Source organism: Martinezella sp. CNPSo 3890 (assembly GCF_057784455.1).
This window is the reverse complement of sequence record NZ_JBXSOR010000001.1, coordinates 729,883-1,186,555: the sequence shown is the minus strand read 5'-3', so window position 1 is coordinate 1,186,555 and position 456,673 is coordinate 729,883. Positions and strand designations below refer to the sequence as shown.

The 456,673-nt window shown below is 59.2% G+C and carries 434 protein-coding genes and 17 tRNA genes (1 of these 451 cut by a window edge); 170 read left to right on the top strand and 281 right to left on the bottom strand.

The genetic code is table 11. The features are described 5' to 3' along the window. Positions 1-6: the end of a GntR family transcriptional regulator gene (locus AC13RC_RS05850; RefSeq protein WP_113352566.1), read on the top strand. 609 nt of this gene lie to the left of the window's left edge; the window shows 6 of its 615 coding nt (coding positions 610-615); the start codon falls outside the window, past its left edge; its stop codon occupies positions 4-6. A 52-nt stretch (positions 7-58) separates the two neighbouring features. Here AC13RC_RS05850 and AC13RC_RS05845 read toward each other — a convergent pair whose 3' ends face one another. From AC13RC_RS05845 to cysG, 5 genes are all read right to left on the bottom strand, one after another. Next, positions 59-871 (bottom strand): ferredoxin--NADP reductase, encoded by an 813-nt coding sequence (locus tag AC13RC_RS05845; RefSeq protein WP_069612125.1) that lies wholly within the window; start codon positions 869-871, stop codon positions 59-61. A 245-nt stretch (positions 872-1,116) separates the two neighbouring features. After that, entirely contained in the window at positions 1,117-1,629 is a 513-nt protein-coding gene (locus AC13RC_RS05840; RefSeq protein ID WP_488556692.1) for a DUF934 domain-containing protein, read from the bottom strand. A gap of 11 nt (positions 1,630-1,640) precedes the next feature. Next, complete coding sequence (locus AC13RC_RS05835) at positions 1,641-3,320, bottom strand: nitrite/sulfite reductase (RefSeq protein ID WP_488556691.1); 1,680 nt, start codon at positions 3,318-3,320, stop codon at positions 1,641-1,643. A 17-nt stretch (positions 3,321-3,337) separates the two neighbouring features. After that, on the bottom strand, positions 3,338-3,652 hold the full coding sequence (locus AC13RC_RS05830; RefSeq protein ID WP_015339836.1) for a DUF2849 domain-containing protein: 315 nt from the start codon (positions 3,650-3,652) through the stop codon (positions 3,338-3,340). Positions 3,653-3,655: 3 nt separating this feature from the next. Then, positions 3,656-5,092, bottom strand: a complete 1,437-nt coding sequence (gene cysG / locus AC13RC_RS05825; RefSeq protein ID WP_488556690.1) for a siroheme synthase CysG — start codon at positions 5,090-5,092, stop codon at positions 3,656-3,658. A gap of 295 nt (positions 5,093-5,387) precedes the next feature. On the opposite strand from cysG, the gene AC13RC_RS05820 reads away from it, so the two are divergent. Both AC13RC_RS05820 and mazG read left to right on the top strand, forming a co-directional pair. Beyond that, positions 5,388-5,975 carry a deaminase gene (locus tag AC13RC_RS05820; RefSeq protein WP_488556689.1) on the top strand — a complete coding sequence of 196 codons (588 nt, stop codon included), beginning with the start codon at positions 5,388-5,390 and terminating at the stop codon, positions 5,973-5,975. Positions 5,976-5,997: 22 nt separating this feature from the next. Next, on the top strand, positions 5,998-6,846 hold the full coding sequence (gene mazG, locus AC13RC_RS05815) for a nucleoside triphosphate pyrophosphohydrolase (RefSeq protein WP_488556688.1): 849 nt from the start codon (positions 5,998-6,000) through the stop codon (positions 6,844-6,846). 6 nt (positions 6,847-6,852) lie between these two features. Here mazG and hflX read toward each other — a convergent pair whose 3' ends face one another. The 8 genes from hflX to dusB form a co-directional block, all read right to left on the bottom strand. Then, positions 6,853-8,187 carry a GTPase HflX gene (gene hflX, locus AC13RC_RS05810; protein ID WP_488556687.1) on the bottom strand — a complete coding sequence of 445 codons (1,335 nt, stop codon included), beginning with the start codon at positions 8,185-8,187 and terminating at the stop codon, positions 6,853-6,855. 78 nt (positions 8,188-8,265) lie between these two features. Beyond that, a complete protein-coding gene (hfq, locus tag AC13RC_RS05805; RefSeq protein ID WP_003539403.1) occupies positions 8,266-8,508 on the bottom strand; it encodes an RNA chaperone Hfq in 243 nt (80 codons plus the stop codon). A gap of 107 nt (positions 8,509-8,615) precedes the next feature. Continuing rightward, positions 8,616-9,479: a D-amino-acid transaminase gene (locus tag AC13RC_RS05800; RefSeq protein ID WP_132716529.1), complete on the bottom strand. Its 864-nt coding sequence runs from the start codon at positions 9,477-9,479 to the stop codon at positions 8,616-8,618. 49 nt (positions 9,480-9,528) lie between these two features. After that, positions 9,529-10,893, bottom strand: coding sequence for a nitrogen assimilation response regulator NtrX (ntrX, locus tag AC13RC_RS05795; RefSeq protein WP_015339830.1), 1,365 nt, complete (start codon positions 10,891-10,893; stop codon positions 9,529-9,531). Beyond that, a complete protein-coding gene (locus AC13RC_RS05790) occupies positions 10,883-13,156 on the bottom strand; it encodes a sensor histidine kinase NtrY-like (RefSeq protein ID WP_488556686.1) in 2,274 nt (757 codons plus the stop codon). Before AC13RC_RS05790 ends, ntrX begins: the two co-directional genes overlap by 11 nt. A gap of 281 nt (positions 13,157-13,437) precedes the next feature. Continuing rightward, positions 13,438-14,889, bottom strand: coding sequence for a nitrogen regulation protein NR(I) (gene ntrC, locus AC13RC_RS05785; RefSeq protein WP_488556685.1), 1,452 nt, complete (start codon positions 14,887-14,889; stop codon positions 13,438-13,440). Further along, on the bottom strand, positions 14,886-16,043 hold the full coding sequence (locus AC13RC_RS05780; RefSeq protein WP_113352576.1) for a two-component system sensor histidine kinase NtrB: 1,158 nt from the start codon (positions 16,041-16,043) through the stop codon (positions 14,886-14,888). The genes ntrC and AC13RC_RS05780 overlap by 4 nt, the downstream gene beginning before the upstream one ends. Next, positions 16,040-17,068: a tRNA dihydrouridine synthase DusB gene (gene dusB, locus AC13RC_RS05775; protein ID WP_488556684.1), complete on the bottom strand. Its 1,029-nt coding sequence runs from the start codon at positions 17,066-17,068 to the stop codon at positions 16,040-16,042. Before dusB ends, AC13RC_RS05780 begins: the two co-directional genes overlap by 4 nt. 219 nt (positions 17,069-17,287) lie before the next feature. On the opposite strand from dusB, the gene AC13RC_RS05770 reads away from it, so the two are divergent. Both AC13RC_RS05770 and AC13RC_RS05765 read left to right on the top strand, forming a co-directional pair. Continuing rightward, the gene (locus AC13RC_RS05770; RefSeq protein WP_488556683.1) at positions 17,288-18,508 is read left to right on the top strand and encodes a bifunctional 2-C-methyl-D-erythritol 4-phosphate cytidylyltransferase/2-C-methyl-D-erythritol 2,4-cyclodiphosphate synthase; all 1,221 of its coding nucleotides are present in this window, start codon (positions 17,288-17,290) and stop codon (positions 18,506-18,508) included. Then, complete coding sequence (locus AC13RC_RS05765; protein ID WP_488556682.1) at positions 18,508-19,002, top strand: CinA family protein; 495 nt, start codon at positions 18,508-18,510, stop codon at positions 19,000-19,002. Before AC13RC_RS05770 ends, AC13RC_RS05765 begins: the two co-directional genes overlap by 1 nt. 12 nt (positions 19,003-19,014) lie before the next feature. Here AC13RC_RS05765 and AC13RC_RS05760 read toward each other — a convergent pair whose 3' ends face one another. The 17 genes from AC13RC_RS05760 to AC13RC_RS05680 all read right to left on the bottom strand — a co-directional run bounded on the left by AC13RC_RS05760 (position 19,015) and on the right by AC13RC_RS05680 (position 33,519). Further along, positions 19,015-19,461 (bottom strand): type II toxin-antitoxin system RatA family toxin, encoded by a 447-nt coding sequence (locus AC13RC_RS05760; RefSeq protein ID WP_183812111.1) that lies wholly within the window; start codon positions 19,459-19,461, stop codon positions 19,015-19,017. Positions 19,462-19,470: 9 nt separating this feature from the next. Beyond that, positions 19,471-20,064 (bottom strand): P-loop NTPase family protein, encoded by a 594-nt coding sequence (locus AC13RC_RS05755; protein ID WP_488556681.1) that lies wholly within the window; start codon positions 20,062-20,064, stop codon positions 19,471-19,473. 9 nt (positions 20,065-20,073) lie between these two features. After that, complete coding sequence (locus tag AC13RC_RS05750; protein WP_488556680.1) at positions 20,074-20,667, bottom strand: P-loop NTPase family protein; 594 nt, start codon at positions 20,665-20,667, stop codon at positions 20,074-20,076. A 156-nt stretch (positions 20,668-20,823) separates the two neighbouring features. Further along, the gene (gene lipA / locus AC13RC_RS05745; protein ID WP_488556679.1) at positions 20,824-21,795 is read right to left on the bottom strand and encodes a lipoyl synthase; all 972 of its coding nucleotides are present in this window, start codon (positions 21,793-21,795) and stop codon (positions 20,824-20,826) included. A 36-nt stretch (positions 21,796-21,831) separates the two neighbouring features. Further along, positions 21,832-22,080, bottom strand: coding sequence for a GlsB/YeaQ/YmgE family stress response membrane protein (locus tag AC13RC_RS05740; protein ID WP_037201967.1), 249 nt, complete (start codon positions 22,078-22,080; stop codon positions 21,832-21,834). Between the two features lie 69 nt (positions 22,081-22,149). Further along, a complete protein-coding gene (locus AC13RC_RS05735; RefSeq protein WP_069612110.1) occupies positions 22,150-22,404 on the bottom strand; it encodes a GlsB/YeaQ/YmgE family stress response membrane protein in 255 nt (84 codons plus the stop codon). 55 nt (positions 22,405-22,459) lie between these two features. Continuing rightward, positions 22,460-23,905: a dihydrolipoyl dehydrogenase gene (gene lpdA, locus AC13RC_RS05730; RefSeq protein WP_488556678.1), complete on the bottom strand. Its 1,446-nt coding sequence runs from the start codon at positions 23,903-23,905 to the stop codon at positions 22,460-22,462. 52 nt (positions 23,906-23,957) lie between these two features. Beyond that, on the bottom strand, positions 23,958-24,596 hold the full coding sequence (locus AC13RC_RS05725; RefSeq protein ID WP_488556677.1) for an SGNH/GDSL hydrolase family protein: 639 nt from the start codon (positions 24,594-24,596) through the stop codon (positions 23,958-23,960). Between the two features lie 18 nt (positions 24,597-24,614). Continuing rightward, positions 24,615-25,292, bottom strand: a complete 678-nt coding sequence (locus AC13RC_RS05720) for a hypothetical protein (RefSeq protein WP_488556676.1) — start codon at positions 25,290-25,292, stop codon at positions 24,615-24,617. 65 nt (positions 25,293-25,357) lie between these two features. Further along, the gene (locus AC13RC_RS05715) at positions 25,358-25,873 is read right to left on the bottom strand and encodes a Panacea domain-containing protein (RefSeq protein WP_488556675.1); all 516 of its coding nucleotides are present in this window, start codon (positions 25,871-25,873) and stop codon (positions 25,358-25,360) included. Then, positions 25,870-27,231: a pyruvate dehydrogenase complex dihydrolipoamide acetyltransferase gene (locus AC13RC_RS05710; protein ID WP_488556674.1), complete on the bottom strand. Its 1,362-nt coding sequence runs from the start codon at positions 27,229-27,231 to the stop codon at positions 25,870-25,872. The genes AC13RC_RS05715 and AC13RC_RS05710 overlap by 4 nt, the downstream gene beginning before the upstream one ends. Positions 27,232-27,246: 15 nt before the next feature. Further along, complete coding sequence (locus tag AC13RC_RS05705; protein WP_488556673.1) at positions 27,247-28,626, bottom strand: pyruvate dehydrogenase complex E1 component subunit beta; 1,380 nt, start codon at positions 28,624-28,626, stop codon at positions 27,247-27,249. A gap of 16 nt (positions 28,627-28,642) precedes the next feature. Then, positions 28,643-29,686: a pyruvate dehydrogenase (acetyl-transferring) E1 component subunit alpha gene (gene pdhA / locus AC13RC_RS05700; RefSeq protein ID WP_113333724.1), complete on the bottom strand. Its 1,044-nt coding sequence runs from the start codon at positions 29,684-29,686 to the stop codon at positions 28,643-28,645. Between the two features lie 157 nt (positions 29,687-29,843). Further along, positions 29,844-30,155, bottom strand: a complete 312-nt coding sequence (locus AC13RC_RS05695) for an FtsB family cell division protein (RefSeq protein WP_113333723.1) — start codon at positions 30,153-30,155, stop codon at positions 29,844-29,846. Between the two features lie 217 nt (positions 30,156-30,372). Next, positions 30,373-31,647: a phosphopyruvate hydratase gene (eno, locus tag AC13RC_RS05690; protein ID WP_095434816.1), complete on the bottom strand. Its 1,275-nt coding sequence runs from the start codon at positions 31,645-31,647 to the stop codon at positions 30,373-30,375. A gap of 148 nt (positions 31,648-31,795) precedes the next feature. Continuing rightward, positions 31,796-32,635 (bottom strand): 3-deoxy-8-phosphooctulonate synthase, encoded by an 840-nt coding sequence (kdsA, locus tag AC13RC_RS05685; protein ID WP_113352583.1) that lies wholly within the window; start codon positions 32,633-32,635, stop codon positions 31,796-31,798. Then, positions 32,632-33,519, bottom strand: a complete 888-nt coding sequence (locus AC13RC_RS05680) for a VOC family protein (protein ID WP_145320161.1) — start codon at positions 33,517-33,519, stop codon at positions 32,632-32,634. Before AC13RC_RS05680 ends, kdsA begins: the two co-directional genes overlap by 4 nt. Before the next feature lie 419 nt (positions 33,520-33,938). Here AC13RC_RS05680 and lexA point away from each other — a divergent pair, with 419 nt between their 5' ends. Next, positions 33,939-34,661: a transcriptional repressor LexA gene (lexA, locus tag AC13RC_RS05675; RefSeq protein ID WP_112338327.1), complete on the top strand. Its 723-nt coding sequence runs from the start codon at positions 33,939-33,941 to the stop codon at positions 34,659-34,661. Here lexA and AC13RC_RS05670 read toward each other — a convergent pair. Further along, positions 34,642-37,110, bottom strand: a complete 2,469-nt coding sequence (locus AC13RC_RS05670; RefSeq protein ID WP_488556760.1) for a ComEC/Rec2 family competence protein — start codon at positions 37,108-37,110, stop codon at positions 34,642-34,644. The two genes, lexA and AC13RC_RS05670, sit on opposite strands and share 20 nt — an antisense overlap. A 290-nt stretch (positions 37,111-37,400) precedes the next feature. Here AC13RC_RS05670 and gltA point away from each other — a divergent pair, with 290 nt between their 5' ends. Continuing rightward, entirely contained in the window at positions 37,401-38,690 is a 1,290-nt protein-coding gene (gltA, locus tag AC13RC_RS05665; RefSeq protein WP_015339806.1) for a citrate synthase, read from the top strand. Positions 38,691-38,715: 25 nt separating this feature from the next. Here the strand turns inward: gltA and lpxB are convergent, their stop codons facing one another. The 18 genes from lpxB to AC13RC_RS05575 form a co-directional block, all read right to left on the bottom strand. Further along, complete coding sequence (gene lpxB, locus AC13RC_RS05660) at positions 38,716-39,897, bottom strand: lipid-A-disaccharide synthase (RefSeq protein WP_488556672.1); 1,182 nt, start codon at positions 39,895-39,897, stop codon at positions 38,716-38,718. Beyond that, complete coding sequence (locus AC13RC_RS05655) at positions 39,894-40,775, bottom strand: LpxI family protein (protein WP_488556671.1); 882 nt, start codon at positions 40,773-40,775, stop codon at positions 39,894-39,896. Before AC13RC_RS05655 ends, lpxB begins: the two co-directional genes overlap by 4 nt. Before the next feature lie 2 nt (positions 40,776-40,777). Continuing rightward, positions 40,778-41,593 (bottom strand): acyl-ACP--UDP-N-acetylglucosamine O-acyltransferase, encoded by an 816-nt coding sequence (gene lpxA, locus AC13RC_RS05650; RefSeq protein ID WP_113352589.1) that lies wholly within the window; start codon positions 41,591-41,593, stop codon positions 40,778-40,780. Continuing rightward, entirely contained in the window at positions 41,590-42,063 is a 474-nt protein-coding gene (gene fabZ / locus AC13RC_RS05645) for a 3-hydroxyacyl-ACP dehydratase FabZ (protein WP_069612095.1), read from the bottom strand. The genes lpxA and fabZ overlap by 4 nt, the downstream gene beginning before the upstream one ends. Continuing rightward, positions 42,056-43,123 carry a UDP-3-O-(3-hydroxymyristoyl)glucosamine N-acyltransferase gene (gene lpxD / locus AC13RC_RS05640; protein WP_488556670.1) on the bottom strand — a complete coding sequence of 356 codons (1,068 nt, stop codon included), beginning with the start codon at positions 43,121-43,123 and terminating at the stop codon, positions 42,056-42,058. Before lpxD ends, fabZ begins: the two co-directional genes overlap by 8 nt. A 51-nt stretch (positions 43,124-43,174) precedes the next feature. Continuing rightward, positions 43,175-45,508: an outer membrane protein assembly factor BamA gene (gene bamA, locus AC13RC_RS05635; RefSeq protein WP_069612093.1), complete on the bottom strand. Its 2,334-nt coding sequence runs from the start codon at positions 45,506-45,508 to the stop codon at positions 43,175-43,177. A 197-nt stretch (positions 45,509-45,705) separates the two neighbouring features. Further along, a complete protein-coding gene (rseP, locus tag AC13RC_RS05630; RefSeq protein ID WP_488556669.1) occupies positions 45,706-47,379 on the bottom strand; it encodes an RIP metalloprotease RseP in 1,674 nt (557 codons plus the stop codon). A 125-nt stretch (positions 47,380-47,504) separates the two neighbouring features. Beyond that, a complete protein-coding gene (locus tag AC13RC_RS05625) occupies positions 47,505-48,338 on the bottom strand; it encodes a phosphatidate cytidylyltransferase (protein ID WP_488556668.1) in 834 nt (277 codons plus the stop codon). Continuing rightward, positions 48,338-49,153, bottom strand: a complete 816-nt coding sequence (locus AC13RC_RS05620; protein ID WP_488556759.1) for an isoprenyl transferase — start codon at positions 49,151-49,153, stop codon at positions 48,338-48,340. The genes AC13RC_RS05625 and AC13RC_RS05620 overlap by 1 nt, the downstream gene beginning before the upstream one ends. Positions 49,154-49,192: 39 nt before the next feature. Further along, entirely contained in the window at positions 49,193-49,753 is a 561-nt protein-coding gene (gene frr / locus AC13RC_RS05615; RefSeq protein WP_095434804.1) for a ribosome recycling factor, read from the bottom strand. 56 nt (positions 49,754-49,809) lie between these two features. Continuing rightward, positions 49,810-50,529 (bottom strand): UMP kinase, encoded by a 720-nt coding sequence (gene pyrH / locus AC13RC_RS05610; protein WP_113333713.1) that lies wholly within the window; start codon positions 50,527-50,529, stop codon positions 49,810-49,812. 238 nt (positions 50,530-50,767) lie between these two features. After that, positions 50,768-51,694, bottom strand: coding sequence for a translation elongation factor Ts (gene tsf, locus AC13RC_RS05605; protein WP_069612087.1), 927 nt, complete (start codon positions 51,692-51,694; stop codon positions 50,768-50,770). Between the two features lie 272 nt (positions 51,695-51,966). Further along, positions 51,967-52,734 (bottom strand): 30S ribosomal protein S2, encoded by a 768-nt coding sequence (gene rpsB, locus AC13RC_RS05600; protein WP_047633284.1) that lies wholly within the window; start codon positions 52,732-52,734, stop codon positions 51,967-51,969. A 189-nt stretch (positions 52,735-52,923) separates the two neighbouring features. Further along, entirely contained in the window at positions 52,924-54,030 is a 1,107-nt protein-coding gene (locus AC13RC_RS05595) for a hypothetical protein (RefSeq protein WP_488556667.1), read from the bottom strand. Further along, positions 54,030-54,647, bottom strand: coding sequence for a 5-bromo-4-chloroindolyl phosphate hydrolysis family protein (locus AC13RC_RS05590; protein ID WP_488556666.1), 618 nt, complete (start codon positions 54,645-54,647; stop codon positions 54,030-54,032). The genes AC13RC_RS05595 and AC13RC_RS05590 overlap by 1 nt, the downstream gene beginning before the upstream one ends. Before the next feature lie 109 nt (positions 54,648-54,756). Beyond that, positions 54,757-56,331, bottom strand: coding sequence for a substrate-binding domain-containing protein (locus AC13RC_RS05585; protein WP_488556665.1), 1,575 nt, complete (start codon positions 56,329-56,331; stop codon positions 54,757-54,759). A gap of 4 nt (positions 56,332-56,335) precedes the next feature. After that, on the bottom strand, positions 56,336-57,415 hold the full coding sequence (locus AC13RC_RS05580) for a toxic anion resistance protein (protein WP_488556664.1): 1,080 nt from the start codon (positions 57,413-57,415) through the stop codon (positions 56,336-56,338). Positions 57,416-57,618: 203 nt separating this feature from the next. Beyond that, complete coding sequence (locus AC13RC_RS05575; protein WP_113333708.1) at positions 57,619-58,446, bottom strand: cell envelope integrity EipB family protein; 828 nt, start codon at positions 58,444-58,446, stop codon at positions 57,619-57,621. Between the two features lie 135 nt (positions 58,447-58,581). On the opposite strand from AC13RC_RS05575, the gene AC13RC_RS05570 reads away from it, so the two are divergent. From AC13RC_RS05570 to AC13RC_RS05555, 4 genes are all read left to right on the top strand, one after another. Beyond that, positions 58,582-59,049, top strand: coding sequence for a RidA family protein (locus tag AC13RC_RS05570; protein WP_092715564.1), 468 nt, complete (start codon positions 58,582-58,584; stop codon positions 59,047-59,049). Then, complete coding sequence (locus tag AC13RC_RS05565; RefSeq protein ID WP_112721370.1) at positions 59,049-59,768, top strand: glycerophosphodiester phosphodiesterase; 720 nt, start codon at positions 59,049-59,051, stop codon at positions 59,766-59,768. Before AC13RC_RS05570 ends, AC13RC_RS05565 begins: the two co-directional genes overlap by 1 nt. Positions 59,769-59,890: 122 nt before the next feature. Beyond that, complete coding sequence (locus AC13RC_RS05560) at positions 59,891-61,078, top strand: GNAT family N-acetyltransferase (RefSeq protein ID WP_113389595.1); 1,188 nt, start codon at positions 59,891-59,893, stop codon at positions 61,076-61,078. Between the two features lie 41 nt (positions 61,079-61,119). Further along, positions 61,120-61,548, top strand: a complete 429-nt coding sequence (locus tag AC13RC_RS05555; protein WP_113389594.1) for an HIT family protein — start codon at positions 61,120-61,122, stop codon at positions 61,546-61,548. Positions 61,549-61,656: 108 nt separating this feature from the next. On the opposite strand, the gene clpA is transcribed toward AC13RC_RS05555, so the two are convergent. The 5 genes from clpA to cysE form a co-directional block, all read right to left on the bottom strand. After that, positions 61,657-64,191 carry an ATP-dependent Clp protease ATP-binding subunit ClpA gene (gene clpA / locus AC13RC_RS05550; protein ID WP_488556663.1) on the bottom strand — a complete coding sequence of 845 codons (2,535 nt, stop codon included), beginning with the start codon at positions 64,189-64,191 and terminating at the stop codon, positions 61,657-61,659. A 10-nt stretch (positions 64,192-64,201) separates the two neighbouring features. After that, positions 64,202-64,555, bottom strand: coding sequence for an ATP-dependent Clp protease adapter ClpS (gene clpS, locus AC13RC_RS05545; RefSeq protein WP_069612294.1), 354 nt, complete (start codon positions 64,553-64,555; stop codon positions 64,202-64,204). A gap of 286 nt (positions 64,556-64,841) precedes the next feature. Beyond that, entirely contained in the window at positions 64,842-65,207 is a 366-nt protein-coding gene (locus tag AC13RC_RS05540; protein WP_069612075.1) for a phasin family protein, read from the bottom strand. 352 nt (positions 65,208-65,559) lie between these two features. Next, entirely contained in the window at positions 65,560-65,763 is a 204-nt protein-coding gene (locus tag AC13RC_RS05535) for a DUF3126 family protein (protein ID WP_015339784.1), read from the bottom strand. Positions 65,764-65,887: 124 nt separating this feature from the next. Beyond that, complete coding sequence (cysE, locus tag AC13RC_RS05530) at positions 65,888-66,751, bottom strand: serine O-acetyltransferase (RefSeq protein WP_113333704.1); 864 nt, start codon at positions 66,749-66,751, stop codon at positions 65,888-65,890. 76 nt (positions 66,752-66,827) lie between these two features. Here cysE and AC13RC_RS05525 point away from each other — a divergent pair, with 76 nt between their 5' ends. Then, positions 66,828-67,628, top strand: coding sequence for an enoyl-CoA hydratase-related protein (locus AC13RC_RS05525; protein WP_488556662.1), 801 nt, complete (start codon positions 66,828-66,830; stop codon positions 67,626-67,628). Position 67,629: 1 nt separating this feature from the next. Here the strand turns inward: AC13RC_RS05525 and AC13RC_RS05520 are convergent, their stop codons facing one another. Continuing rightward, the gene (locus AC13RC_RS05520; RefSeq protein WP_488556661.1) at positions 67,630-68,415 is read right to left on the bottom strand and encodes an alpha/beta fold hydrolase; all 786 of its coding nucleotides are present in this window, start codon (positions 68,413-68,415) and stop codon (positions 67,630-67,632) included. Positions 68,416-68,616: 201 nt separating this feature from the next. Between AC13RC_RS05520 and AC13RC_RS05515 the strand changes: the two genes are divergently transcribed. Together AC13RC_RS05515 and AC13RC_RS05510 are read left to right on the top strand one after the other, a co-directional pair. Beyond that, positions 68,617-68,862: a zinc-finger domain-containing protein gene (locus tag AC13RC_RS05515; protein WP_047454665.1), complete on the top strand. Its 246-nt coding sequence runs from the start codon at positions 68,617-68,619 to the stop codon at positions 68,860-68,862. A gap of 29 nt (positions 68,863-68,891) precedes the next feature. Next, entirely contained in the window at positions 68,892-70,055 is a 1,164-nt protein-coding gene (locus AC13RC_RS05510; RefSeq protein ID WP_183812157.1) for an FAD-dependent monooxygenase, read from the top strand. Here the strand turns inward: AC13RC_RS05510 and AC13RC_RS05505 are convergent, their stop codons facing one another. Then, positions 70,056-71,246 (bottom strand): cystathionine beta-lyase, encoded by a 1,191-nt coding sequence (locus tag AC13RC_RS05505; protein WP_488556660.1) that lies wholly within the window; start codon positions 71,244-71,246, stop codon positions 70,056-70,058. It lies immediately after the preceding gene. A gap of 372 nt (positions 71,247-71,618) precedes the next feature. Here AC13RC_RS05505 and AC13RC_RS05500 point away from each other — a divergent pair, with 372 nt between their 5' ends. The 5 genes from AC13RC_RS05500 (at position 71,619) to AC13RC_RS05480 (ending at position 76,342) form a co-directional block, all read left to right on the top strand. Beyond that, entirely contained in the window at positions 71,619-72,644 is a 1,026-nt protein-coding gene (locus AC13RC_RS05500) for an amino acid ABC transporter substrate-binding protein (RefSeq protein ID WP_113389589.1), read from the top strand. 94 nt (positions 72,645-72,738) lie between these two features. Beyond that, a complete protein-coding gene (locus AC13RC_RS05495; RefSeq protein WP_069612068.1) occupies positions 72,739-73,932 on the top strand; it encodes an amino acid ABC transporter permease in 1,194 nt (397 codons plus the stop codon). A gap of 1 nt (position 73,933) precedes the next feature. Next, positions 73,934-75,148: an amino acid ABC transporter permease gene (locus tag AC13RC_RS05490; RefSeq protein ID WP_183812163.1), complete on the top strand. Its 1,215-nt coding sequence runs from the start codon at positions 73,934-73,936 to the stop codon at positions 75,146-75,148. A gap of 19 nt (positions 75,149-75,167) precedes the next feature. Then, positions 75,168-75,941, top strand: coding sequence for an amino acid ABC transporter ATP-binding protein (locus AC13RC_RS05485; protein ID WP_183812165.1), 774 nt, complete (start codon positions 75,168-75,170; stop codon positions 75,939-75,941). A gap of 239 nt (positions 75,942-76,180) precedes the next feature. Beyond that, on the top strand, positions 76,181-76,342 hold the full coding sequence (locus tag AC13RC_RS05480; protein WP_488556659.1) for a hypothetical protein: 162 nt from the start codon (positions 76,181-76,183) through the stop codon (positions 76,340-76,342). A gap of 79 nt (positions 76,343-76,421) precedes the next feature. On the opposite strand, the gene AC13RC_RS05475 is transcribed toward AC13RC_RS05480, so the two are convergent. From AC13RC_RS05475 to AC13RC_RS05455, 5 genes are all read right to left on the bottom strand, one after another. Continuing rightward, a tRNA-Arg gene (locus AC13RC_RS05475) sits at positions 76,422-76,498 on the bottom strand. Positions 76,499-76,586: 88 nt separating this feature from the next. After that, a complete protein-coding gene (locus tag AC13RC_RS05470; protein ID WP_069612065.1) occupies positions 76,587-76,892 on the bottom strand; it encodes an ETC complex I subunit in 306 nt (101 codons plus the stop codon). A gap of 179 nt (positions 76,893-77,071) precedes the next feature. After that, positions 77,072-77,148 (bottom strand) — tRNA-Pro (locus AC13RC_RS05465). 147 nt (positions 77,149-77,295) lie between these two features. Further along, positions 77,296-77,808, bottom strand: a complete 513-nt coding sequence (locus AC13RC_RS05460; protein ID WP_113333697.1) for a DUF192 domain-containing protein — start codon at positions 77,806-77,808, stop codon at positions 77,296-77,298. A gap of 1 nt (position 77,809) precedes the next feature. Beyond that, positions 77,810-78,388 (bottom strand): cold-shock protein, encoded by a 579-nt coding sequence (locus AC13RC_RS05455; protein WP_112721378.1) that lies wholly within the window; start codon positions 78,386-78,388, stop codon positions 77,810-77,812. Positions 78,389-78,586: 198 nt separating this feature from the next. Here AC13RC_RS05455 and AC13RC_RS05450 point away from each other — a divergent pair, with 198 nt between their 5' ends. From AC13RC_RS05450 to AC13RC_RS05430, 5 genes are all read left to right on the top strand, one after another. Next, a complete protein-coding gene (locus AC13RC_RS05450; protein WP_069612062.1) occupies positions 78,587-79,027 on the top strand; it encodes a VOC family protein in 441 nt (146 codons plus the stop codon). A gap of 203 nt (positions 79,028-79,230) precedes the next feature. Then, positions 79,231-80,028, top strand: coding sequence for a hypothetical protein (locus tag AC13RC_RS05445; protein WP_488556658.1), 798 nt, complete (start codon positions 79,231-79,233; stop codon positions 80,026-80,028). A gap of 174 nt (positions 80,029-80,202) precedes the next feature. Next, a tRNA-Glu gene (locus AC13RC_RS05440) sits at positions 80,203-80,277 on the top strand. An 84-nt stretch (positions 80,278-80,361) separates the two neighbouring features. Then, a tRNA-Glu gene (locus AC13RC_RS05435) sits at positions 80,362-80,436 on the top strand. 128 nt (positions 80,437-80,564) lie between these two features. Further along, positions 80,565-80,639, top strand: a tRNA-Glu gene (locus tag AC13RC_RS05430). A 75-nt stretch (positions 80,640-80,714) separates the two neighbouring features. Here AC13RC_RS05430 and recJ read toward each other — a convergent pair. From recJ to AC13RC_RS05410, 4 genes are all read right to left on the bottom strand, one after another. Next, the gene (gene recJ / locus AC13RC_RS05425; RefSeq protein ID WP_488556657.1) at positions 80,715-82,520 is read right to left on the bottom strand and encodes a single-stranded-DNA-specific exonuclease RecJ; all 1,806 of its coding nucleotides are present in this window, start codon (positions 82,518-82,520) and stop codon (positions 80,715-80,717) included. A gap of 54 nt (positions 82,521-82,574) precedes the next feature. Continuing rightward, positions 82,575-83,894, bottom strand: coding sequence for a homoserine dehydrogenase (locus AC13RC_RS05420; RefSeq protein ID WP_113333694.1), 1,320 nt, complete (start codon positions 83,892-83,894; stop codon positions 82,575-82,577). A gap of 57 nt (positions 83,895-83,951) precedes the next feature. Further along, positions 83,952-85,172 (bottom strand): LL-diaminopimelate aminotransferase, encoded by a 1,221-nt coding sequence (locus AC13RC_RS05415; RefSeq protein WP_145320196.1) that lies wholly within the window; start codon positions 85,170-85,172, stop codon positions 83,952-83,954. Between the two features lie 221 nt (positions 85,173-85,393). After that, positions 85,394-85,846 (bottom strand): gas vesicle protein GvpG, encoded by a 453-nt coding sequence (locus AC13RC_RS05410; RefSeq protein ID WP_113352608.1) that lies wholly within the window; start codon positions 85,844-85,846, stop codon positions 85,394-85,396. Between the two features lie 160 nt (positions 85,847-86,006). On the opposite strand from AC13RC_RS05410, the gene AC13RC_RS05405 reads away from it, so the two are divergent. The 7 genes from AC13RC_RS05405 (at position 86,007) to AC13RC_RS05375 (ending at position 93,713) form a co-directional block, all read left to right on the top strand. Beyond that, entirely contained in the window at positions 86,007-87,854 is a 1,848-nt protein-coding gene (locus tag AC13RC_RS05405; protein ID WP_113352609.1) for a PHA/PHB synthase family protein, read from the top strand. Positions 87,855-87,865: 11 nt separating this feature from the next. Beyond that, a complete protein-coding gene (gene sfsA, locus AC13RC_RS05400; RefSeq protein ID WP_183812177.1) occupies positions 87,866-88,612 on the top strand; it encodes a DNA/RNA nuclease SfsA in 747 nt (248 codons plus the stop codon). Between the two features lie 2 nt (positions 88,613-88,614). After that, on the top strand, positions 88,615-89,451 hold the full coding sequence (gene map, locus AC13RC_RS05395) for a type I methionyl aminopeptidase (protein ID WP_488556656.1): 837 nt from the start codon (positions 88,615-88,617) through the stop codon (positions 89,449-89,451). A gap of 42 nt (positions 89,452-89,493) precedes the next feature. Then, the gene (gene radC / locus AC13RC_RS05390; RefSeq protein WP_488556655.1) at positions 89,494-90,309 is read left to right on the top strand and encodes a RadC family protein; all 816 of its coding nucleotides are present in this window, start codon (positions 89,494-89,496) and stop codon (positions 90,307-90,309) included. A gap of 261 nt (positions 90,310-90,570) precedes the next feature. Further along, on the top strand, positions 90,571-91,167 hold the full coding sequence (locus tag AC13RC_RS05385) for a dual specificity protein phosphatase family protein (RefSeq protein ID WP_113333688.1): 597 nt from the start codon (positions 90,571-90,573) through the stop codon (positions 91,165-91,167). 107 nt (positions 91,168-91,274) lie between these two features. Continuing rightward, positions 91,275-92,678, top strand: a complete 1,404-nt coding sequence (gene sthA, locus AC13RC_RS05380) for a Si-specific NAD(P)(+) transhydrogenase (protein ID WP_113333687.1) — start codon at positions 91,275-91,277, stop codon at positions 92,676-92,678. Positions 92,679-92,903: 225 nt separating this feature from the next. Then, on the top strand, positions 92,904-93,713 hold the full coding sequence (locus tag AC13RC_RS05375) for a phytanoyl-CoA dioxygenase family protein (RefSeq protein ID WP_488556654.1): 810 nt from the start codon (positions 92,904-92,906) through the stop codon (positions 93,711-93,713). Between the two features lie 141 nt (positions 93,714-93,854). On the opposite strand, the gene tig is transcribed toward AC13RC_RS05375, so the two are convergent. The 4 genes from tig to AC13RC_RS05355 all read right to left on the bottom strand — a co-directional run bounded on the left by tig (position 93,855) and on the right by AC13RC_RS05355 (position 97,605). Next, positions 93,855-95,345 (bottom strand): trigger factor, encoded by a 1,491-nt coding sequence (gene tig / locus AC13RC_RS05370; RefSeq protein ID WP_113333686.1) that lies wholly within the window; start codon positions 95,343-95,345, stop codon positions 93,855-93,857. A gap of 279 nt (positions 95,346-95,624) precedes the next feature. After that, positions 95,625-95,709, bottom strand: a tRNA-Leu gene (locus AC13RC_RS05365). 145 nt (positions 95,710-95,854) lie between these two features. Next, positions 95,855-96,469, bottom strand: coding sequence for a GDYXXLXY domain-containing protein (locus tag AC13RC_RS05360; protein ID WP_488556653.1), 615 nt, complete (start codon positions 96,467-96,469; stop codon positions 95,855-95,857). After that, entirely contained in the window at positions 96,466-97,605 is a 1,140-nt protein-coding gene (locus tag AC13RC_RS05355; protein WP_488556652.1) for a DUF2157 domain-containing protein, read from the bottom strand. The genes AC13RC_RS05360 and AC13RC_RS05355 overlap by 4 nt, the downstream gene beginning before the upstream one ends. Before the next feature lie 872 nt (positions 97,606-98,477). Here AC13RC_RS05355 and AC13RC_RS05350 point away from each other — a divergent pair. The 4 genes from AC13RC_RS05350 (at position 98,478) to trmFO (ending at position 101,260) form a co-directional block, all read left to right on the top strand. Beyond that, entirely contained in the window at positions 98,478-98,624 is a 147-nt protein-coding gene (locus AC13RC_RS05350) for a DUF1127 domain-containing protein (protein ID WP_081615319.1), read from the top strand. A gap of 302 nt (positions 98,625-98,926) precedes the next feature. Beyond that, positions 98,927-99,070, top strand: a complete 144-nt coding sequence (locus tag AC13RC_RS05345) for a DUF1127 domain-containing protein (RefSeq protein ID WP_069611985.1) — start codon at positions 98,927-98,929, stop codon at positions 99,068-99,070. A gap of 279 nt (positions 99,071-99,349) precedes the next feature. Beyond that, positions 99,350-99,706 (top strand): VOC family protein, encoded by a 357-nt coding sequence (locus AC13RC_RS05340; protein WP_113352616.1) that lies wholly within the window; start codon positions 99,350-99,352, stop codon positions 99,704-99,706. Positions 99,707-99,823: 117 nt separating this feature from the next. After that, positions 99,824-101,260: a methylenetetrahydrofolate--tRNA-(uracil(54)-C(5))-methyltransferase (FADH(2)-oxidizing) TrmFO gene (trmFO, locus tag AC13RC_RS05335; RefSeq protein WP_488556651.1), complete on the top strand. Its 1,437-nt coding sequence runs from the start codon at positions 99,824-99,826 to the stop codon at positions 101,258-101,260. Between the two features lie 20 nt (positions 101,261-101,280). Here the strand turns inward: trmFO and AC13RC_RS05330 are convergent, their stop codons facing one another. The 5 genes from AC13RC_RS05330 to yajC all read right to left on the bottom strand — a co-directional run bounded on the left by AC13RC_RS05330 (position 101,281) and on the right by yajC (position 106,137). Continuing rightward, positions 101,281-101,742 (bottom strand): hypothetical protein, encoded by a 462-nt coding sequence (locus AC13RC_RS05330; protein ID WP_113333679.1) that lies wholly within the window; start codon positions 101,740-101,742, stop codon positions 101,281-101,283. A gap of 75 nt (positions 101,743-101,817) precedes the next feature. Beyond that, positions 101,818-102,678 carry a phytoene/squalene synthase family protein gene (locus tag AC13RC_RS05325; protein ID WP_113352619.1) on the bottom strand — a complete coding sequence of 287 codons (861 nt, stop codon included), beginning with the start codon at positions 102,676-102,678 and terminating at the stop codon, positions 101,818-101,820. A gap of 17 nt (positions 102,679-102,695) precedes the next feature. Beyond that, a complete protein-coding gene (locus AC13RC_RS05320; RefSeq protein ID WP_113352620.1) occupies positions 102,696-103,082 on the bottom strand; it encodes an Mth938-like domain-containing protein in 387 nt (128 codons plus the stop codon). Between the two features lie 4 nt (positions 103,083-103,086). Next, entirely contained in the window at positions 103,087-105,630 is a 2,544-nt protein-coding gene (gene secDF / locus AC13RC_RS05315; RefSeq protein WP_488556650.1) for a protein translocase subunit SecDF, read from the bottom strand. Positions 105,631-105,789: 159 nt separating this feature from the next. Continuing rightward, the gene (gene yajC, locus AC13RC_RS05310; RefSeq protein ID WP_047634659.1) at positions 105,790-106,137 is read right to left on the bottom strand and encodes a preprotein translocase subunit YajC; all 348 of its coding nucleotides are present in this window, start codon (positions 106,135-106,137) and stop codon (positions 105,790-105,792) included. A 205-nt stretch (positions 106,138-106,342) separates the two neighbouring features. On the opposite strand from yajC, the gene AC13RC_RS05305 reads away from it, so the two are divergent. Beyond that, positions 106,343-107,215 (top strand): ATP-binding protein, encoded by an 873-nt coding sequence (locus AC13RC_RS05305; RefSeq protein WP_488556649.1) that lies wholly within the window; start codon positions 106,343-106,345, stop codon positions 107,213-107,215. An 82-nt stretch (positions 107,216-107,297) separates the two neighbouring features. Here AC13RC_RS05305 and AC13RC_RS05300 read toward each other — a convergent pair whose 3' ends face one another. The 14 genes from AC13RC_RS05300 to AC13RC_RS05235 form a co-directional block, all read right to left on the bottom strand. Beyond that, complete coding sequence (locus tag AC13RC_RS05300; RefSeq protein ID WP_488556648.1) at positions 107,298-108,986, bottom strand: peptidoglycan DD-metalloendopeptidase family protein; 1,689 nt, start codon at positions 108,984-108,986, stop codon at positions 107,298-107,300. Positions 108,987-109,156: 170 nt separating this feature from the next. Beyond that, positions 109,157-109,810: a protein-L-isoaspartate(D-aspartate) O-methyltransferase gene (locus AC13RC_RS05295; protein WP_488556647.1), complete on the bottom strand. Its 654-nt coding sequence runs from the start codon at positions 109,808-109,810 to the stop codon at positions 109,157-109,159. A gap of 4 nt (positions 109,811-109,814) precedes the next feature. Then, positions 109,815-110,579 (bottom strand): 5'/3'-nucleotidase SurE, encoded by a 765-nt coding sequence (gene surE / locus AC13RC_RS05290; protein WP_488556646.1) that lies wholly within the window; start codon positions 110,577-110,579, stop codon positions 109,815-109,817. Between the two features lie 15 nt (positions 110,580-110,594). Then, entirely contained in the window at positions 110,595-111,878 is a 1,284-nt protein-coding gene (gene serS / locus AC13RC_RS05285; protein ID WP_113333674.1) for a serine--tRNA ligase, read from the bottom strand. A 107-nt stretch (positions 111,879-111,985) separates the two neighbouring features. Next, entirely contained in the window at positions 111,986-112,807 is an 822-nt protein-coding gene (tatC, locus tag AC13RC_RS05280; RefSeq protein ID WP_113333673.1) for a twin-arginine translocase subunit TatC, read from the bottom strand. Continuing rightward, entirely contained in the window at positions 112,804-113,529 is a 726-nt protein-coding gene (tatB, locus tag AC13RC_RS05275; RefSeq protein ID WP_488556645.1) for a Sec-independent protein translocase protein TatB, read from the bottom strand. Before tatB ends, tatC begins: the two co-directional genes overlap by 4 nt. A gap of 54 nt (positions 113,530-113,583) precedes the next feature. After that, positions 113,584-113,790 carry a twin-arginine translocase TatA/TatE family subunit gene (locus AC13RC_RS05270; RefSeq protein WP_069611973.1) on the bottom strand — a complete coding sequence of 69 codons (207 nt, stop codon included), beginning with the start codon at positions 113,788-113,790 and terminating at the stop codon, positions 113,584-113,586. A 244-nt stretch (positions 113,791-114,034) separates the two neighbouring features. Continuing rightward, positions 114,035-114,727, bottom strand: a complete 693-nt coding sequence (gene scpB / locus AC13RC_RS05265; RefSeq protein WP_152096194.1) for an SMC-Scp complex subunit ScpB — start codon at positions 114,725-114,727, stop codon at positions 114,035-114,037. A 46-nt stretch (positions 114,728-114,773) separates the two neighbouring features. Further along, on the bottom strand, positions 114,774-115,571 hold the full coding sequence (locus AC13RC_RS05260; protein WP_069612288.1) for a segregation and condensation protein A: 798 nt from the start codon (positions 115,569-115,571) through the stop codon (positions 114,774-114,776). Between the two features lie 74 nt (positions 115,572-115,645). Further along, complete coding sequence (nagZ, locus tag AC13RC_RS05255; protein WP_488556644.1) at positions 115,646-116,659, bottom strand: beta-N-acetylhexosaminidase; 1,014 nt, start codon at positions 116,657-116,659, stop codon at positions 115,646-115,648. Positions 116,660-116,737: 78 nt separating this feature from the next. Further along, on the bottom strand, positions 116,738-117,241 hold the full coding sequence (locus AC13RC_RS05250; RefSeq protein ID WP_488556643.1) for a GNAT family N-acetyltransferase: 504 nt from the start codon (positions 117,239-117,241) through the stop codon (positions 116,738-116,740). Positions 117,242-117,352: 111 nt separating this feature from the next. Beyond that, positions 117,353-120,115, bottom strand: coding sequence for an SPOR domain-containing protein (locus AC13RC_RS05245; protein ID WP_488556642.1), 2,763 nt, complete (start codon positions 120,113-120,115; stop codon positions 117,353-117,355). Positions 120,116-120,176: 61 nt separating this feature from the next. Continuing rightward, positions 120,177-121,937: an arginine--tRNA ligase gene (gene argS, locus AC13RC_RS05240; RefSeq protein WP_152094229.1), complete on the bottom strand. Its 1,761-nt coding sequence runs from the start codon at positions 121,935-121,937 to the stop codon at positions 120,177-120,179. A gap of 55 nt (positions 121,938-121,992) precedes the next feature. Further along, entirely contained in the window at positions 121,993-123,210 is a 1,218-nt protein-coding gene (locus tag AC13RC_RS05235) for a deoxyguanosinetriphosphate triphosphohydrolase (protein WP_488556641.1), read from the bottom strand. Between the two features lie 310 nt (positions 123,211-123,520). On the opposite strand from AC13RC_RS05235, the gene erpA reads away from it, so the two are divergent. After that, positions 123,521-123,853 carry an iron-sulfur cluster insertion protein ErpA gene (gene erpA, locus AC13RC_RS05230; protein ID WP_113333492.1) on the top strand — a complete coding sequence of 111 codons (333 nt, stop codon included), beginning with the start codon at positions 123,521-123,523 and terminating at the stop codon, positions 123,851-123,853. Between the two features lie 128 nt (positions 123,854-123,981). Continuing rightward, positions 123,982-124,773: an exodeoxyribonuclease III gene (gene xth / locus AC13RC_RS05225; protein WP_488556640.1), complete on the top strand. Its 792-nt coding sequence runs from the start codon at positions 123,982-123,984 to the stop codon at positions 124,771-124,773. A 63-nt stretch (positions 124,774-124,836) separates the two neighbouring features. On the opposite strand, the gene exoR is transcribed toward xth, so the two are convergent. From exoR to AC13RC_RS05200, 5 genes are all read right to left on the bottom strand, one after another. After that, positions 124,837-125,640 (bottom strand): exopolysaccharide production regulator ExoR, encoded by an 804-nt coding sequence (gene exoR / locus AC13RC_RS05220; RefSeq protein ID WP_069611965.1) that lies wholly within the window; start codon positions 125,638-125,640, stop codon positions 124,837-124,839. Positions 125,641-126,323: 683 nt separating this feature from the next. Then, positions 126,324-127,583, bottom strand: coding sequence for an OmpP1/FadL family transporter (locus AC13RC_RS05215; protein ID WP_145320243.1), 1,260 nt, complete (start codon positions 127,581-127,583; stop codon positions 126,324-126,326). 471 nt (positions 127,584-128,054) lie between these two features. Continuing rightward, positions 128,055-130,898, bottom strand: coding sequence for a valine--tRNA ligase (locus AC13RC_RS05210; RefSeq protein WP_488556639.1), 2,844 nt, complete (start codon positions 130,896-130,898; stop codon positions 128,055-128,057). A 122-nt stretch (positions 130,899-131,020) separates the two neighbouring features. Continuing rightward, complete coding sequence (locus AC13RC_RS05205) at positions 131,021-131,893, bottom strand: DUF2497 domain-containing protein (RefSeq protein WP_113352687.1); 873 nt, start codon at positions 131,891-131,893, stop codon at positions 131,021-131,023. Between the two features lie 258 nt (positions 131,894-132,151). Beyond that, positions 132,152-132,802 (bottom strand): protein-L-isoaspartate O-methyltransferase family protein, encoded by a 651-nt coding sequence (locus AC13RC_RS05200; protein WP_488556638.1) that lies wholly within the window; start codon positions 132,800-132,802, stop codon positions 132,152-132,154. Positions 132,803-133,252: 450 nt separating this feature from the next. On the opposite strand from AC13RC_RS05200, the gene AC13RC_RS05195 reads away from it, so the two are divergent. Further along, positions 133,253-133,693 carry a Rap1a/Tai family immunity protein gene (locus AC13RC_RS05195; protein WP_113333497.1) on the top strand — a complete coding sequence of 147 codons (441 nt, stop codon included), beginning with the start codon at positions 133,253-133,255 and terminating at the stop codon, positions 133,691-133,693. Positions 133,694-134,576: 883 nt separating this feature from the next. Here AC13RC_RS05195 and AC13RC_RS05190 read toward each other — a convergent pair. Beyond that, a tRNA-Cys gene (locus AC13RC_RS05190) sits at positions 134,577-134,650 on the bottom strand. Positions 134,651-134,831: 181 nt separating this feature from the next. On the opposite strand from AC13RC_RS05190, the gene AC13RC_RS05185 reads away from it, so the two are divergent. The 3 genes from AC13RC_RS05185 (at position 134,832) to AC13RC_RS05175 (ending at position 137,473) form a co-directional block, all read left to right on the top strand. Further along, positions 134,832-135,026 carry a hypothetical protein gene (locus AC13RC_RS05185; RefSeq protein WP_488556637.1) on the top strand — a complete coding sequence of 65 codons (195 nt, stop codon included), beginning with the start codon at positions 134,832-134,834 and terminating at the stop codon, positions 135,024-135,026. Positions 135,027-135,863: 837 nt separating this feature from the next. Next, positions 135,864-136,970, top strand: coding sequence for a porin (locus AC13RC_RS05180; RefSeq protein ID WP_069611958.1), 1,107 nt, complete (start codon positions 135,864-135,866; stop codon positions 136,968-136,970). A 368-nt stretch (positions 136,971-137,338) separates the two neighbouring features. Further along, positions 137,339-137,473: a hypothetical protein gene (locus tag AC13RC_RS05175; protein ID WP_281406126.1), complete on the top strand. Its 135-nt coding sequence runs from the start codon at positions 137,339-137,341 to the stop codon at positions 137,471-137,473. A 198-nt stretch (positions 137,474-137,671) separates the two neighbouring features. Here the strand turns inward: AC13RC_RS05175 and AC13RC_RS05170 are convergent, their stop codons facing one another. From AC13RC_RS05170 to AC13RC_RS05160, 3 genes are all read right to left on the bottom strand, one after another. Continuing rightward, complete coding sequence (locus tag AC13RC_RS05170; protein ID WP_069611956.1) at positions 137,672-137,857, bottom strand: hypothetical protein; 186 nt, start codon at positions 137,855-137,857, stop codon at positions 137,672-137,674. Between the two features lie 311 nt (positions 137,858-138,168). Further along, entirely contained in the window at positions 138,169-138,573 is a 405-nt protein-coding gene (locus AC13RC_RS05165) for a DoxX family protein (RefSeq protein WP_113333499.1), read from the bottom strand. Between the two features lie 296 nt (positions 138,574-138,869). Then, a tRNA-Asn gene (locus AC13RC_RS05160) sits at positions 138,870-138,944 on the bottom strand. A gap of 116 nt (positions 138,945-139,060) precedes the next feature. Between AC13RC_RS05160 and AC13RC_RS05155 the strand changes: the two genes are divergently transcribed. Next, complete coding sequence (locus AC13RC_RS05155; protein WP_152094317.1) at positions 139,061-139,372, top strand: hypothetical protein; 312 nt, start codon at positions 139,061-139,063, stop codon at positions 139,370-139,372. 10 nt (positions 139,373-139,382) lie between these two features. Here AC13RC_RS05155 and AC13RC_RS05150 read toward each other — a convergent pair whose 3' ends face one another. Next, positions 139,383-139,940: a sugar O-acetyltransferase gene (locus tag AC13RC_RS05150; RefSeq protein ID WP_488556636.1), complete on the bottom strand. Its 558-nt coding sequence runs from the start codon at positions 139,938-139,940 to the stop codon at positions 139,383-139,385. 326 nt (positions 139,941-140,266) lie between these two features. Here AC13RC_RS05150 and AC13RC_RS05145 point away from each other — a divergent pair, with 326 nt between their 5' ends. From AC13RC_RS05145 to AC13RC_RS05135, 3 genes are all read left to right on the top strand, one after another. Next, a complete protein-coding gene (locus AC13RC_RS05145) occupies positions 140,267-141,619 on the top strand; it encodes an extracellular solute-binding protein (RefSeq protein ID WP_488556635.1) in 1,353 nt (450 codons plus the stop codon). A gap of 99 nt (positions 141,620-141,718) precedes the next feature. Continuing rightward, entirely contained in the window at positions 141,719-142,603 is an 885-nt protein-coding gene (locus tag AC13RC_RS05140; protein ID WP_069611952.1) for a carbohydrate ABC transporter permease, read from the top strand. 7 nt (positions 142,604-142,610) lie between these two features. Further along, entirely contained in the window at positions 142,611-143,525 is a 915-nt protein-coding gene (locus AC13RC_RS05135; RefSeq protein WP_145320257.1) for an ABC transporter permease subunit, read from the top strand. Between the two features lie 183 nt (positions 143,526-143,708). On the opposite strand, the gene AC13RC_RS05130 is transcribed toward AC13RC_RS05135, so the two are convergent. Further along, positions 143,709-144,821: a sn-glycerol-3-phosphate import ATP-binding protein UgpC gene (locus AC13RC_RS05130; RefSeq protein WP_488556634.1), complete on the bottom strand. Its 1,113-nt coding sequence runs from the start codon at positions 144,819-144,821 to the stop codon at positions 143,709-143,711. 264 nt (positions 144,822-145,085) lie between these two features. Here AC13RC_RS05130 and AC13RC_RS05125 point away from each other — a divergent pair, with 264 nt between their 5' ends. Beyond that, on the top strand, positions 145,086-146,543 hold the full coding sequence (locus tag AC13RC_RS05125) for a cryptochrome/photolyase family protein (RefSeq protein ID WP_488556633.1): 1,458 nt from the start codon (positions 145,086-145,088) through the stop codon (positions 146,541-146,543). A 3-nt stretch (positions 146,544-146,546) separates the two neighbouring features. Here the strand turns inward: AC13RC_RS05125 and AC13RC_RS05120 are convergent, their stop codons facing one another. Beyond that, complete coding sequence (locus AC13RC_RS05120; RefSeq protein WP_113333506.1) at positions 146,547-147,377, bottom strand: SDR family NAD(P)-dependent oxidoreductase; 831 nt, start codon at positions 147,375-147,377, stop codon at positions 146,547-146,549. A gap of 294 nt (positions 147,378-147,671) precedes the next feature. Between AC13RC_RS05120 and AC13RC_RS05115 the strand changes: the two genes are divergently transcribed. From AC13RC_RS05115 to AC13RC_RS05095, 5 genes are all read left to right on the top strand, one after another. Beyond that, a complete protein-coding gene (locus AC13RC_RS05115) occupies positions 147,672-148,712 on the top strand; it encodes a cysteine synthase A (RefSeq protein WP_488556632.1) in 1,041 nt (346 codons plus the stop codon). 4 nt (positions 148,713-148,716) lie between these two features. Next, positions 148,717-149,454 carry an alanyl-tRNA editing protein gene (locus tag AC13RC_RS05110; RefSeq protein WP_488556631.1) on the top strand — a complete coding sequence of 246 codons (738 nt, stop codon included), beginning with the start codon at positions 148,717-148,719 and terminating at the stop codon, positions 149,452-149,454. Between the two features lie 58 nt (positions 149,455-149,512). After that, positions 149,513-150,370, top strand: a complete 858-nt coding sequence (sseA, locus tag AC13RC_RS05105; protein WP_488556630.1) for a 3-mercaptopyruvate sulfurtransferase — start codon at positions 149,513-149,515, stop codon at positions 150,368-150,370. After that, complete coding sequence (locus tag AC13RC_RS05100) at positions 150,325-150,939, top strand: GNAT family N-acetyltransferase (RefSeq protein WP_488556629.1); 615 nt, start codon at positions 150,325-150,327, stop codon at positions 150,937-150,939. The genes sseA and AC13RC_RS05100 overlap by 46 nt, the downstream gene beginning before the upstream one ends. An 81-nt stretch (positions 150,940-151,020) precedes the next feature. Then, positions 151,021-151,530, top strand: coding sequence for a DUF1203 domain-containing protein (locus AC13RC_RS05095; RefSeq protein ID WP_488556628.1), 510 nt, complete (start codon positions 151,021-151,023; stop codon positions 151,528-151,530). 17 nt (positions 151,531-151,547) lie between these two features. Here the strand turns inward: AC13RC_RS05095 and ald are convergent, their stop codons facing one another. Then, the gene (ald, locus tag AC13RC_RS05090; protein ID WP_113352642.1) at positions 151,548-152,666 is read right to left on the bottom strand and encodes an alanine dehydrogenase; all 1,119 of its coding nucleotides are present in this window, start codon (positions 152,664-152,666) and stop codon (positions 151,548-151,550) included. 152 nt (positions 152,667-152,818) lie between these two features. Here ald and AC13RC_RS05085 point away from each other — a divergent pair, with 152 nt between their 5' ends. Beyond that, on the top strand, positions 152,819-153,280 hold the full coding sequence (locus AC13RC_RS05085; protein WP_075852386.1) for an Lrp/AsnC family transcriptional regulator: 462 nt from the start codon (positions 152,819-152,821) through the stop codon (positions 153,278-153,280). Between the two features lie 6 nt (positions 153,281-153,286). Here AC13RC_RS05085 and AC13RC_RS05080 read toward each other — a convergent pair whose 3' ends face one another. Further along, positions 153,287-154,090 carry an endonuclease/exonuclease/phosphatase family protein gene (locus AC13RC_RS05080; RefSeq protein WP_183812235.1) on the bottom strand — a complete coding sequence of 268 codons (804 nt, stop codon included), beginning with the start codon at positions 154,088-154,090 and terminating at the stop codon, positions 153,287-153,289. A gap of 161 nt (positions 154,091-154,251) precedes the next feature. On the opposite strand from AC13RC_RS05080, the gene AC13RC_RS05075 reads away from it, so the two are divergent. Then, a complete protein-coding gene (locus AC13RC_RS05075; RefSeq protein ID WP_095434727.1) occupies positions 154,252-154,611 on the top strand; it encodes a PilZ domain-containing protein in 360 nt (119 codons plus the stop codon). Between the two features lie 137 nt (positions 154,612-154,748). Continuing rightward, positions 154,749-156,737 carry a bifunctional 2',3'-cyclic-nucleotide 2'-phosphodiesterase/3'-nucleotidase gene (locus tag AC13RC_RS05070; protein ID WP_488556627.1) on the top strand — a complete coding sequence of 663 codons (1,989 nt, stop codon included), beginning with the start codon at positions 154,749-154,751 and terminating at the stop codon, positions 156,735-156,737. Between the two features lie 46 nt (positions 156,738-156,783). On the opposite strand, the gene AC13RC_RS05065 is transcribed toward AC13RC_RS05070, so the two are convergent. Further along, positions 156,784-157,752, bottom strand: coding sequence for a LysR family transcriptional regulator (locus AC13RC_RS05065; RefSeq protein WP_113333513.1), 969 nt, complete (start codon positions 157,750-157,752; stop codon positions 156,784-156,786). Positions 157,753-157,888: 136 nt separating this feature from the next. On the opposite strand from AC13RC_RS05065, the gene AC13RC_RS05060 reads away from it, so the two are divergent. Beyond that, complete coding sequence (locus tag AC13RC_RS05060) at positions 157,889-158,503, top strand: FMN-dependent NADH-azoreductase (protein WP_113333514.1); 615 nt, start codon at positions 157,889-157,891, stop codon at positions 158,501-158,503. Positions 158,504-158,556: 53 nt separating this feature from the next. Here AC13RC_RS05060 and AC13RC_RS05055 read toward each other — a convergent pair whose 3' ends face one another. Next, positions 158,557-159,138, bottom strand: a complete 582-nt coding sequence (locus AC13RC_RS05055; RefSeq protein WP_488556626.1) for a TetR/AcrR family transcriptional regulator — start codon at positions 159,136-159,138, stop codon at positions 158,557-158,559. A 105-nt stretch (positions 159,139-159,243) separates the two neighbouring features. On the opposite strand from AC13RC_RS05055, the gene AC13RC_RS05050 reads away from it, so the two are divergent. After that, the gene (locus AC13RC_RS05050; protein WP_488556625.1) at positions 159,244-160,020 is read left to right on the top strand and encodes an SDR family NAD(P)-dependent oxidoreductase; all 777 of its coding nucleotides are present in this window, start codon (positions 159,244-159,246) and stop codon (positions 160,018-160,020) included. Positions 160,021-160,125: 105 nt separating this feature from the next. Here AC13RC_RS05050 and AC13RC_RS05045 read toward each other — a convergent pair whose 3' ends face one another. Both AC13RC_RS05045 and ilvA read right to left on the bottom strand, forming a co-directional pair. Then, positions 160,126-160,464, bottom strand: a complete 339-nt coding sequence (locus AC13RC_RS05045; RefSeq protein ID WP_488556624.1) for an HlyU family transcriptional regulator — start codon at positions 160,462-160,464, stop codon at positions 160,126-160,128. Positions 160,465-160,501: 37 nt separating this feature from the next. After that, entirely contained in the window at positions 160,502-161,716 is a 1,215-nt protein-coding gene (ilvA, locus tag AC13RC_RS05040; protein WP_488556758.1) for a threonine ammonia-lyase, read from the bottom strand. 391 nt (positions 161,717-162,107) lie between these two features. On the opposite strand from ilvA, the gene AC13RC_RS05035 reads away from it, so the two are divergent. Further along, entirely contained in the window at positions 162,108-162,449 is a 342-nt protein-coding gene (locus AC13RC_RS05035) for a hypothetical protein (RefSeq protein ID WP_069611935.1), read from the top strand. Positions 162,450-162,538: 89 nt separating this feature from the next. Continuing rightward, positions 162,539-162,624: transfer RNA gene (locus AC13RC_RS05030), tRNA-Leu, on the top strand. A 79-nt stretch (positions 162,625-162,703) separates the two neighbouring features. Here the strand turns inward: AC13RC_RS05030 and wrbA are convergent. Continuing rightward, entirely contained in the window at positions 162,704-163,303 is a 600-nt protein-coding gene (gene wrbA / locus AC13RC_RS05025) for an NAD(P)H:quinone oxidoreductase type IV (protein WP_152094247.1), read from the bottom strand. Positions 163,304-163,543: 240 nt separating this feature from the next. Here wrbA and AC13RC_RS05020 point away from each other — a divergent pair, with 240 nt between their 5' ends. From AC13RC_RS05020 to AC13RC_RS04995, 6 genes are all read left to right on the top strand, one after another. After that, on the top strand, positions 163,544-164,317 hold the full coding sequence (locus AC13RC_RS05020) for a competence/damage-inducible protein A (protein WP_152094248.1): 774 nt from the start codon (positions 163,544-163,546) through the stop codon (positions 164,315-164,317). A 115-nt stretch (positions 164,318-164,432) separates the two neighbouring features. Next, entirely contained in the window at positions 164,433-165,278 is an 846-nt protein-coding gene (locus tag AC13RC_RS05015) for a universal stress protein (protein WP_152094249.1), read from the top strand. Positions 165,279-165,592: 314 nt separating this feature from the next. After that, complete coding sequence (gpt, locus tag AC13RC_RS05010; protein ID WP_183812243.1) at positions 165,593-166,090, top strand: xanthine phosphoribosyltransferase; 498 nt, start codon at positions 165,593-165,595, stop codon at positions 166,088-166,090. Positions 166,091-166,862: 772 nt separating this feature from the next. Further along, a complete protein-coding gene (locus AC13RC_RS05005) occupies positions 166,863-170,663 on the top strand; it encodes a vitamin B12-dependent ribonucleotide reductase (RefSeq protein ID WP_488556623.1) in 3,801 nt (1,266 codons plus the stop codon). Between the two features lie 378 nt (positions 170,664-171,041). Further along, positions 171,042-171,776: a phosphotransferase enzyme family protein gene (locus tag AC13RC_RS05000; protein WP_488556622.1), complete on the top strand. Its 735-nt coding sequence runs from the start codon at positions 171,042-171,044 to the stop codon at positions 171,774-171,776. 266 nt (positions 171,777-172,042) lie between these two features. After that, positions 172,043-173,041: an acyltransferase family protein gene (locus tag AC13RC_RS04995; RefSeq protein ID WP_488556621.1), complete on the top strand. Its 999-nt coding sequence runs from the start codon at positions 172,043-172,045 to the stop codon at positions 173,039-173,041. Between the two features lie 52 nt (positions 173,042-173,093). Here the strand turns inward: AC13RC_RS04995 and AC13RC_RS04990 are convergent, their stop codons facing one another. Beyond that, the gene (locus AC13RC_RS04990; RefSeq protein ID WP_488556620.1) at positions 173,094-174,221 is read right to left on the bottom strand and encodes an alpha/beta fold hydrolase; all 1,128 of its coding nucleotides are present in this window, start codon (positions 174,219-174,221) and stop codon (positions 173,094-173,096) included. Between the two features lie 302 nt (positions 174,222-174,523). Here AC13RC_RS04990 and AC13RC_RS04985 point away from each other — a divergent pair, with 302 nt between their 5' ends. After that, on the top strand, positions 174,524-176,146 hold the full coding sequence (locus tag AC13RC_RS04985) for an ABC-F family ATP-binding cassette domain-containing protein (RefSeq protein WP_488556619.1): 1,623 nt from the start codon (positions 174,524-174,526) through the stop codon (positions 176,144-176,146). Between the two features lie 18 nt (positions 176,147-176,164). Here AC13RC_RS04985 and AC13RC_RS04980 read toward each other — a convergent pair whose 3' ends face one another. From AC13RC_RS04980 to AC13RC_RS04960, 5 genes are all read right to left on the bottom strand, one after another. Next, positions 176,165-177,178, bottom strand: coding sequence for an OmpA family protein (locus AC13RC_RS04980; protein ID WP_145320942.1), 1,014 nt, complete (start codon positions 177,176-177,178; stop codon positions 176,165-176,167). Beyond that, positions 177,172-178,104, bottom strand: a complete 933-nt coding sequence (locus tag AC13RC_RS04975) for a hypothetical protein (protein ID WP_488556618.1) — start codon at positions 178,102-178,104, stop codon at positions 177,172-177,174. Before AC13RC_RS04975 ends, AC13RC_RS04980 begins: the two co-directional genes overlap by 7 nt. After that, a complete protein-coding gene (locus AC13RC_RS04970; protein ID WP_113352658.1) occupies positions 178,104-178,922 on the bottom strand; it encodes a hypothetical protein in 819 nt (272 codons plus the stop codon). The genes AC13RC_RS04975 and AC13RC_RS04970 overlap by 1 nt, the downstream gene beginning before the upstream one ends. Continuing rightward, a complete protein-coding gene (locus tag AC13RC_RS04965) occupies positions 178,900-180,348 on the bottom strand; it encodes a hypothetical protein (RefSeq protein ID WP_488556617.1) in 1,449 nt (482 codons plus the stop codon). The genes AC13RC_RS04970 and AC13RC_RS04965 overlap by 23 nt, the downstream gene beginning before the upstream one ends. A 191-nt stretch (positions 180,349-180,539) precedes the next feature. Further along, on the bottom strand, positions 180,540-182,453 hold the full coding sequence (locus AC13RC_RS04960; protein ID WP_488556616.1) for an AfsR/SARP family transcriptional regulator: 1,914 nt from the start codon (positions 182,451-182,453) through the stop codon (positions 180,540-180,542). 230 nt (positions 182,454-182,683) lie between these two features. On the opposite strand from AC13RC_RS04960, the gene AC13RC_RS04955 reads away from it, so the two are divergent. From AC13RC_RS04955 to AC13RC_RS04930, 6 genes are all read left to right on the top strand, one after another. Then, on the top strand, positions 182,684-183,700 hold the full coding sequence (locus AC13RC_RS04955; RefSeq protein ID WP_488556615.1) for a ketopantoate reductase family protein: 1,017 nt from the start codon (positions 182,684-182,686) through the stop codon (positions 183,698-183,700). A gap of 181 nt (positions 183,701-183,881) precedes the next feature. After that, positions 183,882-184,109 carry a hypothetical protein gene (locus AC13RC_RS04950; protein WP_488556614.1) on the top strand — a complete coding sequence of 76 codons (228 nt, stop codon included), beginning with the start codon at positions 183,882-183,884 and terminating at the stop codon, positions 184,107-184,109. 13 nt (positions 184,110-184,122) lie between these two features. Then, positions 184,123-185,064 carry a 4-hydroxy-tetrahydrodipicolinate synthase gene (gene dapA / locus AC13RC_RS04945; protein ID WP_488556613.1) on the top strand — a complete coding sequence of 314 codons (942 nt, stop codon included), beginning with the start codon at positions 184,123-184,125 and terminating at the stop codon, positions 185,062-185,064. 141 nt (positions 185,065-185,205) lie between these two features. Continuing rightward, positions 185,206-185,403 (top strand): hypothetical protein, encoded by a 198-nt coding sequence (locus AC13RC_RS04940; protein WP_488556612.1) that lies wholly within the window; start codon positions 185,206-185,208, stop codon positions 185,401-185,403. A gap of 32 nt (positions 185,404-185,435) precedes the next feature. After that, positions 185,436-185,705 carry a hypothetical protein gene (locus AC13RC_RS04935; protein WP_183812272.1) on the top strand — a complete coding sequence of 90 codons (270 nt, stop codon included), beginning with the start codon at positions 185,436-185,438 and terminating at the stop codon, positions 185,703-185,705. A gap of 96 nt (positions 185,706-185,801) precedes the next feature. Continuing rightward, positions 185,802-186,110, top strand: a complete 309-nt coding sequence (locus tag AC13RC_RS04930) for a DUF1883 domain-containing protein (RefSeq protein ID WP_113333532.1) — start codon at positions 185,802-185,804, stop codon at positions 186,108-186,110. 32 nt (positions 186,111-186,142) lie between these two features. Here the strand turns inward: AC13RC_RS04930 and AC13RC_RS04925 are convergent, their stop codons facing one another. Together AC13RC_RS04925 and AC13RC_RS04920 are read right to left on the bottom strand one after the other, a co-directional pair. Next, positions 186,143-187,459 carry a replication-associated recombination protein A gene (locus tag AC13RC_RS04925; RefSeq protein WP_488556611.1) on the bottom strand — a complete coding sequence of 439 codons (1,317 nt, stop codon included), beginning with the start codon at positions 187,457-187,459 and terminating at the stop codon, positions 186,143-186,145. Continuing rightward, positions 187,456-188,859, bottom strand: coding sequence for a DegQ family serine endoprotease (locus AC13RC_RS04920; RefSeq protein WP_488556610.1), 1,404 nt, complete (start codon positions 188,857-188,859; stop codon positions 187,456-187,458). Before AC13RC_RS04920 ends, AC13RC_RS04925 begins: the two co-directional genes overlap by 4 nt. Before the next feature lie 222 nt (positions 188,860-189,081). Here AC13RC_RS04920 and AC13RC_RS04915 point away from each other — a divergent pair, with 222 nt between their 5' ends. Further along, positions 189,082-189,381, top strand: a complete 300-nt coding sequence (locus AC13RC_RS04915; RefSeq protein ID WP_488556757.1) for a lysozyme inhibitor LprI family protein — start codon at positions 189,082-189,084, stop codon at positions 189,379-189,381. Positions 189,382-189,814: 433 nt separating this feature from the next. Here the strand turns inward: AC13RC_RS04915 and ilvD are convergent, their stop codons facing one another. Beyond that, complete coding sequence (ilvD, locus tag AC13RC_RS04910; protein WP_113352667.1) at positions 189,815-191,653, bottom strand: dihydroxy-acid dehydratase; 1,839 nt, start codon at positions 191,651-191,653, stop codon at positions 189,815-189,817. A 338-nt stretch (positions 191,654-191,991) separates the two neighbouring features. Between ilvD and msrP the strand changes: the two genes are divergently transcribed. Beyond that, positions 191,992-192,942 (top strand): protein-methionine-sulfoxide reductase catalytic subunit MsrP, encoded by a 951-nt coding sequence (msrP, locus tag AC13RC_RS04905; protein ID WP_488556609.1) that lies wholly within the window; start codon positions 191,992-191,994, stop codon positions 192,940-192,942. Beyond that, a complete protein-coding gene (gene msrQ, locus AC13RC_RS04900; protein ID WP_488556756.1) occupies positions 192,939-193,595 on the top strand; it encodes a protein-methionine-sulfoxide reductase heme-binding subunit MsrQ in 657 nt (218 codons plus the stop codon). The genes msrP and msrQ overlap by 4 nt, the downstream gene beginning before the upstream one ends. 27 nt (positions 193,596-193,622) lie before the next feature. Here msrQ and AC13RC_RS04895 read toward each other — a convergent pair whose 3' ends face one another. The 5 genes from AC13RC_RS04895 to AC13RC_RS04875 all read right to left on the bottom strand — a co-directional run bounded on the left by AC13RC_RS04895 (position 193,623) and on the right by AC13RC_RS04875 (position 197,580). Beyond that, the gene (locus AC13RC_RS04895; protein ID WP_113333537.1) at positions 193,623-194,513 is read right to left on the bottom strand and encodes an efflux RND transporter periplasmic adaptor subunit; all 891 of its coding nucleotides are present in this window, start codon (positions 194,511-194,513) and stop codon (positions 193,623-193,625) included. Next, a complete protein-coding gene (locus AC13RC_RS04890) occupies positions 194,510-194,719 on the bottom strand; it encodes a DUF1656 domain-containing protein (RefSeq protein ID WP_092715835.1) in 210 nt (69 codons plus the stop codon). The genes AC13RC_RS04895 and AC13RC_RS04890 overlap by 4 nt, the downstream gene beginning before the upstream one ends. Positions 194,720-194,723: 4 nt before the next feature. After that, positions 194,724-196,796 carry an FUSC family protein gene (locus AC13RC_RS04885; RefSeq protein ID WP_488556608.1) on the bottom strand — a complete coding sequence of 691 codons (2,073 nt, stop codon included), beginning with the start codon at positions 196,794-196,796 and terminating at the stop codon, positions 194,724-194,726. Further along, the gene (locus AC13RC_RS04880) at positions 196,793-197,263 is read right to left on the bottom strand and encodes a MarR family winged helix-turn-helix transcriptional regulator (RefSeq protein ID WP_113352670.1); all 471 of its coding nucleotides are present in this window, start codon (positions 197,261-197,263) and stop codon (positions 196,793-196,795) included. The genes AC13RC_RS04885 and AC13RC_RS04880 overlap by 4 nt, the downstream gene beginning before the upstream one ends. 146 nt (positions 197,264-197,409) lie before the next feature. Further along, positions 197,410-197,580, bottom strand: coding sequence for a hypothetical protein (locus tag AC13RC_RS04875; RefSeq protein WP_488556607.1), 171 nt, complete (start codon positions 197,578-197,580; stop codon positions 197,410-197,412). A gap of 205 nt (positions 197,581-197,785) precedes the next feature. Here AC13RC_RS04875 and AC13RC_RS04870 point away from each other — a divergent pair, with 205 nt between their 5' ends. After that, positions 197,786-198,610 carry a COG3904 family protein gene (locus AC13RC_RS04870; protein WP_488556606.1) on the top strand — a complete coding sequence of 275 codons (825 nt, stop codon included), beginning with the start codon at positions 197,786-197,788 and terminating at the stop codon, positions 198,608-198,610. Positions 198,611-198,840: 230 nt separating this feature from the next. On the opposite strand, the gene AC13RC_RS04865 is transcribed toward AC13RC_RS04870, so the two are convergent. The 32 genes from AC13RC_RS04865 to rpsL all read right to left on the bottom strand — a co-directional run bounded on the left by AC13RC_RS04865 (position 198,841) and on the right by rpsL (position 218,598). Beyond that, positions 198,841-199,248 (bottom strand): ribosomal maturation YjgA family protein, encoded by a 408-nt coding sequence (locus AC13RC_RS04865; protein WP_488556605.1) that lies wholly within the window; start codon positions 199,246-199,248, stop codon positions 198,841-198,843. A 171-nt stretch (positions 199,249-199,419) separates the two neighbouring features. After that, a complete protein-coding gene (rplQ, locus tag AC13RC_RS04860) occupies positions 199,420-199,842 on the bottom strand; it encodes a 50S ribosomal protein L17 (protein ID WP_069611907.1) in 423 nt (140 codons plus the stop codon). 48 nt (positions 199,843-199,890) lie between these two features. Then, positions 199,891-200,901, bottom strand: coding sequence for a DNA-directed RNA polymerase subunit alpha (locus tag AC13RC_RS04855; protein WP_047634789.1), 1,011 nt, complete (start codon positions 200,899-200,901; stop codon positions 199,891-199,893). A gap of 103 nt (positions 200,902-201,004) precedes the next feature. Continuing rightward, complete coding sequence (gene rpsK, locus AC13RC_RS04850; protein WP_004118426.1) at positions 201,005-201,394, bottom strand: 30S ribosomal protein S11; 390 nt, start codon at positions 201,392-201,394, stop codon at positions 201,005-201,007. A gap of 131 nt (positions 201,395-201,525) precedes the next feature. Further along, positions 201,526-201,894, bottom strand: coding sequence for a 30S ribosomal protein S13 (gene rpsM, locus AC13RC_RS04845; protein ID WP_004118424.1), 369 nt, complete (start codon positions 201,892-201,894; stop codon positions 201,526-201,528). A gap of 217 nt (positions 201,895-202,111) precedes the next feature. Next, positions 202,112-202,762, bottom strand: a complete 651-nt coding sequence (locus AC13RC_RS04840) for an adenylate kinase (protein WP_113333541.1) — start codon at positions 202,760-202,762, stop codon at positions 202,112-202,114. After that, a complete protein-coding gene (secY, locus tag AC13RC_RS04835; RefSeq protein ID WP_069611905.1) occupies positions 202,759-204,099 on the bottom strand; it encodes a preprotein translocase subunit SecY in 1,341 nt (446 codons plus the stop codon). The genes AC13RC_RS04840 and secY overlap by 4 nt, the downstream gene beginning before the upstream one ends. Positions 204,100-204,325: 226 nt before the next feature. Beyond that, a complete protein-coding gene (rplO, locus tag AC13RC_RS04830) occupies positions 204,326-204,796 on the bottom strand; it encodes a 50S ribosomal protein L15 (protein ID WP_069611904.1) in 471 nt (156 codons plus the stop codon). A 17-nt stretch (positions 204,797-204,813) separates the two neighbouring features. After that, entirely contained in the window at positions 204,814-205,026 is a 213-nt protein-coding gene (gene rpmD / locus AC13RC_RS04825; RefSeq protein WP_007690786.1) for a 50S ribosomal protein L30, read from the bottom strand. A 13-nt stretch (positions 205,027-205,039) separates the two neighbouring features. After that, positions 205,040-205,609 (bottom strand): 30S ribosomal protein S5, encoded by a 570-nt coding sequence (gene rpsE / locus AC13RC_RS04820; protein ID WP_004118414.1) that lies wholly within the window; start codon positions 205,607-205,609, stop codon positions 205,040-205,042. 130 nt (positions 205,610-205,739) lie between these two features. Continuing rightward, complete coding sequence (gene rplR, locus AC13RC_RS04815) at positions 205,740-206,102, bottom strand: 50S ribosomal protein L18 (protein WP_113333543.1); 363 nt, start codon at positions 206,100-206,102, stop codon at positions 205,740-205,742. Between the two features lie 12 nt (positions 206,103-206,114). Beyond that, entirely contained in the window at positions 206,115-206,648 is a 534-nt protein-coding gene (gene rplF, locus AC13RC_RS04810; protein WP_069611902.1) for a 50S ribosomal protein L6, read from the bottom strand. Between the two features lie 43 nt (positions 206,649-206,691). Continuing rightward, positions 206,692-207,090: a 30S ribosomal protein S8 gene (gene rpsH, locus AC13RC_RS04805; protein ID WP_015339607.1), complete on the bottom strand. Its 399-nt coding sequence runs from the start codon at positions 207,088-207,090 to the stop codon at positions 206,692-206,694. Between the two features lie 12 nt (positions 207,091-207,102). Next, positions 207,103-207,408, bottom strand: a complete 306-nt coding sequence (rpsN, locus tag AC13RC_RS04800; RefSeq protein WP_004118406.1) for a 30S ribosomal protein S14 — start codon at positions 207,406-207,408, stop codon at positions 207,103-207,105. Between the two features lie 33 nt (positions 207,409-207,441). Beyond that, positions 207,442-207,999, bottom strand: a complete 558-nt coding sequence (gene rplE, locus AC13RC_RS04795) for a 50S ribosomal protein L5 (protein ID WP_069611901.1) — start codon at positions 207,997-207,999, stop codon at positions 207,442-207,444. Beyond that, on the bottom strand, positions 207,992-208,300 hold the full coding sequence (gene rplX, locus AC13RC_RS04790; RefSeq protein WP_069611900.1) for a 50S ribosomal protein L24: 309 nt from the start codon (positions 208,298-208,300) through the stop codon (positions 207,992-207,994). The genes rplE and rplX overlap by 8 nt, the downstream gene beginning before the upstream one ends. 11 nt (positions 208,301-208,311) lie before the next feature. Then, positions 208,312-208,680 (bottom strand): 50S ribosomal protein L14, encoded by a 369-nt coding sequence (gene rplN / locus AC13RC_RS04785; protein ID WP_003573790.1) that lies wholly within the window; start codon positions 208,678-208,680, stop codon positions 208,312-208,314. Between the two features lie 227 nt (positions 208,681-208,907). Further along, positions 208,908-209,147, bottom strand: coding sequence for a 30S ribosomal protein S17 (gene rpsQ, locus AC13RC_RS04780; protein WP_069611899.1), 240 nt, complete (start codon positions 209,145-209,147; stop codon positions 208,908-208,910). Between the two features lie 12 nt (positions 209,148-209,159). Continuing rightward, positions 209,160-209,360 (bottom strand): 50S ribosomal protein L29, encoded by a 201-nt coding sequence (rpmC, locus tag AC13RC_RS04775; protein WP_007690763.1) that lies wholly within the window; start codon positions 209,358-209,360, stop codon positions 209,160-209,162. An 11-nt stretch (positions 209,361-209,371) separates the two neighbouring features. Beyond that, entirely contained in the window at positions 209,372-209,785 is a 414-nt protein-coding gene (rplP, locus tag AC13RC_RS04770) for a 50S ribosomal protein L16 (RefSeq protein ID WP_004118395.1), read from the bottom strand. 36 nt (positions 209,786-209,821) lie between these two features. Continuing rightward, a complete protein-coding gene (gene rpsC / locus AC13RC_RS04765) occupies positions 209,822-210,547 on the bottom strand; it encodes a 30S ribosomal protein S3 (protein WP_004118393.1) in 726 nt (241 codons plus the stop codon). Continuing rightward, positions 210,547-210,936, bottom strand: coding sequence for a 50S ribosomal protein L22 (gene rplV, locus AC13RC_RS04760; RefSeq protein ID WP_004118391.1), 390 nt, complete (start codon positions 210,934-210,936; stop codon positions 210,547-210,549). The genes rpsC and rplV overlap by 1 nt, the downstream gene beginning before the upstream one ends. 2 nt (positions 210,937-210,938) lie before the next feature. Next, positions 210,939-211,217, bottom strand: a complete 279-nt coding sequence (gene rpsS, locus AC13RC_RS04755) for a 30S ribosomal protein S19 (protein ID WP_037199970.1) — start codon at positions 211,215-211,217, stop codon at positions 210,939-210,941. Positions 211,218-211,232: 15 nt separating this feature from the next. Continuing rightward, positions 211,233-212,069: a 50S ribosomal protein L2 gene (gene rplB, locus AC13RC_RS04750; protein WP_069611898.1), complete on the bottom strand. Its 837-nt coding sequence runs from the start codon at positions 212,067-212,069 to the stop codon at positions 211,233-211,235. An 11-nt stretch (positions 212,070-212,080) separates the two neighbouring features. Continuing rightward, the gene (locus AC13RC_RS04745; RefSeq protein WP_015339600.1) at positions 212,081-212,374 is read right to left on the bottom strand and encodes a 50S ribosomal protein L23; all 294 of its coding nucleotides are present in this window, start codon (positions 212,372-212,374) and stop codon (positions 212,081-212,083) included. Next, on the bottom strand, positions 212,371-212,991 hold the full coding sequence (rplD, locus tag AC13RC_RS04740; protein ID WP_015339599.1) for a 50S ribosomal protein L4: 621 nt from the start codon (positions 212,989-212,991) through the stop codon (positions 212,371-212,373). The genes AC13RC_RS04745 and rplD overlap by 4 nt, the downstream gene beginning before the upstream one ends. 13 nt (positions 212,992-213,004) lie before the next feature. Beyond that, positions 213,005-213,646 carry a 50S ribosomal protein L3 gene (rplC, locus tag AC13RC_RS04735; protein ID WP_075852342.1) on the bottom strand — a complete coding sequence of 214 codons (642 nt, stop codon included), beginning with the start codon at positions 213,644-213,646 and terminating at the stop codon, positions 213,005-213,007. A gap of 39 nt (positions 213,647-213,685) precedes the next feature. Next, entirely contained in the window at positions 213,686-213,994 is a 309-nt protein-coding gene (rpsJ, locus tag AC13RC_RS04730; RefSeq protein WP_003547547.1) for a 30S ribosomal protein S10, read from the bottom strand. A gap of 308 nt (positions 213,995-214,302) precedes the next feature. Next, a complete protein-coding gene (gene tuf, locus AC13RC_RS04725; RefSeq protein WP_095434658.1) occupies positions 214,303-215,478 on the bottom strand; it encodes an elongation factor Tu in 1,176 nt (391 codons plus the stop codon). A 66-nt stretch (positions 215,479-215,544) separates the two neighbouring features. After that, complete coding sequence (fusA, locus tag AC13RC_RS04720) at positions 215,545-217,644, bottom strand: elongation factor G (RefSeq protein WP_106997622.1); 2,100 nt, start codon at positions 217,642-217,644, stop codon at positions 215,545-215,547. 30 nt (positions 217,645-217,674) lie between these two features. Next, a complete protein-coding gene (rpsG, locus tag AC13RC_RS04715) occupies positions 217,675-218,145 on the bottom strand; it encodes a 30S ribosomal protein S7 (RefSeq protein WP_069614847.1) in 471 nt (156 codons plus the stop codon). An 81-nt stretch (positions 218,146-218,226) separates the two neighbouring features. Continuing rightward, a complete protein-coding gene (gene rpsL, locus AC13RC_RS04710) occupies positions 218,227-218,598 on the bottom strand; it encodes a 30S ribosomal protein S12 (RefSeq protein ID WP_003507760.1) in 372 nt (123 codons plus the stop codon). A gap of 508 nt (positions 218,599-219,106) precedes the next feature. On the opposite strand from rpsL, the gene AC13RC_RS04705 reads away from it, so the two are divergent. After that, entirely contained in the window at positions 219,107-219,400 is a 294-nt protein-coding gene (locus AC13RC_RS04705; RefSeq protein ID WP_004123433.1) for a hypothetical protein, read from the top strand. Positions 219,401-219,515: 115 nt separating this feature from the next. Here AC13RC_RS04705 and rpoC read toward each other — a convergent pair whose 3' ends face one another. From rpoC to AC13RC_RS04645, 12 genes are all read right to left on the bottom strand, one after another. Then, positions 219,516-223,724: a DNA-directed RNA polymerase subunit beta' gene (gene rpoC, locus AC13RC_RS04700; RefSeq protein WP_113353738.1), complete on the bottom strand. Its 4,209-nt coding sequence runs from the start codon at positions 223,722-223,724 to the stop codon at positions 219,516-219,518. Positions 223,725-223,900: 176 nt separating this feature from the next. Then, entirely contained in the window at positions 223,901-228,043 is a 4,143-nt protein-coding gene (gene rpoB, locus AC13RC_RS04695; protein ID WP_112435150.1) for a DNA-directed RNA polymerase subunit beta, read from the bottom strand. A gap of 262 nt (positions 228,044-228,305) precedes the next feature. Beyond that, positions 228,306-228,689 (bottom strand): 50S ribosomal protein L7/L12, encoded by a 384-nt coding sequence (rplL, locus tag AC13RC_RS04690; RefSeq protein ID WP_069614844.1) that lies wholly within the window; start codon positions 228,687-228,689, stop codon positions 228,306-228,308. 58 nt (positions 228,690-228,747) lie between these two features. Then, positions 228,748-229,266 (bottom strand): 50S ribosomal protein L10, encoded by a 519-nt coding sequence (gene rplJ / locus AC13RC_RS04685; RefSeq protein WP_047637052.1) that lies wholly within the window; start codon positions 229,264-229,266, stop codon positions 228,748-228,750. A gap of 330 nt (positions 229,267-229,596) precedes the next feature. Further along, positions 229,597-230,295, bottom strand: coding sequence for a 50S ribosomal protein L1 (gene rplA, locus AC13RC_RS04680; protein WP_069614843.1), 699 nt, complete (start codon positions 230,293-230,295; stop codon positions 229,597-229,599). 4 nt (positions 230,296-230,299) lie between these two features. Continuing rightward, positions 230,300-230,731 (bottom strand): 50S ribosomal protein L11, encoded by a 432-nt coding sequence (gene rplK / locus AC13RC_RS04675; protein ID WP_069614842.1) that lies wholly within the window; start codon positions 230,729-230,731, stop codon positions 230,300-230,302. 213 nt (positions 230,732-230,944) lie between these two features. Beyond that, the gene (gene nusG / locus AC13RC_RS04670; RefSeq protein WP_004123460.1) at positions 230,945-231,475 is read right to left on the bottom strand and encodes a transcription termination/antitermination protein NusG; all 531 of its coding nucleotides are present in this window, start codon (positions 231,473-231,475) and stop codon (positions 230,945-230,947) included. A gap of 18 nt (positions 231,476-231,493) precedes the next feature. After that, entirely contained in the window at positions 231,494-231,694 is a 201-nt protein-coding gene (secE, locus tag AC13RC_RS04665; RefSeq protein WP_069614841.1) for a preprotein translocase subunit SecE, read from the bottom strand. 195 nt (positions 231,695-231,889) lie between these two features. Further along, positions 231,890-231,965, bottom strand: a tRNA-Trp gene (locus AC13RC_RS04660). A 214-nt stretch (positions 231,966-232,179) separates the two neighbouring features. Then, on the bottom strand, positions 232,180-233,055 hold the full coding sequence (locus AC13RC_RS04655) for a 3-deoxy-manno-octulosonate cytidylyltransferase (protein WP_488556604.1): 876 nt from the start codon (positions 233,053-233,055) through the stop codon (positions 232,180-232,182). A gap of 5 nt (positions 233,056-233,060) precedes the next feature. Continuing rightward, positions 233,061-233,747 (bottom strand): glycosyltransferase family protein, encoded by a 687-nt coding sequence (locus tag AC13RC_RS04650; protein ID WP_069614840.1) that lies wholly within the window; start codon positions 233,745-233,747, stop codon positions 233,061-233,063. Between the two features lie 329 nt (positions 233,748-234,076). After that, positions 234,077-234,970 carry an NAD-dependent epimerase/dehydratase family protein gene (locus tag AC13RC_RS04645; RefSeq protein ID WP_488556603.1) on the bottom strand — a complete coding sequence of 298 codons (894 nt, stop codon included), beginning with the start codon at positions 234,968-234,970 and terminating at the stop codon, positions 234,077-234,079. Between the two features lie 155 nt (positions 234,971-235,125). Between AC13RC_RS04645 and AC13RC_RS04640 the strand changes: the two genes are divergently transcribed. Then, entirely contained in the window at positions 235,126-235,674 is a 549-nt protein-coding gene (locus tag AC13RC_RS04640; RefSeq protein WP_488556755.1) for a GrpB family protein, read from the top strand. Here the strand turns inward: AC13RC_RS04640 and AC13RC_RS04635 are convergent. The 5 genes from AC13RC_RS04635 to AC13RC_RS04615 form a co-directional block, all read right to left on the bottom strand. Then, a complete protein-coding gene (locus AC13RC_RS04635; protein ID WP_488556602.1) occupies positions 235,671-236,180 on the bottom strand; it encodes an AAA family ATPase in 510 nt (169 codons plus the stop codon). The genes AC13RC_RS04640 and AC13RC_RS04635 overlap by 4 nt on opposite strands. A gap of 71 nt (positions 236,181-236,251) precedes the next feature. Next, positions 236,252-237,427, bottom strand: coding sequence for an elongation factor Tu (tuf, locus tag AC13RC_RS04630; RefSeq protein WP_095434658.1), 1,176 nt, complete (start codon positions 237,425-237,427; stop codon positions 236,252-236,254). Between the two features lie 400 nt (positions 237,428-237,827). After that, on the bottom strand, positions 237,828-238,256 hold the full coding sequence (locus AC13RC_RS04625) for a DUF3597 domain-containing protein (RefSeq protein WP_488556601.1): 429 nt from the start codon (positions 238,254-238,256) through the stop codon (positions 237,828-237,830). Positions 238,257-238,458: 202 nt separating this feature from the next. Next, positions 238,459-238,532: transfer RNA gene (locus tag AC13RC_RS04620), tRNA-Gly, on the bottom strand. Positions 238,533-238,557: 25 nt separating this feature from the next. Further along, a tRNA-Tyr gene (locus AC13RC_RS04615) sits at positions 238,558-238,642 on the bottom strand. A 198-nt stretch (positions 238,643-238,840) separates the two neighbouring features. Between AC13RC_RS04615 and rlmB the strand changes: the two genes are divergently transcribed. Next, positions 238,841-239,749, top strand: coding sequence for a 23S rRNA (guanosine(2251)-2'-O)-methyltransferase RlmB (rlmB, locus tag AC13RC_RS04610; RefSeq protein ID WP_152094268.1), 909 nt, complete (start codon positions 238,841-238,843; stop codon positions 239,747-239,749). Positions 239,750-239,789: 40 nt separating this feature from the next. Continuing rightward, a complete protein-coding gene (locus AC13RC_RS04605; RefSeq protein WP_145320323.1) occupies positions 239,790-240,479 on the top strand; it encodes an AprI/Inh family metalloprotease inhibitor in 690 nt (229 codons plus the stop codon). A gap of 58 nt (positions 240,480-240,537) precedes the next feature. Here AC13RC_RS04605 and AC13RC_RS04600 read toward each other — a convergent pair whose 3' ends face one another. From AC13RC_RS04600 to AC13RC_RS04590, 3 genes are all read right to left on the bottom strand, one after another. Then, complete coding sequence (locus tag AC13RC_RS04600) at positions 240,538-240,831, bottom strand: hypothetical protein (protein WP_145320325.1); 294 nt, start codon at positions 240,829-240,831, stop codon at positions 240,538-240,540. A 145-nt stretch (positions 240,832-240,976) separates the two neighbouring features. Next, the gene (locus tag AC13RC_RS04595) at positions 240,977-241,246 is read right to left on the bottom strand and encodes a hypothetical protein (protein WP_069614918.1); all 270 of its coding nucleotides are present in this window, start codon (positions 241,244-241,246) and stop codon (positions 240,977-240,979) included. Between the two features lie 133 nt (positions 241,247-241,379). Continuing rightward, a tRNA-Thr gene (locus AC13RC_RS04590) sits at positions 241,380-241,455 on the bottom strand. Positions 241,456-241,613: 158 nt separating this feature from the next. Here AC13RC_RS04590 and AC13RC_RS04585 point away from each other — a divergent pair. Continuing rightward, positions 241,614-242,387, top strand: a complete 774-nt coding sequence (locus tag AC13RC_RS04585; protein ID WP_113351540.1) for an NAD kinase — start codon at positions 241,614-241,616, stop codon at positions 242,385-242,387. Positions 242,388-242,493: 106 nt separating this feature from the next. Here the strand turns inward: AC13RC_RS04585 and prfB are convergent. From prfB to AC13RC_RS04570, 3 genes are all read right to left on the bottom strand, one after another. Then, positions 242,494-243,625 (bottom strand): peptide chain release factor 2 gene (gene prfB, locus AC13RC_RS04580; RefSeq protein ID WP_112723143.1). Its coding sequence is split into 2 segments (ribosomal slippage): positions 242,494-243,555 and positions 243,557-243,625, totalling 1,131 coding nucleotides; the frame shifts between segments, so codons are not numbered across the junction. A gap of 126 nt (positions 243,626-243,751) precedes the next feature. Then, positions 243,752-246,214, bottom strand: coding sequence for a penicillin-binding protein 1A (locus AC13RC_RS04575; protein ID WP_113328935.1), 2,463 nt, complete (start codon positions 246,212-246,214; stop codon positions 243,752-243,754). Between the two features lie 257 nt (positions 246,215-246,471). After that, positions 246,472-247,722 (bottom strand): N-acetylmuramoyl-L-alanine amidase, encoded by a 1,251-nt coding sequence (locus tag AC13RC_RS04570; protein WP_488556754.1) that lies wholly within the window; start codon positions 247,720-247,722, stop codon positions 246,472-246,474. 640 nt (positions 247,723-248,362) lie between these two features. Here AC13RC_RS04570 and AC13RC_RS04565 point away from each other — a divergent pair. Next, the gene (locus AC13RC_RS04565; protein ID WP_488556600.1) at positions 248,363-251,272 is read left to right on the top strand and encodes an Rne/Rng family ribonuclease; all 2,910 of its coding nucleotides are present in this window, start codon (positions 248,363-248,365) and stop codon (positions 251,270-251,272) included. Between the two features lie 170 nt (positions 251,273-251,442). On the opposite strand, the gene AC13RC_RS04560 is transcribed toward AC13RC_RS04565, so the two are convergent. Then, positions 251,443-252,600, bottom strand: coding sequence for a pyridoxal phosphate-dependent aminotransferase (locus tag AC13RC_RS04560; RefSeq protein WP_488556753.1), 1,158 nt, complete (start codon positions 252,598-252,600; stop codon positions 251,443-251,445). A gap of 212 nt (positions 252,601-252,812) precedes the next feature. On the opposite strand from AC13RC_RS04560, the gene AC13RC_RS04555 reads away from it, so the two are divergent. From AC13RC_RS04555 to AC13RC_RS04525, 7 genes are all read left to right on the top strand, one after another. Beyond that, on the top strand, positions 252,813-253,580 hold the full coding sequence (locus tag AC13RC_RS04555; RefSeq protein WP_069614923.1) for a DsbA family protein: 768 nt from the start codon (positions 252,813-252,815) through the stop codon (positions 253,578-253,580). Positions 253,581-253,788: 208 nt separating this feature from the next. Continuing rightward, a complete protein-coding gene (aroQ, locus tag AC13RC_RS04550) occupies positions 253,789-254,226 on the top strand; it encodes a type II 3-dehydroquinate dehydratase (protein WP_069614924.1) in 438 nt (145 codons plus the stop codon). Between the two features lie 24 nt (positions 254,227-254,250). Then, positions 254,251-254,724 (top strand): acetyl-CoA carboxylase biotin carboxyl carrier protein, encoded by a 474-nt coding sequence (accB, locus tag AC13RC_RS04545; RefSeq protein WP_069614925.1) that lies wholly within the window; start codon positions 254,251-254,253, stop codon positions 254,722-254,724. Positions 254,725-254,734: 10 nt separating this feature from the next. Further along, entirely contained in the window at positions 254,735-256,087 is a 1,353-nt protein-coding gene (gene accC / locus AC13RC_RS04540) for an acetyl-CoA carboxylase biotin carboxylase subunit (RefSeq protein WP_173002541.1), read from the top strand. A gap of 3 nt (positions 256,088-256,090) precedes the next feature. Beyond that, positions 256,091-256,735 (top strand): leucyl/phenylalanyl-tRNA--protein transferase, encoded by a 645-nt coding sequence (aat, locus tag AC13RC_RS04535; protein WP_113351544.1) that lies wholly within the window; start codon positions 256,091-256,093, stop codon positions 256,733-256,735. A gap of 49 nt (positions 256,736-256,784) precedes the next feature. After that, the gene (locus tag AC13RC_RS04530) at positions 256,785-257,744 is read left to right on the top strand and encodes a DUF2167 domain-containing protein (RefSeq protein ID WP_488556599.1); all 960 of its coding nucleotides are present in this window, start codon (positions 256,785-256,787) and stop codon (positions 257,742-257,744) included. 337 nt (positions 257,745-258,081) lie between these two features. Then, complete coding sequence (locus AC13RC_RS04525) at positions 258,082-258,717, top strand: DUF1062 domain-containing protein (RefSeq protein WP_488556598.1); 636 nt, start codon at positions 258,082-258,084, stop codon at positions 258,715-258,717. Positions 258,718-258,783: 66 nt separating this feature from the next. Here AC13RC_RS04525 and AC13RC_RS04520 read toward each other — a convergent pair whose 3' ends face one another. From AC13RC_RS04520 to AC13RC_RS04495, 6 genes are all read right to left on the bottom strand, one after another. After that, positions 258,784-259,224, bottom strand: a complete 441-nt coding sequence (locus tag AC13RC_RS04520; protein ID WP_069614929.1) for a DUF2155 domain-containing protein — start codon at positions 259,222-259,224, stop codon at positions 258,784-258,786. Positions 259,225-259,327: 103 nt separating this feature from the next. Beyond that, entirely contained in the window at positions 259,328-259,726 is a 399-nt protein-coding gene (locus tag AC13RC_RS04515; protein WP_488556597.1) for an NADH:ubiquinone oxidoreductase subunit NDUFA12, read from the bottom strand. Between the two features lie 106 nt (positions 259,727-259,832). Continuing rightward, on the bottom strand, positions 259,833-260,300 hold the full coding sequence (locus AC13RC_RS04510) for a GNAT family N-acetyltransferase (protein ID WP_488556596.1): 468 nt from the start codon (positions 260,298-260,300) through the stop codon (positions 259,833-259,835). A 20-nt stretch (positions 260,301-260,320) separates the two neighbouring features. Continuing rightward, positions 260,321-260,824 (bottom strand): GNAT family N-acetyltransferase, encoded by a 504-nt coding sequence (locus AC13RC_RS04505; protein ID WP_145320347.1) that lies wholly within the window; start codon positions 260,822-260,824, stop codon positions 260,321-260,323. Between the two features lie 3 nt (positions 260,825-260,827). Further along, entirely contained in the window at positions 260,828-262,333 is a 1,506-nt protein-coding gene (gene gatB, locus AC13RC_RS04500) for an Asp-tRNA(Asn)/Glu-tRNA(Gln) amidotransferase subunit GatB (protein ID WP_488556595.1), read from the bottom strand. A gap of 87 nt (positions 262,334-262,420) precedes the next feature. After that, positions 262,421-262,930: a GNAT family N-acetyltransferase gene (locus AC13RC_RS04495; RefSeq protein WP_113328946.1), complete on the bottom strand. Its 510-nt coding sequence runs from the start codon at positions 262,928-262,930 to the stop codon at positions 262,421-262,423. A gap of 300 nt (positions 262,931-263,230) precedes the next feature. Here AC13RC_RS04495 and AC13RC_RS04490 point away from each other — a divergent pair, with 300 nt between their 5' ends. After that, the gene (locus AC13RC_RS04490) at positions 263,231-263,488 is read left to right on the top strand and encodes a YjhX family toxin (RefSeq protein ID WP_069614935.1); all 258 of its coding nucleotides are present in this window, start codon (positions 263,231-263,233) and stop codon (positions 263,486-263,488) included. A gap of 73 nt (positions 263,489-263,561) precedes the next feature. Here the strand turns inward: AC13RC_RS04490 and AC13RC_RS04485 are convergent, their stop codons facing one another. The 4 genes from AC13RC_RS04485 to AC13RC_RS04470 all read right to left on the bottom strand — a co-directional run bounded on the left by AC13RC_RS04485 (position 263,562) and on the right by AC13RC_RS04470 (position 268,379). Continuing rightward, positions 263,562-265,559, bottom strand: a complete 1,998-nt coding sequence (locus AC13RC_RS04485) for a DUF4139 domain-containing protein (RefSeq protein WP_488556594.1) — start codon at positions 265,557-265,559, stop codon at positions 263,562-263,564. A 215-nt stretch (positions 265,560-265,774) separates the two neighbouring features. Continuing rightward, positions 265,775-267,256 (bottom strand): Asp-tRNA(Asn)/Glu-tRNA(Gln) amidotransferase subunit GatA, encoded by a 1,482-nt coding sequence (gene gatA, locus AC13RC_RS04480; RefSeq protein WP_488556593.1) that lies wholly within the window; start codon positions 267,254-267,256, stop codon positions 265,775-265,777. A 57-nt stretch (positions 267,257-267,313) separates the two neighbouring features. After that, on the bottom strand, positions 267,314-267,601 hold the full coding sequence (gene gatC, locus AC13RC_RS04475) for an Asp-tRNA(Asn)/Glu-tRNA(Gln) amidotransferase subunit GatC (protein WP_037194314.1): 288 nt from the start codon (positions 267,599-267,601) through the stop codon (positions 267,314-267,316). Positions 267,602-267,668: 67 nt separating this feature from the next. Further along, positions 267,669-268,379 carry a metal-dependent hydrolase gene (locus tag AC13RC_RS04470; protein ID WP_488556592.1) on the bottom strand — a complete coding sequence of 237 codons (711 nt, stop codon included), beginning with the start codon at positions 268,377-268,379 and terminating at the stop codon, positions 267,669-267,671. Positions 268,380-268,496: 117 nt separating this feature from the next. Between AC13RC_RS04470 and ruvX the strand changes: the two genes are divergently transcribed. Next, the gene (gene ruvX / locus AC13RC_RS04465; protein WP_095434546.1) at positions 268,497-268,994 is read left to right on the top strand and encodes a Holliday junction resolvase RuvX; all 498 of its coding nucleotides are present in this window, start codon (positions 268,497-268,499) and stop codon (positions 268,992-268,994) included. On the opposite strand, the gene AC13RC_RS04460 is transcribed toward ruvX, so the two are convergent. From AC13RC_RS04460 to AC13RC_RS04440, 5 genes are all read right to left on the bottom strand, one after another. Further along, entirely contained in the window at positions 268,928-269,263 is a 336-nt protein-coding gene (locus tag AC13RC_RS04460; protein WP_488556591.1) for a DUF6105 family protein, read from the bottom strand. The two genes, ruvX and AC13RC_RS04460, sit on opposite strands and share 67 nt — an antisense overlap. Continuing rightward, the gene (locus AC13RC_RS04455; protein ID WP_488556590.1) at positions 269,260-269,433 is read right to left on the bottom strand and encodes a hypothetical protein; all 174 of its coding nucleotides are present in this window, start codon (positions 269,431-269,433) and stop codon (positions 269,260-269,262) included. The genes AC13RC_RS04460 and AC13RC_RS04455 overlap by 4 nt, the downstream gene beginning before the upstream one ends. Before the next feature lie 129 nt (positions 269,434-269,562). Continuing rightward, positions 269,563-270,219: a TetR/AcrR family transcriptional regulator gene (locus tag AC13RC_RS04450; protein ID WP_488556589.1), complete on the bottom strand. Its 657-nt coding sequence runs from the start codon at positions 270,217-270,219 to the stop codon at positions 269,563-269,565. 104 nt (positions 270,220-270,323) lie between these two features. Continuing rightward, positions 270,324-270,941, bottom strand: coding sequence for a GNAT family N-acetyltransferase (locus AC13RC_RS04445; RefSeq protein ID WP_488556588.1), 618 nt, complete (start codon positions 270,939-270,941; stop codon positions 270,324-270,326). A 3-nt stretch (positions 270,942-270,944) separates the two neighbouring features. Then, entirely contained in the window at positions 270,945-272,603 is a 1,659-nt protein-coding gene (locus tag AC13RC_RS04440) for an acyl-CoA dehydrogenase family protein (RefSeq protein ID WP_488556587.1), read from the bottom strand. Positions 272,604-272,788: 185 nt separating this feature from the next. Between AC13RC_RS04440 and AC13RC_RS04435 the strand changes: the two genes are divergently transcribed. From AC13RC_RS04435 to rpmG, 10 genes are all read left to right on the top strand, one after another. Then, positions 272,789-273,745 (top strand): aspartate carbamoyltransferase catalytic subunit, encoded by a 957-nt coding sequence (locus AC13RC_RS04435; protein ID WP_488556586.1) that lies wholly within the window; start codon positions 272,789-272,791, stop codon positions 273,743-273,745. Beyond that, positions 273,742-275,031 (top strand): dihydroorotase, encoded by a 1,290-nt coding sequence (locus AC13RC_RS04430; protein WP_488556585.1) that lies wholly within the window; start codon positions 273,742-273,744, stop codon positions 275,029-275,031. Before AC13RC_RS04435 ends, AC13RC_RS04430 begins: the two co-directional genes overlap by 4 nt. A 34-nt stretch (positions 275,032-275,065) precedes the next feature. After that, positions 275,066-275,683 (top strand): glycerol-3-phosphate 1-O-acyltransferase PlsY, encoded by a 618-nt coding sequence (gene plsY / locus AC13RC_RS04425; protein WP_113351560.1) that lies wholly within the window; start codon positions 275,066-275,068, stop codon positions 275,681-275,683. Next, positions 275,683-276,831, top strand: coding sequence for a DNA-processing protein DprA (gene dprA / locus AC13RC_RS04420; RefSeq protein ID WP_488556584.1), 1,149 nt, complete (start codon positions 275,683-275,685; stop codon positions 276,829-276,831). Before plsY ends, dprA begins: the two co-directional genes overlap by 1 nt. A 279-nt stretch (positions 276,832-277,110) precedes the next feature. Continuing rightward, positions 277,111-279,783, top strand: a complete 2,673-nt coding sequence (gene topA / locus AC13RC_RS04415; RefSeq protein ID WP_488556752.1) for a type I DNA topoisomerase — start codon at positions 277,111-277,113, stop codon at positions 279,781-279,783. A 92-nt stretch (positions 279,784-279,875) separates the two neighbouring features. Next, positions 279,876-282,158 (top strand): ribonuclease R, encoded by a 2,283-nt coding sequence (rnr, locus tag AC13RC_RS04410; RefSeq protein WP_488556751.1) that lies wholly within the window; start codon positions 279,876-279,878, stop codon positions 282,156-282,158. A 32-nt stretch (positions 282,159-282,190) separates the two neighbouring features. Beyond that, positions 282,191-282,646 carry a DUF983 domain-containing protein gene (locus AC13RC_RS04405; RefSeq protein WP_488556583.1) on the top strand — a complete coding sequence of 152 codons (456 nt, stop codon included), beginning with the start codon at positions 282,191-282,193 and terminating at the stop codon, positions 282,644-282,646. Between the two features lie 35 nt (positions 282,647-282,681). Continuing rightward, positions 282,682-282,960, top strand: coding sequence for a hypothetical protein (locus tag AC13RC_RS04400; protein ID WP_113328959.1), 279 nt, complete (start codon positions 282,682-282,684; stop codon positions 282,958-282,960). Then, entirely contained in the window at positions 282,953-284,137 is a 1,185-nt protein-coding gene (locus AC13RC_RS04395) for an MFS transporter (protein ID WP_069614950.1), read from the top strand. Before AC13RC_RS04400 ends, AC13RC_RS04395 begins: the two co-directional genes overlap by 8 nt. 96 nt (positions 284,138-284,233) lie before the next feature. Further along, positions 284,234-284,401, top strand: coding sequence for a 50S ribosomal protein L33 (gene rpmG, locus AC13RC_RS04390; protein ID WP_003587245.1), 168 nt, complete (start codon positions 284,234-284,236; stop codon positions 284,399-284,401). Positions 284,402-285,226: 825 nt separating this feature from the next. Here the strand turns inward: rpmG and AC13RC_RS04385 are convergent. Together AC13RC_RS04385 and AC13RC_RS04380 are read right to left on the bottom strand one after the other, a co-directional pair. Further along, positions 285,227-286,600, bottom strand: coding sequence for a PleD family two-component system response regulator (locus AC13RC_RS04385; protein WP_488556582.1), 1,374 nt, complete (start codon positions 286,598-286,600; stop codon positions 285,227-285,229). Between the two features lie 16 nt (positions 286,601-286,616). Then, positions 286,617-286,988: a response regulator gene (locus tag AC13RC_RS04380; RefSeq protein ID WP_028754034.1), complete on the bottom strand. Its 372-nt coding sequence runs from the start codon at positions 286,986-286,988 to the stop codon at positions 286,617-286,619. A gap of 131 nt (positions 286,989-287,119) precedes the next feature. Here AC13RC_RS04380 and AC13RC_RS04375 point away from each other — a divergent pair, with 131 nt between their 5' ends. Both AC13RC_RS04375 and AC13RC_RS04370 read left to right on the top strand, forming a co-directional pair. Further along, positions 287,120-287,428 (top strand): DUF3572 domain-containing protein, encoded by a 309-nt coding sequence (locus AC13RC_RS04375; RefSeq protein ID WP_069614952.1) that lies wholly within the window; start codon positions 287,120-287,122, stop codon positions 287,426-287,428. Positions 287,429-287,430: 2 nt separating this feature from the next. Beyond that, on the top strand, positions 287,431-288,078 hold the full coding sequence (locus AC13RC_RS04370) for a hypothetical protein (RefSeq protein WP_152096424.1): 648 nt from the start codon (positions 287,431-287,433) through the stop codon (positions 288,076-288,078). Positions 288,079-288,095: 17 nt separating this feature from the next. On the opposite strand, the gene AC13RC_RS04365 is transcribed toward AC13RC_RS04370, so the two are convergent. After that, positions 288,096-288,674: a GNAT family N-acetyltransferase gene (locus AC13RC_RS04365; RefSeq protein WP_488556581.1), complete on the bottom strand. Its 579-nt coding sequence runs from the start codon at positions 288,672-288,674 to the stop codon at positions 288,096-288,098. Between the two features lie 83 nt (positions 288,675-288,757). Between AC13RC_RS04365 and AC13RC_RS04360 the strand changes: the two genes are divergently transcribed. From AC13RC_RS04360 to AC13RC_RS04350, 3 genes are all read left to right on the top strand, one after another. Next, complete coding sequence (locus tag AC13RC_RS04360; protein ID WP_488556580.1) at positions 288,758-290,047, top strand: DNA polymerase IV; 1,290 nt, start codon at positions 288,758-288,760, stop codon at positions 290,045-290,047. A gap of 190 nt (positions 290,048-290,237) precedes the next feature. Continuing rightward, a complete protein-coding gene (locus AC13RC_RS04355) occupies positions 290,238-291,281 on the top strand; it encodes a glycoside hydrolase family 25 protein (RefSeq protein ID WP_183811847.1) in 1,044 nt (347 codons plus the stop codon). Between the two features lie 194 nt (positions 291,282-291,475). After that, positions 291,476-292,747, top strand: coding sequence for a L,D-transpeptidase family protein (locus AC13RC_RS04350; protein WP_488556579.1), 1,272 nt, complete (start codon positions 291,476-291,478; stop codon positions 292,745-292,747). 62 nt (positions 292,748-292,809) lie between these two features. Here AC13RC_RS04350 and dnaE read toward each other — a convergent pair whose 3' ends face one another. Continuing rightward, on the bottom strand, positions 292,810-296,304 hold the full coding sequence (gene dnaE / locus AC13RC_RS04345) for a DNA polymerase III subunit alpha (RefSeq protein ID WP_488556578.1): 3,495 nt from the start codon (positions 296,302-296,304) through the stop codon (positions 292,810-292,812). A 355-nt stretch (positions 296,305-296,659) separates the two neighbouring features. Between dnaE and AC13RC_RS04340 the strand changes: the two genes are divergently transcribed. Beyond that, on the top strand, positions 296,660-297,247 hold the full coding sequence (locus tag AC13RC_RS04340) for a hypothetical protein (RefSeq protein ID WP_145320380.1): 588 nt from the start codon (positions 296,660-296,662) through the stop codon (positions 297,245-297,247). Between the two features lie 79 nt (positions 297,248-297,326). Then, positions 297,327-297,794, top strand: coding sequence for a DUF5680 domain-containing protein (locus tag AC13RC_RS04335; protein ID WP_095434526.1), 468 nt, complete (start codon positions 297,327-297,329; stop codon positions 297,792-297,794). 7 nt (positions 297,795-297,801) lie between these two features. Here AC13RC_RS04335 and AC13RC_RS04330 read toward each other — a convergent pair whose 3' ends face one another. The 26 genes from AC13RC_RS04330 to AC13RC_RS04205 form a co-directional block, all read right to left on the bottom strand. Then, on the bottom strand, positions 297,802-298,485 hold the full coding sequence (locus AC13RC_RS04330; protein ID WP_113328967.1) for an ABC transporter ATP-binding protein: 684 nt from the start codon (positions 298,483-298,485) through the stop codon (positions 297,802-297,804). Between the two features lie 14 nt (positions 298,486-298,499). After that, entirely contained in the window at positions 298,500-299,810 is a 1,311-nt protein-coding gene (locus AC13RC_RS04325) for a lipoprotein-releasing ABC transporter permease subunit (protein WP_488556577.1), read from the bottom strand. 26 nt (positions 299,811-299,836) lie between these two features. Then, on the bottom strand, positions 299,837-301,159 hold the full coding sequence (proS, locus tag AC13RC_RS04320) for a proline--tRNA ligase (protein WP_113328969.1): 1,323 nt from the start codon (positions 301,157-301,159) through the stop codon (positions 299,837-299,839). 622 nt (positions 301,160-301,781) lie between these two features. Beyond that, on the bottom strand, positions 301,782-302,057 hold the full coding sequence (locus tag AC13RC_RS04315) for a DUF1467 family protein (protein WP_069614963.1): 276 nt from the start codon (positions 302,055-302,057) through the stop codon (positions 301,782-301,784). Between the two features lie 149 nt (positions 302,058-302,206). Beyond that, positions 302,207-302,611: a methylmalonyl-CoA epimerase gene (gene mce / locus AC13RC_RS04310; RefSeq protein WP_069614964.1), complete on the bottom strand. Its 405-nt coding sequence runs from the start codon at positions 302,609-302,611 to the stop codon at positions 302,207-302,209. A 24-nt stretch (positions 302,612-302,635) separates the two neighbouring features. Next, complete coding sequence (locus AC13RC_RS04305) at positions 302,636-304,309, bottom strand: ribonuclease J (RefSeq protein WP_488556576.1); 1,674 nt, start codon at positions 304,307-304,309, stop codon at positions 302,636-302,638. A 14-nt stretch (positions 304,310-304,323) separates the two neighbouring features. Continuing rightward, positions 304,324-305,088 (bottom strand): biotin--[acetyl-CoA-carboxylase] ligase, encoded by a 765-nt coding sequence (locus AC13RC_RS04300; protein ID WP_488556575.1) that lies wholly within the window; start codon positions 305,086-305,088, stop codon positions 304,324-304,326. Beyond that, a complete protein-coding gene (gene nuoN, locus AC13RC_RS04295; protein ID WP_113328973.1) occupies positions 305,088-306,530 on the bottom strand; it encodes an NADH-quinone oxidoreductase subunit NuoN in 1,443 nt (480 codons plus the stop codon). The genes AC13RC_RS04300 and nuoN overlap by 1 nt, the downstream gene beginning before the upstream one ends. 18 nt (positions 306,531-306,548) lie before the next feature. Continuing rightward, positions 306,549-308,060, bottom strand: a complete 1,512-nt coding sequence (locus AC13RC_RS04290; RefSeq protein ID WP_488556574.1) for an NADH-quinone oxidoreductase subunit M — start codon at positions 308,058-308,060, stop codon at positions 306,549-306,551. Then, a complete protein-coding gene (gene nuoL, locus AC13RC_RS04285; RefSeq protein ID WP_488556573.1) occupies positions 308,060-310,054 on the bottom strand; it encodes an NADH-quinone oxidoreductase subunit L in 1,995 nt (664 codons plus the stop codon). The genes AC13RC_RS04290 and nuoL overlap by 1 nt, the downstream gene beginning before the upstream one ends. Before the next feature lie 7 nt (positions 310,055-310,061). Further along, positions 310,062-310,370 carry an NADH-quinone oxidoreductase subunit NuoK gene (gene nuoK / locus AC13RC_RS04280; protein WP_007689961.1) on the bottom strand — a complete coding sequence of 103 codons (309 nt, stop codon included), beginning with the start codon at positions 310,368-310,370 and terminating at the stop codon, positions 310,062-310,064. A 31-nt stretch (positions 310,371-310,401) separates the two neighbouring features. Beyond that, entirely contained in the window at positions 310,402-311,016 is a 615-nt protein-coding gene (locus AC13RC_RS04275; RefSeq protein ID WP_069614970.1) for an NADH-quinone oxidoreductase subunit J, read from the bottom strand. Between the two features lie 149 nt (positions 311,017-311,165). Further along, positions 311,166-311,657 (bottom strand): NADH-quinone oxidoreductase subunit NuoI, encoded by a 492-nt coding sequence (nuoI, locus tag AC13RC_RS04270; protein ID WP_112511122.1) that lies wholly within the window; start codon positions 311,655-311,657, stop codon positions 311,166-311,168. A gap of 40 nt (positions 311,658-311,697) precedes the next feature. After that, a complete protein-coding gene (gene nuoH, locus AC13RC_RS04265) occupies positions 311,698-312,741 on the bottom strand; it encodes an NADH-quinone oxidoreductase subunit NuoH (RefSeq protein WP_047627053.1) in 1,044 nt (347 codons plus the stop codon). 12 nt (positions 312,742-312,753) lie between these two features. Next, the gene (nuoG, locus tag AC13RC_RS04260; RefSeq protein ID WP_488556572.1) at positions 312,754-314,835 is read right to left on the bottom strand and encodes an NADH-quinone oxidoreductase subunit NuoG; all 2,082 of its coding nucleotides are present in this window, start codon (positions 314,833-314,835) and stop codon (positions 312,754-312,756) included. 242 nt (positions 314,836-315,077) lie between these two features. Next, positions 315,078-315,836, bottom strand: a complete 759-nt coding sequence (locus AC13RC_RS04255; protein ID WP_488556571.1) for an NADH-quinone oxidoreductase subunit E — start codon at positions 315,834-315,836, stop codon at positions 315,078-315,080. Positions 315,837-315,845: 9 nt separating this feature from the next. Next, the gene (nuoF, locus tag AC13RC_RS04250) at positions 315,846-317,150 is read right to left on the bottom strand and encodes an NADH-quinone oxidoreductase subunit NuoF (protein ID WP_488556570.1); all 1,305 of its coding nucleotides are present in this window, start codon (positions 317,148-317,150) and stop codon (positions 315,846-315,848) included. Positions 317,151-317,160: 10 nt separating this feature from the next. After that, on the bottom strand, positions 317,161-318,282 hold the full coding sequence (locus tag AC13RC_RS04245) for an NADH-quinone oxidoreductase subunit E (RefSeq protein WP_113328979.1): 1,122 nt from the start codon (positions 318,280-318,282) through the stop codon (positions 317,161-317,163). A 15-nt stretch (positions 318,283-318,297) separates the two neighbouring features. After that, the gene (locus AC13RC_RS04240) at positions 318,298-318,615 is read right to left on the bottom strand and encodes a hypothetical protein (protein ID WP_145320400.1); all 318 of its coding nucleotides are present in this window, start codon (positions 318,613-318,615) and stop codon (positions 318,298-318,300) included. Beyond that, entirely contained in the window at positions 318,615-319,805 is a 1,191-nt protein-coding gene (locus AC13RC_RS04235; RefSeq protein ID WP_113328981.1) for an NADH-quinone oxidoreductase subunit D, read from the bottom strand. The genes AC13RC_RS04240 and AC13RC_RS04235 overlap by 1 nt, the downstream gene beginning before the upstream one ends. 60 nt (positions 319,806-319,865) lie before the next feature. Continuing rightward, positions 319,866-320,261: a four helix bundle protein gene (locus AC13RC_RS04230; protein WP_488556750.1), complete on the bottom strand. Its 396-nt coding sequence runs from the start codon at positions 320,259-320,261 to the stop codon at positions 319,866-319,868. Between the two features lie 30 nt (positions 320,262-320,291). Beyond that, complete coding sequence (locus AC13RC_RS04225) at positions 320,292-320,894, bottom strand: NADH-quinone oxidoreductase subunit C (protein WP_152094305.1); 603 nt, start codon at positions 320,892-320,894, stop codon at positions 320,292-320,294. An 18-nt stretch (positions 320,895-320,912) separates the two neighbouring features. Beyond that, positions 320,913-321,494: a NuoB/complex I 20 kDa subunit family protein gene (locus AC13RC_RS04220; protein WP_015339504.1), complete on the bottom strand. Its 582-nt coding sequence runs from the start codon at positions 321,492-321,494 to the stop codon at positions 320,913-320,915. Continuing rightward, positions 321,485-321,850 carry an NADH-quinone oxidoreductase subunit A gene (locus tag AC13RC_RS04215; RefSeq protein WP_028754004.1) on the bottom strand — a complete coding sequence of 122 codons (366 nt, stop codon included), beginning with the start codon at positions 321,848-321,850 and terminating at the stop codon, positions 321,485-321,487. Before AC13RC_RS04215 ends, AC13RC_RS04220 begins: the two co-directional genes overlap by 10 nt. 258 nt (positions 321,851-322,108) lie before the next feature. Further along, positions 322,109-322,185 (bottom strand) — tRNA-Asp (locus AC13RC_RS04210). Between the two features lie 48 nt (positions 322,186-322,233). Continuing rightward, positions 322,234-322,310: transfer RNA gene (locus tag AC13RC_RS04205), tRNA-Asp, on the bottom strand. 391 nt (positions 322,311-322,701) lie between these two features. On the opposite strand from AC13RC_RS04205, the gene AC13RC_RS04200 reads away from it, so the two are divergent. Further along, positions 322,702-322,777, top strand: a tRNA-Val gene (locus AC13RC_RS04200). 361 nt (positions 322,778-323,138) lie between these two features. Here AC13RC_RS04200 and AC13RC_RS04195 read toward each other — a convergent pair. From AC13RC_RS04195 to AC13RC_RS04165, 7 genes are all read right to left on the bottom strand, one after another. Then, positions 323,139-324,434, bottom strand: a complete 1,296-nt coding sequence (locus tag AC13RC_RS04195; RefSeq protein ID WP_488556569.1) for a capsule polysaccharide biogenesis protein — start codon at positions 324,432-324,434, stop codon at positions 323,139-323,141. Then, positions 324,431-326,008, bottom strand: a complete 1,578-nt coding sequence (locus AC13RC_RS04190) for an LTA synthase family protein (protein WP_145320404.1) — start codon at positions 326,006-326,008, stop codon at positions 324,431-324,433. Before AC13RC_RS04190 ends, AC13RC_RS04195 begins: the two co-directional genes overlap by 4 nt. 130 nt (positions 326,009-326,138) lie before the next feature. Beyond that, positions 326,139-326,993: an SDR family oxidoreductase gene (locus AC13RC_RS04185; RefSeq protein ID WP_488556568.1), complete on the bottom strand. Its 855-nt coding sequence runs from the start codon at positions 326,991-326,993 to the stop codon at positions 326,139-326,141. An 18-nt stretch (positions 326,994-327,011) separates the two neighbouring features. After that, positions 327,012-328,370, bottom strand: coding sequence for an aminotransferase class I/II-fold pyridoxal phosphate-dependent enzyme (locus AC13RC_RS04180; protein WP_246661079.1), 1,359 nt, complete (start codon positions 328,368-328,370; stop codon positions 327,012-327,014). A 62-nt stretch (positions 328,371-328,432) separates the two neighbouring features. Further along, positions 328,433-335,896: a beta-ketoacyl synthase N-terminal-like domain-containing protein gene (locus AC13RC_RS04175; RefSeq protein WP_488556567.1), complete on the bottom strand. Its 7,464-nt coding sequence runs from the start codon at positions 335,894-335,896 to the stop codon at positions 328,433-328,435. A 342-nt stretch (positions 335,897-336,238) separates the two neighbouring features. Beyond that, positions 336,239-337,417, bottom strand: coding sequence for a polysaccharide biosynthesis/export family protein (locus AC13RC_RS04170; RefSeq protein ID WP_488556566.1), 1,179 nt, complete (start codon positions 337,415-337,417; stop codon positions 336,239-336,241). 343 nt (positions 337,418-337,760) lie between these two features. Next, positions 337,761-338,704, bottom strand: a protein-coding gene (locus tag AC13RC_RS04165; protein ID WP_488556565.1) for an IS630 family transposase whose coding sequence is annotated in 2 segments (ribosomal slippage) — positions 337,761-338,368 and positions 338,368-338,704 — 945 coding nt in all. Because the reading frame shifts where the segments join, the coding sequence is not laid out codon by codon here. Between the two features lie 394 nt (positions 338,705-339,098). Between AC13RC_RS04165 and AC13RC_RS04160 the strand changes: the two genes are divergently transcribed. The 7 genes from AC13RC_RS04160 to AC13RC_RS04130 all read left to right on the top strand — a co-directional run bounded on the left by AC13RC_RS04160 (position 339,099) and on the right by AC13RC_RS04130 (position 348,159). Then, positions 339,099-340,196, top strand: a complete 1,098-nt coding sequence (locus tag AC13RC_RS04160; protein WP_488556564.1) for an alginate O-acetyltransferase AlgX-related protein — start codon at positions 339,099-339,101, stop codon at positions 340,194-340,196. A gap of 290 nt (positions 340,197-340,486) precedes the next feature. Then, positions 340,487-341,551, top strand: a complete 1,065-nt coding sequence (locus AC13RC_RS04155) for a hypothetical protein (protein ID WP_488556563.1) — start codon at positions 340,487-340,489, stop codon at positions 341,549-341,551. A gap of 1 nt (position 341,552) precedes the next feature. Further along, positions 341,553-342,833, top strand: coding sequence for a capsule biosynthesis protein (locus AC13RC_RS04150; RefSeq protein WP_113328988.1), 1,281 nt, complete (start codon positions 341,553-341,555; stop codon positions 342,831-342,833). A 13-nt stretch (positions 342,834-342,846) separates the two neighbouring features. Further along, positions 342,847-343,500, top strand: a complete 654-nt coding sequence (locus AC13RC_RS04145) for an ABC transporter ATP-binding protein (RefSeq protein ID WP_069616299.1) — start codon at positions 342,847-342,849, stop codon at positions 343,498-343,500. Between the two features lie 95 nt (positions 343,501-343,595). Beyond that, the gene (locus AC13RC_RS04140) at positions 343,596-344,795 is read left to right on the top strand and encodes a KpsE/RkpR family capsule polysaccharide export protein (RefSeq protein ID WP_488556562.1); all 1,200 of its coding nucleotides are present in this window, start codon (positions 343,596-343,598) and stop codon (positions 344,793-344,795) included. Positions 344,796-344,812: 17 nt separating this feature from the next. After that, positions 344,813-345,919, top strand: a complete 1,107-nt coding sequence (locus tag AC13RC_RS04135) for a hypothetical protein (RefSeq protein ID WP_488556561.1) — start codon at positions 344,813-344,815, stop codon at positions 345,917-345,919. 56 nt (positions 345,920-345,975) lie between these two features. Beyond that, positions 345,976-348,159, top strand: a complete 2,184-nt coding sequence (locus AC13RC_RS04130) for a glycosyltransferase family 2 protein (protein ID WP_488556560.1) — start codon at positions 345,976-345,978, stop codon at positions 348,157-348,159. Positions 348,160-348,176: 17 nt separating this feature from the next. Here AC13RC_RS04130 and AC13RC_RS04125 read toward each other — a convergent pair whose 3' ends face one another. Continuing rightward, on the bottom strand, positions 348,177-351,632 hold the full coding sequence (locus AC13RC_RS04125; RefSeq protein ID WP_488556559.1) for an ATP-binding protein: 3,456 nt from the start codon (positions 351,630-351,632) through the stop codon (positions 348,177-348,179). Next, entirely contained in the window at positions 351,632-352,867 is a 1,236-nt protein-coding gene (locus AC13RC_RS04120; RefSeq protein WP_488556558.1) for a metallophosphoesterase family protein, read from the bottom strand. The genes AC13RC_RS04125 and AC13RC_RS04120 overlap by 1 nt, the downstream gene beginning before the upstream one ends. Positions 352,868-353,086: 219 nt before the next feature. On the opposite strand from AC13RC_RS04120, the gene AC13RC_RS04115 reads away from it, so the two are divergent. Next, complete coding sequence (locus AC13RC_RS04115; RefSeq protein ID WP_488556557.1) at positions 353,087-354,073, top strand: aldo/keto reductase; 987 nt, start codon at positions 353,087-353,089, stop codon at positions 354,071-354,073. A 146-nt stretch (positions 354,074-354,219) separates the two neighbouring features. After that, positions 354,220-354,957, top strand: coding sequence for an SDR family oxidoreductase (locus AC13RC_RS04110; protein ID WP_112723100.1), 738 nt, complete (start codon positions 354,220-354,222; stop codon positions 354,955-354,957). 144 nt (positions 354,958-355,101) lie between these two features. Here the strand turns inward: AC13RC_RS04110 and AC13RC_RS04105 are convergent, their stop codons facing one another. After that, complete coding sequence (locus tag AC13RC_RS04105; protein ID WP_113390754.1) at positions 355,102-355,620, bottom strand: winged helix-turn-helix transcriptional regulator; 519 nt, start codon at positions 355,618-355,620, stop codon at positions 355,102-355,104. Between the two features lie 89 nt (positions 355,621-355,709). On the opposite strand from AC13RC_RS04105, the gene AC13RC_RS04100 reads away from it, so the two are divergent. Continuing rightward, positions 355,710-356,351, top strand: a complete 642-nt coding sequence (locus AC13RC_RS04100) for a dihydrofolate reductase family protein (RefSeq protein ID WP_113390769.1) — start codon at positions 355,710-355,712, stop codon at positions 356,349-356,351. Between the two features lie 209 nt (positions 356,352-356,560). Here AC13RC_RS04100 and hupB read toward each other — a convergent pair whose 3' ends face one another. The 4 genes from hupB to clpP form a co-directional block, all read right to left on the bottom strand. Then, on the bottom strand, positions 356,561-356,836 hold the full coding sequence (gene hupB / locus AC13RC_RS04095; RefSeq protein WP_015339480.1) for a DNA-binding protein HupB: 276 nt from the start codon (positions 356,834-356,836) through the stop codon (positions 356,561-356,563). A 203-nt stretch (positions 356,837-357,039) separates the two neighbouring features. Next, complete coding sequence (gene lon / locus AC13RC_RS04090; RefSeq protein ID WP_488556556.1) at positions 357,040-359,460, bottom strand: endopeptidase La; 2,421 nt, start codon at positions 359,458-359,460, stop codon at positions 357,040-357,042. A gap of 419 nt (positions 359,461-359,879) precedes the next feature. Continuing rightward, positions 359,880-361,157 carry an ATP-dependent Clp protease ATP-binding subunit ClpX gene (clpX, locus tag AC13RC_RS04085; RefSeq protein WP_047627083.1) on the bottom strand — a complete coding sequence of 426 codons (1,278 nt, stop codon included), beginning with the start codon at positions 361,155-361,157 and terminating at the stop codon, positions 359,880-359,882. 298 nt (positions 361,158-361,455) lie between these two features. After that, positions 361,456-362,088, bottom strand: a complete 633-nt coding sequence (gene clpP, locus AC13RC_RS04080; protein WP_015339477.1) for an ATP-dependent Clp endopeptidase proteolytic subunit ClpP — start codon at positions 362,086-362,088, stop codon at positions 361,456-361,458. A 403-nt stretch (positions 362,089-362,491) separates the two neighbouring features. Here clpP and AC13RC_RS04075 point away from each other — a divergent pair, with 403 nt between their 5' ends. Then, complete coding sequence (locus AC13RC_RS04075; RefSeq protein ID WP_488556555.1) at positions 362,492-363,745, top strand: GGDEF domain-containing protein; 1,254 nt, start codon at positions 362,492-362,494, stop codon at positions 363,743-363,745. 139 nt (positions 363,746-363,884) lie between these two features. Here the strand turns inward: AC13RC_RS04075 and pstB are convergent, their stop codons facing one another. From pstB to AC13RC_RS04050, 5 genes are all read right to left on the bottom strand, one after another. Further along, the gene (pstB, locus tag AC13RC_RS04070) at positions 363,885-364,721 is read right to left on the bottom strand and encodes a phosphate ABC transporter ATP-binding protein PstB (RefSeq protein WP_095434490.1); all 837 of its coding nucleotides are present in this window, start codon (positions 364,719-364,721) and stop codon (positions 363,885-363,887) included. Positions 364,722-364,750: 29 nt separating this feature from the next. Beyond that, positions 364,751-365,602: a phosphate ABC transporter permease PstA gene (gene pstA, locus AC13RC_RS04065; RefSeq protein ID WP_488556554.1), complete on the bottom strand. Its 852-nt coding sequence runs from the start codon at positions 365,600-365,602 to the stop codon at positions 364,751-364,753. An 11-nt stretch (positions 365,603-365,613) separates the two neighbouring features. After that, on the bottom strand, positions 365,614-366,585 hold the full coding sequence (gene pstC, locus AC13RC_RS04060; RefSeq protein WP_113354732.1) for a phosphate ABC transporter permease subunit PstC: 972 nt from the start codon (positions 366,583-366,585) through the stop codon (positions 365,614-365,616). A gap of 76 nt (positions 366,586-366,661) precedes the next feature. Beyond that, positions 366,662-367,687 carry a phosphate ABC transporter substrate-binding protein PstS gene (gene pstS, locus AC13RC_RS04055; RefSeq protein WP_113329001.1) on the bottom strand — a complete coding sequence of 342 codons (1,026 nt, stop codon included), beginning with the start codon at positions 367,685-367,687 and terminating at the stop codon, positions 366,662-366,664. Between the two features lie 263 nt (positions 367,688-367,950). After that, positions 367,951-368,295 carry a cupin domain-containing protein gene (locus AC13RC_RS04050; protein ID WP_113329002.1) on the bottom strand — a complete coding sequence of 115 codons (345 nt, stop codon included), beginning with the start codon at positions 368,293-368,295 and terminating at the stop codon, positions 367,951-367,953. 208 nt (positions 368,296-368,503) lie between these two features. Here AC13RC_RS04050 and AC13RC_RS04045 point away from each other — a divergent pair, with 208 nt between their 5' ends. After that, complete coding sequence (locus AC13RC_RS04045; RefSeq protein WP_488556553.1) at positions 368,504-369,052, top strand: phosphatase PAP2 family protein; 549 nt, start codon at positions 368,504-368,506, stop codon at positions 369,050-369,052. A 113-nt stretch (positions 369,053-369,165) separates the two neighbouring features. On the opposite strand, the gene AC13RC_RS04040 is transcribed toward AC13RC_RS04045, so the two are convergent. Both AC13RC_RS04040 and AC13RC_RS04035 read right to left on the bottom strand, forming a co-directional pair. After that, a complete protein-coding gene (locus AC13RC_RS04040; RefSeq protein WP_113329004.1) occupies positions 369,166-370,449 on the bottom strand; it encodes an O-acetylhomoserine aminocarboxypropyltransferase in 1,284 nt (427 codons plus the stop codon). Between the two features lie 167 nt (positions 370,450-370,616). Then, positions 370,617-371,045, bottom strand: coding sequence for a CoA-binding protein (locus tag AC13RC_RS04035; RefSeq protein WP_015339469.1), 429 nt, complete (start codon positions 371,043-371,045; stop codon positions 370,617-370,619). A 113-nt stretch (positions 371,046-371,158) separates the two neighbouring features. Here AC13RC_RS04035 and AC13RC_RS04030 point away from each other — a divergent pair, with 113 nt between their 5' ends. The 9 genes from AC13RC_RS04030 (at position 371,159) to AC13RC_RS03990 (ending at position 378,923) form a co-directional block, all read left to right on the top strand. Next, positions 371,159-371,485, top strand: a complete 327-nt coding sequence (locus tag AC13RC_RS04030) for a hypothetical protein (RefSeq protein WP_113329005.1) — start codon at positions 371,159-371,161, stop codon at positions 371,483-371,485. Positions 371,486-372,310: 825 nt separating this feature from the next. Next, positions 372,311-373,147 carry an EamA family transporter gene (locus AC13RC_RS04025; RefSeq protein WP_113329006.1) on the top strand — a complete coding sequence of 279 codons (837 nt, stop codon included), beginning with the start codon at positions 372,311-372,313 and terminating at the stop codon, positions 373,145-373,147. Positions 373,148-373,384: 237 nt separating this feature from the next. Then, complete coding sequence (rplM, locus tag AC13RC_RS04020) at positions 373,385-373,849, top strand: 50S ribosomal protein L13 (RefSeq protein ID WP_004122374.1); 465 nt, start codon at positions 373,385-373,387, stop codon at positions 373,847-373,849. A gap of 2 nt (positions 373,850-373,851) precedes the next feature. Continuing rightward, positions 373,852-374,322, top strand: coding sequence for a 30S ribosomal protein S9 (rpsI, locus tag AC13RC_RS04015; RefSeq protein WP_069616279.1), 471 nt, complete (start codon positions 373,852-373,854; stop codon positions 374,320-374,322). 140 nt (positions 374,323-374,462) lie between these two features. Next, positions 374,463-374,726, top strand: coding sequence for a hypothetical protein (locus AC13RC_RS04010; protein ID WP_069616278.1), 264 nt, complete (start codon positions 374,463-374,465; stop codon positions 374,724-374,726). 66 nt (positions 374,727-374,792) lie between these two features. After that, entirely contained in the window at positions 374,793-375,170 is a 378-nt protein-coding gene (locus tag AC13RC_RS04005; protein ID WP_113329008.1) for an antibiotic biosynthesis monooxygenase family protein, read from the top strand. Next, positions 375,151-376,104 carry an agmatinase gene (gene speB / locus AC13RC_RS04000; RefSeq protein ID WP_488556552.1) on the top strand — a complete coding sequence of 318 codons (954 nt, stop codon included), beginning with the start codon at positions 375,151-375,153 and terminating at the stop codon, positions 376,102-376,104. The genes AC13RC_RS04005 and speB overlap by 20 nt, the downstream gene beginning before the upstream one ends. A 136-nt stretch (positions 376,105-376,240) precedes the next feature. Further along, positions 376,241-377,173, top strand: coding sequence for an N-acetyl-gamma-glutamyl-phosphate reductase (argC, locus tag AC13RC_RS03995; RefSeq protein ID WP_488556551.1), 933 nt, complete (start codon positions 376,241-376,243; stop codon positions 377,171-377,173). 433 nt (positions 377,174-377,606) lie between these two features. Next, positions 377,607-378,923 (top strand): DUF2778 domain-containing protein, encoded by a 1,317-nt coding sequence (locus AC13RC_RS03990; protein ID WP_488556550.1) that lies wholly within the window; start codon positions 377,607-377,609, stop codon positions 378,921-378,923. A gap of 23 nt (positions 378,924-378,946) precedes the next feature. On the opposite strand, the gene AC13RC_RS03985 is transcribed toward AC13RC_RS03990, so the two are convergent. After that, a complete protein-coding gene (locus tag AC13RC_RS03985; RefSeq protein WP_488556549.1) occupies positions 378,947-380,050 on the bottom strand; it encodes a COX15/CtaA family protein in 1,104 nt (367 codons plus the stop codon). 112 nt (positions 380,051-380,162) lie between these two features. Here AC13RC_RS03985 and AC13RC_RS03980 point away from each other — a divergent pair, with 112 nt between their 5' ends. Further along, a complete protein-coding gene (locus tag AC13RC_RS03980) occupies positions 380,163-380,372 on the top strand; it encodes a DUF2842 domain-containing protein (protein ID WP_069616272.1) in 210 nt (69 codons plus the stop codon). Between the two features lie 135 nt (positions 380,373-380,507). Beyond that, complete coding sequence (locus tag AC13RC_RS03975) at positions 380,508-381,764, top strand: GNAT family N-acetyltransferase (RefSeq protein WP_488556548.1); 1,257 nt, start codon at positions 380,508-380,510, stop codon at positions 381,762-381,764. Here the strand turns inward: AC13RC_RS03975 and AC13RC_RS03970 are convergent, their stop codons facing one another. Beyond that, complete coding sequence (locus AC13RC_RS03970) at positions 381,765-384,020, bottom strand: GumC family protein (RefSeq protein ID WP_488556547.1); 2,256 nt, start codon at positions 384,018-384,020, stop codon at positions 381,765-381,767. A 191-nt stretch (positions 384,021-384,211) separates the two neighbouring features. Here AC13RC_RS03970 and AC13RC_RS03965 point away from each other — a divergent pair, with 191 nt between their 5' ends. The 6 genes from AC13RC_RS03965 (at position 384,212) to AC13RC_RS03940 (ending at position 390,423) form a co-directional block, all read left to right on the top strand. Next, entirely contained in the window at positions 384,212-384,787 is a 576-nt protein-coding gene (locus AC13RC_RS03965; protein WP_069616269.1) for a polysaccharide biosynthesis/export family protein, read from the top strand. A 12-nt stretch (positions 384,788-384,799) separates the two neighbouring features. After that, entirely contained in the window at positions 384,800-385,945 is a 1,146-nt protein-coding gene (locus AC13RC_RS03960; RefSeq protein ID WP_488556546.1) for a glycosyltransferase family 4 protein, read from the top strand. A gap of 76 nt (positions 385,946-386,021) precedes the next feature. Then, entirely contained in the window at positions 386,022-387,578 is a 1,557-nt protein-coding gene (locus tag AC13RC_RS03955; RefSeq protein WP_113354719.1) for an undecaprenyl-phosphate glucose phosphotransferase, read from the top strand. Continuing rightward, on the top strand, positions 387,575-388,837 hold the full coding sequence (locus tag AC13RC_RS03950) for an O-antigen ligase family protein (protein WP_488556545.1): 1,263 nt from the start codon (positions 387,575-387,577) through the stop codon (positions 388,835-388,837). Before AC13RC_RS03955 ends, AC13RC_RS03950 begins: the two co-directional genes overlap by 4 nt. Then, positions 388,834-390,069 (top strand): glycosyltransferase family 4 protein, encoded by a 1,236-nt coding sequence (locus tag AC13RC_RS03945; protein ID WP_488556544.1) that lies wholly within the window; start codon positions 388,834-388,836, stop codon positions 390,067-390,069. Before AC13RC_RS03950 ends, AC13RC_RS03945 begins: the two co-directional genes overlap by 4 nt. Before the next feature lie 63 nt (positions 390,070-390,132). After that, positions 390,133-390,423, top strand: a complete 291-nt coding sequence (locus tag AC13RC_RS03940) for a RodZ family helix-turn-helix domain-containing protein (RefSeq protein WP_069616264.1) — start codon at positions 390,133-390,135, stop codon at positions 390,421-390,423. A gap of 70 nt (positions 390,424-390,493) precedes the next feature. Here AC13RC_RS03940 and AC13RC_RS03935 read toward each other — a convergent pair whose 3' ends face one another. Both AC13RC_RS03935 and AC13RC_RS03930 read right to left on the bottom strand, forming a co-directional pair. Beyond that, positions 390,494-391,516: an extracellular catalytic domain type 1 short-chain-length polyhydroxyalkanoate depolymerase gene (locus AC13RC_RS03935; RefSeq protein ID WP_488556543.1), complete on the bottom strand. Its 1,023-nt coding sequence runs from the start codon at positions 391,514-391,516 to the stop codon at positions 390,494-390,496. A gap of 223 nt (positions 391,517-391,739) precedes the next feature. Next, the gene (locus tag AC13RC_RS03930) at positions 391,740-391,952 is read right to left on the bottom strand and encodes a hypothetical protein (RefSeq protein WP_113329022.1); all 213 of its coding nucleotides are present in this window, start codon (positions 391,950-391,952) and stop codon (positions 391,740-391,742) included. A gap of 235 nt (positions 391,953-392,187) precedes the next feature. Here AC13RC_RS03930 and AC13RC_RS03925 point away from each other — a divergent pair, with 235 nt between their 5' ends. Continuing rightward, a complete protein-coding gene (locus AC13RC_RS03925) occupies positions 392,188-392,583 on the top strand; it encodes a hypothetical protein (protein ID WP_488556542.1) in 396 nt (131 codons plus the stop codon). Positions 392,584-392,676: 93 nt separating this feature from the next. After that, entirely contained in the window at positions 392,677-393,372 is a 696-nt protein-coding gene (locus AC13RC_RS03920; RefSeq protein WP_488556541.1) for a thermonuclease family protein, read from the top strand. 36 nt (positions 393,373-393,408) lie between these two features. Here AC13RC_RS03920 and AC13RC_RS03915 read toward each other — a convergent pair. Both AC13RC_RS03915 and AC13RC_RS03910 read right to left on the bottom strand, forming a co-directional pair. Then, a tRNA-Pro gene (locus AC13RC_RS03915) sits at positions 393,409-393,485 on the bottom strand. 86 nt (positions 393,486-393,571) lie between these two features. After that, the gene (locus AC13RC_RS03910) at positions 393,572-393,982 is read right to left on the bottom strand and encodes a BA14K family protein (RefSeq protein WP_488556540.1); all 411 of its coding nucleotides are present in this window, start codon (positions 393,980-393,982) and stop codon (positions 393,572-393,574) included. Between the two features lie 174 nt (positions 393,983-394,156). On the opposite strand from AC13RC_RS03910, the gene AC13RC_RS03905 reads away from it, so the two are divergent. After that, the gene (locus AC13RC_RS03905; RefSeq protein WP_112723085.1) at positions 394,157-394,417 is read left to right on the top strand and encodes a hypothetical protein; all 261 of its coding nucleotides are present in this window, start codon (positions 394,157-394,159) and stop codon (positions 394,415-394,417) included. A gap of 168 nt (positions 394,418-394,585) precedes the next feature. Here AC13RC_RS03905 and AC13RC_RS03900 read toward each other — a convergent pair whose 3' ends face one another. The 8 genes from AC13RC_RS03900 to AC13RC_RS03865 form a co-directional block, all read right to left on the bottom strand. Further along, positions 394,586-394,915 (bottom strand): hypothetical protein, encoded by a 330-nt coding sequence (locus tag AC13RC_RS03900; protein ID WP_069616257.1) that lies wholly within the window; start codon positions 394,913-394,915, stop codon positions 394,586-394,588. Positions 394,916-395,158: 243 nt separating this feature from the next. Next, positions 395,159-396,265, bottom strand: coding sequence for a porin (locus AC13RC_RS03895; protein ID WP_183811772.1), 1,107 nt, complete (start codon positions 396,263-396,265; stop codon positions 395,159-395,161). Positions 396,266-396,606: 341 nt separating this feature from the next. Continuing rightward, positions 396,607-397,152 (bottom strand): MerR family transcriptional regulator, encoded by a 546-nt coding sequence (locus tag AC13RC_RS03890; protein ID WP_069616255.1) that lies wholly within the window; start codon positions 397,150-397,152, stop codon positions 396,607-396,609. A gap of 230 nt (positions 397,153-397,382) precedes the next feature. Next, positions 397,383-397,721 (bottom strand): integration host factor subunit alpha, encoded by a 339-nt coding sequence (locus AC13RC_RS03885; protein ID WP_069616254.1) that lies wholly within the window; start codon positions 397,719-397,721, stop codon positions 397,383-397,385. 107 nt (positions 397,722-397,828) lie between these two features. Beyond that, the gene (locus AC13RC_RS03880; RefSeq protein ID WP_113354714.1) at positions 397,829-398,800 is read right to left on the bottom strand and encodes a beta-ketoacyl-ACP synthase III; all 972 of its coding nucleotides are present in this window, start codon (positions 398,798-398,800) and stop codon (positions 397,829-397,831) included. A 19-nt stretch (positions 398,801-398,819) separates the two neighbouring features. After that, the gene (gene plsX / locus AC13RC_RS03875; RefSeq protein ID WP_113329028.1) at positions 398,820-399,866 is read right to left on the bottom strand and encodes a phosphate acyltransferase PlsX; all 1,047 of its coding nucleotides are present in this window, start codon (positions 399,864-399,866) and stop codon (positions 398,820-398,822) included. Between the two features lie 102 nt (positions 399,867-399,968). Next, positions 399,969-400,526, bottom strand: a complete 558-nt coding sequence (locus tag AC13RC_RS03870; RefSeq protein ID WP_095434461.1) for a YceD family protein — start codon at positions 400,524-400,526, stop codon at positions 399,969-399,971. 9 nt (positions 400,527-400,535) lie between these two features. Beyond that, complete coding sequence (locus tag AC13RC_RS03865; protein WP_069616334.1) at positions 400,536-401,093, bottom strand: ubiquinol-cytochrome C chaperone family protein; 558 nt, start codon at positions 401,091-401,093, stop codon at positions 400,536-400,538. 280 nt (positions 401,094-401,373) lie between these two features. On the opposite strand from AC13RC_RS03865, the gene AC13RC_RS03860 reads away from it, so the two are divergent. Then, entirely contained in the window at positions 401,374-401,883 is a 510-nt protein-coding gene (locus tag AC13RC_RS03860; protein ID WP_488556539.1) for an outer membrane protein assembly factor BamE, read from the top strand. A gap of 79 nt (positions 401,884-401,962) precedes the next feature. Here AC13RC_RS03860 and AC13RC_RS03855 read toward each other — a convergent pair whose 3' ends face one another. The 3 genes from AC13RC_RS03855 to AC13RC_RS03845 all read right to left on the bottom strand — a co-directional run bounded on the left by AC13RC_RS03855 (position 401,963) and on the right by AC13RC_RS03845 (position 405,291). After that, a complete protein-coding gene (locus AC13RC_RS03855) occupies positions 401,963-404,101 on the bottom strand; it encodes a sodium-translocating pyrophosphatase (protein ID WP_145320477.1) in 2,139 nt (712 codons plus the stop codon). 248 nt (positions 404,102-404,349) lie between these two features. Then, positions 404,350-404,832: a transcription antitermination factor NusB gene (gene nusB / locus AC13RC_RS03850; protein WP_047627120.1), complete on the bottom strand. Its 483-nt coding sequence runs from the start codon at positions 404,830-404,832 to the stop codon at positions 404,350-404,352. A 3-nt stretch (positions 404,833-404,835) separates the two neighbouring features. Then, the gene (locus AC13RC_RS03845) at positions 404,836-405,291 is read right to left on the bottom strand and encodes a 6,7-dimethyl-8-ribityllumazine synthase (protein WP_069616248.1); all 456 of its coding nucleotides are present in this window, start codon (positions 405,289-405,291) and stop codon (positions 404,836-404,838) included. Positions 405,292-405,489: 198 nt separating this feature from the next. Between AC13RC_RS03845 and AC13RC_RS03840 the strand changes: the two genes are divergently transcribed. From AC13RC_RS03840 to AC13RC_RS03830, 3 genes are read left to right on the top strand one after another with little or no spacing between them, the layout of a single operon-like run. Next, positions 405,490-405,999 (top strand): cupin domain-containing protein, encoded by a 510-nt coding sequence (locus tag AC13RC_RS03840; RefSeq protein WP_113329030.1) that lies wholly within the window; start codon positions 405,490-405,492, stop codon positions 405,997-405,999. 37 nt (positions 406,000-406,036) lie between these two features. Next, positions 406,037-406,555, top strand: coding sequence for a GNAT family N-acetyltransferase (locus AC13RC_RS03835; protein ID WP_069616246.1), 519 nt, complete (start codon positions 406,037-406,039; stop codon positions 406,553-406,555). A gap of 20 nt (positions 406,556-406,575) precedes the next feature. Continuing rightward, positions 406,576-407,058, top strand: coding sequence for a GNAT family N-acetyltransferase (locus tag AC13RC_RS03830; protein ID WP_488556538.1), 483 nt, complete (start codon positions 406,576-406,578; stop codon positions 407,056-407,058). 46 nt (positions 407,059-407,104) lie between these two features. On the opposite strand, the gene AC13RC_RS03825 is transcribed toward AC13RC_RS03830, so the two are convergent. The 7 genes from AC13RC_RS03825 to AC13RC_RS03795 all read right to left on the bottom strand — a co-directional run bounded on the left by AC13RC_RS03825 (position 407,105) and on the right by AC13RC_RS03795 (position 413,713). Further along, positions 407,105-407,725 carry a riboflavin synthase gene (locus AC13RC_RS03825; protein WP_488556537.1) on the bottom strand — a complete coding sequence of 207 codons (621 nt, stop codon included), beginning with the start codon at positions 407,723-407,725 and terminating at the stop codon, positions 407,105-407,107. Then, entirely contained in the window at positions 407,725-408,834 is a 1,110-nt protein-coding gene (gene ribD, locus AC13RC_RS03820) for a bifunctional diaminohydroxyphosphoribosylaminopyrimidine deaminase/5-amino-6-(5-phosphoribosylamino)uracil reductase RibD (RefSeq protein WP_488556536.1), read from the bottom strand. Before ribD ends, AC13RC_RS03825 begins: the two co-directional genes overlap by 1 nt. Positions 408,835-408,836: 2 nt before the next feature. Next, on the bottom strand, positions 408,837-409,313 hold the full coding sequence (gene nrdR / locus AC13RC_RS03815; protein ID WP_015339425.1) for a transcriptional regulator NrdR: 477 nt from the start codon (positions 409,311-409,313) through the stop codon (positions 408,837-408,839). A gap of 9 nt (positions 409,314-409,322) precedes the next feature. Beyond that, a complete protein-coding gene (glyA, locus tag AC13RC_RS03810) occupies positions 409,323-410,621 on the bottom strand; it encodes a serine hydroxymethyltransferase (RefSeq protein WP_069616242.1) in 1,299 nt (432 codons plus the stop codon). Positions 410,622-410,796: 175 nt separating this feature from the next. Further along, positions 410,797-412,110, bottom strand: a complete 1,314-nt coding sequence (locus tag AC13RC_RS03805) for a L,D-transpeptidase family protein (protein ID WP_113329034.1) — start codon at positions 412,108-412,110, stop codon at positions 410,797-410,799. 513 nt (positions 412,111-412,623) lie between these two features. Beyond that, a complete protein-coding gene (ldtR, locus tag AC13RC_RS03800; protein WP_069616333.1) occupies positions 412,624-413,139 on the bottom strand; it encodes a transcriptional regulator LdtR in 516 nt (171 codons plus the stop codon). Positions 413,140-413,272: 133 nt separating this feature from the next. Then, the gene (locus AC13RC_RS03795; protein WP_069616240.1) at positions 413,273-413,713 is read right to left on the bottom strand and encodes a DUF6163 family protein; all 441 of its coding nucleotides are present in this window, start codon (positions 413,711-413,713) and stop codon (positions 413,273-413,275) included. Positions 413,714-413,856: 143 nt separating this feature from the next. On the opposite strand from AC13RC_RS03795, the gene hemB reads away from it, so the two are divergent. From hemB to AC13RC_RS03765, 6 genes are all read left to right on the top strand, one after another. Continuing rightward, complete coding sequence (gene hemB, locus AC13RC_RS03790; protein ID WP_488556535.1) at positions 413,857-414,870, top strand: porphobilinogen synthase; 1,014 nt, start codon at positions 413,857-413,859, stop codon at positions 414,868-414,870. A gap of 179 nt (positions 414,871-415,049) precedes the next feature. Further along, on the top strand, positions 415,050-415,508 hold the full coding sequence (locus AC13RC_RS03785; protein ID WP_113354708.1) for an RDD family protein: 459 nt from the start codon (positions 415,050-415,052) through the stop codon (positions 415,506-415,508). 181 nt (positions 415,509-415,689) lie between these two features. After that, on the top strand, positions 415,690-416,469 hold the full coding sequence (locus AC13RC_RS03780; RefSeq protein WP_069616237.1) for an arginyltransferase: 780 nt from the start codon (positions 415,690-415,692) through the stop codon (positions 416,467-416,469). Continuing rightward, positions 416,470-417,366, top strand: a complete 897-nt coding sequence (locus AC13RC_RS03775; RefSeq protein WP_488556534.1) for a DMT family transporter — start codon at positions 416,470-416,472, stop codon at positions 417,364-417,366. A 49-nt stretch (positions 417,367-417,415) separates the two neighbouring features. Continuing rightward, positions 417,416-417,637 (top strand): AbrB/MazE/SpoVT family DNA-binding domain-containing protein, encoded by a 222-nt coding sequence (locus tag AC13RC_RS03770; RefSeq protein ID WP_069616332.1) that lies wholly within the window; start codon positions 417,416-417,418, stop codon positions 417,635-417,637. After that, the gene (locus tag AC13RC_RS03765) at positions 417,637-418,026 is read left to right on the top strand and encodes a type II toxin-antitoxin system death-on-curing family toxin (RefSeq protein WP_183811910.1); all 390 of its coding nucleotides are present in this window, start codon (positions 417,637-417,639) and stop codon (positions 418,024-418,026) included. The genes AC13RC_RS03770 and AC13RC_RS03765 overlap by 1 nt, the downstream gene beginning before the upstream one ends. A gap of 182 nt (positions 418,027-418,208) precedes the next feature. Here AC13RC_RS03765 and parC read toward each other — a convergent pair whose 3' ends face one another. After that, complete coding sequence (gene parC, locus AC13RC_RS03760; protein WP_069616234.1) at positions 418,209-420,467, bottom strand: DNA topoisomerase IV subunit A; 2,259 nt, start codon at positions 420,465-420,467, stop codon at positions 418,209-418,211. Positions 420,468-420,697: 230 nt separating this feature from the next. On the opposite strand from parC, the gene AC13RC_RS03755 reads away from it, so the two are divergent. After that, positions 420,698-421,885, top strand: coding sequence for a hypothetical protein (locus tag AC13RC_RS03755; RefSeq protein ID WP_488556533.1), 1,188 nt, complete (start codon positions 420,698-420,700; stop codon positions 421,883-421,885). A 66-nt stretch (positions 421,886-421,951) separates the two neighbouring features. On the opposite strand, the gene AC13RC_RS03750 is transcribed toward AC13RC_RS03755, so the two are convergent. Continuing rightward, entirely contained in the window at positions 421,952-422,608 is a 657-nt protein-coding gene (locus AC13RC_RS03750; protein WP_488556532.1) for a TetR/AcrR family transcriptional regulator, read from the bottom strand. A 66-nt stretch (positions 422,609-422,674) separates the two neighbouring features. Between AC13RC_RS03750 and AC13RC_RS03745 the strand changes: the two genes are divergently transcribed. Beyond that, positions 422,675-423,844 carry a serine hydrolase domain-containing protein gene (locus tag AC13RC_RS03745; RefSeq protein WP_488556531.1) on the top strand — a complete coding sequence of 390 codons (1,170 nt, stop codon included), beginning with the start codon at positions 422,675-422,677 and terminating at the stop codon, positions 423,842-423,844. 197 nt (positions 423,845-424,041) lie between these two features. Next, complete coding sequence (locus AC13RC_RS03740; protein ID WP_488556530.1) at positions 424,042-425,133, top strand: hypothetical protein; 1,092 nt, start codon at positions 424,042-424,044, stop codon at positions 425,131-425,133. A gap of 77 nt (positions 425,134-425,210) precedes the next feature. Here AC13RC_RS03740 and aspS read toward each other — a convergent pair whose 3' ends face one another. Beyond that, complete coding sequence (aspS, locus tag AC13RC_RS03735) at positions 425,211-427,001, bottom strand: aspartate--tRNA ligase (RefSeq protein WP_145320495.1); 1,791 nt, start codon at positions 426,999-427,001, stop codon at positions 425,211-425,213. 407 nt (positions 427,002-427,408) lie between these two features. Then, entirely contained in the window at positions 427,409-427,765 is a 357-nt protein-coding gene (locus tag AC13RC_RS03730; RefSeq protein ID WP_488556529.1) for an endonuclease domain-containing protein, read from the bottom strand. A gap of 184 nt (positions 427,766-427,949) precedes the next feature. Between AC13RC_RS03730 and AC13RC_RS03725 the strand changes: the two genes are divergently transcribed. The 4 genes from AC13RC_RS03725 to AC13RC_RS03710 all read left to right on the top strand — a co-directional run bounded on the left by AC13RC_RS03725 (position 427,950) and on the right by AC13RC_RS03710 (position 433,424). Next, positions 427,950-429,341: a multicopper oxidase family protein gene (locus AC13RC_RS03725; RefSeq protein ID WP_488556528.1), complete on the top strand. Its 1,392-nt coding sequence runs from the start codon at positions 427,950-427,952 to the stop codon at positions 429,339-429,341. Positions 429,342-429,511: 170 nt separating this feature from the next. Then, positions 429,512-430,657, top strand: a complete 1,146-nt coding sequence (gene rnd, locus AC13RC_RS03720) for a ribonuclease D (protein WP_113354701.1) — start codon at positions 429,512-429,514, stop codon at positions 430,655-430,657. A 191-nt stretch (positions 430,658-430,848) separates the two neighbouring features. Continuing rightward, positions 430,849-431,901, top strand: coding sequence for an adenylate/guanylate cyclase domain-containing protein (locus AC13RC_RS03715; RefSeq protein ID WP_488556527.1), 1,053 nt, complete (start codon positions 430,849-430,851; stop codon positions 431,899-431,901). A 164-nt stretch (positions 431,902-432,065) separates the two neighbouring features. Then, positions 432,066-433,424 carry an esterase-like activity of phytase family protein gene (locus AC13RC_RS03710; protein WP_488556749.1) on the top strand — a complete coding sequence of 453 codons (1,359 nt, stop codon included), beginning with the start codon at positions 432,066-432,068 and terminating at the stop codon, positions 433,422-433,424. A 152-nt stretch (positions 433,425-433,576) separates the two neighbouring features. On the opposite strand, the gene ppx is transcribed toward AC13RC_RS03710, so the two are convergent. The 4 genes from ppx to AC13RC_RS03690 all read right to left on the bottom strand — a co-directional run bounded on the left by ppx (position 433,577) and on the right by AC13RC_RS03690 (position 439,232). Then, entirely contained in the window at positions 433,577-435,097 is a 1,521-nt protein-coding gene (gene ppx / locus AC13RC_RS03705) for an exopolyphosphatase (protein ID WP_488556526.1), read from the bottom strand. Positions 435,098-435,108: 11 nt separating this feature from the next. Further along, positions 435,109-437,310, bottom strand: coding sequence for an RNA degradosome polyphosphate kinase (locus AC13RC_RS03700; RefSeq protein WP_145320502.1), 2,202 nt, complete (start codon positions 437,308-437,310; stop codon positions 435,109-435,111). A 75-nt stretch (positions 437,311-437,385) separates the two neighbouring features. After that, positions 437,386-438,099 (bottom strand): DnaA regulatory inactivator HdaA, encoded by a 714-nt coding sequence (gene hdaA / locus AC13RC_RS03695; protein ID WP_113329051.1) that lies wholly within the window; start codon positions 438,097-438,099, stop codon positions 437,386-437,388. A 2-nt stretch (positions 438,100-438,101) separates the two neighbouring features. Continuing rightward, on the bottom strand, positions 438,102-439,232 hold the full coding sequence (locus AC13RC_RS03690; protein WP_113329052.1) for an AI-2E family transporter: 1,131 nt from the start codon (positions 439,230-439,232) through the stop codon (positions 438,102-438,104). A gap of 222 nt (positions 439,233-439,454) precedes the next feature. Between AC13RC_RS03690 and purM the strand changes: the two genes are divergently transcribed. Beyond that, the gene (gene purM, locus AC13RC_RS03685; RefSeq protein ID WP_488556525.1) at positions 439,455-440,528 is read left to right on the top strand and encodes a phosphoribosylformylglycinamidine cyclo-ligase; all 1,074 of its coding nucleotides are present in this window, start codon (positions 439,455-439,457) and stop codon (positions 440,526-440,528) included. Further along, positions 440,525-441,196, top strand: coding sequence for a phosphoribosylglycinamide formyltransferase (gene purN, locus AC13RC_RS03680; RefSeq protein ID WP_488556524.1), 672 nt, complete (start codon positions 440,525-440,527; stop codon positions 441,194-441,196). Before purM ends, purN begins: the two co-directional genes overlap by 4 nt. Before the next feature lie 262 nt (positions 441,197-441,458). Here purN and AC13RC_RS03675 read toward each other — a convergent pair whose 3' ends face one another. From AC13RC_RS03675 to AC13RC_RS03665, 3 genes are all read right to left on the bottom strand, one after another. After that, complete coding sequence (locus AC13RC_RS03675) at positions 441,459-442,628, bottom strand: alpha-D-ribose 1-methylphosphonate 5-triphosphate diphosphatase (RefSeq protein WP_488556523.1); 1,170 nt, start codon at positions 442,626-442,628, stop codon at positions 441,459-441,461. A 147-nt stretch (positions 442,629-442,775) separates the two neighbouring features. Then, positions 442,776-443,369, bottom strand: coding sequence for an NUDIX domain-containing protein (locus AC13RC_RS03670; protein WP_488556522.1), 594 nt, complete (start codon positions 443,367-443,369; stop codon positions 442,776-442,778). Continuing rightward, entirely contained in the window at positions 443,366-445,489 is a 2,124-nt protein-coding gene (locus AC13RC_RS03665) for a molybdopterin-containing oxidoreductase family protein (protein ID WP_488556521.1), read from the bottom strand. Before AC13RC_RS03665 ends, AC13RC_RS03670 begins: the two co-directional genes overlap by 4 nt. Before the next feature lie 81 nt (positions 445,490-445,570). Here AC13RC_RS03665 and AC13RC_RS03660 point away from each other — a divergent pair, with 81 nt between their 5' ends. Both AC13RC_RS03660 and AC13RC_RS03655 read left to right on the top strand, forming a co-directional pair. Further along, on the top strand, positions 445,571-446,422 hold the full coding sequence (locus AC13RC_RS03660) for a 23S rRNA (adenine(2030)-N(6))-methyltransferase RlmJ (RefSeq protein WP_488556520.1): 852 nt from the start codon (positions 445,571-445,573) through the stop codon (positions 446,420-446,422). 33 nt (positions 446,423-446,455) lie between these two features. Beyond that, entirely contained in the window at positions 446,456-447,049 is a 594-nt protein-coding gene (locus AC13RC_RS03655; protein ID WP_488556519.1) for a glutathione S-transferase, read from the top strand. 11 nt (positions 447,050-447,060) lie between these two features. Here the strand turns inward: AC13RC_RS03655 and AC13RC_RS03650 are convergent, their stop codons facing one another. After that, a complete protein-coding gene (locus AC13RC_RS03650) occupies positions 447,061-447,963 on the bottom strand; it encodes a LysR family transcriptional regulator (RefSeq protein WP_488556518.1) in 903 nt (300 codons plus the stop codon). 123 nt (positions 447,964-448,086) lie between these two features. Here AC13RC_RS03650 and AC13RC_RS03645 point away from each other — a divergent pair, with 123 nt between their 5' ends. After that, entirely contained in the window at positions 448,087-448,929 is an 843-nt protein-coding gene (locus tag AC13RC_RS03645) for an oxidoreductase (RefSeq protein WP_488556517.1), read from the top strand. 73 nt (positions 448,930-449,002) lie between these two features. Here AC13RC_RS03645 and AC13RC_RS03640 read toward each other — a convergent pair whose 3' ends face one another. Beyond that, complete coding sequence (locus AC13RC_RS03640; RefSeq protein ID WP_113329062.1) at positions 449,003-449,635, bottom strand: outer membrane protein; 633 nt, start codon at positions 449,633-449,635, stop codon at positions 449,003-449,005. A gap of 364 nt (positions 449,636-449,999) precedes the next feature. On the opposite strand from AC13RC_RS03640, the gene AC13RC_RS03635 reads away from it, so the two are divergent. From AC13RC_RS03635 to AC13RC_RS03615, 5 genes are all read left to right on the top strand, one after another. Then, complete coding sequence (locus AC13RC_RS03635) at positions 450,000-450,767, top strand: SDR family oxidoreductase (protein WP_488556516.1); 768 nt, start codon at positions 450,000-450,002, stop codon at positions 450,765-450,767. After that, entirely contained in the window at positions 450,764-452,803 is a 2,040-nt protein-coding gene (gene uvrC / locus AC13RC_RS03630) for an excinuclease ABC subunit UvrC (RefSeq protein ID WP_488556515.1), read from the top strand. Before AC13RC_RS03635 ends, uvrC begins: the two co-directional genes overlap by 4 nt. A 206-nt stretch (positions 452,804-453,009) precedes the next feature. Continuing rightward, entirely contained in the window at positions 453,010-453,597 is a 588-nt protein-coding gene (gene pgsA, locus AC13RC_RS03625) for a CDP-diacylglycerol--glycerol-3-phosphate 3-phosphatidyltransferase (protein ID WP_069616214.1), read from the top strand. Next, the gene (moaD, locus tag AC13RC_RS03620) at positions 453,597-453,851 is read left to right on the top strand and encodes a molybdopterin converting factor subunit 1 (RefSeq protein ID WP_069616328.1); all 255 of its coding nucleotides are present in this window, start codon (positions 453,597-453,599) and stop codon (positions 453,849-453,851) included. Before pgsA ends, moaD begins: the two co-directional genes overlap by 1 nt. 125 nt (positions 453,852-453,976) lie before the next feature. Next, positions 453,977-454,444, top strand: a complete 468-nt coding sequence (locus AC13RC_RS03615) for a molybdenum cofactor biosynthesis protein MoaE (protein WP_113329138.1) — start codon at positions 453,977-453,979, stop codon at positions 454,442-454,444. Positions 454,445-454,447: 3 nt separating this feature from the next. On the opposite strand, the gene AC13RC_RS03610 is transcribed toward AC13RC_RS03615, so the two are convergent. Then, on the bottom strand, positions 454,448-455,344 hold the full coding sequence (locus AC13RC_RS03610; protein ID WP_488556514.1) for a branched-chain amino acid ABC transporter permease: 897 nt from the start codon (positions 455,342-455,344) through the stop codon (positions 454,448-454,450). Between the two features lie 67 nt (positions 455,345-455,411). Here AC13RC_RS03610 and AC13RC_RS03605 point away from each other — a divergent pair, with 67 nt between their 5' ends. Together AC13RC_RS03605 and AC13RC_RS03600 are read left to right on the top strand one after the other, a co-directional pair. Then, complete coding sequence (locus AC13RC_RS03605; RefSeq protein WP_488556513.1) at positions 455,412-455,960, top strand: CGNR zinc finger domain-containing protein; 549 nt, start codon at positions 455,412-455,414, stop codon at positions 455,958-455,960. Continuing rightward, on the top strand, positions 455,957-456,478 hold the full coding sequence (locus AC13RC_RS03600) for a hypothetical protein (RefSeq protein WP_488556512.1): 522 nt from the start codon (positions 455,957-455,959) through the stop codon (positions 456,476-456,478). Before AC13RC_RS03605 ends, AC13RC_RS03600 begins: the two co-directional genes overlap by 4 nt. The last annotated feature ends 195 nt before the right edge of the window (positions 456,479-456,673 follow it).

Genomic DNA, 456,673 nt, shown 5'->3' with positions numbered 1-456,673 from the left:
ACATGAAAAAAGCGGCCCCGTTACCAAAGCCGCCTTTCATTCCGGGTTTAGGGGCCGATTAGCCGACGAAAGCGCGTTCGATGACGAACTCGGCCGGATTGTTGTTGGCACCCTCGTTCAGGCCAGCCTTCTCGAGCAGCGACTTGGTGTCCTTCAGCATGGCGGAGGAGCCGCAGATCATGCCGCGATCGATCGCGGGATCCAGCGGCGGCACGCCGAGATCGCTGAAAAGCTTGCCGTTTTCGATGAGATCTGTAATGCGGCCCTTGAAGGGGAATTCCTCGCGGGTCACGGTGGCATAATGACGTAGCTTGTCGCCGACGACTTCGCTCAACAGCTCGTCGTTGCGGATTTCCTCGACGAGATCGAAGCCGTATTTCAGCTCAGCAACATCGCGCGTGGTATGGGTGAGGATGACCTCCTCATACTTCTCATAGGTCTCCGGGTCGCGGATGAGGCTCGCAAATGGTGCAATGCCGGTGCCGGTCGAGAACATGTAGAGACGGCGGCCAGGGGTCAGCGCGTCCAGAACCAGCGTACCGGTCGGCTTCTTGCGCATCAGTACTTCATCGCCCGGCTTGATGTTCTGCAGGTGCGACGTCAGCGGACCGTCCGGCACCTTGATGGAAAAGAATTCAAGCTCGTCGGCCCAGGCCGGGCTCGCGATCGAATACGCGCGATACAGCGGCTTGCCCTCGACCATCAGGCCGATCATGGCGAACTCGCCTGAACGGAAGCGGAAGCCTTGCGGCCGGGTCATGGTGAAACGAAAGAGCCGGTCGGTATAATGCGTGACGCTCAGCACCTTCTCGGCGAAGACGCCTGCGGGTACTGCTGAAGCAAATTCATCTGTCTTTGCGGGGGCGTTCATTCTGTCTCGGATCCCGTATTAGTCTTACGCGTTTTCCTGGGCACGTTTTTCCTGGCAGGCTCATTTCGCGACGCTGATATAATAATATAGCCGGTTTTGAAAGGCATTCCATTCCAACCGACAGTACAGGACTGAAATATGCATTTTTCAGTCAAGTTTCCAGATTGCCGACATTACATCCTTCAAAAGGCTTGAACACGGCAATCCGACACTGTCAAATTGCCACAGCAGCGAGCCTTTCCGCATCAGGCCGACTTTGCCGGCAATCGCCGCCAGCTATAGGCCTGTCCGCCTTCGGCACGCCGAGCGGTCGGCTGATAATAGTGCGGAATGCCCGGAAGGCGATTTTCCGACAGGCGCTTCAGCGCTGTTGCGTTGGTGACGGCGAAACTATCGATACCCACGCGCAGCATCAGCGGAATCTGATCGATCAGCACGTCGCCAACCGCACGCAGCTCATTGGCATAGCCGAGGCGCTGACGCAGCAGCGACGCATGGCTGAAGGCGCGGCCATCGTTGAATGCCGGAAACGTGACCGCGACGATATCGAGACGGTCGAGATAGGGCTGCAGCCGGGTTACGTCATCGGCAGGCTTGATGAGAACGCCGAGGCCGGCTTCGTTGCTCTCTTCCGCCTTCGCGATCAGTGCATCAAGGCTAAGCAGAGGCTTCTGCGTCTCGGTCGCCTTGACCTCATCGGTCTCGATGACCCACGGATCATTGTCGACGAAACCTGTTTCACGCCAGATCTTTGTCACGGTCAATCTCCTTACGCCGCTTCCGCTGCCGACGAGGACGCGCCGTAGAGCGCCGTCTTGAACGGTTGCGGCCCGACACGACGGTAGGCGGTCAGGAAGGTTTCGGAGGGATCCAGACGAAGACCGAGATAGGTATCGACGATGGTTTCGATGGCGTCGGTCACCTTGTCGGGCTCGAAGCCGCGACCGATGATCTCGCCGATCGAGGTGTTTTCGTCGCCGGAGCCGCCGAGCGTGATCTGATAGAGTTCCGCACCTTTCTTCTCGACGCCAAGCAGGCCGATATGACCGACATGGTGATGGCCGCAGGCGTTGATGCAGCCGGAAATCTTGATCTTCAGCTCGCCGATCTCCGCCTGGCGCTCGGGCGAACCGAAACGCCTGGAGATCTCCTGCGCGACCGGAATGGAACGCGCATTGGCAAGAGCGCAATAATCGAGACCGGGACAAGCGATGATATCCGTGATCAGGCCGGCATTCGCCGTTTCCAGGCCGTTGGCCACCAGACCACGATAAACGGCCTCGAGGTCGGCCAGAGCAACATGCGGCAGGATAAGATTCTGCTCATGGCTGACGCGGATTTCGTCGAAGGCATATTCCTCGGCGATATCCGCGACAGCTTCCATCTGGACATCCGTCGCATCGCCAGGAATGCCGCCGATCGGCTTCAGCGAGATTGTCACCATGCCATAATCGGGGTTCTTGTGGGGCTGCACATTCTGCTGCACCCAGCGCGCAAAAGCCGGATCGGCCTTCTTCCAGCGTGCCAGGCTTTCCCAACCTTCTGGGCGCTCTGGCAGCGCCGGTGGTGCAAAATAGGCTGAGATCGCCTGAACGTCAGCTTCCGGCAGCTTCAGTTCAGTGTCTCGCAGCTTGTCGAACTCGGCCTCGACCTGGCGTGCCAGTTCCTCGGCGCCGGTTTCATGCACGAGGATTTTGATACGGGCCTTGTACTTGTTGTCGCGGCGGCCATGCAGATTGTAAACGCGCATGATCGCCGTGGTGTAGGATAGGAGATCCTCTTCCGGCAGGAAGTCACGGATGAGCTTGGCAACCAGGGGCGTGCGCCCCTGCCCGCCTCCGACGTAAACGGCAAAGCCGATCTCGCCCTTGTCGTTCTTCTTCAAATGCAGGCCGATATCATGCACCTGGATCGCAGCGCGGTCGCGCTCGGCGCCGGTGACGGCGATCTTGAACTTGCGCGGCAGGAAGGAAAATTCCGGATGAACGGACGACCACTGGCGGAGGATTTCGGCGTAGGGTCTGGGATCAGCAACTTCATCAGCCGCAGCGCCGGCGAAATGATCGGCCGTCACGTTGCGAATGCAATTGCCCGAAGTCTGGATCGCGTGCATCTCGACGGAGGCCAAATCGGCCAGTGCATCGGGCATCTCGGAAAGTTTCGGCCAGTTGAACTGCAGATTCTGGCGCGTGGTGAAGTGGCCATAGCCGCGGTCATAGGTGCGCGCGATATGGGCGAGCATGCGCATCTGACGCGAGCTCAGCGTGCCATAGGGAATAGCGATGCGCAGCATATAGGCATGCAGCTGCAGATAGACGCCGTTCATCAAGCGCAGCGGCTTGAAGGCATCTTCCGAAAGCTCACCCGAGAGGCGTCGCTCCACCTGATCGCGGAATTGGGCAACCCGTTCCGCAACAAAGGCGTGGTCGAATTCATCGTAACGATACATGACTTCCTCGGGACTTCTCAGACTGCAATGAAATCGGGATCGGCCGCGGCATAGCCCGGCGCATATTCCATGGTGGGGCCTTCGGCGCGGATGCGCTCGCGCAGGCGCAGCGGCCAAAGCTTACCGCCGGTTTCCTGCACGTCGATCAGATTGACATCGACGACCTTGTTGTCGGCATAGGCCTGCTTGCCGATCGCTTCCAGTGCGGCTTCCGCTTCCGCATGGCGAGCGACCAGCGCCTCCTGCAGCGATGTCACCCACTCACCATTTGCGTTCAGCCAGACGGCGACGCCATCGGTGAGCCGGTTTGCGGTCAAAACCTTGTCGACCATCAATCAGTTCCTTGCATAGTCTTGAGCAGCGGTCTCGCGACGGACCAGCGGCTCGGATTGCTCAAAATTCGCACCGGCGACGGCATCGCCGATGATGACCATGACCGGCCCGCTCAACTCATCGCGGTGCTCGAGATCAGGAAGATCTCGTAAAATACCATGCATCAGGCGACGATCGCGCCGGCTTGCATTTTCGATGATGGCGACGGTCGTCTCGGGCGGCAGGCCGGCTTGCATGAGGCGGCCGGCAACGGAAGCGGCGACAGTCCGTCCCATATATACAGCGATGGTGGCGCCAGATACGGCCAAACTCGCCCAATCGGGCAACACATCGCCTGTGAGATCGTGACCCGTTGTGAAAACCAAGGACGACGCAACGCCGCGCAGCGTCAACGGCAATTCGAAATCGGCAGCAGCGGCGAAAGCCGAGGTGATACCGGGAACAATCTCATAGCCGATGCCGGCGGCGCGCAGAGCCGCCATTTCTTCGCCGGCACGGCCGTAAACCAGCGGATCGCCGGACTTCAGCCGCACAACGCGCTTGCCTTCACGGCCGAGCTGCACCAGCAGATCGTTGATCTCTTCCTGCGACTTGCTGTGGCACCCCTTGCGCTTGCCAACGGAGAGGCGCTCCGCATCGCGGCGGCCCATGTCGACGATCGCCCGCGGCACCAGCGCGTCATAGACGATGACATCGGCTTCCATCATGACGCGCTGTGCGCGTAGCGTCAGGAGATCTTCCGCGCCAGGACCTGCGCCGACCAGCCAGATACGGCCCTCGATTTCACGCGACGACTGCAGCAACTCATCCGCCGCCCGCTCCGCCTGCGCGACATGGCCTGCATTGACGGCATCGGCGACCGGTCCGGAAAAGAACTGCCGCCAGAAGACGCGGCGAGCAACGCCACGCGCCACGAAACGCTCAACCGGCTTGCGATAGCGCGTCGCCAGTTCCGCCAGCTTGCCGAGCGACGGCGACAGCATCTGGTCGATCTGCGCGCGGATCATCTGCGCCAGGACAGGACCGGCGCCTTCCGTGCCGATGGCGACGGCCACAGGAGCGCGATTGACCAGCGCAGGCGTGTAGAAATCGCAATAGTCGGGCTGGTCGACGGCGTTTGCCGGGATGCGCTCAGCGCGAGCCGCATCGACGATCGCACGATCCGCCTCGGCATCGCCAGTAGCAGCAAAGACAAGCGTCGCGCCTTTGACCTGATCGGGTGAAAAATCGCCGCGTACGGTTTCGATGCGGTTGGCGATGAGGAAAGCGTGATAATCAGCCTCCGGCGCCTGCGCAAAGGCAACGACTTTCGCCTGCGTGTTCAAAAGCAGCCGCACCTTGGCAAAAGCTTCGTCACCATTGCCGAAAACAGCCGCCATCCTTCCTTCCACGCGGAAGAAAGCGGGAAACACCGAAAGCTGCTCAGTCCTGGGAGGCATCACTATTCCACTTCGAGATTTGGCGAATATCGCCCCTGCGGCCAAGAGATTGAAGAAACAGAAATTCTAATGCCCATGCATGCGCGTATTCTTTTGCTCGACATGACAAGGATTTGAGCAAAACTCACCAGGCGAGCAGATTGCAATAAGCCTATAAAATCTATAGATTTTTATGACTCGGCCCCGTTGCCGAGCTGCTTTATTGCTTGTGGCAAACATAGTCTTTAAGTTATTTACGCATACCGCAGCATTTGCAATCCCGATAGACTGCAGCGAAAATCGTTGGAGAAAACCCTTGTCTGACAATAGCATCGCTGCACGCCTCCTCAACGTCGTCGAGCATGACATCCTGCCCCTAACCCGCAAAGGCGTCGCGGCCGGCAACAAGATTTTCGGCGCAGCCATCCTGCGCAAGTCCGATCTCTCGCTCGTCATCGCGGAAACCAACAATGAACTGGAAAACCCGCTCTGGCATGGCGAGGTTCACACCCTCAAGCGCTTCTACGAACTCGGCGAAAAGCCCGCGACCAAGAATTTAATCTTCCTGTCCACGCATGAGCCTTGCACCATGTGCATGTCGGCGATCACCTGGGCGGGCTTCGACAATTTCTACTATTTCTTCAGCCACGAGGACTCCCGGGATGCCTTCGCGATCCCGCACGATCTCAAGATCCTGAAAGAAGTCTTCGGTCTGGAGCCGGGTGGCTATCGCCGCCAAAATGCATTCTGGAACAGCTTTGCCATTTCCGACCTCGTGGAGACGGAAGACGATCCGCGTAAAGGCGAGCTGAAGGACCAGACGGCGCGCATCAAGCAAGCCTATGCCGATCTTTCCGAGAACTACCAGGCATCGAAGAGCGGCAACGACATCCCCTTGAAGTGACAGAGCAAAACTTGAGGCAACGATGGAAGCATCGCGAGACATTTCCCGTCTGATCGAGATCATGGCGGCGCTGCGAAACCCGGAGAGTGGTTGCCCTTGGGATATCGTCCAGACCTTCGAGACCATCAAGCCCTATACGATCGAAGAGGCCTACGAGGTCGCGGATGCGATCGAGCGCAAGGATAACGACGATCTTTGCGACGAGCTCGGCGATCTCCTGCTGCAGGTCGTTTTCCATGCCCGCATCGCCGAGGAGGCCGGCGCATTTTCCTTCGGCGATGTCGTGCACGCCATCACTCGCAAGATGATCCGCCGCCATCCGCATGTCTTCGCCGTCTCGGACGCCAAGACCGAGGATGCGGTGACGCTGCAATGGGACCGGATCAAGGCCGAGGAGAAGCGCGAACGGGCCGAACGGCGGGCGACGAGCGGCATCACCGAGGACTTCAAGGCCGGCTTCCTGGGCTCGGTGCAGCGGACATTCCCTGCCCTGACCGAAGCCTTGAAACTGCAGGAACGGGCCGCCAAGGTCGGTTTCGACTGGTCTGCGCCGGAGCCGATCCTCGACAAGATCGAAGAGGAGATCGGCGAATTGCGGGCGGCACTTGCAAGCGGCGACAGGGCCAAGGTCAGTGATGAACTCGGCGATCTGATCTTCGCCGTCGTCAATATCGGCCGGCATGTGAACGCCGATCCGGAACAGGCGCTGCGCGGCACGAACACCAAGTTCCGCCGCCGCTTCCATCACATCGAAACGACGCTGGAGGCTGAAGGCGAGACGCTGGAAGGCGCCTCGCTGGAACGGATGGAAGAAATCTGGCAGTCGGCGAAGGCCATAGAGCGGCAGCTTGTTGGTGTCAAAACGGCGTAAAGCCGCCTATTCCCAGTCTTCTCGCTGCGGCTTCGGGCCGTTGCCCATGCGCCGCTCCAATTCGGCCGCCTCGGTCTCGGTCAATCGGACGTCGAGCGTTACCGTGCCGTCCTCATTGTCTTCGCGATTGTCGACGACAGCGTGATTATAGAGCCAGGGCAGCAGTGCCAGCTTTTCGACGGGCAGCGTAATCGTCGTTTCCGTCAGCACGCCGGAGAGGCGCCGGCTGATTTCGTCCATCAGGCGATCGACGCCCTCGCCTGTTATCGCTGAGACGGCAATGACGTTTTCTGTTGTCGACGCCTTCTGGACGATGGCGTCATGCGCTTCCGGTTCCAGGCGGTCGATCTTGTTCCAGACCTCAAGGATGCGCTCGGCGCCTTCGGCCTCGCCAATGCCGAGATCGCCGAGAATGCGCATGACATCTGCACTCTGGGCCTGATTGTCATCATCGGAGAGGTCCCGCACATGCAAGATCAGGTCGGCTTCCAGCACCTCTTCCAGGGTCGCGCGGAAGGCGGCCACCAGGTGCGTCGGAAGGTCGGAAATGAAACCGACAGTATCGGATAGAATGACGGTGCGGCCATGCGGCAGCTTCATGCGGCGCAGCGTTGGATCGAGCGTCGCAAACAGCATGTCTTCCGCCAGGACGCCGGCGCCGGTAATGCGGTTGAACAGCGTCGATTTACCGGCATTGGTATAGCCGACGAGAGCCACGATCGGATGCGGCACCTTTTTGCGCTTGGCGCGATGAAGCTGGCGGGTGCGAACCACCTGCTCCAGCTCGCGCTCCAGCCGGATGATCCGCTCCTGCAGCATGCGCCGGTCGGCTTCGATCTGGGTTTCACCCGGGCCGCCCATGAAGCCCGCACCGCCGCGCTGGCGTTCAAGGTGGGTCCAGCTTCGAACCAGCCGGCCCTTCTGATAGTTCAGATGCGCCAGCTCGACCTGCAGCGTACCTTCCTTGGTGGAGGCGCGGCGGCCGAAGATTTCGAGGATGAGGCCGGTGCGGTCGATGACCTTGGCGTTCCATGCCTTTTCAAGATTGCGCTGCTGCACCGGCGTCAGAGGATGATCGACGATGACGAGGCCGGCGTTGAACTCATCGAGCAGCGCGAGGATTTCTTCGATCTTGCCGGTCCCCAGCAGGGTTGCCGGTCGCGGATCGTTGATCGGAACGATAGAGCCGTTGACGACATCGAGGTCGATGGCGAGCGCAAGGCCTTTGGCCTCTTCCAGCCGGCTTTCGGGCGGTCGAGTGACAGAGATGGCATTGTCGGCTTGAGCTGTCCGTGCAGCACGCGCCTGCTTCAATACAGGCACGACGACAACAGCGCGCATATCATCCCGGTGTTTTACGGTCTCCGGAATGAGGGAATCATTTTTGGTATCGCGTGTCGTGATAACGGCAAGTCCCAGTTAGGATGCGGCTTCTTCGCTCTCGAACATCTGCATCGGCTGACCCGGCATGATCGTCGAGATCGCATGCTTATAGACGAGCTGCGAATGGCCATCGCGGCGGAGCAGGACGCAGAAATTGTCGAATGAGGTTACGACACCTGTGAGCTTCACGCCGTTAATCAAGAAAATCGTGAGTGAAATCTTTTGCTTGCGAACAGTATTGAGAAACAAGTCCTGCAAGTTCTGAGAACGTTCCGCCATCGCGCCGCTTCTTTCTTTTTTGCCGACCTGAGCCGGTTGAATGTCATGGTATACAGAGGTCCCGGACGGGAGATACCCTCATTCTCTCCCCCCAGCAAATGTTGGTATCAAATCGCAGTCTTTTCCGCAACGTCGAAAAAGGCTTCACGAATTTTCTGTGACATGCTGCCCGGATGACCGTTCGCTATCGTCTCTCCATCGATAGAAACGACCGGAAAACAGATACTTGTCGCCGCGGTGATGAAGACTTCGCGGGCTTTCATCATCTCCTCGACCGAGAAGAATCGCTCGACGATCGTCACATCGAGCTTGGCTGCAACATCCATCAGCGTGGTGCGGGTGATGCCGCGCAAGATGCCGTGCTCGGCGGGGCGCGTAACGAGATTGCCATCATGATCTACGATCCAGACGTTGGTGGCCGCACCTTCCTTCACCATGCCATTGTGGTCGATATAAATGGCCTCCTGGGCGCCGGCCTCCTTCGCCTGCTGGCGGGCCATGGCGTTCGGAAGCAAGCCCACGGACTTGATATCCACCCGGTCCCAGCGATTGTCGCGGACGGTGATCGCCTTGATGCCGTTGGCGTTCTTCTTGGCAATCACGGACTGATCGGTGCTCTTGGCAGTGACGACGATCGAGGACGGCGTGCCGGCCGGCGGAAAGACGTGATCGCGGCGGGCGACACCACGCGTCACCTGCAAATAGAACAGGCCATTGCGGACATGGTTGCGGCGCAGCGTCTCGCGAATCACCAGCACCAATGCCTGACGCGTCATCGGCCAGGCGATTCGCAGCTCGCTCAGCGAACGGTTTAGGCGATCGAGATGGCGCGTCAGGTCGACAATCACGCCATGGCGGACCTCGCAAACCTCGTAGACGCCATCGGCGAACTGATAGCCGCGATCCTCGATATGCACCATGGCATCGCTGTGCTTGACGTAGCGACCGTTGACATAAGCTATTCTCGGCATGGAAGCCCCTGATCCGAATTCTGTGATGTTTGAAATGTCGGGCGGCTGATCAAACGCCCAACGACTTCAGCTTGCGATGCAGCGCCGAGCGCTCCATGCCGACAAATTCTGCAGTGCGCGAGATATTGCCGCCGAAGCGGTTGATCTGAGCGATGAGATAATCGCGCTCGAACATTTCGCGGGCTTCGCGCAGCGGCAGCGTCATGATGTGATAATCGTTCTTGGCGGAGACCTTCGGCAGCATATCGCCAAGGTCGGTCGGCAGCATTTCGGCCGTGATCGGCGTTTCCGCCCCATCGGAACGCGCCAGGATCATCAGCCGCTCGATATTGTTGCGAAGCTGGCGGATATTGCCTGGCCAGTCGTGCGCCTGCAGCACGGCCATGGCATCGTCGCCGATCCGGCGCGGACGGATACCCGCCTGTTCCGAAATTTGGCGCATAAGCTGATCGACGAGGAAGGGGATATCTTCGCGGCGTTCGGCAAGGGCCGGGACTCGAACCGGCACCACCGCGAGGCGGTGGTAGAGATCTTCGCGAAACAGGCCCTCGGCAATGCGGCTCTCGAGATTATAGGCCGTGGACGAGATGATGCGGACGTCCACCTTCACGCGCTTCGAGCCGCCGACGCGCTCGAACTGCTGATCGACGAGGACGCGCAGGATCTTGTTCTGCGTCTCGCGCGGCATTTCACCGACTTCGTCGAGATAAAGAATGCCGCGATGAGCTTCTTCCAGGGCGCCTATCTTGCGCGCCTGCCCCGGTGAGCCTTCGGTGCCGAACAGGGCGATTTCCATGCGCTCCGGCGTGATGGTGGCGGCATTCAGCGCCACGAACGGACCATTGGCACGGGTCGACTTCTTGTGGATCATGCGGGCCACAAGCTCCTTGCCGGAGCCCGACGGACCGAAGATCATGATGCGGCTGTTGGTCGGCGATACCTTGTCGATCGTCTGGCGGAGCTGCGAAACGGCAACCGAGGTGCCGATCAGTTCCACAGCGTCGCCGGTGCGGCGCTTCAGCTCGGAAACCTCACGCTTCAGTTTGGAATTTTCCAACGCACGCTCGGCGATCAGGATCAGGCGATCGGCCTTGAACGGCTTTTCGATGAAATCGAAGGCGCCGCGCTTGATCGCGGAGACGGCCGTCTCGATATTGCCGTGACCGGAGATCATGACGACTGGCAGCTCTGGATGCCGCGCCTTGATCTCGTCCAATAGCGCCAGACCATCGAGCTTGCTGCCCTGCATCCAGATATCGAGGAAGATGAGCCGCGGCGCACGATCGGAAATCGCGGCGAGCGCGCTGTCGCTGTCATGCGCGGTGCGGGTTTCGTGGCCCTCATCCGAAAGAATTCCCGAAACGATTTCGCGAATGTCTTCCTCGTCATCCACTACGAGAATGTCAGATGCCATAGACGCTTTCCTTGTCACTTGCTGTCGGGGCGACGGCGGCTTGCTCACGGCGCGGCAGATGCACGCGGATCATGGCCCCCCTGCCCTGGTCGAAATCGGCCGGCGCGTCGTGGAGTTCGATCTGCCCGCCATGGTCTTCAATGATCTTCTTGACGATGGCGAGGCCGAGGCCGGTGCCCTTCTCGCGCATCGTCATGTAGGGTTCGAGAATGCTGTGCCGGTTCTCGACCGGCAGACCGCGGCCATTGTCGATGACATCGACCGTGAAGCGGTCGCGATCCGGGTCCAGAGACGAACGCACCAGGATTTTCGGCTGCTCGCGCGCTTGATCGCTCGGTACACCCTCGATCGCCTCGACGGCATTCTTGATGAGGTTGCCGAAGGCCTGGCCGAGCATACGGGCATCGAACATGCCTTCCAGCCGTTCGTCGCCCAGTTCGCGCTCGAATTTGACGTGATTGTTGCCCATTTCGCGCAGGAAGACGGCATCGCGCAGAATATCGCGCAGATCGGTTGGCTCCATGGTCGGCTTCGGCATACGGGCGAAGGAGGAGAACTCGTCGACCATGCGGCCGATATCGCCCACCTGCCGGATGATCGTATCCGTGCACTGGTCGAAGACCGGGCGGTCGGCGTCGGCGATATTCTTGCCGAAACGGCGGCGGATGCGCTCGGCCGACAGCTGAATGGGCGTCAACGGGTTTTTGATCTCATGCGCGATACGGCGTGCAACGTCGGCCCAGGCCGTCGAACGCTGCGCGATAACCAGATCGGTGATATCGTCGAGGGTAATAACGTAGGATTCATTGGCATCACGCGATTCCTCGCGCGTCACCTGAACGCTGAGCGTGCGTACCGTTCCGCCGCGAACAAGACTGATCTGCTTGCGGAAATCGCTGCGATGACGCGTTGTCGCCTCGGTAACGACCTGCTCGACCTCGGGGGCGATCTCCGATAGGTTCTTGCCGATCAGTTCGTCGCTCTTGAGCGCCAGCAGATCTTCGGCCGAGGTGTTGACGATGGTGATACGCCGATCATGCTCGACGCCGATCACGGCTGCCGTCACACCCGAAAGCACGGCTTCGATGAAGCGGCGGCGATCGTCGACTTCGTCCTTCGCTTCCAGAATCTCATCGCGCTGGGTACGAATTTCGGAAATCATCTTGTTGAAGGTACGGGAGAGACTGCCGACGTCGCCGTCGGCCGAGCGCACCGGCACCAGCACGTTCATGTTGCCCGAGGCAACATTGTCTGCTGCGCTGATGAGAAGGCGGATCGGCCGCACAATGCGGTCAGCGATCGCAATCGCGGTCCAGATTGCCGCCAAAAGCACGATCAGAGCAAAGCCGATATAGAGTACGGCAAAGGCAATCTGAAGCGACATGCGGCCGGCTTCCATCGCCTTGTATTCGACGGTGTTGTCTTCAACCATGCGCATCGCATTCATGACGCGTGGATCGACAGCGCGCACGGTGTAGAGGAATGAACCCGGAAGCTCGTCCAGCTTGATGACCGCGCCGACGAGGTTGGTCACACCGGGCGGGATGAGCGTCGGCTGGCCATTGGCTGAAGAGTCCAACGCATCCTTCGGGATGGCCGGCAGTGGGCGTTCGGTCTTGATATCGGCCTGGACGATAGCGGTGCCATCGCGCCGCACCAGAAAGGCACCCAGCAAGCCGCGTCCCCGCGCCTGCCGGGTCATCAGATCGGCAAAACCGGTGCGATCGAGGTTGAAGAGCGAGCGATTCCGTTCCAGATCGTTGGCCATCGAGACGGTCTGGCCCTGAAGATAGCTCGCATTCTCCATCAAATAGGCCTGCGCGACGTTCTGAGAGGAGCTGATGATCTGCTGCGTGCGCACGCCGAACCAGCGATCCAGACCGACATTGAGCGTCAGGCTGGCAACGATGGCGACGAGGATCGCCGGCGTGATCGCGACGATCGAGAAAAGAACGACGATGCGTATATGAAGGCGGGCTGCCGCACGGCCACGGCTGCGCGCCTTCATCAGCCGCGCCACTTCACGAGCGATCAGAGCAATCAGCCCCAGCACGAACAGGCCGTTGATGACGACAGAGGTGAAGACGACCGAGGAGGTCGGGGCAATCGGGGTCAGCCCGAGAAGCATCAACAAGGTCGCGATAGCGCACAAAAGCGCACCGCCGGCCAAGATCAGACCAGGTAGGGCAAAGGAAGCACGACGGTCCGTCACCTTGACAACCGTCTCGTCGCTCGCCGCCGGCGACACCGCGTCCTGCATCATTCCCATCAATCTCCACGCCCGAGCGACGGTCGGCGCCCTGGTCGAATCGCACAGCGCTATGGCACGGGTGCGAGAGACAGGCAGAGGCGGAAACTGTCGTTCGGTTTCGCGTTGAAGCGAAACCTTTATTTCACGTCACTTCTGCAACATGTTGAAAAACCAGACGAACTCCTGTTCCTACAAGAGCGGCCAGATGAATCGCCACCGCAAAAACGACGAATCTGCTGCGTGACCTTTAAGCAACGCATTGTGGCGAAAATGCAACGCATGTGATTGCGTTGTCAAGCCGTGCGGGAGCTTCTGTAAACCGAAACACCCAGTTCTCTGATCTTTTTGCGCAGCGTATTGCGGTTGAGGCCCAAAAGATCGGCCGCCTTGATCTGATTGCCGCGTGTGGCGGTCAGGGCGGCGAGAATCAACGGGTATTCCATTTCGGTCAATACGCGGTCGTAGAGGCCTGGCGGCGGCAGGTTCTCACCGAAACTGGCGAAATAAGTCCGCATGTTCTCTTCCACCGCTTGGGCTATGGTCATGGTGCCGGTGCGGACCGGGCCTTTCTCGATCGGGCTGTCGGGTACGTCGGCGCGCAATTCCGCGTCGATGATCTCCTTGGTGATGACATCCTGCGGATAGAGTGCCATCAAGCGGCGGATGAGGTTTTCGAGCTCGCGAACGTTGCCGGGCCAGGGATAGGCCTTCATCAGTTCGAGCGCTTCCTGATCGAAACGCTTGGAACCAAGCCCTTCTTTTTCGGCCTGCTGAATGAAATGACGCACCAGATCGGGAATATCCTCGGCACGATCGCGGAGCGGCGGCAGGCGCAGCGGCACGACGTTGAGGCGGTAATAGAGATCCTCACGGAAGAGGCCCTGGTTGATAGCCTGCTTCAGGTCCTTGTTGGTGGCGGCAACGATGCGGACGTCAGTGCGGATCGGGGTACGGCCGCCGACGGTGGTATATTCGCCCTGCTGCAGCACGCGCAGCAGGCGCGTTTGCGCATCCATCGGCATATCGCCGATTTCGTCGAGGAACAGCGTGCCGCCTTCTGCCTGCTCGAAGCGGCCCGTCGAGCGGGTCTGCGCGCCGGTGAAGGCACCCTTCTCGTGGCCGAACAGTTCGGATTCGATCAGGTCGCGCGGGATGGCCGCCATGTTGATGGCGACAAAGGGGCCGTTACGACGCTTGCCGTAATCATGCAGTGCACGCGCCACCAGCTCCTTGCCGGTACCGGATTCGCCGGTGATCATCAGCGTCAAATCGGTCTGCATCAGGCGTGCGAGCACGCGGTAGATTTCCTGCATCGCGGCGGATCGGCCGACAAGCGGCATACCGTCCTGCATGTCATCATCGATTTTTGCCGGCTTGCGCTTCGGCTCCGACAGCGCGCGACCGACGATCGCGATCAGCTCGGTCAGGTCGAAGGGCTTCGGAAGATAGTCGTAGGCGCCCTTCTCCGATGCCTTGATGGCCGTCATGAACGTGTTCTGCGCACTCATGACCAGAACAGGCAAATCTGGCCTCGCCTTTTTGATGCGCGGCAGCAGATCGAAGGCGTTTTCGTCGGGCATGACGACGTCGGTTACGACAAGGTCGCCTTCGCCGGCGGAGACCCAACGCCAGAGCGTGGCGGCGTTCGATGTGATGCGTACATCGTAACCCGCGCGGCTCAAAGCCTGGTTGAGCACGGTGCGGATGGCCGCATCGTCATCGGCGACAAGGATCGTGGCTGTCATCGAGTAGTCCCTGTAGAGTTCGGAAGTGGGGCATCTTCTGAGGTGATGCCCTTGGAGGCAGGCATCAAAACACGGAAAGTGGTACGATGGTTCTGGCTGTCGCATTCGACGATGCCGCCGTGGTCGCCGATGATCTTGGCAACCAGCGCAAGGCCGAGACCGGTTCCGTTCGTCTTGGTGGTGATGAACGGATCGAAAAGATGCGGCACGAGATCGGCCGGCACGCCCGGACCATTGTCGATGACGCAGAATTCCAGCGGCAGCGAGATCTTCTCGCGCGTGCCGGCGACCGAAAGCCGGATGCCGGGGCGATAGGCCGTCGTCAGCATGATCTCGCCATCCTGACGGTCGCCCACCGCTTCAGCGGCGTTCTTTACCAGATTGAGGAAGACCTGCACGAGCTGATCCCGGTTTGCGAAAACCGCCGGCAGAGAGGGGTCGTAATTCTCTGAGATCTTGATGTTTCGGGCAAAGCCGGCCTTGGCGACGGCCTTCACATGATCGAGCACGGAATGGATATTGACGGGAACGCGATCGACGGGCCGTTCATCGGAGAAAACCTCCATACGGTCGACCAGCGAGACGATGCGATCCGTCTCGTCGCAGATGAGGCGCGTTAGCGCGCGATCGTCGTCCTCGACCGATTGTTCGAGCAACTGCGCGGCGCCGCGAATACCTGACAGCGGGTTCTTGATCTCATGCGCCAGCATGGAGGCAAGGCCCGTGACCGAGCGGGCTGCGGCACGATGTGTCAGCTGCCGGTCGATCTTGTCGGCCATGGAGCGCTCCTGGAACACCACCACCACAGAGCCGGGGTCGCTGGAAACCGGCGCAACATAGAGGTCGACCAGCTTGTCCTGTCCGAGGCGTGGCGAGCTCAGATCGACACGGTATTCGTTGACAGGCGCCCGGCGCTCGCGCACCTGGTCGATCAGCGCCAGCAAAGGGCTACCGAAAGGAATGAAGCTCGAAATCTTATAGCGCGACAGATGCGAGGCGCTGGCACCGAAGAAAGCTTCCGCCTCCCAGTTGGCAAAGGCAATGAGGCCGGCCTCGTCGACCATGACGACGGGGTTCTGGATCGCATTGAGAACGGCCATGGCCACGGAGTTGGCCGGGCTATCACCGGCACCGGAGCTGGATTTCGAAGTCATGCAACCTCCTGAATGCGGTGAGCGAGATCAGCGCCTGCCTGCAGCGCGGCTCGGAAGGATACAGCAACCTCGCCGCTCTCTTTCGACGTCATGATCTTTGCCTTGTCGGCGCCCATTGTCGCCGGCGCATAGCGGTCGAGATACCAGGCGAGATGCTTGCGGGCATGGCGAATGCCGACCGCCTCGCCATAGAACTCCAGCATCATGCGATAATGTTCGAGCGCGATCTCGACGATCTCATCGCGGCTGGGCTCGCGATGCCCTGCCAGCACACCCGCATGCCATGGACGGCCCTGGCAGCCACGGCCGATCATGACGGCGTCAGCGCCGGAGCGACGTAGGATTTCCTGCGCGTCCTCAACCGTTTCGACATCGCCATTGGCGACAAGCGGAATGGAGATCGCGTCGCGCACGGCGCGGATCGCATCCCAATCCGCCCTGCCCTCGTAGAACTGCATGCGCGTGCGGCCATGAATGGTTACGAGCTGAACACCAGCCTCTTCGGCGCGGCGCGCGATATAAGGCGCATTGATGGAATTCTCGTCCCATCCGAGCCGCATCTTCAGCGTCACGGGGATGTCCACCGCACTTACGGTCGCTTCGATCAATGTCAGCGCATGGTCCGGGTCACGCATCAGTGCCGAGCCGGAATAGCCGCCAATCACCTTCTTGGCCGGACATCCCATATTGATATCGATGATATCGGCGCCATTATCCGCGGCGATCTTTGCAGCCTCGGCCATCCAATGCGCTTCACGGCCCGCGAGCTGCACCATATGCGGCTTCAAGCCGGCGCTCTTCAAACGCGCCCAGGATTCGGCTGTGTCCTGAACAAGCTCGCGGCTAGCGACCATTTCCGTGACGACCAGGCCGGCGCCATAGCGTAAAGCCAGCTGCCGGAAAGGAAGATCGGTCACGCCCGACATCGGCGCCAGGATCACGCGATTCCGGATGGATACGGAGCCGATGGAAAATGGAGTTGCAAGCTTGGAAGAAAGCAAATGATTATCTTTCGGGCACACCATACATCTGCACTATTTTTAGACACGCTTTGAAAGTTTGCCAAGGGGTTTCGAAGAATCCCGATATTTTTTGGGCAGATGCTGGAAAATCCTCGGTCGAGGCGATAGACCCTGCTGGAGCAGGATCCCGTTTTGGCGATCTATTTAGCATGTGCTTATTCAAAAAGCTCTACGCTTTTCAAAGCCATGCCGCAGACGGAGCCTTTCATCCTTCGGGGGTTTATGACGCAAATGCATTCAAAGCAACCGTTGTCGGTGGGAATCGTGATCGTTGCCGCCGGGCGCGGCGAACGGGCGGGCTCTCCGGAAGAAGGCCCCAAGCAATATCGCCCGATCGGCGGCAGAGCGGTTATTGCGCATACGCTTGAAAAATTCGTGACATGGCCGCAGGCATCAAAGATCGTCGTCGTTATCCACCGCGATGATGAGAAGCTGCTGGGCGCGGCGCTGAAGCAGGTTTCAGGCCTGCCTGAGATCAAGATCGCCTTCGGTGGGGCGACTCGCCAGCAATCCGTGCTTGCCGGGCTGCGCGCGTTGAGAGATAGCGATGTCACACACGTGATGATCCACGATGCCGTGCGCCCGTTCTTCGATCATGATCTGCTCGACCGAGTGGCCTCAGCGCTCGCGGGTGGTGCGCCAGCGGTGCTGCCGGCCATGCCTGTCACCGACACGCTGAAGCGCGGCAACATGGAAGGGCTCGTTATCGACACCGTGCCTCGCGCCGGGCTTCATGCCGCCCAAACGCCGCAATCCTTCCGCTTGGCCGATATTCTCGCCGCGCATGAAAAGGCCGAAGCCGACGGCAAGATTGATTTCACCGACGATGCGGCAATCGCGGAATGGTGTAACCTACCAGTGACATTGGTGATCGGCAGCGCCGACAATGTGAAGCTGACGATCAAGAGGGATATTGCCATGGCCGATGAAAAGCTCAGTGCCGCGCTGCTGCCGGACGTGCGCACCGGCAACGGCTATGACGTCCACCAGCTGGAGCCCGGCGATGGCGTTACCCTCTGTGGCGTGTTCATTCCGCATGACCAGAAGCTGGAGGGGCATTCGGACGCTGATGTTGCCCTGCACGCGCTGACGGACGCGCTTCTTGCCACCTGCGGCGCCGGCGATATTGGCGATCATTTTCCGCCCTCCGATCCGCAATGGAAGGGTGCACCGTCGCGCATCTTCATCGAGCACGCGGCAAAGATCGTGCGCGAACGCGGCGGCACTATCATGAATGCGGATGTCTCGCTGATCGCCGAGGCGCCGAAGGTCGGGCCGCATCGTGACGTCATGCGCGCCAAGCTTTCCGAATTCCTCGGCATCAGCATCGATCGGTGTTCGGTCAAGGCAACGACAAACGAGAAGATCGGCTTCGTCGGCCGCCGCGAAGGCATCGCCGCCATTGCGACAGCCACCGTCGTCTATCGCGGAGGCAAGGCATAATGCACTTTCCCGATGAGATTATCGCGCTTGCGCAAAAGATCGTGGCTGACTTCACCGCAAAAGGCTGGATGGTCGCGACGGCAGAATCCTGCACCGGCGGGTTAATTGCTGGCGCTCTCACCGAGATTCCAGGTTCGTCTGCCGTGGTCGATCGCGGCTTCGTCACATACACCAATACCGCCAAGATGGAGATGCTCGGCGTTCAGGAGCAGACGCTAGCGCAATTCGGTGCGGTGTCGAAGGAAACGGCGCTGCAGATGGTGCATGGCGCCCTCTTCCGCTCTCGAGCCGATTTTGCTGTAGCGGTCACGGGTATCGCCGGTCCCGGCGGCGGTTCGACAGAAAAACCCGTCGGGCTCGTTCATCTGGCCGCCAAGGGGCGAAGCGGCAGGATCATCCATCGTGAAATGCGCTACAGCGACATCGGCCGCGACAAGGTTCGGCTCGCCACGTTACGGACGGCATTGGAGATGCTTGTCACGCTCGCTCAATGAGCGGGAGCGGCTTCAAGCATAGATTTTGTTCGCGCGCGTCTCAAAGGCATCCGTGAACATGCGGAAGGCCCGATCGAACATCGATCCCATCAAAGCGCCGAGAATACGGCTCTTGAACTCGTAGTCGATGAAGAAGTCTATGACGCTGCCGCCATTCTCCGCCGGCTGAAAGCGCCAGCGATTGTCGAGATATTTGAACGGTCCATCGATGTATTTCACGTCGATCGCGCGCTCCGCTTTGTTCAGCAGCACCTGTGTGGTAAACGTCTCGCGGATGGCCTTATACCCGACCGTCATATCGGCAACGAGCAAGGTCTTGCCGTCCCGCTCCTTGCGGCTGCGAACTGTGAGCGCGTCACAAAGCGGCAGGAATTCCGGATAACGCTCCACATCGGCGACGAGGTCGAACATCTGGTCGGGCGAATGCGGAACGGGGCGATGAGTTTCGAACTGAGGCATGAGCCGCAATTAAGCAGGACGACCGAGAAGATCAAGAAGCTGACGCATTTCGCCGCGGGATTTCAGCTGCAAAACAGGCACATCGGGGCCGTGCTCGGCAAGCCCGGCAAGGACTCTAGGCGTGAATTTTTCCTCAAATGTCCAAATAAAGCGCAGAAACTCCCAATCGACTTTCTCGATGCAGCCCGGTGCCATTTCCGGGCGCGTGCGGCCCATCCACTTGATCCAGCGAGAAATAGCACCCCAGATGCAAAGTAAGCGAGGCATCCGCACCCATATGACCAAATCAGTACGCGGCAGGCGTATGTCGAATGTCGAGGGATTGGTCCCGTCCATGATCCATCGTTCGCCCTGCACCTTGGCGACGATGATGGCGCGCTGCTCGTCCCTATCGCGCTGAACCCAGCCCGGCAGCCACAGAACGTCACGATCGATCGAGACATAGGCAAGGCCAAAGCGGGCGGCAATCTTCTGCGAGAGGGTTGATTTGCCACCGCCGGAGCAGCCCATGACAAGGATGCGATTTGCACGGCGGATATGCTCAGCGGCTACCTCAAGGTCGCGTATCTCGCTGCGCAACGGCGGCACCAAAAGCTGATCCATGACGGCCTCTCAGATATTGCTTCGGAGACGCGAAAGCAGGTCTTCGCCGTCGCGGTAGGATTTCAGCGTCACGACAGGCACATTGCGGCCGTGTCGTTCGAGCATCTCCTGAAACTGCGGCGCTTCGTCATGCTCGAATGTCCAGATATAACGAAGGAATTTCCAATTCAGCCGCTCGGGGCATCCGGGCGCCATTTCGGGCCGAGACCGTCCGTGGTAGCGCAGCCAGCGCGAAATGACTCCGCGGAGTGCCATGTATCGCGGTGGGCGTCGCCATATGACGAGGTCGGTGCGCGGCAGCCGCAAGGGCAAGGTTCCGGGGCTGTTGCCGTCCATGATCCAGCGCGGTCCGGCAACCGCCTGTTCGATCAGCGCGATGGCTTCCGGGCGCGGGCGCGATTTCCAGCCGGGCAGCCAGAAGATATCGCGATCCATCGAAACATAGGTCAACCCACGCAGCGACGCGATGGCCTGCGCGAGCGTGCTCTTGCCTGTGCCGGAACAGCCTATGATGAGAATACGATCTGCTTTTTCGACGATGCGTGCCGCCTCATCGATATCGACGGCACGGACGAGCGCATGCGGCGCGACGATCTGCTCCACGGTCCAGCTCCATAATCGAATCGAAAGCGCCGATACCGGTGACAAACGGCGGCGTGTTCCCTAGGCCGCGTCAATGACAAAGAGATGACAGCGCGAACAAAAACCGCGACACAATCGCCGCGGTTCTTTCGAATGCCAAAATGAATCTTGTTCGGTTTATTCGGCGGCCAGCAGCAGCTTCTTTTCGCGAGCAGCGCGCAGCCGCTCGAAATCATCACCGGCATGATGGGACGAGCGCGTCAGCGGGCTGGAAGCGACCATCAGGAAGCCCTTGCTGTAGGCCACCGTCTCATAAGACTTGAACTCTTCCGGCGTGACGAAGCTCATGACCTGATGATGCTTGCGCGTCGGCTGCAGATACTGGCCGACAGTCAGGAAGTCGACGTCAGCGGTGCGCAGATCGTCCATCAGCTGCAGCACTTCATTCCGCTCCTCGCCGAGACCGACCATGATGCCGGACTTGGTGAACATGGTGGGGTCCAGTTCCTTGACCCGCTGCAGGAGGCGGACGGAGTGGAAGTAGCGCGCGCCGGGGCGAACCGTCAGGTAGTTGCCGGGCACAGTTTCCAGATTGTGGTTGAAGACGTCCGGCTTGGCGGCGACGACGCGCTCCAAAGCGCCCGGCTTCTTCAAAAAGTCCGGCGTCAGGATCTCGATCGTGGTCGAGGGCGAAGCGGCGCGGATCGCCCAGATGACTTTCTCGAAGTGCTCGGCGCCGCCGTCTTCCAGATCGTCGCGGTCGACGGAGGTGATGACGACGTGGCTAAGGCCCATCTGCTTGACGGCCTTGGCGACGTTTTCCGGCTCGGCCATGTCGAGCGCGTTCGGTTTGCCGGTCGCGACGTTGCAGAAGGCACAGGCGCGTGTGCAGATCTCGCCCATGATCATGAAGGTGGCGTGCTTCTTATCCCAGCACTCGCCGATATTCGGGCAGCCGGCTTCCTCGCAGACCGTGACGAGCTTGTGCTCCTTCACGATCGAGCGGGTCTCGGCATAGCCCTTCGATGTCGGCGCCTTCACGCGGATCCAGTCCGGCTTGCGCATGACTTCCGTATCCGGCCGATGCGCCTTTTCCGGGTGTCGCACGCGCTTTGCGTCCGGGTTGATCGTGTCGAGAATCGTGACCATGGAACGTCTACTTTCCGCCGCTTGAAATGCGGCCCTTCATCGCCGAGCGAATTTGGCGAGGAATATCAGAATGCATGCACCGATGAAACCGGTGATGAAAAAGCCGAGCCGGCCGCCGGGAACGCCGACATGCAGGGCCACCATCAGCGCCGCAGCCACGACCGAACCGGCAATGCCGAGAATGATGTTCAGGATGATGCCATAACGCGCATCCATCAGCTTGCCCGCGAGCCAGCCCGCAAGACCGCCGATGATGATCAGACCCAGCCAACCTACGCTTTCCATCAAACCCTCGTTCGGGCGCCCTTCAGGACAGTTCCGTCGGGCATCGCCTTGCGTCTTAATGATGATGCTCTAGGCGATCAATCTCGCCAAGAGCACCACGATGATTGCGCCGACCGTGGCATGGATGATCTCCACCACAAGCGCATTTTCAATGCCGAGCGATATCCCGAAATAATGGAACAGGAAACCGCCCACGAAAGCGCCGATCACGCCGCTCACCAGACAACTGATGAGCCCGCCTCCTCCAACGATCAGGCTCGCGAGAAAACCCGCGACCAGGCCGATGAGAAGAAAGACGATCCAACCTTCCGCCGTGATAGACATGTTGATTTCCCTTCCTGTTTTCCACCCCTTGGATAAAGGGCATGGCAGGAAATTATCAAGCGTTCAGCACCCGGCCGTAGGCGTCCAGTACGGCTTCCTTCATCGTTTCCGAAACGGTCGGATGCGGGAAGATCGTGTGCATCAGCTCTTCTTCCGTCGTCTCCAGATTCATGGCGACGACGAAACCCTGGATAAGTTCGGTAACCTCGGCGCCGACCATGTGCGCACCCAGAAGTTCGCCGGTCTTCTTGTCGAAGATGACCTTGCAGAGGCCCTGATCCTCGCCGAGAGCGATCGCCTTGCCGTTGGCAACGAAGGAGAACCGTCCGACGCGGATATCGCGGCCGAGTTCCTTGGCCTTGGCTTCGGTCAGGCCGACGGAGGCAACCTGCGGCTGGCAATAGGTGCAGCCCGGAACCTTGCCCTTGTCGGTCGGATGAACATTCGGCAGACCGGCGATCTTCTCGATGCAGACGACACCCTCGTGCTCGGCCTTGTGGGCGAGCATCGGCGGGCCGGCAACGTCGCCGATGGCATAGATGCCGGGAACGTTGGTCTGGCCGTAGCCGTCGATGACGACGCAGCCACGGTCGGTCTTCACGCCGAGCGCCTCGAGGCCGAGATTCTCGATGTTGCCCTGTACGCCAACCGCGGAGATCATCCGGTCAGCAACGATCTGCTGAACCTTGCCGTCTTCCGTCTCGACATGAGCGGTGATGCTGTTGGCCGCCTTATCGACCTTCGTGACCTTCGCCTTGGTGAAGATCTTCAGGCCGCGCTTTTCGAGCTGCTTGCGAGCGATGCCGGAGATTTCGGCATCTTCAACCGGCATGATCGTCGGCATGACTTCGACGACGGTAACGTCGACGCCCATGGAGCGATAGAAGCTCGCGAATTCGATGCCGATCGCGCCCGAGCCCATGACGAGCAGCGACTTCGGCAGGAAATCCGGCTTCAACGCTTCGAAATAGGTCCAGATCAGCTTGCCATCCGGCTCGATGCCGGGCAGTGCACGCGGACGGGCGCCGGTCGCGACGATGATGTGCTTGGCGGTGTAGGTGCCCTCGCCCTTGACGTTCTTCGGCACCGGATGCTGCGGCTCGACGACAGGCTTGGTCGACTTGCCGACGACGATCTCGCCGGGCTTGGTGATCTTAGCTTCGCCCCAGATCACGTCGACCTTGTTCTTCTTCATGAGGAAACCGACGCCTTGATTGAGGCGAGCGGAGACGCCGCGCGAGCGGGCAACCACGGCCTTCACATCAGCGCTCACCTTGCCTTCGAGAACGAGGCCGTAATCCTTCAGATGGTTGGAATGGTCGAGAATTTCAGCCGAACGGAGCAGCGCCTTCGTGGGAATGCAGCCCCAGTTGAGGCAGATGCCGCCCAGGTGCTCGCGCTCGACGATCGCGGTCTTCAGGCCAAGCTGGCCGGCGCGCACGGCGGCGACATAACCGCCCGGGCCGGAGCCGATGATAATGACGTCGTAATTCTCAGCCATGTGTTTCCTGCCTTAATCGTGGCGGCGGATCGGAGCCGGCGCCTTAAATCTATTAGAGACCGAGCATCATCCGCACGATCGGCTCGAGGCCGCGACCGAGCGCCCGGGTGTTTTCCGCATCGAGATGGACGCCATCGAGCGGCGTGGTGACGGCGACCGTATTGGCATCGAAAAAGCCACAGCCCAGTTCGTCTGCCAGATCGCTGTAGAGCGTCGGCAGCTTGCTGGATTCCTTGACCGCGCCCAGAAAACTGGCCGCAAAAGCGGCATTGGCTGTCTCGGTGATTGCCGGCGGGGCGACGATGAGGATATCGGGCACCTCGTAGTCGAACCCCCAGGCGTGATTGCGCACCAGTTGGACCAAGCGGCTGATGCCCTGCAGAGCGGCAAAGGCCGAACCGGCGACGACCGGCTTCATGTCGTTGGTGCCGAGCATGATGATGACGAGATCGAGCGGATTGTGGGTCTGCAGGATCGTCGGCAGGATTCTCGCGCCATTGCGGTCGCAATCGGCGAGATGATCGTCAAACGCCGTCGTGCGGCCGTTCAATCCTTCCGGGATCACCCGCACCTGATTGCCGAGCGCCTTTTGCAAGACACTCGGCCACCGATCTTCATAGGCATGACGGCCGACCGTTTCGGCACTGTAGCCCCATGTCAGCGAGTCGCCGTAACACAGAATCGTTTTCAAACTCGATCACCTAACCAATTAATCGGGAGGACGCCGGAACAAATCCGCTGTGAATTCTCCCGGGTATTCGGGCAACTGATACCCGGCCAAAACTGCCGCATCGAAGAACTTCTCAATAATCGACTCGAACTCCTCAACGCTAATCATCTTTGGAGTGAGCCCCCTATAGATGGTTGGATGTCGAACTTTAGAACCATTGCGGCTGCTTAAATCAAAGACAACGGGCTGCGGGTCATTTGGGTCATCTACGCAATGTTCCTCATAGGCCGCACGCGCCAAAAAAGCCAAATCATCAGATGTTAAAACCTGTCCCTTGCGAGGATTAATGATGTGTGCTTCCGCTCCATACGTTTTCGAAAAAGAAATCCCTCTGATTGAGGATTTAAAGCTCAACCCTAAGACGTCTCTTACCGTTTGGGGAAAATGATACCATTTGCCAATGTCTGCATATTGATCACGCAGCACCTTCATTGCTTCAATCAAAGTGCTTGATTTCCACCAACCTTCAATTTCTGCGTCTGTGACTGAGCGAGCTGCAACCGCGCTCACCCGTCTCCAAAGCGGGTCATATGACATAAAACCGGTTCCGACCAAGCGCTCTCGGAGGGAAACAGCTGTTCGTCCGACATCCAAATTGCGTACATCAGGAACTGCAAAACGCACGATATCTAAAGATTCAAATGTCTTACTGACCATTCTAGACAACTCCAGTAAAGCGAATCAGATGATTCCATATGCGTCGAGTTCCCATGCGATGCAAGTTAATGCGTTGCTTTCCCCCCATACTTGTTCACAAAATGTTCCTTTATCAACAGATCACCAATACGCTTAGAACGCCAAGTATCGGGAAGGCCTTGCTTCGCAAGGTCCCATGGACCGCCCTGTTCATGGCTTTCATTTACGAGCCACCAAACATCTTTCTCGGCAAAATACTCGGCAGCCCTTCTCATAGAATTGGAAGCGAACTTTTCTACGTCCAGGCAATCGACGACTCTCGTCTGACTAGAAGAGTAGTCAAAGTACACAAGCAACCGATCAACGGGTCGATCTACCCAATCTTTCAGTCGATGGTATAACGAAGCAACTACCGGACCGTGATCCCAACACTCAAAGTGGTTCCGAATAAGAGGAATACCTTCGCGAGCAAGAACCACTCCATGAAGGAAATAAATAATTTTATTAACCTTCATATTAGTCAGGCAATACTGGTTGCTGTCAAAATTTGACAACAACCAATTCGCTACGGCAGAGGCTTCAAAAGCCTCCTCCTTAATCACACCAGCATCCCCATCGGATTTTCGATGTAGCCCTTGAAGGCTGCCAGAAGCTCGGCACCGAGCGCACCGTCGACGGCGCGGTGGTCGGTCGACAGCGTGACGGTCATCACGTTGGCAATCACCATTTCGCCCTTCTTGACGATGACGCGCTGCTCGCCCGCGCCGACGGCCAGGATGGTCGCATGCGGCGGGTTGACGACGGCGGCGAAGTTCTTGACGCCCATCATGCCCATGTTCGACACCGCAGTCGTACCGCCCTGATACTCCTCGGGCTTCAGCTTGCGCTCCTTGGCGCGCTTGCCGTAGTCCTTCATCTCGTTGGAGATGGTGGAGAGCGTCTTCTGCTCGGCGCTGCGGATGATCGGCGTGATCAGACCACCCGGAATGGAAACAGCAACGCCGACATCGGCATGCTTGTGCTTGACCATGGCGCTGTCGGTCCAGGAGACGTTGGCATCCGGAACGTCGCGCAGTGCCAGCGCCAGTGCCTTGATGACCATGTCGTTGACCGAGAGCTTGTAGGCCGGCACGCCGTCCTTCGACTTCGGAGCAGAATCATTGAGCTGCGTACGGAGCGCCAACAGCGCGTCGAGTTCGCAATCGACCGAGACATAGAAGTGCGGGATCGTCTGCTTGGATTCCTGCAGGCGCTTGGCGATGGTCTTGCGCATGCCGTCATGCGGCACGAGCTCGTAGGAACCCTGCTCGAACAGCTTGAGGACGGCGTCGTCGGACATGCCCTTCGGCGCTGCCGGAGCAGCAGCTGCAGCCGGCTGAGCAGCCGGTGCTGCTGCAGGCGCAGCCTTGGCCGTACCGCCGGAAACGGCAGCTTCGATATCCTTCTTGACGACGCGGCCATGCGGGCCGGTGCCGGAAACTGCAGTCACATCGATACCGGCTTCCTTGGCAAGGCGGCGTGCGAGCGGCGAAGCGAAGGTGCGATGACCCTCGTTTGCCGCCGGAGCCGATGCAGCGGGAGCCGGAGCGGGCGCGGCAGGAGCCGAAGCGCTTGACGGAGCCGGGGCCGCGGCAGGTGCTGCTTCCGCCTTCGGAGCTTCCTTGGCTGCCGGGGCAGCAGCGGCGCCAGCGCCGGATGCTGCAGCCGCGACATCTTCGCCATCGGCGGCGAGCACGGCGATCAGGGCATTGACCTTCACGCCTTCGGTGCCGGCGGGAACGACGATCTTGGCGACGGTGCCCTCATCGACAGCCTCGACTTCCATCGTTGCCTTGTCAGTCTCGATCTCGGCGATGACATCGCCGGACTTGATCTTGTCGCCTTCCTTGACCAGCCACTTGGCGAGGTTGCCCTCTTCCATGGTCGGCGAGAGGGCAGGCATGGTGATGTTGATAGGCATCGATGAGCCCTCCCCTTATTTGTAGCAAACGGCCTTCACCGCATCGACCACTTCGGCGACGCTCGGAAGCGCCAGCTTTTCGAGGTTGGCGGCGTATGGCATGGGTACGTCCTTGCCAGCGATCGTCAGGATCGGCGCATCGAGATAATCGAAAGCCTGCTGCATGACGCGGGTGGCGATTTCCGTGCCGACGGAGGACTGCGGATAGCCTTCCTCGACGGTGACCAGGCGGCCGGTCTTCTTGACCGATTCGATGATCGTCGGAAGATCCATCGGGCGTATGGTGCGCAGATCGATGAGTTCGACATCGATGCCCTGGGCTTCCAGCTCGGCGACGGCCTTGGTGGCATAGGTCATGCCGATGCCGAAGGAGACGACAGTAACATCCTTGCCCGGACGGTGGATGCGGGCCTTGCCGATCGGCAGTACGAAATTATCCAGCTTCGGCACATCGAAATGCTGACCGTAGAGAATTTCGTTTTCAAGGAAGATGACCGGGTTCGGATCGCGGATGGCAGCCTTGAGCAGGCCCTTGGCGTCGGCTGCCGTGTAGGGCATGACGACCTTAAGGCCCGGAATGTGGCTATACCAAGCGGCATAATCCTGGCTGTGCTGAGCGCCGACGCGGGCAGCAGCACCGTTCGGGCCGCGGAAGACGATCGGGGCGCCCATCTGGCCGCCGGACATGTAGAGCGTCTTGGCGGCGGAATTGATGATCTGGTCGATCGCCTGCATGGCGAAGTTGAAGGTCATGAACTCGACGATCGGGCGGAGGCCGGCCATCGCAGCCCCGACACCGATACCGGCAAAGCCGTGCTCGGTGATCGGGGTGTCGATCACGCGGCGTGCGCCGAATTCCTGAAGCAGACCCTGGGTCACCTTGTAGGCGCCCTGATATTCGGCGACTTCCTCACCCATGACGAAGACGTCCGGATTGGCGCGCATTTCTTCGGCCATGGCATCGCGCAGCGCTTCACGCACCGTCATCGACACCATTTCGGTGCCGGCCGGAATTTCCGGATCGGCAGGAGCAGCGGTCTTCGGCTGAGCCGGAACCGGTGCAGCAGCCGGTGCCGGCGCAGCAGGAGCCTCGGTTTTTGCCGGTTCGGCGGCAGGTGCAGCCTTAGCGGACGAAATGGCGTCGGCGGATTCGCCGTCCTGCAACAGGATGGCGATCTTGGTGTTGACCTTGACGCCTTCGGTGCCGGCGTCGATCAGCAGCTTACCGATCGTGCCTTCGTCGACGGCTTCCACTTCCATGGTGGCCTTGTCAGTTTCGATTTCGGCAATGACGTCACCGGAAACGACCTTGTCGCCTTCCTTCTTGAGCCATTTCGAAAGGGTACCCTCTTCCATCGTCGGAGAAAGGGCGGGCATGAGAATGTCGATGGGCATAGTGTCCCTCCCCGATTTAGAGCAGAATGTCGGTGTAGAGCTCGGATGCATCCGGCTCAGGATCGTTCTGGGCGAAATCGGCGCTGTCTGCGACGATGTCGCGGACATCCTTGTCGATATCCTTCAGATCGTCTTCGGTTGCCCAGCCCTTTTCGAGCAGGCGGATACGGACCTGCTCGATCGGGTCGTGCTCGGAGCGCATTTTCTGCACTTCATCCTTGGAACGGTACTTCGCCGGGTCGGACATGGAGTGACCGCGGTAGCGGTAGGTCAACATTTCCAGAATGATCGGGCCCTTGCCGGAGCGGCAATGCGCAACGGCTTCGTCAGCCGCAGCCTTGACGGCGCGAACATCCATGCCGTCGACCTGGATGCCGGGAATGCCAAAGGACGCACCGCGCTTGGAGAAATCGGCCTGCGCGGTGGCGCGAGCGGTCGAGGTGCCCATGGCGTAGCGGTTGTTTTCGATCACGAAGATCACGGGCAGCTTCCAGAGCTGCGCCATGTTGAAGCTTTCGTAGACCTGGCCCTGGTTGGCGGCGCCGTCACCGAAATAGGCGACGCTGACATTGTCATTGCCGCGGTACCAATTGGCAAAGCCGAGACCGGTGCCAAGCGAAACCTGGGCGCCGACGATGCCGTGGCCGCCGTAGAAATTCTTTTCCTTGGAGAACATGTGCATGGAGCCGCCCTTCCCTCGGGAATAGCCGCCCTGGCGTCCGGTGAGCTCGGCCATGACGCCACGGGCGCTCATGCCGGTCGCCAGCATATGGCCGTGGTCGCGATAGCCGGTGATGACCTGATCGCCATCCTTCAGCGCCATCTGCATGCCGACGACGACAGCTTCCTGACCGATGTAAAGGTGACAGAAGCCGCCGATGAAGCCCATGCCGTAAAGCTGGCCGGCCTTTTCTTCAAAGCGGCGGATCAGGAGCATCTCACGATAAGCCTTGAGCTCCGCATCACGATCGAAATCTGCGATCGGGCCGCCATTGGTTTCCTTGGCAGGCCTTGATGCTGTCTTACGGCTGGAAACGGTCGCGTTTTTTCGCGGCGCCATTCAACCCTCCCTGTGTGAGTAGCCTCGTTTTATGGTGAGGCGTAACATAGGGAAGATTGCCCGCCACAGCAATGCTATAATTGCATGGCTCATATTCTTCGCAAGTCATTGATATAACTTACAAAAACGCGATTAACCGAAATTCGGTTAATTATGGCTATTTGTTGAAGATGACGATCTCGTTCGCTTTGGAATAGGTCAACTGATAGCGCGCATATTGATCCAGCATATCCTTATCCAGAGAGCCGTCACTCAACAGCGCGACCTCCTTTTCAAGGTGTTCGCGCTTGGCGACGAGATCAGCCAATTCCTTGGCGCGGTCGAGGCGGCGCTGCTCGAAAACTTCGGTCGCCTTCAGGCCGTAATCACCATGAATGCAATGATAACCGAAGTAGCTCACGAAAGCGATGGTGATGGCGGGAAGGATGAGACGGCCGAACCTTCTCTTCTTATGATACTTTGTCCACATACTCGCTCGTCACGCTCTGGCTTTACGCGATCTCCCAAAGCCAATGCGCTTCGAACAAGATCACATCAAATCAAACACCTAGAGCTAATTTAACCCGCAGAGATTAACCGTCCGTTGACTCTAACAGTCGGGACCAACAAAAAACCGCGCCCGAAGGCGCGGTTCAATCCAAGTAATAATTTTGCCGTGGATCCGGATGGATCCGACAGGTCAGATATCAGCCACGAAGGATGGAGCGGCCGGCATATTTTGCCTGTGGGCCGAGCGCTTCCTCGATGCGGATGAGCTGGTTGTACTTGGCAAGACGGTCGGAACGCGACAGCGAGCCGGTCTTGATCTGGCCGCAGTTGGTGGCAACGGCGAGATCGGCGATCGTGGAATCTTCCGTTTCGCCCGAGCGGTGCGACATGACGGCGGTGTAGTTGGCCTTGTGTGCGGTTTCGACGGCGTCGAGAGTTTCGGTCAGCGAGCCGATCTGGTTGACCTTGACGAGGATCGAGTTGGCAACGCCCATGCGGATACCGTCGCGCAGGCGAGCGGAGTTGGTGACGAACAGGTCGTCGCCGACGAGCTGGGTCTTCTTGCCGATCAGGTCAGTCAGGGTCTTCCAGCCTTCCCAGTCGTCTTCAGCCATGCCGTCTTCGATCGAAACAATCGGGTACTTGGCTGCGAGTTCTGCGAGGTATTCAGCCATGGCGCCGGATTCCAGCGTGCGGCCTTCGCCTTCGAGAACGTACTTGCCGTCCTTGAAGAATTCGGTCGAGGCGCAATCAAGGCCGAGAGCGATTTCGTCGCCCGGCTTGTAGCCGGCCTTTTCGATTGATTTCATGATGAAGTCGAGAGCTGCCGGCGCGCTGGAAAGGCCGGGTGCGAAACCGCCTTCGTCACCGACGTTGGTGTTATGGCCCTGCGATGCCAGTTCCTTCTTAAGCACATGGAAAACTTCCGAACCCATGCGGACAGCTTCGCGGATCGAGTCAGCGCCGATCGGCAGGATCATGAATTCCTGGAAGTCGATCGGGTTATCGGCATGGGCGCCGCCGTTGATGATGTTCATCATCGGAACCGGCAGCAGGCGGGCATGAGCGCCGCCGACATAGCGGTAGAGCGGCAGGTTGGCGCTCTGGGCAGCAGCCTTGGCGACGGCCAGCGAGACGCCGAGGATAGCGTTTGCACCAAGGCGCGACTTGTTCGGCGTGCCGTCAAGCTCGATCATGATGTTGTCGAGCTGGATCTGGTTTTCGGCGTCCATGCCGCCGATGGCGTCGAAGATTTCCGAATTGACGGCTTCGACGGCCTTCTCGACACCCTTGCCATGGTAGCGCTTGCCGCCGTCGCGAAGCTCGACGGCTTCATGCGCGCCGGTCGACGCGCCCGACGGAACCGCCGCGCGGCCCAAGCTGCCATCTTCGAGGTAGACATCGACCTCGACAGTCGGATTGCCACGGCTGTCGAGTATCTCGCGGGCGATAATGTCGGTGATTGCGGTCATGATAGCTTCCTGCTCGCTGGTTTATAAATCGATTTAAATCGTCTTAATCGAAGGCGCGGAAATTACAATGGCGATCCGCGCCGCGATTTGGCACTCCTGCAGGCCCGTAGCGTAAATTCATGTCAGCCTGTTGAATGCCGGCTACGTTTCAAGCCTTGGCGATGGCGTCGAAGGCCAGCAGCTTCTCCAGAAGCCGTGGCATATCCTTCAAATAGACCATGTTTGGGCCGTCGGACGGTGCATTGTCGGGATCCTCATGCGTCTCCACGAAGAGACCGGCAACGCCGACAGCGACGGCCGCGCGCGCCAGCGTCTCGACGAAGCGGCGGTCGCCGCCGGTCGAGCCGCCCTGCCCACCAGGCTGCTGCACGGAATGGGTCGCATCGAAGATGACGGGCGCGCCCATCGCCGCCATGATCGGCAGCGAGCGCATATCCGAGACCAGCGTGTTGTAGCCGAAGGAGGCACCGCGCTCGCAGAGAAGAATATTCGGGTTGCCGCTGTCGTTCAGCTTGGCAAGCACGTTCTTCATGTCCCACGGCGCCAAGAACTGGCCTTTCTTGACGTTGACCACGCGGCCGGTCTTGGCGGCTGCAACCAAAAGATCGGTCTGGCGCGACAGAAAAGCAGGGATCTGCAGGATATCGACCGTCTTGGAAACGATGGCGCACTGCTCTTCCGTATGGATATCGGTCAGAACCGGAAAGCCATATTCCTTCTTCAGGTCTTCAAAGACTTCCAGCGCCTTTTCCAGGCCGATGCCACGCTTGCCTGACAGCGATGTGCGGTTCGCCTTGTCGAAGGAGGACTTGTAGACAAGGCCGATGCCCAGCTTGCCGCAAAGTTCCTTCAGGACGCCGGCAACCATGAACGCATGGTCGCGGCTTTCCATCTGGCAGGGGCCGGCAATCAGCGACAGCTTTGCAGTATTGGAAAAGAGGACCTTGGAGGCACCCTCGCCGACGGTGACTTCCGAATTCGTGCTCATATTATCTCCTCAAAGGCGAACAATGCGCCCTGACCGGGTGCCAACCTCGCCAATAGACGATTGTTCTTACGCGTATAGGTGACGCCGTTAGCAGTGAAATGCGACGATGTCACGGAAAGATCGCGCGTTTTGAAAAGGATTGCACGTGCTCTGAGCCCCGGATCATTCGTGCGAACAGGTAGATCATAGAATGCCTCCATTCCTTCCGGCGTCAAAATCTCCAGATCGGCATTGGCGGCCTTGATCGTCAGGCCAAAGGAATGCTCCATAATGCGCGGGCCACCGACAAGCTCCTCGAAGAAGCCGCGATAGGCCGCCGGCTTCGGCGCGCAAAGCGCTACCCGCGCGATACCAGTCACGCCGTTTTCGTGACGCTCGAGCACACTGCGGTCAGCCGGCAGCGGATTGATGCGCTGACAGCAGAAAGCGAGAAAATCCGGCGCGCGCAGATCGGCGGCGAAGGCAAGACGAAAACCGGCCGTGGTTTCCGTTCCATCCGGCATCTTCATGGGACGGGAGAAATCCAGCATCTGCCCCGCCGAAATCGCAGCTGCTTTGAAGCGCTCGTCATCCGCCACCGCGTCATCCGTACCGAATACCACGGCCGAAAAGCCATTTTCGCCGACCCGGAAGCGATAAGCCTGGTCACGAGCAACGAAAACGTTGCCATCCAAGATGCTCTTTTCGCACTGCTCCATCGATGCCACGCCCAGAGGCTCTAAATAGGTTTTATCGGCAAGGAAGACGCAAGCATTCTGCGTGCCAAAGGGATGGCGCGCATCTGGAGCCACTGTAAAACCGAGCTTGCCGAGGCGCTCGCGTGCCAGAGCGATATCGACGGTCGGCAGCACGAGATGATCCAGCGGATGCGGAGACGAAATCATGGCTTCTCCTGTTTGCTTGCCGAAGCAGATTTGCGCCCATCCCCCGCGCAATTCAAGATGGAAGCATGGAACACCCGGAGCACACGACATGGATCGAAGGCAATCTCGCAAACGTGATTGCTGATTCTCTGCCATGGCTGGCTCATGCAGCCGCGCGGCACGTTCATCCAAATGCTCGGCGCACGGGCTGAACGACAAAGTCTCGGAAGCGAGTAGAGCGGCATTTCTCTTATTTTTCTGCAGGTTAACGGAGACACAGCGCGCCGATGTTCGGAGCCGATCCATTCGCAAATGGTAATTATTTAACTGACCTCACAAGGCTTTACCGAAATTTAAGTACTTGCGGAACACATATGGAACATATAGTGTCCGTTCTGGATTTGTTTCACAGCTTTTCTTGATTCTGGGGTTCCAAGACGATGTTGACGCGCAAGCAGCAGGAACTGCTTCTCTTCATTCACGAACGCATGAAGGAATCCGGGGTTCCGCCATCTTTCGACGAGATGAAGGATGCACTGGATCTGGCATCGAAATCCGGTATTCATCGCCTGATTACGGCACTGGAGGAGCGGGGCTTTATCCGCCGGCTGCCGAACCGGGCCAGAGCGCTCGAAGTCATCAAGCTTCCCGACGCCTATAATCCGAGCCTGCAGCAGCGCCGCGGCTTTTCTCCGAGCGTTATCGAGGGCAGCCTCGGAAAGCCGCAGCCCGTTGCCCCGCCCGCTCCGTCGAAGGTGGCAAATGACGATCACAATGGCTCGGCGTCGGTGCCCGTGATGGGCCGCATCGCTGCCGGTGTTCCGATCTCGGCCATCCAGAACAATACGCACGACATTACCGTTCCCGCCGACATGCTCGGATCCGGCGAACATTATGCGCTTGAAGTTCGAGGGGATTCGATGATCGATGCCGGAATTTTCGACGGCGATACCGTCATCATCCGCAATTCGACGACGGCCAATCCCGGCGATATCGTCGTTGCACTCGTCGACGACGAAGAAGCGACACTGAAGCGCTTCCGCCGCAAGGGTGCCTCCATCGCGCTGGAAGCCGCAAACCCGGCCTATGAAACCCGCATCTTCGGGCCGGACCGCGTCAAAGTTCAGGGCAAGCTCGTTGGCCTTATTCGTCGCTATCACTAACCGGTGAATTGTCGACGACGGGTGACGCTGGCGCAATTGGCGCGTCGAATTTGCCAGTGCGCCAATCATAGGTTCGATGCCTGGTCCATGGACGCTGCGGGTTCTCGAATGCGGCTGAGATAATGGGCCTGTCTGCGGTAAATATCATTTCGATGGAGCCGGTTTTGCGCAATGTCTCACCGGTTATGAGCATCGCTCCGGAACGGCAGTGGTTCAGCCGCATTCGGATTGGCGTTACGACGATATTCGCCATATCGCAGGCTGAGGGTAGATAGGCTGCGTTCTCGATCGTAACCAGTATCGCGCCGTTTTCGAGGATGGCTGCGCACCATGCTCCTTTCTGGCAGGCGAAACTGCCCTGCATGGTACGGTCCAAGGCCTCCTCCATTGCGATACGGACCGCCTTCTGTTCTTCACTGTTCAATCGCTTATAACGATCTGCCTTGCCGATTTGTGGAAGTCGGCTGTCAGCCGGGAGCATGGTCGGAGGCTGATGTTCCGCCGCCACCAGTGCCTTTTGCCATTGTTCGAAAATGAAGGCCTGCGGTCTCTCGCGATTGGTCGCGAGTATATCGTCCTGGCGCAATGCGACCAGGACGCCATCTTCGGAGATCATCAGGTCGGGTTTCGGTACGCCAGATCCGAATGCCGCCAAGCCCATGGACAAGAGCGATAATAGCAGGCCCAGATGGCGAAGCCGGGTCCGTAATATGCTCATGATCAGGAAGCCGATAATGAATGTGGGCATCAGCCAGGCCGGCTGGCGACCGAAGGTGATGTCGCCTCCCCAACCAGCTACGGTTCTTGCGATCACGATAACGAGTTCCAGTCCCTCGCCGGTTACTTTCCAGAAAGGCCCGTCGAGACCGAGCGGCATGAGCAGCATCGCCGCCATGCCGAATGGCATGACGATAAAGGAGACGATGGGCATAGCAGCGAGATTGGCGGCGAGCCCATATGTCGCCAATCGGTGAAAATGCTCGATCGAGAAGATAGCCGTCGACGCGCCGCCGATGAACGAGGTCGACGTCACGCCTGCGAAGAAGCGCATGACGAACAATAGCGGACTTAATAGACGGACGCGCGGCAAAATGTTTTCGCGATGTCGCCGCCGCTTCCATAGCGAATAGCCCGACACCAGCGCCAGCGTCGCCGCATAGGACATCTGGAAACTCGGGCCGAGCACTTGTGACGGCGACAGTACGAGAATGACAATGGCAGAAAGTGCGACGTTGCGCAGACTGATCGATGGCCGATCGAAAAGCACGGCCACGAGCATGATCGCCATCATGATGAAGGCACGCTCGGCGGATACACCGAAGCCGGAGATGAGATAATAGGCCGTTACGGTGAGAAGCGCGCCGAGGGCTGCGAACTTCTTGGTCGGCCAGGCCTGCGCGACACCGGGAAACAGGCTGAACAAGTAGCGTAGGCCGATGTAGAAAATGCCGGCCGACAACGCCATGTTCAGACCGGAAATTGCAATGATATGGGTCAGACCGGCAATTCTCAGCGCTTCGGTCGTATCCTTGGAGATTGCGCGTCGCTCATCGGTGACAAGCGCTGCGGCAAAGGCGCCGGTATCTCCCGGCAAGGTTTGCCTGATCCTGTCGCCTATGCTGTTGCGCAGGCCAGCGAGCCAGATATCGGCCGCATCCAATAACGAGCCGGCCGCGTTGTCACCGGATGGCGACAGCAATTCCGGTGTTCTGTAGGCAAAGCCGTTCGCACCGATACCGTTGAAATAAGAACTGAAGGCGAAATCGTTGAGACCAAGCAAGGCCGGTCCGGCCGGCGGCGTCAACCGCGCCCTACCCTGGATGCGATCACCGAGATCGAACGGCTCCGCCTGCTTGCGCACGAAGATCGTAACCCGCTGCGGCGCGCGGCGAATGGAAGGTTTTTCCGTTGCCTCGACGCGAACGACATAGCGCCAGCGTCCATTGTCATAGGATTCCCGTCGTTCGATCTGACCGGTCACGGTCGTGGTCACGGCCGAATCGAGCATGACGGTAGAAACCCGCCAGCTCTCGCATTGCGCCAGCGCCATGCCCAGGCAAAGGAGCATGCCTGCAAAAAGCAGATGGCGAAACAGCCTGCCTGCCTCCCGCATGAGCGCAAAGCCACAGGTAAAGACCAACAGGCCTGCAAGAACAGCCTGTGGAGGCGGATCGCTGCCAGCCTTGAACCAGAAAATTGCACCAAGGCCCATATAGATCGGCGCAAGCAGGACCGCGCGACCATGGGCCGCCTCCTCTTCGATCAATCCGAAGGTGCCAAGTCGAATGCGGCTTGATACCCGCAATAGCCGGGATGTCAGCCGCGTCTGGTCCTGCGTCCGTTCCCGTCGCTGCACTTCGGCGGGCAAGATATTCGTGGCAACAACAGGGCGAGGCTGCGAGAGCGCAGCAACGTCCCCACCTTCTTTCTGCTGCTCGGATGCCTCCAAATTAGGCACTCGCCGCCGTCCTCACGCAAAACTACAGCTTTTGCGCGATTTTTGCCGTCAGCAGGCGGTGAATTCAACCAAAATCGACGCAAGCAGGGCTCAATTGGGCCGGTTTCGCCGCCTAGCATAATTAAAGGCGCTTCTGCAGTGCCCAAAAGTTGATACTGCATTGCACAATTCAGCGTTAGGATAACTTGGCATTAGGCTCGGGATCATATAGCTAGTCGGTAGTCGCTTAACCTTTTGGCGCTTTTTATGGCGTCAATCCCGCCAAATCTTGGAGGATCAGCATGACGGAACAAAGCGCGAAACTAACTTGGGGTGAAAAGACGGTGGACCTGCCGGTCAAGACCGGAACCATCGGCCCGAGTGTCATTGATATTGGTGCCCTTTATAAGAACACCTCCACTTTCACTTACGATCCTGGTTTCACCTCCACCGCGTCGTGCGAGTCGAGCATTACCTACATCGATGGCGACGAAGGCGTTCTGCTGCACCGCGGCTATCCGATCGATCAGCTGGCCGAACACGGCGATTTCCTCGAAGTTTGCTACCTCCTTCTCTACGGTGAACTGCCGACGGCAGCGCAGAAGAAGGACTTCGACTATCGCGTGACCCACCATACGATGGTGCACGAGCAGATGTCGCGCTTCTTCACCGGCTTCCGCCGCGACGCGCATCCGATGGCCGTCATGTGCGGCTGTGTCGGCGCGCTCTCCGCCTTCTATCACGACTCCACCGATATCACCGATCCGCATCAGCGTATGGTCGCAAGCCTGCGCATGATCGCCAAGATGCCGACGCTCGCCGCCATGGCCTACAAGTACCATATCGGCCAGCCCTTCGTTTATCCAAAGAACGACCTCGACTACGCGTCGAACTTCCTGCGTATGTGCTTTGCGGTTCCGTGCGAAGAATACGTCGTCAATCCGGTGCTGGCCCGCGCCATGGACCGCATCTTCATTCTGCATGCCGATCACGAGCAGAATGCTTCCACATCTACGGTTCGTCTGGCAGGCTCTTCCGGCGCCAATCCGTTTGCCTGTATCGCTGCAGGCATCGCCTGCCTCTGGGGACCGGCTCACGGCGGTGCCAACGAAGCGGCCTTGAACATGCTGAACGAAATCGGCACGGTCGACCGCATTCCGGAATTCATCGCCCGCGCCAAGGACAAGAACGATCCGTTCCGCCTGATGGGTTTCGGCCACCGCGTCTACAAGAACTACGACCCGCGCGCCAAGATCATGCAGAAGACGGCGCACGAGGTTCTCGGCGAGCTCGGCATCAAGGACGATCCGCTGCTCGACATCGCGATCGAACTGGAGCGTATCGCTCTGACCGATGAATATTTCATCGAGAAGAAGCTGTATCCGAACGTCGATTTCTATTCCGGCATCACGCTGAAGGCTCTCGGCTTCCCCACGACCATGTTCACCGTTCTTTTTGCTCTTGCCCGCACCGTCGGCTGGATCGCACAGTGGAACGAAATGATCGAGGATCCGCATCAGCGCATCGGCCGTCCGCGCCAGCTCTACACCGGCGCTCCGCTGCGCGAATATGTACCTGTCTCCAAGCGCTAAGCTTCGGTATTGAAAAAAAAACCGGTCAGAGATGACCGGTTTTTTTACGGGCTAGAACGTCCAGAACAATCTGCGCAGCCTTGTCGCCAGGCGGCTCCTCCGTCTGCATCCGTTCCCAGACCAGATCGTAGCCAGCAAGCATCGCCGCACGCTCCGGTGTGTCGCTCGACAGGCGCTCCATATAACGTGCCAGCATGCCCGGCCGCAGAACATCGTTGATGAGCTCAGGCAGTACAGCATAGTCGGCGATGAGGTTCGGCAAGGCGGCCGTCCAGATCTTGATGCGCGACAGCACGAATTTCGCCAGCCATTCCGTCTTATAGGTCGAGACGACCGGAACGCCCGCAAGCCCCAGCTCCAGGATTACGGTTCCGGAGGCTGCCATGGCGGCATCCGCCTTGGCAAAGGCACTCCATTTGGCATCCTGGCCGACGAGTATATCCGGCTTGACCTGCCAACTAGCAGTCAAAGAGCGAACCACCGCCTCCTGCCGCGGCACGGTCGGTAGCAGAAAACGAACACTATCATTTCTCCGGCTAAGTTCTTCGGTAGCCCGCTCAAAAACCGGAAGGAGTTGCCGGATCTCCGATGCACGCGATCCAGGCAAAAGCAGGATCGTCTTCGCCACATCGGCGCCGGCCAGACCGCGCAAGGCGCGCTGACGTCGCGTCTCCACAAGATTGGCATCGACCGTCAGGCGATGGCCGACATAAGTGGTTGCCGGACCGCCCAGGCGCTTCATGGCAGCAGGCTCGAACGGCAAGACGGCCAGCACATGGTCGACATAGGCAAGCATCTGCTGTGCGCGATATTCTTTCCACGCCCAGACGCTGGGGCAGACGTAATCGATAACAGGCAGATCGGGCAAAGCCTTGCGCACCCGCTTGGCAACGCGATGCGTGAAATCGGGACTGTCGATGATCACGAGCACGTCCGGCTTTGCAGCAATAATCGCATCCGCCGTCTGCCGGATGCGGGCCAGCAGCTTCGGCAATCGCTTGATGACCTGGATGAAACCCATGATCGAGAGTTCGGAATAGTCGAAGAGCGAGCGCAGACCTTGCGCCTCCAGCGCCTCGCCGCCGACGCCCATCAGCTCTACCGGACCGTCGCAGCGCCGCTTCAGGGCCGCGACGAGATCGCCACCCAGCAGATCGCCGGAGACTTCGCCGGCAACGACGGCAAGCTTCAAGGGCGCTGCGCTCACATGAAGCCCTCCGCGCTCAGGCCACGATCGATGCCGCAGACGAAAATACCGGCCTCGTCGGCAGCGGCGATCACAGCCTGGCGATCGAGGATCAAAGCTCGGCCAGCTTCGACGGCGACGCCGGCCAACCCTGCCTTCTTGGCATTCAACACCGTGGAGACACCGATCGACGGCAAGTCGGCCCGGATATCCTGCTGCGGCTTGCAGAGCTTGACGAGCACGCCGCGCCGACGGTTTGAAATGCGCCCAGCCGCGCGCAGTTCGGCAACCCGCTCGATCATCTTGTCCGTGCCTTCGGCACCTTCAAGCGCAACGACACGACCGCCGACGCTGACCGCACCCTGCCCCACATCCAGAAATCCCAGCGCATCGGCCGCCTTCGCACCCTGTGCAATATCGCGCAGATCCTCTTCCGCTGGCGAGAATTTTCCAAGCGGCCCGGTCGTCGCCAAAAGGTCGGGCGCGATTTCATGCGCGCCAACGACGCGAACGCCACCGGCTTCGATCAGGCGAATGACCATCTGCAGGACGGCATTGTCGCCGCCCGAAAGAAGCGTGCGGATGGTCGAGGGCAATTCCCTGATGACGCGCCAGGTCGGATGCACCTGCCGCCACGAAGGGCGTCGTGCGACACCGCCCGACATGACGACACGATCGACGCCATGTCGGCGGAACATCGCCTCGAGGCCAGCAAAATTGCCGACGCCGAGATTGGCGTGATCAAAGGCAGACCAATCGCGATCGGCCTCGTCGGTCAAAGCGATGATAACGGGATTTTCACCGGCCTGGCGGGCGGCGTCGGCGACGTAAACCGGCAAAAGCCCGCTGCCTGCGATGATCGCCAGTCTGCCCTTGCCGTTTTCGCTGGCCGAAACCACCCTCAGCTCTTGCCGCGATTCGGCGATGAAAGCGCGCGATCGCTATCGGCAGCAATGAAATCGAGAATTTCCATCACTTCCTTGCAATCGGCATATTCCTCGCGGATAGCCGCTGCATTGTCGCGGATGGAACCTTCGCCTTCGAAGATGCTCTTGTAGGCGCGGCGAACGCGGTGGATGACGGCACGATCAATCCCTGCGCGGCTCATCCCGACGACATTCAATCCTGACAACACGCCTGGATTGCCGTTCAACATGCCGTAAGGGATGACATCGTAGCTGGCGGCCGTAAGACCACCAATGAAGGCCTGGCGGCCGATACGGGTGAACTGGTGCACCGCGCAGCCGCCGCCAAGAATGGCGCGATCTTCGATGGTGACATGTCCGGCCAACATGACGTTATTCGACATGATGACATTGTTTCCGACGCGGCAGTCGTGAGCGACATGCGAGTTGGCAAGGAACAGGTTGTTGTTGCCGACAATCGTCCTGCCGCCGTAATCGGCCGTACCGGTATTGATCGTCACGCCTTCGCGGATCGTGCAGTTCTCGCCGACATCAAGCGTCGTTTCCTCGCCGTGATGATGGACGCTCTGCGGATCGCCACCGACAACAGCCATCGGAAAGATCTTCGTTCCCTTCCCGATTGTCGTACGACCGGTCACAACGGCATTATTGAGCAACTGAATATCGTCATGCAGCACGACCTTGGGACCGACATAGCAGAACGGGCCGACAACAACATTCTCGCCGATGACCGCGCCGTCTTCGACAACCGCCAGCTTATGAATGCGGGCGCTCTTTGCGATGCTGCTCATGCCTGTTCCTGATCCTTCCGTACGATCATCGCACCGATATCGGCCTCGGCGACCAGAGAACCGTCGACCTTGGCATCGCAATGGAACTTCCAGATGGTCCCACGCTGCTTCTGCTTGACGACGTGGAATTCGACACGGTCGCCCGGAACGACCGGCCTGCGGAAGCGGGCGTTGTCGATCGTCATGAAGTAAACGAGGTTACCGCCGATGCCGTCCTTGCGGGCGCAGATCGCGCCGGCTGTCTGCGCCATTCCCTCGATGAGCAACACGCCCGGCATGATCGGCGATTCCGGGAAATGTCCGGTGAATTGCGGCTCGTTCGCCGTCACGTTCTTGATGCCGATCGCGGAATTATCGCTATCGATCTCGATGATCTTGTCGACCATCAAGAAGGGGTAGCGATGCGGCAAAAGCTTCATAATTTCAATGATGTCAGCCGACGACAGCGACGTCTTGGCTTCCTCAGTCATGCTCCGCACTCCCGTCTTTCTTGTCTCTGGCTCCTGACCGCTTCGCGATCTCCGCCGATTCCCTTAGAAAATCCCATAGCGGCCGCGCAGGTAGACCCGCATAGCGCTCGCCCGCCGGGATGCTGTTCATCACGCCGCTCTTGGCACCGATCTGCACGCCGTCGCCAATGTGGATATGCCCGTTGAGGCCCGCCTGCCCGCCGATCTGCACGCCATCGCCGATCACCGTGCTGCCGGCAATGCCGACCTGGCTGACGATAGCACAATGGCGACCGATGCGGACGTTATGTCCGATCTGGACCTGATTGTCGATCTTCGTACCTTCGCCGATCACGGTATCATCCATGGTGCCGCGATCGATCGTCGTATTGGCGCCGATCTCGACATTGTCCTGGATGATCACGCGGCCGATCTGCACGATCTTGACCATGCCGCGCGGTCCCGGCGCATAGCCAAAACCGTCCTGGCCGATGCGCGTGCCATTGTGGATGATGACGCCATTGCCGATATAGGCACAGAGCACACTCGCACCGCCGCCGATGCTGCAATTGCGCCCAATCTTGACACCCGGCCCGATGAGGGCGTTAGGGCCGATATAGGTCCCCTCGCCGATCTCCGCACCAGGGCCGACGATCGCACCGGGCTCGATGCCGATATTGGCCTCCAGCTTAGCGGTCACATCGATGGTCGCTGCGGGGGAAATCACGAGCGGATTCGCCGTGAACGTAACCGGCCGCATGGCTTGAGGATGCAGCAGTGCACCGGCAATGGCGAAATCCGTATGCGGCTTCTTCGACAGAAGTACCGGGATGTGATCGGGAACGAAAGACTTCAGTGCCGGAAGGCAAATGATGGCTGAAGCCTTGCAAGTCTCCAGCTCAGCGCGATTCTTTCGGGAAAGGATATAACAAACGTCACCCTCGCCTGCCCGATAGACGGGAGCGATAGATCTGATGACGACCTCGGAAGAGGCCGTATCAGCCAGTTCCGCCCCAAGATGCTCAGCCAGTTGTTTCAAGCTGACGCCACCATGGGGCGGGAAAAAACCAGTATGTTCCATAAGCACCAGCTCCAGAACGGTGTTCAAGCCCGCAGTTCTGGACTGCCGATATCAGAACTGGTTGGCGATGCCAAACCGGAAATTCTCGGTCTTGTCGTAATCTTCCTTCAAGACCGGCACGGCGTAGTCAACACGGATGACACCGAACGGCGAAGACCAGATCAGACCGGCACCGAGCGATGCACGGATCGAGCTGTCGTTATGAAGCGTATCGCCAAAGAGATTCGCCTTGTTGCCGTAGAGCGTGCCTGCATCAGCGAAGGCTGCGATACGCAGGCCGATATCCTGGGGAACGCCCGGCATCGGCATGCTCGCTTCAGCCGAAGCGGTGAAGTAGGTCGTACCACCGAGCGGATCGCCATGCGACGAACGCGGACCGATACCAGCATTCTCGAAGCCGCGGATTTCACGGCCGCCGAGCGTGAACTGATCGAAGACGTTCAGCTTGCCATTCGTCGGCATCACGTAGCCGGCACCCACCGTCAGCGAGCCGATGATATCGGCTTCGTCGCTGATCATCTGGTAGTAACGAGCCTTACCGCTCAACTTGTAGAAGTCAGAGTCGCCGCCGAGACCCGCAAATTCATGCGTGAACTTGGCGATGATACCTTCACGCGGAAGGTTCTGATCATCAAGCGTGTTGTAGGTGAAGGTCTGCGAAACCGTCGACTGCACCCACGGGCCGTTCTCAACGAGGTTGAGATACGGAGCCGAAAGGTTGTTCTGCCAATCGTTCGTGCCGTCGTAAGTCAAGCGCTTGTAGTTGTAGCGCAGGGTCGTTGCCAGATTCTCGGTGATCGGCGCGGTAACGCGCAGCGAGAAGCCTTCTTCCGAATAGTCGTAGTAATCGTCGCTCGACGTCTGGTTCTTGAAGATATCGAAACCGGCAGCCAGACGATAACCGAGGAAATAAGGCTCGGTGAACGAGATGTTGTAGGTACGATTACCTTCCGTACCGGCACCTGCGGCGAGACGGATGTACTGACCGCGACCGAGAAAGTTCTTTTCTTCAACCGAAGCTTCCAGAAGCAGGCCGCCATTGTTGCCGACGGCGTAACCGGCACCGATACCGAAGGAGCCCGTCGGCTGGTCTTCGACGTTGACGATGACGATGACGCGGTCCGGAGCACTGCCTTGAGCCGTCGAGATATCGACCTTGGTGAAATAGCCGAGCGCGTCGAGGCGACGCTTCGCACGCGTGATCATTTCCTGGTTGAAGGCATCGCCTTCGTTCAGATCGAACTCGCGGCGGATGACGTAGTCACGCGTGCGGGTGTTGCCACGGATTTCGATACGCTCGACATAGGCGCGCTCGCCCTGGTCGACCAGATATTCGATGCCGATGGTGTGGCCGGACAGATCGCGGTTACCGCGCGGCGTGATGCGGGCGAACGGATAGCCGGCAGCCGCGACGCGCTTGGAAATGTTCTCGATCGAGGTCTGGATATCCTTGGCGCTGTAGACATCGCCCTTGTGGGTGATGACAAGGCCTTTCAGCTCGTCGGCATTGATACCTTCGACGGTCGAGATGACGTTGATATCGCCGTAGGTATAACGCGGACCTTCGTCGACGTTGAAATTCAGCGTGTATTCGTTGCTCTGCTCGTTCAGCGTCGCATCGGCACTGACGACGCGGAAGTCGGCATAACCGTGATTGTAGTAGAACTGACGCAGCTGATCCTGGTCAGCCTGCAAACGCTCGGGGCTGTAGACGTCCTTACGCGTCAGGAACGACAGGAAGTTGCTCTTCTTCGTGCCGATGACCGAAGCAAGGCGACCGCTGCCATAGGCCTGGTTGCCCGAGAAATTGATCTTGTCGATCTTGGTACGCTCGCCCTCGTTGATGACGAAAGCCACGTTCAGACGACCCGGCGCGACTTCGGCGGTCTGCGTCGTCACCTGCACATCGTTACGACCGATGGATGCATAGGCATCCTTGATGGTCTTGACGTCAGCCTGAACGGTCGCCTCGTTATACGGGCCGGCAGCGTGCGTCTGGACGATGCCCTGAAGCTTGTCGTCCTTGATCTTGCGGTTGCCGTTGAAGACCACGGCATTGATGAGCTTGTTTTCGCTGACCGATACAACCAGCGTGCTACCCGAAACGGTAATGTGGACATCGGAGAAATATCCGGTGGCATAGAGCTGCTTCACCGAAGCATCAATGTCACTGGCGGAGAAGCTCTTGCCGGGCTTGATCGTGATATTATCCCGAACGGCTGTCTCGCCGACGCGTCCAGCACCGCGAACGTCAACCCGCTGAATAACAGCTGCTTCAGCGACAGAAGCAGAGGCAAGGGTGATCACACCAGCGCCCGACGCAACAACACCTGCAGACAGCGCTACCGCCGACACTGCGTTCAAAAATTTTGAACCAGCCTTCATTTCACTTCTTACCTTTTTTCAATCGTCCCCAGCCCCGAGCGAACCCGATTCCGGCCACGTGTGTCGTTTTACCCGCTTTTGACATACAAGCAAGGGAGCACGTTAATTTCTGTTTACTTCATTTCAAAGCGTGGCTCATTCGCCACTACGGCTTTGAAACATCGTAAATAAATCGTAATTTTCCTCTCGTCGCCCCACTAGCCTATTCTGGAACTAATATCGTTCCAGGTTGCAAACACCATGAGTGAGAGCACCATCGCAAATCCAATCCGAAAAGCGATATCCTGCGCTCGTGCACCCAGAGGTTTTCCCCTTACGGCTTCAATCGCATAGAACATCAGATGGCCGCCATCAAGTACCGGGACGGGCATCAAATTTAATAACCCTATTGAAACAGAAAGTATGGCGGCGAATTGGAGCACCGCGGCAAAACCCAGAGTTGCCATTTGCCCGGAGAGTTGTGCAACCCGGATCGGCCCGCCGAGCTGATCGGCCTTCATATATCCGCCGATGACGTTGCCGAGATATTCGAAAGTGCCGGAAACGATACTGCCAGTCTGCTTCACACCTTCGGTAAGCGCCTGCAGCGGCCCATAAGCCTCGTAACGCAGCCTGATCGGCTTCTGACCATCGCTGATGCCGATCGTGGCAATCTCCGTCCGTGCGCCGAAGACATCGGTCTCCTCCGACTTTCTCGGCGTCACCGATACGTCACGGGTCTGGCCATTACGCTCGATCAACAGTGCCATGGGCTTGTCGGCATGGGCAGCCGCATAACGCTGCACTTCGCCGATAGAGCCGATCTCCCGTCCATCCACAGAAAGAATGCGGTCACCAAGTTCCAAGCCCGCCGTCTGGGCCGGACTGTCAGCCCCAATCGACGCGATCAACGGATCGATCGGGGCGATGCCGATGCTGCCGACATCCTTCTTGTTTCCGGATGCGTCCGTATCCGTCAATGTTGCGGTCACGATCGGCAAATCGCGGATCACGCCATCGCGCTGGATAGTCAGCACGATGCTCTTGCCGGGGCGCTCGGCGATATAACGGCCGATATCGTAATAAGTAGCGGCATTATTGCCATCGACAGCAATCAGACGGTCTCCTGCCTGCACGCCGGCCTTTGCCGCCGGTCCGGCCGGTTCCACCGCAGTCACCACCGGATCGACGAGCGCGATACCGATACGGCCCATTTCCATCTTGTTGCCGAACTGATCGGTGTCCTCGACCAGTTTCGGAACGATCCGGAAATCGCGATTCTGGCCGTCGCGGTCGACGGTCAGTACGATAGTGCGGCCCGGGCGCAGGCCGACATAGCGCTGCACTTCATCGAAAGTCGTCACCTTGTTGCCATCGACGGCGATCAGGCGGTCGCCTGGCTCGATGCCAGCCTCCGCGGCAGCACCGTCGCGCGTCACCATGGCCACGACCGGATCGGCAACCGTGCGGCCGTAAACGCTGAAAAGGACTGCGAAGATTACAATGGCGAGCAGGAAATTGGCGATCGGTCCGGCCGCAACGGTTGCAGCCCGCTTCCAGAGCCTGGCTCCAGCGAAGGATTGGGCGCGCTCCTCCTCCGTCATGGCCGAGAGCTGATCCACATCGGTCTTGCTGGAGGCGTCCTCGTCGCCGAAGAATCGCACATAACCGCCGAGCGGAATGAGGGAGAGCTTCCAGCGTGTGCCGTGTCTATCGGTAAATCCGGCAATCTCCGGCCCGAAGCCGATCGAAAAAGCCATGATGCGGATGCCCGACCAACGACCGACCAGATAGTGGCCCATCTCGTGCACAAAAACGAGCAACGACAGCACAAAGACAAATGTGATGACGTTGTTCGTCAAGAAACCGATGAAGCCAGCCGCGCTACCCATGCAACGATCCTGTTCGTGTTAGAGCGGTTCAGCTTTCACGGAAGCTCCGAACCATTCCATCTTTCTGTTTTCTCGCAATTCCAGACGGAAAACCGCTGCGCACTTTTCCTGGAATTGCTCCAGTATCAGACCCCGAGCAGAACGCCGCCCAATGAAAAGGTCTCGCCGCTCATTGTCAGCGTTATTACGATAGCCAACAAAAACGCCGCAAAACAAGCAAAAATTAGTCCATCGACCCGATCCATGACGCCGCCATGTCCGGGAATCAGATGGCTCGAGTCTTTCACACCAAACTTGCGCTTGACGAACGATTCGAACAGGTCGCCGATCTGGCTGCAGACGGAAAGCACCAGGGCAAGAAGAGGAATCCACAGGTCTTCTGGCGAAAAGAAGCTCCACACGACCGCCGTTCCCGCGATGACGGCCGCGATAGCACCGCCGATGGCACCCGACCAGGTCTTGCCCGGCGATATGCTCGGTGCGAGCTTCGGCCCCCCGATAGCGCGGCCGACGAAATAGGCAAAGATGTCCGTCGCCCATACCGTGGCAAAGACGAACAGCATCAGCACGAAGCCGCGAAAATCGTCATCACGGATCTCGGCAAGGGCAATTGCCGTCAATCCGGAATAGAATATGCCGCCCGGCAGCCACCAGCTCTTTCCACGTATGGCTACCATGATCGCGGTAACAGCAACGAAGACGGCCAGAACCTCGATGGAATAGACGGATTCGCTCAATGCCGTCGCACCGGCGATCAACACGAGCCCAAGCCAGCCGAGCGCGTTTCCCTGAGGATCACGGCCATGTAGATCCGATATAGTCGACCATTCATAATAGACGAGCAGCCCGATTATGGCGGCCAGCAGGCGAAAGCCTGAGCCGCCATACCAGGTAGCTGCAAGAACGATGGCGGCGAGAATGATGCCGGAGATAATGCGCAGCCTGAGTTCGCGGCTCATCAGGACCCCACGGCCGCCGCCTGCTTGGCGGAAAGGCCGCCAAAACGCCGGTCGCGCGCAGCATATTTCTCCAACGCCGAGAAGAAGAGCTCGCGGCTGAAATCGGGCCAGTAGTCCGGCACGAACATGAACTCCGAATAAGCGGCCTGCCAGAGCAGAAAATTCGAGAGCCGCTCTTCGCCGCTCGTGCGAATGATGAGATCCGGATCGGGAATACCGGCCGTGTCGAGACGGGCATCGACCAGGTCCGGAGTAACGTCCTGCGGGCGCAGCCTTCCGGCTTCGACATCCTTGGCAAGACTTACGAAGGCACGCGTGATTTCGTCACGCGAGCCATAGTTGAAGGCGATGACCAGCGTCAGGGCCGTGTTGTTCCTAGTGGTCTCCTCTGCCTCGAGCAGCAAGGGCAGGATATCGCCACGCAGGCCGCTGCGATCGCCGATGACGCGGATGCGCACATTCTGGCGATGAAGCTCGGCAAGGTCCCTCCGGATGAACGCCTTGAGAAGGCCGAGGAGATCGCTCACCTCCGCCTCGGGCCGGCGCCAATTCTCCGAGGAGAAGGCGAACAGCGTCAGATATTTTATGCCGATATCGCCGGCAGCCCGCACCGTCTCCCGAACCGCCTCCACGCCCTTGCGGTGGCCCATGGTGCGCGGCAGACCGCGCGCATTGGCCCAGCGTCCGTTGCCATCCATGATGATGGCAACGTGTTCAGGTACGACAGAGAACGTAGGAGCTGACATATGGGTCCGGTTTCGTTCGGCGGAAGATGCTCTGGCCTCATAATCTAGGGCGCAGCCGCCGCTTTCAATATTGCGAAAATCGAAAGCGCGACACTCCCCAGCATGCGATCAGACGTGCATGATTTCCTTTTCTTTGTCGGCTAGCAAGCGGTCGATTTCCGAAATCGTCTCATCCGTCATCTTCTGCACACGTTCAGAGAGAGAGCGGCTCTCGTCCTGACCGATTACGCCATCCTTTTCGGCCTTTTTGAGGCCATCCATGCCATCACGGCGCACGTGGCGAATCGCCACCTTCGCCTTTTCGGCATATTCATGCGCGACCTTCACCAGCGAACGGCGACGCTCTTCGTTGAGTTCCGGCAGCGGGATGCGCAGGTTCTGGCCATCGACGATCGGATTGAGGCCGAGATTGGATTCGCGGATGGCACGCTCGACAGCGCTGACCATCGATTTGTCCCACACCGACACAGTCAGCATGCGCGGCTCCGGCACGGTGATATTGGCCACCTGGTTCAGCGGCATGCGCGAGCCGTAGGCTTCGATCGTCACAGGATCGAGGATGTTGGCGGATGCGCGCCCGGTGCGCAGTGATGCGATGTCGCTCTTGAATGCCGCAATGGCGCCATCCATGCGGCGCTTCAGTTCCTTGAGATCGCTGGCTTCACTCATGTCTATACTCCCCTGTAATGAGGCGACACCGGGGCTGACCCGGCGTCACAGGAATGTCAGTTGTCTGATACGATGGTCTTGCGGCCGCCGCCGGTCAAGATTTCCGCAAAGCCGCCCTTCTCGTGTATGGAGAAGACGACGATCGGAATGGAATTTTCGCGTGCAAGCGCCACGGCGGCGACGTCCATGACGGCCAGCCCCTTTTCGAGCACCTGACTATGGGTCAGATGATCGAAGCGTTCGGCATCGGGGAACTTCTTCGGATCGGCGGAATAGATGCCATCGACCTGAGTTCCCTTAAAGATCGCTTCAGCGCCCATTTCGGCGGCACGCAGCGCGGCAGCAGAATCTGTCGTGAAGAAGGGATTGCCGGTGCCGCCGGCGAAGATGACCACGCGGCCGAGCGAGAGGTGGTAGAGCGTTGCGCGCTGCGAGAAGCTTTCGCAGATTTCCGGCATGGAGATGGCCGAGAGCACGACGGTATCGATATTGAGCTTGCGCAGCGACGTCGCCAGCGCCAGCGCATTGATGACCGTGCCGAGCATGCCCATGTGGTCGCCGGTCACCCGGTCGCCGCCCTTGGAGGCCACGGCTACCCCGCGGAAGATATTGCCGCCGCCAACCACGACGCCGACTTCAACACCCATTTCGCGCGCCTGTGCGATATCACCGGCAATCCGGTCCGCGACCGTGACATCGATACCAAAACCCTGGCTGCCCATCAGAGCTTCACCAGAGGCCTTGAGCAACACGCGCTTGTAGATCGGCTGGGACATCGTAGCTCCTTGAAGTGATCATCGGGGGAATGATTGTGAAAGCCGGATACACGAAGGGCACCGCGTTGTCACGCGATGCCCATACGTTTTCCCTGATATGGTTTCACCAAACCGAGATATGTCCCTTTTCGACCGTGCTTTTCCGCACTTCTTTAAATTGCGGAAAAGCCCTATCGTTTTGTTTCCTTACGCATTCCGAACAGAAAACCGCTACGCACTTTTCCTGGAAATGCTCAGATCAGCCTTTGGCGACAGCTGCAACTTCTGCGGCGAAGTCGCTTTCTTCCTTCTCTACGCCTTCGCCCAGCAGCAGGCGGGCCATGCCGGTGATTTCGATCGGAGCGCCGGCGGTCTTTTCAGCTTCCTTGAGCGCAGCACCGACCGTCAGGTCCGGATTGATGACGAAAGCCTGCGACAGAAGAGCGACTTCCTCGAAGAACTTGCGCATGCGGCCTTCGACCATCTTCTCGATGATGGCTTCCGGCTTGCCGGATTCGCGGGACTGTTCGATGAAGACGTTGCGTTCGCGCTCGGCGACGGCTGCGTCGACTTCTTCGGCGCGGATAGCCAGCGGGTTCGTAGCAGCGATGTGCATGGCGATCTGGCGGCCGATCGAGGTCAGAACAGCCTTGTCACCGACCGACTTCAGGGCGACCAGAACGCCGAGCTTGCCGATACCGTCGCCAGCAGCGTTATGGATGTAGGTCGCCACAACGCCATGCTCGACTTCCAGCTTGGCGGCACGACGGAGCGTCATGTTCTCGCCGATGGTAGCAATCGCGTCCTTGATGGCGTCGGCGACCGGCTTGCCGGATGCGGGATAGGTCGCAGCCGAAATGGCTTCAACGGTACCGTCGGTGGACAGCGCAACTTCGGCAATGCCGCGAGCGAGGTCCTGGAAGGCATCGTTACGGGCAACGAAGTCGGTTTCGGAATTGAGCTCGACAACAACGGCCTTGTGACCAGCGCCGGCAATGGCGATCAGGCCTTCAGCGGCGGTGCGGCCGGACTTCTTGTCGGCCTTGGAGATGCCCTTGGCGCGCAGCCAGTCGATTGCGGCTTCGATATCGCCGTTCGTCTCGGTCAGCGCCTTCTTGCAGTCCATCATGCCTGCGCCAGACTTTTCGCGCAGTTCTTTCACCAGTGCAGCCGTAATCTCGGTCATAAGCTTCCTCTTGTCGGTTCATACGGTGCGGCAAACGGCTTGAGCCGAAGCGGCACCGATTTGAGGGACGAAATGTACCCGTAAGTATGACAGCGTTATGAAACCGCGCCATACTATGGAATTCTTGATTGGAACATGCCTGGATTTTCCGCCCAGGCGAGGCGTTATCAAAAACGCGATAAGGCCGCTCGAACTTCTTGAAGTCGCAAACGGCCTTATCCCGGATATCAATGCGCTTGGGCGGGCAATCTTCTGCCCGCCGCTTGGCGCGATCAGGCTTCGGTGCCGTCCGCCAGGGTCGGCTCGACCGGAGCTTCTTCGGAAGCGCCGAGGTCACGGCCCGATGCGCTCTGCTGGCGAGCGATACCGTCGATGGCAGCACGCGAGATCAGGTCGCAGTAAAGAGCGATGGCGCGCGAGGCGTCGTCGTTGCCCGGGATCGGATAGTCGATCAGGTCCGGATCGCAGTTCGAGTCGATGATGGCGACGACCGGGATGCCAAGGCGCTTGGCTTCGTCGATCGCGATCTTTTCCTTGTTGGTGTCGATGATGAACATCAGGTCCGGCGTGCCGCCCATGTCCTTGATACCGCCGAGGGCCTTGTCGAGCTTTTCGCGCTCGCGCTCGAGGTTCAGACGCTCCTTCTTGGTGAAGCCCTGGGCTTCGCCGGAGAGGATTTCGTCGAGCTTGCGCAGGCGCTGGATCGAGTTGGAGATCGTCTTCCAGTTGGTCATCATGCCGCCGAGCCAGCGGGCGTTGACGTAGTACTGAGCCGAACGCTTCGCGCTGTCGGCGATCAGTTCGGACGCCTGGCGCTTGGTGCCGACGAACAGAACGCGGCCGCCGCGGGCAACGGTGTCGCTGACAACCTGCAGAGCGCGGCTCAGCATCGGAACCGTCTGGGCGAGGTCGATGATGTGGATGTTGTTACGATCGCCGAAAATGTACGGCTTCATCTTCGGGTTCCAGCGGTGCGTCTGGTGACCGAAGTGAACACCTGCTTCGAGAAGCTGGCGCATAGAAAAATCGGGCAATGCCATGCCTTTGTATCCTTTTCCGGTTGAACCTCCGCAAGGCGAACAGCATCCTCTTCGAGAATGCCACCGGGCGGAAAAATCCGGATTTCTCCCGGACAATCCCATGCCTTACGTGTGGAATGCGGGTGCCCATACCTTCGATTCGCTTGGAATGCAAGGCTTTTGGATCAAAAAAACAATCTCGCCATGCCCTCAGCTGGCCAATTTATCAAGAAGCGCCAGCATGACATTGGCATCCGGCATAGGCAATACGGCATCGATCTCGGCCGGCAGCAGGCCGGCGATGGCATTGTCGGCATCGCCGGTCGCGGTGCCGAGCGGTCCGCGGAAACCGTGCCTGGTCCAGGCGAGCTCCTGCAATCGCGGGCTGACGAGAGCTTCGATCATGCGATCGACCTGTTCGTCGATCGCGATCAACGGATGCGCGGAATAGACGGTTGGATGCGGATAGAGCACGACGGGCTTGGCGCTGTTGCTCGCCTGAACCCTCTTCCAACGCTGCGGATCGGCGATGATCCATTCCACCAGCTGATTCTCATAGCCGACGATCATCGGTTCGCCGCCAATGCCGCCCGCGAGATACTGTTCGAACAACTTGCCCGACGAAGACGACTTGAAACCCATGTTGCGGAAGATCGCCTGGGCCTTGTCCCCGAACTGCGCCAGAGCGTCCGGACTCGCGACGTTGCCGCTCAGGAGGCTCAGTACCAGGCCGGAAAACATGAAGCCGGAATTGGAGCGATTCGGATCGGTCGACACGATTCGGGCCTGGCCATAGAGCGAGTTGACACCGAGCTTCGACCAGTTCGTGCCGGCAAGCATGGCATCCAGCAGCGCCTTGAGATCAAGCTGGTGCTGCCCCTCCGGCGTCGTGTTGACAAGCCCCGCCTTGGTCAATCCATCGACGACCGGCTGCCAGGAATAGACTACGACGGGCGTGTTGAGGATGACGCGGTCGTTGCGGATCCTAATGCCATTCTGCCGGGCGATATCGACCATGATCGACGAGGATGGCCAGAGGAAGGCGGGATTCTGCGACAGAAGCGCCTGCTCCCGCACCATTTCCACGGAGCCTGCGACGCGGCTGTTGATCTCAAGGCCATGACTGTGCAGTGCCGATACCACGTCGGCATCGGCAAGGAATGCCTCCTTCTCGCCGCCGATGAAGCCGAAGAGCTTGGTGCTGTTGCCGAGCAGCCCTTGCAGCTCCGGCCTGTCCTTGACGGCGAAATAGCCTCCAGTCCCTGCGACCCCGGCGGCAAGAAGCCCTACTCCAAAAGCGCGGCGAGAAATGGCCATCAGCGTCCTATATCCTCTTTGAGTGAGGCCTGTATGAGGCGCAGCTCCGTATCAAGCGTATCGAGCCTGTCTTCGATCAGGCTGTCGGAATAGTGTACGAAAGCATCTTCCAGTTTGGTCAGAACGAGACCGACCTCCTGAAGGCGCGCAACATCCGGCTGGCGTTTCGCCTCGATGACGGCAAAGCCCTCCGCCACCTCCGCCGCGCGCGGCAGATAGTAGCTGAGGAACCGTCTGACGGTGCCGGCGCTTTCCGGATTGGCTTCCACCTTCGCAAAGACGTCCGCGGCGATCTCCGCCAGATGCCGCACCCGTTTTGCCACATCCTTGCTGCCGATCTGGTTCGCCGATGCTTCCAGCCTTTCGGCCGCGGGAGCAGCCGTGCTCAACAGGTCGCGGGCGAACTCCAGACGCCCCCTGCCGATCGCCTTCGCATCCAGCCCCTCGAACATGCGCTTAGGTGCAAGGAGGAAAATCAGGCCGACGAAGACCAAAAGACCGATGATGGCGGCAATCCATATCGGCATGCCGGCAAGAAAGCTGAGCACGGGAACGATGATCGCGGCAGCAAGCCCCGCCACGATCCAATTCCAGTCATTGCCGAACCAATTGCGCATTATCGTCCTAGAGCAATTCCAGCAAAAGTGCGAAGCGGTTTTGCGTCCGGAATTGCGTGAAAACAAAGAGATAGAGCATTTCTGTGACTCCGTTCAGAACAGAAATGCTCTAGTTATAGCCGCGCACCGCCCGGAATGCGCTGACCAGATCACCACGGCCGTCGAAGACGCGCGCCGAGGTCTCCTGCGCGAGGGCATCGAGCTGCCGCTTGTCGGCATCGCCGAAGGTGATGCCGAACACTGGCACATGCGGGCTTACCGATGCCCAGCGGCTCATGAAATAGCCATTCCCATCATCGGATTTTCCATCGGTCATGATGACGATCGCGGGCAGGTAGGATGACAGCTCTTGCGTCGACTTCATCCGGTCGAGCGCCTTGCTCGCACAGGCATACATATCAGTACCTCCACCCGCATGCTGCCGAGAAACCCTTTCGACCAACATCTTTTGCTGATCGGGCCTCCCGGTCGCCTCGATCGTGGTGCGAACATTGGCGTCAAAGGGAATGACGATGATGCGATCGGCTGGCGTCCATTGCGCCAGGACCTTGCCTGTTTCTTCCGGGTTGAACAGGAATTGCATGGCCGCCTGAAGCTGTTCTTCGCCCTTGCCCGCCATCGAGCCCGAAAAATCGAGGCAGAGAGCCGTCAGCGAAGGCTTGCGCAGCCCCACCTGATAAAGATCAAGCGCCTGGCGGATCATGGCAGGCTCCGGCATGCGGATGGCCGTCACGATCCGGGTCGGATCGAAATTCCATGTCAGGTCCGGCTTGGCGGCAATATCGGAGAGCGGGATGCGGCGACCCGTATCGGCAATGCGTTTCTGCACTGGCGCGGAACGCAAATAGCCGACGAGCTGGTTGAAGAAGGTCTCGACCTCCTGCCCTCGCCCGTGATCGATAAAGCCGATAGGCGAATCGGCGACGACGACGCCATCGGCGGGGTAGATGGCATAGAGTGGCTCCTTGCCCATGCCGGCAAGCTTGTCATTGGTTTCCTTCAGAATCGCTTCGTAATTCCACATGGCGTCGTAAAGCACACCCTTGCCGGCGGAGTCGGTATAGAGATCTGCAAGCCAGCCCGACGAGCCCGAAGAACGCTCCACACCGCCAAGCAGCGCGCGAACCGTGCTTTGGACATCCGGCTTGTCGAGATCGCCCGGCTCTATCACCGGTTTGTTGCCGAGCGCACTCGACAGCATGGCAAGATAGGCACTGGCGCCGGAATTGGATTGCGTGGCCGACGTCATGAGAAACTTCAGCGAACCGCTTTTCACTGCCGCCAGTATGTCCTTCATATAGACCGGCTTGCCGACCCAGCCGAGCGCCTCGGCCTTGGATTTGCGCACGCCGAGAATAACAGGCATCTGTGCGACCGATGTCAGCGACTTGACGCGACGCTTGGTGTCGAACATATCGACCCAGACGCTCGACGCCGGCCAGACGGCATCCTGTTCGACGCCCTGTTCGCTCTGGAGCGCCAGACCGATATCCAGCGTACCCTCATAGGTGAAGCTGCAAGTCGCCTTCTTCTCCTTGCAGAACTCTTCGACGATCGGCTGCAGGACGGTGTTTTCAGAGCCGGAAATGATCGAGAATTTCGAGACCTGCCCGCCGACATTGCAGCTGCTCAACAGGAGTGTGCCTGCCAGCGTCAGCGCGGTAGCAAAAGTGCGGGTTGCCATGGGTTCACCGCGCCTCGATCATCGCCTTCTTGAGCTCAATGGTCATTTTCTGCATTCGCTGCTCGGCCTCGGCCCGCTTGGCGCGGCCATCCTCCTGCACCTTCAGGACGCCACCGATCGTGTCGATCAGATCGCGGTTGGCGGCAGCAAGCGTGTCGATGTCGACGATACCGCGCTGCGATTGCTGTTCTATGGCAATCGCCTGGTCCTTCATCATTTTCGATGCCTGGCGGATCATGTCGTTGGTGGCGTCGGTGACGGTCTTCTGCAGTTCGAGCGCGGACTTCTGCTGGGTCAGGCCCAGCAGGATCACCATCTTCTGCTTCCAGGCCGGCACGGTCAGTGCCGACGTCGCCTGCAGGTTCTCGATCAGGGTTTCGTCACCGGCCTGAACGATACGGATCTGCGGCAATTGCTGAATGCCGAGCTGGCGTGCCTGCTGCAGGTAGAAGACCCGCTTTTCCAGGCGATCGAGGGCCTGTAGGCTATCCTGATAGACCTGCGCCTCCAGCATGCCGCCGCCAGGATTAGCCGAAGCCGCATCTGCGGAACTTTTCAGGCGCGGAAGTTCGGTCGCACGAAAACGCTCGGCGAAATCCTTGCCGGCCTGCACATAGGCATCAAGCTGCACGATGGACTGCTTTGTCTCTTCATGCAGATCGTCCAGAAGGGCGATGTCCCGGCGCAGAATATCCTTGTGACGGTCAAGCTCGAGCCCGATGCGATCGATCTGGCCGGCTACGTCTTCGAACTGCTCCTTGAAACGCTCCAGCTTCGCCCTGAACGAGGAAAACATCCGCGATAGGAAGCCCTCATCCTTCAACGAGGCAGGATCGAGCTTCTTCGACTTGACGATGATATCGGTCAGCAACTTGCCGACTTCGCCGAGATCGCGGGTGCGCACCTCGCGCAGGATACGATCGGAATAATCGGAAACGGCCTGCTGGGCACGGTCGCCATAGACGGAAATGCCGGCCCTGTCGGTCAGATCTATGCTGTCGCCGATGCGGGCGATTTCCGCCGGATCGGCCGCGACGACCGGCAGCGTGTTATTGGAACTCGTGGAGATACCGGTATTGCTCATAGGTCGTGCTTTCTCGCCCATAGACTCGGGAGCCGACCGCAAAAATTGCCAATCGCCCCAAGACGATGCCCCCGCGCGCCCCACTACAATTTCAGATCGAAGCAGAGGGAATCTGCACTTACTTCTGCGTGTCGATCATTTCACACAATAGTGAAACTTGGATCACAGTTTTATGACAGAGGTTTTGCACGTTGAACGAGAGTCTATTGGCACGCCTTCGTACCGAGAACTTCAAGCTTGGTGAGCTTGCCGGTCAGCACGAAGTCACCATAATCCATGGTGAGGTCGCGCGTGATGCCGTTCTCGTAGAGTTTAAAGGACATCCGGTAGACGGGCATGGCGTCGCCGGTGGACTTTTCGTTGAAATAAGCCACGGTCACCGGCCAAAAAGGCGTCTTGGAGAAGGCGCCAGCCTTGTCGGCATCGGGATCATCGGTCGCCGGCGTCTGTTCCTTGCCGACGACGGTGGTGGCGATCAGCGGCTTGTCCCCATCGTCGGAACCGTCGAAAACCTGCGCCTCGAAAAAGTTCTTGCCGAGCTTCGCATTGTGGATGATGTCGAGCATGTGTTCCGTCGGGAAGCGGCTCTCGATGATCTGGACCTGCTTGTTCTGCGGCTGGGTGAGGTCGACCTTGATGCCCTTCTGGTCGTCGCTTGCGGCGCCGCGCACATCCTTGTCGAGCTGGCTGTCGGTATAGGACTTGGTCTCGAAGCGGAACAGTCGCTTGCCGAGATCCTCGAAGGTCGTCGTCTGCTGGTCGCTGACGCGCGTTGAGTCCCCCGTATCGATCTTCGTCACGAAGCGGAAATTGGTGGTGAATCCGGTGCAATCGGAGCCTTCGAACTCATAGACCATGCGGCCGACCATGCCGGAGATGCCGGAGCGATCGGAGGCATCCTTCAGTTCGAGATCATAGACGGCGCGATGCGCGATCAGCCCGCTCGGACCGGCAGCATGGGCTGCCGAGGTTCCCAGTGACAGAATGCTCAGGCCCGAAACGACGGTAGCAGCAAGACTCGAGCGGAACATTCATTATCTCCTGTTGGACTCGCACGCGATGTTATAAGAACGCTTTCGGCTGAACGAGGCTGCCGATCCTAAGTGACCGAATTTAGTCTTGATGCCGGATTTTTGAAGTTTTTACAACAAAACGGGAGATGAATAATGTCCGACGCTATCGAGGGCCGCCTGAAGGAACTCGGCATCGTTCTGCCGCAAGCTGCAGCACCGGCCGCCAACTACGTTCCCTATGTCATCAGCGGCAATCTTCTCTACCTGTCGGGCCAGCTGCCGATGGAAAACGGCAAGATCGGCGTCACGGGTCATCTCGGCAAGGATGTCGATGTTGCCGGCGGGCAGCGGGCGGCCGAGCTTTGTGCCATCAATATTCTCGCCCAGGCGAAAGCTGCCCTCGGCGGCGATCTCGGCCGGATCAAGCGGCTGATCAAGCTCAACGGCTTCGTCGCCTCGACGCCCGATTTCGTCGAACAACACCTTGTGATCAACGGCGCGTCCAATCTTCTGGCAAACGTGCTTGGCGAAGCCGGCAAGCATGCCCGCGCCGCCGTCGGCATGGCCGCCCTGCCGCTCAATGCCGCCGTTGAAATCGATGCTATTCTGGAAATTGCATAATGAGCAAGCTTGCCTGGTTGACCGAGCGTCCGGTCGCTCACCGCGGCTATCATGACATGAACAAGGAAGTCTGGGAAAATACACTCTCCGCCTTCAGCCGTGCCATCGAGGCGGGCTTTGCCATCGAATGCGACCTACACTACGCCTCCGACGGCGTTCCGGTGGTCTTTCATGACGACGACCTGCAACGCGTCTGCAATCTGCCGGGCGAAGTGCGCGAACGCACCTCGGCCGAGCTCGGGCTGCTGTCGGTCGGCGGTACCAAGGACAAGATCCCGACGCTGAAGCAGCTCCTGCGGCTCTGCGACGGCAAGGTGCCGCTCGTGCTGGAGCTGAAAGGGCGCGAAGGCGATGACGATGGCTTTGCCGAATCCGTGCTCGAAGTGCTGGAAGGCTACAAGGGGCATGTGGCGCTGATGAGCTTCGATCATTGGCTGCTCAAGGACCTCAAGGCGCTGGAAGCGCCCTACCCTGTCGGACTGACGGCTGAAGGAAACAAGCCTGAGACGTTTTTTCAGCATGACGAAGCCATGCATCTTGGGCTAGACTTCATCTCGTACTTCTACGGCCACCTGCCGAACCCCTTTGTTACGGCGCAACGCCAGCGCGGTATTCCGGTCATCACCTGGACCGTGCGCGACGAAGCGGCCCGCAAACATACATTTGCCAATGCAGACCAGATGACCTTCGAAGGTTTTGATCCGCGCCTGGCCTCGTAAATCGGCATCGATTGAGAAGAGGCTTTGCGCATACCCAAATTGCCGCTGCGCCGACAGTACGCCCTTCGGGCGGATGGCGCAGCGGTGAGAGCCCCTTCTTTCCTTCCAAGCGCAAGAGTTTGATGACAGACGAATTATCCATTCGAGTCGAACGATCCTTCAAGAATATCGCCCCGGAGAGCTGGTCGAAGCTGGCCGGAGCGTCCAGAACCGGCAGCGTCCTGCCCTACAATCCCTTTGTCTCGCACGCCTTCCTCTCATCGCTTGAGGAGTCCGGTTCCGCCACCGACAAGACCGGCTGGCTCGGTAATCACCTGCTGCTGGAAACCGAAAGCGGCGAATTGCTTGGTGCCGTCGCCGGCTACCTCAAGAGCCATAGCCAGGGCGAATATGTCTTCGACCATGGCTGGGCCGATGCCTTCGAGCGTGCCGGCGGACGCTATTATCCGAAACTGCAATGCTCCATTCCCTTCACGCCCGCCACCGGGCCGCGGCTGCTGGTGGCCGAAGGGCAGGATAGGAGCGTGCTGCAGCCAGCGCTCGCCGAAAGCCTGAAGGAAGTCACGCGGCAGCTCGGCGTTTCCTCAGCGCACATCACCTTTCTGCCTGAGGAGGAAGCCTCGGTCTTCGAAGGCGACGGCTATCTGCATCGTACCGATCAGCAATTTCACTTTATCAACGAGGGCTATGCCGATCACGACGCCTTTCTGGAGACGCTGGCATCGCGTAAACGCAAGGCGCTGAAGAAGGAACGGCGCGCGGCGGTCGAGCATGGCATCACCATCGACTGGCTGACCGGCAGCGACCTGACGGAAGGCATATGGGACCAGTTCTTCGCCTTCTATATGGATACCGGCAGCCGCAAATGGGGCCGCCCCTATCTCACGCGAAAATTCTATTCGCTGATCGGCGAGCGCATGCCTGACGACATCCTGCTCGTCATGGCCAAGCGCGAAGGCCGTTATATCGCCGGCGCTATCAACTTCATTGGCGGTGAAACGCTTTACGGCCGCCATTGGGGCTGCATCGAGGACCACCCCTTCCTGCATTTCGAGGTCTGTTATCACCAGGCAATCGATTTTGCGCTGAGCAAGGGGCTGAAGCGGGTGGAAGCCGGGGCGCAGGGTGAACACAAGCTGGCACGCGGCTATCTTCCAGTGATCACGCATTCGGCGCATTACATTGGCCATCAGGGCCTGCGGCGCGCCGTTGCGGACTATCTGAAGCATGAGCGGGAACAGATAGAGGAGATGAGCGAAATTCTCACCGAGCACAGCCCCTTCCGCAAAGGCGAACGGCAAGATATCTAGCCGTATGGGATAACCATAAACGCAAGACGAGGAGATACCGGATGACCATCCCCGCCTATGACGACAACAATATCTTCGCAAAGATCCTGAAGGGCGATATTCCTTCCTATCGCGTCTACGAGGATGAGCACACGGTCGCCTTCATGGATGTGATGCCGCAGTCGCCTGGCCATACGCTTGTCGTGCCGAAGGCACCCTCGCGCAATATTTTCGATGCCGACCCGGCTGCATTACAGCAGGCAATCACTGTGGTGCAGAAGATCGCTGTCGCCGTTCGGGAAGCCTTTGATGCCGACGGCGTCTATATCGCGCAGTTTAACGAGCCGCCTGCGGGACAAACCGTCTTCCATCTGCATTTCCACGTTATCCCCCGCATCGAGGGCGTCGCGCTGAAGCCGCATTCGGGCAAAATGGAAGATGGCGCTGTATTGGCGGAAAACGCTAGAAAGATCATCGAAGCCTTGGCTTGATCCCGGCAACCTCATCTCATTTATGAGGTATTCCTTATAACCATATAAAAACGGCTGCATTGTCTCCAATGCAGCCGTTTCATTTTTCCTCAAATCACCGATCGGTGATTACTTGCGCGGAACCTTCGGAACCGTGCCGCCGCCCTTGCGCGGCGACTTGCCGTCAGGCTCGCCGCTTTCGCTCGAAGGCGAGGCCTTGGCCGAGCGGCGGCTGTCGGCTGCCGTTGCAGCCCTGCCGACGCGGCTCCGGGTCTTGACGGTGACGTCGCCGTCATCCTCTTCCACCTCAGCCGGCACATCACCCACTTCGGCTTCGGGCTTCGGCCGGATCGGAGCGGTGTCCGCGATCGCCTCGAGCAGAATGCCCATGGTGCCGTCTTCCTTCTTGCCGACCGTGACGTTGACGACGCCGCCCTTCTTCAGTTTGCCGAAGAGGATTTCGTTGGCCAACGGCTTCTTGATGTTTTCCTGGATGACGCGCGCCAGCGGACGGGCGCCCATCTTGTCGTCGTAACCCTTCTCGGACAGCCAGGCGATGGCGTCCTCGTGCAGATCGAAGGTCACGTTCCGTTCGGAAAGCTGCGCTTCCAGCTGCATGATGAACTTCTGAACGACCTTGTGGATAACGGTCGTCGGCAACGGCGCGAAGGGAATGACCGCATCCAGACGGTTGCGGAATTCCGGCGTGAACAGGCGGTTCAACGCCTCTTCGTCCTCGCCCGTACGCTTGGACGAGCCGAAGCCGATGGCGGCCTTGGCCATTTCCGAAGCGCCCGCATTGGTCGTCATGATCAGGATGACGTTGCGGAAGTCGATCTTCTTGCCGTTATGGTCGGTGAGCGCGCCATGGTCCATGACCTGCAGCAGGATATTGAAGATATCCGGATGCGCCTTCTCGATTTCGTCGAGCAGAACCACGCTGTGCGGATGCTGATCGACGCCGTCGGTCAGCAGGCCACCCTGGTCGAAGCCGACATAGCCGGGAGGTGCACCGAGCAGACGGGAAACCGTGTGACGCTCCATATATTCCGACATGTCGAAGCGCAGCAGTTCGACGCCGAGCGACGAGGCAAGCTGCTTGGCGACTTCGGTCTTGCCGACGCCGGTGGGGCCGGAGAAGACGTAGCAGCCGATCGGCTTGTTCGGTTCGCGCAGGCCGGCACGTGCCAACTTGATCGAGGTCGAAAGTGCTTCGATCGCCGTATCCTGGCCGTAGACCACAGAACGCAGTTCCTGTTCGAGGTTGGCGAGAACCATCTCGTCATCCTTGGACACCGTCTTCGGCGGAATGCGGGCCATGGTCGCAATCGTCGCTTCGATCTCCTTTTCGGTGATCAGCTTGCGGCGCTTGGACGGCGGCAGCAGCATCTGGGCCGCACCCGTCTCGTCGATCACGTCGATCGCCTTGTCCGGCAGCTTGCGGTCGGAGATATAGCGAGCCGACAGCTCGACAGCCGTCTTGATGGCGTCGTTCGAGTAGCGCAGGTGGTGATACTCTTCGAAATAGGGCTTCAGGCCCTTCATGATTTCGATGGCATCCTCAATGCTCGGCTCGTTGACGTCGATCTTCTGGAAGCGGCGGACGAGCGCCCGGTCCTTCTCAAAGAACTGACGGTATTCCTTGTAGGTGGTCGAACCGATGCAACGGATCGCACCCGAGGAAAGGGCCGGCTTCAACAGGTTCGACGCGTCCATCGCGCCGCCGGAGGTGGCGCCCGCACCGATGACGGTGTGGATCTCGTCGATGAACAGCACGGCGCCCGGATATTCTTCGAGCTCCTTGACGACCTGCTTCAGGCGTTCTTCGAAATCGCCGCGATAACGGGTGCCGGCAAGCAGCGTGCCCATATCGAGCGAGAAGATCGTTGCATCGGCCAGTGCTTCGGGAACCTTGCCCTCGACGATCCGCTTGGCAAGACCCTCGGCAATCGCCGTCTTGCCCACGCCTGGATCACCGACATAGAGCGGATTGTTCTTCGAGCGGCGGCACAGCACCTGGATGGTGCGGTTGACCTCGGAGTTACGGCCGATCAACGGATCGATCTTGCCGTTCTTGGCCTTCTCATTGAGGTTGACGCAATAGGCCTTCAGGGCGTCCTGCTGCTTCTTGCCATTACCCTCCTCCTGCTCGCCGCGGGAGGTCGGCTTGCTCTCGGATTCGCTTTCCTCGGCGCCGCGCGGCGTGCGGGTCTGGGAGGAACCCGGGCGCTTGCCGATGCCGTGAGAGATATAGTTGACCGCGTCATAGCGGGTCATTTCCTGCTCCTGCAGGAAGAAGGCAGCATGACTTTCCCGTTCCGCGAAAATCGCGACGAGGACATTGGCGCCCGTCACTTCCTCGCGGCCGGAAGATTGCACATGGATCACGGCGCGCTGGATGACACGCTGGAAGCCGGAGGTCGGCTTCGAGTCCTCATCATAGCCCGTGACCAGGTTGGAGAGTTCATTATCGACGTATTCAGTCAGAGTCTTACGGAGCGCGTCGAGATCAACATTGCACGCGCCCATGACAGCTGCGGCATCGGCGTCGTCTACCAGCGCCAAAAGCAGATGTTCCAGCGTGGCATACTCGTGATGCCGCTCGTTCGCGTAGGTCAGTGCCTGATGCAGCGCCTTCTCAAGACTAGGCGAAAATGTTGGCACGTTCAGATCCTCACTTCTTTTCCATAACACATTGCAGCGGATGCTGGTGCTGCCGGGCAAAGTCCATCACCTGGCTCACCTTCGTTTCGGCTACTTCATATGTATATATGCCGCACTCGCCCACGCCGTGGTTGTGGACATGAAGCATGATGCGGGTGGCACTTTCGAGATCCTTTTGAAAGAAACGCTCCAGGATATGGATCACAAAGTCCATGGGCGTATAGTCATCATTCAGAAGCAGCACGCGGTATAGATTGGGTTTCTTGGTTTTGGGCTTGGTGCGCGTAATCACCGAGGTCCCGCGATTTCCGTTGTCCCCGTTCCTTTCGCTATTGTTTTGCATCCGGATCGGCTCAGCGATCATTTCATTCATTCCTCAAATCATCCGGCAGAAGCTGTTGCATTCCGACTTGGCACTGGGTTGGATTCTTCACTTGGTCGGGCCGGATATCCGAACCTCTAACTTAGTTCATATTGGCGTGATTTTAAGCCCCTTGCGGGACACTGCAATCACAATTCGCTGACAAAAGGGGCTGCGGTCAAAAAAGTCGCTGCATATCGCCATGTCGGGTTCGGTGCGCCAAAACGCAAAAGACCGGCCGCGCGTAACGCAGCCGGTCCTTCTAGAAATTTTGCCTTTCGGCGAAAGTTTAAGCGGCGGTCGCCGTTGCTGCTGCCTTGCTGGCAGCCTTCGTTGCAGCCGCGACGGGCGCTTCGTAAGGCTTGTAGGCCACCTTGGCGAGATCGGCATACATTTCGCCGAGCTTGGTGGCTTCGGCAATGAAGTTTTCGTAGGAAGACTTCACATAGCTGCTCTGCAGTTCGAAGGCAGCTTCGAAGCTCTTGACGCCGGCGAGCGTTTCGAAGTGTGCAACACCATCCTGGAAAGACTTCTTGGAGTATTCAGCGGCTTCGGCAGCAATCGCCTGAAAGCCCTTGGTGACATCGGAATAGCTCTTCAGCGCCGTGTCCATGGCTTCCTTGCCCTTCTTGTTCGCTTCATCGAAATTGAACATGCTTCTCCGTCCCTTGTTGGCCGGCCGGCGGCCGGTTTACAGAGATAAAGGTTAAATGCGGCGCACAATTAGTCAAGTAGTCTTGTGCGCCGCAATATCACCTTTCGGTTGCATTTTGGATGACGGCGCGGTGTCGACAGTGATGAGTGCGCCGCATCATTCTGTTTTTCCTAATATATATCACCCCCCCTGCAACCACAGGCTTTGATTAAAATATTGGCATTTGGACAGAAAGAAGCCGAAAGAGATCAGAACGGCAGCGGAATGATCAAATTGACAAACGTCAAAGAAAAAGGCCGCATTTCAATGAAATACGGCCCAAATATTCGATCACTATACGAGATCGATATAATCAGAGATCGACGTCCAGAATAGCCATCGAGAAATTATAGGAGCGGTCGCCATCTTCGTCGTCGATATAGACGACACCCAGAAACTCTTCGCCGAGGTAGACTTCCGCAGAATCGTTCTTGCGCGGGCGGGCCTTCACCACGACCTGCGGGTTGAACGTGCGCTTGAAATAGGCGTCGAGCTTCTTGATTTCTTCGGGCTTCACAATGCTTCTCCGTGAGGATCTCTGTTGGCCGCTTCTTGCATAGGAAAAGCGGCGGTGTAAAGACCGGAACCGCGCATAGCTATCCGGCGACAGCGCAAGCCTCGGAAAATCGGACCGGAATTTCCTAGATTCCTGCACCCATGATCTGGTCAACGATCAATTGCTCGGCGAGCAGCTGATCCATCGAGCGAGAGGGCTCGGAGCACCCTGCTTCTCCGACCACCTTGGCCGGAACGCCGGCAACGGTCGTCTTGGCGGGCACCTCCTTCAGCACCACGGAGCCAGCGGCAATGCGCGAGCAATGGCCGACCTGGATATTGCCGAGGATCTTGGCCCCCGCACCGATCAGAACGCCGTGGGCGATCTTCGGATGGCGGTCGCTGCCTTCCTTGCCGGTACCGCCGAGCGTTACCCCATGCAGGATTGAGACGTTGTCGCCGATGACGGCCGTCTCGCCCACGACGAGGCCGGTTGCATGATCGAGGAATATGCCCTTGCCGATGCGTGCCGCCGGGTTGATATCGGTTTGGAAGACGCTGGAGGAGCGGCTCTGCAGATAGAGCGCGAAATCGCGGCGGCCGCGATTATGCAGCCAGTGCGCCAAACGATGTGTCTGTAACGCATGGAAACCCTTGAAATAGAGGACAGGTTCCAGGAACCGCAGGCAAGCGGGATCGCGATCATAGACTGCCTGGATATCGACACGCAGAATCGATCCCCATTCCGGCCAGTCGGCGAGCATTTCCTCAAAGGTCTGCCTCAGGAGAATAGCCTGCATATCCGGATGGTCGAGGCGCTCGCAGATGCGATAGATGACGCATTCTTCCAGCGAACGATGATTGATAATCGTCGAATAGAGGAAAGCGGCAAGGAGAGGGTCCTTTTCGGCAGCGGCGCGTGCTTCCTCGCGCATGCTGTCCCAGATCGGGTCCATGACCTTCACCGCGCCCAAGCCTTCAACCTGGCGAATATCCGTTGCTGCGACCATTGGCGGTCTCCCGATTTTCTGTCAGGGATGCATTATATAGAATAAAAGCCAGACAAGACAAATGGGTTGATCGCGCATGAATTTCGAGCATGACTTTGCCGGCGGTCTCATTCACGCGACATGCAGCGACGCGATCGGTACGATCGCCATCGGCAACCCTGGCAGAAAGAATGCCGTGACGGCTGCCATGTGGCGTGCCATCCCGCAAGCCGTGCGTATCCTGACTGATGAAGCCCATGCGCATGTTATTGTTCTGCGCGGCGCGGGCGCGGATTTTTCAGCCGGCGCCGATATCAGCGAATTCGACAGCGTGCGCAAGAATTCCGAGACCGCGGTCGCCTATGAGGCGCTGAACAGCCAGGCTTTCGAGGCTATCCGTCACTGCCGCGTGCCGACAATCGCCGCAATCCGCGGCATTTGCTATGGCGGCGGCTTCGGCTTGGCAGCGGCCTGCGATCTTCGCATAGCCGAACGAGGCGCGCGATTCTGCGTCCCCGCCGTCCGCCTCGGCATCGCCTATCCCGCCGACGCCGTGCAGGACATCGTCAACGCGCTCGGAGCCCAGATGGCCAAGGTCACACTGTTTACCGGCGCGCCCATGTCTGGCGAGAAGATGGTCGCCGCCGGCTTTCTTCTGGAGGAAATCGACGCAGAGGCATTCGATGGCGAAGTCTCCGCCCTCGCCCATGCCATCGCCGCCAATGCACCGATCGCGCTGCATGCCTCGAAACTTGCGATCCGCGCCGTCATCGAGCAGAACGGCGACCTGCTACGCGAAGCGGAAGTGATCGGCGCCGAGACATTCGACAGCGCCGATTATGCCGAGGGCCGCGCTGCCTTTGCAGAGCGGCGGAAACCACACTTCACCGGCAAGTGACTTAGCGCTGGCCGAGGCGCTGATAGAATTCGAGAACCGCCACTTTGAAGATCTTGTCGCCGACGGCGAGCATGTGATCGCGGTTCGGTATGTCGATGGCCTCGGCGTTCGGCATCAATGCGGCCAGCTCCTGGCCCGAGCCGGCGATATCGTCCTTGGTGCCGACGGCGATCAGGGTCGGCGCCTCGATCCTTGCCACATCCTCCCTCGACGCCAGATCGCGTGAGCCTTGGATGCAGGCGGCCAGCGCCTGCCGATCGCTTTTCGTCTGTTCGGCAAAGGCGCGGAACATGCGCCCGCGTGCATGGGTGACATCATCGAGCGATGGTGCCACCAGTGCATCCGCAATTGGATCCCAATCGCCGACGCCCTCGACCATGCCGATGCCGAGACCGCCGAGAACCAGCGAGCGGACGCGATCCGGATGAGCGATCGCCATAAAGGTCGAAACACGCGCACCCATGGAATAGCCCATGACATGCGCCTCGGGGATGCCCAGATGATCGAGAAGGGCGACGGCATCCTCTGCCATGATCCACGGATGGTAGACATCGGCATCATAGAGCTTGTCGCTCGAGCCGTGGCCACGGTTGTCGATGGCGATCACGCGATAGCCTGCCTCGCCGAGCGTCTTCAGCCAGCCCGGATTGACCCAGTTGGCAATCGCCGTTGAAGCGAAGCCATGAATCAGCAGCACCGGCGGGCCGCTCGGATCGCCGTCATCGAAAAAGGCAAGCTTCAATCCGTCTCTGATAAAATGGGACATCGGGGGAGCATTGAGATTCATGGCGTTGTCTTCACAAACTGGGTCCTGTTGGCGCCGGACCATATTTTATCGGCGATATCAAATGAACCCTATGCCTGCGAAAATCTCTGCCTCAAGCCGGACTTTCGCACTACACAATCGGGAAGAAGGATTATAAAGAGGGGCGACCAAGTCTGGCGCAACCATCATGCCGCTTAAGGCAAGACGCATTCGGAGATTATCATGGCCGGCCACAATATTCCCCATTTCCAGAACGACGGCGGACATCGCGTCATCGAAATCGGCGTGAAGGAATTCATGTGCACTGGCGCTTCGGTTCCCTATGATCATCCGCACATCTTCATCGACCTCGGCGATGAGAGCGAAAAGGTTTGCTCCTACTGCTCGACGCTCTATCGCTACAATCCGTCGCTGAAGGCGGATCAGACGAATCCGGCCGGCTGCGTCTTCCATTTCAAGGCCGCCTGACGCGATAGTGTCCGATCGGACATAAGAAAATGCCGATCAAAGCAGCCGCAATCATCGGCGCCGGAATAGCTGGATTGACGGCGGCTCTGGCGCTGGCGAGACACGGGATTGCCTCCGACATCTTCGAACAAGCAGAGGTGCTGACCGAAGTCGGTGCGGGCCTGCAGATTTCGCCGAATGCCTCCCGCGTCCTCGATGCGCTCGGCGTGCTCGAGGCGCTCAGACCGGTTTGGCTGGAGCCGGAGGAAGTCCGACTCGTATCCGGCTCGTCGCTGCGGCCGGTCGCCTCTATTCCCTGTGGGAAATTTGCCCGAGAGCGATGGGGTGCCCCCTATGGCGCCGCGCATCGCGCGACCCTGCAAAAGGCGCTCCTCAATGCAGTGAAGGCCAATGACTTATGCAGACTACACCTTGGCCGGCACATCGATATCAAGGACAAGCAGACACTGGAAGAGCGCGCCGGAAGGAGATACGATCTCGTCATCGGCGCGGACGGCGTGTGGTCGAAAGTGCATGCGATGGTGCCCAGTGCGCCCTCACCGCTCTTCTCCGGGAATATTGCCTGGCGCTTCTCCATTCCGCAGGCGGCGGCCCCCGCCCTGCTGGACAAGGCGAACGTCACGGCATTTCTCGGTCCTTCCAGCCACCTCGTCTGCTATCCCATCCTGGAAAATGCCGCCTTCAATATCGTCGCCATCGTCTCCGGCAGCAGCACCAGCCGCGATTGGGGTGCGACCGGCAGCAAGGCGCAACGCGAGCAGATGCTGCGCGGCTTTTCCGGCTGGAACGGCGCGATCCTGCAAATGCTGGAGGCACAGGAGCAGACAAGCTTCTGGCCGCTCTACGAGATGAAGGACGGTCGGTGGCATAATGGCCGCGATACGATCCTGATCGGAGACGCTGCGCATGCGATGATGCCGTTTGCGGCGCAAGGCGCAGCCATGGCGATCGAGGATGCCTTCGAGCTTGGCGGGCTGCTTTCTGCGCGCTCGCCGGCGGAAGCCTTCGAACTCTATGAAAAGCATCGGGCGCCACGAATTGCGCGCCTGAGGCAACGCGCCGCCTTCAATCAGTTCGCCTATCATGCCCGCGGCCCCATCCGGATCGCGCGCGACCTCGTTCTCTCCCTCCGTCCGCCGCAAAGCCTCGCGGCGGACATGGACTGGATTTATGGCTACCGCGCCATCGGTTGATCAAATCTCTTTGGCGGCGGCAAAGCCCTTTTCGATATCCGCCTTGAGATCCGGCACGTCTTCGAGACCAACCTGCAGGCGGATGACCGGCCCTTCCGTTGGGACCTTGGTGACGCGCCGGTCGTTGAGGTTGACGTGCAGGGCCAGACTTTCGAAACCGCCCCAGGAATAGCCCAGAGCGAAAATCCGCAAGGCATCGAGGAAGGCATGCGCCTTCGCCTTGAATTTCTGAGGATCGTCGACGGCCAGAACGAAGGAGAAAATCCCGCTCGCACCCTTGAAGTCGCGCTTCCAGAGTTCATGGCTGGGGAAGCTCGGCAAGGCCGGATGCAAGACGCGAGCGACCTCCTCCCTGCCCTCGAGCCACCGGGCAATCGCAAGCGCGCTTTCCTGATGACGATCCAGGCGTACGCCCATGGTACGCAGGCCGCGCAGCACCTGATAGGCGTCGTCGGGCGCCCCACAAAGGCCGAGCTGACCGTGAGCGTCCAGCAACCGCTTCCAATGCGTCTCGTTGGCGGAAACCGTGCCCATCAAAATGTCGGAATGGCCGGCGGGGTATTTCGTCACGGCATGGATGGAAACGTCAACGCCATGGTCGAGCGGCTTGAAATAGAGCGGCGTTGCCCAGGTATTGTCCATGGTCACGACGCAGCCGTGACGATGAGCCGCCGCCGAAATTGCGGGGATATCCTGCACTTCAAAGGTGTTGGAACCCGGCGATTCCGTATGGACCAGCTTGGTGTTCGGCTTCATCAACCGCTCGATATCGGCGCCAATCGACGGATCGTAATAATCGACCTCGACGCCGAGGCGCTTCAGCATGGTATCGCAGAAGAAGCGCGTGGGACCGTAGACCGAATCAACAATCAGTGCGTGATCACCGGCGGAGAGGTAGGCAAGAAGCGGCACGGTGACCGCAGCAAGCCCGGACGGCACGATGATTGTTCCCGCCGAACCTTCCAGCGCGTTCATTGCTTCGCATAGCGCATCCGTCGTCGGCGTGCCGCGCGTGCCGTAGGTATATTTCTGGTCATGCGTCTCCATAACGCGCGCATTGGGAAACAGCACCGTCGAGGCACGCACGACAGGTGGATTGACGAAGCCGTGATAGTCGAACGGCGAATTGCCGATATGGGACAAGCGCGTGTTGATGCCGGCGTTCGGCAGGTTTGTGTCTTTGTCTTTCATGTCAGGATATGCCTTTGGCGCTGTTGGAAGCTGGATTTGTGGCGACCAAGTCCGGTGGGGTCAACCCCGATCATTCCAACGCCACACATTATTAGAAGGCTAAAATAACAAAAATGGCGACCAAAACCGCATTTTCGCGCAGATTTTTGGCAAAATGCCGCTCATTTTGGCGCCAAATGCCCATTTTTCGTCCCCGAAAAGCAAAAATGCCGAATAAAACCGCAATAATTGGGGCGATCTCTTGACCGCTACACCATTTGCGACTGTGATAGCGCCACTCGCACCGAGAAAGGGAAGGAACACGGTTCTCCAGGAACCTGCTTCGGACGCGATACAGTTTAACTATAAAACTAATAGACAAAGGTAGGGAAAATGAAAAAGATTGCTCTCTCCGCATTCCTCGGAGTCGCAGCCTTGGCTTACACCGCGTCCAGCGCTTCGGCTTCGACGCTGAGCGACGTAAAGGCCAAGGGCTTCGTCCAGTGCGGCGTGAATACCGGCCTTCTCGGCTTTGCACAGCCGGACGCATCCGGTAACTGGGCCGGTTTTGACATCGACTTCTGCAAGGCTGTCGCTTCCGCTGTCTTCGGCGATCCGACCAAGGTGAAGTACACGCCTCTCAGCGCCAAGGACCGCTTCACCGCGCTGCAGTCCGGCGAAATCGACGTACTTTCCCGTAACACCACCTGGACCATCAACCGCGACACCGCGCTCGGCCTAAAATTCCGTCCGGTCACCTATTATGACGGCCAGGGCTTCATGGTTCGCAAGGAGCTGAACGTAAAATCGGCACTCGAACTTTCCGGCGCGGCAGTTTGCGTTCAGTCCGGCACGACGACCGAGCTGAACCTTGCCGACTACTTCAAGACCAACAACCTGCAATACAACCCGGTCGTCTTCGACAAGCTCGAAGAAGTCAATACGGCCTATGATTCCGGCCGTTGCGATGTCTACACCACCGACCAGTCGGGTCTCTACGCTCTGCGCCTGACGCTGAAGAACCCGGACGATAACGTCGTTCTGCCCGAAATCATCTCCAAGGAGCCGCTCGGCCCGGCCGTTCGCCAGGGTGACGATCAGTGGTTCAACATCGTCAGCTGGACGGCCTATGCGCTGGTGAACGCCGAAGAATTCGGTATCACCCAGAAGAACGTCGACGAGATGAAGAACTCGGCCAATCCGGACATCAAGCGCTTCCTCGGCGTAGAACAGGGCTCGACGATCGGCACCGACCTCGGCCTGACCAACGACTGGGCCTATAACATCATCAAGGGCGTCGGCAATTACGGCGAAGTCTTCGACCGCAACATCGGCGCAGGCAGCCCGCTGAAGATCGCTCGTGGTCTCAACGCTCTGTGGAGCAAGGGCGGCATTCAGTACGCACCGCCGGTGCGCTAAGCCGCAAAGAGCCTAGCTTTAAGAGAGAGGCGGCTTCGCCTCTCTCCCCTCAAGAAAACAAGCCTGAAACAGGCACATTGGGGAAAAATTCTATATGGCAATTACTGTAAACTCGCCTGAAGGCGGGCGCTCGGCACTATCGGCGGCGCTATACGACCCCAAAGTTCGGGGCGCCTTCTATCAGGCGCTCACGATCATCATTCTCGCGGGACTTTGCTGGTTTGTCGTCACGAACACCATCGACAATCTGCGCGCATTGAACCGCTCATTCGGTTTCGGCTTTCTCGAAGGACGCGCTGGCTTTAACCTGGGGCAAGCGCTGATTCCCTACTCCAGCGATTCGACCAATGCGACTGCCCTTCTCGTCGGCGTACTGAACACACTCCTGATTTCGGTGGTCGGCATCGTCGCGGCGACCATCGTCGGCTTCCTCATTGGCATCGGCAGGCTTTCGCATAATTGGCTGATTGCGAAACTTTCCCAGGCCTATGTCGAGATCTTCCGGAACATCCCGCCTCTGCTCGTCATCTTCTTCTGGTATAGCGGCGTTCTGGTGCTGCTGCCGCAGGCGCGCGATGCCGTGCACCTGCCCTTCTTCAGCTATCTCAGCAATCGCGGCCTCGCCTTTCCGAGCCCGATCTTCGGCGCGGGCATGTGGGCTGTCGGCATCGCCTTTCTCATCGCCATAGCCGTCGTATTTTTCGTGGCGCGCTGGGCGCACAGGCGTCAGGCGGCAACCGGCCAGCAATTCCATACGATCTGGGTGTCGATCGGCATCCTGATCGGCCTGCCGTTGCTGGTCTTCCTGGTAACGGGCATGCCGCTTTCCTTCGACTATCCCATTGCCGGCAAATTCAACCTGACGGGTGGCACGGTCATAAGTCCGGAGTTCCTTGCGCTTCTGCTTGCACTATCCCTTTATACCGCATCCTACATTGCCGAGATCGTACGCGCCGGCATTCGCGGCGTGCCGAAGGGGCAGTCGGAAGCCGCAGGCGCGCTTGGCCTTCGGGCGTCGGCCATCAACCGGCTGATCGTCATACCGCAGGCCATGCGCATCATCATTCCGCCGCTGACGAGCCAGTATCTCAATCTGATCAAGAACTCGTCGCTTGCCATCGCCATCGGCTATGCCGATCTCGTCGCCGTCGGCGGCGTGATCCTCAATCAGTCCGGCCGAGCCGTCGAAGTCGTCATCATCTGGATGATCATCTATCTCGCCTTGAGCATCGTGACATCGCTGTTCATGAATTGGTTCAACGCCAAGATGGCTCTGGTGGAGAGGTAAGATGTCGAGCGTAGATCAAAACTTCGTCAGCAAGGCGCATCTCATGGCGCAACCGGCACCCGCCAGCGAAAGGGGTGCGTGGCATTGGTTGAAAAAGAACCTCTTTGCCACGCCCAAGGACATTGTCCTCACCGTGCTTGCCATCGCCTTCCTTGCCTGGGTGATCCCGCACCTGATCAACTGGCTGTTCCTAAATGCAGTCTGGAGCGGGACCGACCGCACTTTCTGCGCTACCACTGTTCAGGGCGGAACGCAGCCGGACGGCTGGAACGCCGCGTGCTGGGCCTTTGTCCGCGCAAAATTCGCCGTCTTCATGTTCGGCCTTTATCCGCCGGACGAGCGCTGGCGGCCGATACTCGTCTACATTCTGATGATCGTCAGCTTTGCACCGTTGCTGATACCGTCCGTTCCCCGGAAGGGGTTGAACGCAATCCTGGCATTCTTTGTACTGCCGGTTATCTCTTTTTTCCTTCTGCATGGCCTGAGCATTCCAGCGATTGATTGGAATTTTTGGGATGCCCTTAATGTGAAGTTTTCCGGCGTAACCATTCTCTCCGCCGTCGAAACGGAACGATGGGGCGGCCTGCTGGTAACGCTGGTGATCGCTTTCGTCGCCATCGCAGTCTCGTTCCCGTTCGGCATCGTGCTTGCACTCGGTCGCCGTTCCAAGATGCCCGTCCTTCGCATGTTGTGCGTGACTTTCATCGAAATCATCCGCGGCGTGCCGCTGATCACGGTGCTGTTCATGGCGAGCTATATGCTGCCGCTGTTCATGCCGCAGGGCTGGACCGTCGATAAGCTGCTGCGTGCCGTGGTCGGCGTCGCGATCTTCACCTCGGCCTATATGGCCGAAGTCATTCGCGGCGGTCTGCAGGCGATACCGAAGGGCCAATTCGAGGGCGCAGATTCGCTCGGCCTCGGCTACTGGCAGAAGATGCGGCTGATCATTTTACCGCAGGCGATCAAGCTGGTCATCCCCGGCATCGTCAATACCTATATTGGCATGTTCAAGGACACATCGCTCGTCGCGATCATCGGCATGTTCGACCTGCTCGGCATCGTCCGCCAGAATTTCGCGGACGCCACCTGGGCTACTGCGGTGACGCCGGTGACGGGTCTCGTCTTTGCCGGTTTTGTTTTTTGGCTGTTCTGCTTCGGCATGTCGCGCTATTCAGGGTTTGTGGAGCGCCATCTCGACACCGGCTACAAACGATAAGAATTGAGGGAAATACAAAATGGCTGAAGCCCAATCGAAAAAAATGACCGTCTCCGAGACCGAGGTCGCGGTGGACATGATCAACATGAACAAGTGGTATGGCGACTTCCATGTGCTGCGCGACATCAATCTGAGGGTCATGCGCGGCGAGCGCATCGTCATTGCCGGCCCCTCCGGCTCGGGCAAATCGACGATGATCCGCTGCATCAACCGCCTTGAGGAGCATCAGAAGGGCCAGATCATCGTCGACGGCGTGGAGCTGACGAACGATCTGAAGAAGATCGACGAAGTGCGCCGCGAAGTCGGCATGGTGTTCCAGCACTTCAATCTCTTCCCGCATCTGACCATTCTGGAAAACTGCACGCTGGCGCCGATCTGGGTGCGCAAGATGCCGAAGAAGCAGGCGGAAGAGATCGCCATGCACTTCCTCAAGCGCGTCAAGATTCCCGAACAGGCCAAGAAATATCCCGGCCAGCTTTCCGGCGGTCAGCAGCAGCGTGTGGCAATCGCCCGCTCGCTCTGCATGAACCCGAAGATCATGCTGTTCGACGAGCCAACCTCAGCGCTCGATCCGGAAATGATCAAGGAAGTGCTCGACACCATGGTGGGCCTTGCTGAAGAAGGCATGACCATGCTGTGCGTGACCCACGAAATGGGCTTTGCCCGTCAGGTCGCCAACCGCGTGATCTTCATGGACCAGGGCCAGATCGTCGAACAGAATTCGCCGAAGGAATTCTTCGACAATCCGCAGCATGAGCGCACGAAGCTGTTCCTCAGCCAGATCCTGCACTGATACGGATCGATTGATTGAACAAGACCCGCCGCTGCATCGCTGCCGGCGGGTTTTTTATATGCGGCCGGGTTCAGCGGCCGTAATCGGCGTCAGGACGCGGATCTCGCAGGCCGTCTCCTCCTGAGAGCTGCCTGACAATTGGCAGCGTTAGCAAGCCCTATAGCGCTTCGCAAAAAACGAGATATATTCTTTATCACCGCGAATAATGCGGAATTCACGAGACGTCGGGGAAGCGGGCCGTGAAAAAAAGCGACAGGATCATCGGCGGATTAGCTCTTCTGAGCGTCGCTATTATCGTCATCAAGTTGGCCGGGGCAATGTACGGCTACGACCTTATCCAGATGGCGGTCGATGCTACGCGGCCAAGAGCTGCCGCCGGCTGGCCGACGGTGGCGAACTGAATGCTGACAGCCAGAATGAAGCCTGCATGACGGAAAGCGGCGCCGCGCACGCGAAATCAGATCGTGTCCTTCGGGAGAATGGCGACCCCTGCAGGATTCGAACCTGCGACCACATGCTTAGAAGGCAAGTGCTCTATCCAGCTGAGCTAAGGGGCCATGAGCCTTGCCGCGCTTTGCGCGGCGGGCAACACATGCCTGAAACCGCCGCCAAACTCAATGGCTGGCGTTCAATAAGTGCCTGGCTTCAGTGCGTCCAGGGCTGGATGCGGTTGAAGCGGAAGTTGTCGGAATAGGATACCGTCTGCCGGATGGGATCCTTCGGCGGGATGACGCGGTAGTCGATGCCGTTGCGCTTGGCGTAATCTTCCGCCTGCTCCTGCGTCTCAAAGGTCAGCTTGAGCTGCTGGCGCATATCGCCCGACGAGGTATAGCCCATGATCGGATCGATCTTGCGCGGCATTTCCTGATCGAACTCCAGAACCCAGATATTGGTTTTGGCCTTGCCGGATTGCATGGCGGTTTTTGCAGGACGATAAATCTTGGCAGGCATTGCTGCAGCGCCTCCGAATCAAGCGGGAATGATCCGCTTACTTGCTTCTCTTGCCGCGACGCGATCCTCTGCGGGCCGCGCGAACACGACTTTTGCTTAGCTGCGAATCCCTTTGTTTTCAAGCAAAAAGGCAGCCGCCACCAGGACGAATTCAACGACAGCAATGAGGGGATTTTAAATGGTCGGAGTGGAGAGATTCGAACTCCCGACCCTCTGGTCCCAAACCAGATGCGCTACCAGACTGCGCTACACTCCGTACCCGTCAGCATGACCAAAATGCGGTCATGAGCTGATTTGCGTACCGCCGAACGCTTAGTCCTGCGGAACGAGTGGGGAGATACACGGTTCATCTGCCCGCTGCAACAGATAAAATCCTGCTTAGCACATCTTCCCCGATGAAAATTTACTTGCCGAGCTTTGCCGAAATGGTGGCGCTCGTCACCGTATCGCCGACGGCAAGGCCGAGTTTGCGAACAATACCGGCGTTCAGCTCGATGACATAGGCAACCGGCCCGCCGGAGCTGATGATCGCTTCGGAATAGGGCACGGCGTTTTCCTGAATATGGGTAATGACACCCTTTTGATCCAGAAAGAGCATGTCGAGCGGCAGCTCGGTGTTCTTCATCCACATCATGACGGGCCGTGTCGTGCCGAAGTCAAACAGCATGCCATGATCGGCGGGCATCTTGTCGCGGTACATAAGGCCGAATTCGAGCTGTGCCGGCGTCAAAGCCAGTTCCACGGTGAATTTATGCGTCTGGCCTTTGGACGATGCGATCGAAAGCGGTTCGGAATCGAAAGCCATCGACTGTTGCCCTGCGGTCTGTGCCGCGAAAGACGATGGGGCGATGGCCCCAACGAGAAAAAGCGCCAAAATGGCGCTTTTCAAAATTTCAAGAAATCCGGCTTTGTTCATATCAGTGCGGCCGTGTCGCTGGGCTCGGCGCATCCGGGTGAATTTCCGCTGCCATCAGGCCCTTTTCGCCAGGCCCGAAGCGGACGAGCACCACCTGCCCCGGCCGCAGCTCGGCCAGACCGAAGCGACGCAGCGTTTCCATATGCACGAAGATATCCTCGGTGCCTTCTCCACGTGTCAGGAAGCCGAAGCCCTTGGTGCGGTTGAACCACTTGACCAGCGCGCGCTCCAGGCCGCTCGTCGCAGTCACCTGCACATGCGTGCGCACGGGCGGCATCTGCGAGGGATGCACGGCCGTCGATTGATCCATGGAGAGGATCTTGAAAGCCTGGTAGCCGCGCTCCCGGCGCTGGATCAGCGCGACGATGCGGGTTCCTTCGAGAATCGTCTGATAACCGTCACGGCGCAGACACGTCACATGCAGCAATACGTCCTGCATGCCATTGTCAGGCACGATAAAACCGAAGCCCTTGGCGACATCGAACCACTTGACGACGCCTGAGATTTCGATGAGCTCGACGGTATCGCCCGACATCTCCTCGAAGTCGACAACTCCCTTCGATGAAATTCTGTCACCCATCCTAGCCAGCCCTCGATTACGCGTCACACTGTTACGGTTAACTGATTCCCTGATATCAAGATTAACATCTTGGTAACGGAAAAGCGCAAGTCCTAGTTTTCGTTTATTCCCACCCTAAGATTATTGCTCCAATGACTTGCGCGAAGCTGGCGCCCCGACCAAAGATCCGCCCAGCTCAACATTAAGAGAGGAAATAGAATGCGTTATCTCCATACGATGGTCCGCGTCACCGATCTCGACGCCTCGTTGCATTTTTATAGCACCCTATTCGGGCTTACCGAAACCCGCCGCTACGAAAACGAGAAAGGCCGCTATACGCTCGTTTTCCTTGCGGCCGACGAGGATGCCGAATCATCCCGCAGCAACGGTGCCCCCAGCCTGGAACTAACCTATAACTGGGACCCGGAAGAATATAGCGGAGGACGCAATTTCGGCCACCTCGCCTATGAGGTCGACGATATCTATGCGACCTGCCAAAAGCTGATGGACAACGGCATCACGATCAACCGCCCGCCCCGCGATGGTCACATGGCTTTCGTGCGTTCTCCGGACGGCATCTCCATCGAAATCCTGCAGAAGGGCGCCAATCTTCCTTCGGCCGAGCCCTGGGCTTCCATGGCCAACACCGGCTCTTGGTAGGAGCCAAGCTTTCGCGAGGCTTACGGCACGCGCGGAGCCATCCGTTTCGCGCTTGCCGCCCATGCCCATCCTCCGGCATGCTTGGACGACTCGAAGCATCATGCATCGGATATCGCGCAGTCATCGTTCCCAGTCGGCGCGCGGTATCGTCGTCCCTCGCAGGAGGTCGTTCCGATGCAAGCCTTTTTTGCAGGGAACGTCCTATGTGCGATCAAGAGATTTTATACGGCAGGAAGAAGCTAGCAAGCACAATTGCCGTTCTTGCCTCATTTGTGATGATTGCGGGCTGCGCGACCACGGCCCAAAAGCCGATCGAGACCTCACAGGCTGCCCCTGTCGTGCCATTGACCGTGGCAGAACAGCTGGCAGCCGATATGAACAGCAAGGCCGATGCCCGGCGCCGCAAAGCCGATGTCGCCTATCGTGATCCGATGGTCCACAGCGTCAATGGCACACGTCAGCAGATCGTCGCCCAGCAGAACCAGGCACTCTATCCTGCGCCTACGGCAGCCCCGACCGCGGACGGGCAGACCGGCATCGGCGGCCTGGTCACGCAGCCGACGGCCGTCAATGCGAACAGAAGCAGCATCTTCTCCGCTCCGCCGCCGATCGCCGTCAATCCGGACGGGACGCTTGCCAAAACCCAAGCTGATGGCGGCCAGGCGATCACGCCGATGATGCGCAGCGTTTACAGCGCGCCACCAGCGACTATGCAGACGACGGCACCGCAAACGATGGACACCGCCGCCGTGCCGAACGGCCGCACATCGGCCGACATGCTGCCACCACCCGTCATTCGCAATGCAACCTCGCCGGCTTCGGGTTCGCCGCAGCCGATTGCCGAGGTGACCGCGTCGGGTGTTGCGGCAACGCCGAATCCGAATGTCCACGAATTGAACGGCAGACAGGCCGCCGCTCTGGCGCAGTTCATCGCATCGAAGAACCAGCCGCAGAACGGCAAGCTGCTGGTGCAGCCCGTGCCGGGTGCAAATGGGCAATAAAAACGCCCGCGTTTCCAGAGAATCTTCGATATCGCCAGCAAGAGCCTGTTAAATCTCACTTATTCAGCACCGGCGGCGGTTTCACCCATTTGTCATTTTTTCCACAAAAAAGCAAAATTGCCGCTTGCGGGAATGAAATCACCCCGCTATAAGCGCGCCACACAACAGCTGAACGCGCCCTTCGTCTATCGGTTAGGACGACAGATTTTCATTCTGTAAAGAGGGGTTCGACTCCCCTAGGGCGTGCCACTGTTGTTCTTCTCCCCGTCTTCAATTCATTTAAGCTACCGCTTGCGGACGCAATAGGCTATTCCTATCTAGGCCGTGCAGCATGCGCCCTTCGTCTATCGGTTAGGACGACAGATTCTCATTCTGTAAAGAGGGGTTCGACTCCCCTAGGGCGTACCAAAAGCGTGTCCCGAAGTTTTCCACAAGCACCTCGAAAAATCTTTGCTTAGTCATCGATTTTTCTGCGATTTTTCTCGTTTTTCCGCTTGCGGGAATGAAAGGTGCTGACTATAAGGGCGCCACAGCACGCGCCCTTCGTCTATCGGTTAGGACGACAGATTTTCATTCTGTAAAGAGGGGTTCGACTCCCCTAGGGCGTGCCACTGCTCCTTCCCCTTAAATTGATGTTTTGGCTCGCTAAACACTGTTATGCAGACGCGTGTAGGGCGTAATCTGCGTTACGGAGCTTTCGCCGCGTCTGTGACCCGCAGCTGCACGCGCCGGCTGCCCTGCCAGTGATCGGCGCCGAGCGTGCCGGCGACATGGATCTGCGCCCCGCGCGACGACATCAGCAGCTCGCCCAAGGGCGTCTCAGCCGCACGGAAGGCAATGCCGTCCACCCGGCCGCCATCCTGCCCTTCGAGCGTGATCTTGATATGCGACTGGCCGACAAGGCGGGAATCGCGCAGGCGGTGGCTCGGAAGCGCGAAGACGGGCTGTGGATGGCCCGAACCATAGGGACCGGCCGTCTCGAGCCTGTCGATCAGCTCCACGGTCGCGCCGCTGGCGCCGAGCGCACCGTCGATCTTCAAGGTTTCGTTGGCAACGAGCCCGGCTACCTGCTTCTCCGCCTTCTCCGTGAAGAAGGCCCGCAGCTTTCCGAGGTTGTTTCTCTCCACCGTCAGGCCGGCCGCCATGGCATGGCCGCCGCCCTTGACGAGCAAGCCAGCATCGACGGCCGCGCGTACCATGCGGCCCATGTCGAAACCGTTGATCGAGCGGCCGGAGCCGGTGCCCTTGCCCATCGGATCGAAGGCAATGGCGAAGGCTGGTCGGCGGAACTTGTCCTTGAGACGCGATGCAATGAGGCCGACGATTCCCGGATGCCAGTTCTCGCGCGCCGTGACGATGACGGAGGCGCCGTCGCCATTGCCGTACTCCGCCAAGGCCTCGGCCTCGGCCTCCTGCAGCATGGCGGCCTCCATGGCCTGCCGCTCGCGATTGAGCTCATCGAGCTTCCCGGCGATGGTTTCCGCTTCGCCCCCATCGGCCAGCGTCAGCAGGCGTGCGCCAAGGGCCGCATCGCCGATGCGGCCGCCGGCATTGATGCGCGGACCGATCAGGAAGCCGAAATGATAGGGCGTGACGGGACCATTGAGGCCGGCCTTGCGAAAGAGGGCTGCAAGCCCGAGATTGCCCTGGTGACGGGCGGCAATAAGCCCCTTAACTACATAGGCACGGTTGAGGCCCTTCAGCGGCACGACATCGCAAACGGTCGCGAGCGCGACGATATCGAGCCAGGCAAGCAGGTCGATGGAACGCACGCGGGAATCGCCGGCCTCGCGAAGGAGACGCAGCGCCGCGACCAGAACCATGAAGACCACACCAGCGGCACAGAGATGGCCCTGCCCCGAAAGATCATCCTCACGGTTCGGATTGACCAAGGCATGACAATGCGGCAGCTCGTGCGCCACCTGGTGGTGATCGATGACGACGACGTCGATATTGCGCGCCCTCGCCGCTTCAAGCGATTCGAAGCTGGTGGAACCGCAATCGACGGTCACGATCAGCGTCGCGCCATTGTCGATAAGCTGATTGATGGCTGTGGGATTGGGGCCATAGCCCTCGAAGATGCGATCGGGAATATAGATGCTGGCCGGAACGCCGAAATGGGTGAGAAAGCGATAGAGCAGCGCCGAGGAGGCCGCGCCGTCGACATCGTAGTCGCCGAAGATCGCGACTGTCTCGCCCTTCCTGATGGCGTGCAGGAGGCGCTGTGCGGCCTTTTCGCAATCGGTCAGCAGATGCGGGTCCGGCATCAGGCCGCGGATCGTCGGGTCGAGGAAAGCCATGGCTTCGTCCTGCCCGACGCCGCGCCCGGCAAGCACGCGGGCAATCAGCTCCGGCAGGCCATGGGTCTGCGCAATGGCGAGCGCCCTGTTCTGGCCGGCCTGATCGAGCCTGGATACCCAGCGATTGCCGGATACCGAGCGCTCGACACCCAGAAAGGCCCGCTGAACTGGATCGACCGGTTGCTCCACCATCTCTCCCGGAATTTAAGAGCGGCATCCCTTTGAGGCACGCCGCAGCTGGTCAGATTATTCCTTCGGCCGCTCGATGCGGATGACCTGCGGTTCGCCGACGAGATAGCCTTCGTTCTTGATTGCCGCAACCGCCTTGCGCACCGAATCTTCCGTCGTCGCATGGGTGACGAGGATGATCGTCTGGTGATCGGAGGGTGCCAGATGCTGCTTGGAACGCTGGACGATCGATTCGAGCGAAATGTGGTTTTCCGCCATGCGGGTCGCGACACTCGCAAAAACGCCGGTGCGGTCGAGAACCGTGAGGCGGATGAAATAGCCACCTTCGTGGCTCTGCATCTGCGCTTTGCGGTAGGGCTCCAGCGCCTTGGCCGGATGACCGAGCACCGGCACGCGCTGCTCGCCTGGGCGGCTCTTGGCGATATCGGCGATATCTCCGAGCACAGAGGAAGCCGTTGCGTTGCCGCCGGCTCCGGGGCCGACCATCAGCAATTCGCCGAGAATATCGGATTCGATCGCCACGGCATTGGTGACGCCATCGACCTGGGCGATGACCGAATCGAGCGGCACCATGGTTGGGTGCACTCGCTGTTCAATGCCGCTTTCGGTGCGCTGGGCGACACCGAGCAGCTTGATGCGGTATCCGAGATCAGCAGCAGCGCGTATATCCTCGATGGAGACGTTGGTGATCCCTTCGAGGTAGATGTCGTCGGCCGCGATGCGGTTGCCGAAGGCGAGCGTCGTCAGGATGGCAAGCTTGTGGGCGGTGTCATTGCCTTCAATATCGAAGGCAGGATCAGCCTCGGCATAGCCGAGACGCTGCGCTTCCTTGAGGCAATCGGCGAAAGACAGGCCTTCCTTCTCCATCCGGGTCAGGATGTAGTTGCAGGTGCCATTCATGATGCCATAGACGCGAGAAATCGTATTGCCCGTCAGCGATTCGCGCAGGGCCTTGATGACCGGAATGCCGCCGGCAACGGCTGCTTCGAAGTTGAGCAGGACGCCCTTTTCTTCGGCGATTTGTGCGAGCTCGACACCGTGATAGGCGAGCAGCGCCTTGTTGGCGGTGACGACGTGCAGGCCGCGGGCAAGCGCTGCGCGCACCGCTGCGTTGGCCGCGCCTTCGGAACCGCCGATCAGCTCGACGAAAACGTCGATATCGGCCTTCTGCGCCAGATCGACAGGACCGCCGAACCATTCGATGCCCGTCAGATCGATGCCGCGATCCCGCGTGCGATCGCGCGCTGTGACGGCGACGATCTTGACGGGACGACCGCAGGTAACGGCAAGCTCGTTAGCGCGGCTCTGGATGATGCGGACGAGCGAGGCACCAACGGTGCCCAAGCCCGCAATGCCGATTTTGAGGGCATCTGCCATGAAAAATTCCTGATCAGTATTTGGGACGGCAGCCGCGGGAACGGCTGCCGCGCGATATTATGAACGATGAGCGTTCAGCGAAATGACATTATGCATCGTCTCATCCGCGGTGGAGAGGAAGCGCTTCAGATTGCGCGCCGCCTGACGGATGCGGTGTTCGTTTTCAACGAGCGCGATGCGGACATAATCGTCACCCTGTTCGCCGAAACCGATGCCCGGAGCAACGGCGATGTCAGCCTTCTCGACCAGAAGCTTGGAGAATTCCAGCGAGCCGAGATGACGGAACTTTTCCGGGATCTTCGCCCAGGCGAACATGGTCGCTGCCGGTGGCGGCACGTCGAATCCGGCCTTGCCGAAGCTCTCGACCAGCACGTCGCGGCGGCGCTTGTAGATGTTGCGCACTTCGGCGATGTCGGAACCGTCACCGTTGAGGGCGTGGGTCGCCGCCACCTGGATCGGGGTGAAAGCGCCGTAATCGAGGTAGGACTTCACGCGCGTCAGCGCTGCAATCAGCCGCTCGTTGCCGACGGCAAAGCCCATGCGCCAGCCGGGCATAGAGAAGGTCTTCGACATCGAAGTGAATTCGACCGTCACATCGATTGCGCCCGGAACCTCCAGCACCGACGGCGGCGGCGCGTCGTCGAAGTAGATTTCCGAATAGGCCAGATCCGAAAGCACGATGATGTCGTGTTTCTTCGCGAAGGCGACGACTTCCCTGTAGAAATCCAGCGTTGCGACATAGGCCGTCGGGTTCGACGGATAGTTCAGGATGAGCGCGAGCGGCTTCGGGATCGAGTGGCGTACGGCCCGTTCCAGCGGCGGGAAGAAGCTGTCATCCGGCTCGACCGGGATCGAACGGATGACGCCGCCTGCCATCAGGAAACCAAAGGCATGGATCGGATAGGTCGGGTTCGGGCAGAGGATCACATCGCCCGGCGCCGTGATCGCCTGCGCCATATTGGCGAAGCCTTCCTTCGAACCGAGGGTGGCAACCACCTGCGTATCGGGATTGAGCTTCACACCGAAACGGCGGGCGTAATAGGCGGCCTGCGCGCGGCGAAGGCCCGGAATGCCCTTGGAGGAGGAATAGCGATGCGTGCGCGGATCCTGAACCACTTCGCACAGCTTGTCGACGATCGCCTTTGGGGTCGGAAGATCTGGATTGCCCATGCCGAGGTCGATAATGTCCGCCCCGCCCGCTCGCGCGCTCGCTTTCAAACGATTGACCTGTTCGAAAACGTAGGGCGGCAAACGCCGGACTTTATGAAACTCTTCCATTTCTTTCCCCATGGGACAGCGGCCCTCAAAACCGCACTGAAGTTCGTTGATCTCCCGGCCAGCCGCGATACGAACTTGGGACTCGCGGCGCCGTACTCATGCTATCTCGAAAGATAAGGTGAATCTTGGGCGCTTATGCACGCAAAATGCAATCCGCCGGTAGATACATCCAATTTCGGCCTATCCGAACGCTTTGCGTCCAAATCGCCTGAAACGCAAGGCTAATTCTGCGTTGGGGCCGGCTGGGCGCTGCCCTCTTTCTGAATTTCCTGCAGCGTATCCTGGCCATGTTCGGCAGCGAGCTTGCGCATCTCGGCAACACGCCTCTGATATTCGGCCTCGGAGATCGTGCCGGCTTTGCGCTGCGATCCAAGTGCCGTCAGCTGCTTGACCAGATCGCCAGCCTGCTGATCATTGATCTGGACGTTTGCAGCGGTCGGCGGCGCGTTGAAGGAAGGATAGCCGTCCTTGTAAAATTGCTGCGTGCTGGTTTCCACGACCGGCGTGCCCTTGGCGGGCTTTACGATGACAGCCTGAGGCGGCTGCTTGCGCTTGGCGAAGGCCGCTTTTTCCTCAGGCGTCGAGCAGCCCGCGAGTGTCAATGCGAGAATTCCGCACATTGCACTGCAGAGTACGGAATACCGGTTCAGTCTTGCCACCATGCCGCCGCCCATAATTGTCTTCCTGCGCTATTCCTTGCTGTGGGTTGCGACTGTTAAATTTGTCGCAGCAGCAAAGCAAGAGCAGGGTTGCGTTTCATTCGACTTGTATTCCTTTTCCCGCAAGATGTACAAATGGAAAACAAGACACGAGCTGCCGCCGGGAGGATGATGCGTGACCGACAGCAAGCGGGACAAGAATGAAGGTAATGGCGGCTTTCCCGGCTTTGATCCAAAGTCAGTCGAGCCTTACATCGTCAGGGATCCCGAAGCGATGGCCGTCAACTTTGCCCGTGCGCTGGAAAATCTCGGCAAGGCAGCCTCGGCCTGGCTTGCACCGCGCGAGCGCGGCGAGAAGGTCGATACGGTTGCCGATCCTTTCACCGACATGGTCAAGACGCTGTCTAAAGTCGGCGAATACTGGCTTTCCGATCCCCGCCGGACACTGGAAGCGCAGACTCACCTGCTTTCCGGCTATTTTGGTCTGTGGACGAAGACCATGCAGCGCCTTAGCGGCGATTCGTCCGCCGAGGCTGAAGCCGAACCGGTGAAGGACAAGCGCTTCGCAGACGAGGACTGGCAGAAGAACCCCTTCTTCGATTTCTTGAAGCAGACCTATCTTCTGACGTCGAACTGGGCGGAAAAACTGGTCGGCGACGCGGAAGGGCTGGATGAACACACCCGCCACAAAGCGGCATTCTACACGAAGCAGATCACCGCCGCATTTTCGCCAACCAATTTTGTCGCGACCAACCCGCAGGTCTATCGCGAGACTATCGCCTCCAATGCCGAGAACCTGGTGCGCGGCATGAAGATGCTGGCCGAGGACATCAGCCTTGGCCATGGCGAGTTGCGCCTGCGTCAAACCGACATGACGAAATTCGCCATCGGCCGCGACATGGCGCTGACGCCAGGCAAGGTGATCGCGCAAAGCGATGTCTGCCAGGTGATCCAATATGAGCCGGCGACAGACAAGGTGCTGAAGCGGCCGCTGCTGATCTGCCCGCCCTGGATCAACAAATTCTACATTCTCGATCTCAACCCACAGAAATCCTTCATCAAATGGTGCGTGGAGCAGGGTCATACCGTCTTCGTCATTTCCTGGGTCAATCCCGATCATCGGCATGCGGCGAAGGATTGGACCTCTTATGCCCGCGAAGGCATCGATTTCGCACTCGAAACCATCGAAAAGGCGACGGGCGAACAGGAAGTCAATGCTGTTGGATATTGCGTCGGCGGCACGCTGCTGGCGGCCACCCTCGCCCTCCACGCCAAGGAAAAGAACAAGCGTATCCGAACGGTAACCTTCCTGACGACGCAGGTCGATTTCACCTTTGCCGGCGACCTGAAGGTTTTCGTCGACGAAGAGCAGATTGCAGCACTCGAAGAGCAGATGAACGTGCTCGGCTATCTCGAAGGTTCCAAGATGGCGACGGCCTTCAACATGCTGCGCGCCTCCGAACTGATCTGGCCCTATTTCGTCAATAATTACCTGAAGGGACAGGAGCCGCTACCCTTCGACCTCCTGTTCTGGAATGCCGATTCGACCCGCATGGCCGCGGCCAATCATTCGTTCTACCTGCGCAACTGCTACCTCAACAACGCCTTGAGCCAGGGCAAAATGGTGCTCGACGGCAAGACATTGTCGCTGAAGGACGTACGCATCCCCGTCTACAATCTGGCGACGCGGGAGGATCATATCGCGCCGGCCAAATCCGTCTTCGTCGGCAGCCAGTATTTCGGCGGTCCGGTGGAATTCGTGGTGACCGGCTCCGGTCACATTGCCGGCGTCGTCAACCCGCCCGACAAGCATAAATATCAGTTCTGGACCGGCGGCCCGACCGGGGGCGACTATGAGGATTGGCTCGCCGGGGCAAAGGAGACACCTGGCTCCTGGTGGCCGCATTGGCATGCCTGGATCCTCGCGCAAGACCATCGCATGACGGCTGCGCGAAAACCCGGCGGCAAGGCCCTCAATGCGCTGGAAGAGGCACCCGGCAGCTATGTCCTGGAACGGGCATAAGTCACCCGATTATGCAATTTCCTTCGCCTCTCCTCCCTGCCCGCCTGATTTCCCGCTACAAGCGCTTTCTCTTCGATGCCGAGCTGGAGGACGGAACCTTCATCACCGGCTCCTGCCCGAATACCGGCTCGATGCTCGGCCTTACGACACCCGGCTCGCGCATATGGCTCTCCGAACATGAGGGCGCGAAGCGAAAATACCGTCATGTCTTCGAACTGATCGAAGCTGACGACACGATCGTCGGTGTCAACACCGCCATGCCGAACCGCATCGCAGCAGAAGCGATCGCGCTCGGACAAATCTCCGATCTCGGCGATTATACAGCTGTCAAACGCGAGCAGAATTATGGCCGCAACTCCCGCATAGACCTGCTCTTGACCGATCCTTTGCGGACAACCACCTATGTCGAGGTGAAAAACGTCCATTTCATGCGACGGCCAGGTCTTGCGGAATTCCCAGATACGGCGACGGCGCGCGGCGCCAAGCATCTGGAAGAACTCGGCGATATGGCCGAGGCTGGTTATCGTGCCGTCATGCTGTTCGTGATCCAGCGCAACGATTGCCATCGCTTCCGCATCTGCGGCGATCTCGATCCGGTCTACGCCAGGGCTTATGATCGCGCTTTGAAGCGTGGCGTCGAGGTCTATGCGCTGAAATGCAGGGTTTCGCCGACTGAAATCGCGCCTGCCGGGTTGATCCCGATAGACGAACCCGGCATAGCTGCATTAGAACAGTTTAAGATCTCTACCAAAGGCTAGTTATGGTGAACTACATCGAAGCGGCAACGGCGCCGGCGAAAAATACGGGTGCTATCCGCATCTACGGAGAGGACGCCTTTGCCGGAATGCGCAAGGCGTGCCAGCTGACCGCCCGCTGCCTCGATGAACTCGCCGCGATCGTCAAGCCTGGCGTCGCCACCGATGTCATCGACCGCTTTGTTTTCGAATTCGGCATGGATCATGGCGCCTATCCCGCGACGCTGAACTATCGCGGCTACATGAAATCCTCCTGCACGTCGATCAACCACGTCGTCTGCCATGGCATTCCCAACGATAAACCGCTGCGCGAAGGCGATATCGTCAATATCGACGTGACCTATGTGCTCGATGGCTGGCACGGCGATTCCAGCCGCATGTATCCGGTCGGAGAAATCAAGCGTTCGGCCGAGCGGCTGCTGGAAGTCACCTATGAATCTCTGATGCGCGGCATTGCCGCCGTGCGCCCCGGCGCCCGCACCGGCGCCATCGGCGAAGCGATCCAGACCTATGCCGAAGGCGAGCGCTGCTCGGTCGTGCGCGACTTCTGCGGCCACGGCGTCGGCAGCCTCTTCCATGACTCGCCGAATATCCTGCATTATGGCCGGGTCAATGACGGCCCGGAACTGCGTGAAGGCATGATCTTCACCATCGAGCCGATGATCAATCTCGGCAAGCCGCATGTGAAGGTGCTCGGTGACGGCTGGACGGCCGTCACGCGCGACCGCTCGCTCTCGGCACAATACGAGCACACGGTCGGCGTCACAGCCACGGGCTGCGAAATCTTCACCCTGTCGCCCGGTGGCCTCGACCGCCCCGGCCTGCCGCCGCTTCAGGCATAATTCATGGCAAAACGGCCCGCTTCTTCCAACGGACATGGTGACATGCCCCTCGAGAGAGGCGGGAAGCCGGAGACTTTGGAAGAAACTCCGCTGCTGGACGAGCGGCTGTTCTTCCCCCAACAGGTCGCCAAACCCGCCTCGACCTCCAAATCCGCACCGATAGCCAAATCCGCGACAACCGACGTCGAAGCCCATTATCATGGCCACCGCGAACGGTTGCGCAATCGCTATCGCGACGGCGGCGACGCGGCATTGGCGGACTACGAGATTCTCGAACTTCTGCTTTTCCGGCTGATCCCGCGCCGCGACACGAAACCGATCGCGAAGGCCCTGCTCGCCCGTTTCGGCACGCTTGGCGGCGTGTTCGGCGCTCCGGTCGGCCTCTTGACCGAGGTCAGCGGCGTCGGCGATGCCGTCGCTCTCGACCTGAAGCTAGTCGCGAGCGTCGCGCAGCGCATGCTGAAGAGCGAATTGACGGGTAAGCCGGTGCTCTCCTCGTGGAAGGCGCTCATCGATTATTGTCATGCCGCTATGGCGCATGAAGCGCGCGAGCAATTTCGCCTGCTGTTTCTCGATAAGCGCAACGCCTTGATCGCCGATGAGGTGCAGGGTTTCGGCACGGTCGATCATACGCCGGTCTATCCGCGCGAGGTCGTCAAGCGCGCGCTCGAACTCTCCGCCTCCGCAGTAATTCTAGTGCACAATCACCCGTCAGGAGATCCGACACCTTCGCGTGCCGATATCGACATGACCAAGACGATTATCGACACCGCCAAGCCCTTGGGCATCACCGTTCACGACCATGTTATCATTGGAAAAAACGGCCATGTCAGCTTCCGCGCATTGCGGCTGATTTGAAATTGTCGCAGATGCGATAACCCGAGACTTCAAATCTATATTGTATGCTTTTGATTTTGCGTGATCATTATCGAATCTCATCCATTCGATCATGGCGAAATATCCCGAATTCGTCATGGCGATCTCCGCTTTCATTTTTCAGCTCGGCGTCAGGATCATCTGGCAGAAGGGTCGCCGCGTTCCTGTCGGCTGATCCGCCCGCGGAAGCTGTTGTTTGATTTGGCCTTATCCGCTTGCATGCGCCGGCCATCTGGAGATCGAATGCCGAAGATGTCGCCCAAGCTTGCTCATCGCCTCCTTTCTATCGGTCGCGGCGCGCTTGTCGCGGCAGGCGCTTTTCTGGTGGCCGCCAGCGGCTTCTATGCTCACATGCTCTGGACGACGAACTTCCATCCGGTCATTGCCGGCGAGCTTTACCGTTCTTCGCAGCCCTCGGCCACCAACATTGCCGAGTTTCAGAAGCAATACGGCATCAAGACCATTATCAACCTGCGTGGCTACAATAGCGGCCACCATTGGTACGATACCGAAGTTGCCGAGGCGAAAGCGCTCAACATCGACCATATCGATTTCCATATGTCTTCGGCCCGAGAGCTGACACAGGAGCAGGCGGCGCAGCTTGTCGAGATCATGCGGAATGCGCCGAAGCCGATCCTCATTCATTGCCAGGCCGGAGCCGACAGAACTGGCCTGGCCTCGGCACTTTACCTTGCCGCCATTGCCAAGACGAATGAGGCTACCGCGGAGGGCCAGATGTCGATCATCTATGGTCACCTGCCGTTCTCCTTCACGCGTGCCTATGCCATGGACCGCACTTTTGAGAAGCTGGAACCCTGGCTCGGTCTTTCGGCCTCGTGAACACCAAACTTCCCGTTAGATAATCTGTAACATTGAGACGCTACCGGTTGACGGAGCATGTTGCATTGCGACATTGATTCCCCATTCCAGTCATCCGAGGCTTCCCGATGGACCAATTCGATCTCCTAGTCGTAGGTAGCGGCCCCGCCGGCCGCAGAGGCGCTATTCAGGCTGCCAAGCTCGGCAAGAAGGTACTCGTCGTCGAGCAAGGCAAGCGGGTCGGCGGCGTCTCGGTCCACACCGGGACCATTCCCTCCAAGACGCTGCGCGAAACCGCGCTCAACCTTTCGGGTTGGCGCGAACGCGGCTTCTACGGTCGCGCCTATCGCGTCAAACAGGAGATCAGTGCGGAGGATCTCCGCCGCCGCCTGCTGATCACCCTCGACCACGAGGTCGAAGTGCTTGAGCATCAATTCGCGCGCAATCGCGTCCAGCACATCAGAGGCAAGGCAAGCTTCGTCGATCCGCAGACGATGCAGATCGTCAAGGATGATGGCGAGGTCGTCACCGTGTCCGCCGCCAGCATACTGCTTGCAGTCGGCACCAAACCTTTCCGTCCGGATTACATGCCGTTCGACGGCAAGACGGTTCTCGATAGCGATGAACTCCTCGAGATCGAGGATTTGCCGCGATCGATGGTCGTCATCGGCGCCGGCGTCATCGGCATCGAATATGCCACAATCTTCAGCGCGCTCGACACGCAGGTGACGCTGATCGATCCGAAATCCACTATGCTCGATTTCATCGACAAGGAGATCGTCGAGGATTTCACCTATCAGCTTCGCGATCGCAACATGAAGCTGCTGCTCGGTCAAAAGGCCGAGAAGGTGGAGCGGCAGAACGGCAAGGTCGAGCTGACGCTCGACAATGGCCGCCGCATCACGACAGACATGGTGCTCTTCGCCGCCGGCCGCATGGGTGCCACCGACACCCTTAATCTTGCCGCTGCCGGCCTTGAGGCCGATGCTCGCGGCCGCCTGAGCGTCAATCCGGAAACCTTCGCCACCAAGGTTCCGCATATCTTTGCCGCCGGCGATGTCGTCGGTTTCCCGAGCCTTGCCTCCACGTCGATGGAACAGGGCCGCATTGCCGCGCGCGTCGCCGTCGGCGCGATCGCCAAGGAGCCGCCGAAATACTTCCCCTATGGCATCTATGCCGTGCCGGAGATTTCCACCTGTGGCCTCTCGGAGGAAGAGGTCAAGGAACGGCACATCCCCTATGAGTGCGGCATCGCCCGCTTCCGCGAGACGTCGCGCGGCCACATCATGGGCCTCGACACAGGCCTCTTGAAGATGATCTTCTCGCTGAAGACCCGCCGCCTGCTCGGCGTCCACATCGTCGGCGAAGGCGCCACCGAGCTCGTGCACATCGGACAGGCCGTGCTGAACCTCAAGGGCACCGTCGAATATTTCGTCGAAAACACCTTCAACTATCCGACGCTTGCCGAAGCTTACAAGATCGCCGGCCTCGACGCCTGGAACCGCATGGGCGATATCAAGTCGGAACTCTAATAGGTCAATATTGACCATGCCGGCGGAGCTCACTACTCTGCCGGCATGATGAGCATTCTCAACATCGCTTCGGTCTTCTTCATAAGCCGCTAATCCCTAGGCTTTCAGCCAAATGAAGACGAGACCGCCTCAACGGCCGCAAGGCCGCGGGTAGGTCTTTGCCGAAACAGCCGTGATGCCCGCACAGGAAGGGTGAAAAACGGCGCGATGATCGAGAGAGATTTCATGCCATCTCAAAAACAGTATCCGGCTGCGCTTTCCAACGCGCAGGTGAACGATTTCATTGAACATGGTTTTATACGCATCGATGATGCGTTTTCACAGGAACAGGCTGCCGAAGCCCGCGCTATCATGTGGCGCGATATTCCATGTCGCGAGCACGATCCGGCAAGTTGGAGATTTCCGGTCGTGAGGCTGCCAGGCTATGGCGGCGAGCCATTCCGTGCCATCGCTAATATGCCCATTTTGCACGCTGCCTTCGATCAACTGGTCGGGCGGGGGCGATGGCTGCCAAGAGATGGGCTTGGGACCTTCCCCGTGCGGTTCCCGCATCCGGACGATCCCGGCGACGCCGGCTGGCATGTCGACCTCAGCTTTGCTGGGGACGATTGCGATCCGAATGAGCAAAGCGACTTCTCCGCCTGGCGCGTGAATGTCACCTCGCGAGGGCGCGCGCTGCTTACGCTATTCCTGTTTTCCGATGTCGGCGAAGACGATGCGCCGACCCGCATCCGCGTCAGCTCTCACATGGATATGGCGCGCTATCTCGAGCCTGCCGGAGAGCACGGGCGTTCTCATATGATGCTCGAGCAGATGGGAGCCGACCGCCCTCACGCACTGGCAACGGGAAAGGCTGGTACGGTCTACATCTGCCATCCCTTCATAATCCACGCCGCCCAGAAGCATCGAGGCGCCACGCCGCGATTTATGGCGCAGCCTTCGATCGGCCTTGCTGAGCCCTATCGATTGGAACGGCCGGATAATGCCTATAGCCCGGTCGAAACAGCCATTCGCCGCGCTTTGGGTAAGGAATAATCGCGCCGAACTGATTGCTGATAGCCTGGGGCCCCTCGCCCCAGCCCTCTCTCCGCTTGCGGGGAGAGGAAGCATTATGACGAAACAACAAAAGCCCCACCGTTTCCGGTAGGGCTCAATGTCAGTCCAGAAGAAAGACGATTATTCGGCGCTGTCTTCAGCAGCCTTCTTCTTCGGAGCGGCCTTCTTCTTCGGAGCCGCAGCTTCTTCGCCTTCAGCGGCAGCTTCGGTTGCTTCAGCCTTGGCAGCAGCCTTCTTCTTCGGAGCGGCCTTCTTGGCAGCCGGCTTGTCTTCTTCTTCGTCGTCAGCCAGCAGCGCTTCCTTGGAAACGGTCTTGTCCGTGACGTTGACCTCGGTCAGCAGATGGTCGATGACCTTTTCTTCGAAGATCGGCGCGCGCAGGTTGGCGGAGGCGCCCGGCGTCTTGCGGAAGAATTCCAGGATTTCCTTTTCCTGGCCCGGGAACTGCTGGAGCTGTGCGTAGAGAGCGCGCTGCAGTTCGTCTTCGCTGACTTCGACGCCGGCCTTTTCGCCGATTTCGGAGAGAACGAGACCGAGGCGAACGCGGCGCTCGGCGAGCTTGCGGTATTCTTCGCGAGCCTTTTCTTCGGTGGTGTCTTCGTCTTCGAAGGTCTTGCCGGATTCGCTGAGATCGGTTTCGATCTGGCGCCAGATGCTGGCGAATTCAGCGTCGACGAGCTTCTGCGGCGTATCGAACTGATACATTTCGTCGAGCTGGTCGAGGATCTGACGCTTGACCTTCTGGCGGGTGACAGAGCCATACTGGCTTTCGATCTGACCGCGAACGATCTCCTTCAGGCGGTCGGCGGATTCGATGCCGAGCTTGGAAGCGAGTTCGTCGTTGATTTCGATTTCGCCGGGAGCCGCAACTTCCTTGACGTTGATGTCGAAGGTGGCTTCCTTGCCGGCGAGGTTCTTGGCCGGATAGTCGGCCGGGAAGGTTACGGTGATGACCTTCTCATCGCCAGCCTTGAGGCCTACGAGCTGCTCTTCGAAGCCCGGGATGAAGCGGTTGGAGCCGAGAACGAGCTGTGCGTCTTCGTCCTTGCCACCGTCGAAGGCAACGCCGTCGACCTTGCCAAGGTAATCGATGGTGACGCGGTCGCCGTTGGCAGCCTTGCCCTTCTTGGTTTCGTAGCTACGAGCGCTTTCAGCGATCTTGAGGATCTGCTCGGTCACTTCGTCTTCACTGATTTCAGCGACTTCGCGGGTGACCTTGATGCCGTTGACCGGCTTCAGTTCGATCGCCGGGATGACTTCATAAGACAGCGTGAATTCGAAATCGGCCTGAGCGGAGAGGATCTTTTCTGCCTCGTCCTGGTCTTCGGTCATGGCGATTTCCGGCTGGGTTGCCGACTTCTCGCCGCGCTCGGTCAGGATCGCCGGCGGCTGGTCGCGAACGATTTCGTTGACGAGGTCAGCCATGATCGACTTGCCGTAGACCTTCTTCAGGTGCGAGACCGGAACCTTGCCCGGACGGAAGCCATTGATGCGGACCTTGTCCTTGACCTCGGCCAGGCGCTCGTTCATGCGCACTTCCATGTCCTTGGCCGGGATGACCACCTTGATTTCGCGCTTCAGCCCTTCAGCGAGCGTTTCGATAACCTGCATTGTCCTACCTTCATTCATGGCGGCCGTGCCCAGCCTGCCGTTCGTTTCGATGAGCACGACGCCGGAAAATCCCGAGCGTGGCTTGGATGCAATTCTCTTTCACCTTGCAAGAGCGCCGCGCCTTCGAACGAACGCGCAAAAGGCAGCTCTATCCCGTCACGAGCCAAAACATCTTATCCCCTTTCCTCATCGAAAGCGGGATGCTTTGGGCAAGATGCGCGTCCTGCGGCATATCGGAAGACAGGCTTCGTGAGCCTCCCCCCGTCCACAAGACAGTATTGGTGCGGGTAGAGAGACTTGAACTCCCACGCCTTGCGGCACCAGAACCTAAATCTGGCGTGTCTACCAATTTCACCATACCCGCGTTCCCAAAACCGCATGGCGATGCCTGCCCATGGGGCCTTCCGGAGCGCGGCGTCTCTATATCACCCGTTTTAAACCACGCAAAGGAAAAATGACGGCTCCGCGACAACGCTTAAAGCTTATCGGAGCCATTAGCGCAGATATCGTCAGTAAAGCGGTTCCTCGTAGACGGATTTGCCGTCTAGAAGCAGGCTTCTGATATGGGCAACGCCGTCGGAAGACACCCGCGCCGCGATGGCGACGCGATTGTCATTGCGGGCGCTCTCGATATCGTGCCCCTGCCCTTCGGGCACGTAGTAGCGCTCGATGCCATAAGTGACCCCGACAATCGCCTGCGACGGGTCGGTGGCATCGCCATAGAAAACATAGTCGACAGGCAGGCTTTTGAGCACGACCGTATCGGGCTTCGGATCGAGCTTTCCAAATGATGATTCGACGATCCCCCAGGAACCGTCGTCCTGCTTCTTCAGGCGAACGGACAATATCGCGCCACTTCGGCTCGCTTTCGGCGGTCCTTCAATCATCGTCGAGAACGGAACCCGCGAGATGTCGTAGTTCAAGGTCACGTAGTCGCCGCGCAAAAGATCGCGCGGATCGACTGGCGCAGTCTTCAAAAGAATCTCGACGCCGCTCCGCAAGCCCCAGGCCCGCTCGCCGACCATGTAGCCGAGAACGGCCGTCTGCAGCGCAGCAACGACGATGGCGGCGATCCACAGGCGGCGGGAACCGGCAGGCAGGCTCTTTTCAGCGATATCGGTCATGCCCGCGTCCCCTGCCCGCTATTGTCGGAAAAGCGCCGCTCCAGCTGGATGACCAGCCAGGCGGCAATCGCCACCAGCAAGCCGGCAACGAGGAAGAACCCGGCCGTGCCGATGATCGAGCCGATCGTCTCGCTGGCGAGGTAAAGAATCTCGCAGGAAAAGACGAAATAGGCGAGATAGCGCACCGCGCCGTTGTCGCGGCCACTGAGCGCGATTGCGATCACGCAACTCGCCAGTGTCGCTGCCGCCACGATGACGAGCGGCAATTTGTCTTCCACCCAGACATTGTTCTCAAAGGACCCGTTGCTGATCTCGGCATGAACCAGGGAGAAGCCGATCGATGCGATCAGAAAGGTGTAGAAGGCCGGCGCGGCACCGGCTGTGCGGGCAAAAGGCATCAGCGGCGACGCGGGAACACTAACGACGAGAAACGCCGCCATGCCGAGAGCGGCAAACAGGATCGCAGTATTCAATCCCTCATGACGGCCAAATAGCCATGTAAGCCAGCCGACGAGCATGAGATAGGCCAGATGCCGAGCCATGGGCGCATCGACATAGCGGACAAGCGCGATCAGGAACACAGCCATCAGAGGCGGCATCCAGGGCATGATCCCATACCATTCGTCGAAATGGCCCCAGAGATAGACGCCGCAAAATGCCCAGGCGAGAAAACCGGCGAGCCCGACCTGCGCCGACGAACGAAACAATGCCGCAACAATGCAGGCCGCGGCGAACCAGACGAGCATCATTCTGAGTTCGTCGCCGGACAGATTGTACATCTGGCCAACCAGCGCCATGGCGCCGCCGAAACTCAAGGTGCCGAGGATCAACATTGCGGCGGCGAGGATGGAGCGACCCTGAGCTAATAAATATGCCGCCGCGAGATAGAAGGCCCATATCATCGCAACCAGCCCCAGCAGACGGGCAATTCTCGGAAGAGCCTCCCAGTTTGCGGAGATGAACAGCAAGATGGCAAGGCCGAGAAGCACGGCGGCGATGATGGTCAGCACCCGGCCGGCGCTGAAACTCGTCTGACGACCGTCATACTCGCTGAGGATGGCTTTCGCCGTCCCCGCGTCGACCAGCCCCTTGTCGGTCCAGATCTTGAGATCCCGCTCCAGCCTTCCCCTGTACATGCCCGGCTCCCCTCGCTGCGATTCTGCTCGCGACAGAGTTAGCACAAATCGCCGCCCAATCGATGCGAGCCGAGCGTTCTGGCAGAGGCTTCGGCTCACAGGAATGTGTGCCATATTAATACGGAATTAAGGGATCATGCAGTATCCTGACGGCCGGTAAAGAGATACCGATTAAAGATATGCGCGCAGCTCATGCCTCCCATGAAATTATTGCGCTGCACAAATTCGAAAAGTCATACTATTTATCAAACAACAAGACGGCGGTGGCGCGCCGGACCGATACAGATCGGACCAAGCCTGGGGATAGCATCCCGACACGATATTCGGAGCCGCACACTCCTCCTCCCAGTGCGCTTCGATAGATTGACGACACTCCTCCTCCCAGTCGTCAATCATCTCAAATGACGCCCACCGCATCCTCCTCCCGCGGTGGGCGTTGTTTTTACCCACCTAAATCGGTTTATGCTGACGGATGCCCATGCCGGCCATCAGCCGGCAATTGCCAGTATGGGAAGAGTCTCAAGCTCACTTCTGAACCGCCGCACGGCAGTTCGCGGCAACATCGGCCCCTCCCAAAACAGTAGGGCTGGCGAAAAGGTGGCTAAAAGCGGGCGGCTACCGGCAAACGCTTCGGAATGGCTGACACTGGCGCGGAATTGACTTACGGCAACGGATCAGCTTTGGCCGCGATATGCACATAAAGCAGCCACCATCTTAGGCAAAGCACCCCTAAGACTTGCGCGTTATGCATAGGTGGCATGAAGCTTTCGCGCTTTTAGTTTTCGCGGCGCAGCATATATTTAAATCCATTAGATCGACGACGGAACCAATCACGGAACTGCTCGATCCCTTGATCCTCGAAAGGGACTACAATGAACCTGACCCGCTCTTTCAACAACTGGCGCAAGTATCGTCAGACCGTTAACGAACTCGGCCGCATGAGCGCTCGTGAACTGCACGACCTCGGCATCGACCGCGCCGACATCCATCGCGTTGCTCGCGAAGCCACCGGCCGCTAATCGCCGGATAGGCTTCGCCACTCGCGAAAGCCTCTCAACGCCCGTTGCGGACCTCCGCGGCGGGCGTTCTTTTTTGCCTTCCGACTGAGCAAGCGCAGCATAACCGATCCGCCGCGAGCTATTCCTTATCTGCAAAGCACACAAATTTTGAGCATCGACTGCTTTTTGGGCGTCATATTGCACAAATGCATAGCAGACGCATCTTCTTTGCACTGCACAATCAACCTCTTCGCGCCTATATAGAGTGCAAGCGCTGAGGCGGTAATCACACCGCCCGCAAACAAGATACCGAGGAAAAGATCATGAACCCGATTCGCATTGCAAAGAACTGGATCAGCTACCGCCGCACTCTGAACGAACTTGGCAACCTCTCCAGCCAGACCCTTTCGGACATCGGCGTTAGCCGCTACGAAATCCGCAACATCGCTGCTCGTTCTTTCCGTTAATAGAAACGGACTGGCAGACTGCTTCAAGACGGCGCCTTTTGGCGCCGTTTTTGATTCCGGCGATTGGGTCGCCGTATACTTTAATCGACTCGCAGAGTTTCAGTTGATCACCGGCGAGTCGCTCACCCTTACCGGACATCAATGCTGCCATCCGCCCAGCCTCGCAGCAGCCCGTGCACAGCAGGCGAAGATAGCCCCTGCCGCCATCACGCGCGGTATTGGAACGGAACCGCCGGTTTCTCATTTACAGGTGGAGATCTTTTAGCAGGGAGGCGGAGAATGCAAATCCAAGGAATTTACGCCGCGCTCGCGACGGCCAGCATGGACAGGGCGGAAACGTTCTATACTCAACTTTTCGACCGAGGACCTGACGATCGTCCCATGGATGGGTTGATCCAATGGCGCAATGTCGCAGGCGCGAACATTCAAATCTTCCATGATAGGGAGAATGCGGGGCACGGCAGACTAACCATTGTGGTGCCGAAAATGGATGAAGCCCGCAAATTGCTCGAAGACTTTGGCGTAAAGCTCACGGGTGAATCGCAAGGCAACTATGGAAAGATCGCCCAATTGATTGACCCGGACGGAAACCGCATCACTCTTGCAGAACCGCCCTCAAGACCTTTCGATAGGTAGTTCGCACTAAGCTGGCGGACCAGAGACTAAGTTTGCCGTAAGACCGCTGCGCAGTTTTGAGCGGCATGCTTTAGCAAAGCATTGGATCGCCGGCCTGCCCGTGATAATGACGCGCGCATGACACAGATCACTTCTTACTCCCCTATCCACGTCATCGGTGGCGGCCTCGCCGGCTCGGAAGCCGCATGGCAGATCGCCAATGCCGGCGTTCCGGTCATTCTGCATGAAATGCGCGGCGTGCGCGGCACCGAAGCACACAAGACGGACGATCTTGCCGAGTTGGTGTGCTCCAATTCGTTCCGCTCCGACGATGCCACAAGCAATGCTGTCGGCGTCATCCATGCGGAAATGCGCATGGCGGGTTCGCTTATCATGACATGCGCGGATAAGCATCAGGTACCGGCCGGCGGAGCGCTTGCTGTCGATCGGGACGGCTTCTCGGCAGCCGTGACGCAGGCGATTGCAAATCATCCGCTGATCACCGTCGTCCGTGAAGAAATCCAGGGGCTGCCGCCCAGGGAATGGGACCAGGCAATCATCGCCACCGGCCCACTGACCGCGCCCGGGCTTGCCAGCGCCATCCAGGCTGAAACCGGAGCGGATGCGCTCGCCTTCTTCGATGCCATCGCGCCGATCGTCTATCGCGACAGCATCAACATGGACATTTGCTGGTATCAGTCGCGCTACGACAAGGTCGGCCCCGGCGGCACCGGCAAGGACTATATCAACTGCCCGATGGACGAAGCCCAGTACAATGCCTTCGTCGATGCCTTGATCGCCGGCGATGCCGTCGGCTTCAAGGAATGGGAAGGCACGCCCTATTTCGACGGCTGCCTGCCGATAGAAGTCATGGCGGAGCGCGGGCGCGAAACACTGCGCCACGGGCCGATGAAGCCGATGGGGCTCACCAATGCCCATAATCCCACGGTCAAGGCCTATGCCGTCGTACAGCTGCGCCAGGACAATGCGCTCGGTACGCTCTACAACATGGTCGGTTTCCAGACGAAGCTGAAATACGGTGCGCAGGCGGAGATCTTCCGCCTGATCCCCGGCCTCGAAAATGCAGAATTCGCCCGCCTCGGCGGCCTGCACCGCAATACCTACATCAACTCGCCGACCCTGCTCGACCGCTCGCTGGTCTTGAAGTCGCGCCCGGGCCTGCGTTTCGCCGGCCAGATCACAGGCTGCGAAGGCTATGTCGAGAGCGCCAGCATCGGCCTGCTCGCCGGCCGCTTCGCCGCAGCCGAGCGCAAGGGCGAAGCGCCTTTGCTGCCTCCGGATACAACAGCGCTCGGCTCATTGCTGAACCACATCACCGGCGGCCACATCGTCTCCGACGAGGAGCCGGGCAAACGCTCCTTCCAGCCGATGAACATCAATTTCGGGCTTTTCCCGGAGCTGGAGCCGGGTTCGATCGTCAAGCCGGAAGGCGTCAAGCGCTTTCGCGGCAAGGACAAGACCATCATGAAGCGCCAGCTCATCGCCAAGCGTGCGCTTGCCGATTGCGCCGGATGGCTCGGCTTGCCTGCACCCGTATTCGCGGAAAGCGCCTGACTTTAGCGCTTTCATGATCTTCAGCTTGTTGCCGGCGGCGCGTGGTGCTCGAGCTTCGCGTCCTCGCCGGCGACATAGTTGCCGAGCAGCCAGAGCGAGACCTCAGCAGCTTCCGTCGGTGTCTTGAATTCGAATGTGCCGTTGTGGTGGGGCACATCCAGAAAATCGACGATCAAGCCGCGTCCGGTTGCCGAAATCTTGGCACGCGCCCTGCCCGGCTCGATCAGATGGACGCTGAAATGATTGCGCACATTGCGCATGAACCCCGCCTTGTCGTCATGCAGACGCACGAAGACCGCCTGCCCGTCGGCGGTCGTCTGCAGCTGGCGAATGGCCTCCGTCGGAAAAGCGCGGCCGAATTCCAGAATCGCAAGGCCGGTATCGTGCAGGCCGTCTTCCTTGTTCTGCGATGCCATGCGCGTCGCGTAATAGGCAATGAAGATGACAATCGCAAACAGTATGCACCAGACGACAATACCCACGGCAGATCCCCCTGAAATGCAAATCAAGTGCCGCCATCTCCATAGACGCCGAGACTTGCGCGAGTTTGGTGTATTTTAGATTTTCTTTGTGATCGACGCTATCGCCATGCGCAGCTGCCGGCGCCATTGCGGCAGCACCAGGGATTGATCGAAGATGCCGACTCCGAGCTTCTGTGCCTTCTGCAACACAGGCTCGGCCAAGGTGACAAGCAGAAACGCCGGGAATACGGCCTGCGGTATGGCGCCTGCCGCCCTCGCCTTGGCGAGATGCTCGCGACCGAGACCGGCGAAGGCCTCGATCGCCGCCGAAATGCGTGGCTTGTCCTCGCCGGCGAGAAAACCGTCGCGATCGAGCCCGGTTGCCGCCAGGATCTCCAGCGGTAGATAGAGCTGGCCGCGATGGCGGTGCAGCGGCATCAGGAGCAGCAGACCGGCAATCGCCTGCGCAACGCCGGCATGGCCGGCGGCATCGGCGGAGCGCTTCGCCTCATCGGCGGACAGGACCAGGCTTGCAAGCTGGATAAGGGCCGAAGCCGTCTCACCAGCATAGCCTTCCAGACTGCTGCGGCTTTCCATGGGATCATCGTAGAGATCGAATATGCGCGCATCGATCATGTCGATCAGCGTCTGGCGCGGCAGGCGATACTCTTCAATCGCAGTGAGAAGTTCGGAAGCCAGCGGATTGGCCTCACTCGAGCCGTGGGACTGCCCTTCGAGGAGATCGCGCCAGTATTGCATCCGCACTTCGCCTGGCAGCGGCTCATGCACGAGATCGCGCACGCGCGCCAGCTCGGCGTTGAAGGCATAGAGCGCGGCAAGTGCCGGGCGCTTATCCTCCGGTGCCAGCAGGCAGGCGAGATAGCGATCGCGATCGGTGTCGCGAAGCGTAGCGAGGCAGATGTCCCGGTTGCTCCGAGGCGCAGCTGGTGTTGTCATACGCTTGGATCCGAAGGTCAGACGGCGATTAGCGCCGCGGCCACGGCACGCGATTCGGAAAGCATGATGTTGAAGGTGCGCACCGCTGCCCCCGTGCTCATCGGGTCGGAGGAAATCTGCTTTCCACGCAGGGCGGCCTTCAGCTCGGCGGGAAGCGGGTGCAGCTCCATGCCGGTGCCGACGAGCAGCACTTCAATCTCGGCGGCTTCATCGAGAACCTTCTGGAAGCGATCCGGCGTCAGCGCATCGCCCTGCAGCATGTCCCAGCCGTAGATGCCCGAAGGCAGGCACAACAGCGAACCGCGATGCGACATGTCGGCGAAGCGAAAGCCGCCATTGCCGTAAGCATCGATCGGTGCGCGTCCGGGGAAATGCGCGTTTCGGATTTCTATACCTTTAGCCACTGTATCACACCGCTGGTTTGCCTGACTGGATATCGCCGGCCGCGGGTCCATTGCTTTCGCCGCCGGTCTGAAACTTGTCCGGCCGCAGCTTGAACAGGATCAGCACGGGCGCCGCAATATAAATCGACGAAAAAGTGCCGACAGCGACGCCGAAAAGCAGAACGAAGGTGAAGGCACGGATCACCTCGCCGCCGAAGATGTAGAGGGCAAACAGCGCCAAAAGCGTCGTCGCCGATGTCAGAATGGTACGAGATAGTGTCTGATTGATGGAAGCATCGATCAAAATCGGCAGCGGCATCTGCGAATAGCGCTTCAGATTCTCGCGCATGCGATCATAGACAACAACCGTGTCGTTCAGCGAGTAGCCGACGATGGTGAGGATCGCGGCGATGCTCGTCATGTTGAATTCCATGCCTGATAGCACGAAGAGGCCGAGCGTCAGGATGACATCGTGTAGAGTCGCAATGATCGCGCCGACGGCAAATTGCCATTCGAACCGTACCCATATGTAGATCAGGATTGCCGCCAGGGCCGCAAGGACGGCAAGGGAAGCCGTAGTGGTGATCTCGCCCGATACGGCTGGACCGACCACTTCGACGCGGGCGAAATTGTAATCCTTGCCCAGCTCGTCCTGAACGAGCGAGACGGCGGATTGTTCGGCGTTTTCACCGCCCTCCTGAGCATGAACGCGAACCACTGCACCAAGACGATCGGCGAGCCGTTCGACGCGCACGTCGCCCGGAATGACGGCGTCAAGACGGGTTTGAATGTCGACGGGATCTGCAACGCCCTGTTTGGCCCGGACCTCGATGATCGATCCGCCGGCAAAATCGATGCCGAGGTGCATGCCGACCGTCGCGAAGGCAATGAGAGTGACGACCGAAAGAGCCGCAGAGACCGTAAAAGTATAGCGGCGGATGCCCATGAAGCGGATATTGGCATTGTCGAAAATGCCGCTGCGCACGCCAACAAGCAAAGTGCGCGGCTTGCGGCGCGAGATCCACATATTCACCAGCGACCGTGTGACGAAGCAGGAAGTGAAGAAGGTGGTGACGACACCCACCATCAACGTGGCGGCAAAGCCGCGCACCGCGCCGGTGCTTGCATAAAAGAGAATGGCCGCGACGATCAGAACCGTCAGATTGGCGTCGGCGACGGTCGCAGCTGCCCGGTTAAAGCCGTGGCGCAGCGCATCGACGAGAAGATGGGTCTTCTTCTCCTCTTCGCGCACGCGCTCGTAGATCAGCACAAGCGCATCGAGACCAATGCCGATAATGAGGACGATGGCAGCGACACCCGGCAGGGTGAGCGTAATGCCGAGCAGGCCCATGAGGGCCGCGACCATGATCATGTTGATGACGAGCGAGATGGTCGCGATGATGCCGAGCAGGCGGTAGAAGCCGATCATCAGGGCTGCAACGAAGACGGCGGCCGCAATGCAGGCAATCAGACCATAATGCGCCGTTTCGCCGCCAAGGCCCGGCTGAATAGTGCGCTCTTCGACCGTCGTCAGGGTTGCCGGCAGCGGACCGCTCTTGACCATGACGGTCAGATCCTGCGCGCCCTGGGCGGTGAAATCTCCGGGAACGTCGATCTCGCCTGTTGCGATGACCGTCTTCAGAGAGGCAGCGGAGATGACCTGATCGTCAAGCACGACGACGATGATCTTGCCGAGATTGCTGGCCGTCGATTGCGCGAAGCGGTGAGTTGCCTCCGGCGTCAGCTTGACGGAAACGGTGCCTTCGCCTTTCTGATTGTCAACGACTGCAACGGCATCGGAAAAATCGACGTTCGAGAGCAGTGGCTGCCGCTGTACGAGATAGCCAACGGGCGGATCATCTTCGGAAAACAGCACGTCGGATCCGGCCGGCGGCTGCTTGTCCATGGCGTCCTGAACCGACATCGACTGATCGATCAGGCGGAAGCTGAGCTTAGCGGGCTGGCCGAGAAGGTTTTTCAGCCGCTGCGCATCGGCAAGGTCGGGCACCTGAACGATGATACGATCGGATCCCTGCCGGCGGATCAGTGGTTCTCCAACACCGAGTTGCGCAATACGGGCATGAATGACCTTGATCGCGCGTGCGATCGCCGATGAGACATGGCTGTTGATATCCGCATCGGTGATATCGAGCGTCAGCGCACCATTGTCACCTTGAGACAGAACAAGGGACGGCTGATCGGATCCCGCCGTCAGCGGCCGCAATGCTGTCAAAGCAGCCTGAACCTGCGAGGGATCGCCGATGCGAAGCTGGATTTTTCGGCCGGTGCCGGTGAGGCCCGAATAGGCGACATTGACGGTGCGCAACCGGGTGGCGATATCGCCGACAATGCTTTCCAGGCGATCCTTCTCGACGTCACCCCGTTCGATCTTAAGCAGCAGATGCGATCCGCCGCGAAGATCAAGGCCAAGCTCGATCTTTCGATGTGCCCACCATGCTGGAAACGATGAAAGCGAGCGCTCACCAAGCAGGTTGGGAGCGGCCAGAAGCACGCTCAAGAGAACGACGAACCAGATCAGGGCGGTCTTCCACCAGGAGACGTGCAGCATCGCTCTCTCGAATTAGGGCTTCCCTACCGCGCCCTCCCTTTCGACGGAAAATGCAAAGGGCGCAGTAACACCTTGAATTTGTGCACAGTCCTTCAAGAAAGTCGATCTCGAATTTCGAAGATGCGCAGCGGCGGCAGGCGCCGCCTCTCGGGAGGAGCCTTACGCGGCGTCCGCCTTGACGGGTTCGCCCTTGACGCGAACCTCGGAAATGGCGCTGCGGACAACGCGGATGCGCACGCCTTCAGCGATCTCGACTTCCAGTTCCTTTTCGTCGATGACCTTGGTGACCTTGCCGACGATGCCGCTGGTGACGATCTGATCGCCGCGGCGGATGTTCTTCAGGATCTCGTCACGCTTCTTCGCCTGCGCGCGCTGCGGACGGATGAGGAGGAAATACCAAACGACCATCAGCGGCACAAACAGGATGATCATTTCAAAGCCGGAACCGCCGAAGGCACTCGCGGCCGAATCTGTCGCGCTCTGCGCATATGCGTTGGTGATAAACATCGAGAACTCCCTTGAATTCCGAGCGGGAACGGGCCCCGCGTCAGGTGGCCGGAATATAGTTACGCGTATGGCGAATGCAACAAAAACAGCCGTCAACCGTACCGATTTCCCGGTCTGTTAGCCTTTCAACCCCTAAAGGAGCATGATACCCGGCAGACAGCGCGCGCGTTTTGCGACTTTCTTGTTCAATATTCAGGAGGAAACGGTGACTGAAGACCAAAACGCCCTGATCCTTGCCGAAGTCCGTCGCCTTGCCGACGCTGTCGAACGTCTGGCCGGCCCGGCCCCGGCCGTCAATGACTGGAATGCCGCCGATTGCTTCGTCTGGGCCCCTGCCCGACTTCATCTGCAGCCCGTGCCACGGCCGAACCGTGTGGCGCTGACCCTTATCCGCGGCGTCGATCACGTGCGCGATATCCTGCACGAGAACACGCTTCGTTTTGCCGAAGGTTTCGCCGCCAACAACGTGCTGCTCTGGGGCGCGCGCGGCATGGGCAAATCCTCGCTGGTCAAGGCGGTGCACGAAGACGTGCGTCGGACGACCGGCGTGTCTCTGAAGCTGATCGAAGTGCATCGCGAGGATATTTCCTCGCTGCCGGTGCTGCTCGATATATTGAAGGCAACGCCGCATCGCATCATCATCTTCTGCGACGATCTCTCCTTCGATCATGACGATACCGCCTATAAGTCGCTCAAGGCGGCGCTGGACGGCGGGGTCGAGGGACGACCGGACAACGTGCTGTTTTATGCCACATCCAACCGTCGCCACCTGCTGCCGCGCCATATGATGGAAAACGAGCAATCGACCGCGATCAATCCCTCGGAAGCCGTGGAGGAAAAGGTATCGCTCTCCGATCGCTTCGGCCTGTGGCTCGGCTTCCACAAGTGCAGCCAGGAAGATTATCTGCAAATGATCGACGCCTATGCCGATCACTTCAAGCTTGATCTCGATCGCGCCCAGATGCATCACGAAGCCTTGGAATGGGCAACGACCCGCGGCGCCCGTTCCGGCCGTGTCGCCTGGCAATATATCCAGGATCTCGCCGGCCGGCTGCGCATCGTGCTGGAGCGTGATTGATCTTCGATCGATCGACAACGCCATAAACGACAAAAAGCCCGGCTGTGACCGGGCTTTTTGCAGAGTCCTTGAGACGCACTACCTATTCAAGGAACGTCATTGGGTTGACCGGAGCCGAATTCTTGCGGACTTCGAAGTGCAGCTGCGGCTGGCTGACATTGCCGCTCATGCCCGACGTCGCGAGCGTCTGACCGCGCTGGACCTTCTGGCCGCGAGTGACGCTGAGTGCGTCCGCATGACCGTAGACCGTGACGGTACCGTCGTCGTGGCGGACGAGAACCGTGTTGCCGAGTTCCTTCAGGCCATTGCCGGCATAGATGACGACGCCGTTTTCGGCCGCCTTGATCGGCGTGCCCTCGGGAACGGAGATGTCGATGCCGTCGTTGCGGCTGCCGTTGACATTGGCGCCATAGCCGGCGACGACAGCACCGCGAACCGGCCAGCGATATTTGCCAATACCGGTCGCCTCGGGCGCATCGGCCTGCGCATCCGACTTTGCGGCATCGTTGATGGACTGGCTCGGCGAAGCGGAGGCAACTTCCTTCGGCTTGGCAGGGGTATCAGCTGCCGCATCGGCATTGGCGACCGCCTTGGGTGCCTGCTTCGCGATCGGGTCTGCGGCGGCCTGCTTCGGCTCCACAGGCAACGCGCCTGGCTTGGTGGAAGCCTTCTGAGGCTCTATCGAGGCGGTCTTGACCGGGTCTGCAGCGGCGACGGAGCCGTGTGGCAACGCGAGTGCCTGTCCGATGCGAATGCTATCGCCGGCCTGCATGTTGTTCGCACGCTTCAGTTCGGCGACGCTCACGCCGCTTTCCTTGGCGATTCTTGCCAGCGAGTCACCCGGCTTGACGACATAGGTGCCCTTCGGCGTCGGCCCCTTGCCATTACCGGCTGCGAGCTTATTGGGGTCGGCGAGGCCAGCTTGGGACTTGCCGCGCATCTGGTTGCCGGAGGGCAATGCGAGCGCTTCCTGCTGCGGCGCCTTGGCGGGACCAGGCATCTTGCCGCCCTTGGAAAGATCAGTCGCTTCAGCGGCCATCTTGGCCGGGCCAGAAACACCTGCCCCGTTCATCGTCGGTATGACGATCTGCTGGCCGGGCTGCGCGGCAGCGCCATTGCGCAGGCCATTCGCACGCAGAATTTCCTTTTCCGGAACGCCATAGCGGCGCGACAACAGAGCAATATTTTCACCCTGATGCAGCGTCACGCTCGGAGCATTGACCGTGGTCCAGCCGGGAGACATCTGCTGCGCGGCGGCAGTCTTGATCGTACCCGTCGACATGGTGTCGGGAGCAAGTGCCGGCGCGGCGCGGGAGCCGTTATTGTTGCGAGATGCGGGGAAAGGCTGCGCCATTGCCTCAGATTCCGCCTGCGGCATCCGACGAGAATTGCTGGCGGAAGCACTCGGAGGAGCGAGATCGGTGCGCTGAATTGCGACGGGGGCGGTCGAAGCCCGTGCGCTGGAATAGGACGGGTTATAGCGAGCCGGCGAGTTGGGATAGGGTTGCGATACCGGCGCACTCTGCTGCGAATAATCCTGCTGGCCGTAACCGCCTGCTTGAGCAACGTCTGCGCGCGGCACGGGATCACCGTTCGGACCGTTCAGGCTGCGACGATTGATCGAGCCGGTCGTTACATTGTCCGTTTTATTGAAGAGACCGCTGAAACGGGTCGTGTCCGAACTACAAGCTGTGGCCGTACTCGCCAGAAGAATGGCCACCAGGACTTTCCCTGCCGATTTGCTGACGTTTGAAGAAAGACTGAAACCCATGACTCGACCCACTTAAGACGCAACCGATTATGGGTCGATTAAAGCGCGTTAATCTTACCATGCGGTTAAAGCACTGGTGCGGCATGTGTTTTTTTGAGGAATTGCTAACCATAGAGAATGAAACGGCGCAAATGCGCCCGTTTCATAGGGGCATCAGCCCGAATTGAGCCTCAAAGATAGGAGGCGAGCATCGGCACGATGGGCTGATAGGGAACGTCGAACAATTCTTCGCGCTCGAATCGGCTTCCCGTCTTCGTCAGTCGCACCAAGCGACATGTGCGCTCATCAATAATAAGCGGGGCTATCATCGAACCGCCGGACACCAGCTGTTCGGCATAAAAGCGCGGCATTGTCGTGAAAGCTGCCGTCACCAGGATGCGATCGAAGGTGCCCTCGCCCGGCAAGCCGGCGCTGCCGTCCGCCTGACGGATGATGACATTGCGCAGCCCGAGCGTATCCATGCGCTGCTGCGCCGATGTCGTCAGCGTCTTGTAGCGATCGACCGTCAGCACGCGCTCGACGATCCGCCCCATGACGGCAGCAGTGAAACCGCTTCCCGTGCCGATCTCGAGAATGCGATGGCCAGGTTTGATCTTCAAGCCATGGAGAATACGCACTACGAGATCGATGCCTTCCATGAAGGCACCGCAATCGATCGGAATCGTGCGGCTGGAATAGGCATCATCGGCAAATTGCGCCGGCACGAAAGGCAGGCGCGGCGTCTGCTCGACCGCCGTCATCAGATCGATGTCCAATATGCCTTCCGCCCGCAGCCGCAACACCACGGCCGCAAAGCCTTCCTTTTCCACCAAACGAGGTGTCAATCCGCTACTCCATACCGAGCGCCCGCGCCACGCGGTCTTGCGCCGAATAATCCGTCAGATCGAGTTTCAAAGGCGTTACCGAAATACGATTTTGTTTCAACGCCTGAATATCGGTCCCTGGACGGAAGATGCCGCTCCGCTCACCGAAGCGAAGCCAATAGTAAGGGAAGCCGCGGCCATCGGCCCGCTCCTCGACCTGCACGTTGAAGGCAAGATTGCCCTGTGCGGTCACTTCCGTTCCGTCGACCTCTTCGGGGCGGCAATTCGGAAAATTCAGATTGAGGAAGGTCCCGTCAGACAGATCGACGTTCATGAGCTTGTTAAGCAAAGCCGGAGCATGTGCTTCTGCCACTTCCCAGGGCACGACGCGCGCGCCGTTTTCATAGAGATAGGCCTGGCTCAAAGCAAAGGAGCGCACGCCTTGCAGCGTGCCCTCGATGGCACCGGCGATGGTTCCGGAATAGGTGACGTCGTCAGCGACATTCGATCCGGAATTGACGCCGGAGAGCACGAGATCCGGCTTGATATCCAGAACCTTGCGGATCGCCATGATGACGCAATCGGTCGGCGTTCCCCGCAGCGCATAATGCCTGTCGGAAACCTTGCGCATGCGCAACGGCTCGGAAAGGCTCAATGAGTGAGCAAGGCCGCTCTGATCCGTCTCAGGCGCAACGACCCAGACATCATCAGACAGAGTGAGGGCGATGCGCTCTAATGCCGCCAGACCTTCGGCGTGAATGCCGTCATCATTGGTCAAAAGAATACGCATCGCCCCACCACCTGATTATGCTGCTTTTTCGATCCTCTTCAGACCACCCATATATGGCAGGAGTACGTCGGGGATAGTGACCGAGCCGTCAGCATTGAGATAATTCTCAAGCACGGCGATCAGGCAGCGGCCGACGGCCGTTCCCGAGCCGTTCAGCGTGTGAACGAACTTGGTGTTCTTGTCGTCCTTGCCGCGATAGCGCGCATTCATGCGCCGGGCCTGGAAATCACCACAGACGGAGCAGGAGGAAATCTCTCGATAGGTATCCTGCCCCGGCAGCCAGACTTCGAGATCATAGGTCTTGCGCGCGCCGAAGCCCATGTCGCCGGTCGAAAGCGTCATGACGCGGTAATGCAGGCCGAGGCGCTTCAGCACTTCTTCCGCGCAAGCCGTCATCCGCTCATGCTCGGCAATGGAGCTTTCGGCGTCGGTGATCGACACCAGCTCGCATTTCCAGAACTGATGCTGGCGCAGCATGCCGCGGGTATCGCGACCGGCCGAGCCTGCTTCCGATCGGAAGGACGGCGTGAGTGCGGTGAAGCGCAGCGGCAGCTTCTCCTGATCGAGAATTTCGCCGGAGACGAGATTGGTCAGCGAAACCTCAGCCGTCGGGATCAGCCAGCGACCGTCGGTGGTTTTGAACGAATCTTCTGCGAATTTCGGCAGTTGACCTGTTCCGAACATCGTCTCGTCGCGTACCATCAAGGGCGCGCTAACTTCGGTATAGCCGTGCTCGCTTGTGTGCAGATCGAGCATGAACTGACCGAGTGCGCGTTCAAGGCGAGCAAGCTGCGAGGTCAGCACCGTGAAGCGCGAGCCGGACAGTTTTGCCGCGCGTTCGAAATCCATATAGCCGAGTTCTTCGCCAATCTCGAAATGCTCTTTCGGCTGATGGTTCCAGGTCGGCTTGGCGCCCCAGACATGCTTGACGACGTTGTCGTGCTCGTCCTTGCCGACGGGCACGTCTTCGAGCGGTATGTTCGGAATGCGTGACAGCGCGTCATTGAGCTCGGCCGTCAGCGTGCGCTCTTCTTCCTCCGCAGCCGGAAGCGACAGCTTAAGGTCGGCAACCTCGGCCTTCAGCTTCTCGGCAAGCTCGCTGTTCTTCTGCGCCATCGCCGCGCCAATTTCCTTCGAAGCGGCGTTGCGGCGCGATTGCATATCCTGGACGGACTGAATGACGGATCGGCGCTTCTCGTCGAGCGCTATGAGGCTTTGCGACAGAGGCTCCGCACCGCGCTTGGCAAGCGCTGCATCAAAAGCCTCGGCATTCTCACGAATCCATCTGATATCAAGCATCTTCGTTCCAGGTCGTTTGACATAAGTACAGCTCCGACCGAGGCTTCGGTCGGAGGTCGAACCGGCAAATACCTGAGAAACGAGGCGAAGGCCTCCCCGCCTGGACGTTAATCCGTCTTGGCGATATCGGAACTTCCGCCACTCTCTTCGAGCGCTTGCCGGGTACGCTGGCGTTCTACGAGTCGCGCCGCGTAGATGGAAATCTCGTAGAGAAGGATTGTCGGCAGTGCAAGGCCGATCTGGGACATCGGATCCGGCGGCGTCAGCACAGCAGCGACGATGAAGGCGAAAACAATGGCAAACTTGCGCTTTTCCGCGAGCCAGGCCGACGTCAGCAAGCCGACACGTGCCAGCAGCGTGGTAATGACGGGAAGCTGGAAGACGAGCCCGAAAGAGAAGACCAGCGTCATGATGAGGCTCAGATATTCCGAGACCTTCGGCATCAGCGCAATGCCGATCTGACCGTCGCCACCCGTCTGCTGCATCTTCAGGAAGAACCACATCACCATGGGCGTAAAGAAGAAATAGACGAGCGCAGCGCCCATCAGGAACAAAACTGGCGAAGCGATCAAAAACGGCAGAAAGGCATTGCGCTCGTTCTTATAGAGGCCGGGCGCGACGAACTTGTAGATCTGCGAAGCGATGATCGGGAAGGAAATTACCAGGGCGCCGAACATGGCAACCTTCACCTGGGTGAAGAAGAACTCCTGTGGCGCGGTGTAGATCAGCTCTGACTTCGCGAGATCGAGATGAGCCCATTCGACGGCCCATTTATAAGGATAGACCAGATAATTGAAGAGATGCTTCGCCACTGCGAAACAGCCAATGAAGGCAATGAAAAAAGCCACGAGCGACCAGATGAGCCGTGTGCGCAATTCCATAAGGTGTTCGATAAGCGGTTGCGGCTTATCGTCGATGTCACCCGTCATGCCTGGTCCTTCTTCTTGGGCGTTTTAGGCGTCGCCTTGCTGGCTGTAGCGGTCGGACGCTTCCTGGGAGCTGGGGGCGTCTTCTCTACGGCAGCAGCGACCGCGACCTTGCGCGGGGCTCGCTTTGGTTTTTCCGTGACGACGGGCGTCTGGACGGCGGCAGCCGCAACATCCTCGGTCTTCGCCGGGGCTTTAGCGCGAGGTTTACGAGCGGCCTTCGGCTTCTCTACTGCGTCATTCACAGCGGCCACCGGCTGAGGGACGACTGCTGCCACCGCCTCTGGAGCCGCCGCTGGCGACGGATTGCTCGAAACGGCAGGCATTGTGGATGTGGCCGCAAGTGCTTCCGGCAGGCCGGACGTCACACCCGGAACCGGCTCGGACGGCAATGGTGTCGCGGCCGGGGCTGCTTTGTCCGGTGTTGCCGCACGCTGCAGATCAGCCTTTATCTCATTGCCCATTTCTCGCAGCGGGTTCATGGCTTCCCGCAACGAATTGACCGGATTGAGCTTCTGCGCATCGGCAATCGTCTGGCGCACATCATCCAGATCCGCCTCGCGCATGGCTTCGTCGAACTGAGCGCGGAATTCGCCAGCGACCTTCCTGGCCCGCGCCGTCATCTTACCGATGGTCCGCAATGTCGACGGCAACTCCTTGGGGCCGATCACCACCAAGGCCACGACGCCAATAACCACCAGCTCGGACCAGCCTATATCGAACATGCAAAGGCTCCTGGGCTAACGGCAAGCCTTTCAGCTTGCGCCTGCCCGACATGATTACTTCGTTTCGTCAGCCTTGTGCTCGACCGTACGGGACGCCGTCGACGCGGATGTCGACGTATCTTCGTCGTCGTTCATGCCCTTCTTGAAGCTTTTGATGCCCTTGGCGACATCACCCATCAGCTCCGGGATCTTTCCACGGCCGAACAACAACAGCGCGATGGCCAGGACGATGAGCCAGTGCCATATGCTTAGAGAACCCATTGCTTTAACTCCCAATTACAGTGTCTTTTCGATGTAAGACGTTTGCGGATGTTTTTCAAACACCAAAATGCAATGCATCCACGCATATCGGGATGACAAGCGCCGATGCGGGCAATCAAGCGTCTCCAAGCCGAGAGGATGATTGTTATATTCGCACCCGCTGATGGCGAAAGAGAGACTTTGCCGGCAGTTTCGCGAAAATCCGCAGATAGGGTTGCAACCCCTTGAACGAGCCGGCCAACGCTCAATCGCTGGAGCTTGCGCCGCTCGGCGGCAGGATGCCGAGTTCCTCCAGATCCATCTGCGTGATCGGATCTTCGTCTTCGGTCAACTCGTCGCTCATCAACGGCGAGGGAATGTTGAAATTGGCCGGAATCCGGCCTGACAACAACCCCGCCCCCTTCAGCTCTTCGAGACCGGGCAGATCGCGCAGCTCTTCGAGACCGAAATGATCGAGGAAATCGCGCGTCGTGCCAAGGGTCACCGGTCGCCCCGGCGTGCGGCGACGGCCACGGAAGCGGACCCAACCAGACTCCATAAGAACGTCAAGCGTGCCCTTGGAGGTCTGCACGCCTCTGATATCCTCGATCTCGGCGCGTGTGACAGGCTGATGGTAAGCGATAATGGCCAGCACCTCCAGCGCCGCACGCGACAGCTTGCGCACCTCGCTCTCGTCGCGCCGGATCACGAAGGAGAGATCCGCGGCCGTGCGAAAGGCCCAGGCGCCATCCACCTGGACGAGATTGACGCCGCGCATGGCGTAATCGGCCTTGAGTTTCTGCATGATGGCGGGAATATCGACCCCACGCGCCACGCGCTCCGCAATGAAGGCCTCGGAAACCGGCTGCGCTGAGGCGAAGACCAGCGCTTCGGCAATCCGCTCGGCCTCGCTCAGCCGACGATCGTCTACATCGGGCGCTTCCGCCTCGTGCTCCACATGCTGCTGCTGCTCGTCGTCCGGTTCAGTCACGCGCTTTCCTGCCCTATTCCGCTGCTTCCAGTGACGAATGCTTCGGCCCGCGCCGCATGTAAAGCGGCTGAAACGCGCCTTCCTGGCGAATTTCCAGCTGCCCTTCGCGCACCAGCTCCAGCGATGCCGCAAAGGCGCTGGCAATCGCCGTCACCCGCTCGCTCGAAGTCGTCATGTAGCTCAGCAGGTAATGTTCAAGGGCCGTCCAGTCGGTGATTTCGCCGATCATCCGGTCCAGAATAACGCGGGCATCGGCCAGCGACCAGACACGGCGCTTCTCGATCGTCACCTGGGTCACGGCCTGACGCTGACGCAGGCTCGCATAGGCGGTGAGCAGATCATAGAGGCTGGCGTCGAAGGCGGATTGGCGTCGATCCGGAATATGTTCCGGCGCGCCGCGCGCGAAGATATCGCGGCCGAGGCGGTTGCGATTGACAAGATCGGTAGCAGCATCGCGCATGGCTTCCAGCCGCTTCAGGCGGAAGGCGAGCGTCGCCGCCATCTCCTCGCCGGTCGGTCCGTCTTCCTTGCTCTGCTGCGGGATTAGCAGCTTGGATTTCAGATAGGCGAGCCAAGCGGCCATGACGAGATAATCGGCCGCAAGCTCGATGCGGATACGCCGCGCACTCTCGATGAACTGAAGATACTGTTCGGCCAGCGCCAGAACGGAGATACGGGACAGATCGACCTTCTGGTTGCGCGCCAGATGCAGCAGCAGATCAAGCGGTCCTTCAAAGCCGGCGAGGTCGACGACAAGCGACGGCTCGTGCGAGCCGCGCTGCGTCTCACCCTCCTGCCAGAGCTTGTCCATCGGCGTTGCCGCCTGCTGAAGCTTGTCCGTGCTGCCGCTCACTCTGTCACCCGCCCGTTCCTCGAAGTCCGGTTTTACGCCACTGCGAACATCGCGTCGAATTCCGCCCGAATAGAGGCTTCATCGGCGCCATCACTTCTGCCGAATGCCGCTTCGACCGCCTTGGCCCGTTTCAGCGATGTCCCCGCCAAAGCGGGAACATTGCGAACCACCTGCTGCATTTCGTCCATGACGCCATTGCAATGCAGCACGATATCGCATCCGCCCGCAATAATATTTGCTGCACGTTCGCCGATCGTGCCCTTCAACGCATTCATGGAGGTATCGTCCGACAGGAGCAGTCCCTGGAAACCGATATGTCCGCGGATGATCTCCTCGATCACCTTGCGCGACGTCGTGGCCGGGTTCTCCGGATCGATATCGGTAAAGACGACATGGCAGGTCATCGCCATGAGTTCGTCCTTCATTGCAACGAAGGGAGCGAAATCATGCGCCTCCAGCTCCGCACGCGGTACCGAAACCACAGGCAACTCGTGATGCGAATCCGCAAAACCGCGGCCATGGCCGGGCATGTGCTTCATCACGGGCAGCATACCGCCGGCTTTGAGACCTTCCGCAGCCGCGCGTCCCATTTCCGTCACCGTCACCGGATCGGAGCCATAGGCGCGATTGCCGATGACGTTGCTCGATCCCTCCACAGGCACGTCCAGCACCGGCAGGCAATCGGCATTGATGCCGAATTTCAGCAGATCGAAGGCATGAAGCCGCGACATCAGCCATGCAGCACGGAGGCCTCGTTCGCGATCCTGGCGATAGATATCGCCGAGTGCCTGCCCCGAGGGATAATGCGGCAGGATCGGCGGGCGAATGCGCTGCACCCTGCCGCCTTCCTGGTCGATGAAAACCGGAGCGTCGCGTCCGACGCTATCGCGCAGAGACGCAACGAGATCGGCGATCTGTGCCGGTTCGGAAATATTGCGTCCGAACAGGATAAAGCCCCATGGCTGCTCCCCCTTATAGAAGGATCGCTCTTCGGGCGTGATGGTGTGGCCGCTACAGCCGAGGATCATGGATTTCGATTCGGTCATACCCGAATCATAAGGCTTGCGCTGGGAAATGCGAGTGAGGTCAAGCTGGGATACACAGGAACAACCGTCTTCGGCAGGCTATTTGGGCGGTATACGATAGACGACTGAGCGGTATTTAGGATTTGACCTGCACTCCCTCACCTCGCCGCCATAGGCTTCGGCTATCCGTCTGCTGGCGATGTTCTCCTCCGCGACGGGGTATACGAAATATCGGATAGAAAAGCTCGCACTTGCCCATCCGATGATCGCGCCGATCAATTCGCGGCCGAATCCCAGACCTTGCGCTTCGCTGCGAAGCCAAATTCCAAGCTCCGGCGTGTCGGTCAGCGCGGCATGCATACCGATAACGCCCAGAAAGCGATCGTCACTCCTGTAGCGGGCTGTGAAGTGCAATTCCGAGCCGTCTTCGATTGCCTTCAGCCATCCCCGCCAAACATCCGCAAAAGCCGCTTCAGTTTCAGGCGGATGCCAAGCCATGAAACGCGTGATGCCAGGCGATATGTTGGCGAAGATATCCGGGGCGTCCTCAGGAACAAACGGCCTGATGGACGTTCGACGCGTCGATAGCTGTAGATGCCGCATCGTTCGCCATGTCCCGCGCTTAGCGCATCAAAAATAAATCCGCCCGCAGATTGATCTCTGCGGGCGGATTTTTCAACTTTATCGAACACCCAGGCTGAAAGCCCAACTTGATTACTTCGAGATCAGGCAGGTGCCGCCGGCTGCGCGATAGCGGGTGCAGATGGCCGCGGCCTCATCCTTCGAGCCGGCGACGACGCGGACGCGATAGTAGGTGCCCTTGCCGGCGATGTCGGCCTTGCGGATCTCCAGCGGATGATTGCCGATGATGCTGGCGAACTTGACCTTGAGGTTCGCCTGCGACTTCTGCGCGTCGGCTTCGGTCGGCAGGGATGCGATCTGCACGCCGTAAGCGCCGCCGCCCGCGGCAGAGGTCGCAGCCGGGGCTGCCGCCGGGCTAGCCGATGCGACCTGCTTCGGCTGAACCTTGGGCTGAGCTTGGGCTTCCTGGGCCGGGGCAGCCGTATTGGCCTTGGCGGCAGGTTCGGGGCGTGCCGTCGGCACCGGGTTCGTCTTGACGACGCGGATCGGCGTGCTCTCAGCGCTGGCAGCATCGGTATTATCCGACTGGGCCGCTGCCGGGGCATTTGCCGGAGACGGGCGCGAATTGGTCGATGCGACCTGATTGTTCGCCGGCTTGGCGGCTGCGGTCGTCGTATCGGCAACCGGCTCGTCACGCGGAACCAGCGAGCCATCAGGCTTGACGATCATCGTGCGCACCTTGCGCGGAGAGACTGATGGCACCTGATCGTCATTGTTGGCGGCGACGTTGGTGTTTCCACCATTCTGGTTCGGCAGCAGGCGCGGATCTTCGGTTTCACCGACCGGCGTCGACGTCACCTGATCGCCATCGCTGTCGTCAGGCGATACCGCCTCGGGAATCAGCGTCTTCTGGACGACATCAACCGGCTGCTCGTTGGAGGAGACAAGCTCCTTCTGCTTCGGCGCCGCCGTACTATCGCCAGCGACGCGATCGTAGACGGCCTTGTCCTGATTCGGAACGACGGTGCCACCCGGATTTTCCGGAGCGACCTTGATCGGATCGCTATCGGCCGCAATCACGCGCGGCTCTCCGGAGAAGCTGGAGATCGGCGCGCCGTGACGGACCCAGCTGTAGGCGCCATAGGCACCGACGCCAAGAACAACGATGACGGCTGCAGTCGTGACCATGCCGCGCACGGAGCGGACCGGGCGACGGTTGGCCGCGGGGTTCAACGTCATCCTGGCGACGTTCTCGACAGGCGTAGCCGCCTCGCGATAGCTGCGGCGGAAGTCTTCTTCCAGCGCACGCTCGAACTCGTCGAACTCCTCGATCGGCTGCTTTGCGACGGGCGCAGCAGGCTGGGCTGCCGCATTCTTGGACCAGGAAGCGGCGGCGGCAGCACCGCCAAGTGCGGCAACGGCCGGCTTGATCGGCTCGGGTGCGGCTTCTTTGGCAGGCGTACCGAGCAGGCTCGCCATTTCCGAATCGAGATCGAAATCAAATTCCGGCGGAACAGCGATCGGCTCCTCCGGCTCGATCACCGGCAGATGAGGAACGTGCGAACCCTCGAAGGTCTCGACACGATCCTCCGTCTCGGAGATTTCCGTGGGATCGAACGGCAAAGGCTGGTCGGCCTCAAATACGGGCGCTGCCGTGGTTGCGGCATGAGCAACATTTGCGGCAGGCGCAGCCGGAGCCGGTGCGGGTCGCATCGGCTGCGGCGCTGCGGCGGCAATCACCGGAGCGGCGGGGCCTGGAGCGACCGGCGTTGCGCGGGAAAGGATCGGCTCTGCGATCGGAGCGGCCGGAGCCGGCCGATGAGCAGCGGGAGACTTTTCGGCTTCAGCGAAATCGAGGCCGGCAAGTTCCATTTCGATATCGGCCAAATCGAATTCAAAGTCCTGACCGGCAAAAGGATCCTCCGCACCGAAGGTAATCGGCTTCGGCTCTTCATGCCGTGCGGCTGCCACGGGAGCGGCGGGCAACTCTGCAGGCTCAGAAAACGGCGCACTGAAATTGCCGAAATCCGGCTCCTCCTTCGCTGCAGGCGCATTGGCTCTGGATGGAACCGGATAGCGATTCACATCGGCCAGCAGAGCGTCGATCTCGGCGGAGAGCGCAGCCGGATCGGCCTTCGCGACCTTTGGCGGCTCTGGTGCCTGGAAGACGGTCGCAGCTGGCTGGGATGCAGCAGGCTGCGAGACGGCTTCCGGAGCGCGCGGAGGCTCGACAGGATCAAACGCCTCGAAATCAAGGGCATCATCGAACAGCGCTTCGTCAGACGTGGCTTTCGGCGCCGGCTGAGCAACAGCAGGCGCGACCGGCGGCGTGAACTGCTCACGCGAGGCGACGGGCGTTGCCAGGGCAAAGTTGGCAAGCGGCAACCGTATGGTGGCGGCAGCGGATTGCGGCGTCGGCTTCGACACTGGCGTAGCCGCCTGCGGCTCAACAGGCGCGGCCTTCGGCGCTGGCTGCAGAACCGGCGCGATCGACATTTCCAGCTCGTCGATCAGATCGCGAGCGCCGATCGTCGGCTTCACCGGAGCCACAGGCTGCGGCGCAAGTTCTTCGAACTTCGGCTCTTCAAACTTGGGCTCGGCCTGCACCGGCTCAGCGGAGAGCGTAACGTCTTCATGGCTCGGCGGTGACACCTGCTCGACCGGAGCGGCGATGTCATTTGCCGGACTCATTCGCGGCGTATCGTAGCGTTCGAATTCGCGAAGAAGCTCGTCTTCCAGGTTGAAGGCCGGCTCCTGCCGTTGAGCCGCAGGAGTTGCCTGAGCAGCGGGGCGCGGCTCAAAACCCACGATACGAGCGAGTTCTGCGAGCGGATCATCATCCGCAAAGAACTCGTCGTTTCCGCTTGCGCGATACGCCAACTGTTTTTCTGCCATCACCCGTTCCACTCGCAAACACTACAGTTAATGCCAGCGCAATGTGGGTAAATGGTGACGTTTATCGCATTTCGTCCGGTGCTGCGGTCCCAGTTATACCAAGACCCGACTTCAAAACCGACGCGACAGCGTACACCAGCCCAAGTCTGGCAATGCTCAATTCTCGGTTCTTATCGTTAACAAAACGTAATTCCGGTAAATCTTTACCTTTATTCCAGTGTCCATGGAAGGAACTGGCCAGATCGTAAAGATAAAAAGCAATGCGATGCGGCTCCTGCGACTGTGCTGCAGCTTCGATGATTCGCGGGAATTCCGCAATCTTCGCAACCAACTGCAATTCAGCCGGATCGGAGATCGCGCCAATGACAGCTTTCGACAGATCAAGCGAGGCGATGTCGAGATCCGGGAAGGCTTCCTTGGCCTGACGGAACACGGACATGCAGCGGGCATGCGCATATTGCACGTAGAAGACCGGATTGTCCTTCGACTGCTCTGTAACCTTGGCGAAATCGAAATCCAGAGGCTCGGAATTCTTCCGGTAAAGCATCATGAAGCGCACCGAATCGCGACCAACTTCATCGACGACTTCGCGCAGCGTGACGAAATCGCCTGAGCGCTTCGACATCTTCACCGGCTCGCCGTTGCGGTAGAGCTTGACGAGCTGGCACAGCAGCACAGTCAGCTTCGCAGCACCGTCGGAAACGCCGCGGGCTACCGCTTCCAGCCGCTTGACGTAGCCGCCATGGTCGGCGCCGAGGATATAGATCATCTCGTTGAAGCCGCGGTCGAACTTGTTCTTGAAGTAAGCAACGTCGGCAGCAAAATAAGTATAGGAGCCGTCCGACTTGATCAGCGGGCGGTCTATATCGTCGCCCACTTCCGTCGAGCGGAAGAGCGTCTGCTCGCGATCCTCCCAATCTTCCGGCAGCTGTCCCTTCGGCGGCGGCAGCGCGCCCTTGTAGACATAGCCCTTGAAGGTCAGGTCATTGATCGCGGTGCGGATCAGTGCCGCGCCATTGGCATGCAGGGTGCGTTCGGAGAAGAAGACGTCGTGATGAACGTTCAGCGCCTCCAAATCCTCCTTGATCATCGCCATCATCGCATCGATGGCACGATCCTTGACGATCGGAAGCCACTGCTCTTCCGGCATGCCGCGCAGCTTGGTGCCGAATTCCTTGGCCAGCGCCTCCCCGACCGGAACGAGGTAATCGCCGGGATAGAGGCCAGCCGGAATTTCGCCGACCTGCTCGCCGAGCGCTTCGCGATAGCGGATGAAGACGGAGCGCGCCAGCACATCGATCTGGGAGCCGGCATCGTTGATGTAATATTCCTTCGTCACCTCATAGCCGGAGAAGGCCAGCAGGTTCGCCAGCGCATCGCCAACCACGGCGCCGCGGCAGTGACCGACATGCATCGGCCCGGTCGGATTGGCCGAAACATATTCGACATTGACCTTCTGCCCCGCGCCGAGCTTGGAGCGGCCGAACTTCTCGCCCTCGGAGATCATCGTTGCCAGCAGCTGCTGCCAGTAGCCGACCGAGAGGCGGATATTGATGAAGCCTGGACCTGCGACCGAAACCTCGGCAACGTCAGCATCTTCCTTCAGCTTGGCGACGATGATTTCGGCAAGCGCACGCGGATTCGTGCCCAGCGGCTTGGAGAGAACCATGGCCGCATTGGTGGCGACATCACCGTGGCTGGCATCGCGCGGCGGCTCTACGCCGATACGTCCGAAGTCGAGCTCAGATCGCTTTTCTCGCACAATATCAATTTGTTCGAGAGCGTTCTTAATTCTTACTTCGAAGTCGGTGAAAAGGTTCATCATATCGTCCACGCATGAGCTTCGCGAGCCGCTATCGGCCCGACGCCGCCGCTGCCTACCGCAAATCGGGAGTCTGGTCAAACAGGCGCTTGTGGGCGCTGATGGCGTAGGTGTCCGTCATGCCGGCGAGATAGTCGCCGACATGCCTTGCCTTGGGGGCAATCGCCAGGCCCTCAATATGATCGACCCAGTAATGGCTCTGCATCTCCCTGGGATTTTCCATATAGGCGCCGAAAAGGTCCGTGACGATCTGCGCCGCGCCGGCACGGATGCGCATGATGTCCGGATGACGGTAGATACGCTTGAACAGCATCTGTTTGATCAGCTTGTCGGTTTCGGCCATCTCGGGCGAGAAGGTTGCGATGATCCGTCCGGCAGCACGGATGTCAGCGACATTGCCCGGCTTGATTTCGGCGAGCGCCTGCTGCGAAACGGCGATCACGTCCTCGACCATGCGGGTGATCTGCCGGCGCATGATCTCGTTCGTGAAGCGGCTCGCCTCCAGATGCGGGTAGCGTGCCCTGACCTCGGCCATCAGCTTGGCGAGAAAGGGCACCTCCTCCAGCATATCGAAGGTCAGATAACCGGAGCGCAAGCCGTCATCGATGTCGTGCGTATTGTAAGCGATGTCATCCGCGATCGCGGCGACCTGCGCCTCCAGGCTGGCATAGGAGGCAATTTCAAGATCATGGATCTCGCAATAATCGAGGATTGGCTGCGGCACCGGACCGCGGATGCCCTTACCATCAGGCGTCATTAATGGCCCATTGTGCTTGACGAGGCCCTCAAGCGTTTCCCAGGTAAGATTGAGTCCGTCAAAATCGGCATAACGGCGCTCAAGCTTGGTGACGATGCGCAGGGATTGGGCATTGTGATCAAAGCCGCCATAGGGCAGCAGCACTTCATGAAGCGCATCCTCGCCCGTATGGCCGAAGGGTGTGTGGCCGAAATCGTGAACAAGTGCCACACCCTCCGCCAGATCCTCGTCGAGTTTCAGGGCACGCGCCAGGGCGCGGGCAATCTGGGCAACTTCGATCGTATGCGTCAATCGAGTGCGGTAATGATCGCCATCCTGAGCAATGAAGACCTGCGTCTTGTGCTTCAACCGACGGAAGGCGGTCGCATGGACGATCCGGTCGCGGTCGCGCTGGAATTCAGAGCGTGTCGGGCTCGATCCTTCATCGTAGAGCCTTCCACGCGATTCCCAGGGATTTGTCGCATAGGCTGCCTTTTCCCCATACCCGAAACCCAATGCATGCGTATCAATCGTCATTATCAATCCATTCCGGCATTTGGCTCCCGCACCGCTATCGGCGCGACAGTCGTTTCCCTGCAATCGATCCCCGGCCCTGTCCGGCAATACGGACATATGCCCGCTCTTCGTACATTCCGGCCCATTGACGCCGCTTTGCGGCCTTCATACCTATAGACAAGAAAACAGCAAAATGGTGTGTGGCTCAACCACGAAACCATAGCTGTCAACGGCCTGACTTTCATGATAAAGGCTACGGATATCAGCCGTTTGAAAGTTCGACGGCTTATTATTGGTTCTCTCCGGATCTTGACCCCGGCAGGAGGAAAATATGACTGAGGCAAGTGTTACCCTATCGGATGCTGCGGCCAAGCGAATCGCTGCTATCGTCGGCGCGGATGCCGGAAAGCGCGCTCTTCGCGTTGCCGTCGAAGGCGGCGGGTGTTCGGGTTTTTCCTATAAATTCGATCTCGTTGAAGGCCCTGAGGATGACGATATCGTCGTCGAAAAGGACAATGCGACCGTCCTGATCGATCAGCTGTCGCTGGTCTATATGGCGGGCTCGGAGATCGATTTCGTCGACAATCTTCTCGGCCAATCCTTTCAGATCAAGAATCCGAATGCAGTCGCAAGCTGCGGATGCGGCACCAGTTTCGCGATCTGATCCCTACCCTCTTTTCCACAATTTGATGACCGGCCGGGAGCCTTCGCTCCGGGCCGGTTTTCATATGGGCTGTAGTCAAGCCGATCGGCTGCGGATACAACAAGGCGAAGCAAAGGAATGAGCCGCCCATGAAAATCGCCACCTGGAACATCAACGGCGTCAAAGCGCGTATCGAGAACCTCTGCCAATGGCTGAAGGACTCGAACCCGGACATCGTCTGCCTGCAGGAAATCAAAACGGTCGACGAAGGCTTTCCACGTCTGGAGATCGAAGCGCTCGGCTATCACGTCGAGACACATGGGCAGAAAGGCTTCAATGGCGTCGCGATTCTTTCGAAGACGAAACCGGATGAGGTGAGACGCGGTTTACCCGGCGACGACAGCGACGAACAGGCCCGCTTCATCGAGGCTGTGTTCTCCGTTGAAGGACACGGCGCCCTGCGGGTCTGCTGCCTGTATCTGCCGAACGGCAATCCGGTCGATACTGAAAAATACCCCTACAAGCTCGCCTGGATGGAGCGCCTGCGCAAATTCGCCTTGGATCGCCTGGCCTTAGAGGAGCCTCTGATACTCGCCGGCGACTACAACGTCATTCCAGAGCCACATGATTGTTTCGACCCGAAGGTCTGGGAGAGCGATGCCCTTTTCCTGCCGCAGACGCGCCAGTCCTTCCGTCAGCTCGAACATCTCGGCTTTACCGATGCGGTGCGCGCGACGACGGATGCAATCAAGCTTTATTCATTCTGGGATTATCAGGCCGGCGCATGGCCGAAGAACAATGGCATTCGCATCGACCATCTGATGCTGTCACCCGAGGCTGCCGATCGCCTCACCGCAACGGCAATCGAGAAACATGTGCGCGCCTGGGAAAAACCGTCGGACCACGTGCCTGTCATCGCGCATCTTGATTTCGGGAGCTAGTCCGTCCGGCTGCAAGCACATCGCGTGGCCTGAGCAACAACAGCGTCGATAAAGCCGGTGTGATCAATCGGAGCCGGCAACGTCAAGCTGATGGGCCATGGAGACCGCAACGCGGCGGTCGTTCTCGTTGGCAACGGAGAATGCCTGCTCCTGCAGGTCTTCCATCCAGCTGCAGTCCTTCGGCTTGCACTTGTCCAGTGCCGCCGTCATGAAGGCGAGACCGCGGATGGATTGGCCTTCCTGGAACAGGATATTGCCGAAGACGGCCATGGCGCCCGGATGGCCGCTCTTGCGGGCCTGGTTCAGCCATTTCTTGGCCTGCTGAACATTGGTGGCGCCGCCCTCGCCGGACAGCATCATCTGCGCCAACTGGAACTGCGCTTCCGGAACGCCGAAGGTCGATGCCACCTGGAAATAGAGCTGCCGGGCCTGGTTGAGGTCGATCTTCACCGGACTGTTGGGAATGCCCGTCTTGTAGTAGCTCGCGAGCGCCAGCAGTGCATTGATGAAGAATCCGGTGTCTTCCGAGCCCGGTTCCACACCCTGCTGGGCGATCTCGCTATAGATCTTGAAGGCTTCGAAATCGTTCTGCGCCACGCCGTCGCCATCGGCATACATATTGGCCAAGGCCCAGCGTGAGCCGGTATGGCCTTTTTCGGCGGCATAACGATAGGCTTCGACCGCCTCTTCCTTCTGTCCGTTCTTGTAGGCCTTAAAGCCGAACTTGAAGAGATCGAACGGACCTGATTCCTTGGTGACGCCGGCATTGATATCGAATGCCTTGGCTTGACCCGCCAGCACCACCGCGGTGGCAAGGGACAGGCTGAGCATCATGACTCTCGCTGATATGAACTCGGACTTAAACATAACAGTCGATTTCTTTCGCTCCATTCGGACCTGTCACGGCACTTGCATAATCGCCGCCAGCTTCACGAATGTTTTCCCTGATGGCGCACGAGACTGGATCGTCCTTCGAAAAGGCATTTCCTGTGGCATCCAACCGATGCTGTTTGCCACAATTGCGAGCATAGCTTGCAATTATGTCCAAACCAGCATTTGCGCGGCCGCTATCGCATTCCACCATCGAAGCAGCACCTTCGTTCGCCTTCCGATGATGGAGCCCAAAGATCGGCCGGCTGACGACTTCCCTTGGCAGACAACGCGTTTTCGGCTGCGTCGGAAGCATCGCAGCTCCGATCCCGAATTGTTGCTTATGCCAAAGTGGAAGTTCACCCATCGACCGCTTACGCACTTTCTACAAGGCTTGCCCCTGTGCCCACGTAATCGCTGCTCCCCATTTGTGGCGGGAAATGGACAAATTGTAATCTGATCACGTGGCTGCAATGTCTTGAAATAGAGTGTTGCTAATTCGTCACAAAGATTTTATCGAACTTGAGATTTCTTTAACCATAAATCAGGCAAAAGGGGCGGTTTGCGTTCCGCCTTTTGCCGATCAGACAAAGAAACGTCGCGAGACTCGGAAAAGCTCGCGACGTTGATGATAAAGTGAAGGATCAGTCAACTAGCTCCTTCAATTCAATGGCTTATCGTCAGAAGCTGACTTTCACCGATGTCTGAAGAGCGGCGACCAAGTCATTGCCGAAGCTATAGGTCGCATCATTGCCGTAGACGACACCGCCGCGCGTGACCGGTCCGGATTTGCCTGATGTCATGAGGCCGAGAGCGCCGCCGAAATTGAACTGAACATGCTCTGTCGCCTTATAGGCCACACCCGCGCCGAGGGTCCATGTATCGGAGTTCATGCCATAGCCATCGCTTGTACCGCGATCCCAAGTCAGGCTGACGGCGCCGCTCCACTTGTCATTGAACTTGTGTCCAACACCGCCGGTGATCGTCCAGCCGTCCCTGTACAGCAGATCAAGCGAGGTGAGCTCTGTGGGGCCATTGGCTCTGCAGGATATGCTGCGCGTGGAGCTCGGGCAGAGCGCGATGCTCTGAAGGATGCTCCAGTTGGTCCATTTAACCGATCCGAAGGCCAGCCAATCAGGCGCGATGCCGGTCTGTACCTTCCATTCCAGGGAGTCGGGAGCATCGGCCGAGCCGAAAACAGACGTTACCTTGCCACCGAAGCCGGGGACAACAGGTGGCGGTACTTCGGTCAGGTCGACGCTGCCCTTCAGGTTGTCGTATTTGACCCGGCTGTTGTAGACGAGGCTCGTGCGGAAGGCATATTCCGGAATTTCGTAGGCGATACCCGCGCGCCAGCCCCAGCCGTGACCGTCGATGTCAAGCGAACCCATGCCGTTGTAAATGGCTGAAATCGGAGCCGGAGTGGCGTAGACGAGGCGCGACTTGTAGCCGCTGACTTCCTGATAGAAACCGCCGCCGATCAGACGCAGCTGACCCGGACCTGCATCGAACTTGTACGAGCAGGTGGCCGAATAGTTGTTCGTGCGAACCTTGACTTCGGTTTCGTTATTGGCGCCGGCCCAATTTGAACCTTCGTTGAGATGGCCACCGAAAGGCTGCGAATAGTCGGCCATGCAGTCGAGATCATCAGTGATGCCGATCTTGAAAGCGGCATAGGGAATGGCGTAATTTTCCGCCGCATCCGTCGAACGGCTACGGTTGTTGAGGTTGCCGTCAGCCGGGTTGATGTCCTTGGCGTTCTTCAGTTTACGGTCGGGCATGACGTAAGTAACGCCTGACTCGAATACATAACGGCCTTTGTCGAAAAGCAAATCAATATCATAGCCGCCACGATCAAGGCCGCCCGCAAAAGCAGCGGTGGCGAAAGACGAGCTGATAACGAGTGTAACTGCGCTCCTCAACGCAACAGAAAATGCCATTGTATCTCCCCCACATGTGCATTCAGTGGTTTGATTGTTGCGACGATCGCGTGAATTGGCAATGTGGCCCACAAGAGCACTGCCCATGTAAGAGAGTGATTGATTTACGTAAGAAAACGAACGCCGCCTCTGAAAATCCATCGGTGTAGGTAATTTTTTCTTTCGAAATAGCATTTTTAGCCCCTAATAGAATCTCATTCTTCACGGCAACAATTCTGTTACAATATGACAACAGTTTTGCTTTTCGAGCGTGCCCAGCAACTTTAGGGGTAATCTGTTTCGCCTGTGCGAAACTGACGGCTGATCCAGGGTGTTAGATCCCGTCAATCCTATCGATTCGAGAGAAATAAACGAAAAGGCACGCGGCGAACACCGCGTGCCTTTTTCGATCCCAGATCTCTACTTCCTCAAGCGAATCGCGATTTCTCAGTTTCGCTTCTTGTGCTTTTCACCTTCGATCCCACGCATGTCCTAGCCGGCCTCGCTGACGCGGGCCAGCGCCACCTTGAGGCTCGACTGCTGCCCCTCGAGCTCGCCGAGGCGCTCGCGCTCGGCGGCGACGACGTCCGGATTGGCGTTGGCAACGAACTTCTCATTCGAAAGCTTGCCGGCAATGCGGGCAATTTCCTGATCGTTCTTGGCAATCGCCTTTTCGAGGCGCGCTTTCTCGGCGGAGAGATCGATGAGGCTGCCAAGCGGCAGGCAGATCGTCGCCTCGCCGACGACGATCTGAGCGGCACCCTTCGGTGCGGTATCGGCAAGCGAAACCGCTTCCACGCGCGCCAGCCGCTTGATGGCGGCATCGTGACGGAAGAGGCGCTCGCGCGTCAGGCTATTGGCATCGACAACAACCAATGGCGCCGTCGCGGCCGGCGGCACGTTCATTTCCGAACGAACGGAGCGAATGCCGGAAACGAGATCGATCAGCCAATTGATTTCATCGGCGGCGACATTGTCGGCATAGGACGGTGCCGGCCAATCCGCATGGCAGATCAGGCCCTCACGCTCCTGCCCCTCGCCTGCCGTGTGCGCCCAGAGCTCCTCGGTCATGAAGGGCATGAACGGGTGCAAAAGCTTGTAGGTCTCTTCGAGAACATAGGCTGCGCAGGACTGAGCCTCCGCCTTGGCATTCTCGTCTTCGCCGTTGAAGATCGGCTTCAAAAGTTCGAGATACCAGTCACAGAACTGATTCCAGATGAAACGATAGAGAGCGCCTGCGGCATCATTGAAGCGGAAGCTTTCCAGCGCTTCGGTAACGTCACGCTCCGCACGCGCCAGCTCTGTCAGGATCCAGCGGTTTACGGTGAGCTCGGCCGCTTCGGGCACGAAATGCGGATCGCTCTTGGCGCCGTTCATTTCGGCAAAGCGCGTGGCGTTCCAGAGCTTGGTGCCGAAGTTGCGGTAACCGGCGATGCGGGCCGGATCGAGCTTCACGTCTCGACCCTGCGCGGCCATGATCGCCAGCGTGAAGCGCAGCGAATCGGCGCCGTACTGATCGATCAGTTCAAGCGGATCGATGACGTTGCCCTTGGACTTCGACATCTTCTGCCCGTTCTTGTCGCGGACCAGGGCGTGGACATAGACCGTGTTGAACGGCTCGACAGGCTCACCGTTCTCGTCCTTCATAAAGTGAAGGCTCATCATCATCATACGGGCAACCCAGAAGAAGATGATGTCGAAGCCCGTGACGAGGACGTTCGTCGGATAGTAGCGTGCCAGTTCCGGCGTCTCATCCGGCCAGCCGAGCGTGGAGAACGGCCAGAGCGCCGAGGAGAACCAGGTGTCGAGCACGTCTTCGTCGCGCGTCAAGATTTCGCCCGGCTTGAAGTTTTCCAGCAGATCCTCGACATAGGCCTTCATCGGCCCTTCATGCGAGAGATAGTGCTGGATCGCGGCCTGCAGCGCCTCTTCTTCAGTCTTCTCAACGAAGACCTGACCATCCGGCCCGTACCAGGCAGGGATCTGATGACCCCACCAGAGCTGACGGGAAACACACCACGGCTGAATGTTTTCCATCCAATCGTAATAGGTCTTGTCCCAGCTCTTCGGAACGAGCTTGGTTCGACCTTCACGAACCGACGCGATCGCCGGTTCGGCGAGCGTCTTGGCGTCGACATACCACTGCTCCGTCAGGCGTGGCTCGATCGGCACGCCGCCACGGTCGCCGTGCGGAACCATATGCTTGTGCGGCTCGATTTTGTCCAGCAGGCCCGATTCTTCAAAAATGCGGACGATGATCTTGCGCGCCTCGAAGCGGTCCTTACCTTCCAGCTCGTCCCAGGCTCCGTGCAGCGCTGCAGGATTGTCGAGACCTTCAAGGAAATCCTCGTTGTCCTTGATGGTGATGGTCGCTTCCGGCGTCAGAATGTTGACAACGCGCAGGCCGCGGCGCTTGCCGACTTCGAAGTCGTTGAAATCATGCGCCGGCGTCATCTTGACCGCGCCCGTTCCGGCCGTCGGATCCGGATATTCGTCGGCAACGATCGGGATACGGCGACCGACGATCGGCAGAATGACATGCTTGCCGACGAGCGGCTTGTAACGTTCGTCTTCCGGATTAACGGCGACACCGGTGTCGCCGAGCATGGTTTCGGGACGGGTGGTCGCGACGACAAGATAATCGCGCGTTTCCCATTCGGTCGGCTTGCCCTCTTCGTCGAAGGCGATCGGGTGCTGATAGGTGACGCCCGGTTCCAGCGGATAACGCAGGTACCAGAGACTACCGTTGACCTCGTGCTGCTCGACTTCGATATCCGAAATTGCGGTCAGCATCTTCGGATCCCAGTTGACCAGCCGCTTATCGCGATAGATCAGGCCTTCCTTGTAGAGCGTGACGAAGACTTCGAGAACGGCCTTGGACAGGCCCTCGTCCATGGTGAAGCGTTCGCGCGACCAGTCGCAGGACGCACCGAGGCGCTTCAGCTGGTTGAAGATCAAACCGCCCGATTCGGCCTTCCATTCCCAGATCTTCTCGATGAAGGCTTCGCGGCCCATCTTGCGGCGATCCGGCTGCTGGCGCTCGGCCAGACGACGCTCGACGACCATCTGCGTGGCGATGCCTGCATGGTCCATGCCCGGCTGCCAGAGAACATCCTTGCCGCGCATGCGCTCGAACCGCACCATGATGTCCTGCAGCGTGTTGTTCAGCGCATGCCCCATGTGCAGCGAACCGGTCACGTTCGGCGGCGGGATAACAATGGTGAAGGTTTCCGCGCCCGGCTTGGCGTTCGCACCGGCGCGAAAGGCGTCGGCCTCATCCCATTTTTGGGCGATCTTCGGTTCGACGGTGGCGGAATCATATGTTTTGTCGAGCATTTTATGACCGGATCTAGAGGACTGGGTGATGCGGGTTGTAAATAGGATGGCCGTGGGCAAGTCAATAAAAAAGCCGCCCCGGAGCCCGGAGCGGCGGATCAGCTACCCGAAGCTCAGGCTTGTCAGCGGCGCGGACCGCGGGCCACTCGTTCGATTTCTTCACGCACGAGACGTTCCACAAGGGTCGGCAAGTTGTCGTCGAGCCATTCCTGAAGCATGGGCCGGAGCATCTCTTGCGCCAGTTCATCGAGAGAACGGCGCGGGCCGCCATCGACGATGGCAGCCAGTTCTTCAAACGAGCGGGAAACCTGTGCGCCGGCGGCTTCCGACATCAGCGGCGATGCGGATACGGCCTGGGCCGATGGCGAGGATGCAGCCTCCGCTTGCACGGCAATGGTTAGTTCTGACGCCTCAAAAATCGGTGTCTCGGCAGATGCTGCGACCTGAGGCACCGCAGAGGCAGCCGTCGGCCTCTGCGCTTCCATCTCAGGTTCAACCTCGGCCACCGCCGGCATAACAGGCGGAGCGACCGGCGCGGCAACATCCGCAATGGCCTGCCTCAGGGGGGTGTCAGCGATCGGCTCGACGTGCACCTCGGCAAGGCGCGCAGCCATGGCGGGCGGCAGCTCGCGCGGCTGTGGCGGCTCACGCCCCGCATTCAGCAATGCGGCGGTATTACGCTCGGAAGCAGCACGCACACGCGCGGCAACATCGGCCAGCGACAGACCGCGGCCGCCAGCTTCCGGCTCTGCAACCGGCACCTGGGAGTTTGCCGCAACGAAACGAGGATCCTGTTCCGCTGCGCGCGCCCGATCGGCGGCAGCGAACTCTTCATCCACAGTCAATTGAATATCGTCATCACGCATGCCGGTGCCGGCGAAATGCGTCGAGGGAACCGGCTTGGCGCCTACGGGTTCGTTGCTTTCGATGATCCTACGGATCGACGCCAGAATCTCTTCCATGGACGGTTCACGCACTACATTTGGCTGAGCCATATTCATCCCCGTTTTCCCATATTCAGCGACCGGAAACCCGCACCACAAACTCGCCAGGCGGCACCCGAATCAGGGCCACCCTAGATGACTGCCTTCGGGAAAAAAATCACCTGAAAAGCACTAAACCCGGTGATGCACAGTTTTGTTACGATCACGACGAATCGCTTTGCTAAGCACGATTCTGCCACAGGCGGCGACAATAAAAAACAGGCGCCAAAAGGCGCCCGTCGCAAGCTCAAAAATAGCTCGTCCAGAAAATCAGAAGACGAATTCCTTGGCCTTGGCAAAGCCCGGAAGCGGCTTGATCGAGGCGTTGAAGAAGACGTTTTCCGAGAAGGCACCGCGCTCGTGCATGAAAACGGTCGCTCGGGCGGCGTGACCATAGCCGATGACCGTGATCAGGCGGCCGTCTTCGCCGAGCTGGTCAAGCAGGCCCTGCGGCAACTGCTCGATCGAGCCGTTGAGGAAAATCACATCGTAGGGTGCATCGGCGGCATGCCCCTTTTCAAGGTCACCGCCAACGACCGTCACGTTATCGTAGCCAAGCGCGGCAAGATTGGTCTTCGCCTGAGCCGCAAGCTCCTCGTTGGATTCAAGCGCGATAACCCTGCCGGCGAGAAGCGACAGGACAGCGGAGACATAGCCCGTGCCACAGCCGACATCGAGAACCTTGTCGTCCTTGGTGATCGCGCCGAGCTGCAGCAGCTTTGCAAGCGGCGAGGCTTCCATGAGGAAGCGCCCGGGAGCGACCTCGATATCGCAATCGACATAGGCCAGGAGCTTCGACTTCTCCGGTACGAAGTTTTCGCGCGGTACGGCGAAAAATGCATTCAACACGGAATGGGAGGTGACATCCGTCGTCCGGATCTGGTTCTCGACCATCTTCACGCGCGCTGCTTCGAAATCCATCTTATCCTCTTGCGCCCTTGGTGCCCGAACGGGCTGGCTCTACTTTCTGTTACGCGTGTCTTAATCGCCTGACGCTGCGCTTTCAAGGCATTGCCGCAACAGGCGCCGAGATTCATGGTGAGGCGTCGCCGACGAACAACAATCGACCCCTTAAATTCGAGCCAGCGCCTTTTGATACTCGGGATTCTGCAAGAATTGCGAATCCGCCATGTCCCAGACCGGAACGCTCGTTAGCAAAATGTTAACTTCACGCGACCACGCTTTGGGATATTGGACCCGCCCGGGTGGGTGACCAATCGACCTTCCGGCCCGAAGCTGTTCGGCCCAAACATTAAATTTGAATAGAAGGTGGCCGGGATGCCTGTTTCTCTCGTTCTTTTCGTCGTAACGTCGCTGCCGCTGGTGGTTTTTCTGGCCGCGAGCCTTTCCTCGATGATGTAGGTTTTCCGAATGAGGCTTTCGCTCTTCGCTGCCGCGCTTCTCCTTCTCTTACCCCAGGTCGCGTTGAGCGAGGAAACGTCAAGCGAGGATGAGCCGAAAGAGACAGCCCCGATCATCGGACATGTCGTTACCGGAAAACAGCTCGACGAATGGTGCGAAGAGGACCGAACGCTCGCGTCTGTCTATATCCAAGGCATTCTCGACGAGGCCCAGCGGACGAAGAGCCTGACAATCCGAGCCACGAAGCAGACTCCGAAAAACTCATCGCGCTACGAGCGCTACCTTCAACAGTTCGTCGGTGCTTTCTGTCTACCGCCCGAGCTCAGCAATACAAAAGCGACGACGATAGCCTGCAAATGGATGGCGGAGCACTCCTGGCAGCTCGAGCGGCCTGCCAGCTCGCTAATCGCACGCGCCTACAAATTCGCCTTTCCTTGCCTTGAGGAATAGTCGTTCTTCCGCAATGGCTAAGAACCGACACGAGACAGCTAAAACTTTCGCTGAGGATTGAGAATCATCCGAAGCGACCACGCCCTGCCCGTCCGCGGACTAAATACACAACGGAACCGGTAGCTCAAACGAAGATCTCAGTCAGGCCGCAGAGCGCGAGGCTTGATGCGCGAAGACGTCACATCGCATTTGCGTTGACAATTACTAAGCGCGACTTATAATTAGGATGCTGAATTTGATTGACCTCTAGTCCAGCGAAAGGCGGCCCAGTTTTTTCCCTAGACTGGACCGCTTTTGCTTTTGTGGAAGCACGAATTCTCTATTCATTTGCTTCGCACTTTCAGCACCGAACCGGATCGGCGTTCGATTGCATTTGTCACTTGGGCGATGCCCGAAGCTGAAACGCCGACACCCGCCATCCTCAACTCCCGCAACTCCTCAGTACCTTAAGCGTCATTTCAGTTTCGAATGCGACGCTGAGACGGGGATAGGGAGTATCAATGTCGTTACCGAAGTCGCAGTGGCTTGCGCTGACACCGGTCGAGCGCAGGAAGCTTGCTCGCCTAATTATGATTCGACTGCTGCCAATCTTCGGTGCTTTGGCACTGCTCGGTATCGTGTCGCTTATGATGTTTGCTCAATAGAGAATTTCGAAAGATCGAACGCGCCACCGCCGTCCTGCGCACTGGGCAGACAGATTCCGGACTACCCATGATCAGAGCAAATGGAATGGGCACCAAATCACTGCTGGCAGCCAATGAGACAGAAAACCGAACATAGAACGGATTGCCACATTTAACTTCGGTATAGCTGGATGCTTCAGGCTCAAATTGCACTGAAATTCCGCAGAAAAATCAATTTCTTATTGGGATCTAAGGGAAATTGGAGGCCTCGCCCGGAATCGAACCGGGGTGCAAGGATTTGCAGTCCTCTGCGTAACCACTCCGCCACGAGGCCATCCGAAAGCAATTTGCGTTGTGGTGGCGCGGATTTAGAATGATCCAAAGAAAACCGCAAGAGGCTTATTCTGAATTCTGTCCTTTTTTCACTCTGAAGAGAGAATTGCCCGCTGCTCGTGTGTAAGCCTTCAATGCGGGTGATGAAATGCATTGCGCCCAAGACGGCAGGAGCGTCGCAGATGTGCCAATATCGGCCGAACGGCTTTCATGCTGGAAAAGATGTCATCACCGTCGACGTGAACGAGCAGAATGCGGGAGCTGTCGGCTTTTACGAGCGGCTCGGATTCAAGGTAATAGGGCGCGCCGATGTCGACGACCAAGGCCGCCCCTACCCGATCCTTCATTTGCGATGGCAAAGACCGACCGCGCCATGAGGCGCTGCTGCCGATGACGCTCCATTTCGGGTGCTGCGGCGATTATCTTGAATTTTGCCTAACCGATGGACGCTGAGGACGAAAAATTCATTGCTGGATCGCGGCGCAGCCATCCTATCGGGCGCCTGGAGCTGCCAGCCCATTCAGGTAGGTTATGGAAACCTGTGGTGGCTGCTAGCATTCGTACTACCGGTTTGTAAGCCACCCACGGACCGGACAGTGCCGCGTCCGACGAGACTACGCCCCCAGTAATGTCGTCGGACGCACCATGGCCAAGCGCCCATCAACCGCATCGCAACCAAGCGCGATTCCAGACGGTCTCTCACCTTCTCTTTTATAGAGTGATGCGCGTGCGCCACCACGGGTTTCGTTGCCGGGAATCGTTTCAATAGTTGCGACTCAGAAGAACCGCGACTCGGGCGGCCATCCGGATTGAGGGGCAATCGGCTGCGCCCGGTCTCAGGAGTGCCCATAATCATATGGCGGCGGCTTCCTGCCCTCGCCCGCCCCAAATCAGCGCGCGTATCGCCTTAACAGCCGGAGACTTAAACGCTTTCAGGACTTATAGAAGACAAGCCATCCAAACGAGATGGCAAACAGGCTGGGATCAGACGCCCCCGTGAATTGCGTCATTTTTGCAACAACTCCGGTTTTCGAGTAGTGCGCATATAGTTCCATCCCCTTAGTATCTTGCCAAATCACTGAAGCAGGTTCAGGAAATAGTTCGCGAAGCTTATTACTTCGCACCTACTGATAGGGAACATGAACGGGATGGGGTTGGGCACGTCGTTTCTCGGCGCGATATCTCATGCCCAATCAAGAAAGATTGGAGTTATTATGAACATCAAGAGCCTTCTTCTCGGCTCCGCTGCTGCTTTGGCAGCAGTATCCGGTGCTCACGCTGCTGACGCTATCGTAGCAGCTGAGCCCGAGCCGCTGGAATACGTCCGTATCTGCGACGCATACGGCGCTGGCTACTTCTTCATCCCGGGCACCGAAACCTGCCTCAAGATCGGCGGCAAGGTTCGTACGGAAGGTGAATGGTACAACGCTTACAACCGCGACAGCCATCAGGGCACGCTCTGGCACACCCGTGCTGAGTTGAACGTCGACACCGCGACCGACACCGAGTACGGTCCGCTGAAGACCGAAACCATCGTTCGTTGGGACTGGAACGACGGCGGCTCCACCTCCACCAACCTGCTGTGGTCCTACATCAGCCTCGGCGGCTTCACCGTTGGTAAGAAGGACTCGCAATACAACCTCTACATCGGTTACGCCGGCGACGTCATCAACGACGACGTGATCTATGACGGTCCGTACGAACTCAACCAGCTGACCTATGAATATGATGCCGGCAACGGCTTCTCGGCTGTGATCTCGCTCGAAGATTCCAACTCCGCCACGACCGGCTCGGCATCCTACGGTGCAAGCTGGTGGACGGACGACAAGACGAACCACTACGCTCCTGACGTCGTCGCCGGTGCCGGCTTCAAGTCTGGCGCATGGGGCTTCAAGGTCGTCGGCGGTTACGACTCGATCGTCGAAGAAGGCGCCATCAAGGCTCGCGTCGATGCTGACTTCGGCGCATTCACGGCCTTCTTGATGGGCGGCTGGAACACCGATGGCGACAAGCTCAACAAGTACGCAGGCACCAACCAGGACGTCTCCGCTTGCACGGCACCGAACGGTACCGTCAATGCATCGAAGTGCGGCTGGGGTGACTGGGCTGTCTGGGGCGGCGTTGGCGTTCCATTCAACGACAAGCTGAAGTGGAACCTCCAGCTCGCCTATAGCGACTCGAAGATCTTCGAAGCAACCACGAACCTGAAGTTCAACCCGGTCAAGAACCTCCTGGTCGAGCCGGAACTGACCTACGTTCACTATGACTATGCCCACGACGACACCGTTTCGGGCATCCTGCGCTTCGAACGCAACTTCTAACCTGATCAGACTTGACCTCCGATCAGAGAAGGAAGGGGGCCGGCTTTCCCTGCCGGCCCCCTTTTTTTGTAACACCTGCAATCAGCGGCTCCCTCTGCGATCAATACGCGTGTCATAAGGATCTCCAGTCAACGAAAAGGGGAACCTAGTCGCTGCGCTGGCGTTAGCGATGAAAGGGACATGGCTGAATACAGGAGTTAGAATCTTGAAACACCACCTTGCCTCACTCGCCTTGAGCGTGACGCTGGCCATAGGCTCGGCGCTACCCGCCGCCCTGCCCGCAATGGCCGCGCCGCCGAGCAGTCCATCCATATCGCGCGCTTCTGATGTTATCCTTGTGCAAGAGCGTGGATCGCGCCGATGGGGCGATGACGACCGTCCCCGCTGGCGCGATCGCGATCGTCGTCATTGGCATGGTGACCGCGGCTGGGATCGCCGCCGTCATTGGGATGATAGATGGCGGGACGACCGTCGCTATCATCATCGCCGCCATGGCGGCGTGATACTCGAGATTCGACCCTAGTGTACCGGCGCTGCGGGCAGTTGGCATATCGCAGCTGATGTGCCGGCAGCCAAACTCACGCTAAACGCGGGCGGCGGGTCACTTCGAGGTATAACGCAAACGATACGGCCGCCACCGGAACTCCGGCAGCGGCCGTATGGGTTTAAGAGGAACCTGCGCCGGCCCTTAAGTCTTCCGATCAGCGGCAGACGCGCACGTGGCGCACAACCCAGCGCCCATGAATCTTGCGCTTTACCTTCTTCACATGGCAGTGATGATGATAGTGGTGATGACGATGATGATGCATCGGAGCGGCCTCGGACGGCACGCTGAAGGCAAAGACCGACGCCACAGCTACTGCAGAAGCAAGAATCAGATTTTTCATGTCGAACCTCTAAAGCATTGGGGGACTATGCTGCGCGGATCGCGCATTACGTTCATGCGCCGCATGGCATTAACGACACATGAACATGCTCTCACATTCGCGAGAGCAACCATACCTTGAACTAATTTTTTCAGAAAGACTACATATATCCACCCGAGAGATCCCTTGGCGGGCTCTCGACAATCACGAATGCATCATTTTGGCACGATCTCATTAGCCCGCTACCATTCGTCATCCCGTGGGAAGAAAAGTGCAGCGCAAGATATTGTTATTGCACCGCAAAAAGTCAGAATGAGTCATGCGCTCGATTTTCAGTCGTCCACCGAACGAAGGGGCAGCAGGCGCCGAATACGTTCGTCGCGAAGATAAAGGCCACCCCACGCCATGACGCCGAGTAATAAACTTATAAGTTGTGGAGGCGACCCAATTTCTCCGAGACGCAGATGGGCGCAAATTGCACCGCCGAAGAACCCGGTCGTGAGGATCGCTCCAAGGACTGCCGTGCGCGGAATTGCGTAAAGAATGACGCAAACGAAGATGATCAAACCCACCACCGTAGCCAGATTGGCGGGAAAGCCCGTCTCCGCCATCTGCGCGCTGATCAAGGCCGGCGCAAACAGATCAACCGCCCCATCGGCCACCAATGCAAGAATCACAATTACGCTAAGAACCCATCCCACCGCCACTCCACCACGAAAGCTCGCATTCTCGGCCATCTTATCCCCCAAATGTACCAGATTTGGCCCACATCCCCGATTGCCCACCGGCATTGACGCCTGGCTGACAGGTGGCGGCAATCTGGCATGAATGGGAAAGACCGGTCAACGAAGATACCGCTGTCGAACCAGGCGAGCCTCGGCCGAAGTTAGTGCTGGGGGCATGCGCAATAAAACTGCAAAAATGTGCTGCTATAAGCCTGGCCGCACTCATCAGCTTTGAGAATTACGGACACAGCATTAAGTCAATGGGGCACGCTTGCTCCGATATCAGCTTCAATTCTGTAGAAGAAGAGTGGCTCCCCGGGCCGGATTCGAACCGGCGACCTGTCGATTAACAGTCGAATGCTCTACCGCTGAGCTACCAGGGAATGCGCTTGGCGCGGTGTGAGCGGGGTAATACAAATGCTTTCCCGATTTGCCAAGCGGTTTTTTCAAAAAAAATGCATTCTCTTGCATTATTTCCTCGCGCCACCATTTCCTGTGGATGACCGATCAAAGCGAAACGACAGCAAATGCCGATCGGAATGGCCGGAAAACCCGCCGTTTTGGCATTGATCCCTCGACCCGCGAGCTGGTTTTCGGCTCCGTGAGAATCCCCCTGCCCCGATCGCGCCTTGCCCGCGTCGGCGTGGGGATAGCCCTCATTTTCGGCGGACTGCTCGGCTTCCTGCCGGTGCTCGGCTTCTGGATGCTGCCACTGGGCTTTATCGTGCTCTCGCACGACATGCCTATGGTGCGCCGTTGGCGCCGCCGCTTCGTCGTATGGTGGACGCGAAAACGCCGCCCGGCAAACTAACTCTTTTATCCTATCCCGCACGAACGGGACGAGCCGGATTGCCGACCACAGTCGCGCCGGCGGCAACATCCCTGGTGACGACCGCGCCGGCGCCGATGATCGCGCCGTCCCCCACCGACACGCCGCCGACCAGGATCGCGCCGCCGCCGATCCAGACGCTTCTGCCGATCGTCACCGGTCGGGCGACTTCCAGACCCACCCCGCGCAATTCGGCATCCCTATGATGTTCGGCGCAATAGATATGGACGCCCGGTCCCAGCATGCTGCCGTCACCGATGCGGACGCTGGCGCTATCGAGGATCGTGCAGCCGGCATTCATATAGACCCGACGGCCGAGCGAGATATTGATGCCATAGGAGCAATGAAACGGCGCCTCGATGAAGACGCTCTCGCCGATCTCGGCAAAGAGCGCAGACAAAGCCGGCGCAAGATTGCCCCGCTGGGCGGGCGGCATCGTGTTATGTGCATGCACTGCCTCGCGCGCCTGCCAGCGCAAGGCATCGAGCTCCGGATCGAAACAGCAGTACCACTCCCCCGCCGCCATTTTCTGCCGCTCGCTGAGACCCATATTCTCATTCCTCCAATGCCATCCGAACGTCCTGCCGGTGATCTTGCAACACGGCTCGGGGCGCGGGCAAGGAGGACCATCGCGTCTTCCTGACCGACCAGCAATCTGTGGGCGAACAGGCGCAGCCCACACCTTTTGATCAGCAGAACCTCAAATGCACGATCCTGCGATAAGCGCTGCTCCGCAAAGCCGCTGCGCGTGTGAAAAAGCCCGTCAATGCGGGATTCTTGCTCTCAACAAACTGTCACACAGCTTGTCTATAACGCCGCTACCGCGGACTTGCGCAAGGCCACCGGTTCCGAGCTTTCAAAAAGGAAATAGGGATTATGTCGAAACTTAAAAACTTCATTTCGGCTGCTACTGCCGGCGTCATGAGCGTCGCTTTGGCGATGCCGGCCGCTGCTGCTCCGACCAAGTTCGATTTCTGGTTTGGCCTTTCGGGCGACCTTCAGCGCGTTGTTGAGACGCTCTGCAAGAACTTCAACGATTCCCAGAAGGATTATGAAGTTTCCTGCGTGAGCCAGGGCAATTACGACGCCGCTCTGCAGAACACGATTGCGGCCTTCCGTGCCAACAAGCAGCCGACGATCGTTCAGGTCTATGACGTCGGCACGGCAACGATGATGCTTTCGGGCGCCTATTATCCGGTCAACAAGCTGATGTCCGAAAACGGCTACAAGGTTGACTGGAACAACTATTTCCCGGGTATCGCCCGCTACTACGCCACCTCGAAGGGCGAGTTGCTTTCCTTCCCGTTCAACTCTTCCACCGCTCTGCTCTACTGGAACAAGGATGCCTTCGCCAAGATCGGCAAAACTGCCGCTCCGAAGACCTGGGAAGAAGCTGCGGAAGACATGAAGGCGCTGAAGGGCGCCGGCTATGAATGCCCGATGGCGATCAACATCTCCGGCAACGAAAGCTGGCAGCTGATGGAGCAGTTCTCGGCCATCCACGATCAGCCGATTGCCACCAAGAACAACGGTTATGATGGTCTCGACGCCCGCCTTACCGTCAACAAGACCAAGTTCGTCAAGTATGTGACGGATCTCAAGAGCTGGTACGACCAGGGCCTCATCAAGATCAAGTCCAAGGACCTCGGCCAGGACATGGTCCAGGCCTTTGCCGCCGGCGATTGCCAGATGATCATGACCTCGGTCGGCGACCATGGCACGGTCGGCAAGACGCAGAAAGCCGGCATGAACTGGGATGTCGCCGAGCTCCCGGTTTACGCCGGTACCGAGCGCAAGAATTCACTTGTCGGCGGCGCATCGCTCTGGGTTCTCTCCGGCAAGTCCTCTGACGAATACAAGGGCGCTGCCGCGTTCCTGAACTTCATTGCCAAGCCCGAAACCGCTCTCTTCTGGTCGACCAATACGGGCTATATCCCGGTTACGAAGTCCGGCTTCGAATTCATGAAATCCTCCGGTTTCTACGACAAGGCTCCTTACAAGGGTCGCGAAGTCGCTATCGCCAGCTTGACCGCTTCCGAGCCAACCGCGATCACCCGTGGCATTCGCCTCGGCAGCTTCACGCAGATCCGCGCTGAATTCGGCAATCAGATGCAGGCCATCTTCGCCAACAAGGTCAGCGTCCAGGAAGGCATCGACAATCTCGTTAAGAACGGCAACGCCGTGCTCGAGCGCTTCGAAGCCACCTACAAGGGCAAGCAGCTGCCGTAAGCGGCAAAGCTCATAACAGAACAGCGTCCGCCGGGCTTTCCCGGCGGACGTTCGTTATGAGGGCAAGCGTGGCATCGAGATATCAAGCCGGTAGAGACAATGGAAAAGCGAGTAACTTTCAACAAATGGAGCGTCGGCATCCTGTTCGCAGTGCCGCAGCTGCTTCTTATCTTCACCTTTTTCTATTGGCCGGCCGGTCAGGCGGTCTTCTGGTCCCTGACGCTGCAGCAACCCTGGGGCGGCGGCAACATCTGGGTCGGACTCGACAATTTCAAATCGATTCTCGCTAGTTCCGATTACTGGAACTCGGTCACGATCAGCATTGTTTTCGCTGCTATCAGCACAACTATTTCCATGGCGGGCGGGCTGATACTTGCGGCGCTGACCGATCGGCAGCTGCGCGGCTCTAAAATCTACCGCGTGGTCCTGATCTGGCCGTACGGAATTGCAGCACCTGCATCGGCCATGGCCTTCCGCTTCATCCTGGCGCCGGAAGCCGGCCTCATGGCCGTGGTCAATCAATGGTGGCCGGGATTTTGGGATCCTGGTCTCGACGGCAATGCCGCCATGGCCTGCATTATCGCCGCCTTTTCTTGGAAATATATCGGATACAGCTTTATCTTCTTCCTTGCCGCTTTCCAGGCCATCCCACGCGCGCTGATCGAGGCGTCCGCCATGGACGGCTCCGGGGTGCTCCGCCGCTTCTGGGATATCCAGCTCCCGTTAATCACCCCGACGATCTTCTTTCTGCTCGTTATCAACATCACCGAAAGTTTTCAGGATTCATTTGGGATCGTCGACATCATGACTTCGGGCGGCCCGCATAACTCGACCAACCTCATGGTCTACAAGATCTATTCAGACGGCTTCAAAGGCCTCGATTTTTCCGGTGCGGCGGCGCAGAGCATCATTCTCATGCTGCTGATCGTCCTGCTTACCATCTTCCAGTTCCGCTTCATCGAGAAGCGCGTGCATTACCGTTGAGGCTGACATGGTCGAGCGCACCCCCATTCTTAATTTCTTTACACACCTGATCCTGCTCCTTGGCTTCATAGTCGCTGTAGGTCCGCTGGCTATCGTCGCCATTGCCGCATCGCATAACATCACCGACGTCAACAAAGTGCCGATGTCGCTGATTCCCGGTTCGGATTTCTGGGTCAACATGAAGACGGCCTGGACGACCGCCAATCTTGGCCCGAAGCTGCTGAATAGCCTGATCTTCGCCACCGGTGTCGCGGTGGGCAAGGTACTCGTTTCGGCGATAACAGCCTTTTCCCTGGTCTACTTCCGCTATCCCGGTCGCCACCTCATCTTCTGGCTGATCTTCATCACGCTGATGCTGCCGCTCGAGGTTCGGATCGTGCCGACCTATGCGGTCGCAGCGAACGTGCTTTCGCCCTTCCAGGGAATTCTTGACATCACCGGCATCACCTGGCTCATCGCAAAGCTCACGGGCATCGAAGTCTCACTGAATCTCGGGCTACTCAACTCCTCAATCGGCCTTATCCTGCCGCTGGTCGCGACAGCGACTGGGACCTTTCTTTATCGCCAGTTCTTCCTGACGATACCGGACGAGTTGGCCGAGGCCGCGCGCATGGACGGCGCCGGAGCATTGCGTTTCTTCATCGACATTCTGCTGCCGCTCTCGCGCACCAATATGGCCGCCCTCGGCACCATCATGTTCCTGTGGGCGTGGAACCAGTATCTATGGCCGTTGTTGGTGACCACCGATCCCGCCCACATAACGGCGGTTCACGAACTCAAATCACTCATCCCGAATTTTGGCGGCCTTCCGGAATGGCACATCGCGATGGCCGGCACGCTGATCATTATGATTCCACCGCTTGCCGTCGTCGTGCTGATGCAGCGCTGGGTCGTTCGCGGGATGATCGCTACGGAGAAGTAATCTCGTTCCTGCCGCGCCGCATTTGGTGTCGCGGCAGTCCCCTGCGATTAAATACTCATCGGTATCGTGCTGGAATATCCTGCGCAAACCCAACTTCACTTAAACTCCGTCGACCTACACAAATAAAAAGCCCGGAAGTCGGGAAAACTTCCGGGCTCACCTACTGAAAATTTATGTTTGAAATCAGCTCGCCAGCACTTTGAGCGGCGTGACGGAGGCAACGGCGTCTAGCCGCAACCCGGTATCCTGGGCGAAGAGATGGGTATGCTGCTGCGGCAGCTCCAAAGCGACCGACTGACCGGTCTGACCTGTCGTGTGGTCGGCAACGGCGACCGCGAAGCTCGAACCGTTGATATCGCAATGAATGACGCGGCCCGCGCCGAGTTCTTCGACAAAATCGACCGTTGCCGGGATAGCGCCCGGCGTGCCCGCGGGGACGACGCGCGCATGCTCGGGACGGACGCCGAGGGCAACCGGCTGACCGGCGTGGCGCTTGCCGATGTTGGCGTCGATGGCGATCGGAATGCCGTCGAAGATGAATTGCTCGCCATTGGCCGCGAAGGTGCCTTCCAGGAAATTCATGGCCGGAGAGCCGATGAAGGAACCGACGAAACGGGTGCGCGGCGTGTTGTAGACCTCGAGCGGCGTGCCGACCTGCTCGACATTGCCCTTGTACATGACGACGAGCTTGTCGGCGAGCGTCATGGCTTCGACCTGATCATGCGTCACGAAGACCGATGTTGCCGACAAGCGCTTGTGCAGCCGGCGGATTTCGACGCGCATCTGCACGCGCAGCTTGGCATCGAGATTGGAAAGCGGCTCGTCGAAGAGAAAGACCTTCGGCTCGCGGATGATGGCACGGCCCATGGCGACGCGCTGGCGCTGACCGCCGGAGAGTTCGGCCGGCTTGCGAGCGAGGAAATCCTCGAGGCCGACGATCTTGGCGGTTTCCTTGATGCGGCGATCACGCTCTGCGCGCGGCACGCCGGCAACCTTGAGCGCATAGCCCATGTTGGCGGCGACATCCATGTGCGGATAGAGCGCGTAGTTCTGGAAGACCATGGCGCAGCCGCGCTCGCGCGGCTCGAGCTGGTTGACCACTTTGCCATCGATGATGATCTCGCCCGAGGTGATATCTTCAAGGCCGGCGATCATGCGCAGCAGCGTGGACTTGCCACAGCCGGAAGGTCCGAGGATGACGACAAATTCGCCCGATCGGAAATTCAGGTCGACGCCATGAACGACCGGGTTGCGTCCATAGGCCTTGCGAACTTGTTCGATGCGGATTTCCGCCATTTTAATCTTCCCCGCCTGTCAATTCGAGGCCCATCAATTCTGGTCCTGTCAATCGGGTGGACTGCTAGCGAATTTGCATTACAGAACAGTGACAAGCATTCCTTATATCATAAGCGGCATCCAGTTTTCCTTACGAGAGTTGCGTGTGGCATCCGCCTATGTAACGCGCGGTAGTGGAACCATTTGACGGCTGGCACCGTATAAGGGTTTTCGCCTTTATAAGGCATGCGAGACGCAACAGAGGATGGGCGATCGGCCAGGACCATGACGACACCGACAAAAGAGCCGAGCCCCGTTGTCCTATGGTTTCGCAAGGATCTCCGCCTCGACGACAACCACGCATTACAGGCGGCGGCAACTTCAGGCCGCGCGGTAATTCCCGTCTATATTCGCGAGCCGGGCGTGACGGAGCGCGGGCCGCTTGGCGGAGCGCAGGAATGGTGGCTACATCATTCGCTCGCCGCCCTGCAAACCGCCCTCGATGGCCTCGGGAGCAGGCTTATCCTCCGCCAGGGCAATGCGCTGACGGTGCTCGAAAAACTTATTGAGGAAACCAAGGCTGAGGCCGTCGTCTGGAACCGTCGATACGACCCGGCCGGGATCGACGTGGACACCCAAATCAAGAAGGCGTTGCGGAGCAAGGGTATCGAGGCCAACAGCTTTGCCGGCCAGCTGCTGCATGAACCGACACGCCTGCGCACGGGCGCAGGCGACCATTACAAGACTTACACGCCCTTCTGGCGCGCATTCGAGCAATCCGGCGAACCGCCGTTTCCGATAGAAGCGCCGGCAAAGCTCCTCGCACCCGGCCGCTGGCCGCAATCGGACACGCTCGCCTCTTGGTCAATGCTGCCCACCAAGCCGAACTGGGCATCAGAATTTACGGACATGTGGAAGCCGGGCGAAGCCGCGGCGCAAGAGAAGGTGAAGGACTTCATCGATGGCGCCATCGATGATTATGCGGTCGGCCGCGATTTTCCGGACAGACCGGCAACCTCCCTGCTCTCGCCGCATCTGGCGCTCGGAGAGATTTCGCCTGCCCGTATCTGGCATGCGACGCGCCGACTGGCCGACAATATCGCCAAGGACAACGTCGTCCGCTTCCGCAAGGAGCTGGTCTGGCGCGAATTCTGCTATCATCAGCTCTTTCATTTCCCGAAGCTCAGGACAGAAAACTGGAACGATCGCTACGATGATTTTCCCTGGCTATCCGATACCAAGCTGCTCACAAGCTGGCAGCGCGGGCAAACCGGTTATCCGATCGTCGATGCCGGCATGCGGCAGCTATGGCGCCATGGCTGGATGTATAATCGCGTCCGCATGATCACGGCTTCCTTCCTGATCAAGGATCTGCTGATCGACTGGCGTAACGGGGAAGCCTGGTTTCGCGATACGCTCGTCGATGCCGATCCGGCCGCCAATGCGGCAAACTGGCAATGGGTTGCGGGCTCCGGCGCCGATGCCTCGCCATTCTTCCGCATCTTCAATCCGGTGTTGCAGGGAGAGAAATTCGATCCGGATGGCGGCTATGTCAGGACCTTCGTGCCGGAGCTCTCCAAGCTCGACAGCAAATATATCCATCGGCCGTTCGAGGCGCCTGATGACGTGCTCAAGCGTGCGGGCATAGAACTCGGCAAACACTATCCTCGGCCGATCGTCGATCATGCCATGGCGCGGCAGCGCGCACTCGCTGCACACGCATCGCTTAAAGATGGCAGATAGGCGCTATTCGGCCGGATGCGCGGTTATGTGCGGCCCTACCGATCTGCGCTTGCTGCCGCTCCCGAGAAAATACCTGAGCGCCTTGAAATAGAGGCCGTAGGGCAGCAACTTCAACAGTTTTGCCCGATAGACCAGGCTCTTCGGGAAACTGATGTCGAAGGATGGGGATTTCAATCCGGCAGCGATCGCATCAGCCGCCTGCTGTGCCGACACGATATCAGGCATCACGAACTTGTTCTGTGCCGTCAATGGCGTGTCGACATAGCCTGGAGTTATGAGCTGGATGTGGATGCCCATGCGGTCGAGCTCGAAGTTCAGGCTTTCGGCCATGTTGATCAATGCAGCCTTGCTGGCCCCATAGGCCGCACCGCCGGGCAGACCGCCATAACCGGCCACGGAGGATACGAGGGCAACCTGGCCATATCCCCGAGCCCGCATATGCCGCACCGCCGGAACGAGACAATTGACGACACCGTGAAGATTGACAGCGAAACTCCGCTCGAAGACTTCGTGATTGAGATCTTCACCCCGCGCGGGCAGATAGATGCCGGCGTTCAAAACCGCCAAGGCAATAGGGCCATGCTGGTATTCGATCGCGGCGACAGTGTGCTCCATATCCTCCGTGTCGGATACATCGCCATCGAGCACGACGATGCTGCCGGCAAGCGCGCTGGCCTCTGCCTGCAGCGCCAGAAGCTTGTCGTGGCTGCGAGCCGTAACGGCAACCTTATATCCTTCTTCAGCCAGTTTCAGCGCCAACGCGCGGCCGATACCGGAACTGGCGCCGGTGATCCAGACCACTCCATGTTCAGGACGTGCGATGAACGGGCTCATGGCTCTTCTCCTTGGCTGGCGGCCGCCTACATCAAACGCTTTCAACAGCGACCGTCGTGGCATTTTAGAAATAGCGTAGCATTGTGGCCGCTTTCGGCCAGACTGACGGCTTCATCGGGAAAACAATGTCACCAACTGGAGACTGCGGACTTGGATGAAAGAGAGAGACCAAGAGGCCCGCCAAGTCGAATTTTGCGAGGCAAAGGAATAGCAAGGAACAGAATTTCTTGCCTATGCCGCCTTGTGAAGGGAAAAGACCGTTCTTACAGTAGTTGCGAACAGAAGGCAGATTCCATGACCGTCCATCCCTCCGTCCTCGAAGCAATTGGCAATACGCCGTTGATCAAGCTCAAGGGCGCCTCCGAGGCGACGGGCTCGACCATTCTCGGCAAGGCCGAGTTTCTGAATCCCGGCCAATCGGTGAAGGATCGCGCCGCGCTGTATATCATTCGCGACGCCGAGAAAAAAGGTCTGCTGAGACCCGGTGGGGTGATCGTCGAGGGCACGGCCGGCAACACCGGCATTGGCCTGACGCTGGTTGCCAAAGCTCTCGGCTACCGCACCGTCATCGTTATTCCTGAGACACAGAGCCAGGAAAAGAAGGATGCGCTGAAGCTGCTCGGCGCCGAACTGGTTGAGGTTCCCGCCGTTCCCTACAAGAACCCGAACAACTATGTGAAGGTTTCGGGCCGGCTGGCCGAACAGCTCGCAAAGACCGAGCCGAACGGCGCGATTTGGGCAAACCAGTTCGACAATGTCGCCAACCGTCAGGCCCACATCGAGACGACCGCCAAGGAGATCTGGGCCGACACCAACAGCAAGATCGACGGATTCATCTGCTCGGTCGGTTCCGGCGGCACGCTGGCGGGCGTCGCTATGGGGCTGCATGCCTTCAACAAGAACATCAAGATCGGCATTGCCGACCCGGAAGGTGCCGCGCTCTATGAATTCTACAAGAATGGCGAGCTGAAATCCTCCGGCTCCTCGATCACCGAAGGCATCGGCCAGGGCCGCATCACGGCGAACCTGGAAGGTTTCACGCCTGATTTCGCCTATCAGATCACCGATGCCGAAGCGCTTCCTTACGTCTTCGATCTGGTCGAACACGAGGGCCTGTGCCTCGGCGGCTCGACTGCCATCAATATCGCCGGCGCGGTGCGTCTCGCCAAGGATCTCGGTCCCGGACACACGATCGTGACCATCCTGTGCGATTACGGCAATCGCTATCAGTCCAAGCTCTTCAATCCCGACTTCCTGAAGTCGAAGGGCCTGCCGCTGCCAAGCTATTTGGAAAAACGGGCTGAAATCGCCGTCCCATACGAAACAACAGCGTGATCATATGACCGTCCATGCCCTTTATCGTGACGATTTCTATCTCTCGACTGCGGAAGCCGTCGTCACCGCGATCCACGAAGATGGGGGCATCGAACTCGATCAGACCTGCTTCTACGCCACCTCGGGCGGTCAGCCGGGCGATACAGGTTTCCTGGAGCGCGGCGACGGCTCGAGGATCATGCTCGGTCAAACGAAGCATGGGCCGATCAAGGACATCATCATCCATGTCCCACTCGAAAATCAGCACTTGCCCATCGTCGGCGAAAAGCTGGTGCTGCACATCGACTGGGCGCGGCGCTATAAGCTGATGCGCATGCATACGGCCTGCCATCTGCTCTCGGTGGTCTGCCCCTATCCGATCACGGGCGCGGCAGTCGGCGAGGAGGAGAGCCGCGTCGATTTCGACATGAGCGAGACGATCGACAAGGATGAAGTGACTGCCAGGATAATGGCGCTCGTCAACGAGAACCATCCGGTTTTCGTTCGCTGGATCACGGACGAGGAGCTGATCGCCAATCCCGGCATCGTCAAATCCAAGAATGTGCGCCCGCCGACGGGTCTCGGCCGGGTCAGCCTCGTCTGCATCGGCGAGGATTCTGCCATTGACAGCCAGCCTTGCGGCGGCACGCATGTGTCGGAAACACAGGAGGTCGGCGCTATCCACATCGCCAAGATCGAGAAGAAGGGCAAGGAAAACCGCCGCTTCCGCATTCGTTTCGGCGCGCCGACCGACGAGAATTGACCGGGCAAGCGCCTATCTCGACATCAAGACCAATAAACCATAGCAGGGAGTGATCATCATGGCAGCGGACAAGAGCCGTTTCGTCGTATCCGCCGACTGGCTGCAGGGCGAGTTGGGTGCCAAGGACCTGCGCATCCTCGACGCATCCTTCTATCTGCCGGCACAGAAGCGCAATGCCGATGCCGAATATGCCGGCGGCCATATTCCCGGTGCCATCCGCTTCGATCAGGACAAGATTGCGGATCATTCGACCGGCCTGCCGCATATGGTTCCCTCGCCCGAATTCTTCGCGTCCGAAGTCGGCAAGCTCGGCATCAGCGACAGCGATCGGATCGTGATCTATGATGGTCCGGGCCTGTTCGCCTCGCCGCGCGTCTGGTGGCTGTTCCACATCGTCATGGGTGCGCCGAATGTTTTCGTGCTCGACGGCGGCCTGGATGGTTGGAAGGCCGAAGCGCGGCCGCTGGAGACGACGACGCCCAGCTTGGCTCCGGCAACGTTCAAGCCTAAGTTCAATGGCAGCCGTATCGTTTCGCTCAATGAGATGCGAGAAATAGTCGACAGCCATTCCCTGCAGATCGCAGATGCCCGCAGTGGCGGCCGTTTCGCAGCAACGGAGCCTGAGCCGCGCGAAGGCATGCGCTCAGGCCATATGCCGGGCGCGAGAAGCCTGCCGTCGGGCGTTTTTGCTACGAATGGCAAGTTCAAGTCGCTGCCGGAATTGAAGGAAACCATCGAGAAGGCCGGCATCGATCTCGAAAAGCCTGTGGTGACGACCTGCGGGTCCGGCATTACCGCCGCCATCATCACGCTGGCACTCGAATCCCTCGGCCACGGCAACAACAAGCTCTATGACGGCTCCTGGTCGGAATGGGGCAGCCGGGCGGATACGCCAATCGTCACCGGTCAAGATTGAGCATCCCTGCCGTGAAGACGCCCTCCTCCATCAAGGTTCATATCACGCGCCTGGAAATGACTGCGCCGCCCAAGGCCAGCCTGCCGGTGCCGGTCAATATCCAGACTGCGATCATGCGGGCGCCTGGCATTCCGCTGCCCTTCTATCGCTATCTCTATCGCCAGGTGGGCGCTCGCTGGCATTGGGTGGAGCGTCTGCGCCTCTCCGACGAGCAATTGACCGCTATTCTTCACGACCAGCGCAACGATATCAGCGTCCTTTACGTCAATGGCGCGCCGGGCGGATTCTTCGAGTATTTCCGCCAGGACGAGGAAACGATCGAGCTCAGCCATTTCGGCCTCATCGAACACGCACTCGGCCTCGGTATCGGCAAATGGTTCCTGCTGCAATCGCTCTACGCCATATGGACGTTAAACCCGCAGCGCATCATTACGACCACGAATAATCTCGATCATCCCAGGGCGCTGCAGCTCTATCAGATGTTCGGCTTCTCACCGATTTCGACCGGCGAAGGCATCGTCCGGCCGCTCAGCGACAAGGAACTGCTTGAGCTCGCCAAGAAGAGCTAAGGGTTAGCTTTCGGCAGGAATCGGGTGGTTTCGCTTCTTGTTCGGGCGCATCACATGGCAAGTCTCGAAAGGAGCTTTGCCATGCCTTACATCGCCTTTGCAGCCATGCCCACCTCCGATGCCGAAGTTCTGTGGAACGGCGGCGTCGATGCCTATGGTCACCGGCCGGAGACCATGATTTCCGATGGTCCCGGCCATCCCTGCCGTCACTGCCTGTGCAATATCGATGCCGGCGAAGAGCTGTTCGTCTTCGCCTATCGCCCCTTCCCGGAATTGCAGCCCTATGCGGAGACGGGTCCAATCTTTCTGCATAAGACGCCATGTCAGCGCTACGAAGCAGAAGAAATCCTGCCGCCGGTGCTGACGACCAGCAAGGATTTCATCGTGCGTGGTTATGGCAAGAACGACCGCATCGTCTATGGGACCGGTGCTGTGACGCCGACCGGCGATATCCCAGCCTATGCAGCTTCGCTGCTTGAGCGGCCCGACATAGCCTATGTCCATGTCCGCTCGGCCCGCAACAATTGCTACCAGTGCCGGATCGATAGAATGGGAGCGCCGGCATACGCGGATGCCGGCGCCTCCATCTGACGTGCACGCGTTGGGCTTTACGCGACGTTCAGAATGCTTTCGGGTGCAACGGCTTCATAGCCGAGCGCCTCGGCCACTGGCCGGTTGGTGATGCGGCCCTTGTGGACATTGAGGCCATTGCGGAGGTGCTTGTCTTCCGCGATGGCGCGCAGGCCACGATCGGCCAAGGCGAGACCGTGATAGATCGTGGCGTTGTTGAGCGCATGGGCCGAGGTCACGGGAACGGCACCCGGCATATTGGCGACGCAATAGTGTACGACGCCTTCCACCACATAGGTCGGATCGGAATGCGTCGTTGCATGCGAGGTTTCGAAACAGCCGCCCTGGTCGATGGCGACATCGACGATAACAGAACCCTTCTTCATGCCTGAGAGCATTTCGCGCGTCACCAGCTTCGGCGCGGCGGCACCGGGGATCAACACGGCACCGATGACAAGATCGGCGGAAAAGACCTCTTCCTCCAGCGCCTGGATGCTGGAATAGCGCGTATGGACGCGGCCGTTGAAGATATCGTCCAACTGGCGCAGGCGCGGCAGCGAGCGATCGAGGATGCTGACGTCGGCACCGAGGCCGGCCGCCATCTTGGCCGCATGCAAACCGACGACGCCCCCGCCGATAATCGCGACCTTTGCCGGCAGCACGCCGGGCACGCCGCCGAGCAGGATACCGAGACCGCCATTGGCCTTCTGCAGAGCGGTTGCACCCGCCTGGATCGACAGGCGGCCGGCGACTTCGGACATCGGCGCCAGCAGCGGCAGGCCGCCGCGCTCGTCGGTCACGGTCTCGTAAGCAACAGCGGTCACGCCCGAGGCGAGCAAGCCCTTGGTCTGTTCCGGATCAGGGGCCAGATGCAGATAGGTGTAAAGAAGCTGGCCTTCGCGGAGCTGTGCCCATTCCGAGGGCTGCGGCTCCTTGACCTTCACGATCATGTCGCACTTCTCGAAAATATCCTTGGCGCTTGCGGCGATCTTGGCGCCGGCAGCCGCATAGGCGTGGTCATCGGCACCGATGCCGGCGCCGGCCTTCGTCTCGACCCAGACTTCGTGGCCATGGGCGACATATTCACGAACGGATGCCGGCGTCAGACCGACGCGGTACTCGTGGTTCTTGATTTCCTTGGGGCAGCCAACGCGCATTTCATTCCTCCTCGAATGCTTTTGCGTCTTTCATTTTCTCCAAGTGAAATCAGACCACCTCCGCCCCGCAATGTCCTTGCAAAGACGATTTGCGCTGCAGTCATTTTTCGTGATTTATTGCGCAAATAGGAATTTCTTCGAAAGATCTTCGAATGTCTGACCTCGATGCCATCGATCATTCGATTCTGCGGATGCTGCAGCAGAATGCCCGGATCACCAATGCGGAACTGGCCGAGAAGGTCGGTCTTTCACCCTCCGCCTGTTCACGCCGGCTCGATATCCTGGAAAAGAGCGGCGTCATCGACGGCTATCACGCGCATCTCTCGCACAAGGCGCTGGATTACAAGATGATCGCCTTCGTGCACATCTCCCTGTCAGGCCAATTCGCAAAGACGCTTTCGGAATTCGAAACCGCGGTGAAGCGCTGCCCCAACGTGCTCTCCTGCTACCTCATGTCGGGCGAATACGACTACATACTCCGGGTCGCCGCGCGGGACCTCGAAGACTATGAGCGCATCCATCGCGACTGGCTCTCCGCCCTGCCCCATGTCGTGAAGATCAATTCCAGCTTTGCACTGCGCGAGATCATCGACCGGCCGAATGTCGGCTTGTGATCTTCGTCAGCACATATCCAGCAGCAATGCGCGATGATCGGACACCTCTGGCTCCGCGACAGGATCGAAACGGATGACCTCGACATTCGATGTCACGAGCATGTAGTCGGCAAAACGCGGCTGCTTCTTATAATGCGAGGTGCGCGTGTCGTCATGTCCCCGTGAAGTGACGAGATCGACAAGCCCCAGGTTGCCGAGGATCTCGAAGGTCTCGCTATCCGGCAGCACGTTGAAGTCACCGCAAACCACCAGCCGGTCGCCCTCTTGCCGAACCTGACGAATGATCTCAACCAGCGCTTGCGCCTGATGGCGCCGGGCCGGCGTATCGCCCTTGCCTTCCAGATCCCGAAGGCCATGCATATGAGCAATGGTGACGGGATAGCCGCGCTCATAGTGGAAAAGGCGGATGCAATGGGCATTGCGGGAGCGCGGATGCGGTCCATAGCCATCAGCAGAAAATTCGCCGTGAACGAAACCGGCTCCCTGGCCGATGATCGGATAGGTTCTGCGCACGAAGGTTGCCAGTCCGAATTCAGAGTCCAAGCGCGTGTCACCGTCGAAGAGATCGCCTCGCGCGACGGGGAGGAAGAAGGCATCATAAGCCGGCAAAGCAGCTTTCAGCTCCTCGAAAAGATTGGCACGCTGCGGAAGCTCGATTCCGTGATCGCGATAAACCAGCCATTCGGATTGTGCGTTGTGCGTGCGGACCACTTCCTGCAGGCACAGAACATCCGCCTCGACATCGACGAGATAGGGTATCAACGGCTCATGCAGCCGGCCGCCCCATGCATTCAACGAAACGATGCGCATGTTCTGCTCCCCAAAATATTCACATTGCACTTCATGAAAGGGAACCCGGTCCAGTACCGATTCGGGACTCTCGACTACAATTTTAACGATTACACTAAGAATCCCTCAATGCACACATGTTATCCAAAGGCTGAAAAAGATGCGCGGGCCGGGATAAGATCATGCAATTCTCCTCGAAATCTCTCGTCGAAAGCAATCTGAAAATCAAGACACGCGGCTCGCCGCGCCATCACGCGCGGCTCATGGGTCAGGTTCGCTACTTCACCAAGCTTGTCGCCGGCCGCGTCGTCGATATTTCGACAAGCGGCATCGCGCTCGATCTGCAGGCGCCGCTCTATGCAGCGGCGGGCAGCAAGGTTCGCGTCGAATGCGACGATATCGGCCTGCTGGATGGTTTCGTGCGCTGGGCTCATAACGGCCGTATCGGCATCGAGTTCGATCGCTCGTCCAATGCCTCGGCCAAGGTCGCGTCCTATTTCCGCTTTTTCCACAAGGACATAAAGCCGGTTCTCAAGCGCTGATCGAATGTCGGCGCAAGCCGGCTACGATCCACAATAAGCCTGTCACATTCCTGGTGCACACCTTCAAAAATCGTCCTAATCTCGCTCGCCCGAGAGATGATCGACGGACCATAGCCCCATCGTTGAAGGAGTGCCTTATGTCTTCCATTCTGGATTTGCCCAGCATGTCGCGCCGTTCCCTGCTGCAAGGCCTCAGCGCCACGGCGGCGCTGATCGTGCTGCATCCTTTCGCAGCCCGCGCTGCGAGCAATCAGGCGCATCTGCGCCTCATGGAAACGACCGACATTCACGTCAACGTCTTCCCCTATGACTACTATGCCGACAAGCCGAACGACACGATGGGCCTGACGCGTACCGCAACGATCATCGACAATATCCGCGCCGAGGCCACAAACTCGCTCCTGATCGACAATGGTGACGTGCTGCAAGGCAATCCGATGGGCGATTACATGGCCTATCAGCACGGCATGAAGGATGGCGACGTCCATCCGGTCATCAAGGCGATGAACACGCTCGGCTACTCTGTGGGCACGCTCGGCAACCACGAATTCAACTATGGCCTCGATTTCATGTTCAAGGTGCTGGCCGGCGCGAATTTCCCGTTCGTCTGCGCCAACCTGACCAAGGGCAAGCTCGCCTCCGATCCCACCAAGGACGACCTGTTCTTCAAGCCCTATCTGATCCTCGAAAAGAAGATCAAGGACGGCTCCGGCAATGAAAGCCCGATTAAGATCGGCTTCATCGGCTTCGTGCCGCCGCAGATCATGCTCTGGGACATCAAGAACCTCGAAGGCAAGGCGCAGACCCGCGATATCGTCGAAGCCGCCAAGGCCTGGGTTCCGGTCATGAAGGCCGAAGGCGCTGATATCATCATCGCCCTCTCCCATTCCGGCATCGACGGCAGCGGCCCGAGCGAGAAGATGGAAAACGCTTCGCTTTACGTCGCTGCGGTCGACGGCATCGATGCCGTCTTCACTGGCCACCAGCATCTCGTCTTCCCCGGCCCGAAGACCTGGGATGGCATCAAGGACGCCGATCCGGTCAAAGGAACGCTGCACGGCAAGCCTGCCGTCATGGCCGGCTTCTGGGGCTCGCATCTCGGCCTCATCGACCTGCTGCTCGAAAAGGATGGCAAGAGCTGGAAGATCGTCGACTTCACCTCCGAAGCACGCCCGATCTACCATCGCGACGACAAGAAGAAGGTCATCGCTGACGTCACCGACAAGAAGGAAGTCGTCGAAGCCGCCAAGGCCGAGCATGAGGCGACGCTGACCTATGTCCGCACGCCCGTCGGCAAGACGTCTGCGCCGCTCTATTCCTACTTCGCGCTGGTCGCCGACGATCCCTCTGTGCAGATCGTCAGCCAGGCGCAGATCTGGTACATCAAGAACATACTGAAGGAGACGCAGTACAAGGACCTTCCGGTTCTGTCGGCTGCAGCGCCCTTCAAATGCGGCGGGCGCAACGGCGCCGACTATTATACGGACGTTCCCGCGGGCAATATCGCCATCAAGAACGTCGCCGACCTCTATCTCTATCCGAACACCGTCCAGGCCGTTGTTATCAACGGCGCGCAGGTCAAGAACTGGCTGGAAATGTCGGCCGCGATGTTCAACCAGGTACAGCCGGGCGCCAAGGACGCGGATCTGATCAACAGCAGCTTCCCGTCCTACAACTTCGACGTCATCGACGGCGTGACCTACCAGATCGATGTCTCGCAGCCACGTCGCTTCGGCGATGACGGCAAGATTCTGAATGCCGATGCAAACCGCATTCAGAACCTGCAGTTCGAAGGCAAGCCGATCGACCCCGCGCAAAAGTTCCTGGTCGTCACCAACAACTACCGCGCCGGCGGCGGGGGCAACTTCCCGGAAATCGCGGCGGACAAGGTCGTCTACCAGGCGCCGGACACAAACCGTGACGTCATCGTGCGCTATGTCCACGAGCAGGGCACGATCAACCCGACCGCCGACGGCAACTGGACCTTCAAGCCGCTGGCGGACACGACCGTGCGGTTCCAGAGCTCGCCGAAGGCAAAGGATTTCCTCGATCAGGTCAAGAGCGTGAAGATCGAAGACGCCGGCGAAGGTGCCGACGGCTTCCGCAACTACCGGCTGGTTCTGTAAGCACGAATGCTATCGTCCTCTCCTCTCGTTTGGGGAGAGGACTTTTTCACTCCGCCGCCAGGCGCTTGTCTCCCGGATGGAACATCTCGACAGCGGACTTGAAGTCCTCCTGATTCGGGCATCGCGACAGACGATCACGGAAAGCCTCGATCATCCAGGCAGCCGCAGGACCAGGGGGATTGTCCACCTTACGGATGGCATAGAGCGGATATTCACTCTGGTCGTAGGCATCGAGAGCCAAAGGCACCAGCCGTCCCTTCTGCAGATCCTCCATGATGAACGAGGCCGGCAGGCCGCCCCAGCCAAGACCACCGCGGATCAGCTGATGCTTGGTGGCGATATCGCTGAGATGCCAGATCTTGTAGGACAGGACGTTGAAATCCTTGCCATTGGTGAGATTTGATGCGTCGGTGACAACCAGTTGCACTTCTTCGCGCACATCGGCCAGCGTCAGCGGCCGCCCCAGCAGAGCGAGCGGATGCGTCGGAGCGGCAACTGGCATCATGAAGGAATGTCCGATGCGCTCGATAACCAGGGCATCATCCTGCTTCAACACCGAGCCGCCGATACCGATGGTCGACTTGCCGCTGGCAACCAGCTCCAGCATCGAACCAAGTTCGCCGGTGTCGAGGCGCAGGGAAACATAAGGGAAGCGATCGCGAAATTCCCGCAGCACATCGACCGTGGCATGCACCGGCACCATGACGCTGATGGCAACAGCCACCTCCGCCTCAAGGCCGCTCTTCAAGCCCTTCACGCGTGCGCGCATTACCTGCAGATCGGAAAGAATGCGGCGGGCATCCTCCAGCATTACCCTGCCCGCATCCGTCAACTTCGGCTGGCGCGAGCCGGAGCGCTCGAACAGCGGCATTTCGAGCTGAGCCTCCAGATTGGCAATCGTGTAACTGATGACCGACTGAGCGCGGTTGAGCATTCGTGAAGCGGCCGAGAAGCTGCCTGACTCGGCGACGGTCAGAAAGACCTGCAATTGGTCGAGGGTGGGATTGGGGAGCATCTGCCATCCATTCTATCGATAATTCCGATCCATATTATCACAGTTTTTCTCGATAGCACTGACGACTTATTTATGGAGGCGAACGTGATCGGACTCTCCCAGCCGATTTAGCAACTCATTGAAAAGGAAAACGGATATGTCCTCCATTCTGCTTCTGACCTCCAGCCCGCGTCCGGACTCGCTCTCCACGAAGATCGCCACCGAACTGGCCGAGAAGATCAAGGCCAACAACCCGGGCAAGACGCTCGTCAAGCGCGACCTCGCTGCCGACAACCTGCCGCATATCGATGGCCCCTTCACCGCCGCCATCCGCACGCCGGCCGACGCCCGCACGCCCGAGCAGCAGGAACTGGTCAAGGTTTCCGACGCACTCGTCGACGAGTTGCTGGCAGCCGACACGCTTGTTATCGGCACCGGCCTCATCAACTTCAATATCTATTCCTCGCTGAAGACCTGGATCGACAACATCGCTCGCGCCGGCCGCACCTTCACCTACACGGAAACCGGCCCGAAGGGTCTGGCGACCGGTAAGAAGGCCTATATCGTGCTCGCTTCCGGCGGCGTCTACTCCGAAGGCCCGGCTGCCCCGCTGAACCATGCCGTTCCCTACCTGAAGTCGGTTCTCGGCTTCATCGGCATCACCGATGTCGAGACCGTTTACATCGAAGGCGTTGCTTTTGGTCCGGAAGCTGCCGAAAAGGCCGTCGGTGCCGCCCAGGCCCGCGCCTCGGAGCTGGCTCTCGCCGCTTAATCGACTGCAGCCTCCAGGCATTGACAGGCGGCCGGCATCAGCCGGCCGCTTTGCTATTCCGCCTGTGGCAACTCCTTCACGAACGACCTCACGGTCTCCAGAATTTCATTGGAAAACGCCTCGTCATTCGCCACGCGCGCGAGGCCGAGGGCTCCGGTTAACAGGCAGGAGGCGATGATCGCCTTGCGCCTGGCTTCGGCTGTCTCCGGCTTCGGCATGCGCGCCGTCATGGCATCGAAATTCCTTCGCAGGCCATCCGTCGCGACGGTGCGGACCGCATCGCTGCTGCGCGCCATATCCGCCGTCAGCGCGGCATAGGCGCAGCCCTCGCCGCAATGATCGCGGTGACGCTCGCTGAGATAGGTATCGACATACTCGTCGAGCGAGATGCTTTCGGGATCGGTCCCCTTTTCCTCCTGCTGTCGCCGCCACGACCCGATCGCCGATTTCACGGCTTCCGCGACCAGTTCGTCGCGCGAGGCGAAATGCTTGTAGAAGCCGCCAACGGTAAGCCCCGCCTCCTTCATCAGGTCGGCGACACCTATCCCTTCCAATCCCTCCTCACGCAAACGCTTGGCGGCGAGCGTCACGATGCGTTCGTGCGTCTTCTGCTTTTCCAATTGTGAGCGGCCCATCGAAAATCCTTTCATGCCTGGCTTGACAAAATGGATTACGCTCATAATCCTTATAGATAACGATCATAATCCAGATCGTGACAAAAGCCAACAGGAGCTACGAACATGCGTCTCAAGAACAAGGTTGCCGTCATCACCGGTGGAAACAGCGGCATTGGCCTCGCCACTGCCCGCCTCTTCCTCGCCGAAGGCGCGAAGGTCGCGATAACAGGCCGCAATGCCAAGACACTGGCTGCAGCAGCCGAACAGCTCGGCGGCGGCGTGCTGGCCTTGCAGGCCGACACCACCGATATCCCGGCCATGGAAAAGGCCTTTGCCGAGGCTGCGGAGAAGCTTGGGAAATTTGATGTGGTCTTTGCCAATGCCGGTATTGCCGGGGATACGCCGCTCGGCAAAACGACGCTTGAGCAGTTTGAAACCATCGTTCGCGTCAATTTTACCGGCGTCTTCTTTACCGTACAGGCCGCCCTGCCATATCTGAACGACGGCGGTTCCGTGATCCTGAACGGCTCCGTCCATGCCGTTCTCGGCATTCCCGGCGCTTCGGCCTATGCCGGCACGAAGGGCGCCGTTCGCGCCATGACACGCAATCTCGCCTCCGAACTGGCGCCCCGCGGCATCCGTGTCAACCAAGTTACACCCGGCGCCACCAAGACCCCGATCTGGGAGCCCCGCGCCAGCACGCCGGAGGCTCTGGATGCGCTGCAGGCCCGCTTCGGCAGCCTCAGCCCGCTCGGCCGCATGAGCGAAGCCGACGAAATCGCCAAGGCCGCGCTCTATTTCGCCTCCGATGATTCCGCCAACGTGACGGCCATCGAAATCACCGTCGATGGCGGCGCGATCCACGCTCCGTCCGGCGCGAAGATATTCCGCGCGGCTTGAAGCCTGCGAATTATCAGCCATCAATTTTCAATGAGTGTTATGGGCCGCCAAAGCAGATGCAGAGGCGGCCTTGCGTCTGATGCATGTTAAAGGAGTTTGGCTGCTTCAGACCTGGCGAACCTTTTCGCTGTCGCCGAAGAGGCCGGCGCCATTCTGGTCGATGATCTGCTGGCCCTTGCGGAAGGTCGATTCCACGGCATCATCGGACGAGGTGAAGACATCGGCGCGGATGAAATTGCGCACCAGGATCTCACCATTTACATCCTTCTCAATCCGGCCCATGAGGCGGAACTGATTGCCCTCGCGCTGCGGCGTCGCATAGATCGTGCAGCCGGCATGTACCTGAGGTTCGACGCTAACAGTCGAGCCGCCGGATTTTTCAGTGCCAGCCTGCGATGCGCCACCGGTGAAAATCGAAAGGATATTTGAAAAGAACGAAGCCATGGATCGCCTTTAGCATGAAGGTTGCAAGGTCGCAAAGTCAAATGATCAGGTTTGCCAGGATCTCGTTTTCGGTGATGTCCTCGTAGCCCATGCCGGAACTTTCAAAATTGGCGATAAGCTGCTTGAAATTATCCGGATTTTTCGTCTCGATGCCGATCAGGATGGAGCCGAAATTGCGGGCGCTCTTCTTCAGATATTCGAAGCGGGCGATGTCGTCTTCCGGGCCGAGCATGTTGAGGAAATCGCGAAGCGCGCCGGGGCGCTGCGCCAGGCGCAGGATGAAGTATTTCTTCAAGCCCGCATAGCGCATGGCGCGCTCCTTGACATCAGGCAGGCGCTCGAAATCGAAGTTGCCGCCGGAGACGACGGCAACGATGGTCTTGCCGCGGATGGCGTCGCGATCGAGCTTTTCCAGCGCCGTGATCGCCAGCGCGCCGGCCGGCTCCAGTACGACACCTTCCACATTCAACATATCGGTGATGGTGACGCAGATGGCGTTTTCCTCGATAAGCTTGACCTGCTCGGCCGCAAAGCCCCTGAGTGCAGCGAAGTTCAGTTCGCCGATACGGCCAACGGCGGCGCCATCGACGAAATTATCGACCTTGGCGAGCGTGACCACCTGCCCCGCCTCGATGCTGCGGCGCAGGCTCGGCGCTCCGGCCGGCTCGGCGAAGGTGAATGCCTCACGCGGGAGCTTATCGGCAAAATAGCCGGTGATCCCGGCAGCTAGGCCACCACCGCCGACGGGAAGAAGGACGTGATCGGGGATAACGCCATCAGGCAGCTGCTCGGCGATCTCGGCAGCGACCGTCGCCTGCCCCTCGATGATATCGGCATGATCGAAGGGAGGCACCATGACGCCGTCGATGCTCTCGACGTGATCGCGCGCGGCCTGATAGCATTGATCGAAGAAATCGCCGAAGAGCTTGATGGTGATGAACTCACCGCCGAAGATACGGGTCTTGTCGATCTTCTGCTGCGGCGTCGTCACAGGCATGTAGACCACGCCGGGCACACCGAAATGGCGGCAGACGAAGGCGAAGCCCTGGGCGTGATTGCCGGCGGATGCGCAGACGAAGGTCTTTCCCGTACCACCCTCGGCAATCACCTTGCGAAAGAAATTGAAGGCGCCGCGGATCTTATAAGAGCGAACCGGTGTGAGATCCTCACGCTTCAGCCAGATGTCGGCGCCATAGCGCGCGGAAAGATGCTCGTTCAGCTGCAGCGGCGTTGCGGGAAAGAGGCCACGCATGGCCTCTGTGGCTTCGAGAACAGTCTGGTTGTCCACGGCTTGTCCGTCCTTCTTCAATCACCCCCGCTATGACACAGGAAAGATGAGCAAAGAAAGCCTCTTTATCGCGCTTTCGGTCCTGCAATGGCAAGATTGGCCGCACCGAACAAGTCATTAACCATTTATGCCCCTGACTGTCGAAACCCCTAAATCTGTGAATTGACAGCCAAGCTCCCCCTGCGTCCAATATGACACAGCCATCATGATGATGGTTAGAGGCCCGCCTTAAATCCGATCGTCGGCTACGGCGGGCTTCGCTTATCCATGCTGGCATTAACTTATACTTGCACATAGGATTGAGAATCGCGCGAAAGCTGTTTATCCCAGTTTTGTTCAAGGGGAGAACATCGTCATGCGCCTTATGCGCCCAGCTATAATTGCTTTCACTCTTGCGGTGCTTGCTTCCTGCGCCTCGCAGGAAAAAAGCTTCGAGAAGAACATCCCCATTATGAAGGAAAGCCCGACGGCACGAGCGCAGGTCATCGACAAGTGCATGTCGCAGCGCCTGCCACCAGAAACGCTGGATGAAATCGCTTTCTACGTCAAATCTCAAAGAAGCGACGCAAAGCGGCTCTTTTGTCAGCGACTGATGAACGGTGTGGTATCGGGAAAGATCAGCTATGCCGATTTTAAGGCCATGTTCCAACAGAAGAAGGTGACACCGGCGCTTGTCAGCGTTCTCAAGGGTCGCTGAGCCGAGCATGTCAGGCTGACGCCGATCGGCCCCTTCCTGCAAAACATTTCCTTGACTGAATCGCTCAAGTGCTTGATGGGGAGAGGCACGCGGACGTGGCGAAACTGGTAGACGCAAGGGACTTAAAATCCCTCGGCCTTTGGCTGTACGGGTTCGACCCCCGTCGTCCGCACCAAAATTAAATTTCATCAAAATCCCAGTGAAAAAGGCGCAGCTTTCGCCGCGCCTTTTTCAATCAATATGTGGAATTCAAATTAGGCCGTGAGCTTGGCAGCGATCTTGGCGACATGCGCGCCCTGGAACTTTGCTGCTTCCAGTTCGATTTCGGAGGGCTGGCGGGAGCCGTCGCCGTTAGTGATGGTGGAGGCGCCGTAGGGAGAGCCGCCCTTGACTTCTTCCGTGCCCATCTGCCCCTGGAAGGCGTAAGGGAGGCCGACGACGGCCATGCCGTGGTGGAGAAGCGTCGGAATGAAGCCGAGGATGGTGGATTCCTGGCCGCCGTGCTGGGTCGCGGATGAGGTGAAGACCGAGCCGACCTTGCCGACGAGCTTGCCGCCGAACCACAGGCCGCCGGTCTGATCCCAGAAATTGCGCATCTGCGAGGCGACCGTGCCGAAGCGCGTACCGGCGCCGACGATGATAGCGTCATAGTCTGCCAGTTCGTCCGGGGTTGCGATCGGGGCTTCCTGATCGAGCTTGAAGTAGGATGCCTTGGCGACTTCTTCCGGAACGAGTTCCGGTACGCGCTTGACGGTGACGTCGGCGCCGGTGGACTTTGCACCTTCTGCGACGGCATAGGCCATCTTCTCGATGTGACCGTAGGAAGAATAATAGAGAACCAGAACCTTAGCCATAAGAACGTCTCCCGTTTGTTGGACGCGTTGAATGTCGGGGAATCTTGTATCAGCGATGCGACAAGGGCGCAGCCCCCACGCTCAGAACGCACTGTTCATCCTGCGTAGACGCAATTTCATTTGCAATATTTGCCGGGACCTGCGGTCGAGTGAAAACGAGCGTTTGCAATCGCTGCAAACAGCGCTACCTATCTCGAACACTTTTGAACGCGCCGACTGCGCATTGTCCTGGATATCTTCATGTCGAACGAAATCATTGTCACAGCCGCCATGCTGGCCATCGGCGACGAACTGCTCTCCGGCCGGACGAAGGACAAGAATATCGGCCATCTTGCCGATGTGCTGCTGCTGGCCGGCATCGACCTGAAGGAAGTTCGCATCGTCGCCGATGATGAGGAGGCGATCGTTTCGGCGCTGAACGCCCTGCGCGCTCAGTATGATTACGTCTTCACCTCAGGCGGCATCGGCCCGACGCATGACGATATCACCGCCGATGCTGTCGCCAAGGCTTTTAGCGTGCCCTGCGAGCACGATGCCGAAGCCATGCGGATCATGGGCGAAATGTACGCACGGCGCGAGATGGAATTCACCGAGGCTCGCCAGCGCATGGCCCGGATGCCTGTGGGATCGAAGCATATCGCCAATCCGGTCTCGACTGCGCCCGGCTTCAACATCGGCAACGTCTACGTCATGGCCGGAGTGCCGCAGGTTTTCCAGGCGATGCTCGACAATGTCATACCGACGCTAAGGACCGGCGCAAAGGTGCTATCAACAGCGATTTCCTGCCCTTATGGCGAAGGTGAGATCGGCACGCCGCTCGGCCTTATCCAGAAGGCACATCCAGATACCAGCATTGGCTCCTACCCGCGTTATGTCGGCCAATTCTTCTCGACCGAGATCGTCGTCAGGGGCCGCTCGGCGGAATTAGTCGAAAGTGTCGCAGCGGAAGTACGCGCAATGATCGAAGCCATCCGACAGTCGAAAGCCAAGGAAAATCAGTCGGCTGAGGCCTGACCTTTAACGAAGGTGTGTACTTTCCAGGGAACTCTGAGACCATTCGGAGCATTATCTTGTAGCGGAATGCTGATATCATGATCCGATCCAACCCTTCCGCATGGGAGATCTCTTCATGTCCTACAAAACGATAGTGACCGTTCTCGATAATCCCGACAATACGCGCATCGCTGCCGCGTTTTCGGCGGCGCTCGCAAAGGAGCACGGCGCCCATATCGTCGGGCTTCATGCGGAAATCGTCTCGACCGTGCCGCTGGTGGCGCCGATGGAGATTCCGGACCCCGTTGCGGTTCAGGCGCTTCAGGATGTCGCCCATAATCAGGCGGTCGAAATCGAACGGGTGTTCCGCTCAAGGATGGAAGCCGCTGGTATCGACTATGAATGGCACAGCTTTGCCAGTACGGTCGGCTACGGCACCGAACCGCTGATCGAAAGTGCCCGCAGTGCCGATCTGCTGGTGGCCGTGCAGCCGGACCCGTCGAAATATGCCGATACCCAGGTCGATGTCGAAACCTTCCTGTTCGACAGCGGCCGGCCGGTCCTGTTGATCCCCTATATTCTCAAGGAGCCGAAGCCCGTCCGCCGCGTGCTGATCGCCTGGAACGGCTCCAAGGAAGTGGCCCGCGCCACCTTCGACGCCCTGCCCTTCCTCAAGGCTGCGGATTCGGTCGAGATCCTTTCCGTCAGCACGTCGGAAAAGGACCCGCATCCGTCCAAGGAAACCGGCGTCCGGATAGCCGCGGCGCTGACGCGCCACGGCGTGCGCGCCAAGTTCGAAACGGCAGCCTGCAGCGGCAAGTCGACGCCGTCGCAGGTCATCGAAAACCGCCTGGCGGATGACAGCATCGACCTGCTTGTTATGGGCGCCTATACGCATTCCTGGCTATGGCAGATGATCTTCGGTGGCACGACGCGCACTCTGCTGCAATCGATGACAGCAATGACGCTGCTGGCCCGCTGAGCGGCTGAAAGCTCAAATCCTGTGTCAACCGGTGCAAATGTGCATCGGTTGGCCGCTTCGCGGCTATTGCCTTTTGCCCGTAAATCCAGCAGAAAGCAGCGACCGATGACAGAATTCCCGCCAGGGAACCGTTCGCGCGGTCGAAGGGGCATGATCCCGAAAAGCCCAGGCTTTCCCGGATAAGATCCCGTTCAGGCAGATAGCAAGCGAATCGCGTTCCGGATTTGGTTCTTGGTCCGCGCCCGCCGCGGGGTCTGCTCAGGGTCGCCGGCGCTGCCGGTGCGTCGTTATTCCATGCCCCGGAGCTTTCTGCCATGTCCCTGCCCGATAAAGCCTTTCCCGTATCCTGGGATCAGTTCCATCGCGATGCGCGCGCGCTTGCCTGGCGGCTTGCCGGCCTGAACCGTGAATTCAAGGCAATCGTCTGCATCACCCGCGGCGGCCTCGTGCCGGCCGCCATCATCTCTCGCGAGCTCAATATCCGGCTGATCGAGACGGTGTGTGTCGCTTCCTATCATGACTATTCCAGCCAGGGTGAAATGAACCTGCTCAAGGGCATCGCACCGGAATTGTCGGCCAATGGCGGCGAAGGCGTCCTTGTCATCGACGATCTCACCGATACCGGCAAGACGGCTCTCGAAGTCCGCGCCATGCTGCCCAAGGCGCATTTCGCCTGCGTCTACGCCAAGCCGACCGGCGTTCCCACGATCGACACCTTCATCACCGAGGTCAGCCAGGACACCTGGATCTACTTCCCCTGGGACATGGGCTTCACCTATCAGGAGCCGATCGCCAAGGGCCATCGCGGCTGATCTCCCGCTGCCGGCACGCGAATCAGTCACGATTCATGCGCCGTCGCGAAATGTGATTCGAATAGTGGTAATAGAGGTGGGCGCTACGGCGCCCACTAGATTTAGTGGGCGTCACAAAGGCGAGAAAGCGTGAGATTCAAGGCTTTCCGTGCGAATCATGATGCGACACGGCATGAATTTGCCGCGCTGCCAATGGCATCGAGGTCACGGTCACAATTTTGTCGCTTTCGACACCGCCGGTGATGATACTTGCTGCACCAACGGTCGCGCGAAGGGCGAGCATCCCTCCTCAAGCTCTTGAATCTCTTAGCCTACTGACGTTTCCCCAGTTTCCACAGGCGAGCCCACAAGATATTGTGGTTAGCAATCCATTACAAACCACCCCTTGACGGAATCGGGTCTTTCAAAGTTAATGGACGACGTTGCGGCGGCGACTGGACCAGGCGGGGTTACGAGGACTGGTTCTCAATTCGAAATCGGATTTGGATTCAAGGCGATTCACCTGTGCAGGTGGCCCGCCGTGAGGATTTTTGTGTCGATCTCGAGCTGCCGAAAAAACACATGCGGGGACTGGCGGCAATAAGCTGTTAATACTATATTTAGTGTTTGCAGCCACCATCACCACAAGATACAGGAAAGACATCTCCGGGTGACACCTCCTGTCAAAGAGCGGATCGGAAGCTGGCTGCGCGTTGAATTCGCGATGCCGGAATGAGAATTTTTGCGTCCTGTTTTTATGCAGGCGCACACCAACGAATGAAGGATTGGGACCATGCGCATCGAACGTCGTTTTACGAAGGCCGGCCAGTCACCCTATGCGGACATCGAATTCCGCAAGGCGACGAGCGAGATCAAGAATCCTGACGGTTCGATCGTGTTCCGCCTCGAAAACATCGACGTACCCGCGCAGTTTTCGCAGGTCGCGGCCGACATTCTGGCGCAGAAATATTTCCGCAAGGCGGGCGTGCCTGCCAAGCTGAAGAAGGTCGAGGAAAACGACGTTCCTTCCTTCCTGTGGCGTTCCGTGCCCGACGATGCGGCCATGAAGGACGTGCCGAAGGATCAGCAGAGCGGTTCCGAAACCGATGCGCGCCAGGTCTTCGATCGCCTCGCCGGCACGTGGACCTACTGGGGCTGGAAAGGCGGCTATTTCTCGTCCGAAGAAGACGCCTCCGCTTTCCGTGACGAGCTTGCCTATATGCTCGCCACCCAGCGCGTCGCGCCGAACTCCCCGCAATGGTTCAACACCGGCATGCACTGGGCCTACGGCATCGACGGCCCCGGCCAGGGCCACTATTATGTCGACCCCTTCACCGGCAAGCTCACCAAGTCCAAGTCGGCTTATGAGCATCCGCAGCCGCATGCCTGCTTCATTCAGTCCGTCGAAGACGATCTCGTCAACGAAGGCGGCATCATGGATCTGTGGGTTCGCGAAGCCCGCCTCTTCAAGTATGGCTCCGGCACCGGCTCGAACTTCTCGATGTTGCGCGCCGAAGGTGAAAAGCTTTCCGGCGGCGGCCGTTCTTCCGGCCTCATGAGCTTCCTGAAGATCGGTGACCGCGCTGCCGGCGCTATCAAGTCGGGCGGCACGACCCGCCGCGCCGCCAAGATGGTGGTCGTCGACATCGACCATCCCGATATCGAGGACTACATCAACTGGAAGGTCAAGGAGGAGCAGAAGGTTGCCGCCCTTGTGACCGGCTCGAAGATCGTCGCCAAGCACCTGAAGGCGATCATGAAGGCGACGGTCAATTGCGAAGGCGACAACGACGATTGCTTCGACCCGGCCAAGAACCCTGCCCTGAAGCGCGAGATCCGTGCTGCCAAGAAGGATCAGGTTCCGGAGAACTACGTCCAGCGCGTCATCCAGTTCGCTCGCCAGGGCTACAAGGATCTGGAATTCAAGACCTACGACACGGACTGGGACTCGGAAGCCTATCTGACCGTATCCGGCCAGAACTCCAACAACTCCGTCTCCATCAAGGACGACTTCCTGCGTGCCGTCGAGAATGATGGCGACTGGAACCTGACCGCCCGCAAGGACGGCAAGGTCGTCAAGACGCTGAAGGCTCGCGACCTCTGGGAGTCCATCTCCTACGCCGCCTGGGCATCGGCCGATCCGGGTCTGCACTTCAACACGACGATGAACGACTGGCACACCAGCCCGGCTGCCGGCCCGATCCGCGCATCCAATCCGTGCTCGGAATACATGTTCCTCGACGACACGGCCTGCAACCTCGCTTCGCTGAACCTGATGACCTTCAAGGACGCAGCGACGAAGCGCATCAACATTGCCGATTACGAGCACGCCGTCCGCCTCTGGACCGTCGTTCTCGAAATCTCCGTAATGATGGCGCAGTTCCCCTCGCGCCGCATCGCAGAACTTTCCTACGAATACCGCACGCTCGGCCTCGGCTACGCCAATATCGGCGGCCTGCTGATGTCGTCGGGCATTCCCTACGACTCGGACGAAGCCCGCGCCATCGCCGGCTCGCTGACGGCGATCATGACCGGCATCGCCTATGCGACCTCGGCCGAAATGGCGTCCGAACTCGGGACCTTCCCGATGTTCAAGCCGAACCGCGAAAACATGCTGCGCGTCATCCGTAACCATCGCCGCGCCGCTTACGGCGAGACTTCGGGCTATGAGAGCCTGTCGGTCAATCCGGTGGCGCTGATCCATTCCGACAATCCGGACCAGGATCTCGTTGCCCACGCCAAGGCGGCCTGGGACAAGGCGCTGGAACTCGGCGAAAAGCACGGCTACCGCAACGCACAGGCAACCGTGATCGCGCCGACCGGCACGATCGGCCTCGTCATGGATTGCGACACGACCGGCATCGAGCCGGACTTCGCCCTGGTGAAGTTCAAGAAGCTCGCCGGCGGCGGCTACTTTAAGATCATCAACCGCGCCGTTCCGGAAGCCCTGCGCACGCTCGGCTATTCCGAAAGCCAGATCGCCGAAATCGAGGCCTATGCCGTCGGTCACGGCAACCTGAACCAGGCTCCCGCCATCAACCCATCGACGCTGAAGACCAAGGGCTTCACCGCTGAAAAGGTCGATGCCGTCAATGCTGCGCTGAAGAGCGCCTTTGACATCAAGTTCGTCTTCAACCAGTGGACGCTCGGCGCCGACTTCCTGAAGGGCACGCTGAAGGTGTCCGACGAGCAGATGGCCGACATGAGCTTCAACCTGCTTGAGCACCTCGGCTTCTCCAAGAAGGATATCGAAGCCGCCAACATCCATGTCTGCGGTGCGATGACGCTGGAAGGCGCTCCGTTCCTCAAGAACGAGCATCTGGCGGTCTTCGATTGCGCCAACCCCTGTGGCAAGATCGGCAAGCGTTATCTCTCGGTCGAGAGCCATATCCGCATGATGGCGGCAGCCCAGCCGTTCATCTCGGGCGCTATCTCCAAGACGATCAACATGCCGAACGAGGCGACCGTCGAGGATTGCAAGAATGCCTACATGCTGTCCTGGAAGCTCGGCTTGAAGGCCAACGCGCTCTATCGCGACGGCTCCAAGCTCAGCCAGCCGCTGAACGCATCGTTGATCGAGGACGATGGCGATGAGGATGCGCTGGAGGAATTCCTGCAGGCTCCGGCAGCCGCTCAGGCCGTCACCATCACGGAAAAGATCGTCGAGCGGGTGATCGAGAAGGTCGTGCGCACGCAGGAAAAGCTGCCGAGCCGCCGCAAGGGCTATACCCAGAAGGCCAAGATCGGCGGTCACACCATCTTCCTGCGTACCGGCGAATATGACGACGGCCGTCTCGGCGAAATCTTCCTGGATATGAACAAGGAAGGCTCGGCTCTGCGCGCCTTCATCAACAACTTCGCGATCTCCGTCTCGCTCGGCCTGCAGTACGGTGTGCCGCTCGAGGAATATGTCGACGCCTTCACCTTCACCAAGTTCGAGCCGGCCGGCATCGTCACTGGCAATGACGCCATCAAGAACGCGACGTCGATCCTCGACTACGTGTTCCGCGAACTGGCGATCTCCTATCTCGGCCGCCACGATCTTGCCCATGTCGACACGTCTGACTTCAACAACACGGCGCTTGGCCGCGGTGTTTCCGAAGGCAAGGCCGATGTCGTCTCCAAGGGCCTGACCCGCGGCTACAAGCCGACGCTGGTTCCGACCGGCGGCGAGCGTCCGGCAGCCGAAGCCAAGGGCGCCGCATCAGCCGCCCCGGCCCGCGCCGCCTCGCTGGGCACAGTGACGGCTTTTGCCGGCAACACGGTCCGCAAGCTGGAGCCAGCAAGCTCGGTCTCGACCTCCGAAGTCGTCGCCTTCAAGCGCGATTATGAGGAGCGTGCGAAGGAACTGGCCGAAGAGATCGCCGAGGAAGTCATCTCCGAATCCGCGACGGGCCTCTTCACCGATAATGCAGCAAGCGAAGCTGCCAATGCCAAGACGGAAGCCAAGAAGCTGGAATCCGAACGCCGCGCCCGCTCCATCATGCAGGGCTACACCGGCAACATGTGCACGGAATGCCAGAACTTCACGATGGTCCGCAACGGCACCTGCGAGAAGTGCGACACCTGCGGCGCGACGAGCGGCTGCAGCTGAGTGTTCAACAGATCGTCTAGGATGACGTGAACGTTGCCGTATCGGCATTACGTTTATCGCAAAGTCAGTAGCATCATCCAAAAGCTCACCGGGTCCGCAATGGCCCGGTGAATTCGTTTCGGAGCTATCATCGCGAGCGTCGCTACAGTGCTTCCTGATGGAGCGAGACGCTGACTGCGCGCAACCGCACCCTGTCAGGAAATATTCGATCCGATAACGAGGAATCGCGGCTTTGAGGGGCACTGCAAACGCCTGGATGTCCCTGGAGTAGACGTAACAACACAACTTGCCGAGTTTGCCAAACTCGCGTTAATTGGTGATGTCCGCGCCTGCGGCCGAGGCCAAATCAGCACCAATAACGCGCCAAGGGTATCGCCAATGGGATGGGAAGCACTCGGGCAATGGGGTGAGGACGCAGTTCGCATCGAACCACTGACTGGCGGAGTTGCCAACGACGTGTGGAGTATTCGCGTCGACGGGCAGATTGCGGTCGGTCGTCTCGGCTCCAGAACCGACGCTGATCTCGCCTGGGAAACGGAGCTACTCCAATACCTCAACCGCGAAGGCATGACCGTTCCGACGCCGATCCCGACGACGGATGGCCGGCTCTTCGTGGATGGTCTGGTGGTAATGAAATACATGGAGGGCGGGCCGCCCGAAACGGGGGCCGATTGGCGTCGCGTTGCCGAGACGCTCCGCAAGCTGCACCGATTGACGCGAGGCTGGCCGCAGCGTCCCGGTTGGAGATCGTCAACCGACCTTCTGCATGTCGAAACCGGAACGAGGGTCAACCTTGCCGCAATGCCATCCGAGGGCGTCACCCGATGCCGAGCAGCTTGGGCGCGGCTCGTCGGGCGTCAGACATGCGTCGTCCATGGAAATCCTAACAACCCTGGCAATATCCGCATGACTGCAGATCGCGTCGCTTTGATCGACTGGGATGAGTCACATGTCGACGTTCCAGACCTCGACCTCGTGTTGCCCGACAACGCTGCCGATCTTGACGATGGTGCATATGATATCGCCGCACAGGCATCAGCCGCATGGGAAGCTGCTGTCTGTTGGCAGGACGAATACTCGGTCAAGCGGCTTGCCGAAGTTCGAGCGGTCTAAGCGGTTTCGGCGGATTGCGAAGCTCCTGCACAAGCGTTCGGCTTTATGAGCACTCGTCCCTACATCCAATTGCCCGATTTCGGCCACGAAACCGGCGGGAAATGATCCATTTTCATTGAAATTGTTGCTGCAGCAACATGCAGCAATATTCGGTCTGCCGAGCCTCAAACCCGTCATGCACGGTGCCCGGCCTTTCGACGCATTTTATCGCTGAATCTGGCCCTCGGGGCATCGGAGATAGCAGTTCAATCGTGTGAGGCACCGCTTTGAAAATCGGCAGCGATATCGCGAGCATTCAATATCTGCGGGCCATCGCCGCGATTTCCGTTCTTTGCTTCCATGTCTGCGAAACATATGGCCTGGAGTTCAAGAGCGGAGCAGCTGGGGTCGATATATTCTTCGTCATCAGCGGCTTCATCATGTGGGTCACGACCGACGGAAGATCGCTCGGTCCGCAGGAATTCATGTGGCGCCGGCTCATCAGGATCGTGCCGCTTTACTGGATCGCGACGGCGGCAACCTTCATCGTTGCCGTGCTGAAGCCGCAATTCTTCTTCGACACGAATTCGAGCATCGAGAACTTGATTGGCTCGCTGTTTTTCGTGCCCTTCATGAAGGACGAAGCCCTGCACCCTGTCGTCGAGCAGGGATGGACGCTGTCCTACGAGATGTTCTTCTATCTCATTTTTTCAATTTCGCTGTTTGTGCCGGAATTCAGGCGGCTATGGTTCCTGATGGTGGCCCTGGTGACCATTGTGATTGCGCATTACCTGCTGCCTCCCGGCTACCTCAGTGTTTTCACACAGCCGGTCATTCTGGAATTTGCCGCCGGCATCATCATCGGGCGCCTGTGGAAACAGGGTTTTCGACTGCCTTTTCCCGCCGCCGTCGGCTTGATGATCGTCGGCGTTGTGCTGCTTGTGGCGAGCGACCCGCTGATCCATTTGGAGCGGGCGGTACGCTGGGGCATACCGGCAGTGTTGCTGCTGTCAGGCGCTGTTTTTGCCGAGCGGGAACGAGGCGTGCCACAGCTGGCGTTCCTGCATTTCCTGGGGGATGCCTCCTATTCCATCTATGTTTGGCACGTCCTGACCGGCATCCTGGTCACTGCACTGCTTTTGCGCATCGGAGTGCCGCACGATATGCAGCCGATGCCTATCGCATTGGGTTCGCTGGCCTTTGCCATCGTTTGCTACCTGGGCATCGAGCGCCCGATACAGCGAAAAATCCGATCATCGCGCCCGCAGCCGGCCTATCGCAGCTGACGCATGAAAATAGACGGCGGGATCACGATGGGGATCGACCACTCGAGAAAACTTACGGCACCGCTCCGGATAGTTTTGCAGTCCCATCGATAACCGGGCAAGACGGCGGCACCGGTCGGTCGAACAGAACGGCAATGCCGCAATCCGAGGCGAACATCCCTTCATCATCATGCCCCACGCCGGGTACCTCGACGACCTTCTGATCGAGATCGGAAGGATGCCGCTTCTTCATATAGTCGAAATAGGTGAGCCCGCGTGCAAGCCGATACGGCCCTTGCGCCATCGCCCCGCAGGAGCGGTCGATGAAATGGGTATAGGGATTCGTGTCCGCCTGCCCCAGCAGATAGACCACGTTGCGCGCGGCATATCTCGTTTCGAGAAGCTTCGGGTCCTGTGACGATACGTATGGTGGTGCGCCGGCGAGTCCGTATCGCCATTGCGTCGCCTTCAAACAGGAAGCCAACCCGGCCTGCTGATCCGGTAAGGCCGGCCGCTCGTTGTCGAAATAGACATAGCTCGACGGATTGGCGACGAGATAACGCACGGCGATGCCGGCGCTCGTCAGATTTTCCACCTCCCGTCCGACGACGGCATAGCGCTGGACCAATTGTGCTCCGGCCGAATGCCCCATCACGACAATGGTCTTCAGCGAAGGGTACAGGCGGCGGTCGGCGAAATGCTGCAGCAGGGCATCGAGCGCGGCGAAGGAACTGATCGGCGCCGGCTGGCGGGCGGGTTCTCCGCCTTTCCAGCCATTCTGCGTCCAGGCCAGCGTCTGCGCAGACAGCGAGAAAGCGTTCACATCCGGTCTTATCAGGAATTGCGGCGCGACCACCATCGTACCGTCAGCGAGATCGCCTGCCTTTGCGAGCACCTCCTGCCCGGTCGCATAATAAGCATCGGCGTTTCGGAGCGTGCCGTGGACGATAATCAGGACCTTCGTCACGTCGGGCGACGCCGCTTCGATCGCGTGATCCGCGTAGACCGGCAGCTCTCCCTTCCCTTCTGGCGTATCGAGGAGCAGATGCTGATCCGCAACCTCCTTGACTGGCTCGTTGAGCCGCGCGTGCTGGGAGGCGGCATTGGTTAATTGAGCTTCGCTCGACATCCCGATGACGACCAATGCTGCGATCGACAGTCGGAAGAAAACCCGGCTGCGAATGCTTTTCAGAATTTTCATCTGCAAAACTCGGCTGAGAGGAATGACAATAAATATAGCGGCTACCGATCGAGCGGAAAGCAGCCGGCGATCCGACCGCGCGCCGGTCCTCCCGGAAGCCATGTTGATTGAACGAGCGCGTGGGCCAGAATCCGTCGTCCCGTCAAAAGTTTCTTTTCCGTAGGGCAAGTAGGCTTGGCGGAAATTGTCGCCCTTGAACGTCAGTTCGCTATTGATCTCACATCTCCGCTCAAAAACCTGCGACAGACCCGGCAACCCGTGGCATAAGGCCCCGAAAAACTTTCTTCGGGCCTCGCGTAACCATGATTCGTATCGAGAATATCAGCAAGCAGAATAGCCATCGCATCCTCTTCATCGAGGCATCCGCGGCGCTCAACAGGGGCGAGAGCGTCGGTCTCGTCGGGCCGAACGGCGCAGGCAAGACGACGCTTTTCAGGATGATTACCGGCCAGGAGCAGCCCGACGAGGGGCAGGTTTCCGTCGATAAGGGCGTCACCATCGGCTACTTCAATCAGGATGTCGGCGAGATGGAAGGGCGCAGTGCGGTCGCGGAAGTCATGGAGGGCGCCGGTCCCGTCAGCGCCGTTGCTGCCGAACTTCGCGAACTCGAAGCTGCCATGAGCGATCCGGATCAGGCCGACAGTATGGAAGATATCATCGAGCGCTATGGCGAGGTGCAGGCGCGCTATGAGGAACTTGACGGCTACGCTCTGGAGGGCCGCGCCCGTGAAGTGCTTGATGGCTTGAGCTTCAGCCAGGAGATGATGGATGGCGATGTCGGCGGGCTGTCTGGCGGCTGGAAAATGCGCGTGGCGCTCGCCCGCATCCTCTTGATGCGCCCCGACGTCATGCTGCTTGACGAGCCGAGCAACCATCTCGATCTCGAAAGCCTGATCTGGCTCGAATCCTTCCTGAAGGGCTACGAAGGCGCCTTGCTGATGACCTCGCACGACCGCGAGTTCATGAACCGCATCGTCACCAAGATCATCGAAATCGATGGCGGCAATCTCACCAGCTATTCGGGCGACTATGAATTCTACGAGCAGCAGCGCGCGCAGAACGAAAAGCAGCAGCAGGCGCAGTTCGAGCGCCAGCAGGCGATGCTCGCCAAAGAAATCAAGTTCATCGAGCGCTTCAAGGCACGTGCCTCACATGCCTCGCAGGTGCAAAGCCGCGTGAAGAAGCTGGAAAAGATCGATCGCGTCGAGCCGCCGAAGCGCCGACAGACCGTCGCCTTCGAATTCCAGCCGGCGCCGCGCTCGGGCGAAGACGTGGCCGTGCTGAAGAACGTGCACAAGAAGTATGGCAGCCGCACCATCTACGAAGGGCTGGATTTCATGGTGCGACGCCGCGAGCGCTGGTGCATCATGGGCATCAACGGCGCCGGTAAATCCACACTCCTGAAGCTGGTTGCCGGCTCGGCGCAGCCGGACGAGGGCAGCGTTGCGCTCGGCGCCAGCGTCAAGATGGGCTACTTCGCCCAGCACGCCATGGATCTGCTGGATGGAGAGCGCACCGTATTCCAGCAGCTCGAGCATGATTTTCCGCAGGCCGGTCAAGGCTCGCTGCGGGCGCTGGCCGGCTGCTTCGGCTTCTCTGGCGACGATATCGAAAAGAAATGCCGTGTGCTGTCGGGCGGCGAGAAGGCGCGGCTCGTGATGGCGATCATGCTCTTCGATCCGCCGAACCTGCTGGTGCTCGACGAGCCGACCAACCATCTCGATCTCGACACCAAGGAGATGCTGATCGAGGCGCTTTCGCAATATGAAGGCACGATGCTGTTCGTCTCGCACGACCGGCATTTTCTGGCCGCGCTCTCCAACCGGGTACTGGAGCTGACACCCGAAGGCATCCATCAATATCCCGGCGGCTATACGGAATATGTCGAGCGTACCGGCTACGAGGCACCTGGCCTCAGAAACTGATGCCTCGCCAAATCGGCGCTATTGCGTATTCACTGATGGGGCGGCCCCGGCGTTGATGACCGCAACGGGCGCCGTCCTGCCGCGCACGCGGATTTCGATGCGGCGTCGTGCCTCGACGGCGCCGCTTTGGCCAGACGTGACAGTATCGCCGGGCAAGATAAGCTGCGCGGCGGACATCGGCAGGATGGTGGCGCTCTTCAGCTTCGGATTGGCCTTAAGCACATTGGCGACGGCAATGGCACGGGCAAGGCCAAGCCCGGCATTGTCGGCCGGCAGCAGGGCGGAGACCGGCAATTTGCCGTCCATTGCGCCGATGATCGTATCATCGAGATTGGATTTTTCGCGCGCCACCGGCTGCTCGTCGGTATGGCCGATCACTTCGACGATATTGGCACCATAGAGGCTCAGATTGCCGGCGATTTCATCCGTGATGGTCGTGCTGAGGAGCTGAGAGAAAGTGCCTGTCAGTTCGGCGCTTCCTGATTGGAAATAGTTCTTCTTGGCATCGTCGAGATTGATGATGGGCGGCCAGTCGTGTGCGCCCTTCCCACCCGCGTTGCCGGCCAAGAGCTTGTTGACCTCATCGGGTGCCGCCGCCAGCGAAACACCATGCTCCTTCAGAACGGCGGCAACCTTGGAAAGCGATTGCAGATCGGCCGTTGTCGCGCCCTGATCCGCCATGCTGTCAAGTGTTTCTTTCGCTAGCACCAGTTCCCGCCATTGCTTGTCCACCACGGCCTTGTCGGCAGCGGAGAGATCGCCGGAGACGACCTTGGACTGGAGAAGCACGATCTCAGCCGCCTGCTCCGCTCGCTTCTTCTCCAGCACCGCGACTTGCTGTTCAGCCTTCTCAAGCTTCCGCTCGACCTCGTAGCGCTTGTTTCTCTCAGCGGAAATCATGGCCGCAGCCACGAGCAGCAGGCAGAAAACCAGAAGCAGCATGGATTCGGCCATCGTCAGGCCAAGGATGAGGCCACGATTATAGCCCTTGTGCTCCAGTTTCGGCTTGTTGTCCGAGCCTCCAGCTACCATAGATGCCACCAGCGTTTTCGCGGCACGGCCTCGGGCTCAGCCGCGATATCGCCATCGGGCTTCGGCAGCGGCGCTTGCCCCATCGCTTCGGCCACACGACCGAGCGCCACCTCGATATTGCGCAATGGCTGTAATTGCGCCTCCGACATCTCCTTGATGGCGGCAATCGCTGGTGCCAGCTCGGCGCGTACGACGTCCTCCGGCGCGCGGATTTCCTCGAGCTTCTTGCCGACATTCTCGACGGCAGTACCGAATGTGCCGATGATCTCCGAAAGCTGCGATGTCGTCGTCGTCAACTGGGCGGCTGCGTCGTTGATCGGGGTTACCGCCTGCTTCGCCAGCAATTCCAGGATCTTGTTGATCTCCTGGCCATTGCGCTCGGCCTGCCGCGCGATCTCCTCGAACCCTTCCGACAGCATCTGGTTGCTGACGCGGCGGTAATGGGAGAATTCGCGCGAGGAGGAATCGAGTTCGGTGCGGACACGCCGCGTCATCTCGGCAAGCTCATGGCGTACGCTGCGTTCGATGTCGATCGGATCGCGCCGCATCTGGTTGAAGAGGATGCGCAGCGTCACGCCGGCAATGGTCGAGGTAACCGCGATGCCGAAATTGCGGACGATGGTCTCGATCGATGTTTCGCCGGCAAAGAGATAGAGCGATACACCGAGGCTCGATAGGGTGAAGAGAAAACCCATGTAATAGAGGTTGTCGCCCGCCTGTTCGTTGTGCAGCCGGAACCCGGCGACGGCCAGCGATACGATGAAGTAGATCGCCATCAGCACCAGCGGCACACCGGTTACGATGGGCAGCGACCAGCCCATGAGCTTCGACGACCAGATGAAGATCATGCCGCCAATGGTGATGGAGGCGAAAAGCACCATCGGCCCATAATCGCGGATGAGATATCTGGCGTCGGTATTGGCCATCAGCGTATCCCCTCCAGCCGCACGAAGCCGCCAAAATCACCTTTGTTGTTCTTGATCCATTGCGCCCAAAAATTCGCAAGATCCTCCATGCTGAACTTCATGTTGGGCCTTTGAAAGGCAAGGATCTTGACCGTGACACCGTCCAGTGACGTGCGGAAGCGGTCATTTGCCGGGCTTTGCTGGTATTTCTGATAGGAGACCCCATCTCGATAATTCGAGAAGGCGGCCGTGTGCTCGATCATGTCGGAGGCAATGTAGAGCCGCTTCGAGATGCCGATCGGTGCATTTGCGAAAACCTCCAGATTGATCTTCTGAATGGCGGCCATGATCGGCGACAACCTGCCGGACTCGCCCGCCGTCAGCTTGCCGGCGATATCGGCGAGCGGCTTCTGGAAACCCTTCTCCCATCGCGCCTGCGCCAGCCGCGGATTGCTGGTCCATTCGTCGACATTCGCGCCGCTTCCAGGATTGCAACCGTGGAAGGTCTGGATCAGCTCACCTTCCTTCTCGGTGAGCGCATAGATATCGATGGCGCCGCCGATCGGCACGTCCGCGACGATCTTCTGGAACTGGTTGCGCAGATCGAGTGCTGTCGTGTCTGATATCGGATCGGTGACATCGAGCAGGATGGCCGTTTCCGCCTTCGGGCCATCCACGGGGCAGAGCGAGGCCTGGTCGACGGCGACATTGCCGCTTGCCTTGTAGCGCAGCCAACCATAGGCGCCGACGATCCCGAGGGACAGGACGGCGAGACAAACCGTTGCGATGATGAGACCGGCGGATCCGCCGCGCCGGCTACGCCGCTTGCGTCGCGCCAAGGATGCTCTCCGGGAAAAGATTATCGAGCTGATGGTATTTTTCGATGGCGCGCTCGAATTCGTCACCGATCCGCTTGATCTGCTCCGAAAGCTCCGCTTGGGCGCTCTGGATACGCGAGCCCAGCACTTTGTCGTCCCATTCCTCTTCCGTGCGAATAACGGGCGTCAGGCGCTCCATCTTGTAAGCGGCTTTGAAGTATGACGGCTCCGGCTCGGTGCGCACGGCCCGGTTCGCATCGCGATAAGAGGTGAGCAGCACATTGGCGGCACGCTCGAGATGGTTCTGGTGTTCGGCAAAGAGGCCTGCGGTCCTGGCGCGATGCGCGATGATGGCAGCCGTTTCCTGCCGGCGCAGCGAGAGGTCGCGGATGATCTCCTCGATCTTGCTGTTGTGCTCGTCGCGGATCTCGCGAAGATCTTCGATCAGATCAAGCTTGCGGTCGATGTAGTTGTCTCTGGCCGCATCGAGACGCTTCTGGACGCCGGCAAAGCCGGGATAGGGGTCGGTGAGATAGCAGCCGTCGATGAAGGCGACGAGCGAGAACATTAGACCAATGGCAAAGAGCATCCAGGAGTTCAGCTCCTGCAACCCGAGCGGTGCGGTCTTGAGCCGCTGGATCACCTCGGCACCGGCTCCGCTCAGGATCGTCGCGGAGACCTCGCGATAATGTGCCAGCGCGATGTTGATCCCCAGGGCGACGGCGACATAGGCGATAAGCCCCAGCAGGCCGAGCAGCTTCAATGCAAAGGAGCGATGCACCAGAAAACGGACACAGAAGAAAGAGAATATCAACGCCGTGCCGATGTTCAGGAAGGCGAAGGCGGCTGCCTCGGTTACACCACCGACGAGACCCTGCTCGCTTCCTTTGGCGAGAAAACTGCCGTTCATCACCATTTCGATGAGCACGAGGAAGACGATCAGCGAGACCTTGAAGCCCCAGGCTGCCCTGCTTGAAACCTTCGCGGCGCGCTGCAGCTTATGCCTGGCCTTAAAGCCCACCATTTCATCCTCGGCCGTCTTCAGCTTGCGGCGCAGGCCATGAAGCTCGTCGACGCCGCTTGCAACCTCCGCCTTGAAATCCGAAACGCTTGATGCGTTCGCCTGGCGGATCAGTCCGAACTGCCCCTCGAAATCGAGGTTGCGCAGGCGGCTATCGAAGGTCTGAAACTGATCTTCGAGGATCTGGTAGGAGCTTTTCTTTTCCGCCTCGACCCATGCGACGATGCGCTGCTCCGTCTCGTCAAGCGACTGGGCATCCGACGGCGGCCGGTTCTGACGCCCGGCAGCGGCACCCTTTTCCTTCAGGTCGAGGGTGGTGCCGAGCTTTTCGATATCGACGACGGGAAACACATCCGTCGAGGCGCGGAAATCATGGCTGGTCTCCCGAACACTATCCCAGAGACGGTTGAGGGCTTCGAAACGCAACGATCTTCCCCGGCGAATTCATCAACTTAGAAAGGACAATTGAGAAATCGATACCGCACCGGTTGTCCACGGTCCAGAGCGATATGGCAGAGGTTAGGATGCGATTGTGGTAAAGACTAGCCCGACCCCGTGTCGATCGGAAAACACTGAGGTGAGTAAGGACGACACTTTTACCCGATGGCGGACTGCTGCTATGCCATGGTCACGTTCGGGATTGCCTTCCAGAAACCTGCCCGGCGCAGCCCTTCCCGATAGATGTCACGCTGCCATTGCTCCTTGAACGGCAGGACGGAAAGCCATCGATCAACATCGAAATCCGGGTTTGTTCTTTGGACGCGCCGAACGAAAAAGCCTGCCTTTTCCTCATGCCCGAGCATCGCCCAGCTGGCCGCGGAAATCCTGTCCGCCAGGCGTGCATTCGCCATTCGGCCGATATAATCGAGGGCAGCTTCGAAGCGACCGAGCGTATAGCTCGCCACGGAAGCAGTCCAAAGATAGGTATCGGGGCTTACCGGATTGAGCGCCATGGCGCTTTCAATCTTCGTCAGCGCCAGATCCGGCCGGGACGCATGAAGCAAAGCCTCTGCGTGGTCGGCAATGATGCCGGCATGGCCCGGATTAAGGGCTTCAGCCAGTTTCAGGGCCTCAATGCTCTCCTCACTCGCCTTCCGGAAGACCTTCGTCATGCCAAGCTCGCGATAGCCGTCGGCGATATCGCGCCGCGCTGCGATGGCCTGCATCGCATAGCTTTCCGCCTCGTCCAGCAAGGCCGCATCGCCACCGAAGGTCAGTACCCATTCTTTGGAGTAGGTGCGGGCCATTGAGCTCAAGGCAGGCGCGAAGTGGCCGCCGATGCGCAGCGCCATCTCAAGCTCCCCACGCGCCCTCTGCAGATCGGGTACGGAGAGGCGCTCGATGTAACGCTTGCCGGCGAGATAGCGCTGATAGGCCGCTGGATTTTCCTCGAAATGCGACCTCATCATCTCCCGCCGTTCGATCTGCCCTGCAAGCGACAGCACGATATGACGTGCGACCGCCTGTCTCCGCTCTTCGGGCGAGGATTGTCCGAGGCTGATGCGCTCGGCCCAGATGATTTCATCGCTTGCGGCATCGACCAGTTGCGAAAACAGCAGCGGTCCGTTGTCGCGAAGGCTAAGCCGCATCTCGAGAAGGTAGGAGCGATCCCATTGGTCGAAAGTTGCAACGGCACGTTCCCCAGCCCTGCCAACCCGGACCGCCGTGTAACGATCCGCAATCTGAAGACTGTCCAGCGCGCAGAAACCGATTGTGATATCGTTCACGAGGGATGAGGCATCATAATCTTTCCCTTGACCCTCCGTGGAAGGCAGGAGCAGGAGGGGTATCTTCACCCTCGCTCGCGCAGCTGAAATCCGTTCATGGTGGGCATCCCCGGCTCGAATTTCCGAAGCATAATCCCGCTGCGCCGACCATGAGGCCAGCAGCGCGGCACGCTGCGCGAAAATCTGCCTGAAGTGCTCCACCTCACCTTCCGCATCGAATATCCGCAACAGGATGCGATGAATATCGCGATCTTCGGGATCTATACCAAAGACCAGGAGTGCCGCCTCTCTCACCAGAGCGACATCCGCCATACCATTGGCTTCGGCGGCAGCGGCATTCAGCGCCGCCTTCAGTGCCGACAGATGCCTGCCGCTTTGCGCCTCCCGCCAATGAAAGAAAACCGCGCTCTGGCAATCTGTACCCTGCAGGAATTCCGCCGCGAGCGTCCTCACCAGTGATTGCAATCTTGCAAAGATCGGTCTGCCATCATCCGTGCGCGCGAACCAGAGATCGGAGGTGGTTGGAGGCGCGTCGAGTTCGACGGCTGTCTCGCTGAAACGCAGAAATGATCTCCCGAGTGCTTCCTGACGAACCCTGACACGCGAAACCAGCTTGCGCAGATTGACCTGCGCACTGCCATTGTCGTCTCCCCACAAAAACCGGGCGATCGCGCTGCGCGACGCGCGCGACGTTGGCTCCAGCATCAGATAGACCAGGATCAACAGACCCTTTTCGGGAAAGGCGACCTCGTGACCATCGCCGTCCAAAAGCTTCAAACCGCCAAATGTATGGAGTGAAAACATAATCTGTTCACAAAATCCGGGTGAAGCAGCGACGGCTGAGAAGGTATTTCCTTTACCTGTTAACCCCATTCGCGCTCGGACGAGTATGGTGAAATTTCGATAAGGCTGTAGTGTGTCGGAAGGTCTGGCGATTTTCAATTCCAATTGCCGCCAATCTGATAAACCACTCGCTAAATCACGGGCTCGCCATATCTTGGCAGAGCATGCGACTTCATTCGGAGCATCAAATCATGACGCCCTCTCCCTTCAAGAACATCTGTGTCTACGGCGCCGGCGCACTCGGCGGGGCGATCGCGGCCAAGCTCGCCTCCTCCCATGAGGGCCAGACAAAGGTTTCCGTCGTAGCGCGCGGAGCCCATCTGGAGGCCATTCGCGTCGGCGGTATAAGCCTGTGGGAAGCCGATGCGGATAGTCCCCTCGTCGCGCAGATGACCGCAACGGCCGATGCTGGCGAACTTCCGCCGCAGGATCTTGTCATCACCGGCCTCAAAGGCCATCAGCTTGCCGCAGCTGTCCCCGGCATTGCGAAACTGCTGCATTCGGGCACCCGCGTCGTCATGATCCTCAACGGCGTTCCATGGTGGTATTTCCACCGGGACCGTCAAAGCGGCCATGCCGAGTACCAGATGGAAGAGCTCGATCCGAACGGCGATCTCTGGCGCCTGATCGGGCCGGAGCGCGTTATCGGCTGCGTTGCCTATCAGGGAGCGGAAGTCGTCGCACCCGGCGAGGTCAAGCTCGCCAACAACGGACATTTCATTCTTGGCGAACCTTCCGGCGAGACGACCGGCGATATCGAAGCCATCGCAGCACTGCTGCAGCGGGCCGGCGTCAATGTCTCGATTTCCTCGCGCATACGCGACGATATCTGGAGCAAGCTCATGGGCAACGCCGCCTTCAATCCGATCAGTGCGCTGACCCGCGGCTTGATGTCCGATATCATGGACGATCCCGCGCTCGCGACCATGGTCGGTCAGGTGATGAGCGAGGTAAAAGCCGTTGCCGAGGCTTTGGGATCGCACATCGCCATGTCCGTGGAGGAACGTCTTGAGCGTTCCCGTCAGATCGGCCCTGTGCGCACCTCGATGCTGCAGGATCTGCTTGCCGGCAAGGCGCTGGAAATCACGCCTCTCGTCGGGGTCGTCGTTTCGCTCGGCAAGCTCGTAAATGTGCCGACACCGGTCTCGGCGACGATCCTGGCGCTGGTGACGCAGCTCGACCGCAAGAACCGGCAAGGCGCCGAGTAAGCGGCGGCAGACTACACCAGATAATTTTTCGATGCTCCGGCAGCGGTCCACAGGCCAGTCTCCGGAGGAACTCCGGGCATGTCGGTTCTTTATATTTCACTTACGCCTTCGTCCTTGGCCCCGAATGGATTTCCTATGGGAGCCGGCGTTACGCTCACGGTGGAATATGGAGACAGATCCCATGCTCGACACGCACGCCCCCAATCTTACGGAATCCATCCGCGTCCTCGTTCATAACAGCGACGAGAAGCATCATCGTGTTGCGGCATCGGCAGCAGCAACGAAAAGATCACGCAAGCGCCCGCTTCATTCGCGCCAGGTCCGAGAAAAGCGCACCTTTCAGGCGATGTTCGCCTTCGGGCTGCTGCTTGGCGCTATCGAGCTGTACATCGTGCTGCATTACCTCTGAGATTTTCACCCACATGAGTAGACCGACTTTTCGAAGGCGCATCGGCGGTGCGAACACCGCCCTTGTCACGCCTTTTCGCGACGGCGTTTTCGATGGCGTCGACATGATGGCCCATATCGAGTGGCAGCTGCTAAGCGGGATCGATGGGCTTCTCGTCTGTTCGCTGACCGGCGAAGGTCCGACGCTGACCGAGGCCGAGCGCATCCGTGCCATCGAAATCTGCATCGAGCTTTCGGAAGACAAGGTGCCCGTCATCGTCGCGACCGGGACCAACGACACGAAGACGACTTTGGAGAAAACGATACAGGCACAGCGCCTTGGCGCCGATGCGGCCTTCGTGACGGTCCCCTATTATTCCAAGCCGACGCAAAAAGGGATCATCCACCATTTCGAGCAGCTGGCAGCGCAGACCGAGCTGCCCATCATCGTGCATAATCAGCCATCGCACACCGCGATCGGTCTCGCTCCGGCAACCGTCGCGCGGCTTGCCGAAATTCGAGGAATTATCGGGATCGCCGACGGCGGCTGCGATATCTCGCGCGTCGACCTCTGGCGCCCCCTTCTGCCGGAGCGGTTCGGCCTGTTTACCTCGAATGACGCCAGCGCACTCGGCTTCACGGCCGCGGGTGGTCATGGCTGCTTCTCGAGCGCGGCCAATATCGTTCCGCGGCTCTTTCAATCCATGCAGCATTCGGCCGCGTGCGGCAATGTCGGCGCGGCCCAATCCATCGACGAACGGCTGCAGCCGTTGTTCGGCGCGCTCGCCCGCGAAAGCGAGCCGGCGACGGTCAAGCACGCCCTGTCACTGGTGAGAGATATCGAGGCGGAGGTTCGCCTGCCATTGATCGGCGTCGGCATAGAGACGGCTGCGGCCATCCAGGCGGCAATCACCCCGTTTCAACTCGACGGCAGTGGCCGGTTTGCCTCGCGTCATGGCTATCGCCTGGGATTGTGAAATCGCCTCATCCCTATGAGATTTTTATATTTTTGCCATTTCAGGCAAATGGAAAACCTAGCAACTCCCCCATAGATTCAACAGCGTAGCACCGGAAATGGTCTTATCGGACCCATGGTGCTGGTGGCACTGAAAGGAACTATGATGTCACGCTACAGGCATGTCGGCCTATCCGCCGACCCTCTCCAACGCCTTCGTGCCGCCGTGTTTGCGCGCAACGAGCGGCTCTTCTCTTCGGACGCATTGCTGGACGGAATTCGCTCCGTCGCTCCGCGCCTCGGACTTGTCCTTCTGATCGCTGCGGCTCTGCAAATGGCGCTGTATCTGACCGGACACTGAGTAAAATCGAAGAGATCCAAGAGGAAATAACAATGGCAAACGCACAGCATATTCAGCGGCGCTCGGCTCACAGCGCGATTTCCCCGGCTCCGGCCCGCTTCATCATCGGCCGCGACCGCCGCGGCAGCTGGATCGTTCAGGACCGGCAAGGCCTTGTCGGCGGCCTGTTCCGCAATGAAGCAGCCGCCCTGCACTTCGCAGCTGAAGAATGCAACCACAATCCGGCTGATATCTGCCTGGCGCCGGAAGGTGCTGTCCTCGATCTGGACGGCTTCGTCCCAGCCGCTTCCAATCTGCACTGAATTGACCCTTTGGCGGGCCTCGACAGCATCTCGCCGAACGCTTCCTTAACCGCCCTTAGGTAAGCTTTCGGCCAGATATCCAAAGAACAGAAAGCCATGTCGAAGCCTGCCTTCCGCTACAGCCACTACGATCTCGGGGAACAGCGCGCCGGAACGGTGATCGAAATCACGCTCTCGGCCGTTGCCAATGTCAGGCTGATGAACGGCTCGAATTTCGAGCGCTTCACCGAAACGCTGAAGCATCAGTTTCTCGGCGGTGTCGCCAAGAAATCGCCGATACGGCTGGTCATTCCGGAGGCCGGCCATTGGCATCTGGTGGTCGATATGGAAGGTCATAAGAGCCTGGCGGAATCCAGCGTCAAAATGGTGGACAGGGTAACCGTTCCACGCATGCAAAAAGCATAGCGGCAATCCGTCACCGTCAGGTGATATATGGACTAGCGTTCACCGCGTTCCTTGCGCAGCTTCGACCACCAGTCCAGCCGCTTGCGGATCTCACGCTCGAAACCCCGCTCCGGCGGATCGTAGAAGTTCTGGCGACCCATCTTCTCCGGAAAGTAATTCTGGCCTGAAAAGGCATCTGGCTCGTCGTGATCGTAGCGATAACCATCGCCATAGCCTTCGGTACGCATCAGCTTGGTTGGCGCATTCAGAATGTGCTTGGGCGGCAGCAGCGAGCCGTTCTGCTTTGCAGCCTGGGTCGCGGCCTTGAAGGCCGTGTAGACGGCATTGGATTTCGGGGCGGTAGCGAGATAGACGCAGGCCTGGGCCAGCGCCAGCTCACCTTCCGGCGACCCCAGATAATCATAGGCGTCCTTGGCAGCATTGCAGATGACAAGCGCCTGCGGATCGGCAAGACCGATATCCTCCACCGCCATGCGCACCAGTCGGCGTCCAAGATAGAGCGGATCCTCGCCGGCATCGAACATACGGGCGAGATAGTAGAGAGCGGCATCGGGGTCGGAACCGCGGACAGATTTATGCAACGCCGATATCAGATTGTAGTGACCGTCCTGCGCCTTGTCATAGACGGGCGCGCGGCGCTGGACAATTTTGACCAGCATGTCGGGATCGAAAAGCTCGTCCTTGCGGGCAGCACGCCAGACTTCTTCCGCCAGCGTCAGCACCGAGCGGCCATCGCCGTCGGCCATGCGGATCAGGCTGGCGCGAGCATCCTCCGTCAGCGGCAGCGGCTTGCCTTCCACCGTTTCGGCGCGGCGCAGCAGTTCTTCCAGGCTTTCCTCATCATGCGAACGGAAGGTCAGAACGCGGGCCCGGGAAAGAAGAGCCGCGTTGAGTTCGAAAGACGGATTTTCCGTGGTTGCGCCAACGAGAATGACGGTGCCGTCTTCCATAACGGGCAAGAAGCTATCCTGTTGGGCGCGATTGAAGCGATGGATCTCGTCAACGAACAGCAGGGTCTGGCGGCCATCCATGCGGCGCAGCCTTGCCGCCTCGAACACCTTCTTCAAATCGGCAACGCCGGAGAAGATCGCCGAAATCTGTTCGAAGGCGAGACCCGCCTCGCCCGACAAAAGCCTTGCAACGGTCGTCTTGCCGGTGCCTGGCGGCCCCCAGAAGATCATCGATCCCAGCGAGCCCGCCTCGATCATCCGGCGCAATACGCCGTCCTCGCCCGTCAGATGTGCCTGACCGGTGACTTCAGCCAATGTTTGCGGCCGCAGACGGTCGGCGAGAGGCCGCTTATTGGCGACCTCCTCCGGTATCCGCGGTGCAAACAGGTCATCGCTCATCGGAAGAACTGCCTGATACGCTGGCCGTCGCGCTCAATCTCGACGCGCCAGAAGCTGGGGTTTGACGTGACGGTCTTCTGAAGGATTTCCGTCGTGTTGATCGCCACCCCATTTATGGAAATGACGATATCGCGGGCGGCAAATCCAAGCCGGTCGGCCGGCGAATTCGGCTTAAGGCTTTCGATGACGACACCCGTGGAATCCGGCGGCATATGCAGGTCATCGGCAACGCGCGGTGAAAGATTGGCAACGGTCGCGCCGGAGAAGGGATTGTTGCCTTCGATCACCCGCTCGTCGCGCGGCGTGGATTCGGGCGCGGCGGCGAGCGTCATCGTGGCCTGATGCTCCTTCCCATTGTCGAGCACCGTCAATGCCACCGTCGCACCAAGGCCAGCCGTTGTCAGGCGATAGCCGAGCGCATCGGGATGCTCGATGGAAATGTTATTCAGCGCCGTAATCACTTCGCCAGGCTTCAGGCCCGCCTTGGCCGCAGGACCGCCATCGACCACTTTCGTCACCAGCGCACCGCGCACCTTGTCGAGGCCGAGCGCTTCGGCGACATCGGATGTCACCGGCTCGAAGGAGGCGCCGATATAGGGCCGCTCGAAAGACTTGTCGCCACGATCGGCGGCGGCGAGGAAGACTTTGACCAGATTAGCCGGGATCGCGAAGCCGATACCGTTGGAGCCGCCGCCCTGGGAGAAGATCGCCGTATTCAGCCCGATCAGCTCGCCGGTCATGTTGACGAGCGCGCCGCCCGAATTGCCGGGGTTGATCGAAGCGTCGGTCTGAATGAAGAAGCCAACCTCGTTCTTGACCTGATTGCGGGCAAGCGCCGAAACGATGCCGCTCGTTACCGTCTGTCCCACGCCGAAGGGATTGCCGATCGCGAGAACGAGATCGCCGACCTCGATGCCATCGGAATTGCCGAGCGGCAGAACCGGGAAAGTCTCATTCTTCGACTGGATCTTCAGGACGGCGAGGTCCACACGATCGTCCTTCAGCACGACCTTGCAGGGAAATTCGCGGCCGTCCGAAAGCGCGATCTTGATATCGTCAGCGCCATCCACGACGTGGTTATTGGTAATGACGGTGCCATTCGCCTCCACGATGACGCCGGAGCCCAGCGACGACTGCTTCTCGGTGCGATTCGGCATGCGCTGTCCGAAGAATTGCTCGAAGAAGGGATCGCCGGCAAAGGGGGACTGACGCTGCACGACACGCTCGGCATAGACGTTCACGACAGCGCCCGCCGTCTGTTTGACCAGCGGGGCGAAGGAGAGCTGCATCTGCGTCTGGCTTTGCGGCAGCGTCTTCGCTGTCTGAGCCTCAGCGGAAAGCGGCATCGCCATGACGAGGGCAATCATCGAAACGGCAGCGCGCTTCAGGAGGAGGTGCATGAAATTTCCCTTTTTAATTCTCTTTAAACAACGTTGTAGCGCCCGACGCTAGAAAGAAAAGAGGGCGGAACCATGAAGCATAAATGGAAGTTTCCTGTGATAAAAAACAGGCTCGCCGAACAAAAACATGCTGTGATGCATTTCGCGTTGGGAATCGTTAAAAGGGAGCCACAAATGCGATTGATCCATCTTGCCGCCGCCGCTTTCCTCGCCTCGCTCAGCATGGCCGGCACTTCCCGTGCTGCCAGTTTCGATTGCGAGGCGCAGAACCTGAAGCCGGACGAGAAGACGATATGCGACGTTCGTGCCCTTAACGATGCCGATGTGAAGATGGTGACGACCTTCGACCTGCTCTCGGGCCTCCTCGCCATGGGTGCACGGGGCACGATGCAGGACCAGCAGACGGAGTGGCTGAAGAAGCGGCAGGCTTGCGAGGCGGATGTCGCCTGCTTGAAGACGTCCTATGAGGAGCGCCTGAAGGTGCTGAACGACACCTACAAGCAGATCAATCGGCCGCTGTAAGAGTTTGGTTTGAATGGCTTAAAGGTTTTCGCTGGGATGTCCCCTCGCCCCGCCTGCGAGGGCTATCGCATATGGAGGCGGATGAGCACCATAAGCTCCTTCTCCCCTTGGGGAGAAGGTGGCCCGAAGGGTCGGATGAGGGGGTTATCGATTTGAATTCATGGATTTTTGTGGTCTTGGCGGGCACCCCCTCATCCGCCTGGCGGCACCTTCTCCCCGCTGGGGAGAAGGGGGACGGCGGCGATCTCCGCTCATATGCGATACCCCTGCCCCGCCTGCGGGGAGAGGGCTAGGGTGAGGGCCAAGCACAGCGACAGCCAAACTCCGCCGCTGCGATAAAGCTCGAAAGCCCCTCATCCGTCCTCTCGCGGCCGAGCTATGCTCGACCGTTCGAGTCCACCTTCTCCCCGCTGTGCGGGGAGAAGGGGTCTAGTTACTTCCCACCCAGATCGCGAACTGCGCCGCGATCCGCGCTGGTCGCAAATGCAGCATAGGCCTTCAACGCCGTGGTGACGTTGCGCTTGCGCACTTCCGCCGGATGCCAACCCCTAGCATTCTGGGCTTCGCGGCGAGCGGCAAGCTCCTTGTCGTCGACGCGCAGGCTGATGATGCGGTTCGGGATGTCGATGTCGATCATGTCGCCTTCGCGCACCAGACCGATCGTGCCGCCATTGGCCGCTTCCGGAGAAACGTGGCCGATAGACAGGCCCGAGGTGCCGCCGGAGAAGCGGCCGTCGGTGATCAGCGCGCAGGCCTTGCCAAGGCCTTTCGACTTCAGATAGCTCGTCGGATAGAGCATTTCCTGCATGCCGGGACCGCCCTTCGGGCCTTCGTAGCGGATGACGACGACGTCGCCGGCCTTGATCTCATTGCTGAGAATGCCCTTGACGGCAGCATCCTGGCTTTCGAAGACCTTGGCGGGGCCGGAGAACTTCAGGATCGATTCATCGACACCGGCTGTCTTCACGATGCAGCCATCAAGCGCCAGGTTGCCTTTCAAGACAGCCAGACCACCATCCTTGGAGAAGGGATGCTCGACGGAACGGATGACGCCTTTCTCGCGATCGGTATCGAGCTCCTCCCAGCGGGCGTTCTGGCTGAAGGCAACCTGGGTCGGAATGCCGCCCGGAGCCGCGCGGAAGAATTCGCGCACCGTTTCGCTGTTGGTGCGGGTGATGTCCCAGCGATCGATGGCATCGCCGATGGTCTCGGAATGCACGGTCGGGCAATCGCGGTTGATGAGACCGCCCTTATCGAGCTCGCCGAGGATCGACATGATACCGCCGGCGCGGTGCACGTCTTCCATGTGGACGTCGTTCTTTGCCGGTGCGACCTTGGAGAGGCATGGTACGCGGCGCGAGAGCGCATCGATATCGGCCATGGTGAAATCGACTTCGCCCTCATGCGCGGCTGCCAAGATGTGCAGAACCGTGTTGGTCGAGCCACCCATGGCAATATCGAGCGCCATGGCATTCTCGAAGGCCTGCTTGGAGGCAACGGAACGCGGCAGGATCGATGCATCGTCCTGCTCGTAATAACGGCGGGCGAGATCGACGACCAGATGGCCGGCTTCGACGAAGAGACGCTTGCGGTCGGCATGGGTGGCGAGCGTCGAGCCGTTGCCCGGCAGCGACAGGCCGAGCGCTTCGGTCAGGCAGTTCATGGAATTGGCCGTGAACATGCCCGAGCACGAGCCGCAGGTCGGACAGGCGGAGCGCTCGATGACCTGAACATCTTCATCGCTGATCTTGTCGTCAGCCGCGGCAACCATGGCGTCGACGAGATCGAGCGCATGCTTCTTGCCGTGCAGGACGACCTTGCCGGCCTCCATCGGGCCGCCGGACACGAAGACCGTCGGGATATTCAGGCGCAGCGAGGCCATCAGCATGCCGGGGGTGATCTTGTCGCAGTTGGAGATGCAGACCATGGCGTCGGCGCAATGCGCATTGACCATATATTCGACGCTGTCGGCGATCAGCTCGCGCGACGGCAGCGAATAGAGCATGCCGTCATGGCCCATGGCGATACCGTCGTCGACGGCGATGGTGTTGAATTCCTTGGCAACACCGCCGGCAGCCTCGATTTCGCGCGCGACCAGCTGGCCGAGATCCTTAAGGTGAACGTGGCCGGGCACGAACTGGGTGAAGGAGTTGACCACCGCAATAATGGGCTTGCCGAAATCGCTGTCCTTCATACCCGTCGCGCGCCAAAGGCCGCGCGCACCGGCCATGTTGCGGCCGTGGGTGGTTGTTCTGGAACGATAAGCTGGCATGGTGTCTTCCTCGTCATCCTGGAAATTGTGCGGCGTCGGGCATCGGCCAAGGGTTTCAGGCCAAAGAGCGCCGGCAACTCCGCTTTTTGGAATTGTCCTAATCCAATCGTGCAGTACTGTCACTATCAACTCAAGCGAATCCGGTACGCTGCCGGGCAAGGGCCATATCCGGACAAACAAGTCGCTCGACCAAAGTTGGGAACGAAACGGCCCTATGACAAGCGCACACAAAAAGTTGCTTTCACTTCCAAAGAAATGCCAGCCTAAGAGTGTAACAAAACCTGTGTCCGTTGCGTATCGCTCATATCGAAGCTGCTATCGCATAAAGGAATTGTTCCATGGCCGCCTATCGCCCGCCGAAAATCGCATCCTCCGAGATCACACCCCGCTCGATCTATCTGAAGCGGCGCGAGTTCCTGACGGCGGCCGCGGCCGGTATCGGCGTCGCGGCTATCGGCGGCAAGACGGCGCTGGCTGAAGCCCTGACGGCGACCAAGAGCAATTACACGGTCGATGAGAAGCTGACGCCGATCAAGGACGTCACCACCTACAACAATTTCTACGAATTCGGCCTCGACAAGGCCGATCCGGCCAGCCTCTCGGGCAAGTTCAAGCCGCGTCCCTGGACGGTCAAGGTCGACGGCATGGTCAACAAGCCCGGCACTTTCGATATCGATGCGCTGATCAAGGAGTTCCCGCCGGAAGAGCGGGTCTATCGCATGCGCTGCGTCGAAGCCTGGTCGATGGTCATTCCCTGGGACGGCTTCCAGCTTTCCGCCCTGCTCGACAAGGTGGAACCACAGGGCAGCGCCAAATATGTGGCCTTCGAGACTGTCGTGCGGCCGGAAGAAATGCCTGGGCAATCGGGCCTCCTGCAATCTCTCAACTGGCCCTATGTCGAGGGGCTGCGCCTGGACGAGGCACGCAATCCGCTGACGCTGCTTGCCGTCGGACTCTATGGCGAGACGCTGCCGAACCAGAACGGCGCGCCCATCCGGCTCGTCGTGCCGTGGAAATATGGCTTCAAGGGCATCAAGTCGATCGTGCGCATCACGCTCACCGACAAGCAGCCGCTGAATACATGGCAGGCGACCAACAGCCAGGAATATGGCTTCTACGCCAACGTCAATCCGGCTGTCGATCATCCGCGCTGGAGCCAGGCGACGGAACGGCGCATCGGCGAAGGCGGCTTCTTCGGCTCCAATCGTCACCCCACCCTGCCCTTCAACGGCTATGCCGATCAGGTTGCCAGCCTCTATAGCGGCATGGATCTCAGGGTGAATTTCTGATGGCCCTCTCCTTCGCTCTCCCAAAACGCTGGCAACCCGCCTCCGTCTGGGCGCTCTACTTTGTCGGACTTTTACCGGCCGCCTGGGAGTTCTATCTCGGGGCGACGGATCAGCTCGGCGCCGACGCGGTGAAGACGTTCGAGCTCTTCCTGGGACTATGGGCGATCCGCTTTCTGCTGCTGACACTTGCTGTCACGCCGCTTCGCGATCTCTTCGGCTGGAACTATCTGCGCTATCGCCGCGCACTCGGCCTGCTCTGTTTCTACTACGCCCTGATGCATCTGACGGTCTATATGGTTCTAGACCAAGCATTGGACGTACAGGCCGTCATCAATGACGTATTGAAGAGGCCCTTCATCATGTTCGGCATGGCCGGGCTCGTCATGCTGCTGGCCTTGGCCGTGACGTCGAACAATTTCTCGATCAAGCGTCTCGGCAAGAAATGGATCTGGCTGCATCGCCTCGTCTATATCATCGCCGCCTGCGGTGCTCTGCACTTTGCGCTATCGACTAAGGTCCTCTCGGTGGAGCAGTTCATCTATATCGGCCTGCTGATCGCCATGATCCTATACAGATCCTACCGGCCGATCATGATGGAGAGGCGGCGGGCAGCACGTAGGCCAGCTGCGGCCTCTAGCTCCAGAGCAGCCTGAGGGAGGCCGCTCTCCCTTCAAGCGAAGTCATTCCGCAGCGCTGGCGATCTTGGCTTGGCCCTGTTCCTGCACTTCGACGGTCGCCGTGAGGCCGGCGATGAGCTTCGTGCCATCGGGTACCTTGTCGAGCGCGATGCGCACCGGCACACGCTGCGCCAGGCGTACCCAGCTGAAGGTTGGCGTGATATTGGCAAGCAGGCTGCCGGAGGTGCGCTCGCGGTCCTCGATGCCGTAAGCGATGCTCTCGACATGACCGGTCAGCTTCTCGGCCTGACCCATCAAGTGGATATGAACTTCGTCGCCGATCTGGATGCGCGGCAGCTTGGTTTCTTCGAAATAGCCTTCGACGCGCAGGGAATCGCTGTCGATGAGCGCCACCTTTGCGGTCCCGGCGGAAACATAGTCGCCCGGACGCAGGCTGAGGTTCGAGATCGTGCCGTTGACGGTGGCGCGAACCTCGGAGCGGTCGAGATTGAGCTGGGCGAGTTCGCGATTGGCAGTCGCCTGACGAACGGCAGCCTCATCCTGCTGCACGGTGGTCAGCGCCTGCTCCTTCTGCTGCAGGGAGGCGGCATCACCAAGGCGAGCCTGCCGCGCGCTTTCGCGCTGAGCTTGCTCAAGAGCCGCCTTGCTGCTTGCAAGGGCTGCATCCGCCTGCTCAAGCGCGATGGCGAAACGATCGCGATCGACGCGGAAGAGGATATCGCCCTTCTTGACGGTCTGGTTGTCCTTGACGAGGACCTCGCTCACGAGACCGGAGACATCGGGGGCGATGCCGACGACATCGGCCCTGAGACGCGCATCGCGCGTCCATGGTTCATCCATGTAATGGCCCCAGAGCTGGCGGCCGACATAGACGGCGGCAATAACGAAGATGAGAGTGACGGCCACACGGCCGATGAGTTTGAACGCGTTCATGTGAAATACCAACGGGAGACTGAGGAGACGGCGCCGAGCAGCAGGACGTAAAGCGCGAGATCGAAAAGACCGCGATGCCAGACCAGAGTGTAGACTCCGATCCATGCCAGCAGGCGTCGAACGACAATGACGACAAACAGCGTCAGGAGCATGAGAACGAGAAGGCGCGGGATATAAACGCCATAAAGATCGAATTCTGCGGGCATGATATTACTCGGCGGCAATGGGAAGAGGTTGAGTTGTATCGGATAGCGGTGGCCGCCAGCTCGCCGGCGGCTCGGCATGGGGGAAGAGCGCCCGGCGAAGGCCGACGAGCGCATCAAGGCTCGCCCGACCGGAATCTCGCTTTTCCTGTGCGACGGCTTCGAGGCTATGGTCGATCGACACACGCAGTTCCTCGGCCGGATCCACGGCCCGTTTTGCCTTCAGCCGCGAACGATAGAAATCCGATACGCCGATCAGGACTTCGCTGACCGATGCAGCGGCAGCCGGCTTCAGCTGGCCACGCTCTTTCTGAAGCATCAGCACGTTGAAGCCGAGACGGACATCGGCGTAACCGTCGACCTTTTTCAGTTCGCGGTCCTCGATGCCTGCAAGACGAGGGACGAGCTGGCCCAGGCGGTCGAGGATGCGGCCTGAGAGGCGTTCATGATCGGCACGGCGGATGCCGGCGGCAGTTTCGGCCAGATCTCTCCAGCCGGCCCGCACCAGCCGCCAGGCGGCAAGCTCGGATCCGAATGGGCGGGTAAGCAAAGTCCAGACCAAGGCGAAGCCAACACCGGCCAGAGCGGCGATCGCACTGTTGGTGAAGCTGGCGAAATCGGCGGTGTAACGATCCTGCAGCGCGATGAAACTTGCGCCGTTCACCGCCAGCAGCATACCGAGCATGTTGGTCTGCGGGCGGGTAATCAGGATGCCCATCACCAGGAAGGGCGGCGCAAAGACCAGCACCAGCATCTCGAAGCCGGAAATCGACGGCAACACGCCGAAAATATAGACGCAGGCAATGACCAGGCTCACCGCAGTCCAGATGAACATGGTGGTGATGAAGGGCGCGGGACGATCGAGCGCGGCGAAAAACGAGCAGGCAACGGCCACCATGGCGATGAAGCCGGCGCCATCCGCCCAGCCGGAATAGATCCAGAAGAAGCAGGCGACGGCAATTCCGGCGATGACGCTACCGGCCGAGAAGGCAAGCAGGGCGTAATCATAATGCCTGCTGCGGCCGACGACATTGCGGTAGCGGAAGGCGGGGCGCCAGGTGCCGACCTGCTGCCCCGAGACGATCTGGGCACGCAATGTCAGGCAATCCTGCCATAAATCGACAATTTCCTTGAGGCGGGCGAGAGCGCTCGACCGGACGAGGTCGTCCCAGCCGATATCGAGGTCGTTCTCCTGCAACTCCTCGATCTTCCGCGACAAGGTCTCAGCGGTGTCATCGGCCTTGCCGCGACCACCCTGCCCCAGCCAATCGGCCACCTCGTTCAAAACAACGACCAATTCCTGCGGTAGCGGCTTGCCACCAGCCTTCAAGGCGTGCAGGCGATCGGCAAGGGAGGAGAAGAGCGGCAGCAGCATCAGCAGGCGGCCGCGCAGCTCGCGCGAATGCCTGACGATGTCGCGGCTGCCGGCATCATAGCGCAACTGGCTGATGACGAGATCGAGGCCGGAAACGTCGGCGGCAAGCTTCTGTCGCTTCAAGGGCGTTGCCGGCGAAGCGCCCTCGCCGCGCAGGATCTCGTCGGCCCAGGTGCCGGCGTCGTCCAGCCAGGAACCTATGCGCTGGCCGAGGACGGTGCCGACGCTGCTCGGAAAGACGACGGCGCTAACCACGCTCGCACAGACGATGCCGATGAGAATTTCCTCAGAGCGGGCAAGCGCGACATCGAAAATGGTTTCGGGCGAGCCGACGGTCGGCAGCGCGATCAGCGGCAACGTATAGCCTGCCAGCATGAAGACATAGCTGCGCGATGTGCGGTCGAGCATCGAGATGAACAGCAAGGTGCCGGTCCATAGCGCGACAACGATCGAAAGCAGTTCCGGCCCGTTGACGAAGAGCGGGATGAGGATCACCGATGCGGTGGCGCCGATAAGCGTGCCGAGCGCGCGATAAAGCCCCTTGGAGCTGGTTGCGCCGGCAAGAGGATTGGCGACCACATAAACAGCGGCCATCGCCCAATAGGGCCGCGGCAGATCGAGCGACAGGGCGATGAACAGCGCCATGATCGCAGCGATGAAGGCTTTGACGGAGAATAACCACTCGCGCCAGGATGGAATGCTCATGAGACCTTCTCCGGCTCCGGTTCGACGGCCTTGGATGCCTCAAACTCCTCGAAAGCCTTCAGGACGCGAACCGCAGCTTCGATATCCGCAGGGTCGACATTGGCGAGGATCTTGCCACGCAGCTCATCAAGTACGTCTTCCATACGGGAGGCCAGCTTTTCGCCTTCCGGCGTCAGCCACAGGCCTTTCGCGCGCCGATCCGTCGGATCATCCTTGCGGATGACAAGATCCATGCTTTCGAGCTGATCGATCAGCCGAACCAGAGACGGGCCTTCGATGCCGACATAAGTGGCAAGCACCACCTGCCGCACGCCTCCTCCCAGGCGACCGATCCAAAGCAGCGGCGCGGCCACCGCCTCAGATATGCCATGGGAGCTCAGCGCGAGATCGACCGCCCGCCGCCATTGGCGGCCGGTCGTCAGCAGGTTTGCAGTGAATACGCGTTGCAGGGCATTGGACGAGTTCATGAGAACCTATTAGCACTAAACTAATTAGGATTCAAATTATTATTATCGAAAGCGCTATCCCGGATGGGAAAGGCAGCTATGCGAATATCGGAAGGCGCAGCTGTAACCGGCCGGGATTGCAAGCGACCGATGGTCTAGTAAATCACTCAGTAATGATCGACATCGCCCAGATAGGAGCAGATCAGCTCCGGCTTCAGTTCAAGCGAATCCAGCGTTCCTTTCCGCGCCCCATTATGGATCATGCCTTCGACGACGCCGGATAGAAGCTGAGCAAGAAAATCTACCCGCGCGGTTCGTCCCGGACAGGACGCGATCAAGTGCCTGCGCCAGCGCGATGCCGGCGGCATAGGCCAGTATATTCAGAACGAAAACACTCCTGCCAGTAATAGACCCCCCGGTAGAAGTCACTCGAAATTCGTCGAGCGCAGACATATGCCATATCTCAGCTGCCCCTGCTTCTAAAAATGGTTGTATGAAGGAGGACGAGGCGGTAGCAATTATTCCGCTGTTTCCGGAGCTTTCATGGCGATACGCTTAAGCTTTTATGCAACCCTTTGGCCGGTCACCGTAGCCTTTCTTCTGTCCTGGGTTACCTTCGCATCTGCGACCGAAAGCAAAGAGCCGCCGGAAGAGCGACCGATGAATTTTGCATTGGTCGAGAACGGTAATTGCCAGGAAAGCTGTGTCCAATGGATATCTGCTGAAGGCAAGATCACGGCTGACGCGCCAAGCCGATTTAAGAGACTTCTGAAGAACCTCGGAGGCCGAAAACTTCCTGTAGTGTTTCAGTCTCACGGGGGAGATGTGGATGCTGCAATCTCTATCGGACGTATGATCCGAGCTGCCGGACTCGATACTGCGGTAGGCAGAACCCAGTTGAACGACTGTCCAATGCTCGACCCGCGCTGCACGGAAAAGATCATCAAAGATGGATGGTCTGAAGGTGAAGTTCACGCCGGAGGGGCGTACTGTTTCTCAGCATGCCCATTCGCCTTGGCAGGAGGCGAGATACGGGCTGCGGCTGCCAACGCTTATGTTGGCGTTCATCAGCTTACAAACGGGCCAAGTCACCAAGAGACGGGAAGAAGAAGGCTTGATGTGATATCGACGAAAATCGATCCAGAGCTGAATCGGAAGCTCGCAATCTACCTCGATGAAATGGGCGTCAGCAGTAATGACGTCTTCGCCATGATGGGACTAGCGACCCCGAACGGTATCTACTACGTCCAGAGCGCCGAAGCGCTCAAATCACACGTCATTACAAGGGCCTTTTCGTCCACCGACGAACCCGGCTATGTTGTTAAACGAACCGGTGTCAAAACATCCACCGTGCCCAACAAGTTCTAAGTGGCCGGACGTCGCCTTCCTTATCCGAGGGTAGCCTGAAAAGCTCCACAGCTACAGCCACGATCAGCGCAACAGAGGCAACCTTGTGACGTTGACGGATGCGATAGCGAAAAGCTAATAATAGACCAACGCTCGCCACAAGATTGAACCGCCATATTTGACAACCGCGAAAAGACCGATCACGTATCCGAAGCGCAAGACCGCAGACTCGCCCCTGACGTTTTGGCTCTTCACAAGGTTTTGGGCTTCGACAGCGCGTAATCGAGCGTCAACGCCAGCGCGATGCCGGCGGCATAGGCGACGATATTCCAGAGCGAGAATACCCTGCCCAGCAACAGGGCTCCGGCGGCAGTCAATCGAAAGGCGTCAAGATCAGGCGTGTGCCAAAGCCTGAAAAGCTCTACGGCGACCGCGACGAGCAGCGCCGCTACGGCAATCCTGACACGTCCCGAAGACACGAATATTGTCGCCAGGAGCCAATAGACCATCGCTCCCCACAAGGTCGAGCCGCCATATTTGACGATCGCGAAAGGCAGATCGAGCGCATAACCATAGCGCCGCAATGCAAGACCGGCGGCGATGGTCACCAAGAGCGCGAGGAACAGAAGCGGTCGCTCACGCGTCAATTTTCGCTGCATGTCCCACGACGCTCCCTGCTCTAACGCCACCTGAGCCGAATGCGACTCAGCAAGGCTGATTGCGATACTCCAAAGCAATCAGGGAGATTGAAAGGCCGCTCCAGTCGCGGAAATGACAAAAGGCCGGATGATCTCTCATCCGGCCCTCGATCTCGTATCAGAAGCTTAGCCTTAAGCGGCTGCGGCTTCTTCTTCAGCGGCAACGCGAGCCTTATCGGCTGCGCCCTTGGCATTGACGTCGCGATCGACGAATTCGACAACTGCGAGAGCGGCATTGTCGCCCTGGCGGAAGCCGGCCTTCATGATACGCAGGTAGCCGCCATTGCGGGTGGCGTAGCGGGTTGCGATCGCGTCGAACAGCTTCGAAACGACGGCGACGTCGCGGATCTGCGAGATGGCCTGACGACGAGCGTGCAGGTCGCCGCGCTTGCCGAGCGTTACCAGCTTCTCGACGATCGGGCGAATTTCCTTCGCCTTCGGGAGCGTGGTGACGATCTGCTCATGGGTGATGAGCGAAGCCGCCATGTTGGCGAACATCGCCTTACGATGGCTAGCGGTTCTATTCAGCTTGCGGCCGGCTTTACCGTGGCGCATGGCTATTCTCCTTCACTTGCAGGCATCGTTCGCCCGCAGTTTGATTGGTTAGTATTGGTCTTCGTAGCGCTTGGCGAGATCTTCGATGTTCTCGGGCGGCCATGCCGGCACTTCCATGCCGAGGTGCAGGCCCATGGAAGCGAGAACTTCCTTGATTTCGTTCAGCGACTTGCGACCAAAATTCGGCGTGCGGAGCATTTCTGCTTCGGTCTTCTGAATGAGGTCGCCGATGTAGACGATGTTGTCGTTCTTCAGGCAATTTGCCGAGCGAACGGACAGTTCGAGTTCGTCCACCTTCTTGAGGAGCGCCGGGTTGAAAGCGAGTTCGGTGACTGCTTCTTCTTCGGCTTCCTTCTGCGGCTCGTCGAAGTTGACGAACACGCCAAGCTGATCCTGGAGGATGCGAGCCGCAAAAGCGACGGCATCTTCACCGCTGATCGAACCGTCGGTTTCGATCGACATGCTCAGCTTGTCGTAGTCGAGAACCTGTCCTTCGCGGGTATTTTCAACCTTGTAGGACACCTTCTTGACCGGCGAATAGAGGCTGTCGACCGGGATGAGGCCGATCGGAGCGTCTTCCGCACGATTGCGCTCGGCGGGCACATAGCCCTTACCGTTGTTGACGGTGAATTCCATGCGGATTTCGGCGCCCTCGTCGAGCGTGCAGATAACATGCTCGGGGTTGAGGATTTCGATATCGCCGACCGTCTGGATGTCACCAGCCGTTACAACGCCTGGGCCTTGCTTGCGGACGACCATGCGCTTGCTGTCATCGCCGTCCATCTTGATGGCGATTTCCTTGATGTTCAGCACAATGTCCGTCACGTCTTCCCGGACGCCCGGGATAGAGGAGAACTCATGCAATACGCCGTCGATCTGCACGGCCGTCACAGCGGCACCGCGCAGAGAGGACAGCAGAACGCGACGCAGCGCGTTGCCGAGGGTGAGACCAAAGCCACGCTCCAGCGGTTCGGCCACGAGCGTTGCCTTGGTGCGGCCGCTCGAGGTGAACTCGACCTTGTTGGGCTTGATCAGTTCCTGCCAGTTTTTCTGAATCATGTTTTTGCCTTCCGTTCGTTGCCACCATCCAATCGTGGCAACCGAGCTTGAGTAACACCAAGCCGGGCGCATCTACCCCGGCCGGTGTCGTGAGTGGCGATGATCAGACGCGACGCTTCTTGCGCGGGCGGCAACCATTGTGCGGGATCGGGGTCACGTCGCGGATGGACGTGATCATGAAACCAGCAGCCTGGAGCGCGCGCAGAGCGGATTCACGACCGGAGCCCGGACCGCAAACTTCAACTTCGAGCGACTTCATGCCGTGTTCCTGAGCCTTCTTGGCGCAATCTTCGGCAGCGATCTGGGCGGCGAACGGGGTCGACTTGCGCGAACCCTTGAAGCCCTTGGCACCAGCGGACGACCAGGCAATCGCGTTGCCCTGTGCGTCGGTGATGGTGATCATCGTGTTGTTGAAGGTCGAGTTGACGTGTGCGACGCCCGACGTGATATTCTTGCGCTCGCGACGACGAACGCGGACGGCTTCCTTGGCCATGTTAGTCCTTTCTTGGATCTCTGCACCGCCGTAATCCCAGCGGCTACACCGAAGCGGCCCCCATGGAGCACCGCTTCAAACTCAAAAGAGGCCGGCGGACCGCCAGCCTCCCAAATCCGGTTGCCCGGAAATTACTTCTTCTTACCAGCGATCGCCTTTGCCGGACCCTTGCGGGTGCGGGCATTGGTGTGCGTGCGCTGGCCACGAACCGGCAGGCCGCGGCGATGACGCAGGCCACGGTAAGAACCCAGGTCCATGAGACGCTTGATGTTCATCGCGGTTTCGCGACGCAGATCACCTTCGACCTGATAGTCACGGTCGATGGTTTCGCGGATCTGCAGAACCTCAGCATCGGTCAACTGGTTGACGCGACGCTCGGCCGGAATACCGACCTTCTCGCAGATTTCCTGTGCAAACTTCGGTCCGATCCCGTGAATGTAACGAAGCGCAATAACTACGCGCTTTGCAGTCGGGATGTTGACGCCAGCGATACGAGCCACGCCTGTTCTCCTTGCATTCCTTTTGCCTTGGCAAAGGGTCTTGTTATGCAGCCCGGGAGCTGCTTGTTCAATGTGTGTCCGCCACATGTCAAAACGACCGTACCCGGACTTCCCGTTGGAAATCCGCGCCGATCGCATGGCATGTCGCGAGTTGGCGCGGTGTTTAGCGGAATCAGCGCAAAAAAGCAACCGCTCCGGCAAGTTTATTTTAGGCTATCTAAAGCTTAGCCAGGATAGCCTCTATGCTTTCGGTCACATGCTCGATATCGGCCATGCCGTCGATGCTCTGCAACTTGCCCTTGGCATAGTAGTAACCGATCAGCGGCGAGGTCTCCTTGTAGTAGACCTGAAGACGGGTCGCCATGGTTTCGGCATTGTCATCCGGGCGGCGCTTGAAATGCGTCGAGCCGCATTTGTCGCAGACACCGGCATTTGCCGGAACCTTGTCAGTGTCGTGATAGACACTGCCGCAGTTCGAGCAGGAATAGCGGCCGGAGACGCGGCGAATCAGTTCGGCGTCGTCCACTTTGAGCTCAATCACGACGGAGAGCTCGAGGCCCTTCGCGCTGAGCATCTTCTCCGTGGCATCAGCCTGTACAAGAGTACGCGGGAAACCATCGAGAATGAAACCCTTGGCACAATCCGGCTGATCGATGCGTTCGGAAACGATCGCGTTGACGATCTCATCCGAAACAAGCTTGCCGGCGTCCATGACAGCCTTGGCGCGCTTGCCAACTTCCGTGCCGGCCTGAACGGCCGCACGCAGCATATCGCCAGTGGAAAGCTGCGGAATGCCATGCTTTTCCACGATGCGCTGGGCCTGGGTCCCCTTACCTGCTCCCGGCGGCCCTAAAAGTATGAGTCTCATCGCCCCCTCTTTCCTCCACGCAACTTCGATTTCTTGATCAGGCCTTCATATTGCTGTGCGATCAGGTGACCCTGAATCTGCGCCACCGTATCCAGCGTTACGCTAACCACGATCAGAAGCGAAGTACCACCCAGAGACAAGGGAATACCTGTCTGGGATACGAGAATTTCGGGCAGGATGCAGACGAAGACAAGATAGATCGCGCCGATGACCGTGATGCGGGTCAGCACGTAATCGATATATTCAGCGGTGCGCTCGCCCGGGCGGATACCCGGAATGAAGCCGCCATGCTTCTTCAGATTGTCGGCCGTGTCCTTCGGATTGAAGACGAGAGCCGTGTAGAAGAAGGCGAAGAAGGCGATCAGAGCGGCGTAGAGCACCATATAGACGGGCTGTCCGTGGCCGAGCGCTGCAACGATGGACGTTACCCAGGCCGGAAGCGCGGTGTTGTTGCCGAGACCGGCGACGGTTGCCGGCAGCAGAAGCAGCGACGAGGCGAAGATCGCCGGGATGACGCCCGAAGTGTTCAGCTTCAGCGGCAGGTGCGACGTATCGCCCTGGAACATCCGCGTGCCAACCTGGCGCTTCGGATATTGGATCAGCAGGCGACGCTGCGCGCGCTCGACGAAGACGATGAGCGCGATGACCAGAATAGCGACGACCAGCACGGCGAGAATAAGAGGCGTGGAAAGCGCGCCGGTGCGGCCAAGCTCAAGGGTACCGGCGAGCGCGGTCGGAAGACCGGCGGCGATACCCGCGAAGATGATCAGCGAAATGCCGTTGCCGATACCGCGCGACGTCACCTGTTCGCCAAGCCACATCAGGAACATGGTGCCGCCAAGCAGCGTTATGACGGTGGAAATACGGAAGAACCAGCCGGGATCGACGACGACGCCGTTGCCATGCTCCAGGCCGATCGCAATACCATAGGCCTGCAATGCGCCGAGCAGCACCGTGCCGTAGCGGGTGTACTGGTTGATGATCTTGCGGCCCTGCTCGCCTTCCTTCTTCAGGTTCTCGAGCGAGGGAACGACCGACGTCATCAGCTGAACGATGATCGAGGCAGAAATATAAGGCATGATGCCGAGCGCGAAGATCGCCATGCGCTGCACGGCGCCGCCCGAGAACATGTTGAAGAGACCGAGAATGCCCCCCGACTGATTCTGGAAAGCCTGGGCATAGGCGGCAGGATTGAGGCCAGGAAGCGGAATGTGGGTGCCGAGCCGGTAGACGAGGAGAGCGCCGAGGGTAAACCACAGGCGCTTCTTGAGATCCTCGGCTTTGGCAAAGGTCGAAAAATTGAGGTTGGACGCCAATTGTTCCGCTGCAGAAGCCATGCAAATCTCCGCATCACCAATTCCGGCATAGTCGGCCGAGTCCGGAATCAGTCTGTAAATTGTTCAAAAGCCGGGCTTCGGACGGATTGCGCTGCAATCGGGCGCCTCACCCTTGGTTCCCGTTATCGATCGGAAAGACACTTGCCGCATCGATCAGATTCGTGAGGCTCACATATGGGAGCAAAATCGCCCGAAGTGAAGTCACTTCGGGCGATTATTGATAATATTATTCTGCGGCAGCAGCGAGCAGCTTGACGGAACCGCCAGCCTTTTCGATCTTCTCGACTGCGGACTTGGAAGCGCCTGCAACTTCAAGAGCAAGCTTCGCCTTCAGTTCGCCGTCCGAGAGAACCCGAACGCCATCCTTGACGCGGCGAATAACGCCGGCAGCCTTGAGAGCTGCTGCATCAACAGTGCTCTTGGCATCGAGCTTGCCGGCATCGACGGCAGCCTGGATGCGTGCCAGCGATACGACAACGTAGTCGGATGCGAAGATGTTGTTGAAGCCGCGCTTCGGCAGACGACGGTAGATGGGCATCTGACCGCCTTCGAAGCCGTTGATCGCAACGCCCGAACGGGACTTCTGACCCTTCACACCACGGCCACCGGTCTTGCCGGAGCCGGAGCCAATGCCGCGGCCGAGGCGCTTGCGGCTGTGGGTCGAGCCTTCGTTATCCTTGATTTCATTCAGTTTCATAGCGAATTACCTCCGGCTCACTTCTCGTCGACAACGCGAACGAGATGCTGGACAGCACGGATCATGCCACGAACAGCCGGAGTATCTTCCAGCGTGCGGCGACGGTGCATTTTGTTCAGTCCGAGACCGATCAGCGTCTTCTGCTGAACATCCGGACGGCGGATCGGGCTGCCAATCTGCTCGACCGTAACGGTCGCCTTAGCTTCAGCCTTCTTGGTCGTCTTGGCCATAGGTCAAACTCCCTTATTCTTCGGAGGCGTTGCCCGAAGCGGCGCGGCGAGCCTGCAGGGTGGCATACTTGATGCCGCGCTGAGCTGCGATGTCCTTCGGGTGAACCTGGTGCTTCAGGGCGTCGAACGTGGCGCGAACCATGTTGTACGGGTTCGACGAACCGGTCGACTTGGCAACGACGTCATGAACGCCGAGCGTTTCGAAAACGGCGCGCATCGGGCCGCCGGCGATGATACCGGTACCGACCTTGGCCGAGCGCAGCAGAACCTTGCCGGCGCCATGACGGCCATGAACGTCGTGATGCAGCGTACGGCCGTCGCGCAGCGGTACGAAGATCATGTCGCGCTTGGCGCTTTCGGTTGCCTTGCGGATGGCTTCCGGCACTTCGCGTGCCTTGCCATGGCCGAAGCCTACGCGGCCCTTCTGGTCGCCAACGACGACGAGAGCGGCGAAGCCGAAGCGACGGCCACCCTTAACAACCTTGGCGACGCGGTTGATCGCGACCAGCTTGTCGACGAATTCGCTATCGCGCTCTTCACGGCTCTGACGGTCTTCCCGCGGAGCCCTCTTTTCCTGTGCCATTGTCCTCTTCCTTTTTCTTTTCCGGGTGCAACGGGCAAACAAAACGAAGACCGCATGAACCTCCCAACGGAGATTTGCGGTCCGGTGAATATCCGGCCGGCATCCTTGAGATCACCGGCCGGAAATCTGATTAGAAGGTCAGGCCGCCTTCGCGGGCTGCTTCAGCCAGGGCCTTGATGCGGCCGTGGTAGATGAAAGCGCCGCGATCGAACACGACTTCCTTCACGCCGGCCTTGGAGGCGCGCTCTGCAACGAGCTTGCCAACGAGGGCTGCGGCTGCGGTATCGGCACCGGTCTTCAGAGAACCGCGCAGATCCTTGTCGAGGGTAGAGGCAGCCGCGAGGGTCTTGCCAGCCACATCATCGATGATCTGAGCGTAGATGTTCTTCGACGAGCGATGAACCGACAGGCGCGGACGGCCATTGGCCACCGCCTTGATTTGACGGCGCACGCGGTTGGCGCGACGCGCAAGTGCTTCTTTCCTGCTAGCCATTTCGCGTGTTCCTTACTTCTTCTTGCCTTCTTTGCGGACGATCCGCTCTTCGGCATACTTAACGCCCTTGCCCTTGTAGGGCTCAGGACCGCGATATTCGCGGATTTCAGCGGCAACCTGGCCAACCTGCTGCTTGTTGATGCCGGTGACGACGATTTCCGTCGGCTTCGGCACAGCAATGGTGATGCCCTGCGGCGGCTGATAAATCACGTCGTGGCTGAAGCCGAGCGCCAGCTGCAGGTTCTTGCCCTGCATGGAGGCACGGTAGCCGACGCCGTTGATTTCGAGCTTGCGCTCGTAGCCGTCCTTAACACCCTTGAAGATGTTCTCGATCATCGTGCGGGACATGCCCCACTTTGCGCGAGCATCCTTGGAGTCGTTGAGCGGCGTCACGACGATTGCATTGTTTTCCAGCTTGAGACCGATTTCGTCGTTAGCGACGAAAAACAGCTCGCCCTTGGGGCCCTTGGCAGTCACTTTCTGGCCATCAACCGTGGCCGTGATCCCTGCAGGTACCTGAACGGGCTTCTTACCGATACGAGACATTTTTCAAACCTGTCTGTTTCGAAGGAGATATCTCTGTTCGATCTTAGAAGACCGAGCAGAGAACCTCGCCACCAACATTCTGTTCGCGAGCCTGGTGATCGGCCATCACACCCTTCGGAGTCGAAAGGATGGTAATGCCGAGACCGTTCGCGACCTGCGGAATGGACTTGACCGAGACATAAACCCGGCGGCCCGGCTTGGACACACGGCCGATCTCGCGGATCACCGATGCGCCTTCGTAGTACTTGAGTTCGATGTTGAGCTCAGACTTGCCGTTGCCGAAATCGACGACGGAATAGCCACGGATGTAGCCTTCAGCCTGGAGCACATCGAGAACGCGTGCACGGAGCTTGGACGCAGGCGTCGAAACCGACGACTTGCGGCGCGAAGCGCCATTGCGGATGCGGGTGAGCATATCGCCCAAAGGATCAGTCATAGACATCTAATCTGCTCCTTACCAGCTGGACTTGACGATGCCCGGCACCTTGCCGAGATTGCCGAGTTCACGCAGCGCGATACGCGACATGCGCAGTTTGCGGTAGTAGGCGCGCGGACGGCCAGACACTTCGCAACGGTTGCGAATACGGGTCTTCGATCCATCGCGCGGGAGCGATGCCAGCTTCAGAGTGGCCTTGAACCGGTCTTCGATCGAGAGAGACTGGTTCATGATGATTGCCTTGAGAGCAGCCCGCTTCGCGGCCTGGTTGGCAACCGTATTGCGGCGGCGCTTGTTCTTTTCAACTGCGCTTGTCTTCGCCATATCAGGGTTCCTTTTCTACGCTCGTCGTTACGGTTATTGACGGAACGGGAAGTTGAACTCTTTCAGAAGAGCCCGTGCTTCGTCGTCGGTCGTCGCCGTCGTGCAAACGATGATGTCCATGCCCCACATCTGATCAACCTTGTCGTAGTTGATCTCAGGGAACACAATGTGCTCCTTGATGCCCATGGCAAAATTGCCACGACCGTCAAAGCTCTTCGGGTTCAGGCCGCGGAAGTCGCGAACGCGCGGAAGCGCGATGTTGACCAGACGATCCAGGAACTCATACATGCGGGCGCCGCGCAGGGTAACCTTCGCGCCGATCGGCATATTTTCGCGGACCTTGAAGCCAGCGATGGAGTTGCGTGCGCGGGTGATGACCGGCTTCTGGCCAGCGATGGCCGCCAGGTCGGCAGCAGCAACGGTCGGCTTCTTCGAATCAGCCGTCGCTTCGCCAACACCCATGTTGATCACGATCTTGTCCAGCTTCGGGATCTGCATCTCGTTAGCGTAGGAGAACTGCTCCTGCATGGCTGCACGGATGCGAGCAACATATTCCTTCTTGAGCCGCGGCTCGTACTTTGCCTCAGCCATCGATCACTTCTCCCGAGGTCTTGGCCACACGGACCTTCTTGCCATCCACAACCTTGAAACCGACGCGGGTCGGCTTGCCGTCCTTGTCGACGATCGCAATGTTGGACAGGTGAAGCGGGGCTTCCTTGCTGATGATGCCGGCTTCCTGGTTCTGCGTCTGGCGCTGATGGCGCTTGATGACGTTGACGCCACGAACGACCGCACGGTCTTCCTTCGGCAGCACTTGAATGACTTCGCCGGTACGGCCCTTGTCCTTACCGGTCAATACGACAACCTTGTCGCCTTTACGGATCTTCTGCATCGCTCCGCTCCTTACAGTACTTCTGGAGCCAGCGAGATGATCTTCATGTGGTTCTTGGCGCGAAGTTCGCGCGGAACCGGTCCGAAGATACGGGTGCCGATCGGCTCTTTCTTGTTGTCGATGAGGACTGCTGCGTTGGTATCGAAGCGGATGACGCTGCCATCCGGACGACGGATGTCCTTGGCGGTACGAACAACAACCGCCTTCATCACGTCACCCTTCTTCACACGGCCGCGCGGAATAGCTTCCTTGATCGAAACGACGATAACGTCGCCGATCGAGGCATACTTGCGCTTCGAGCCGCCCAGCACCTTGATGCACATGACACGACGTGCGCCGGAATTATCCGCCACGTCGAGGTTTGTTTGCATCTGAATCATGTCAGGTCGCCTTCTTGTTGTTACCGGAATGGTTGGGCCAATCGACCCCCTACCCCGGCTTATGGACTAGTGTCTTGTCTGATTATGCCTGGGCTTCGGAACCGCAACGGGTCGCCTCTGCCGGCCATCAATAAAGCAAAAGAACGCCCGTTCGCGAGCGTCCTGCTTCCAAGCTCGTGCTTCATACAGATATTTCGCCCAAGCGCAAGGGCCTGAGCGAAATTCTGTTACTTGGACTGGGCGGAAACGACCGTCCAGGTCTTATCCTTGGAGATCGGCGCGCATTCCTCGATGGAAACGACGTCGCCGGTCTTGTACTGATTGTTTTCGTCGTGAGCCTTGTACTTCTTGGAACGACGAACGGTCTTCTGGAGCAGCGGGTGAGCGAAACGACGCTCAACGCGGACAACTACCGTCTTCTCGTTCTTGTCGCTGACCACGACGCCCTGCAGAATGCGCTTCGGCATGTTATTCTTCCTTTAGGCCTTTGCTTCTGCCGCCTTCTGGCGGGCAATGGTTTTTACGCGAGCGATGTCCTTGCGGACTTCGTTGATGCGCGAGGACTTCTCGAGCTGGCCGGTCGCCTTCTGAAAGCGCAGGTTGAACTGCTCCTTCTTCAGCTTGGCAAGCTCGTCCTTGAGTTGGTCGGCGCTCAGGGCGCGAACATCTGCGGCTTTCATGAGCTTCTTCCTTACTCTGCAATGCGCTGAACGAAGCGCGTCTTGACCGAGAGCTTGGCAGCGCCGAGGCGCAGGGCCTCACGAGCGATTTCTTCGCTCACACCGTCGATCTCGAACATCATACGGCCGGGCTTGACCTTGCATGCCCAGTATTCGACAGAGCCCTTACCTTTACCCATACGGACTTCGGTCGGCTTTGCGGTTACCGGAACATCCGGGAACACGCGGATCCATACACGGCCGGCGCGCTTCATATAGCGCGTGATCGCGCGGCGGGCCGCTTCGATCTCGCGAGCGTTGACGCGGTTAGGCTCCTGCGACTTCAGGCCGAATTCGCCGAACGCCAGATCAGAACCACCCTTGGCAACGCCCTTGATGCGGCCCTTGAATTGCTTGCGGTACTTCGTACGCTTTGGCTGCAACATTTTCTTATTCTCCGAACTTATCTGCCACGTACGCTATCAAGCGTTGTCGCGGCGACGGTCTCTATCGCGATCGCGGCTAGCCGGACCCTGGGCGTCGCCTTCGAGCGCGCGGCGTTCGGAGGCCATCGGATCGTGCTCAAGGATTTCACCCTTGAAGATCCAGACCTTGATGCCGCAGATACCGAAAGCGGTTTCTGCTTCAGCCGTACCGTAGTCGATGTCGGCGCGCAGCGTATGCAGCGGCACGCGACCTTCGCGGTACCATTCCGTACGAGCGATTTCAGCACCGCCGAGACGGCCGGCGCAGGTGATCTTGATGCCTTCGGCGCCAAGACGCATCGCGGACTGAACGGCGCGCTTCATGGCGCGACGGAAAGCAACACGGCGTTCCAGCTGCTGAGCGATCGACTGGGCAACCAGCGTCGCGTCGATTTCCGGCTTGCGAACTTCAACGATGTTGAGGTGCGTTTCGGAATTCGTCATGTCCGACAGCTTCTTGCGGAGCTTGTCGATGTCAGCGCCCTTCTTGCCGATGATCAGGCCCGGACGAGCCGAGTGGATCGTGACGCGGCACTTCTTGTGCGGACGCTCGATGACCACCTTGGAGATACCAGCCTGCTTCAGTTCGTTCATGACGAACTTGCGCATCTTCAGGTCTTCGTGGAGGAGCTGGCCGTACTCGGCATTGTCCGCGAACCAGCGGCTATCCCAGGTACGGTTGATGCCAAGACGAAAGCCGATCGGATTGATTTTCTGACCCATTATGCGGCCTCCCCTTGAGCTTCCACTTCACGAACGACGATCGTCAGGTGCGCAAACGGACGCTCGATGCGAGATGCGCGGCCGCGGCCACGAGCGTGGAAACGCTTCATGACGATCGACTTGCCGACGTAAGCTTCCGCAACGACCAGCGAGTCAACGTCGAGATCGTGATTGTTTTCTGCATTGGCGATCGCAGATTCGAGCGTCTTCTTCACGGCGCCAGCGATACGCTTGCGCGAGAATTCCAGCTCTGCGAGCGCGCGGTCAACCTTCTTGCCGCGGATCGAAGCCGCGACCAGGTTGAGCTTCTGCGGGCTGACGCGGAGCGTGCGCGCAACTGCCTGCGCCTCGTTGTCCTTCAGCCGGCGTTCGGTTTTTGCCTTGCCCATTGTTACTTCCTCTTCGCCTTCTTGTCCGCACCGTGACCATAATAGGTACGGGTCGGGGCGAACTCGCCGAACTTGTGTCCGACCATGTCTTCATTGACGCTGACCGGAATGTGCTTGCTGCCGTTGTAGACGCCGAAGGTGAGACCAACGAACTGCGGCATGATGGTGGAGCGACGGCTCCACATCTTGATTACTTCGTTACGTCCGCCTTCACGCACCTTCTCAGCCTTCTTGAGAAGATAGCCGTCAACAAACGGACCTTTCCATACTGAACGAGCCACTTGAGACTTCCTCTCTTACTTCTTGCGCTGATGGCGCGAGCGCATAATCATCTTGTCGGTCGACTTGTTCGACCGCGTACGCTTGCCCTTGGTCGGCTTGCCCCATGGGGTCACCGGATGGCGACCACCGGAGGTGCGGCCTTCACCACCGCCGTGCGGATGGTCAACCGGGTTCATGACAACGCCGCGGTTATGCGGCTTCTTGCCACGCCAACGCGAACGACCGGCCTTACCGTCGTTGATGTTGCCGTGATCCGGGTTCGAAACCGCACCGATCGTGGCAAGGCAGGTGCCGTGCACGAGGCGCTGTTCGCCCGAGTTCAGGCGAAGGATCGCCATTCCCTGGTCACGGCCGACGAGCTGAGCGTAGGAACCGGCGGAACGAGCGATCTGACCGCCCTTGCCCGGCTTCATTTCCACATTGTGGATGATGGAACCGACCGGGATGAACTGAAGCGGCATGGTGTTGCCAGGCTTCACGTCCACTGCCTTTTCCGAAGCGATCACCTTGTCGCCCGAAGCGAGACGCTGCGGAGCGAGGATGTAGGCCAGTTCGCCGTCCGTGTACTTCACCAGAGCGATGTAAGCGGTACGGTTCGGATCGTATTCGATACGCTCGACGGTTGCTTCGACGTCGAACTTGCGACGCTTGAAGTCAACCAGACGATAGCTGCGCTTGTGACCACCGCCCTGGAAACGGACGGTGATGCGGCCGGTGTTGTTACGGCCACCCTTGGAGGTGAGGCCTTCGGTCAACGACTTGACCGGCTTGCCCTTGTAGAGCGAGGAGCGATCGACAATGACCAGCTGACGCTGGCTCGGGGTCGTCGGATTGAATGTTTTCAATGCCATTTTCTTATTCCTCAGAGACCGGTGGAGACGTCGATCGACTGGCCTTCGGCGAGCGTCACAACAGCCTTCTTCACGTCCTTCTGCTTGCCGACGAGACCCTTGAACCGCTTGGTCTTGCCGAGGCGCAGCAGAGTGTTAACGGCCGTCACCTTGACGCCGAAGAGCGCTTCGACGGCAGCCTTGATTTCCGGCTTCGTCGCGGTCTTCGCAACGTTGAAAACAACCTGGTTATTGTCCGACAGCAGCGTGGACTTTTCGGTGATCGCCGGAGAAACGATCACATCATAATGGCGAAGATCCGTCACTTGAAACGCTCCTCTAGAGCTTCAACTGCAGCCTTGGACAGCACGAGCTTGCCGCGGCGCAGGATGTCGTAAACGTTGATGCCCTGAACCGGCAGAACATCGATGTTCGGGATGTTCTGGGCTGCGAGCTTGAAGTTGCTGTCGAGCTCAGCACCGCCGATGAACAGAGCGTTCGTCAGGCCGAGCGTCTCGAAAGCGCCAGCGAGTGCCTTGGTCTTGGCTTCGGTAGCGACGAGATTGTCGATGACAATCACGTCTTCAGCCTTGAACTTGGCAGAGAGAGCGTGACGCAGGCCGAGGGCGCGAACCTTCTTCGGCAGATCATGCTCGTGGCTGCGAGCGACCGGGCCGTGAGCCTTACCACCGCCGCGGAACTGCGGAGCGCGAGCCGAATGGTGACGAGCGCGGCCCGTACCCTTCTGCTTGTACATCTTGGCACCGGTGCGCGCTACGTCTGCGCGGCCCTTGGCCTGATGCGTGCCCTGCTGCTTCTTGGCAAGCTGCCAGCGAACGACGCGAGCGAGAATGTCTTCACGCGGCTCGAGGCCGAAAATCGCATCAGAAAGGGAAACCTTCCCGGCGTCTTTGCCCTCAAGGGTCTTGACGTTGAATTCCATTGGTTTGGCTCCCTTACTTCGCTGCCGACTTGACGGCGTCGCGCACGATGATCCAGGCGCCCTTGGAGCCGGGAACCGCACCCTTGACGAGGATCAGACCGCGATCTTCATCGGTCGATACCACTTCAAGGTTCTGCGTCGTGACGCGGGTCTGGCCCATGTGACCAGCCATCTTCTTGTTCTTGAACACCTTGCCCGGATCCTGGCGCGAGCCGGTCGAACCGTGCGAACGGTGCGAAACCGACACACCGTGCGTGGCGCGCAAACCGCCGAAGCCGTGGCGCTTGATGGCGCCGGCAAAGCCCTTACCGATCGTCGTGCCGGTCACGTCGACGAGCTGACCCGCCGTGAAGTGACCTGCGTTGAGCTCGGTGCCAACTGCGAGCAGATTGTCTTCCGTGACACGGAATTCTGCGAGCTTGGCCTTCGGCTCTACGCTTGCAACGGCGAAATGGCCGCGAAGAGCCTTCGTCGTGTTCTTAACTTTAGCCTGGCCGGCACCCAGCTGAACTGCGGTGTAGCCATTCTTTTCAACTGTGCGCTGGGCTACGACCTGGCAGCCTTCCATACGCAATACGGTAACCGGGACATGCTCGCCGGCGTCGTTGTAGACGCGGGTCATTCCCACCTTCTGTGCAATCACACCTGAACGCATCGGTTCAATCCTTCTCACTCAGCTCGAGGACCGGAGGCCTTAGAGCTTGATCTCAACATCGACACCGGCGGCGAGATCGAGCTTCATCAGCGCGTCTACCGTCTGCGGGGTCGGGTCAACGATGTCGAGGAGGCGCTTATGCGTGCGCATCTCGAACTGCTCGCGGCTCTTCTTGTCGATGTGCGGGGACCGGTTTACCGTAAACTTCTCGATACGAGTCGGAAGCGGAACGGGGCCCCGGACGCTTGCACCGGTGCGCTTCGCCGTCGACACGATCTCGCGCGTGGAAGCATCGAGAATCCGGTGATCGAACGCCTTCAGGCGAATGCGGATATTTTGGCCGTTCATTCGACGTTATCCTTGTGTTTGTTATCTCGCGTGCCTTTCAAAAAGGCACGGTTTGTTCTGTTTCCTAAGGCGGACCACCGGTTTCAAAGATCGAGAGGGACGCCGGCTACGGCATCCCCATCCACTCTTTAGGCCTTTCAGCCCACCTTATTGTTAATTTCATTGGCCGCTTCATCATCCGAAGCAGCGCGCAAATCGCGCTCGCGCGCCATTTGCAACATTTCCATGTCATAAGCAAGCGGCTAGTGCCGCCTGCATCATAAATTTGTCATCGAATCGGCCACTCGGATGGAGTGGCCGTCTTCGAATTACTCGACGATGGAGGCGACGATGCCTGCACCGACGGTACGGCCGCCTTCGCGGATCGCGAAGCGAAGCTTTTCTTCCATCGCGATCGGAACGATCAGCTCGACGTCAACCGTGACGTTGTCGCCTGGCATAACCATTTCCGTGCCTTCCGGAAGCGTCACGATGCCCGTCACGTCAGTCGTACGGAAGTAGAACTGCGGACGGTAGTTCGTGAAGAACGGCGTATGACGGCCGCCTTCTTCCTTCGTCAGGATGTAGGCTTCGGCCTTGAACTTCTTGTGCGGCTTGACAGAACCCGGCTTGCACAGGATCTGACCACGCTCGACGCCGTCACGGTTCACACCGCGGATCAGCGCGCCGATGTTGTCGCCGGCCTGGCCCTGGTCGAGCAGCTTGCGGAACATTTCAACGCCGGTAACCGTCGTCTTCGACGTCGGACGGATGCCGACGATCTCGACTTCTTCACCAACCTTGATCACGCCACGCTCGACGCGGCCCGTCACAACCGTACCACGGCCAGAGATCGAGAACACGTCTTCGATCGGCATCAGGAACGGCTGGTCGATCGGACGCTCAGGCGTCGGGATGTAGGCGTCAACCTGAGCCATCAGCTCGCGGATCGCGTCTTCGCCGATCTTCTTGTCCGAATCTTCAAGAGCAGCAAGCGCCGAACCCTTGACGACCGGGATGTCGTCGCCCGGGAAGTCGTAGGACGACAGAAGTTCGCGAACTTCAAGCTCGACGAGCTCGAGAAGCTCAGCGTCGTCAACCTGGTCGACCTTGTTCAGGAACACGACGATTGCCGGAACGCCAACCTGGCGGGCGAGCAGGATGTGCTCGCGCGTCTGCGGCATCGGGCCGTCAGCTGCAGAGCAAACCAGGATCGCGCCGTCCATCTGGGCGGCACCCGTGATCATGTTCTTCACGTAGTCGGCGTGGCCGGGGCAGTCAACGTGTGCATAGTGACGGTTCGGCGTCTCGTATTCAACGTGGGCCGTCGAGATCGTGATGCCGCGAGCCTTCTCTTCCGGAGCCGCGTCGATTTGGTCATACGCCTTGAACTCGCCGAAGTACTTCGTGATCGCTGCCGTCAACGACGTCTTGCCGTGGTCAACGTGACCGATCGTCCCGATGTTAACGTGCGGCTTATTGCGCTCAAACTTACTCTTTGCCATTTTCGGCTCTCCGTTTTCCTGTCCCCTGAGGGATCAATTCTTGTTATCGGTCAATTGGTATTCCGGTCACTTCTGACCGGAATACTTTGCCTGGATTTCCTGTGCGACGTTCGACGGAACCGGCGCATAATGATCGAAGGTCATCGTGTACTGTGCACGGCCCTGAGACATCGAGCGCAGGTTATCGACGTACTTGAACATGTTCGCCAGCGGGACGTTCGCGCTGATGACGACGGCGATACCGCGGCTCTCCTGGCCCTGGATCTGACCACGGCGAGAGTTCAGGTCGCCGATAACGTCACCGACGTAGTCTTCCGGCGTTACGACTTCGACCTTCATCATCGGCTCGAGGAGCTGAGCACCGGCTTCGCGAGCTGCTTCACGGAAGCAAGCGCGAGCGGCAATTTCGAAGGCCAGAACCGACGAGTCGACGTCGTGGAAGGCACCGTCGATGAGCGTCGCCTTGACGCCGAGCATCGGGAAGCCAGCCAGCGGGCCCGAAGACAGAACGCTTTCGATACCCTTCTGAACGCCCGGAATGTATTCCTTCGGAACAGCACCACCGACGATTTTGGATTCGAACTTGAAGTCTTCGCCTTCCGGGTTCGGCTCGAATACGAGCTTGACGCGTGCGAACTGACCGGTACCACCGGTCTGCTTCTTGTGCGTGTAGTCCTTTTCCGTCAGGCGCGTGATGGTTTCGCGGTAGGCAACCTGCGGCGCGCCTACGTTTGCTTCAACCTTGAACTCACGACGCATGCGGTCGACGATGATGTCGAGGTGCAGTTCGCCCATGCCGGCGATGATCGTCTGACCGGATTCCTGGTCGGTCTTGACGCGGAAGGACGGGTCTTCTGCAGCCAGGCGGTTGAGCGCGAGGCCCATCTTTTCCTGGTCGCCCTTGGACTTCGGCTCGATCGCGATCTGGATGACCGGCTCGGGGAATTCCATGCGCTCGAGGATAACCGGCTTCAGCGGGTCGCAGAGCGTGTCACCCGTCGTGGTTTCCTTGAGGCCGGCGAGAGCAACGATGTCGCCAGCATAGGCTTCTTCGATGTCTTCACGCGAGTTGGAGTGCATCTGCAGCATGCGGCCGACGCGCTCGCGCTTGTCCTTGACCGTGTTCATGACCGAAACGCCCTTCTCCAGCTTGCCGGAGTAGATACGGGCAAAGGTGAGCGAGCCGACGAACGGGTCGTTCATGATCTTGAACGCGAGCATGGAAAGCGGCTCGTTGTCGTCAGCGTGACGCTCGATCTCGGCTTCCGTCTTGGCATCGATGCCCTTGATCGCCGGAATGTCGAGCGGCGACGGCAGGTAATCGACAACGGCGTCGAGGAGCGGCTGAACACCCTTGTTCTTGAATGCGGTGCCGCAGAACATCGGATGGAACTTGACGTCGATCGTGCCGCGACGAACGAGTTCGCGGATCTTGTCGTTGTCAGGCAAATTGCCTTCGAGGTAGGCTTCCATCGCGGCTTCGTCGATCTCGACAACGGTCTCGATCAGCTTTTCGCGATATTCTTCAGCCTTGGCCTTCATGTCTTCCGGGATTTCGACGACGTCCCACTGGGCGCCGAGCGACTCGTCGCGCCAGATCAGAGCGTTCATCTCGACCAGGTCGATAACGCCCTTGAAGTCGCTTTCAGCGCCGATCGGCAGCTGCATGACAACTGCGGTCGCGCCGAGGCGGGTCTTGATCATCTCGACCGAGCGGTAGAAGTCGGCGCCGGTCTTGTCCATCTTGTTGCAGAAGATCATGCGCGGAACATGATACTTCTCAGCCTGACGCCAAACGGTTTCCGTCTGCGGCTCAACGCCGGCGTTGGCGTCGAGCAGCGCGATGGCACCGTCGAGAACGCGCAGCGAACGCTCGACTTCGATGGTGAAGTCAACGTGGCCGGGGGTGTCGATGATGTTGAAGCGGCGGGTCTTGCCGTCACGGCCCTTCCAGAAGGTCGTGGTAGCAGCAGAGGTGATCGTGATGCCACGCTCCTGCTCCTGCTCCATCCAGTCCATCGTGGCAGCGCCATCGTGAACTTCGCCGATCTTGTGCGACTTACCGGTGTAGTAAAGAATACGCTCGGTCGTCGTGGTCTTGCCGGCGTCGATATGCGCCATGATACCGAAATTGCGGTAGTCTTCGATTTTATATGCGCGAGCCATTGTGGACTGCCTTTCCGAAACCGTTCGGGATTACCAGCGATAATGCGAGAACGCACGGTTGGCATCAGCCATCTTGTGCGTGTCTTCGCGCTTCTTGACGGCAGCGCCGCGGTTGTTGGAGGCATCGAGAAGTTCGCCGCACAGACGGTCGATCATCGTCGTCTCGTTACGCTTGCGAGCAGCGGTGATCAGCCAGCGGATGGCCAGAGCCTGGCGACGCTCAGGACGCACATCCACCGGAACCTGGTACGTAGCACCACCAACGCGGCGCGAGCGGACTTCAACGTGCGGAGCGATGTTATCCAAAGCCTGATGGAACACGCCGAGCGGTTCCTGCTTTGCCTTGCCCTGCACGGCGTCAAACGCGCCATATACGATGTTTTCCGCTACGGACTTCTTGCCGTCCAGCATGATGGCATTCATGAACTTGGTAACAACCAGATCGCCGAACTTCGGGTCCGGATTGATCTCGCGCTTTTCTGCTCTATGACGTCGGGACATGTAACTTCTCGTCTCTCAACTGTTGCGACGCTCAACCACGCGGAGAACCTCGCGCAGCGCCGGATTATCTAAAAATCCGAATTACTTCGGACGCTTTGCACCATACTTCGAACGGCGCTGCTTGCGGTTCTTGACGCCCTGAGTATCGAGAACGCCGCGGATGATGTGGTAGCGAACACCCGGAAGGTCCTTAACGCGGCCGCCACGGATCATGACGACAGAGTGTTCCTGAAGGTTGTGACCTTCACCGGGGATGTAACCAATGACTTCGAAGCCGTTGGTCAGGCGGATCTTTGCGACCTTACGCAGAGCCGAGTTCGGCTTCTTCGGCGTCGTGGTGTAGACGCGGGTGCAAACGCCGCGCTTCTGCGGGTTCTCCTGAAGAGCGGGAACCTTGTTACGCTTTACCTGCGCCTGGCGAGGCTTGCGGATCAGCTGGTTTACGGTAGGCATTCAACCATCCCTTGTAAATCTATCTCGACACCCTTGCGGGCATGACTTTCGCCGTCACCGGCACGACACACGTTCGTCTCAATGCGCAAAACGTGGCCCGATCCGCTCTCGCAGATGGACCACAGAAAAGCAGAGGACACCGAAGGTGGCGTCGTGCGAGCAGCATTCGTGTCTTCAACGTGCGTTTAGAACCTTGTTTGAGGTGAACTCCAGGGCGCGTCGCCCCGAATAGCCATGCCTCACATGGGTTCCGATGGCGGCGGTACTACTGGTTTCCCACCGGTTCGTCAAGGCCGGTTAAGAAATTATCTTTGTCATAAAGCCCGGAAACCCCGGCCAAACCAGCCATTTGGCGCATTGGATACGGAAATGCCGCCCCTTCGGCAAGATGGACTTTGGTATTTCGGCAAAATCCCTATAAGGAATCACGGAAGAACATTTCCACCTGACGGACCCGCGCGGCGAAAAGGAATCGCCGGGTCGATTCGATACTCCCGAAGGAAGATCCATGATTACTGCGCCAGACAATGACAACAATTCCGACGGCCCCATGGTCTTCATCATCATCGGCAAGGGTTATGAGACCGATGGCGGCGAAGGCATCGACCTGCACGTCATGCTGAAAGCGCCCGACGATGATACCGCCGTGCGCGAGGCACTGAACGCTCTTGCCGAAGAGGGCTTCATCGAGGCCGACCTCGACCAGATCGGACTCCTGACGGATATTCCGGACGAGGAGCCGCATGCCTCCGCCTATCAAGGCGCACTCGAAGGCGAAGTCGCAATCATCCGCTTCCGCTGATCGGACAACCGTCTGAGGGAGACGGCGCCCCCTCACCTCGCCGATTTCATTATGCACAAAAAGAAACCGCCCGGATCGCTCCGGGCGGTTTTGATTTTTGTCAATTCAGACCAGCTTATTCAGCCGGGCTGTTTTCGCTGGCGAGATCCTGCAGCATCGGCGTTGCAACGCCGGCACCCGTGCCTTTGCGGCGCTCTTCGAGGATGAGCTCGTCGCGAGCCGTAGCGATACGGCGGATCTGCGTCATGGTACCGCCGGTACCGGCCGGAATCAGGCGACCGACGATGACGTTTTCCTTCAGGCCCTGCAGACCGTCGGTCTTGCCGGCGATTGCAGCTTCGGTCAGCACCTTCGTCGTTTCCTGGAAGGATGCAGCCGAGATGAAGGACGGCGTCTGCAGCGATGCCTTGGTGATGCCGAGCAGAACCGGATCGCCATAAGCAGGCTTCTTGCCTTCTTCGATCAGGCGGTCGTTGGCGTCTTCCAGCTCGATACGGTCGACGTTGTCGCCGACGATGTACTGGCTGTCGCCCGCATCGGTGATTTCCACCTTCTGCAGCATCTGACGGACAATCACTTCGATGTGCTTGTCGTTGATGACAACGCCCTGCAAGCGGTAGACTTCCTGGATTTCGTTGACCAGGTAGGAAGCCAGAGCCTCCACGCCCTTGATCGCCAGAATGTCGTGCGGAGCCGGGTTACCGTCGAGGATGTAATCACCCTTTTCGATATAGTCGCCTTCCTGAAGGTGGAAGGGCTTGCCCTTCGGGATCAGGTATTCGACCGGCTCGACACCGTCTTCCGCCGGCTCGATGATGACGCGACGCTTGTTCTTGTAGTCGCGGCCCAGGCGGATCGTACCATCGATCTCTGCGATGATGGCGTGGTCCTTCGGACGACGAGCTTCGAACAGTTCGGCAACACGCGGCAGACCACCGGTGATGTCCTTGGTCTTGGCGCTTTCCAGCGGCGAACGGGCGAGAACGTCACCCTGAGACACCTTCTGCCCCGGCTCGACCGACAGGATCGCGTCGACCGAAAGCAGGAAGCGTGCTTCACCACCGCGCGAGAGCTTGGCGACATTGCCGCTGGCGTCCTTGATGACGATCGCCGGCTTCAGATCCGAGCCGCGCGGCGTCGAGCGCCAGTCGATAACCTGACGCTTGGTGATGCCGGTGGATTCGTCCGTCGCTTCGAGGACCGAGAGACCGTCGACGACATCTTCGAAGTGAACCGTACCGGCCACTTCCGTCATCATCGGACGGGTATAGGGGTCCCACTCTGCGAGACGCTGACCGCGCTTTACCTTGTCGCCATCGTCGACATAAAGCTTCGAGCCGTAGGCAACGCGCTGCGAGGAGCGTTCAACGCCACGTTCGTCCAGGATCTGCACCGTCATGTTGCGGCCCATGGCAACGAGGTTGCCTTCGGAGTTGCGCAGCATATTGCGGTTCTTGATCTGAACCGTGCCCTCGTAAGAGGCTTCCAGGAACGACTGGTCGACCACGGTCGCCGTGCCGCCCAGGTGGAAGGTACGCATGGTCAGCTGCGTGCCCGGCTCACCGATCGACTGCGCGGCGATGACGCCGACAGCTTCACCGATGTTGACAGGCGTACCGCGAGCAAGGTCGCGACCGTAGCAGACCGAGCATACGCCCGTCTGGATTTCGCAGGTCAGAGCCGAACGGATGCGGATGGACTGGATACCAGCCTTCTCGATCTCGATGACATCGGGCTCGAGGATCATCTTGCCGGCATCGACGATGCGCTCACCCGTGACCGGATGATCGATGTCGTCCAGGGCCGTACGGCCGAGGATGCGGGCGCCGAGCGAGGCAACGACCTGACCGGCATCGACGATGGCGGTCATGGTGAGGCCGTTTTCGGTACCGCAATCGATCTGCGTGACGATGCAATCCTGCGCGACGTCGACCAGACGGCGGGTCAGGTAGCCCGAGTTCGCGGTCTTCAAGGCGGTGTCGGCCAGACCCTTACGGGCACCGTGCGTCGAGTTGAAGTACTCGTTAACGGTGAGGCCTTCCTTGAAGTTCGAGATGATCGGCGTCTCGATGATTTCGCCCGACGGCTTGGCCATGAGGCCGCGCATGCCGCCCAGCTGGCGCATCTGGTTCGGAGAACCACGAGCACCCGAGTGGCTCATCATGTAGATCGAGTTCATCGGCTTCTGACGACCGGTCTTTTCGTCGAATTCGACGGCCTTAATGCGGGCCATCATCTCTTCGGCGACCTTTTCCGTGGCCTTACCCCAAGCGTCGACAACCTTGTTGTACTTTTCGCCCTGGGTGATCAAACCGTCGTTATACTGCTGCTCGTATTCCTTCACGAGCGCTTCGGTATCGCCGACGATCTTGGCCTTGGTGTTCGGGATGACCATGTCGTCCTTGCCGAACGAAATGCCGGCGCGGCAGGCATGGGCAAAGCCGAGCTGCATGATGCGGTCGCAGAAAATGACCGTGTCCTTCTGGCCGCAATGACGGTAGACCGTGTCGATCATCTTGGAGATGTTCTTCTTGGTCATTTCCTGGTTGCAGATGTCGAAGGTGACCTTTGCATGCTTCGGCAGGAGTTCGCCGATCAGCAGACGGCCGGGGGTCGTTTCATAGATCTTCGAATAGGGCTTGCCATCTTCGCCGACCGACTTGAAGCGGCCGCGGATCTTCGAATGCAGCGTCACGACCTTGTTCTCAAGTGCGTGATGCAGCTCGCCGAGATCAGAGAAGGCCATACCTTCGCCCGGCTCGTTCTGGTTCAGGATCGACAGATAGTACAGGCCGAGAACCATGTCCTGCGAGGGAACGATGATCGGCGCGCCGTTTGCCGGGTGCAGAATGTTGTTGGTCGACATCATCAGCACGCGGGCTTCAAGCTGGGCTTCCAGCGAGAGCGGCACGTGAACGGCCATCTGGTCACCATCAAAGTCGGCGTTGAAGGCCGTGCAGACGAGCGGGTGCAGCTGGATGGCCTTGCCTTCGACCAGCGTGGGTTCGAAGGCCTGGATGCCCAGGCGGTGCAGCGTCGGTGCGCGGTTCAAGAGAACCGGATGCTCGCGGATGACCTCGTCGAGGATATCCCAGACTTCCGGCTTTTCCTTTTCGACCAGCTTCTTGGCCTGCTTGACGGTCGAGGAATAACCCTTCGCGTCCAGGCGGGCATAGATGAACGGCTTGAACAGCTCGAGCGCCATCTTCTTCGGCAGGCCGCACTGATGCAGCTTGAGCTCCGGACCGGTCACGATGACCGAACGGCCGGAATAGTCGACGCGCTTGCCGAGCAGGTTCTGACGGAAGCGGCCCTGCTTGCCCTTGAGCATGTCGGACAGCGACTTCAGCGGACGCTTATTGGCGCCGGTGATGACGCGGCCGCGACGGCCGTTATCGAACAACGCATCGACAGATTCCTGCAGCATGCGCTTTTCGTTGCGGATGATGATGCCCGGAGCGCGCAGTTCGATGAGACGCTTCAGACGGTTGTTACGGTTGATGACGCGACGGTACAGATCGTTCAGATCCGAGGTCGCGAAACGGCCGCCATCGAGCGGAACCAGCGGACGCAGGTCCGGCGGGATGACCGGGACGACCTTCATGATCATCCATTCCGGGCGGTTGCCGGATTCCATGAAGTTTTCGACGATCTTCAGGCGCTTCATCAGCTTCTTCTGCTTGAGATCCGACGTGGTGTCGGCAAGCTCGGAGCGCAGGTCGCCGGCGATCTTTTCGAGATTCATGCTGGCCAGCATCTCGTAGATCGCTTCAGCGCCGATCATGGCGGTGAACTGGTCTTCGCCATATTCGTCGACGGCGAGCATGTACTCTTCTTCCGTCAGGAGCTGGTGCTCCTTGAGCGCGGTGAGACCCGGCTCGGTGACGATGTAGTTTTCGAAGTAGAGAACGCGCTCCACATCCTTCAGCGTCATGTCGAGCAGCGTCGAAATGCGCGAAGGCAGCGACTTCAGGAACCAGATGTGGGCAACGGGAGCGGCCAGCTCAATATGGCCCATGCGCTCACGGCGAACGCGCGACAGCGTGACTTCGACGCCGCACTTTTCGCAGATGATGCCCTTGTACTTCATGCGCTTGTACTTGCCGCACAAGCATTCGTAGTCCTTGATCGGTCCGAAGATTCGCGCGCAGAAAAGACCATCGCGTTCCGGCTTGAACGTACGATAGTTGATCGTTTCCGGCTTCTTGATCTCGCCATAAGACCAGGAAAGAATCTTCTCCGGCGACGCAATCGAAATCCGGATGGAATCGAAATTCTGCGCAGGCACCTGCGGATTGAAAAGATTCATGACCTCTTGGTTCATGCCTATCTCCTTTAGGGGCGAAACGCCCTCGAATTACGTGCAGTGCCGGCAAATCCCGGGAACCGGACTGACGCTTTAAAACCGCCTTGCGGCGCCATGCATCCAAAGGGACGCCAACGGCGCTGCAATATTCCAAGCGGTGCGCGCTGACCAACAGCGCGCACCCTGACAGGCTATTACTCGGCTGCGTCCGGAAGCTGGCTTGCCGTCTGCAGATCGTCGACCTTGGAGTTTTCCAATTCGACGCTGAGGCCCAGCGAGCGCATTTCCTTGACGAGAACGTTGAAGCTTTCCGGAATGCCCGCCTCGAAGGTGTCGTCGCCACGAACGATGGCTTCGTAGACCTTGGTACGGCCGGCCACGTCGTCCGACTTGACCGTGAGCATTTCCTGCAGCGTATAAGCTGCACCGTAAGCTTCGAGCGCCCAGACTTCCATTTCGCCGAAGCGCTGGCCGCCGAACTGCGCCTTACCGCCCAGCGGCTGCTGGGTGACGAGCGAGTACGGACCGATCGAACGGGCGTGGATCTTGTCGTCGACAAGGTGGTTCAGCTTCAGCATGTAGATGTAGCCAACCGTAACCTGGCGGTCGAACTGCTCGCCGGTACGTCCGTCGTACAGCGTCGACTGGCCGGTTTCCTTGAGACCTGCCATTGCCAGCATCTTGTTGACGTCAGCTTCGCCAGCACCGTCGAAGACCGGGGTCGCGATGGACACGCCACGCTTCCACTGGTCGGCCAGACGCAGAACCGATGCATCGTCGTACTCGTGAACGTCGTCGCTCTTCGGGCCATCGCCAACGACCAGGTCGATCGTCTTGCGCAGAGGCTCGATGTTGCCGCTTGCCTTGTAGGCTTCGATCAGTTCGCCGATCTGACGCCCCATGCCGGCGCAAGCCCAGCCAAGGTGCGTTTCGAGAATCTGACCGACATTCATGCGCGAGGGCACGCCGAGCGGGTTTAGCACGATATCGACATGCGTACCGTCTTCCAGGAACGGCATGTCCTCGACCGGAACAATGCGCGAGACCACGCCCTTGTTCCCGTGACGGCCTGCCATCTTGTCGCCCGGCTGGATCTTGCGCTTCACAGCAACGAAGACCTTGACCATCTTCATGACGCCCGGAGGCATTTCGTCGCCACGCTGGACCTTCTCGACCTTGTCCATGAAGCGCTGTTCGAGGCGCGACTTGGATTCGTCGTACTGGCCACGCAGGGCTTCGAGCTCGCTCTGGACCTTTTCGTCCTCGACGGCGAACATCCACCACTGCGAACGCGGATACTCGGAAACGACGGCGTTCGACAGTTCCGTGCCCTTCTTGAAGCCCTTCGGACCAGCAAGAGCAACCTGACCACGCAGCATCTCGACCAGGCGGCCGTAGACGTTACGATCGAGGATCGCCTGTTCGTCGTCACGGTCCTTGGCAAGGCGTTCGATCTCTTCGCGCTCGATCGCCATGGCACGTTCGTCCTTTTCGACGCCGTGACGATTGAAGACGCGAACTTCGACGACCGTGCCGTAGGTGCCGGGCGGCATGCGCATGGAGGTATCGCGAACGTCCGATGCCTTTTCACCGAAGATGGCGCGCAGGAGCTTTTCTTCCGGCGTCATCGGGCTTTCGCCCTTCGGCGTGATCTTGCCGACGAGGATATCGCCCGGCTGAACTTCGGCGCCGATGTAAACGATGCCGGCTTCGTCCAGGTTCTTCAGCGCTTCTTCCGAAACGTTCGGAATATCACGGGTGATTTCTTCCGGACCGAGCTTGGTGTCGCGCGCCATCACTTCGAACTCTTCGATGTGGATGGAGGTGAACACGTCGTCGGCAACGATACGCTCGGAGAGCAGGATCGAGTCTTCGTAGTTGTAACCGTTCCAAGGCATGAACGCGACGAGCACGTTACGGCCGAGGGCCAGATCGCCGAGGTCGGTCGACGGACCGTCCGCCAGGATGTCGCCCTTGTTGACCACGTCACCGACTGTCACCAGCGGACGCTGGTTGACGCAGGTGTTCTGGTTCGAGCGCTGGAACTTCATCAGGCGGTAGATATCGACGCCGGACTTCGACGGATCGAGGTCTTCGGTGGCGCGGATAACGATACGTGTTGCGTCGACCTGGTCGACCACGCCGCCGCGGCGGGCGCCGATAGCAGCACCGGAGTCACGCGCCACGACCGGCTCCATGCCGGTACCGACGAACGGGGCTTCGGCACGCAGAAGCGGCACGGCCTGACGCTGCATGTTCGAGCCCATGAGAGCACGGTTGGCGTCGTCGTTTTCCAGGAACGGGATCAGAGCGGCGGCGACCGAAACCAGCTGCTTCGGCGAGACGTCCATCAGGTTGATGTTGTCGCGCGGAGCGAGCATGACTTCGCCGGCATGACGGCAAACGACGAATTCCTCGATGAAGGAGCCGTCGGCGTCGAGCTCGGCGTTGGCCTGAGCAACGTAGTACTTCGCCTCTTCCATGGCGGAGAGGTAGAGCACGTCGTTGGTCACCTTACCGTCGATAATGCGGCGATAAGGGCTTTCGATGAAGCCGTACTTGTTGACGCGGGCAAAGGTCGCCAGCGAGTTGATGAGGCCGATGTTCGGACCTTCCGGCGTTTCGATCGGGCAAATACGACCGTAATGCGTCGGATGAACGTCGCGGACTTCGAAGCCGGCACGCTCGCGGGTCAGACCGCCTGGGCCGAGAGCCGAAAGACGGCGCTTGTGGGTGATTTCCGAAAGCGGGTTCACCTGGTCCATGAACTGCGACAGCTGCGAAGAGCCGAAGAATTCGCGGACAGCGGCGGCAGCCGGCTTTGCGTTGATCAGATCCTGCGGCATGACCGTGTCGATTTCGATCGAGGACATGCGTTCCTTGATCGCACGCTCCATACGCAGCAGACCCAGACGGTACTGGTTTTCCATCAGCTCGCCGACCGAACGGACGCGGCGGTTGCCGAGGTTGTCGATATCGTCGATCTCGCCCTTGCCGTCGCGCAGCTCGACGAGCATCTTGACCACGGCCAGGATGTCGTCCTTGCGCAGGATGCGGACGGTGTCTTCGACGTCGAGGTCGAGGCGCATGTTCATCTTGACGCGGCCGACGGCGGAGAGATCGTAGCGCTCCGCATCGAAGAACAGCGAGTTGAACATGGCTTCGGCCGATTCCATGGTCGGCGGCTCACCCGGACGCATGACGCGATAGATGTCGAACAGAGCATCCTGACGGTTCTCGTTCTTGTCGGCTGCGAGCGTGTTGCGGATGTAGGCGCCGACATTGATGTGGTCGATGCCGAGAACCGGGATCTCGTCAAAACCGGCGTTCAGGATAACAGGCAGTGTCTTCTCGTCGATTTCGTCGCCGGCTTCGAGATAAATCTCACCGGTCTGGAAGTTGACGATGTCTTCTGCCAGGAAGAGGCCATACAGCTCTTCGTCGGTCGCTTTCAGAGCCTTCAGGCCCTTGTCCTGCAGCTGACGCAGAAGGCGCGGCGTGAGCTTCTTGCCGCCTTCGACAACGACTTCGCCGGTGTCGGCGTCGATCATGTCGGCAACGGTCTTGGCGCCCTTCAGAGTTTCCGGCTTGAAGGGAATGCGCCAGCCATCGCCGTCGCGCTGATAGAGCGACTTCGTGTAGAAGGTCGACAGGATGTCTTCGCCATCCATGCCGAGCGCCATCAGCAGCGACGTCACCGGAATCTTGCGGCGGCGGTCGATACGGGCGTAGACGATGTCCTTGGCGTCGAATTCGATATCGAGCCAGGAGCCGCGATACGGGATGACGCGGGCAGCAAAGAGCAGCTTGCCGGAAGAATGGCTCTTGCCCTTGTCGTGATCGAAGAAGACGCCCGGCGAACGGTGCATCTGCGACACGATCACGCGCTCGGTGCCGTTCACGATGAACGTACCGTTGTTCGTCATGAGCGGCATGTCGCCCATGTAGACGCTCTGTTCCTTGATGTCCTTGATGGACTTCGCGCCCGTATCCTCGTCGATATCGAACACGATCAGACGGAGGGTCACCTTCAGCGGCGCGGCGTAGGTCAGGTCGCGCTGGCGGCACTCATCGACGTCGAACTTCGGCGGTTCGAACTCATAGGAAACGAACTCCAGCATGGAAGCGCCGGAGAAATCGGTGATCGGGAAAACCGACTTGAAGACAGCCTGAAGACCTTCGTCCGGGCGGCCGCCCTTCGGTTCTTCGACCATGAGAAACTGATCGTAGGATGCCTTTTGAACCTCGATGAGGTTCGGCATCTCTGCGACTTCGGGAATCTTACCAAAAAACTTGCGTACGCGCCTGCGACCGTTGAACGAAAGGGTCTGAGCCATCGTCGCTCCTTTAAAATCCTGCACCCGGGCCTGCAACGGATGGGAACCGCTGGCCAGGCGACCCCATCAATCAATGAGTAGTTCAATCTCGTCTATCTAACCGAAAACCGCTCAGCCGGATTGCGTCGCGGTTCGGTTTGAGACCATCCTCTTGAAGAACCCATTACCCAAAAGCCGTTTTGCCCGCGGCTTTTGGGTAATTCGTTCAGAAAAACGGCAAATGGGAGGTAGCAAAAAGCCACCTCCCAAAGCAGTTTCAAGCTTACTTAACGTCGACCTTAGCGCCGGCGTCTTCGAGCTTCTTCTTGATGTCAGCGGCTTCAGCCTTGGAAACGCCTTCCTTGACAGCCTTCGGAGCGGCTTCAACGAGGTCCTTGGCTTCCTTGAGGCCGAGGCCGGTGATGCCGCGGACTTCCTTGATGACGTTGATCTTGTTCGCGCCGGCATCAGCGAGGATGACGTCGAACTCGGTCTTTTCTTCTTCAGCAGCTGCAGCAGCGCCGCCAGCACCACCGGCAACGGCAGCAACAGCTACCGGAGCAGCGGCGGAAACGCCCCACTTTTCTTCGAGAAGCTTCGACAGTTCTGCGGCTTCGAGAACGGTCAGCGAGGAGAGGTCTTCAACGATCTTTGCGAGATCAGCCATTTTAGTAGTTCCTTTTGTTCGGTTCGAACTGGTTGGTTATGAACAGCGAAAAACCGCCTTACGCGGCTTCGTCCTTCTTGGCGTAGGCCGAGAACACGCGAGCAAGCTGGCTTGCCGGCGCTGCAACAACACCTGCGATGCGGGTAGCCGGAGTCTGGATCATGCCCAGCAGCTTCGCGCGCAGCTCGTCCAGCGAAGGCAGGGTCGCGAGCGACTTGACACCTTCGGCGTTGAGCGTTGTTGTTCCCATGGCGCCGCCCAGAACAACGATCTTATCGTTGGTCTTGGCGAAATCCACGACGACCTTCGGAGCGGTAATCGGGTCATTGCTGTATGCGATCAGCGTCTGACCGGTGAAGAGATTGGAAATCCCTTCCGCATCCGTGCCCTGAAGAGCAATTTTGGCCAGGCGGTTCTTCGCGACTTTGACGGTGCCGCCAGCAGCGCGCATCTTGGAACGAAAATCGTTCATCTGAGCGACTGTAGCACCAGCATAGTGGGCCACGACAACCGAGCCCGAAGCCTTGAAGACTTCGTTCAGTTCCGTGACGAATTCGCGTTTTTCCGCTCTTTCCACTGCTTTTCTCCAGTTGACAGGACCGGGTTAGCGGGCCTGCCGGGTTGCCTTTTGCCTCCTGGGATCAATGAGATCCCAAGCGACGCTTGAGGATCCTGTCCCCTCGCGCTCGAGCCTGACGGCTCCAAGGCACAAGGCATCCAAGGCTCGAACCGAGTTCATCGAAGCGAAGCTTCTTCAAAATTCGGGTCTTACCCGTCTCATGCAGGCTTAAGTGATTAAGGGATAACCACCTGCAATCTCGGACAGGAATTCCGGATTTCTCCGGAAATCCCGGCCCCGAAAGGCCGGGAATTCTTAAATGCCGGGCGTCTAGCCCGACAGAACCAATCAGGCGCTCGGCGCCGTAACCGTCGACGGCTCGATCTTGACGCCCGGCCCCATGGTCGAGGAGATCGCTACGCGCTTGACGTAGTTGCCCTTGGCGCCAGCCGGCTTCGCCTTGATGACGGCGTCAGCAAAGGCGCGGATGTTTTCTTCCAGAGCCTTGGCGTCGAAGGAAGCCTTGCCGATACCGGCATGGACGATACCAGCCTTCTCGACGCGGAACTCGACAGCGCCGCCCTTGGAAGCTTCAACAGCACCCTTGACGTCCATCGTAACCGTACCGACCTTCGGGTTCGGCATCATGCCGCGCGGGCCGAGAACCTTACCGAGACGGCCGACGAGCGGCATCATGTCCGGGGTGGCGATGCAGCGATCGAAATCGATCTTGCCGCCCTGAACGATTTCGACCAGGTCTTCCGCACCGACGACGTCAGCGCCGGCAGCCTTGGCTTCGTCAGCCTTGGCGCCACGAGCGAAGACGGCAACGCGAACCGTACGGCCGGTGCCGTTCGGCAGGTTGACGACGCCGCGAACCATCTGGTCGGCGTGACGCGGATCAACACCGAGGTTCATCGAGATTTCGACGGTTTCGTCGAACTTGGCGACGGCACGTTCCTTGACCATGTTGATGGCCAGATCCAGAGCATAGAGCTTAGTCGGATCAACGCCTTCACGAATCTTCTGAATACGCTTTGCTACCATGGTCTTAACCTACCACTTCCAGGCCCATGGCGCGGGCAGAGCCCTCGATCATGGCCATTGCGCCTTCGATATCGGCGGCGTTCAGATCCTTCATCTTGGCTTCGGCGATCGCCTTGACCTGAGCCTTGGTCAGGGTGCCAGCCTTGGCGCCCTTGCCCGGGGTCTTCGAGCCGGACTGGATCTTCGCTTCCTTCTTCAGGAAGTAGCTGACCGGCGGCTGCTTCATGACGAAGGTGAAGGACTTGTCCTGGTAGTAGGTGATGACGACCGGGATCGGCATACCCTTTTCCATTTCCTGCGTGGCGGCATTGAACGCCTTGCAGAATTCCATGATGTTAATGCCACGCTGACCAAGCGCAGGACCGATCGGCGGCGACGGATTCGCCGAGCCGGCCTTGACCTGCAGCTTGAGCTGGCCTGCAACTTTCTTAGCCATTTCTCTCTGCCTTTCTACATGACCGGTTGCCCGGCCTACTATGCCGGATCGCTCCGGCGGCTGCGGTTGCGTGGTGCGGATCGCCAGGCCCGGCTAAGACCCTACCCTTCCACGCGGATTGCGGCTTGGCCGCAAGACATAAGCAAGCATTTGCTTATATCCAAACTCGAACAAAAGGCCAGCCGCCAGGCCAACCTTTCGTAGAAATGACAATCAGACCTTCTCGACCTGGCTGTATTCCAGCTCGACCGGCGTAGCGCGGCCGAAAATCGACACCTCCACCTTCAGGCGCGAACGCTCTTCGTCCACATCCTGAACCGTGCCGTTGAACGATGCGAACGGACCGTCGGATACGCGGACCTGCTCGCCAATCTCGAAGGATACAGAAGCCTTCGGCCGCTCGACGCCTTCCTGGACCTGACCGAGAATGCGCTCGGCTTCATAATCCGGAATCGGAACGGGCTTATTGTCGGAGCCGAGGAAGCCAGTGACCTTCGGCGTATTCTTGATCAGGTGGTAAGCTTCATCCGTCAGGTTGGCGCGCACGAGCACGTAACCCGGGAAGAACTTGCGCTCGCTGTCGACCTTGCGGCCGCGACGAACCTCAACAACCTTTTCGGTCGGCACAAGGATCTTCTCGAACAGATGCTCGAGACCCTTCTGCCTGGCCTTCTCCTCGATGGATTCAGCCACTTTCTTTTCGAAATTAGAATAAGCGTGGACGATGTACCAACGTGCCGCCATGTTCATCTCCACCCGATATCAGTTGCCGGTATTCAGCACGTAGCTGAGAATCCAGCCAATGAGCTGGTCGGCAGCAAAGAAAAACAGCGAGGCGAAAACGACCATGACGAGCACCATCACCGTCGAGATCATCGTCTCGCGACGCGAGGGCCAAGTGATTTTCGACGTCTCGGAGCGCACCTGCCGCAGAAACGCTAGTGGATTCGTTTTGGATGCCATTGACTGCCCACGCAATTACGGCGCGTAAAGCTGAACATATCAGCCCCACGCACCGCGTGTCTGTTAAACCCTACATAAACACCGATTCCCGATTTAACAAGAGGCAATACGGTGTTTTCTAAAATTTGCCGACAAACCGGCATGACCCTCAACCCAAGAAGCTGCGAAACGACGCGCCAGTCAAATCAAGGAAAATGGCAGGGGCAGCAGGGCTCGAACCTACGACCTGCGGTTTTGGAGACCGCCGCTCTACCAACTGAGCTATACCCCTTCTTCCTTCGAATATTCGCTCCAGGCGGTGGACCGCCCGAGCAGTTCGAAGACATGGCGCTCCCTTTAAGGCGGGACGAAACGATTGGCAAGAGCGTTTTTTGCTTTTTCCCAATAGAGCCCGCAACTTCACATGAGACATGTCCGAGCGGACGAATCTGCCAGACGATCAAATCGGCCGCGAATCCTGCGGAAAGGATGCCCCCTCGCCCTCATTACTCTCCGGGAGAACCTTTCGGCTTGCGCTTCAGAAATTTCGGCCTGAGGCGACGCATAAAATTGTCAGCGGAGCGAATCACATTGGTCAGGGAGATCAGCTTGTCTATTTCGGCGTCGGTATTTCCGAGCCGCTCAGACAAAACCTCGGCTGCAGCCAAGGCAATCTCGTCCGGAGGCACCTCCGTGAAGCGCTGGGCAAGGCCGATATAAGGGTTCAGTGCGATCCCACCATGGATGGTGATCTTTCCCAGCCGCGTAAACAAGCGCAGAAAGGTCTGCTCGAAACTCCAATCGTGGGCGGAAACCACCCTCCACTTCTGACTGCGCCGGGCCGAGAAGCCGGCAAGTACGATCTTGCCGGGCAATTTCAGATCGCTGAGCCACAGAGCCATGGCAAAGCCGCTCGTCGGCGTCTTGCCCTCCGTATAGAAATCGGAGCAGAAGCCGACGAGATCGAGATGGCCAGTCGGTGCCCCCTGAAAATCGGCGGCGGGATTGAGCTTCTCTTCCGGACCGAGGCGGATATTCATGATGCCAAGGAAATATTCCTTCGGAAAGAATTTGACCACCTCGCCCACTTCGCCGCGATAGACGATGTTGGCGCCCCGCGGCTGGCCACGAGAGATCAGCAGTGAATGCCCATGGAACGGGCGATCCAGAACCTTGTAGACCTTGTTGAAGAAGACGAAGAGCGCAGTCTCAGGAAACTGCGCCTGCAGGCTTGAGATATCGACCGCATCGCTATTGGCGACCAGGACGATATGGGAAAACCCCATCAATATGGTCCGCCATTCGTCGGTGCTGCTCAAACCAGCCGCGGAACCCGCGGCCGGTATGCCGACCTCAATATTTCCGGTCGTCTTATGATCCAAATCGCTCACTTCTGCTGGACGTGCAGCATGCGGTCGCGCATGGCGAACCATTCTTCGGCGTAGTCGTCGTTGCGGTATTCGTCGAAATATGGGCCGCCATCGGTGAAATGCACGAGCTTCGCATCTTCGCGATAATCGTATTCGTTGACGAGATAGTTCCAGACGACCGGCACCTCACCGATCTGATCGTCGTTCTCCAGCCACTTGAACTGATGAAGCTGAAGGCCCGTCGCCGTATTGACGAAATCCTTCGTCAACGCCGTGCACTTGGCGTTGTTGAACAGGATCATGCTGGACCAGTTCTTCTTTTCATACTTCGTCTGCGTCTGGCCGAGGAACTTGGTTTCGATCTTTGGCTGGTAGTCGTGCTTGACGCACATGGCGGCATAACGATCGTCGCGCAGCGCCCAAAGCTCGGCGATATCGGCGCGGGCGAGCATGTCGCAGTCCATGAAGATGCTCCACCCCTGGTAATCGCTGAGGTAAGGCACGAGGAAGCGCGAGAAGGAAAATTCTGTCGACTGCAGCGGATTGCGCTCGCGGGTGAAGATGCCCTCGAGATTGTTGAGCACGATCGGCGAGAAGACCACCGGAATAGACGAGCGCTCGATGATGCTCTGGGTCAGGACGTGATAGGCCACGACCTCCTTGGAATCGAACCCGACGAAAATACGTGCAACATTATCCTTCATGATACCTCCGAAACGGCTAAGCGCCTGCAGGCCAGCCGGCTATTATCTTTCGTCGCGACGCAAATCGCACGCTGCTCACCCTCAAGGCCCATCAGCCGGAGGGCGCTGGTTCGAAACAGGCGCGCGGATATACCGAACCATGCGCTGCAATCTCTAGGAGATGCTTCGCGAACGCAACCCTACTTAAATAAACGGCTGTATTTGTCGAGTGTTTGGGGAAGCATTTTTGGTTTTGTTGCGTAACAAATGGAGAGGCACCCTACTCTGGATCGATGCCTTTGCCAGGCGCCAACACAAAGCGCCCGGCCGATCGCATGAGCTGCGCGCCCTCAAACCTTCACATATTTCCGCCAGTCGTGCTCTTCCTTGAAGCCCAGAACCTCGCGGATCTTGCGATTGGATAGCAGTCCCTCATATTCGCCGATCTCGCGGGTGAAAGGCACATTCGGAAAATGCTTGGCGGCAAGTTCGCGCGAGGGCGTATTGGCCGAAACCGTGTCGTTGGCGGCATTGAACACCTGGAAGCCGAGGCCGTTCTTCTCGATGCAGAGATGAACGATCTGGCCGAGATCGCGAGCGTCGATATAGCTCCAGGCAATGCGCTTGCGGATTTCGCTGTTGGCGAAAAACTCGGGGAACCGCTCATATTCATGCGGCTCGATGACATTACCGATACGCAGCGCGTAGATATCGATACCGAAACGCTCAGCGAAAGCCCGAGCCGTCTTCTCGTTTACGACCTTGGACAGGCCATAGGAATCCATCGGATTGACGTCATAGTCCTCCTCCAGCGGGAACTGATGGAAGTCGCGATGACCTTCGGCGAAGCAGACACCATAGGTCGTCTCGCTGGAGGCGATAATGATCTTCTTCACACCGAGCTTTGCCGCCGCTTCGATGACGTTATAAGTGCTCATCGTGTTGATGCGAAAGGTCTCATTGTCCGGCTTGATCAGAATGCGCGGAATGGCGGCGAAATGCACGACGGCATCGAAAGGCTGCACACCCTTGCCTTCACCGAGATCGGGAAAATCACGATGCATGGTCAGGACATTATAGACCTGTCCCGCATCGGTGACATCGGCCTGCAGGTTGGTGACGCCAGGGCTATTCAGCGGCACGAGATCGACATTGTGGACCTCATAGCCGACATCGACCAGCCAAGGAACCGCGTGACGTCCAGCCTTGCCGCTGCCGCCCGTGAACAAAATACGTTTCTTCATGAAATCTCCTCCGGATAAAATCGAGCGATAAATAGGCCCTTGTATCCGTTTCGCAAGACACGGCTTGGTGACCTCCCATTTTCCCGGCAAAATAAACGGGACGACTCGGTAAAGCATATGCCGCGTGTCAAACAGGACGAAAGGAGATGAGTGGGGTGCCGCCGATCACGCTTGTTGAATATGATCCGCAATGGCCCTTTCTCTTCGAAGACAGAAGCAGGGCAATTGGCCTGCTGCTTGGCCATCCCGCCACGTTTCATCATATCGGCAGCACTGCCATCGCCGGACTATGCGCCAAACCGAAACTCGATATCGATGCGGTCCTTTTCTCGGAAGACGCAAGACTCGACGCGACGGAGCGTTTGAGAGAAGACGGATATCGCTTTCACGGCGATCTTCACAGAGCCGGCCGATGGGCTTTCACTAGGGATGAGATGCCTTACGGCACGCGACTTTATCTTTGTCTGCCTGATAACGAGGCCCATCGGGAGCGCCTTCTATTTTGCGATTATTTGCGCACCCATCCCGAACGTACGGCGGATTATGCGACCTTGAAACGGCGTCTGGCCGAAGAGGCCAATGGCGACTGGAACCACTACACCGGTGGCAAAAGCGATTTCGTTGCCGATATCGTGCGCCGCGCGAAGGCCGAATTTCGGATCAACGAAAAATATCGCCGGCGGGTGACAATATCCTCCGACTAATCGAGCAGGTGCCTCAGCACATTATCCACACTCTGCCTGAGCGAAAGATGGCTCGTATCGAGAATCTCAAGACCGGATGCTTGGGCTTCGCGGCGCAGATAAGCGGCCCAATTCATCATGTTCGCATCGGCAAGTTCCGGCTGACCTCTCTCAGCGGACAAGCGATGTGTCCTCGTTGCATCATCGCAATCGATCAATATGAGGCGATAGTCATCGGCCCTGGCAGCCACGGCAGCTTCGATGACGAAGGATGGGCGCATCTGCCCCTCGAAAAGAATGGCCCTGCCCTTCTGCGCTTGCGGCACAAGCCGTTCCAGCCATTCGATGGTCTTGTCGCGCTGCCAGGCCTCGGGCGAACCATGATCCCTGACCATAGCATCAAGCGACGGTACGCCGATGCTGTCGAAATGATAGACGGCTAACCTTCGCGCGTGGTCCCTGGCTATTGCCTCCGCGATAGCAGTCTTTCCCGAACCAGATGCGCCGGTCAGAATGATCAGGCTCATGCACCATCTCCCAATGCAAAAAGGCCCCGCTGTTTCCAGCGAGGCCCTCTTATAAAGGAATAATCCTGGGATTACTCGACGATGGAGGCAACGATGCCTGCACCGACGGTACGGCCGCCTTCGCGGATCGCGAAGCGAAGCTTTTCTTCCATCGCGATCGGAACGATCAGCTCGACGTCAACCGTGACGTTGTCGCCTGGCATAACCATTTCCGTGCCTTCCGGAAGCGTCACGATGCCCGTCACGTCAGTCGTACGGAAGTAGAACTGCGGACGGTAGTTCGTGAAGAACGGCGTATGACGGCCGCCTTCTTCCTTCGTCAGGATGTAGGCTTCAGCCTTGAACTTCTTGTGCGGCTTGACAGAACCCGGCTTGCACAGGATCTGACCACGCTCGACGCCGTCACGGTTCACACCGCGGATCAGCGCGCCGATGTTGTCGCCGGCCTGGCCCTGGTCGAGCAGCTTGCGGAACATTTCAACGCCGGTAACCGTCGTCTTCGACGTCGGACGAATGCCGACGATCTCGACTTCTTCACCAACCTTGATCACGCCACGCTCGACGCGGCCCGTCACAACCGTACCACGACCAGAGATCGAGAACACGTCTTCGATCGGCATCAGGAACGGCTGGTCGATCGGACGCTCAGGCGTCGGGATGTAGGCGTCAACCTGAGCCATCAGCTCGCGGATCGCGTCTTCGCCGATCTTCTTGTCCGAATCTTCAAGAGCTGCAAGCGCCGAACCCTTGACGACCGGGATGTCGTCGCCCGGGAAGTCGTAGGACGACAGAAGTTCGCGAACTTCGAGCTCGACGAGCTCGAGAAGTTCGGCGTCGTCAACCTGGTCGACCTTGTTCAGGAACACGACGATCGCCGGAACGCCAACCTGGCGGGCGAGCAGGATGTGCTCGCGCGTCTGCGGCATCGGGCCGTCAGCAGCAGAGCAAACCAGGATCGCACCGTCCATCTGGGCGGCACCCGTGATCATGTTCTTGACGTAGTCGGCGTGGCCGGGGCAGTCAACGTGCGCATAGTGACGGTTCGGCGTCTCGTATTCAACGTGGGCCGTCGAGATCGTGATGCCGCGAGCCTTCTCTTCCGGAGCCGCGTCGATTTGGTCATACGCCTTGAACTCGCCGAAGTACTTCGTGATCGCTGCCGTCAACGACGTCTTGCCGTGGTCAACGTGACCGATCGTCCCGATGTTAACGTGCGGCTTATTGCGCTCAAACTTACTCTTTGCCATTTGAATGCTTCCTGTGAACGTAATGAGTGACCCCGGCGAACCGGTTTAGTGCCGCCGTTTAAGGCTTTCGTTGCGTTTGCGCAAGACTTAATTGCAGGCCCTATTCCCGGCAAAGTCCGGCCGATGACGTATGATCCGCAGCGCTCGGCATTCCTTTGCCGCGCAAGCTTCGCCGGCCGATCCGGTAAGATGTAAAAGCATTTGCCGGTTCAAGCGCTTAGATAGGAACGCTGAGGAGGAATTCCAGATGTTCCGCCTTAGAGCCTCGGAGATCTGGCCACTGCACAGCAAAACGCGCCCTCGCCCATCGGCGGGAGCGCGCAACTATCGGACGCAATCATGGTTGATGTGGCATGCTATCCGGCGGTAAGCGCATTGCCAACCGCAGGACGAAAGACAATCAATCGAGAAGATCGGCCGGTACCTTGCCGCCATTATCCGCGAGCTTCTTCAGAAGAGCCTTGTGGAGGAACATGTTCATCTTGGCGGAATCGCCGGCATCGCCGGTATAGCCGAGTTCCTGCGCCAATTCCTTGCGCTCGGAAAGACTCGCATCCATGCCGAGTGCCTTCATCAGGTCGACGATGGAATGTTTCCAGTCCAGCTTCTGTCCGCTCTTCTTGACGGCGGCATCGAGGATCGAGGCGATATCCACTGGAGCGGCTGGAGCACTGGTCGCCGGCGACGTTGCTGCCGTCGTCGCTGAAGGAGCCGGCGTCGGCGCAGGCGCCGGATTGTCAGTTGCAGCTGTCGTCGTCGGTGCAGGAGCAGCCTCTGCAGCCTTCGCCTCACCCCAGATTGCACCCTTGATCTTGTCGAAGATACTCATTTTCGCTCTCCCGTTTCGGTTGCTCGAGCAATATGTATCGCTCGCGCGAATATAAGCAACCCTTCATGTCAAATATGCAAAGACTGCACCAGAGCGAGTATGGAAATGAAAGGCGCATTTGCACGAGGGGTAACCGGGAGGCAAACAACAGGATCGCTCAACCACGAGGGGAGACAATCAGCAAGCAACGATTTGAAAATCTTGGAGCGGGTAGCGGGAATCGAACCCGCGTATTCAGCTTGGAAGGCTGCTGCTCTACCATTGAGCTATACCCGCGGGATGGTCAAGATCCGGCTCGGAATGGTGGAGGGAGTTGGATTTGAACCAACGTAGGCTGAGCCAACGGATTTACAGTCCGTCCCCTTTAACCACTCGGGCATCCCTCCAGTTTTCCGACTGGATCTTGCGACCAAGCTTGCTAGACGTTGGCGTCGCCGCCGTCATCTGCGCCGCGTATATGACCGGACGATTTCCGTCTGTCAACACAAGGAATTGCCAAAATTGACGAAAAAATTTCAGCCTGTGGGAAAAGCCCGGCACTGAAAGAGGCTAGGCGCTCAGGAAGGCGCTGGTTATAAAGCCGCATGAGCAAAGACAAATCATCCGGCCGTCAGGGCCAAGATAGCACCGCCGGCGATCGCTCGGCCAAGGACACTCATTATGCAACGCTGCGCCGCGCGCATCGCGATGCCAAGCGCGAGCGTGGCGAGATACCGACGCCGACGCCGCAGAAACGCAAGAAGGCCGGCGCTGACGATTGGAAGCCGCCGGCGCTCGCGCCCGACCAGGTCTTTCTCTATGGCCTGCATACGGTTCGCGCGGCGCTGACCAACCCACAGCGCAAGAACGTCAAGCTGTCGGCCACTCAGAATGCGCTGGTACGGCTGGAAGTCGGCCCGGCCGAGCAGCTCGGCATCCCGGTCGAGATCGTCTCGCCGCAGGATATCGACAAGGTGCTTGGTCCGGAGGCGATCCATCAGGGCGTCATGTTGGAAACGCGCCCCCTGCCCGTGCGCCGCCTCGAGGCATTGAAAGACAGTCCGCTGCTGCTCGTTCTCGATCAGGTGACGGATCCGCACAATGTTGGCGCCATCATGCGTTCGGCCGTCGCTTTCGATGCAGGTGCGGTCATTACCACGCAGCGCCACAGCCCGACGGAATCAGGCGTAATGGCAAAATCGGCCTCGGGCGCGCTCGAGCTCATACCTTATATACAAATCACCAATCTTGCCGATGCACTCGAAGAACTGCATCGTCTCGGCTTCACAACCATCGGGCTCGATTCGGAAGGTCCGGCTCCGTTGGAAGGCACCTTTAGCGGCGACAAAATCGCCCTCGTGCTCGGCTCCGAGGGCAAGGGCCTGCGCCAGAAAACGCGGGAAACGGTGAATGCGCTCGCTCGGCTCGATATGCCAGGCGCCATCAAGTCGCTGAATGTCTCGAATGCAGCCGCGATCGCGCTATATGCGACGCGGTCCTATCTCAAATCATAGTGGCGCCTTTGGCGGCCGCAGCACGTTGGGAGAATTTGCTTTGATCCGTCTTCTTGGTCCTGCGGCGATTGCCGCCGCCCTTGCCTTGACAATGATCCAGCCGGCACGCGCTGCCGATGACGAAATGATCCAGGCGCAAGCCGGCGTCTGGCTGGTTGCGCCGGAAAACGGCGCCAAGGGCTGCCGCCTTACCTTCGGCACGAATACCGTGTCTGGCGGCTACGAGGTTACGGGGGCGGACGCCTGCGCGACGCCACTTCCCACGCTCGCCGCAGCCAAGATCTGGAATTTCACCGATGACGGATCGCTGGCGATCGCGGATAGTGGAGGCAAGCCTCTCATGCGCTTCCAGCAGGAGGAAGGCTCGCCATGGGAAAGCGAAGGCGGCGATCGGACCTGGCTGCTGCCGGCGCTCGGCGATGTCGATCACGTGCCGACCACCGAAAGCCTTGCCGGCGCCTGGCGCATCCAAACGCCGGACGGCAAGCCCGTCTGCGATATCACGCTCACCACCGAAAAGGATCAGGACGGCACCGCCAAGATGTCATCGAGCGGCAACTGCGCCGGCGAAGTCGGCGACCTCAAGCTTTCCCTTTGGGCGACAGAAGGGTTCGGACTTGTCATGCTGGGCAGCGATGGCTCCTCGCTCTCTTTTGATATGAAGCCCGACGGCAGTTTTCAGAAGTCCGAGGAAGAGGAAGGCGAACCGCTGCTGCTGGTCCGCAAATAAGCCGGCTGAAGCATATCTAAGCACGCTCACCGCGAGCGCTAAATCAAGCGCGTAATGCTTATCGTACGATCATCGCCGCCGGGTGCCAGGCCGATTGGCGCCAAAGCACCCTCTCGGTAACGGGGCAGCCATCCTGCAGCTTCGCCCAGGAGGTGACATTGAGGTTCATCTCGCATTGCGCGAGGTAGCTCCGCCCTCCGACGGTCATACAGGCGACCTCGCCGACCGCATGCTGCTTTCCATCCGCATTTTTACAGTAGCAGTTTTCACCAGCCAACGCTGATGCGCCTGTGAACGCCGTGATCATGACAAGCGGCAATCCCAAGACGACATGCCGCGATATCTCGCGCATGAACGTATCCTCCCCACCACAGATGGATGAAGTGTATGCCGATTTCCGATGTTGTAAATGCGTCTACAATCCCGAGCAGGCAGGCGAATGGATGCACGAAGAACCGGGGACGATTTGATGCGCTCGCCAGGACCTATCGGTAGGTTCAGTGAACCATAGGGTCCGCTTCGTCGAAGAACGACCGGATACCGTCGCGCGCAATCGTCGCCAGGAACTCGTCGAATGCCTCGCGGTCGGTCGCGAAGGGCTCTTCCCATTCGATCAGGTCTTCCTCCGGCGTGATGACCTCCATCCGCCAGTCGGCATTGGTGCCGGCCGGGCGAAAGATATCGACCAGGACAGTCACGCCATCGTCGGTGAATTCACCCGAAAGCTCGGAGTGTTCGAGTTTAGGCTTCTTGGGCTTGCTCGGCATATGGTTCCAGGCACACGAATATGGGATTGATCACTGTGACGAGCGTTCGGAGCCCGTTAGCAAAGAGATATTATGTCGTTGCCGCCGGTTTTCCATACCGGAGATGAAACGATCGACGATATTCAGGAAAAAATGGTGCCCCCGGCAGGGTTCGAACCCGCGACCCCCTGATTACAAATCAGGTGCTCTACCAACTGAGCTACAAGGGCGTATGGGCATGCCAAATAACAGACTTTGAAATCCTGTAAAGGGAAAATCGGCCGATCCACGTTAAAGCTGGGGATCGACCGATTCACCAGTTCGAGCGAAACGTCTTGTCGCGGCAGGGGAATAACATTACGAAGAATCGCTATTCAGAGGACATTGCATGCCGCGCAATCTTCAATCCGTTTGTTTTCTCGCCTCCACCGCGCCAGAGGCCCAAGCGGCGCAGGAGGAGCTTATTCGCCTCTACGGCCAGGCACCGCAGGAAAATGCGGATATTGTCGTGGCTCTCGGCGGCGATGGCTTCATGCTGCAGACGCTGCATAAGACGATGAACACCGGCAAACGCGTCTATGGCATGAATCGCGGCTCCATCGGCTTCCTGATGAACGACTACCGCACGGATGGCTTGGCCGAGCGCATCGAAGCAGCTGTCGAAAACGCATTTCACCCCCTGCAGATGACGACGCGCAATGCAGATGGCAGCTCCTGTGTCGCGCTCGCCATCAATGAAGTCTCACTGTTTCGTCAGTCCTATCAGACGGCAAAGCTGAAGGTGGAGATCGATGGGCGGGTCCGCCTGCCGGAACTGATCTGCGACGGGCTGATGGTGACGACGCCGGCTGGCTCCACCGCTTACAATCTTTCCGCGCACGGCCCCATCTTGCCGCTGGAAGCGCCGCTGCTTGCCATGACGCCCGTCAGCGCTTTCCGTCCCCGCCGCTGGCGCGGCGCGCTGCTTCCGAACAAAGTGACGGTCGACATCACCGTGCTCGAAGCGGAGAAGCGTCCGGTCAACGCTGCCGCTGACAATACCGAAGTTAAGTCGGTCCTCGGCATTCAGATCCGCCAGAGCGAAGATACGACGGCCCGCATTCTGTCCGATCCAGACAGGTCTTGGTCGGATAGGATCCTGGCGGAACAATTCTCGGACTGAGCGAGACATCTGCGCCAAGCCCAGGAGGGCAGAGGCAGCCAGGCAGGATATACCATGAAAAAAGCCCCGGAGACGGGGCTTTTTTCATGCGTGAACGAATGCGACCTTATTCGACGTCGTCGATGACGGCATCGGCAGCACCGCTGATGCGATGCGCAAGGGCTGCTTCCATGAACTCGTTGAGATCACCGTCCAGAACGTCGCTCGGCGCCGTGCTGGAAACGCCGGTGCGCAGATCCTTCACCAACTGGTAAGGCTGCAGGACATAGGAGCGGATCTGGTGACCCCAGCCAATGTCCGTCTTGGAGGCGGCTTCGGCATTGGCGGCCTCTTCCCGCTTCATTAATTCGGCCTCGTACATACGGGCGCGCAGCATGTCCCACGCCTTGGCGCGGTTCTTGTGCTGCGAACGCTCCTGCTGGCACTGCACGACGATCCCCGTCGGGATATGCGTGATGCGGACGGCCGAATCGGTCGTGTTGACGTGCTGGCCGCCGGCGCCTGACGAGCGATAGGTATCGATACGGCAATCGCTTTCGTTGATCTCGATCTGGATCGAATCGTCGACGACCGGGTAGACCCAGATCGACGAGAACGACGTGTGGCGGCGCGCGTTGCTGTCATAGGGCGAAATGCGCACGAGACGATGCACGCCCGATTCGGTCTTCAGCCAGCCATAGGCATTGTGGCCCTTGACGAGCAGAGTTGCGGACTTGATGCCGGCTTCTTCGCCGTCATGGACTTCCAGCAGCTCCACCTTAAAGCGCTGGCGCTCGGCCCAGCGGGTGTACATGCGCAGAAGCATGTTCGCCCAGTCCTGGCTCTCGGTGCCGCCGGCGCCGGAGTGGACTTCGAGGTAGGTATCGTTGCCGTCGGCCTCGCCCGAAAGCATGGCTTCCACCTGCCGGCGTGCGGCCTCCGCCTTCAAGCCCTTGAGCGCTTCTTCAGCCTCGCGAACGACATCAGCGTCACCTTCTTCTTCGCCAAGCTCGATCAGCTCGACATTGTCAGCAAGCTGCTGTTCCAGCGCGCGCACGCCGCTGATGCCATCGTCAAGCTGCTGGCGCTCGCGCATCAGCTTCTGCGCCTCGGCAGCATCGTTCCAGAGGGTCGGATCCTCTGACTTATTATTCAACCAGTCCAGTCGTCTTATCGCCTGGTCCCAGTCAAAGATGCCTCCTCAGCAGGGTGATAGCCTGCTTGGTTTCATCAACTACTTTCTCGATTTCGGCTCGCATAATCCCACTTCTTCAGTTCACCGCTCAAGACAAGCGGTCATCCAATTCAAAGAGTGCTGGTGACATAGATATACATGCCGCTGGTGTAAAGCCCCGCGGCATGTCGATCAGACAAATAGGATCGGATCAGAAGAGACCGCCGGATCCGGAGGTGACCGCCTGGTTCGCCTGCGGCGAGGTCCTGAGGATTTCCTCGGGCGCCACCTGAGCCGCCGCATCGCCGCCGCCAATGACCTGCAGGCTGGTGGCTGGGCCGGTGCCGGGCTTGAAGGCTTCCATGATGGCATTCGGCTCGCCGGGCTGCGCGGCCATGCCGGTCGCGCGGTTGACCGCAACCATCGTCATGCCGGCCGGAACCTGGAACTTCTCCGGCGCCTCATCCTTCGTGGCGGCCTGCATGAATTCGTTGAAGATCGGAGCGGCAAGCGCGCCGCCCGTGCCGCCGCGGCCGAGCGTGGCCGGCGTATCGTAGCCGATATAAAGGCCGGCGACGAGGCTCGGCGTGTAGCCGACGAACCAGGCATCCTTCTCATCGTTGGTGGTGCCGGTCTTGCCGGCGACGTCAGTGTTGAGCTTGATCTTGCCGGCCGCCGTACCACGGATGATGACGCCTTGCATCATCGACGTGACCTGATAGGCCGTCATCGGATCGAGCACCTGTTCGCGATTGTCGGCGATGACCGGCTCGTCCTGATTCTGCCAGGCGCTGACGTTGCAATTGTCGCAGACGCGCTCCTCATGCCTGAAGATGGTCTTGCCGTAGCGGTCCTGAATACGGTCGATGAGCGTCGGCTTGATCTGCTTTCCGCCGTTGGCGATGACCGAATAGGCCGAAACCATGCGCAGCACCGTCGTTTCGCCGGCGCCGAGCGACATGGCCAGTACCGGGTTCATATGATCGTAGATGCCGAAGCGCTCGGCATATTCGGCAACCAGCGGCATGCCCATGTCGGAAGCGAGACGCACCGTCATCAGGTTGCGCGAATGTTCGATCGCGAAACGAAGCGTATGGACGCCACCGCCCTCGCCTTCGTAATTCGTCGGCTTCCAGACATCGCCATTGCTGAGCGTGATCTGCAGCGGATCGTCCAGAATGACGGAGGCCGGCGTATAGCCGTTATCCATGGCGGCCGCGTAGACGAAGGGCTTGAAGGACGAACCCGGCTGGCGCTTAGCCTGCGTGGCGCGATTGAATTCTGATTGCGCATAGGAGAAGCCGCCGACCATGGCGAGCACGCGGCCGGTATGCGGGTCCATGGCAACAAGACCGCCCTGCACCTTTGGCGGCTGACGCAGGCGATAGCTGCTCGAATCGGCATTGCCGCTCTTCTGCACGTAAATCACGTCGCCGGGGCTCAAAACGCCGCTTGGCGATTTGACCGATTTGCCGCCGGCCGAGCGATAGGCCCAGCGCATGTCGGCGGGAGCGATCGTACCGCGCGTCCGCTCCGTCGATACCTTGCCTGCGGCATCGACGCGCGGCTGCAGTCCGATATCGACACCCTGATCCGATACGGAAAGAACGACGGCGACCTGCCATTCCGGCACATCGCTCAGGCTTGGAACCTTGGCGAGCTCGGCACCCCAATCCTGCGAAGTGGCAATCTGCTTGATTGGGCCGCGATAGCCGCGGCGCTCGTCATAATCGACCAGACCATCCTGCAGCGCCTTGCGGGCTTCGAGCTGCATCTGCGGGTCGAGGGATGTGCGAACGGAAAGGCCACCTTCGTATAGGGTCTTTTCGCCATATTGGTCGATGAGCTGGCGGCGAACCTCTTCGGCAAAATAGTCGGATGCAAACAGCGAAGGGCCGCTCTTTGGTGGCACGACGCCGAGCGGCTGCTTCTTCGCTTCTTCGCCGTCGCTCTGGCTGACATAGCCGTTCTCGACCATGCGATCGATCACCCAGTTGCGGCGGGTGAGCGCTGCTTCGGCACGGCGGAACGGATTGTAGTTTGACGGGCCTTTCGGAAGCGAGGCCAGATAGGCCGATTCAGCGATGGTCAGTTCGTTGACCGATTTGTCGAAATAGGTGAGCGCGGCACCAGCGATACCGTAGGAGTTCAGGCCGAAATAGATCTCGTTCAGGTAGAGCTCGAGGATCTTGTCCTTGCTGTAGGCCTGCTCGATGCGGAAGGAGAGAATCGCTTCCTTGATCTTACGGTCAAACGTCTGGTCGGCGGACAGCAGGAAGTTCTTGGCGACCTGCTGCGTGATGGTGGACGCACCGACGAAGCGGCGGCCGGACCCAATATTCTGCAAGTTCACGGCCACGGCGCGGATAAGGCCGCCGACATCGACACCGGGATGGTTGTAGAAATTCTTGTCTTCGGCAGAAAGGAAGGCGGCCTTGACGCGATCGGGAATGGCCTGGATCGGCACGAAAAGCCGGTTCTCGCGCGAATATTCCTTCATCAGCGCGCCGTTGCCGGCGTGAATGCGGGTCGTTACCGGCGGCGCGTATTTGGCAAGCACCTCATAATCGGGCAGTTCCTTCGAGACCACGCTCAGATAGATGGCAGCCGCAGCCGCAGCACCCAGAAACAGGAGGCAGCCCAGGCCAAAGAAATATCCAATCAGTCTGATCATCTGATACTACCGGTGCTTGTTCTTCATGCTGCACGTGCGCGAGATCATCGCATAATCACGGGCGTTTTGCACGCTCGCGGCGTGAATGCAAGACGGCAATGGGACAATGCCGTCCTTCATACGCGAGCAAATGATACTTCGCTGTAACGGCGGGAATGTGAGCAAAATAGGGCCCGACGCCAGCATTCCAATTTCATCCAGTTCTAAAGTACATCGCTGTTACATGGAAGCCACGGCGGATCGCCCCTTCGGAGCCGTCAGCCGCCATTTGCGATAATCGATACGCGATACTGCTTCACCGCTTCCGTCAGCCGGTCGGCGACCTTCTGCCGCCAGTCGGCATCGAGCAACAGCTTTTCGTCCTCCTTGTTGGAGAGAAAGCCGAGTTCAAGCAGGATCGAGGGCACGTCCGGCGCCGTCAGAACCTGGAAGCCGGCATGGCGATGCGGATTGTTGATCATGGCGATCTGACCGTTGAACGAGGACAATACGTCTTGCGCCAGTGAAATGGAGAAGGCCTGTGTCTCGCGGCGCGTCAGATCCATCAGAATGTCGTTGACGGCGGCCGGCTGCGTCTGAGCCTCGGCGCCGGCGATCTGATCGGAGTTGTTTTCGCGATCGGCTACTTCGCTGGCGAGCCGGTCCGACGCCTTGTCCGAGATGGTATAGACGGTCGCACCGCGAATATCCTTCTGCTTCAGCGTATCGGCATGCAGCGAGATGAAGAGCGAGGCGCGATTCTGGCGGGCGATCGTCACGCGTTCGGACAGGGATAGATACTGATCCTTGTCGCGCGTCAGGAAGGCCTTGATCCCAGGCTGCGCGTTCAGCTTGTCGGCAAACATCTTCGCAAATGCGAGCGTGATATCCTTTTCCTGCGTGACGCCATCCGTACCGGTTGCGCCTGCGTCGATACCGCCATGACCGGCATCGACGGCAACGAGGAACACATTCGGATCGGCCTTCTGCGTCGGCTCGACCGGACCGACATCCTTGGCGGTATCGTCGCTCGTCCAGTTCTGCTTCTTCACCAGTTCTGCGAATTGTTCCGCCGGCAGCATCTCGGCATCCAGCACGAGGCGCTGCCCCTTGCCGCTTTCATCGGCCTGAACCTTGGCCGTGACCAGCTTTACCGGTTTCTTTGCCGTCAGCACGATGCGGGCGCTGTCCGCATCCATCGTGCCGTAGCGAATATCCTTGAAGAGGCCGGTCGGCTTGAGATTGGCGGTCGGAAAGCCGAATGCGGTCGCCGGAAGATCGACGACGATGCGAACAGGATTGTCAAGATAATGAACCGTGAAGGTGGGAGCGCGGTCCATGTCGATGACGATACGTGTGCGGGCATCATCACCGGCAATGCGGGCACCATAGGCGAGCACGGAATCATCCGCCGCCGCGGCGGGCGCAAATGTCGAAACCGAACCCAGAATCACCAGAGCGAAGGCCGCTGCCGCAAATCGCAAAGCCCTCACGCCACTCTCCGCCACATGCCGTAATCCCTTTACCAAGTGACCAACGCGCCCCATATTGGTTTCGACGTTGTTTTTGAAGTCCCAATAACGGGAACCAGGTTTGACCTGATGGCCGCATCGATGATGCGCCGGGAGACGAATCGACCAGACACCCTCCCGCGTCCTCATCATCCGACGAATCCATCAATATTATGGCATACTTGGCTTTTCCCTTGCTATTGTGACAGATAAAACATACAACGCATATTAGGGTAGAAGTGTTGACGGGATAGAGTCGTCGCAAAGGCAGCCGCCTCGAGTACCAGGCGCCAATAAGCGGCATTCATCCGCCGTCTGCAGTACTTCTGCTCGAAACAGTGGATATCTGAATTTCCGGCTTCAAACGGGAAATTCATCGGTGGAGAGCCACCAAACGCTCTTTAGAGAGCACATTCATCGGACCCATTTGGGTCTAAGGCATAGTCGATCTCGCTTGGTTACGGATGTTACCGCAGCAGCTTTTTCAGAAAGTCAACAGACCCCAGGGAACTGATGCCCCGGCTGCCGTCTGGATGCTGTCATCGCCGAACCAATCGCGACTTTCATTATCCGGTGCAACAATTGCGGATCATATCCGGCCTGTCCCAGCGACAGGCAGGCCCCCATCCGGTTGTCTGCGCCGAGGAGCACAGCTTTCATGGCAGACAAAATGCTTATCGATGCGTCTCACGAGGAAGAGACGCGCGTCGTTGTCGTTCGCGGGAACCGCATAGAAGAGTTTGACTTCGAGTCACAGCACAAGAAGCAAATTCGCGGCAACATCTATCTTGCAAAAGTAACGCGGGTAGAACCTTCGCTTCAGGCCGCCTTCGTTGACTACGGCGGCAACCGGCACGGCTTTCTGGCCTTTGCCGAAATCCATCCCGATTACTACCAGATCCCGCTCGCCGATCGTCAGGCGCTGCTGAAGGCCGAGGCCGAGGAGCATCGCCGCGACGATGATGTCGAGCATGTCGAGACGGCGCTCGATCTTTCGCAGCAGGAACAGCCCGATATCGGCATCGTGGCGAAGGAAGGCGAAGAAGCCGAGGTGCTGGCTGCGATCGGCGAAGAGGCCCCTGCCGCAGAGGCAGCCGCGGCCGCCGAAGAAGCAGCTCCGGCCAAGAAGGCAAAGCCGCGCCGCAGCCGCAAGAAGGCAGTAGCGGACGCGCCCGCCGAAGAGACGCCAGCTCCCGAAGCAACGGCTGCCGTCGATGCGCCGAGCGAGGAAGAGGAAGGACCGTCCGGCGAAATGGCTGCAATGGTCGAAACCGATTCGATCTCAGAAGACGTCACGACCTCCAAGCGCCGCCACGATGACGACGATGATGATGACGATCATGACCACGAAGAAGAAGTGATCGAATCCGTCGGCGCCGAAGACGCGATGGAAGAAGTTCCCGATCGCGCCCAGCGCAAGCCGCGCAAGCAATACCGCATCCAGGAAGTCATCAAGCGCCGCCAGATCCTGCTGGTGCAGGTGGCCAAGGAAGAGCGCGGCAACAAGGGTGCGGCGCTGACCACCTATCTCTCGCTCGCAGGCCGTTATTCGGTTCTTATGCCGAACACGGCACGCGGCGGCGGTATCTCCCGCAAGATCACCAATCCGCAGGACCGCAAGCGCCTGAAGGAAATCGCCAAGATGCTCGAAGTGCCGCAGGGCATGGGCGTCATCCTGCGTACCGCCGGTGCCAACCGCACCAAGGTCGAGGTCAAGCGCGATTTCGAATATCTGATGCGCCTTTGGGAAAACGTCCGCACGCTGACGCTGGCTTCGACCGCGCCATGCCTCGTCTACGAAGAAGGCAGCCTGATCAAGCGCTCGATCCGCGACCTCTACAACAAGGATATCGGCGAGATCATCGTTGCCGGCGAAGAAGGCTATCGCGAAGCGAAAGACTTCATGAAGATGCTGATGCCGAGCCACGCCAAGGTGGTTCAGCCCTATCGCGACATTCACCCGATCTTCTCGCGCTCGGGTATCGAGGCGCAGCTCGACCGCATGCTGCAGCCGCAGGTGACACTGCGTTCGGGCGGCTATCTGATCATGAACCAGACGGAGGCGCTGGTTTCGATCGACGTCAACTCCGGCCGCTCGACCCGCGAACATTCGATCGAGGACACCGCGCTCCAGACCAACCTGGAAGCCGCCGAGGAAATCGCACGGCAACTGCGCCTGCGCGACCTTGCGGGCCTGATCGTCATCGACTTCATCGACATGGAAGAAAAGCGCAACAACCGCGCTGTCGAGAAGAAGCTGAAGGAATGCCTGAAGAACGACCGCGCCCGCATCCAGGTCGGCCGTATCTCGCACTTCGGTCTTCTGGAAATGTCGCGCCAGCGTATCCGCGCTTCTGTTCTTGAAAGCACGACGCAGATCTGCTCGCATTGCGGCGGCACGGGTCACGTGCGCTCGCAGTCTTCCGTTGCCCTGCATGTCCTGCGCGGCATCGAGGAATATCTGCTCAAGAACACGACGCACGACATCACCGTGCGCACGACGCCGGACATTGCGCTCTATCTGCTCAACCACAAGCGGCAGACGATCATCGACTATGAAAGCCGCTTCGGCGTCGCGATCGTCATCGATGCCGACAATGCCGTCGGCACACAGCATTTCGCGATCGACCGCGGTGAGCCGGTCGCCAATCCGGTGAAGATCGAAAGCCTGTTCAACTTCGCAGCCATCCCGGACGACGATGACGACGATATCGTCATCGAAACGGACGAGGAGGAAGACGAAGAGCTGGAAGAAAAGGCTGCGAGCACCGAGCAGCAGCCATCGGCTCGCTCCGAAGGCAATGACGGCAACCGCAAGCGCAAGCGTCGCCGCCGGCGCCGCGGCCGTGGCAACGATACCCAAGCCGCTCCGGCTTCCGAGGCAGGCTCAGCGGCCAGTGTCGCTGAGGATGCGGACGGCGAAGAAGGTGACGACGACGAAGCTGATGTTGGTGCGGAAAACACCGCATCCACCGGCAGTGACGATGACACACAGCAGAAGCGCAAGCGCCGTCGTCGCGGCAAGCGTGGTGGCCGACGCAATCGTGAAAACGAAGGCAACGAACAGACTGCAGCAGGCGAGGAAGCCGGTTCCGGCGAAGTTGATGAGAACGATGCAGAAGACGGCGACGACGCAACCGTAACGGTGGCCGAGATCGCGGTTGCCGAAGGCGAAGCCGCCGTCGAGGCGCAGCCCGCCATGGCAGCGGTCGAAACGGCAGCCGTCGTCACTGAAGACGTCAAGCCCGCCAAGGGCCGCGGTCGCCGCAAGGCAAAGGCTGTCGAGGCATCGCCGGTCGAGACGCCCACCGTCGGGGACGCGCCCACAACGGATGTCGAAATCGAGGCTGTTGCCGAGATCGCCGAAGTTCTGGACAATTCGGCAGATGCGGCAACGCCCGAAGCAGCTGAGGATACGGCCAAGCCAGCGCGCGCCAACCGCGAATCCAATGTTTCCTCCTCCGCTCCGGTGGTGAAATCCACCCGCGCCAATGAAGGTGGTGAGAGCGACGGAGAGCCGACCAAGCCGAAGAAGGCCGGCTGGTGGCAGCGCCGCGGCTTCTTCTAAGAAGATCAATTCGTGATGAACTTAAAATCCGGCTGTGGCAACGCGGCCGGATTTTTCGTTTCCGTTGCGCGATTTATTCGTCATTCACGCTGCATAAGAAGCCAAAGCGCAGCGGTTCCACGCTTGCGAAAATGCTTCCGCAAGCTCGCGCAAACCATTGATTGTAGATTCTATTTCAGCCAAGCGGCCATGCGCTCGGTGGCTTCCTCGATCTCGGCATTCGAGCCGGCATAGGAGAAACGCATCGCGCGGTGTCCTTCCACAGGATCGAAATCGAGGCCGGGCGTGGCGGCGACGTTGATTTCGGCCAGCATCTTTTGCGCAAAGACCATGCTGTCGTTCGTGAAGCGGCTGACATCGACATAGGCGTAGAAAGCGCCATCCATCGGCGAGGCAATACGGAAGCCGATTTCCGGCAGCCGGCGCAGGAGGAAATCGCGGTTGCGGCCGTAGCTCTCGCGATAGACATCCAGTTCAGCGCCTGCCCCGAGCGCCGCCTCGGCGGCAATCTGCGACAGTTCCGGCGCGGAAATGTAAAGGCTCTGGGCCACGCGCTCGACGGGACGAACGAGCCGTTCCGGCAAGACCATCCAGCCAATACGCCAGCCGGTCATGCAGTAATATTTCGAGAAGGAATTGATGACGATCGCCTCGTCCGTCAGCTCCAGCGCACTCGTCTCCTCACCGACGAAAGTCAGTCCGTGGTAGATCTCGTCGGAGATGAAGGCGATAGAACGATCCGCGCAATAATCAGCCAGCGCCTTCAGGGCCGCCCTGCCCGTCACCGTGCCTGTGGGATTGGCGGGGCTTGCGAGCAGCACACCCTTCAGGCGCTTACCGCTTTCAGCCTGCACTGCCTCGAGGCTCTCGGGCGTTAACGTAAACTGCGTCTCCTCTGTGACCGGCACCTCGACAACATCGAGACCGAGTGCGGCGAGGATATTGCGATAGGCCGGATAGCCCGGCCGTGCGATGGCAACGCTATCGCCGGCATCGAACAGTGTCAGAAAGGCGAGATTGAAGCCGGCCGAAGAGCCTGTCGTGATCGCAATGCGCTTCGGATCGATGCTGAGGTCGTGGCGTACCTGGTAATGGGCGGAAAGCGCCTGCCGCAGGGCCAGAGTACCGAGCGCGTCCGTATAACCGATCCGGCCATGGCCAAGAGCTGCGCGCGCCGCCTCCAACGCCGCTTGGGGCGCGGGATGCGAGGGCTGTCCAACCGCCATGGAGATGACGGAATGCCCTGCCTGGCGACGCCGTGTCGCTTCCGCCAGCACATCCATGGCATGAAAGGGTTCAACATCGCTGCGCTTGGATAGGGAAAACAAGGTCAATTCTCTCTCGGATCGGATTGGCAAGCGACATTTGCCGCAATATCGGCGCGTTCACAATCCTGCGATTGCGGCTTTGTCGTGAAAATTCCTGTTTCTGGAAGTAAGGACGCACCGTAAATTGTCGATGCTTATTTGCGGATGTTAACCCGACGATGTTATTGCGCATCCGAGAATGACGTCTCCGCCCAGATCCAAACGAGGACCCCATGACCTTTTCTCTCAAAAGCCTGCTGACGGTTTCGGCGATTGCCCTGACAGCGTCCTTCGCCACGATCCAGCCGGCCGCCGCGCTGGACGACCAGCAGAAGAAGGAAATCGGGGATTTCATCAAGGAATATCTCGTCGAGCACCCGGAGGTACTGCTGGATGCACAGGCCGCGCTTGAAAAGAAACAGGATGAAGCCCGCATTGCGCAATCGGCCCAGGTGATCACCCAGAACAAGGATGCGATCTTCAACTCCAAGGATGACGTGGCCATCGGTAATCCGAAGGGCGATATCACCGTCGTCGAATTCTTCGACTATAACTGCACCTATTGCCGGCATGCGCTCGGCGATATGGACAAGCTTCTGCAGCAGGACAAGAATGTTCGTTTCGTGCTGAAGGAATTCCCGATCCTCGGTCAGGATTCAGTTGCCGCTTCCCGGGTCTCCAGCGCGTTCCGCCTGCTCGCGCCGGAAAAATATGCCGAGTTCCATCACAAGCTGCTGGGCAGCGACGGCCGCGCCTCCGAAGACACCGCCATCGATGTCGCCACCTCGCTCGGTGTCAGCGAAGCGGCCATCCGCGCCGAAATGGCAAAAGCGCCGAACACTGACATGATCAAGGCGACCTATCAGCTTGCCTCCGATCTCAACGTGACGGGCACGCCGGCCTATGTCATCGGCAACGAGATGGTTTCGGGCGCGATCGGCCTCGATGCTATCAAGGAAAAGATCGCCAACGTTCGCAGCTGCGGCAAGACGAGCTGCTGAACGGCGCAAAAGCCCACTCTCAAAAGCGGGTAAGCAAGTGGCCTATTCGCTTTTTTACGAGCTTCGGAACGGCGCCGCGACACAGCATGGCGCAAAAATGCCAAAATCGCGGCGTTTCCACACCTAGAGGCACGCAACCTTCGTGCCAGGGCTTTCCTACAGAGCCTTGGGAGTCTATAGGTTGCGCTGCACTTTGACGGAACCTCTAATGGCGCAAACTATTTTCGTCCTGAACGGACCCAATTTGAATGCTCTCGGCAAGCGCGAGCCGGGCATCTATGGCGGCAAGACGCTCAAGGATATCGAAGCCGACTGCAAGGCCGCAGGTGAAAGCCTGGGCTTCATCGTCGATTTCCGCCAGAGCAATCACGAAGGCGTGCTGGTCGACTGGATGCACGAAGCCGGCGACAAGGCCGCCGGTGTCGCGATCAATCCCGGTGCCTACGGTCATACGTCCATCGCGCTGCATGACGCGATCCGCGCTATTTCCATTCCCGTCGTGGAGGTACATATCTCCAATATCCACGCACGCGAAGAATTCCGGCACAAATCGATGATTGCGCCCGCAGCAAAGGGCATGATCTGCGGTTTCGGACCTCATAGCTACATCCTGGCGCTTCAAGCGCTGAAATCCATCACCCAATAACAAAAATACAGGGCAAGAAATCCAATGGCTGAAAAGAAATCGGGTATCGACCAGGCGCTGATTCGCGATCTCGCCAATATTCTCAACGACACGGATCTCACCGAGATCGAAGTCGAGCAGGAAGATTTGCGCATCCGCGTGTCGCGCGCCGGCACGACGCAGTATGTTCAGGCGCCGATTGCCGCCCCGGCCGCTTACGCCGCTCCTGCTGCCGCCGCAGCAGCGCCGGCCGCCGCCGCTCCCGCCGGCAAGACCCGCAACCCCGACAATGTCGTCAGCGCGCCGATGGTCGGCACAGCCTATCTGGCGCCGGCTCCGGGCTCGGCTGCCTTCATCCAGGTCGGCGCATCCGTCAAGGAAGGTCAGACGCTGCTCATCATCGAAGCAATGAAGACGATGAACCAGATCCCCGCTCCGAAATCCGGCACGGTGACTGAAATTCTCGTTCAGGACGGCCGTCCGGTCGAGTACGGCGAAGCCCTGGTCGTCATCGAGTAAGGTCGGCCCGATGCCCATGATTTCGAAGATTCTCATAGCCAATCGCGGAGAGATCGCTCTGCGCGTGCTGCGCGCCTGCAAGGAGCTCGGCATTGCGAGCGTTGCGGTGCACTCCACGGCCGATGCCGATGCCATGCATGTACGGCTTGCGGATGAGAGCGTTTGCATCGGCCCGCCGCCGTCGCGCGAAAGCTATCTCAATATCCATCAGATCGTCGCCGCCTGCGAGATCACCGGCGCGGACGCCGTGCATCCCGGCTATGGGTTCCTGTCGGAAAATGCCAAGTTCGCCGATATTCTCGAGGCGCACGGCATTACCTTCATCGGTCCGACGGCGGAACATATCCGCATCATGGGCGACAAGATCACCGCCAAGACCACGGCGCAGCAGCTCGGCATTCCGGTCGTTCCCGGTTCCGATGGCGAAGTGAAGACCGAGGCGGATGCGCTGAAGACAGCGCGCGAGATCGGCTATCCGGTGCTCATCAAGGCAACTGCCGGCGGCGGCGGCCGCGGCATGAAGGTCGCCCGCACGGAAGAAGACCTGATCGAGGCCTGGTCGACGGCACGCACGGAAGCGGCAGCCGCCTTCGGCAACGAATCCGTCTATATGGAAAAGTACCTCGGCAAGCCGCGCCACATCGAAATCCAGGTTTTCGGTGACGGCGAAGGCAATGCGATCCATCTCGGCGAACGTGACTGCTCGCTGCAGCGCCGCCACCAGAAGGTCTGGGAAGAGGCCAACTCCCCAGCCCTCAACGTCGAGCAGCGCATGAAGATCGGCCAGATCTGCGCCGACGCGATGAAGAAGCTGAAGTATCGCGGCGCCGGCACCATCGAATTCCTCTATGAGAACGGCGAGTTCTACTTCATCGAAATGAACACCCGTCTGCAAGTGGAGCATCCGGTCACGGAAGCCATCACCGGCATCGACCTCGTGCACGAGCAGATTCGCGTCGCTTCCGGCGGCGGTCTTTCGGTCACGCAGGACGAGGTGCATTTCCAAGGCCATGCCATCGAATGCCGTATCAATGCCGAAGATGCCCGCACCTTCGTCCCCTCGCCCGGCACGATCACGCATTTCCATGCGCCCGGCGGCCTTGGCGTTCGTATCGATTCCGGTGCCTATCAGGGCTACAGGATCCCTCCCTACTACGACAGTCTGATCGGCAAGCTCATCGTACACGGGCGCACCCGCGTCGAATGCATGATGCGCCTGCGCCGTGCGCTTGACGAATTCGTTGTGGACGGCATCAAGACCACCCTGCCGCTCTTCCAGGATCTGGTTTCCAATCAGGATATCGCCAACGGCGATTACGATATCCATTGGCTGGAAAACTACCTGGCAAAAACATCGGCCTAGCCTGTGCCCGGAGCGCGCGGCAAACGTCCCGGCATTACCCCGGAGATTTTGCTGCGCGCCTATTCCATCGGGCTTTTTCCGATGGCTGAATCGGCAGACGATCCGGAGATCTTCTGGGTCGAGCCGGAATTGCGAGGCATCATCCCTCTGGATACGTTTCACGTCTCCAAGAGCCTCGCCAAGAAGATCCGTCAACATCCCTTCGATATTCGCTTCGACACGGATTTCGAAGCGGTCATCGCCGCCTGCGCTGAAGAGACGAGCGATCGCCCCAGCACCTGGATCAACGACACGATCCGCACGCTTTATGCCACCCTGCATCATATTGGCCACGCCCATTCCGTGGAGGCCTGGGACGGCGACCGGCTGGTTGGCGGGCTCTATGGCGTTTCGCTAGGGTCGGCTTTCTTTGGCGAAAGCATGTTTTCCCGTCGCACGGATGCCTCCAAGATCTGTCTCGTCTATCTGGTGGAGCGCCTGCGCGAACGCGGCTTCACCCTGCTCGACACGCAATTCACCACCGAGCACCTGAAGACATTCGGCGCCATCGACGTGCCTAAGGATGCCTATGCCAAGATGCTGGAGAAAGCGATGGAATCGCCCAATCTCAGCTTTTCCGATGGTGGAAATCTGCCCGAAATGAATTGATTACGAAACGGACTGCCCTAAGTTCGGCACAACAGCCGAGGGTAGAATCGTGAAGAATCATATTGCAATTGCATTTCTCGCCGCGCTGACCATCGCGACGCAGACCAACGCCAAATCATTCCACGACATGTTCGGAGTCGAGCCGCCGGTAGGCGACGAAGGCGCCGTGCTTAAAACGCTGGATTTCCAGCAGGGCGCGATCAAGATCCCCACCGCCAATGCCACACTGACTGTCTCTGACCAGTTCTACTATCTCAATCCGCAGGATTCGAAGAAGGTGCTGGTTGAGCTCTGGGGCAATCCGGAAAGTTCGGTGGGTAATCCGCTCGGCATGATCTTCCCGGCCAAATATCCGCCGACCGACCCACATTCCTGGGGTGCCGTCATCGACTATGACGGCAGCGGCTATGTCTCCGATGAGGATGCAGCATCGACAGATTACGACGATCTTCTGAAGAAGATCCAGGACGCGATCAACGAAGCGAATCCCGAACGTGAACAGCAGGGCTTCGACCCGATCACACTGGTCGGCTGGGCAGAACCGCCACATTACGATAAGGCGACCCATGCCCTCCACTGGGCGCGCGATCTGATTTTCGGCAAGGATCCCAATGCCGGTCACACGCTGAACTATTCCGTGCGCGTGCTGGGACGCGAAGGCGTCACCGAGCTCGATTTCGTCGCCGGACTGGATCAGCTGCAGGAAATCAACGCCGCTATCCCCAACGTCATCAACACCGTGCAATATGATAGCGGCAAGCGCTATGCCGATTTCACCAATGGCGACAAGATCGCCGCCTATAGTATGGCGGGCATGATCGCTGCCGGTGCGGGCGTAAAGGTTGCGGCAAAGCTTGGCCTGCTTGCAGTCGTTCTTGGCTTCTTCAAAAGTTTTGGCGTCGCCCTTCTGGCATTGAAGAAGGGCCTCATCGTCGTGCTGGCGGGTGCCGTAGCGGCCGGCCGCAAGATCCTGAGTCTGTTCCGCCGCAAAGGAAATAGTGACGCCTGAAGCAATCCACGCCTGAAGTTTTTTACCGCTTCAAATCCTGATTGTGGTCTGCTATCCCTGCAAGCGAAGAGCGTTGGTGCATAGAGGTTCCACTTTGCCGTCGTAAATACCGGTCTCATCCAAATCACCCAGTGCATCGGGACGGTTCAATGCCGTCCGACGCATATTCATGTCCATCGGGTGATGGCCTGAGACCGGTTTGGCATTGTCAAAACGCGCCTAATGCAGCCACCGCTGTCTCAGCTCTTCAGCCGTCCCGCAATATCGCCATACCGCGCCCTGAGGGGCTTGTCTCACCGCCAGCTTGGTGGACTTCCAGACGGAAGACCAAGACGGTATGTGCAATATTCTTCAGGTCCGTTGGACCCTTACGCCTAAAACATCGCCTCAACCATGCATCGCCTGCAGCGGCTGCGGATCTCCAAAACCCTTCAGATCGAGCGGCAAGATCAGGCTCAACGCCAATGGCAAGCGGCTCGATGCCTGGCTTGTCTATAAGTGCAGCGATTGCGACAAGACATGGAACCGAACGCTCTTCGAGCGCCGGACCGTTCACGACCTCGCCCCTTCCACGCTCGAGGCGCTGCAGCGCAGCGATCCGGACTGGGTACGCGCGCAGGAATTCGATCTCGACGCGCTGAGGCGGAAAGCCAAACGTATCGAGGAGCCGCCCGATGTCTCCATCCTGAAAGAGGCTATAGGTGTGGCAAGCGGCTGGACTTTGCTTGATATCGGGATATCAGCCCAATTCCCGATAAACCTGCGCCTTGATCGGCTGCTTGCATCGGAGTTGGCAATCTCGCGCTCGCGGCTTCAGGGCCTTCGGGATGGAGGCAAATTGAAAGCCTATCCGGACCGCAACGACTTGTTGCGGCACAAGATCAAAGACGGCGTGCGGATCGTACTCGACTTGTCGGAGGTGGCCGATCGTCTGGCGATAGGTGAAGCGGCGGCAAATACCGAGCGAGAATGAAACTATGCCCGCAGGAGGAAGGCTTCTGCGGGCTACATAATCCTGCTGTGAATGTCTCGAAACCGATTACTTCGCGCCGGCAGTATCCGGCGCCGGAACGTCAGACTTCTGCTTGCACTCTTTCAGCCAGACGTCATAGATCGGATGCTCGACGGCGTTGAGGCCGGGGCTGTCGGCGAACATCCAGCCGGTGAAGATGCGGCGGATACGGCGATCGAGAGTGATCTCGTCCACCTCGACGAAACCGTCCACCTTCTGTTGCTCGGTATCGTCTCGTGAATAGCAGGCGCGCGGCGTCACTTGCAATGCACCGAACTGCACGGTTTCGTTGACATAAACGTCGAAGGTGGTGATGCGGCCGGTGATCTTGTCGAGGCCGGAGAAGACCGCAACTGGATTTGATATGCGGGCAGCCTCGGCAGTAGGGGCTGCCATGATGCCGGCGAAGAGGGTGATTCCCGCTGCAGCCACCGCACGCAAAGAAGCGCTCCGCGTGAAAAACATCATATCCGCCAGTCTCCGCTTGGTCTCGGTCAAGGCGCCGAGCTCGCGCCGGCGTATGTCGCGCCTAAAGCCCAATTGTGGCCAAAGGACGAGCCGGCTGTCGCGCTCAGTTGCCCGGGGTCCAGGCGTCGTAGTCGCCGGTCACGCGCGGACGCTCGCCGGCAACGGCGAGAGAGCCCGGCGGGCGGTAAGCCTGCGGCGAGCCTGTGGGATTGGCGCGATGCTCCTTCTGCCAGTCCTTGGCGACATAGTTTTCCTTGGTCGGCGGAACGTCGGTGCGGTGATGCATCCAGCCGTGCCAGCCCGGAGGAATGGCGGAGGCTTCGGCATAGCCCTTGTAGATCACCCAGCGCTTTGGAAGGCCGTAGGAGGACGTGCCGCCTTCGTAATAGACATTGCCGAACTCATCCTCGCCGACACGCTTGCCAAACCGCCAAGTCGCTAAGCGCGTCCCCATGGTCTGACTGTTCCACCAGGTGAAGGTCTGTACGATGAAATTCCACATGTCTTTTCCTCGATACCCGCTAAGCGGCGAGCGATACCAGAATTCGATAGTTTGCTTATGCCGCCCCTGATCCTGCTTGTCCAGTGATTCCAGCAGGCAAACGGCTTCATTTCAATGTCATCTTGAAGCCCAGATGCGTCGGCTTGAAACCGAGTCTTTCATAGAAGCGATGTGCATCCTTGCGAACCGCATTCGAGGTCAGCTGTACCATCCGCATGCCGCGGCGTTTCGCCTCCTCGATGCAGAAGTTGATCATCGCCGCCCCGATCCCCTGCCCGCGCATGTCGCCACGCGTCTGGACGGACTCGATGATCATCACGGACGATCCCCGACCGTGCAGCGAGGTGACGACAATTGTCTGAAAGGTGCCGACGACCTCGCCGGCAAGCTCAGCGGCGTAAAGCGTCTGGTTCGACGATGCGGCAATCACGCGAAAGGCATTGGCATAATCATCGTAGGCCGAAGGCTCGGCGGTATCGCCATGACCGCCCATGGTGTCGGCGGCGAAGAGCGCGATCAGGGCATGAAGGTCGGTCTCTTTCGCTTCGCGGATTAGCAGGCGGCCGGCTTCCATGAATGATCTCGCCTATTCTTTCAGTGGCCCGCCAGCGGCTTCTCGAATATCAGCGCCGGAATGCCCGACTGCCCATTGCCGCAGTTTTCCGTGCGGCCAACCTCGACAAAGCCGTGGGCCTGGTAAAAGGCGATCGCAGGCGCGTTCTGCGGATCGACCTCGAGGCGCATGATCTCCGCATCTGGGAAGCAGGTCTCCAGCTCAGCGAAAATATCGCGGCCGATACCCTCGCGCTGATGCCTGGGGCTGACATAAAGCATGTGGAGCATGACGGTTTTCGTCATCTCCTTGGACATGGCCGCATAGCCCATGCCGCCGATCGTCCTGCCGTCGTCGGCCACCAGGAATTCGGAATTCTTGTTCGCCAGCCGCGCCTTCAGCGAGGCAAGCGAATGCCAGGAGGCGTGCAGCTCGCTGACCTTCTCCGGCCCGTAGATCCGGTCATAGGTCGCATGCCAGGTTTCGCCGAGCAGAGCGCGGACCTTTTCCAGGTCCTGCTCGCTGGCGGTGCGGACGAAGAACACCGCTTATTCCTCTTCGATGCCGAGCTTGGCCTTGACCAGCGCCTGCACCGCCTGCGGGTTGGCCTTGCCGCCAGTCGACTTCATCACCTGGCCGACGAACCAGCCTGCAAGCGTCGGCTTGGCCTTGACCTTGGCGACCTGATCCGGATTGGCGGCGATGATCTCGTCGACGGCCTTTTCGATCGCGCCGGTGTCGGTGACCTGCTTCATGCCGCGCGCCTCGACAATCTCCGCGGGATCGCCGCCCTCATTGAGCACGATTTCGAACAGATCCTTGGCGATCTTGCCGGAGATGGTTTCGGCCTTGATGAGGTCGATGATCGCGCCGAGCTGGGCGGGCGAAACCGGAGTCTCTTCAATGTCTTTGCCGGTTCTGTTCAGAGCGCCCAGCAAGTCGTTGATAACCCAGTTGGCGGCCATTTTGCCGTCGCGGCCAGCGGCAACCGCTTCGAAATAATCGGCGATCGCCTTTTCCGAGACGAGAACGGAGGCGTCGTAGACCGAGAGGCCAAGCTCGCGGACGAAACGCTCCTTCTTATCGTCGGGCAGCTCCGGCAGATGCTCGGCAAGCTCTGCGACGAAGGCATCGTCGAACTCAAGCGGCAGCAGATCCGGATCGGGGAAATAGCGGTAATCATGCGCGTCTTCCTTAGTGCGCAGCGACCGCGTCTCGCCCTTGTTCGGATCGAACAGGCGGGTTTCCTGATCGATCGTACCGCCGTCTTCCAAAATGCCGATCTGGCGGCGTGCTTCATATTCGATCGCCTGACCGATGAAGCGGATGGAGTTGACGTTCTTGATTTCGCAGCGCGTACCGAATTCACCGCCCGGACGGCGGACCGAGACGTTGACGTCGGCGCGCATGGAGCCTTCGTCCATGTTGCCGTCACAGGTGCCGAGATAGCGCACGATCGAGCGCAACTTCGTCATATAGGCCTTCGCCTCGTCGGCGGAGCGGATATCCGGCTTGGAGACGATTTCCATCAGCGCGACGCCGGAGCGGTTCAGATCGACATAGGACATGGTGGCGTGCTGGTCGTGCATCGACTTGCCGGCATCCTGTTCCAGATGCAGGCGCTCGATGCCGATCTCGATATCCTCGAACTGGCCCTGACGATCCGGGCCGAGCGAGATGACGATCTTGCCCTCTCCGACGATCGGGTCCTTGAACTGCGAGATCTGATAGCCCTGCGGCAGGTCGGGATAGAAATAGTTCTTGCGGTCGAAGATCGAGCGCTTATTGATCTTGGCCTTCAGGCCGAGACCGGTGCGCACGGCTTGTTTCACGCATTCTTCGTTGATGACAGGCAGCATGCCGGGCATGGCTGCATCGACGAGCGACACGTTGGAATTCTGAGGATTGCCGAACGCCGTCGAGGCGCCGGAGAAGAGCTTGGACTTGCTCAGTACCTGGGCGTGGACTTCCATCCCGATAACGACTTCCCAGTCACCGGTGGCACCGGGAATGAAGCGTTTCGGATCTGGCGTACGGACGTCGACAATGGTCATGGGAAGCTCTTGTATAATGCTGTTTTCTGCTTTGGTGAGGTAGAGCAATTGGCGAGGCGGCGCAAGGCTTTCGGCATCGGCTGCGTGCTATATGCCCGGGCCATAGGCGCCATCGCTTTCATCGACCAGCGATTTCGAAAGCCCGACTGTGGGAACATCGCTGTCGAGCTTGGGGGAATAGACGATCGACAGCCAGCGGATCTCATAGCCGCGCGCCCTGAAGAAGGCGATGGCATCGGTATTGCCCGCATGGCTCTGCAGCGAAACCTTCTCCAGCCCCTGCCCGCGCACATCCGCTTCGATCCGCGCCAGAAGCGCCGAGCCGAGGCCGCGTCTGACGAAATCCGGATCGATCCAGAAATCGGAAATCGCTTCGTCCAGCGCCTCGCGCGCCGCCCATCCCACAGCCTCGCCGTTCAGCTCGATGACCGTGATCGTCAGCCAGAGATTGCGGGTGAAATTGGTAAAGGCTTCGCTTGCACTTTCCAGCAGCTCGCCCGTGCCACCGATCGCGCCCATCGCCCTTTGCCAGGAGCGCAAGCCAATGCTCGCCAATACCGCAGTTTCACCTTCATGGGCATTGCGAATGTGGATCATCGGGCCCCCGCCATTTGCAAGCAGTAAAGCACCGGCGCAAGGCTTTTGCCAGCGGCGAGATTCACCGGCGGACTGGCATGCAAAAATGCCCACAGGGTTGAAGCTTGACTGTGGATCGCAACCTGTTTTAGAGAGGTGCATCAACGGAGTTTTTATGTCTAACTTTTGTCAGTGCCGGTAAAGGCCCCGCCCGCAAGTCTTCTTGCGTGCCGGGCCTGAAAAACGAAGCCCCGACTTCCCTTGAGGGAAGCTTCGGATCGTTTTGTTGCGCCCTATGGCGCATTACGGATTCTGACTCCAATGGATATTTCACGCGCAGAACAGCGCATTCTCCACCTGCTCGCTCAGGGCGGGCGCATTGAACTCGAACGCACCGAAAAGAAGAAGATCGACACCGTCTACTGCTTCACGCGGGACGGCTGGGTCTATCCCGATTTCGGTATTGAGCTCTTTCGCAGGCTCAGGCGTCTGAAGGCCATCCGGTCTACGGACGGCCAACCCTACCGGATCACGGAAAAGGGGCTGAAGCTGGTAAGGGCACAGCTGGATAACAGATAGCGAAAGCATGAGAGCCGCCCGGTGGGTGGTTCTCATCTGCCGATGCGGCTCGGGCAAGACGCTCCGATAGCGATCAAAATGTCCTGATGATGTCAGTCACATGGTCGCCGCGACGATCGCTTTCCTGCTGCACCGCATCGCGCCTTTCGTTCATGGCGGCGATTTGATCCTCGCTATCCGCTAAGGCCTTCAAATAGCGCTTCTTCAGATCGCTGTTGTCAGGCACGGCGCCGAGATTGCGCCTTATCCGCTCCTGCTCGTTGACGGTTTTCTCGATTTCACTGTCAAGGCTCGCCAGTTCGTTCTGGATCGCGACCTGCCTTTTACGGGCGTCGGCGAGATTTGTAAGCTTGTCCGTCAGTTCCTTGTCATGGGTCGAGGCCGACCAGCCGAGCAGCATGTCCGGATCGGTATCGACCAAGGCGTAGCTGTTGCTCTGAAGCTGCTCGTCGACTGCCGTCAGTACTTTTTCCGCCCCAGCTGGCACCGCCGCCTTGAGCCGCTGGTGCGTTGCCGTCTTGCCGAAGCTTTCGGCTGAAGAAAATGACCAGCCGTCCCGGATCGGGTGCTCGATGACAACAGTCCGTTCGCCGTCCAGCGCGCCTGATACGGTGTATGTCGTCGTCTGGCGATATTTGACGGTAGCGTTCATCACGCCGTCGGAAACCTTCAGCGAGGCGATCTCCTCCGTAGGCGTCTGCTGCTCGCTGATCGTTACCTTGCGGTCGGTCGCGAAACTGGCGAGACGCGTGTCGTCCTTGGGTAATGCCGATAGCTGGGAATCGCCGATATAGCCGGTCTTGCCGTTGTAAAGCGTCAGGATTCCCGCCGGCATGCTGACGCCGGTGGTATTCTTCAGCATCACCGCGGCGATGGGATTGCGCAGGCTGCTGCCGGCCCGATACATATCCACCATGTCGGCCTCCACTTCTGCATCCATGATCGGCACCGACAAGGTATCGCCATTGGCCAGATCGTAGGTTCCCGGAAGCTCGAAAGTGGCCGAGATATCGCTCTCGGTCGCGCTGGCGGGATTGGACGCGGCAATCTGCATCGGCGCGACCGAACCTTCCAGCTCGTCAGCCGCGTATGCCTTTCTGCTGACGCCACCCATCATTGCCTTGGCAGGTGCGGGCGCGGCTCGCTCCTCGGCATTCGAAGCGAGACGCTGCCTGTTGGACAGATCGCCGCTATCGGGATCAGGGCCATTGTTGGACGCCGTGTTGACAGGCACTTCCTGCCGCTCTTTCCAGTAGAGCTGGTGCAGACCCTGTTTCAGCGTCACCGGCTCGGCCGAGGTCAGCGTCAGCTTGATGCCCTTCCAGTCCTCGCCGCTGGCATTTTCCAGCACCGTCCATGCCTGCAGGCGCGCCTTGTTCTTTTCGTCGATCACGACCTTATAAGCCGTTTTCCAGATCGGCGACGGGACGACATAGGTGAGGCCGATATCGCCGCTGTCCTTTACACCATTCACCTTGATATCGATGGTGCGGGTGCGGTCGTTCTTGCCGCGGGCGATGGCTGCGGCCGCCTGGGCGAGCTTTGCTCTTACGTCGGGGTCATCAAACCCGACGGAGGCATCTTCACCAAGCGCCAGCGTCTCCACCGCGCCATCCTTGTCGATAACAGTCAGCAGGTAAGCCGTGGTCTTATCGTCAGTCTTTCTCGTCTCGATGCCGAGAACGCTTCCCTCGACGGTCTTTCCGCCGCTGGTGACCGAAACTTTGGCGCCCTGCATCGATGTCAGAAGCGACGGCACCGAGGAGAGCGCTTCCAGACTGAACGGCAGGCCCTTGAACGTCTCCAGCAATGGCTGCGGCCCCGCCAGCGTCATGCCTGCCACTGAACCTGCGGACCCGTTGACCACAAGGCTCTTCAGGATGTCATCGACCTGATCAAGGGGAACCTCGATCCGGATCACGCCGTCGCTACTGATATCGGCCGATCGAGACACCTGGGCCAGGCCGCCCGAAGATAGGGTGATGGATCGAATGGCCCCATTATCGGCCGCCAGCAGGATCGCTGGGCATGACACGCTGAGGAGCAGGATCGCCGTGACTTGCTTGAGCATGAAGAGACCTTCCGATTCGGTTGCAGAGGACGAGACCAAGCGGCCCGCTGCAATTTATGATCGTATTTCGGTCCAAAATGTGATGGCGTTCGGGCGGAATATTGGCATGTGCAAAAGGGCCGCCCGGATTTCCGGACGGCCCTTCCGATAAGTGGCTTCTGATGTCACGAAGCTTGACGGGATTGGTCATCAAGCCGTTCGTCTGCTTGTGGTGCTTACCACCACTTCGCCGGCGTGAACTTGCCGGCGGCCTGTTCGATGACGTGGGCGGTTTTGAAGAGGGTTTCCTCTTCGAACGGCTTACCGATGAGCTGCAGGCCGAGCGGCAGGCCCTTCGGGTCGAGGCCGGCAGGGACGGCGATACCGGGCAAGCCAGCCATGTTGACCGTCACTGTGAAGATGTCGTTCAGGTACATCTTTACCGGATCGGAAGCGAGGTCTTCGTCGGCAATACCGAAGGCCGAGGATGGGGTGGCGGGCGTCAGGATCGCATCGACGCCGGCGTTGAAGGCCAGTTCGAAATCGCGCTTGATCAGCGTGCGCACCTTCTGGGCGCGCAGGTAATAGGCGTCGTAGTAGCCGGCCGAGAGAACATAGGTACCGATCATGATGCGGCGTTTCACTTCCTGGCCGAAGCCGGCGGCGCGCGTCTTTTCATACATGTCGACGATATCCTTGCCGTCGACGCGCAGGCCGTAGCGAACGCCGTCGTAGCGGGCAAGGTTCGAGGAGGCTTCGGCGGGGGCGACGATGTAATAGGCCGGCAGCGCGTATTTGGTGTGCGGCAGCGAGATGTTGACGATCTCGGCGCCAGCATCCTTCAGCCAGGCGATACCCTGCTGCCAAAGCGTCTCGATCTCTTCCGGCATGCCGTCGACACGATATTCATTCGGGATGCCGATCTTCATACCCTTCAGCGACTGGCCGAGCGCGGCTTCGTAATCCGGCACAGGCAGGTCGACCGAGGTCGTGTCCTTAGGATCGACGCTGGCCATCGACTTCAGCAGGATAGCGGCATCGCGCACGTCGCGGGCGATCGGGCCGGCCTGGTCGAGCGACGAGGCGAAGGCGACGATGCCCCAGCGCGAGCAGCGGCCATAGGTCGGCTTGATGCCGACGGTACCGGTGAAAGCGGCCGGCTGGCGGATGGAGCCGCCGGTGTCGGTCGCTGTGGCACCGGCGCAGAGATGCGCGGCAACTGCCGCGGCCGAACCACCGGACGAACCGCCGGGAACGAGCTGCTGGTTGGACCCCTTGGCGCGCCAGGGGTTGATCACCGGGCCGTAATAGGAGCTCTCGTTGGAGGAGCCCATGGCGAACTCATCCATGTTGAGCTTGCCCAGCATGACGGCGCCGTCGTTCCAGAGATTCTGCGTGACGGTCGATTCATAGTGCGGCTCGAAACCGTCCAGGATGTGGCTGCAGGCCTGCGTATGAATGCCTTCTGTGCCGAACAGGTCCTTGATGCCAAGCGGAATGCCTTCGAGCGGGCCGGCTTTGCCTTCCGCAAGGCGAGCGTCCGACACCTTGGCCATTGTCAGCGCCTTTTGCGGCGTCACCTTCACATAGGCATTGAGCTGAGCATTGGCAGCCTCGATCGCCGAGATATAGGCCTCGGTCAGTTCGGTGGCGGTAATCTCCTTGGCGCGCAGCTTGTCGCGGGCTTCGGCAATGGTCAGGCTGGTCAGTTCGCTCATTTTGTTTCGCTTCAGATCTGGAATTGGGCAACGGGTCGGAAAGGCTCGAAGGAACCGTTATTCGACGACTTTGGGCACCAGGAAGAAATTCTGATCGGTATTCGGCGCATTGGCGACGATGTCGGCAGCCTTGTTGCCGTCCGTTACTTCGTCGGCGCGCTTCTTCATCGCCATCGGGGTTACCGAGGTCATGGCTTCGACGCCATCGACATTCACTTCGGAGAGCTGCTCGACGAAGCCAAGAATGCCGTTAAGCTCACCCATCATCCGCTGCGCTTCGTCTTCATTGACAGCGATGCGGGCAAGATGGGCGACGCGTTTGACAGTGGCGAGATCGACGGACATGGCATTCTCCGGATAGGATTTTTCCTATCGCTATAAAGACCATGTCCGCCATACGCAACGGGTATCGTCAGGCAGAAACGCTCTCGCCCACCTTCGGCGCGGCAACCGCGGTCTTCGAGCCTTCCATGCCGGCTACGAACTTTTCCGGGGTCTGGTCGATGATCGGGAAGGTGCCGTAGTGGCAGGGAATGGCCGTCTTGAAGTTGAAGAAGCGCTGGCAGGCAAGTGCCGCTACCGCGCCGCCCATGGTAAAACGGTCGCCGATCGGCAGGATGCCGATATCGGGCTGATGCAGTTCATTGATCAGCGCCATATCCGAGAAGATATCCGTATCACCCATATGGAACAATGTCGGCTCGTCATCGAAATGCAGCATCAGGCCGTTCGGATTGCCGAGCGCATGGGAAACGCCGTCCTCGGTGATCTGGGCGGAGGAATGCAGCGCATTGGTAAAGGTGGCCGAGAAGCCGCCGAGGCCGACCGTGCCGCCAGTATTGCCCATTTCCAGCTTCTCGACGCCCTTGGTGCCGAGCCAGGAGGCGAGATCGGCATTGGCGAGAACGACGGCGCCAGTATCCTTGGCGATCTGAACCGTGTCACCGACATGGTCGCCATGGCCGTGTGTCAGCAGGATATGAGTCACGCCCTGAGCAACCTCCTTGATGTTGAGACCGGCGGCCGCAAAGGAAGAATTGTAAGACAGAAATGGATCGATCAGTATTTTTGCCGTCGCCGTTTCAATGCGAAAAGCGGAGTGGCCGAGCCAGGTGATCTTCATTGGATTTCTCCTTATGACTTGATTTGAAATGTGAGGCTGGTGTCTAGGAGATATCTCAAACCGCAACAAAGAAAAGCGGTTAGGACTTCAATTTGTTTTGACAGGAGCAGTACCCTGATGACGACGCTGACCATCGAAGATCTAGCCGTGATGCTCCTGCCCGGTCAGCCGATTGCCGGTCTCGACCTCGGCACGAAGACGATTGGATTGGCTATGTCGGATCTCGGGCGGCGTTTCGCCACGCCTCGCCCTGTCATCAAGCGCGTGAAATTCACCCAGGATGCCGAAACATTGCTCGCCTTCGCCGAGAAGGAAAAGGTCGCAGCTTTCGTCATAGGGCTCCCGATGAACATGGATGGCTCCGCCGGGCCGCGCGTGCAGGCGACACGCGCCTTCGTGCGCAGCATGTCGGAAAAGACCGCCCTTCCCTTCGTCTTCTGGGACGAGCGGCTTTCGACTGTTGCGGCCGAACGGGCGCTGCTGGAAATGGACGTCTCGCGGGCCAAGCGCGCCGAGCGCATCGACTCGGCGGCGGCAAGCTTCATTCTTCAGGGAGCCTTGGACAGGCTATCGGCGCTCGGCAGGGCCGCCTTGCCCGATTCGGACGCCTCCTGACGGCGTTTCCACCATCCGATGATGGCTGCCCGTTGGCGAAAGCCGTAGATCGCGAAGACCAGAAAGCTGTCGAAAGCGATGGCGCGCGCCACCAGCGGCGGAATGGTCTCGGGTGGAATGCCGAGGATCTTGCCGTAGATATCGAAGACCAGGTCATGCATCTGCCGCGTCAGCATGAAGATTCCGAAGCTCATGTCGTAGTACGACAGATAATACCATGCCCCGAGAAACGAGACCGGTCCGGCCCAGCAAATCAACAACCACTTCATGCGGCACCCCTTCGACGCTGAAATTGCGTCGTGCCAGCCGAAAGGACGAGCCAGTTCGACAGCGCCATGGCGCTCAACACCATCGCGGGCAGCGTTATATCTAGTGCAAGCACGGCAAAGAACATCACCGCCGTAACGAGAAACACTAATTTAGCGGGTTTCAACCCCATGGCTGCACGCTTGATGGTTAATTAATCGTTCTCCGACAGTGACGAGTTAACCGCTGCGGCGCAACGTAAACCATTTGTTAAGGTTAATGGCGAAGCGAGCCTGTGGATATCCCTGCCCGACGGCTGGCATCAGCCGTAAACGCCGCGCACGATCCGCTTCAAGGCCGTTGCCGCCTTCTCCCAATCCTTGCCGTTCTTCAAGACGAGGCCGGCGCATTGGTCGCTAACGGCCGCAGCCAGGACGATATGCTGGATGGCCGCAAAGATCATGGCATTGACGGCCTGAGCATCGACGCCCTTGGGAGGCACGAGAGAGCCGCGCATGCGCTCGATCCAGCCGGCGAGCGCCTTGGATCGAGCCTCGGACAGGCGGCGCACCTGCTCGCTATTCTCGGAGACTTCCCAGGCGACGATGCGGCGCATGAGGGGATCGGCGCGCAAAGCATCGAGAAACAGCATCGAAAGCCGCTCCATCAGATCGCCATAGGTCAAAAGGAACATGCCGCCGGTATCGTCCGGAATGCGATCGGTGACCCAGCTGCCGAGATCGGTGCCGATGGCCTCCACAAGGCCATTCAAGCCGCCGTAATAGCGGTAAATCAGCTGCTTGTCGCAGCCGGCACCGCGGGCCACCGCATTGATACCGAAATTCTGGAATCCCTCCTCCGCCAGCAGCCGCTTGGCGGCATCGAGGATTGCCTGCTCCGTCGCGGCGCGATTGCGCACACGCTTTTCAGGCATGGGCGCTTCCAGGGGGATTTTAACGGCAGCGTTTGCAGGGGACATCGACTCGACTCCAATCTGTCACCGAGCGGTGAATAGCAAGCCGGATCGCCTCGAACAATGAAGTCATCAGGGCTCTTGTCCGTCAAATCGCGCGAATCCACAGATTAGAGATCTTGACCAAACCATACTGTCGTTTCGGACGCCAGACTTGGAGGCAGTTCTACGGGAACAAAACCGCGCGACGACCAGAAGCGGATGCCGTTGTGATTGCTGCTATTGGCACCGAGATGAACGCCTTTAACGCCGCTCGCCCGGGCATTCGCCATCCAGCGATCCAGCAATGCTGTTCCGGTGCCTCCGCCCTGGGCGCGTGGGAGCAGGTTCATATGAATATGTGCGGGGAACCGTTCGATAAGGATCGCCGGCGCCTGTTTTGGATGATGGATCGCCGATATCCGTTTCTGATCCTCATTCCAAAGGGCTGGATCACCCTCTGGATCAGCATAAAGCCGCCGCAGATGCGGCCACCATTCGCGCTCCAGCCGCTGCCCAAAGGCGATCGTATCGAAGACGCCGGCGATATAGCCGAAAACACCCTCGCCATCCTCCGCAACGAAAACCAGCTCGGGATGAAGCTTGGCATAGGGCGCGGAATAGATGTGTCCGATCAGCCGGCCGTCGCGGTAGAGCGACGTCGCATCCTTGCCGGCATCGCCGGTCAGGAGCGAGATGGCGTAGAGCTGATCAATATCCTCGGGCCGAACGGTTCGAACGGAGACCATCGCTTATGTCGCCGGCGGATACAGCAGATCGACGATGTAGCTGGCATCGAAGCGGGAATCGAGCATTCCATAGGTGGTGCGCCAGCCACCGGCGAGACGAGTTTCGATGAAGGCATCGGCGATCTTGCCGGCTCCCAGGCGATAGAGCTCGGCGGCACCGGCGGCGAGCGCCATTTGCTCGACCAGCAGGCGGGCAGCACCCTCATCTTGCTCGCAAAGTGCCATGGCAGCGCGCAGGACGTCGATAGTCTTCTTGCCGGCCGGGCCGAGATCGCGGGCAAGGCCGGCAAAGACTGTTTCGAACAGGTCCCTGCCCCGGTTGAGTACGCGCAGTACGTCGAGCGCCATGACATTGCCGGAGCCTTCCCAGATCGCGTTAACAGGGGCTTCGCGGTAATGGCGGGCGATCGGGCGCTCCTCGATGTAGCCGCTACCGCCGATGCACTCCATGGCTTCGTAGATCAGCGCCGGCGCGATCTTGCAGCACCAGTATTTGGCAACCGGCGTCATGACGCGCGCATAGGCGGCATCTTCGCTGCTGCCGCTGGCCTTGTCGAAGGCCTCGGCCAGGCGGAAGGCGAGCGCGGTTGCGGCGGCGACATCGAGCGCCATATCGGCAAGCACGCGCGTCATGATCGGCTGGTTGACCAGCATCTTGCCGAAGACGCTGCGGCCGCGCGCATGATGCACGGCTTCGGCGAGCGAGGCACGCATGATACCTGCAGAGGCCAGAGCGCAATCGAGCCGCGTCAGCGTCACCATATCAAGGATCGTGCGGATGCCAGCATCGGGTGCGCCGAGCAGGAAGCCGAACGTGTCGGTGAACTCGACTTCGGAGGAAGCATTCGATCGGTTGCCGAGCTTGTCCTTCAGCCGCTGGAAATGCAGGCCGTTGGCCGAACCATCCTCGAGCAGCCGCGGCACCAGGAAGCAGCCCATGCCATCCTTGGTCTGTGCGAGCATGATGAAGGCATCGCTCATCGGCGCCGACATGAACCACTTGTGACCCGACAGCCTGTAGATGCCTTCGCTGACCTTGTCGGCACTCGTCTTGTTGGCGCGCACATCCGTGCCGCCCTGCTTTTCCGTCATGCCCATGCCGATGGTGACGGCGCTTTTCTGCATGGCGGGCTTGTTGGACGAATCGTACTTGCGCGACAGAATCTTCGGCGCCCAATCCTTCTGCACCGCCGGCGATGCCATCATGGCGGCGACCGAGGCGCTGGTCATCGTGAGAGGGCACAGATGACCGCATTCGAGCTGCGCCGTCAGATAGAAACGGGCGGCGCGCACCTTGTGCGAGTGACCCTTCGCCTCCGGATCGGCCTGCGCATCCCAGATCGAGGAATGCAGGCCCATTGCCATGGAGCGGCGCATCAGCGCATGCCAAGCCGGATGGAATTCCACGACATCGAGACGCTCGCCGCGCGGCCCATGGGTACGCAGTTGCGGCGTGCCCTGGTTTGCCATGCGCGCCAGTTCCTGCGCCTCGTGCGAGGTGACGAAACGACCGTGCTGCTCCAGCTCTTCCCGTATCGAACGCGGCAGGCCGGAGGTGAGATCGACGATCAGCGGATCGGAACGATAGGCATTGATGCCAGTCCAGAGGCTCGGCTGGTTCAGGTCGGCAAAGGGGTCGTCAGTCCGGGTCGGTTGGGTCATGAATCGCTTGTAGAGCAAGTGGGTTGCAAAGGGAAACTGGAAGTTACGTCTCCCACCGGCATAGCTCCTGTAGCGGGATTCGGGCGAAATTGCATGGGGAACAAACGGCCTCCATGCAGACCCCCGCTTGCCCCATCGGCGCTCCCTCTTTATAGACCGCCTGACGAAATCCAGAGGGCAGGTTCATGGTCTTCTTTCCCCACCGCCACCTCATCGGCATCAAGGGCCTCACCGAGCAGGATATTACCTATCTTCTCGACAAGGCTGACGAGGCGGTCAAGATCAGCCGCCAGCGCGAGAAAAAGACGTCGACGCTTCGCGGGTTGACGCAGATCAATCTCTTCTTCGAAGCATCGACGCGCACGCAATCCTCCTTCGAGCTTGCCGGCAAACGGCTCGGCGCCGATGTGATGAACATGTCAGTCGGCAATTCCTCGGTCAAAAAAGGCGAGACGCTGATCGATACGGCGATGACGCTGAATGCGATGCGACCCGATGTGCTTGTCATCCGCCATTCGAGCGCGGGTGCCGCAGCACTTCTGGCGCAGAAAGTCTCCTGCTCCGTCATCAACGCCGGCGACGGCCAGCATGAGCATCCGACCCAGGCCCTGCTCGACGCGCTGACGATCCGCCGCGCCAAAGGCAAGCTTTCGCGCATCATCGTGGCGATCTGCGGCGACGTGCTGCATTCGCGCGTTGCCCGCTCCAACATCCTGCTGCTCAACGCCATGGGTGCGCGCGTCCGCGTCGTCGCACCCGCCACGCTGCTGCCGGCAGGCATCGCCGACATGGGCGTGGAAGTCTTCCACTCGATGAAAGAGGGGCTGAAGGATGCTGACGTCGTCATGATGCTGCGGCTGCAGCGCGAACGCATGTCGGGCGCCTTCGTGCCTTCGGTGCGCGAATATTATCACTTCTACGGCCTCGACGCCGAGACGCTCAAGGCCGCCAAGGAGGATGCGCTCGTGATGCATCCAGGCCCGATGAACCGCGGGGTGGAAATCGCCTCCGAAGTGGCCGACGGCCCGCAAAGCGTCATTGCCGAACAGGTGGAGATGGGCGTCGCCGTCCGCATGGCCGTGATGGAGACCCTGCTCGTTTCGCAGAACCAGGGACCCCGCACTGAGGGAGTGGGCGCATGAGCAACTCGATCGTCCTCCAGAACGTCCGCATCATCGACCCCTCGCGCGATCTCGATGAGGTCGGTACGATCGTCGTCGAAGACGGCGTGATCGTTGCCTCAGGCAAGGATGCGAAGAACCACGGCATTCCCAAAGGCGCGACCGTTCGCGATTGCAATGGGCTTGTCGCCATCCCCGGCCTGGTGGACGCGCGCGTGCATGTCGGCGAACCCGGCGGCGAGCATCGCGAAACCATCGCTTCTGCCAGCCGCGCAGCAGCCGCAGGCGGCGTCACCTCCTTCATCATGATGCCGGACACGGATCCGGTCATCGACGATATCGCGCTGGTCGAGTTCGTCAGGAAGACCGCGCGCGATACCGCCGTCGTCAACGTCTATCCGGCCGCCGCCCTCACCAAGGGGCTGGCCGGCGAGGAGATGACGGAAATCGGCCTGCTGCGGGAAGCCGGTGCCGTCGTGTTCACCGATGCCCATTCCAGTGTCCACGACAGTCAGGTCCTGCGTCGCATCATGACTTATGCGCGCGAATTCGGCGCTGTCATTTCCTGCGAGACGCGCGATAAGTATCTCGGCGCCAACGGCGTCATGCATGAGGGCCTGCTGGCAAGCTGGCTCGGGCTCTCGGGCATCCCGAAAGAAGCTGAACTGATCCCGCTGGAGCGCGACCTTCGCATCGCGACGCTGACGCGCAGCCATTACCATGCCGCGATGATTTCGGTGCCGGAATCGGCAGAGGCCATCCGCCTCGCCCGCTCGCGCGGCGCGAAAGTGACCTGCGGCATCTCGATCAACAATCTCGCGCTCAATGAGAACGACATCGGCGAATACCGCACCTTCTTCAAGCTCTATCCGCCGCTGCACTCCGAGGATGACCGCACGGGCATGATCGAGGCGTTGGCGGACGGCACGATCGACATCATCGTCTCCTCGCATGATCCGCAGGATGTCGATACCAAACGTCTGCCGTTCGGCGAGGCTGAAGACGGTGCCGTCGGGCTCGAAACGCTGCTTCCGGCAGCACTCCGGCTCTATCACAGCGGCCAAGTCGGCCTGATGCGCCTTGTCGACGCGCTCTCGACGCGGCCGGCGCAGATCTTCGGGCTTCCCGCCGGCACACTGAAGCCCGGCGCTAAAGCAGATATCGCTCTCGTCGATCTCGACGAGCCTTGGCTTGTCGCAAAAGACATGCTTTTGTCGCGCTCGAAGAATACGCCCTTCGAGGATGCGAGAATGAGCGGCCGGGCGGTTGCAACCTATGTCGCCGGTAAGCTGGTTCACAGTCTCTGAGGCAAGCGCCAGGGTTTACGGAGAATAAGACGCGATGGCTGATTTCTGGACTTGGCAGCTTACCTTGCAGACCGCGCTTGCCGCCCTCGTCATCGGCTATCTGCTCGGCTCCATCCCCTTCGGCCTGTTGCTGACCCGTATGGCCGGTCTTGGCGATGTGCGCAATATTGGTTCGGGCAACATCGGCGCAACCAATGTGCTGCGCACCGGCAATAAGGGCCTTGCGGCCGCAACCCTGCTACTCGATGCCTTCAAAGGTACGGCCGCCGTCCTGATCGCCGTGCATTTCTTCGGCGAGGATGCCGGCGTGCTGGCCGGCTTCGCCGCCTTCATCGGCCACATCTTCCCGGTCTGGATCGGCTTCAAGGGCGGCAAGGGTGTCGCCACCTATCTCGGCATCTTGCTCGGCCTCGCGCCGCTGATGGCTTTGATTTTCGCCATCGTCTGGCTGGCGATCGCCTTTACCACGCGCTATTCCTCACTTTCCGCACTGGTTGCAACTCTTGTCATCCCGGTTGTATTGTGGATATTGGGCGTCGACAAGATCGCCGCTGTCATGGCGCTGATGACCGTCATCTCCTGGTATAAGCATAGGGCAAATATTGCCCGGCTGACTGCGGGAACGGAAGGCAAGATCGGAGCAAAGGGATAATGGACACAGGCAGCGCAAGACGGACGGGAGTTGCGCTGACCGAAAAACAGAGGATCGCCTGGCTCAGGCTCTTCCGCTCCGACAATGTCGGTCCCTCCACCTTCCGCGATCTCATCAATCACTATGGTTCGGCCGAAGCGGCTCTGGCCGCTCTGCCGGAGCTTTCGCAGCGTGGCGGCTCGACGCGCGCGATCCGCATCGCCGACGAGCGGGATGCATTGCGAGAACTGGAAGCAGCGCATCGTTTCGGAGCGCGCTTCGTTGGCATCGGTGAACCGGACTATCCCCCTGCCCTTCGCGAGATCGATGGCGCTCCACCGCTGCTGGCCGTCAAAGGCAATGTGTCGACAGCGACGCGCCCGGCCATCGGCATGGTCGGCTCGCGAAATGCATCGATCAGCGGTGTCAAATTCACGGCCATGATCGCACGCATCTGTGGCGAGGCCGGCTATGCCGTGGTCTCGGGCCTGGCGCGCGGCATCGATACGGCCGCCCATCGCGCAAGCCTCCCAACCGGCACGATCGCCGCTATGGCAGGCGGGCTGGACCAGCCTTATCCACCCGAGAATATCGGCCTGCTCAACGATATCTGGGATGGTAACGGGCTTGCCGTGAGCGAGATGCCGTTCGGCTGGGAGCCTCGGGCGCGCGATTTTCCGCGCCGCAATCGACTTATCGCAGGCATATCGCTCGGTGTCGTAGTCGTCGAGGCGGCAACGCGATCCGGCTCGCTGATAACAGCGCGTCTTGCCGGAGAATTCGGCAGGCTTGTCTTCGCAGTTCCCGGCTCGCCGCTCGATCCGCGCTGCGAAGGGACGAACGGCCTGCTGAAAGACGGCGCGATGATCGTCACGTCGCCGGATGATGTTGTCGAAGCGTTGCGGCCGCTCGCTGAGCCGGACCTCTTTCGCCCGCGCCCGGCCGAAGCACCCGCCGAACGGAGCAAACCGCTCTCCGCGCCGCCCGATGATGCCGAGCGCGACCATATCGTCGAGGCGCTGGGGCCGACACCGGTCGAGATCGACGATATCGTCCGCCACACCGGCTTATCGATATCTGCCGTTCACTCCGTTCTTCTCGAACTCGACATGGCTGGTCGGCTGCACCGGCACCCCGGCGGACTTGTGTCGATCTCCATGCTGGATTGAAAACTGTGACGGGCATACCGATTCTAAGCATGGCATCGTCTCGCCAAGCACAAAAACCGCATACAACGCCGCGCGTCACATATGACGCGCAAAGGGCGCTGTAACACGTTAAAGGTGCTGCATAATTTTGTCCTTCAATCGATCTCCGATTTAAGGAATTATGCAATAGCCTCTTGACCGCGACGATTTCCCTGTCCATGTCGGAAGGCCGGGAAGACGGAAAAACCCGGTATCTCCCGCGTCTTATACCGGCGCGACCTCGTATTCAGAGACTTGATGATGAACGTTGTAGTGGTGGAATCGCCTGCCAAGGCCAAGACAATCAATAAATATCTGGGACCCGGATATAAGGTTCTTGCATCCTTCGGCCATGTGCGTGACTTGCCCGCTAAAGACGGCTCGGTGCTGCCGGACCAGGATTTCGAAATGCTGTGGGAAGTCGATGGTGCCTCGCAAAAGCGCATCAAGGACATCGCCGATGCGCTGAAAACCTCCGACGGCCTGATTCTCGCGACCGACCCGGATCGCGAGGGCGAAGCCATTTCCTGGCATGTGCTCGACGTGCTGAACAAGAAGCGCGTCATCAACGGCAAGCCGGTGAAGCGCGTCGTCTTTAACGCCATCACGAAGAAGGCCGTTCTCGACGCCATGGCCGAGCCACGCGACATCGACGTGCCGCTGGTAGATGCCTATCTCGCCCGCCGTGCCCTCGACTATCTCGTCGGCTTCAATCTATCTCCGGTCCTGTGGCGCAAGTTGCCCGGCGCCCGTTCGGCCGGCCGCGTGCAGTCGGTGGCCCTTCGCCTCGTCTGCGATCGCGAGTCGGAGATCGAACGCTTCATCTCGGAAGAATACTGGAACCTCTCAGCGATCCTGAAGACGCCACGCGGCGACGAGTTCGAAGCGCGTCTGGTCTCCGCTGACGGCAAGCGCCTGCAGCCGCGCGCGATCGGCAACGGCGAAGAGGCCGGCAAGCTAAAGGCCCTGCTCGAAGGCGCCTCCTATATCGTCGACACCGTCGAAGCGAAGCCGGTCAAGCGCAACCCCAGCCCGCCATTCACCACTTCGACGCTGCAGCAGGCCGCCTCCTCGAAGCTCGGCTTCTCGGCCTCGCGCACCATGCAGGTGGCGCAAAAGCTCTATGAGGGCGTCGATATCGGCGGAGAGACCGTCGGTCTCATCACCTATATGCGTACCGACGGCGTGCAGATGGCGCCGGAAGCGATCGATGCGGCACGCCGCGCCATCGCCAACCAGTTCGGTGACCGTTACCTGCCGGAAAAGGCGCGTTTCTATTCCACCAAAGCAAAGAATGCCCAGGAAGCGCATGAAGCGATCCGCCCGACCGATTTCGACCGCGTGCCGGATCGCATCCGCAAATTCCTCGATGACGACCAGCTGAAGCTCTACGACCTGATCTGGAAGCGCGGCATCGCCAGCCAGATGGCTTCGGCCGAAATCGAGCGCACGACCGTCGAGATCCTGGCCGATAACGCCGGCAAGAAGGCCGGCCTGCGCGCTGTCGGCTCCGTCATCCGTTTCGACGGCTTTATCGCCGCCTATACCGACCAGAAAGAAGATGGCGAGCAGAGCGACGACGGCGAAGAAGGCGGTCGTCTGCCCGAAATCAATGCCCGCGAGAACCTCGCCAAGCAGAAGATCAACTCGACCCAGCATTTCACCGAACCGCCGCCGCGCTATTCGGAAGCATCGCTGATCAAGAAGATGGAAGAGCTCGGCATCGGCCGTCCCTCCACCTATGCGGCAACGCTCGCAACTCTGCGCGACCGCGATTACGTGACCATCGACAAGCGCAAGCTGGTGCCACAGGCTAAGGGACGGCTGGTGACGGCTTTCCTCGAAAGCTTCTTCACCAAGTATGTGGAGTATGATTTCACGGCCGATCTCGAAGAGAAGCTCGACCGCATCTCCGCTGGCGAGCTGAACTGGAAGGACGTGCTGCGCGACTTCTGGCGTGATTTCTTTGCCCAGATCGAGGACACCAAGGAACTCCGCGTCACCAATGTGCTCGATGCGCTGAACGATGCGCTGGCACCGCTCGTCTTCCCGAAGCGGGAGGATGGCAGCGATCCGCGCATTTGCCAGGTGTGTGGCACGGGCAACCTGTCACTGAAACTCGGCAAATACGGCGCCTTCGTCGGCTGCTCGAACTATCCGGAATGCAATTATACCCGCCAGCTTTCGTCGGAAGGCGGCGCGGAAGCCGAATCCAACGGACTAAACGAGCCGAAGGCGCTCGGCGCCGATCCGGTAACGGGCGAAGAGCTGACGCTGCGTTCAGGCCGCTTCGGTCCTTATATCCAGCGCGGCGACGGCAAGGACGCCAAGCGTGCCTCCCTGCCGCGCGGCTGGAAGCCCGAGGATATCGATTATGAGAAGGCGATGGCGCTGATCTCGCTGCCACGCGATATCGGCAAGCATCCGGAAACCGGCAAGATGATCTCTTCCGGCATCGGGCGCTACGGGCCTTTCCTGCTGCATGACGGCAGCTATGCCAACCTCGAAAGCGTCGAGGACGTCTTCACCGTCGGTCTCAACCGCGCGGTGACGCTGATTGCCGAAAAGCAGAGCAAGGCAGCTGGCGGCAAGGCACGCGGCGGCACACCGGCAGCACTGAAGGAACTGGGCGAGCATCCGGATGGCGGCGGCGCGATCACGGTTCGCGACGGCAAGTATGGTCCCTATGTCAACTGGGGCAAGGTCAATGCTACCCTGCCGAAGGGCACCGATCCGCAGGCGATCACCGTCGAGGAAGCCCTGGCGTTGATCGCCGCGAAGGCCGGCAAGAGCGGCGGCACCACCAAGAAGGCGCCGGCCAAGGCAAAGACAGCGGCGGCTGGCGCAAAAGCGACGAAAACGACCGCCAAGCCGAAGGCTGCTGCAAAGAAGCCTGCGGCCAAGACGGCAGCGAAAAAGAAGAGTGCAGAGTGAGCAGAGAACCGCGCGGCAAGATTTCATCGTCGGAGCGACGCCCCGGCAAGTCTGGTCGCGCGACTAAGCGGGGCGAGAGTGCAGAGCCCATGATGGCCATCATGCACGGCGTTCTGCCGCCGCGCGAGGTCATCCTGCGCTTCATCGCTGATCATCCGCAGCAGGCGTCCAAGCGCGAGCTTGCCAAAGCCTTCGGCCTGAAGGGTGAGAGCCGCGTCGCGCTGAAGGACCTTTTGCGCGAGCTCGAAGAAGAAGGCATGGTGCAGAAGAGCCGCAAGTCGCTCATCCGACCCGGCGCGCTGCCGCCGATTGCCGTGCTCGATATCACCACCCGCGACAAGGATGGCATGCTGATCGGCCGGCCGGCCGAATGGGCTGAGGAAAACGGCGTCGCACCCGCCGTGTTGATCAAGCAGTCTTCCTCGCCGGCTGGCCGCAACGGCAAGGGCAAGGCGCCGGTCGCCGGCATGGGTGACCGCATCCTCGCGAAGATCTTCTCGGCCGTAGATCGCGGCGGCCCGGCCTACACCGCCCGCATCATCAAGGTCATCGACAAACGACAGGGCGCCTCCATGGGTGTCTTCCGCGAAACGCCTGGCGGCGGCGGCCGCCTGATGCCGATCGAACGGCGCGGCGAGGAGATGGTGATCGATCCGGATTATACCGGCGGCGCCAAAAACGGCGACCTGGTCGAAGTCGAAGTGGCGCGTCTCGGCCGCTTCGGCCTGCAGCGCGCCAAGGTTCTGTCGGTCATCGGCTCCGTCGCCTCGGAAAAGGCGATTTCCATGATCGCCATTCACGCGCATGGAATACCACATGTCTTCCCCCCCGCCGTGATCGCGGAGGCCGATGCCGCAAAGCCGGCCACCATGTCCCATCGCGAGGATTGGCGCAGCCTGCCGCTGATAACAATCGACCCAGCCGACGCCAAGGACCATGACGACGCCGTTTATGCCGAAATGGACCCATCGCCCGACAATCCGGACGGCGTGATCGTCACCGTCGCCATCGCCGACGTCTCCTGGTATGTGCGTCCGAACTCGCCGCTCGACCGCGAGGCGCTGAAGCGGGGCAATTCGGTCTATTTCCCCGATCGCGTCGTGCCGATGCTGCCCGAGCGCATCTCCAATGATCTTTGCTCGCTCAAGGAAGGCGTCGACCGCCCTGCCCTCGCGGTTCGAATGATCTTCTCCAAGGAAGGCCGCAAGGCGGGCCATACCTTCCATCGCATCATGATGAAGAGCGCGGCCAAGCTTTCCTATCAACAGGCGCAGGCGGCGATCGACGGCAAGCCCGACGACAAGACCGGACCGATGCTGGAGCCGATCCTAAAACCGCTCTGGCACGCCTATGAGATTCTGAAAAAGGGCCGCGACCGGCGCCAGCCGCTCGAGCTCGACATGCCCGAGCGCAAGATCCTGCTGAAGCCTGATGGTACCGTCGACCGTGTCTTCGTGCCGCCGCGTCTCGACGCGCACAAGCTCATTGAAGAAATGATGATCCAGGCGAACGTCGCCGCTGCCGAGACGCTGGAAAAGCGGAAGCAGGTGCTGATCTATCGTATCCACGATGGCCCGACGCTCGCCAAGCAGGAAGTGCTGCGCGAATTCCTGGCGACGCTCGGTATTTCGCTTGCCAAGGGCGGCAATGTACGCGCCAACAGCTTCAACGGCATTCTGGCGAAAGCCGAGGGCACGGCGCATCAGACCATGGTCAATGAGATGGTATTGCGCTCGCAGAGCCAGGCGATCTACAGCCCCGACAATATCGGGCATTTCGGCCTGAACCTGATGAAATATGCCCACTTCACCTCGCCCATCCGTCGCTATGCCGACTTGATCGTGCATCGCGCGCTGGTGGGCTCGCTGGGCCTCGGCGAAGGTGCGATCACGCCGGACGAAGAAGCCTCGCTCGACGATATCGCCGCCGAAATCTCGACCTTCGAACGCCGTGCTATGGCTGCCGAGCGCGAAACTGTGGACCGGCTCATCGCCCATCATTTGGCCGGCAAGGTCGGTGCGGAATTCGAGGCGCGGGTCGGCGGTGTCACCAAGTCGGGACTTTTTGTCACCCTGCCGGAGTATGGCGCCGACGGTTTCATCCCTATATCTACGCTCGGCACCGATTACTTCATTTATGACGAGGCGCATCAGGCGCTGACGGGTGAAAGGACGGGGCTCGGCTATCGTCTCGGCGACGATGTCACGGTGAGACTGGCGGAAGCCGTACCGCTTGCCGGAGCCCTGCGCTTCGAAATGCTGAGCGACGGCAAGCCTATGCCGACGGCGGTGCGCTCCTTCCACAAGGCGACCCGCCGCAACAAGAGCCAGGCCCGCAAGGCGCCAGGCACGAGACCGCCGCGCGGCCGTAGATAAAAGGTGGCTGCCGGCACGGAGGAAGCGTATTCATGACGGGCAGCCCATCCGACTCTCCCATCCGCTTCGGCGGTTCAGACGAGAGCGAACGTCCCCGCGGGCGGTCGATTTTACGCGGCATGCTGAACCGCTGCCCCCGCTGCGGCACGGGCAGGCTCTTCCGTGCTTTTCTAAAGCCTGTCGACCGCTGCGCGGTCTGTGATGAAGATATCTCTCACCAGCGCGCCGATGACCTGCCGCCCTATCTGGTGATCCTCGTTCTCGGCCACCTCATCGTCGGCGGCTACATGCTGACTGATATGACCTTCAAGCTGCCGCTCTGGGCGCATCTCGCCATCTGGGCGCCGATCACCATTATCGCGGCGTTTGCCATCATCCAGCCGATTAAGGGTGGCGTCATCGGCCTGCAATGGGCGCTGCGCATGCATGGCTTCGGCGGCCATGATGACAGCCCGGAGGAATGGGATCAGGGGAACGATCGTTCGTGACGATAGGTGCCCGCCCCCGCAGCCGGCCAGCGCTCATGGCCGAAGTTGTCTTGCCACATCGCACTCTTCTATCGGGAATCGTCGTCGATTCGACCAATATTCGCCATTCGCGCGAGCTCGTTAATCAGCAACGGCTTGACATCGGCAACATTTCTTGTCTGAACATGCCCCGCGTCAAGGGGACCATTCCGGAGGGTTTGACCGATCTCATGAAAGCCGACCCGTCACCTGAATTTGGCCGAGCCGTGCCTTTCTATGTTCCGCGTCCGGATCGATTCGACCGTCTCATGCTCCAGGAATCAGTTTATGCTTGAACCGACGAACGACAAGGCCGGCCATGTCGAAGAAATTCACTGGCCTTCGCTCGTCGCAGCCATAGCGTCCGTATCCGCCGTCGGCATCGCCATCGGCCTTGGCCTGCCGCTTCTGAGCATCATTCTCGAAAAACGCGGCGTTCCCTCAAGCCTGATCGGGCTCAATACTGCGATGATGGGCGTCGCTTCTATGCTGGCAGCGGTCGTCACGACCAAGCTCGCGCACCGCTTCGGCGTCGTGCAAACGATGATCTGGGCCGTCTTCCTGTCGGCACTGAGCTCGCTCGGCTTCTATTATGCGGAAAATCTGCTGCTGTGGTTTCCGCTGCGCATCGTCTTTCATGGGGCGACGACGACGCTGTTCATCCTGTCGGAGTTCTGGATCAATGCCGCTTCGCCGCCTTCGAAGCGCGGCTTCGTGCTCGGGCTTTACTCCACCGTGTTCTCGCTCGGTTTTGCGGCCGGCCCCCTGCTCTTTTCCGTTGTCGGCAGCGAAGGCTTGATGCCCTTCATCATCGGCGCCTGCATCATTCTGGCTGCTGCCATCCCGATCTTCATCGCCCGCAACGAGAGCCCGATCGTCGACGAGAAGCCGGAGCTGCACTTCGTCCGCTACATCTTCCTGGTGCCAACGGCGACAGCCGCAGTCTTCGTGTTCGGCGCGGTCACCGTCGGCGGCGGCTCGCTCTTCACCAGCTATGCGACACGTCTCGGCTTCAACGAATCACAGGCCGCACTGCTGCTGACCGTCATGGGCGTCGGCAATTTCGTCTTCCAGATTCCACTCGGCCTGCTTGCCGACCGCATGCGCGACAAGCGGCCATTGCTGTCGATCATGGCCACGATCGGGCTTGTCGGAGCGCTTCTGCTGCCCTCCCTGGCATCGAACTGGATCATTCTCGCGATCATCCTGCTCTTCTGGGGAGGCTGCGTTTCCGGCATGTATACGGTCGGGCTCAGCCATCTGGGCACGCGGCTGACCGGCGTCGATCTGGTGGCGGCCAACGCGGCCTTCGTCTTCTGTTACGCCGTCGGCATGGTTCTAGGGCCGCCGACGATCGGTACCGCCATGGATCTCGCCAATCCGAGCGGCTTTGCCTGGGCTGTGGCCTTTTTCTTCGGCCTTTATGTCCTGCTTTCGGGGATACGCCTGCTTTTCATGGGCAACAGAGGTTGACTTTTCGGGCGCGATTTGTATTTTCGCGCCAGAATTCGCCGTGGACCTCCGCACTGGCCGTCCACGGCGTTCATTTTTATTAAAGGCAGGACGACCATGGCCAAGGCTACCACCATCAAGATCAAGCTGCTGTCGACGGCCGACACCGGTTTCTTCTACGTCACGACGAAGAACAGCCGTACGATGACGGACAAGATGACGAAGACGAAGTACGACCCGATTGCTAAGAAGCATGTCGAGTTCAAGGAAACGAAGATCAAGTAAGTTTCCTAAACTTTAGGTTACAAAAAGGTGCTAAACCTTCGGGTTGGCGCCTTTTTTTGTTTTGGCGGTATCGTCTCGATCGTTGTCCGATTTTGCGACGTCAGTTAGAAAGCTCCCGCGTGGAGCAATGGCCTGCCGTGTCGGCAGAAAAGAAAAACGCCGCCTTCGACGAACGAAGAGCGGCGTTTTAAAATTGGGGGCCGGCTAGCCTGCAAAACGGCACGAGGAACCGTTATCTTTCTGCCTGCCAGCCGACCGACCCCACGACCCAGGAGATGCGGCGGACCTGAGCATCATGGGGTATCTCGGAACCCTTGCGGGTTGTCCATGTACGAGACTAAATTCGCGCGAAACCGAAAGAAAATCAACAAATTCTTAATGATAAAAAATGCCTGTCTGCTCGGATGGTTAAAATTCATGACTTTGGTGGAAAGGAATGTCCGATAGTCTTAGCGAAATTAACTCAAGAAACTATCAAGAATAAAGTGATAATGCCTCCCTTGTTAGAAAAGATCGAATACAGATATACAAGAGCATTTGAATATACAAATTACATTCAGTTAATCGGTCAACTTTCAACGGACATCTCATCAACACGCCGCCAGCAAAACAAAACTATATACCGATAAGACAAGAATATTTCGAAAGTACCCGAAAAGCGAAGGTATCTGGCGAATTCAAAAGTATAAGTATGCAGCGTTTCTTTAAAACAAGGCTATGTGACGATGCCCGCAGGATAAAGAACAAAAAATTTTGAACTGTTGTTCAAAACCTGAAAAATACCCTCAATATTCATGGGCGGCCGCATTTCTCCGCCATTCATCCCTAGGCCGCTGAAGCTACAACCCTATTGCGTCCTGCTCTTTTGGCCTCGTAAAGCGCAAGGTCCGCCTGCTTCATCAACTGCTCCGGCGTCTCGATCGTCTCCAAACGGCACGAAATTCCGAAGGATGCGGTGATGTTAAGCGCAACACCGTTTTCGCGTAATTTCACCGGCATATTTTCTACCGCAGCGCGTAGTCGTTCCGCGACCGCGGCGGCCGTATCGGCAGGCGTATCCGGCATAACCACAACGAACTCCTCGCCCCCATAACGGCATGCGAGATCTGCGCCGCGTACCGTGGAACGGATTCTCGCGGCGAATTCCTTGAGAACTTCATCGCCGGCATCGTGGCCATGGGTGTCGTTGACGGTCTTGAAGCGATCGATATCGGTAATCAATATCGAGAGCGGCCGGCCCCGCGCCAGGGAACGGTCGAAAAGCACCTTGAGGTGATTGTCGAGATAGCGCCTGTTATGCAGGCCGGTGAGCGCATCGGTGACGGCAAGCTCGATCGTCTGCTGTACGCTGGCGCGCAGGCGATCATTATAGCGTTTGCGGCGTATCTGCGTGAGGCAGCGCGCGACGAGTTCGTTCGGATCGATCGGCCGGACGATATAGTCGTTGACGCCGAGATCCAGCGCGCGGACAATCATGTCGTCCGCGCCCTGCTCCGTCACCAGCAGCACGGGCAGAAAACGCGTGCGCTCCAGCGAACGAAGCTGCGAGCAGAGCCGCAACGGGTCGTAGTCGTCGAAATTCGAATTGACGATGACCAGTTCAAACGCCCGTTCAGCAGCCTCAAACAGAGCGGCCTGCGGATCGGACATTGCGACGATCTGGGCGATCGGCTTGAGCGTGCGGATGATGCGCTCCTGCGAATTGGCGCGGCCATCGACCAGCAGTACCTGGCCGGCTTCCTCGGTGCGGCCGTCGCCAGCCCGCATCAGATCGTCAATACCGAAATTGCGCGCAGTCTCGTTGCGCATATGCAGCTCGTCGCTCAATGTCTTCAAGCGAAGCAGGCTCTTGACGCGCGAAATGAGCTGCAGGTCGTTGACGGGCTTGGTCAGGAAATCGTCGGCACCGGCCTTCAGGCCGCGCACACGGTCGGCAGGCTGATCGAGCGCCGTGACCATGACGACGGGTATATGGGCGGTGCGGGGATCGGATTTCAGGCGTTCGCACACCTCAAAACCATCCATGCCGGGCATCATGATATCGAGGAGGATGAGATCGACCTGCGTGCCCGCGCAAATGGCGAGCGCCTTCAAGCCGTCTTCGGCTGTCAGCACTTCGAAATATTCGGCGAGCAGCCGCGCTTCCAGAAGCTTCACATTGGCCGGAATATCGTCGACTACCAGGATGCGTGCGGTCATCAGCTCTTCCCCATCATCAGGCGTCGCCCAGATAGGTCTTAATGGTCTCAATGAATTTCGGCACCGAAATCGGCTTCGACACATAGGCCTCGCAACCGCCCTGGCGAATGCGCTCCTCATCGCCCTTCATGGCGAAGGCCGTGACCGCGATCACAGGGATCACGTGAAGATCGTCGTCTTCCTTCAGCCATTTGGTGACCTCCAGACCGGAAACTTCCGGCAGCTGGATATCCATGAGGATCAGATCGGGACGGTGCTTGCGCGCGAGATCGAGCGCTTCCATGCCGTTGCGGGTCTGGATCGTCGTGTAGCCGGACGCTTCGATCAGATCGCGAAAGAGCTTCATATTGAGCTCGTTGTCTTCTACAATCATTACCTGCTTAGGCATGGAAAGCTGTCCCTGCATCCGGTATTGCATCCATTCTCTCGAAATATAGGGTCGCGAGGAACCGATTCCAGAAATACTTGAATCGCAAACTACCGGCATTTGGTTGAAAAATAGGTAACTCACCCGTCAAAATGCAAAGTAACTTCAAGAACCCGAAGAAGAGCGCGGCCGACCCGCAAGAGACTGCCATTGCCGTACTCGGCTGGCTGGCCAATGAACCGGATATGTTCGGCCGCTTCTTGGCGCTGACCGGCATAGAGCCGGCACAGGTGCGCAACGCCATCAACGAGCCGGCCTTTCTTGCCGGTATGCTCGATTTTCTCATGAACCACGAACCGACATTGCTGGCCTTCTGCGAGGCCAGCGGCATTGCGCCGGAGGCCGTCGCCGCTGCATCGGCGCATTTTTCGCCGCCAGGCCTTGCCTCTGGAGAATACTGATCATGGATGCCCCGATCGAATTCGACGTATCGCATATCCGGCTGCAGGAGCGGCCGTTGATCGTTTGCGATGTCGACGACGTCGTCTTGCACTTCTTTGCGCCCTTCCTGACCTTCATCGAGGCAGAAGGCCATGAATTCCTGCCGCGTTCCTTCCGGCTGACGGGCAACATCGTCTCCAAGGCCAACGGCTCTGCGCTGGAAGAAAAGGATGTTCATCGGCTGATCGGGGCCTTCTTCGAGGCACAGGAAAAATGGCAGACACCACTCGATCGCGTGGTCGATACGCTCGGCGAATTCTCGAAAGACGCTGACATCGTTTTCCTCACCGCCATGCCGCCGCAGTTCTGGGAACAGAGGCGGCGACTGCTGGACAGACTCGAGCTTGCCTATCCACTGCTCGCGTCGCTGCAGCCGAAGGGGCCGATCGTGCGCTCGCTGCATCGGCGGCGCGAGATGCCCCTCGCCTTCGTCGATGACATGGCCCACAATCTGCATTCGGTCAGCGAGCATGTTCCGGAGTGCCTCCTCATCAATCTGAAACCGGATTCCATCGTCCACCGCATGGCACCGGCAGCGGCCGCGGGTATTCCAGAAGCCAATGAATGGAGCCAGGCAGCGCCGCTGATCCAGGCCCATATCGCGCGCTGACGCCGCCCAAGCTGCCCTCAGAGCACGAGGCGCATCAGAGGCCTGCCATCCTTGCGCTTTGCAACTTCCAAAAATCCGGCGGCCTCGAAGATGCGCTGCGAACCGACATAGAGACCGACGGATTTCGACTGCTTGGTACGCTCGATCGGACAGCCTTCGAGCAACCGCGCGCCTGACGCACGGGCAAATTTCACGGCCTCCGACAACATGCGGTGGCTGTTTCCCTTGCCGCGATCCTTCGAATTCATGAAGAAGCAGCTCACCGCCCAGACGGAGCTGTCTTCCGCATCGGCGGGATCGAGCGGACGCGACACCGTTTTCGGCGAGTTCCATTGCGGCAGCTCTGCACGCGGGCCGACCTGCACCCAGGCGATGGGTTGTCCATCATTATAGCCTAGAAGGCCGGGCGGCGGCCCAGCCGAGATTCGCTCGCGGATCAACTGCTTCTTTGCTGCTGCATCCATCGTCTTGCGCTGCGATGTCGGGACGCGGAAATAGGTGCACCAACAGCCATAACAGGCGCCGCTTGGTCCAAATAACGTCTCGAAATCGTCCCATCGGTCCGGCGTCAACGGCTGCACGATTAAATTCTGCACTCCCACCTCCCCGGCAGTTTTCCAGCTTGAGACTCGCAAGCTTAGAACATAAAGTGGCGATGTTCAATTTTTGTTCTCGTTCCATGACCCATGCGCCCGACAAGATCTCCGGCTTCTGTCGCGATTGCTTGAGCGAGCAATCGGCCATGCGCACGCGCTGTCGGAGCTGCGGCAGCCCCCGCCTCGTTTACCACCGGGAGCTCTACGCACTGACGCTGGCGCATATCGATTGCGATGCCTTCTATGCCTCCATCGAAAAACGCGACAATCCGGAGCTCGCCGATAAGCCTGTCATCATCGGCGGCGGCAAGCGCGGCGTCGTCTCCACCGCCTGCTATATCGCCCGCATCCATGGGGTGCGCTCCGCCATGCCGATGTTCAAGGCGCTGGAAGCCTGCCCACAGGCTATCGTCATCCGTCCAAACATGGAGAAATACGTCCGCGTCGGCCGCGAGGTTCGAGGCATGATGCAGGACCTGACGCCGCTGGTTCAGCCGCTTTCGATCGACGAAGCGTTTCTTGAACTCGACGGCACGCAGCGGCTCCATCACGATCCGCCGGCTCGCATTCTCGCCAAGTTCGCCAAGCGGGTGGAGCAGGAAATCGGCATCACCATCTCCGTTGGGCTGTCGTACTGCAAGTTCCTCGCCAAGGTGGCCTCCGACCTGCAGAAGCCGCGAGGCTTCTCCGTCATCGGCAAGGAAGAGGCCCTCTCCTTTCTGGAGCCACGGCCAGTCACGACGATATGGGGTGTCGGCAAGGCCTTTGCCGCGACGCTCGCAAGCGATGGCATCCGCACTATCGGCCAATTGCAGGCCATGGAGGAAGGCGATCTCATGCGCCGTTACGGCGTAATTGGGCAGCGGCTTTTCCGCCTCTCGCGCGGGATCGACGACCGGACCGTGCATCCCAACGAAGCGGCGAAAAGCGTGTCTTCCGAAACCACCTTCTTCGAAGATATCGGGCGCCATGAGGATCTCGTGCCGATCCTGCGCGATCTCTCCGAGAAGGTTTCACGGCGTCTGAAACGCAGCGGCATTGCCGGCCAGACCGTCGTGCTGAAGCTCAAAACCTCGGATTTCAAGATCCGCACGCGTAACCGCCGTCTGGAGGACCCGACCCAATTGGCGGACCGGATTTTTCGCACCGGCTTGCGGCTGCTCGAGCCCGAGACGGACGGCACGAAGTTTCGCCTCATCGGCATCGGCGTCACCGATCTTGGCGATGCCGGACGCGCAGATCCACCCGATCTTATCGACGTGCAGGCTGCGCGACGGGCTGCGGCGGAAGCAGCCATGGACAAGCTGCGAGAAAAATTCGGCAATAAGACAGTCGAAACCGGCTACACGTTTGGCGACAAAAACCACAAATAACAATTATTTAGCACAAGTCACCGCATGGTGATTTTTGGCTGTGTCGCAAATAATCGCACCACGCGCGCGATTATTTCGCGTGAGAAAGCTCGGATTCAAACTTTTTTGGTAAATTTCCATTAGGACTTGGATTCTGTGACTTCCGGGCGGCGTGAACTCGTCGCCGAGTGTGTTTTGCGTACGGGTTCCTATGCGTCTATCGGCTGTATCGACCATTTTTCTCGCCTGCCTGACGATTTCAGGCTGCGCCGCCCGAGGTGAGCGCGAAGCCGCGCAAGCCGCCCCGCCTTCGAAAGAAGTGACGAGTTCCATCGCGAAAACCAGCAGGCCGGTGCCATCCGTCGAAATCGGCGAAACCGTTTCGCGCGTCGAGCGGCAGCAGGCGCTTGCGGTTGCGATGCCGACAAATCTTCGGCCTGAAGGGCTTATGCCCTCCGACCAGAGCGGCGACGGTGACGCGCCAGTCCCGCTGCAACGGCCGCTTGCCATGCTCTCGCCATCGAACCCGGTGCCTCGCGCCCTGCGACAGCAGCCGATGCAGATCTACAGCCATCGCTTCCGCGATGCCAAGCCGATCAACTTCGGTACGTCTACCTCGCCCCGGAAGCTCGCCGTCCATGGCGTCGACGTCTCGCGCTGGCAGGGCGAGATCGACTGGGATACGCTGCGCACCCAGGGTGCGAACTTCGTCTACATCAAGGCAACGGACGGCGGCGATCATCTCGATCCCATGTTCAAGAAGAACTGGCGGGCCGCCCAGCAGGCGGGCCTGAAGCACGGCGCCTATCACTTCTTCTATTGGTGCCGGACTGCGGGAGAGCAGGCCGACTGGTTCATCCGCAACGTGCCCAAGGAGGCCGGAGCGCTGCCGCCTGTCATCGACGTCGAATGGAACGGCGAGTCGAGCTGCAAGCGGCGTCCTTCGCGCGAGCAGGTTCTCGCCAAGATGCAGGTCTTCATGGACAAGCTGGAAAAGCATTACGGCCAGCGCCCGATCGTCTACACCGCACCGGATTTCTATCGCGATAATCTGAGCGGCGAGCTGCTCGACTATCCCTTCTGGCTGCGCGCCGTGGCTCAACATCCATCCAAGGTCTATCCGGGCCGTAAATGGCTGTTCTGGCAATATTCCGGCTCCGGCGTATCCCATGGCGTCGAAGGCAGGATCGACCTCAACGCCTTCCACGGCAGCGAGCAGGACTGGCACAACTGGGTGGCCTCCAACGTCCACTGATCGCACATAAGCTCGAGATTTCAATCATCGTCGAAGCAGAGTTTGATCGCTCCGCTTCGGCGATGCCGTATTGGGCTGGCGTTCGGCGAACTCACGTTTTCATGGACGCGGAAAGGCATGAGTTTTCGGCAAGTCTTCCTTAAACTTCGAAGTCTAACCTTGAGTGCAACGAGTATTGCGTTTTGGTTGTGTCTATGAAGCCATTTTTGTTGCTGGGGCTCGCGCTGTTGTCAGCCACCGCCCTTTCTCATCCCGTCTTTGCTGCGCCGGATGCCCGCACCCTGCAGATTGTGGTGTCGAAGGACAGGCAGTCGCTTGCGGTCTATGACGGCGACAAAGTGATCGCGACTTCGAAGGTTTCCACCGGCAAGCGCGGGCACACGACCCCGAGCGGCATCTTCTCCATTCTGGAAAAGAAGGTCTATCACGAGTCCAACCTCTACTCGGCCTCGCCTATGCCCTTCATGCAGAGGCTGACCTGGTCGGGAATTGCGCTGCACGAGTCCAACTCGGTGCCGAATTATCCGGCGTCCCATGGCTGCGTGCGCATGCCGAAGGCCTTTGCCAAGATGCTCTATCAAATGACCGAGCGCGGCGTCCATGTCGTCATCGCAGATCAGCCGCTCGTGCCGCAGCCATTCGAAAACGCGACGCTGTTCCAGCCGCTGCCAGCACCACCGCCGGCGCTGTTTTCCGGCATCGAACTGCGTCCCATGACCGCGAGCTTCCTACCGCAGGCACAACCGTTGCAGGTCGCGACGAATGACGTAACCTCGATCAAGATACCGAAGGCACAGGAGACTCTAGCGCCATCGGCCGATCCAGCGCCGCTCAGCATCCTCATCACCCGGCGCGGGCTGCGCGAAAACGTGCGCGACCTACAGGGCATCCTGAACGGAATGGGCTTTATCACCGGAACACCCGACGGGATGCTCGGGCCGGCGACGGTACAGGCGATCGAAGACTTCAAGAAGGCACATGATATCAAGACGACGGGCGGCCTTGTCAGTCCCGCGCTGATGAAGGCAGTCTATGCCGCCGCCGGCAAGGGCGAACCGCCGAACGGTGCGATCATGGTCCGCCAGAACTTCAAGCCGCTCTTCGAAGGCCCCGCAATTATCGCCGAGCCGCAAGAAGCGCTCGGCGTGCATTTCTTCACCGCCAACGTGATCGACCGGATCAGCGGAAAGGCCGACTGGTTCGGCATGACGCTCGAAGAAGATTTGAGCAAGCAGACGAAGAAGCGCTACGGCATCACCAGCGAGGAGCAATCGCAATCGTTCGACGCCGTCGGACAGGCGCTCAATCGCATCACCATTCCCGACGATATCCGTCACCGCATCGAGGATTTGCTGACAGCCGGATCGTCATTGACGATTTCCGATACCGGTGTCGGACCGGAAACCGGCAACGAGACCGATTTCATCACCATTACCAACAATGGCGCGCTGGGTAAGAAGGGCTAGAGCCTTTTTGTTTTTACGCAATTCCGAACGGAAAACCGCTATCCACTTTTCCTGGAATTGCTTCAGACCAGCTCCACGTCGATCACGCCGGGTGCCGTGCGCAAGGCAGCAGCGATTTCGGGCGTGATGCGATATTTCTCCGGCAGTACCACCTCGACCTCGCGCATTCCTTCCTCCTTGATGACGATGAAGGAAACCAGGCCATCGCCCTTCGCGTTCAGATGCGCGGCAACGGCTTTCAGCGGGCCGGAATTGCGGACATAGACGCGCAGCGCCTTCTGCATCTGCAACGACTTCTCCTCCAGCGACTGCGCCGTCTGCAGGCGCAGGCTGATGCCTTCCGGGCGCTCATCTGCCTGGGCGGTAATGACGAAGGATTTGCCGACTTCGAGTACGTCACGATACTGGTTGAGCGTTTCCGAGAAAAGCACGGCTTCGAACTGGCCCGAGGCATCAGAGAAGACGAAGATGCCCATCTTGTTGCCGGTGCGTGTCTTGCGCTCCTGCTTGGAGATCACCGTGCCGGCGAGACGGCCGTTGCTGGCGCCCTGCTTTACGGCGGCGGAGAACTCGGCGAACGGCTGCACCCGCATCTTGTCGAGCACGCTCTTATAAGTATCGAGCGGATGTGCCGTCAGATAGAAGCCGAGCACCTGGAATTCGCGCAGCAAACGCTCCGAGGCGAGCCATGGCGTATAGGGCGGAAACACAATCTTTTCCGGACCGGAGGCTGCACTTCCGAACATGTCGTGCTGGCCGCTGCGCTTGTTTTCCTGCGCCACCTGGGCATAACCCATGATGCGGTCGAGGCCGGCGATCAGCTGGGCGCGGTCGATTTCGAAGCAATCGAAAGCGCCGGCGCAGATCAGGCTTTCCAGAACGCGGCGGTTGATCTGCTTGGGATCGATGCGCAGGCAGAAATCTTCGATGCCGGCAAAGGGTTTGTCGCCGCGCACCTCGACGATATGGTCGACGGCGGATTCGCCGACACCTTTGATGGCGGCCAGAGCATAATAGATTCGGTTATCACCCGTCTCGAAATGGCGGAACGAGGTCTGCACGGAAGGTGCGATGACCTCGATGCCAAGCCGCTTGGCATCCTGACGGAAGTCGTTGACCTTTTCGGTGTTGGACATATCAAGCGTCATCGACGCTGCCAGGAACTCCACCGGATAGTGCGCCTTCATATAGGCGGTCTGGTAGGAGACGATGGCGTAGGCAGCGGCATGCGACTTGTTGAAGCCGTAATTGGCGAATTTCGCGAGCAGATCGAAGATGACGTCGGCCTGGCCCTTCGAAACGCCGTTCTTGATGGCTCCGTCGACGAAGCGCTCGCGCTGCTGGTCCATCTCCGCCTTGATCTTCTTACCCATGGCGCGGCGCAGAAGATCCGCTTCGCCGAGCGAATAGCCGGAAAGCACCTGGGCGACTTGCATCACCTGTTCCTGGTAGACGATAACGCCCTGGGTTTCCTTAAGAAGATAGTCGATCTTCGGATGGATCGATTCGATCTCTTCCTCGCCATGCTTGCGGGCATTATAGACCGGGATATTCTCCATCGGGCCGGGACGATAGAGCGCTACGAGCGCGATGATATCCTCGATGCAGTCGGGACGCATGCCGATCAGGGCCTTGCGCATGCCCGCACTTTCCACCTGGAACACGCCGACCGTCTCGCCGCGCGAGAGCATCTCATAGCTCGGTTTGTCGTCGAGCGGTATGCTGGCAAGATCGATCGAGATGCCGCGCTTGGCAACGAAATCGACGGCCGTCTTGAGGACAGTCAGCGTCTTCAAGCCGAGGAAGTCGAACTTCACCAGACCGGCCTGCTCCACCCATTTCATATTGAACTGGGTGACCGGCATGTCGGAGCGCGGATCGCGATACATCGGCACGAGCTTCGACAGCGGACGATCGCCGATCACGATACCGGCCGCGTGCGTCGAGGCGTGGCGATAGAGGCCTTCGATCTTCTGGGCGATGTCGAGAAGCCGGGCGACGACCGGCTCCTTGTCCGCCTCCTCCTGCAGACGCGGCTCCTCCTCGATCGCCTTGCTGAGCGGGGTCGGATTGGCGGGATTGTTCGGCACCAGCTTGCAGATCTTGTCGACCTGGCCATAGGGCATTTCGAGCACGCGACCGACGTCGCGCAAGGCTGCGCGCGCCTGCAGCGAACCGAAGGTGATGATCTGCGCCACCTGCTCGCGGCCGTATTTGGCCTGCACGTAACGGATCACCTCTTCGCGCCGGTCCTGGCAGAAGTCGATATCGAAGTCCGGCATGGAGACGCGTTCCGGATTGAGGAAGCGCTCGAACAGCAGCGAGAAGCGCAGCGGATCGACGTCGGTGATGGTCAGAGCGTAGGCGACCAGCGAGCCCGCACCGGAACCGCGGCCCGGGCCGACGGGGATATCGTGGCGCTTGGCCCACTTGATGAAATCCGCAACGATCAGGAAGTAGCCGGGAAACTTCATGCGCTCGATAACGCTGAGTTCGAATTCCAGCCGCTCGCGATAATCCTTTTCCGCATAGCCCGGCGCCATGCCGAGCGAGGCGAGACGCAGGTCGAGACCCTCGATCGCCTGAGCGCGCAGCTCGGCGGCCTCGGCGCGTTCCGCCTCCTCCGCATCGTCCGTGGCGCCGGTGAAGCGCGGCAGGATCGGCTTGCGGGTCTTCAGGATAAAGGAGCAGCGGCGAGCGATCTCGACCGTATTCTCCAGCGCTTCGGGCAGATTGGCGAAGAGTTTCGCCATGTCGGCACGGCTCTTGAGATAATGATCCGGCGTCAGGCGGAACCGCGTATCGTCCGAGACAATGGCATTGTGGGCCACCGCCATCAAAGCGTCATGCGCATCATAATCATCCCGCGTCGGGAAAAATGCTTCGTTGGTGGCAACGAGCGGGATGTCATGCTCATAAGCAAGCTTGATCATCTTCTGCTCGTGACGACGATCATAGGTGCCATGGCGCTGCAATTCGACATAAAGCCTGTCGCCGAACAGCTGCTTCAGCCTCAACAACCGAGAGAGCGCCTGGGCGGCGTGCCCTTCTTTCAACGCCATATCGACGGGACCGGTGAGTGAACCGGTGAGTGCAATCATTCCTTCCGTGCCGATTTCATCCAGCCATGATGCTGCAATGTGAACGGCGCTGTTGCCCTCGCCGCCGAGATAAGCGCGGCTGACGAGATCAACCAGGCGCTCATATCCCCGCTCGGTTGCGGCAAGCAGAACGATGGATGGCAGCTTCGCCAAAGCCTGCTGCGGCCCGCGCTTCTCGCCCTCGCCGCCATCCTCCATATCGATCGACAGCTGACAGCCGATGATCGGCTGCAGCCCCTCATCCATCGCCTTTTGCGAGAATTCCAGGGCAACGAACAGATTGTTGGTATCGGTGATGGCAATAGCCGGCTGACTGTCCCCGGCAGCCTTGGCCAATATCTTCTTGAGCGGCAATGCGCCTTCTAGCAGAGAATAGGCGGAATGAACCCTGAGGTGCACGAATTCCGGCATTTCGCCGACCGGCGCTGCCGCGCCGCTGCCACCTGCATCCGCCATTTCATACCCTTCCGCACACCTGAATGAATCAGCGGCATTTTCGGCATTGCGGACCGTAAAGTCCAGAAGTTGCTCCCATCAAATATGGAAACAGCATGTGCAAATGGGGGACAAAACTTACATCGCCATCATGATGAGGGAAAAGCTGGCAACGAACATGACGATGGAAGTGAATGCTGCAACGTCTCGAATAATGTCGGTCATTTAGGCGCTCCTTACTCGTTATGTTTCTTTTTTGTTCCATTTTTGTTCGAGAGTCAATAGACGCATCAGGAAATTTCATTGGACGGTTTTCTGCCCTCAGATGGACGCCGGCACAACCGAGCGTTATGCAAGGGCAAACAGGGAGATCACGATGAAATCGCTTGCCTGCGCTCTCGCCATTCTTTTGACCGCAACTGCGGCTCAAGCAGAAAATACATCTGCACCCGAGCGCATCGTCGACGCCGCGATCGGCGACTGGAACAAGGACGGGAAACCGGACCTTGCCATTCTGGTAGCTCCCCCGGCGGACAAGCAGGCCGAAACCTCCATCGGCATCTACATCTATCTGCGTGACAACGAGCATTCCCTATTGCAATTGGCAGCAAGCGCTCCTGACAAGATCTGGGGTAGAGCCAGCGGTGTGTACGGCCAGGAACCTTCGATCGCCGCGCTGCCGAACGGTTCGATCGCAATCACCTCGCAGAACGATGCAATCGGCCGCGATCGTTGGCATCAAACGCTAACACTTGCCTATCGCAACAACGGTTTCGTGGTGGCCGGCTACACTTACGATGCCCGCGATACGCTCGAACCGGATAATAGCCAGACCTGCGACTACAATGTATTGACCGGTAAGGTGACGAAAGACAGCAAGACGCTGAAGACCGACGCCAAGACCATCAACATTCAGGATTGGCAGGATGAGATCGGGGAGAAGGCCTGCGGGCTCGGCCATTAACAACGCATGTTCACTTTTTGTTCTTTACACCTCTTCGGATCCATGGCATCTTGGCCGCTCACCAAAATTGGAGAGGGTCATGCCGGATCTTGCCGAGCTGAACGATTTTATTGTCGCCGCCAAAGCCGAGACCTATGTTGGTGACGGCGAGCGGCTGCCGTCCTGCCGAAGCGGCTCGCATGACATCGGTTATGCGAGCGGCCGCTGGCGCTATCTCGACAGCTATTTCGGCGGCACGGATTTCGCGGGACAGGAACTCGTCTGGCACGACGACGAGCCGGTGTGGGCCATGAACTATTTCGGCCATATCGTCGAGCCCGATCTGATCGACGGAACGCGAGCCGGCATGGTTATCAAGGCGGCACTCCTGCGCCTCTATCAGGATGAAAAACGTTTTCTAGGCGGCTTCGAATTCGAACATGTCTATGGCCGCTATATCGACCGCAGCACCGGATCGTGCGACCACTTTATCGGGCACGAAGCCATCATGGTGAAAGAGCGCAAGGCCTATGAGCTGGATTATCGCGGTGGCCTGATCGTCCCGTAACGGCCAATCAGACTTCGACCACCTTGCCTTCACTCAGCGTGACACGGCGATCCATCCGGGCCGCAAGCTCGTGATTGTGGGTGGCGATCAGAGCAGCGAGGCCTGACTGGCGTACCAGAGCCTCAAGTGCATCGAAAACGTAATGCGCCGTTGCCGGGTCGAGGTTGCCGGTGGGCTCATCCGCCAGCAGCACCAGCGGCGCATTGGCGACAGCACGGGCGATCGCGACGCGCTGCTGCTCGCCGCCGGAGAGCTCGGCGGGGCGGTGATCGCCACGATGGCCAATGCGCATGTAATCGAGAAGCTGAGAAGCGCGCTCGCTCGCATCTTTACGCGAAAGCCCGGAAATAAGCTGCGGCATCATGATATTCTCGAGAGCCGAGAACTCAGGCAGCAGGTGATGGAACTGATAGACGAAGCCGATTTCGCTGCGACGCACGGCTGTACGCCTATCGTCGGACAAGCCTTCGCAGGCCTGACCGTTGACGAGCACCTCGCCGCCATCCGGATGCTCAAGCAGCCCGGCCACATGCAGAAGCGTCGATTTACCCGTGCCTGACGGCGCAACAAGCGCGACGATCTCGCCGCTGCGCAAAGTGAAATCGGCGCCTTTCAGGATCGACAGCCGCGTCTCGCCCTGCCCGTAGTGACGCTCCACGCCAGAGAGCTGGAGAACGACGTTGCGTTTCATCAAATGGAATATCCTTATTCGTAGCGCAGCGCTTGCACCGGATCGAGCCGCGATGCGCGCCAAGCCGGAAAGATGGTGGCAAGGAAGGATAGAGTGAGCGCCATCACAATGACAGAGATGGTCTCGCCGAGGTTCATCTCGGCCGGCAATTTGCTGAGGAAATAGACCTCCGGATTGAAGATCACCGTGCCTGAAATCCAGGAGAAGAACTGGCGGATGGATTCGATGTTGAGGCAAACCAGAACACCGAGTATGACGCCGGCGAACGTTCCGACGACGCCGATCGCCGCACCCGTCATGAAGAAGATGCGCATGATCGCGCCCGATGTCGCCCCCATGGTGCGCAGGATGGCGATGTCGCTGCCCTTGTCCTTCACCAGCATGATCAAGCCGGAGATGATATTCAGCGCGGCGACCAGAACGATCAGCGTCAGGATCATGAACATCGTGTTGCGCTCGACCTGCAGGGCCGAGAAGAAGGTAGCGTTGACCTGCCGCCAGTCCGTCAGGAAGATCTGCCGCCCGGCCGCCTCTTCGATTTTCGGCCGCAGCTGATCGACGTCATCGGGATTGGTGATGAAGAGCTCTATCTTCTCGACAATGCCCTCGGCATTGAAGAAGACCTGCGCTTCTTCGAGCGGCATGAAGACGACGGAGGAGTCATACTCCGACATGCCGACCTCGAAGATGCCGGAGATCGTATAGGCTTTGACGCGCGGGTTAACACCAAAAGGTGTCACATCGCCATCCGGTGCCGTAAGGGTGATCTGATCGCCGACCGTCAGGCCCAATTGCCGGACCAATCGGCTGCCGACCAGAACGCCCTGTCCGGAGGCGAAACCAACCATGTCGCCGGACACGATGTGATCGGAGACTGATTTGAGCTTGGTCAGATCTTCCGGGCGGATGCCGCGCACCAGCGCGCCGGTGCCGGAGCCGCCGCGGCCGGAGGCGAGCGTTTCGCCCTCGACGAGCGGCAGGGCCATGGTGACGCCCGGAACGGCAGAAAACTTCTTGGCCAGATCGGCATAGTCATTTAGCGGCGAATCAATCGGCTGAACGACGACATGACCGTTGAAGCCAAGAATCTGTTTGAATAACTCGGCACGGAAACCGTTCATTACGGCCATGACGATGATCAGCGCCGCGACGCCGAGCATGATGCCGACCAGAGAGAAGCCGGCGATGACCGAAATCGAGGCTTCCTTGCGCCGGGAGCGCAGATAGCGCCAAGCCACAAGCCGTTCGAAACCGGAAAACGGGCGAGACGATGGGCCGGCCTTGAACGAATTTTCCTGCTGTTCCACTGCCGCGCTCACCGCCATTCGCCTTTCATCCTTTGTATCGTCAATCAGCCTGCCAGCCGATTGATCGCTGCCTCAACCGTCATCGTTTCGCGAGCGCCGGTCTTGCGGTCCTTCACTTCCACTTCGCCGTTCGCGATCGAACGCGGTCCGACGATGATCTGCACGGGTACGCCGATCAGATCGGCGGTCGCGAACTTCGTTCCGGCGCGATCGTCGCGATCGTCGTACAACACATCCTTGCCGGCCTTCGACAGCGCGGCATAGACAGTTTCGCAAGCTTCGTCGCAGGCCTGGTCGCCAGCCTTCATGTTGATCACTACGACGTCAAAAGGCGCGACCGAAGCCGGCCAGATGATTCCGTTCTCGTCATGCGATGCTTCGATGATGGCGGGAACAAGGCGTGTCGGGCCGATACCGTAAGATCCCATGTGGACAGCATGTTCCTTGCCGTCAGGACCCTGCACCTTCGCGCCCATCGGCTCGGAATATTTCGTGCCGAAATAGAAGATGTGGCCGACCTCGATGCCGCGCGCCGACAGGCGATCGCCTTCGGGAATAGCATTGAAGGCGGCTTCGTCATGCATTTCCGAGGTGGCGGCATAGACCGAAGTCCACTTGTCGAAAATCCCCTTCAGGCCAGCAACATCATCAAAATTGGTGTCTTCGCCGGGAATGTCGAAATTGACGAAATCCTTGTGGCAGAAAACTTCCGACTCGCCGGTGTCGGCGAGAATGATGAATTCGTGGCTGAGATTGCCGCCGATCGGGCCGGTATCTGCCCGCATCGGGATGGCTCTCAGGCCGAGACGATTGAAGGTGCGCAGATAGGCGGCGAACATCTTGTTATAAGAATGCACTGCTCCTTCCTGCGTCAGATCAAAGGAATAGGCATCCTTCATCATGAATTCGCGCGAGCGCATCGTGCCGAAACGCGGACGGATTTCGTCACGGAATTTCAGCTGGATATGATAGAGGTTCAGCGGCAAGTCCTTGTAAGACTTGATGTAGGACCGGAAGATATCGGTGACCATTTCCTCATTGGTCGGGCCATAGAGCATAGGCCGATCCTGCCGGTCCTTGATGCGCAGCATCTCCTTGCCGTAGGCGTCATAACGGCCGCTTTCCTGCCAGAGCTCAGCCGACTGCAGCGTCGGCATCGACAGCTCGATGGCGCCGGAGCGGTTCTGTTCCTCGCGGATGATCTTGTTGACCTTGTCCAGCACGCGTTTGCCCAATGGCAGCCACGAATAGATACCCTGCGACTGCTGCCGGATCATGCCGGTGCGCAGCATGAGCCGATGGGAAACGATTTCAGCCTCCTTGGGGTTTTCCTTCAGGATGGGCATGAAGTAACGAGACAGACGCATGACGCTTGTTCCAGATGGTTTGACGTTCCGCTGGCGGCGGAATCGTTAGCAAATTATGTACTGGAGGCAGTTCATAACTGCTTCGGCGCAGGAAGGAAACCCGCATTCTTCAATAGAAGAATTTGACAAAAGCCTGAGAATACAGGGGATAGAGCCCATTTTCGATGTTTCGAAAAAGCGCACATTTATAAGGATTTACGACGGAAATTCGTCAACAGAAAAATTCTGCGCGGCTGTAGCAAAAAAGCAAAAAAAAGGATGACAAAGCTCAATGTTTGAGCTAATTTTAGCTCACAAAAGAGGCAGGAAGGCTAAATTCTTGCCGTTTCGCGGTCAAGTCTTGGGAGGATCAGATCTTAGGCGCGCTCGTTCGCTGCCCCGGTAACGGATAAGGATCACGCGATACTTTAAAACAAGGCTTTTAGCCTTGTTTTTTTTTGCTTTCTCAGCTCAGCCTCGACGGTCCACGGATTTGCCCGAAACACTCGGCTCGTGCTTCTGCTGAAATAATATACACAGACTGTAAATTCTTTGCTCCACGCTCATGACAAGCGTGTGACGAATTGATGGCGATCGCAAGGCACCCGCACTCCGGGCACCTTTAATCTACAGCTGCCACAGATCACTTGTAGCTTGGAACGATCTGTGGAATGGAATCTATACTCAGCCCAAAATAACGCGAGGCGATATACCACGCGCCATAAATAAGGGCCGATACCAGCGTTGTAGCAAGCACGACCCGCCAAGCACGAAATTTCGTCGGCGCACTTTCGACCGTACCCAGAATGACATGCTCATCCTCGGCCTGAGTACGCAAGCCAAAGGGCAGGACGGCGAAAAGCGTAATCCACCAGATGACGAAATAGACGGCGAAACCGGCGGCAATCTGCTGTGCCATTGTGCTCCCTTCGAGACGAGCCTGCTCGCCTCCTCCTCTTCCAAACTGCTTATAGGGGCAAAGCAGTTGTCTTTCAAAGCGCCGATCAGCGCACTTAAAGCAGATTCAGATTTTACGCCAGTTCCGCCAAAAATCATCCGGCTCTAATGTCACACCTGCTCAAGCTCGATGAGCGTGCCGAAGAAATCCTTCGGATGCAGGAAGAGTACAGGCTTGCCATGCGCACCGATCTTCGGCTCGCCATTACCAAGCACGCGTGCACCGCTGGAAACCAGCTGATCGCGTGCCGCCAGGATATCCGCAACTTCGTAACAGATATGGTGCATGCCGCCATCCGGGTTCTTGGCGAGGAAGGAGGCGATGGGCGAAGCCTCGCCCAGGGGCTCGAGCAGCTCCACCTTGCTGTTCGGCAGCTCGACGAAAACGACGGTTACGCCATGCTCCGGCAAGGATTGTGGCGCGGATACAGTGGCGCCGAGCGTCTCGCGATAGGCTCGGGAAGCCATGGCGATATCGGGAACGGCGATCGCAATGTGATTGATGCGTCCCAACATGACCCTCTCCTCCCCGCTCAGACCTCAGCCGCCAGTGCGCGTGACGAATACGGTCACGACCGGCTTCTTGCCCCAGCCCTGGTTGGCGGCGGCACGCACCGCGCGGCGTACAGCCTCCTGCAGCATGTCCAGATCCTTGCGGCGCGCGCGCGGAATGCTCTCGATGGCACTGACAATGGCGTCGAAGAGCGTATCCTCCATCTCCTCGCCCTCGTCGTCATAGGCCGGCAGGCCGATCGGTACGAGGTCGGGATCACCGACGATGTCATAACGAGCATCGAGCACGACATTGACGGCGACGTGGCCGACATAGGAGAGCTTCTTGCGCTCGCCGATGCCCATCTCGTCAAAATCGCCGATCAGAATACCATCCTTGAAGATGCGCCCATGCGGCGCCTCGCCGATGACCTCGACGGGACCGGGCGCAAGGCGCACGACATCGCCGTTGCGTACCCGCGGCACGGTGGCAATGCCGCTCTGTTCGGCCAGTTCCTTATGGGCGGTTAGATGCGTCGCCTCGCCATGTACGGGGATAACAACCTTCGGGCGCGTCCACTCGTACATCTTCTGCAGTTCGTTGCGCCGGGGATGGCCGGAGACGTGCACGAGCGCTTCGGCATCCGTCACCACATGCACCCCCTGCTCGATCAGGCCGTTCTTGATGTCCTGAATCGCCTTTTCATTGCCCGGAATGGCGCGCGAAGAAAAGACGACGATATCGCCAGCGGCCAGTGCGACATTGCGCATCTCGTCCCGGGAGAGCTTGGCAAGGGCTGCGCGCGGCTCGCCCTGGCTGCCGGTCAGGATGACCACAACCTTGTCGCGCGGGATATAGCCATATTCGTCTTCAGCGATGAAGGGCTTGATACCTTCCATGAGGCCGATATCGCGGGCAACATCGACGACGCGCTTCAGCGAGCTGCCGAGCAGCAGCACTTCGCGGCCGGCGGCTTCGGCCGCCTCGGCAATGGTACGGATGCGGCCGACATTCGAGGAGAAAGTGGTGATCGCTACCCTACCCTCGGCATCCTCGATAATCTTGCGCAGGCTTTCCGAAACGTCCTTTTCCGAAGGCGAAACGCCATCGCGCAAGGCGTTGGTGGAATCGCACATCAATGCCAGCACGCCTTCGTCCCCGAGCTGCCGGAAGCGGGTCTCATCGGTCAGCGGCCCAAGCGAGGGTTCGTGATCGATCTTCCAGTCGCCCGTATGGACGACATTGCCGAGCGGCGTGCGGATCATCAGCGACATCGGCTCGGGGATCGAGTGATTGACGGCCACGCCCTCGATCTCGAAAGGGCCGACATGGATGCGATCACCAGCCTTGAAAAGCGTCACCGGGATTTCGCCCATCGACTTCTCGTAATCGCGCTTTGCTTCAAGAAGGCCAGCGGTGAAGGCAGAGGCATAGATCGGAACATTCAGGCCCGGCCAAAGATCGTTCACTGCGCCATAGTGATCCTCATGGGCATGGGTGATGATGATACCCTTGAGGTTCTTGCGCTCCTTGGCGAGGAAACGGATATCCGGCAAGACGAGATCGACGCCAGGCAGATCCGGCCCCGGGAAGGTGACGCCGCAATCGACCATGATCCATTGGCGCTGTTCCGCCGGGCCGTAGCCGTAGAGCGCGAGATTCATGCCGATTTCGCCGACGCCGCCGAGAGGCAGAAACACCAGTTCGTCTTGCTTCGCCATGTGATCCCCAACCATTATCTAAAGAAAACGTCGCCCGCCGCGATCGGCATGATCCTGCCGTCCTCGGTTTCGAGCATCAACAAGCCATTATCATCGATTCCCGAGAAATGGCCCGAAATCGAGCGATCCGGCAAATTTACGGTGATCTTTTCCCCGATGCCGCATGCAAATTCGCGCCAGCGCGCGGTGATCTCGCGAACACCCTTGCCGCGGTTCCAGACACCGAGCGCCTCGGCCATATCGGCGTAAAGATGGGCAAACAGCTCGTCCGGCGACACCATCGAGCCCTGCTGCCTGAGGCAGGTGACTGGATACATCGGATTGTCAGGCATGACGGCAATGTTGATGCCGATGCCGATGACCAGCGCATAACGCCCATCCGGCAAAGCCTCGCCTTCGATCAAAACACCGCAGGTCTTCTTGCGGCCGATCAGGATATCGTTCGGCCATTTGATCTCTGCAGGTTCTGCTGCCAGCGGGAGCACGCCGCGCACCGCCTGATGCACCGCGACCGCGACCGCGAGCGGCAGCGAGCCGAGGCGGTCCATCGGAGCGGGATCGATCAAAAGGAGAGATGCATAGAGATTGCCGGCTTCCGAAACCCAAGGGCGACCGCGGCGGCCGCGTCCACCCGTCTGACGCTCGGCGGTCACCCAAAGGTTCCCGGGATCGCCGGCACGTGCACGCTCGAGGCACACGCTATTCGTAGAGGACGTCTCTTGAAGGGCATCGTGCCGGAAGTCGGCGAGCGACTTCCGGCTGTTCATGTCAGACGCCATCAAAACAGTGTCGCAGCAGCGAGATCGGCCGCTCCGCCGATTGCACCGCCGAAGAAGACATAGGTGATGACGAACAGGCCGGAGAGACCGAAGACGAGGCGCAGCGAACCGGCCGTGCGCGTGAATTCGTCCTTGGCTTCATCGAACCACATTACCTTGATGACGCGCAGATAGTAGTAAGCGCCGACGACCGAGGCCAGAACGCCGATGATGGCGAGCGCATAGAGATGCGCCTGGATGGCGGCGACGAAGACGAAATACTTTCCGAAAAAGCCTGCGAGCGGCGGAATACCAGCCAGCGAGAACATCAGCGCCGTCAGAACGACCGCCATGAACGGATTCGTCGTGGAGAGGCCGGCGAGATCGTCGATGCTTTCGACCTGACGGCCATCCTTGCGACGCATCGCCATGATGATGGCGAAGGAGCCGAGCGTCATGACCATATAGATGACCATATAGAGCATGACGCCGGATACGCCGGTCTTGGTGCCGGCGGCGAGGCCGACGAGTGCATAGCCCATGTGACCGATCGACGAATAGGCCATCAGTCGCTTGAAATTGCGCTGACCGATCGCAGCGAAGGAGCCGAGCAGCATCGAGGCGATCGAGATGAACACGATAATCTGCTGCCAGTCGGCGAGCACCGGATGGAAGGCGGTGACGACGATGCGGGTCAGGATCGCCATGGCGGCAACCTTCGGGGCAGCCGCAAAGAAAGCGGTAACCGGCGTCGGCGCACCTTCATAAACGTCCGGCGTCCACATGTGGAACGGCACGGCGGAGATCTTGAAGGCGAGGCCCGCAAGCACGAAGACCAGACCGAAGACGAGGCCCAGCGAACGGGTCTCGGCGCTGAGTGCTGTCGCGATCGCATCGAAGGTCGTATGGCCGGTGAAGCCGTAAACCAGCGACATGCCATAGAGCAGCATACCGGAGGATAGCGCACCGAGCACGAAGTATTTCAGGCCGGCTTCGGTCGACTTGATGCTGTCGCGGTTGATAGCGGCCACGACGTAAAGGGCCAGCGACTGCAGTTCCAGCGACAGGTAGAGCGAGATCAGATCGTGTGCGGAGATCATCAGCAGAATGCCGAGGGTCGCGAGCACGAGCAGGACCGGGAACTCGAAGCGATCGAGCTGCTGCTCGCGCGCCTGGCCCATGCTGAGGAACATGGCGACGATCGAGCCGACCAGCGCGACGATCTTCATGAAGCGGGAGAAGCCATCGGCGAGATAGGCACCGCCATAGGCAAGCCCCTCACCCGGCACGAAGATGATCCAGAGACCTGCCACCGCGAGGACCGCGATGGCAAGACCGGTGACCGTGGGGCCAGACCGCTCGCCCGAGAAGACGCCAATCATGAGCAACGCAAGTGCACCGACCGCGAGGATGAGCTCCGGAATGGAAAGATGCAGGCTTGCAAGAATTGTGTCAGCAGTCATGTCGAATAGGTCCCGTCATCAATTCATCGACAGCGCAACATTCTGCGCAGCGTGCAGGGCAGCGGTATAATTGTTCACCAGCAGATCCACCGATGCCGCCGTGGCATCGAAGATCGGAGCCGGATAGACGCCAAAGAGGATCGTCAAAGCGATCAGCGGATAGAGGATCAGCTGTTCACGCGGCGACAGATCCAGCAGCTTTTTCAGGTTTTCCTTCTCTAGCGCGCCGAATATGACGCGGCGGTATAGCCAGAGCGCGTAAGCCGCCGACAGGATCACACCGGTCGCGGCAAAGAGCGCAACCCACGTATTGGCGCGGAAGACGCCGATCAGGGTCAGGAATTCGCCGATGAAGCCGGAGGTGCCGGGCAGACCGACATTGGCCATGGTGAAGACCATCATGGCGACGGCATATTTCGGCATGTTGTTGACCAAGCCGCCGTAAGCCGCGATCTCGCGGGTGTGGGTGCGGTCATAGATCACGCCGACGCAGAGGAAGAGCGCCCCCGAGACGATGCCGTGCGACAGCATCTGGAAGATCGCACCCTGGACGCCCTGCTGGTTGGCCGCGAAGATACCCATCGTCACGTAGCCCATGTGGGCGACCGACGAATAGGCGATCAGTTTCTTGATGTCGTCCTGCATCATCGCCACGAGCGAGGTGTAGATGATGGCGATGACCGAGAGTGCGAAGACGAGCGGAGCGAAATATTCCGAGGCGTTCGGGAACATGCCGAGCGAGAAGCGGATGAGGCCGTAGCCGCCGAGCTTCAGGAGAACGCCTGCCAGGATGACCGAGCCTGCCGTCGGCGCCTGAACGTGTGCATCCGGAAGCCAGGTGTGAACCGGCCACATCGGCATCTTCACGGCGAAGGAGGCGAAGAAGGCGAGCCATAGCCAGGTCTGCAGCTGCGGCGGGAACTTGTAAGCGAGCAGCGTCGGGATGTCGGTCGTACCAGCCTGCCAGTACATTGCCATGATGGCGAGCAGCATCAGCACGGAGCCGAGCAGTGTGTAGAGGAAGAACTTGTAGCTGGCGTAGACGCGATCCTTGCCGCCCCAGACGCCGATGATCAGGAACATCGGGATGAGGCCGGCTTCGAAGAAGACGTAGAACAGCACGATGTCAAGCGACATGAACACGCCGATCATCATCGTCTCGAGGACGAGGAAGGCGATCATGTAGTCCTTGAGGCGCTTTTCGACCGAGAGCCAGCTCGCCAGCACGCAGAAGGGCATCAGGAAGGTCGACAGGATGACGAACAGCATGGAAATGCCGTCAACGCCCATGTGATAGCTGATGCCACTCGTCAGCCATTCATGCTTTTCGACGAGCTGGAAGCCAGGATTGGCGTTGTCGAACCAAATCCAGACGAAGAGCGACACGATGAAAGTGACGATAGTCGTCGCCAGCGAAATGTTCAGGACATTCCGGCGGCCGTTGGCGCCGTTCTCCTGCGTGAACAGCAGAAGGAGAACACCGACCAGCGGCAGGAAGGTGACCGTTGAAAGAATGGGCCAATCGGTCATCAGAGGGAACTCCCGAGCATCATCCAGGTAACGAGGGCTGCGATACCGAGGAGCATCGCGAAGGCATAGTGATAAAGGTAGCCGGTCTGCAAGCGCACGACGCGGTTGGTGACATCGACGACGCGGGCGGCGATGCCGTTCGGGCCGATGGTGTCGATGACCCCGATGTCGCCCTTCTTCCAGAGGAAGCGGCCAAGCGCCTTGGCGGAGCGGACGAAGAGGAAGTCATAGAGTTCGTCGAAGTACCACTTGTTCAGCAGGAACTGGTAGAGCACCTGCTGCTTTTCGGCGAGGCGACGCGGTGTTTCCGGCGACTTGATATAGAAGTACCAGGCGGTGACGAGACCGAGGAGCATGGCGATGAAGGGGCTGAGTTCAACCCAGACCGGCGCATGTTCCATTTCCTCGAGGATCTTGTTGTCCGGGAGCGTGAACAGCGCATGCTTCCAGAATTCCTCGTAGGCGTGGCCGACGAAATCGGCGTTGAAATACATGCCCGCAGCAACGGCGCCGATCGCCAGCAGGTAAAGCGGGATCAGCATGACATTCGGCGATTCATGCACGTGGTGCATGACCTCGTGCGAAGCGCGCGGCTTGCCGAAGAAGGTCATAAAGATCAGGCGCCAGGAATAGAAGCTGGTAAACATCGCGGCGATGACCAGCAGCGTGAAGGCGAAGCCGGCGGCTGCGTTGTGCGAGGCGAAGGCCGCCAGGATGATCGCATCCTTCGACAGGAAGCCGGCAAAGCCGATATGGGTCAGCGGAATGCCGACGCCGGTGATCGCCAGCGTGCCGATGATCATCATCCAGAAGGTCTTCTGGATATGCGGGCGCAGGCCACCCATATGGCGCATGTCCTGCTCGCCGTCGACGGCGTGGATGACCGAGCCGGCGCAGAGGAAGAGCAGAGCCTTGAAGAAGGCGTGCGTAAAGAGATGGAAGATGGCTGCGCCGTAAGCGCCGACGCCGAGGGCGACGAACATGTAGCCGAGCTGCGAACAGGTTGAGTACGCGATGACGCGCTTGATGTCGTTCTGCACGAGGCCGACGGTCGCGGCGAAGAAGGCCGTGATCGCGCCGATGATGGTGACGAAGGTCAGCGCATCCGGCGACAGTTCGAAGATCGGCGACATGCGGGCGACGAGGAAGACGCCTGCGGTGACCATGGTTGCAGCATGGATGAGCGCCGAAACCGGCGTCGGGCCTTCCATGGCGTCCGGCAGCCAGGTGTGCAGCAGGAACTGCGCCGATTTACCCATCGCGCCCATGAAGAGCAGCAGGCAGACGGCCGTCAGCGCGTGGCCGCGATCGAGATGCATACCGAGGAAATTGAGCACGATATCGGTCGGCTGGCCGCCCTGCCCGGAAGCGAAGCTCTGGGCATTGCCGAAGATCACATCGAAATTGATCGAGCCGAAGAGGACGAAGACGCCTGCGATGCCGAGAACGAAGCCGAAGTCGCCAACGCGGTTGACGATGAAGGCCTTCATCGCAGCGGCCGAAGCGGACGGCTTCTTGAACCAGAATCCGATCAGCAGATAGGAGGCGAGACCGACGCCTTCCCAGCCGAAGAACATCTGGGCGAGGTTGTCGGATGTCACCAGCATCAGCATGGCGAAGGTGAAGAGCGAGAGGTAGGCGAAGAAGCGCGGACGATGCGGATCGTGATGCATATATCCGATCGAATAGACGTGAACCAGGGTCGAAACCGAGTTCACGACGATCAGCATCACCGAGGTCAATGTGTCGACGCGCAGCGCCCAGGAAACGTCGATGCCGCCGGACTGGATCCAGCGCAGGACTTCAACCTTGATCGGGCCATCCGTATGGCCGAGCGCCACCGTGAAGAAGACGATCCATGAAAGGACGGCCGCGATGATCATCAGCCCGGTGGTAACATATTCCGAAGCCTTGGCGCCGATCGCGCGGCCGAAAAGGCCGGCGATAACAGCGCCAATCAGGGGAAGATAGACGATAGCCTTATATAAGAACATAGCTTTATCAGCCCTTCATCACGTTGACGTCTTCGACCGCGATCGAGCCGCGGTTACGGTAGAAGACGACGAGAATTGCAAGACCGATTGCAGCTTCAGCCGCAGCGACGGTCAAAATGAATAGAGCGAAAACCTGGCCGACGATGTCGTTGAGGAACGACGAGAAGGCGACCATGTTGATGTTGACGGCGAGCAATATGAGTTCGACCGACATCAGGATGATGATGACATTCTTGCGGTTCAGAAAGATACCGAAGACGCCGAGCACGAAGAGGATGGCGCTGACCGTGAGGTAATGGGAAAGTCCGATGACCATGTTCTTGTTCCTTTGATCCTCGTGCCTCGCCTCAGACGCCCTGCCCCGGCTTGACCTTGACCACCTCGACGGCGGTCGCGGGCGTGCGGGCGACCTGTTGGGAAATGTTCTGGCGCTTGATGTGCGTGCGATGCTTCAGCGTCAGCACGATTGCGCCGATCATCGCGACCAGCAGAACGAGGCCAGCGATCTCGAAGAAATAAACGTAATTGGTATAGAGCACGTCGCCGAGGGCGGCGGTGTTCGTCCGCTGCGTCAGAGCCGGGATCGGCATGGCGACGGTCTTGGCAACGGTCGGCGAGATGACGCTGCCGCCGATGACGACGATCAGTTCGGCCGCCAGGATAACGCCGATCAGCGCGCCGATCGGTGCGTATTCCAGAATGCCGGCCCTGAGCTCGGAGAAGTCGATATCGAGCATCATGACGACGAAGAGGAAGAGAACCGCCACGGCGCCGACATAAACGACCAGCAGGATCATCGCCAGGAACTCAGCCCCCATCAAGAGGAAGAGGCCGGCCGCGTTGAAGAAAACCAGGATGAGGAACAGGACCGAATGGACCGGATTCCGCGCCGAGATGACCATGAACGCCGACGCCACAGCGACAAAGGCGAAGATATAGAAAAAAAGAGCCTGCAGACCCATGTTGGTGCCTTTTTCGTCTTCCCCCGGGCAGCCGGGAGTTTCCCTGCCCGATGGAGCTCGGCCGGACGACAGGTCCGACAAAACTCCGGTCTAGATTCAACCGCGACGGCGACAATCGGCCGCCCGTCGCGACATATTCAGAATTCCGCTCAGCGGTATGGCGAATCCATCGCGATGTTGCGCGCGATTTCGCGTTCCCAGCGGTCGCCATTGTCCAAAAGCCGCGCCTTGTCGAAATAGAGCTCTTCGCGGGTCTCGGTGGCGAATTCGAAGTTCGGCCCTTCGACGATGGCGTCGACCGGGCATGCCTCTTGGCAGAAGCCGCAATAGATGCACTTCACCATGTCGATGTCGTAACGCACCGTGCGGCGGGTGCCGTCGTTGCGGCGCGGCCCGGCCTCGATGGTGATGGCCTGGGCAGGACAGATGGCTTCGCAGAGCTTGCAGGCGATGCAGCGCTCTTCGCCGTTGGGATAGCGGCGCAGCGCATGTTCGCCGCGGAAGCGCGGGCTGACCGGCCCCTTTTCGAAGGGGTAGTTGATCGTTGCCTTCTGCTTGAAGAAGTAACGCATCGACAAAAAGAATGCGCCGACAAATTCCTTGAGGAACAGCGAGCTGACGGCGTTGGAAATTCCGGCCATCTTCAACCTCCAAATCTGCTTGAAGCGAGGATCGACATCATCATGCCCATCCCGTCAGCTTCAGCACGAATGCAACGATAACGACCATGGCGAGCGACAGCGGCAGGAAAACCTTCCAGCCAAGGCGCATGAGCTGGTCATAGCGGTAGCGCGGCACGAAGGCCTTCACCATCGCGAACATGAAGAACACAAAGCACGACTTCAGCAGGAACCAGATGATGCCCGGAACCCAGTTCAGGATCCAGATATCGACCGGGGGCAGCCAACCGCCGAGGAATAGGATCGTCGTCAGCGAGCACATCAGGACGACGGCGGCATATTCGCCGAGCATGAACATCATGTAAGGCGAAGAGCCGTATTCGACCATGAAGCCGGCAACCAGCTCCGATTCCGCTTCCGGAAGGTCGAAAGGCGGACGGTTCGTTTCAGCGAGCGCCGAAATGAAGAACACGATGAACATCGGGAAGAGCGACAGCCAGTGCCAGTCGAGGAACGAGGCCGGCAGGCCGAGCTTGGTGCCGAGGCCGGTCTGCTGCGACAGCACGATATCCGTCAGGTTCAGCGAACCGACGCAGAGCAGAACGGTGACGATGACGAGACCGATCGAGACTTCATAGGACACCATCTGCGCCGCCGAACGGAGCGCGCCGAGGAACGGATACTTCGAGTTCGAAGCCCAGCCGCCCATGATGATGCCGTAAACTTCAAGCGACGAGATCGCCAGAATGTAGAGGATGCCGACGTTGATATCGGCGACGACCCAGTTCTGCGCGACCGGCACAACGGCCCAGGTCGACAGCGCCAGCACCACGGAAACCAGCGGGGCCAGCAGGAATACGGTCTTGTTGGCGCCGGCCGGGATGATCGGCTCCTTGAACATGAACTTCAGCAAGTCGGCGAAGGACTGGAACAGGCCGAAGGGGCCGACGACGTTCGGGCCGCGGCGCAGCTGGACGGCTGCCCAGATCTTGCGGTCGGCAAGCAGAATGTAGGCGATGAAGATCAGCAGGCAGACCAGGAGCAGCAGAGACTGGCCGATCATGATCAGCGCCGGCCAGAGATAGGTCGAAACGAATGAATCCATAGTCCTCTGCCCTTACTCTGCCGCAACGCGGAAATTGTTGCGGGCCAATGCCGAGCATTCGGCCATGACAGCCGACGCGCGCGTTATCGGGTTCGTCAAATAGAAGTCTTTGATCGGCGAAGCAAATGCCGATTTGCCCATCGTGCCGGCTTTTTTCGCAAGTGCGGCAATTTGGGCGCTATCGCCTTCCGCAATCTCGTCGATCCCGGCGAAATGCGGGAAGGCTGCATAGAGCTTGGCCCGCAATTCTCTCAGCGAATCAAAGGGAAGCTTCTTGCCGAGCACGTCGGAAAGAGCACGGATGATCGCCCAGTCTTCGCGGGCGTCGCCCGGTGCGAAACCGGCACGGTTGCCCATCTGGACGCGGCCTTCGGTATTGACCCAGGTACCCGACTTTTCGGTATAGGCGGCCGCCGGAAGGATGACATCGGCGTTCTGAGCGCCGTTATCACCATGCGAGCCGATATAGACCGTGAACTTCGCGCCCTTGCGGCTGAAGTCGAGTTCATCGGCGCTCAGCAGGAAGAGGACGTCCATCGACGACAGCATGGTGGCGGCATTGACGCCCTTTGCGCCCGGCACGAAGCCGAGATCAAGGCCGCCGACGCGCGCAGCTGCCGTGTGCAGCACGGCAAAACCGTTCCAGTCTTCCTTGACGACGCCAACGGCGGCAGCGAGTTTGGCGGCATTTGCCAGAACCTCGGCACCATCTTCACGGGTGAGAGCGCCCTGGCCGATGATGATCATCGGCTTCTGAGCGTTCTTCAGGACGTCGGCGAAGCTGTGCGAGCCACTGACGAGATCGGCCAGCGTGTCCGGGCCTGCGCCGAGATAATCATAGGAGTAGCGAAGATCTGCAGCTTCACCGATCACGCCGATCGGGAACTTGCCGCGGCGCCAGCGCTTGCGGATGCGCGAATTCATGACGGCCGCTTCGAAGCGCGGATTGGCGCCCACGATCAGCAGCGCGTCAGCGGCTTCGATACCCTGGATGCTCGGGTTGAAGATGTAGCTTGCACGGCCAAGCGACGGATCTAGCGCCGTCCCGTCCTGGCGACAGTCGAGATTTTCCGATCCCAGCGACTTCAGCAGCTCGCCGAGAGCGTACATTTCCTCGACCGAAGCGAGATCGCCGGCGATTGCACCGATCTTGTCGCCGCTGGTAGCGGAAACCGCCGACTTGATGGCGGCGAAAGCGTCGCTCCAGGTCGCCGGCTGCAGGCGGCCGTCCTTGCGGACATAGGGCTTGTCGAGGCGCTGCGTCTTCAGGCCGTCCCAGATGAAGCGGGTCTTGTCGGAGATCCACTCTTCGTTGATCTGCTCGTTGACCCTCGGCAGAACGCGCATGACTTCACGGCCGCGGGTATCGACGCGGATCGCCGAGCCGAGAGCGTCCATGACGTCGATCGATTCGGTCTTGTTCAGTTCCCACGGACGAGCCGTGAATGCGAAAGGCTTGGAGGTCAGAGCGCCGACCGGGCAAAGGTCAACGACGTTGCCCTGCAGCTCGGAGGTCATCGCCTGCTCGAGATAGGTGGTGATTTCAGCATCCTCGCCGCGGCCGATGAGGCCGAGTTCGGAGATGCCGGCAACTTCCGTCGTGAAGCGGACGCAACGCGTGCAGTGAATGCAGCGGTTCATCACGGTCTTGACGAGCGGGCCGATATACTTGTCTTCGACCGCGCGCTTGTCTTCCTGATAGCGCGAGGAGTCGATACCGAAGGCCATGGCCTGGTCCTGCAGGTCGCATTCGCCGCCCTGGTCGCAGATCGGGCAATCCAGCGGGTGGTTGATCAGCAGGAATTCCATCACGCCTTCGCGGGCCTTCTTGACCATCGGCGTGTTGGTGAAGACTTCCGGAAGCTCGCCGTTCGGGCCACCGCGAATATCACGAACGCCCATGGCGCAGGATGCCTGCGGCTTCGGCGGGCCACCCTTCACCTCGACGAGGCACATGCGGCAATTGCCGGCCACCGACAGTCGTTCATGGAAGCAGAAGCGCGGGACTTCGGCGCCGGCTTCCTCGCACGCCTGGATAAGCGTGTAGTGATCCGGAACTTCGATCTCTTTACCGTCAATCTTCAGTTTAGCCATCGTCCACTCAGTCCTATGTCACGTCTCCAGCCCAACCTGGCCGCAGACAATTTCATGATCGCAAACCGGGTTGCCATCGGGGCGGCTGAAACGCCTGATAGCACCGGCTTGCTCACAATAAGCTTTGCTGAATCTTGTCCCCGCAAGACCAGCTTTGCGACCGAAACATTGCAGACATCTCCGCAATGATCTCACCCGCGTTCATTCACCCTCCCCGGCGGCGATCCAGCCGAGGAAAAATCTCAGCTCCGGCCCTTCGGCAGCAGCGCCTTCGCCTGGCCAACCCAGTCGTCGCGCCGGATGCGGCCGTCGAAGCCAAGCTCTGTGTCGATCCGCTCGATATCTGCATCGCTCCAGGCGGCAATATCGGCAAATCGCTTGATGCCACGTCCGTTCAGCACCTGCTCCAGCTTCGGACCTATGCCGGAAATCCGCTTCAGGTCGTCAGCCTTCTCAGCCGCCTTGCGGCCGCGCGCAGGAGCCGCCTTTGCGGCAACCGGTGAAGCGGCTTCAGCCTTCGCCGTCTTCTTTGCAGTTGTCGTCGCGGCCTTGGGCGCGGCAACTACGGGCTTCGGCTCAGCCTTCTTTAAGCCAACCGCCTTCTGCTTGGCAGCAGCCGGCTTCGGTGCGACTGGCTTCGGCGCAGCCGTCTTGACAACGGGCGCTGCCTTTACAGGCTTTGCGTCCCCTGCCCCGCCATTCGCAGCAGTCGGCTTCGCAGCGGCTTCAGCCTGATGCTTTTCGTCTTCCAGGGCTTCGGCCAATTTGGTGGTCGCTTCAACGGCACCCTGGAAAGCGCCAAGAAATGCGCCGGCCAGTTGCGAGGTAAAGCCGAAACCGATTGCGGTCGCAGCGGCAATGGCCGCGGCCGGATGGGCCATCAGCGGATGGATCGGCATGATCGGCGCATTCCCAAATATATCGGCAGTGGCGCGGCCGAGATCGGCCGATGCACGATCGGTCGCTCCGCTGCCCTGCCTGATATCGTTGGTCTTCGCCATCTTCGATCCTTATTCGGCTGCTTCCAGAACCGTGCCGTGGCTCGTCGCGTTGGCGGTGTACTGGTCGATGCGCTTTTCGATCTCGGGACGGAAATTGCGGATCAGGCCCTGAACCGGCCATGCGGCTGCGTCACCGAGCGCACAGATGGTATGACCTTCGATCTGCTTCGTCACCTGGAACAGCATGTCGATCTCGCGCTTCTGGGCGTTGCCGCGAGCCATACGCTCAAGAACGCGCCACATCCAGCCCGTACCTTCGCGGCACGGCGTGCACTGGCCGCAGCTTTCGTGCTTGAAGAAGGCCGAGATGCGGGCAATCGCCTTGATGATGTCGGTCGACTTGTCCATGACGATCGCCGCGGCCGTGCCAAAGGAAGACTTGACTTCGCGCAGGCCGTCGAAATCCATCGGGCAGTCGATGATATCGGCAGCCGGAACGACCGGGCACGATGCGCCGCCGGGGATGACGGCAAGCAGGTTGTCCCAGCCGCCGCGGACGCCGCCTGCATGCTTGTCTACCAGCTCGCGGAAGGTGATGCCCATGGTTTCTTCGACCGTGCAGGGACGGTTGACGTGGCCCGAGATCATGAAAAGCTTCGTGCCGACATTGTTGGGGCGGCCGAAGGAGGAGAACCAGCCGGCGCCGCGGCGCAGGATTGTCGGTGCTACGGCGATCGACTCGACATTGTTGACCGTCGTGGGGCAACCGTAGAGACCCATATTGGCCGGGAATGGCGGCTTCAGGCGCGGTTGGCCCTTCTTGCCTTCCAGGCTTTCCAGCAGCGCGGTTTCCTCGCCACAGATGTAAGCGCCGGCGCCGTGATGAACGAAAACATCAAAATCCCAGCCGAGCTTGTTGTTTTTGCCCAGCAATCCGGCATCGTAGCACTCGTCGATGGCAGCCTGCAGAGCTTCGCGCTCGCGCATGTATTCGCCGCGCACATAGATATAGGCAGTATTCGCGCCCATAGCGAAGCCGGCGATGACGCAGCCTTCGATCAGCGTATGCGGATCGTGACGCATGATGTCGCGGTCCTTGCAGGTGCCAGGTTCGGACTCGTCGGCGTTAACGACGAGATAATGCGGGCGCCCGTCGCTTTCCTTCGGCATGAAGGACCACTTGAGACCGGTCGGGAAGCCTGCACCCCCGCGGCCGCGAAGGCCGGAAGCCTTCATCTCGTTGATGATCCAGTCACGGCCTTTTTCGAGGATTTGCTTCGTGCCGTCCCAATGGCCGCGCGACATCGCGCCCTTTAGGGATTTGTCCTTAAGGCCGTAGATATTGGTAAAGATGCGATCCTGATCCTGTAACATGCTTCACCTCTTACCGCGGCTTCTTGCCGAAGACCTTGATATATTCCGCTTCGCCACCCTTAGCGAGTGCCTCAGCCTGCCTGACCCAGTCGTCGCGCTCGATCCGGCCCTTGAAATTCAGATAGCCGTCGACCCAATGACGCTCGGCCTCATTCCAGCTGGCAATCTGCGTGAAGGTGAAGATACCGAGCTCATGCAAGGTCCCTTCGATCTTCGGGCCAACGCCTGAAATGAGCTGCAGATTGTCCGGCTGCGCGGGTCTTTCGACACCGGCGGGACGATTTTTGTCGTCGAGCGACGGCTTTCCGGCAGCGGGTTCCGCGGCTGCAGTGCCCGAAAGCGGCTGCGTTTCGGCCGCTTTGGCATTCTTGGCTGCTTCCTTCGGCGCCGTCGCCGGCGTCTTCAGGCTGGGATTGGTTTCGGCATCCGTGCTTTTTGCACGGCCGGCTTCCGACGGCGGGATCGATACGGCGTCAGCAGTGGCCTTGGCCGTCTTGCTTGCGACACTCTTTGCCTTCGCCTCATCCGAAAGCAGCGACGTCAAGCCGCCTTCCGGAGCGGAGAAAACGCGATCGATCTGCGGGCCGGTCTGAATCTCATGGCCCTTGCCTGCGGCGAATGCATCGATGATTTCTTCGAGACGTGCCGGCGTCAGATCCTCATAGGTATCCTTGCCGATCACCACCATCGGTGCGTTGACGCAGGCGCCCTGACATTCGACTTCTTCCCAGGAGAGCGTACCGTCGGCATTGCGCTCGAAAGCGTGATCGTTGATCCGGCTCTTGCAGACCTTGATCAGCCCCTCAGCGCCGCGCAGCATGCAGGGCGTCGTGCCACAGACTTGAACGTGGGCGCGCGTACCGACCGGGTGCAGCTGGAACTGTGTATAGAAAGTCGCGACTTCGAGCGCGCGGATATAGGCCATGTCGAGCATGTCGGCGATCGTTTCGATAGCCGCCTTGGTGACCCAGCCTTCCTGCTCCTGCGCACGCATCATCAGCGGGATGATCGCGGATTGCTGACGACCATCAGGATATTTCTGAATCGTCTTTTCAGCCCAGACCGCATTCTCCGCATTGAAAGCGAAGGCGGCAGGCTGGAATTGATCTTCGGCTAGTCGACGAACGGACATCTTTCACGCCTTATCTCAGTTTAAGGACCCACACCGCGTATTCGTCAGAGACGAGAATTCGCAGGCATAGGCCGACTGGTCTTTCTGCATAAACACAACAAACTTGCCGCCATTCGGCACAGCGGCCTTGATCTCGTAACCGCGGGAAAGGAGGTCAGCCATGGTCGAATCTCCGCCCGACGTAACCTCGCTTCCACTTTTCGCAGAATTCGAATTGATCGAATTCGAATTCTGCAGGTTGATGCTCGGCAGGCCCTGCGTCTTGCCGGTCTGCTGTGCCGAAGCACCGCAGGCGACGAGAAGCGCTGGAATGAGGACCTGCCAGGCTCGCATCAACGATCCACCTCACCGAATACGATATCGAGCGAGCCGAGCACGGCCGCGACGTCGGCGAGCTGGTGGCCGCGGCACATGAAGTCCATGGCCTGCAGATGCGCATAGCCCGGCGCACGGATCTTGCAGCGATACGGCTTGTTGGAACCGTCCGAGACGAGGTAGACGCCGAATTCGCCCTTCGGCGCTTCGACAGCCGCATAAACCTCGCCGGCCGGCACGTGATAGCCTTCGGTGTAAAGCTTGAAGTGGTGGATCAGCGCTTCCATCGAGCGCTTCATCTCGCCGCGCTTCGGCGGAACGACCTTACCATCGAGCGACGAAACCGGTCCGGTCTTGGCATCACCCAGCAGGCGATTGACACACTGCTTCATGATGCGGACGGCTTCGCGCATTTCGATCATGCGGATGAGGTAACGGTCGTAGCAGTCGCCGTTCTTGCCGATCGGAATGTCGAATTCGAGATCGGCGTAGCATTCGTAAGGCTGTGCCTTGCGCAAGTCCCAAGCAGCACCCGAGCCGCGGACCATGACGCCGGAGAAGCCCCAGGCCCAACAGTCTTCCAGCGAGACTACGCCAATATCGACGTTACGCTGCTTGAAGATGCGGTTGCCGGTCAGGAGATCGTCGATATCGTCGAGCGCCTTCAGGAAGGGATCGCACCAGTCGCCAATATCCTGCACGAGCTTTTCGGGAAGATCCTGGTGAACGCCACCCGGACGGACGTACGCTGCGTGCATGCGCGAGCCGGAGGCACGCTCATAGAACACCATCAGCTTTTCGCGCTCTTCGAAGCCCCAGAGCGGCGGCGTCAGCGCGCCGACGTCCATTGCTTGGGTCGTGACGTTGAGGAGATGCGACAAGATACGGCCGATTTCCGAATAGAGCACGCGGATCAGCTGACCGCGGATCGGGATATCGATGCCGAGCAGCTTTTCGACGGCCAGCGCATAGGCGTGTTCCTGGTTCATCGGCGCCACGTAGTCGAGGCGGTCGAAATAAGGAACAGCCTGAAGATAAGTCTTCGATTCGATCAGCTTTTCAGTGCCGCGATGCAGCAGGCCGATATGCGGATCGACGCGTTCCACAATTTCGCCGTCCAGTTCGAGGACAAGACGCAAAACGCCGTGCGCAGCCGGGTGCTGCGGGCCGAAATTGATGTTGAAGTTGCGAACGTTATGTTCTGTCATTGCAATGCGCTCCGCTTATTGCAGGCATTAGCCAGTGGGCAATAGGCAATAGTGTAATCGTTAGCTTTCATATCCAGGTCGCCCGTCTTGCAATCGGCGCGTGAGAGACCGCAGCATCTTTCCAATTTCATCGCTCACGGACATCGCAGGTTTGACTTGCTCAAAGTTGACGATGCCTATTCGCGTCGAAAGTATCAGGTGCGTCTCCAACTCCTTCAGCGAACCTTGTGCGATCTTCAGATGATGGACGTAAGCCCCTGTGGCTTCGCGCCCATAACCCTCCGCTATGTTTGCTGCGATCGATACGGATGCCCGCCTTATCTGCGAAACCAAGCCGTAGATCTCTTCCTTCGGAAACCCCTTGGTAAGAGCATAACATTCAACCGCAAGATCCATGGCGCGTTGCCACACTGTAAGGTCCTGATAGGAATTAATTGCCGTTTGCCATTCTCCTATTGCCTATTGGCTAATGCCTATTGCCTCAGCTTACTGTTTCGCCTTCTCGTCGCCGGGCAGCACATAATCGGTGCCTTCCCATGGCGACAGGAAGTCAAAGTTACGGAATTCCTGCTTCAGCTCTACCGGCTCGTAGACAACGCGCTTGGCGGCGTCGTCATAACGAACCTCGACGAAACCGGTCGTCGGGAAGTCCTTGCGCAGCGGATGGCCTTCGAAACCATAATCCGTCAGCAGGCGGCGCAGATCCGGGTGGCCGGTGAAGAGAACGCCGTACATGTCCCAGGTTTCACGCTCGAACCAATCGGCACCGGGATAGACGCCGCAAGCGGAGGGAACGGGCTGATCTTCGCCGACGGGAACCTTGACGCGAATGCGCAGGTTCTTCTTGGGCGACAGCAGATGGTATACCACGTCAAAACGCTCAGCGCGCTGCGGCCAGTCGACGCCGCAAATATCCGTCATGTTGACGAAACCGCACTTGGCGTCGTCACGCAGAAAGGTCAGCAGGGCGATAACGTTTTCGGTCGTCGTCGTCACGTTCAGCTCGCCGTACTTGATCTCGCTCGAGGAAATCAGGGCGCTGCGAACTTCCGTGAGGTAGGCGGCGAGTTCGTTCAGGGCTTCACTCATAGTACCTTGTCCCCTGCCTTACCGTTCGATCGTGCCAGTGCGCCGGATCTTCTTCTGCAGCAGAAGCACGCCGTAAAGCAGTGCCTCCGCCGTGGGAGGACAGCCCGGAATATAGATGTCGATCGGAACGACACGGTCGCATCCGCGAACGACGGAGTAGGAATAGTGATAGTAGCCGCCGCCATTGGCGCAGGAACCCATCGAAATGACGTAACGCGGCTCAGGCATCTGGTCATAGACCTTGCGAAGCGCGGGCGCCATCTTGTTGGTGAGCGTGCCGGCGACGATCATGACGTCGGACTGGCGCGGCGACGCGCGCGGCGCAAAACCGAAGCGCTCCACGTCATAACGCGGCATGGAAACCTGCATCATCTCGACAGCGCAGCAGGCAAGTCCGAAAGTCATCCACATCAAGGAACCGGTACGGGCCCAGTTGATCAGCTCATCGGTGGAGGTGACCAGAAAACCCTTGTCGGCGAGCTCGTTGTTGATTTCGCCGAAGAACGGATCGTTGCTGCCGACCGGCCGGCCGGTTGCGGGATCGATGATCCCCTTCGGCTGTGGCGCCACGAGCGTCGTGTTGCTTGGGGCTACTCCCATTCCAGGGCTCCCTTCTTCCATTCATAGATAAAGCCGATGGTCAGCACCGCGAGGAACACCATCATCGACCAGAACCCGAACCAGCCGATGGCGCCGAAGGATACGGCCCACGGGAAAAGGAAGGCGACTTCCAGATCGAAGATGATGAAGAGAATCGATACGAGATAGAAGCGGATATCGAACTTCATGCGGGCGTCATCGAATGCATTGAAGCCGCATTCGTAAGCCGACAGCTTTTCCGAGTCGGGCGCCTTGAAGGCGACGGCGAACGGCGTGATCAACAGCGCCAGGCCGATTACCACGGCAATACCAATGAAAATCGCTATCGGAATATAGGAACTGAGCAGTCCAGTCATCATGTCCATCCCTGCTTGCGATCAGCGCCGGGGCGGCGCATCTGAGCAAATGCCCAGCAAGCGAAAGAGCGTTGCAACAGAGCCGTGGTTAGCGCAGGCGGAGCGCGCGCGCAAGCCTTTTGAATCTGTCTGTTAGGGTACTATCGAGCGGTAGATATCAATGTGTTGCGACGGCAACGCGACAAATCAGCGCTGGCGCGAAAAGGCTTCTTCGCAATCGCAATAAATTGATGTTTGATTGTAATGGCTTGGAGAGAATGGCGCGAGTGACGGGGCTCGAACCCGCGACCTCCGGCGTGACAGGCCGGCACTCTAACCGACTGAGCTACACCCGCGCATTGTTTGGCCTTTCAGCCGGTGCAGATCCGAAATTTGCCTTGAAATGGCGCGAGTGACGGGGCTCGAACCCGCGACCTCCGGCGTGACAGGCCGGCACTCTAACCGACTGAGCTACACCCGCATTTCATTTCAAGCATTCCAGATGCTTCCGCACCCATCAAAGCGGCCCTCGCCGTTCGATGAGCGGCTAACTACGGGGTTCGTGTTTGGGTGTCAAGCAGGTTTGAATACAAATCGATGACAGAGTGCGAATTGTTTTGGACAAGCTCGCCCGCAACTTTCCGTTCCGGCGATTTAACATGGCAGGTTCCCGCTCCACGCATTTCATTCGCGCCTGATATGCACAGGAGCAATCCAGCAAGCCTCACATCTACTCATGTGGATGACGACGGCCGGAGAGGTGTAAAATTCAAAAAAATCAAAAAATCTTCACAAACACTCTTGCGGTTTGTCGTCGTTCCGCATAGATCACGGCCACCGAACGCGGCGGGCCAATGACCCGCTTCGCAGAAGGGCGATTAGCTCAGTTGGTAGAGCGCCTCGTTTACACCGAGGATGTCGGGAGTTCGAGTCTCTCATCGCCCACCATTCTTCACATGTTTGATTGTCAGTTTGAATGATCTGCGGCTGTAGGCAGCAATCACGATGAGCGCCTTTGTGCGCCGACACCTATGGCTCAGTAGTTGCCGAGAATGATGACGGCCAGAAGCACGACGGAAACAAGCACGAGGGCTGCTATGATAACAAGCAGCTCCTTCAACATGAATCGTTCCATCTTGCTGTCATCCATCGCGTTTGCTCCCGGCAAACCGTTATCCACATTCATTCCCAATGTCGAATCGCTGCGCTGAGTTCCGTGTCAGTCCACATGTAAGTGGCCTCGTTGTCAATTTCAGCCTGAAGACCCTCGCAGGGGCAACAATTCCTCTTCCATCCCATTGCGCCTTCATTACGGCACATGAAATTTCATCGGTCGCTGCCTTGGCGGCGGCTCGATGTAGGCATCCGGCAGGTTGACCGTCCGCGACAGCAGTCTCCCCGCGATCTGCGCGGCGGCGGCGCGCGCGCCCTCACGCGAGCAAAAGTTGCCACGTACCTGTACCGTCGCGGCCAGCAGGCGAAAAAATGCGCTGCATAGCTCCGGCGACGGCGGTATCGGCTCCCACCAGAATCGATCCAGGCTACCTTGATCGCTCAAACCATCGATATCGTAGATCGCCACTCCCAGCGTTTTGACCGGCTTTCCCGCCTGCAGCGCTGAAAGCGCCGCCGTCGAGTTGACCGTTACCATGCCCTGGCTGGCGGCAATCAGCCGGTCAAGACTGCCACCGTCGATCAGATGAATGCGAGCCGACAATCCGCATGAGGCGCCGATGCGGTCAACATAGGCGTGCCAATCCACCAGCCCGTGATCGAGCGGATGCAGCTTGAGGACGAGATGCGCGTCGGATGCCGCATTCTCCGCGAAGGAACGAAGAATCAACCGGATAGCATCCTGCTGCTGATGGAAGGGCGAGTGCGCTCGCAACTGAAAATCGGTCTGAAGCTGTAGCGGATAGACGAAGAAGCGCTTGCCGGCGGCAATCAGATCCTTGATCACACCCTCTGCCTCTCGTGCCCTCCTGCCCCTGAAAGGAAGTTTCCTCAGCCAGCCGGCGTATTCCATTACGGGATGGTAGAGCCCGTGCCGCCGATAGCCTGGATAGAGGAACCACAGAAAGACAGTCGGGAGATAATAGGCGAGATCATAAAGGGCTTCCGCCAGGAAAGTTTGATTGTAGCGGCGTTTCCAATCCGGTTCCGGCAGCTTGGACGCTGCTTTCAATATATGGGCAGGATCGGCCGGAAAGTGCGAATTGGAGGAGAGGCCATCTCGCTCGAGCGTCACCCAGTCAGGCCGCAAATATCCCATTTCGACGACATTGACGGTGACGCCGGCACGCCGCGCCTCCTCGATGGCAACCTTATGGTAGGGGCGCTCCTCGCCGTGCAGGATCAGGTCGGTGACGTTCTCGGCCTCGATTCGCTGCCTGACATAGGCGCGCCATCCGGCAAAACCGCCGCGATAATTGGAGGCGCCGCGGCAGCGCCAAGAAATCCAATCCCCGGCATTCAAGTTGATGCGGATGCAGCGGCCGCCAGCCTTTTCCAATATCCTGGCAGTCTCAACGAACAAAGGCGAGGATGGGCCTTGCAGGAAGAGGAAGATGCGCGGGCGCGTGACCCCTTCCCCACTGGGCATCATTCCGCGACCTCGGTGGCAAGCCCGGCATAGTGCAGCAATGTGCCGATCAGATTCCAGGGCGCCTCTTCCTGCGGTGGCTGCGGCCTTTGCGAATGGGCGCGCGCGCGGCCTAGCGGAACGATGACGTAATCGGTGCGCGGATCGGGGAAAGGATCGGCAAAAGCTTTCAGCAAGGGCGCATGATCACCATAGAAGAGCAGCCAGACCGGGCGATCCAGCCTGTCGAGGTGATGGGCGAGATTGCCGAGCGCATGATCGGCGCGCATCAGAAGCTCGCCATAGATATCCACCGGATTGACGAGGTCGCCGCAGCGGCCCGGCTCCCAGGGGCCATGATTCGCCATGGATGCGACAAAGAGGAAATTTTTGCCCACGCCATCGTCGTCGATCGTCCGAATCACACTCTTGGTCAGCGAGAGATCGCTGACATAGGGTCCATCGCGTTCAGGATTGTGATCAAACTCGTCCAGCATCATCATCCGGTCGAAGCCGAGCTGCGGCAATGCCTTGTGGCGAAGGAAGAATGTCTTGTCGTAGGGATGGATGAACTGCGTCTTCCAGCCCGCCTTCTTCAGCCGCGCCGGCCAGACCACATCCTTATAGTGGCTGGCGCGCAGATAGGGGTAGCTGGCATCGATATGCACATTTTCGGGCAGTAGCCCGCTCAGGACGGCAAATTCGGTTCGCAGCGTATAACCACCCTCGAAGACGCTGGTCATGCGGCCCCATTGCGCGGCCTGCTCGCGCAGGCGGTCGAGATTGGGAAGCTTGATATTGTCGACGCCAAAATGTCTGAGGTCGATGAAGGATTCGGATTGCCAGACGACGATGAGCGGTTCGTCTTCACCATGGTCCCAAAGCTCCTGAAGCGCCGACATGAAGCGCCCGGACAATTCCGAGACGATCGCCTCGCGCCGGACACCAACCCAGATGACGAAATGAAAGACGACGGAAGCGAATGTGCCAAACCGCACCGTATCGATCTTCACATCAACCCTGCCGAGAAACTTCTGTGTGAAACGGCAGACCGGTTCGCTGACGACCCTGCTGAACAGCGCGAGCCATGGCGCGAAGGCGACCACCAACATCAACATGACCCACAGCAATTGGTTCGACGAAGGCAAAACCGACGGCTCGAGATACATGTAGAGGCCGCTGAGGCCGAAAACATAAGCGAAGGCGATGATCCAGAAGACGATGTTCAGCGAAGTCGCGTAGAAGATCTCCTTGTATTTGAAGACATCTACGACGAGCGCGATGTCCGAAAAAACCAGAGGCTCGCGGATAAACTCGAACTTCGCCCTCGATATGCCCGTGAAGATGACGAAGAAGCTGATGACAGCCTGCGTGCTGTAGAGCGGGCGCCACGAAATGGCGAAGAAGGCGACATAGATCAATATGATAACCGGAATCCTCGCCGCCCAGTCGCAGGCTACCCGCCGCCAGCTTCTTTTCGGGCGATTCTCGGCGGTGACGGCAGCCGGCATTGCGAAAGGATCAGTCAGCAGGACGATGACGCAGGAAAACGCGAAGCAGGCGAGCGTCAAAAGAACTGGAAAATCATGAAGCTTCAAGATTGCGCCATCCAAATGCCCGCCGCCTCTATGACATTCTCATATCCGCGAGGAACGGGCCGCCAATTCCCTGACTTACCTTCTCTTGCACGTGTTTCACCGACAGCGCAACACCGGTAGTTGTTTCGTATTACTTATCACTATCAAAGCGTTGCTCGGCCGTATCGGCAAGACCGCGCGCCCCCTCCCCACCAAATATTTTTCGCGTCGTGCGCGAAAACCACCATAGCAGCGGCGGTTTTATCAATGGTCCGAAAAATGCAAGCGCCGTCAGCGAAAATCCGAAATGGATTCTCCGCTTGCCGCGATCCAGTCCGTGGACGATTTTTGCCGCGACCGCCTCCGCGCTCCACGGTTTGACGGCCCCCATCACCACCTTCGCCTCGCGAGGCCTGAGCGAGATTTCCCGGCGATATTGCGGCGTCATCGTATCGGGCGGAAAACAGATCGAAATCTTTACGCCCGAAGCACCAGCCTCGGCACTCAAAGCTTCGGCAAAACCCTCCAACGCAGATTTGGATGCGCAATAGGCGGTGTAGCCGAAGATACCGATCAAGGCAGCGCCCGAAGAGATCATCATGATCCGGCCGTTGCGCCGGCTCTTCATGCCTTTATAAACAGCGCGAACCGCATTGGCCGTCCCGAGGACATTGATGGAGATCTGCTCATCGAAAACCGATGCCGGCATCGCATCGAAGGCGCGAGGCTCGACGATGCCCGCAGAAGTTATGAGGATATCACACGGACCGAAGGACGCCTCGCAAAGCTTTACCGCCTCCGCGGCCTGTTCGGCCGAGGCCACATCAGCGGAAGCCGCCCGGATGAAGGCGCCGTCGACACCGGGAAGCGCTGCGATTTCGGCGCGCGCCGCTTCGAGCCGCCCCACATCGCGGGCAAGAAGCGAAACTCGAGCGCCCCTGGCCGCATAAAGCTTCGCTACCGCCAGACCAATTCCGCTTGAACCTCCCGTGACGATAACGTGCATGAGACGACCGCCCCGAACTTATGAGCCGCCTGGAGCCTGAGCCAGGGGCAGCAGCTGCATCATCTTGTCCATATCCAGCGAGGCAAGACCGAAATTGCGGTCCTCCAAACTCTTGAGTTTTTCGGCCGTGAGCGCGACCGCCCGCCGGATCTGTTCCTCGGTGTGATTGCAGGTGATGAAGAAGCGGAGCCGCGCCATGCCTTCCGGCACCGCCGGATGGATGATAGGCAGCACATTGATGCCTTCGGCGAGCAGGTCGTTCGAAAGCTGCGCCGCACGAAGCGAATCGCCGACGATCACGGGCACCACCGAATGGCCCATGCTGAGGCCGGTATCGAGGCCCGCCGCCTCTGCTTCTTCGAGAAAAAGATGGCCGTTACGCCTGAGGCGTTCGGTTCGCTCCGGCTCGGATTTGAGGATATCGAGGCCAGCAATGGCGGCGGCGGCGAGAACCGGTGAGAGACCGACGCTATAGACGAAACCGCCGGCTTCCGCTTTTAAAATATCGGCAAGTGCGCTGCTGCCGGCAATATAGCCGCCACAGCTGGAGGTCGTCTTCGACAGCGTGCCCATCCAGATATCGACATCACGCGGATCGAGATCGAAATGCTCGAACGTGCCGCGGCCCGTCTTGCCCAGAATGCCAAGCGCATGCGCTTCGTCGACCATCAGCCAAAAACCGTAGCGCGCCCTCAATTCCAGCAGGGCCGGCAGATCGGCAATATCGCCATCCATGGAATAGATGCCTTCGACGATGACGAGGACACGCCGAAAATCCGATGAGATCGTCTTCAGGATATTTTCGAGGCTGTCGACATCATTATGCTGAAACAGCCGGCGAGCAGCGCCGGAAAGCTTGATGCCGGCAAGCGCACTGTTATGAATGAATTCGTCGTGGATCACGAGATCCTGCGGCCCCATCAGGCAGCCGATCGCGGCAACATTGGTCAGGTAGCCGCTGACAAAGCAGACGGCGGCATCGACGCCATAGACTGCGGCGAGCCTGCGCTCGAGCTCGACGTGACCAGGCCGCTCTCCTGCCACGAGGCGACTTGCCGACGCCGAAATTCCGAAGCGATCGATCGCTTCTTTCGCGCGTGCGGCGACATGCGGATCGGTATTGGTCGCCAGATAGTCATAAGAAGCAAAATTGACGAACTCGCGCCCGCCGATGCGCGTCGTCGCGCCCGCAGCGGCATCATGCGATCGGTAGAAGGGATTGGCAACGCCAAGCAACTCCCCCGCAATGCGCTGCGTTGCGACGCGCTTGTATTCCGGCAGATCCTCGAAGCGCGTCACCTGGCGCGGCTGTGCCTGCGGTTGCCGGTTCAGCCGTTCGGTCCGATTGCGGCCGGAGGATTCGCCAACTCGGCGCATCTGTTCGAGCAGCTTGCTCTTCTTCCGCTCCGCCGGATTGCCATCATCGGCATCATACGTGGTCACTGGACGGCCCTTTTTTCCTGGTCTGAGGCATGGCTGCGCGCCAGACGCTCGACCACGCCGTCATCACCCGCTGCGTCGCCATTACCATCATCACCATTGCGATTCATGACACGATCACGCAAGCGGCTGACGACATCGCCCACGGTGGTACCCTCGCCTACGCCGCTCAGAGGAATATCGAAGCCGGTCTTCTGCTGGAAGCTCATGCCCAGCTCCATGGCCATCAGGCTATCGAGCCCGATATCCTTCAACACCTTGTCAGGCGTGACCGTGTCTTCCGTCACGCGCAAGATGGCGGCAATCTCCGCAGCGATGAGCGCATGCAGTGCGGCCTGAGCCTCCCCTTCCGACTTCCCCCTGATCAGCTCCCTGAGATCGACGTTGTCTCCCTCGTTGAAGACCTGATGACTGCCTGCATGGCGCATCAGCGGCTCGAACAGCGACCGGCCTGAGATCGGCAGCAGGCGCACGGCATTCCAATCGATCTCGGCGATCATGACCGCCGCTGCATCGATCGCGCCTCTATCCGCCAGCATATAACGCTCCACCTGCTCCAGAGCATCGCGTGCCTTCAGCGCAGCCTTGCCGATGCGCTTGGAAAGGAGATCATTGACCTCGATATTGCGGGCAAGGAAGCCCTTGTCGGCGATGGCGCCGAAACCGACGGCGAGCGCGGGCTTACCGGCAGCACGGCGCGCACGCGCCAGGCCCTCCAAGTAGCCGTTTGCCATCACATAATTCGCCTGGCCGGGATTGCCGAGCATGGTCGTTGCCGAGGAGAACAGCAGGAAGAGTTCCAGCCTGTCATCTCGCGTCAGGCGATCCAGATTTTCCGCACCGCGGATCTTGACCTCGAGAACGGGACGATTGCGCTCCGGCGTCAGGTTGGCGAGCAGTGCGTCGTCCAGAACCATGGCGGCATGAACGACACCCTTCAGCGCTCCTTCGGAGCGAAGCGAGGCAAGCAGCGTCTCAACCGCGGCAGCATCGGTGATATCGCAGGCATGCAGCGTCGTCACGACATCTCGCCTGGCCCAATCGGCTATCGCCTTTTTCGTTTCCGCATTGGCAATGCCTCGGCGCGAGCACAGAGCTATGCGGCGCGCACCCCTGGAAACAAGCCAATCGGCGGCGGATAGGCCGAAGCCGCCAATGCCGCCCGCAACGAGAAAAACGCCTCCGGCATCGAAGCGCAGAGATTTCGCAGGCGCTCGCAAGACGCTGTCAACACGCGCAACAGGCGGGCGCACCACGATCTTGCCGATATGGCCGGCATTCTGCATCAACCGGAAAGCGTTGCCGATCTCGTCAAAAGCGAAGGCGCGATACGGCAGCGGCGTCAGCTTTTCTTCGGCGAAAAGCTGACCGATCTCCCTGAATATACGCCGTGTCAGGTCGGGTACATTGACCAGAAGCTGATCGGCATCGATACCGAAATAGCTGACATTGCGCCGGAATGGACGCAGGCCGATCTTGCGGTCGGCGTAATAATCACGCTTGCCAAGCTCCAGGAAACGGCCAAAAGGCTTGACCAGCTCGATGCTCCGTTCCATCGCTTCCGAAAAGAGCGAATTCAGAACGAGATCGACACCCTCGCCGCCCGTAAGCCGCCGCACGCCGGAAACGAAATCCAGAGAGCGGGAATCAAGCACGTGATCGGCGCCGAGCATTTCAAGGAAGCCGCGCTTCTCGACTGTGCCGGCCGTGGCGATCACCTTCGCTCCCCTGTGCTTGGCGATCTGGAGTGCAGCCAGACCGACGCCGCCGGCAGCTCCATGGATCAGGATGGTCTCGTCAGGCTGAATGCGTCCAAGCTCGACCATCGCGTAATAGGCGGTCAGAAAAGCAACCGGCACAGTGGCGGCAGCAACGGTTTCCATCTGCTCCGGCAGCTTTGTCACGCCATCGCGATGGACACGCACATGAGTCGAGAATGCTGCAGGCCCGATCCCCATCACCTTATCGCCCGGCTTGAGATCATCGACCGCATCGCCCACGGCAAGAATTCGTCCGGCGAATTCCATGCCGATCGTGGCACCGGCAAAGCCGTCTTCCAATGCTTCCTCGGGCAGAACGCCCATAGACCACATGACATCCCGAAAATTGAGGCCGGTGGCTTCGACGGAGACGACAACTTCGCCCCCGTCGGGCACGGGAAGACTCGCCTCCTCCCAGGCTACGCTGTCCAGACGCCCGCTCACATGCTGGCGGATCGTTGCTGCTGTGAAATCACTGCGGCTCGCTTCGATGGCATCGAAGGGACCAGCCACAGCTCGGACTTCCCGGATCCTTCCGGTCGCGCGATCCAGGAACCATTCCCTATTGTCCGTTTCCGCGACCATCAGGGTATCGACCACCAATAGCGCTCGACTGCCAGCCATATCGGCATCCAGCAGGTGCACGTCAAAGGCATCATATTCATTCTGCAGGACGCGTCCGAAAGCCCACAGGCCCGCATTGGCACCATCGAGAGAGCCAGCCGACAGCGGAGAGCCGCCAGGCGCCACGATGACCATTCGAGGCCGTGCTCCATCGGCGTGCTGGGACAGCAGGTTCGCCAATTGCGTGAAGGCGGAGAGACGTGACAACGAGAGTTCCGCTGCATCGCCGCGCTTCATATCCGCAAGATAAACGACGCGGCGCGTAGCCGGGTCAATGGCATCGAGAGCGTCGACAATATCCGGAGACGATGCGTCGAGATCGATGATCGTTATATTCTTGCCCAGCTTGCCGAGACCCTTCCGGCCTTGCTCCGATAAGATCAGGATCGAATCGACGGCTTCCGCAACAATATCCTCTGCCGGCTGCCGCTCGGAGACAGCCGACACCGTAATCAGCGCGCCTTCGGGGAAAGTCTGTTCCTGGATCAGAGGCTTGGCAAAGCCCAGAGTTCCGAGGAGATCGGCAATCTGCTGGGGCGTACCGAGCCGTCCGACCGGGAATTCCGGCGACTGGCTATCGGCAAACCAGCTTTCGGAAAGACCGAAGACGAAATCATTGAAGGCGCTCGGTGCGCGATCGACGAGCAGCAGCTGCGCGCCGCTGGCGGCGACCGACCGGACCATCCGCTTGATCTCATCATTGTGGCGCATCAGATGCTGGCTCTGATCGCCGGAGACGACCACGATGTCGGCGACACGGTGATCCGTCAGCCTGACAGGATCGGCAACGATAACATGCGCGTCACGCTCAAAGGCGATCTCCAATGCTCGACGGGCTTGCTCGCGCGGCTCAGCGATCACGAGACATGCACCTGAGGCTGCGGCGATCGTTGCCAGCTTTCGACTGAACGCAACCGATATCGAGCCGACCTCAAGAACGTGCCCGATCGGCCCGTCATTGGCCTCGATGGAGGAAGCCAATGCCTCTGCCAGCATCGAAAGCCGTCTCTGGCTCAACGGAGAATGTACAAGCACATGCTCCAGCGTCGCCCCACCCGGCATATTTGCGCCCTGGGCCGCAGGCTCTCGCCCCAGCACATGCGGGCGTATCGTCGCCAGATGCTCGAGCGTCTCGCGATAGGCATCGCCAACGAGGACACTCTCGGCCACGCGCCCGGCGTCCTCGCGATAGATTTCCTGCAGCAGCTCCGCCACCGGCGGCAGCGTCGGCTCCAGGGGAACATGCCACCTGCCGTCTCCCGTCTCCGCGATGCCGGCGTCCTCCAAAATGTAGAGGCAATTGACGAGGAAAGACCTGAACTCGGGATCACCGGGAAGGCCGGAGAATGCGACGGTACCGTTGCGGTCCGCGACCTTCAGCGCGATATCATGGCAGGCCCGATAGATCGCGGCATCAAGAAGAAGACTTGCATTGTTGAGTGCGTGGTTCCCATCGGAGCTGCCGTATGATGAAATTCGCCGTGTGCCGGTGCCGGTTCTGTCTTCGCCGGCGAAAAGAGCCGAAGGCACGCCCTCGTAATGAAAAGCGACGGAATCCAGCGTTGCCCTGCGGCGCAGCTGTGTGCGGCGGAAACGGCTATCGTCAAGAACGACGACCGGCATGGCATCTGCATCGAACAGGGTGAAACGGGCCTTGATCGAATTCGCGCTGAACCGCTCGATCTCGATAACGGCTTTGACGATCGGCCTTCCCTTGCCGAAAACTCTCACGGTGCCGAAATGAACGGGAATATAGGGAGCACCGGTTTCGTCGCCGGAGAATTGATCGAACAATGCGACGAGTCCGTGAAACGCCGCATCGATCGACATGGGGTTGAGATTATAGCTGGCGAACGGATGAGACGGCGGGGCAGCCGGTTTCAGATCCACTTCGATCACATGATGACCGAATGCCACGGCTTTCGACAGAAGCTGGAAATGCGGGCCATAATGCAATCCGAAACGATCCGCCGTTTCGTAGGTCACGTCGGAGGTCAGCGTCGATTTGCGCTCTGTGCCCGATCGCTCGAGGGATCCGCTGTATCCCTCGCCGGCCAGCGGCTTGCGGCAACGTCCAACCACGTGAACCGTCCATTCGTCATGGCTCAGGCGTTCGCGCGACCGGATCTCGATATCTCCGGTCTCAGGCGACAGGACGGTCGACAGCTCGACCATTCGATCTTGAGACAATTCCAGCGGCCGGATGATTTCGAGATTGCCGATTTCAACCTCATCCGTCCCGTAATAGCGTTGCGCCGCCGTTACTGCGATCTCGACGAAACCACTACCTGGCATGATAGCCTTGCCGTCGACCACATGTTCAGCAAGGTCCGGGAAGAGACGGGCATCGAGATGGTTCTTCCAATTCGAACCATTAAGATCGGCGCGCCAACCGAGCAGCGTATATGGGCTCTTGCGATCCCGACCGAAGATATCGATCTCGTCCGTCGTCGGAGGCGTGCGAAGCTCCACCGGCTCGAAAGGCAGAGACGGCAGTTTGACGAAGGCGTTGCGGGTGGCACTGCCGCGGGCACGCAGCGCAGGTGCTCCATTGGCGACTGCCCGCGCAAATGATTGCGAAACCGGATCATGGTCGGCAACAGGCGCTTCCCGTAGCAAGGTCGGTATCGCAATGACCTGAACCGATGCCTGTTTGGCAATCTCCGCCACATAGTTCGACAGAATCGGTCGCGGCGAAATCTCGATGAAGAGGTTGCATCCCATTGCCATCGCGGCCTGACAACCCGCCTTGAAGAGCACAGGATCGCGAACATTGCGCCACCAATATTGCGTGTCCAGCAGGCGCCCGTCGCGCAGTTCGCCTGTTACCGTCGAAATGAAGATCCCCGTGCCGCTATCCGGTGCGAGATCGGGCAGGTCCGCGAAAAAAGCCTCTTTGGCGCGGTCGATGATCGGATGATGGAACGGATAATTGATATCGAGAACATGCGCGACGATCTGGGATTTGCGAGCAGCGTCCCTGTAGGCTTCTATCTCATCGGCCGGACCGGAGATCGTTACCGAATTCGGAGCATTGATCGCCGCGATACAGATATTGTCGAGACCCCTGGATTTCGCAAAGGCCAGTGCGGCATCCTCGCCAAGCACCACGGCAGCCATCTTGCCCTCGCCGGCGAGGAGATCCTGATGCAGCGAGCGCTTGGCGACGATTGCAACCGCTTCGGCAGCCGTCAGCGCCTTGGCGGCATAAGCGGCTGCGATTTCGCCGACCGAATGGCCGAAGACCGCATCGGGCTTGACCCCCATGGACCATAGACAATCCGAAAGAGAAGCCTGGATTGCAAACAACAGCGGCTGCGCGATCTTGGTATCGGCCAGGCGTGCGGCAAGGTCGGAAGCGACGAGCACATCGGTCAGCTTCTCGCCGAGATAATATTCAAAGAGCGCGCTGAAGGATTGGAAGCATTGCCGGAAATGGCGGTTTTCCTGATAGGCGCCGACACCCATTCCCGCCCATTGCGAGCCGTTGCCGGAAAAGACGAAGGCGATCTTGGCGGCCTGCGCCGGAGCTTCGCCCGCTTCGCCGACTGAATTTCTGCCTGCAAGATGCGCATCGATCGCGGCAAGCACGGCCGCGCTGTCCTTTGCGCGGGCAGCAAAACGATGACGCATGGGTTCGCGATTGGCAGCAGCGGAAGCAACGATCTGACGAGCCTCCTTGGGTTCGGCGGTTTCAAGACGGGTCCTGTAGTCTTCGAGCAGCGTCGAAAGAGCGGACGCCGTATGAGCGCTGACGGCAAAAACGATCCCCTCCCCTCGGATTGGCGGCTCCGGCGGCGCGATCGGATCGGGATCGCTGATGACAACGTGAGCGTTCGTTCCGCCGAAGCCGAAGGAATTGATCCCGGCAAAGCGTGCCTGCTTGGCCGGAAGAAGCTCGATCGTTGATGTGTTGACCCGAACGTTCAATCCCTCGAAGTCGATGGACTCATTCGGATGATCGAAATGCAGCGAAGCCGGAAGGAAATTATTCTCAAGCGCAATCACTGCCTTCAACAGCCCGAAAAGGCCGGATGCGGGTTCGGTATGGCCGATATTGGTCTTGATCGAGCCGATCGGCACCGGCGCCCGCCGATTGTGGCCTATGACTTCACCGATCGCCCATATTTCGGCGGGGTCGCCAACCTTCGTTCCCGTTCCATGGCCCTCGATGAAAGCGATGCGGTTGACGTCGATATTGTGCCCCTCATAGATCGACTGAAGCAAGGCGGCCTGCGCCTCGCGGGACGGCATGGAAATGCCGTTGGTGCGTCCCGAGGAATTGACGCCTACAGCATGGATCCTGGCATAGCTGCGGTCCTTCTCGCGAAGCGCAACGTCCGTCCGGCGCAATATGATCGCCGCACCGCCCTCTGCACGGACATAGCCGCGGCCATTATCGTCATACGCGCGGCAGAGGCCCTCTGGGGAGAGCATGCGTGCCTGCGCAAACCCTACGAAGGACATGGGGTTGAGCAGGATATTGATGCCGCCGACGATTGCCGTATCGATCTCGCCGCTCTCCAGCGCCTTCACCGCCTGATCGAGGGCGACCAGCGACGACGAACAGGCCGTGTCGATCGTCATGCTCGGTCCGCGCAATCCGAATATGTGCGAGATGCGGTTGGAAACGATGGAAAGCGTGTTGCCCGTCATGAAATACGGGCTGCCCGAGGCGGGGTCTTCCAGCGTCAGATTGCCATATTCAAGGGAGGATGCCCCGACATAGACGCCGACGCGCTGCCCCTCGAATCCATCGAGCGGCAAGTTTGCATCTTCCAAAGCGCGCCAGACTATATTCAGAAGAACGCGCTGCTGCGGATCCATCTGCATCGCTTCGCGCTGGGAAAGGCCGAAAACCGCTGGATCGAAGGCGTAGACATTCTCGAAGACGCCAGCTGCAAAACTGTAAGTCTTCCCTTGAATACCAACAGCCGGATGCCAAAAGCGCGCAAGATCCCAGCGCTCCTCTGGTATGCGGCTTACGGTACAACGCCCCTCCTTGAGGACAAGCTGCAGTTCTTCAATCGAACTCGCCCCTGGGGCAACGCTTGCGCGTCCGATAATTTCAACTGTCATGTTCTCTCAGCAATACTCGAAGAAGTGCACCAAACTGCTAAATTCAATATTAGCTGCGCACGTTATTATCTGTGGTTGTTATCGACAAAAAATTTGCGTGTGCAACCACTATGCGGCAGCGCAACAACCGATGCAATATGCGATCTCTTACACCCTTCAATCCAAGTCGAAGATCGCAGCTATTGCTTGCGACGATTGTCGCGTTTTCGACAAGTCAGTTCGCGATGAATTTCCGTTGCCGACAAGGCACGATCCGTCACAATCATACAGATGTCGGCATCCGCCGACGAATAGGAACACAGGGAGACCAGATGGCACCGCCGCTCCTTCATTTTTCCAGGATTACTGCCCCAGATTCACCGCTGTTGCTGCTCCCTGGGACGCGATGCCTAGCGGCGTACCGATAAGATTCAAGAACTTCCTGATGTCGACGGAAGGATGGCGCGACACATAGATGACGTCGCGGCTCTTGACCGGGAAGGTCTGCCCTACGATCAGGCTGTCGGGATTGGACATATCGAACCGATAAACGATCGGATAGCGTCCCTTGGCATCCGGCACCATTCCCTTGCGCAGCAGTTCCTGGAAACGGGCGGGGCCGAGCAGAATCTTCGCGATTTCAGGCTCTTCGTAGCGGAACAGGAAGAAGCCCTTGGCATTGCTCGAATCGTCGATCGCGCCATGACCGAGGGCAACAGCCTCGAGCAGATTCAGATCGTTCGCCCCGAACTCGATACGGCCGTCTCCACGAACAGAGCCGAGCAAGGTGAAGGTTCGCGGATCGCGGACGAGGAAAATCTGGTCGCCCGGCTGTACATAGATATCTTCCGAAGGATGCTCGATGATCGACTTCAGCAGAACCGTGCCGGTCTTGCTGCCGCGAACCAGCGTAACATAGGTTTCATAGGGTTGCGTCGAGGGGCCACCGGCCTTGGCGATGACTTCGGTGATCTTTTCCCTGGTCAGATCCAGCGGCACCATGGAAGGACGGCCAACGGCGCCCGAAACCGTAACGGTGCGCGACGGCGTACCCATGCTCGTCACGATGACATCCGGCTCGACGGCCTTTGTAGCCAGCGCCGCCAGGATCGCCTTGCGAGCCTGGTCAAGCGTCTTGCCCGCGAATCGAACCGAGCCGGCATAAGGGATTGCCGCCGTGCCGTCCGGCTGCACGACGATATCGAGCGATACCTGCTTCGATTGCGCCGTCGAAAACAGGCCATCGGCACCAGCTTCGAAAATCGTGACCTTCAATGCGTCGCCGACACCGATAACGACCGGACCGACGCCACCGCCCATGCCAAAACGGCGATTGAGGGTGGAGGAAACATAGTCGGAAACCAGGCGCGCACTGCGGCTGTCGATGTCGACAATGTCGAAAACTGCGGCATTCCTGCGACCTAATTCAACACTGGATTGACCGGCATCTTTTACAATAGCGCCAGCCAGCGGACCTTCGCTCGAAACGGAATTACATCCCGCCAGAACCACGCAACAAAGTACGGCGCCAATACGAAACAATTGAAACCCTCAAACCAATTAGCTGCCGTGATTACCTGATGGCATACATCGACATAGAATGCATCAAATCTATCGACGCCTTGAAAAGCATAACGGGCGCGCGTCAACAAGCCCAAACGCCGGGAATACAATCAAAAATATCAGGTGCGATCATCTGAACACACCCGGGTTTAAAGAAGCGCCCCATCGGACCGAGTTTATAAGAGGCAAAAGCGATTAAAGCAATTTGGACGAGTATTATTTGCGGTTTAAAATTAAAATTTTCTGAAAAATAAAAAGGAGCCGTTAAGTAACGGCATGAACAGGGGAGCCATCTCATCAACTACACCAGAGCGCGTCCATTTTACTCGGGGTCATATCCGCATGCCGCGAAGTAGTTGGCGCTCTCTTGGGATTTGAAGAGCGTGACGATCTTGCCGACGGTGTCCCATAGTGCTTCGACGGTGCGCTTTGCTCTGGCTCGCAGGAGGGCTTTGAGCTTGGAGAAGGCCTTTTCGACGGGGTTGAAGTCCGGGCTATAGGGTAGGAGGTAGAATAGCTGGCAACCGGCTTCTTCAATAGCCTGCCGCACGCCTTCGGCTTTATGCGCAGACAGGTTGTCCATCACGATAATGTCGCCGGGTATCAGCGTTGGCACGAGAACCTGTTCGACATAGGCTCGGAACGCTGTGCCATTCATTGCGCCGTCGAGCACCATAGGCGCGGTCATCCCCGATAGCCTCAGCACACCGGTAAAGGTCGTCGTCTTCCAATGCCCATGCGGGATCGCAGCACGACAACGTTCCCCGCAAATAGACCGTCCGCGCAACCGGGACATTTTCGTGCTCAAACCAGTCTCGTCTATAAAGACAAGCCGCGCAGGATCGAGATCGAGTTGACCATCGAACCAGTCGCGACGACGCTTCGACAGGTCGGAACGCTCCTGCTCCAATGCATGTGGGGTCTTTTTTTGAACGTCCAGCCGCGCTTTCGCAGCCAGACATCGAGAGCGCTACGTCCTATGGAAATCGTCTTCTCTTCGGCCAGGCGCAGGACCATCTCGTTAAGGATGATGTCCTTTTCCGCCTCGATCATGCCGACGATAAAATCCGCGTGGGCATCCAGACGAGAACCGCCGCGCCGACCCTGTTTGGCAGGCGTCAACTGGCCCTGCCGCGCACTGGCAATCCAGGCGATGGCCGTCGAAATGCCCACACCGAACCGGGCCGCCGCCGATCGCGCCGACATCCCATCACGCGACGCAGCCAGAACGCGGCTGCGAAGATCATCGCTGAAAGCGCGGGTCATATTGTCTCCGACCAAATCACCAGTCGGGCAATGGAATCAGAAATCGACAGACAAAGGAATCCTCAATTCGATTCCGGCTTCAATGGACGCGCTCTAAGTTTCGCTGAATCGTATTTATGCGGCTTTCCATGAAACTGGTATCGCTTATAAAGGAATCGAGTTCAAACCCGCAACTTGCGCCAAAAACGACAAACCACGACAATCGGAGCTTGCTAAATTTCTACCCACCAGCGAGACAGTGCCGACAATCTTGGATTGTCCATCGGCCCATACAAGTGCCGCAAAATACACTCGGGAGTGAGAAACGGCTTGGGAGCTGCGGCACGACAGCTGAGAGCGATATCGTAACTCTCCGGATCGGCGGGATGCCGATGGAAATAAAGGTCATATATTAATGCTTGGTTTTTCAAAGCGTTCACAAAAGAAAGCCTCGAAAAGTCCCATCGAAATCTTCGATCAGTACGAACAGGGCAAACCGGCTCATCAAAATGCTATCAACGCCCTCCTGCCGCAGCTTGATCTTAATGGCGTCTCTGCATTGCCGAATGTGGATGAGCCTACGTTCCTCAACCTAGCGAGCATTGCCTACTGCGAAACCTATATCGAAGCAAATCGCAAAGAGAACCCTGTTGATCTCCTGAACTATGGTGTGGCAACCGCCAATAATGTCGCGATCGTCGGCTCGGACAGCTACCTGTTTATCGGCGACGGTGCAAACGAATGGGAAAAGCAGTTTCTCGGGAAGGTGCGACTCGATCTGGGTTGGGCAAGGAAATGGGAAAAGCTTCTCAAGATGCGTCGAAAGCGAGCGGAACACGAGAAAGTTCAACTCGTCAATTTCGTTATCCCCGAGAAGCAAGTACTGCTTTCTCACAAGCGTTGGCCGGGAACCGATTCTAGACTAGTAGGCACAGCGCGGCCGGTGCGTCGGCTGCTCGCAAGCCTGAGGCAGGATGCGAGCTTGCTCTACCCAGAACAGGAATTGCGCCAAGCGGAAGCGATCGCACCAGTCTATTCGCGTCACGATTCACATTGGAGTACCTTTGGATGCTGCATTGCCATGCAAGCACTGCTGCGGGAAATCGGCGGCACGCCTCCCTTTGAGCAACTTAAATTTGCGGTTACACGGTGCAATAGACCCCGAGATCTATCGATTCATTTCTTCAACACATCGATCACCGAAGATACGTTACGTCTCGATCAGAACGGCGTTAGAAAAGAATATAATGAAAAGCCCGAGCGTACGGGTCGCTTCACTGGCGCTTATTATAAGTTGCAAAACGAAAACGCACCGGATAAGCGGCGGATCGCAGTATTTGGCGATAGCTATTCCTTTACTGAAGGTGTCACATATGTCCTTTCAGCAATTTTCGAAACCGTTGTATTTTTATGGTCTAAGGACATCGACTGGTTGTTGGTCGCCGAACAAGAAATCAATGTGGTAGTGTGGGAACATGCCGAGCGCTTCATGATCACAATCCCAGAAAAATGAACTAATTATGGGATGTCTACGCTTAAGATTGAAGATGTTTCCGATATCCAATTTCGACGAAACCTAAAGTATTCTGCCAGTGTCTTCCTAGTGGCTCCGATGTAGGCCAGCATGGGTGCAATTAGCGTTGTGTTATCTGTGTGCAATACATGGGAAAAGATTTGTATACTGTGCAATCCCTATGGATGATATTGGCGGGTTGAACACATCACCGATTTGCAAATAATTGAAGTGTTTCGGTGGCTGATTGGACTGCAGCCTGCAACACATGGAAATGCCGGAAAACATCCATGCTCTTTAGTATCGAATATGATCGGGGCGATTTGCTTGAAGGCTATCTGGTTCCCGACGGCTTTTCTGAGAAAGCATATATTAGGGTGTCCGATGCCAATAGCGAGTTGATGATATTGCCTTGCGATCAAGTCAAACAGGCGGTCATCGATGCAGGGCGGCATGAAAACGGCCACGTTGGGTTCAAGCTCGATACGGCGATCATTCCGGATCTGGCTGAGCGTACGTCGCTGATGATCCATGACGCCAAGTCGGGGCTACTGATCTACCGCCGGCCTCAGGTATCGAACACGATTCCGTTAAAGATTGTAAGGCTCGAGACACAGCTGCTGCCAATGGTCAAATTCGACTACTATTGCGGCCGCAATTTTCAATACGAGCTTTCATCCGTTGAGCGCTTCGGTCACGAAACGACCCTTCAGGCCTTTCATCTGAACGCCATCCAGTCAATCTATCTTAGCGGCCGGCTGTTGATGCGCAATTACGAAGAGTTTCTCGACAAGGGATTCAAGGCCATCGTTCTGCTTACCGATCCCTATTACGAACTTGCTCTGCGGATATTCCTTCTGAAACGGATGGCGAAAACTCAGATTTCCTTCTTCGGCGATCGCGACAAGATCATCCTGGCGCCTGCTGCGGAGCATTTTGCCGAGGTAAGCCTTGAAAACGAAGCCTCTCTCAAGACGGCCCTGAAGAAGGCGCCTCAGAGCGTCAGAAACGTTCTCGTATCTCCGGTCACCCGCCAATTGGCCACGACCATACCGGAACAGACGGTGACACGTGCCGATGTCGCCAGCGCCATCGATCTTCTCTCGCGCTTTGCAATTGTCGGTTTCGATACGGACAATCTTTATTTTCAACAGGCGCTCAGCGAGCTCATCGGGATTTCGGTTGACGATTTTCCATTGCCACCCAGACACAGCACCCTTGAAGACGTTGCGACAAGGTTGCGTTCATTGCATATTGCCGAGCTCATGCTCGAAGAGGATTTGATTTTCGACCACTATGTGCGTCAGGCGATGAAACCAACCGCGCCCGGACTGCCGGAAACGATTGCAAGCTGACATGCCGAAGCCAGTCATTGAAGACGCGATAATTCAGGACTCTCCGCGGGTAAAAACGAGCCGGCATATCCTGCCTTCGCTGTTTCGGCGCAGGCTGCCGGCGCAGCGTGCGCGCACCGATCTCGAGGACATCGAATACATCCCGGTGCATGACAGCAACGAGCCCGAAACACAGTCGGGCGGTAAGCCGCCGCTGAGGCTTATCGGCTTCGTATTGCTCGTTATCCTGCCTTTTCTGGCCAGTTCGGTGTATTACGCCTTCATTGCCTCGAACCAATATGTGGCGGAAGCACGTTTTGCCGTTCGTGCCGTGTCGGGAGCAGGCGACACCAGCGATGCCGGCGACCCCGGCGGAGCCACCAGCGCTCTGAACATGCGCTCGGCTTCGCAGGACGCCTATGTCGTCACCAGCTTCATTCACTCGACGGAAATTCTGAACCGGATCGGCAAGAAACTCGATTATCGGGCCATGTTTACCCGGCAGGATGCGGATTTCCTGTCGCGATTCAGTTCGGCGCGATCCGACGAAGAGTTCCTGAAGTACTGGAACGATCATGTCAGCGCCTATATAGACGTCACCTCCGGCATCATCACACTGAAGGTCAGGGCTTTCACACCGGATGATTCCGTCAAGCTCGCTGACGCCATCATCGAGGAAAGCGAAAAGCTCATCAACGAGCTTTCCGAACGGGCGCGCAATGACATCGTGCAGAGCATGAAGGCCGACGTTCAGAAAAGCGGCAAGGCCTATGGCGACACGCTGATCGCCCTCAACCAGTTCCAAAATGCATCCGGCCTTCTCAGCCCGCAGATGCAAGCCAGGAACAGCGGCACGCTTCTGACAGGGCTGCTGGCCCAGAAACTGGAATTCGAAACGCGCCTCTTCGTCATGCGGCAATCCAATGCCCAGAATTCTCCGACCTATCAGCAGCTCAATCTCGCTAAAGACAGTCTCGATGCACAGATCGAAAAGATGAGATCGGAGTTGACAGGCCCTGAGAATGCAAGCCTTGCAAAGGCCCTGCTGGACTATTCCAGGCTGGAGACCGATCGCATGATCGCGGAAAAGCTCTACGAAAGCGCGCAGAAGAACTACGATGCCGTGCTAGCCGAAGCTCTGCGCAAGACGCTCTATCTCGCCGTTTTCGTCAAGCCGGTGCTGCCAGACGAATCGATATTTCCGCGTCGCGTCAGCACACCGCTGATCATATTGCTTGCGCTTGTTGTCACTTGGGCGACCCTTTCTCTCATCTGGGCATCCGTCGAGGATCACCGGATATGAGTGGGAAAGCACCATGATCAGCTTCAAGAACGTCTCGAAATTCTTCAAGACACAGAGCGGCAAGAAGATCATCCTCGACCGGGTGCATTGTGAGTTCGAATCCGGCTATTCCTACGGCCTGCTCGGCGTGAATGGTGCCGGAAAATCGACAACGATCCGCATGATTGCAGGCACGATGCTGCCGAATTCGGGCAAGATCAGCAAAAATGTTCGGGTATCCTGGCCGCTGGGCCTCGGCAGCGGCTTCAATCCCTTCATGACGGGGCGGGCCAATGTTCATTTCGTTGCGCGCGCTTACGGCGAGGATGTTAGGCGCGTCTCCCGCTTCGTCGAAGAGTTCGCCGAATTGGGCGACTATCTCGATGCGCCGGTACGCACTTATTCCTCGGGCATGAGCGCTCGATTGGCATTCGGGCTTTCGATGGCAATCGAGTTCGAATGCTATCTCGTGGATGAAGTTCTGGCGGTCGGCGATGCGCGCTTCCAGGAGCGCTGCCGCATCGCGTTCGAGAACAGGCGCAAGAATTCCGATATCATCATGGTGTCCCATAGCATGAGCATGATTAATACACATTGCGACAGGGGTATTGTACTTGTCGATGGCAGACTTATCGTCTTCGATAAGGTAGAGCAGGCTATCGAAGCCTATTATAGATTGAATCGATAGAAGATCAGGGATCGACAGCAAGGCCCAATATGGCTCATGATACCGAAAACGCGCCAAAAACGCTTCAGCTCAGCGCGACGGAGCGTAGCCGGAACGTGGCCACGAATCTGTCGGTGACCGCGCGGAAACTGCGCTTCTCGACATCGAGGCGCAGCCAGCTGTTCAAGGCCGTCGGCCTGCGGCCGCGGCCGATGCAGCAGATCATCGGCAAGGTCATGCTGGCATCGACCTTTCTGCTGATTGTCGTCCCCAATGTTGCTTCGATCTACTATTTTACCTGTGTCGCGTCCGATCAGTATCAATCGGAAACGCGCTTTACGGTCCGCACCTCCACGCCCGCACTCGGCAGCAATCAGATTACCAAGGTGACCGGCCTGCCGCCGGCACAGATCGTCCAGAATACCCTGATCGTCACCAACTTCATCAAGAGCAAGGACATGGTTGCCGCTCTTGAGGAAAAAGTCGATTTTCAAAAGATCTATGGAAACGACACTATCGACCGGATCGCGCGCCTGAAAAAAGACGCGAGCTCGGAAAAGCTGCTCGATTACTGGGAAGACATGGTCTCGGTCAAGATCGATGCGAACAGCGGCATCGTGACGGTCAAGGCACGGGCTTTCACCGCGGCCGATGCTCAGAAGGTATTGCGCGAGGTTGTCGCCGCGTCCGAGGTCGTTGTTAACGACGTCAACACCCGCATCTGGCGTGACGTCATCGCAACCGCACAGGCGAATCTCGACAATGCTAGGGATCAGCTGCAGAAGGCGCGAGATCAGCTTTTGATTGCGCGCAACCGGACAGGCGTCCTCAGCGTCGAGGGATCGTCGACCGTTATCACGAACCTGATCTCATCCGTGCAGAAGGAGAGGATAGAGCTTCAACAGAAATATGACGCGCTGCTTGGGACCGTCTCCGCCGATGCACCGCAGATGCGCGTGTTGAAACGCGAGATCGACAGCAGGCAGAAGCAGATCGATCAGCTGAACAGTCAAGTCGCCGGGCAGAACAAATCCGAACAGAATCTCGCGGACGTTTCCGTGGATATGTCGCAGCGCGAACTGGAACAGAGCCTTGCCGAGCAGCAATTTGCCTCGAGCATGAAGACGCTGGAGCAGGTCAAGTTCGTCAGCAAGCAGCAGTTGCTCTACCTCGATACGTTCCTGGCTCCCAGCCTGCCCGACGAGGCGGAGTATCCTCAGCGGGCACTCTGGATCGGCGGGATCTTGGGTGTGACGCTCCTTGCCTGGGGTGCCGTTTTCGGCATCCTCGCAAATCTCCGAAGTCGCCTGGCGTGATTTTGCGCGGAAGCCCCATGCAAGTTTTGCGCGATATCGTCTATCAATTGCTTCCAAGACCGCGGCCATCCAGTGCGTTGGCGGGAGATGGTGAGCGCGTTGCCAGGCGTCTGCTCATCTTGTCGCGCCACCCCAATCCGAGCTTCAGCTACTATCTTGCTGAGCGGGCCAAGACACTCGGCCACATTCCGGTCATCATGAAAGGCCTCGACGACCCCCTCGACGCCATCGATAGCGACGGACTCTTCGTCATCATTTGCCGCTACATTAAGCAGCCGCAATTGCGCTGGCTGGAGGAAAGGCGAGGCACGCTTGCCGGGGTCGCCTATTTCGTCGATGACGACATCCCCGCCGTCGTGACCGGCAACGAAGCCGGTTGGCTCTATAAGTTCAGGCTGATCAAATTGGCGGTCAGTCCAATGCCGAGGGTCAATAGGCTCCTTACTCATGTCTGGACTTCGACCGAACCCCTGGCAAACGCGCTCGCGATGAGAAGCCATCGGATAGATATCCTGCCCCCGCTTCCAGCGGATGCAGCAGAAATCGTGGTCAATGTCAGGGATGACGGAGGCACGCCGCTGAAGATGGTCTACCATGCCACCGGCGTCCATCGCCGCGAACACGAGTTCCTCATGCCGATCGTCAAAGCCGCGATGGAAAAACACGGCAACCTGCATTTCGAGGTTTTTGCCGCTGGCGCTCTCGCTCGACGCTGGGCTTTGCAAGGGATCGACCCGGCGAGAATGGCGATCATTCCGCCGCTCCCGTGGCCGGCCTATCTCGCAAAGACAGCGCATCATCAAGCCGATATCGCTCTGGCTCCTCTTCTGTCCGGAAAGACCAATGCGAGCCGCTCGGATACCAAGCGGATCGACATCAGCCGCCTGCAGGCAGCAGCCATATTTTCCCGATGCCCGACTTTCGAACGATGCGTCGTCGCCGGGGAACTTCACATCGGCAATACCGCCGACGAGTGGCTTGCCGCTATCGACCTGCTCATCGGCGACCGCGCGCGACGGCTTTCTGCTCGCGATGCCACACGACATTCGATCGAGAAAATGCGGCTGTATGCCAGTCCGACATTTCCCGGCATACGTTTTGAACCTCTCAGCGGCGCGGGCTAGGCCAGGAATTTCTCAGGCAATGCCTCTGCTCGCATTTAGAAGAAATCAATATTTTGATGACACTCAAAATCATACCGAACGCCGATCTCGAACGGGAAATCTCCGTTGACGCCGATCCCAGCCTATGGAAATCCATGGGGGATGATCCGGCTTTCGAGATCAGATTTTCGCCGGTGCGAAAGAAGCTGATCGTCATCCATGTAGTCGCAACCGACGAGCCGCTAGATCCCAAATTCTATATCAATCGCGGCTACGGCTTCCGCGAGAAGGATACGGTCTCTCTTCCGGAAGGGCATCGTTTCGTCATCACCGCGGACATCGGTTCGGTCGGCTCCATCTGCGCCCTGCGTGCCGATCCGGCCAGCTTCCCGACGACGTTCCAGTTCGCCGCCAAGGCCTTTGCGTCCGAAAAATTGGCTGAAAGATATATTGCAACCCTTCTTCGAAGCGAGGAACGAACCAAACGTGTCGATCTCGGCAGGCTGCCCCAGTATTGGCTGAAATTGCCCAGACTGCGCATGGGGCGCCGCGCGCCTAACCTGACGATACAATATGCCGAGGCGAGCTATAGGCTTGCTGCAGAACTGGAGACAGCATCGGTACCGGCGGTGGGAACCTGGCTCAGTGTGGTAGTTCCAGTCTATAATGCTCCGCCCCGTTATCTGGACGACCTCGTCAAATCCTTCGAAGAACAGGGTGAAACAGGCACCGAGCTCATCCTGAGCGATGATGGCTCGACGTCGCCGGAAACGCTGCAGTGGTATCGGAGCCAACAATCGAAAGACAATATCCGTTTTGTGCTGAATGAGCGCAACGGTGGCATCGCGGCCGCTACCAATGCAGGTCTGTCCCAGGCACGAGGGCAATGGATCGCCTTTCTCGATCATGACGATGTCATCGCACCGCATGCCTTCAAGCTCATCCGGCATACGCTGGAGCAAAATCCGGACGCGAATTTCCTCTATACAGACGAACTGGTGGTCGACGACATCTTGAAGCCGACCGGCGTCATGCTGAAGCCTGCTTATGATTCCGTGCTGCTGACGGGCGTCAATTACATCAATCATTTTTCCATCTACCGCCACGACCGCCTCCGGGAAATCGGCTATCTCCGCATGGGCTACGACGGCTCGCAGGATTACGATCTGCTGCTGCGTTATCTGGAGGGCGTCCCCGAGGAGAGCGTCCTCCACCTGCCCTACCCGGCATATTGGTGGCGGCGCAATGGCAAGACCTTTTCCCGCAAGTTCATGGAGGCCGCCACCACGAACGCCAGGAAAGCGCTGGTCGAACGATTTGAGCGGCTAAAGCAGCCGATCGCCGTCGAGGGCGCTCTCACCACGACGCTGCACCGGATCATCTTCGAAGCCCCGCATGCGTGGCCGAAAATCTCGATCGTCATTCCGAGCAAAAACAATTTCGATCTGATTTCACGCATCCTCGGCGATCTCTTTGAAAAGACGGATTATCCGAATTTCGAAGTTCTGGTCATCGATAACGGTTCCACGGATCAACCAGTCCTCGATCTCTACGAGCGCTACCGCCAGCGCGAGCCGCGATTTTCGGCAACTGTCACACCGGAAGCCTTCAACTTCTCGCGCTCGGTCAATCGCGGCCTGAGCGCGGCGACGGGGGAGCACTATCTCATCCTGAATAACGACATCGAGGTCATCGAAGCGGGCTGGTTGAAGGAGATGGTCTCCTGCTTCGCCTATGACAGGACCGGCATCGTCGGCGCCAAGCTGCTCTTCGCAAACGACAAGATGCAACATGCCGGTGTAGTCATCGGTTTCGGCGGACTTGCAGGTCACTGGTATTTGAACAAGCCCAAGGAGTTCGGCGGACCGATGAACCGGCTGCATGTGCGCAACACCATGACCTGCGTAACCGGAGCGGTGATGCTGATCTCGGGGGACTGCCTACGAAAAATCGGCCTTTTCGACGAGGAGAATTTCGCGGTCGCCTATAATGATGTGGATTATTGTCTGCGGGCTCACAAAGCCGGCTATCGCATCGTCTGGACGCCCTTCGCCTGTCTTTATCACCATGAATCGCTGTCGCGCGGCTCGGACAAATCCGGCGAGCGGAAAAAGCGTTTCGAGCAGGAAAAGCAGAACCTGCGCCGGCTCCACGCCACGCAGGGTTTCATCGACCGTGCGCTCAATCCAGCCTACAGCCGGGACAAGTCGGACCCGAGGATCGTGATACCGACGCAACTGCATATCCCATCGATGCCGTAGCGCGATCTGCGAGCCGGTCAGAGCTGGATCAGGTCGAGATCCTTGCCGATTTCCCTTTTGGCAATGTCGACCACGCTTCTCTCATGGGTAAAGAGGATCGTCTGGAAACGATCGGCCGTTGCGGCCAGCACCTGCAAACCGGCCCGAACGCGCTCGTCATCGAAGGTCTGGAAGATGTCGTCGACGATCAACGGCGCCGGCTCATTGCGAGCGGAATAATCCTCGAGAAACGCCAGCCGCAGGGCGAGATAAAGCTGATCGCCAGTGCCTTCGCTCAGACCGTCGAGCGGCACGCGTTCACCGGCCGCGCGTTCCGCCAGCAACTGCAGCGCGTCGCTTTCATCGTGGGCTTCGACCAGGCGGGAGAAGCGGCCACCCGTCAGCTGCGAGAACAGCTTACCGGCACGCTGGATGACCGGATCGGCCTGCTTCTCGCGATAAGCCTCCATCGAGCCGGCGAGCATGCGGGCCGCAATCTTCAGCACGACCCATTGTCGCGCGAGATCCTTTGCATCCTGCTCGGCCGAGAGCTTCTCGAAAACCGCGTATTCGGCGCTAACGCCTGTTTCCAGCGCCTGCCGCTGGCGGCGGTTCTCCGCCAGCCGTGCGGAAAGTTCGCCATGCACGGCGAACTGCCGCTGATCTTCCTCCGTCAATCGCTCGATTTCGAGATCGGCGGCGACGCGTTCGAAGCCGGCAAGCTCGGCGCGAAGATCGTCTTCGGCCTTGACGTCGGCTTGCTGGCGGAAGCGATCACGGCTTTCGACGAGCCGGGCAGTCAGACGAGTGCGTTCGCGCAGTCGAGAGAGGAGTGCAGGCAGATCTTCGACACCGCCGAGATCGGCGGTCAGCCCGTCCAGATCGGCGGCGATGGCGGCAAGCGCAGCCTCCTGGCGGACGACGAGCCCTTCCCCACGCTGCCGTTCCTCCTCCAGGGCGTCGCGCTTCTTCAGTTCGCCGCGCATGGCGTTGACGCGGGTATGCAGTGCCTCGGCAGCGGCATCTGGCGGTAGATGATCCAGCTCATAGCCGCTATTGGCGCCAAGGGTCGCCAGCCGCCGCTCGAAATCCGCCATGTCGCGCCGCATGCCATTGACTCGGCGCAGGCGGTTTTCGCGCTCCGCCAGGACATCGGGCAGTTCCTGCCATGCCTTCAAGGCGGCATTTGCCATGTCCAGGGTCGTGTCGGATGGCAGACCGAGCAGTTCCACGGCTTTGGCGAATGCGCCGCGCCAATCGGCGTACTGTCGTTCCACGCTCTTTTGCTGGTCGTCGAACCGGGTCAGCCTTTCACGCGCCGCGCCGATCTCCCCTTCCCGCGTGCGGCTTTCGCTCCAGCGTTCGGACAGAAGGCGCAGATGCTTGCGCAGGCCTTCCGCAATCGCTGCCGGCGGAAGGCGGCCGCTCTTGTAGCCGCTTGCCTCGACGATATCCTGCAGCGCGGGCAAGACGCGGTTTTCCGCCAACGCATTCTCATCCCGTTGATCGATTAGATCCCGCAACGCTTTGCGCTCACGTCGCAGCAGCTCCACTCCGCGGCGCCATTCCAGCATCGTCGATGGATCGAGGGCATCGACACCGCAAGGCTCAAAAAGGGCTGCGAAGGCTTCCTGTGCATCCTTCAGCGCCTTCTCGAAGCCCTTGAGCCGACCGGAAGCCTCCTCCCGCTCCTGCAGCAGACGCGCCTGCCGCAAACGATAGTCGGCGTGGCGCGCGACCCGATCCGCATCGCTCAGGGCGGCATCGGCCAGACGGTCCGCCTCGGCCACGCTGACAGTCAGTGCCGCAAGGGTCTTCGCTTCCGGAGCCGCGCCGTCCTTCCACTTTTCCTGGATAGAGGCCCATTGCACATCACGGCTTTCGCGTGCAGCGGCGATCTGCTCGCGCGTGACAACTGGCCCGGTGCGCTCGGCATCCGCGAGGATTCGCCCTATCTCAGCCAGCTGCTCATCATAGGTCTGCAGCTTGCCGGTAGCGTCGCGCACCTTCGATCGCGCCGCGTCGATCGCATCGCGATGTCCTATAATCTCCGTCGTTTCGGGAAGCGGTACCGAGAAGAGCAGATCAATGTCACCGACCGGTGGCTGCAATCGTCCCGCGGCCTCGTGGAGATCGGCATCGGTGCGACGTATCTGGGTTTCCAACCCATCAAGGCGAGCCAAGGCGGAGAGATCGCTGCCCAAAGCCTCAAGCTGGTCAATATAAGGTCTCGGATCGATCAGCCGCCCGTTAAGGCTGTCCTTCTGGAGCGTGGCCAACTGCCTGCGCTCGCTGTCGGATTGTTCGGCAAGCGACTGCATCTGCCGCGCAAGCTGCCTGCCCTGCTCCACCAATTCGGACAGACGCGCGCGATCGATATCGCTCGGCTGCTGCCGTTCCAGCTCGGCTTCGGCAAGACCGAGGCGACGGGCAAGCTGCGAGAGCGTCGTGTCGTAGCCGGCAAGTTCCTGATCGACGCGCGGCAGATCGTGACGCTGGGCGCGGTAGTTGCCGGTATCGGCAAAGAGCTGCGTGATATCGCCCGACATCTGCAACAGCGTTTCATCCACCTGGATGCGTGCGAGATCTTCCTCGGCGCGCGCAACAGCTTGTCGCGCTCGTCGCAGTTCCGCTTCGCTCGTCTCTTTATCCCGCAGTCTCTGTTCTAGCTTGTCGGCAAAGCCGTCCGGTATGGCGGCAAGATCGGAAAGGCCATCGAGCGCAAGAGTTTCCGCATCGATTTCTGACAGCAGAGGCTGGAGGGTCTTCAGCCTCTGAAGCCGATCCAGCGCCTGGCGCGTGCTGCGGCGCTCCGCCTGCAGGCGCTCCAGCTCCGTCTCCAGCTCGGCCGCTTCGGCAAGCAGCTTCTTCCAGTCGCCGGATTTCAGCTCGTTGTCCTTCTCGGCCTTGCGGGCATCCTCATAGCGGTCGAGAGCCTGGTAGAAGCCACGATCCTTCGAGCGCCTGGCCGCATAGATGCTGTCCGCCTCCGCTTCCAGCGACTGGCGCAGACGTGACAGGCCCGTCAGACCGGACGCCGCCGAAAATAGCAGACTGCCGATCTCGCCGCCGCTGCGCAGCATCGCAGTCGCGCCCTGCCGCAGTCGCTGCGAATCGAGCCCGAAGGCGCGCTCGAAGACATCGCGGCTCAAATTGCCAAGGAAGGGCGAAAGCGCATCTTCGGCGAGCGCCGTCTCCTTATCGTCGGGTGCGAGAAGCGTCCCCTTGCGGCCACGGCGGCGGCGGAAGCTCAGCTTTGCACCATCACGCGCGCTGATATCGGCGCCGATCCTCAAGGTATTTGGTTCATGCAGGAAGCTTTGCTCGGCAGCGGTCGGGAAACCGAAGAGAAGATCGGAGATCGCGCTCAAAGCCGAGGATTTGCCCGCCTCGTTCGGACCATAGATCACATGCAGCCGTGCGTCGGGGCGAAAATCGATCGCTCGATCGGTCAGCGCGCCATAGCGGAGAATATCGAGGCGGGTGAAGCGCATCAGCCTGCCCCCTGCCCACGCGCCAGCAGCAATTGCCGCGCCTCTTCGATTAGGGCATCCATGCTGTCGTCCAGCGGCCGTTCCGTCGCGCCGAGGCCGCCCGGCAGGCGCACCGCAATCTCATCGATCAACCGGGCCGCCTCTGCTGCAATATCCGTATCGCCGGCATGGTCTGCCAGTAACTGGCGCAGATCGAGCGCGCCGTCCGCCTCCGCCGATCTTTCCGGCGGCGGCTCAAGGCGCAGTTCCAGCTTTTCCAGCCAGATATCCTCATGTACGCGGTGACAGGCAGCTTCCACTTCGTCGCGCCATTGCTGGCGGTTGGCAGCTATCGCACCCTGCAGCGGCGTTACGCCGGAAAGCCGCACACGCAGCGCGGTCATGCGACCCGCCATCTCATCGGCTACTGGCTGCACCGCCTGCTCCACATGACGCAGGATCGCCGCCTGATCGTCCTCCAATCCAACCACCACATCGATTTGCGCAAAGCGCGCCTCATCGACGATCAGCCGCTCGTGATCGATCCGCCCGTCTTCGACGGTCACCAGCACCGCGCCCTTGGCACCGCGTTCACGGATATTGCGGCCCTGCAGATTGCCGGGAAAAATAACGAGCGGATCCTGCGCCACCACTTCAAAGTCGTGCACATGGCCGAGCGCCCAGTAGTCATAGCCGCGCGAACGCAGGTCATCCACGGAACACGGCGCGTAGGGTGCGTGCGGCTCGCGCCCGGTCAGCGAGGTATGGAGAATGCCAATATTGAACCAGCCGGAAACGGGCGCGGGATAGGCAATCGCCAGATTGTCGTTGGCGGAGCGTTCGGCAAAGCCCTGGCCGTGCAGCGCCACCTTCAGCGCCTCCAGCCTGACACTGCCCGGTTTGCTAGTCGGGAACTCATGGACGTTCGGCGGCAATGTGATGGTCTTGGTGATGACGCTTGCCGCATCGTGATTGCCGCGCAGCAGGTAGACCGGAATGCCCACTCGCTCCAGCCGCGCCATCTCGCGATTGAAGAACAAGCCGATCTTGTTGTCCTTCCAGTCGCCATCATAGACATCGCCGGCAATGACGAAGAAATCGACGCGCTTCTCGATCGCCAGGCCCACCAGCGTCGAGAACGCCTTGCGGCTCGCTTCGACGAAAACGGCGGCGACGGCGGCATCCTTCAGGGCCAGGCCCTGGAAGGGGCTGCCAAGATGGAGATCGGCGGCGTGGATGAAGCTGAAAGAGGGCATAGGCTCCGATAGCAGTCAGAAATCCGGTCTTTCCTTTTAAGGAAATAGAGGCGCAATGAATACCGCGCCTGCGACTTCATCCAACGGTTTCGTAAGCCGGCTCGCCCTGCCGTGTTCAGTCACGCGATTGCGATCCTCGATCGCCAATGTGCGCTTGTGGCCCTGTCGGGCGGCTGCTACTGCGCTATCATCTTATGAATAAAAGAGAGGAGACTACTCATGAGACATCATGCCTTCGGACGGACGCCCTTTATCGTGACCGATGTCGGCTTCGGCGCCTGGCAGATTGGCGGCGCGTGGGGCGATGTCAGCGAGGCTGACGGCCGCGCAGCGCTCAACGCCGCCCTCGATGCCGGCATGACCTTCATCGATACCGCCGACGTTTATGGCGATGGCCGCTCGGAAAAGATCATTGCCGAAGTGCTAAAGGCACGCGGCGGCGAGCGCCCGATGGTGGCGACGAAGGCCGGCCGCCGGCTGAGCCCGCATGTGGCCGACGGCTATACCAAGGCCAATCTCGAAGGCTTCATCGATCGCAGCCTCAAGAATCTCGGCGTCGAGAGCCTTGATCTCGTGCAGCTTCATTGCCCGCCGACAGAAGTTCTCTATCGTCCAGAAGTTTTTGTCGGGCTCGACGAATTGCAGAAGGCGGGCAAGATCAAAGGATACGGCGTCAGCGTCGAGAAGGTCGAGGAAGCGCTGAAGGCGATCGAATATCCGGGCGTGCTCAGCATCCAGATCATCTACAACATCTTCCGCCAGCGTCCCGACCATCTGTTCTTCAAGGAGGCCAAGCGCAAGAACGTCGCCGTCATCGCCCGCGTGCCGCTCGCCTCCGGCCTGCTCTCCGGCAAGATCACCCGCGATACGCAATTTGCCAGCGACGACCACCGCAATTTCAACCGTCATGGCGAGGCCTTCGATGTCGGCGAAACCTTTGCCGGCGTGCCGTTCGAAGTCGGTCTGCAGGCCGTGGAAGAGGTGCGGAGGCTGGTTCCAGCCGGTACCAGCATGGCAGCCTTCGCGCTGCGCTGGATCCTGATGAACGATGCCGTCACCGTCGTCATTCCGGGTGCGCGCAATGCTGAGCAGGCCAAGGCCAATGCCGCCGCGGCCGATCTCGCTCCGCTCTCCGCCGATGTCATGGGGGCGACGCGCGAAATCTACGAGCGCCTGATCGCGCCGCATGTTCATCATCGCTGGTAACATCCATATCTGAAATGGATGGCCGGAACGTGCTTTCGGCCACCATGGACATATTGTTCCATAGATGCAGAGACAGCATCAATGTGCTGCTGCCCAAGCTTGACACCATTGAGGAAAAGGGCCGGACAGGCCCAAGGAGGAATGCCATGAAAGTAGCGCTGGTAACGGGCGCCTCTCGCGGTCTGGGTGCGGTGATCGCCTTGGAGCTTGCCGAGGCTGGCTGGGCCGTCGCCGTCAACTATGCGAGCGACACCCAGGGGGCCGAGAAGATCGTCGATACCATTCGGCAGCGTGGTGGACAGGCTTATGCCGCAAAATTCAGCGTGATCGACAAGGACCAGCTTGCAGACGGTCTGGAAAAGATCAGGGCAGCGCTCGGGCCGGTCGATCTCATCGTCAACAACGCGACCGGCCCTCAGCCGGATATGCCGCTCATGGAGCAATCCTGGCGGACTTACCTCGACCAGCTCGAATTCTTCGTCAAGGCGCCGCTGGAACTGCTGCAAGCCGTGCTGCCGGACTGGCGCGCGCGCAAGTCCGGGCGCGTCATCAACATCGGTTCCGAAATAGCTGAGCTCGGCAATCCGAATTTCGGCAATTATGCTGCCGCCAAGGGCGCTATGCTCTCGATGACGCGCTCCTGGGCGAGAGAGCTCGCGCCGGAAGGCATTACCGTCAATCTCATCGCGCCTGGCTGGATCCCGGTCGAGCGCCATGCCGATGCTTCCCAGCAGGCAAAGGAAGGCTATCTCGCGCAGACGCCCATGGCCCATTTCGGCAAGCCGGAAGACATCGCCGACGCCGTCGTCTTTCTCGCCTCGAGCAAGGCGGATTTCATCACGGGGCAGAAACTTGCCGTCAACGGCGGCCGGACGCTGCTCTGACGCCGCCAAGCAGAGAAACGGATTCGATAACAGACAACTTGAACCGAAATAGCGGCGATTGCCGCTATTTTGCACCTTTTCTGGACGGTTCCTGCGCAAAGTCGCCGAAGCGGAGCATTCCGCCGTTAGCGGCGCAAAATGATTTCACTCTTTGCGCTCCATTTTTGCGCGGACCTCGAGAAAGGCGTTGGTAAGACCTATCAAGACGGGCGATGTGACACTCCCATTTGCTCCGCCGATCGGGTCCGCAATGTGAATATTTCGAAGATCGTTCATGAAGTCATCCCAAAGGGCGGGTCCGCCTTTCTCAAGAAGTTCGGCGCGGATGCTCAGGTCTTCACTGACGGGCAGATGCCGCCTACCCCAGGCGCCGATCATGGCAATCATCGGCACGAGCTGAATCGCCGGTTCGGTCAGACTATAAATCGCCTTCTGACTGTGGCTGGGATCATCCAACTTGGTGATCAAGCCGAGTGAAACAAGACGCTTCAGGCGCGCGGCGAGTATGTTGGAGGCAATCCCTTCCTCGGACCGATTGAGCAGTTCGCGAAAATGCCGCCGATTGCCGAACATGATGTCCCGAATGACGACCAGACTCCAGCGATCCCCCAACACCTCCATTGTCAGGTTGATCGGGCATCCCGACCGCCGCTCGATATCCATATTCGCTTCCTTCGGTGAATCGATTGCAATGTAGGACGAGCCATGCTACGACACAACCAGTTGCAAATTGCAATTGGATGGAGAACAGCATGTCGAAAGTTTGTGTCGCAGGATTCTCGCTCTCGATCGATGGCTTCGGGGCTGGACTGGAGCAAAGCCTGAATGACCCCTTGGGCAAGCGCGGGCCAGAATTGTTCGAGTGGTTTTTCCCGACCCAGACATTCCAAGCGATGTTCGGCAAAGAGGGTGAAACCGAAGGTGCCGATGCGAAATATGCAGCATTGGCGAATACCGGTTTTGGAGCCTTCATCCTCGGCCGCAATATGTTCGGCCCCATTCGCGACGAATGGCCCGATGAAAACTGGAAAGGCTGGTGGGGCGACAATCCGCCCTATCACGCGCCGACCTACATCCTGACGCATTATCCCCGCAAGCCGATCGTCATGGAAGGCGGTACGACCTTTTATTTTATCACGGGCGGAATCGAGGACGCGCTCATGCAGGCCAAGGCCGCGGCCGGAGGCAAGGATATCAAGATCGGCGGCGGTGTCAGCACGGTGCGGCAATATCTCCAGGCGGGCTTGGTCGACGAGATACACTATGCCATTTCACCGGTAGTGCTCGGGAGGGGAGAGGCAATGTTTGCCGGCATCGACCTGCCTTCGCTTGGCTTTCAGGTCGCTGCCCATGAGGCGACGGCGAAAGCCACGCACATCGTCCTGAAGAAATGAGAGCCATCATATCGTTGGTCATCCACGCGCACTGGAGCCATCCGCTTTGACGACGTTGCGAATGTTCGCGTCTCCTGTCGATCGCTCACCCGGCCCGGCATTGAACTTTCAGCGCGTAATGCTGCATGAGACCATAAAAAGGGCCCGCTTTTGCGGGCCCCAATCTTGTCCACCCGCAAGGCTGAAGCCTCGCAGCGGGTGAAAACGAATTAGCTGTTGACCGAGTCCTTCAGGCCCTTGCCGGGCGTGAACTTCGGTACGTTACGGGCAGGAATATCGACCTCGGCGCCGGTGGACGGGTTACGGCCCTTGGTGGCTGCACGGTGAGAAACGGTGAAGCTGCCGAAACCAGCAAGGCGAATGTCGCCGCCCTTCTTCAGTTCGGCCTGGACAGTATCGAAAACAGCGTCGACAGCGGAAGCAGCGTCAGCCTTCGTGATACCGGCCTTCTCGGCCACTGCGGACACGAGCTCATTCTTGTTCATGTTTCCACCCCTTTCTCTGGTATGAAACGACTTATCAGTAAGCGGGGCGCAAAATAGCAATGCTCTTACCCGCCGCAACCCCAAAAGCCCTGCAAATCAAGGAAAAGCAAGCGTTGCCATGCGCTTTTCACAAAAAAAGACCGGCAAAAATGCCGGTCTTTTCGTCCATTTACGTCAATTCGACAGAATTGAGGCGAAGGGGCTCAATGAGCGATGGCAGAACCCACTTCGTCGACACCTTCGACCGTTGCGATCACAGGCGTTTCCACGGTGCCATCCCACTCGATCGGTTCAGGACGGCGAACAAGCGCGTGCTTGATCACCTCGCCCATGCGCGATACGGGGATGATTTCCATGCTGTTCTTCACGTTGTCCGGAATCTCCGCCAGATCCTTGGCGTTTTCTTCCGGGATCAGCACCTTCTTGATGCCGCCGCGCAGTGCCGCGAGCAGCTTTTCCTTCAGGCCGCCGATCGGCAGCACACGGCCGCGCAACGTGATTTCACCCGTCATGGCGACGTCCTTGGAAACCGGGATGCCGGTCATGATCGAGACGATCGCGGTTGCCATGGCGACACCGGCCGACGGACCATCCTTCGGCGTCGCACCTTCCGGTAGGTGCACGTGGATGTCGCTCTTGTCGAAGCGCGGCGGCTCGATTCCGAAATCGACAGCGCGCGAGCGGACGTAAGAGGCCGCCGCCGAGATCGATTCCTTCATGACTTCCTTCAGGTTGCCAGTGACCGTCATGCGGCCCTTGCCCGGCATCATCACGCCTTCGATCGTCAGCAGCTCGCCGCCGACTTCAGTCCAGGCGAGACCGGTGACAACACCGACCTGATCGTCGCGCTCGGCTTCGCCATGGCGGAAGCGCGGCACGCCGAGATAGTCCGGGACATTCTCAGCAGTCACGGCAACCGACTTCACCTTGCCCTTGATGATCTCGGTGACCGCCTTGCGGGCGAGCTTCATCAATTCGCGCTCGAAGTTACGCACGCCGGCTTCGCGGGTGTACTGCTGGATGATGACCATCAGGGCGCCGTCGGTGACCGAAAACTCGTTCGGCTGCAACGCATGTTCCTTGATGGCCTTCGGCAGCAGGTGCCGCTTGGCGATTTCGCGCTTCTCGTCTTCGGTGTAGCCGGCGATACGGATGATCTCCATGCGGTCCATCAGGGGCGCAGGGATATTCAAAGTATTCGCCGTCGTGATGAACATCACGTCCGACAGATCATATTCGACTTCCAGGTAGTGATCCATGAAGGTCGAATTCTGCGCCGGGTCCAGCACCTCAAGCAGTGCCGAAGACGGATCGCCGCGATAGTCCTGGCCGAGCTTGTCGATCTCATCGAGCAAGAAGAGCGGGTTGGACTTCTTCGCCTTCTTCATCGACTGAATGACCTTGCCGGGCATCGAGCCGATATAGGTGCGGCGGTGACCGCGGATCTCGGCTTCGTCTCGAACGCCGCCAAGGGCCATGCGGACATACTCACGGCCGGTCGCCTTGGCGATCGACTGGGCGAGCGAGGTCTTGCCGACGCCCGGAGGGCCGACGAGGCACAGGATCGGGCCTTTGATCTTCGTCGCGCGGGCCTGGACGGCCAGATATTCGACGATGCGCTCCTTGACCTTGTCCAGACCGAAATGGTCCGCTTCGAGGATCTTCTCGGCATTGTTCAGGTCGGCCTTGATCTTCGATTTCTTGTGCCAGGGGATGCCCAGCAGCCAGTCGAGATAGTTGCGCACCACGGTCGCTTCAGCCGACATCGGGCTCATCTGCCGGAGCTTCTTCAGCTCGGCATCAGCCTTTTCCTTGGCTTCCTTCGACAGCTTGGTCTTGGAGATGCGCTCTTCCAGTTCGGCCATCTCGTCGCGGCCTTCCTCGCCGTCGCCGAGTTCCTTCTGGATCGCCTTCATCTGCTCGTTCAGATAGTATTCGCGCTGCGTCTTCTCCATCTGGCGCTTGACGCGCGAGCGGATGCGCTTCTCGACCTGCAGAACCGAAATTTCGCCTTCCATGAAGCCGAGCGCCTTTTCCAGGCGAGCCTTCACGCTGGTGGTTTCCAGCATTTCCTGCTTTTCGGTGATCTTGATCGAAAGATGCGATGCGACGGTGTCGGCCAGCTTCGAATAATCGTCGATCTGGCTGGCGGCGCCGACCACTTCCGGCGAAATCTTCTTGTTGAGCTTCACATAGCTCTCGAATTCGGAAACGACCGAGCGGCTCAAAGCTTCGAGCTCAACCTGGTCTTCTTCCGGCTCATGCAGGACATGGCCAAGGGCTTCGTAGAAGTCTTCACGGCCGGTATATTCGTCGATCTCAGCACGCGCACGGCCTTCCACCAGCACCTTGACGGTGCCGTCGGGCAGTTTCAGCAGCTGCAGAACATTTGCAACGGTGCCGACCTTGTGGATGGCATCCGGCGCGGGATCATCATCGCTGGCATTGATCTGGGTGACGAGCATGATCTGCTTGTCCGAACCCATGACCTCTTCCAGCGCGCGAATGGATTTCTCCCGTCCGACGAACAGAGGCACGATCATGTGGGGGAAGACCACGATGTCGCGCAACGGCAATACCGGATAGGCAATGCTGTCGTGTGTCGCAGACGTTTTCTTACTCATGTCATTTCCTTTCCGTCGTCCCGTTCCCGGGCTCTCTGCCGGCTGGGGGGAGTTAGCCGGCTCTCTCACTTGGTAAACAAGTGGAGCTTCACACTGCCTATTTCAAGTCACAGGAACGCCCGCCACGAGGCAACGATCCCGCATGTCTGCAAGAAGGAACGCAACAACAAAACACCAAAGCCCGACAACTCGAACACTGCCGGCGACGCTAAGATCCGAAGAAAAAACGCCGGGCCTGCGCCCCATCCGCCTCATGCTCCAGAATCATGCCATCATGGCCGCAGCAGGGGCTCTTCACAACCGGTTTCGACGGCATTCCCATAAGCTTATCCAAGACTTTATCAGCAAACCGTGCGATTTTTCAAACAGAAAGGGGCCCGTCGATGACGAGCCCCCGATTCGTGATCACGGATGACGGATCAGGCCGTTGCGTTGGCCTTTTCCTCCTGCCGGTCGGCATAGATGTAGAGCGGACGGGCGGAGCCGCGAACCACTTCCTCGGAAATGACCACTTCGCGCACGCCTTCCAGGGCCGGCAGCTCGAACATGGTGTCGAGGAGGATCTTCTCCATGATGGAGCGCAGACCGCGGGCGCCCGTCTTGCGGACGATCGCCTTACGGGCGATTTCGCGCAGAGCATCCTCGTGGAAGGTCAGTTCGACGTCTTCCATCTCGAACAGGCGCTGATACTGCTTCACCAGCGCGTTCTTCGGCTCGGACAGGATCTGGATCAGCGCGTCTTCGTCGAGGTCTTCCAGCGTCGCCAGAACGGGCAGACGGCCGATGAATTCCGGGATGAGCCCGAACTTCACCAGATCTTCCGGCTCCAGCTCGCGCAGCACTTCACCGACGCGGCGGTCATCCGGCGCCTTGACGGTCGCACCGAAGCCGATCGAGGTCTTCTCACCGCGGGCAGAGATGATCTTGTCGAGGCCGGCAAACGCGCCGCCGCAGATGAAGAGGATGTTGGTCGTGTCCACCTGCAGGAATTCCTGTTGGGGATGCTTGCGGCCGCCCTGCGGGGGAACCGAAGCCACCGTGCCTTCCATGATCTTCAGAAGCGCCTGCTGCACGCCCTCGCCCGAGACGTCGCGCGTGATCGACGGATTGTCCGACTTGCGGGAAATCTTGTCGACTTCGTCGATGTAGACGATACCGCGCTGTGCGCGCTCGACGTTGTAGTCGGCGGCCTGCAGCAGCTTGAGGATGATGTTTTCGACATCTTCGCCGACATAGCCAGCTTCGGTCAGCGTGGTCGCATCGGCCATGGTGAAGGGAACGTCGATGATGCGGGCGAGCGTCTGGGCAAGATAGGTCTTGCCGCAGCCGGTCGGGCCGACGAGCATGATGTTCGACTTCGCCAGCTCAACGTCACCGTTCTTCGATGCGTGAGCGAGCCGCTTGTAATGGTTGTGAACGGCCACGGAGAGGATCTTCTTCGCCTGCCGCTGGCCGATGACGTATTCGTCAAGAACCTTGATGATGTCCTGCGGGGTCGGAACACCGTCACGAGACTTCACCATCGAGGATTTGTTTTCCTCGCGGATGATGTCCATGCATAGCTCGACGCACTCGTCGCAGATGAATACGGTCGGTCCGGCAATCAACTTCCGGACTTCATGCTGGCTCTTACCGCAGAACGAACAATAAAGTGTGTTCTTTGAGTCGCCGCCGTTGCTGCCGCTGACTTTGCTCATATCACTTTCCTTCCAGCACGCCGCAAATTTCCAAATTGAAATCGCGGTCCACTCTATGCGCCCGCCGGACCTGCCCCTCGTTTGCAGATCGCGGCGCCCTTCAGGGTACTGAACGCAGGCCAGGCAACCAAACCGGAACTGCGTGGCAACGAATCCCCCTTCGAATGCCGAATGCTATGTCACAAAAACGCTACATAGCATTAATGCGTACTATTACCGCGTTCCGCTCCACATTAAACCCCTATTCGATCACAAATGGGATAGAACTGTGGCGTAGAAGTCACCGCCTAGTGGATAATCACGAGGCGGTTTCACCTTCTATTTCAGTACGCGACGTCAGCACCTTGTCGATCAGACCCCATTCCTTGGCCTCATCCGAAGACATGAAATGGTCACGATCGAGCGTCTGCTCGACCTCTTCATAGGTCCGGCCGCAATGCTTGACGTAAACTTCATTGAGACGGCGCTTCATCTTGATGATGTCGCGCGCGTGGCGCTCGATGTCCGAAGCTTGGCCCTGGAAGCCGCCCGAGGGCTGATGAACCATGATACGGGAATTCGGCGTTGCGAAACGCATGTCCTTGTCGCCAGCGGCCAGAAGCAGCGATCCCATCGAGGCAGCCTGGCCGATGCAGAGCGTCGAAACGGCCGGCTTGATGAACTGCATCGTATCGTAGATCGCCATGCCGGCGGTCACGACGCCGCCCGGCGAATTGATATAGAGCGCGATTTCCTTCTTCGGGTTTTCGGCCTCGAGGAAGAGAAGCTGTGCGCACACCAGCGTCGCCATATGGTCTTCGACCGGTCCGGTCAGGAAAATGATGCGTTCCTTCAGCAGGCGGGAATAGATATCGTAAGACCGCTCCCCGCGGTTGGTCTGCTCGACAACCATCGGCACCAGAGCCATAGCTGTATCGACTGGATTTCTCATGTGCGTCCTTTATCAAACTTGCCCCGGCGACGGAGACGCCGGGAATCGGAGTAAAAATCCTTTACTCCTACATAGAGTGTCCCTGCCCTGCACTTCAAGACGCCCGTAAGCATAACGTCAAAAAGCACGAATGCCCCACGAAGCGTTCACAAAGCATTTCTAACCACGGCTCCTCGAATTCCAAGGTGCCGTAGCGACGGACCATCCGCTACCCACTACAATTCGCGGTCGCAAGGTGAAGGAAGCATGAAGGTCTGTACCCGTCGGGCGGAGATCTCCACCATAGGCAAAATTTACCAACTCATTTAAGGAACTTGCCATCTTATTGGGCAAGGATGAAACGATCGCAGAGATCGTCGTGCCGCTTGCGCCGACGGCCCCCAAAAAGCGGAGACGTCCGATCGTGCTGAATATGACCACAGGCCTCACCATCTGGTGCTCGGAAGCCATAACCCTGGCGACCGTTCTCCTTCTTGCCTGGAGGCATGATCGCAAATCCCCAGCCTATTTGATCTGGGCACTCGGCTTCACGGTCAGTGCTGTGGGATTCGCCTTGGTGGCTGCCCGAGGCCTCATTCCCGACATTTGGTCGATCCAGATCGGCAATGCCGTGGCCCTGCTCGGCGAGAGCGCGTGGATCGTCGGATTTCGCGTCATGGACAAGCGCAAGCTGGAATGGTCGGCATTCCTGCCGCCAACCATCTGGATCGTCGGCGTCAGCCTTCCCTGGGTCACCGGCAATTTCGCCAATCGCGTCGTCGTCTATGACCTAGCCGGCGCAGTCGGCGCGACCTTGCTTGCCTTCGCTGTGCATCCCGGAGACGGCCGACGGGAGCCGGCACGCGGACAACTCGGCATCGTCTTCGTGGCGCTCGCCTGCTTCTGTTTCGGTTCGGCTCTCTGGATGGTGCTTGCTGCCCCTTCGCTGGACGAGGCCATGATCTATCGTGGCTACATGGCGCTTGGCTACGGGCTGCTCATCATCATCGCCATCGTTCTCAATGGCAAGCTTCTCATGGAACGCGCCGAGCGCCGTTGGCGGGCAATATCCATCACCGATACTTTGACGGGAGTTCTGAACCGGCGCGGGCTTCAGGAAAGCTACGAGATTCTCGTCGGCAAGGGGCAGCAACAACCGCAAAAGCTTGCCGCCCTGTTATTCGATCTCGACCATTTCAAGAAGATCAACGACCGCCATGGCCACCAGGCAGGCGATGCGGTTCTGGTCGAGTTTGCCCGCATCGCGCGTCAGTTCGTGCCTCGCACTGGCGCATTCGGCAGAATGGGCGGAGAGGAATTCGTCGCCTTCGTTCCGATAGACGAGCAATCGCAGGCCGAAGCGCTGGCGGAAACCATCCGCGCCGATTTCTGCCGCGTGCCGCTGCTTGCTGGTCGCTCGCTGGTGCCGGCAACCGTCAGCATCGGCGTCTCGATCATGCCCCACGATACCGTCAGCTGGGATCGGCTGGTCTCTTTCGCAGACCGTGCGCTTTACGCCGCCAAACGCGCAGGCCGCAACTGCACTATCGTCTTCAATGAAATGGAGACTGCGAGGGAGCCCGACGCGGCGACCGCAGCGGATGAAGGCGAGCTGGTGCCGACGCTCGACGACCAGATCCACGCCTTGCGGCGCATGGGCACGCTCGCGAGGATGTGATCGGCTCATTCGGCACACCCATCCTATAAGCTTTCTCTTGACCAAATGGTGCGAGTGCCGAACAAGGCCGCATTCTCAAACGCAAAAGACGCGCCTGAACGGCGCGCCTTCGCAAATTGTGCGGTAATGTCCAGCCGTATCAGCCGTAACGACCGGTGATATAGTCTTCCGTGCGCTTGACCTTCGGCGCCTGGAAGATCTGTTCGGTCGCGCCGTATTCGATCAGCTCGCCCAGATACATGAATGCGGTGCTGTCGGAGATGCGGCTTGCCTGCTGCATATTGTGCGTGACGATGACGATGGTGAAATCGCCCTTCAACTGCGACACCAGTTCCTCGACCTTGGCGGTCGAGATCGGGTCAAGAGCCGAGGTAGGCTCGTCGAGCAGGAGGACTTCGGGACGAATGGCGATGGCGCGGGCGATGCAGAGACGCTGCTGCTGGCCGCCGGAAAGGCCAAGTCCGCTCTGGTGCAGCTTGTCCTTGACTTCGCTCCACAGCGCCGTTTCCGTCAGCGCCGCCTCGACGCGGGCGTCCATTTCCGCCTTGGAGATCTTCTCATAGAGGCGGATGCCGAAAGCGACGTTCTCGTAGATGGACATCGGGAACGGCGTCGGCTTCTGGAACACCATGCCGACCTTGGCGCGCAGATCGTTGAGATCGACGTCCTTGGTGAGGATGTTGCGGCCATCCAGCAAAATCTCGCCAGCTACGGTCTGACCGGGGTAAAGATCATACATGCGGTTGAAGGTGCGCAGCAGCGTGGACTTGCCGCAACCCGAAGGGCCGATGAAGGCGGTGACCGCGTTCTTGCGGATATTCATATTCACACTCTTCAGAACGCGATGGCCGTTCTGATAGGTGAAATCGAGGTTCTTCACCTCGAGCTTCGCGAGCGCACCGAGATCCGACTGGGAAGCGGCGTCCTTCCCCTGTTGTGCGTTGACGCTCTGAAATTTGCTGTCGCTCATGTTCATGGTCTCATTCCTATCGTTCGACGGCTGCGTCATTGACGGCGCCCACTCAAGACACGGGCAAGGATGTTCAGGGCAAGGATGGCGACGGTGATGATCAGCGCACCGGCCCAGGCCAGTTGTTTGAGATCCCCGCCAGCATCGGCGGCAAGCGTGTTGATGGCAACCGGCAGCGTGGCGATCGGACCGGTCAGGCCCGTATTCATGAATTTGCTATAGCCGGCAGTAAAGAGAAGCGGTGCGGTTTCGCCGCTGATGCGGGCGATGGCCAGCAGAATGCCGGTGAGAATACCGGTCCAGGCGGAACGGTAGATCACCATCATCATGGACTTCCAGCGCGGCGCACCGAGCGCGGCAGTCGCCTCGCGAAGCGCATTCGGCACCAGCAACAGCATATCCTGCGTCGTTCGGTTGACAACCGGAAGGGCGATCAGCGCCAGCGCTAGGATGCCCGCGATGGCAGAATTGCCGTGCATGGGCACGACTACGGCGCCGTAGACGAACACGCCGACGATGATCGAGGGTGCGGACAGCAGAATGTCGTTGATGAATTTGGCGACCTCGGCAAGCTTGGTCCCGTTGGCATATTCCACCAGGTAGGTGCCGGCTAGAATGCCGATCGGCGCTGCGATCAGAATGGCGCAGCCGGTGACCAGCACCGTGCCGTAGATTGCGTTTATCAGACCGCCGCGCGAGCCCTGAGCCGGGATCGACATGGTGAACACGTCGAGGCTGAGCGCCGATACACCGCGATAAACCAGGCTGACAAGGATCACGCTGAGAAAGAATATGCCGAGAATGGCCGCGAGGAAGGACAGGGCCATCATCACCTTGTTCTTCGTATAACGCCTCGACACGAGATTCTGACGAACTGCATTTTCCATGGTTTTTTTCCTCAGAGCGAGTCGCCGCGGCCGATCATCCATCTCGCCACTGCAAGCACGCAGAAGGAAAGGACGAACAGGAGCAGCCCGAGCGCGATCAGGCTCGACAATTGCAGACCGTCGGCATCGCCGAAGTTGTTCGCGATCTGGGCGGAAATGGTCGTGGACGGCGAAATGATCGACGACTGCAGACGGCTCACCGAGCCAACGACGAAGGTCACGGCCATGGTTTCGCCAAGCGCGCGGCCAAGGCCAAGCATGATGCCGCCGACGAGGCCACGGCGTGTATAAGGGATCAGGATGTGGCGGGCCACTTCCCATGTCGTCATGCCCATGCCGTAGGCGGATTCGCGCAGCATCGGCGGCACGGTGCTGAACACGTCGCGGGAGATTGCGGTGATGAACGGCAGGATCATGACGGCGAGCACGAGGCTTGCCGTCAGCAGGCCGACGCCCGGGGCCGGCGGCTGGAACAGCAGACCGATCACCGGCACCTGGCCGACCGTAGAGATAAGGAATGGCAATATATAGTTCTGCATGAGCGGCACGAGAATGAACAGGCCGACGATGCCATAGATAATGGAGGGAACGCCCGCCAGAAGCTCGATGGCCGTGCTGATCGGGCGGCGCAGGCTACCGGGGCAAAGTTCCGTCAGGAATATGGCGATGCCGATGCCGAGGGGAACGGCAATCAGCATGGCGATGAACGAACTTACAAGCGTACCGACCACGGCAGGCACGGCGCCATAAATATCAGCCGGCGCGCTCCACTTGGTGCCCCAGAGGAACGACAAGCCAAAGGTCTGAAATGTGGGCAAGGCATCGATGACAAGAACCACGAGAATTGCCAGCAGCAGAAGCACGACAAGAACAGCCGAGCCAAGCGTCATCAAATAGAAAATCCGATCCTGGATTCGGAATTTTCTGGTCGCGGCGGAGGTATTCACAGCCTGGAAGCCCGCCATTTGAGTCGCGTCAGCCATCGATTTCCCCTTGTCCTGTCACGAAAGGCGGACAGGGAAATACCCTGCCCGCCGCAACTTTCTCGCCTAGCACAAATTACTTCGTGCCGAAGTCCGTCTTCCAAGACTTCTCAACGATCTCGACAACATTGTCCGGGACCGCGAGATAAGACAGGGCGGTCGCGTCCTTCTGGCCATGCTCATAGGACCACTTGAAGAACTTCAGTGCCTCTTCGTTCTTAGCAGCATCGGCCGGCTTCTTATAGAGCAGAACCCAGGTCGAGGCAGCAATCGGCCAGCTCTTTTCGCCCGGCTGATTGGTGATGATCAGGTTGAAGTTCTTGGCCTTGGCCCAGTCGGCGTTGGAAGCGGCAGCCTTGAAGGTTTCCAGGCTCGGCTCAATAACCTTGCCGGCAGCATTCTTCATCTTCGCGAAACCGATGTGGTTGGCGACGACGTAGGAATATTCAACGTAGGAGATCGAACCAGCCGTCTGGTTGACGGTCGTGGAAACGCCTTCCGAACCCTTGGCGCCGAAACCGACCGGCCATTCAACAGCCGTGTTCGAGCCAACCTTTTCCTTCCACTCCGGCGAAACCTTCGACAGGTAGTCGGTGAAGTTGAAGGTCGTGCCCGAGCTGTCGGCGCGGTAAACGACCGAGATCGGCGTGGACGGCAGCTTTACATCGGGGTTGAGAGCCTTGATGGCTGCATCGTCCCACTTGGCGATCTTGCCAAGGAAGATGTCGGCCAGCGTCTTGCCGTCAAGAACGAGTTCGCCCGGCTTTACGCCTTCGACATTATAGGAAACGACGATGCCGCCGGAGATCATCGGGAACTGGGCAATGCCGTTCTTCTCGAGGTCGGCGTCGCTCATGGGCTTGTCCGAAGCGCCGAATACGATGGTCTTGTCGAGAAGCTGCTTGATGCCGGCGCCCGAACCAACCGACTGATAGTTGACGACATTGTTCGTCGCAGCCTTGTAGCCTTCAGCCCACTTGGACAGAACCGGTGCGATGAAGCTCGAGCCGGCGCCCGTGATGTCGGCAGCGGAGGCCGAAGCGGACATAGCCGCGATGAGGCCTGCAGTCAGGCAAAGCGAACGGAGTTTCAGGTTAAGCATAGTAGACTCACTTCCTCAAGTGAATGAAAGGATGGCGAGCAGAAGATCGGCGCGAGGTCCCCATGGTAAACGAACCTCCCCGCCTGAAATCTCCCGGCGACAGCCTTGGCTCTAAAGACGCATTGTTTCAGTTTGATGACAGTTTAATGAAGCGGCAGTGACACAACCTGCGGCAATCATCACGGCCATCGCGGAACGGCAGGAAATGAAGCGCGCCAAAGGGCGCATGAACGCGAACTTCATGTTCTGATTCAAGAGCATCGTCAAAGACGGATCACATAATCCTTGCGAGTCGTTTCAATCACTTCCCAGGTCCCCTTGAAGCCCGGCTTCAAGATAAGGCGGTCGCCCGCACGCAGATGAAAGGCCTCGCCATCGTCTGACGTTACAACGGAGTAGCCGGAGAGGATATGGAAGTATTCCCACTCGTCATAGACGACCTTCCATTTGCCAGGCGTCGCCTCCCATATGCCGACGTAAAGGCCGCCATCGGCCTCCTCAACATTCCATGTGCGAAAGATTGGGGCTCCCGAAACGAGGCGATCAGCTGCGGGCGCGCCCGTTTCCGGTTCGATGTCGCTGATGTCCACTGCCAGATAGGTCGTCACAAATGTCTCCTGTCGATTGCCTTATGTGGCTCTCCGCGAACCCAATAAAACGCGAACCCGAAAAGCATATCATCCTGACCTGCCGCCCCATGCCAAGCTCCCACCTTTCAGGGAAACGTCAGAAAACAATGCCCTAGTGCGCTTCGTTAATTTGGCTCGACCATCTCAATCGGGCCGAAATCGCAATCGCAGTTCAGAAGGGGCCAGCATGTATGGACTAGATGTCGTTATAACAGAGTGGATCAATGGCATAGCCGGAAACCCGACAGTCGACAGCCTGATGATCCTAATCACGGCTTACGGCGTTCCCTTGTTGATCGTTCTCGTCGCTGTCCAATGGTGGGTCGGAGAACGTCGATCGGAAACCCGACACGCAGTCGTTGCCGCGGGCCTGACCTTCGTCATCGGTCTCGGCATCAACCAAGTCATCCTGTTTTTTGTCAGTCGCGTTCGCCCGTATGATGTCGGAGTCACCAAGCTACTTATAAATCGCAGCAATGACCCGTCCTTTCCCTCCGACCACGCGACGGCCGCGTTCGCGATCGTTGCCGCATTTGCGCTTCAACGCATGCCAGAGCGAAGCCTCTTCTTCCTACTCGGCGCGATCCTTGTCTCCTTCTCGCGAGTCTACGTCGGCACGCATTATGTCGGTGACGTCATGGGTGGGGTGCTTACCGCCGTTTTCGCGGCGATCCTGGTCAAGACGCTCTATCGTCCAGAAACCCGGCTGGATCGCTTCGTAACCGGCATCCTATAGGGTCAGATTTGAAGAGGCCATATATGCGAGCGCCCCGTTTTTCACGTTTTTTCGCCGGTCGCCTCAATACAACCCAATAAAAAAGTGTTGCCAAAGCTATGTGAGGAACCTCATCAGACTTTCGCGAGCGCCTGTTCCAGGTCGGCGATGATGTCCTTGACGTCCTCGATGCCGATCGACAAACGCACAACATCCGGGCCGGCACCGGCGGCAACCTTCTGCTCGTCAGTCAACTGTTTGTGGGTCGTCGAGGCGGGATGGATGACGAGCGAACGCGTATCGCCGATATTGGCAAGATGCGAAAAGAGCTCCAGGCCTTCGACCAGCCCCTTGCCCGCTTCATAACCACCCTTCAGTCCGAAGGTGAAGACCGAGCCCGCGCCTTTCGGTGAGTAACGCTGCTGGAGGGCATGGTTCGGATCGTCTTCCAGGCCGGAATAGTTCACCCATGCCACCTTTTCCTGCGCTTTCAGCCAACGCGCAACGGCAGCCGCATTGTCGGAATGGCGCTGCATGCGCAATGGCAGCGTCTCAATGCCGGTCAAGATCAGAAAGGCATTGAATGGCGAGATGGCTGGCCCGAGATCGCGCAGGCCTAGCACCCGGCAAGCAATGGCGAAAGCGAAGTTGCCGAAAGTCGAATGCAGAACGACGCCGTTATATTCCGGGCGCGGTGAAGACAGCATGGGATAATTGCCCGAGGCGGACCAGTCGAAAGTGCCGCCGTCGACGATGATGCCGCCCATGGAATTGCCGTGGCCACCGAGGAATTTTGTCAGCGAGTGCACGACGATATCGGCGCCATGCTCCAGCGGCCGGATGAGATAGGGGCTTGCAAGGGTGTTGTCGACGATCAGCGGCAGGCCATGCTTGTGCGCGATGGCCGCGATCGCGGCGATATCGACGAAGGTGCCGCCGGGATTGGCAAGGCTTTCGATGAAGACGGCGCGGGTGCGGCCATCGATCTGCGCCTCGAAGGTCGCAGGATCGGCGGAATCGGCCCAGCGGACTCGCCAGTCGAAATTCTTGAAGGATTGCCCGAACTGATTGACCGAGCCACCATAGAGCCGCTTGGCCGCAACAAAATTGTCGCCCGGCTGCATGATGGCATGGAAAACGAGCAGCTGTGCCGCATGACCGGAGGCCACCGCGAGAGCCGCGGTTCCGCCTTCAAGAGCCGCCACCCGCTCTTCCAACACCGCCTGCGTCGGGTTCATGATGCGCGTGTAGATATTGCCGAACTGCTGCAATCCAAACAGTGCAGCGGCATGATCGGCGTCCTGAAAGACGAAGGAGGTCGTCTGGTAGATCGGCGTCGCGCGCGCGCCTGTCGCCGGGTCTGGCTGCGCGCCGGCGTGGATCGCAAGCGTGTCGAAACCTGGGTTGTTGGTTGGCATATTTTTCCTCCCGCCGGATCTTGTTCGTAACGGGAAAAGCATAACGCCTGGCATATGAAAGTTAACCGCGAACTTTGCCGTGCTTCTCGGCTCGCGGAAAAAACTTGCCATCTTTCAGTGAGATCGCGCGATAAACGGCCGAATGCAGCCGTCATGCATGATCTCGGTCAAGCGACCAGACGCGGATACTCGATAGCCGGGCAGCGGTCCATGACGACCCTTACCCCCGCAGCTTCCGCTCTCGCCGCAGCCGCATCGTCACGCACGCCGAGTTGGCCCCAGATGACCGGGGGCCGCGGCTCGATCATGATCGTCTCCTCCACGACCGATCGGAGATATTCCGGCGCCCGAAAAACATCGACCATATCCACAGGCTCGGGAATGTCGGCCAGGCGTGCATAGACCCATTGCCCCAGAATTTCCTTGCCGGCCTGTCCGGGATTGATGGGGATGACGCGATATCCCCTGTTCAGGAGATAGGCCATCACACCGTTGCTCGGGCGCGCGGGATTGGGCGAAGCGCCGACGAGCGCGATGGTCCTTACGGACAAGAGGATATCGGCTATATAGGAATCGTCATAACTATCGTGGTTCATCACGAAGCCTCCCACCTCGATCACACTTGCGTTTTGTCACAAATATGGAAACCGCAATGGCGGTCTCCGCGTATATATATTGTATTATAACAACTTCAGGGAGGATTACTCAGATGAAAAATTTCATCCTGCTGGGCCTGCTCGTCACTTCGGCCGCGACGCCGGCATTGGCGATTTCGCGATATAATTCCATGTCCATGACCTGCGCCGAGGCCAGGGCGGTCATCAATCGGGAGCGTGCAGTCATCATGCGTTATCCGGCCAGAAGAACACCGAATATGACGCTCTATGATCGCTATGTTGCGGACAGCGGCGCATGCGATATGGGCTTTTACGCCTATCAGGATTATCTTCCCACGAAGGATCGCGCTTCCTGTCCGGTCTATATATGCAGGCCGACGACCGACCTCGATGACGATGATTTGATTTTCCGACGCTGATCGCAATAGCCTACGGCTGGATATGACGGACGGCTCACGAGTTCGATACGACCATTGATTGTCCCAGGCACGGTGCATCTTAGGCCCTATGGCCGCGCGCGGGCATTTATACGCCTGCGTTCAAGCCCCTCTCCAAAGCGCTTTCATAAATTTTCCTGAAGCCGCAGGGTTGCGTTCTCAGGAAATGCAATCTTTGTTCGCTTTTTATTCGCATATAAATTAGAAACTTCGCATAGACAGTCAATTCCAACGAGAACCGAATGCGAACACGGAACATATGCTATTTCATTATTTCCCCACAGAATAATTTTCGAGTTCGCGCAATGATATACCCTGCCAATTTTTGGTTCGACGATTCTATACTTATCTCTTAGTATGATTTTCATCAGCAGCATCGCGCGCTCTACCTGTAATATTTTTCACCTCTTGTAGAATTATCCACTCTGTTCATGAGGGGAAGAGAGATTGCGCGCGGCGTTTTCGCGTCGATTTTCCCACGCCCGATAACACGCGGCGTTGCAGGCGACACAGCCCTCTGTCGTTTTTAAGTAAGAAGTGTCTAATGCTACTCTCGCGTTCACAGGACATGCGATATTTGTTCGCGCTTCATACTCCAATAAATTAGTTATTTATAATACCGGAAAGAGTGATCTGGAACATAACGAAAACGCCATTCTCGACACCCATCATGACTGAAGCAAATGGGCAAGCCGTCAGAATGACCGATATTTCGTTGCTTTTCGATGTATTGCAGATCATATGAGGACCGCACTCCCACAAAATACCAAGCATTGCCATTACGCCTGCCAATTTCCGAGGTTTTCCGTGTCTCTCGACGTTATCGCGCTCGTTCTTTTCGGCGCCCTGCTGCACGCGACGTGGAATGCGATCATCAAGGCCGGAACCGACAAGTCGCTCGATGCGGCGCTGGTTTCGGCCGGCGGCGCGGTCGCGGCATTGCCCCTTCTGCCGTTCCTTCCCCTGCCCGCCTCAGCGGCCTGGCCGTTCATCGGTGCCTCGGCCATCCTTCAATTTGCCTATTTCCAGCTGGTGGCAGCCGCTTATCGCGCCGGGGATATCGGGCTCGTCTATCCGCTGATGCGTGGTGTCGCACCGCTCATTATTGTCTCGACAAGCAGCTTCATTTTGAAGGAAACGCTTTCGGGCGGCGCATTGATCGGCACCATGACCATTTGTGCCGGCATATTGACGCTTGCCTTCGAGGCCCGAAAGGGCAGCCGCCGGGCGATCGTTCTCGCCCTCGCCAATGCCGTTGTCATCGCGACCTATACCTATGTGGATGGCATCGGCGCGCGGATATCGGGCAATTCGGTATCCTATACTCTGTGGATGGCACTTCTTCCCCCCATTCTCCTTTTCGCCTGGGCGATATCACAACGCGGCATCAATGCCGTCGCCGCCCACGTCCGTTACAACTGGTGGCGCGGGCTTATCGGCGGCGGCGGTTCGATCGCTTCCTACGGGCTGGCCTTGTGGGCGATGACCAAGGCGCCGGTCGCCATGGTCGCCGCCTTGCGCGAGACTTCGATCCTCTTCGCTTTGGTAATATCCGTCGTCGTTTTGAAGGAGCGGTCCAGCATCTGGCGCTATATTGCCGGCGCCATTATTGCTGGCGGAGTGCTGGTTTTGCGGCTTGGCTGACGATAAATTATGTGGTTTTATTTTACCACATAAACAACATGTTGATTTTACTTTATAATTTTTGCGGCCCGCCAATCAGGCGATATTGACGCTGGCCCTTAATCGATCTATAAGCCGCCGCAGATTGCAGCCTCTCCCGGCTGCTTTCTTTTTGGCGCGCATCCATGCGCGCCAAATCAAGCAACAAGAAACGCCCAGACGCCTTCGGGCCAGGGGTCCTAAAAGAGAGTATGCAACATGGCAACCTTCTCCCAGAAGCCTGCAGAGGTGGAGAAGAAGTGGGTTCTCATCGACGCCGAAGGGCTTGTCGTTGGCCGTCTCGCTTCTATCATCGCAATGCGTCTGCGCGGCAAGCATAAGGCTACCTTCACGCCGCACGTCGACGACGGCGACAACGTCATCGTCATCAATGCCGACAAGGTCGTCTTCACCGGCAAGAAGTACGAAGACAAGGTTTACTACTGGCACACCGGTTATGCCGGCGGCATCAAGGAGCGTACGGCTCGCCAGATCATCGAAGGCCGCTTCCCGGAGCGCGTCGTTGAGAAGGCCGTCGAGCGCATGGTTCCCCGCGGCCCGCTCGGCCGTCGCCAGATGAAGAACCTGCGCGTCTACGCCGGCTCCAACCATCCCCACGAAGCCCAGCAGCCGGTCGTCCTCGACGTCGCCAAGCTGAACAAGAAGAACGTAAGGAGCGCCTGATAATGGCTGACCTTTCCTCCCTGAAGGACCTCGGCACGACGTCTGAAGCAGCTGCTGCTCCGGTTCACGTCCGCAAGGTTGACTCGCTCGGCCGCTCCTACGCGACCGGCAAGCGCAAGGACGCCGTAGCCCGCGTATGGGTCAAGGCCGGCTCCGGCAAGATCATCGTCAACGGCAAGGACTACACGGCTTACTTCGCCCGTCCGGTTCTGCAGATGATCCTGCGTCAGCCGATCGTCGCAGCTGCCCGTGACGGCCAGTTCGACATCGTAGCAACCGTAGCCGGCGGCGGCCTCTCCGGCCAGGCCGGTGCCGTTCGTCACGGCCTGTCCAAGGCGATCACCTACTTCGAGCCGGGCCTGCGCTCGGTCCTGAAGAAGGGTGGCTTCCTGACCCGCGACAGCCGCGTCGTCGAACGCAAGAAGTACGGCCGCGCAAAGGCACGTCGTTCGTTCCAGTTCTCCAAGCGTTAATCGCTTACCCGAGATCGGATTTTTGGAAAGGCCGGGTTTTCCCGGCCTTTTTCTTTTACATCATGAGAAAAGATGCAGATCCGCAAAGGCAAGCGGCACATTTTGTGGCAAAGTCCCGATACAAGCACCGGGAGAGTTCAATGCGTGGATTCATCTTTTCGCTTCTGTTTTTGATCGCGAGCGCCGTACCCGTTCTGTGTGACGATGCCCAGCCAGCTCCGCCTGCAGAAACGACGGCGGATATGCAGAGCATGAAGGATTTTCTCCACGCAAATGCCGATTGTCGCGAGTTCAACGACAGCTGCTCCTACTGTGTCGTGACCGATGGGCAGGCCGAGTGTTCCACGCCGCAGATCGCCTGTGTGAAAAAGGCATATCAATGCACCGCTAGATCGGGCAAATAATCACCGGATCTTGGCTTATAATTCCAGCCTGAATTTCCAGATTTGACCGCTCTCCGGAGAAACACCATGAGCAAGAGTACTTCATCGCGTTTCGCGGCCACTCCCGAGCCGCCCTATTACATCGTCACATTCGCGTCGCTCCGCACCGAAGGCGACAACGGCTATGGTTCGATGGGCGAGCGCATGGAAGAACTGGCAAGGGCGCAGGATGGCTTTCTTGGGCTTGAAAGCGCGAGAAGTGCCGATGGTTTCGGCATCACCAACTCCTTCTGGCGGGACGAGGAAAGCATCCTCGCCTGGAAGAACGTGGTGTCGCATCTGGCTGCGCAGAAACTCGGGCGCGAGCGCTGGTACGAAGAATACAAGGTTCGCATAGGTAGGATAGAACGGGCCTACGACTTTCAAGCGAGCAAAGGAGAGGCCCTTGCCGAGCACATCGATTGACCATGCCTTTACCGCGGCAAGCCTGACCTCGGCTGCCAGCGACCCGACCTTTGCCGGCGCGCTCTCTTTCATGCGCCGCCGCTTCACTAAATCGCTCGAAGGCGCCGATGCCGTGGTCTGGGGCATCCCCTTCGATGCCGCCACCTCGAACCGGCCGGGAACGCGTTTCGGACCGCAGGCGATCCGCCGTGCGTCGGCCATCTTCGACAATGATCCGCAATATCCGTTCAATCGCGATCTTTTCGCCGAGATGGCCGTCATCGACTATGGCGACTGCCTGCTCGACTACGGCAATCATCAGGAGACACCCGCTGCAATCGAAAGACAGGCGGCCACGATCCTGGACAGCGGCGCCTTCATGCTGACCCTCGGAGGCGATCATTTCGTCACGTGGCCGTTGTTGAAGGCGCATGTCGCCAAGCATGGGCCGCTGGCGCTGGTGCAGTTCGATGCCCATCAGGACACCTGGTACGACGACGGCAAGCGTATCGACCACGGCTCCTTCGTTGCACGAGCCGTACGTGACGGGCTGATCGACCCGGACCGCTCCATCCAGATCGGCATCCGCACGCGTGCGCCTGACGATTTCGGCATCCAGATCCTCTATGGCAATCAGGTTGAAGATATGAGCGCCGGCGATATCGCTTCGATGATCATTTCTCATACCAAAGGCGCACCAACCTATCTGACCTTCGATATAGATTGCCTCGATCCGGCCTATGCCCCGGGCACGGGAACGCCGGTCGCGGGCGGCCCTTCCAGCGCCAAGATCCTGTCGGTGCTGCAGCGGCTGCATCAGCTTGACATCCGGGGGGCCGATGTCGTCGAAGTGTCGCCCGCCTACGACCACGCCGACATCACCGCCATTGCGGGGGCGACCGTGGCGATGTATATGCTCGGTCTCCACGCCGAACGACGTGCGAGCGGTCGTTGAGACATGATTTCGGGATAGGTGGGACGGTTTTCGAAAGCCGCCTTCTGCTTCCACAGCGGCCGTTATGAAATTGAATCAACTGCATGGCAAACTGAGTCCGGAAACACTCTGAACCTATTGAAAGAGCAGGAATAAGATGGCACCGAAAATCTTCATCGATGGCGAACACGGAACCACGGGCTTGCAGATCCGCACGCGCATGGCCGACCGCCGCGATGTCGAGCTGCTGTCCATTCCCGAAGCCGAACGCCGCAACGCCGCCATGCGCGAGGACATGCTGAATAGCGCCGATATCGCCATCCTCTGCCTGCCCGACGACGCGTCGAAGGAAGCGGTGAAGATGGTGGCGGGCAACAACAACGTCCGCGTTATCGACACCTCGACGGCTTTCCGCATCCATCCCGACTGGGCCTATGGCTTTGCCGAAATGGACAGCAACCAGGGCAGCAAGATCAAGGCAGCACGTTTCGTTGCCAATCCCGGCTGCTATCCGACAGGTGCGATCGGTGTCATTCGGCCGCTGCGCGCCGCCGGCATCCTTCCGACGGACTATCCCGTGACGGTCAATGCCGTGTCGGGCTACACGGGCGGCGGCAAGCAAATGATCGCCCAGATGGAAAATCCGGATCATCCGGATGCGATCACCGCGCCGCACTTCCTCTATGGCCTGCCGCTTACCCACAAGCATGTGCCCGAGATGACGACCCACGGCCTGCTGGAGCGCGCGCCGATCTTCTCGCCCTCCGTCGGCCGCTTCCCCCAGGGCATGATCGTGCAGGTGCCGCTGCATCTTGGCGATCTCGCGGAAGGCGCGACGCTGGAGAGCATTCATGCCGCGCTCGTCGAGCATTATGCCGGTCAGAATATCGTTCAAGTCGTTTCGCTCGATGAGAGCCGCGCCCTGCCCCGCGTCAACGCCGTCGAGCTCGCCGGCAAGGACACGATGAAGCTCTTCGTCTTTGGCACGCCGGGCGGAGCGCAAGTCAATCTGGTGGCGCTGCTCGACAATCTCGGCAAGGGCGCATCGGGTGCAGCCGTACAGAACATGGATCTGATGCTGAGCGCCTAACTCAGCCCGACGCAAATCGAAGCTTGTTCGGCCCGGCCCGTTCATCTGTAGAGGATCGATCAGGCCGGGCTTTTTTCATGCCCGCAAGGGGTTTTGCGCGATTTCGAGCTCGCCATTATTCCCGGCCTTATTTTTGCCGCCGCTCTAAATTAGCCGAAGCTACACGGAAAAGTGAATGCCTGTGAGGCTCCGCGACCAATTGTCGGCCGGATTTCCTCTTTACGGCTTTGCTGGTCCGAATGGGCGGGACGTTTAAAACTATCCCTTTTTTCAATGAATATCCAAGAATGAGCCATCGTAAAGGAATTGGTTACCATAATTCGGCATGCTTCCAGACAGCCGGCAAGTTGGCGACCGAACGCGACACTCGCGTTAGGGCGCGTGTGCGTTCTTGAGCCGGCTTGGTGTCTGTGTAGTTTGGATAACGAGTATCATGGCGTTCGTGACCGAAACGTTCGGTAACTTCAATTCGCGCTCCGGCTACGCCTCGCGATCAAAAAAATCCCCCAGCATCCGTCCCGGCACCCTGGCCACCGGCGTCGCAGTCGCTGCTTTCGCCTGGATCGCGGCGACGCTGATGACGACGCAATCGATGGTGCTATCGCTTCCCGGCGCAGCGGCGCCGACCGATAATTTCCTGGCGCCCCGCGCATCGGCATTCATCGTTCCGCCAAGCCGCGCGGCCCATCCCGTCCGCTACGCCAGCCAGACGACCTCGCTGCATGGACAGAGCCGCTTCGGCAGCATCGCAGACGCGGATGTTCAAACGAAAGGTGTCGGTGCGGACGCGGTTCGACTGCAACTAGCCTATGCGCTTGCACAGCAGACCTCCGAAATGAAACAGGCGCAGGACGTAGCGGCGAGCATCAAGAGCGGTCGTATCGAAGTGGCCGCGGCTTCACCCGAGAAGATCGACCATTTGCGCAAGGTCATCGCCATAAACTTTGCGACTGCAGTGCAATCGCTGAGCCAAGCGAAGTATGCAGCCGCGCTGATACCTGCCGCAAGTCCTCTAAAGACGACCGGACAGCCGGCTGCGGTTGCTTCAGCAGCCCCCGCGGTAAGCTTGCCCGCCGTTGCGGAAGCCAAGCCGTTGCCCGCCAAGGACGCCGACATTGCGGTGGCCGAAGCCGTTCTGAACGTCATTCCGGTGGCCCGCCCTGCCCGCGAGACACCCACACCCATGCAGCGCGCCAATGCCACGAGCGCGATCGCCAGAGCGACGGGCGACGAAGCAACCGCTCAGCCACCATCACGTCTCACGGCCTATGCCGATCCGGATGACAGTTCCGTGCGAAAGACGAAGCCGTTCATCAATCCATTTGCGGCGATCAGCCCCGGCGCAGGCACGGCGATCTACGACATCGAGGCGAAAACCGTTTATCTGCCGAGCGGCGAGCGCCTCGAGGCCCATTCCGGCCTCGGCCACATGCGCGACAATCCCCGCTATGTCGACCGCAAGAATACCGGCCCGACGCCGCCTGAAACGTATAACCTGACTTATAGGGAAAGCCTGTTCCATGGCGTGCAGGCGCTGCGCCTGACACCCGCAAACGGCGCTCGCGTCTATGGCCGCGATGGCCTGCTGGCTCACACCTACATGCTCAGAGGCGGCCGTGGCGAATCGAATGGCTGTGTGGTCTTCAAGGATTACAATCGCTTCCTGGCTGCCTTCCGGCGCGGCGAAATCAAGCGGTTGAAAGTCGTCTCGCGGATGTCGTCGGCGGCAAGCGTCGCTTCTGCGCGGTAAAAGGATTTGAGGCGCAAAGCGCCTCAATCTCTCACGACGATCGATGTCTGGCGCGGCAGTTCACCATAGAACCCGCGCCAATTGGCAATCGCAAAGCCGAAGACGATCAGGGCGCCGGCCTGATGCGCCAAGGCCAAATGCAGCGGCACGTGCAGCAGCAGTGTCGAAATGCCAAGGATCGCCTGGATCAGCACAAGCACGAAGAGAACGACGGATCGCCGCGCATGGGTCGTTTGCGCCGCCGCGCGCAGCGAGATGATCATGTTGATGGCGACCACGGCGAAGAGCGCATAGGCGCCGAGGCGGTGAACGAACTGGACCGTCTTCGGGTTCTCGAAGAAATTGATCCAGCCCGGCGACTGTATGAAAAGATCACTCGGTACGACTGCGCCATCCATCAGTGGCCAGGTATTGTAGCTGAGGCCTGCATCGAGACCGGCGACGAGCGCGCCGAGATAGATCTGAAACAAGGCCATGAAGGCAATCAAACCGGCGAGTTTTGCTGAATGACGTGTAGGCGGCGGCTCGTTCGAATGCGGCGATAGGGCGCGCATGAACCACATGCAGGCGGCAAAGATCAGACAGGCCGTCACGAGATGCGTCGCAAGGCGATATTGGCTGACGTCGGTGCGCGCTTCGAGCCCCGAGGAGACCATCCACCAACCGATCGCGCCCTGAAGGCCGCCGAGGAGGAAAATGCCCGCAAGCGGCAGCCAGAGCTTGCGCTCGACGCGGCCCGTCAACACGAAGAACAGTAGCGGCAGGCCAAAGATGATACCGATGGTGCGGGCCAGCAGGCGATGAGCCCACTCCCACCAAAAGATGCTCTTGAACTCTTCGACCGTCATATCCTTGTTCAGGATCTGGAATTGCGGGATGCGCTTGTAGAGATCGAATTCGTCCTGCCATTCCTGCGCATTCAGCGGCGGGATAACGCCATGGATCGGCTGCCATTGTGTGATCGACAGGCCGGAATTGGTGAGGCGCGTGGCGCCTCCCACCAGCACGAGACCGAAGAGAACTAGAAGCACACAGGCGAGCCAGATGCGTATAGCGCGGCGATTGCGGTCCTGCCGGGCCACTTCCTTCAAAATGGCCTGTTCGGTCGTAAAATTAGTGGCAGCCATGGCTTCTCCCTTCGATCAGGCTGTTGATTTGCCCGATAGGGGCGTGCAAAACAAGTCCCGGGAGTTTGCGGCATGCCGTCGCGGCATGTTGCCATAATGAGGAGAAAACCCCGTGCCCCTTCGCCTGCGCAAATTCATTGGCATGATCCTGCTGGTGCTGCTGGTTGCAATCTATGCGATCGTCGCCATGATCGTTGCAGTGCGAACGCTTGCAGATCAACCCGGCTGGGTGCATTTCCTCTATTTCCTTTTCAGCGGAATCATCTGGGTGCTGCCGGCAATGGGCATCATCAAGTGGATGGCCGGGCCGCGCCCGCAATGACGCCCGTCCCGGCCCGATTTACACAAGGCTAACCCTGATCCGTACCTTGTCCGGCGCGAGTGTCCCATCTTAAGCCAAAAATAAGCCGTTGCCCGCCAGACTGCGCCCGAATACCGCCGGAGCGGAGAAGATCGGATGCAGACCCAGACGCAAGATATCGCCGGCATGTCCGCCGAAGCAGCGGATAAGCGGATTGCGTCCATCGAGATGGAGCCAGCGGCCGCCGATCAGTTGCGGGTCGACATCTTCGACAGCATGGCACCGCTCGAAGCCGAATGGCGCGCGCTGGAACGGGACGATCTCAACTCGCTGCACCAGAGCTATGACTGGTGCGCAGCTTGGGTGGAGAACCTCGAACGTCCTCTCGCCATCATCCGGGGCTCGATCGGAGACCAGGTTGCTTTCATCCTGCCGCTCGAAATCATTCACAGTCGCGGGACAAGACGAGCCGAGTTCATCGGAGGCCACCACAACAATATCAATACCGGATTGTTTTCAGCCGAGTTCCTGGAGAATGGAGGTTTGACGGCTCCTCAGGCGAGCGCCATCTCGGCGGCTTTGCGCGGCAAGGTGGACGTTGTCATCCTGCGCAACGTTCCGCTCGAATGGCGCAGTCGCAAAAGCCCGCTCGCTTCGCTGACGTCGATTGAAAACCAGAACCGTGCCTTTCAGATGCCCTTCCTTGGCAGTTTTGAAGCAAGCCTAAAGCAGGTGAATGCCAAGCGCCGGCGCAAGAAGTTCAAGCATCAGAGCCGGCTTCTCGAAGCCAGGGGCGGCTACGAATATGTGATCGCCGGTCCTGACGAGCAGGACGCATTGCTCGATCTGTTCTTCCGGCAGAAGGCGATCCGCTTCGAGGATGCCGGCCTGCCCAATGCGTTCAAGGATGGCCGGATCAAGGCTGCGCTGCACGCCATGTTGCGCCGACGCCAAGGCGATGGCATCGGCGCGACGCTGGAGATGCATGCGCTGCGCCTAAAAGGCGAACACGAGGGCCATATTCCAGCCATCGCTGCCCTGTCCCGCAAGGGAGATCATGTCATCTGCCAGTTTGCCTCTATCGATGAGGCTCTGGTTGCGGAGGCGAGCCCCGGCGAATTGCTGTTTTGGCTGATGATCGAGCGGCTGCATCGCGAAGGCGTCGCGCTCTTCGATTTCGGTATCGGTGACCAGATTTACAAGCGTTCTTGGTGCCCGATGGAAACGGTGCAGTATGATCTCTTCCTGCCCGTCTCAGGCATGGGGCGTCTCGCGGCGATGGCGAACCGGGTCATCACACGTACGAAGGTCGCGATCAAATCCAATCGCAAGCTCTATTCCTTCATTCAGCGGCTGCGGGCACGGCACGGAGCCGGCACCGCATCGGATGATGGAGGCGGCGACGCGGATTGATCAGGCTGCGTCCCGGCGCGTGTCCGGATCATGCTCCTCGCGCCAGCCGGACATCAGAATGATGTGCTCGTAGCCGGCCTTCTGGAATTCCGTCATGACAGCGATGAACTGGCTTTCGTCGGGCTCAGGCATGGAGAGGACGATTTCCGTCTCCTTGCTGCGCGTCAGCCGTGCGACGCCGGAGACTTCAGCCGCGCCACATTCCACCAGAACGATGTCATAGGCCGAACCGAGTGCGTCGAGGATCAGCGACAGACGATCGGCGCCGCGCATGGCACGGGCAAGGTCGCTCATGCCCTGCGGCACGAGATGGGCATCCGACAGGCGATCCGGATGGATCGTATCGGCAAAGGCCGCTTCGCCGCAAAGCAGGTCGGTTACGCCAGGAAGTTCGTCATGCTCTGCCATGAGCCTGGAGGGACATCCGGTGCCGGTCATATCGACCAGCACGATACGGCTCCCCGCATCGGCGATGGTTCGCGCCAGCATGACGGTCGCGGTCGAACCATTATCACCGGTCGGAGATATGGCGATCGCCAGCCGCGAGCCGCTGTCGATCAGATAATCCGCGACGGATTGGATGGAGAAATCCTCCTCTTCCTCCGTCGCGCGAGCAGCCTGGCTGGGTTCATGGTCTGGAGCGATTGCAGTGCCCGAGGCGGCAGCGGCGTCGGGCGCAATTGCAGTATCTGCAACCTGAACCGCGATGTCTTCTGACGGGATCGAAAGCATGCTTGCCGGCGCCTCGGCACCGCCCGCGCTCGCAACTGCCCGAACCGGAGCAGGTTCGCCGACGGGTTGAGTGCGCTTCGCCGTCTCCAGCACGGCGACATCTTCTCTGCGGGCAGGCCCGACCGGCCGCAATGCACGGCCGCTGAAGAGCTCCGCGAGCATGATAACGATGGCCGTGAGGATGAAGGTGGCAAGGGTAGCGACGATGACGATCGGGCCGACCTTCGGGAAGGAGGGATCGACCGGCTCGACCGCCGTGGAAACGATGCGCGCATCGGCAGGGCTGGAATTCTTGTCGACGCGAGAGGCCGCTTCGCGATAACGGGCAAGATAGGTCTCCAGCAATTGTCGCTCTGCCGCAGCTTCACGCTCCAGCGCATTGAGGCCCACTTCGTCCTCCCCTGCCCGGGCGCTATCGGCCTTCAGCGTATTCGATTGGGCGAGGAGCTGCTGTTCGCGCAGCTGCGCTACCTTTGCTTCATTCTCGATGCTTGCCAGAATCCTCTGGGTCTCGCGATCGATCTGCTGACGGATATCGACGAGCTGCGCCCGCAGGCTCTTCAGCCGCGGATGCCCATCCATCAGCGTCGTGGACAGATCGGAGATCTGCGACTCGAGATTAGATTGGGTCGCCTTCAGCCGCTGAATGGTCTGCGAGCCTGCGACGTCGGCAAGCGTATCGGTGGAGCGGCCGCTGGACAGTGCGCTGCGCACCGCCTGCGCTCTCGCCTCGGCATTGGCCTTGTCGCCACGCACCTGCGCCAGCTGCGTCGAGATATCCGCGAGCTGCTGCGTGGCGAAATTGTTGTTCTGACTGGTCTGGAGAAGCCCGTTGGCGGAACGATAATCCGCAACCTTCTTTTCCGCCTCGCTGACCTTATCGCGCAGCTTGGCGATCTCCGGCTCCAGCCAGCGCGTCGCCTCGCTATTGGAATCGAGCTTGGCGCCGCTCTGCATGGATAGATAGACCTGCGCCATGGCATTCGGCACGCTGGCGGCGAGATCCGGATTGCGGGACGTGAAGCTGATGCCGATCACGCGTGAGCTGTTGATCTGATAGACCTGCAGGCGGCTGTTGAAGGCGTCCAGCATCCGCTCTTCCGGGGCCTTGTCGGCCGCCGCCCGCTTCAGATGCAGCTTGATCAGAATATCAGAGAGAGCAGAACCGTTGTTGCCGGCGGCGAATTCGGGACGATCGTAGAGCTTGAGATTGGTAATGACCTGCTTCACCAGATCCGCCGACTGCAGGATCTGCACCTGGCTGGCAATGTTCAGCTCGTCCAATAGAGGTCCGGCACCGGCATCGTTGCCCGATGTCGTCGCCGCAAAGGCAGGCGCACGCTGCTCGATGAGGATGCGGGCTTCGCTGCGATATTCCGGCGACATGACCTTGGCGATCGCGAATGCCGCGCAGGCGCCTGCCAGCGTGATGGCAACGACGCGCACCCGCCGCTGCCACACAGCGCGAAAGAGCTGAGCGAGATCGATGTCCACATCCTGCTGGGTGTTGTTGACACCGGACATATGCAAAACTCCGTAATAGAAAGCCAAAATTAATCGTAAACGACTATGGTAACCCAAGCGTTAATAGTATTTCACCAGCATTATTTTTGGCATCTCTAATTTTTTCCTGGAATTTGATTTGCTCTTTACCGACCGTTAACCCTAACGGATCGATAACGACGGCAGTGTCTTCCCTTTCTAATGAGCGCGAAATGCCCTTCGCAAAGTCAAAGATTGTCCTTGCACTCGGCATGGCTGCCGTGAGCGCCGCGCTCACCGGCTGCAACACCTATCAACCGGCACCCAAGGCCTTCAACGAGGCCACGATCCAGCCCTATACGCTTGATAGCGGCGACCGGTTGCGCGTCACGGTGTTCGATCAAGCCGGGCTGACCAACACCTATACTGTCGATCAGGCCGGCTATATCGCCTTCCCGCTGATCGGCCAGGTTGCTGCCCGCGGCCGCACGCTGCAACAACTCTCCGGCCAGATCGCGCAGAAGCTTCGCCAGGGATATATTCGCGATCCAGACGTCACCATCGACATCGACCGCTATCGCTCGGTCTATATTATGGGCGAAGTCGGCCAGCCGGGCCAATATTCCTATGTGCCGGGCATGACCATCCAGAATGCCATCGCGGTCGCAGGCGGGTTCACCAGCCGGGCCAACCAATCCAACGCGGATGTCACCCGCAAGATCAACGGTCATGTCATGACTGGACGGGTCGGCATCTCCGATCCTGTACTGGCAGGCGACACCATCTATGTCAGAGAGCGGTTGTTCTAACCGCGACCGCTCATGGCCCGACCGCTTCGAATCCTTCACTGCTTCAGATCGCCCGTCGGCGGGGTCTTCCGCCATGTCCGGGATTTGGCGGAGGAACAGAGCAAAGCGGGTCATGAGGTCGGCATCCTTTGCGACAGCCTGACGGGCGGCGAGCATGAGGATCGTCTGTTCGACGATATCGCGCCATTCCTGGCTCTTGGCGTCGTCCGTCTGCCGATCCGACGGCAAATTACCCTCTCAGATGCTGCGACACTGTGGAGCAGCTATAAAGAAATCAAGAGTTTGCGGCCGGATGTGCTGCACGGGCACGGCGCCAAGGGCGGCCTGCTTGCGCGCGTTCTCGGCTCGATCCTGCGGGTCAACAGGTGTCGCGTAGCCCGCCTCTATACAGCGCATGGCGGAAGCCTGCATTTCTCGCGCGGCTCGTTCCAGGGCATGCTGGTGCACAGCCTGGAACGGATGCTCGAGTTTCTCACCGATGGCCTGATCTTCATTTGCGACTTCGAACGCCGCACCTATGAAAGAAAGATCGGCAAGCCGCGCACCCGCTCTGTGATGATCTATAACGGCATCAGCGAAAGAGATTTTCGCACCATACCGACACGATCGGACTCCGTGCATTTCGTCTATATCGGCATGCTGCGGGACCTCAAAGGTCCCGATCTGTTCGTGGACGCCTTTGCAAAAACGGAGCGGCGGATCGGCAGGCCGCTGTCAGCGCTGATGATCGGCGACGGACCGGATAGAGACAAATATCACCGACTGATGGTCGAACGGGGCCTCGGTCACCGTATCGGCATGCTACCCGCGATGCGCGTGCAGGAAGCCTTCACGGTATCACAGAACATCGTCGTCCCCTCGCGCGCCGAGGCCATGCCCTATATCGTTCTTGAAGCGCTCGCAGCCGGCAAGACCGTCATCGCCTCGCGCGTCGGCGGCGTTGCGGAAGCGCTTGGCGAAAACAGCGCAGCACTCGCCAAACCGGAAGATGCCGATGACCTCTCGCGCATCATGGCCGAAGCGATCACAGAACCGCTGTGGGGCGCTCGCAACATGCCCGATATCGGAACGATACGATCGAATTTTTCGGCTTCAGCCATGGCGCGGGATACTTTGCACTTGTATCAAAATATACTTGGCCTGAATGAAGACGGTTAGAATACAGGCAAGTGTTGTAAGTGTTTCTTAGCTGATATCTGATAGGCCTTGTCCGGTAACGACTGGATAAGTTGCCATGAACACTACCGAAAAGTCCGAGCAATTCAACTTGGACCATCTTCGCAAACAGGTTTCGGAAATCCGCACTCGCGGTGCCAGCGAGCCTCATAGCGATCGCCCAGACAGCATGAATGCCTATGCGCGCCAAATCGCCGAACAGCTTCGCGAAACCAACCAGTCCCCGGCAATCATCGTCGGACAATACCGGCTGTTCGAATTTCTGTCGCTGCTTGCATTCGGGCTTGCGATCCTCCTCTTCGGGACGTCGGACAATCATCCCTTCCTGTCGAAGGCCGTGGTGACGATCGCCCTCTGCGGCCTTGCCATCGTCTTCCTGCAGATTGCGGATGCCTATCAGATACCGGTCTTGCGCTCGCCGCATCACTTCCTGCACCGGATACTGGGATCCTGGGCAGCCGCCTTCGCGGTCATGGTCATCGCCCTCTTCCCCTTCGACATCAACAATATCTATTCGCTCTCACTTCTCAGCCTTTGGTTTGCGGCGGGTGCAGGCTTCCTCCTCGTCGCCCGCCTGCTTTTCGCCTACGGTATCCGCCACTGGGCCCGTAACGGCGTCATGGAAAGACGCGCCGTCATCGTTGGCGGCGGCGAACCGGCAAAGGAGCTCATCCGCGCGCTCGAGCATCAGCCCGACAACGATATCCGTATCTGCGGCATCTTCGACGATCGCGGCGAAAAGCGCTCGCCAGTCATGGTCGCCGGTTACCCGAAGCTGGGCACGGTATCGGAACTGGTGGAATTCGCCCGGCTCGTGCGCATAGACATGCTGATCATCGCGTTGCCGATCAGCGCCGAGGATCGCATTCTGCAATTGCTGAAAATGCTTTGGGTGCTACCCGTCGACATTCGTCTTGCCGCCCATGCCAACAAGCTGCGGTTCCGCCCCCGCGCCTATTCGCATGTCGGCGCCGTACCGATGCTCGACATCTTCAACAAGCCGATCCGTGACTGGGATGGCGTTGCCAAACGCATCTTCGACATCTTCTTCAGCCTGGTCGCACTTGCGTTGCTCTGGCCGATCATGCTCGGCGCCGCAATTGCCGTGAAGGCAACCTCGAGAGGGCCGATCTTCTTCATGCAGAAGCGCCACGGCTTCAACAACGAGATTATCAACGTCTTCAAGTTCCGCTCGATGTACACCCATATGAGCGATCCGTCGGCACGCAATGCCGTGACCAAGAACGACCCGCGCGTGACCCCCGTCGGCCGCTTCATCCGCAAGACATCGATCGACGAGTTGCCGCAGCTCTTCAACGTGCTGCTCGGCAGCCTCTCGCTTGTGGGACCGCGCCCCCACGCCGTTCTGGCCGCCAGCCATAACCGCACCTATGCCGATGTCGTCGAAGGCTATTTCGCGCGCCATCGCGTCAAGCCCGGTGTCACCGGCTGGGCGCAGATCAACGGCTGGCGCGGCGAGATCGACAGCGACGACAAGATCAAGTTCCGCACGGCTTACGATCTGTACTACATCGAGAACTGGTCGCTGCTCTTCGATCTGAAGATCCTGTTCCTGACGCCGTTCCGTCTGCTCAATACGGAAAACGCCTATTGACCACGCTGGACCTGCCATCGCCCCGCGTCGCGCAGCCGCAGCTTGCCGCCATGCGGCTGGTCGGCACGGCAAGCGTTGCTGTCGGTGTGTTTCTGTCGGGTTTCGTCATCGCCGAGCCGGCACCCTACGAGCTGTGGCTCGCTTTTCTGATCGGTACCTGGTTCATTCTCGGGCTCAAAATCTCGCGCAGCGTCGCGCCACTGCTGGCGCTGTTCCTGCTGTTCAATATCGGCGGCATGCTGTCGATCACCCAAATGCATGATCTTGCCGCCAGCGATCATCTCGCCGGCCCGATCTATATCGCCGTTTCCACTTTCCTGGCGCTGAGTTCCGTCTTCTATGCCGCCATCACCGAAGACAACGAAAAGCGGCTGAAGCTGATCTTCAATACATGGGTCGCGGCGGCGCTGATCACCGCGAGCCTCGGCATCCTCGGCTACTTCCACGCCGTGCCGGGCTTCGACATCTTCACCCGCTATGATCGCGCCATGGGTGCGTTCCAGGATCCGAACGTCTTCGGCCCCTATCTCGTGGCGCCAAGCCTTTACCTCATGCACGGCTTGCTCATCGGTGACCTGAAGAAAGCGCCGATCAAAGGCATATGCCTGTTCGTGCTCGCCTTCGGTATTTTCCTGTCTTTCTCCCGCGCCGCTTGGGCCCTCTTCGCCTTCGCCTCGGTGATGCTGATCTTCTGCATGCTGCTGAAGCACCGCAGCAATACCTTCCGGCTGCGGATCCTGGTGATGTCGCTGGCGGCCATCATCCTCATGGTCGTTCTGCTCGTCGTTGCGCTGCAATTTCCCCAGGTCAGCGACCTGTTTTCGACGCGCTTGCAGCTGGTTCAGAGTTATGACGGCGGACATCTCGGCCGCTTCGAACGCCACAGCATCGGCTTCCAAATGTCCATGGAACGGCCTTTCGGCATCGGGCCGCTGGTCTTCGGTCAGATCTTCCGCGAGGACGAACACAATACCTGGCTAAAGACGCTGACCACTTATGGCTGGCTCGGCTTCGTCACCTGGGTCAGCATGATCTGCTGGACCATCTATATCGGCTTCCGCAACCTCCTGAGGGAGCGTCCCTGGCAGCCCTACCTGATGATCGCCTGGATCGTCATTCTCGGCCATGTCGGCATCGGCAACGTCATCGATACCGACCACTGGCGCCATTTCTACATGCTGATCGGCATCGTCTGGGGCTGCGGCGCCCTGGAGCAAAAGTATCAGCGTGACCTGAACAAAAGGAAAGCTGCGCCGTGAACATTCGCACCAACGTCAAACGCCTGTCGTTGCTGCAGGTTCTCGAACCGAGCGGCGGTGGCTCCGGGCGACATTTTCTCGACCTATGCCGGGCCATGCAGCATCGCGGCCATTCCGTGACCGCTATCTATTCCCCAGTGCGCGCAGAGCCCGCTTTCGTCACAGAACTGGAAAATATCGGCCTGGACAATGTCATTCCGCTTGGCATGCGGCGCGCGCCCGGCCCCTGGGATCTGACTGCATGGTGGCAACTGCGCAAGATCGCGGCCAGTCATGGGCCGTTCGATCTGATCCATGGCCATAGCTCGAAAGCGGGCGCATTAACGCGCTTGCGTTTGCCGGGGCGCCATGTCCCCGTTCTCTACACGCCGCATGCCTTCCGTACCATGGACCCGACGCTCGGTGCGAAGGGCCGCCTGATCTATGGCGGTATCGAGCGCCTTCTCGGGACGTGGCTGACCGATCGCCTGGTCTGCGTTTCGCAGGATGAATATAATCACGCCCTGTCGCTCGGCATCCCGGAAAAACGCCTGCGGGTCGTGGTCAACGGCGTCAACGCACCTCCCCTCAGCCAGCGAGCAGCCATCCGCAGACGATACGGCATTCCTCAGGAAGCTTTGCTCTTCGGCTTCGTCGGCAGAATGACACAACAGAAGGCGCCTGAGCGCCTGGTCGCGGCTTTTGCACGGATAGCAGCCCAATTGCCGCATGCCCATCTGCTGATGATCGGGATCGGTGAGCTGGCCGACACTGCAAGGGAGATGATCAAGGCGGCCGGGCTTGAAGATCGCGCCCGCATTGATGGCAGCGTACCGGGGGTGACGGCCATCGACGCCTTCGATGTTGTCGTCATGCCAAGCCGCTATGAGGCGATGTCCTATGTGATGCTGGAGGCCGCAGCTGCGGGCAAGCCGCTGCTGCTTGCCGATGTCGGTGGCGCGCGCACGGTGCTGGAGCACGGCAAGAACGGCTACATCGTGCCGAACAGCGATAATCCGGAAGCGTTGGCGGCCGCGATGGCACGTCTTGGCGATCCGACGTTGCTGGCGAATTTTACTGCCGAAGCCCGTCGCCGCAAGGATGGATATACGCTCGCCGGCATGGCGGATGCGACCGAGAAGATCTATCACGACCTGCTCGGCTACCCCGCCCCTGCCCCGCTGGAATTGGTAGCAAATTCCAGTTTGGATAATAAGCGCGAGGGCCGGGAGAAAAGCGCGGTTGCCCTTTAAACTCGCGAGGATTTTCGCCGGAAATCGGTTCCGCTTTTCAAGCCGATGCGATAGACTTAACTCATGATTACTTCAGCACAATTGCGCGGCGCGCGCGCCATGCTCGAACTGACGGTGGAGACGCTTGCCAGCGAGAGCAAACTCCCGGTTTCGGCGATCGAAGCGCTGGAAACAGGGACAAGCCCGGCGGATATGAGGGCGCTTGCGACAGTTCGCTCCGTCCTCGAGAGCCACGGGGTGCTTTTCCTCGCCGGCGGCAGTGACGGCATGGGTGGCCCTGGCATTCGCTTCAAGCATTGGTCCGAAAATGATGGCATCCGGCCTGAGAATCTGAATGCCACCAATGACGATTGACGGCTGACGCAGTGCCTGAAATCTCCCAGCGCCGCTTCGCGCCTTCAGGCCTTAGATCTTGCGATCTGCCTCAGGCCGCGAGCTTCCAACCTTTGACAAGCTCTTCGGGCGCAGAGAGGGCTGCAGGCAGGATGTAGCGCTCGGTGTTGTTTGCCGGCTCCCAGCCTTCAACAATGGAGCCAACCGGCAGGCCATGCCCGAAATCGGTCAGCGTCACGAGCTCCAGGATCATATGGCCGTAGTCGTCGCGCCATTCGCGCCGCTCGCCACCTTCGAAGAGACGCAACCGACCCTTGGTGCGCGGACGCTCGCGTGCAGTCAGCCACTGCGCGACGGATGCCTCGGCATTGGCGAAGGACACCACATCATCGGCATCGCCATGCCAGATGGAGACGACGGGATAGCGAGCAGCTTCGGGGGACACTTCGCGAACGAGCTCGCCCCATTTTTCCGCCGGGCGGCTTGAGCCGCGCTTCATAACGTCAAGCGCCGATATGGCATCGCGGGCAGCGCCGAAAGGCAGGCCGCCGATAATGGCGCCTGCGGCAAAGAGTTCCGGATAGGTCGCGAGCAATGCAGCTGCGATAGCGCCACCGGCCGAGAGGCCCATGACGAAAATCCTGCTATCGTCGATCGCATGCAGGCGGCGGCTGAAATCAATCATTTCTCTGATGGATCCGAGCTCACCGCGATCGCGCGTGACCATGCTCGGGCGAAACCAGTTGAAACAGAGATTTGGGTTGTTCGATGCCTTCTGCTCCGCATAAAGCACGGCAAATCCATGCTGGCGCGCAAGTGCGGTCCACCCGCTCGCGCGATCGAAATCCTCGGCATTCTGATGACAGCCGTGCAGGACAACGACGAGCGGCATCGGCCCCTTTACCCCCGGGGGCACATATTCGAGCATGCGCAAATCGCCGGGATTGCGGCCAAACCACAAAACTTCCGTCAGCCGCTGCGGCGACGGGCGGGTGGAAACGCGACGGCGCGACGGCTGCGATTGCGGCTGCATCATCGGAAATTTGAGCTGCGGCAGCTCGACGGAATCGACGAGCAAGCGGCGAAGCCGGCTCGGAACTTTAAAATTCATCATGGACCTTTCTATCCACGTCAGCCACGGCCGGTTTTTCCTCCGCTGCGGGCTGGCGCGCACTGTTCCTTTCCAGAATCAGTGACATCGAGAAATCGAATCTCTTTGTGCAACGCAGCAAATATAGGGAGGCTGTCCCGCTTCGAACAGGCACAAAGCATCATTGCTGCTATGTGAAATCAGCTTAAATCGATTAGATTTTCGGCCACAAAAAAACGCAGCTGCGTCAGAAATAAGCCCGTGCAAGCGCGAGAAGCTTCGCGTCGTCCTTTACGCCCTGGCGATAAAGCTGAATAATCAATGCGCCGAGGCGCTCTGCTTCGAGGCTTTGCGGGCTCATGCCACGATCCTTGCAGACCGTATCAAGCACCTTCTCGAGTCGGTCCAGATCGTCTGAAAACAGCGGCAGATCTCGTGGATGGATAGGTGTGTCCAGCATTTGCGCGTCTCATTGTCCGTGGGGCAGAAGCACGCAGTACTTCGCCGGCACCCGTTTATTCCCGACGATAGGATTAGACTATGCGCCTTGCGCGTGGGGTTGGCAAGGAAGCATTTCGGCCGACGCATTTCTGATTCGCAGATTTTACGGAAATTCGATCGAAGGTACAATTTTAAGTTAGTGCATCACCAAGCCTTTATCCGCATCTGCAATAAGCGGAAAAAACGGAGGCATAATGATGACCAGATTTCTGATCCAGGCTGCTCTCAGCTTGACGCTTGCAGCGGCGGCCCTGCCCGCCCTCGCGCAGAATTTTTCGAATCTTCCGCTGCGCAACCCTCGCCAGCCACCCGAAGGATATATTTCCGTGCAATCGGGAATATCGATCTCCTATCCTATAACAGATGGCGACAGCGAGGAGCAGCAGGAGAAGGCGTTGAAATCCTTCTATAAGTTTGCCGCAAGCAGCTGCGCCACCCTGCTCGACACGATTGCCGATGCCTGCGAGATCAGTGCTCTGTCGAGCAATACCTCGGTCAACAATCCAGACAATCGCGGCACGAGACTTTCCATCAACGGACAGGTGACGATGGCGGTGAAACTGAAGCCGCCGACGGCGGCCACGAAATAGCCTTGCCCCATCGCAGTTCATGATCTCCGCCAAAGCCAACGGATCGGTAAGAAATGGCGGCGATAATCCCCCTCGCAATTGAGGGATGATACCATGGCGAAAGCGAAACGACGCACGCGACGCAAGCCGCAATCCAAGGCGGGCAATTCGATGTGGCTATGGGGTGTGGTCGGCCTGGCAACGATAGCCGGCATCTACGCCTATCAGCATCGCAAGGACATGCCGTCGATGCTGGCGCATGCCGGCGCAGTCGCCGGCATGCCGCATATGGCTCGGGAAGCACCGGTGCCAGCGGCAAAACCGCAAATAAAGACGGCAGCAGTGACTTCGGAGCCGCACGCAACATCCGCCCTGCCGGTACCGCCCGCCGCCATTCCCGTGGCGATGCCGGTCAACAAGATACCGGTCGAACGGCCGATACCCAGCTTGCGTGCGCAGTCCGGCGGTCGTTTCGTGCTATGCGGCGCCGGCTCTGGAACGAACTGCGTCGTTGATGGCAATACCTTCTGGCAGGATGGCATCCGGATTCAGTTGGCCGATATCGATGTGCCGGACGCAGGTGCCGCGCGCTGCCCGAGCGAAAGACAGAGAGGCGTAGCCGCGAAACTGCGCCTGCAGGCCATTCTCAACGATGGAAGCTTCGTGCTTTCCGGCAGCAGCCGTCGCGACGACCCGAATGGCGGCAAACTGCGCATTGCCATGCGCGCGGGGCGCTCGCTCGGCGATCAGATGGTGTCAGAAGGTCTCGCACGCCGCTGGACCGGCCAGGCGTCGTCCTGGTGTAGCTGATTTTCAGAAATTCGATTGGGAGTTCAAGGAGATAAATGGTCGGGGCGACTGGACTCGAACCAGCGACCCCTTGACCCCCAGTCAAGTGCGCTACCGGGCTGCGCTACGCCCCGACCTGCCGAAACGGCTTGTTTCGTTTAGAGTTTAGCGTTTCCCGACGCAAGCGAAAAGTGTCGGCCTGCTCAGAAAAAGTTGCCGTTCAACGGCACAGCTGCCTCGGTCCGCGGCTCGGCTGATAGGTGTTATCGGAGGCGCGATAAGAGCGGTAGCGGCTTGCGCAGTCACGCGCATGAACGCCGTAATAGCTCTGTGAGCCCTGCCTGTTGAACAGCGTGCCGGTCACAAAGGATTTAAAGAGCACGCCGCTATCCGAATCGTCGTCATAATAGCTGTCCGAGCCATGCAGCCGATGGCCGCTGCCCCAACGATTATGGTGATGATGCCAATGGCCGTGGCCATGACCGTGATCGCGCACCTGGATGATGTCCGACTGTCCGGTTGCAGGCACGGTCAGGGTCGGCATGGTGACGGCATTCGCCGGCATGGCGGCACCGGCCGCCAGCAAAATACCAAAGCCTGCGGCAGTTATCGATCTCGCAATCGTAAACATATGCGACTCCTTCGAAATCCGGCGGCGCAATCAAGTAAATCTGCACAACAACCTTGCTGCCGAGCACGCCGTCATTATCTGTATATAGTGATTTGGAGCCACACTCATAGATGCCCTTCCGTCTTTATGTGCGACGGATGTCGCAAGACGGAAAGTGGGCGGAAAGTCAAAGCAATGAAGCCTTATATAATGACTCTCCTGTTATGTGCACCGCTGCTTTCCTCGTGCAATACGACGGAATCGGTGCAGCCCATCCCGGGCAGCATCACCTATGGCGGCCAGCCGCATATGAAACTGACGAAATCGCCTCCCGGATCGCAATTCCAGCATCACTTCACGAACCAGTGGGGCCAGGATGTTATCGAAACCTATATTGTCCAGCCGGACCGAAGCGTGAAGCTCGTGAACCGCCAGGAAATGAGCCCGCCAGACTAAAGCCGTTTTCTTCGAAACGCGAAAACACCCATCCACTTGTCTTTCCATATCTCTGGACGGAAAATCGCTACAGTCTCCTGGAGCCGCTCTGGAGGTTCGTTGGCCTGAAACGAAAACTCCGTCAGCGTGAGCCGACGGAGCGTATCGGAATGCAGATAAAAGCCACGCTTACCAGCAGCGGTAGCACCGACGGTAATAAGGCCGGCCGTAATAGCCGCGGTGATGATGATTATCGCTGACAGCGGCGCCGACGAGAACGCCGCCGATGATGCCGGCGGCGGCCAGGGCAGCAGCCTGGTTTTCAGCCTGTTGCGCCTGAGCGCGATTGGACTGATAGGTCGCGCCGACACAGCGGTTATAACGCTGCGTACCTGGGCGGAAGCCCTGCGACTGGCAGGTCATTTCCGCATTCATCGCAGATTCTTGCGGTGTCTGACAGCTCGATAGAATGGTTGATATAGCGACAAGGCTCGCCGCCATCGTGGCACGTATGCGCATATTCCCTCCGGCAATTTAGGATACAACCCCGGAAAGCGAAATACAGCCAAAGGTAAGCTTTAGCAAGCCAACCTTATCAAGCATCGCGCGAAAATCCGTCAAATCGTGGCAAAACTGCACGCAAGGATGGCATCGTGCTTAACGGCCGGATAGCAGCATAGTGCAAAATGAAAAGACCCCGTTGGGGCCTTGATATCCGATTTGCACGCCCGCAGCCCATCGAGACGGCGGGCGTGTTTTAGATCAGAAGTTCCGTTCGAAACGAAGGATACCGGCGACCGTATCATCCTTGATATAGTCGTAACGCACATAGGTCAGTTCCGGCTCGATGAGGAAATCCTTCACCGGATAGATCTTGAGGTTTGTGGTCGCTTCGAACATCTTGGATTCGGTATAGGCAAGCTGCAGATTCCACTTCAGCTTGTCGTTGATCGGGACGCCGACGCCACCCCAAAGCGCCCAGTCACCCCAACCACATTTGGCGGCATTCACCGTACCGTTCGATCTCGTGCAAGCTGAGATGTCCTGGTTCGTGCCTGCATATTTGTTCAGCTTGTCGCCGTCCGTATTCCAGCCCCCCATCAGGAAGGCTTCCACGCCACCGAATTTGGCATCGAGACGAGCCTTGATGGCACCCTCCTCCACGATGGAGTCATAGCCGCCGACAACCTTGATGCCCCAGTTGCCCGCCTTATAGCCGAGGCCGGCAACGACGTCGGGAGCATAGTGGTTGGATTTGTCATCCGTCCACCAGCCGGCACCGTAGGAGGCCTCACCGTCGGAGGTGGAATTGGAGTCTTCCAGCGAGATCATAGCCGAGAAGCCATTGTCCGGCTCGTATTTATAGGTCAGCTGATTAAGTTCATACGGGCCGTCATAGATCACGTCGTCGTTAATGACATCGCCAGCATAGCCGGCGTAAAGATTGAATTGCGAATCGAGCTTACCCACCGTGAAGCCGGCGAGGCTGATATTGGCAAACAGCAGCTTCGAGGATGTCGCGCCCCCATCGTTCCACTCCCAGCGGAAGATGGTGTTGGTCTTCAACGGGCCGTATTCGGTGTCGGTCGCCGTATCGACGTTGAGCTCCACACGCTCATGCCAGAGCGTGCCGACCTTGCTACGCGGATTATAGGCGTCATACCACTCGCCCTCCGTGCGAACCTTTCCGCCGATTTTCAGGCAGGTTTCAGTGCCGGGAATATAGAAATAGCCTGTGCCATATCCATCGCAGATGCGGACATATTCCAGCGGTTCGGGTTCCGCAGCGACAATGGCGTCGGCGGCATGGGCGGCGCTCGCCGCGGCGATGGCAGCGGCGGAGCCAAGAAGAAGGCTCTTGATGTTCATGGTGTCTCCATTCGACTATCCGTCAGAGATGGAGTCTCCCGGCAGACAACAGCGTGCCCCTCCATAGCCTGACTGTTCCCCTCAAACAGGGCGAAGCAATAAGCTTCGCCGTCAAACTGAACCCGTGAGCTTGCCCCAGCAAGTTAATAAGGCTGCCGAACTAATTCCTACAACGCAGAAGAGTGGCAGACGTGACAAAAATGTCACATGCCTGTCGCAATGACAAAACGAACGCACCACAGGTAGCCGAAACATGCATCGGACAAGAGAATGCATACACCTGCAACATAATATGCTTTAAACGCAATCCCCAATACGTGCGACCCGGGGCGTGGGCAGTCTTATCGCACCTGATCGAGGAGACGCTTGCATTCCAGAAGATCGTAAAGCGTCTCCTGAAGCAAAGCGCGATCTTCCTTGCCGACGCTCGATTTGCCAATGGAGACGTCAGGCACGCCATCGTCACCGCTGACGAAATTGAAGAAACGGCGGCTGATCGGCGCCTTGGCGCGGCCGACGATCTGGTCTTCGTCGGAATTGGCGGAGGCAACGCGGGGCTCCATGGCGGCAGGCTCCTGGGCCGCCGCAAGCGCTTCCACACTGGCCAGATCACCATGCCCGACAGCGATGACGAACTTGTTGCCGTTGGTCTTCAAAAGCTTCTGAACACCCTTGATCGTATAGCCGTGATCGTAGAGGAGATGGCGGATACCATTCAACAGGTCGACGTCCTCGGGGCGATAGTAGCGCCGGCCGCCACCCCGCTTCATCGGCTTTATCTGCGGAAACCGGGTCTCCCAGAACCGTAGGACATGTTGCGGCAGATCAAGGTCTTCCGCGACTTCGCTGATCGTGCGAAATGCATCCGGGCTCTTGTCCATCATCATACTCCCACACTGCACATGCAGCACCGTTTGGCCGGATCACGCAAAAGCGGATGTCGGCATTCGTATCGCTCCATGATACGACTCACCATATTTCAACGGTTTGGCGGTGGAAATTCAAGTCACATCTTCAGCCGCTGCACAGGCTGGCGACAAATCAACACTGAAGATGCACTGGCGCGACCGCACGACAAGGCATGCGGCCGAGCGAAAACAGAAATCCCAAGGATGGATCAGGAGGCAGGATTTACCGGCTTGGCCTTCGCCTTGCGGCTCGCATGTGCTTTTAGAATGCGGGTCTTGAGGACGTTCGACGCCTTGAAGGTCATGACACGCCGCGGAGAGATCGGCACTTCCTCGCCGGTTTTCGGATTGCGGCCAATGCGCTCATTCTTGTCACGCACCTGGAATGTCGCAAACGAGGAGAGCTTTACCGTTTCCCCACGCACGATGGCGTTGCAAATTTCATCGATCACAGTCTCGACGAGCTCCGCCGACTCCGTTCTGGAGAGACCGACTTTCCGGAATACCGACTCCGCCAGGTCTGCGCGCGTCACTGTCTTGCCCGTCATAGCTCCCCGCCCATATTGCTGCGTAATCTTCTTCAAGTTTCGCGAGACTATTGCCGTTGCGCCGCACGGTCAAGCTCTTGTTCGGAACGGCTTTTAGAGATGTGGCACTACCAGCGCAGCAGGACCGCGCCCCAGGTGAAGCCGCCACCCATAGCCTCCAGCATCACCAGGTCGCCCTTCTTGATTCGTCCATCACCTGCCGCAACGGCGAGCGCAAGCGGAATTGATGCAGCCGATGTGTTACCATGAAGGTCCACGGTGACCACAACCTTCTCGGGAGCAATTCCGAGCTTCTTGGCGGAACCATCGATGATGCGGCGGTTGGCCTGATGCGGTACGAGCCAGTCGAGATCGTCGGGCGTGGTGCCCGTTGCATCGAATGCGGCCTGGATGACGTCGGTAATCATGCCGACGGCGTGCTTGAAGACCTCACGACCCGCCATATGCAGGACACCAACCGTTCCCGTCGTGGACGGGCCGCCGTCGACATAAAGCTTTTCCTTATGGGAACCGTCGGAGCGCAGGCTTGCCGTCAGCACGCCGCGATCGCTATTGGCACCACTTCCCTCGCCAGCCTCCAGGATCAGCGCGCCGGCACCATCACCGAAGAGGACGCATGTCGTGCGGTCGGTCCAATTGAGGATGCGGGAAAATGTCTCGGCGCCGATGACGAGTACGCGCTTGGCAAGGCCGCCGCGAATATAGGCGTCAGCCGTGGTCACCGCATAGACGAAGCCGGTGCAGACGGCCTGGACATCGAAGGCGAAGCCATGATGCATACCGAGCCGGTTCTGGATATTCACCGCCGTTGCGGGAAAAGTATTGTCCGGCGTCGAGGTGGCAACGATGATCAGATCGAGATCATCCGGTGTCAAACCGGCATTGGCGAGAGCGGCGCGTGCCGCCTGCTCGCCCAGGGACGCCGTGGTTTCGCCTTCACTGGCGATGTAGCGCTGACGAATGCCCGAGCGTTGGACGATCCAGTCGTCGCTCGTGTCGACGATCTGCTCCATCTCGGCATTGGTCATGACGCGTTTGGGGAGCGCCGCCCCAAAACCGCGGACTATTGAACGGATCATTCTGCGTATACCCCGTCTCTCATGCCGCTTCCGGCCCGATAGGGGGCAGCCGTTTGGCATGATATCTCTTCAAATCGTTTTCGATTTTCTGCGTGAGCCCATTCTTGGCCATATCGTAGCCGACATCGATGGCAGCTGCGAAGGCTTCGACATTCGCACCGCCATGGCTCTTAATGACGATGCCGTTCAGGCCAAGGAAGACGCCGCCATTGACCTTGCTGGGATCGAGCTTCTCGCGCAGCAGGTCGAAGGCGCCCTTGGCAAAGACATAACCGATGCGCGCAAGCAGCGTGCGCGACATGGCGGCGCGCAGATAGGCGCCGATCTGCTTTGCCGTGCCTTCGGCCGCCTTCAGCGCGATATTGCCGGAGAAGCCTTCCGTGACGACGACGTCGACCGTGCCCTTGCCGATATCATCGCCCTCGACGAAACCGGAATATTCAAGCGATTCGAGATTGGCTTCGCGAATGAGGCGGCCGGCGTCCTTGACTTCTTCCTGTCCCTTGATTTCCTCGACGCCGACGTTCAGCAAGCCGACGGTGGGGCGCTCGATCTCGAAGAGCGCGCGTGCCATGGCGCCGCCCATCAGGGCAAAGTCGAGCAATTGCTGGGCATCGGCGCCGATCGTGGCGCCGACATCGAGCACGATGCTTTCGCCGCGCAGCGTCGGCCAGATCGCCGCGATTGCCGGACGTTCGATATTGGCCATGGTGCGGAGACAGAATTTCGCCATCGCCATCAGCGCGCCGGTGTTGCCGGCGGACACGACGACATCAGCATCGCCCGTCTTCACCGCCTCGATCGAGCGCCACATGCTGGAGACGTAGCGGCCGCGGCGAAGCGCCTGGCTCGGCTTTTCATCCATGCTGATGGCCACTTCGCATTCGTGAAAGACCGATTTTTCGCGAAGCTTGGGATATTTGGCGAGGACCGCCTCGCAGCGTTCCTTCTGTCCGTACATGACGAATGTGATATCGGGATGCCTATCCAGCGCCTTGGCCGCGCCGGGAACAACAACCTCAGGGCCGAAGTCGCCACCCATTAGGTCAAGAGAAATTCTGATCACGCGTCCCTAGTCCTTTTTCTCCGCCGCGACGGGCGAATTTGGCGTCAAAATACCGTTTTCTCCCCCGGTTACAACTGAATTGTGCTCGAACGGCACCGGGGCCTATTCCTTTTTCCAGTCTTTCAGAACAGCAAAGGGCGACGGTTTTCTGTCATCTTCGCCCGTGTCTTCAATATGCGCTTCGAATTCGACGCCAGGCTTGCGCGGATAGGGATCAATGGCGAGAGCGGCAAATTCCGCAACGACCGCGCCGGCATCAATCGTGTCACCGGTAAAGGTCTCCGGAAGATCCGGACCATCGGGATCAAGTATCATTTCTCCGGCATCCACAGAGGGCGCACGCGCCAGTTTGGAATCCTCGGGCACGAAGATGTGCTCGAAGTCCTCGTCGATATCAGATTCGACCGGCTCGAGTGTGACAACGCAAGCCTGAACGATCTTTGCCTTCACATTGCCCTTGATGCGCACGCCGTCGCGCTTCCAGCGAGAAATCTTGAGGTCGGCTTCGAGCTTGCCGACCGAGAGAACATCCCAGAGAGCAGCGAGCCCGGCCAGTTCGCGATCGTCAGCCTCGAGGTGCACATCCACCGGATTGGCGGAGATATGCCCCACCTTCACCGGATAGGAGAACGGCGTTTCATCGGAGTCGTGTCTTTTCATTTTTATCTCCTAACCGGCCCGTTGGCCGACTTTATCTGGCACTGGCAGCGTCGCCGAGCCGGTAGCGATCTGATTTTCGGTTATGGTCGCCAAGTGCGCTTCTGCGATCATCATCCAATCGGCCAGCGAACGCATGGATGCCGCATTTTCATTCGCCTTGGGATAGATGTTGCGCTGTAGCGCCGCGGCAAGCGCGGTGCGATCATCGCTATCCATGGCACCCGCATAGCTTTCGAGCCGTCCATAAAACATGCCGGCCAGCTTCTTCATGCGCTTCGGCACGCTGTTGTCGCCTATACCGAGCTCGCGGATCGAATAATCGATATCCTCGAAGAAGGCATCCACGATTTCCTGCGCCAGCTCCTGGCCGCTTGTTGCCGAAGACCGCGTGCGGCGAAAGAACAGGATCATCATGACAGACAGCAATTCGAAGCGCCCCATCACCGTATCAGGCACCTCGTAGTCGGTATAGAAAACCGGCTGCCGCGCCATGGATGTCAGGATCTCATACTGCCTGACCACGATGATCTGATTGTGATTTCTTTTACGGAAGAGCCCAAAAATCATGAAAATTCCCGGAATTGGCTCCCTCAGAGCGCGCCGTTTTTGCTTGGCCTTGTTGCATCCACGCAAAAGCTGGTTTACCGAAGCAAGCGCGAATTGCAATGCCGTTTGTGCCCGCTTCGAGGCTCCAGCCCTTACCGTCGTCACGTTGTGCATGATCGGTGACGAAGAGTGCCGAACAACATGATTGTGCCTTTTGCCATCGCGGAAAGGCCACAATGATGTGCACAGCAAGGTCATATCGGCCGTCCGGCCATCGGATTGATTCATTAGGGGAGATGAGATGTCGTTGACCAGACGGTATTTCAAGTCTGACATTACTTTCAGCAGCGCTGCCGCCATTGCCCTGGTGATTGCGACCATAGGCCTTTCGGGATGCAAGACCAGTGAGGTCATGAACAACGGCTACATCTTCGACCCGCAGTCGCTGGCGCTCGCGCCGGTCGGTTCGAGCCGCGAACAGGTCCTGCTGTCGCTCGGCACGCCTTCCACCACCGCAACCTTCGATGGCGAGGTCTTCTACTACATCTCCCAGAAGCGTACGCGCGCCGTCGCCTTCATGAAGCCGAAGCTGGTCGACCAGAACATTCTGGCGATCTATTTCGACAAGGACGGCGTGGTGAAGCAGGAAGCCAACTACACGCTGAAGGACGGCAAGGTCTTCGACATGATCAGCCGCACGACCCCGACCGGTGGTCGCGACATCACCTTCCTGCAGCAGATCCTCCAGGGCAGCGGCAGCGGCGTCAACGGCGCAAGGAACTTCCTCAACAACCTCAACCCGGGCCAATAAGACCGGGACGGTATCTCAACGAAAAACCCGCGGGGCACTGCGCCCCGCGGGTTTTCTTTTTGCGTTCGGTCTGCTTCGCTTACCCGGCGAGAATCGCAAGTAACAGCAGGGCGACGATATTGGTGATCTTGATCGCCGGATTGACGGCCGGACCCGCCGTATCCTTGTAGGGATCGCCGACGGTGTCGCCCGTCACCGATGCCTTGTGAGCTTCCGAGCCCTTCATGTGGCGCGTACCGTCTTTGTCGACGAAACCGTCCTCGAAGCTCTTCTTGGCGTTATCCCAGGCGCCGCCGCCCGACGTCATCGAGATGGCGACGAAGAGGCCGTTGATGATCACGCCGAGCAGCGAGGCGCCGAGAGCGGCAAAGGCAGAGGCCTTGGAGCCGGACAGCAGCAGGACGCCGAAATAGACGACGACAGGCGCCAGAACCGGCAGCAGCGACGGGATGATCATTTCCCGAATGGCAGCCTTGGTCAGCAGATCGACGGCGCGGCCGTAATCGGGACGCTCCGTGCCCTGCATGATGCCGGGCTTTTCACGAAACTGCCGGCGCACCTCTTCCACGATCGAACCGGCGGCACGACCGACGGCCGTCATGGCGATACCGCCGAAGAGATAGGGGATCAGACCGCCGAACAGCAGGCCGGCAACGACGTAGGGGTTTGAAAGCTCGAACGAAATCGTGCCTACATTGGCGAAATACGGGAACTTGTCGCCGTGCGCCGCGAAATATTGCAGGTCGTTCGAATAGGCGGCAAACAGCACGAGCGCACCGAGACCGGCCGAACCGATGGCATAACCCTTGGTGACGGCCTTGGTCGTGTTGCCAACCGCGTCCAGCGCATCGGTGGATTTGCGCACTTCCGGCGGAAGATGCGACATTTCCGCGATGCCGCCGGCATTGTCCGTCACCGGACCGAAGGCATCGAGCGCGACGATCATGCCGGCAAGGCCGAGCATGGCGGTGACCGCAATACCCGTGCCGAACAGGCCGCCGAGCTGGTAGGTGGCGATGATGCCGCCGACGATGACGATCGCCGGCAATGCCGTCGATTCCAGCGAGACGGCAAGGCCCTGAATGACGTTGGTGCCGTGACCGGTAACCGACGCCTGGGCGATGGAATTGACCGGCCGCTTGTTGGTGCCGGTGTAGTATTCGGTGATGACAACGATCAGCGCCGTGACGATGAGACCGACGATACCGCAGGTGAAGAGCTTCGTGCCGGTGATGTCGAAGCCGCCAACGGTGCCGATCGAACCCCAGCCTATGGTGAGCGAGGTGGCTGCGGCCAGACCGACGATCGACAGCACGCCGGTCGCGATGAGGCCCTTATAAAGAGCGCCCATGATCGAACCATTGACACCGAGCTTGACGAAGAAGGTGCCGATGATCGAGGTGATGATGCAGGCGCCGCAAATCGCCAGCGGGTAGATCATGGCCGAACCGAGGATCGGGGAGCCGGCGAAGAAAATGGCGGCGAGAACCATGGTCGCAACGACGGACACCGCATAGGTCTCGAACAGGTCGGCTGCCATGCCGGCGCAATCGCCGACATTGTCGCCGACATTGTCGGCGATCGTGGCGGGATTGCGCGGATCGTCTTCCGGGATGCCGGCCTCGACCTTGCCGACGAGGTCGCCGCCGACATCGGCCCCCTTGGTGAAGATACCGCCGCCGAGACGGGCGAAGATCGAAATCAGCGAGGCGCCAAAACCAAGGGCGACGAGCGCATCGATCACGTCACGCGAACCCGCTTCGTGACCGAGGATGCCGGTAAGCACATAGAAGTAGATGGAGACGCCGAGCAGGGCGAGACCTGCAACCAGCATGCCGGTGATGGCACCGGACTTGAACGCAATGTCGAGGCCTGCAGACAGGCTCTGCGACGAGGCTTGCGCGGTACGAACATTGGCGCGCACGGAGACATGCATGCCGATGAAACCTGCGGCGCCTGAGAGGATTGCGCCGATCAGGAAGCCGAACGCGGCTTCGGCCGACAAGAGGAGCCAGGCCGCGATGAAAACAATGATCCCGACGATGGCGATGGTTCTATATTGGCGCGCCAGATAGGCTTGCGCTCCTTCACGAATATACCCGGCAATCTCCTGCATGCGGGCATTGCCCTGATCGGCAGCGAGCACCGACCGGGTTGCCCATACGGCATAGATGACCGAGAGCAGTCCGCATGCGATCACTCCTAAAAGAATCGACATTTCGCTTTTTCCCTCCAAAAAAGCCGGCGGTTTACTCCTCCCCCGGCCGCCTGCGACAACGATCGGTCCCCTCCTCCAGGAGATCGGCTGATGTGCAGTTGCGAGATTGATGGCGGGAAAACGTCGCGTCAAGACCGTCCGCAGGTAAAACACCCGCAGGAGGTTCAAAAGAATATTCGAAGATGAAATCAGGCGCGAACGAAGAAAACGAAAATGCGTTACATCGCGATCTGAACGTCCGGCGAAGCCTATTTCTTCGCTTCGCCGCGAACCTGCTTGGCGATTCGGTCGAGCACGGCATTCACGAGCTTCGGCTCGTCCTCCTCGAAGAAGGCATGCGCAATCTCGACATACTCGGTGACGATGACCGGGACCGGCACGTCCTTGCGGTCGATAAGCTCGAAAGTGCCGGCGCGCAGGATAGCGCGCACGGTGCTGTCGAGACGCGACAGCGCCCAGTCATCCTGAAGCGCGGAACCGATCAGCGGATCGAGCCGGGTCTGCTCACGCACGACGCCCGACACGATGGAGCGGAACCAGGATGCGTCAGCCTTCAGATAGGTCTCGCCATCCAGCTCCTGCCCGAGGCGGTGGGCCTCGTATTCAGCCACCACCTCCAGAACGCCGGTTCCGCCGATATCCATCTGATAGAGCGCCTGAACCGCCGCAAGACGTGCGGCACCCCGCTGGTTGGCGGGCTTGGCCGGTCGCTCGTTATCCTGATTGCTCATCTATTATGCACCCAACTTCTCTTTCAGCGCGATCATGGTCAGCGCCGCACGGGCGGCAAAACCGCCCTTGTCCTTGTCCGAACGGCGCGCACGCGCCCATGCCTGCTCATCGTTCTCGACGGTGAGGATACCATTGCCTATCGCAAGAGATTCGCTGACGGCCAGATCCATCAGAGCCCGCGAGGATTCATTGGCGACGATATCGAAATGATAGGTCTCGCCGCGGATAACCATGCCGAGAGCCACATAGCCGTCATAAACCACATTACCATTGTCGCCGCCATCTAGCGCCATGGCAATTGCTGCGGGGATCTCCAGCGCGCCGGGGACGGTAACGACGTCATAGGTCGCGCCTGCCTCATCGAGAGCGGCCTTGGCGCCGTCGAGCAGTGCATCGGCCATATCGTCATAGAAGCGAGCTTCGACGATAAGGATATGAGCGTTGGAAGAGCTGGTCATACATCACCTGCAATTTGAGAGGGCGCGGCACCTTGTTAGGCCCGGGTCAAATCACGGCGAGCCTCGCTTGGCAAGTGTTTTTCAATGGCGCGGGCCGATTCCGACCCTATTTGGAAATGATCGGCGCACCGCGGAAATTGTGGCTTTCGCACACGTAACCGCTTCGGTAATAATTTGCAGCCTGCAAGGGGGAGGTTCATGACAGAGAAATCCACACCCGCCATCAATGTCGGCGAGCTTGAACTGGAACATTGGCAGCAAGGCAGCTTCTTTGCCGGCAGCGACACGTCCTTCGGGGCGAAGCTCGGGCTGAAGCAGCTCGGCATCAGCTACAACGAGGTGCCCCCGGGCAAATCCGGCTGTCCATTTCACAATCATCATGTCGAGGAGGAGATGTTCGTCATTCTCGACGGCGAAGGCGAATACCGCTTCGGCGACCGGCGTATCACGGTCAGCAAGGGCGATGTTCTTGGAGCTCCGGCCGGCGGCCCGGAAACGGCACACCAGCTGATCAACATCGGCCCCAGCGTGCTCACCTATCTCGCCATTTCGACGAAGGCGCGGACCGAGATCGTGGAATATCCCGATTCCGGCAAGTTCCTGGCCAAGACCTATAGCGGCGGTAAGACGGCGTTCCGCGCCATCGGCCGCGCCGCTGCCACCAACCTCGACTACTGGGACGGCGAGCCCGGCGCCTCGGACGACTGACCATCACCAAAAACATTTTCGGCAAAGACCTGACCCGATGACCCATATCCCAACATTGACGACTGACCGGCTTCTGCTGCGCGGCCATACGCTTGATGATTTCGATGAATTCCTCGAGCTCTGGAAGCACAAGGAGATTGTCCGCTTCATCGGCGGCGAGATGCCGACACGCGAGCAGGTTTGGGCCCGACTGTTACGCTATGCCGGCCTATGGCATCATCTCGGCTTCGGTTTCTTTGCCGTCGAAGAACGCCAAAGCGGCCGGTTGATCGGCGAAGTGGGCTTCCTCGACCTGCATCGCGACATGACGCCGATGACGGAAGGCACGCTGGAGGCCGGTTGGGGCATTACGCCGCCGATGCAGGGCAAGGGCTATGCTACGGAAGCCATGAATGCGGCGATTGCCTGGGCGGACAGACTGTTCGCAGGCCGTCGCATGACCTGCATCGTGGATTTCGAGAACCTGCCGTCGATACGGGTTGCCGAAAAAATCGGCTTCCGCCGTATCGGCGAACTCGTGCTCAAGGACAGGTCCAACGTCCTATTCGAACGTTAGGCGTTGCGGGGAGAACTATCATGCCGGCTCTGCAGGACAGGTTTTCCGTCCGACCTTACGAACCGGATGACGCCGAAGCCACGATCGACATTTTCCTGAGAGCCATTCGCGAGGTGGCGTCCAAGGACTACAACCCGGCCCAGATCGCTGCCTGGGCGAAAGTCGATGATGCAGAAAAATGGGCACAATATCGAGCGAGCCGGCCGACCTGGCTTGCGATGGACGGTTCGAAACCCATCGGCTTTACCGATCTGAAATCGGATGGTTGCCTGGATATGATGTTCGTTTCGCCCGATTATCAGGGAAAAGGCGTCGCCAGCCTGTTGCTTGCAACCGTCGAAAATGCGGCCCGCGAACGGGGCCTTCAACGGATCTTCACGGAAGCGAGCCTGACGGCCCGCCCCTTCTTCGAGCGCAAGGGCTTTGTCGTCGTGACCGCGCAACAGGTAGAAAAGCGCGGCCAGATCTTCTCGAACTTCCTGATGGAAAAAATGCTCGCGTAAGTCGCCGAGGCGCGGCCGGCGCCCTGCCGCAGCGAGCCTGTAACACTCAGTCCTCACGGGCGACAGGGAATTCCGCCAGACGAGCGGCGTAGCGGGCCATGGTGTCGACTTCGAAATTGACGAAATCGCCAGCCTTGCGCTCGCCCCAGGTGGTGACTTCCAGGGAGTGGCGGATCAGGAGCACATCGAATTCCGTACCCTCGACGGCATTGACCGTGAGCGAGGTGCCATCAAGCGCGACCGAGCCCTTCGGCGCCACGAATCTTGCGAGATGCTCCGGCGCGCGCAGGCGGAAGCGGGTGGCCTCGCCTTCTGATGTCACCGATAGGATTTCCGCCTTGCCGTCGATATGGCCTGACACGATGTGGCCGCCAAGCTCGTCGCCGATCTTCAGGGAACGCTCGAGATTGATCTTAGCCCCGGCCTCCCAGCTGCCGATGGTCGTCAGGCGGAGGGCCTCTTCCCAAGCCTCGACCTCGAACCAGCGTCCATTGCTGCCCTCTTCCGGCAATCCGGTCACCGTCAGGCAGACGCCTGCGTGCGAGATGGATGCGCCCATGTCGATCGTCGCCGGATCGTAATTGGTGGCAACGCGCAGCTTGATGCCTTCCTGCATCGGGGAAATGGATTCGACCGTGCCGACGTCGGTGACAATTCCGGTAAACATCAAAAACCTCTCTCGTATTCGTCGCAGAGATCGTCGCCGAAGCGGCTCTCGCCGACATGCATAAAATCAGCTGGGATATTGGACTTAAGGACCGGCGATTCAATACCGCCCTCGCCGATATCGGCCGGCCCCCGGAACAGCAGAATGCGATCGACGAGCCCGGCGTCGAGAAAGCGCTGCGCCGTCCTGGCGCCACCTTCCACCAGCAGGGACGAGATGCCGCGCGTACCCAGCGCTTCCAGCAGCTCTCCCGGCTCGCTGGAATTGGATTGCAACACCTCGACGCCTGCAGCATCGAGCGCCGCGCGCCGTCCGAGGAACGCAGCATCGGTATTGTCATCGAAGGACGGCGGATGGCCGGCAACTGCGATCACCGGATACTGCCGGGCCGTCCGGACCAGCTTGCTGCCGAGGGGCAGCCGCAGTTCGCCATCGATGACGATACGGAGCGGCGAACGATCCTCCAGGCCGGGAAGCCGGCAAGTCAACTCCGGATCATCTGATATCGCCGTGCCTATGCCGACGAGAATGGCGTCGCTTTCGGCGCGCAGCATCTGCACCTGCGCGCGCGCGATATCGCCGGTAATGCGCACCTGTCCCTCGCCCGACTTGCCGATCATGCCATCGGCGGAAACGGCAAGCTTGAGAGTCACATAGGGCCGGTTTCTCGTCTGGCGCATGAGATAGCCGGCGAGAGACCGCCTGCCTTCCGCCTCCAGAATGCCGGCGTCGACGTCGATGCCCGCATCGCGCAGCATGGCGATGCCACGCCCGGAAACGCGCTGGTCGGGATCCGTGACGCTGATGACGACGCGTGCCACGCCATAGGCAATCAGCGCCTCGGCGCAGGGCGGCGTCTTGCCGTAGTGAGAACAGGGTTCCAGCGTCACATAGGCGGTAGCGCCCCGCGCCGCCTCCCCCGCCTCGGCCAGAGCCTGAGGTTCGGCATGCGGCCGCCCGCCAAGCGCTGTCACAGCGCTGCCCAAGACTACGCCATCTTTGACGATGATGCAGCCGACGGACGGATTGGTGGAGGTCAGTCCCAGATGCCGGCGCGACAGGCGGATGGCCGCGGCCATGAAACGCTCGTCTTCGGGCCGCAACACCATGGTCAAGGGTCCAGCGGATCGCGGGCGATCTTGGCGTTGATCTCGTCGATCACGTGCTCGAAATCCTCCGCATGCGAAAAATCGCGGTAGACGGAGGCGTAGCGCACGAAGGCGACGTCATCGAGACTTTTCAACGCTTCCAGCACCTGCAGACCGATCTGCTCGGAGCTGATTTCGGTTTCGCCCGAGCTTTCGAGGCGGCGGACGATACCAGACACGGCACGCTCGATCCGGTCACGATCGACCGGACGCTTGCGTAGCGCGATCTCGAAGGAGCGCACCAGCTTGTCACGATCGAACGGCACCTTGCGGCCCGTCTTTTTGATAACCATGAGCTCGCGCAACTGCACGCGCTCGAAGGTGGTGAAGCGGCCGCCGCAATCCGGACAAATGCGCCGACGGCGGATGGACGTATTGTCCTCCGCTGGGCGCGAGTCCTTGACCTGAGTGTCTTCTGAGCCGCAGTAAGGGCAGCGCATGCGCTCTCCTTAGCCCATGTAGCCGTACATCGGGAAGCGGTCGGTGAGCTTGACCACCTTCTCGCGCACGGCAGCCTCGACGGCAGCATTGCCTTCGTCGGAATTGGCGACCTTCAGGCCATCGAGCACTTCGATGATCAGATTGCCGATCTCACGGAACTCGGCTTCCTTGAAGCCGCGCGTCGTGCCGGCCGGCGTGCCGAGGCGGACACCGGAGGTGACAAAAGGCTTTTCGGGGTCGAACGGAATGCCGTTCTTGTTGCAGGTGACGTAAGCGCGGCCGAGTGCGGCTTCCGCACGCTTTCCAGTCGCATTCTTCTTACGCAGGTCTACCAGCATCAGGTGGTTGTCGGTGCCGCCAGAGACAACGTCGACGCCGCCGGAAATCAGCGTTTCAGCCAGAGCCTTGGCGTTCTTGACGATCTGGGCGGCATAGTCCTTGAAATCGGGCTGCAGCGCTTCGCCGAGGGCAACGGCCTTGGCGGCGATGACGTGCATCAGCGGGCCACCCTGGAGACCCGGGAAGACGGCCGAGTTGAACTTCTTTGCCAGATCCTCGTCATTGGTGAGGATCATGCCGCCGCGCGGGCCGCGGAGCGACTTGTGCGTGGTCGTGGTGGCGACATGGCAATGCGGGAACGGCGACGGATGCTGGCCACCGGCGACGAGACCGGCAATGTGGGCCATGTCAACCATCAGATAAGCGCCGACGCTGTCGGCGATCTCGCGGAAGCGCTTCCAGTCCCAGATACGGGAATAGGCCGTGCCGCCGGCAATGATGAGCTTCGGCTTGTGCTCTTCGGCCTTGCGCTGCACTTCATCCATGTCGAGCAGGTTATCGCCTTCGCGCACGCCGTAGGACACGACGTTGAACCACTTGCCGGACATGTTGACCGGCGAACCATGCGTCAGATGGCCGCCCGAATTCAGGTCGAGGCCCATAAAGGTATCGCCCGGCTGCAGAAGTGCAAGGAAGACGGCCTGGTTCATCTGCGAACCGGAGTTCGGCTGGACGTTGGCGAAGTTGACGCCGAACAGCTTCTTGGCGCGCTCGATGGCGAGTTCTTCGGCGATATCGACGAACTGGCAGCCGCCGTAGTAGCGCTTGCCCGGATATCCCTCGGCATATTTGTTGGTCATGATCGAGCCCTGCGCTTCCAGAACGGCGCGCGAGACGATGTTTTCCGAGGCGATCAGTTCGATTTCGTGCCGCTGGCGACCGAGTTCCTTGCCGATCGCGCCAAAGATTTCCGGATCGGTGTCGGCAAGCGAGCGATTGAAGAAGGGTTCGGTGGACGCGTTGGTCATCGTGAAAGCTCCTGAACGGGCCGGAACGGCAATGCAGACGGTATTAACGCCCGGGTCGCCGGAGAGCAATACGACCAGCGACATTTGCTGGGCAAACTACGATAGCTGACACCGACACACGAAAAAGCCGCGTCCGAAAACGCGGCTTCGATAAGAATTGCAATTGGAATGCCGATTATTGAACCGGCTGCTCCATGCCCTCAGTCGTATTGAGCGCCAACTGGGAATTGCCGTCGAGATTATAGATATCGTCACGGAACTGGACGATGCCGTCGCGGGCGCTCCAGGCCGAAATATAAACGAAATAGACAGGCACTTCGGTCGCCAGCTTGATCGGCGTGTTGACGCGGGTGGAAATGACCTGCTCGATGTGCTGACGCGGCCAGCCTGGCGTTTCAGCCAGCAGCCAGGTTGCGAGGTCGCGTACGTTCTGGACGCGCACGCAGCCCGAGCTGTCGAAACGCATTAGCTTGTTGAAGAGGCCCTGCTCGGGCGTATCGTGCATGTATTCGTTATTGGGATTATAGAAGTTGATCTTCGTGGATGCCATGGCATTCGTCTTGCCCGGGTCCTGACGGAACATCAGGTCCGGCGCCTTGTCCGAATTCCAGTCGATCGTCTCGGGGGCCACTTCCTGGCCCTTGCCGTCGAGAAGGCGAATGTTGTTCTTCGTCAGGTAGGTCGGGTCCTTGCGCATCAAGGGCACGATGTCCTTGACGACGATGGAGCGCGGCGCCGTCCAGTACGGGTTGAGGATGACCTCATAGATCTTCGAATTGATGATGTGCGTCGGCCGCGATTCACGGCCCACGATCGCCTGGTGGCGCAACGCTACCTGGCCATCCTCGACGGCTTCGACACGTGTCGCCGGGATGTTGACCATGACGTGACGACGGCCGAGGTCGGACGGGAACGTCTGGAGGCGAACAAGATTGGTGTTGAGCTGCTGCAGGCGGACATTGGCGGGGATGTTCATCGCCTTCAGCGTGAAATCGCCCAGGACGCCATCTGCCGGCAGTCCGTGACGGGCCTGGAAGCGCTTGACCGCACCGTCGACATAAGAGTCGAAGGCAGAGGAGATACCAGCCTCACGCGGCAGGTCGCCGGTGATCATCAAATGCTGGCGCAGCGACTGTACCGCCGGATCGGTCACACCGAGCTGCAGCGGCTGCTGGCTTGTCGGATTGATCTGCGGCCATCCGCCGTTGGCGGCAATACTCTGATATTGCGCGATCGCCTGCTGAATATTCGATACGGAATCTGGCCCGAGAATTGGCGTGTTCGACTGAACGGCAGCGGCGGTGCGCGCCGCAGCCTTGGCGTCGAACTGATCATCCCAATTGCCGCGAGAACGGTCGTTGATCAGCGCTTCCAGTGGGGTCGCGTTTTGCGCGAGAGCCGGAGCAGCCAGTGCAGCAGCGCCAAGAGTTGCAGCCGACCGCAGGAAAGCGCGGCGCGAAAAGGGTTCAATTCCGTTTTTCTTCGACATATCCTAACCGTTCAACGCTGCGATCCAATCATGCGCAGCCTAGAGAGGAAGCAGTAAATAGCGCAAGCTTGCGCCAAGTAACGTGGCTCAGTATCAATCCGTTCCCTTAATGCACCACCAAAAACTTGGCCACGAACTATCACAATATCGCGAAGCCAAGACCTTCAGGTCGGAAGATCGTATTTCGAGAACGCTGCCTGCAGTCGATTTCCGCTGTCATAGCAATATGGCCAATTCGTGTCTCACGGCATGAAACTTGCTTTGCCGCGCGAGTGCGAAAGAAAAGCCAAACTGCATTTGCTAAAATACCACAGCTGCGCGTGGTTCATAGCGTGTCCTGATCTTGCGTCAATGGCTTAGCCGCCCGGGACGTTACATGTGACGGAAGGTGAAGCGCGGACGTGGCAAAAAACGCACAACGGCCGAACCGTCAACGCGTTCAAGCCGGACACGCAGGGAACGTGTCCAGCTTGCTTTGACTGGAAGGCCTTGGGATCTGTCCCTGCCCGCTACTTACAGGCGATAGAGGATCTGATCGTTCCAGAAGCGGTCCAGACGCTGCAGGAGCTTGTTCATCTGGGTGAACTCGTCCGTGCCGATGCCGCCGACCTTGTCGATCGAGCCGATATGGCGCTCATAGAGCTTGGCGACGGTTTCGGCGATATCCTGGCCGGTTTCCGTCAGGCTGATGCGGACCGAGCGACGGTCGATGCGCGAGCGCTGATGGTTGATGAAGCCCAGGTCGACCAGCTTCTTGACGTTATAGGAAACGTTGGAGCCGAGGTAGAAACCGCGGGAGCGCAGTTCGCCGGCCGTCAGCTCGGAATTACCGATATTGAAAAGGAGAAGTGCCTGTACGGCGTTGACATCGTCGCGACCCTGGCGGTCGAACTCGTCCTTGATAACATCAAGCAGGCGGCGGTGCAGACGCTCGACCAGGTGAAGGGATTCCATGTAGAGGGCCCGGATGTCATCAACCTGCTGATCCCGAGCGTTTGCAACTGCCTGCGGCTTGATTTTCGTGTTCATCATGACTTGGCCTCACTCTGTTTTGTTTGGCGGTGTCGTTTTCTTCCCGCCTTGAGTGAGACCCTATCGAATACACATAAAATTCTACTTAAACTGCAGGCTTAACAGCACCTTACCAGGAAGTGTTGCTGTCTCAGGGTAAATCAACCATTACCTGCTGCCGACGACGCCGGCGTTTCTCCTGCCACAGCAGGACGCGGAAAGCGCAATAAATCACCGCGACACAGGCATGCAAGATCATGATCAGCGGATTGGATCCGAATATCTCCGGCCAGACGCCATACATCAGCCCCTGCCCGCCTGCAGCCAGCACCCACATGACCGGCCCCCAGGAAACTGTAAGCCATAATCCAAGGGCTGCGACCGGAAAAACCACGGCAAGCCCGGCACCCGCGACCTTCCAGGGCAGAGCGAGCAGATCGAAGCGGGCGTGACCATCCAGCGAATAGCCGACCAGCATCGCCCAGTATTGCAGGCCGAGCCAGAAGCAGGCGATCGCGATCAGCCGCAGGAACAGCACGAACAGGATGTCCGTCAGCGTATTCTTGGGTACGGTCGAAGAATCAGGTTCCATGCGCGAACAATACGTAGGAGGCACGTGCCTCGCCAGAATATAATGGCTGCGGCCTTTCGCCTTGTTTTGAATCCTGGGGACGGCGTGATAGGTACGCGCCCCATAGAGAATGCCATAAATAGACGAAGAAGGATGGCGGCATCATGGAGAACAAGACGCATCTCGTTGACGAGATCACCGGTCATCGGCGCATGCGGCGCAACCGCAAGGCCGATTGGACGCGCCGTCTCGTGCAGGAAAACCGGCTGACGGTCGACGATCTGATCTGGCCGATCTTCGTGATCCCAGGCACCGGCATCGTCGAGCCCATCCCGGCCATGCCCGGCGTCAACCGCATGACCGTGGACAAAGCTGTGGAAGCGGCCAAGGAGGCAGCCGATCTCGGCATTCCCGCGCTCGCGACATTCCCCAACATCGAGATGGAACTGCGCGACGAGACCGGCTCCAACAGTCTCGAGAAGAATAATCTCATCAATCTCGCCACGGCCGCAATCAAGAAGGCCGTGCCGAACATTGGCGTCATCACAGACGTCGCGCTCGACCCTTTCACCAGCCACGGGCATGACGGCATCCTTCGCGGCAACGAGATCGTCAATGACGAGACGGTCGAACAGGTGGCGCGTGCCGCAGTCTACCAAGCGGATGCCGGAGCAGACATCATCGCGCCTTCGGAAATGATGGATGGCCGCATCGGCGTGATCCGCCAGGCACTCGATGCAGCCGGCCACCAGAGCGTCGGCATCATGAGCTATGCGACGAAATTCAGCTCTGCCTTCTATGGCCCCTACCGCGAGGCGATCTCGACCGGTGGCCTGCTGAAGGGCGACAAGAAGACCTATTATATCGACCCCGCCAACGGCACCGAGGCCGTGCGCGACGCGACGCTCGACGTCGAGGAAGGCGCCGACATGCTGATGGTCAAGCCCGGCTTGCCCTATCTCGACATCTGCTGGCGGCTGAAGGAAGCCTTCGGCCTTCCGACCTTCGCCTATCAGGTCTCCGGCGAATACGCTATGATCAAGGCTGCCGCGGCCAACGGCTGGATCGACGGCGAGAAGGTAATGCTCGAAACCCTGCTCGCCTTCAAGCGCGCCGGCTGCGATGGCATCCTCACCTATTTCGCTGTCGATGTGGCGAGACATCTGGCGAAGAAATAACGTCAGGCCGCCCACTTATTGTATTTACTGAAGCCGATACCATATGTTCGGCAAATGTTTCCCCGCCGCGACTTTTGCGTGCCTACCGGTCGCACAAAAGTCGCAGAGGGATCTTTAACTGGCATTGGCCCCTTGCGGATCTGAAGAATTGACGGGGGCTAGTGCGAAGGAGCAAAACGATGAGCCTGAACCCCAGCCCGCTCTATGCAGCACCGGATGACTGGCGCGCCTATAGTGGCGTGCTGAGCCGGCGCATCTTCGCCTTCATCGTTGACTACATCATCGTCGCGCTGCTGTGCATTCCGGCGGCCGTACTGCTGTTCTTCATTTCGATCCTGACACTGGGGCTCGGCTTCTTCCTTTATCCGGTGCTGTTCGTTCTCGTTGCCGGCCTCTACTTCGGGTGGACGCTTGGCGGCCCCTATCAGGCGTCGCTCGGCATGCGCGCCATGGGCCTCACCATGGTTCGAGTCGACGGCCGGCGCATGGATTTCCTAACCGCGATCGTCCATCTGGCCCTGTTCTGGATCCTGAACTCTGTCCTGACGCCGCTTATCCTGCTGGTAGGTCTCTTCACCGACCGCAGCCGGCTTGTGCATGACCTGCTGCTCGGCACGGTCATCGCCCGGACGGCCTAAAACAACGCATAAGCATAGGGCACCCCACGATTTCCCACGGGCCATGGCGCGCGCGGGAGATATTTCTGTGCATGGTCAATTAGGAAACTTCGATCTTTAGCGAAGGACGTAGTTGACGTTTTCTAAACTTGGGCCATGCTTGTAGAAAACGGGTGCCGAGAGAAAGGTCAATCAACGGCAGATGAACACGCAGTCGACGCCATCTCCGCAGTTTTATCTGACGGCACCGGCTTCCTGCCCGTACCTGCCGCACGAAATGGAACGCAAGGTCTTTACGCACCTTGTTGGTCCGCGCGCCGCCGAGATGAACGATATTCTGACCCAGGGCGGCTTCAGGCGCTCGCAGAACATCGCCTATCGTCCCGCCTGCGAATCCTGCAGGGCCTGCATATCGGTACGCATCCTCGCCCAGGAATTCGAGCCCACCCGATCGATGAAACGGGTACTGACCGCCAACAACGATATCATCGCCACCGAATTTCCGGCGCAGCCCTCCAGCGAGCAATATTCGCTCTTCCGTCGCTATCTCGACTATCGTCATCAGCAAGGCGGCATGTCCGACATGACCGTCCTCGATTATGCGATCATGGTCGAGGACACGCATGTTAACACGCGCATCATCGAATATCGCCGCCGCGAGGAAGGATCGGGCCTGGAGCAGCGCCCGAAGGGCGAGCTACTGGCTGCGGCTCTGACCGATGTAATGAGCGACGGACTGTCCATGGTCTATTCCTATTTCAATCCCGATCTCGATGCGCGGTCGCTCGGCACGTTCATGATTCTGGACCACATCAAGCGGACGAAGGCCCTGGGGCTGCCGCACGTCTATCTCGGCTATTGGGTCAAAGGCTCGCGCAAGATGGACTACAAGACGCGCTTCCAGCCTCAGGAGCATCTCACCCCACGCGGATGGGAGCGCTTTGATCCGGCCGCCGACGGCGACAAAGAAACCGTCCGCTGAATGTTCTCCCAGCTTTCGGACCACAAGAAGGGCCTGCTGCTGACGACGCTCGGCGGCCTGGCGCTATCGATGGATATTCCCTTGATCCGGCTTTCCAGCGGCGAAGTCTGGTCGGTGCTGTCGGCACGCAGCCTTGCGACCATCGTCGTGGCACTCGCAGCTCTTTTCGTCATCCGCCGGGTCACAGGCTCGTTGCAAGGCGTACTGCCGGGCTGGCTTGGGATTCCCGTCGGCTTCTTCTACGGACTGACCACCATCACTTTTCTTCTCGCGGTCTATTATACCAAGGCGGCGAATGTGGTCTTCATCATCGCGCTCAACCCAATGTTCACCGCGCTGCTGTCTTGGATTTTCCTGAAAGAGCGACCTGCCGTGTCCACCTTCATCACCATGGCAGTGATGATCCTCGGTGTTGGCCTGATCGTCGGCGACGGCATGGAGGCTGGGCACCTGCTTGGCGATGCCCTTTCGGTGATCGCATCGCTTTCCATCGCCTGCGCAATCACGATCAGCCGCGCCTCGGGGCGGGATATGGGCTTTGCTTCCTTGCTGGCAGCGATCATCCCAGCCGCCGTCGGCCTCTATCACGTGGCTCCCTCCGGCTTTTCCATCGCCCATCCAGGCTGGATCCTTTTCGATGGCGCCGTGCTGATGCCGCTTTCCTTCTGGTGCCTTGCGACAGGCACACGCTTTCTCTCGGCGCCGGAAGTAGCGATGTTCTATCTTCTGGAAACGATCCTGGCACCGATCTGGGTCTGGATGATCTTCTCGGAGGCCCCGACCACTATGACGCTGGCCGGCGGCGCCATCCTGATCCTGGCGCTGGCCGCCCACTCGCTCTGGCAGGCGCGATTCAAGGCTAGAGCAGCAATCACCGCGCAAAGCCTTGTGCATTGAAATGATCGTCAGCCAATGTTATAACCATGTTATTACATTGGAGCTAAATATGAACGTTACCATCCGCAAGATCGGCAATTCCGAAGGCGTGATTATTCCGAAGGAAGTTCTCGACCAGTTGGGACTCGGCGCTGGTGATACATTGGAGCTCAGCTTGAAGGATGGTGGATTGCTGATGCAACCGACCGACGCGGACTTTGCGCGCCAGATGGAACACGCGCAGCGTTTTATGGATCAATATAAAGTGGCACTCAAGAAGTTGGCAGAGTGATGCCCTTTATCTTCCTGACTAGGCCGCTCATCGAACAATTGCACAAGATGCAGATCAAAAGGTTCGGTGGCTCCTATGGTCTACGCGACGAAGGCTCCCTCGAATCCGCTTTGGCGCGGCCGATTAACAAAGCCCAATACGGCAGCAATGATATCATCGAACTGGCGGCCGCTTATCTATTTGGGTTGGCGAAAAACCACGCGTTTATAGATGGCAACAAACGCATCGCCATCGTAGCGGCCGCAGTCTTTCTTATGGACAACGGCCACCGTATTCAAACGACGGACGCCAATCTTTACAGCTTCGTCGTAGCAGTAGCAGCTGGTGAAATCGACGAAGAAGGAGCAATGCGCTTCCTGCGGGACGTCTGTGTTCCAGAAGCAGGTTAGAAACTAACCGCCTCCTATTCACTTCAACGTTGGGTTTCCGATGTTTGCCAGCAATCGACCCGGCGGCCGGTTGCCGTCTGTTGAGGGCAAGCAGCACCAGCCGGCCCTTCGCTAGAGCTCAGGGCGTTCGTCGCTGCAATCGACCCACTGGGTCGATTGCTCGGGCTTCGCCCGGCCGCTCCTCACCCCGAAAACCTGCCGCTTCTGGGGAAGCCCTTCGGCACGGCTCTGCCGGCGCCGGCGCGGTCGCCCAACCATTCCACCAACTCATCCTTGCTCTTGGTGAAGGTGCGGCCGGCGCTGTCTTCCCAGGTCAGGCCATCGGCGATCGCGAAGCATCTGATATCGGCGATGCCGCCATCCTTGTAGCGCTGCAGGCGCACGCCCTTGCCGCGCGACATTTCCGGCACCTGCGAAAGCGGGAAGATCACCATCTTGCGGTTCTCGCCAACCACGGCGACATGGTCGCCCGAAACCGGAACCAGAAGCTTGGTCTCGTCGGGATAAGAGACGTTCATGATCTGCTTGCCCTTGCGGGTGTTTGCGACCAGTTCCGCCTCGGCAACGATGAAGCCGTTACCTGCCGTCGATGCGATTATCTGCTTGCGCTGCGGATCATGGACGAAGGCGGTCAGCACATCCTGATCGTTTTCCATGTCGATCATGATGCGCAGCGGCTCGCCATGGCCGCGGCCGCCCGGCAGCTTGTCGCCTCCGAGCGTATAGGCCTTGCCGCCGGTCGTAATGATGAGGATCTTGTCCGTGGTCTGCGCCGGAAACGCAACCTTGAGACCGTCACCCTCCTTGAAGGTCAGCGACGAGGTATCGGAAATGTGGCCCTTGAGAGCACGAATCCAGCCCTTTTCCGAAACGACGACGGTAATCGGCTCCTTCTCGATCATCGCCTGCTGGATGGCCGCATCATCGGCTTCGGGCGCTTCGGCAAACTGCGTGCGGCGCCGACCAATGTCAGTGGCCTTGGCGAATTTCTTCTTCACCTCGCCGATTTCCCAGGCAACCGTCTGCCACTGCTTCTCGTCCGAAGCGAGCAATGCCTCGATGTCGGCTTTCTCCTTCGTCAGGCCGTCGAACTCCTTGCGGATTTCGAACTCCTCCAGCTTGCGCAAGGAGCGCAGCCGCATGTTGAGGATCGCCTCGACCTGATTGTCCGTGAGGCCGAAACGCTCCATCATCACAGGCTTCGGCTCATCCTCCTCGCGGATGATGGCGATGACCTCGTCGATATTGAGATAGGCGACCAGCAAGCCGCCGAGAATTTCGAGGCGCTTTTCGATGGCCGCCAGACGGAAGCGCGAACGGCGCAGCAGGACTTCCCGGCGGTGATCCAGCCATTCCTTCAGCACTTCGTTCAGCGCCATGACCTTGGGAATGCGGCCCATGGACAGAACGTTCATGTTGAGCGGGAACCGGCTCTCAAGCTCGGTGAGCTTGAACATCGACTCCATCAGGATCGTCGCGTCGACTGTGCGGCTCTTCGGCACGAGAACGACGCGGATATCTTCGGCGGATTCGTCACGGATGTCCTCGAGCAGCGGCAGCTTGCGCGCCAGAAGCAGTTCGGCGATCTTTTCGATCAGCCGCGACTTCTGCACCTGGAACGGAATTTCCGTGATGACAATCTGGTAGCCGCCGCGACCGAGATCCTCGATCTCCCACTTGGACCGGACACGGAAACCGCCGCGGCCGGTCTTATAACTTTCTATGATGCTCTGCCGATCATCGATAATGATGCCGCCGGTCGGAAAGTCGGGACCTGGAATATACAGTTCCACCAGCTTCTCGACCGTCGCATCGCGATCCTTGATCAGATGCAGGGCGGCGTCGCAAAGCTCGTGAGCATTGTGCGGCGGGATAGAGGTCGCCATACCGACGGCAATGCCAGAAGAGCCGTTGGCGAGCAGATTGGGAAAAGCCCCAGGCAGAACGATCGGCTCGGAATTCGACTCGTCATAGGTGTCGCGGAAATCCACGGCATCCTGGTCGATACCCTCGAGCAGCAGCTCGGAAACCGCCGTCATCTTGGATTCGGTGTAGCGCATTGCGGCCGGGCTATCGCCGTCGATATTGCCGAAATTGCCCTGGCCGTTCACCAGCGTATAGCGCTGCGAGAAATCCTGCGCCAGGCGGGCCAAGGCGTCATAGATCGACTGGTCGCCATGCGGGTGATAGTTACCCATCACCTCGCCGACAATCTTGGCGCATTTGCGGAAGGCGGCGTTCGGGCGGAGTCCCATCTCGCTCATCGCATAGACGATACGGCGATGCACCGGCTTCAGTCCGTCGCGGACGTCCGGAAGCGCGCGTTGCGTAATCGTCGACAAGGCATAGGCCAGGTAACGCTCTTCGAGCGCGGCCTTCAGATCGACCGGAAGGATGTTGTCGTCGCCGTCACCGGGCGGCGGTGTCAGATTTTTTCCCATGGCCCTTGACTATAAGAGATGGCGATTCACAGCAAGAAATCAGCCGAAAGCACCTGTGGATGAAGGCGTTTCAGGCACATTGCAGGGTGGCTATCGATACATTTTTGCTGCACTCGCACTCTACATTCATTGTCGTTGGATTTTCACAGAAAGATCAATATAAGTCAGCGCAGTACACGCTCAATCTGTACGTCCCCGCCAATACCACCGGCTCAACGAGGAACGCCATCATGACTTTCTATCGGACCACGCGGCTGATGCTGTGCAGTGCCGCCATCCTGTCTTTCGCCAGCTCCGCCTTTGCGCTTGACGGCAACGATCTGCTGAAGAAGATTAACGACGTCTATAGCCAGCAGGGCGGTTCGATTGCCGCTAGCAGCATCGATGTCGACGGCAGCAAAGTGACGCTGAAGGGTGCAAGCGTCAAGGCGGCCGGCATGGAAGACAGCATTCCGCTGGGCGATATCACCCTTGATGGCGTCGAGGAAAACAATGGCGGCTACACGATCGAAGAAATCGATTTTGCGGATGTCGATTTCAAAAAGGACGGTGCCTCCGTTTCCGCCACCGATCTCAAGTTGAGCGGCGTAGAGATCCCGGCCGACGCAAGCAAGGGCGACCTGAGCTCGCTGCTCTACTACAAGAGCGCTCATGCCGGCGCCGTGTCCGTAACGAAGGACGATACCGAGGTGTTCTCGATCGAGGGCGCCGACGCCAACATGAAGAGGCGTGACGACAAGTCGGGCCTCGACTTCGACGCCAAGATCAACGGCATCAAGGCCGATCTCAGCAAGGTCGACGATGCGAAGACAAAGGAAGCGATCGATGCGCTGAAGCTGCAGCAGATCGACGGCACCGTCTCCATGAAGGGCAGCTGGGAAATCGGCCCCGGCACGATCGACATCAGCGAATACTCCTTTGACTTCAGGGACATCGGCAAACTGAACCTCGCCTTCAGCATTTCCGGCTATACGCCCGCCTTCGCCAAGTCGATGCAGGATGCGCTGAAGACGGTTCGCGCCAATCCGAACCAGCAGGAAGCGCAGCAGTCCGCCGGCCTCGCCATGCTCGGCCTGCTGCAGCAGCTCACCTTCAACAGCGCCCAGATCCGCTTCGACGACGCGTCGATTACGGCACGCGCGCTCGACTTCGCCGGCAAGCAGCAGGGCGTTACCGGCAAGCAGCTCGCCGACACGCTGAAGGCAATGACGCCGATCATGATGGCGCAGCTCAACGTTCCGGAGCTCCAGAATGCCGTCTCCGCAGCGGTCAGCGCCTATCTCGACAATCCGAAGAGCCTGACGGTCACGGCTGCTCCCGGCAAGCCGGTGCCTGTGCCGATGATCATCGGCGCTGCCATGGGCGCGCCGACGACGATCCCGCAGGTCATCGGCCTCAAGGTTTCCTCGAACGACTAATCGGTCATTTCCAAAACCATTCCGGAACCCGGCGATCTCGGTCGCCGGGTTTTTCTTTGCCTCGGCTCAGGCTTCCTGCCGCAGTTGATAGGTTTTCAGTTCGTTGAGCGCATGAGACAAGAGGGCGAGCAATTCGTCCGTGGTTGCGCCGTCGCGGGCCTGAACGGACATGCCCTGCACGATCGCGCCCAGAAAACGCGCCAGCGACCGAACGTCCGCGTCCGGCCGCATATCCCCCTCCGCAATCCCGCGCTCGATGCGGGCGGTGAAGATATCCAGCGTCTGCAGACGCATCGATGCGACATGATGGGCGATCGGCTCGTTCTCCTCCGCGCAATTCAGCACAGCCGTCGATATCATGCAGCCCTTTGGATGCTCCGGGGCCGTGAAGATCTTCGCGGAGTTCGTCAGAAAGCGCTCGAAGGCAGTCACGGTATCCACCTTGTCCTGGAAGGGATTGCCGGGTTCCGGCCGCGGCATGCGCCGATATTGATCCAGCGTCTCACGATAGAGCTCGGCCTTCGAACCGAAGGCGGCATAGAGGCTTTGTGGCGTGATGCCCATCGCCGCCGTCAGGTCGGCAATGGAGGAACCGTCGTAGCCGTGCTGCCAGAAAGTATCCCGCGCGGCGGCAAGAACAGTTTCGCGATCGAAGGCGGGCGGCCGCCCACGCTTGCGGGGCGAAGAATTTTCCTTCTCTTCAATATTTTTCACAATGGTCACTCTAGAATTATTTCCCGACTTGGTTTATTCAGGAATGGTCATTGTGATTATATAAGGTTTTTCCCCATGAGTCTTCCACTGGAAAATTCCGTTCCTCTCAACGACGGCAGCCTTGCTGAAGGCGTCGATGCTGCAATCGATTCCGCGCTGGCCGACAAAAGGCTGGTCGGGACCGTCGTTCTGATCGCTCAGGACGGAGAATTGGTCTACACCCGCGCCGCCGGCCTGGCGGATCGCGAAAACAAAGTCGCAATGCGGGAAGATACTATTTTCCGTCTTGCTTCCGTCACCAAACCGATCGTCACCATTGCCGCCATGCGGCTCGTCGAACAGGGCCGCATAGGTCTCGACGATCCGATCATCAAATGGCTCCCGGATTTCCGGCCGCGTCTGCCCGATGGCGGCGAAGCCGTTATCCGTATTCGGCATCTTCTCACCCATACCTCCGGGTTGGGCTACACATTCGCCGAGGCGCAAGACGGCCCCTATCACAGGGCTGGCGTATCCGACGGGCTGGACACACCGGGTCGTTCGCTGGCAGACAACCTCCAGCGCCTCGCCAGCGCCCCTCTTCTCTTCGCGCCCGGCCAAAACTGGCAGTATTCGCTGGCGATGGATGTCCTTGGCGGCATCATCGATAAGGAAACCGGCGGCCGGCTCGGCGATGCGGTTGCCGATCTTGTCATGAAGCCGCTCGGCCTTTCCGACACAGGCTTCTACGTGCGCGACCGCAGCCGCCTGGCAGCCGCCTATGTGAATGATGCTCCCGAGCCGCAACGGATGGGGGACGAGGCTCTCGTTCCGATTTTCGACGGCACGATCCGCTTTGCACCCGACAGGGTATTCGATCCCGCTTCCTACCACTCCGGCGGCGCCGGCATGGCTGGAACGGCAAGCGATATCCTTGCCATTCTGGACACGATCAGAAAGGGTGGAGCACCGCTGCTGTCGGCCGATACGGTGAAGACCATGATGACAGATCAGGCAGGCGGCCACATGCAGGCCCAGCAGGCCGGCTTCGGCTTCGGTTACGGCTGGTCCGTCGTCCTCGATCCCGTCGTCGCTCAGGTCCCCTTCTCGGCTGGCACGATCAAATGGGGCGGTGTCTATGGGCACAGCTGGTTCGTCGATGCCCAAAAGGGCCTGACGGTGGTCGCGCTGACGAATACAGCGCTCGAAGGCATGTGGGGGCAATTCACGATCGACCTGGCGAAAGCGGTCTATGCCGCAATCTAACTGATATCAGCAGACAAGCAAAAACCCGGCGATTGCGGTCGCCGGGTTTTTGTATTTCATGAAATTGAGCAACGCGAACATATGTCGCCGCCACAAATGCAACCAATGTTTGCATTTCAATAAAATGTATCCTGTTGCTTGCAATGATAAGCAATTTATTGTTTCAGATGTACACTTTTAATCCGGGACACTCCATCATGATTTTCTATCGGGCAAGGTGGCGGGCGGCGATCAGTGTCGGGCTTCTATTCTCAGCGAGTTCTGCTTTCGCGCTCGACGGTGCCGACGTCCTCAAGAAGCTAAACAACGCCATGGTCGCGCAAATAGGCGACTCAGTCGAAGCCGGAAGCGTCGATGTTAACGGTTCAACCGTCGTTCTGAAAAACGCGAGATATATGCCGCGAGGAAGAACCGCCATTAGCCTCGGAGATGTCGTCATGACCGACGTGACCGAACGGACGGGCGGTTATGCAATCAAGAAGGTGCTCATTCCCGATATTACAATAGAACAAAAGGACTTCAGTGCGAATGCAACGGGGCTAAGGGTGGAAGATCTCGAAATTCCCGCAAATGCGACGTTGAGTGATATCGACTCAGTATTCACTTATCACGCACATGCTGGCCCGGTGTCTGCCCTCAAAGTCGGTGAAAAGTTTTTCTCCATATCCGCTGCCGATTCCGTCGCAACGAAACGTCCAGACGGAAAAGGCCAAAATCTGCGCGCGACATTTTCCATGAAAAGCAGCTGGGAGCTTTCGACCGGCAAGTATGATCTGACGGACTACACGATTGATCTGGAGAATATGGGGAAACTGAATGTACAGCTCAGTTTCTCGGGCATCACCCCGGGGCTCTACAGCACCACGGATGCACTTTACTCCTCCTTGACCGGCGCCGAGGACGATGAGAATACCAAGAACGCTAAATATTTGCTGCTTCTCGCGTTCGTTCAGCAGTTGACGTTGAATAGCGCGCAGATTCGCTTTGACGATGCGTCAATCACCAACCGCGCATTCGACTACGTGAGTAAATGGGACCATGTGACGCGCGCGCAATCTGCGAACCGCTTCGCTAAAGAAATGCAGGAGTTAACAGCTGCGCTTGATATTCCCGACCTCCAGCGGATGCTTTCAAGAGCGATTATTGAATACTTCAACAATCCAAGAAGCCTGATGTTTAGCGCCACCCCTGCCCAACCCATTCCGATGTCAGCCGTCCTCGAAGCAGCGAGGAACGCAAAAGAGTTGATCCCGAAGATGATCGACCTGAAAATCACATCAAACGATTAGGTTGGTCGTCTAATCAAGCGCAAAAAACCCGGCATTTCGGTCGCCGGGTTTTGCATTTTGACAAGCTCTTGAAGGACTTAGTCCTTCTTGACTGGCGGCACTGGGCGGATCGCCAATTCGCGCAGCTGCGTCGGCGTTGCGGCCGAAGGAGCGCCCATCAGCAGATCCTGTGCCTGCTGGTTCATCGGGAAGAGCGAGATCTCGCGCAGGTTCTTGGCACCGACCAGCAGCATGACGATACGGTCGATGCCGAAGGCAGCACCACCGTGCGGAGGCGCACCGTACTGGAAGGCACGATAAAGGCCGCCGAAGCGCTCTTCGACGTCCGTCTGGCTAAGGCCGACCTTTTCGAAGGCGGCGACCATGGTTTCCGGCGACTGGTTACGGATCGAGCCCGACGCGATTTCGAAGCCGTTGCAGACGGCGTCGTACTGGAACGCCTTGATCGTCAGGGGATCCTGGTTCTGCAGCGCCTCGAGACCGCCCTGCGGCATCGAGAACGGGTTGTGAGCGAAGTCGATCTTCTTTTCTTCCTCGCTCCATTCGAAGAACGGGAAGTCGACGATCCAGCACAGCTCGAAGCGATCGCGATCGATCAGGTTCAGTTCGTCGGCGGCACGGTTACGGGCTTCACCGGCAAACTTGTAGAACTTGGATGGATCGCCGGCGACGAAGAAGCAGGCGTCGCCGTCATCGAGGCCGAGCTGGGTGCGGATCGCATCCGTGCGCTCTTCGCCGATGTTCTTGGCTAGGGGGCCGGCACCTTCGAGCTTCTCGCCTTCCTTGCGCCAGAAGATATAGCCGAGGCCCGGCTGGCCCTGGCTCTGTGCCCAGGCGTTCATGCGGTCGCAGAATGCGCGCGAACCGCCGGTCTTGGCCGGGATGGCCCAGACTTCGACCTTCGGGTTGGAAGCGATCATGTTGGCAAAGACCTTGAAGCCGGAGCCAGCAAAATGCTCGGTAACGGCTTCCATGACGATCGGATTGCGCAGGTCCGGCTTGTCGGAGCCATACTTGCGGATGGCGACGTCATAGGGGATGCGCGGCCATTCCTTGGTGACCGGCTTACCGTCTGCAAACTCTTCGAACACCTGGGTCATGAGCGGACCCATGGTGTTCCAGACGTCTTCCTGCGTGACGAAGCTCATTTCGAGGTCGAGCTGATAGAATTCGCCAGGCAGACGGTCGGCACGCGGGTCTTCATCGCGGAAGCACGGCGCGATCTGGAAGTAGCGGTCGAAACCGGCAACCATCAGCAGCTGCTTATACTGCTGCGGCGCCTGCGGCAGCGCGTAGAAGGTGCCGGGATGGATACGGCTCGGCACCAGGAAGTCGCGCGCGCCTTCCGGCGACGATGCCGTCAGGATTGGGGTCGTATATTCGGTAAAGCCGGCATCGCCCATGTGGCGGCGCATGGAGGAGATGATCTGCGTGCGCTTGACGATGTTCTTGTGCAGCGTTTCGCGGCGCAGATCGAGGAAGCGATACTTCAGGCGCACGTCTTCCGGATAGTCCGGCTCGCCGAAAACAGGCAACGGCAGCTCCTTGGCGGCGGAGAGCACTTCGATCTCCTGAGCATAAAGCTCGATCTCGCCGGTCGGCATGTTCTTGTTGACGGTGTCTTCCGTACGGGCTTTGACCAGGCCGTCGATGCGGATGACCCACTCGCCACGAACGGTTTCGGCGAGCTTGAATGCCGGAGAATCAGGGTCGGCAACGACCTGGGTGATGCCGTAGTGATCGCGCAGATCGATGAACAGCACTCCGCCATGATCTCGGACGCGATGAACCCAGCCGGCAATGCGGACGGTCGAACCGACGTCGGACTTGCGCAGGGCGGCGCATGTGTGGCTGCGATAGCGATGCATAATATATATCCTGGACTTGGCGGGCGGCGGCGAAAGGACACGCAGACCCCTCGCCCGCCGACGAGAAAATCGGGCGGAAAAGCGCATGGTGCGCCCGATTTGTCAAGGCTCGAACGCATGGCTTATCTCGCCCCCGGCGGGCGAGAAAGCAAAAACTTAGGCTTAGATGAGGGCTCGTCCCTCTTCTAAGTCTTAGTTTTTGCAAGAGAGGGGGCAGGTAGGGATGCACCCAATCTTTGAATTATACGAGCGAGAAGAGGACCCCCGCTCTTGCAATTTCAATGGCTTAGAAATTGCGCTGCGCTTTGGAAAACGTCGCAGCTCCCAGTTCGCAATTCCTAAACCATTGAAATTGCTTTCTCGCCCGCCAGGGGCGAGATAGACCTGCACCAGCTTCACCCTCCAGTTCATTCTCCGCTATTTTTCAGCTCTGCCAGAATCGTCAGGCAGACTCCCTCAAGATTTGTTGTGACCTCATTGTTCCAGACTCGCATTGTACGAAAGCCCTGCTTCGAGAAATGTGCGTCTCTCGCTAGATCCCCGATGCTTTCGGCATGTTGGGCACCGTCGACCTCGACAATAAGCCGCGCCTCGAAACATACGAAATCGAGAATGTAACCATCGATCGGAACCTGTCGCTTAAATTTGAATCCCTCAAGCTGGCTTCGACGCAAGGCCTGCCAAAGCATGTTTTCAGCCTTGGTGGCATCACTGCGCATTGTTTTCGCGAATTGGCGCAGTCGAGCCGGTACGTCGCGGCGCATGCGCCCTCCTGTTTTGGCGATTGCGTCCAGGAAAGCACACGGCTCTATCGAGATCCAGCATGACGATAAACATATCGACAGCCGCAAGTAGCTGCTGCGGCAGTTTGGCTACCTCGATGCTATTGCTGAACATTGCGGTCAACTTTAAACAGACATTCATATATCTTCGCCCCCGGAGCCCGATATGCCGATCCTTACCCGCCGCAATCTTTTGAAAGCTTCAGCCGTTGCGGGCGCTTATGGCGTCGGTATCGGGATCGCCGGGAAGTTTGCGGGCAAGGCGGCGGCCGCCGAGCCACTCACGCTGAAGACGGCCAAGATCGAGGCAAACCTTACCGACGGCGGCAAAACCAAGAACGTGCTCACCTATGGGGACGCCGGCATGCCGCCGGTCGTGCGCATGAAGAAGGGGGAACCCTTCGCCGCGCGACTGATCAACGGCATAGACGATCCGACGACCATTCACTGGCACGGCATTCGTCTGCCCAACAATATGGACGGCGTGCCGTTCCTCACTCAGCCTTATATTTATACCGGCGATCATTTCGACTACGCCTTTACGCCGCCGGACGCCGGCACCTTCTGGTATCACCCGCATTGCAATACGCTGGAGCAGATGGGCCACGGCATGACCGGCGTCATCGTGGTCGAGACCCCCAAGGATCCCGCCTTCGATTCGGAAGTAGTGCTCAATCTGCGCGATTGGCGGCTCGGCAGCGACGGGCAGTTCATCGCCCAGTTCCGGCCGCGCGATGCGGCCAAATCCGGCACCTATGGCACGGTGCGGACCGCCAATTGGCAGCCGGAGCCGCGATATGACGCGCCTTCCGGCGGGCTGGTGCGGCTGCGCATTGCCATCACCGACGTCACGCGCATCTATTCCTTCCGCATGGACGGCGCCGAGGCGACTGTGATCGCGATCGACGGCAATCCCGTGCCGCAGCGCTTTCCGCTCGATCTTCTGCAGCTCGGACCGGGGCAGCGGCTGGAGCTTGCGGTGCGAATGCCCGACAGCGAAGGCGCGGTCGTCAAGCTCGAGGACATCAAGGGCACCAATCCGAAGGTGCTGGCGACACTACGCGCCGTGGGCGCATCATTGAAGCGCGACATGCGCGATCTGGCGCCGCTTGAAGACAATCCCGTGCAGAAGGCAGATCTCGGTTCCGCCACCCATATTCCGCTGATCCTGAGCTCGACGGCGGAGAATACCGCCGACAACAGCATTTGTGGCTCGCTCGGCTACAGTTTCTGGGCGATCAACAAGGTGCCGTGGCCGGGCGATACGCCCGATCCGACCGCGCCGCTTGCCGAACTCAAGCTCGGCAAGAGCTATATCATAGACATGGAAAACGTCACGCCGCACAGCCATCCGATCCACTTGCACGGAATGAGCTTTACCGTCATCTCCTCTTCGACGCGGCAGGTGCAGCCCTTCGTCTCCGATACCTATCTGATCCAGCCGGATGAAAAGGTGCAGCTTGCCTTCGTTGCCGACAATCCCGGCGACTGGCTACTACATTGCCATATCATCGAACATCAAAAGACCGGCATGACGAGTTACGTGCGGGTGGCCTAGCCGGTTGCGAGCCTCTTCAATTTCCAGTGGCCTTGGTCAAAGCCATCTCTGTTTCCGGCAATTTCAGCGAAAAGCGAAATGCGGCAAGGGCTTTGTCCGCGAAAGTATTGACATATCCGGCTGAAAGGAGAAGGAAGTTAAGAAAGTATTTTACCATTGAATGTGTTGATATGATCGAAACTACCGCCCAATTGGAGGCGGCCTGCCAAGAGCTGGCCAAGTCGGAATTCATCACCATCGATACGGAATTCCTGCGAGAAACGACCTTCTGGCCGGAGCTGTGTTTGATACAGATGGCAAGCCCCACCACCGAAGTGCTGGTGGATCCGCTGGCCAAGGGGCTGGATCTGGCACCCTTCTTCGAACTGATGGCCAATCCATCGGTTTTGAAGGTGTTTCATGCTGCACGCCAGGATATCGAAATCATCTTCCATCGCGGCAATCTCATTCCGCATCCGATCTTCGATACCCAAGTTGCGGCGATGGTCTGCGGCTTCGGCGATTCGGTTTCCTACGATCAGCTCGTCAGCCGCATCAAGAATGTCCATATCGACAAATCCTCGCGCTTTACCGACTGGAGCCGGCGCCCGCTCTCGGAAAAGCAGCTCGACTATGCACTCGCCGACGTGACGCATCTGCGCGACGTCTATCTCTCGCTCAAGGAGCAATTACAGCGCGAAGGGCGCGCCTCCTGGCTGCAGGAGGAGATGGCGATCCTCGAAGCGCGAGAGACCTACGACCTGCATCCGGACGATGCATGGCAGCGGTTGAAGATGCGGCTACGCAAGCCGCAGGAACTGGCCGTCCTCAAGTTCGTGGCCGCCTGGCGCGAACGCGAGGCGCGCGCCCGCAACGTTCCGCGCGCCCGCGTGCTGAAGGATGACGCGATCTATGAGATTGCGCAGCAGCAGCCGAAGGACACCGAGGCGCTGGCGCGGCTGCGCACCATCCCGAAGGGTTGGGAGCGCTCTGCCGCCGGCACTGCGGTGCTTGAAGCGATCAACGCGGCGCTGGCGCTGCCGAAGGCAGAAATGCCGCATCCGCCGCGCCACCAGCAGGCTCCCGAGGGCACGGCAGCGGCTTCCGAACTGTTGAAGGTCCTTTTGAAGCTGATTGCGGAAAAGCATGGCGTTGCGCCGAAGGTCATCGCCAACAGCGACGATCTCGACAAGATCGCCGCCGAGGGCGAGAAGGCCGATGTTGCGGCTCTGACCGGCTGGCGTCGAGATCTTTTCGGCGAGACTGCCCTGCAGCTGATCCAGGGCCAGGTGGCCCTGCGCTTCGTCGGCAAGCGGATCGAGACTATCGCCCTCTAGCCGCTACATTCTCCTTTCCCGAGGCTTTGCGATTGCGTATGATTCGCGCATCGAGATACCGGCTGCCATCACGATTGCGCCGCAAATCTCGTGAAATGAACGTCTTGTGTAATCGTTCTATTCGATGACGTTCCAGTTTGCCGGCGCAATCCCGCGTCGATGACAGGCGTCGCTTCTCGGCGGAAAAGTGAATGGGCATCTTCCATTCGATGCGCAACTGGATCCTGACATCGCTATTCGTCGCTTCGACGGGCGTCATCTACGGCAAGCTATTCTTCCCACAGGCGCCGATGTACATCGGCGCCGTCTTCGCGCTGTTCTGCGGCATGCCGCTGCTGGTCTTCGAACGCCGCATGATCCTGCCGCGGCTGAACGATTGGATGCATCGGCTGCCGACGCCAGCCTTTATCCTTTCGGCCCTGGTCGTCGATTTCCTGCTGATGGGCGCCGGCTACGCCATGGCGGGCAGTATCATGAAGCTTCTGGGGCTGGTCGATGGCTCCTGGGAAGATCTTACGCTGCTGAAGATAGACGTCTATCTTTATGCTGTCGTCGTCACCGCCATTGTCATTTTCATCGGCCGCGTGCGGGAATTGCTTGGGCGCGACGTCTTCTCCAGCCTGTTGACCGGCCGCTACCGCAATCCGGTGCAGGAGGAGCGCGTCTTTCTGTTCATCGATCTCGTCGGCTCGACTGCTTTTGCCGAGGAACATGGCGACCTGAAAACGCAGGAATTCCTCGGTGCGGTGTTCGGTTCAATGGCCGAGCCTGTCCGCCGGCACAAGGGTGCGATCGACGATTATATCGGCGATGCCGCCATCATCACATGGCCGCTCCAACGGGGCGTCAAGAATGCCAATTGCGTGCGCTGCGTCTTCAATATCCTTGACGATATCGAAAAAAACGCCGAAACATGGCTGAAATCCTATGGCAGGGTACCGCGTTTGCGGGCCGCTCTCCACGGCGGCAGCATCGTGACGGCGGAAATCGGCGTCGACCACCACAAGATCGCCTATTTCGGCGACACGGTGAACACGACCGCAAGGCTGGAGTCTCTCTGCAAAACGCTGGAGCGTCAGGTGCTGATTTCAAGCGACCTTGCCAGAAGGATGGAGCTTCCCGAAGGGGTCATCAAGGAAGAGCTCGGTGAACATGCCGTTCGCGGCCGCGATCAGCACCTTGGCGTCATCGCCCTTCACGCGCAGGACCAGCAGGCGCTGAAGACCATTCGCAATATATCGTGAGCAATACACATCGCTAGCTGCAGTCCGATATTGATGCACGCCAGGGCTTCACAGCCTATGGGTTGTCCACAGTCACCAAATCTTCACCTGAGCGTTAATTCACCGACATGGCTCCCCTGTTAAGCGGGATTGTTTTCACCACTTCTCGCCAACAAGGTGACATGATGACCCGAATCCTTTCCGCTTCCACGGCACTTTTCATTCTGCTTGCCGCCTCGGCGCAGGCAGACGAGCAGCAATTCAAGGCAAAGCTCGTCGGCCAGGCGATCCTGCCGGCCAACACCATCACTGCCGCCCCAGCCGATGCGGCAGATTTCTTGAAAACGTCAGGCAAATTCACCACGCCGGATCGCAAGCGCACCGACGCTCTCGGCACAGTGCCGGGCAAAGATGGCGCCCGCGTCACCGACCTGAAGCTGCCCTTCGCCGGCCAGCCGATCCAGGGCTTCTCCGGCATCAAGACCATGCCCGACGGCACCTTCTGGACGCTCTCCGACAACGGCTTCGGCTCCAAGCAGAACTCTTCCGACGCGATGCTTTTCCTGCATCAGCTGAAATTCGACTGGGACGGCGGCAAGGTCGAGGTCGTCAAGAATCTGTTCCTGTCCGACCCGAACAAGAAGGCCCCCTTCCCGATCGTTATGGAAGGCGCCGACAAGCGTTACCTGACGGGCGCCGACTTCGACATCGAATCGATCCAGCCAGTTGCCGACGGCTTCTGGATCGGCGACGAGTTCGGCCCTTACCTGCTGAAGTTCGACACGAACGGCCAACTGACCGACGTCTTCCCGACGACGCTTGATGGCAAGCCGGTCCTGTCTCCTGACAATCCGCTGATCCAGCTGCCCGGCAACCCCACGCAGAAGATGCCGGCCTTCAACCTGAAGCGCTCCGGCGGCTTCGAGGGCCTCGCCATGTCGAAGGACGGCTCCAAGCTCTACGGTCTGCTGGAAGGCCCGATCTACAAGGATGACGGCCAGATGGAGAGCGTCGACGGCAAGACGGCTATCCGTGTCATCGAATTCGACGTTGCGTCGAAGAGCTGGACCGGCCGCAGCTGGCTCTATCCCTTCGCGGACAAGGGTGTGTCGATCGGCGATTTCAACATGCTCGACGAGACGACGGCCCTGGTCATCGAACGCGACAACGGCGCCGGCACGAAGGACAAGGCCTGCGCCGATCCCAAGCAGCCGAAGCCGGATTGCTTCGAGGCTCCGGCCGAGCTGAAGCGCGTCTATAAGATCGAGTTCAGCGACGCCAATGTCGGCAAGTCCGTTCGCAAGATCGGCTATATCGATCTGCTGCGCATCGAAGATCCCGATCACAAGCGTCGCCAGGGCGGCGGCGAAGGCTTTTACGACATGCCCTTCGTCACCATCGAGAATGTCGACCGCGTCGATGCCACACATATCGTAATCGGCAATGACAACAATCTGCCCTTCTCGGCAGGCCGTGCCGTCGACAAGGCTGACGACAACGAGTTCAGCCTTCTTGAAGTGGGCGATTTCCTGAACGCGAAGTAGGAAAAACCACCTTCTCCCCCTCGGGGAGAAGGTGCCCGAAGGGCGGATGAGGGGGAACGCTTTCTGATAGGCAGTTTTTCGAGCCTTAGGCGAAAGCCCCCTCAACCCGCGCTGCGCGCGACCTTCTCCCCCGCTGGGGAGAAGGTTGTCTGTCATTCGAAACAGAAAGCCAGCCGGCGGTTGGTGAGCTTGCCAAGCTGCTGCAGGCGTCCGTCCAGCCTCTCGCCGGCAAAATCGCGATATTCGGCGGGGACGACGAATTCGAGATCGAGATCCGGGTTTGTCGAACGGCGGAACGACAGATTGCGTACAATACCGGGCATCGACGCCGAGAAGAGATAGACGACGCGCAGCAGGCCGCCGAGCAGCTTGGCACGTTCGAGGTAGAGCGGCGTTGCAATCGTTGCCAGCGGCTCGGTCGCTCCATCGTCGTTCAAACCCTCGAAGCGATAGTAGTTGGCAAGTGCGATGAAGGCGCGGCCGGCATGGGTGATGCCGACGAAGGAGGTGTGGGCGATGATGTTCAGCGCCTGCAGGCCGCGATAATCGGGATGGGCGCGCCAGCTGATGTCGGCAAGCAGGCAGGCCGCCTGGCGATAGCGGCTCTCTTCTTCGGTCTCGGTGATACCGAAAAAGGGCATCATCCGCCCCGTCCAATCGGCAAGCTCGCGGGCATGTTCCGGCGAACGCGCACGCAGGATGGCAAGCTCGCCGGCTGCGGTGAGCAGCGGATCGCTGTTGCGCTCCGCCTCCGTCAGCAGCGAATAGAGATAACCTTCACGCACGCCCTGAGCAGAGAAGGAGATGACGGACGGCTTCATCGCCGTCAGTACTTCGCGCATGGCGACTGCGCCGAAAGGCAACAGTGAGCGACGATGCTTGGAAACCGCCTGCAGAGCCGGGTCCTTCGAATCCTTCGATTCGACGATCTGATCCAGAAAGCGGATCATCTCGTCGAGCGGTACTTCATAGCCCTGCATCATGTGCAGCGGATATTTGCGGATTTCCATGTGCAGCTTGGCTACGCTTCGCCATGTGCCGCCAACCGCGTAGAATGTCCGGCCCTCGCCCTTGCTCAGGAGCTTCGCGGTCTTGACATGCTTGCGCGCGAAGCTGCGCGCCTTCTCAATCGAGCCGCCAGCATATTCGGAGAGGCGCAGGCCGCCAAGCGGCAGCGTGATGCCCTTGCCGATCTCCCGGTCCTTGATGTCGATCAGCTCCAGCGAGCCGCCACCAAGATCTCCGGCAATGCCATCGGGATGGTAAAAACCGCTGATAATGCCAAGCGCGGAAAAGCGTGCCTCTTCTTCGCCAGACAGCACGCGCACCTTGCGCTGGAGGATGGCTTCTGCCTGATGGATGAACTGCGGACCATTGCTGGCCTCACGCGCTGCGGCTGTCGCCAGCACGTAGATGGTGGATGCGCGCGCCTGATCGGAGAGCGCCTTGAAGCGATGCAGCGCGGCAAGCGCCCGCGCCACGCTTTCCTCGTCCATCTTCCCCGTCAGCGCTATGCCCTTGCCGAGGCCGCACAGCACTTTTTCGTTGAAGAGGATGGTTGGCGACCGCGAATGGCCTTCATAAACGACAAGGCGGACCGAGTTCGACCCGATATCGACAACGGAGACAGGGGCGATGCCCGGAAGACGCCCCTGGGCTTCTGATTCAACCATGCAGGTCCAATTTATTTGTTGCGGCCCGACAGCAGCCCAGCGATGAGTTTCGGTGCGCTGGATTTCAAGGCTTCACCACGGCCGGACAGGCTGGGATTGGTCATGAAATACTGCTGTGCATTGAATGGCTCTTTTCCCTGACGCACTTCCATGCGCCGTGAAGTCCCGTCCGGCAATATCTCGTAGCTTTGCTGATTGTCAATGATATTGCCCAGCATGATCTGTGAAAGCACCTGTTCATGCACGGTCTTGTTGGTGAGCGGCACGAGCGTTTCGACACGGCGGTCGAGGTTTCTCGGCATCATGTCGGCCGAGCCGATATAGACCAGCGCCTTGTCCGACGGCAGGCCGTGACCGTCGCCGAAGCAGAAGATGCGGCTGTGCTCGAGGAAGCGGCCGACGATGGATTTGACGCGGATCCTTTCCGAAAGCCCGGGAATCTGCGGACGCAGGCAGCAAATGCCGCGCACGACAAGCTCGATATCGACGCCGGCGTTGCTGGCGCGATACAGAGCGTCGATGATCTCGGGATCGACGAGCGAATTCATCTTCATCCAGATCGCAGCTGGACGGCCGTTCCTGGCATGTTCGATCTCGCCTTCGATATGCTGAAGGATGCGCGGACGCAGCGTATAGGGCGAAACGGCGATCTTCATGCCCTGTTCCGGCTCACCGTAACCGGTGATGAAGTTGAAGATATTCGCCATGTCGTGAGCGATCGTCGGATCGCAGGTGAAGTAGGAAAGATCGGTATAAATCTTGGCGGTAACCGGATGATAGTTGCCGGTACCGAGATGGCAATAGGTCCGCAGCTTGCCATCTTCGCGGCGCACGACCATGGACATCTTCGAATGCGTCTTGAGCTCGATGAAGCCGAAGACGACCTGCACCCCGGCGCGCTCGAGATCGCGCGCCCAGCGGATGTTGGCTTCTTCGTCGAAGCGGGCCTTCAGTTCCACCAGCGCGGTAACCGATTTGCCGAGATCGGCTGCATCGATCAGCGCGCGGACGATGGGGCTATCGTTCGACGTGCGGTAAAGCGTCTGCTTTATCGCCAGAACATCAGGATCCCTAGCAGCCTGGAGAAGAAACTGGACCACCACGTCGAAGGATTCATAAGGGTGGTGGACGACCATGTCCTTTTCACGGATCGCGGCGAAGCAATCGCCGGCATGTTCGCGGACGCGCTCAGGAAATCGGGCATTGTAGGGCTCGAAACGCAGATCGTCGCGCGGCGCCTTGCAGATTTCGGAAAGCGTGTTGAGCGCGAGAAGGCCTGGCAGAACCGCGATGCGGTTTCCCGGAACGTTCAGCGATTCCACCACGAACTGACGAAGCTCGAGCGGCATTTCGGAGTCCGTCTCGATGCGGATCACCGAGCCGCGGCGGCGGCGCTTCAACGCGGTCTCGAAGAAGCGCACCAGATCTTCGGCCTCTTCCTCGACTTCGATATCACTGTCACGAATAATGCGGAAGGTACCGGAGCCCTGCACTTCGTAACCCGGATAGAGCCGGTGGATGAAGATGTTCACCACATCCTCGAGCGTGATGTAGCGGATGACGTTGCTGGCGTCAGGCAGGCGCACGAAACGGTCAAGCGCCGGCGGCAGGCGCAGCAGCGCCGTCATCGGCTCGCGGCCGTTCATGCTCTTCAGCTGCAGCGCGATCGAGAAGCCAAGGTTCGGAATGAACGGGAAAGGATGGGCTGGGTCGATGGAAAGCGGCGTCAGAACCGGGAAGATCGCCTGTTCGAACTCGGTGTGGAGCCACTGGCGGTCGGCGTCGGAAAGGGCAGCCGGACGGACGATCAGAATATCTTCCTTGGCGAGATATTGCTGCAGGACGGCGAGCGAAGCCTGCTGCTCCATCTGCAGATTGTCGATCTCGCGCAGTATATCATCGAGCTGTTCGGCCGGCGTCTTGCCATCTGGGGTGCGCACGAGAATCTTCTGGCGCACTTGGCCCTCAAGACCGGCAACGCGCACCATGAAGAATTCATCGAGGTTGGCGGCGGAAATCGAGAGGAAGCGGACGCGTTCCAGCAGTGGATGGGCGGTGTTCAGCGTCTCTTCAAGGACGCGGCGGTTGAACTGCAGCCAGGAGAATTCACGGTTGATGAAGCGCTCGGGGCTGGTCAGCAATTCGCTGACCGCAGGTGCGGTCTCTGGATTTTCCTGGTTGGCGTCCTGATGTTCCGTGAGTGCCGAGTCCATGTTCCACCTACCCTCTTTCCAATCCTGTGCCACGTATATCAGTTTGACGACGGAACTGTGACAGTCGATGTCAGCTCAATCCGGCTGACCGGAGCCACCCAGTTCGTTCAAGACCTCGGCGGCCAACAGGCGCGTGATCCTTGTTCCTCGCGCCAATGCCAGCCGGTCCAGCCTGTCGACGATCAGCTGCGCTGCGTTCAGGGAACGCTCCATGCGATTGACGATATAGAGGACGAGTTTGTCATCGATATAAAGCTGGCGGTCGGCGAAGAGCTTGACGATCACCTGCGACAGCAATTCCTCGTCCGGCTCACCGATCTCGACGACCGTCGCCGCCTTCAGGCGCGAGCGCAGGTCGGGCAGCGTCACCGGCCACGACATCGGCCAGAGCCGGCTCGTCATCAGAAGACTGGTGCCGTTTTCGCGCACACTGTTGATGACATGAAAGAGCTCGGTATCGTCAAAACCGAGGCGATCCACGTCTTCGAAGATGACGGGGCCGTTCGCCGCTGCAACTGCCGCAGCGGAGCCGGCCACCGGGTGAATGTGGACTGCCCCGCATCGCTCTGCCCAGATGCTGGCAAGATGCGATTTGCCGGAGCCGACGGGACCGGCCAGGATGACGACCGGCGACGGCCAGTGCGGCCAGGAATCGACGATCTTCACCGCCGCGCTCAAGGGATCGGCGACGAGCAGATCGTCGCGTCCGTTTGCGGGATCATGCGTAAAGGCCAAGGGCAGCTGCTCGGCGGCCTTGCGCCTTAGATCAGCGTTCTTTGCGTCGGTCATGTCTAGCTATTCTCGGTCTTGCCGGCCTTGGCTCTGCGCGCCTTGCCCGCTTCCGAGCGTCCATAATAGAGATCGCTCTGAAGGTAGCGCGAAAGGGCGAAGCGGACAAGAACGCCGCAGGCGGCAGCGGCCGGGACGGCTATCAGCAGCCCGACGAAGCCGAAGAGCGCGCCAAAGGCAAAAAGGGCGAACATCAGCCAGACCGGATGGAGGCCCACGCTTTCGCCGACAAGCTTCGGCTGCAGCACATTGCCTTCCAGAAACTGGCCGGTGAAGAAGACGACGAGCGTCAGGCCGACCCAGAGATAATCCGGCCAGAACTGGACCAGTGCGACGCCGACGGCCAGAACGAGGCCGACCATCGAGCCGACATAGGGAATGAAGCTGATCATGCCGGCGAAGAGGCCGATCAGCAGACCGAAATTCAGGCCGACCAGCGAGAGACCGACGCCGTAATAGACGCCGAGAATAATGCAGAGCGAACCCTGCCCTCGAATGAAGCCGGCGATTGCCTGGTCGATCTCGCGAGCGATCTGGCGTACGGTGGCGACATGATCGCGCGGGATCCAGTCGTCTACCTTGGCGACCATCCGATCCCAGTCGAGCAGCATATAGAAGGCGACGACGGGTGTGACGACCATCAGCGAGATGATGTTGACCAGCGCCTTGCCGGAGCTCCAGAGCTGCGCGAACAGGCCGCCGACGAAACTCAAACCTTCGGACATGATGCTGGAGAAATTGTCCTTGATCGCGCCGAGCTGGTTGCGGATCCAATCTGGCAGCACCATCGTCTGCGCCTTGGCGATCAGCTGCTGGATCTGCTGCACATAGGTCGGAATGTGCTGAATGAAATCGTTGAACTGATTGACGATGATCGGGATGAAGATCGTCAGCGCCAGCGCGAAGATCAGTATGAAGGAGACCAGGATTACCACCGTCGCCATCAGGCGGCTGAGGCCGATCCGCTCCAGCCGGTCGGCGACCGGATCGAGAAAATAGGCTACCGCCATGCCAGCGATAAACGGCAGCAGGATCGTGCTGAAGATATAGATAAAGGCGATGAAGACGACGAGCACGATCACCCAGAAGGTGACTTGACGCTTGAGGCTCGCCCCGCTGACCTTTTGCTCCATCGTCTTCCCCGTTGTTTCGCGCCCGTTTGCCGTGTGCTTAGGACATAGGATGATGCCGCAATTATGGTCAAGCCTGCGGCCGGAAATCTGCCTTGAGCAATGGGAAGCGGGGAAAATCGAAGGGTTTGCGGCGCTTGCGCCTTGCATAACGGCCCCTATCATGCAATGGCGAGCCGATCAAAGCCCTGTCATAATGGACGGGCGGCCATCGGAGGCGGAAGCATGAGCCAGTCTGGAAAAAACGGTCTGACCTATAGCGACGCGGGCGTCGATATCGATGCCGGCAACCTGCTGGTCGAAAAGATCAAGCCTGCCGTCCGTTCGACGCGCCGGCCGGGTGCCGATGGTGAAATCGGCGGCTTCGGCGGCCTGTTCGATCTCAAGGCCGCCGGCTTTACCGATCCGGTGCTGGTGGCCGCCAATGACGGCGTCGGAACCAAGCTGAAAATCGCGATCGATGCCAACTATCACGACACTGTCGGCATCGATCTCGTTGCCATGTGCGTGAACGATCTGGTCGTCCAGGGCGCTGAGCCGCTCTTTTTCCTAGATTACTTTGCCACCGGCAAGCTCGACCCGGATCAAGGTGCGGCGATCGTGGGCGGCATCGCGGCCGGCTGCCGTGATGCAGGCTGTGCGCTGATCGGCGGCGAGACCGCGGAAATGCCAGGCATGTATTCCCATGGCGATTACGATCTGGCGGGCTTTGCCGTCGGTGCGGCCGAGCGCGGCCAGCTGCTGCCCTCGGGCGACATTGCCGAAGGCGACATCATTCTCGGCCTCGCTTCGTCAGGCGTTCATTCCAACGGCTTCTCGCTCGTGCGCAAGATCGTCGAGCTTTCCGGTCTTGGCTGGGATGCGCCGGCCCCCTTCGCAGAGGGCAAGGCGCTCGGCGAAGCGCTGCTGACACCGACGCGCATCTATGTGAAGCCGCTGCTCAAGGCCATCCGCGAAACCCATGCCCTGAAGGCACTCGCACACATCACCGGCGGCGGCTTTCCGGAGAATATTCCGCGCGTACTGCCGAAGCATCTGGCTGCCGAAATCGATCTTGCCGCCGTCAAGGTTCCGCCGGTCTTCTCCTGGCTTGCCAAGATGGGCGGCGTCGACGCAAAGGAAATGCTGCGCACCTTCAACTGCGGCATCGGCATGATCGTGGTCGTCGCTCAAGAAAACGTCGACGCCGTGAAGGCGGTGCTTGCGGCTGAAGGCGAAGCCGTCGTTACGCTCGGCCGCATGGTTGCTCGCGAGGAAGGCGCTCCCGGCACCGTCTATAAGGGCACGCTCGCTCTATGACCACGCCGCGCAAACGCGTCGTCGTCTTCATCTCGGGCGGCGGCTCCAACATGCTGGCTCTTCTGAAGGCCACGAAGGCATCGGACTACCCGGCCGAGATCGTCGGCGTCATCTCCGACAAGGCGGATGCCGGCGGGCTGGCAAAAGCTGCGGCGGAAGGCATTGCGACCTTCGCTTTCGTCCGCAAGGAATTTCCCAGCAAGGAAGCCCATGAAGAGGCGATCCTTGCGCAGCTTGAAGCCCTCTCGCCCGATATCATCTGCCTTGCCGGCTATATGCGGCTGCTTTCCGGCCGTTTCATCCAGGCTTACGAGGGCCGGATCATCAACATCCATCCCTCTCTACTGCCGCTTTTCCCGGGCCTGCATACGCATAAGCGCGCCATCGACGCCGGCATGCGCATTGCCGGTTGCACCGTGCATTTCGTCACCGAAGGCATGGACGAAGGTCCAGTCGTCGGCCAGGCCGCCGTGCCCGTCTTAACCGACGATACCGCCGACAGCCTTGCCGCCCGCGTGCTCACGGTCGAGCATCAGCTCTATCCGCAATCGCTGCGGCTGCTGGCGGAAGGCAAGGTCAGGATGGAAGATGGCAAGGCCGTGAGCTTTGGCAAAACCCCCGTTGTCGATGGACGGCAGATTTTGTCGCTGCTTGGAGACGCGGAATAATTACGCAACTCTGGCTTCGAACAGCCCCTCATCCGCCCTTCGGGCACCTTCTCCCCAAGGGGAGAAGGAGGAAGTGCTTCGGATGCTGCCTTTTCAATAACGAAGCTAATCTCGCCCGGGACTGTGTAACTCCATTGGAAGGTGGAAACGTCACCCTCTCAGCGAGATACTTTTGTCGAGCTGGTGCGTCTAGCAAAAACCCCTTCTCCCCTCGGGGAGAAGGTGCCCAAAGGGCGGATGAGGGGGATGCCAGATGCCTCCCTCAAGCCGCCATTGCCATCAGCGGATGCAGCGTGCCGTCGCTATAGACGATGCGGCCGCCGCGGAACGTGGCGCGGATGCGGTGAACCGAGCCGGGCTCGACGGCGACCAGATCGGCAAGCTGGCCAACAGCAATCTCACCTCGATCCGTCAGACCGGCGGAACGGGCGGCATTGGAGGTTGCCGTCGCAACGGCCGCCGGCAGACCGCCAGCGACAACATCAGCAATCTTGAAAATAGCCGGCACGAAGGCGGCCGGGTGATAATCGGCCGCGATGATGCCGAGCAGGCCGGATCGCGCCGCATCCAGGGCGCTGAGATTGCCGGACATGGACTGGCCGCGCAGCGCGTTTGGTGCGCCCATTAGTGTCCAGAGACCGCGGCGGCAGGCTTCCTCCGCCGCCGGTCCGGTCACCGGAAATTCGCTGATCGTCACGCCGAGATCGTGCATCGCCGCCACCTTCTCGGGGCTGTCGTCATCATGCGAGGCGAGCGACAGCTTGTGCTTCAGCGCAAGGTCGACCACTTCATGGAGCTTGCGCTCGATCTCAGGATCCTCGCGCTGCGCAATGCGCTTTGCCACGACCTCCTCGGCCGCCTCACGCGACATGGACCGGCGCTCGGACATGCTGCGGATGTAGCTTTCGATGTCGTTGTACTGCCCCTGCCCCGGTGTATGGTCGGTGAGCGAAACCATATCGACGGAGCCCTCTTCCAGGAGCCGCTCCAGGGTCGGAGCCGCGCCGAGATTGGTGATTTCGTAGCGTGCATGGACACGGTGGTCGATCAGAAGCTCGTCGCGCAGGCTGCCGATGCCGCGAATGACAGCCGAAGTGGTTTCGAGCGAGCGGACGTGGCCATAGACGCTTTCGGTCGCAAAGGAGAGCGCCGCGAAAGCCGTGGTGACGCCAGCGGCCGCCAGCTTCTTGTCCAGCTCGTGAATGCCGAAATCGATCGGCATCATCGCATTCGGCCGCGGCGCGATTTCGCGCTCCACCATGTCGCAATGCAGATCGACGAAGCCTGGCATCAGCAAGCGGCCGCCGCCATCAAACGTCGGCTGCTCCACCGGCTCCGAGCGGATTTCGGCAATCACGCCGTCTTCGATGCGCACGGCGCCTCTCTCGACGACTTCATTGGGAAGAACGAGCGTGAAATTGCTGAGCCACATCGGCTTTCTCCTGAAACAGCGTCCATGATCGAAGGAGGCTCGGAAACATTCGAATGTTTCCGGCCAGCACGCCCCGGTAAGCTCGATTCGTGACATTGTGATGAATGGCGAGCAGAGTTTTTACAAAGCTCCCGCTCACCCGTTAGTCTATCTCAAGCTGGCGACATTCAAAGCCGCCCATTGCAGTAGCATGATCGTCTTGGCGTCATAGATATCGCCCTTCTCGATCATCGCCATTGCATCGGACAGGCGAACTTCCAGCACCTCGATATCCTCATGCTCCTCCGCAAGGCCGCCACCATCGGCTACACGGTCGGACGTATCGATCACCGCGGCGAAGAAATGGATAACCTCGGTCGAGGAACCGGGCGACGTCATCGATTTGAAGAGGAAGCGGACGTCGCGCACGCGAAAGCCGGTCTCTTCCATGGCTTCGCGGCGGATCGCGGCCTCCGGATTGTCACCATCGAGCAGGCCGGCGGGCACCTCGATCATCCGGTCGGGAAGACCGACAAGATGGGACGGAAGACGGTATTGCCGGACGAGTATCACCGTTTCGCGCTTTGGATCATAAAGCAGGATGCAGGCCGCCGGCGTGCGATGATAGACCTCGCGCTTCAGCCGATGCTTTTCGCCGTGCGAATCCGTGTAGTCGACCTCAAATGTGCTCAGCCGCGTCCATTGATCCGCCAGCGTCCTTTCGCTGACGATTTCGGCTTTCGCCGTTTCGAATTTACTCATGCCACGTCCTTGCGGAGCCATACCTTGTTGTCGTGGACAGCCGCGCCGCCATATGGCGCGACCGGATCGGCGCCGGTGAGCACATTGATGCCCTCACCATCGACGTGAGCCTTGTTCGGCCAGAGGCCCTCGGCGATCAGCACGCCCGGCTTCACTTCCGCTGTCACGCGCGCGTGGAGGCGAATATCGCCGCGTGTATTGCCGATGCGAACCAGCTCGCCATGAACAATATCAAGCCGCTCAGCATCGGCCGGGTTGACCATCACTTCGGGGCGCCCCTCCTTCTGCCGCGACGTCTTCGTCTCCGCGAAACTCGAATTCAGGAAGTTGCGCGATGGCGAGGTCGCAAGCCGGAACGGATGCTCGGGATCTGCGACCTCGATCACATCGACCTGATCCGGAAACTCCGGCAGCTCGACGTGCGGCCCGAGCAATCCGACCGACGCTGGCGGACGGTTCGGCGCCGGCTGGTTGGTCCAATCGGGGCGAAAGCGGAACTTGCCGTCGGGATGGGCAAAACCCTTGATGAAATGGGCCTCCTCGAAATCCGGCTGGCGATCGAACCATTTGTGTTCGAGGAAATAATCATAGTCCGGTAGGCCGCTTCTGGACAGAACCCGGTCGATCATTTCGCGAGCGGAGAAGCCGAAGCCGGGGCGATCCGCAACGCCGAGGCGCTTAGCCAGCTCCTCGATCACGAAGAGATTGCTGCGAACGGTCGGCGGCGGCTCGACCAGCTTCGGGCCGAGCAGAATGTGGTTCTGACCGCCCGCGCGATAGATGTCGTCATGCTCGACAAACATGGTGGCGGGGATGACGATATCGGCCATGTCAGCCGTATCGGTCATGAACTGCTCGTGCACGGCGACAAAAAGGTCCCAACGGGCAAAGCCGCGCTTCACTAGCCGCTGCTCTGGCGCGATATTCACCGGATTGGTGTTCTGGATCAGCATGGCGGTCACGGGACCGCGATGACGCAGCGCCACGACATCACCGGTCAAGGCGCGGCCGATCTGCGACTGGTCGATCATGCGGATATCCATATCCTTCATGGCGCGGCCGGTCAGCTCGCTCGCATCCATGCGGAAGATATCGCTGTTCGAATGGAAGGCGCCGCCGCCCTCATATTGCCAGGAGCCGAGCACCGTCGCGATCGACGCTGCCGCGTGCATGGCGATCGCGCCATTGCGCTGACGGGTAAAGCCGTAGCCGAGCCGGAAATAGGTCTTCTTCGTCGTCCCCACGAGCTTGGCGAAGGCTTCGATCTCATCGACCGAGAGGCCGGTTATGGCCGCGGCCCATGCCGGGGTTTTCGATTTCAGGTGCTCTTCGAGGCCGGCGGGATCGTCGGCATATTTGGCCATGTAATCGCGGTCGGCATGGCCGTCGCGGAAGGCGACGTGCATGACGGCGCAGGCAAGCGCCGCATCCGTGCCCGGCTTGACGATCAGCGCCATATCGGCCTGCTTCATCGTCGGATTGTCATAGATATCGACGACGACGATCTTGGCGCCGCGTTCCTTGCGGGATTTCACCGCATGGGTCATGACGTTGACCTGGGTGGCAACCGCATTGGTGCCCCAGATGACGACGCAATCGGTACGGCCCATCTCGCGCGGATCGGGACCGCGCAGCACTCCCGTCGCCATGGTGAAGCCGGTCCAGGCCGGATTGGTGCAGATCGACGAGAAGAAACCGGAATAGCGCTTGGCATGGCGCAGCCGCTCGATGGAATCGCGCTGCACCCAGCCCATCGTGCCGGCATAGAAATAGGGCCAGATCGCCTCGCTGCCGTCCTTCGCTTCGGCCTTGATGAAGGCTTCGGCGATTTCGTCCAGCGCCTCGTCCCAGGAGAGCTCCTGCCAGCGCCCCTCACCCTTGGCGCCGGCACGGCGGAGCGGTTTCATCAGACGATCGGGGTGATAAAGCCGTTCGGCATAGCGCGCGACCTTGGCGCAGATGACGCCGGCGGTATAGGAATGGTCGTTGGCGCCGCGAACCCGGCCGATCCTGCCGTCTTCAGTCAGATCGACCTCCAGCGCGCAGGTGGAGGGACAGTCATGCGGACAGGCTGTGTGCCCGATGCGTGATTTGGCTTGGATAGGGGTCGCAATGTTCATGAGGTTTGTATATTTCAAGCGGAGACCGGCCACTAGAGACAATCCGGCCCATCTCAACAATTCATGCGGACTTCACCGACAATGAACTATCGGCACATCTACCACGCGGGCAATTTTGCCGATGTCTTGAAACACGCAATCCTCGCCCGCCTCGTCCGCTACATGCAGAACAAGGACAAGGCCTTTCGCGTTCTCGATACCCATGCCGGCATCGGGCTTTACGATCTCTCCTCCGAAGAAGCGCAGAAGACCGGCGAATGGCGTGACGGCATCGGCAGGGTGCTGGAGGCGGAATTGGTGCCGCAAGTGGCGGACCTGCTGGAGCCCTATCTTGCCACCATCCGCGAGCTGAACCCCGAGGGCGGCGTCAGGCTCTATCCCGGCTCGCCGAAGCTTGCCCGCATGCTGTTTCGCCCGCAAGACCGGCTTTCGGCGATGGAACTGCATCCGAATGATTTCCAGCGGCTACACCGCCTCTTCGAAGGCGATCACCATGCCCGCGTTACCGAGCTGGACGGCTGGCTGGCGCTCGGCGCTCATCTGCCGCCAAAGGAGAAGCGCGGCATCGTGCTCGTCGACCCGCCTTTCGAAGAGGAAGGCGAATATGAGCGGCTGATCGAAGGCTTGGCCAAAGCCTGGCGCCGCTTTCCCGGCGGCACCTATTGCCTCTGGTATCCGATCAAGAAGGACGCGCCGATCAAGCCATTTCACGAGGCGCTACAGGCGCTGGAAATTCCGAAAATGCTCTGCGCCGAGCTGATCGTCAGAAGCGATCGCGGCTTCACCGGGCTTACCGGCTCCGGCCTCATCATCGTCAACCCGCCCTTCACGCTGAAGGATGAGTTGCATGCGCTGCTGCCGGCCTTGAAGGATATTCTGGCGCAGGACCGTTTCGCCTCGCAGCGCGCATTCTGGCTGCGTGGCGAACATTGAGATTTATCACATACACATCTCGCAGGTGATTTCATGAGACTTCTTTGCTCGCCCACCTCCCCCTTTTCCAGCAAGGTGCGCATGGCGGCACGCCATCTCGGCATCAAGCTGGAGGAGATCCATGTCGATACGAATGCCGGTCCGACGCTGCTGATCGACAACAACCCGCTCGGCAAGATCCCGACATTGCTGACCGCCAACGGCGAGGCGATTTTCGACAGCCGCGCCATCATGCATTATTTCGATCGTCGCGAGGGCGGGCTCTATCCATCGAAGAAGGGCAAGCGCACCGAAATCGAAGTTCTGGAGGCGCTGATCGACGGCACCAACGAGTGCCTGCTGTCGATCGTCTACGAGCGCCGCCTTCGCGAGCCCGAGAAGCAGCATCAGCCCTGGATCGACCGGCAGTGGACGAAGGTCAGCCGCGCCCTCACCCATCTTGACGCCGAGCCGCCGAAGATCGGCAAGAAGCTGCATGCGGGTCATTTCGCGCTTGCCTCTCTTGTCGGCTATCTGCAGCTCCGCTTCGAAGGGCAGTGGGAAGCGGACCATGCGGGATTGATAGACTGGGCGCGCAAGTTCGAGAAGCATTTCCCCGATTTTCCAGCGATGAAGCCGCAGGTCTAACGCTGTTCGGCTCAGCTCTGGCGAGCAGTCTCGGCCTTCACGAAATCGACAAAGGCGCGCAAAGCCGTCGGCAGCTGCCGGCGGCTCGGATAATAGAGGAAGAAGCCGGGATAATAGGGGCACCAGTCCTCCAGCACGCGGATCAGCCGGCCATCCCGCAAAGCCGGCAGCGCGTGATCCTCGAACAAGAAGGCTAGACCGGAACCATTGATAGCGGCATCCAGCATGATGTCGAGATCGCAAAGCGTCAGCGGCCCCTGCACATCGATCTCCAGCTCGATGCCTCCTCGCTCGAACTCCCAGCGATAATAGGTGCCGCTCGCAAAACGGTAGCGGATACAGGGGTGGTCCTTCAGATCATGAGGAGTGACCGGTTTAGGGAAACGCTGAAAATATTCCGGCGAGCCGACGATCGCCGTGCGCTGACGAGGGCCAATAGGAATAGCGATCATGTCGGCCGCGATGCTTTCTCCGAACCGTATGCCGGCATCGAAACCGGCGGAAACCGTGTCCACGAGCGCATCGTCCACGACGATTTCCATTTCGATGGCGGGGTAAGCCTGCATGAACCGCGACGCGATCGGCAGCAGCACCATCCTGGCTGCGGGTCGCGGGGCGTTGATGCGCAGCTTGCCGTAGGGCTGGCCGCGGAATTTATCGAGATCTTCGAGAGCATCGTCGATATCGAGGAAAGCGGGGCGGATGCGATCGAACAGGCGCTCTCCGGCCTCCGTCAACCCGACACCGCGCGTGGTGCGATTCACCAGCCGCACATCCAATCTCTCCTCGATCGCCCGCAACGAATGGCTGAGCGCTGAAGGCGTCACGCCGAGCTCCACCGCCGCCTTGCGAAAACTGCGGTGTTGGGCAATCGCCAGGAAGATAGCCAGATCGGTCGAACGGATACGCCGCATTGATGAGAATTTCTCAGCACTTTATGGAAGAGAAAGTAGATTATCTCAACCATGCCATCAAGCTACCTTTCTCCTGCAAGCGAATTCCACCCCTGGAATTGCCAACCCACGAAGGAGAAAATCATGCGTGTTTGGTTCATCACGGGCGCATCCCGCGGCTTTGGCGCCCTCATCGCCCAAGAAGCCCTCGCCGCCGGCGACGCCGTTGTCGCTACGGCCCGCAATCCCGCCGGTCTGGCAGAGAAGTTCGGCAACCATCCGAACCTCCTGCCCGTCGCCCTCGACGTCTCGAACGAAGCGCAGGCTCATGAGGCCGCCGCGGCCGCCGTCAAGCGCTTCGGAAAGATCGATATCCTTGTCAACAATGCCGGTTACGGGCTGCTCGGCGCCGTGGAAGAAGCAACGGCCGAGGAGATCGAGAAGCTCTATGCCACCAACGTCTTTGGCCTGCTGAAGGTGACGCGCGCCATCCTGCCGCATATGCGCCGGCAGCGCTCGGGCCATGTCATCAACATGTCCTCGGTCGGCGGCTACCAGAGCCATGCCGGCTGGGGCGTCTACTGCTCGACAAAGTTCGCGGTCGAAGGCCTGTCGGAGGCAATGGCGGCGGAACTCAAGCCGCTTGGCATCAAGGTCACTGTTGTCGAACCCGGCTTCTTCCGCACCGACTTCCTTGATGAGAGCTCGCTTGCCGTCAGCCCGAGCTCGATTGCCGACTACAGGGACACGCCGGCCGGCGTCATGCGTGATTTCGCCGCCGGTCACAATCACGCCCAGCCCGGCGATCCCAAACGCCTTGCAAAATCGATGATCACGCTTGCCCATTCGGCGAACCCACCGCTGCGCATGCCCTTCGGCTCCGATACAGTTGGCGCGATCGAGGCCAAGAACGAGTATGTCGCCAAGGAACTGGCCGACTGGCGCCAACTGGCCGTCTCGACGGACTTCCCGACGGATGCCGCCTAAACACTCAGAGGCATAACGCAAAAAAGCCGGGGCAAAACCCCGGCTTTTTCTTCAGGCTTAAGCCTTCGGATAATCAGAACTTGACGCCGATACCGACCTTGACGCTCTGTTCGTCGTAGCCGCGAGAGAACCGACCGGAGTCGAGGTCGAAGTTCTTCTTGCCGTAGTCCGTGTAACGGTACTCGAGACGAGCCGTGATGTTGTTGGTGATGAAGGTTTCAGCACCTGCACCGACCGTGTAACCAACAGCCGTCTTGCTGTCAGAGGAGGTGTCGTCGGAGAGCTTGTTCTGGCCGAGTGCCAGACCGGCCGTGCCGTACAGCATGAACGGGTTGAAGTCGTAACCGAGGCGACCGCGAACCGAGCCGTTGACACCGTTCTTGGCGGTCAGGCCGTTGCGGGTGCTGTCGGCGCCGGAGTAGCCGAGGTCAGCTTCGATACCATATACGATCTGGCCCTGCTGCCAGTTGTAGCCGGTGAAGGCCTGGCCGCCCCAGGCGTAAGCGTCGCCGTTGCGGTTGAAGTGACCGGCGTTCCAGTCGCCAGCGCCACCGATGTAGAAGCCGGACCAGTTGTTGACGGCCGGAGCTGCTTCCTGGGCGACGGGCGGCTGCGGAATCTGCTCAACAGCGTCAGCAGCCTGAGCTGCGGTGTAACCGCCGAGAGCGAAAGCGGAGACCATGAGGGTCGTGATAAGAGTACGCATACTTTTCTCCTTTCAGTCCCGTGTGCCCCGCTTACTGTCCTTGACTTCGAAGCGCCACGAGCAATTAAAACATATCCCTCCCGGATCGAGGTTGAAATTGGAATGCAAATGAGGAATTGGAAGAGCCAAAATATGATATCATTGTGGCACAGACGTGGCTGAATTTCGATGTTGCTTCATCGCAACAGAGGAATTGTTAACCATAATCATCGGTTAAACTGTGTATACTTATTTTAAACTAAATATATCTCAAGTTTTACATAAGAAACCCCAAAGCGCATCATTCACTCATGCATCTTTTCATATGGTGTATCGACGCCCTATATGAGCATCGATTGGGTAACGACGAGCAAAAGGCGATCTCTTGAGCCAGGAAAAACTACGTACGGCGCTGATAACCGGCGCTTCCAAAAGAATAGGCCTGGCAATTGCCGAGGATTTGTCGGCTAATGGCTTCGCTGTGGCGTTGCATGCCAATCAGTCCCTCGCCGAGGCCGAGGAAATTGCGGCGAAACTGCGGCAAATGGGCCGGAGAGCCATTGCGATCAAGGCGGATCTGCAGAATTTGGGCGAGACCTCAACCCTTGTCGAAAGGGTTGCGGATTCTCTCGGTCCGCTCGATCTTCTGGTGAATAATGCCTCAGCCTTCCTCGGCGATTCCGCCGATCATTTTGACGAAGAAGCCTTCGAGGCGCATTTCGCAATCCATGTGCGGGCGCCGTCGATTCTGGCTGCCGATTTCGTCCGGCAGCTTCCCGAACCGCATCCGGGCCTGATCGTCAACATGGTCGATCAGCGGGTCTGGGCACTCAATCCGCGCTTCTATTCCTATACACTGTCGAAAGCCGCCCTCTGGACGGCGACTCAGACGATGGCGCAGAGCTTTGCGCCGCGTATCCGCGTCAACGCGATCGGCCCAGGCCCGACGGTGCGCAGCGTGCGGCAGACCGAAGAGGACTTTCAAGCGCAGATCGACGGCCTCATATTAAAGGCGGCGCCCGGGCTCGAAGAATTCGGCCGGACCATCCGCTTTCTTTTTGACACGCCCTCGATCACGGGCCAAATGATAGCGCTCGATGGCGGCCAGCACCTTGCCTGGGAAACGCCAGACGTGTTGGAGAGTGCAGAATGAATGGAAGAAAGCTGCCTGATGGCGGCGTTCTCTATGACGAATCAGAGGATATCGAAGACGACATCGAGGTGGAAGGCGATGCCGCAGCCTCCCCTATTGCGCCTGTCGACTGGAACGAAGGCGGAAAGAACGAGACGGGACTGCGCGGCGCCGAGCTGATCGCCGAATTCGTCAAGCGACTGCCCAACAATCCTGGCGTCTACCGCATGTTCAACGAGGCCGGCGACGTGCTTTACGTCGGCAAAGCCAGGAACCTGAAGAAGCGCGTTTCCAACTATGCCTTGGGCAAGGTGCACTCCAACCGCATCGCCCGCATGGTGCGCGAAACCGCCAATATGGAATTCGTGACCACGCGAACGGAGACGGAAGCGCTGCTGCTGGAAGCGAATCTCATCAAGCGCTTGCGTCCGCGCTTTAACGTTCTGCTGCGCGACGACAAATCCTTTCCCTATATTCTGATTACGGGCGATCATCGCGCGCCGGCGATCTTCAAGCATCGCGGCGCCCGCGCCCGCAAGGGCGACTATTTCGGCCCCTTCGCTTCGGCGGGCGCCGTCGGGCGCACCATCAATTCGCTGCAGCGCGCCTTCCTGATCCGCACCTGCACCGATAGCGTCTTCGAGACGCGCACGCGGCCCTGTCTGCTCTATCAGATCAAGCGCTGTTCCGGCCCCTGCACGCATGAGATCAGCGATGCAGGCTATGCTGAACTGGTACAGGAGGCGAAGGATTTCCTTTCCGGCAAGAGCCAGAACGTCAAGGCGCATATGGCCGAGGCGATGAATGCTGCCGCCGAAGATCTGGATTTCGAACGCGCCGCCATTTTCCGCGACCGTCTGGCGGCGCTCTCGCATGTGCAGAGCCATCAGGGCATCAACCCGGCCGGCGTCGAGGAAGCCGATGTCTTCGCCATCCACCACGAGGGCGGCATTTCCTGCATCCAGGTCTTCTTCTTCCGAACCGGACAGAACTGGGGCAACCGTGCCTATTTCCCGAAGGCCGATCCATCGCTCTCGGGTGCTGAAGTGCTGAACGCTTTCCTCGCGCAATTCTATGACGACAAGCCGGTGCCGCGGCAGATCCTGCTGTCGGAGACCATCGAGGAAATGGAGCTCCTGGCGGCTGCTCTCAGTGAGAAGGCCGGCCACAAGGTCGCGATCCTCGTGCCCCAGCGCGGCGAAAAGCGCGATCTGGTCGAGCATGTCATTGCCAATGCGCGCGAGGCGCATGGCCGCAAGCTCGCGGAAACCGCCTCGCAATCGCGGCTGCTCGAAGGCTTCAAGGAAGCTTTCAAGCTTCCCTACACGCCACAACGCATCGAGATTTACGACAACTCCCACATCATGGGCACGAATGCGGTCGGGGGCATGGTCGTGGCCGGGCCGGAAGGCTTCGTCAAAAACCAGTACCGCAAGTTCAACATCAAATCGACCGACATCACGCCGGGCGACGACTTCGGCATGATGCGCGAAGTCATGACCCGCCGTTTCTCTCGTCTCCTGAAGGAGGAAGGCAAGCCCGACCGCAGCGGCGAGACCGACGCCAGCGTCGATGCCGCCGATCGCGCCTTCCCCGCCTGGCCCGATGTCATCCTTATCGACGGCGGCCAGGGGCAAATGACGGCCGTGCGCGCCATTCTCGATGAGCTCGGGATCACCGACAGTGTCATCGCCATCGGCGTCGCCAAGGGCGTCGACCGCGAAGCCGGGCGTGAGCGCTTCTTTGCCCCTTCGCGCGAAAGCTTCTCGCTCCCGCCGCGCGATCCCGTGCTCTATTTCATCCAGCGCATGCGCGACGAGGCACACCGCTTCGCGATCGGCTCCCATCGCGCCCGGCGCAAGAAGGAGATGGTGAAGAACCCGCTCGACGAGATCGGTGGCATCGGCCCTTCGCGCAAGCGCGCGCTTCTCCAGCATTTCGGCACCGCGAAGGCCGTGTCGCGCGCCGCGCTTTCCGACCTGATGGCAGTCGAGGGCATTTCAGAAGCGGTGGCGCGTCAGGTCTATAACCATTTCCACGAGGACGCCGCGAAATAGGGAAAGCTCGTCGCAAATTCCACGCAATAGCGGTGAAAAAACAGAAACAATATTGACGATAAACTGACCAAACCATCATCTAGGGTGTGACCACCAAAAAGTGCGGAGCGGTTTTTGGGATCATACTCCATCAGACGACTTCGGCGGGATGGGATCAACAGTGCCCAATCCGGTTCGGTCGAGACAACAGAAACGAAACGATTTCCATGGCTTCGCGCGCTTACAGCATCCCCAATCTGCTCACCTACGGCCGCATTATCTGCGTACCCCTGATCGTTCTTTGCTTCTTCATCGAGGGTAAGCTGGAGGGCTCCGATTTTGCGCGCTGGGTCGCGCTCTGGATCTTCATCATCGCCTCGATCACCGATTTCCTCGACGGCTATCTCGCGCGCATCTGGAACCAGACCTCGAATATCGGCCGAATGCTCGATCCGATCGCCGACAAACTGCTGGTCTCCGCGATCCTGCTTCTAGTCGCCGCCGACGGCACCATTGCCGGCTGGTCGCTCTGGGCCGCCATCATCATCCTTTGCCGCGAAATCCTGGTTTCGGGCCTGCGTGAGTATCTGGCGGCGTTGAAGGTCAGCGTTCCCGTGACGCGCATCGCAAAATGGAAGACGACGGCCCAGCTCGTCGCCATCGCCTTCCTTCTGGCTGGGCCGGCAGGCGACAAGGTGCTACCCTACACGACAGAGATGGGCATCGTCCTGCTCTGGGTCGCAGCGCTTTTGACCATCTATACCGGCTATGATTATTTCCGGGCCGGGCTAAAGCATGTCGTGGATGAGGAATGATGACGAAACTCGTCTATTTCGCCTGGGTGCGTGAGCGGATCGGTAAGGCCGAGGAAGAGATTTCCCTGCCCGCCGATGTCGTCACCGTCGGCGATCTCCTGAGTCATTTGAAAGGCTTGGGCGAGGAATACGAGGCGGCACTTCAATTCCCCCAGGCGATCCGCGTCGCTATCAACATGGAACATGCGGAGCACGATGAGCCGATCGCCGGAGCGCGGGAGATCGGGCTCTTCCCGCCGATGACCGGGGGGTGAGGAGCGGTCGGGCGAAGCCCGAGCAATCGATCCAGTGAATCGATTGCAGCGACGAACGCCCTGAGCCTTAGCGAAGGGTCGGGAGGCACCTCAGCATGTTTGCGAAGCCGATCAAGGAAATTGCGATGATTTCACCATTCGTCAAAGTCCAGCGCGAGGATTTCGATCTCCAGGCGGAGATCGATCGGCTAGCCGCCGGGCGGCGCGATATCGGCGCTGTCGTGACCTTCTCGGGCCTCTGCCGTGACGAAGGGGGCGCGCTCGGTGCCCTCGAACTCGAACATTATCCCGGCATGGCGGAAGCGGAGATCACCCGCATCGCCAGACTAGCCATCGAGCGTTTCGAGCTTCTCGGCCTGACCGCCATCCATCGCTTTGGCAAGATCGCGCCCGGCGAGAACATCGTGCTCGTCATTGCCGCGGCACCGCATCGGCAGGCCGCCTTCGACGGCGCCAATTTCGTCATGGATTTTCTGAAGACCTCTGCTCCCTTCTGGAAGAAGGAGCACGGCAAGGATGGTACCGAAGGCGGCTGGGTTTCGGCCAAGGATGCCGACGATGCCGCGCGGGCAAAGTGGGCCGGCAACACGTAAGCTTCAAGGCACCACTCTTTCGCGCCGGCTCATAACCAGTAGCAGGACGAGCAGCGAGAAGATGACGAAGTCGCGCCACAGGAACGGGCCGTAGGCACCCCACATCGTCTCCGTCAAGCCAAGGAGCGCTGCCCCGCCCGCTGACTTCAGCGGATCGGAATAGCCGCCGACGGCCGCGATCATCAGCACCTTGAGCCCGAACATCAGCCCTGCCCCGAAATCCATCGTTCCATAGTAGGAAGTAGCCAGCAGGCCGCAGATGGTTGCGACGAGGGCTGACGCGACATAGGCCAGCAGGAAGACACGGTTGGCGCTGGCGCCGCAGAGCTCGGCAGCAAGGGAATCGTCCGTCACCGCCCGCCAGATGCGCCCCCAGCCGGTGCATTTCAGCACATAGGCGCCTGTGAGGATGACGAGGATCATCAAGGCCGTATTGAGCAGCTGGATTTCCGTCAGCGTCACGCGGAAATTGCCGCTATCCCAGAAGACGACAGCATCGTTCAGGAAGGGCGGCAGCCATATGCCACGCGTATTCGAGGCAAGCCGCGCCGTTTCCATCAGGATGATCATCATGCCGAGTGCCGCAACGATGACGGTATTCGGCGATTTTCGCGACAGCGGCAGCATGATTGCACGGCCGACGAGGAAGCTGGTGCCGATCGTGTAGCCGACGGCGACGACGGCACCGAAGGCAAAGGCGGCCGGCAGAACCAGATACATCTTGGTGTAGCCGACATCGGTAAAGAGCACGAGCATCTGGCCGGCAAAGGCGAACAACGCGCCATAGGTAATATCGGCCCGCTTCATGACCCCGAAGGCAATGGAATAGCCGAAGGCCAGCGTCGCATACAGTGCAGCGAGCGGAACGGCATTCGCCAGTTGCTGCAGAAGATAAGCCATTCCATCTCTCCGAAGAACCAGCAAATAGTAACTGGCAAAATGAATTTTACCAGTTATAATTTTCGCCATGAGTTTTTCCTGGACCCCACATCGCTTCTCCGGTGGCGCGCTCGCGCTCGATGTCGCCAACAGCGTAATCCTGCGCCATGACGACGGGCGTCGGATCGACCGCTTCGAGGCACCGGGACAGATGGATAGCTTCCCGAAGGCGGCTGCCAATTTCTGCGCGGAGCGAGCGCTCTTCGGCGATATCCTGCCCGTGAAGCGGGAAAACCGGGCCGATTTCATTGCCCTCCGCGAGTTGATCGACCGCTATTTCCGGGCACGCATTCTTGGCGAGGCTGCCGATCTGCTGCTTGCGGATCTGCTTGCGGCATTGGCGAAAGTCCTGAAACGAGCCTCATCCGGTGGGCTCGATGCCGCGACGGTGCATTCGACGCTGCGCCTCATCGCCATGCCCGATCCCGAACGAATGAAAATATGCCGCAACTGCGGCTGGCTCTTCATCGACCGCAGCAAGAACAAAAGCCGCGCCTGGTGCGACATGGCGGTTTGCGGCAACCGAGCCAAGGCTAGCCGGCACTACCGGCGCAAGAAGGAGGAGACTGCGCCATGACAATAAGAAGGATTATGCTGACAACAATAAGTGTCGGGATCATCGCCGGCCTGGCGCTGGCCGGCTGCCAGAGGAAAGACGACGAAGGCCCGACCCAGCTCACCGGTCGCCTTTTCGTCTTCAACTATCGCGTGGCGAGCGCAAGCTACATGATCACGCTCAAGAAGATCGCCCCGATCCGGGAGGGAACAAAGGCGATCGCGGAATTCGAAAATCCCGCGGGCGGCAACCCACTCGTCGTCACCCAGAAGATCTATACATTCTGGGACAAGATCACGCTGGAAAGCCCGGACCTGCACTGCGTGCGCAAGGACCGCCCCTATGCTGTCTCGATCAAGCTGGTGGATGCCAGCGACAAGACTATCCAGACGATCAAGACCGAAGTCAAATCCGATCTCGACCAGACCGTGCTGCCGACGAAACCGCTGGTCGTCGGCCCGGTCTATACCGCCAATCCGGATGTCTTCAAGGGCGATGGCAGCGCCGATTACGGGAAGGATATGGCCTGCCCGGCTTGAGAAGCAGCAGCGGGATAGTCTCCTCTTCCCACTCGCGGTAGGACAATCACATATGGGGTGATCAGCGCCGGAAATCCCTTCTCCCCTCGGGGAGAAGGAGGACGGCGGCGATTTCAGTTCATATGCGATACCCCCTGCCGCCCACGGGGAAAGGGAGTCTAATTTGCCTGCATGAAAAAAGCCGGGATGCGAGGT

Excerpts from the sequence above, each read along its gene's own strand:
- AC13RC_RS05125 (WP_488556633.1), top strand. The coding sequence starts at position 145,086 with ATGACGACACCGACAAAAGAGCCGAGCCCCGTTGTCCTATGGTTTCGC.
- plsY (WP_113351560.1), top strand. The coding sequence starts at position 275,066 with ATGGCTGATTTCTGGACTTGGCAGCTTACCTTGCAGACCGCGCTTGCC.
- AC13RC_RS04510 (WP_488556596.1), bottom strand. The coding sequence starts at position 260,300 with ATGGAAGCCGGCCGCCTGCTAATCCGCGAAGCGAAAGAGACCGACCTT.
- clpX (WP_047627083.1), bottom strand. The coding sequence starts at position 361,157 with ATGAGCAAAGTCAGCGGCAGCAACGGCGGCGACTCAAAGAACACACTT.
- AC13RC_RS04950 (WP_488556614.1), top strand. The coding sequence starts at position 183,882 with ATGCTCGACACGCACGCCCCCAATCTTACGGAATCCATCCGCGTCCTC.
- AC13RC_RS05790 (WP_488556686.1), bottom strand. The coding sequence starts at position 13,156 with ATGATGCAGGACGCGGTGTCGCCGGCGGCGAGCGACGAGACGGTTGTC.
- AC13RC_RS05050 (WP_488556625.1), top strand. The coding sequence starts at position 159,244 with ATGCGTCTCAAGAACAAGGTTGCCGTCATCACCGGTGGAAACAGCGGC.
- AC13RC_RS05780 (WP_113352576.1), bottom strand. The coding sequence starts at position 16,043 with ATGACTTCGAAATCCAGCTCCGGTGCCGGTGATAGCCCGGCCAACTCC.
- eno (WP_095434816.1), bottom strand. The coding sequence starts at position 31,647 with ATGACCGCAATCACCGACATTATCGCCCGCGAGATACTCGACAGCCGT.
- AC13RC_RS04880 (WP_113352670.1), bottom strand. The coding sequence starts at position 197,263 with ATGAACTCGTCCAATGCCCTGCAACGCGTATTCACTGCAAACCTGCTG.
- AC13RC_RS04150 (WP_113328988.1), top strand. The coding sequence starts at position 341,553 with ATGCCGAAGCCAGTCATTGAAGACGCGATAATTCAGGACTCTCCGCGG.
- AC13RC_RS04460 (WP_488556591.1), bottom strand. The coding sequence starts at position 269,263 with ATGAAGTGGTTGTTGATTTGCTGGGCCGGACCGGTCTCGTTTCTCGGG.
- hemB (WP_488556535.1), top strand. The coding sequence starts at position 413,857 with ATGGAGAACAAGACGCATCTCGTTGACGAGATCACCGGTCATCGGCGC.
- radC (WP_488556655.1), top strand. The coding sequence starts at position 89,494 with ATGCCCCTCGAGAGAGGCGGGAAGCCGGAGACTTTGGAAGAAACTCCG.
- AC13RC_RS04430 (WP_488556585.1), top strand. The coding sequence starts at position 273,742 with ATGAGCAACTCGATCGTCCTCCAGAACGTCCGCATCATCGACCCCTCG.
- AC13RC_RS05575 (WP_113333708.1), bottom strand. The coding sequence starts at position 58,446 with ATGTTCCGCTCGAGTCTTGCTGCTACCGTCGTTTCGGGCCTGAGCATT.
- uvrC (WP_488556515.1), top strand. The coding sequence starts at position 450,764 with ATGAATGGAAGAAAGCTGCCTGATGGCGGCGTTCTCTATGACGAATCA.
- AC13RC_RS04440 (WP_488556587.1), bottom strand. The coding sequence starts at position 272,603 with ATGACCCAACCGACCCGGACTGACGACCCCTTTGCCGACCTGAACCAG.
- dprA (WP_488556584.1), top strand. The coding sequence starts at position 275,683 with ATGGACACAGGCAGCGCAAGACGGACGGGAGTTGCGCTGACCGAAAAA.
- AC13RC_RS05525 (WP_488556662.1), top strand. The coding sequence starts at position 66,828 with ATGAATTTCGAGCATGACTTTGCCGGCGGTCTCATTCACGCGACATGC.
- AC13RC_RS03880 (WP_113354714.1), bottom strand. The coding sequence starts at position 398,800 with ATGATCCGTTCAATAGTCCGCGGTTTTGGGGCGGCGCTCCCCAAACGC.
- rplQ (WP_069611907.1), bottom strand. The coding sequence starts at position 199,842 with ATGCGCCACGGTAAAGCCGGCCGCAAGCTGAATAGAACCGCTAGCCAT.
- AC13RC_RS04960 (WP_488556616.1), bottom strand. The coding sequence starts at position 182,453 with ATGTTTTCACTCCATACATTTGGCGGTTTGAAGCTTTTGGACGGCGAT.
- AC13RC_RS04555 (WP_069614923.1), top strand. The coding sequence starts at position 252,813 with ATGACCTTTTCTCTCAAAAGCCTGCTGACGGTTTCGGCGATTGCCCTG.
- argS (WP_152094229.1), bottom strand. The coding sequence starts at position 121,937 with ATGAACCTTTTCACCGACTTCGAAGTAAGAATTAAGAACGCTCTCGAA.
- rpoC (WP_113353738.1), bottom strand. The coding sequence starts at position 223,724 with ATGAACCAAGAGGTCATGAATCTTTTCAATCCGCAGGTGCCTGCGCAG.
- AC13RC_RS03805 (WP_113329034.1), bottom strand. The coding sequence starts at position 412,110 with ATGTCGAAGAAAAACGGAATTGAACCCTTTTCGCGCCGCGCTTTCCTG.
- wrbA (WP_152094247.1), bottom strand. The coding sequence starts at position 163,303 with ATGGCTAAGGTTCTGGTTCTCTATTATTCTTCCTACGGTCACATCGAG.
- fusA (WP_106997622.1), bottom strand. The coding sequence starts at position 217,644 with ATGGCTCGCGCATATAAAATCGAAGACTACCGCAATTTCGGTATCATG.
- AC13RC_RS05245 (WP_488556642.1), bottom strand. The coding sequence starts at position 120,115 with ATGGCAGAAAAACAGTTGGCGTATCGCGCAAGCGGAAACGACGAGTTC.
- AC13RC_RS03770 (WP_069616332.1), top strand. The coding sequence starts at position 417,416 with ATGAACGTTACCATCCGCAAGATCGGCAATTCCGAAGGCGTGATTATT.
- AC13RC_RS05350 (WP_081615319.1), top strand. The coding sequence starts at position 98,478 with ATGAACCTGACCCGCTCTTTCAACAACTGGCGCAAGTATCGTCAGACC.
- ldtR (WP_069616333.1), bottom strand. The coding sequence starts at position 413,139 with ATGAACACGAAAATCAAGCCGCAGGCAGTTGCAAACGCTCGGGATCAG.
- rpsN (WP_004118406.1), bottom strand. The coding sequence starts at position 207,408 with ATGGCGAAGACAAGCGCAGTTGAAAAGAACAAGCGCCGCCGCAATACG.
- moaD (WP_069616328.1), top strand. The coding sequence starts at position 453,597 with ATGACGAAACTCGTCTATTTCGCCTGGGTGCGTGAGCGGATCGGTAAG.
- AC13RC_RS05260 (WP_069612288.1), bottom strand. The coding sequence starts at position 115,571 with ATGGACAAGCTCTGGCAGGAGGGTGAGACGCAGCGCGGCTCGCACGAG.
- AC13RC_RS05540 (WP_069612075.1), bottom strand. The coding sequence starts at position 65,207 with ATGTTCAATTTCGATGAAGCGAACAAGAAGGGCAAGGAAGCCATGGAC.
- bamA (WP_069612093.1), bottom strand. The coding sequence starts at position 45,508 with ATGAAGGCTGGTTCAAAATTTTTGAACGCAGTGTCGGCGGTAGCGCTG.
- map (WP_488556656.1), top strand. The coding sequence starts at position 88,615 with ATGGTGAACTACATCGAAGCGGCAACGGCGCCGGCGAAAAATACGGGT.
- AC13RC_RS04645 (WP_488556603.1), bottom strand. The coding sequence starts at position 234,970 with ATGAAGAAACGTATTTTGTTCACGGGCGGCAGCGGCAAGGCTGGACGT.
- AC13RC_RS03610 (WP_488556514.1), bottom strand. The coding sequence starts at position 455,344 with ATGGCTTATCTTCTGCAGCAACTGGCGAATGCCGTTCCGCTCGCTGCA.
- AC13RC_RS05735 (WP_069612110.1), bottom strand. The coding sequence starts at position 22,404 with ATGTCTATCACGGCGGAAGGTTGGATCGTCTTTCTTCTCATCGGCCTG.
- AC13RC_RS04870 (WP_488556606.1), top strand. The coding sequence starts at position 197,786 with ATGGCGATACGCTTAAGCTTTTATGCAACCCTTTGGCCGGTCACCGTA.
- rnr (WP_488556751.1), top strand. The coding sequence starts at position 279,876 with ATGGCCATCATGCACGGCGTTCTGCCGCCGCGCGAGGTCATCCTGCGC.
- nusG (WP_004123460.1), bottom strand. The coding sequence starts at position 231,475 with ATGGCGGCACGTTGGTACATCGTCCACGCTTATTCTAATTTCGAAAAG.
- AC13RC_RS03665 (WP_488556521.1), bottom strand. The coding sequence starts at position 445,489 with ATGAACATTGCGACCCCTATCCAAGCCAAATCACGCATCGGGCACACA.
- AC13RC_RS05170 (WP_069611956.1), bottom strand. The coding sequence starts at position 137,857 with ATGAAAAATCTGATTCTTGCTTCTGCAGTAGCTGTGGCGTCGGTCTTT.
- AC13RC_RS03715 (WP_488556527.1), top strand. The coding sequence starts at position 430,849 with ATGGGCATCTTCCATTCGATGCGCAACTGGATCCTGACATCGCTATTC.
- AC13RC_RS04600 (WP_145320325.1), bottom strand. The coding sequence starts at position 240,831 with ATGCGCGAGATATCGCGGCATGTCGTCTTGGGATTGCCGCTTGTCATG.
- nuoF (WP_488556570.1), bottom strand. The coding sequence starts at position 317,150 with ATGTTACAGGATCAGGATCGCATCTTTACCAATATCTACGGCCTTAAG.
- lpxD (WP_488556670.1), bottom strand. The coding sequence starts at position 43,123 with ATGGAACATACTGGTTTTTTCCCGCCCCATGGTGGCGTCAGCTTGAAA.
- nagZ (WP_488556644.1), bottom strand. The coding sequence starts at position 116,659 with ATGACCGAATCGAAATCCATGATCCTCGGCTGTAGCGGCCACACCATC.
- AC13RC_RS05505 (WP_488556660.1), bottom strand. The coding sequence starts at position 71,246 with ATGAAAGACAAAGACACAAACCTGCCGAACGCCGGCATCAACACGCGC.
- nuoG (WP_488556572.1), bottom strand. The coding sequence starts at position 314,835 with ATGGCTAAACTGAAGATTGACGGTAAAGAGATCGAAGTTCCGGATCAC.
- ribD (WP_488556536.1), bottom strand. The coding sequence starts at position 408,834 with ATGGTGTTGCGGCCCGAAGACGAGCGTTTCATGGCCGCGGCCATCCGC.
- AC13RC_RS05150 (WP_488556636.1), bottom strand. The coding sequence starts at position 139,940 with ATGGGTCTCAGCGAGCGGCAGAAAATGGCGGCGGGGGAGTGGTACTGC.
- proS (WP_113328969.1), bottom strand. The coding sequence starts at position 301,159 with ATGCGTCTGTCTCGTTACTTCATGCCCATCCTGAAGGAAAACCCCAAG.
- AC13RC_RS03890 (WP_069616255.1), bottom strand. The coding sequence starts at position 397,152 with ATGATGATGGACAAGAGCCCGGATGCATTTCGCACGATCAGCGAAGTC.
- AC13RC_RS05500 (WP_113389589.1), top strand. The coding sequence starts at position 71,619 with ATGAAAAAGATTGCTCTCTCCGCATTCCTCGGAGTCGCAGCCTTGGCT.
- AC13RC_RS05205 (WP_113352687.1), bottom strand. The coding sequence starts at position 131,893 with ATGGCTCAGCCAAATGTAGTGCGTGAACCGTCCATGGAAGAGATTCTG.
- pgsA (WP_069616214.1), top strand. The coding sequence starts at position 453,010 with ATGGCTTCGCGCGCTTACAGCATCCCCAATCTGCTCACCTACGGCCGC.
- lipA (WP_488556679.1), bottom strand. The coding sequence starts at position 21,795 with ATGGTCACGATTCTCGACACGATCAACCCGGACGCAAAGCGCGTGCGA.
- AC13RC_RS04040 (WP_113329004.1), bottom strand. The coding sequence starts at position 370,449 with ATGCCAACCAACAACCCAGGTTTCGACACGCTTGCGATCCACGCCGGC.
- AC13RC_RS05555 (WP_113389594.1), top strand. The coding sequence starts at position 61,120 with ATGACCATCCCCGCCTATGACGACAACAATATCTTCGCAAAGATCCTG.
- dusB (WP_488556684.1), bottom strand. The coding sequence starts at position 17,068 with ATGGTGTGCCCGAAAGATAATCATTTGCTTTCTTCCAAGCTTGCAACT.
- AC13RC_RS04245 (WP_113328979.1), bottom strand. The coding sequence starts at position 318,282 with ATGTCCGTTCGTCGACTAGCCGAAGATCAATTCCAGCCTGCCGCCTTC.
- AC13RC_RS04315 (WP_069614963.1), bottom strand. The coding sequence starts at position 302,057 with ATGGCACAGCAGATTGCCGCCGGTTTCGCCGTCTATTTCGTCATCTGG.
- AC13RC_RS03955 (WP_113354719.1), top strand. The coding sequence starts at position 386,022 with ATGAACACTACCGAAAAGTCCGAGCAATTCAACTTGGACCATCTTCGC.
- AC13RC_RS04160 (WP_488556564.1), top strand. The coding sequence starts at position 339,099 with ATGCTTGGTTTTTCAAAGCGTTCACAAAAGAAAGCCTCGAAAAGTCCC.
- AC13RC_RS04520 (WP_069614929.1), bottom strand. The coding sequence starts at position 259,224 with ATGATGTTTTTCACGCGGAGCGCTTCTTTGCGTGCGGTGGCTGCAGCG.
- AC13RC_RS05705 (WP_488556673.1), bottom strand. The coding sequence starts at position 28,626 with ATGCCCATCGACATTCTCATGCCCGCCCTTTCTCCGACGATGGAAGAG.
- AC13RC_RS04185 (WP_488556568.1), bottom strand. The coding sequence starts at position 326,993 with ATGCACGTTATCGTCACGGGAGGTTCAAGCGGAATTGGTCTGGCGGTA.
- AC13RC_RS04565 (WP_488556600.1), top strand. The coding sequence starts at position 248,363 with ATGGCAGACAAAATGCTTATCGATGCGTCTCACGAGGAAGAGACGCGC.
- AC13RC_RS05360 (WP_488556653.1), bottom strand. The coding sequence starts at position 96,469 with ATGACCGATATCGCTGAAAAGAGCCTGCCTGCCGGTTCCCGCCGCCTG.
- ald (WP_113352642.1), bottom strand. The coding sequence starts at position 152,666 with ATGCGCGTTGGCTGCCCCAAGGAAATCAAGAACCACGAGTACCGCGTC.
- AC13RC_RS05415 (WP_145320196.1), bottom strand. The coding sequence starts at position 85,172 with ATGGAAGAGTTTCATAAAGTCCGGCGTTTGCCGCCCTACGTTTTCGAA.
- AC13RC_RS05680 (WP_145320161.1), bottom strand. The coding sequence starts at position 33,519 with ATGATTTCGTCTCCGCATCCGCTGGATCATCTCGTGCTGCCGACCGTC.
- AC13RC_RS04180 (WP_246661079.1), bottom strand. The coding sequence starts at position 328,370 with ATGCGCCGAGTTGGCGAATCCTCCGGCCGCAATCGGACCGAACGGCTG.
- AC13RC_RS04955 (WP_488556615.1), top strand. The coding sequence starts at position 182,684 with ATGACGCCCTCTCCCTTCAAGAACATCTGTGTCTACGGCGCCGGCGCA.
- AC13RC_RS05375 (WP_488556654.1), top strand. The coding sequence starts at position 92,904 with ATGCCATCTCAAAAACAGTATCCGGCTGCGCTTTCCAACGCGCAGGTG.
- AC13RC_RS04145 (WP_069616299.1), top strand. The coding sequence starts at position 342,847 with ATGATCAGCTTCAAGAACGTCTCGAAATTCTTCAAGACACAGAGCGGC.
- AC13RC_RS03865 (WP_069616334.1), bottom strand. The coding sequence starts at position 401,093 with ATGATTTTTGGGCTCTTCCGTAAAAGAAATCACAATCAGATCATCGTG.
- tuf (WP_095434658.1), bottom strand. The coding sequence starts at position 215,478 with ATGGCAAAGAGTAAGTTTGAGCGCAATAAGCCGCACGTTAACATCGGG.
- AC13RC_RS04435 (WP_488556586.1), top strand. The coding sequence starts at position 272,789 with ATGGTCTTCTTTCCCCACCGCCACCTCATCGGCATCAAGGGCCTCACC.
- AC13RC_RS03900 (WP_069616257.1), bottom strand. The coding sequence starts at position 394,915 with ATGCGCATACGTGCCACGATGGCGGCGAGCCTTGTCGCTATATCAACC.
- AC13RC_RS04130 (WP_488556560.1), top strand. The coding sequence starts at position 345,976 with ATGACACTCAAAATCATACCGAACGCCGATCTCGAACGGGAAATCTCC.
- AC13RC_RS04110 (WP_112723100.1), top strand. The coding sequence starts at position 354,220 with ATGAAAGTAGCGCTGGTAACGGGCGCCTCTCGCGGTCTGGGTGCGGTG.
- AC13RC_RS05460 (WP_113333697.1), bottom strand. The coding sequence starts at position 77,808 with ATGAACAAAGCCGGATTTCTTGAAATTTTGAAAAGCGCCATTTTGGCG.
- AC13RC_RS03785 (WP_113354708.1), top strand. The coding sequence starts at position 415,050 with ATGAGCCTGAACCCCAGCCCGCTCTATGCAGCACCGGATGACTGGCGC.
- AC13RC_RS05035 (WP_069611935.1), top strand. The coding sequence starts at position 162,108 with ATGCGCCTTATGCGCCCAGCTATAATTGCTTTCACTCTTGCGGTGCTT.
- AC13RC_RS04275 (WP_069614970.1), bottom strand. The coding sequence starts at position 311,016 with ATGGGTCTGCAGGCTCTTTTTTTCTATATCTTCGCCTTTGTCGCTGTG.
- AC13RC_RS04360 (WP_488556580.1), top strand. The coding sequence starts at position 288,758 with ATGACCCATGCGCCCGACAAGATCTCCGGCTTCTGTCGCGATTGCTTG.
- AC13RC_RS05115 (WP_488556632.1), top strand. The coding sequence starts at position 147,672 with ATGACCGTCCATCCCTCCGTCCTCGAAGCAATTGGCAATACGCCGTTG.
- lon (WP_488556556.1), bottom strand. The coding sequence starts at position 359,460 with ATGAGTAAGAAAACGTCTGCGACACACGACAGCATTGCCTATCCGGTA.
- AC13RC_RS05345 (WP_069611985.1), top strand. The coding sequence starts at position 98,927 with ATGAACCCGATTCGCATTGCAAAGAACTGGATCAGCTACCGCCGCACT.
- AC13RC_RS05140 (WP_069611952.1), top strand. The coding sequence starts at position 141,719 with ATGGAAAAGCGAGTAACTTTCAACAAATGGAGCGTCGGCATCCTGTTC.
- AC13RC_RS05695 (WP_113333723.1), bottom strand. The coding sequence starts at position 30,155 with ATGTGGACAAAGTATCATAAGAAGAGAAGGTTCGGCCGTCTCATCCTT.
- AC13RC_RS05120 (WP_113333506.1), bottom strand. The coding sequence starts at position 147,377 with ATGAGCCCGTTCATCGCACGTCCTGAACATGGAGTGGTCTGGATCACC.
- lexA (WP_112338327.1), top strand. The coding sequence starts at position 33,939 with ATGTTGACGCGCAAGCAGCAGGAACTGCTTCTCTTCATTCACGAACGC.
- AC13RC_RS04865 (WP_488556605.1), bottom strand. The coding sequence starts at position 199,248 with ATGCAGCGAAAATTGACGCGTGAGCGACCGCTTCTGTTCCTCGCGCTC.
- AC13RC_RS04935 (WP_183812272.1), top strand. The coding sequence starts at position 185,436 with ATGGCAAACGCACAGCATATTCAGCGGCGCTCGGCTCACAGCGCGATT.
- AC13RC_RS04985 (WP_488556619.1), top strand. The coding sequence starts at position 174,524 with ATGATTCGTATCGAGAATATCAGCAAGCAGAATAGCCATCGCATCCTC.
- AC13RC_RS04930 (WP_113333532.1), top strand. The coding sequence starts at position 185,802 with ATGTCGAAGCCTGCCTTCCGCTACAGCCACTACGATCTCGGGGAACAG.
- sseA (WP_488556630.1), top strand. The coding sequence starts at position 149,513 with ATGGCAGCGGACAAGAGCCGTTTCGTCGTATCCGCCGACTGGCTGCAG.
- trmFO (WP_488556651.1), top strand. The coding sequence starts at position 99,824 with ATGACACAGATCACTTCTTACTCCCCTATCCACGTCATCGGTGGCGGC.
- ntrC (WP_488556685.1), bottom strand. The coding sequence starts at position 14,889 with ATGACAGCCACGATCCTTGTCGCCGATGACGATGCGGCCATCCGCACC.
- kdsA (WP_113352583.1), bottom strand. The coding sequence starts at position 32,635 with ATGAGCACGAATTCGGAAGTCACCGTCGGCGAGGGTGCCTCCAAGGTC.
- msrP (WP_488556609.1), top strand. The coding sequence starts at position 191,992 with ATGGCCGCCTATCGCCCGCCGAAAATCGCATCCTCCGAGATCACACCC.
- erpA (WP_113333492.1), top strand. The coding sequence starts at position 123,521 with ATGACTGAGGCAAGTGTTACCCTATCGGATGCTGCGGCCAAGCGAATC.
- xth (WP_488556640.1), top strand. The coding sequence starts at position 123,982 with ATGAAAATCGCCACCTGGAACATCAACGGCGTCAAAGCGCGTATCGAG.
- sthA (WP_113333687.1), top strand. The coding sequence starts at position 91,275 with ATGGACCAATTCGATCTCCTAGTCGTAGGTAGCGGCCCCGCCGGCCGC.
- AC13RC_RS03690 (WP_113329052.1), bottom strand. The coding sequence starts at position 439,232 with ATGGAGCAAAAGGTCAGCGGGGCGAGCCTCAAGCGTCAAGTCACCTTC.
- AC13RC_RS04980 (WP_145320942.1), bottom strand. The coding sequence starts at position 177,178 with ATGGTAGCTGGAGGCTCGGACAACAAGCCGAAACTGGAGCACAAGGGC.
- AC13RC_RS05760 (WP_183812111.1), bottom strand. The coding sequence starts at position 19,461 with ATGCCTCAGTTCGAAACTCATCGCCCCGTTCCGCATTCGCCCGACCAG.
- AC13RC_RS04220 (WP_015339504.1), bottom strand. The coding sequence starts at position 321,494 with ATGGGAGTAGCCCCAAGCAACACGACGCTCGTGGCGCCACAGCCGAAG.
- rseP (WP_488556669.1), bottom strand. The coding sequence starts at position 47,379 with ATGGGTAGCGCGGCTGGCTTCATCGGTTTCTTGACGAACAACGTCATC.
- AC13RC_RS05075 (WP_095434727.1), top strand. The coding sequence starts at position 154,252 with ATGCAATTCTCCTCGAAATCTCTCGTCGAAAGCAATCTGAAAATCAAG.
- AC13RC_RS03910 (WP_488556540.1), bottom strand. The coding sequence starts at position 393,982 with ATGTTTACGATTGCGAGATCGATAACTGCCGCAGGCTTTGGTATTTTG.
- AC13RC_RS03990 (WP_488556550.1), top strand. The coding sequence starts at position 377,607 with ATGGCGTTCGTGACCGAAACGTTCGGTAACTTCAATTCGCGCTCCGGC.
- AC13RC_RS03905 (WP_112723085.1), top strand. The coding sequence starts at position 394,157 with ATGAAGCCTTATATAATGACTCTCCTGTTATGTGCACCGCTGCTTTCC.
- rpsK (WP_004118426.1), bottom strand. The coding sequence starts at position 201,394 with ATGGCCAAGGAAGCCGTCCGCGTTCGTCGTCGCGAGCGCAAGAATATC.
- nuoK (WP_007689961.1), bottom strand. The coding sequence starts at position 310,370 with ATGGTCATCGGACTTTCCCATTACCTCACGGTCAGCGCCATCCTCTTC.
- AC13RC_RS05135 (WP_145320257.1), top strand. The coding sequence starts at position 142,611 with ATGGTCGAGCGCACCCCCATTCTTAATTTCTTTACACACCTGATCCTG.
- AC13RC_RS05165 (WP_113333499.1), bottom strand. The coding sequence starts at position 138,573 with ATGGCCGAGAATGCGAGCTTTCGTGGTGGAGTGGCGGTGGGATGGGTT.
- AC13RC_RS05740 (WP_037201967.1), bottom strand. The coding sequence starts at position 22,080 with ATGGAAAGCGTAGGTTGGCTGGGTCTGATCATCATCGGCGGTCTTGCG.
- AC13RC_RS03670 (WP_488556522.1), bottom strand. The coding sequence starts at position 443,369 with ATGAGTAAATTCGAAACGGCGAAAGCCGAAATCGTCAGCGAAAGGACG.
- rplM (WP_004122374.1), top strand. The coding sequence starts at position 373,385 with ATGGCAACCTTCTCCCAGAAGCCTGCAGAGGTGGAGAAGAAGTGGGTT.
- topA (WP_488556752.1), top strand. The coding sequence starts at position 277,111 with ATGAACGTTGTAGTGGTGGAATCGCCTGCCAAGGCCAAGACAATCAAT.
- rpsC (WP_004118393.1), bottom strand. The coding sequence starts at position 210,547 with ATGGGTCAGAAAATCAATCCGATCGGCTTTCGTCTTGGCATCAACCGT.
- AC13RC_RS05710 (WP_488556674.1), bottom strand. The coding sequence starts at position 27,231 with ATGCCTATCAACATCACCATGCCTGCCCTCTCGCCGACCATGGAAGAG.
- AC13RC_RS03835 (WP_069616246.1), top strand. The coding sequence starts at position 406,037 with ATGACCCATATCCCAACATTGACGACTGACCGGCTTCTGCTGCGCGGC.
- AC13RC_RS04525 (WP_488556598.1), top strand. The coding sequence starts at position 258,082 with ATGTGCAATATTCTTCAGGTCCGTTGGACCCTTACGCCTAAAACATCG.
- rplF (WP_069611902.1), bottom strand. The coding sequence starts at position 206,648 with ATGTCTCGTATCGGTAAGAAGCCCGTTCAGGTACCTGCAGGGATCACG.
- rplE (WP_069611901.1), bottom strand. The coding sequence starts at position 207,999 with ATGGCTGAGGCAAAGTACGAGCCGCGGCTCAAGAAGGAATATGTTGCT.
- ruvX (WP_095434546.1), top strand. The coding sequence starts at position 268,497 with ATGACGACGCTGACCATCGAAGATCTAGCCGTGATGCTCCTGCCCGGT.
- AC13RC_RS04595 (WP_069614918.1), bottom strand. The coding sequence starts at position 241,246 with ATGCCGAGCAAGCCCAAGAAGCCTAAACTCGAACACTCCGAGCTTTCG.
- rplL (WP_069614844.1), bottom strand. The coding sequence starts at position 228,689 with ATGGCTGATCTCGCAAAGATCGTTGAAGACCTCTCCTCGCTGACCGTT.
- rplV (WP_004118391.1), bottom strand. The coding sequence starts at position 210,936 with ATGGGCAAGGCAAAAACCGAACGCCGGCTGAAGGACAACGAGGCGCAG.
- AC13RC_RS04375 (WP_069614952.1), top strand. The coding sequence starts at position 287,120 with ATGCAAAGTAACTTCAAGAACCCGAAGAAGAGCGCGGCCGACCCGCAA.
- AC13RC_RS03710 (WP_488556749.1), top strand. The coding sequence starts at position 432,066 with ATGACCCGAATCCTTTCCGCTTCCACGGCACTTTTCATTCTGCTTGCC.
- AC13RC_RS03970 (WP_488556547.1), bottom strand. The coding sequence starts at position 384,020 with ATGTCCGGTGTCAACAACACCCAGCAGGATGTGGACATCGATCTCGCT.
- hdaA (WP_113329051.1), bottom strand. The coding sequence starts at position 438,099 with ATGACCGACGCAAAGAACGCTGATCTAAGGCGCAAGGCCGCCGAGCAG.
- rplK (WP_069614842.1), bottom strand. The coding sequence starts at position 230,731 with ATGGCTAAGAAAGTTGCAGGCCAGCTCAAGCTGCAGGTCAAGGCCGGC.
- AC13RC_RS03795 (WP_069616240.1), bottom strand. The coding sequence starts at position 413,713 with ATGGAACCTGATTCTTCGACCGTACCCAAGAATACGCTGACGGACATC.
- rplR (WP_113333543.1), bottom strand. The coding sequence starts at position 206,102 with ATGGCTAGCAGGAAAGAAGCACTTGCGCGTCGCGCCAACCGCGTGCGC.
- AC13RC_RS03755 (WP_488556533.1), top strand. The coding sequence starts at position 420,698 with ATGACTTTCTATCGGACCACGCGGCTGATGCTGTGCAGTGCCGCCATC.
- AC13RC_RS04045 (WP_488556553.1), top strand. The coding sequence starts at position 368,504 with ATGTATGGACTAGATGTCGTTATAACAGAGTGGATCAATGGCATAGCC.
- AC13RC_RS05340 (WP_113352616.1), top strand. The coding sequence starts at position 99,350 with ATGCAAATCCAAGGAATTTACGCCGCGCTCGCGACGGCCAGCATGGAC.
- rlmB (WP_152094268.1), top strand. The coding sequence starts at position 238,841 with ATGAGCAAAGACAAATCATCCGGCCGTCAGGGCCAAGATAGCACCGCC.
- recJ (WP_488556657.1), bottom strand. The coding sequence starts at position 82,520 with ATGGTGGAGCAACCGGTCGATCCAGTTCAGCGGGCCTTTCTGGGTGTC.
- AC13RC_RS04890 (WP_092715835.1), bottom strand. The coding sequence starts at position 194,719 with ATGCCCGCAGAATTCGATCTTTATGGCGTTTATATCCCGCGCCTTCTC.
- gatB (WP_488556595.1), bottom strand. The coding sequence starts at position 262,333 with ATGACCATTGTCGACGTCCGTACGCCAGATCCGAAACGCTTCATTCCC.
- pstC (WP_113354732.1), bottom strand. The coding sequence starts at position 366,585 with ATGGCTGACGCGACTCAAATGGCGGGCTTCCAGGCTGTGAATACCTCC.
- AC13RC_RS04450 (WP_488556589.1), bottom strand. The coding sequence starts at position 270,219 with ATGTCCCCTGCAAACGCTGCCGTTAAAATCCCCCTGGAAGCGCCCATG.
- AC13RC_RS05835 (WP_488556691.1), bottom strand. The coding sequence starts at position 3,320 with ATGTATCGTTACGATGAATTCGACCACGCCTTTGTTGCGGAACGGGTT.
- AC13RC_RS05385 (WP_113333688.1), top strand. The coding sequence starts at position 90,571 with ATGCCGAAGATGTCGCCCAAGCTTGCTCATCGCCTCCTTTCTATCGGT.
- AC13RC_RS05055 (WP_488556626.1), bottom strand. The coding sequence starts at position 159,138 with ATGGGCCGCTCACAATTGGAAAAGCAGAAGACGCACGAACGCATCGTG.
- secY (WP_069611905.1), bottom strand. The coding sequence starts at position 204,099 with ATGGCTTCTGCAGCGGAACAATTGGCGTCCAACCTCAATTTTTCGACC.
- AC13RC_RS03600 (WP_488556512.1), top strand. The coding sequence starts at position 455,957 with ATGACAATAAGAAGGATTATGCTGACAACAATAAGTGTCGGGATCATC.
- AC13RC_RS04340 (WP_145320380.1), top strand. The coding sequence starts at position 296,660 with ATGAAATCGCTTGCCTGCGCTCTCGCCATTCTTTTGACCGCAACTGCG.
- AC13RC_RS05625 (WP_488556668.1), bottom strand. The coding sequence starts at position 48,338 with ATGAGCCGCGAACTCAGGCTGCGCATTATCTCCGGCATCATTCTCGCC.
- yajC (WP_047634659.1), bottom strand. The coding sequence starts at position 106,137 with ATGTTTATCACCAACGCATATGCGCAGAGCGCGACAGATTCGGCCGCG.
- AC13RC_RS04445 (WP_488556588.1), bottom strand. The coding sequence starts at position 270,941 with ATGGTCTCCGTTCGAACCGTTCGGCCCGAGGATATTGATCAGCTCTAC.
- AC13RC_RS03885 (WP_069616254.1), bottom strand. The coding sequence starts at position 397,721 with ATGACGGGCAAGACAGTGACGCGCGCAGACCTGGCGGAGTCGGTATTC.
- rpmG (WP_003587245.1), top strand. The coding sequence starts at position 284,234 with ATGGCCAAGGCTACCACCATCAAGATCAAGCTGCTGTCGACGGCCGAC.
- AC13RC_RS05000 (WP_488556622.1), top strand. The coding sequence starts at position 171,042 with ATGGGATGGGAAGCACTCGGGCAATGGGGTGAGGACGCAGTTCGCATC.
- AC13RC_RS05250 (WP_488556643.1), bottom strand. The coding sequence starts at position 117,241 with ATGCGGCATCTACAGCTATCGACGCGTCGAACGTCCATCAGGCCGTTT.
- glyA (WP_069616242.1), bottom strand. The coding sequence starts at position 410,621 with ATGACCAACGCGTCCACCGAACCCTTCTTCAATCGCTCGCTTGCCGAC.
- AC13RC_RS05565 (WP_112721370.1), top strand. The coding sequence starts at position 59,049 with ATGAGCAAGCTTGCCTGGTTGACCGAGCGTCCGGTCGCTCACCGCGGC.
- AC13RC_RS04225 (WP_152094305.1), bottom strand. The coding sequence starts at position 320,894 with ATGAGTGAAGCCCTGAACGAACTCGCCGCCTACCTCACGGAAGTTCGC.
- AC13RC_RS05560 (WP_113389595.1), top strand. The coding sequence starts at position 59,891 with ATGACAGACGAATTATCCATTCGAGTCGAACGATCCTTCAAGAATATC.
- gpt (WP_183812243.1), top strand. The coding sequence starts at position 165,593 with ATGTCCCTGCCCGATAAAGCCTTTCCCGTATCCTGGGATCAGTTCCAT.
- tig (WP_113333686.1), bottom strand. The coding sequence starts at position 95,345 with ATGCAGGTTATCGAAACGCTCGCTGAAGGGCTGAAGCGCGAAATCAAG.
- rplP (WP_004118395.1), bottom strand. The coding sequence starts at position 209,785 with ATGTTGCAGCCAAAGCGTACGAAGTACCGCAAGCAATTCAAGGGCCGC.
- ntrX (WP_015339830.1), bottom strand. The coding sequence starts at position 10,893 with ATGGCATCTGACATTCTCGTAGTGGATGACGAGGAAGACATTCGCGAA.
- AC13RC_RS04385 (WP_488556582.1), bottom strand. The coding sequence starts at position 286,600 with ATGACCGCACGCATCCTGGTAGTCGACGATATTCCGGCCAATGTGAAG.
- AC13RC_RS03660 (WP_488556520.1), top strand. The coding sequence starts at position 445,571 with ATGAACTATCGGCACATCTACCACGCGGGCAATTTTGCCGATGTCTTG.
- AC13RC_RS05355 (WP_488556652.1), bottom strand. The coding sequence starts at position 97,605 with ATGTACAGGGGAAGGCTGGAGCGGGATCTCAAGATCTGGACCGACAAG.
- pstS (WP_113329001.1), bottom strand. The coding sequence starts at position 367,687 with ATGCTTAACCTGAAACTCCGTTCGCTTTGCCTGACTGCAGGCCTCATC.
- AC13RC_RS05155 (WP_152094317.1), top strand. The coding sequence starts at position 139,061 with ATGACCGATCAAAGCGAAACGACAGCAAATGCCGATCGGAATGGCCGG.
- rplA (WP_069614843.1), bottom strand. The coding sequence starts at position 230,295 with ATGGTAGCAAAGCGTATTCAGAAGATTCGTGAAGGCGTTGATCCGACT.
- cysE (WP_113333704.1), bottom strand. The coding sequence starts at position 66,751 with ATGGTCGCAGCAACGGATATTCGCCAGGTTGAAGGCTTGGGCGCGGTG.
- AC13RC_RS04305 (WP_488556576.1), bottom strand. The coding sequence starts at position 304,309 with ATGGCGAAGCAAGACGAACTGGTGTTTCTGCCTCTCGGCGGCGTCGGC.
- AC13RC_RS03960 (WP_488556546.1), top strand. The coding sequence starts at position 384,800 with ATGGCCCGACCGCTTCGAATCCTTCACTGCTTCAGATCGCCCGTCGGC.
- AC13RC_RS03985 (WP_488556549.1), bottom strand. The coding sequence starts at position 380,050 with ATGGCTGCCACTAATTTTACGACCGAACAGGCCATTTTGAAGGAAGTG.
- AC13RC_RS05200 (WP_488556638.1), bottom strand. The coding sequence starts at position 132,802 with ATGGATTTCGAAGCAGCGCGCGTGAAGATGGTCGAGAACCAGATCCGG.
- AC13RC_RS05585 (WP_488556665.1), bottom strand. The coding sequence starts at position 56,331 with ATGGCAACCCGCACTTTTGCTACCGCGCTGACGCTGGCAGGCACACTC.
- AC13RC_RS04895 (WP_113333537.1), bottom strand. The coding sequence starts at position 194,513 with ATGAACGCGTTCAAACTCATCGGCCGTGTGGCCGTCACTCTCATCTTC.
- rplD (WP_015339599.1), bottom strand. The coding sequence starts at position 212,991 with ATGGAATTCAACGTCAAGACCCTTGAGGGCAAAGACGCCGGGAAGGTT.
- AC13RC_RS04100 (WP_113390769.1), top strand. The coding sequence starts at position 355,710 with ATGTCGAAAGTTTGTGTCGCAGGATTCTCGCTCTCGATCGATGGCTTC.
- pstA (WP_488556554.1), bottom strand. The coding sequence starts at position 365,602 with ATGGAAAATGCAGTTCGTCAGAATCTCGTGTCGAGGCGTTATACGAAG.
- AC13RC_RS04405 (WP_488556583.1), top strand. The coding sequence starts at position 282,191 with ATGACGGGCAGCCCATCCGACTCTCCCATCCGCTTCGGCGGTTCAGAC.
- AC13RC_RS03930 (WP_113329022.1), bottom strand. The coding sequence starts at position 391,952 with ATGCTGGACACACCTATCCATCCACGAGATCTGCCGCTGTTTTCAGAC.
- AC13RC_RS04330 (WP_113328967.1), bottom strand. The coding sequence starts at position 298,485 with ATGAAACGCAACGTCGTTCTCCAGCTCTCTGGCGTGGAGCGTCACTAC.
- AC13RC_RS05770 (WP_488556683.1), top strand. The coding sequence starts at position 17,288 with ATGACGCAAATGCATTCAAAGCAACCGTTGTCGGTGGGAATCGTGATC.
- AC13RC_RS04650 (WP_069614840.1), bottom strand. The coding sequence starts at position 233,747 with ATGAAGGATAATGTTGCACGTATTTTCGTCGGGTTCGATTCCAAGGAG.
- AC13RC_RS03895 (WP_183811772.1), bottom strand. The coding sequence starts at position 396,265 with ATGAACATCAAGAGCCTTCTTCTTGGCTCCGCCGCTGCCATCGCCGCG.
- rplX (WP_069611900.1), bottom strand. The coding sequence starts at position 208,300 with ATGCAGAAGATCCGTAAAGGCGACAAGGTTGTCGTATTGACCGGTAAG.
- AC13RC_RS04485 (WP_488556594.1), bottom strand. The coding sequence starts at position 265,559 with ATGCTCAAGCAAGTCACGGCGATCCTGCTCCTCAGCGTGTCATGCCCA.
- AC13RC_RS05595 (WP_488556667.1), bottom strand. The coding sequence starts at position 54,030 with ATGGCCATTTCTCGCCGCGCTTTTGGAGTAGGGCTTCTTGCCGCCGGG.
- rpsJ (WP_003547547.1), bottom strand. The coding sequence starts at position 213,994 with ATGAACGGCCAAAATATCCGCATTCGCCTGAAGGCGTTCGATCACCGG.
- AC13RC_RS05490 (WP_183812163.1), top strand. The coding sequence starts at position 73,934 with ATGTCGAGCGTAGATCAAAACTTCGTCAGCAAGGCGCATCTCATGGCG.
- AC13RC_RS03845 (WP_069616248.1), bottom strand. The coding sequence starts at position 405,291 with ATGACCAGCTCTTCCAACGCTCATATCCTTATCGTCGAAGCTCGCTTC.
- AC13RC_RS04235 (WP_113328981.1), bottom strand. The coding sequence starts at position 319,805 with ATGACAGAACATAACGTTCGCAACTTCAACATCAATTTCGGCCCGCAG.
- dnaE (WP_488556578.1), bottom strand. The coding sequence starts at position 296,304 with ATGGCGGATGCAGGTGGCAGCGGCGCGGCAGCGCCGGTCGGCGAAATG.
- dapA (WP_488556613.1), top strand. The coding sequence starts at position 184,123 with ATGAGTAGACCGACTTTTCGAAGGCGCATCGGCGGTGCGAACACCGCC.
- AC13RC_RS05445 (WP_488556658.1), top strand. The coding sequence starts at position 79,231 with ATGTGCGATCAAGAGATTTTATACGGCAGGAAGAAGCTAGCAAGCACA.
- clpP (WP_015339477.1), bottom strand. The coding sequence starts at position 362,088 with ATGAGAAATCCAGTCGATACAGCTATGGCTCTGGTGCCGATGGTTGTC.
- AC13RC_RS04940 (WP_488556612.1), top strand. The coding sequence starts at position 185,206 with ATGATGTCACGCTACAGGCATGTCGGCCTATCCGCCGACCCTCTCCAA.
- lpdA (WP_488556678.1), bottom strand. The coding sequence starts at position 23,905 with ATGGCTGAGAATTACGACGTCATTATCATCGGCTCCGGCCCGGGCGGT.
- AC13RC_RS04885 (WP_488556608.1), bottom strand. The coding sequence starts at position 196,796 with ATGAGCATTCCATCCTGGCGCGAGTGGTTATTCTCCGTCAAAGCCTTC.
- rpmD (WP_007690786.1), bottom strand. The coding sequence starts at position 205,026 with ATGGCCAAGACGACCAAGAAGGCTGAAGCTAAGGCGACCGTTACGGTC.
- AC13RC_RS05005 (WP_488556623.1), top strand. The coding sequence starts at position 166,863 with ATGCGCATCGAACGTCGTTTTACGAAGGCCGGCCAGTCACCCTATGCG.
- AC13RC_RS03615 (WP_113329138.1), top strand. The coding sequence starts at position 453,977 with ATGATTTCACCATTCGTCAAAGTCCAGCGCGAGGATTTCGATCTCCAG.
- pdhA (WP_113333724.1), bottom strand. The coding sequence starts at position 29,686 with ATGGCGCCGCGAAAAAACGCGACCGTTTCCAGCCGTAAGACAGCATCA.
- AC13RC_RS04195 (WP_488556569.1), bottom strand. The coding sequence starts at position 324,434 with ATGATGCCCAGTGGGGAAGGGGTCACGCGCCCGCGCATCTTCCTCTTC.
- AC13RC_RS05045 (WP_488556624.1), bottom strand. The coding sequence starts at position 160,464 with ATGGCTTCGTTCTTTTCAAATATCCTTTCGATTTTCACCGGTGGCGCA.
- nusB (WP_047627120.1), bottom strand. The coding sequence starts at position 404,832 with ATGAGCAATCAGGATAACGAGCGACCGGCCAAGCCCGCCAACCAGCGG.
- AC13RC_RS03780 (WP_069616237.1), top strand. The coding sequence starts at position 415,690 with ATGAACACGCAGTCGACGCCATCTCCGCAGTTTTATCTGACGGCACCG.
- AC13RC_RS04335 (WP_095434526.1), top strand. The coding sequence starts at position 297,327 with ATGCCGGATCTTGCCGAGCTGAACGATTTTATTGTCGCCGCCAAAGCC.
- sfsA (WP_183812177.1), top strand. The coding sequence starts at position 87,866 with ATGCAATTTCCTTCGCCTCTCCTCCCTGCCCGCCTGATTTCCCGCTAC.
- AC13RC_RS03920 (WP_488556541.1), top strand. The coding sequence starts at position 392,677 with ATGGCGAAAGCGAAACGACGCACGCGACGCAAGCCGCAATCCAAGGCG.
- AC13RC_RS04290 (WP_488556574.1), bottom strand. The coding sequence starts at position 308,060 with ATGACCGATTGGCCCATTCTTTCAACGGTCACCTTCCTGCCGCTGGTC.
- surE (WP_488556646.1), bottom strand. The coding sequence starts at position 110,579 with ATGCGTATTCTTTTGACCAATGATGACGGCATTCACGCCGAAGGTCTG.
- aspS (WP_145320495.1), bottom strand. The coding sequence starts at position 427,001 with ATGCATCGCTATCGCAGCCACACATGCGCCGCCCTGCGCAAGTCCGAC.
- AC13RC_RS05060 (WP_113333514.1), top strand. The coding sequence starts at position 157,889 with ATGTCCTCCATTCTGCTTCTGACCTCCAGCCCGCGTCCGGACTCGCTC.
- pyrH (WP_113333713.1), bottom strand. The coding sequence starts at position 50,529 with ATGTCCCAGCCGATCTACAAGCGCGTGTTGCTCAAGGCCTCTGGTGAA.
- AC13RC_RS03775 (WP_488556534.1), top strand. The coding sequence starts at position 416,470 with ATGTTCTCCCAGCTTTCGGACCACAAGAAGGGCCTGCTGCTGACGACG.
- AC13RC_RS05180 (WP_069611958.1), top strand. The coding sequence starts at position 135,864 with ATGAACATCAAGAGCCTTCTTCTCGGCTCCGCTGCTGCTTTGGCAGCA.
- AC13RC_RS04395 (WP_069614950.1), top strand. The coding sequence starts at position 282,953 with ATGCTTGAACCGACGAACGACAAGGCCGGCCATGTCGAAGAAATTCAC.
- clpS (WP_069612294.1), bottom strand. The coding sequence starts at position 64,555 with ATGATCGCTGAGCCGATCCGGATGCAAAACAATAGCGAAAGGAACGGG.
- nuoI (WP_112511122.1), bottom strand. The coding sequence starts at position 311,657 with ATGGCCGGAATTTCCAACGCCGTCAGCTCGCTGTTCCTCAAGGAATTT.
- AC13RC_RS04120 (WP_488556558.1), bottom strand. The coding sequence starts at position 352,867 with ATGCCCTCTTTCAGCTTCATCCACGCCGCCGATCTCCATCTTGGCAGC.
- gatC (WP_037194314.1), bottom strand. The coding sequence starts at position 267,601 with ATGTCCGTCGATCTCGCCACTGTCAAACGCGTCGCCCATCTTGCCCGC.
- AC13RC_RS04920 (WP_488556610.1), bottom strand. The coding sequence starts at position 188,859 with ATGCACCTCCTCCTGAAGCGCGCTGCCGTTTCGATGATTGCCCTCGTC.
- AC13RC_RS04990 (WP_488556620.1), bottom strand. The coding sequence starts at position 174,221 with ATGAAAATTCTGAAAAGCATTCGCAGCCGGGTTTTCTTCCGACTGTCG.
- rplB (WP_069611898.1), bottom strand. The coding sequence starts at position 212,069 with ATGGCATTGAAAACATTCAATCCGACGACCCCGAGCCAGCGTCAGCTG.
- AC13RC_RS05800 (WP_132716529.1), bottom strand. The coding sequence starts at position 9,479 with ATGCCGAGAATAGCTTATGTCAACGGTCGCTACGTCAAGCACAGCGAT.
- exoR (WP_069611965.1), bottom strand. The coding sequence starts at position 125,640 with ATGTTTAAGTCCGAGTTCATATCAGCGAGAGTCATGATGCTCAGCCTG.
- gltA (WP_015339806.1), top strand. The coding sequence starts at position 37,401 with ATGACGGAACAAAGCGCGAAACTAACTTGGGGTGAAAAGACGGTGGAC.
- AC13RC_RS03675 (WP_488556523.1), bottom strand. The coding sequence starts at position 442,628 with ATGTGGCTCAGCAATTTCACGCTCGTTCTTCCCAATGAAGTCGTCGAG.
- rpsE (WP_004118414.1), bottom strand. The coding sequence starts at position 205,609 with ATGGCACAGGAAAAGAGGGCTCCGCGGGAAGACCGTCAGAGCCGTGAA.
- AC13RC_RS05185 (WP_488556637.1), top strand. The coding sequence starts at position 134,832 with ATGTGCCAATATCGGCCGAACGGCTTTCATGCTGGAAAAGATGTCATC.
- AC13RC_RS05590 (WP_488556666.1), bottom strand. The coding sequence starts at position 54,647 with ATGCGCAATTGGTTCGGCAATGACTGGAATTGGATCGTGGCGGGGCTT.
- AC13RC_RS03840 (WP_113329030.1), top strand. The coding sequence starts at position 405,490 with ATGACAGAGAAATCCACACCCGCCATCAATGTCGGCGAGCTTGAACTG.
- AC13RC_RS04400 (WP_113328959.1), top strand. The coding sequence starts at position 282,682 with ATGGCCGAAGTTGTCTTGCCACATCGCACTCTTCTATCGGGAATCGTC.
- AC13RC_RS05485 (WP_183812165.1), top strand. The coding sequence starts at position 75,168 with ATGGCTGAAGCCCAATCGAAAAAAATGACCGTCTCCGAGACCGAGGTC.
- AC13RC_RS04455 (WP_488556590.1), bottom strand. The coding sequence starts at position 269,433 with ATGGGGTTGAAACCCGCTAAATTAGTGTTTCTCGTTACGGCGGTGATG.
- AC13RC_RS04975 (WP_488556618.1), bottom strand. The coding sequence starts at position 178,104 with ATGGCCAATACCGACGCCAGATATCTCATCCGCGATTATGGGCCGATG.
- rpmC (WP_007690763.1), bottom strand. The coding sequence starts at position 209,360 with ATGAAAGCCGCAGATGTTCGCGCCCTGAGCGCCGACCAACTCAAGGAC.
- AC13RC_RS05015 (WP_152094249.1), top strand. The coding sequence starts at position 164,433 with ATGTCCTACAAAACGATAGTGACCGTTCTCGATAATCCCGACAATACG.
- AC13RC_RS03935 (WP_488556543.1), bottom strand. The coding sequence starts at position 391,516 with ATGATGAATTTTAAAGTTCCGAGCCGGCTTCGCCGCTTGCTCGTCGAT.
- AC13RC_RS03855 (WP_145320477.1), bottom strand. The coding sequence starts at position 404,101 with ATGTCGATTCTTTTAGGAGTGATCGCATGCGGACTGCTCTCGGTCATC.
- AC13RC_RS05450 (WP_069612062.1), top strand. The coding sequence starts at position 78,587 with ATGCGTTATCTCCATACGATGGTCCGCGTCACCGATCTCGACGCCTCG.
- AC13RC_RS03740 (WP_488556530.1), top strand. The coding sequence starts at position 424,042 with ATGATTTTCTATCGGGCAAGGTGGCGGGCGGCGATCAGTGTCGGGCTT.
- AC13RC_RS05570 (WP_092715564.1), top strand. The coding sequence starts at position 58,582 with ATGTCCGACGCTATCGAGGGCCGCCTGAAGGAACTCGGCATCGTTCTG.
- AC13RC_RS04855 (WP_047634789.1), bottom strand. The coding sequence starts at position 200,901 with ATGATTCAGAAAAACTGGCAGGAACTGATCAAGCCCAACAAGGTCGAG.
- AC13RC_RS05830 (WP_015339836.1), bottom strand. The coding sequence starts at position 3,652 with ATGGTCGACAAGGTTTTGACCGCAAACCGGCTCACCGATGGCGTCGCC.
- purN (WP_488556524.1), top strand. The coding sequence starts at position 440,525 with ATGACCACGCCGCGCAAACGCGTCGTCGTCTTCATCTCGGGCGGCGGC.
- AC13RC_RS04490 (WP_069614935.1), top strand. The coding sequence starts at position 263,231 with ATGGATATTTCACGCGCAGAACAGCGCATTCTCCACCTGCTCGCTCAG.
- rplO (WP_069611904.1), bottom strand. The coding sequence starts at position 204,796 with ATGAAACTGAATGAAATCAAGGATAACGAAGGCTCGACCCACAGCCGC.
- AC13RC_RS05215 (WP_145320243.1), bottom strand. The coding sequence starts at position 127,583 with ATGGCATTTTCTGTTGCGTTGAGGAGCGCAGTTACACTCGTTATCAGC.
- AC13RC_RS03830 (WP_488556538.1), top strand. The coding sequence starts at position 406,576 with ATGCCGGCTCTGCAGGACAGGTTTTCCGTCCGACCTTACGAACCGGAT.
- AC13RC_RS03700 (WP_145320502.1), bottom strand. The coding sequence starts at position 437,310 with ATGGACTCGGCACTCACGGAACATCAGGACGCCAACCAGGAAAATCCA.
- AC13RC_RS04105 (WP_113390754.1), bottom strand. The coding sequence starts at position 355,620 with ATGGATATCGAGCGGCGGTCGGGATGCCCGATCAACCTGACAATGGAG.
- cysG (WP_488556690.1), bottom strand. The coding sequence starts at position 5,092 with ATGCCTCCCAGGACTGAGCAGCTTTCGGTGTTTCCCGCTTTCTTCCGC.
- nuoH (WP_047627053.1), bottom strand. The coding sequence starts at position 312,741 with ATGGATTCATTCGTTTCGACCTATCTCTGGCCGGCGCTGATCATGATC.
- AC13RC_RS03940 (WP_069616264.1), top strand. The coding sequence starts at position 390,133 with ATGATTACTTCAGCACAATTGCGCGGCGCGCGCGCCATGCTCGAACTG.
- AC13RC_RS05325 (WP_113352619.1), bottom strand. The coding sequence starts at position 102,678 with ATGACAACACCAGCTGCGCCTCGGAGCAACCGGGACATCTGCCTCGCT.
- serS (WP_113333674.1), bottom strand. The coding sequence starts at position 111,878 with ATGCTTGATATCAGATGGATTCGTGAGAATGCCGAGGCTTTTGATGCA.
- AC13RC_RS04915 (WP_488556757.1), top strand. The coding sequence starts at position 189,082 with ATGGCCGGCACTTCCCGTGCTGCCAGTTTCGATTGCGAGGCGCAGAAC.
- pstB (WP_095434490.1), bottom strand. The coding sequence starts at position 364,721 with ATGAACATGAGCGACAGCAAATTTCAGAGCGTCAACGCACAACAGGGG.
- accC (WP_173002541.1), top strand. The coding sequence starts at position 254,735 with ATGCCCATGATTTCGAAGATTCTCATAGCCAATCGCGGAGAGATCGCT.
- rpoB (WP_112435150.1), bottom strand. The coding sequence starts at position 228,043 with ATGGCTCAGACCCTTTCGTTCAACGGTCGCAGGCGCGTACGCAAGTTT.
- aroQ (WP_069614924.1), top strand. The coding sequence starts at position 253,789 with ATGGCGCAAACTATTTTCGTCCTGAACGGACCCAATTTGAATGCTCTC.
- AC13RC_RS04240 (WP_145320400.1), bottom strand. The coding sequence starts at position 318,615 with ATGCGAGCCTGGCAGGTCCTCATTCCAGCGCTTCTCGTCGCCTGCGGT.
- AC13RC_RS04495 (WP_113328946.1), bottom strand. The coding sequence starts at position 262,930 with ATGATCCACATTCGCAATGCCCATGAAGGTGAAACTGCGGTATTGGCG.
- AC13RC_RS05235 (WP_488556641.1), bottom strand. The coding sequence starts at position 123,210 with ATGACGATTGATACGCATGCATTGGGTTTCGGGTATGGGGAAAAGGCA.
- rpsQ (WP_069611899.1), bottom strand. The coding sequence starts at position 209,147 with ATGCCGAAGCGCATTCTGCAGGGCGTCGTGGTCAGCGACAAGAACGAG.
- secE (WP_069614841.1), bottom strand. The coding sequence starts at position 231,694 with ATGGCATCCAAAACGAATCCACTAGCGTTTCTGCGGCAGGTGCGCTCC.
- mazG (WP_488556688.1), top strand. The coding sequence starts at position 5,998 with ATGGAAGCATCGCGAGACATTTCCCGTCTGATCGAGATCATGGCGGCG.
- AC13RC_RS04705 (WP_004123433.1), top strand. The coding sequence starts at position 219,107 with ATGATTACTGCGCCAGACAATGACAACAATTCCGACGGCCCCATGGTC.
- AC13RC_RS05410 (WP_113352608.1), bottom strand. The coding sequence starts at position 85,846 with ATGGGCGGCGGCATGGTGGCAAGACTGAACCGGTATTCCGTACTCTGC.
- mce (WP_069614964.1), bottom strand. The coding sequence starts at position 302,611 with ATGTTGGGACGCATCAATCACATTGCGATCGCCGTTCCCGATATCGCC.
- AC13RC_RS05470 (WP_069612065.1), bottom strand. The coding sequence starts at position 76,892 with ATGCCTGCCAAGATTTATCGTCCTGCAAAAACCGCCATGCAATCCGGC.
- AC13RC_RS05145 (WP_488556635.1), top strand. The coding sequence starts at position 140,267 with ATGTCGAAACTTAAAAACTTCATTTCGGCTGCTACTGCCGGCGTCATG.
- AC13RC_RS04470 (WP_488556592.1), bottom strand. The coding sequence starts at position 268,379 with ATGAAGATCACCTGGCTCGGCCACTCCGCTTTTCGCATTGAAACGGCG.
- AC13RC_RS03640 (WP_113329062.1), bottom strand. The coding sequence starts at position 449,635 with ATGCGTACTCTTATCACGACCCTCATGGTCTCCGCTTTCGCTCTCGGC.
- AC13RC_RS04325 (WP_488556577.1), bottom strand. The coding sequence starts at position 299,810 with ATGGCGGTGAGCGCGGCAGTGGAACAGCAGGAAAATTCGTTCAAGGCC.
- AC13RC_RS05455 (WP_112721378.1), bottom strand. The coding sequence starts at position 78,388 with ATGGGTGACAGAATTTCATCGAAGGGAGTTGTCGACTTCGAGGAGATG.
- AC13RC_RS04175 (WP_488556567.1), bottom strand. The coding sequence starts at position 335,896 with ATGACAGTTGAAATTATCGGACGCGCAAGCGTTGCCCCAGGGGCGAGT.
- AC13RC_RS05520 (WP_488556661.1), bottom strand. The coding sequence starts at position 68,415 with ATGAATCTCAATGCTCCCCCGATGTCCCATTTTATCAGAGACGGATTG.
- hfq (WP_003539403.1), bottom strand. The coding sequence starts at position 8,508 with ATGGCGGAACGTTCTCAGAACTTGCAGGACTTGTTTCTCAATACTGTT.
- AC13RC_RS03975 (WP_488556548.1), top strand. The coding sequence starts at position 380,508 with ATGCAGACCCAGACGCAAGATATCGCCGGCATGTCCGCCGAAGCAGCG.
- AC13RC_RS05130 (WP_488556634.1), bottom strand. The coding sequence starts at position 144,821 with ATGGCGGAAATCCGCATCGAACAAGTTCGCAAGGCCTATGGACGCAAC.
- AC13RC_RS03870 (WP_095434461.1), bottom strand. The coding sequence starts at position 400,526 with ATGAAAAGACACGACTCCGATGAAACGCCGTTCTCCTATCCGGTGAAG.
- rpsB (WP_047633284.1), bottom strand. The coding sequence starts at position 52,734 with ATGGCATTGCCCGATTTTTCTATGCGCCAGCTTCTCGAAGCAGGTGTT.
- rpsH (WP_015339607.1), bottom strand. The coding sequence starts at position 207,090 with ATGTCTATGACTGATCCTTTGGGCGATATGCTCACCCGCATCCGCAAT.
- frr (WP_095434804.1), bottom strand. The coding sequence starts at position 49,753 with ATGAGTGAAGCCAGCGATCTCAAGGAACTGAAGCGCCGCATGGATGGC.
- rplC (WP_075852342.1), bottom strand. The coding sequence starts at position 213,646 with ATGCGTTCAGGTGTGATTGCACAGAAGGTGGGAATGACCCGCGTCTAC.
- AC13RC_RS04035 (WP_015339469.1), bottom strand. The coding sequence starts at position 371,045 with ATGAACCACGATAGTTATGACGATTCCTATATAGCCGATATCCTCTTG.
- rpsL (WP_003507760.1), bottom strand. The coding sequence starts at position 218,598 with ATGCCTACCGTAAACCAGCTGATCCGCAAGCCTCGCCAGGCGCAGGTA.
- purM (WP_488556525.1), top strand. The coding sequence starts at position 439,455 with ATGAGCCAGTCTGGAAAAAACGGTCTGACCTATAGCGACGCGGGCGTC.
- AC13RC_RS04255 (WP_488556571.1), bottom strand. The coding sequence starts at position 315,836 with ATGGCGAAGACCAACGATATCAGGCAGGGCAGCGGAGCGACCGATCGT.
- AC13RC_RS05765 (WP_488556682.1), top strand. The coding sequence starts at position 18,508 with ATGCACTTTCCCGATGAGATTATCGCGCTTGCGCAAAAGATCGTGGCT.
- AC13RC_RS05085 (WP_075852386.1), top strand. The coding sequence starts at position 152,819 with ATGTCTGACCTCGATGCCATCGATCATTCGATTCTGCGGATGCTGCAG.
- tatC (WP_113333673.1), bottom strand. The coding sequence starts at position 112,807 with ATGACGGGTGACATCGACGATAAGCCGCAACCGCTTATCGAACACCTT.
- AC13RC_RS04300 (WP_488556575.1), bottom strand. The coding sequence starts at position 305,088 with ATGGCGTCTGACATGAACAGCCGGAAGTCGCTCGCCGACTTCCGGCAC.
- AC13RC_RS05580 (WP_488556664.1), bottom strand. The coding sequence starts at position 57,415 with ATGAGCAATACCGGTATCTCCACGAGTTCCAATAACACGCTGCCGGTC.
- hupB (WP_015339480.1), bottom strand. The coding sequence starts at position 356,836 with ATGAACAAGAATGAGCTCGTGTCCGCAGTGGCCGAGAAGGCCGGTATC.
- AC13RC_RS03645 (WP_488556517.1), top strand. The coding sequence starts at position 448,087 with ATGCGTGTTTGGTTCATCACGGGCGCATCCCGCGGCTTTGGCGCCCTC.
- AC13RC_RS04635 (WP_488556602.1), bottom strand. The coding sequence starts at position 236,180 with ATGAGCCTGATCATTCTGACCGGCGCATCTGGTTCGGGAAAGACTGCT.
- AC13RC_RS03825 (WP_488556537.1), bottom strand. The coding sequence starts at position 407,725 with ATGTTTACCGGAATTGTCACCGACGTCGGCACGGTCGAATCCATTTCC.
- AC13RC_RS03965 (WP_069616269.1), top strand. The coding sequence starts at position 384,212 with ATGCCCTTCGCAAAGTCAAAGATTGTCCTTGCACTCGGCATGGCTGCC.
- AC13RC_RS04350 (WP_488556579.1), top strand. The coding sequence starts at position 291,476 with ATGAAGCCATTTTTGTTGCTGGGGCTCGCGCTGTTGTCAGCCACCGCC.
- AC13RC_RS04840 (WP_113333541.1), bottom strand. The coding sequence starts at position 202,762 with ATGAGACTCATACTTTTAGGGCCGCCGGGAGCAGGTAAGGGGACCCAG.
- AC13RC_RS03925 (WP_488556542.1), top strand. The coding sequence starts at position 392,188 with ATGATGACCAGATTTCTGATCCAGGCTGCTCTCAGCTTGACGCTTGCA.
- nuoL (WP_488556573.1), bottom strand. The coding sequence starts at position 310,054 with ATGTTCTTATATAAGGCTATCGTCTATCTTCCCCTGATTGGCGCTGTT.
- AC13RC_RS05845 (WP_069612125.1), bottom strand. The coding sequence starts at position 871 with ATGAACGCCCCCGCAAAGACAGATGAATTTGCTTCAGCAGTACCCGCA.
- hflX (WP_488556687.1), bottom strand. The coding sequence starts at position 8,187 with ATGCGCGCTGTTGTCGTCGTGCCTGTATTGAAGCAGGCGCGTGCTGCA.
- AC13RC_RS04135 (WP_488556561.1), top strand. The coding sequence starts at position 344,813 with ATGCAAGTTTTGCGCGATATCGTCTATCAATTGCTTCCAAGACCGCGG.
- AC13RC_RS03745 (WP_488556531.1), top strand. The coding sequence starts at position 422,675 with ATGAGTCTTCCACTGGAAAATTCCGTTCCTCTCAACGACGGCAGCCTT.
- AC13RC_RS04155 (WP_488556563.1), top strand. The coding sequence starts at position 340,487 with ATGCTCTTTAGTATCGAATATGATCGGGGCGATTTGCTTGAAGGCTAT.
- AC13RC_RS05495 (WP_069612068.1), top strand. The coding sequence starts at position 72,739 with ATGGCAATTACTGTAAACTCGCCTGAAGGCGGGCGCTCGGCACTATCG.
- AC13RC_RS04005 (WP_113329008.1), top strand. The coding sequence starts at position 374,793 with ATGAGCAAGAGTACTTCATCGCGTTTCGCGGCCACTCCCGAGCCGCCC.
- AC13RC_RS05210 (WP_488556639.1), bottom strand. The coding sequence starts at position 130,898 with ATGCTCGACAAAACATATGATTCCGCCACCGTCGAACCGAAGATCGCC.
- AC13RC_RS05515 (WP_047454665.1), top strand. The coding sequence starts at position 68,617 with ATGGCCGGCCACAATATTCCCCATTTCCAGAACGACGGCGGACATCGC.
- AC13RC_RS05270 (WP_069611973.1), bottom strand. The coding sequence starts at position 113,790 with ATGGGTTCTCTAAGCATATGGCACTGGCTCATCGTCCTGGCCATCGCG.
- argC (WP_488556551.1), top strand. The coding sequence starts at position 376,241 with ATGGCACCGAAAATCTTCATCGATGGCGAACACGGAACCACGGGCTTG.
- AC13RC_RS03860 (WP_488556539.1), top strand. The coding sequence starts at position 401,374 with ATGTCGTTGACCAGACGGTATTTCAAGTCTGACATTACTTTCAGCAGC.
- AC13RC_RS04625 (WP_488556601.1), bottom strand. The coding sequence starts at position 238,256 with ATGAGTATCTTCGACAAGATCAAGGGTGCAATCTGGGGTGAGGCGAAG.
- AC13RC_RS05755 (WP_488556681.1), bottom strand. The coding sequence starts at position 20,064 with ATGGATCAGCTTTTGGTGCCGCCGTTGCGCAGCGAGATACGCGACCTT.
- AC13RC_RS05100 (WP_488556629.1), top strand. The coding sequence starts at position 150,325 with ATGGGGCAGCCGGGCGGATACGCCAATCGTCACCGGTCAAGATTGAGC.
- AC13RC_RS05420 (WP_113333694.1), bottom strand. The coding sequence starts at position 83,894 with ATGGCAGATGCCCTCAAAATCGGCATTGCGGGCTTGGGCACCGTTGGT.
- rplN (WP_003573790.1), bottom strand. The coding sequence starts at position 208,680 with ATGATTCAGATGCAAACAAACCTCGACGTGGCGGATAATTCCGGCGCA.
- AC13RC_RS05080 (WP_183812235.1), bottom strand. The coding sequence starts at position 154,090 with ATGCGCATCGTTTCGTTGAATGCATGGGGCGGCCGGCTGCATGAGCCG.
- AC13RC_RS04575 (WP_113328935.1), bottom strand. The coding sequence starts at position 246,214 with ATGATCAGACTGATTGGATATTTCTTTGGCCTGGGCTGCCTCCTGTTT.
- AC13RC_RS04115 (WP_488556557.1), top strand. The coding sequence starts at position 353,087 with ATGAGACATCATGCCTTCGGACGGACGCCCTTTATCGTGACCGATGTC.
- AC13RC_RS04515 (WP_488556597.1), bottom strand. The coding sequence starts at position 259,726 with ATGTGGAATTTCATCGTACAGACCTTCACCTGGTGGAACAGTCAGACC.
- nrdR (WP_015339425.1), bottom strand. The coding sequence starts at position 409,313 with ATGCGCTGCCCTTACTGCGGCTCAGAAGACACTCAGGTCAAGGACTCG.
- rpsI (WP_069616279.1), top strand. The coding sequence starts at position 373,852 with ATGGCTGACCTTTCCTCCCTGAAGGACCTCGGCACGACGTCTGAAGCA.
- AC13RC_RS03725 (WP_488556528.1), top strand. The coding sequence starts at position 427,950 with ATGCCGATCCTTACCCGCCGCAATCTTTTGAAAGCTTCAGCCGTTGCG.
- nuoN (WP_113328973.1), bottom strand. The coding sequence starts at position 306,530 with ATGACTGCTGACACAATTCTTGCAAGCCTGCATCTTTCCATTCCGGAG.
- AC13RC_RS04030 (WP_113329005.1), top strand. The coding sequence starts at position 371,159 with ATGAAAAATTTCATCCTGCTGGGCCTGCTCGTCACTTCGGCCGCGACG.
- AC13RC_RS05720 (WP_488556676.1), bottom strand. The coding sequence starts at position 25,292 with ATGGTCAGTAAGACATTTGAATCTTTAGATATCGTGCGTTTTGCAGTT.
- AC13RC_RS03605 (WP_488556513.1), top strand. The coding sequence starts at position 455,412 with ATGAGTTTTTCCTGGACCCCACATCGCTTCTCCGGTGGCGCGCTCGCG.
- AC13RC_RS05020 (WP_152094248.1), top strand. The coding sequence starts at position 163,544 with ATGTCGAACGAAATCATTGTCACAGCCGCCATGCTGGCCATCGGCGAC.
- AC13RC_RS05175 (WP_281406126.1), top strand. The coding sequence starts at position 137,339 with ATGACGACCGTCCCCGCTGGCGCGATCGCGATCGTCGTCATTGGCATG.
- AC13RC_RS05095 (WP_488556628.1), top strand. The coding sequence starts at position 151,021 with ATGCCTTACATCGCCTTTGCAGCCATGCCCACCTCCGATGCCGAAGTT.
- parC (WP_069616234.1), bottom strand. The coding sequence starts at position 420,467 with ATGGGAAAAAATCTGACACCGCCGCCCGGTGACGGCGACGACAACATC.
- AC13RC_RS03650 (WP_488556518.1), bottom strand. The coding sequence starts at position 447,963 with ATGCGGCGTATCCGTTCGACCGATCTGGCTATCTTCCTGGCGATTGCC.
- ppx (WP_488556526.1), bottom strand. The coding sequence starts at position 435,097 with ATGGTTGAATCAGAAGCCCAGGGGCGTCTTCCGGGCATCGCCCCTGTC.
- AC13RC_RS05510 (WP_183812157.1), top strand. The coding sequence starts at position 68,892 with ATGCCGATCAAAGCAGCCGCAATCATCGGCGCCGGAATAGCTGGATTG.
- AC13RC_RS05110 (WP_488556631.1), top strand. The coding sequence starts at position 148,717 with ATGACCGTCCATGCCCTTTATCGTGACGATTTCTATCTCTCGACTGCG.
- AC13RC_RS04215 (WP_028754004.1), bottom strand. The coding sequence starts at position 321,850 with ATGACTGGACTGCTCAGTTCCTATATTCCGATAGCGATTTTCATTGGT.
- ilvA (WP_488556758.1), bottom strand. The coding sequence starts at position 161,716 with ATGCGTGGCCTCTTTCCCGCAACGCCGCTGCAGCTGAACGAGCATCTT.
- ilvD (WP_113352667.1), bottom strand. The coding sequence starts at position 191,653 with ATGCCAGCTTATCGTTCCAGAACAACCACCCACGGCCGCAACATGGCC.
- AC13RC_RS04355 (WP_183811847.1), top strand. The coding sequence starts at position 290,238 with ATGCGTCTATCGGCTGTATCGACCATTTTTCTCGCCTGCCTGACGATT.
- AC13RC_RS05070 (WP_488556627.1), top strand. The coding sequence starts at position 154,749 with ATGTCTTCCATTCTGGATTTGCCCAGCATGTCGCGCCGTTCCCTGCTG.
- AC13RC_RS04380 (WP_028754034.1), bottom strand. The coding sequence starts at position 286,988 with ATGCCTAAGCAGGTAATGATTGTAGAAGACAACGAGCTCAATATGAAG.
- AC13RC_RS05065 (WP_113333513.1), bottom strand. The coding sequence starts at position 157,752 with ATGCTCCCCAATCCCACCCTCGACCAATTGCAGGTCTTTCTGACCGTC.
- AC13RC_RS04010 (WP_069616278.1), top strand. The coding sequence starts at position 374,463 with ATGCGTGGATTCATCTTTTCGCTTCTGTTTTTGATCGCGAGCGCCGTA.
- AC13RC_RS05300 (WP_488556648.1), bottom strand. The coding sequence starts at position 108,986 with ATGGGTTTCAGTCTTTCTTCAAACGTCAGCAAATCGGCAGGGAAAGTC.
- accB (WP_069614925.1), top strand. The coding sequence starts at position 254,251 with ATGGCTGAAAAGAAATCGGGTATCGACCAGGCGCTGATTCGCGATCTC.
- AC13RC_RS03765 (WP_183811910.1), top strand. The coding sequence starts at position 417,637 with ATGCCCTTTATCTTCCTGACTAGGCCGCTCATCGAACAATTGCACAAG.
- AC13RC_RS03655 (WP_488556519.1), top strand. The coding sequence starts at position 446,456 with ATGAGACTTCTTTGCTCGCCCACCTCCCCCTTTTCCAGCAAGGTGCGC.
- AC13RC_RS05195 (WP_113333497.1), top strand. The coding sequence starts at position 133,253 with ATGAGGCTTTCGCTCTTCGCTGCCGCGCTTCTCCTTCTCTTACCCCAG.
- gatA (WP_488556593.1), bottom strand. The coding sequence starts at position 267,256 with ATGAGCGAACTGACCAGCCTGACCATTGCCGAAGCCCGCGACAAGCTG.
- AC13RC_RS03730 (WP_488556529.1), bottom strand. The coding sequence starts at position 427,765 with ATGCGCCGCGACGTACCGGCTCGACTGCGCCAATTCGCGAAAACAATG.
- tuf (WP_095434658.1), bottom strand. The coding sequence starts at position 237,427 with ATGGCAAAGAGTAAGTTTGAGCGCAATAAGCCGCACGTTAACATCGGG.
- AC13RC_RS04585 (WP_113351540.1), top strand. The coding sequence starts at position 241,614 with ATGCCGCGCAATCTTCAATCCGTTTGTTTTCTCGCCTCCACCGCGCCA.
- tatB (WP_488556645.1), bottom strand. The coding sequence starts at position 113,529 with ATGTTCGATATAGGCTGGTCCGAGCTGGTGGTTATTGGCGTCGTGGCC.
- AC13RC_RS04370 (WP_152096424.1), top strand. The coding sequence starts at position 287,431 with ATGGATGCCCCGATCGAATTCGACGTATCGCATATCCGGCTGCAGGAG.
- AC13RC_RS04125 (WP_488556559.1), bottom strand. The coding sequence starts at position 351,632 with ATGCGCTTCACCCGCCTCGATATTCTCCGCTATGGCGCGCTGACCGAT.
- secDF (WP_488556650.1), bottom strand. The coding sequence starts at position 105,630 with ATGCTGCACGTCTCCTGGTGGAAGACCGCCCTGATCTGGTTCGTCGTT.
- AC13RC_RS04925 (WP_488556611.1), bottom strand. The coding sequence starts at position 187,459 with ATGAGCGATGACCTGTTTGCACCGCGGATACCGGAGGAGGTCGCCAAT.
- lpxA (WP_113352589.1), bottom strand. The coding sequence starts at position 41,593 with ATGAGCAGCATCGCAAAGAGCGCCCGCATTCATAAGCTGGCGGTTGTC.
- fabZ (WP_069612095.1), bottom strand. The coding sequence starts at position 42,063 with ATGACTGAGGAAGCCAAGACGTCGCTGTCGTCGGCTGACATCATTGAA.
- rpsG (WP_069614847.1), bottom strand. The coding sequence starts at position 218,145 with ATGTCCCGACGTCATAGAGCAGAAAAGCGCGAGATCAATCCGGACCCG.
- rnd (WP_113354701.1), top strand. The coding sequence starts at position 429,512 with ATGATCGAAACTACCGCCCAATTGGAGGCGGCCTGCCAAGAGCTGGCC.
- tsf (WP_069612087.1), bottom strand. The coding sequence starts at position 51,694 with ATGACCGAGATTACGGCTGCACTGGTGAAAGAACTGCGCGAAAAGTCT.